The sequence below is a fragment of the Streptomyces sp. YIM S03343 genome (assembly GCF_054729195.1).
In genome coordinates this window covers 4,588,911-5,040,891 of sequence record NZ_JBPUKX010000001.1, presented here as the reverse complement: position 1 = coordinate 5,040,891, position 451,981 = coordinate 4,588,911, and the positions used below count along the sequence as shown (strand labels likewise).

General features: G+C 70.0%; 400 protein-coding genes, 13 tRNA genes, 3 rRNA genes, 1 other RNA gene, 13 pseudogenes and 1 riboswitch (2 of these 431 only partly in view). Of the genes and pseudogenes, 190 read left to right on the top strand and 240 right to left on the bottom strand.

What is annotated here, in order from left to right:
* The 3 genes from ACSYGN_RS21950 to ACSYGN_RS21940 all read left to right on the top strand — a co-directional run.
* On the top strand, nt 1–55 hold the final stretch of the coding sequence (locus tag ACSYGN_RS21950; RefSeq protein ID WP_460398163.1) for an ABC transporter ATP-binding protein. The gene continues 1,085 nt to the left of window position 1, outside the view; 55 of the gene's 1,140 nt are visible here — the last part of the coding sequence; its start codon lies beyond the left edge, outside the window; the stop codon is at nt 53–55.
* 248 nt (nt 56–303) lie between these two features.
* Complete coding sequence (locus ACSYGN_RS21945; RefSeq protein WP_460398161.1) at nt 304–768, top strand: hypothetical protein; 465 nt, start codon at nt 304–306, stop codon at nt 766–768.
* A 91-nt stretch (nt 769–859) separates the two neighbouring features.
* A complete protein-coding gene (locus ACSYGN_RS21940; protein ID WP_460398159.1) occupies nt 860–1,597 on the top strand; it encodes a nucleotidyltransferase family protein in 738 nt (245 codons plus the stop codon).
* 345 nt (nt 1,598–1,942) lie between these two features.
* On the opposite strand, the gene ACSYGN_RS21935 is transcribed toward ACSYGN_RS21940, so the two are convergent.
* The 6 genes from ACSYGN_RS21935 to ACSYGN_RS21910 all read right to left on the bottom strand — a co-directional run bounded on the left by ACSYGN_RS21935 (nt 1,943) and on the right by ACSYGN_RS21910 (nt 8,836).
* On the bottom strand, nt 1,943–3,805 hold the full coding sequence (locus tag ACSYGN_RS21935; RefSeq protein ID WP_460398157.1) for a DoxX family protein: 1,863 nt from the start codon (nt 3,803–3,805) through the stop codon (nt 1,943–1,945).
* 237 nt (nt 3,806–4,042) lie between these two features.
* A complete protein-coding gene (gene rlmB, locus ACSYGN_RS21930; protein ID WP_460398155.1) occupies nt 4,043–4,984 on the bottom strand; it encodes a 23S rRNA (guanosine(2251)-2'-O)-methyltransferase RlmB in 942 nt (313 codons plus the stop codon).
* A gap of 74 nt (nt 4,985–5,058) precedes the next feature.
* Nucleotides 5,059–6,459 carry a cysteine--tRNA ligase gene (cysS, locus tag ACSYGN_RS21925; protein ID WP_460398153.1) on the bottom strand — a complete coding sequence of 467 codons (1,401 nt, stop codon included), beginning with the start codon at nt 6,457–6,459 and terminating at the stop codon, nt 5,059–5,061.
* 103 nt (nt 6,460–6,562) lie between these two features.
* Nucleotides 6,563–7,072 carry a 2-C-methyl-D-erythritol 2,4-cyclodiphosphate synthase gene (ispF, locus tag ACSYGN_RS21920; protein WP_460398151.1) on the bottom strand — a complete coding sequence of 170 codons (510 nt, stop codon included), beginning with the start codon at nt 7,070–7,072 and terminating at the stop codon, nt 6,563–6,565.
* Nucleotides 7,062–7,964 carry a 2-C-methyl-D-erythritol 4-phosphate cytidylyltransferase gene (gene ispD / locus ACSYGN_RS21915; protein WP_460398149.1) on the bottom strand — a complete coding sequence of 301 codons (903 nt, stop codon included), beginning with the start codon at nt 7,962–7,964 and terminating at the stop codon, nt 7,062–7,064. Before ispD ends, ispF begins: the two co-directional genes overlap by 11 nt.
* Nucleotides 7,965–8,353: 389 nt before the next feature.
* On the bottom strand, nt 8,354–8,836 hold the full coding sequence (locus tag ACSYGN_RS21910) for a CarD family transcriptional regulator (RefSeq protein ID WP_003953493.1): 483 nt from the start codon (nt 8,834–8,836) through the stop codon (nt 8,354–8,356).
* A 666-nt stretch (nt 8,837–9,502) separates the two neighbouring features.
* Here ACSYGN_RS21910 and ACSYGN_RS21905 point away from each other — a divergent pair.
* Entirely contained in the window at nt 9,503–10,153 is a 651-nt protein-coding gene (locus ACSYGN_RS21905; protein ID WP_460398147.1) for a copper chaperone PCu(A)C, read from the top strand.
* A 95-nt stretch (nt 10,154–10,248) separates the two neighbouring features.
* Here the strand turns inward: ACSYGN_RS21905 and ACSYGN_RS21900 are convergent, their stop codons facing one another.
* Complete coding sequence (locus tag ACSYGN_RS21900) at nt 10,249–10,929, bottom strand: response regulator transcription factor (RefSeq protein ID WP_010358452.1); 681 nt, start codon at nt 10,927–10,929, stop codon at nt 10,249–10,251.
* Nucleotides 10,926–12,212, bottom strand: coding sequence for a sensor histidine kinase (locus tag ACSYGN_RS21895; protein WP_460398145.1), 1,287 nt, complete (start codon nt 12,210–12,212; stop codon nt 10,926–10,928). The genes ACSYGN_RS21900 and ACSYGN_RS21895 overlap by 4 nt, the downstream gene beginning before the upstream one ends.
* Before the next feature lie 221 nt (nt 12,213–12,433).
* Between ACSYGN_RS21895 and phoU the strand changes: the two genes are divergently transcribed.
* From phoU to ACSYGN_RS21875, 4 genes are all read left to right on the top strand, one after another.
* Nucleotides 12,434–13,123 carry a phosphate signaling complex protein PhoU gene (phoU, locus tag ACSYGN_RS21890; protein WP_460398143.1) on the top strand — a complete coding sequence of 230 codons (690 nt, stop codon included), beginning with the start codon at nt 12,434–12,436 and terminating at the stop codon, nt 13,121–13,123.
* A 274-nt stretch (nt 13,124–13,397) separates the two neighbouring features.
* Nucleotides 13,398–13,553, top strand: coding sequence for a hypothetical protein (locus tag ACSYGN_RS21885; RefSeq protein WP_460398141.1), 156 nt, complete (start codon nt 13,398–13,400; stop codon nt 13,551–13,553).
* 327 nt (nt 13,554–13,880) lie between these two features.
* Entirely contained in the window at nt 13,881–14,492 is a 612-nt protein-coding gene (locus tag ACSYGN_RS21880) for a LuxR C-terminal-related transcriptional regulator (RefSeq protein WP_460398139.1), read from the top strand.
* A gap of 123 nt (nt 14,493–14,615) precedes the next feature.
* A complete protein-coding gene (locus tag ACSYGN_RS21875; RefSeq protein WP_460398137.1) occupies nt 14,616–15,014 on the top strand; it encodes a hypothetical protein in 399 nt (132 codons plus the stop codon).
* Between the two features lie 99 nt (nt 15,015–15,113).
* On the opposite strand, the gene ACSYGN_RS21870 is transcribed toward ACSYGN_RS21875, so the two are convergent.
* On the bottom strand, nt 15,114–15,875 hold the full coding sequence (locus tag ACSYGN_RS21870; RefSeq protein WP_460398135.1) for a phosphoglyceromutase: 762 nt from the start codon (nt 15,873–15,875) through the stop codon (nt 15,114–15,116).
* Between the two features lie 207 nt (nt 15,876–16,082).
* Between ACSYGN_RS21870 and ACSYGN_RS21865 the strand changes: the two genes are divergently transcribed.
* Complete coding sequence (locus tag ACSYGN_RS21865) at nt 16,083–17,372, top strand: MDR family MFS transporter (RefSeq protein ID WP_460398133.1); 1,290 nt, start codon at nt 16,083–16,085, stop codon at nt 17,370–17,372.
* Nucleotides 17,373–17,390: 18 nt separating this feature from the next.
* On the opposite strand, the gene ACSYGN_RS21860 is transcribed toward ACSYGN_RS21865, so the two are convergent.
* Nucleotides 17,391–17,858 carry a DUF2000 family protein gene (locus tag ACSYGN_RS21860; protein ID WP_460403642.1) on the bottom strand — a complete coding sequence of 156 codons (468 nt, stop codon included), beginning with the start codon at nt 17,856–17,858 and terminating at the stop codon, nt 17,391–17,393.
* Nucleotides 17,859–17,916: 58 nt separating this feature from the next.
* Between ACSYGN_RS21860 and ACSYGN_RS21855 the strand changes: the two genes are divergently transcribed.
* On the top strand, nt 17,917–18,717 hold the full coding sequence (locus ACSYGN_RS21855) for a helix-turn-helix transcriptional regulator (RefSeq protein WP_460398131.1): 801 nt from the start codon (nt 17,917–17,919) through the stop codon (nt 18,715–18,717).
* A 38-nt stretch (nt 18,718–18,755) separates the two neighbouring features.
* On the opposite strand, the gene ACSYGN_RS21850 is transcribed toward ACSYGN_RS21855, so the two are convergent.
* Entirely contained in the window at nt 18,756–19,274 is a 519-nt protein-coding gene (locus ACSYGN_RS21850; RefSeq protein ID WP_460403640.1) for a type III secretion system chaperone family protein, read from the bottom strand.
* 52 nt (nt 19,275–19,326) lie between these two features.
* Nucleotides 19,327–20,664 (bottom strand): D-inositol-3-phosphate glycosyltransferase, encoded by a 1,338-nt coding sequence (gene mshA, locus ACSYGN_RS21845; protein ID WP_460398129.1) that lies wholly within the window; start codon nt 20,662–20,664, stop codon nt 19,327–19,329.
* Between the two features lie 320 nt (nt 20,665–20,984).
* Between mshA and ACSYGN_RS21840 the strand changes: the two genes are divergently transcribed.
* The 3 genes from ACSYGN_RS21840 to ACSYGN_RS21830 all read left to right on the top strand — a co-directional run bounded on the left by ACSYGN_RS21840 (nt 20,985) and on the right by ACSYGN_RS21830 (nt 24,961).
* On the top strand, nt 20,985–21,821 hold the full coding sequence (locus tag ACSYGN_RS21840; RefSeq protein WP_460398127.1) for a class I SAM-dependent methyltransferase: 837 nt from the start codon (nt 20,985–20,987) through the stop codon (nt 21,819–21,821).
* A 236-nt stretch (nt 21,822–22,057) separates the two neighbouring features.
* A complete protein-coding gene (locus ACSYGN_RS21835) occupies nt 22,058–23,176 on the top strand; it encodes a C40 family peptidase (RefSeq protein ID WP_460398125.1) in 1,119 nt (372 codons plus the stop codon).
* Nucleotides 23,177–23,611: 435 nt separating this feature from the next.
* Nucleotides 23,612–24,961: a PP2C family protein-serine/threonine phosphatase gene (locus ACSYGN_RS21830; RefSeq protein ID WP_460398123.1), complete on the top strand. Its 1,350-nt coding sequence runs from the start codon at nt 23,612–23,614 to the stop codon at nt 24,959–24,961.
* A 27-nt stretch (nt 24,962–24,988) separates the two neighbouring features.
* Here the strand turns inward: ACSYGN_RS21830 and ACSYGN_RS21825 are convergent, their stop codons facing one another.
* The 3 genes from ACSYGN_RS21825 to ACSYGN_RS21815 form a co-directional block, all read right to left on the bottom strand.
* Nucleotides 24,989–25,345: a DUF2516 family protein gene (locus tag ACSYGN_RS21825; protein WP_460403638.1), complete on the bottom strand. Its 357-nt coding sequence runs from the start codon at nt 25,343–25,345 to the stop codon at nt 24,989–24,991.
* A 100-nt stretch (nt 25,346–25,445) separates the two neighbouring features.
* Nucleotides 25,446–26,108 (bottom strand): hypothetical protein, encoded by a 663-nt coding sequence (locus tag ACSYGN_RS21820; protein ID WP_460398121.1) that lies wholly within the window; start codon nt 26,106–26,108, stop codon nt 25,446–25,448.
* Between the two features lie 76 nt (nt 26,109–26,184).
* Complete coding sequence (locus tag ACSYGN_RS21815; protein ID WP_460398119.1) at nt 26,185–26,628, bottom strand: helix-turn-helix domain-containing protein; 444 nt, start codon at nt 26,626–26,628, stop codon at nt 26,185–26,187.
* Nucleotides 26,629–26,878: 250 nt separating this feature from the next.
* Between ACSYGN_RS21815 and ACSYGN_RS21810 the strand changes: the two genes are divergently transcribed.
* Both ACSYGN_RS21810 and ACSYGN_RS21805 read left to right on the top strand, forming a co-directional pair.
* Complete coding sequence (locus ACSYGN_RS21810) at nt 26,879–27,277, top strand: hypothetical protein (protein ID WP_460398117.1); 399 nt, start codon at nt 26,879–26,881, stop codon at nt 27,275–27,277.
* 12 nt (nt 27,278–27,289) lie between these two features.
* Nucleotides 27,290–28,542, top strand: a protein-coding gene (locus ACSYGN_RS21805; protein WP_460398115.1) for an IS3 family transposase whose coding sequence is annotated in 2 segments (ribosomal slippage) — nt 27,290–27,572 and nt 27,572–28,542 — 1,254 coding nt in all. Because the reading frame shifts where the segments join, the coding sequence is not laid out codon by codon here.
* A gap of 24 nt (nt 28,543–28,566) precedes the next feature.
* Here ACSYGN_RS21805 and ACSYGN_RS21800 read toward each other — a convergent pair.
* The 3 genes from ACSYGN_RS21800 to ACSYGN_RS21790 form a co-directional block, all read right to left on the bottom strand.
* Nucleotides 28,567–28,986, bottom strand: a complete 420-nt coding sequence (locus ACSYGN_RS21800) for a hypothetical protein (protein ID WP_460398113.1) — start codon at nt 28,984–28,986, stop codon at nt 28,567–28,569.
* 279 nt (nt 28,987–29,265) lie between these two features.
* A complete protein-coding gene (locus ACSYGN_RS21795; RefSeq protein WP_460398111.1) occupies nt 29,266–29,427 on the bottom strand; it encodes a hypothetical protein in 162 nt (53 codons plus the stop codon).
* Complete coding sequence (locus ACSYGN_RS21790; RefSeq protein WP_460398109.1) at nt 29,424–29,756, bottom strand: ArsR/SmtB family transcription factor; 333 nt, start codon at nt 29,754–29,756, stop codon at nt 29,424–29,426. The genes ACSYGN_RS21795 and ACSYGN_RS21790 overlap by 4 nt, the downstream gene beginning before the upstream one ends.
* Before the next feature lie 380 nt (nt 29,757–30,136).
* Here ACSYGN_RS21790 and ACSYGN_RS21785 point away from each other — a divergent pair, with 380 nt between their 5' ends.
* Nucleotides 30,137–30,460, top strand: coding sequence for a TnsA-like heteromeric transposase endonuclease subunit (locus tag ACSYGN_RS21785; protein ID WP_460398107.1), 324 nt, complete (start codon nt 30,137–30,139; stop codon nt 30,458–30,460).
* On the opposite strand, the gene ACSYGN_RS21780 is transcribed toward ACSYGN_RS21785, so the two are convergent.
* From ACSYGN_RS21780 to ACSYGN_RS21765, 4 genes are all read right to left on the bottom strand, one after another.
* Nucleotides 30,414–31,208 carry a leucine-rich repeat domain-containing protein gene (locus tag ACSYGN_RS21780; RefSeq protein WP_460398105.1) on the bottom strand — a complete coding sequence of 265 codons (795 nt, stop codon included), beginning with the start codon at nt 31,206–31,208 and terminating at the stop codon, nt 30,414–30,416. The two genes, ACSYGN_RS21785 and ACSYGN_RS21780, sit on opposite strands and share 47 nt — an antisense overlap.
* 235 nt (nt 31,209–31,443) lie before the next feature.
* Complete coding sequence (locus tag ACSYGN_RS21775) at nt 31,444–32,154, bottom strand: hypothetical protein (RefSeq protein ID WP_460398103.1); 711 nt, start codon at nt 32,152–32,154, stop codon at nt 31,444–31,446.
* Nucleotides 32,155–32,165: 11 nt separating this feature from the next.
* Nucleotides 32,166–32,900, bottom strand: a complete 735-nt coding sequence (locus ACSYGN_RS21770) for a hypothetical protein (RefSeq protein WP_460398101.1) — start codon at nt 32,898–32,900, stop codon at nt 32,166–32,168.
* Between the two features lie 608 nt (nt 32,901–33,508).
* Entirely contained in the window at nt 33,509–33,943 is a 435-nt protein-coding gene (locus ACSYGN_RS21765; RefSeq protein WP_460398099.1) for a VOC family protein, read from the bottom strand.
* A gap of 91 nt (nt 33,944–34,034) precedes the next feature.
* Here ACSYGN_RS21765 and ACSYGN_RS21760 point away from each other — a divergent pair, with 91 nt between their 5' ends.
* Nucleotides 34,035–34,181, top strand: coding sequence for a hypothetical protein (locus ACSYGN_RS21760; protein ID WP_460398097.1), 147 nt, complete (start codon nt 34,035–34,037; stop codon nt 34,179–34,181).
* Between the two features lie 35 nt (nt 34,182–34,216).
* Here ACSYGN_RS21760 and ACSYGN_RS21755 read toward each other — a convergent pair whose 3' ends face one another.
* The 5 genes from ACSYGN_RS21755 to ACSYGN_RS21735 form a co-directional block, all read right to left on the bottom strand.
* Nucleotides 34,217–34,708, bottom strand: coding sequence for an HAD domain-containing protein (locus ACSYGN_RS21755; RefSeq protein WP_460398094.1), 492 nt, complete (start codon nt 34,706–34,708; stop codon nt 34,217–34,219).
* Nucleotides 34,705–36,903 carry a phosphotransferase family protein gene (locus tag ACSYGN_RS21750; RefSeq protein WP_460398092.1) on the bottom strand — a complete coding sequence of 733 codons (2,199 nt, stop codon included), beginning with the start codon at nt 36,901–36,903 and terminating at the stop codon, nt 34,705–34,707. The genes ACSYGN_RS21755 and ACSYGN_RS21750 overlap by 4 nt, the downstream gene beginning before the upstream one ends.
* Nucleotides 36,904–37,196: 293 nt before the next feature.
* The gene (locus tag ACSYGN_RS21745) at nt 37,197–38,090 is read right to left on the bottom strand and encodes a GntR family transcriptional regulator (protein WP_460398090.1); all 894 of its coding nucleotides are present in this window, start codon (nt 38,088–38,090) and stop codon (nt 37,197–37,199) included.
* 93 nt (nt 38,091–38,183) lie between these two features.
* Entirely contained in the window at nt 38,184–38,921 is a 738-nt protein-coding gene (locus tag ACSYGN_RS21740) for an HAD family hydrolase (protein WP_460398088.1), read from the bottom strand.
* Nucleotides 38,921–39,799 carry a GntR family transcriptional regulator gene (locus tag ACSYGN_RS21735; protein ID WP_460403636.1) on the bottom strand — a complete coding sequence of 293 codons (879 nt, stop codon included), beginning with the start codon at nt 39,797–39,799 and terminating at the stop codon, nt 38,921–38,923. The genes ACSYGN_RS21740 and ACSYGN_RS21735 overlap by 1 nt, the downstream gene beginning before the upstream one ends.
* 241 nt (nt 39,800–40,040) lie before the next feature.
* Here ACSYGN_RS21735 and ACSYGN_RS21730 point away from each other — a divergent pair, with 241 nt between their 5' ends.
* The gene (locus ACSYGN_RS21730; protein ID WP_460398086.1) at nt 40,041–40,235 is read left to right on the top strand and encodes a hypothetical protein; all 195 of its coding nucleotides are present in this window, start codon (nt 40,041–40,043) and stop codon (nt 40,233–40,235) included.
* Between the two features lie 119 nt (nt 40,236–40,354).
* Here the strand turns inward: ACSYGN_RS21730 and ACSYGN_RS21725 are convergent, their stop codons facing one another.
* Both ACSYGN_RS21725 and ACSYGN_RS21720 read right to left on the bottom strand, forming a co-directional pair.
* Entirely contained in the window at nt 40,355–41,374 is a 1,020-nt protein-coding gene (locus ACSYGN_RS21725; protein ID WP_460398084.1) for a winged helix-turn-helix domain-containing protein, read from the bottom strand.
* Nucleotides 41,375–42,076: 702 nt separating this feature from the next.
* A complete protein-coding gene (locus ACSYGN_RS21720) occupies nt 42,077–42,667 on the bottom strand; it encodes an RsiG family protein (RefSeq protein WP_460398082.1) in 591 nt (196 codons plus the stop codon).
* Between the two features lie 323 nt (nt 42,668–42,990).
* On the opposite strand from ACSYGN_RS21720, the gene dtd reads away from it, so the two are divergent.
* The gene (gene dtd / locus ACSYGN_RS21715; RefSeq protein WP_460398080.1) at nt 42,991–43,416 is read left to right on the top strand and encodes a D-aminoacyl-tRNA deacylase; all 426 of its coding nucleotides are present in this window, start codon (nt 42,991–42,993) and stop codon (nt 43,414–43,416) included.
* 34 nt (nt 43,417–43,450) lie between these two features.
* Here the strand turns inward: dtd and ygfZ are convergent, their stop codons facing one another.
* From ygfZ to ACSYGN_RS21685, 6 genes are all read right to left on the bottom strand, one after another.
* Complete coding sequence (gene ygfZ / locus ACSYGN_RS21710) at nt 43,451–44,416, bottom strand: CAF17-like 4Fe-4S cluster assembly/insertion protein YgfZ (protein WP_460398077.1); 966 nt, start codon at nt 44,414–44,416, stop codon at nt 43,451–43,453.
* An 11-nt stretch (nt 44,417–44,427) separates the two neighbouring features.
* Complete coding sequence (locus ACSYGN_RS21705; protein WP_460398075.1) at nt 44,428–44,865, bottom strand: Fur family transcriptional regulator; 438 nt, start codon at nt 44,863–44,865, stop codon at nt 44,428–44,430.
* Between the two features lie 178 nt (nt 44,866–45,043).
* Nucleotides 45,044–45,619, bottom strand: a complete 576-nt coding sequence (locus ACSYGN_RS21700; RefSeq protein WP_460398073.1) for a heme-binding beta-barrel domain-containing protein — start codon at nt 45,617–45,619, stop codon at nt 45,044–45,046.
* 286 nt (nt 45,620–45,905) lie between these two features.
* The gene (locus ACSYGN_RS21695) at nt 45,906–46,877 is read right to left on the bottom strand and encodes a hypothetical protein (RefSeq protein WP_460398071.1); all 972 of its coding nucleotides are present in this window, start codon (nt 46,875–46,877) and stop codon (nt 45,906–45,908) included.
* Complete coding sequence (locus ACSYGN_RS21690) at nt 46,874–47,737, bottom strand: hypothetical protein (RefSeq protein WP_460398070.1); 864 nt, start codon at nt 47,735–47,737, stop codon at nt 46,874–46,876. Before ACSYGN_RS21690 ends, ACSYGN_RS21695 begins: the two co-directional genes overlap by 4 nt.
* The gene (locus tag ACSYGN_RS21685) at nt 47,734–48,453 is read right to left on the bottom strand and encodes a hypothetical protein (protein WP_460398068.1); all 720 of its coding nucleotides are present in this window, start codon (nt 48,451–48,453) and stop codon (nt 47,734–47,736) included. The genes ACSYGN_RS21690 and ACSYGN_RS21685 overlap by 4 nt, the downstream gene beginning before the upstream one ends.
* Nucleotides 48,454–48,786: 333 nt before the next feature.
* Here ACSYGN_RS21685 and ACSYGN_RS21680 point away from each other — a divergent pair, with 333 nt between their 5' ends.
* Nucleotides 48,787–49,149, top strand: a complete 363-nt coding sequence (locus tag ACSYGN_RS21680) for a DsrE family protein (RefSeq protein ID WP_460398066.1) — start codon at nt 48,787–48,789, stop codon at nt 49,147–49,149.
* A gap of 37 nt (nt 49,150–49,186) precedes the next feature.
* On the opposite strand, the gene ACSYGN_RS21675 is transcribed toward ACSYGN_RS21680, so the two are convergent.
* The 8 genes from ACSYGN_RS21675 to ACSYGN_RS21640 all read right to left on the bottom strand — a co-directional run bounded on the left by ACSYGN_RS21675 (nt 49,187) and on the right by ACSYGN_RS21640 (nt 54,788).
* Nucleotides 49,187–49,447 carry a DUF3099 domain-containing protein gene (locus ACSYGN_RS21675; protein WP_460398064.1) on the bottom strand — a complete coding sequence of 87 codons (261 nt, stop codon included), beginning with the start codon at nt 49,445–49,447 and terminating at the stop codon, nt 49,187–49,189.
* 171 nt (nt 49,448–49,618) lie between these two features.
* Nucleotides 49,619–49,906: a DUF1416 domain-containing protein gene (locus tag ACSYGN_RS21670; protein WP_460398062.1), complete on the bottom strand. Its 288-nt coding sequence runs from the start codon at nt 49,904–49,906 to the stop codon at nt 49,619–49,621.
* 97 nt (nt 49,907–50,003) lie between these two features.
* Complete coding sequence (locus ACSYGN_RS21665; RefSeq protein ID WP_460398060.1) at nt 50,004–50,843, bottom strand: sulfurtransferase; 840 nt, start codon at nt 50,841–50,843, stop codon at nt 50,004–50,006.
* A 162-nt stretch (nt 50,844–51,005) separates the two neighbouring features.
* Entirely contained in the window at nt 51,006–51,086 is an 81-nt protein-coding gene (locus ACSYGN_RS21660) for an Ms5788A family Cys-rich leader peptide (RefSeq protein WP_351055874.1), read from the bottom strand.
* Between the two features lie 212 nt (nt 51,087–51,298).
* The gene (locus tag ACSYGN_RS21655) at nt 51,299–52,036 is read right to left on the bottom strand and encodes an LmeA family phospholipid-binding protein (RefSeq protein ID WP_460398058.1); all 738 of its coding nucleotides are present in this window, start codon (nt 52,034–52,036) and stop codon (nt 51,299–51,301) included.
* Nucleotides 52,037–52,284: 248 nt separating this feature from the next.
* Nucleotides 52,285–53,568, bottom strand: a complete 1,284-nt coding sequence (locus ACSYGN_RS21650; protein WP_460398056.1) for a hypothetical protein — start codon at nt 53,566–53,568, stop codon at nt 52,285–52,287.
* Nucleotides 53,569–53,576: 8 nt separating this feature from the next.
* Entirely contained in the window at nt 53,577–53,831 is a 255-nt protein-coding gene (locus ACSYGN_RS21645; protein WP_460398054.1) for a MoaD/ThiS family protein, read from the bottom strand.
* Nucleotides 53,832–53,957: 126 nt separating this feature from the next.
* Nucleotides 53,958–54,788, bottom strand: coding sequence for an alpha/beta hydrolase (locus tag ACSYGN_RS21640; protein WP_460398052.1), 831 nt, complete (start codon nt 54,786–54,788; stop codon nt 53,958–53,960).
* A gap of 164 nt (nt 54,789–54,952) precedes the next feature.
* Here ACSYGN_RS21640 and ACSYGN_RS21635 point away from each other — a divergent pair, with 164 nt between their 5' ends.
* From ACSYGN_RS21635 to ACSYGN_RS21610, 6 genes are all read left to right on the top strand, one after another.
* A complete protein-coding gene (locus tag ACSYGN_RS21635) occupies nt 54,953–55,753 on the top strand; it encodes a response regulator transcription factor (RefSeq protein ID WP_460398050.1) in 801 nt (266 codons plus the stop codon).
* Nucleotides 55,754–55,950: 197 nt separating this feature from the next.
* Nucleotides 55,951–56,973: a LacI family DNA-binding transcriptional regulator gene (locus tag ACSYGN_RS21630; RefSeq protein ID WP_460398048.1), complete on the top strand. Its 1,023-nt coding sequence runs from the start codon at nt 55,951–55,953 to the stop codon at nt 56,971–56,973.
* 185 nt (nt 56,974–57,158) lie between these two features.
* Entirely contained in the window at nt 57,159–58,352 is a 1,194-nt protein-coding gene (locus tag ACSYGN_RS21625; protein ID WP_460398046.1) for a S1C family serine protease, read from the top strand.
* Nucleotides 58,353–58,382: 30 nt separating this feature from the next.
* Complete coding sequence (locus ACSYGN_RS21620) at nt 58,383–58,595, top strand: hypothetical protein (RefSeq protein WP_460398044.1); 213 nt, start codon at nt 58,383–58,385, stop codon at nt 58,593–58,595.
* A gap of 128 nt (nt 58,596–58,723) precedes the next feature.
* A complete protein-coding gene (locus tag ACSYGN_RS21615; RefSeq protein WP_460398042.1) occupies nt 58,724–59,458 on the top strand; it encodes a response regulator transcription factor in 735 nt (244 codons plus the stop codon).
* Between the two features lie 50 nt (nt 59,459–59,508).
* Nucleotides 59,509–60,921, top strand: a complete 1,413-nt coding sequence (locus ACSYGN_RS21610; protein ID WP_460403634.1) for a sensor histidine kinase — start codon at nt 59,509–59,511, stop codon at nt 60,919–60,921.
* Here ACSYGN_RS21610 and ACSYGN_RS21605 read toward each other — a convergent pair.
* Together ACSYGN_RS21605 and ACSYGN_RS21600 are read right to left on the bottom strand one after the other, a co-directional pair.
* Nucleotides 60,884–61,255 carry a hypothetical protein gene (locus tag ACSYGN_RS21605; RefSeq protein WP_460398040.1) on the bottom strand — a complete coding sequence of 124 codons (372 nt, stop codon included), beginning with the start codon at nt 61,253–61,255 and terminating at the stop codon, nt 60,884–60,886. The two genes, ACSYGN_RS21610 and ACSYGN_RS21605, sit on opposite strands and share 38 nt — an antisense overlap.
* Nucleotides 61,252–61,599 (bottom strand): DUF6247 family protein, encoded by a 348-nt coding sequence (locus ACSYGN_RS21600; protein WP_460398038.1) that lies wholly within the window; start codon nt 61,597–61,599, stop codon nt 61,252–61,254. The genes ACSYGN_RS21605 and ACSYGN_RS21600 overlap by 4 nt, the downstream gene beginning before the upstream one ends.
* 270 nt (nt 61,600–61,869) lie before the next feature.
* Here ACSYGN_RS21600 and ACSYGN_RS21595 point away from each other — a divergent pair, with 270 nt between their 5' ends.
* The gene (locus ACSYGN_RS21595; RefSeq protein WP_460398036.1) at nt 61,870–63,951 is read left to right on the top strand and encodes a pectinesterase family protein; all 2,082 of its coding nucleotides are present in this window, start codon (nt 61,870–61,872) and stop codon (nt 63,949–63,951) included.
* A 1-nt stretch (nt 63,952) separates the two neighbouring features.
* Here the strand turns inward: ACSYGN_RS21595 and ACSYGN_RS21590 are convergent, their stop codons facing one another.
* Genes ACSYGN_RS21590 through ACSYGN_RS21580 form a run of 3 tightly spaced genes read right to left on the bottom strand, consistent with a single transcriptional unit; the run spans nt 63,953 to nt 65,366 of the window.
* Nucleotides 63,953–64,333 carry a DUF397 domain-containing protein gene (locus ACSYGN_RS21590; protein ID WP_460398034.1) on the bottom strand — a complete coding sequence of 127 codons (381 nt, stop codon included), beginning with the start codon at nt 64,331–64,333 and terminating at the stop codon, nt 63,953–63,955.
* Nucleotides 64,330–64,545 carry a DUF397 domain-containing protein gene (locus ACSYGN_RS21585; RefSeq protein ID WP_460398032.1) on the bottom strand — a complete coding sequence of 72 codons (216 nt, stop codon included), beginning with the start codon at nt 64,543–64,545 and terminating at the stop codon, nt 64,330–64,332. Before ACSYGN_RS21585 ends, ACSYGN_RS21590 begins: the two co-directional genes overlap by 4 nt.
* Nucleotides 64,542–65,366 (bottom strand): helix-turn-helix domain-containing protein, encoded by an 825-nt coding sequence (locus ACSYGN_RS21580; protein WP_460398030.1) that lies wholly within the window; start codon nt 65,364–65,366, stop codon nt 64,542–64,544. The genes ACSYGN_RS21585 and ACSYGN_RS21580 overlap by 4 nt, the downstream gene beginning before the upstream one ends.
* Nucleotides 65,367–65,506: 140 nt before the next feature.
* On the opposite strand from ACSYGN_RS21580, the gene ACSYGN_RS21575 reads away from it, so the two are divergent.
* From ACSYGN_RS21575 to ACSYGN_RS21565, 3 genes are all read left to right on the top strand, one after another.
* The gene (locus ACSYGN_RS21575; protein ID WP_460398028.1) at nt 65,507–65,818 is read left to right on the top strand and encodes a hypothetical protein; all 312 of its coding nucleotides are present in this window, start codon (nt 65,507–65,509) and stop codon (nt 65,816–65,818) included.
* Nucleotides 65,819–65,884: 66 nt separating this feature from the next.
* Nucleotides 65,885–66,223, top strand: a complete 339-nt coding sequence (locus ACSYGN_RS21570; RefSeq protein ID WP_460398026.1) for a DUF6247 family protein — start codon at nt 65,885–65,887, stop codon at nt 66,221–66,223.
* Between the two features lie 78 nt (nt 66,224–66,301).
* A complete protein-coding gene (locus ACSYGN_RS21565) occupies nt 66,302–67,030 on the top strand; it encodes a response regulator transcription factor (protein WP_460398024.1) in 729 nt (242 codons plus the stop codon).
* Here ACSYGN_RS21565 and ACSYGN_RS21560 read toward each other — a convergent pair.
* A pseudogene (locus ACSYGN_RS21560) lies at nt 67,020–67,631 on the bottom strand (ATP-binding cassette domain-containing protein); the annotation flags it as partial. The gene ACSYGN_RS21565 and the pseudogene ACSYGN_RS21560 sit on opposite strands and share 11 nt — an antisense overlap.
* A gap of 610 nt (nt 67,632–68,241) precedes the next feature.
* Here ACSYGN_RS21560 and ltrA (ACSYGN_RS21555) point away from each other — a divergent pair.
* The gene (gene ltrA, locus ACSYGN_RS21555) at nt 68,242–70,005 is read left to right on the top strand and encodes a group II intron reverse transcriptase/maturase (protein ID WP_460398022.1); all 1,764 of its coding nucleotides are present in this window, start codon (nt 68,242–68,244) and stop codon (nt 70,003–70,005) included.
* 106 nt (nt 70,006–70,111) lie between these two features.
* Here the strand turns inward: ltrA (ACSYGN_RS21555) and ACSYGN_RS21550 are convergent.
* From ACSYGN_RS21550 to ACSYGN_RS21535, 4 genes and pseudogenes are all read right to left on the bottom strand, one after another.
* A pseudogene (locus ACSYGN_RS21550) lies at nt 70,112–71,356 on the bottom strand (ABC transporter ATP-binding protein); the annotation flags it as partial.
* A gap of 196 nt (nt 71,357–71,552) precedes the next feature.
* A complete protein-coding gene (locus ACSYGN_RS21545; protein WP_460398020.1) occupies nt 71,553–71,693 on the bottom strand; it encodes a hypothetical protein in 141 nt (46 codons plus the stop codon).
* A 98-nt stretch (nt 71,694–71,791) separates the two neighbouring features.
* The gene (locus ACSYGN_RS21540) at nt 71,792–71,926 is read right to left on the bottom strand and encodes a hypothetical protein (RefSeq protein ID WP_460398018.1); all 135 of its coding nucleotides are present in this window, start codon (nt 71,924–71,926) and stop codon (nt 71,792–71,794) included.
* A 292-nt stretch (nt 71,927–72,218) separates the two neighbouring features.
* Nucleotides 72,219–74,060, bottom strand: a complete 1,842-nt coding sequence (locus tag ACSYGN_RS21535; RefSeq protein ID WP_460398016.1) for a bifunctional metallophosphatase/5'-nucleotidase — start codon at nt 74,058–74,060, stop codon at nt 72,219–72,221.
* 186 nt (nt 74,061–74,246) lie between these two features.
* Between ACSYGN_RS21535 and mshD the strand changes: the two genes are divergently transcribed.
* From mshD to ACSYGN_RS21515, 4 genes are all read left to right on the top strand, one after another.
* A complete protein-coding gene (gene mshD, locus ACSYGN_RS21530) occupies nt 74,247–75,284 on the top strand; it encodes a mycothiol synthase (protein ID WP_460398014.1) in 1,038 nt (345 codons plus the stop codon).
* A gap of 352 nt (nt 75,285–75,636) precedes the next feature.
* Complete coding sequence (locus ACSYGN_RS21525) at nt 75,637–77,877, top strand: RNA degradosome polyphosphate kinase (RefSeq protein WP_460398012.1); 2,241 nt, start codon at nt 75,637–75,639, stop codon at nt 77,875–77,877.
* A complete protein-coding gene (locus ACSYGN_RS21520) occupies nt 77,858–78,964 on the top strand; it encodes a CHAD domain-containing protein (RefSeq protein WP_460398010.1) in 1,107 nt (368 codons plus the stop codon). Before ACSYGN_RS21525 ends, ACSYGN_RS21520 begins: the two co-directional genes overlap by 20 nt.
* Nucleotides 78,965–79,092: 128 nt before the next feature.
* Nucleotides 79,093–79,596: an NUDIX hydrolase gene (locus tag ACSYGN_RS21515; RefSeq protein WP_460403632.1), complete on the top strand. Its 504-nt coding sequence runs from the start codon at nt 79,093–79,095 to the stop codon at nt 79,594–79,596.
* 39 nt (nt 79,597–79,635) lie between these two features.
* Here the strand turns inward: ACSYGN_RS21515 and ACSYGN_RS21510 are convergent, their stop codons facing one another.
* Nucleotides 79,636–79,809 carry a hypothetical protein gene (locus ACSYGN_RS21510; RefSeq protein WP_460403957.1) on the bottom strand — a complete coding sequence of 58 codons (174 nt, stop codon included), beginning with the start codon at nt 79,807–79,809 and terminating at the stop codon, nt 79,636–79,638.
* Nucleotides 79,810–79,959: 150 nt separating this feature from the next.
* Here ACSYGN_RS21510 and ACSYGN_RS21505 point away from each other — a divergent pair, with 150 nt between their 5' ends.
* Nucleotides 79,960–80,817 carry a hypothetical protein gene (locus tag ACSYGN_RS21505; protein WP_460398008.1) on the top strand — a complete coding sequence of 286 codons (858 nt, stop codon included), beginning with the start codon at nt 79,960–79,962 and terminating at the stop codon, nt 80,815–80,817.
* A 149-nt stretch (nt 80,818–80,966) separates the two neighbouring features.
* A complete protein-coding gene (locus ACSYGN_RS21500; RefSeq protein ID WP_460398006.1) occupies nt 80,967–81,146 on the top strand; it encodes a hypothetical protein in 180 nt (59 codons plus the stop codon).
* Nucleotides 81,147–81,215: 69 nt separating this feature from the next.
* On the opposite strand, the gene ACSYGN_RS21495 is transcribed toward ACSYGN_RS21500, so the two are convergent.
* Nucleotides 81,216–81,542, bottom strand: coding sequence for a metal-sensitive transcriptional regulator (locus tag ACSYGN_RS21495; RefSeq protein WP_460398004.1), 327 nt, complete (start codon nt 81,540–81,542; stop codon nt 81,216–81,218).
* A 188-nt stretch (nt 81,543–81,730) separates the two neighbouring features.
* Between ACSYGN_RS21495 and ACSYGN_RS21490 the strand changes: the two genes are divergently transcribed.
* Entirely contained in the window at nt 81,731–82,351 is a 621-nt protein-coding gene (locus ACSYGN_RS21490) for a DUF47 domain-containing protein (RefSeq protein WP_460398002.1), read from the top strand.
* 8 nt (nt 82,352–82,359) lie between these two features.
* Nucleotides 82,360–83,358, top strand: coding sequence for an inorganic phosphate transporter (locus tag ACSYGN_RS21485; protein WP_460398000.1), 999 nt, complete (start codon nt 82,360–82,362; stop codon nt 83,356–83,358).
* Nucleotides 83,359–83,807: 449 nt separating this feature from the next.
* Here the strand turns inward: ACSYGN_RS21485 and pstB are convergent, their stop codons facing one another.
* From pstB to pstS, 4 genes are all read right to left on the bottom strand, one after another.
* Nucleotides 83,808–84,584 (bottom strand): phosphate ABC transporter ATP-binding protein PstB, encoded by a 777-nt coding sequence (pstB, locus tag ACSYGN_RS21480; protein WP_460397998.1) that lies wholly within the window; start codon nt 84,582–84,584, stop codon nt 83,808–83,810.
* Nucleotides 84,585–84,623: 39 nt separating this feature from the next.
* Nucleotides 84,624–85,688, bottom strand: coding sequence for a phosphate ABC transporter permease PstA (gene pstA, locus ACSYGN_RS21475; RefSeq protein ID WP_460397996.1), 1,065 nt, complete (start codon nt 85,686–85,688; stop codon nt 84,624–84,626).
* Nucleotides 85,685–86,695 carry a phosphate ABC transporter permease subunit PstC gene (gene pstC, locus ACSYGN_RS21470; RefSeq protein WP_460397994.1) on the bottom strand — a complete coding sequence of 337 codons (1,011 nt, stop codon included), beginning with the start codon at nt 86,693–86,695 and terminating at the stop codon, nt 85,685–85,687. The genes pstA and pstC overlap by 4 nt, the downstream gene beginning before the upstream one ends.
* Before the next feature lie 136 nt (nt 86,696–86,831).
* Nucleotides 86,832–87,965 carry a phosphate ABC transporter substrate-binding protein PstS gene (gene pstS, locus ACSYGN_RS21465; protein WP_460397992.1) on the bottom strand — a complete coding sequence of 378 codons (1,134 nt, stop codon included), beginning with the start codon at nt 87,963–87,965 and terminating at the stop codon, nt 86,832–86,834.
* Between the two features lie 404 nt (nt 87,966–88,369).
* Here pstS and ACSYGN_RS21460 point away from each other — a divergent pair, with 404 nt between their 5' ends.
* Complete coding sequence (locus ACSYGN_RS21460; RefSeq protein WP_460403630.1) at nt 88,370–89,926, top strand: FAD-binding oxidoreductase; 1,557 nt, start codon at nt 88,370–88,372, stop codon at nt 89,924–89,926.
* A gap of 274 nt (nt 89,927–90,200) precedes the next feature.
* Here the strand turns inward: ACSYGN_RS21460 and ACSYGN_RS21455 are convergent, their stop codons facing one another.
* From ACSYGN_RS21455 to ACSYGN_RS21445, 3 genes are all read right to left on the bottom strand, one after another.
* Nucleotides 90,201–90,899, bottom strand: a complete 699-nt coding sequence (locus ACSYGN_RS21455; RefSeq protein ID WP_460397990.1) for a phosphatase PAP2 family protein — start codon at nt 90,897–90,899, stop codon at nt 90,201–90,203.
* 251 nt (nt 90,900–91,150) lie between these two features.
* Nucleotides 91,151–92,158, bottom strand: coding sequence for a C40 family peptidase (locus ACSYGN_RS21450; protein WP_460397988.1), 1,008 nt, complete (start codon nt 92,156–92,158; stop codon nt 91,151–91,153).
* 99 nt (nt 92,159–92,257) lie between these two features.
* Nucleotides 92,258–93,034, bottom strand: coding sequence for a trypsin-like serine peptidase (locus ACSYGN_RS21445; RefSeq protein ID WP_460397986.1), 777 nt, complete (start codon nt 93,032–93,034; stop codon nt 92,258–92,260).
* Between the two features lie 1,571 nt (nt 93,035–94,605).
* Here ACSYGN_RS21445 and ACSYGN_RS21440 point away from each other — a divergent pair.
* The 7 genes from ACSYGN_RS21440 (at nt 94,606) to ACSYGN_RS21410 (ending at nt 103,679) form a co-directional block, all read left to right on the top strand.
* A complete protein-coding gene (locus ACSYGN_RS21440; RefSeq protein ID WP_460397984.1) occupies nt 94,606–95,982 on the top strand; it encodes a S53 family peptidase in 1,377 nt (458 codons plus the stop codon).
* Nucleotides 95,983–96,418: 436 nt separating this feature from the next.
* On the top strand, nt 96,419–96,727 hold the full coding sequence (locus tag ACSYGN_RS21435) for a hypothetical protein (RefSeq protein ID WP_014673544.1): 309 nt from the start codon (nt 96,419–96,421) through the stop codon (nt 96,725–96,727).
* A gap of 183 nt (nt 96,728–96,910) precedes the next feature.
* Nucleotides 96,911–97,762 (top strand): hypothetical protein, encoded by an 852-nt coding sequence (locus ACSYGN_RS21430; RefSeq protein WP_460397982.1) that lies wholly within the window; start codon nt 96,911–96,913, stop codon nt 97,760–97,762.
* Nucleotides 97,752–99,149: a hypothetical protein gene (locus tag ACSYGN_RS21425; protein WP_460397980.1), complete on the top strand. Its 1,398-nt coding sequence runs from the start codon at nt 97,752–97,754 to the stop codon at nt 99,147–99,149. Before ACSYGN_RS21430 ends, ACSYGN_RS21425 begins: the two co-directional genes overlap by 11 nt.
* Entirely contained in the window at nt 99,146–100,705 is a 1,560-nt protein-coding gene (locus ACSYGN_RS21420) for an SCO6880 family protein (protein ID WP_460397978.1), read from the top strand. The genes ACSYGN_RS21425 and ACSYGN_RS21420 overlap by 4 nt, the downstream gene beginning before the upstream one ends.
* 9 nt (nt 100,706–100,714) lie before the next feature.
* Nucleotides 100,715–102,127 (top strand): ATP-binding protein, encoded by a 1,413-nt coding sequence (locus tag ACSYGN_RS21415; protein WP_460397976.1) that lies wholly within the window; start codon nt 100,715–100,717, stop codon nt 102,125–102,127.
* 10 nt (nt 102,128–102,137) lie between these two features.
* Nucleotides 102,138–103,679, top strand: a complete 1,542-nt coding sequence (locus ACSYGN_RS21410) for a type IV secretory system conjugative DNA transfer family protein (RefSeq protein WP_460397974.1) — start codon at nt 102,138–102,140, stop codon at nt 103,677–103,679.
* 19 nt (nt 103,680–103,698) lie between these two features.
* On the opposite strand, the gene ACSYGN_RS21405 is transcribed toward ACSYGN_RS21410, so the two are convergent.
* The 5 genes from ACSYGN_RS21405 to ACSYGN_RS21385 form a co-directional block, all read right to left on the bottom strand.
* Nucleotides 103,699–103,842, bottom strand: a complete 144-nt coding sequence (locus tag ACSYGN_RS21405) for a hypothetical protein (protein ID WP_460397972.1) — start codon at nt 103,840–103,842, stop codon at nt 103,699–103,701.
* Nucleotides 103,843–103,953: 111 nt separating this feature from the next.
* Nucleotides 103,954–104,070: ribosomal RNA gene (rrf, locus tag ACSYGN_RS21400) — 5S ribosomal RNA — on the bottom strand.
* Between the two features lie 88 nt (nt 104,071–104,158).
* Nucleotides 104,159–107,278 (bottom strand): 23S ribosomal RNA (locus ACSYGN_RS21395).
* Between the two features lie 294 nt (nt 107,279–107,572).
* Nucleotides 107,573–109,098, bottom strand: a 16S ribosomal RNA gene (locus ACSYGN_RS21390).
* Together the 16S, 23S and 5S rRNA genes form the textbook arrangement of a ribosomal RNA operon.
* Before the next feature lie 564 nt (nt 109,099–109,662).
* Nucleotides 109,663–110,226, bottom strand: coding sequence for a MarR family winged helix-turn-helix transcriptional regulator (locus ACSYGN_RS21385; protein ID WP_460397970.1), 564 nt, complete (start codon nt 110,224–110,226; stop codon nt 109,663–109,665).
* A gap of 177 nt (nt 110,227–110,403) precedes the next feature.
* On the opposite strand from ACSYGN_RS21385, the gene ACSYGN_RS21380 reads away from it, so the two are divergent.
* Nucleotides 110,404–111,696, top strand: a complete 1,293-nt coding sequence (locus ACSYGN_RS21380; protein WP_460403628.1) for an MFS transporter — start codon at nt 110,404–110,406, stop codon at nt 111,694–111,696.
* A 123-nt stretch (nt 111,697–111,819) separates the two neighbouring features.
* Here the strand turns inward: ACSYGN_RS21380 and ACSYGN_RS21375 are convergent, their stop codons facing one another.
* Both ACSYGN_RS21375 and ACSYGN_RS21370 read right to left on the bottom strand, forming a co-directional pair.
* Nucleotides 111,820–113,550, bottom strand: coding sequence for an ATP-binding SpoIIE family protein phosphatase (locus tag ACSYGN_RS21375; protein ID WP_460397968.1), 1,731 nt, complete (start codon nt 113,548–113,550; stop codon nt 111,820–111,822).
* A gap of 130 nt (nt 113,551–113,680) precedes the next feature.
* The gene (locus ACSYGN_RS21370; protein WP_460403626.1) at nt 113,681–115,090 is read right to left on the bottom strand and encodes an NAD(P)/FAD-dependent oxidoreductase; all 1,410 of its coding nucleotides are present in this window, start codon (nt 115,088–115,090) and stop codon (nt 113,681–113,683) included.
* A 433-nt stretch (nt 115,091–115,523) separates the two neighbouring features.
* On the opposite strand from ACSYGN_RS21370, the gene ACSYGN_RS21365 reads away from it, so the two are divergent.
* A complete protein-coding gene (locus tag ACSYGN_RS21365) occupies nt 115,524–116,300 on the top strand; it encodes a TetR/AcrR family transcriptional regulator (protein WP_460397966.1) in 777 nt (258 codons plus the stop codon).
* 198 nt (nt 116,301–116,498) lie between these two features.
* The gene (locus ACSYGN_RS21360; RefSeq protein WP_460397964.1) at nt 116,499–118,820 is read left to right on the top strand and encodes a sigma-70 family RNA polymerase sigma factor; all 2,322 of its coding nucleotides are present in this window, start codon (nt 116,499–116,501) and stop codon (nt 118,818–118,820) included.
* 101 nt (nt 118,821–118,921) lie between these two features.
* Here ACSYGN_RS21360 and ACSYGN_RS21355 read toward each other — a convergent pair whose 3' ends face one another.
* Nucleotides 118,922–121,006: an asparagine synthase-related protein gene (locus ACSYGN_RS21355; protein WP_460397962.1), complete on the bottom strand. Its 2,085-nt coding sequence runs from the start codon at nt 121,004–121,006 to the stop codon at nt 118,922–118,924.
* A 748-nt stretch (nt 121,007–121,754) separates the two neighbouring features.
* Here ACSYGN_RS21355 and ACSYGN_RS21350 point away from each other — a divergent pair.
* The 4 genes from ACSYGN_RS21350 to ACSYGN_RS21335 all read left to right on the top strand — a co-directional run bounded on the left by ACSYGN_RS21350 (nt 121,755) and on the right by ACSYGN_RS21335 (nt 127,210).
* Nucleotides 121,755–123,179 (top strand): MFS transporter, encoded by a 1,425-nt coding sequence (locus tag ACSYGN_RS21350; protein WP_460397960.1) that lies wholly within the window; start codon nt 121,755–121,757, stop codon nt 123,177–123,179.
* 399 nt (nt 123,180–123,578) lie between these two features.
* Nucleotides 123,579–124,802 (top strand): L-2-hydroxyglutarate oxidase, encoded by a 1,224-nt coding sequence (gene lhgO / locus ACSYGN_RS21345; protein ID WP_460403624.1) that lies wholly within the window; start codon nt 123,579–123,581, stop codon nt 124,800–124,802.
* A 167-nt stretch (nt 124,803–124,969) separates the two neighbouring features.
* Complete coding sequence (gene trmB / locus ACSYGN_RS21340) at nt 124,970–125,794, top strand: tRNA (guanosine(46)-N7)-methyltransferase TrmB (RefSeq protein WP_460397958.1); 825 nt, start codon at nt 124,970–124,972, stop codon at nt 125,792–125,794.
* 51 nt (nt 125,795–125,845) lie between these two features.
* A complete protein-coding gene (locus ACSYGN_RS21335) occupies nt 125,846–127,210 on the top strand; it encodes a PrsW family intramembrane metalloprotease (protein WP_460397956.1) in 1,365 nt (454 codons plus the stop codon).
* A gap of 138 nt (nt 127,211–127,348) precedes the next feature.
* Here the strand turns inward: ACSYGN_RS21335 and ACSYGN_RS21330 are convergent, their stop codons facing one another.
* Both ACSYGN_RS21330 and ACSYGN_RS21325 read right to left on the bottom strand, forming a co-directional pair.
* A complete protein-coding gene (locus tag ACSYGN_RS21330) occupies nt 127,349–128,401 on the bottom strand; it encodes a M23 family metallopeptidase (protein ID WP_460397954.1) in 1,053 nt (350 codons plus the stop codon).
* Nucleotides 128,402–128,411: 10 nt separating this feature from the next.
* A riboswitch (cyclic di-AMP (ydaO/yuaA leader) is annotated at nt 128,412–128,568 on the bottom strand.
* Between the two features lie 313 nt (nt 128,569–128,881).
* Complete coding sequence (locus ACSYGN_RS21325) at nt 128,882–129,952, bottom strand: PP2C family protein-serine/threonine phosphatase (protein WP_460403622.1); 1,071 nt, start codon at nt 129,950–129,952, stop codon at nt 128,882–128,884.
* Nucleotides 129,953–130,118: 166 nt separating this feature from the next.
* Between ACSYGN_RS21325 and ACSYGN_RS21320 the strand changes: the two genes are divergently transcribed.
* Nucleotides 130,119–130,192 (top strand) — tRNA-Met (locus ACSYGN_RS21320).
* Nucleotides 130,193–130,333: 141 nt separating this feature from the next.
* Here the strand turns inward: ACSYGN_RS21320 and ACSYGN_RS21315 are convergent.
* Entirely contained in the window at nt 130,334–131,464 is a 1,131-nt protein-coding gene (locus ACSYGN_RS21315) for a dihydrofolate reductase family protein (protein WP_460397952.1), read from the bottom strand.
* 142 nt (nt 131,465–131,606) lie between these two features.
* Here ACSYGN_RS21315 and ACSYGN_RS21310 point away from each other — a divergent pair, with 142 nt between their 5' ends.
* Together ACSYGN_RS21310 and ACSYGN_RS21305 are read left to right on the top strand one after the other, a co-directional pair.
* Nucleotides 131,607–132,209, top strand: a complete 603-nt coding sequence (locus ACSYGN_RS21310) for a MarR family winged helix-turn-helix transcriptional regulator (protein WP_460397950.1) — start codon at nt 131,607–131,609, stop codon at nt 132,207–132,209.
* A 175-nt stretch (nt 132,210–132,384) separates the two neighbouring features.
* Complete coding sequence (locus ACSYGN_RS21305) at nt 132,385–133,080, top strand: GTP cyclohydrolase II (RefSeq protein ID WP_460397948.1); 696 nt, start codon at nt 132,385–132,387, stop codon at nt 133,078–133,080.
* Nucleotides 133,081–133,148: 68 nt separating this feature from the next.
* Here ACSYGN_RS21305 and ACSYGN_RS21300 read toward each other — a convergent pair whose 3' ends face one another.
* The 6 genes from ACSYGN_RS21300 to ACSYGN_RS21275 form a co-directional block, all read right to left on the bottom strand.
* Nucleotides 133,149–133,997, bottom strand: coding sequence for a DUF2637 domain-containing protein (locus tag ACSYGN_RS21300; protein WP_460397946.1), 849 nt, complete (start codon nt 133,995–133,997; stop codon nt 133,149–133,151).
* Nucleotides 133,997–134,197 carry a hypothetical protein gene (locus ACSYGN_RS21295; protein ID WP_460397944.1) on the bottom strand — a complete coding sequence of 67 codons (201 nt, stop codon included), beginning with the start codon at nt 134,195–134,197 and terminating at the stop codon, nt 133,997–133,999. The genes ACSYGN_RS21300 and ACSYGN_RS21295 overlap by 1 nt, the downstream gene beginning before the upstream one ends.
* A gap of 69 nt (nt 134,198–134,266) precedes the next feature.
* Nucleotides 134,267–134,893 carry a dihydroxyacetone kinase subunit DhaL gene (dhaL, locus tag ACSYGN_RS21290; protein ID WP_460403620.1) on the bottom strand — a complete coding sequence of 209 codons (627 nt, stop codon included), beginning with the start codon at nt 134,891–134,893 and terminating at the stop codon, nt 134,267–134,269.
* Between the two features lie 110 nt (nt 134,894–135,003).
* Complete coding sequence (dhaK, locus tag ACSYGN_RS21285; RefSeq protein WP_460397942.1) at nt 135,004–136,002, bottom strand: dihydroxyacetone kinase subunit DhaK; 999 nt, start codon at nt 136,000–136,002, stop codon at nt 135,004–135,006.
* Between the two features lie 18 nt (nt 136,003–136,020).
* On the bottom strand, nt 136,021–136,833 hold the full coding sequence (locus ACSYGN_RS21280; RefSeq protein WP_460397940.1) for an MIP/aquaporin family protein: 813 nt from the start codon (nt 136,831–136,833) through the stop codon (nt 136,021–136,023).
* Between the two features lie 296 nt (nt 136,834–137,129).
* Complete coding sequence (locus ACSYGN_RS21275; protein WP_460397938.1) at nt 137,130–137,906, bottom strand: IclR family transcriptional regulator; 777 nt, start codon at nt 137,904–137,906, stop codon at nt 137,130–137,132.
* An 81-nt stretch (nt 137,907–137,987) separates the two neighbouring features.
* On the opposite strand from ACSYGN_RS21275, the gene dhaM reads away from it, so the two are divergent.
* Both dhaM and ACSYGN_RS21265 read left to right on the top strand, forming a co-directional pair.
* Nucleotides 137,988–138,380 carry a dihydroxyacetone kinase phosphoryl donor subunit DhaM gene (dhaM, locus tag ACSYGN_RS21270; protein WP_460397936.1) on the top strand — a complete coding sequence of 131 codons (393 nt, stop codon included), beginning with the start codon at nt 137,988–137,990 and terminating at the stop codon, nt 138,378–138,380.
* On the top strand, nt 138,364–138,645 hold the full coding sequence (locus ACSYGN_RS21265; RefSeq protein WP_460397934.1) for an HPr family phosphocarrier protein: 282 nt from the start codon (nt 138,364–138,366) through the stop codon (nt 138,643–138,645). The genes dhaM and ACSYGN_RS21265 overlap by 17 nt, the downstream gene beginning before the upstream one ends.
* A 121-nt stretch (nt 138,646–138,766) precedes the next feature.
* On the opposite strand, the gene ACSYGN_RS21260 is transcribed toward ACSYGN_RS21265, so the two are convergent.
* Nucleotides 138,767–138,913, bottom strand: coding sequence for a hypothetical protein (locus ACSYGN_RS21260; protein ID WP_460397932.1), 147 nt, complete (start codon nt 138,911–138,913; stop codon nt 138,767–138,769).
* On the opposite strand from ACSYGN_RS21260, the gene ACSYGN_RS21255 reads away from it, so the two are divergent.
* Nucleotides 138,912–139,682, top strand: coding sequence for a TNT domain-containing protein (locus ACSYGN_RS21255; protein WP_460397930.1), 771 nt, complete (start codon nt 138,912–138,914; stop codon nt 139,680–139,682). The two genes, ACSYGN_RS21260 and ACSYGN_RS21255, sit on opposite strands and share 2 nt — an antisense overlap.
* A gap of 8 nt (nt 139,683–139,690) precedes the next feature.
* Nucleotides 139,691–140,020: a hypothetical protein gene (locus ACSYGN_RS21250; protein WP_460397928.1), complete on the top strand. Its 330-nt coding sequence runs from the start codon at nt 139,691–139,693 to the stop codon at nt 140,018–140,020.
* A gap of 18 nt (nt 140,021–140,038) precedes the next feature.
* Here ACSYGN_RS21250 and ACSYGN_RS21245 read toward each other — a convergent pair whose 3' ends face one another.
* The 6 genes from ACSYGN_RS21245 to ACSYGN_RS21220 all read right to left on the bottom strand — a co-directional run bounded on the left by ACSYGN_RS21245 (nt 140,039) and on the right by ACSYGN_RS21220 (nt 145,505).
* Nucleotides 140,039–140,488: an NUDIX domain-containing protein gene (locus ACSYGN_RS21245; RefSeq protein WP_460397926.1), complete on the bottom strand. Its 450-nt coding sequence runs from the start codon at nt 140,486–140,488 to the stop codon at nt 140,039–140,041.
* Between the two features lie 372 nt (nt 140,489–140,860).
* The gene (locus tag ACSYGN_RS21240; RefSeq protein WP_460397924.1) at nt 140,861–141,193 is read right to left on the bottom strand and encodes an ATP-binding protein; all 333 of its coding nucleotides are present in this window, start codon (nt 141,191–141,193) and stop codon (nt 140,861–140,863) included.
* A gap of 188 nt (nt 141,194–141,381) precedes the next feature.
* A complete protein-coding gene (locus ACSYGN_RS21235) occupies nt 141,382–142,230 on the bottom strand; it encodes a helix-turn-helix domain-containing protein (RefSeq protein ID WP_460397922.1) in 849 nt (282 codons plus the stop codon).
* 14 nt (nt 142,231–142,244) lie between these two features.
* Nucleotides 142,245–142,763, bottom strand: coding sequence for a DUF6879 family protein (locus ACSYGN_RS21230; protein WP_460397920.1), 519 nt, complete (start codon nt 142,761–142,763; stop codon nt 142,245–142,247).
* 119 nt (nt 142,764–142,882) lie between these two features.
* Nucleotides 142,883–144,646 carry a group II intron reverse transcriptase/maturase gene (gene ltrA, locus ACSYGN_RS21225; RefSeq protein ID WP_460397918.1) on the bottom strand — a complete coding sequence of 588 codons (1,764 nt, stop codon included), beginning with the start codon at nt 144,644–144,646 and terminating at the stop codon, nt 142,883–142,885.
* Nucleotides 144,647–145,244: 598 nt separating this feature from the next.
* On the bottom strand, nt 145,245–145,505 hold the full coding sequence (locus ACSYGN_RS21220; RefSeq protein WP_460397916.1) for a hypothetical protein: 261 nt from the start codon (nt 145,503–145,505) through the stop codon (nt 145,245–145,247).
* 233 nt (nt 145,506–145,738) lie between these two features.
* Between ACSYGN_RS21220 and ACSYGN_RS21215 the strand changes: the two genes are divergently transcribed.
* The gene (locus tag ACSYGN_RS21215; RefSeq protein ID WP_460397914.1) at nt 145,739–146,338 is read left to right on the top strand and encodes a hypothetical protein; all 600 of its coding nucleotides are present in this window, start codon (nt 145,739–145,741) and stop codon (nt 146,336–146,338) included.
* A gap of 120 nt (nt 146,339–146,458) precedes the next feature.
* On the opposite strand, the gene ACSYGN_RS21210 is transcribed toward ACSYGN_RS21215, so the two are convergent.
* From ACSYGN_RS21210 to ACSYGN_RS21200, 3 genes are all read right to left on the bottom strand, one after another.
* The gene (locus tag ACSYGN_RS21210) at nt 146,459–146,695 is read right to left on the bottom strand and encodes a helix-turn-helix domain-containing protein (protein WP_460397912.1); all 237 of its coding nucleotides are present in this window, start codon (nt 146,693–146,695) and stop codon (nt 146,459–146,461) included.
* A 270-nt stretch (nt 146,696–146,965) separates the two neighbouring features.
* Nucleotides 146,966–147,041, bottom strand: a tRNA-Lys gene (locus ACSYGN_RS21205).
* Between the two features lie 152 nt (nt 147,042–147,193).
* Nucleotides 147,194–148,351 (bottom strand): RNA-guided endonuclease InsQ/TnpB family protein, encoded by a 1,158-nt coding sequence (locus tag ACSYGN_RS21200; protein WP_460397910.1) that lies wholly within the window; start codon nt 148,349–148,351, stop codon nt 147,194–147,196.
* A 23-nt stretch (nt 148,352–148,374) separates the two neighbouring features.
* Here ACSYGN_RS21200 and tnpA point away from each other — a divergent pair, with 23 nt between their 5' ends.
* Nucleotides 148,375–148,803, top strand: a complete 429-nt coding sequence (tnpA, locus tag ACSYGN_RS21195; RefSeq protein ID WP_460397908.1) for an IS200/IS605 family transposase — start codon at nt 148,375–148,377, stop codon at nt 148,801–148,803.
* Nucleotides 148,804–148,944: 141 nt separating this feature from the next.
* On the opposite strand, the gene ACSYGN_RS21190 is transcribed toward tnpA, so the two are convergent.
* A complete protein-coding gene (locus tag ACSYGN_RS21190; RefSeq protein WP_460397906.1) occupies nt 148,945–150,465 on the bottom strand; it encodes an amino acid permease in 1,521 nt (506 codons plus the stop codon).
* Between the two features lie 238 nt (nt 150,466–150,703).
* On the opposite strand from ACSYGN_RS21190, the gene ACSYGN_RS21185 reads away from it, so the two are divergent.
* Nucleotides 150,704–152,356 carry an IS1182 family transposase gene (locus ACSYGN_RS21185; RefSeq protein WP_460391610.1) on the top strand — a complete coding sequence of 551 codons (1,653 nt, stop codon included), beginning with the start codon at nt 150,704–150,706 and terminating at the stop codon, nt 152,354–152,356.
* Nucleotides 152,357–152,449: 93 nt separating this feature from the next.
* Here the strand turns inward: ACSYGN_RS21185 and ACSYGN_RS21180 are convergent, their stop codons facing one another.
* The 3 genes from ACSYGN_RS21180 to ACSYGN_RS21170 form a co-directional block, all read right to left on the bottom strand.
* The gene (locus ACSYGN_RS21180) at nt 152,450–154,693 is read right to left on the bottom strand and encodes a DEAD/DEAH box helicase (protein ID WP_460397904.1); all 2,244 of its coding nucleotides are present in this window, start codon (nt 154,691–154,693) and stop codon (nt 152,450–152,452) included.
* 268 nt (nt 154,694–154,961) lie between these two features.
* The gene (locus ACSYGN_RS21175) at nt 154,962–155,696 is read right to left on the bottom strand and encodes a hypothetical protein (RefSeq protein ID WP_460397902.1); all 735 of its coding nucleotides are present in this window, start codon (nt 155,694–155,696) and stop codon (nt 154,962–154,964) included.
* 99 nt (nt 155,697–155,795) lie between these two features.
* Nucleotides 155,796–156,146, bottom strand: a complete 351-nt coding sequence (locus ACSYGN_RS21170) for a metallopeptidase family protein (protein ID WP_460397900.1) — start codon at nt 156,144–156,146, stop codon at nt 155,796–155,798.
* 116 nt (nt 156,147–156,262) lie between these two features.
* On the opposite strand from ACSYGN_RS21170, the gene ACSYGN_RS21165 reads away from it, so the two are divergent.
* The 8 genes from ACSYGN_RS21165 to ACSYGN_RS21130 all read left to right on the top strand — a co-directional run bounded on the left by ACSYGN_RS21165 (nt 156,263) and on the right by ACSYGN_RS21130 (nt 164,049).
* The gene (locus ACSYGN_RS21165; RefSeq protein ID WP_460397898.1) at nt 156,263–157,822 is read left to right on the top strand and encodes a metallophosphoesterase family protein; all 1,560 of its coding nucleotides are present in this window, start codon (nt 156,263–156,265) and stop codon (nt 157,820–157,822) included.
* A 205-nt stretch (nt 157,823–158,027) separates the two neighbouring features.
* Nucleotides 158,028–158,100 (top strand) — tRNA-Glu (locus ACSYGN_RS21160).
* 37 nt (nt 158,101–158,137) lie between these two features.
* Nucleotides 158,138–158,212, top strand: a tRNA-Asp gene (locus tag ACSYGN_RS21155).
* Between the two features lie 24 nt (nt 158,213–158,236).
* Nucleotides 158,237–158,313 (top strand) — tRNA-Phe (locus tag ACSYGN_RS21150).
* Nucleotides 158,314–158,495: 182 nt separating this feature from the next.
* The gene (locus tag ACSYGN_RS21145) at nt 158,496–158,816 is read left to right on the top strand and encodes a hypothetical protein (RefSeq protein ID WP_460397895.1); all 321 of its coding nucleotides are present in this window, start codon (nt 158,496–158,498) and stop codon (nt 158,814–158,816) included.
* Between the two features lie 157 nt (nt 158,817–158,973).
* Nucleotides 158,974–162,918: an ATP-dependent RNA helicase HrpA gene (gene hrpA, locus ACSYGN_RS21140; RefSeq protein WP_460397893.1), complete on the top strand. Its 3,945-nt coding sequence runs from the start codon at nt 158,974–158,976 to the stop codon at nt 162,916–162,918.
* Between the two features lie 93 nt (nt 162,919–163,011).
* A tRNA-Asp gene (locus ACSYGN_RS21135) sits at nt 163,012–163,086 on the top strand.
* 762 nt (nt 163,087–163,848) lie between these two features.
* Nucleotides 163,849–164,049 (top strand): DUF6274 family protein, encoded by a 201-nt coding sequence (locus ACSYGN_RS21130; RefSeq protein ID WP_460397891.1) that lies wholly within the window; start codon nt 163,849–163,851, stop codon nt 164,047–164,049.
* Between the two features lie 834 nt (nt 164,050–164,883).
* Here the strand turns inward: ACSYGN_RS21130 and bldC are convergent.
* Together bldC and ACSYGN_RS21120 are read right to left on the bottom strand one after the other, a co-directional pair.
* Nucleotides 164,884–165,090, bottom strand: coding sequence for a developmental transcriptional regulator BldC (bldC, locus tag ACSYGN_RS21125; protein WP_003949541.1), 207 nt, complete (start codon nt 165,088–165,090; stop codon nt 164,884–164,886).
* A 564-nt stretch (nt 165,091–165,654) separates the two neighbouring features.
* Nucleotides 165,655–166,497, bottom strand: coding sequence for a hypothetical protein (locus ACSYGN_RS21120; RefSeq protein WP_460397889.1), 843 nt, complete (start codon nt 166,495–166,497; stop codon nt 165,655–165,657).
* 290 nt (nt 166,498–166,787) lie between these two features.
* Between ACSYGN_RS21120 and ACSYGN_RS21115 the strand changes: the two genes are divergently transcribed.
* The gene (locus ACSYGN_RS21115; protein WP_460397887.1) at nt 166,788–167,894 is read left to right on the top strand and encodes a Leu/Phe/Val dehydrogenase; all 1,107 of its coding nucleotides are present in this window, start codon (nt 166,788–166,790) and stop codon (nt 167,892–167,894) included.
* A gap of 471 nt (nt 167,895–168,365) precedes the next feature.
* A complete protein-coding gene (locus ACSYGN_RS21110) occupies nt 168,366–168,617 on the top strand; it encodes a DUF3073 domain-containing protein (protein ID WP_460397885.1) in 252 nt (83 codons plus the stop codon).
* A gap of 181 nt (nt 168,618–168,798) precedes the next feature.
* On the opposite strand, the gene purM is transcribed toward ACSYGN_RS21110, so the two are convergent.
* The 3 genes from purM to ACSYGN_RS21095 all read right to left on the bottom strand — a co-directional run bounded on the left by purM (nt 168,799) and on the right by ACSYGN_RS21095 (nt 172,508).
* Nucleotides 168,799–169,869 (bottom strand): phosphoribosylformylglycinamidine cyclo-ligase, encoded by a 1,071-nt coding sequence (purM, locus tag ACSYGN_RS21105; RefSeq protein WP_460397883.1) that lies wholly within the window; start codon nt 169,867–169,869, stop codon nt 168,799–168,801.
* Between the two features lie 33 nt (nt 169,870–169,902).
* Nucleotides 169,903–171,432, bottom strand: a complete 1,530-nt coding sequence (purF, locus tag ACSYGN_RS21100; protein ID WP_460397881.1) for an amidophosphoribosyltransferase — start codon at nt 171,430–171,432, stop codon at nt 169,903–169,905.
* A 278-nt stretch (nt 171,433–171,710) separates the two neighbouring features.
* On the bottom strand, nt 171,711–172,508 hold the full coding sequence (locus ACSYGN_RS21095; RefSeq protein WP_460397879.1) for a maleylpyruvate isomerase family mycothiol-dependent enzyme: 798 nt from the start codon (nt 172,506–172,508) through the stop codon (nt 171,711–171,713).
* A 196-nt stretch (nt 172,509–172,704) separates the two neighbouring features.
* On the opposite strand from ACSYGN_RS21095, the gene ACSYGN_RS21090 reads away from it, so the two are divergent.
* Nucleotides 172,705–173,139: a putative zinc-binding protein gene (locus ACSYGN_RS21090; protein WP_460397877.1), complete on the top strand. Its 435-nt coding sequence runs from the start codon at nt 172,705–172,707 to the stop codon at nt 173,137–173,139.
* On the top strand, nt 173,117–173,908 hold the full coding sequence (locus ACSYGN_RS21085; protein ID WP_460397875.1) for a YwiC-like family protein: 792 nt from the start codon (nt 173,117–173,119) through the stop codon (nt 173,906–173,908). The genes ACSYGN_RS21090 and ACSYGN_RS21085 overlap by 23 nt, the downstream gene beginning before the upstream one ends.
* 192 nt (nt 173,909–174,100) lie before the next feature.
* On the opposite strand, the gene purL is transcribed toward ACSYGN_RS21085, so the two are convergent.
* Genes purL through purS form a run of 3 tightly spaced genes read right to left on the bottom strand, consistent with a single transcriptional unit; the run spans nt 174,101 to nt 177,320 of the window.
* On the bottom strand, nt 174,101–176,359 hold the full coding sequence (gene purL, locus ACSYGN_RS21080) for a phosphoribosylformylglycinamidine synthase subunit PurL (RefSeq protein ID WP_460397873.1): 2,259 nt from the start codon (nt 176,357–176,359) through the stop codon (nt 174,101–174,103).
* Nucleotides 176,356–177,060: a phosphoribosylformylglycinamidine synthase subunit PurQ gene (purQ, locus tag ACSYGN_RS21075; RefSeq protein WP_460397870.1), complete on the bottom strand. Its 705-nt coding sequence runs from the start codon at nt 177,058–177,060 to the stop codon at nt 176,356–176,358. The genes purL and purQ overlap by 4 nt, the downstream gene beginning before the upstream one ends.
* Nucleotides 177,057–177,320, bottom strand: coding sequence for a phosphoribosylformylglycinamidine synthase subunit PurS (gene purS, locus ACSYGN_RS21070; protein WP_460397868.1), 264 nt, complete (start codon nt 177,318–177,320; stop codon nt 177,057–177,059). Before purS ends, purQ begins: the two co-directional genes overlap by 4 nt.
* A gap of 364 nt (nt 177,321–177,684) precedes the next feature.
* Between purS and ACSYGN_RS21065 the strand changes: the two genes are divergently transcribed.
* The 4 genes from ACSYGN_RS21065 to ACSYGN_RS21050 all read left to right on the top strand — a co-directional run bounded on the left by ACSYGN_RS21065 (nt 177,685) and on the right by ACSYGN_RS21050 (nt 178,674).
* On the top strand, nt 177,685–178,002 hold the full coding sequence (locus tag ACSYGN_RS21065; protein WP_460397866.1) for a histone-like nucleoid-structuring protein Lsr2: 318 nt from the start codon (nt 177,685–177,687) through the stop codon (nt 178,000–178,002).
* A gap of 212 nt (nt 178,003–178,214) precedes the next feature.
* Nucleotides 178,215–178,286 (top strand) — tRNA-Gly (locus ACSYGN_RS21060).
* A gap of 81 nt (nt 178,287–178,367) precedes the next feature.
* Nucleotides 178,368–178,440 (top strand) — tRNA-Gly (locus ACSYGN_RS21055).
* A gap of 158 nt (nt 178,441–178,598) precedes the next feature.
* Nucleotides 178,599–178,674: transfer RNA gene (locus ACSYGN_RS21050), tRNA-Gly, on the top strand.
* 138 nt (nt 178,675–178,812) lie between these two features.
* On the opposite strand, the gene ACSYGN_RS21045 is transcribed toward ACSYGN_RS21050, so the two are convergent.
* From ACSYGN_RS21045 to ffs, 6 genes are all read right to left on the bottom strand, one after another.
* On the bottom strand, nt 178,813–179,712 hold the full coding sequence (locus ACSYGN_RS21045; protein ID WP_460397864.1) for a phosphoribosylaminoimidazolesuccinocarboxamide synthase: 900 nt from the start codon (nt 179,710–179,712) through the stop codon (nt 178,813–178,815).
* 84 nt (nt 179,713–179,796) lie between these two features.
* Entirely contained in the window at nt 179,797–181,431 is a 1,635-nt protein-coding gene (locus ACSYGN_RS21040; protein ID WP_460403618.1) for a N,N-dimethylformamidase beta subunit family domain-containing protein, read from the bottom strand.
* A 164-nt stretch (nt 181,432–181,595) separates the two neighbouring features.
* On the bottom strand, nt 181,596–183,443 hold the full coding sequence (locus ACSYGN_RS21035) for a M48 family metalloprotease (RefSeq protein ID WP_460397862.1): 1,848 nt from the start codon (nt 183,441–183,443) through the stop codon (nt 181,596–181,598).
* A gap of 334 nt (nt 183,444–183,777) precedes the next feature.
* Nucleotides 183,778–185,031 carry a phosphoribosylamine--glycine ligase gene (purD, locus tag ACSYGN_RS21030; protein WP_460397860.1) on the bottom strand — a complete coding sequence of 418 codons (1,254 nt, stop codon included), beginning with the start codon at nt 185,029–185,031 and terminating at the stop codon, nt 183,778–183,780.
* 165 nt (nt 185,032–185,196) lie between these two features.
* Nucleotides 185,197–187,425: a DNA polymerase III subunit gamma and tau gene (locus tag ACSYGN_RS21025; RefSeq protein WP_460397858.1), complete on the bottom strand. Its 2,229-nt coding sequence runs from the start codon at nt 187,423–187,425 to the stop codon at nt 185,197–185,199.
* Between the two features lie 63 nt (nt 187,426–187,488).
* Nucleotides 187,489–187,583: signal recognition particle sRNA small type (gene ffs / locus ACSYGN_RS21020), an RNA gene on the bottom strand.
* A 73-nt stretch (nt 187,584–187,656) separates the two neighbouring features.
* Here ffs and ACSYGN_RS21015 point away from each other — a divergent pair.
* Nucleotides 187,657–187,744: transfer RNA gene (locus tag ACSYGN_RS21015), tRNA-Ser, on the top strand.
* 80 nt (nt 187,745–187,824) lie between these two features.
* Here the strand turns inward: ACSYGN_RS21015 and ACSYGN_RS21010 are convergent.
* Genes ACSYGN_RS21010 through ACSYGN_RS21000 form a run of 3 tightly spaced genes read right to left on the bottom strand, consistent with a single transcriptional unit; the run spans nt 187,825 to nt 190,203 of the window.
* Nucleotides 187,825–189,063: a tyrosine-type recombinase/integrase gene (locus ACSYGN_RS21010; protein ID WP_460397856.1), complete on the bottom strand. Its 1,239-nt coding sequence runs from the start codon at nt 189,061–189,063 to the stop codon at nt 187,825–187,827.
* Between the two features lie 11 nt (nt 189,064–189,074).
* Nucleotides 189,075–189,308, bottom strand: coding sequence for an excisionase family DNA-binding protein (locus tag ACSYGN_RS21005; RefSeq protein ID WP_460397854.1), 234 nt, complete (start codon nt 189,306–189,308; stop codon nt 189,075–189,077).
* Nucleotides 189,301–190,203 (bottom strand): replication initiator, encoded by a 903-nt coding sequence (locus ACSYGN_RS21000; protein WP_460397852.1) that lies wholly within the window; start codon nt 190,201–190,203, stop codon nt 189,301–189,303. Before ACSYGN_RS21000 ends, ACSYGN_RS21005 begins: the two co-directional genes overlap by 8 nt.
* Here ACSYGN_RS21000 and ACSYGN_RS20995 point away from each other — a divergent pair.
* On the top strand, nt 190,100–190,633 hold the full coding sequence (locus ACSYGN_RS20995) for a replication initiator (protein WP_460403616.1): 534 nt from the start codon (nt 190,100–190,102) through the stop codon (nt 190,631–190,633). The genes ACSYGN_RS21000 and ACSYGN_RS20995 overlap by 104 nt on opposite strands.
* Nucleotides 190,634–190,744: 111 nt before the next feature.
* Here ACSYGN_RS20995 and ACSYGN_RS20990 read toward each other — a convergent pair whose 3' ends face one another.
* The 8 genes from ACSYGN_RS20990 to ACSYGN_RS20955 form a co-directional block, all read right to left on the bottom strand.
* A complete protein-coding gene (locus ACSYGN_RS20990; protein ID WP_362061406.1) occupies nt 190,745–190,990 on the bottom strand; it encodes a SpdD protein in 246 nt (81 codons plus the stop codon).
* 22 nt (nt 190,991–191,012) lie between these two features.
* Nucleotides 191,013–191,207, bottom strand: coding sequence for a hypothetical protein (locus ACSYGN_RS20985; RefSeq protein WP_362061386.1), 195 nt, complete (start codon nt 191,205–191,207; stop codon nt 191,013–191,015).
* 9 nt (nt 191,208–191,216) lie between these two features.
* Nucleotides 191,217–191,408 carry a mobile element transfer protein gene (locus ACSYGN_RS20980; RefSeq protein ID WP_392216969.1) on the bottom strand — a complete coding sequence of 64 codons (192 nt, stop codon included), beginning with the start codon at nt 191,406–191,408 and terminating at the stop codon, nt 191,217–191,219.
* A gap of 12 nt (nt 191,409–191,420) precedes the next feature.
* Nucleotides 191,421–192,062, bottom strand: a complete 642-nt coding sequence (locus ACSYGN_RS20975; RefSeq protein ID WP_460397849.1) for a DUF2637 domain-containing protein — start codon at nt 192,060–192,062, stop codon at nt 191,421–191,423.
* Between the two features lie 26 nt (nt 192,063–192,088).
* Entirely contained in the window at nt 192,089–192,301 is a 213-nt protein-coding gene (locus ACSYGN_RS20970; protein ID WP_460397847.1) for a hypothetical protein, read from the bottom strand.
* A gap of 88 nt (nt 192,302–192,389) precedes the next feature.
* Nucleotides 192,390–193,703, bottom strand: coding sequence for an FtsK/SpoIIIE domain-containing protein (locus ACSYGN_RS20965; protein ID WP_460397845.1), 1,314 nt, complete (start codon nt 193,701–193,703; stop codon nt 192,390–192,392).
* On the bottom strand, nt 193,703–194,059 hold the full coding sequence (locus ACSYGN_RS20960) for an SCO3933 family regulatory protein (RefSeq protein WP_460397843.1): 357 nt from the start codon (nt 194,057–194,059) through the stop codon (nt 193,703–193,705). Before ACSYGN_RS20960 ends, ACSYGN_RS20965 begins: the two co-directional genes overlap by 1 nt.
* Nucleotides 194,060–194,232: 173 nt before the next feature.
* Complete coding sequence (locus ACSYGN_RS20955) at nt 194,233–195,024, bottom strand: GntR family transcriptional regulator (protein WP_460397841.1); 792 nt, start codon at nt 195,022–195,024, stop codon at nt 194,233–194,235.
* Nucleotides 195,025–195,133: 109 nt separating this feature from the next.
* Between ACSYGN_RS20955 and ACSYGN_RS20950 the strand changes: the two genes are divergently transcribed.
* From ACSYGN_RS20950 to ACSYGN_RS20940, 3 genes are read left to right on the top strand one after another with little or no spacing between them, the layout of a single operon-like run.
* Complete coding sequence (locus ACSYGN_RS20950; RefSeq protein ID WP_460403613.1) at nt 195,134–195,541, top strand: NUDIX hydrolase; 408 nt, start codon at nt 195,134–195,136, stop codon at nt 195,539–195,541.
* A gap of 46 nt (nt 195,542–195,587) precedes the next feature.
* The gene (locus tag ACSYGN_RS20945) at nt 195,588–196,013 is read left to right on the top strand and encodes an ATP-binding protein (RefSeq protein WP_460397839.1); all 426 of its coding nucleotides are present in this window, start codon (nt 195,588–195,590) and stop codon (nt 196,011–196,013) included.
* A complete protein-coding gene (locus ACSYGN_RS20940; protein WP_460397837.1) occupies nt 196,010–196,393 on the top strand; it encodes a hypothetical protein in 384 nt (127 codons plus the stop codon). Before ACSYGN_RS20945 ends, ACSYGN_RS20940 begins: the two co-directional genes overlap by 4 nt.
* Nucleotides 196,394–196,716: 323 nt before the next feature.
* Here ACSYGN_RS20940 and ACSYGN_RS20935 read toward each other — a convergent pair whose 3' ends face one another.
* A complete protein-coding gene (locus ACSYGN_RS20935; RefSeq protein ID WP_460397835.1) occupies nt 196,717–197,373 on the bottom strand; it encodes a hypothetical protein in 657 nt (218 codons plus the stop codon).
* 584 nt (nt 197,374–197,957) lie between these two features.
* On the opposite strand from ACSYGN_RS20935, the gene ACSYGN_RS20930 reads away from it, so the two are divergent.
* From ACSYGN_RS20930 to ACSYGN_RS20915, 4 genes are all read left to right on the top strand, one after another.
* Complete coding sequence (locus tag ACSYGN_RS20930) at nt 197,958–198,323, top strand: hypothetical protein (RefSeq protein ID WP_460397833.1); 366 nt, start codon at nt 197,958–197,960, stop codon at nt 198,321–198,323.
* 467 nt (nt 198,324–198,790) lie between these two features.
* The gene (locus tag ACSYGN_RS20925; protein WP_460397831.1) at nt 198,791–198,931 is read left to right on the top strand and encodes a hypothetical protein; all 141 of its coding nucleotides are present in this window, start codon (nt 198,791–198,793) and stop codon (nt 198,929–198,931) included.
* Between the two features lie 1,171 nt (nt 198,932–200,102).
* A complete protein-coding gene (locus ACSYGN_RS20920) occupies nt 200,103–201,347 on the top strand; it encodes an IS110 family RNA-guided transposase (protein WP_460392151.1) in 1,245 nt (414 codons plus the stop codon).
* A gap of 845 nt (nt 201,348–202,192) precedes the next feature.
* Nucleotides 202,193–203,899 (top strand): RICIN domain-containing protein, encoded by a 1,707-nt coding sequence (locus ACSYGN_RS20915; protein ID WP_460397829.1) that lies wholly within the window; start codon nt 202,193–202,195, stop codon nt 203,897–203,899.
* Here the strand turns inward: ACSYGN_RS20915 and ACSYGN_RS20910 are convergent.
* Nucleotides 203,869–204,249, bottom strand: a complete 381-nt coding sequence (locus tag ACSYGN_RS20910) for a hypothetical protein (RefSeq protein ID WP_460397827.1) — start codon at nt 204,247–204,249, stop codon at nt 203,869–203,871. The two genes, ACSYGN_RS20915 and ACSYGN_RS20910, sit on opposite strands and share 31 nt — an antisense overlap.
* Nucleotides 204,249–204,722, bottom strand: coding sequence for a hypothetical protein (locus ACSYGN_RS20905; protein WP_460397824.1), 474 nt, complete (start codon nt 204,720–204,722; stop codon nt 204,249–204,251). Before ACSYGN_RS20905 ends, ACSYGN_RS20910 begins: the two co-directional genes overlap by 1 nt.
* 139 nt (nt 204,723–204,861) lie before the next feature.
* Here ACSYGN_RS20905 and ACSYGN_RS20900 point away from each other — a divergent pair, with 139 nt between their 5' ends.
* The 3 genes and pseudogenes from ACSYGN_RS20900 (at nt 204,862) to ACSYGN_RS20890 (ending at nt 206,517) form a co-directional block, all read left to right on the top strand.
* Nucleotides 204,862–205,020 (top strand): hypothetical protein, encoded by a 159-nt coding sequence (locus ACSYGN_RS20900; protein ID WP_460397822.1) that lies wholly within the window; start codon nt 204,862–204,864, stop codon nt 205,018–205,020.
* A 66-nt stretch (nt 205,021–205,086) separates the two neighbouring features.
* A pseudogene (locus tag ACSYGN_RS20895) lies at nt 205,087–205,310 on the top strand (TerD family protein); the annotation flags it as partial.
* Between the two features lie 85 nt (nt 205,311–205,395).
* Entirely contained in the window at nt 205,396–206,517 is a 1,122-nt protein-coding gene (locus tag ACSYGN_RS20890) for a Rieske 2Fe-2S domain-containing protein (RefSeq protein WP_460397820.1), read from the top strand.
* Here ACSYGN_RS20890 and ACSYGN_RS20885 read toward each other — a convergent pair.
* Nucleotides 206,474–206,818 (bottom strand): annotated as a pseudogene (locus ACSYGN_RS20885) (hypothetical protein); the annotation flags it as partial. The gene ACSYGN_RS20890 and the pseudogene ACSYGN_RS20885 sit on opposite strands and share 44 nt — an antisense overlap.
* Between ACSYGN_RS20885 and ACSYGN_RS20880 the strand changes: the two are divergent.
* Nucleotides 206,801–206,964 (top strand): annotated as a pseudogene (locus ACSYGN_RS20880) (VapC toxin family PIN domain ribonuclease); the annotation flags it as partial. The pseudogenes ACSYGN_RS20885 and ACSYGN_RS20880 overlap by 18 nt on opposite strands.
* A gap of 57 nt (nt 206,965–207,021) precedes the next feature.
* Here ACSYGN_RS20880 and ACSYGN_RS20875 read toward each other — a convergent pair.
* Together ACSYGN_RS20875 and ACSYGN_RS20870 are read right to left on the bottom strand one after the other, a co-directional pair.
* Nucleotides 207,022–207,111 (bottom strand): annotated as a pseudogene (locus ACSYGN_RS20875) (hypothetical protein); the annotation flags it as partial.
* Between the two features lie 55 nt (nt 207,112–207,166).
* On the bottom strand, nt 207,167–208,678 hold the full coding sequence (locus ACSYGN_RS20870) for an SDR family oxidoreductase (RefSeq protein WP_460397818.1): 1,512 nt from the start codon (nt 208,676–208,678) through the stop codon (nt 207,167–207,169).
* Nucleotides 208,679–208,980: 302 nt separating this feature from the next.
* On the opposite strand from ACSYGN_RS20870, the gene ACSYGN_RS20865 reads away from it, so the two are divergent.
* The 4 genes and pseudogenes from ACSYGN_RS20865 (at nt 208,981) to ACSYGN_RS20850 (ending at nt 212,456) form a co-directional block, all read left to right on the top strand.
* Nucleotides 208,981–209,565 (top strand): hypothetical protein, encoded by a 585-nt coding sequence (locus ACSYGN_RS20865; protein ID WP_460390536.1) that lies wholly within the window; start codon nt 208,981–208,983, stop codon nt 209,563–209,565.
* A 47-nt stretch (nt 209,566–209,612) separates the two neighbouring features.
* Complete coding sequence (locus ACSYGN_RS20860; protein WP_460390534.1) at nt 209,613–211,145, top strand: ISKra4 family transposase; 1,533 nt, start codon at nt 209,613–209,615, stop codon at nt 211,143–211,145.
* A 395-nt stretch (nt 211,146–211,540) separates the two neighbouring features.
* Nucleotides 211,541–211,696, top strand: a pseudogene (locus tag ACSYGN_RS20855) (DUF1152 domain-containing protein); the annotation flags it as partial.
* A gap of 160 nt (nt 211,697–211,856) precedes the next feature.
* Nucleotides 211,857–212,456: a DUF998 domain-containing protein gene (locus ACSYGN_RS20850; RefSeq protein WP_460397816.1), complete on the top strand. Its 600-nt coding sequence runs from the start codon at nt 211,857–211,859 to the stop codon at nt 212,454–212,456.
* 255 nt (nt 212,457–212,711) lie between these two features.
* On the opposite strand, the gene ACSYGN_RS20845 is transcribed toward ACSYGN_RS20850, so the two are convergent.
* Complete coding sequence (locus ACSYGN_RS20845) at nt 212,712–213,425, bottom strand: polysaccharide deacetylase family protein (RefSeq protein ID WP_460397814.1); 714 nt, start codon at nt 213,423–213,425, stop codon at nt 212,712–212,714.
* A gap of 295 nt (nt 213,426–213,720) precedes the next feature.
* Here ACSYGN_RS20845 and ACSYGN_RS20840 point away from each other — a divergent pair, with 295 nt between their 5' ends.
* Nucleotides 213,721–214,353 carry an RNA polymerase sigma factor gene (locus ACSYGN_RS20840; protein WP_460397812.1) on the top strand — a complete coding sequence of 211 codons (633 nt, stop codon included), beginning with the start codon at nt 213,721–213,723 and terminating at the stop codon, nt 214,351–214,353.
* A complete protein-coding gene (locus tag ACSYGN_RS20835; RefSeq protein WP_460397810.1) occupies nt 214,350–215,411 on the top strand; it encodes a CU044_5270 family protein in 1,062 nt (353 codons plus the stop codon). Before ACSYGN_RS20840 ends, ACSYGN_RS20835 begins: the two co-directional genes overlap by 4 nt.
* A gap of 124 nt (nt 215,412–215,535) precedes the next feature.
* Here the strand turns inward: ACSYGN_RS20835 and ACSYGN_RS20830 are convergent, their stop codons facing one another.
* On the bottom strand, nt 215,536–216,519 hold the full coding sequence (locus ACSYGN_RS20830) for an aldo/keto reductase (RefSeq protein WP_460397808.1): 984 nt from the start codon (nt 216,517–216,519) through the stop codon (nt 215,536–215,538).
* A 98-nt stretch (nt 216,520–216,617) separates the two neighbouring features.
* Between ACSYGN_RS20830 and ACSYGN_RS20825 the strand changes: the two genes are divergently transcribed.
* On the top strand, nt 216,618–217,298 hold the full coding sequence (locus ACSYGN_RS20825; protein WP_460397806.1) for a TetR family transcriptional regulator: 681 nt from the start codon (nt 216,618–216,620) through the stop codon (nt 217,296–217,298).
* Nucleotides 217,299–217,456: 158 nt separating this feature from the next.
* Here ACSYGN_RS20825 and ACSYGN_RS20820 read toward each other — a convergent pair whose 3' ends face one another.
* A complete protein-coding gene (locus ACSYGN_RS20820) occupies nt 217,457–217,996 on the bottom strand; it encodes a hypothetical protein (RefSeq protein ID WP_460397804.1) in 540 nt (179 codons plus the stop codon).
* 439 nt (nt 217,997–218,435) lie between these two features.
* On the opposite strand from ACSYGN_RS20820, the gene ACSYGN_RS20815 reads away from it, so the two are divergent.
* The 6 genes and pseudogenes from ACSYGN_RS20815 to ACSYGN_RS20790 all read left to right on the top strand — a co-directional run.
* Nucleotides 218,436–218,690 carry a hypothetical protein gene (locus ACSYGN_RS20815; protein WP_460397802.1) on the top strand — a complete coding sequence of 85 codons (255 nt, stop codon included), beginning with the start codon at nt 218,436–218,438 and terminating at the stop codon, nt 218,688–218,690.
* 93 nt (nt 218,691–218,783) lie between these two features.
* Nucleotides 218,784–219,146 (top strand): hypothetical protein, encoded by a 363-nt coding sequence (locus tag ACSYGN_RS20810; RefSeq protein WP_460397800.1) that lies wholly within the window; start codon nt 218,784–218,786, stop codon nt 219,144–219,146.
* A 130-nt stretch (nt 219,147–219,276) separates the two neighbouring features.
* Nucleotides 219,277–219,795 (top strand): DUF5994 family protein, encoded by a 519-nt coding sequence (locus ACSYGN_RS20805; RefSeq protein WP_460397798.1) that lies wholly within the window; start codon nt 219,277–219,279, stop codon nt 219,793–219,795.
* Between the two features lie 500 nt (nt 219,796–220,295).
* Nucleotides 220,296–220,721, top strand: a complete 426-nt coding sequence (locus ACSYGN_RS20800) for a hypothetical protein (protein ID WP_460397796.1) — start codon at nt 220,296–220,298, stop codon at nt 220,719–220,721.
* A pseudogene (locus ACSYGN_RS20795) lies at nt 220,613–221,086 on the top strand (PAS sensor protein); the annotation flags it as partial. The gene ACSYGN_RS20800 and the pseudogene ACSYGN_RS20795, both read left to right, overlap by 109 nt.
* Nucleotides 221,087–221,181: 95 nt before the next feature.
* Nucleotides 221,182–221,493, top strand: a pseudogene (locus ACSYGN_RS20790) (hypothetical protein); the annotation flags it as partial.
* 2 nt (nt 221,494–221,495) lie between these two features.
* Here ACSYGN_RS20790 and dacB read toward each other — a convergent pair.
* Nucleotides 221,496–222,824, bottom strand: coding sequence for a D-alanyl-D-alanine carboxypeptidase/D-alanyl-D-alanine endopeptidase (dacB, locus tag ACSYGN_RS20785; protein WP_460397794.1), 1,329 nt, complete (start codon nt 222,822–222,824; stop codon nt 221,496–221,498).
* 537 nt (nt 222,825–223,361) lie between these two features.
* Between dacB and ACSYGN_RS20780 the strand changes: the two genes are divergently transcribed.
* Nucleotides 223,362–223,487: a hypothetical protein gene (locus ACSYGN_RS20780; protein WP_460397792.1), complete on the top strand. Its 126-nt coding sequence runs from the start codon at nt 223,362–223,364 to the stop codon at nt 223,485–223,487.
* A gap of 81 nt (nt 223,488–223,568) precedes the next feature.
* Nucleotides 223,569–224,246, top strand: coding sequence for a hypothetical protein (locus ACSYGN_RS20775; protein ID WP_460397790.1), 678 nt, complete (start codon nt 223,569–223,571; stop codon nt 224,244–224,246).
* A 75-nt stretch (nt 224,247–224,321) separates the two neighbouring features.
* Here the strand turns inward: ACSYGN_RS20775 and ACSYGN_RS20770 are convergent, their stop codons facing one another.
* Entirely contained in the window at nt 224,322–225,083 is a 762-nt protein-coding gene (locus tag ACSYGN_RS20770) for an ATP-binding cassette domain-containing protein (RefSeq protein WP_460397788.1), read from the bottom strand.
* Between the two features lie 292 nt (nt 225,084–225,375).
* Here ACSYGN_RS20770 and ACSYGN_RS20765 point away from each other — a divergent pair, with 292 nt between their 5' ends.
* The 3 genes from ACSYGN_RS20765 to ACSYGN_RS20755 all read left to right on the top strand — a co-directional run bounded on the left by ACSYGN_RS20765 (nt 225,376) and on the right by ACSYGN_RS20755 (nt 228,565).
* Nucleotides 225,376–226,446, top strand: a complete 1,071-nt coding sequence (locus tag ACSYGN_RS20765; protein ID WP_460397786.1) for a substrate-binding domain-containing protein — start codon at nt 225,376–225,378, stop codon at nt 226,444–226,446.
* Between the two features lie 40 nt (nt 226,447–226,486).
* A complete protein-coding gene (locus tag ACSYGN_RS20760) occupies nt 226,487–227,530 on the top strand; it encodes an ABC transporter permease (protein WP_460397784.1) in 1,044 nt (347 codons plus the stop codon).
* A gap of 180 nt (nt 227,531–227,710) precedes the next feature.
* Nucleotides 227,711–228,565, top strand: coding sequence for a hypothetical protein (locus ACSYGN_RS20755; RefSeq protein WP_460397782.1), 855 nt, complete (start codon nt 227,711–227,713; stop codon nt 228,563–228,565).
* Nucleotides 228,566–228,600: 35 nt separating this feature from the next.
* Here the strand turns inward: ACSYGN_RS20755 and ACSYGN_RS20750 are convergent, their stop codons facing one another.
* From ACSYGN_RS20750 to ACSYGN_RS20740, 3 genes are all read right to left on the bottom strand, one after another.
* Nucleotides 228,601–229,896: a phosphatase PAP2 family protein gene (locus ACSYGN_RS20750; protein ID WP_460397781.1), complete on the bottom strand. Its 1,296-nt coding sequence runs from the start codon at nt 229,894–229,896 to the stop codon at nt 228,601–228,603.
* A 330-nt stretch (nt 229,897–230,226) separates the two neighbouring features.
* Complete coding sequence (locus ACSYGN_RS20745; protein ID WP_460397779.1) at nt 230,227–230,811, bottom strand: TerD family protein; 585 nt, start codon at nt 230,809–230,811, stop codon at nt 230,227–230,229.
* Nucleotides 230,812–230,991: 180 nt separating this feature from the next.
* Nucleotides 230,992–231,711, bottom strand: coding sequence for a DUF1963 domain-containing protein (locus ACSYGN_RS20740; RefSeq protein ID WP_460397777.1), 720 nt, complete (start codon nt 231,709–231,711; stop codon nt 230,992–230,994).
* A 402-nt stretch (nt 231,712–232,113) separates the two neighbouring features.
* Between ACSYGN_RS20740 and ACSYGN_RS20735 the strand changes: the two genes are divergently transcribed.
* Entirely contained in the window at nt 232,114–235,191 is a 3,078-nt protein-coding gene (locus ACSYGN_RS20735; RefSeq protein ID WP_460397775.1) for an FG-GAP repeat domain-containing protein, read from the top strand.
* Nucleotides 235,192–235,405: 214 nt separating this feature from the next.
* Nucleotides 235,406–236,458 (top strand): PucR family transcriptional regulator, encoded by a 1,053-nt coding sequence (locus ACSYGN_RS20730; RefSeq protein ID WP_460397773.1) that lies wholly within the window; start codon nt 235,406–235,408, stop codon nt 236,456–236,458.
* Here ACSYGN_RS20730 and ACSYGN_RS20725 read toward each other — a convergent pair.
* From ACSYGN_RS20725 to ACSYGN_RS20715, 3 genes are all read right to left on the bottom strand, one after another.
* Complete coding sequence (locus tag ACSYGN_RS20725; RefSeq protein ID WP_460397771.1) at nt 236,428–241,209, bottom strand: DNA repair ATPase; 4,782 nt, start codon at nt 241,207–241,209, stop codon at nt 236,428–236,430. The genes ACSYGN_RS20730 and ACSYGN_RS20725 overlap by 31 nt on opposite strands.
* A gap of 119 nt (nt 241,210–241,328) precedes the next feature.
* Nucleotides 241,329–243,356, bottom strand: coding sequence for a flotillin family protein (locus ACSYGN_RS20720; protein ID WP_460397769.1), 2,028 nt, complete (start codon nt 243,354–243,356; stop codon nt 241,329–241,331).
* Between the two features lie 112 nt (nt 243,357–243,468).
* A complete protein-coding gene (locus tag ACSYGN_RS20715) occupies nt 243,469–244,152 on the bottom strand; it encodes a hypothetical protein (RefSeq protein WP_460397767.1) in 684 nt (227 codons plus the stop codon).
* A 186-nt stretch (nt 244,153–244,338) separates the two neighbouring features.
* On the opposite strand from ACSYGN_RS20715, the gene ACSYGN_RS20710 reads away from it, so the two are divergent.
* Together ACSYGN_RS20710 and ACSYGN_RS20705 are read left to right on the top strand one after the other, a co-directional pair.
* Complete coding sequence (locus tag ACSYGN_RS20710; RefSeq protein ID WP_460397765.1) at nt 244,339–244,572, top strand: hypothetical protein; 234 nt, start codon at nt 244,339–244,341, stop codon at nt 244,570–244,572.
* Nucleotides 244,572–244,964 (top strand): type II toxin-antitoxin system VapC family toxin, encoded by a 393-nt coding sequence (locus ACSYGN_RS20705; protein ID WP_460397763.1) that lies wholly within the window; start codon nt 244,572–244,574, stop codon nt 244,962–244,964. The genes ACSYGN_RS20710 and ACSYGN_RS20705 overlap by 1 nt, the downstream gene beginning before the upstream one ends.
* A 72-nt stretch (nt 244,965–245,036) precedes the next feature.
* On the opposite strand, the gene ACSYGN_RS20700 is transcribed toward ACSYGN_RS20705, so the two are convergent.
* The 4 genes from ACSYGN_RS20700 to ACSYGN_RS20685 all read right to left on the bottom strand — a co-directional run bounded on the left by ACSYGN_RS20700 (nt 245,037) and on the right by ACSYGN_RS20685 (nt 247,415).
* On the bottom strand, nt 245,037–245,435 hold the full coding sequence (locus ACSYGN_RS20700; protein ID WP_460397761.1) for a type II toxin-antitoxin system VapC family toxin: 399 nt from the start codon (nt 245,433–245,435) through the stop codon (nt 245,037–245,039).
* Nucleotides 245,432–245,713: a hypothetical protein gene (locus ACSYGN_RS20695; RefSeq protein WP_460397759.1), complete on the bottom strand. Its 282-nt coding sequence runs from the start codon at nt 245,711–245,713 to the stop codon at nt 245,432–245,434. The genes ACSYGN_RS20700 and ACSYGN_RS20695 overlap by 4 nt, the downstream gene beginning before the upstream one ends.
* A 107-nt stretch (nt 245,714–245,820) precedes the next feature.
* Nucleotides 245,821–246,282: an ATP-binding protein gene (locus ACSYGN_RS20690; protein WP_460403611.1), complete on the bottom strand. Its 462-nt coding sequence runs from the start codon at nt 246,280–246,282 to the stop codon at nt 245,821–245,823.
* A gap of 2 nt (nt 246,283–246,284) precedes the next feature.
* Nucleotides 246,285–247,415 (bottom strand): hypothetical protein, encoded by a 1,131-nt coding sequence (locus ACSYGN_RS20685; protein WP_460397757.1) that lies wholly within the window; start codon nt 247,413–247,415, stop codon nt 246,285–246,287.
* Between the two features lie 281 nt (nt 247,416–247,696).
* Between ACSYGN_RS20685 and ACSYGN_RS20680 the strand changes: the two genes are divergently transcribed.
* From ACSYGN_RS20680 to ACSYGN_RS20670, 3 genes are all read left to right on the top strand, one after another.
* On the top strand, nt 247,697–248,539 hold the full coding sequence (locus ACSYGN_RS20680; RefSeq protein WP_460397755.1) for a helix-turn-helix domain-containing protein: 843 nt from the start codon (nt 247,697–247,699) through the stop codon (nt 248,537–248,539).
* On the top strand, nt 248,536–248,742 hold the full coding sequence (locus ACSYGN_RS20675) for a DUF397 domain-containing protein (RefSeq protein ID WP_460397753.1): 207 nt from the start codon (nt 248,536–248,538) through the stop codon (nt 248,740–248,742). Before ACSYGN_RS20680 ends, ACSYGN_RS20675 begins: the two co-directional genes overlap by 4 nt.
* A 144-nt stretch (nt 248,743–248,886) precedes the next feature.
* Nucleotides 248,887–250,680: a DUF6055 domain-containing protein gene (locus ACSYGN_RS20670; RefSeq protein WP_460397751.1), complete on the top strand. Its 1,794-nt coding sequence runs from the start codon at nt 248,887–248,889 to the stop codon at nt 250,678–250,680.
* A 37-nt stretch (nt 250,681–250,717) separates the two neighbouring features.
* Here the strand turns inward: ACSYGN_RS20670 and ACSYGN_RS20665 are convergent, their stop codons facing one another.
* Together ACSYGN_RS20665 and ACSYGN_RS20660 are read right to left on the bottom strand one after the other, a co-directional pair.
* Complete coding sequence (locus ACSYGN_RS20665; protein WP_460397749.1) at nt 250,718–251,368, bottom strand: response regulator; 651 nt, start codon at nt 251,366–251,368, stop codon at nt 250,718–250,720.
* On the bottom strand, nt 251,365–252,573 hold the full coding sequence (locus tag ACSYGN_RS20660) for a sensor histidine kinase (RefSeq protein WP_460397747.1): 1,209 nt from the start codon (nt 252,571–252,573) through the stop codon (nt 251,365–251,367). Before ACSYGN_RS20660 ends, ACSYGN_RS20665 begins: the two co-directional genes overlap by 4 nt.
* A 132-nt stretch (nt 252,574–252,705) precedes the next feature.
* Here ACSYGN_RS20660 and ACSYGN_RS20655 point away from each other — a divergent pair, with 132 nt between their 5' ends.
* Nucleotides 252,706–253,467: a class I SAM-dependent methyltransferase gene (locus ACSYGN_RS20655; RefSeq protein WP_460397745.1), complete on the top strand. Its 762-nt coding sequence runs from the start codon at nt 252,706–252,708 to the stop codon at nt 253,465–253,467.
* Nucleotides 253,464–254,303: a DedA family protein gene (locus ACSYGN_RS20650; protein ID WP_460397743.1), complete on the top strand. Its 840-nt coding sequence runs from the start codon at nt 253,464–253,466 to the stop codon at nt 254,301–254,303. Before ACSYGN_RS20655 ends, ACSYGN_RS20650 begins: the two co-directional genes overlap by 4 nt.
* A 431-nt stretch (nt 254,304–254,734) precedes the next feature.
* On the opposite strand, the gene ACSYGN_RS20645 is transcribed toward ACSYGN_RS20650, so the two are convergent.
* Nucleotides 254,735–254,902 carry a hypothetical protein gene (locus tag ACSYGN_RS20645; RefSeq protein WP_460397741.1) on the bottom strand — a complete coding sequence of 56 codons (168 nt, stop codon included), beginning with the start codon at nt 254,900–254,902 and terminating at the stop codon, nt 254,735–254,737.
* Nucleotides 254,903–254,942: 40 nt separating this feature from the next.
* On the bottom strand, nt 254,943–255,392 hold the full coding sequence (locus tag ACSYGN_RS20640) for a helix-turn-helix domain-containing protein (RefSeq protein WP_460397739.1): 450 nt from the start codon (nt 255,390–255,392) through the stop codon (nt 254,943–254,945).
* An 825-nt stretch (nt 255,393–256,217) separates the two neighbouring features.
* Here ACSYGN_RS20640 and ACSYGN_RS20635 point away from each other — a divergent pair.
* Entirely contained in the window at nt 256,218–257,669 is a 1,452-nt protein-coding gene (locus ACSYGN_RS20635) for a glycosyltransferase family 39 protein (protein ID WP_460397737.1), read from the top strand.
* 444 nt (nt 257,670–258,113) lie between these two features.
* Here the strand turns inward: ACSYGN_RS20635 and ACSYGN_RS20630 are convergent, their stop codons facing one another.
* A complete protein-coding gene (locus ACSYGN_RS20630) occupies nt 258,114–259,379 on the bottom strand; it encodes an IS701 family transposase (protein ID WP_460390556.1) in 1,266 nt (421 codons plus the stop codon).
* Nucleotides 259,380–259,540: 161 nt separating this feature from the next.
* Complete coding sequence (locus tag ACSYGN_RS20625) at nt 259,541–259,615, bottom strand: 50S ribosomal protein bL37 (RefSeq protein WP_099504217.1); 75 nt, start codon at nt 259,613–259,615, stop codon at nt 259,541–259,543.
* Nucleotides 259,616–260,217: 602 nt separating this feature from the next.
* On the opposite strand from ACSYGN_RS20625, the gene ACSYGN_RS20620 reads away from it, so the two are divergent.
* The 4 genes from ACSYGN_RS20620 (at nt 260,218) to ACSYGN_RS20605 (ending at nt 263,265) form a co-directional block, all read left to right on the top strand.
* The gene (locus ACSYGN_RS20620) at nt 260,218–260,556 is read left to right on the top strand and encodes a MerR family transcriptional regulator (protein WP_460397735.1); all 339 of its coding nucleotides are present in this window, start codon (nt 260,218–260,220) and stop codon (nt 260,554–260,556) included.
* Nucleotides 260,557–260,786: 230 nt separating this feature from the next.
* Nucleotides 260,787–260,990: a cold-shock protein gene (locus ACSYGN_RS20615; protein ID WP_095751562.1), complete on the top strand. Its 204-nt coding sequence runs from the start codon at nt 260,787–260,789 to the stop codon at nt 260,988–260,990.
* A gap of 277 nt (nt 260,991–261,267) precedes the next feature.
* Nucleotides 261,268–262,839 (top strand): DEAD/DEAH box helicase, encoded by a 1,572-nt coding sequence (locus tag ACSYGN_RS20610; RefSeq protein WP_460397733.1) that lies wholly within the window; start codon nt 261,268–261,270, stop codon nt 262,837–262,839.
* Nucleotides 262,840–262,995: 156 nt separating this feature from the next.
* On the top strand, nt 262,996–263,265 hold the full coding sequence (locus ACSYGN_RS20605) for an SCO5918 family protein (protein WP_460397731.1): 270 nt from the start codon (nt 262,996–262,998) through the stop codon (nt 263,263–263,265).
* 153 nt (nt 263,266–263,418) lie between these two features.
* On the opposite strand, the pseudogene ACSYGN_RS20600 reads toward ACSYGN_RS20605, so the two are convergent.
* Nucleotides 263,419–263,832, bottom strand: a pseudogene (locus tag ACSYGN_RS20600) (GtrA family protein); the annotation flags it as partial.
* Nucleotides 263,833–264,087: 255 nt separating this feature from the next.
* Entirely contained in the window at nt 264,088–264,723 is a 636-nt protein-coding gene (locus ACSYGN_RS20595; RefSeq protein ID WP_460397729.1) for a PepSY domain-containing protein, read from the bottom strand.
* A gap of 136 nt (nt 264,724–264,859) precedes the next feature.
* Between ACSYGN_RS20595 and ACSYGN_RS20590 the strand changes: the two genes are divergently transcribed.
* The 3 genes from ACSYGN_RS20590 (at nt 264,860) to ACSYGN_RS20580 (ending at nt 267,846) form a co-directional block, all read left to right on the top strand.
* Nucleotides 264,860–265,537: a response regulator transcription factor gene (locus ACSYGN_RS20590; protein ID WP_460397727.1), complete on the top strand. Its 678-nt coding sequence runs from the start codon at nt 264,860–264,862 to the stop codon at nt 265,535–265,537.
* Between the two features lie 61 nt (nt 265,538–265,598).
* Nucleotides 265,599–266,969, top strand: coding sequence for a sensor histidine kinase (locus ACSYGN_RS20585; protein WP_460403608.1), 1,371 nt, complete (start codon nt 265,599–265,601; stop codon nt 266,967–266,969).
* A gap of 211 nt (nt 266,970–267,180) precedes the next feature.
* Nucleotides 267,181–267,846 (top strand): hypothetical protein, encoded by a 666-nt coding sequence (locus ACSYGN_RS20580; RefSeq protein WP_460397725.1) that lies wholly within the window; start codon nt 267,181–267,183, stop codon nt 267,844–267,846.
* A 393-nt stretch (nt 267,847–268,239) separates the two neighbouring features.
* Here ACSYGN_RS20580 and ACSYGN_RS20575 read toward each other — a convergent pair whose 3' ends face one another.
* The 4 genes from ACSYGN_RS20575 to ACSYGN_RS20560 all read right to left on the bottom strand — a co-directional run bounded on the left by ACSYGN_RS20575 (nt 268,240) and on the right by ACSYGN_RS20560 (nt 272,330).
* Nucleotides 268,240–269,814: a hypothetical protein gene (locus ACSYGN_RS20575; protein WP_460397723.1), complete on the bottom strand. Its 1,575-nt coding sequence runs from the start codon at nt 269,812–269,814 to the stop codon at nt 268,240–268,242.
* 136 nt (nt 269,815–269,950) lie between these two features.
* Complete coding sequence (locus ACSYGN_RS20570; RefSeq protein ID WP_460397721.1) at nt 269,951–270,919, bottom strand: SgcJ/EcaC family oxidoreductase; 969 nt, start codon at nt 270,917–270,919, stop codon at nt 269,951–269,953.
* Between the two features lie 5 nt (nt 270,920–270,924).
* Nucleotides 270,925–271,596 (bottom strand): hypothetical protein, encoded by a 672-nt coding sequence (locus ACSYGN_RS20565; protein ID WP_460397719.1) that lies wholly within the window; start codon nt 271,594–271,596, stop codon nt 270,925–270,927.
* Between the two features lie 191 nt (nt 271,597–271,787).
* Nucleotides 271,788–272,330, bottom strand: coding sequence for a DUF4232 domain-containing protein (locus tag ACSYGN_RS20560; RefSeq protein ID WP_460397717.1), 543 nt, complete (start codon nt 272,328–272,330; stop codon nt 271,788–271,790).
* On the opposite strand from ACSYGN_RS20560, the gene ACSYGN_RS20555 reads away from it, so the two are divergent.
* Nucleotides 272,329–272,616, top strand: coding sequence for a hypothetical protein (locus tag ACSYGN_RS20555; protein ID WP_460397715.1), 288 nt, complete (start codon nt 272,329–272,331; stop codon nt 272,614–272,616). The two genes, ACSYGN_RS20560 and ACSYGN_RS20555, sit on opposite strands and share 2 nt — an antisense overlap.
* Before the next feature lie 92 nt (nt 272,617–272,708).
* Here the strand turns inward: ACSYGN_RS20555 and ACSYGN_RS20550 are convergent, their stop codons facing one another.
* Complete coding sequence (locus tag ACSYGN_RS20550) at nt 272,709–273,443, bottom strand: DUF899 domain-containing protein (protein WP_460397713.1); 735 nt, start codon at nt 273,441–273,443, stop codon at nt 272,709–272,711.
* A 449-nt stretch (nt 273,444–273,892) separates the two neighbouring features.
* Between ACSYGN_RS20550 and ACSYGN_RS20545 the strand changes: the two genes are divergently transcribed.
* The 3 genes from ACSYGN_RS20545 (at nt 273,893) to ACSYGN_RS20535 (ending at nt 278,258) form a co-directional block, all read left to right on the top strand.
* Nucleotides 273,893–275,440: a hypothetical protein gene (locus ACSYGN_RS20545; RefSeq protein ID WP_460397711.1), complete on the top strand. Its 1,548-nt coding sequence runs from the start codon at nt 273,893–273,895 to the stop codon at nt 275,438–275,440.
* Between the two features lie 176 nt (nt 275,441–275,616).
* Nucleotides 275,617–276,870 carry an AAA family ATPase gene (locus ACSYGN_RS20540; protein ID WP_460397709.1) on the top strand — a complete coding sequence of 418 codons (1,254 nt, stop codon included), beginning with the start codon at nt 275,617–275,619 and terminating at the stop codon, nt 276,868–276,870.
* Nucleotides 276,871–277,013: 143 nt separating this feature from the next.
* Nucleotides 277,014–278,258: a vWA domain-containing protein gene (locus ACSYGN_RS20535; protein WP_460403606.1), complete on the top strand. Its 1,245-nt coding sequence runs from the start codon at nt 277,014–277,016 to the stop codon at nt 278,256–278,258.
* A 370-nt stretch (nt 278,259–278,628) separates the two neighbouring features.
* On the opposite strand, the gene ACSYGN_RS20530 is transcribed toward ACSYGN_RS20535, so the two are convergent.
* The 4 genes from ACSYGN_RS20530 to ACSYGN_RS20515 all read right to left on the bottom strand — a co-directional run bounded on the left by ACSYGN_RS20530 (nt 278,629) and on the right by ACSYGN_RS20515 (nt 283,748).
* The gene (locus ACSYGN_RS20530; RefSeq protein ID WP_460397707.1) at nt 278,629–279,477 is read right to left on the bottom strand and encodes a hypothetical protein; all 849 of its coding nucleotides are present in this window, start codon (nt 279,475–279,477) and stop codon (nt 278,629–278,631) included.
* A 115-nt stretch (nt 279,478–279,592) separates the two neighbouring features.
* On the bottom strand, nt 279,593–279,955 hold the full coding sequence (locus ACSYGN_RS20525) for a hypothetical protein (RefSeq protein ID WP_460397705.1): 363 nt from the start codon (nt 279,953–279,955) through the stop codon (nt 279,593–279,595).
* A 283-nt stretch (nt 279,956–280,238) separates the two neighbouring features.
* Nucleotides 280,239–282,062, bottom strand: a complete 1,824-nt coding sequence (locus ACSYGN_RS20520; RefSeq protein ID WP_460397703.1) for a stealth family protein — start codon at nt 282,060–282,062, stop codon at nt 280,239–280,241.
* Between the two features lie 15 nt (nt 282,063–282,077).
* Nucleotides 282,078–283,748, bottom strand: coding sequence for a stealth family protein (locus tag ACSYGN_RS20515; protein ID WP_460397701.1), 1,671 nt, complete (start codon nt 283,746–283,748; stop codon nt 282,078–282,080).
* Between the two features lie 356 nt (nt 283,749–284,104).
* Between ACSYGN_RS20515 and ACSYGN_RS20510 the strand changes: the two genes are divergently transcribed.
* Nucleotides 284,105–285,748 (top strand): FAD-dependent oxidoreductase, encoded by a 1,644-nt coding sequence (locus tag ACSYGN_RS20510; protein ID WP_460397699.1) that lies wholly within the window; start codon nt 284,105–284,107, stop codon nt 285,746–285,748.
* A 10-nt stretch (nt 285,749–285,758) separates the two neighbouring features.
* Here ACSYGN_RS20510 and ACSYGN_RS20505 read toward each other — a convergent pair whose 3' ends face one another.
* The 8 genes from ACSYGN_RS20505 to ACSYGN_RS20470 all read right to left on the bottom strand — a co-directional run bounded on the left by ACSYGN_RS20505 (nt 285,759) and on the right by ACSYGN_RS20470 (nt 291,510).
* On the bottom strand, nt 285,759–286,571 hold the full coding sequence (locus ACSYGN_RS20505) for a hypothetical protein (RefSeq protein WP_460397697.1): 813 nt from the start codon (nt 286,569–286,571) through the stop codon (nt 285,759–285,761).
* A 112-nt stretch (nt 286,572–286,683) separates the two neighbouring features.
* Nucleotides 286,684–287,862: a CU044_5270 family protein gene (locus ACSYGN_RS20500; RefSeq protein ID WP_460397695.1), complete on the bottom strand. Its 1,179-nt coding sequence runs from the start codon at nt 287,860–287,862 to the stop codon at nt 286,684–286,686.
* Nucleotides 287,859–288,506 (bottom strand): RNA polymerase sigma factor, encoded by a 648-nt coding sequence (locus tag ACSYGN_RS20495; RefSeq protein ID WP_460403604.1) that lies wholly within the window; start codon nt 288,504–288,506, stop codon nt 287,859–287,861. The genes ACSYGN_RS20500 and ACSYGN_RS20495 overlap by 4 nt, the downstream gene beginning before the upstream one ends.
* Nucleotides 288,507–288,600: 94 nt before the next feature.
* On the bottom strand, nt 288,601–289,143 hold the full coding sequence (locus ACSYGN_RS20490) for a hypothetical protein (protein WP_460397693.1): 543 nt from the start codon (nt 289,141–289,143) through the stop codon (nt 288,601–288,603).
* Nucleotides 289,127–289,621 (bottom strand): RNA polymerase sigma factor, encoded by a 495-nt coding sequence (locus ACSYGN_RS20485; protein WP_460397691.1) that lies wholly within the window; start codon nt 289,619–289,621, stop codon nt 289,127–289,129. The genes ACSYGN_RS20490 and ACSYGN_RS20485 overlap by 17 nt, the downstream gene beginning before the upstream one ends.
* 191 nt (nt 289,622–289,812) lie before the next feature.
* Nucleotides 289,813–290,448 (bottom strand): class F sortase, encoded by a 636-nt coding sequence (locus ACSYGN_RS20480; RefSeq protein ID WP_460397689.1) that lies wholly within the window; start codon nt 290,446–290,448, stop codon nt 289,813–289,815.
* Nucleotides 290,445–290,828: a sortase-dependent protein gene (locus ACSYGN_RS20475; protein WP_460397687.1), complete on the bottom strand. Its 384-nt coding sequence runs from the start codon at nt 290,826–290,828 to the stop codon at nt 290,445–290,447. The genes ACSYGN_RS20480 and ACSYGN_RS20475 overlap by 4 nt, the downstream gene beginning before the upstream one ends.
* A 136-nt stretch (nt 290,829–290,964) precedes the next feature.
* Nucleotides 290,965–291,510 carry a cupin domain-containing protein gene (locus tag ACSYGN_RS20470; protein WP_460397685.1) on the bottom strand — a complete coding sequence of 182 codons (546 nt, stop codon included), beginning with the start codon at nt 291,508–291,510 and terminating at the stop codon, nt 290,965–290,967.
* 250 nt (nt 291,511–291,760) lie between these two features.
* Here ACSYGN_RS20470 and ACSYGN_RS20465 point away from each other — a divergent pair, with 250 nt between their 5' ends.
* Nucleotides 291,761–292,306 carry a hypothetical protein gene (locus tag ACSYGN_RS20465; protein ID WP_460397683.1) on the top strand — a complete coding sequence of 182 codons (546 nt, stop codon included), beginning with the start codon at nt 291,761–291,763 and terminating at the stop codon, nt 292,304–292,306.
* A 171-nt stretch (nt 292,307–292,477) separates the two neighbouring features.
* Complete coding sequence (locus tag ACSYGN_RS20460) at nt 292,478–293,194, top strand: DUF4142 domain-containing protein (protein ID WP_460403602.1); 717 nt, start codon at nt 292,478–292,480, stop codon at nt 293,192–293,194.
* Nucleotides 293,195–293,236: 42 nt separating this feature from the next.
* Here the strand turns inward: ACSYGN_RS20460 and ACSYGN_RS20455 are convergent, their stop codons facing one another.
* Entirely contained in the window at nt 293,237–294,925 is a 1,689-nt protein-coding gene (locus ACSYGN_RS20455) for a glycoside hydrolase family 13 protein (protein ID WP_460403600.1), read from the bottom strand.
* Between the two features lie 216 nt (nt 294,926–295,141).
* Between ACSYGN_RS20455 and ACSYGN_RS20450 the strand changes: the two genes are divergently transcribed.
* Nucleotides 295,142–296,020: a hypothetical protein gene (locus tag ACSYGN_RS20450; protein WP_460397681.1), complete on the top strand. Its 879-nt coding sequence runs from the start codon at nt 295,142–295,144 to the stop codon at nt 296,018–296,020.
* Nucleotides 296,021–296,056: 36 nt separating this feature from the next.
* Here the strand turns inward: ACSYGN_RS20450 and ACSYGN_RS20445 are convergent, their stop codons facing one another.
* Both ACSYGN_RS20445 and ACSYGN_RS20440 read right to left on the bottom strand, forming a co-directional pair.
* Nucleotides 296,057–297,400: a helix-turn-helix domain-containing protein gene (locus ACSYGN_RS20445; protein WP_460397679.1), complete on the bottom strand. Its 1,344-nt coding sequence runs from the start codon at nt 297,398–297,400 to the stop codon at nt 296,057–296,059.
* A gap of 538 nt (nt 297,401–297,938) precedes the next feature.
* Entirely contained in the window at nt 297,939–298,496 is a 558-nt protein-coding gene (locus tag ACSYGN_RS20440; RefSeq protein ID WP_460397677.1) for a TetR/AcrR family transcriptional regulator, read from the bottom strand.
* Nucleotides 298,497–298,597: 101 nt separating this feature from the next.
* Here ACSYGN_RS20440 and ACSYGN_RS20435 point away from each other — a divergent pair, with 101 nt between their 5' ends.
* Both ACSYGN_RS20435 and ACSYGN_RS20430 read left to right on the top strand, forming a co-directional pair.
* Complete coding sequence (locus tag ACSYGN_RS20435) at nt 298,598–299,056, top strand: nuclear transport factor 2 family protein (protein WP_460397675.1); 459 nt, start codon at nt 298,598–298,600, stop codon at nt 299,054–299,056.
* A gap of 69 nt (nt 299,057–299,125) precedes the next feature.
* Nucleotides 299,126–299,602, top strand: a pseudogene (locus ACSYGN_RS20430) (amidohydrolase); the annotation flags it as partial.
* 53 nt (nt 299,603–299,655) lie between these two features.
* Here ACSYGN_RS20430 and ACSYGN_RS20425 read toward each other — a convergent pair.
* Nucleotides 299,656–300,762, bottom strand: a complete 1,107-nt coding sequence (locus ACSYGN_RS20425) for a hypothetical protein (RefSeq protein WP_460397673.1) — start codon at nt 300,760–300,762, stop codon at nt 299,656–299,658.
* 285 nt (nt 300,763–301,047) lie between these two features.
* On the opposite strand from ACSYGN_RS20425, the gene ACSYGN_RS20420 reads away from it, so the two are divergent.
* The 7 genes from ACSYGN_RS20420 (at nt 301,048) to ACSYGN_RS20390 (ending at nt 308,012) form a co-directional block, all read left to right on the top strand.
* Complete coding sequence (locus ACSYGN_RS20420; protein WP_460397671.1) at nt 301,048–301,497, top strand: hypothetical protein; 450 nt, start codon at nt 301,048–301,050, stop codon at nt 301,495–301,497.
* Nucleotides 301,498–301,662: 165 nt separating this feature from the next.
* On the top strand, nt 301,663–302,559 hold the full coding sequence (locus tag ACSYGN_RS20415; RefSeq protein ID WP_460397669.1) for a hypothetical protein: 897 nt from the start codon (nt 301,663–301,665) through the stop codon (nt 302,557–302,559).
* Nucleotides 302,556–303,578 (top strand): endonuclease/exonuclease/phosphatase family protein, encoded by a 1,023-nt coding sequence (locus tag ACSYGN_RS20410; RefSeq protein WP_460397667.1) that lies wholly within the window; start codon nt 302,556–302,558, stop codon nt 303,576–303,578. The genes ACSYGN_RS20415 and ACSYGN_RS20410 overlap by 4 nt, the downstream gene beginning before the upstream one ends.
* Nucleotides 303,579–303,712: 134 nt before the next feature.
* On the top strand, nt 303,713–305,353 hold the full coding sequence (locus ACSYGN_RS20405) for a VWA domain-containing protein (RefSeq protein WP_460397665.1): 1,641 nt from the start codon (nt 303,713–303,715) through the stop codon (nt 305,351–305,353).
* 178 nt (nt 305,354–305,531) lie between these two features.
* A complete protein-coding gene (metG, locus tag ACSYGN_RS20400; protein WP_460397663.1) occupies nt 305,532–307,241 on the top strand; it encodes a methionine--tRNA ligase in 1,710 nt (569 codons plus the stop codon).
* 109 nt (nt 307,242–307,350) lie between these two features.
* Nucleotides 307,351–307,704, top strand: a complete 354-nt coding sequence (locus ACSYGN_RS20395) for a hypothetical protein (protein WP_460397661.1) — start codon at nt 307,351–307,353, stop codon at nt 307,702–307,704.
* A 110-nt stretch (nt 307,705–307,814) separates the two neighbouring features.
* A complete protein-coding gene (locus ACSYGN_RS20390) occupies nt 307,815–308,012 on the top strand; it encodes a DUF397 domain-containing protein (protein WP_460397659.1) in 198 nt (65 codons plus the stop codon).
* Between the two features lie 213 nt (nt 308,013–308,225).
* Here the strand turns inward: ACSYGN_RS20390 and ACSYGN_RS20385 are convergent, their stop codons facing one another.
* From ACSYGN_RS20385 to aspS, 4 genes are all read right to left on the bottom strand, one after another.
* Nucleotides 308,226–308,546 carry a hypothetical protein gene (locus tag ACSYGN_RS20385; RefSeq protein WP_460397657.1) on the bottom strand — a complete coding sequence of 107 codons (321 nt, stop codon included), beginning with the start codon at nt 308,544–308,546 and terminating at the stop codon, nt 308,226–308,228.
* A gap of 160 nt (nt 308,547–308,706) precedes the next feature.
* On the bottom strand, nt 308,707–309,567 hold the full coding sequence (locus tag ACSYGN_RS20380; RefSeq protein WP_460397655.1) for a helix-turn-helix domain-containing protein: 861 nt from the start codon (nt 309,565–309,567) through the stop codon (nt 308,707–308,709).
* Nucleotides 309,568–310,018: 451 nt separating this feature from the next.
* Nucleotides 310,019–310,999 (bottom strand): intradiol ring-cleavage dioxygenase, encoded by a 981-nt coding sequence (locus ACSYGN_RS20375; protein WP_460397653.1) that lies wholly within the window; start codon nt 310,997–310,999, stop codon nt 310,019–310,021.
* A 128-nt stretch (nt 311,000–311,127) separates the two neighbouring features.
* Nucleotides 311,128–312,891 carry an aspartate--tRNA ligase gene (gene aspS / locus ACSYGN_RS20370; protein ID WP_460397651.1) on the bottom strand — a complete coding sequence of 588 codons (1,764 nt, stop codon included), beginning with the start codon at nt 312,889–312,891 and terminating at the stop codon, nt 311,128–311,130.
* Between the two features lie 145 nt (nt 312,892–313,036).
* Between aspS and ACSYGN_RS20365 the strand changes: the two genes are divergently transcribed.
* On the top strand, nt 313,037–315,166 hold the full coding sequence (locus ACSYGN_RS20365; RefSeq protein WP_460397649.1) for an ATP-binding SpoIIE family protein phosphatase: 2,130 nt from the start codon (nt 313,037–313,039) through the stop codon (nt 315,164–315,166).
* 56 nt (nt 315,167–315,222) lie between these two features.
* Here ACSYGN_RS20365 and ACSYGN_RS20360 read toward each other — a convergent pair whose 3' ends face one another.
* A complete protein-coding gene (locus tag ACSYGN_RS20360) occupies nt 315,223–316,041 on the bottom strand; it encodes a class I SAM-dependent methyltransferase (protein WP_460397647.1) in 819 nt (272 codons plus the stop codon).
* 88 nt (nt 316,042–316,129) lie between these two features.
* On the opposite strand from ACSYGN_RS20360, the pseudogene ACSYGN_RS20355 reads away from it, so the two are divergent.
* The 3 genes and pseudogenes from ACSYGN_RS20355 to ACSYGN_RS20345 form a co-directional block, all read left to right on the top strand.
* Nucleotides 316,130–316,426, top strand: a pseudogene (locus ACSYGN_RS20355) (hypothetical protein); the annotation flags it as partial.
* Nucleotides 316,423–316,773, top strand: coding sequence for an ASCH domain-containing protein (locus ACSYGN_RS20350; protein ID WP_460397645.1), 351 nt, complete (start codon nt 316,423–316,425; stop codon nt 316,771–316,773). The pseudogene ACSYGN_RS20355 and the gene ACSYGN_RS20350, both read left to right, overlap by 4 nt.
* 821 nt (nt 316,774–317,594) lie before the next feature.
* Nucleotides 317,595–318,722: a TIR domain-containing protein gene (locus tag ACSYGN_RS20345; RefSeq protein WP_460397643.1), complete on the top strand. Its 1,128-nt coding sequence runs from the start codon at nt 317,595–317,597 to the stop codon at nt 318,720–318,722.
* Between the two features lie 157 nt (nt 318,723–318,879).
* On the opposite strand, the gene ACSYGN_RS20340 is transcribed toward ACSYGN_RS20345, so the two are convergent.
* The 4 genes from ACSYGN_RS20340 to ACSYGN_RS20325 all read right to left on the bottom strand — a co-directional run bounded on the left by ACSYGN_RS20340 (nt 318,880) and on the right by ACSYGN_RS20325 (nt 321,586).
* The gene (locus ACSYGN_RS20340; protein WP_460403598.1) at nt 318,880–319,365 is read right to left on the bottom strand and encodes a hypothetical protein; all 486 of its coding nucleotides are present in this window, start codon (nt 319,363–319,365) and stop codon (nt 318,880–318,882) included.
* A complete protein-coding gene (locus tag ACSYGN_RS20335) occupies nt 319,341–319,745 on the bottom strand; it encodes a transposase (protein ID WP_460397641.1) in 405 nt (134 codons plus the stop codon). The genes ACSYGN_RS20340 and ACSYGN_RS20335 overlap by 25 nt, the downstream gene beginning before the upstream one ends.
* 231 nt (nt 319,746–319,976) lie before the next feature.
* Nucleotides 319,977–320,948 (bottom strand): pirin family protein, encoded by a 972-nt coding sequence (locus ACSYGN_RS20330; RefSeq protein ID WP_460397639.1) that lies wholly within the window; start codon nt 320,946–320,948, stop codon nt 319,977–319,979.
* Between the two features lie 152 nt (nt 320,949–321,100).
* Nucleotides 321,101–321,586, bottom strand: a complete 486-nt coding sequence (locus ACSYGN_RS20325) for an SseB family protein (protein WP_460397637.1) — start codon at nt 321,584–321,586, stop codon at nt 321,101–321,103.
* 206 nt (nt 321,587–321,792) lie between these two features.
* On the opposite strand from ACSYGN_RS20325, the gene ACSYGN_RS20320 reads away from it, so the two are divergent.
* The 3 genes from ACSYGN_RS20320 (at nt 321,793) to ACSYGN_RS20310 (ending at nt 325,709) form a co-directional block, all read left to right on the top strand.
* The gene (locus tag ACSYGN_RS20320) at nt 321,793–323,619 is read left to right on the top strand and encodes an acyl-CoA dehydrogenase (protein ID WP_460397635.1); all 1,827 of its coding nucleotides are present in this window, start codon (nt 321,793–321,795) and stop codon (nt 323,617–323,619) included.
* Nucleotides 323,620–323,845: 226 nt separating this feature from the next.
* Nucleotides 323,846–325,141, top strand: a complete 1,296-nt coding sequence (locus ACSYGN_RS20315; RefSeq protein WP_460397633.1) for a M18 family aminopeptidase — start codon at nt 323,846–323,848, stop codon at nt 325,139–325,141.
* 73 nt (nt 325,142–325,214) lie between these two features.
* Nucleotides 325,215–325,709, top strand: coding sequence for an LURP-one-related/scramblase family protein (locus ACSYGN_RS20310; RefSeq protein WP_460397631.1), 495 nt, complete (start codon nt 325,215–325,217; stop codon nt 325,707–325,709).
* A gap of 198 nt (nt 325,710–325,907) precedes the next feature.
* Here ACSYGN_RS20310 and ACSYGN_RS20305 read toward each other — a convergent pair whose 3' ends face one another.
* Nucleotides 325,908–326,705, bottom strand: a complete 798-nt coding sequence (locus ACSYGN_RS20305) for a carbon-nitrogen family hydrolase (protein WP_460397629.1) — start codon at nt 326,703–326,705, stop codon at nt 325,908–325,910.
* 216 nt (nt 326,706–326,921) lie between these two features.
* On the opposite strand from ACSYGN_RS20305, the gene ACSYGN_RS20300 reads away from it, so the two are divergent.
* The gene (locus ACSYGN_RS20300; protein ID WP_460397627.1) at nt 326,922–327,746 is read left to right on the top strand and encodes a maleylpyruvate isomerase family mycothiol-dependent enzyme; all 825 of its coding nucleotides are present in this window, start codon (nt 326,922–326,924) and stop codon (nt 327,744–327,746) included.
* A 316-nt stretch (nt 327,747–328,062) separates the two neighbouring features.
* On the opposite strand, the gene ACSYGN_RS20295 is transcribed toward ACSYGN_RS20300, so the two are convergent.
* Nucleotides 328,063–329,358, bottom strand: a complete 1,296-nt coding sequence (locus ACSYGN_RS20295; RefSeq protein ID WP_460397625.1) for an MFS transporter — start codon at nt 329,356–329,358, stop codon at nt 328,063–328,065.
* Nucleotides 329,355–330,044, bottom strand: a complete 690-nt coding sequence (locus ACSYGN_RS20290) for a GntR family transcriptional regulator (protein WP_460397623.1) — start codon at nt 330,042–330,044, stop codon at nt 329,355–329,357. The genes ACSYGN_RS20295 and ACSYGN_RS20290 overlap by 4 nt, the downstream gene beginning before the upstream one ends.
* 273 nt (nt 330,045–330,317) lie before the next feature.
* Here ACSYGN_RS20290 and ACSYGN_RS20285 point away from each other — a divergent pair, with 273 nt between their 5' ends.
* Complete coding sequence (locus ACSYGN_RS20285; RefSeq protein WP_460397621.1) at nt 330,318–331,220, top strand: D-alanyl-D-alanine carboxypeptidase family protein; 903 nt, start codon at nt 330,318–330,320, stop codon at nt 331,218–331,220.
* Nucleotides 331,221–331,290: 70 nt separating this feature from the next.
* On the opposite strand, the gene ACSYGN_RS20280 is transcribed toward ACSYGN_RS20285, so the two are convergent.
* Genes ACSYGN_RS20280 through pdhA (ACSYGN_RS20270) form a run of 3 tightly spaced genes read right to left on the bottom strand, consistent with a single transcriptional unit; the run spans nt 331,291 to nt 335,006 of the window.
* Nucleotides 331,291–332,826, bottom strand: coding sequence for a dihydrolipoamide acetyltransferase family protein (locus tag ACSYGN_RS20280; protein ID WP_460397619.1), 1,536 nt, complete (start codon nt 332,824–332,826; stop codon nt 331,291–331,293).
* Between the two features lie 10 nt (nt 332,827–332,836).
* Nucleotides 332,837–333,817 carry an alpha-ketoacid dehydrogenase subunit beta gene (locus tag ACSYGN_RS20275; RefSeq protein WP_460397617.1) on the bottom strand — a complete coding sequence of 327 codons (981 nt, stop codon included), beginning with the start codon at nt 333,815–333,817 and terminating at the stop codon, nt 332,837–332,839.
* Between the two features lies 1 nt (nt 333,818).
* Complete coding sequence (gene pdhA / locus ACSYGN_RS20270; RefSeq protein ID WP_460397615.1) at nt 333,819–335,006, bottom strand: pyruvate dehydrogenase (acetyl-transferring) E1 component subunit alpha; 1,188 nt, start codon at nt 335,004–335,006, stop codon at nt 333,819–333,821.
* A 698-nt stretch (nt 335,007–335,704) separates the two neighbouring features.
* Between pdhA (ACSYGN_RS20270) and ACSYGN_RS20265 the strand changes: the two genes are divergently transcribed.
* Complete coding sequence (locus tag ACSYGN_RS20265) at nt 335,705–336,721, top strand: phosphotransferase (RefSeq protein ID WP_460403596.1); 1,017 nt, start codon at nt 335,705–335,707, stop codon at nt 336,719–336,721.
* Between the two features lie 113 nt (nt 336,722–336,834).
* Here ACSYGN_RS20265 and ACSYGN_RS20260 read toward each other — a convergent pair whose 3' ends face one another.
* Nucleotides 336,835–338,388: a protein kinase domain-containing protein gene (locus ACSYGN_RS20260; RefSeq protein WP_460397613.1), complete on the bottom strand. Its 1,554-nt coding sequence runs from the start codon at nt 338,386–338,388 to the stop codon at nt 336,835–336,837.
* Nucleotides 338,389–338,731: 343 nt separating this feature from the next.
* On the opposite strand from ACSYGN_RS20260, the gene ACSYGN_RS20255 reads away from it, so the two are divergent.
* Nucleotides 338,732–340,474, top strand: a complete 1,743-nt coding sequence (locus ACSYGN_RS20255) for a protein kinase domain-containing protein (protein ID WP_460397611.1) — start codon at nt 338,732–338,734, stop codon at nt 340,472–340,474.
* A gap of 163 nt (nt 340,475–340,637) precedes the next feature.
* Here ACSYGN_RS20255 and ACSYGN_RS20250 read toward each other — a convergent pair whose 3' ends face one another.
* Entirely contained in the window at nt 340,638–341,174 is a 537-nt protein-coding gene (locus tag ACSYGN_RS20250; RefSeq protein WP_460397609.1) for a bacterial proteasome activator family protein, read from the bottom strand.
* 166 nt (nt 341,175–341,340) lie between these two features.
* Here ACSYGN_RS20250 and ACSYGN_RS20245 point away from each other — a divergent pair, with 166 nt between their 5' ends.
* Nucleotides 341,341–342,105, top strand: a complete 765-nt coding sequence (locus ACSYGN_RS20245) for a hypothetical protein (protein WP_460397607.1) — start codon at nt 341,341–341,343, stop codon at nt 342,103–342,105.
* Between the two features lie 75 nt (nt 342,106–342,180).
* On the opposite strand, the gene ACSYGN_RS20240 is transcribed toward ACSYGN_RS20245, so the two are convergent.
* The 6 genes from ACSYGN_RS20240 to pdhA (ACSYGN_RS20215) form a co-directional block, all read right to left on the bottom strand.
* A complete protein-coding gene (locus tag ACSYGN_RS20240) occupies nt 342,181–343,161 on the bottom strand; it encodes an NAD(P)H-quinone oxidoreductase (protein WP_460397605.1) in 981 nt (326 codons plus the stop codon).
* 180 nt (nt 343,162–343,341) lie between these two features.
* Nucleotides 343,342–344,850, bottom strand: a complete 1,509-nt coding sequence (locus ACSYGN_RS20235) for a molybdopterin molybdotransferase MoeA (protein ID WP_460397603.1) — start codon at nt 344,848–344,850, stop codon at nt 343,342–343,344.
* A complete protein-coding gene (locus ACSYGN_RS20230) occupies nt 344,847–345,758 on the bottom strand; it encodes an NTP transferase domain-containing protein (protein WP_460397601.1) in 912 nt (303 codons plus the stop codon). Before ACSYGN_RS20230 ends, ACSYGN_RS20235 begins: the two co-directional genes overlap by 4 nt.
* A 200-nt stretch (nt 345,759–345,958) precedes the next feature.
* Nucleotides 345,959–347,356: a dihydrolipoamide acetyltransferase family protein gene (locus tag ACSYGN_RS20225; protein ID WP_460397599.1), complete on the bottom strand. Its 1,398-nt coding sequence runs from the start codon at nt 347,354–347,356 to the stop codon at nt 345,959–345,961.
* Entirely contained in the window at nt 347,356–348,360 is a 1,005-nt protein-coding gene (locus ACSYGN_RS20220; RefSeq protein WP_460397597.1) for an alpha-ketoacid dehydrogenase subunit beta, read from the bottom strand. Before ACSYGN_RS20220 ends, ACSYGN_RS20225 begins: the two co-directional genes overlap by 1 nt.
* Nucleotides 348,357–349,562, bottom strand: a complete 1,206-nt coding sequence (pdhA, locus tag ACSYGN_RS20215; protein WP_460397595.1) for a pyruvate dehydrogenase (acetyl-transferring) E1 component subunit alpha — start codon at nt 349,560–349,562, stop codon at nt 348,357–348,359. The genes ACSYGN_RS20220 and pdhA (ACSYGN_RS20215) overlap by 4 nt, the downstream gene beginning before the upstream one ends.
* A gap of 189 nt (nt 349,563–349,751) precedes the next feature.
* On the opposite strand from pdhA (ACSYGN_RS20215), the gene ACSYGN_RS20210 reads away from it, so the two are divergent.
* A complete protein-coding gene (locus tag ACSYGN_RS20210; protein WP_460403594.1) occupies nt 349,752–350,237 on the top strand; it encodes an Lrp/AsnC family transcriptional regulator in 486 nt (161 codons plus the stop codon).
* Nucleotides 350,238–350,313: 76 nt separating this feature from the next.
* Here the strand turns inward: ACSYGN_RS20210 and ACSYGN_RS20205 are convergent, their stop codons facing one another.
* Together ACSYGN_RS20205 and ACSYGN_RS20200 are read right to left on the bottom strand one after the other, a co-directional pair.
* Nucleotides 350,314–350,904, bottom strand: a complete 591-nt coding sequence (locus ACSYGN_RS20205; protein ID WP_460397593.1) for a TetR/AcrR family transcriptional regulator — start codon at nt 350,902–350,904, stop codon at nt 350,314–350,316.
* On the bottom strand, nt 350,901–352,415 hold the full coding sequence (locus ACSYGN_RS20200; RefSeq protein WP_460397591.1) for a 3-hydroxyacyl-CoA dehydrogenase: 1,515 nt from the start codon (nt 352,413–352,415) through the stop codon (nt 350,901–350,903). The genes ACSYGN_RS20205 and ACSYGN_RS20200 overlap by 4 nt, the downstream gene beginning before the upstream one ends.
* A 299-nt stretch (nt 352,416–352,714) precedes the next feature.
* On the opposite strand from ACSYGN_RS20200, the gene paaN reads away from it, so the two are divergent.
* A complete protein-coding gene (gene paaN / locus ACSYGN_RS20195; protein ID WP_460397589.1) occupies nt 352,715–354,403 on the top strand; it encodes a phenylacetic acid degradation protein PaaN in 1,689 nt (562 codons plus the stop codon).
* Nucleotides 354,404–354,460: 57 nt separating this feature from the next.
* Here paaN and ACSYGN_RS20190 read toward each other — a convergent pair whose 3' ends face one another.
* From ACSYGN_RS20190 to ltrA (ACSYGN_RS20180), 3 genes are all read right to left on the bottom strand, one after another.
* Nucleotides 354,461–355,222, bottom strand: a complete 762-nt coding sequence (locus tag ACSYGN_RS20190) for a TrmH family RNA methyltransferase (protein ID WP_460397587.1) — start codon at nt 355,220–355,222, stop codon at nt 354,461–354,463.
* Nucleotides 355,219–356,445 (bottom strand): HTTM domain-containing protein, encoded by a 1,227-nt coding sequence (locus ACSYGN_RS20185; RefSeq protein WP_460403592.1) that lies wholly within the window; start codon nt 356,443–356,445, stop codon nt 355,219–355,221. Before ACSYGN_RS20185 ends, ACSYGN_RS20190 begins: the two co-directional genes overlap by 4 nt.
* A 104-nt stretch (nt 356,446–356,549) precedes the next feature.
* Complete coding sequence (gene ltrA, locus ACSYGN_RS20180) at nt 356,550–358,313, bottom strand: group II intron reverse transcriptase/maturase (protein ID WP_460397585.1); 1,764 nt, start codon at nt 358,311–358,313, stop codon at nt 356,550–356,552.
* Nucleotides 358,314–358,754: 441 nt separating this feature from the next.
* Between ltrA (ACSYGN_RS20180) and ACSYGN_RS20175 the strand changes: the two genes are divergently transcribed.
* The gene (locus ACSYGN_RS20175) at nt 358,755–359,903 is read left to right on the top strand and encodes an ISAs1 family transposase (protein ID WP_460397583.1); all 1,149 of its coding nucleotides are present in this window, start codon (nt 358,755–358,757) and stop codon (nt 359,901–359,903) included.
* A gap of 335 nt (nt 359,904–360,238) precedes the next feature.
* Here ACSYGN_RS20175 and ACSYGN_RS20170 read toward each other — a convergent pair whose 3' ends face one another.
* A complete protein-coding gene (locus tag ACSYGN_RS20170) occupies nt 360,239–361,123 on the bottom strand; it encodes a DUF5819 family protein (protein WP_460397581.1) in 885 nt (294 codons plus the stop codon).
* A gap of 463 nt (nt 361,124–361,586) precedes the next feature.
* Here ACSYGN_RS20170 and paaA point away from each other — a divergent pair, with 463 nt between their 5' ends.
* The 6 genes from paaA to ACSYGN_RS20140 all read left to right on the top strand — a co-directional run bounded on the left by paaA (nt 361,587) and on the right by ACSYGN_RS20140 (nt 366,552).
* Nucleotides 361,587–362,648: a 1,2-phenylacetyl-CoA epoxidase subunit PaaA gene (gene paaA / locus ACSYGN_RS20165; RefSeq protein WP_460397579.1), complete on the top strand. Its 1,062-nt coding sequence runs from the start codon at nt 361,587–361,589 to the stop codon at nt 362,646–362,648.
* Entirely contained in the window at nt 362,645–362,932 is a 288-nt protein-coding gene (gene paaB / locus ACSYGN_RS20160; protein WP_029386333.1) for a 1,2-phenylacetyl-CoA epoxidase subunit PaaB, read from the top strand. The genes paaA and paaB overlap by 4 nt, the downstream gene beginning before the upstream one ends.
* Nucleotides 362,929–363,684, top strand: a complete 756-nt coding sequence (gene paaC / locus ACSYGN_RS20155) for a 1,2-phenylacetyl-CoA epoxidase subunit PaaC (RefSeq protein ID WP_460397577.1) — start codon at nt 362,929–362,931, stop codon at nt 363,682–363,684. The genes paaB and paaC overlap by 4 nt, the downstream gene beginning before the upstream one ends.
* On the top strand, nt 363,678–364,220 hold the full coding sequence (paaD, locus tag ACSYGN_RS20150) for a 1,2-phenylacetyl-CoA epoxidase subunit PaaD (RefSeq protein ID WP_460397575.1): 543 nt from the start codon (nt 363,678–363,680) through the stop codon (nt 364,218–364,220). Before paaC ends, paaD begins: the two co-directional genes overlap by 7 nt.
* Nucleotides 364,220–365,281: a 2Fe-2S iron-sulfur cluster-binding protein gene (locus ACSYGN_RS20145; protein ID WP_460397573.1), complete on the top strand. Its 1,062-nt coding sequence runs from the start codon at nt 364,220–364,222 to the stop codon at nt 365,279–365,281. The genes paaD and ACSYGN_RS20145 overlap by 1 nt, the downstream gene beginning before the upstream one ends.
* A gap of 107 nt (nt 365,282–365,388) precedes the next feature.
* Nucleotides 365,389–366,552: an acyl-CoA dehydrogenase family protein gene (locus ACSYGN_RS20140; protein WP_460397571.1), complete on the top strand. Its 1,164-nt coding sequence runs from the start codon at nt 365,389–365,391 to the stop codon at nt 366,550–366,552.
* A gap of 101 nt (nt 366,553–366,653) precedes the next feature.
* On the opposite strand, the gene ACSYGN_RS20135 is transcribed toward ACSYGN_RS20140, so the two are convergent.
* The 4 genes from ACSYGN_RS20135 to ACSYGN_RS20120 all read right to left on the bottom strand — a co-directional run bounded on the left by ACSYGN_RS20135 (nt 366,654) and on the right by ACSYGN_RS20120 (nt 369,397).
* Nucleotides 366,654–366,983, bottom strand: a complete 330-nt coding sequence (locus ACSYGN_RS20135) for a rhodanese-like domain-containing protein (RefSeq protein ID WP_460403590.1) — start codon at nt 366,981–366,983, stop codon at nt 366,654–366,656.
* 85 nt (nt 366,984–367,068) lie between these two features.
* Nucleotides 367,069–367,887, bottom strand: coding sequence for a hypothetical protein (locus ACSYGN_RS20130; RefSeq protein ID WP_460397569.1), 819 nt, complete (start codon nt 367,885–367,887; stop codon nt 367,069–367,071).
* Nucleotides 367,888–368,112: 225 nt separating this feature from the next.
* A complete protein-coding gene (locus ACSYGN_RS20125) occupies nt 368,113–368,826 on the bottom strand; it encodes a hypothetical protein (RefSeq protein WP_460397567.1) in 714 nt (237 codons plus the stop codon).
* A 61-nt stretch (nt 368,827–368,887) separates the two neighbouring features.
* Nucleotides 368,888–369,397 (bottom strand): SigE family RNA polymerase sigma factor, encoded by a 510-nt coding sequence (locus tag ACSYGN_RS20120; protein ID WP_460397565.1) that lies wholly within the window; start codon nt 369,395–369,397, stop codon nt 368,888–368,890.
* A gap of 138 nt (nt 369,398–369,535) precedes the next feature.
* Here ACSYGN_RS20120 and ACSYGN_RS20115 point away from each other — a divergent pair, with 138 nt between their 5' ends.
* Nucleotides 369,536–369,730 carry a DUF397 domain-containing protein gene (locus tag ACSYGN_RS20115; RefSeq protein WP_460403588.1) on the top strand — a complete coding sequence of 65 codons (195 nt, stop codon included), beginning with the start codon at nt 369,536–369,538 and terminating at the stop codon, nt 369,728–369,730.
* Nucleotides 369,731–369,836: 106 nt separating this feature from the next.
* On the opposite strand, the gene ACSYGN_RS20110 is transcribed toward ACSYGN_RS20115, so the two are convergent.
* The 13 genes from ACSYGN_RS20110 to ACSYGN_RS20050 form a co-directional block, all read right to left on the bottom strand.
* Nucleotides 369,837–371,297: a DUF2252 domain-containing protein gene (locus tag ACSYGN_RS20110; protein ID WP_460397563.1), complete on the bottom strand. Its 1,461-nt coding sequence runs from the start codon at nt 371,295–371,297 to the stop codon at nt 369,837–369,839.
* Nucleotides 371,298–371,531: 234 nt separating this feature from the next.
* On the bottom strand, nt 371,532–372,029 hold the full coding sequence (locus ACSYGN_RS20105) for a cysteine dioxygenase (protein WP_460397561.1): 498 nt from the start codon (nt 372,027–372,029) through the stop codon (nt 371,532–371,534).
* On the bottom strand, nt 372,026–372,229 hold the full coding sequence (locus ACSYGN_RS20100) for a hypothetical protein (protein WP_460397559.1): 204 nt from the start codon (nt 372,227–372,229) through the stop codon (nt 372,026–372,028). The genes ACSYGN_RS20105 and ACSYGN_RS20100 overlap by 4 nt, the downstream gene beginning before the upstream one ends.
* An 84-nt stretch (nt 372,230–372,313) precedes the next feature.
* Nucleotides 372,314–373,060: a thioesterase II family protein gene (locus ACSYGN_RS20095; RefSeq protein ID WP_460397557.1), complete on the bottom strand. Its 747-nt coding sequence runs from the start codon at nt 373,058–373,060 to the stop codon at nt 372,314–372,316.
* A 27-nt stretch (nt 373,061–373,087) separates the two neighbouring features.
* Nucleotides 373,088–374,320 (bottom strand): aminotransferase class V-fold PLP-dependent enzyme, encoded by a 1,233-nt coding sequence (locus tag ACSYGN_RS20090; RefSeq protein WP_460397555.1) that lies wholly within the window; start codon nt 374,318–374,320, stop codon nt 373,088–373,090.
* Nucleotides 374,317–375,648: a phenylacetate--CoA ligase family protein gene (locus ACSYGN_RS20085; RefSeq protein WP_460397553.1), complete on the bottom strand. Its 1,332-nt coding sequence runs from the start codon at nt 375,646–375,648 to the stop codon at nt 374,317–374,319. Before ACSYGN_RS20085 ends, ACSYGN_RS20090 begins: the two co-directional genes overlap by 4 nt.
* Nucleotides 375,645–376,664, bottom strand: coding sequence for a TauD/TfdA family dioxygenase (locus ACSYGN_RS20080; RefSeq protein WP_460397551.1), 1,020 nt, complete (start codon nt 376,662–376,664; stop codon nt 375,645–375,647). Before ACSYGN_RS20080 ends, ACSYGN_RS20085 begins: the two co-directional genes overlap by 4 nt.
* Nucleotides 376,658–379,843, bottom strand: a complete 3,186-nt coding sequence (locus ACSYGN_RS20075) for a non-ribosomal peptide synthetase (RefSeq protein ID WP_460397549.1) — start codon at nt 379,841–379,843, stop codon at nt 376,658–376,660. The genes ACSYGN_RS20080 and ACSYGN_RS20075 overlap by 7 nt, the downstream gene beginning before the upstream one ends.
* Nucleotides 379,819–380,409, bottom strand: a complete 591-nt coding sequence (locus ACSYGN_RS20070) for a DUF6817 domain-containing protein (RefSeq protein WP_460397547.1) — start codon at nt 380,407–380,409, stop codon at nt 379,819–379,821. Before ACSYGN_RS20070 ends, ACSYGN_RS20075 begins: the two co-directional genes overlap by 25 nt.
* Nucleotides 380,402–388,135 (bottom strand): hybrid non-ribosomal peptide synthetase/type I polyketide synthase, encoded by a 7,734-nt coding sequence (locus ACSYGN_RS20065; protein WP_460397545.1) that lies wholly within the window; start codon nt 388,133–388,135, stop codon nt 380,402–380,404. Before ACSYGN_RS20065 ends, ACSYGN_RS20070 begins: the two co-directional genes overlap by 8 nt.
* Nucleotides 388,132–394,014 carry an amino acid adenylation domain-containing protein gene (locus tag ACSYGN_RS20060; protein WP_460397543.1) on the bottom strand — a complete coding sequence of 1,961 codons (5,883 nt, stop codon included), beginning with the start codon at nt 394,012–394,014 and terminating at the stop codon, nt 388,132–388,134. Before ACSYGN_RS20060 ends, ACSYGN_RS20065 begins: the two co-directional genes overlap by 4 nt.
* 105 nt (nt 394,015–394,119) lie before the next feature.
* Complete coding sequence (locus tag ACSYGN_RS20055; RefSeq protein ID WP_460397541.1) at nt 394,120–395,415, bottom strand: MFS transporter; 1,296 nt, start codon at nt 395,413–395,415, stop codon at nt 394,120–394,122.
* Nucleotides 395,416–395,616: 201 nt separating this feature from the next.
* Complete coding sequence (locus ACSYGN_RS20050; RefSeq protein WP_460397539.1) at nt 395,617–395,823, bottom strand: MbtH family protein; 207 nt, start codon at nt 395,821–395,823, stop codon at nt 395,617–395,619.
* Nucleotides 395,824–396,043: 220 nt separating this feature from the next.
* Here ACSYGN_RS20050 and ACSYGN_RS20045 point away from each other — a divergent pair, with 220 nt between their 5' ends.
* The 4 genes from ACSYGN_RS20045 (at nt 396,044) to ACSYGN_RS20030 (ending at nt 400,985) form a co-directional block, all read left to right on the top strand.
* Nucleotides 396,044–396,196 (top strand): hypothetical protein, encoded by a 153-nt coding sequence (locus tag ACSYGN_RS20045; RefSeq protein ID WP_460397537.1) that lies wholly within the window; start codon nt 396,044–396,046, stop codon nt 396,194–396,196.
* A gap of 184 nt (nt 396,197–396,380) precedes the next feature.
* The gene (locus ACSYGN_RS20040) at nt 396,381–397,637 is read left to right on the top strand and encodes a helix-turn-helix domain-containing protein (protein ID WP_460397535.1); all 1,257 of its coding nucleotides are present in this window, start codon (nt 396,381–396,383) and stop codon (nt 397,635–397,637) included.
* A gap of 92 nt (nt 397,638–397,729) precedes the next feature.
* Nucleotides 397,730–398,506, top strand: a complete 777-nt coding sequence (locus tag ACSYGN_RS20035; RefSeq protein ID WP_460397533.1) for an AMP-binding protein — start codon at nt 397,730–397,732, stop codon at nt 398,504–398,506.
* Between the two features lie 91 nt (nt 398,507–398,597).
* Nucleotides 398,598–400,985 carry a non-reducing end alpha-L-arabinofuranosidase family hydrolase gene (locus tag ACSYGN_RS20030; RefSeq protein WP_460403586.1) on the top strand — a complete coding sequence of 796 codons (2,388 nt, stop codon included), beginning with the start codon at nt 398,598–398,600 and terminating at the stop codon, nt 400,983–400,985.
* Here the strand turns inward: ACSYGN_RS20030 and ACSYGN_RS20025 are convergent.
* From ACSYGN_RS20025 to ACSYGN_RS20010, 4 genes and pseudogenes are all read right to left on the bottom strand, one after another.
* Nucleotides 400,937–401,443, bottom strand: coding sequence for a hypothetical protein (locus ACSYGN_RS20025; RefSeq protein WP_460397531.1), 507 nt, complete (start codon nt 401,441–401,443; stop codon nt 400,937–400,939). The genes ACSYGN_RS20030 and ACSYGN_RS20025 overlap by 49 nt on opposite strands.
* 241 nt (nt 401,444–401,684) lie before the next feature.
* Nucleotides 401,685–401,897: pseudogene (locus ACSYGN_RS20020) on the bottom strand (cation:dicarboxylate symporter family transporter); the annotation flags it as partial.
* Nucleotides 401,898–401,912: 15 nt separating this feature from the next.
* Nucleotides 401,913–404,564: an RICIN domain-containing protein gene (locus ACSYGN_RS20015; protein ID WP_460397530.1), complete on the bottom strand. Its 2,652-nt coding sequence runs from the start codon at nt 404,562–404,564 to the stop codon at nt 401,913–401,915.
* 711 nt (nt 404,565–405,275) lie between these two features.
* Nucleotides 405,276–405,362, bottom strand: a tRNA-Leu gene (locus tag ACSYGN_RS20010).
* Nucleotides 405,363–405,810: 448 nt separating this feature from the next.
* On the opposite strand from ACSYGN_RS20010, the gene ACSYGN_RS20005 reads away from it, so the two are divergent.
* From ACSYGN_RS20005 to ACSYGN_RS19970, 8 genes are all read left to right on the top strand, one after another.
* On the top strand, nt 405,811–406,044 hold the full coding sequence (locus ACSYGN_RS20005) for a hypothetical protein (RefSeq protein WP_460397528.1): 234 nt from the start codon (nt 405,811–405,813) through the stop codon (nt 406,042–406,044).
* Nucleotides 406,032–406,895: an FhaA domain-containing protein gene (locus ACSYGN_RS20000; protein ID WP_460397526.1), complete on the top strand. Its 864-nt coding sequence runs from the start codon at nt 406,032–406,034 to the stop codon at nt 406,893–406,895. The genes ACSYGN_RS20005 and ACSYGN_RS20000 overlap by 13 nt, the downstream gene beginning before the upstream one ends.
* 10 nt (nt 406,896–406,905) lie before the next feature.
* Complete coding sequence (locus tag ACSYGN_RS19995) at nt 406,906–407,421, top strand: FHA domain-containing protein FhaB/FipA (RefSeq protein WP_460397524.1); 516 nt, start codon at nt 406,906–406,908, stop codon at nt 407,419–407,421.
* A 101-nt stretch (nt 407,422–407,522) separates the two neighbouring features.
* On the top strand, nt 407,523–409,100 hold the full coding sequence (locus ACSYGN_RS19990) for a Stp1/IreP family PP2C-type Ser/Thr phosphatase (RefSeq protein ID WP_460403584.1): 1,578 nt from the start codon (nt 407,523–407,525) through the stop codon (nt 409,098–409,100).
* 28 nt (nt 409,101–409,128) lie between these two features.
* A complete protein-coding gene (locus ACSYGN_RS19985; RefSeq protein WP_460397522.1) occupies nt 409,129–410,577 on the top strand; it encodes an FtsW/RodA/SpoVE family cell cycle protein in 1,449 nt (482 codons plus the stop codon).
* The gene (locus tag ACSYGN_RS19980; protein ID WP_460397520.1) at nt 410,574–412,049 is read left to right on the top strand and encodes a peptidoglycan D,D-transpeptidase FtsI family protein; all 1,476 of its coding nucleotides are present in this window, start codon (nt 410,574–410,576) and stop codon (nt 412,047–412,049) included. The genes ACSYGN_RS19985 and ACSYGN_RS19980 overlap by 4 nt, the downstream gene beginning before the upstream one ends.
* 170 nt (nt 412,050–412,219) lie before the next feature.
* Nucleotides 412,220–414,202, top strand: coding sequence for a Stk1 family PASTA domain-containing Ser/Thr kinase (gene pknB, locus ACSYGN_RS19975; RefSeq protein WP_460397518.1), 1,983 nt, complete (start codon nt 412,220–412,222; stop codon nt 414,200–414,202).
* A gap of 201 nt (nt 414,203–414,403) precedes the next feature.
* Complete coding sequence (locus tag ACSYGN_RS19970; RefSeq protein ID WP_460397516.1) at nt 414,404–415,435, top strand: restriction endonuclease; 1,032 nt, start codon at nt 414,404–414,406, stop codon at nt 415,433–415,435.
* A gap of 83 nt (nt 415,436–415,518) precedes the next feature.
* On the opposite strand, the gene ACSYGN_RS19965 is transcribed toward ACSYGN_RS19970, so the two are convergent.
* The 6 genes from ACSYGN_RS19965 to ACSYGN_RS19940 are packed head-to-tail and all read right to left on the bottom strand — an operon-like array spanning nt 415,519 to nt 419,956.
* On the bottom strand, nt 415,519–416,280 hold the full coding sequence (locus ACSYGN_RS19965; protein ID WP_460397514.1) for a class E sortase: 762 nt from the start codon (nt 416,278–416,280) through the stop codon (nt 415,519–415,521).
* Between the two features lie 6 nt (nt 416,281–416,286).
* Nucleotides 416,287–417,594, bottom strand: coding sequence for a class E sortase (locus tag ACSYGN_RS19960; protein ID WP_460397512.1), 1,308 nt, complete (start codon nt 417,592–417,594; stop codon nt 416,287–416,289).
* Nucleotides 417,591–418,229, bottom strand: coding sequence for an aminodeoxychorismate/anthranilate synthase component II (locus ACSYGN_RS19955; RefSeq protein WP_460397510.1), 639 nt, complete (start codon nt 418,227–418,229; stop codon nt 417,591–417,593). The genes ACSYGN_RS19960 and ACSYGN_RS19955 overlap by 4 nt, the downstream gene beginning before the upstream one ends.
* Nucleotides 418,226–418,387 (bottom strand): hypothetical protein, encoded by a 162-nt coding sequence (locus tag ACSYGN_RS19950; RefSeq protein WP_046727640.1) that lies wholly within the window; start codon nt 418,385–418,387, stop codon nt 418,226–418,228. Before ACSYGN_RS19950 ends, ACSYGN_RS19955 begins: the two co-directional genes overlap by 4 nt.
* Nucleotides 418,388–418,438: 51 nt before the next feature.
* Nucleotides 418,439–419,155: a class E sortase gene (locus ACSYGN_RS19945; protein ID WP_460397509.1), complete on the bottom strand. Its 717-nt coding sequence runs from the start codon at nt 419,153–419,155 to the stop codon at nt 418,439–418,441.
* Nucleotides 419,156–419,176: 21 nt separating this feature from the next.
* Nucleotides 419,177–419,956, bottom strand: coding sequence for a DUF881 domain-containing protein (locus ACSYGN_RS19940; protein WP_460397507.1), 780 nt, complete (start codon nt 419,954–419,956; stop codon nt 419,177–419,179).
* A gap of 141 nt (nt 419,957–420,097) precedes the next feature.
* Here ACSYGN_RS19940 and crgA point away from each other — a divergent pair, with 141 nt between their 5' ends.
* Nucleotides 420,098–420,352, top strand: a complete 255-nt coding sequence (gene crgA / locus ACSYGN_RS19935) for a cell division protein CrgA (RefSeq protein WP_460397505.1) — start codon at nt 420,098–420,100, stop codon at nt 420,350–420,352.
* Between the two features lie 371 nt (nt 420,353–420,723).
* Here crgA and ACSYGN_RS19930 read toward each other — a convergent pair whose 3' ends face one another.
* Entirely contained in the window at nt 420,724–421,668 is a 945-nt protein-coding gene (locus tag ACSYGN_RS19930) for a rhomboid family intramembrane serine protease (protein WP_460397503.1), read from the bottom strand.
* A 93-nt stretch (nt 421,669–421,761) separates the two neighbouring features.
* On the bottom strand, nt 421,762–422,322 hold the full coding sequence (locus ACSYGN_RS19925; protein WP_460397501.1) for a peptidylprolyl isomerase: 561 nt from the start codon (nt 422,320–422,322) through the stop codon (nt 421,762–421,764).
* 365 nt (nt 422,323–422,687) lie between these two features.
* Between ACSYGN_RS19925 and ACSYGN_RS19920 the strand changes: the two genes are divergently transcribed.
* Nucleotides 422,688–423,389 carry a DUF5324 family protein gene (locus ACSYGN_RS19920; RefSeq protein WP_460397499.1) on the top strand — a complete coding sequence of 234 codons (702 nt, stop codon included), beginning with the start codon at nt 422,688–422,690 and terminating at the stop codon, nt 423,387–423,389.
* 432 nt (nt 423,390–423,821) lie between these two features.
* Here the strand turns inward: ACSYGN_RS19920 and ACSYGN_RS19915 are convergent.
* Nucleotides 423,822–423,894, bottom strand: a tRNA-Ala gene (locus ACSYGN_RS19915).
* 180 nt (nt 423,895–424,074) lie between these two features.
* Here ACSYGN_RS19915 and ACSYGN_RS19910 point away from each other — a divergent pair.
* On the top strand, nt 424,075–424,623 hold the full coding sequence (locus ACSYGN_RS19910) for a helix-turn-helix domain-containing protein (protein WP_460397497.1): 549 nt from the start codon (nt 424,075–424,077) through the stop codon (nt 424,621–424,623).
* A 129-nt stretch (nt 424,624–424,752) separates the two neighbouring features.
* Nucleotides 424,753–426,687 carry a serine/threonine-protein kinase gene (locus tag ACSYGN_RS19905; protein ID WP_460397495.1) on the top strand — a complete coding sequence of 645 codons (1,935 nt, stop codon included), beginning with the start codon at nt 424,753–424,755 and terminating at the stop codon, nt 426,685–426,687.
* 76 nt (nt 426,688–426,763) lie between these two features.
* On the opposite strand, the gene ACSYGN_RS19900 is transcribed toward ACSYGN_RS19905, so the two are convergent.
* Together ACSYGN_RS19900 and ACSYGN_RS19895 are read right to left on the bottom strand one after the other, a co-directional pair.
* Nucleotides 426,764–428,080 (bottom strand): hypothetical protein, encoded by a 1,317-nt coding sequence (locus tag ACSYGN_RS19900; RefSeq protein ID WP_460397493.1) that lies wholly within the window; start codon nt 428,078–428,080, stop codon nt 426,764–426,766.
* 294 nt (nt 428,081–428,374) lie between these two features.
* Nucleotides 428,375–428,503: a DLW-39 family protein gene (locus tag ACSYGN_RS19895; RefSeq protein WP_003999697.1), complete on the bottom strand. Its 129-nt coding sequence runs from the start codon at nt 428,501–428,503 to the stop codon at nt 428,375–428,377.
* 408 nt (nt 428,504–428,911) lie between these two features.
* Here ACSYGN_RS19895 and ACSYGN_RS19890 point away from each other — a divergent pair, with 408 nt between their 5' ends.
* Both ACSYGN_RS19890 and ACSYGN_RS19885 read left to right on the top strand, forming a co-directional pair.
* Nucleotides 428,912–429,268, top strand: a complete 357-nt coding sequence (locus tag ACSYGN_RS19890) for a DUF6344 domain-containing protein (protein ID WP_460397491.1) — start codon at nt 428,912–428,914, stop codon at nt 429,266–429,268.
* A 376-nt stretch (nt 429,269–429,644) separates the two neighbouring features.
* Nucleotides 429,645–430,442, top strand: a complete 798-nt coding sequence (locus tag ACSYGN_RS19885; RefSeq protein ID WP_460397489.1) for a glycosyltransferase family 2 protein — start codon at nt 429,645–429,647, stop codon at nt 430,440–430,442.
* A 22-nt stretch (nt 430,443–430,464) separates the two neighbouring features.
* Here the strand turns inward: ACSYGN_RS19885 and ACSYGN_RS19880 are convergent, their stop codons facing one another.
* Together ACSYGN_RS19880 and ACSYGN_RS19875 are read right to left on the bottom strand one after the other, a co-directional pair.
* On the bottom strand, nt 430,465–431,394 hold the full coding sequence (locus tag ACSYGN_RS19880) for an FkbM family methyltransferase (protein WP_460397487.1): 930 nt from the start codon (nt 431,392–431,394) through the stop codon (nt 430,465–430,467).
* A 345-nt stretch (nt 431,395–431,739) separates the two neighbouring features.
* Entirely contained in the window at nt 431,740–432,222 is a 483-nt protein-coding gene (locus ACSYGN_RS19875) for a hypothetical protein (RefSeq protein WP_460397485.1), read from the bottom strand.
* Nucleotides 432,223–432,712: 490 nt separating this feature from the next.
* Between ACSYGN_RS19875 and ACSYGN_RS19870 the strand changes: the two genes are divergently transcribed.
* A complete protein-coding gene (locus tag ACSYGN_RS19870; RefSeq protein ID WP_460397483.1) occupies nt 432,713–436,975 on the top strand; it encodes a WD40 repeat domain-containing protein in 4,263 nt (1,420 codons plus the stop codon).
* Between the two features lie 368 nt (nt 436,976–437,343).
* Here ACSYGN_RS19870 and ACSYGN_RS19865 read toward each other — a convergent pair.
* From ACSYGN_RS19865 to dnaA, 9 genes are all read right to left on the bottom strand, one after another.
* Nucleotides 437,344–437,420: transfer RNA gene (locus ACSYGN_RS19865), tRNA-Ile, on the bottom strand.
* Nucleotides 437,421–437,532: 112 nt separating this feature from the next.
* Nucleotides 437,533–438,279 carry a DUF3566 domain-containing protein gene (locus tag ACSYGN_RS19860; RefSeq protein ID WP_460397481.1) on the bottom strand — a complete coding sequence of 249 codons (747 nt, stop codon included), beginning with the start codon at nt 438,277–438,279 and terminating at the stop codon, nt 437,533–437,535.
* Between the two features lie 18 nt (nt 438,280–438,297).
* On the bottom strand, nt 438,298–440,892 hold the full coding sequence (gene gyrA, locus ACSYGN_RS19855) for a DNA gyrase subunit A (RefSeq protein ID WP_460397479.1): 2,595 nt from the start codon (nt 440,890–440,892) through the stop codon (nt 438,298–438,300).
* A gap of 42 nt (nt 440,893–440,934) precedes the next feature.
* A complete protein-coding gene (gene gyrB / locus ACSYGN_RS19850) occupies nt 440,935–443,019 on the bottom strand; it encodes a DNA topoisomerase (ATP-hydrolyzing) subunit B (protein ID WP_460397477.1) in 2,085 nt (694 codons plus the stop codon).
* Between the two features lie 411 nt (nt 443,020–443,430).
* Nucleotides 443,431–444,018 carry a DciA family protein gene (locus ACSYGN_RS19845; RefSeq protein WP_460397475.1) on the bottom strand — a complete coding sequence of 196 codons (588 nt, stop codon included), beginning with the start codon at nt 444,016–444,018 and terminating at the stop codon, nt 443,431–443,433.
* Nucleotides 444,015–445,136, bottom strand: coding sequence for a DNA replication/repair protein RecF (gene recF, locus ACSYGN_RS19840; RefSeq protein WP_460397473.1), 1,122 nt, complete (start codon nt 445,134–445,136; stop codon nt 444,015–444,017). Before recF ends, ACSYGN_RS19845 begins: the two co-directional genes overlap by 4 nt.
* 52 nt (nt 445,137–445,188) lie before the next feature.
* Nucleotides 445,189–446,064, bottom strand: a complete 876-nt coding sequence (gene gnd, locus ACSYGN_RS19835; protein WP_460397471.1) for a phosphogluconate dehydrogenase (NAD(+)-dependent, decarboxylating) — start codon at nt 446,062–446,064, stop codon at nt 445,189–445,191.
* A gap of 156 nt (nt 446,065–446,220) precedes the next feature.
* Complete coding sequence (gene dnaN / locus ACSYGN_RS19830; RefSeq protein WP_460397469.1) at nt 446,221–447,351, bottom strand: DNA polymerase III subunit beta; 1,131 nt, start codon at nt 447,349–447,351, stop codon at nt 446,221–446,223.
* A 1,055-nt stretch (nt 447,352–448,406) separates the two neighbouring features.
* The gene (gene dnaA / locus ACSYGN_RS19825) at nt 448,407–450,335 is read right to left on the bottom strand and encodes a chromosomal replication initiator protein DnaA (protein WP_460397467.1); all 1,929 of its coding nucleotides are present in this window, start codon (nt 450,333–450,335) and stop codon (nt 448,407–448,409) included.
* 449 nt (nt 450,336–450,784) lie between these two features.
* Here dnaA and rpmH point away from each other — a divergent pair, with 449 nt between their 5' ends.
* The 4 genes in view from rpmH to yidC are tightly spaced (at most 21 nt apart) and all read left to right on the top strand, a layout consistent with a single transcriptional unit that may run on beyond the window.
* Entirely contained in the window at nt 450,785–450,922 is a 138-nt protein-coding gene (gene rpmH, locus ACSYGN_RS19820; RefSeq protein WP_003956500.1) for a 50S ribosomal protein L34, read from the top strand.
* 21 nt (nt 450,923–450,943) lie between these two features.
* Nucleotides 450,944–451,315: a ribonuclease P protein component gene (rnpA, locus tag ACSYGN_RS19815; RefSeq protein ID WP_460397465.1), complete on the top strand. Its 372-nt coding sequence runs from the start codon at nt 450,944–450,946 to the stop codon at nt 451,313–451,315.
* Nucleotides 451,312–451,668, top strand: a complete 357-nt coding sequence (gene yidD / locus ACSYGN_RS19810; RefSeq protein ID WP_460397463.1) for a membrane protein insertion efficiency factor YidD — start codon at nt 451,312–451,314, stop codon at nt 451,666–451,668. The genes rnpA and yidD overlap by 4 nt, the downstream gene beginning before the upstream one ends.
* 3 nt (nt 451,669–451,671) lie before the next feature.
* Nucleotides 451,672–451,981, top strand: partial view of a membrane protein insertase YidC gene (gene yidC / locus ACSYGN_RS19805; RefSeq protein WP_460397461.1) — the start only. Its footprint extends 971 nt past the window's final position; the window shows 310 of its 1,281 coding nt (coding positions 1–310); its start codon is at nt 451,672–451,674; the stop codon falls past the right edge of the window.

The window sequence follows — 451,981 nt, the reverse complement described above, 5'->3', positions numbered from 1 at the left end:
CCCGGGCGAGACCCACGTGTTCTCGACCTCCACCGGTGAGCGTCTCACCGACTGAGAGAAGCAGCAACAAACAGCGGTAACAAACCAGGGCAATTAGGCTCTGTTGACGGAGAGGGTCTCGCGACGGTCCGCGAGGCCCTCTTCTTCGTTCACCTGTGCCCCTCGCGGCCCCTCCGATACCCCGGCACACCAGGCGTTTCGAGCAGCGTGCGTCAATGCCGTGAAACCTGGTCGGCGCCACCCCGTCCCTCGATGTGATGACGAAATGTCGCCATATGGTTACCGGGCGCTACTCTCACTCGCGTGAAGCACTCCAGCATCCATCAGACGCGAAGCGGCCGGGGCCCCGCCCGGCGTATCGGCCGCTCTCTCGCCCTCGTCCTGCCCGTCGTCCTGGTGCTCTCCGGGACCCTCGCGGTCACCCGAGTCAACTGGTCGGGGAGCCCCTCGGCCTCGGTGCTCACCGCGTCGGAGGCGTCGGACACCCTGACGTCCGGTGTCTCCTCGCGGGCCCGGGCCCTCGCCCCGCAGGACGTGCTGCGCGACCGGCTGCTCACCGAGCTGCGCGAGCAGGACCCCGGCGTCGCGCTGACCCACCTCCAGCAGGCGGTGAACGGCCGGCCGTCGCTGGCCCGGCACTGCGGTTCCATCGCCCGCTCGCTCGGCGAGGCGGCGGTCCGTATCTACGGCGCCTCCCGTGCGCAGTCGTACGCCCGCCCCGTCTGCGACACCTCCTTCGCCTCCGGTGTGATGACCGCGCACACCTGATCCCCGGTCCGGCGTGGGAAGTCGGTAACGGCTCTCCCAGAAACGCCCGCTGCGGCGAGTGGCCCCAGGGGCGGGACGTACAGTTCGGGGCATGACCCACCCGAACGCGGCGTCGCGCCCCACCCAAGCCGTGGTCCTGGCCGGTGGCCAGGGCTCCCGGCTCCGCCCCTATACCGACGACCGCCCCAAGCCGATGGTCGAGATCCCGGGCACGGGAACCCCGATCATCGGCCATCAGCTCGTCTGGCTCGCCGAGGAGGGCGTCACCGACGTCGTGGTCTCCTGCGGTCACCTCGCCGAGGTGCTGGAAGACTGGCTGGCAGCGGCCGATCTGCCCGTCAAGGTCACCACCGTCGTGGAGACGGAGCCCCTGGGCCGCGGCGGCGGCCTGAAGTACGCCGCAGCACATCTCCCGCAGCCCGACCGGCCCTGGTACGCCACCAACGGCGACATCTGGACGCGCTTCTCACTGCGCGACATGGCCGACTTCCACACCGAGCGCGACGCCGTGGCGACCCTCGCGCTGGCCCGGCCCCGTATCCCCTGGGGTGCCGTCAAGACGGACGGCTTCGGCCGGATCACGGACTTCATCGAGGCCCCGCCGTCGACCTTCGAGATCAACGCGGGTGTCTACGTCTTCTCCCCCGAGTTCGCCGCCATGCTGCCCGAGCGCGGTGACCACGAGCGCACCACGTTCCCCCGGCTGGCCCGGGAGCGGCTGCTGGCCGGCTTCCCGATCCCGCAGGGCGCGTACTGGCGTGCCATCGACACCGCCAAGGATCTGACCGAGGCGGCGAAGGAGCTCGGCGCACTCGGCGGCGGCCGCTGATCGGCCCACGAGTGGGCTGCTGAGCGGCCCGTTACGGCGATGGGGTCCCCCAAGTGTCTTGGGGGACCCCATCGCCGTAACGGTGGCCCTGGCAGCCGCTGGCGGCTCTCTCGGCTCGGCCTGAGCGCTCCGCGGGAAGTGCCGCGATGCGCCGTCTTCGTCTGCGGCACCGTCGTGGCTGGTCGCTCCCCCAAGCTCTCAACTTCGTTCGAGCAGGGAGGTACCCCCATCGCGGCGGAGCCGCATGTCGGCACAGCCCCGCGCCCCTTCAGGGCGCTGCAGAACCGCAGCCCGCGCCACTTCGGGGCGCGCTGCCGAACCGCAGCTGACTTCGCCCCGGCCTGCCTAGCCCAGCAGACCCCCCACCAGCCCCGTACGCCCGGAGGACGAACCCGAGCCGCCCGTGCCGCCGGAGGCTCCCGTGCCGCCGGGGGCGCTGCCTCCGCCGCCCGGGCCGGGGCCGCCGTTCGTCGAGCCGCCGGTCGGGCCCGCGCTGGTGCTGGGCGCCTGCTGGTGGGGCGCGGAGTGCTGCGGCGGGGCCTGGCCCTCGGTGCCCTGGGTCTGGCTGGGGGTGCCCGCGGTGGCCGCGCCGGAGGATTCGGTGGCACCGGGGCTGGTCGCCGCGCCGGAGGGCCTTCCGGTGCCGGTGCTGCCCTGGGTGGGCGCGCCGGTGGCGGCCGGGGTCCCGTCGTGCCCCTCGGCGGGCTCGTCGGGCAGGGGCGCGCCGGGGAGTTCGTTGCGGGGGGCCTCACCCGGGCCGGGGACCACGACACGGCTGGAGTCGCGTACGGCGCCGCCGAGCAGGGAGCCGACGAGCAGGGTGAGGCCGACGGTGACGGCGGTGACGAGGGCGCCGCGGCGCAGCACGTAGGCGCGCAGTTCCCAGATGTCGGTGCGCGGGCCGAGCCTGCGCCAGGCGCTGCCCGCGAGGCGGCCGTCGACGGAGTAGACGGGGGCGCCCGCGATGATCAGCGGGCTCCAGGCGGCGAGCAGGATGATGTCGGGGGCGTCGTAAGCAGGGACGGTCTTCCAACTGACGGTGAGGATGAGCGCGGCCGACAGCAGCGCCCCGACGGCGGCGGCGACCCGCTGCCAGCACCCGAGGATGGTGAGCACGCCCACGATCACCTGGAGGAAGGCGATGACGAGGCCGGAGCCCACGGGGTGGTGGAGGGCGAACTGGCGCAGTGGCTCGGCGCCTTCGCCGGGGTGGAGGGTGTTGAGCCACTTGACCATGGAGCCGCGTCGGCCGCCGTCGAAGAAGACGGGGTCGCAGAGCTTGCCCATGCCCGCGTAGATGGAGATGAAGCCGAGGAAGATGCGGAGCGGGAGCAGGACGACGCCGAGGTTCATCCGGCGGCCGGGGTAGTAGGCGTGCCGGGAGGGGTCGTCGCCGGTGCGGCGTGCGGCGCGGTGCCGGGTGGCCGGTTCGTCGTAACCGTCGCCGTAGCCGTCGTCGTAACCGTCGTCGTCGTAGGCGTCGTCGGTGTCGTACGCCTCGTCCGGGTCGCCCGGGTCTCCGTAGCCGGTGCCGCCGCTGTCGGGGCCGTCGGCGAACAGGTAGTCGTACGCCGGGTCGTCGAAGGCGTTGCCCGCCGTGCGCATGTGCGGGACGAGGCGGGTGCCATCGGCCTCGGTAGGACCGCGCTGGGGGCCTACGACGGGGATGCCGGCCGTCTCGGCGAGGCCGCCGCCCTGTCCGCCGCCGTCGCCGCCGTAGGGGCGGTAACCGCCGTCCGTATAAGGCCCGTTGGCGTCGATGCGGGGAATGACGCGGGTGGCTCCGGAGTCCATGGCGGGGTCCCTGGCAGGGTCCGCGGCCGGGCGCTTGGCCGTGTCCTCGGCGTGACGGACGCTGCCGCCCCGCACGGCCTGGAGGAGCCGGTGCGCGCCGGTGTCGTCGGGGGCCGAGCGGCCGCTCCAGACGACGGGGCGGCGGCGGGCGCGCGCGGGGGCGGCGACCGCTCTGCCCGCGGCGCCCGTGACGGGGACGCGGGCGGTGTCGTCCGCGGCGCTGAGGTGGCGGGCGATCCGCTGGGACTGGGCGCGCCGCGCGGACGCGCCCAACTGCACGCGGAAACTCGCGTGGTTGACGATGATCTGCGCCGGATCGCTCGGCACCTTCACCATGCTCAGCGCGGGCGCGTCGTCGTATCCCGACGAGCGGTCCCCCGTGGGTGTGCGGGGTGTTCTGGTGTCCACACTCATCTAACCGAGTGACGCCGAGTTAGGACACTGTCTTGACCGCCCTGATCTGTCCGGACCGCGTCAAGCTTGTCCTGCTCGCCGGTTTTGACCCGGTCGGGTGAGGCGCCGGACGTCTGTTCGACGCGGCTGACGGGGCGATCGGCCGACTCGCCGCTGCTGACGAGGAATCGGCCGACTCAACGCTGCTGACGGAGGATCGGCCGACACCCGGTCAGCTACGGCGTCGGCCGACGCGGGTCAGCTACGGCGACGCGACGCCTCGTAGAGCACGATCCCCGCCGCCACACCGGCGTTGAGCGACTCCGCGCCGCCCGGCATCGGGATCCGTACCCGGAAGTCGCAGGTCTCGCCGACGAGCCGGGACAGGCCCTTGCCCTCGCTGCCGACGACGATGACGACCGGCCCGGACAGGGCCTCCAGCGCGCCGAGTTCGGCCTCCCCGTCGGCGGCGAGCCCGACGACGACGATGCCCGCCTTCTTGTACGCCTCCAGGGCGCGCGTCAGGTTGGTGGCACGGGCGACCGGGGTGCGGGCGGCCGTACCGGCGGAGGTCTTCCAGGCGCCCGCGGTCATACCGGCGGCGCGCCGCTCGGGCACGACGACGCCGTGGCCGCCGAAGGCGGAGACGGAGCGGACGACGGCGCCGAGGTTGCGCGGGTCGGTGACCCCGTCGAGGGCGACGATCAGCGGGTCCTCGCCCTCGTCGTAGGCGGCGGCGGCGAGGTCCTCGGGGTGGGCGTACTCGTAGGGCGGGACCTGGAGGACCAGGCCCTGGTGGTTGAGGCCGTTCGTCATACGGTCGAGCTCGGGGCGGGGGGCCTCCATGAGGTTGATCCCGCCGCGCTCGGCGGCGAGCTGGAGGGCCTCACGGACGCGCTCGTCGTTGTCGATGAACTGCTGCACGTAGAGGGTGCTGGCGGGCACGCCCTCGCGCAGTGCCTCGACGACCGGGTTGCGGCCGACGACGAGTTCGGACGACGCCTTGCCGCCGCCCCGGCGCTGCGGCGGACGGCCCTGTGCGCGGCGGGTCTTCGAGGCGGCGGCACGTTGCTTGGCGTGGCCCTTGCGCATTTCGGCGGGCGGAGTGGGGCCCTTTCCTTCCAGGCCCCGGCGCCGCTGGCCGCCACTGCCGACCTGCGCGCCCTTCTTGCCGGACATGCGACGGTTGTTGGCGGCCATGATCTACCTGTCTGTCGGGGCTGAATGTCGAGGCTGTATGTCGTTTACGTGATGTCGTTTACGTGATGCCGGGTTCAGCGCGGGCCGAGGGTCCAGCGCGGGCCCTGCGGGCTGTCCTCGATGACGAGGCCGGACCGGCCCAGCTGGTCGCGGATGGCGTCCGCGGTGGCCCAGTCCTTGCGGGCGCGGGCGGACTCGCGCTGTTCGAGGACGAGTCCGATGAGACTGTCGACGACGCCGTGCAGATCCTCGCCGCGGGCGGTGCCCTCTCCGGACCAGGCGGGGTCGAGCGGGTCGAGGCCGAGGACGCCGAGCATGGCGCGCACCTCGGCAAGCCGGGCGACGGCGGTGTCCTTGTCGTCGGCGGCGAGGGCGCTGTTGCCCTGGCGGACGGTGGTGTGCACGACGGCGAGGGCCTGCGGGACGCCGAGGTCGTCGTCCATGGCCTCGGCGAAGGCGGGCGGCAGTTCGGCGGCGGGTTCGACGGGCCCGGCGGTCTCCACGACGCGCTGCATGAAGCCCTCGATCCGCGCGAACGCCGACTCGGCCTCGCGCAGGGACTCCTCGCTGTACTCGATCATCGAGCGGTAGTGCGGGGTGCCGAGGTAGTAGCGCAGCACGATGGGCCGCCAGGTCTTGACCATCTCCGAGACGAGGACGGAGTTGCCGAGCGACTTGGACATCTTGTCGCCGGCCATGGTCACCCAGGCGTTGTGCACCCAGTAGCGGGCGAACTCGTCGCCGTAGGCCTTGGCCTGGGCGATCTCGTTCTCATGGTGCGGGAAGATCAGATCGAGGCCGCCGCCGTGGATGTCGAAGGCGGAGCCGAGGTACTTGTGCGCCATGGCCGAGCACTCCAGGTGCCAGCCGGGGCGGCCCGGTCCCCAGGGGGTGGGCCAGGTGGGCTCGCCCGGCTTGGCGGACTTCCACATGGCGAAGTCACGCGGGTCGCGTTTGCCGGTCTCGCCGGTGCCGGAGGGCTGCTGGAGGTTGTCGAGCTCCTGCCGGGACAGTTCGAGGTAGCCGGGGAAGGAGCGCACGTCGAAGTAGACGTTGCCGTCGGCCTCGTAGGCGTGGCCGCGCTCGATGAGGCGCTGCATCATCTCGACCATCTCGGTCACATGGCCGGTCGCGCGGGGCTCGTAGCTGGGCGGCAGGCAGCCGAGCGCGCCGTACGCGTCGCTGAAGGCGCGCTCGTTCTGGTATCCGATCGCCCACCAAGGGCGCTTCTGCTCGGCCGACTTGGCGATGATCTTGTCGTCGATGTCGGTGACGTTGCGGACGAACGTCACCTCGTAGCCGCGGTGGGCGAACCAGCGGCGCATGATGTCGAAGTTGAGGCCCGAGCGGATGTGCCCGATGTGCGGTGCGGCCTGCACAGTGGCACCGCACAGGTAGATCGAGACACAGCCCGGCTTGAGCGGGGTGAAGTCACGGATCTGCCGGGCGCTGGTGTCGTACAGGCGAATGGTCACGCCTACCAGGGTAGTGGGAACCGGACAGTGCCTCGCGCCCCCTGTGGACAAGGGGCGCGCACTCGTGACGTTCACACCGCCCGGGCCCGCCGGGTCGGCCCGGTCAGGGGTGATCGGTGCGGATCACCAGCGCCGTAGCCATCGCCATCAGGCCCTCCCCGCGGCCCGGGAAGCCGAGGCCGTCGGTGGTGGCGCCGGAGACGGAGACGGGGGCGCCGACCGCCTCGGAGAGGATCTTCTGGGCCTCGTCCCGGCGCTTGCCGATCTTCGGGCGCGGGCCCACGACCTGTACGGCGACGTTCCCGATCCGGAACCCGGCCTCCCGCACGATCCGCGCAGCCTCGGTGAGGAGGGTGACGCCGGAGGCGCCGGACCACTCGGGCCGCCCGGTGCCGAAGTGCTGCCCGAGGTCACCGAGACCGGCGGCGGAGAACAGGGCGTTGCAGGCGGCGTGCGCGACGACGTCGGCGTCGGAGTGTCCGGCGAGGCCGGTGCCCTCGCCCTCCCACTTCAGCCCGGCGCACCACAGGTCCCGGCCTTCCTCGAAGGCGTGGATGTCGGTGCCGATGCCGACCTGCGGCAGCGGGAAGGAGAGAGGCTGCTCAGAAGCCATCGTTGAGCCTCCTGCGGGCGAGGACCGCCTCGGCGAGGACCAGGTCGAGGGGACGGGTGACCTTGAACGCCTCGGCGTGCCCGGGGACGACGACCACGCGTTCGCCGATGCGCTCGACCATGCCGGCGTCGTCGGTGACGTCGTCGGTCACGGTCTCGTGGGCACGGATCAGCGTCGTACGGTCGAAGCCCTGCGGGGTCTGCACGGCGCGCAGCCGGGCCCGTTCGGGGGTGGCGACGACGGGTTCGGGCCCGCCGGGGTGCTCGGCGGGTTCCACTTCCTTGACGGTGTCGGCGAGCGGCAGGGCCGGTACGACGGCCGGGGCGCCCTCGCGTACGGCGTCGATCACGGCGTCGACGGTGTCCACGGGGACGAGGGGGCGGGCCGCGTCGTGGACCAGGACGATGCCGTAGCCGGGCGGCAGTGCGTCCAGGCCGAGCTTGACCGATTCCTGGCGGGTGTCGCCGCCGGGGACGACGAGGATGTCGGTGCGCTCGGGCAGGGCGTGGGCGTCGAGGAGGGACTTGACCTCGGGGGTGCCGTCGGGCGGGGCGACGACGATGACGAGGGACACCGCGCGGGACGCGGCCATCGCCCGTACGGCGTGCACGAGCATGGGCGTGCCGCCGAGCGCGCGGAGCGCCTTGGGGGCACCCGGCCCGAGTCGTACGCCCCGGCCGGCGGCCGGGATCACCGCGGCGACGGCTGCCGCGGCGGCCTGGCCGGCGGGTGTCGCGGCGGCTTGCTCGGCGGGTGTCGCGGGGGCTCGCTCGGTGGGCGTCGCGGCGGCTTGCTCGGCGGGTGACGCGGACGGCTCTGGGGGCGGTGTGGCGGACGGTCCCGCAGCCCGCCCCGCGGACGGCGCCGGCGAAGGTCGCGAATCGTCAGACATCGGTTCCTGTCAGGTTTGTGTGCTCGGCCTACGTGGGTATGGCCTGGGAGGTACCCCCTGGTGCTGCTCGCAGAACCCGGGGGGCGTGTCGGGCACGACACCTTGACCGGCCCCTTCCGTGACACCGGTCAGTCACCGCCCGGGCCCGGCACGCCAAGTATTGAGCATCGGGGTTCTGTCTCGACAGTTCTCCCGCAGTTGTGCCGCAGTATCCCGCGGTCCTCCCGCGTTATCCCGCGGCTCTCCCGCGGCAGGGGCGTACGGCATCGGAAACGAACATGCCGCAGCGCCCGGCGACATCGGGGATGTCATCGGGCACCGCGGCATTTCAGTGTGCTGAGCGGGGCGCTGGGCGGAGCAGGGTTACTGCTGTGCTGCTGCTGTCCGCGTCAGGACGCGAGTACCTCGTCGAGCAGGGCCTCGGCCTTGTCCTCGTTCGTGTTCTCCGCGAGGGCGAGCTCGCTCACCAGGATCTGGCGGGCCTTGGCGAGCATGCGCTTCTCTCCCGCGGAGAGTCCGCGCTCGCGCTCACGACGCCACAGGTCGCGCACGACTTCCGCGACCTTGATGACATCGCCGGACGCAAGCTTCTCCAGATTTGCCTTGTAGCGACGCGACCAGTTCGTGGGCTCCTCGGCGTACGGAGCGCGCAGCACCTCGAAGACCCGGTCCAGCCCGTCCTGACCGACCACATCACGCACGCCGACGAACTCCGCATTGTCCGCTGGCACACGCACCGTCAGGTCACCCTGGGCGACCTTCAGCACCAAGTAGGTCTTGTCCACGCCTTTGATCTGGCGAGTTTCGATGGCCTCGATCAGCGCGGCCCCGTGATGGGGATAGACCACGGTGTCGCCAACCTTGAACGTCATGTGACAGGTACCCCTTCCGTGGCTATCCAGGGTAACACGGATACGGCGGCTTCTGAATGGCGTTTTCGCAGGTCAGGGCATATCTCGGGGCTTGACAACAGCAACAGGAACGTGCTGCGCGGGGCGAGCGGAAGCAGGTATTCGCAGGTCGGAGCGGCTGTGCGGGGGAAGTGAAACGCGTACGTTACACACATCCGGGGCCCCTCCCAAGCGGACGAACGTCCACATATGTCTGGTTCCACACACTCGACTTCCGCTACTCCGTTCGGTGCCGCGAGGACGGGTACCGGCCGAATCCGGAATTGATCACACGGTCACCGAACGGGCCTGTTCGACGACCGGGTGATCAATTATTGGGACGCCCTCGCATTCTTTACGCAGAAAATGTGCGCGCCGGTACCTCGCTATCCACCAGAGGCTTATGTGAATGACAGACGAGCGTGCGTCGAGAGTGCTGAGAGTGCCGGGAGTGACTGAAGGTATGGGCCCCGCCACCTCCGCCGTCCCGCCGTCCCGCCGTCCACCGTCCACCGGAGGAACCGCCGCAGTGAGGGAGGGTCGGGTGAGGCGGCCCGGGAACGGCTCGGTAACCTGAGGCCGCTGAGAAGACCTTTGGGCACCTCAAAAGGACGAGTTGCCCCTTGCGTTCAAGGAGTTGCCGCCGCCGTGAGCAGCAGCCTTCGACGCGGCGCCCTCGCCGCCTCCGTCATCGCGTTCTCCGTCGCCTCGCTCGCCGCCTGCGGTGCCGGCAACAACAGCCAGACACTGCAGATCACCCCGGACAACGCGGCCACCACTGTCGGCACCATCAAGATCCAGAACGCCACCGTCATCACCCAGCCCGACGGCGGCGCGAGCGGCGGCCCGGCCGTGATCTCCGCGACGCTCTTCAACACCGGCACCACGGCCCAGACGCTGGACTCGGTGGCCGTCGACGGCGACGGGTCCGCCGAGCTCTCCCCCGCGGGAGGCAAGGGCAAGGTGACCGTCCCGGCCGGCGGCTCCGTCATCCTCGGCGGCAAGGGCAACGCGGCCGCCGCACTGGCCTCACCGGGTGCGAACGTCCAGGACGGCAACGCGCAGAAGGTCACCTTCACCTTCAGCGAGACCGGCGCGGTGAGCCTGCGCGCGTTCGTCGTACCGGCGGAGTCGTACTTCACCAAGTGGGGCCCGAGCACCATCCCTACGCCGACCGCCACTGCCACTGCCACTGCCACGCGGACTGCGACCCCGGCGGGCTCCGCGACCGGCTCGGCGTCCCCGGGCACGACGGCGTCCGGTTCGGCGACGGCGACCGCGACGGCCTCGGGGCAGTAGGCGTCGTAGCGGCACACGTAGGAGTCATAGGCACACGGCTGAAGGGCGGGGCCCTATGGGTTCCCGCCCTTCAGCCAGTCTCTGTCGCCTACGGTTTACGGCTCGAACTTGTAGCCCAGCCCCCGCACCGTCACCAGATACCGCGGCGCCCCCGGGTCCGGCTCGATCTTGGCGCGCAGCCGCTTGACGTGCACGTCGAGGGTCTTGGTGTCGCCCACGTAGTCGGCGCCCCAGACGCGGTCGATGAGCTGCATCCGGGTCAGCACACGGCCGGCGTTGCGCAGCAGCATCTCCAGGAGGTCGAACTCCTTGAGCGGGAGGTCGACCTTGGAACCGGAGACGGTGACGACATGCCGGTCGACGTCCATCCGGACCGGACCCGCCTCCAGCGCGGCCGGGGTGACCTCCTCCGGCTCGCCGCGGCGGCGCAGCACGGCACGGATACGCGCGACCAGTTCGCGCGACGAGAACGGCTTGGTGACGTAGTCGTCGGCTCCTATTTCCAGGCCGACGACCTTGTCGATCTCGCTGTCCTTGGCCGTGACCATGATGACGGGCACGTTGGAACGGCCGCGCAGCTGGCGGCACACCTCCGTGCCGGGCAGCCCCGGCAGCATCAGGTCGAGGAGGACGAGGTCGGCGCCGTTGCGCTCGAACTCGTCGAGGCCGTCGGGCCCGGTGGCCGCTACGGCGACCTCGAAGCCCTCCTTGCGGAGCATGTACGACAGAGCGTCGGAGAAGGACTCCTCGTCCTCGACGACGAGCACTCGGGTCACGGAAGGACCTCCGGGGCGGGAAGCGTTTCGTACGCGGTTGACTCGGGGGATGGGGTGAGGGTGGAACGGGCGAGAGGCCCGGCCCCGGCGTCCTCGGCATCGAGGGCCGGGTGCTGACGCGCGCGGGCGCGGGCCGCGCCCGCCTCCGGCAGCCTCAGAGTGAACGTGGAGCCCTGTCCCTCGGAGCTCCACACCGTGACCTCCCCGCCGTGCGAGGCGGCCACGTGCTTGACGATCGCCAGCCCGAGGCCGGTGCCCCCGGTGGCCCGGGAGCGCGCCGGGTCGACCCGGTAGAAGCGCTCGAATATGCGCTCCTTGTCCTTGTCGGTGATGCCGATGCCCTGGTCGGTGACGGCGATCTCGATGAGGTCTCCGCCGGACGCGGACAGCCGGCGGGCGGCTATGCCGACGCGGGTGCGGGCGGGCGAATAGTTGACGGCGTTCTCGACAAGGTTGCCGAGGGCGGCGGCGAGCTGACCGCGGTTGCCGTAGACATGCAGGTCGGCGGTGCCGCCGGCGGCCATGGTGATCTGCTTGGTGCCGGCGGCGTGTCGGCAGCGGTCGATGGCCTCGGCGACGAGTTCGTCGACGCGGACCGGCTCGGCGTCCTCGAGGGGGTCGTCGTTCTGGACCCGGGAGAGGTCGATGAGCTCCTGCACAAGATTGGTGAGCCGGGTGGCCTCGATCTGCATGCGCCCGGCGAAGCGCTGTACGGCCTCGGGGTCGTCGGAGGCGTCCATTACCGCCTCGGAGAGCAGGGAGAGGGCGCCGACGGGGGTCTTCAGCTCATGGCTGACGTTGGCGACGAAGTCGCGTCGTACGGCCTCGATACGGCGGGCCTCGGTGAGGTCCTCGACGAGCAGGAGGACGAGCCGGGAGCCGAGCGGCGCGACCCGCGCGGAGACCGCGAGGGCCTCACCGCGCCCGGTGCCGCGCCGGGGCAGATCCAGCTCGACCTGGCGTATCTCCCCGTCGCGCCGGGTGTCCCGGGCCATCTGCAGCATGGGGTCGACGGCGAGCTTGCCGCCGCGGACCAGCCCGAGGGCGTACGCGGCGGAGCTGGCCTTGACGACGGTGTCGGCCTCGTCGAGGACGACGGCCGAGCTGCGCAGCACGGAGAGCACGGTGTCGACGCCGGGCGGGAGCACCGGGTCGGTGTGCAGTGATGTCCTGGTAGGGCGTTTCTGGTCGCGTTCGCTCCAGCGGAACGCCAGCATGGCGATGACACCGGTGAGCACCCCGGCGATCGCTGCCGCTGCGGCGACTGCCGCGTTCACGTCCATGGAAACAGGTTAGGCATGCGGTACCTCCTGGCCACAGCCATCGAGGGGAGAGCAAGACCACTCGTCGCCCAGAGTTCACCTTGGAGCCAGTATTGGTTCATTTGCGGTGGCGGAAACGGACGCGTACGGGCCGGAACGTGGAAGCGTGGGGTTCGCACCGCCGGTTTTACGACAGGCTTCTGGCCCCGGAACCCCCTGGCAGAGTAAGAGAGGGACCCCTGATGCGGGACGCGTACCACGAGGAACTGGACTCGATCGGCGACAGCCTGGTCGACATGGCCCGGCTCGTCGGGTCGGCGATCGGGCGCGCCACCACGGCGATCCTCGACTCCGACCTCAAGCTGGCCGAGAGCGTCATCGAGGCCGACAAGAAGGTCGATGAGCTGCACCACGAGCTGGAGGCGCGGGCGATAACCCTGCTCGCCCGACAGCAGCCGGTCGCCACCGACCTGCGGATCGTGGTGACGTCGCTGCGTATGTCGGCCGACCTGGAGCGCTCGGGCGACCTCGCCCAGCATGTGGCGAAGCTCGCACGGCTGCGCTTCCCGGACCGGGCCGTCCCGCAGGACCTGCACGCGACGATCCTGGAGATGGGTCAGCTCGCGCAGCGCCTGATGGCGAAGGCCGCGGAGTGCATCATCACGAAGGACGTCGACCTGGCCCTCCAGCTGGAGACGGACGACGACGCGATGGACCTCCTGCACCGCACGCTCTTCCAGCACCTGATCGACGAGCGCTGGAAGCACGGCATCGAGACGGCCGTGGACGTCACCCTGCTCGGCCGCTACTACGAGCGCTTCGCCGACCACGCGGTGGCGGTGGCGAAGCGCGTGGTGTTCCTGGTCACGGGCGAACACGCGGACGAGATCCAGCCGGAGATCCAGCCGACGACAGACATCGACGGCGCCTGAGGGTCCGTACCCCGGCAGCCGGCAGGGGAGCGCCGGGGGTACGGACCCTGGCCCGGACCCGGCGTGGAGGGGGCCTCCGTACGGTCCGCACCCGGCGCGAGGGGTGCCGCCCTCGGCGCGCACAAGCCTCCGTGCGCCGTTGATGCGCTGCCCGCGGCGGGCATGCAATGGGCAGAGGATCAGACGGGCATCTTCGTCATCCCGTCACGATCCCCGTCACACCGGCTCCCGGCCTCCAGGACGGCTGGAGGACGAAGGAGGACCAGGAGGACCCATGGCCGAAACCCCCACCACCACGCCGGACCCCACCCAGGAACTCCCGACCGACCAGCCGGCCGAGATCAAGAGCCTCCCGCTCTTCGGCGCCTGCGGCTGCGGCTCGGGCTGCACCTGCGGCTGCCAGTCGGGCGGCCCCTGCCAGTGCGGCTGACCCCCGCACTCCGACGCACGACAGGTCGCGGCTGACCCCCGCACTGCGACGCACGACAGGTCCTGAGGGCCCCCGGGCGGGATCAGATCCCAGAGATCGGATCCCGCCCGGGGGCCTTTGACGCGGCCCTGCGGTTCGGGGCGGGACGGCGAGACCGTGCGCATCTCCTGGCGTCGCCCAGGCGGGTCAGTCCGCCGTGCCGGAGGTGCCGCTGCCACCGATGCTGAGGACGGACGTGTCCGTCCAGGCATGTCACCCAGGCGCGTCACCCCGGCCTGTCACCCCGGCCTGTCACCGAGGCGTGGGAATTCGAGAGCGGAGATGCCGATGAGCGGTCGCGCCGGGCTTGTGCGGATCGCGGTCATCGGGGACTGTCCCGTCTTCCGGCACGGTGTCTCGCAGCTCATCGGCACCGCTCCCGATCTTCACCTGGTCGCGGCAGCGCCGTCGATCGAGATCGCGGACGGCAGCCTGCGCGGCGCGGAAGTGGTGCTGATGGACTTTCAGCAGTCCGGCCCGAGCCTGACCGCGACCGTGACGAAGCTTCGGAAGCGGGGGCATGCCGTCCTCGTCGTGTCGGCCTCTCCGCAGATCGACGTCGTCCAGGTGATCCAGGCGGGCGCCAGCGGCTATCTGAGCCGGCAGGCGGAGGCGGACGAGGTGCTGAGGGCGATCCGGACCGTGGGCTCCGGCCTCAGCTATGTGTCCGCACCGGCCAGCCATCTGGTGAAGCAACTCCCCAGTTTCACGGAACGGGAGCAGGAAATCCTGCGGCTTCTCGCCAATGGTTCGACGGATCACGAAATCGCCGTCGAATTGGGAATCAGCAAGCACACCGTCCATTCGCACCTCGACCGCATCGGCGAGAAGACGGGCTCGCGACGCCGACCCGACCTCACCCGTATCGCCATCGAGCAGGGGCTCACCGGCCGCGAATAGGGACCGCCGCGGGTAGTCCGTGGGTAGTTCTGCCCCGCAGGTGGTGGGTAATCATTGCCCTTGACCCATACATGCCGAAGCAACACCTTGGAGGAGGACCGCTTCTCGAAGCAAGGAGAAGTCATGCGCAATCGCCTCGCAATCCTCACCGCCGCAGTGGTGCTGCCCCTGACCGGAGCGACCTCGCTGGCGGTGGCCGGTCAGGCAGGAGCCGCCCCTCCCCCTGGCAACGTCACTCTCTTCGGAACCGTCGACGACTGCGACGACAATTCCTCTCCCACCCAGGTGACGATCAAGGCAACCACCTCGGCCGGCGTCATCGAGACCAAGACCGACAATTCACTTGCCGGGACCAACAACTCGTACTCGGTCACCTTCAAGAAGATTCCCAAGACGGGTGCAACGGGCAAGGCGACCGTGACCTGCGAGAGCGACGACACGTACAAGCCGAAGCAGTTCACCATCAAGGGCGCGCCCACCTCCGACCCCGTGAAGCAGAAGCAGAATTTCGAGCCGCAGTAAGTAGTTCCGGTCCGCGGACGGGCGTAACCGCCGGTCCCGGGCCGTGAAAATGCCTCCCATCCGCGCCGTTCGCGCGAATGGGAGGCATGATCGAGTTCCCTACTTCTTCTTGCCCTGGTTCTTGACCGCCTCGATGGCGGCCGCCGCGGCCTCCGGGTCGAGGTACTTGCCGCCCGGGGTGAGCGGCTTGAAGTCGGCGTCGAGCTCGTAGTACAGCGGGATGCCCGTCGGGATGTTCAGGCCCGCGATGTCGGCGTCGGAGATGCCGTCCAGGTGCTTGACCAGCGCGCGGAGGCTGTTGCCGTGGGCGGCGACGAGGACCGTGCGGCCGGCCAGCAGGTCCGGGACGATGCCGTCGTACCAGTACGGGAGCATCCGGATGACGACGTCCTTCAGGCACTCCGTCTTCGGGCGCAGCTCCGGCGGGATGGACGCGTAGCGCGGGTCGTCCGACTGGGAGAACTCCGTGCCGTCCTCGAGCGCCGGCGGCGGGGTGTCGTAGGAGCGGCGCCACAGCATGAACTGCTCCTCGCCGAACTCCGCGAGGGTCTGCGCCTTGTCCTTGCCCTGGAGGGCGCCGTAGTGGCGCTCGTTCAGGCGCCAGGTGCGGTGGACCGGGATCCAGTGGCGGTCCGCGGACTCCAGCGCGAGCTGCGCGGTGCGGATCGCGCGCTTCTGCAGGGAGGTGTGCACCACCTCGGGCAGCAGGCCGGCCTCCTTCAGCAGCTCACCGCCACGGACCGCCTCCTTCTCGCCCTTCTCGTTCAGGTTGACGTCCACCCATCCGGTGAACAGGTTCTTCGCGTTCCATTCGCTCTCGCCGTGGCGGAGGAGGATCAGCTTGTACGGTGCTTCGGCCATGCGTATGAGACTAATCCAAGGTTTTGATACTTGACGCCTCCAACGGTGATACGGGCATATCGGACACCTTGCGTTCATCCGGCAGCCTTCAGCGGTCGGCCGCGGTTTATTCGGTGGCTTCGCCTCCCCTTCGGCTTGTAAGTTGCCCTCGCGTTGATCAGTACTTACATCAGTGCTTACGTCAGTACGTACATCCGTGGGGGTTCTGTGTCCGTCGGCAAGGTCGGCCGTGCTGTCCGGGAGACCGTCTCGGGGCTGCCCCGGGAGTTCTGGTGGCTGTGGACCAGCACCCTGGTCAACCGGCTCGGTGCCTTCGTCGCCACCTTCATGGCGCTGTATCTCACCCTCGACCGCGGCTACTCCGCCTCCTACGCCGGTCTCGTCGCCTCCCTCCACGGTCTCGGCGGTGTCGTCTCCTCCCTCGGCGCCGGAGTCATGGCCGACCGGCTCGGGCGGCGGCCCACCCTGCTGCTGGCCCAGTCCTCCACCGCCGTCTCCGTCGCCGTGCTCGGCTTCATGCAGGACCCCGTGGCCATCGCCGCCGTCGCCTTCCTCGTCGGCATGGCCAGCAACGCCTCCCGGCCCGCCGTCCAGGCGATGATCGCCGACGTCGTACCGCCCGCCGAACGGGTGCGCGCCTTCTCCCTCAACTACTGGGCCATCAACCTCGGTTTCGCCGTCTCCTCCAGCGCCGCCGGATTCATCGCCGAGTTCAGCTACCTCGCCGGCTTCCTCATCGAGGCCGGGATGACCTTGCTCTGCGCTGTCGTCGTCTTCCTCCGGGTCCCCGAGTCCCGGCCCACCACGGCCGGCAGCGGCGCGCAGGAAGGCGACCCCGGTGTCGGGCTTCTCACAGTGCTGCGCGACCGGCGCTACATGGGCGTCGTCGGGCTGTCCTTCCTGGTCGCCCTCGTCTTCCAGCAAGGTCTCGTCGGACTGCCCGTCGCCATGGGGCGCGCCGGGTTCAGTCCCGCCGACTACGGCCTCGCCATCGCCCTCAACGGGGTCCTCATCGTCGCCCTCCAGATACCTCTCACCCGTCTCATCGAGCACCGCGAACCCGGGCGGCTCCTCGTCGTCTCGGCCCTCCTCGCCGGGTACGGCTTCGGGCTCACCGGCATCGCGGGGTCCGCCGGGTCCGTCGCCGCGATCGCCCTCACCGTCTGCGTGTGGACGCTCGGCGAGATGATCAACGCGCCCACCCAGACCGGTCTCGTCGTACGGCTGTCCCCGGTCCACGGACGCGGGCGCTACCAGGGCGTCTACACCCTCTCCTGGGCCCTCGCCGCCCTCGTCGCCCCGCTGATGTCCGGTCTCGTCATCGACCGGCTCGGGGCCGGCTGGCTGTGGGGGCTGTGCGCCCTCGTGGGGACGGCCGCCGCGCTCGGCTACGGCCTTCTCGTGCGGCGGACGGAAGGGAGCGGGGAGCTTGCGGAGCAGTCGCCGTCCGGGGGCTCCTCCTCGGTCGGGGTGGAGAAGGAGATCGGGACCTCCTGACCTGACCAGGAGAGACGGTCACGGGTGCATCCTCGCGCCCTTCAGCACCTTGTCCACCGCGTTCCTCGGCCCGTACACCGCGAGCCCCACCAGATCCAGCTCCGCCGTCGGCACCGCCCGCACCGCCGCCCGGTTGTCCCCGTCGTGACCCGTGGCGAACAGGTCGGACGTGAACAGGGCGCGCGGCAGGGCACGGGACAGGGCGCGGGAGTGGGCCGCGGTCAGGGTCTCCTTCGAGCCCTCGAAGACCAGCACCGGCTGCCGGAACATCGGCAGGTACGGCACCCCGTCGCCGTCCTCGTACGGCTCCCCGATCACCTCGGGGAGCTGAGTGCCCAGGCCGCTGACCAGGAACGCCGTCACGTTCAGCCGCTGCCAGGGCTCCAGGTCGGCGCGCAGCAGCACGGCGATCTTCGTGTCGAAGCGGACGGGCGGGAGAGGAGCCGGGAGGGAAGCGGGTGTGGAGCCAGCAGTCGTCAAGGGCATCGCGTTCATGCAGTGAGACTGCCGAACAGCCCGCCGCCCGGTCTTGTACGTTCTTTGCATGGCCGCTCGGCGTGACGTCACCGCCTGGCGCCCGCGCGTCCCGGGCGTCACCGAGGTGTTCCACGCCCATTTCACCGAGTACGCCTATCCCATGCACGTCCACGAGGCCTGGACGCTGCTCATCGTCGACGACGGCGCCGTACGGTACGACCTGGACCGCCACGAGCACGGCACCCCGCACGACACGGTGTCGCTGCTGCCGCCGCACGTCCCCCACAACGGTTCCCCCGCCACCCCGCACGGCTTCCGCAAACGCGTCCTGTACCTCGACTCCACCCACCTCGACGACACCCTCATCGGCCCCGCCGTCGACGGCCCCGACCTGCGCGACCCGCTGCTGCGCCGCCGGGTCGGCCAGGTGCACGCCGCGCTGGCGCATCCCGGCGACGAGTTGGAGGCCGAGAGCCGGCTGACGCTCGTCGGGGAGCGGCTGCGCGCGTATCTGCGGCCACGGCTCGGCACCGGGGCGGGCGAGCGCCGTGACCCCGTCCTCGCCCGGCAGTTGCGCGAGCTCCTCGACGAGCGGCTCGTCCAAGGCCTCACCCTTGAGGGCGCCGCCGCGCTGCTGTACGCCCATCCCGCCCATCTGGTACGGGCGTTCACGCAGGCCTACGGCATCGCCCCGCACCAGTACCTGACGTCACGCCGTGTGAACAGCGCCCGCCGGCTGCTGCTCGACGGACTCGCCCCGGGCGATGTCGCCGCCGCAACCGGGTTCTACGACCAGTCCCATCTCACCCGGCACTTCAGGAAGTTGGTCGGGGTGACACCGGGTCGGTACCGGGTGGCGGCCACCTAGAGCCTCAACAGCCCATCGCCCCGATGGCCCAACTGCCCTCACTCGCTCGGGCGCTGGATCAAATTCGTGAACGCATCCAGGTTCCGCGTCGATTCGCCCCGGGACACCCGCCACGCGTACTCCTTGCGGATCGCGGTGGCGAAGCCGAGTTCGAGGAGGGTGTTGAAGGCGCCGTCCGCCGCCTCCAGCACCTGGCCGAGCAGCCGGTCGACGCCGTCGGGGGTGACGGCGGCCAGCGGGAGCTTGCCGGTGACGTAGATGTCGCCGAGCGGGTCGACGGCGTAACTCACGCCGTACAGCTTGAGGTTGCGCTCCAGCAGCCAGCGGTGGACGCCCGCCTCGTTCTCGTCGGGGTGACGGACGACGAAGGCGTTGAGGGACAGGGTGTGGCGGCCGACGAGGAGGGAGGCCGTCGTCGACAGCTTGCGGGTGCCGGGGAGTTTGACGACGTAGTGGCCCGACTCCGGGGATTCCCAGTCGAGTTCGGTGTCCTTCAGGATGTGCTCGACGACCTGTTTGGCCTGCCGCTGCTGCGGGGTGTCGTTCGGGTCGTCCATCCGGCTCCGGTCCCTGACCACTATGTCACCCATGTTACTCATGTCACTCGTGTCACCCATGGTGGGAGCGTACGCGACGGCGGTGGGCGTGCGTCGCCGCCGAGTAGACGTCCGCCGTGGCCACGGCCGCGGTGTCCCAGCCGAAGGACTGGGCGTGCCGGGCGGCGGCGACGCCCATGCGGGCGGTGAGCTCCGGGTCGTCGGCGAGGCGGCCCAGCGCCCGGGCGTACGACACCGGGGCGTGCCCCTGCACCAGGAACCCGGTCTCCCCGTCCCGTACGGCCACCGGCAGCCCGCCGACCGCCGCAGCGAGCACCGGCGTACCGGACGCCTGCGCCTCTATGGCGACCAGGCCGAAGGACTCGCTGTACGACGGCATCACCAGCACGGACGCGGCCCGGAACCAGTCGGCGAGCCGCTCCTGGCCGACGGGCGGTTGGAACCGTACGACATCGGCGACGCCCAGCCGCGCCGCCAGCTTCTGGAGCCCCTCGGGCCGGGCGAGCCCGCTGCCGCTGGGGCCGCCGACGACCGGTACGACGATGCGGGAGCGCAGTTCGGGACGCTCGTCGAGGAGAACGGCGATCGCCCGCAGCAGCACATCAGGGGCCTTGAGGGGCTGGATGCGCCCGGCGAAGAGCGGGATCAGGGCGTCCTGCGGGAGGCCGAGGCGGGCGCGGGCTGCGGCGCGGCCGTCGGCGGGGCGGAAGCGTTCGAGGTTGACGCCGGGGTGGACGACGGCGACCTTCGCGGGGTCGGCGGCGTAGTGGCGTACCAACTCGTCCGCCTCCTCGACGGTGTTGGCGATGAGCCGGTCGGCCGCCGCGACGATCTGGGTCTCGCCGATGACCCGGGCGGGCGGCTCGGGGGTGTCGCCGTCGGCGAGGTTGGCGTTCTTGACCTTGGCCATGGTGTGCATGGCGTGGACGAGGGGGACGCCCCAGCGCTGGGCGGCGAGCCAGCCGACGTGGCCGGAGAGCCAGTAGTGCGAGTGGACGAGGTCGTAGTGGCCGGGGCGGTGTTCCGCCCATGCCTGCATCACACCGTGGGTGAAGGCGCAGAGCTGGGCGGGGAGCTCCTCCTTGGCGAGGCCCTCGTAGGGTCCCGCGTCGACGTGCCGGACGAGCACGCCGGGGGCCAGTTCGACGGCGGGCGGGAGGGCGGCGGCGGTGGCCCGGGTGAAGATCTCGACCTCGATGCCGATCGCGGCGAGGCGCTGCGCGAGTTCGACGATGTAGACGTTCATGCCCCCGGCGTCGCCGGTGCCGGGCTGGTGGAGCGGTGAGGTGTGCACGGAGAGCATGGCGACGCGCCGGGGTCGGCGGTGCAGCCTGAGCCGCGGGGGAGCCGCCGGTGAGCGACGCCCGAGCCTGCTGACGTACTGGCTCACGTTGGCGGTCCTCCTTGCTGCGGGCACGGCGGCGGGAGGGGCTCCCGGTCCCTCCGGGGGATGCAACGCCGGACGGGGCGATTCCATTTCCGGGGCGTTTCGGGGGGTGGAGACTTTGCCGAATCATTACCGGGCGGGGCTCAACCGGGGGGTGGGGGCGCCCAGCCCGCGGGCAGTCGTGCCGCTGGGGCGGCGCGGGTGGGCGCGGGCGGCACCCCGTCAGCGCCGGGTTGCGCGCTCCCTCCCCGTCCCGCCCCAGCCCCAGCCCCGACATAGTGGCCCGAGCAACGCCGTACGCCCGCCCGCATACCCTCGTACACATGACACCCCGCGCAGCGACCCTCCCCCACTCTCGGCTTCGCTCGAGCGGGGGCACCCCCGTCGTGGGAACGGTGACGCGCGGGACCACCAACCCCAACCGCCTACGCCGCATGGACCGCTGGATCACCGCCGTGCACGGCACCACCCTGCGCCGCGCCCCGGACCCCGTCGCCGTGGACCTCGGCTACGGCGCGGCCCCCTGGACGGCGGTCGAACTCCTCACCCGCCTGCGGACCGTCGCACCGCACACCCGCATGGTCGGCGTGGAGATCGAACCGGCGCGGGTGGCGGCGGCGAGGCCGTACGAGCGCGACGGGCTGGTCTTCCGGCACGGCGGCTTCGAAGTCCCGGTCTCCGGGCGCCCCCTGCTGATCCGCGCCGCCAATGTGCTGCGCCAGTACGACGAGAGCGAGGTCGCAGGGGTGTGGGCGCGGCTGTGCGGACGGCTGGCGCCGGGCGGGCTGCTGGTGGAAGGGACGTGCGACGAGATCGGGCGGCGGCACGTCTGGGTCGCCCTGGGCCCGGAGGGGCCGCGCACGGTCACCCTCGCGACCCGTCTCGGCTCCCTGGAGCGGCCGTCCGACCTGGCCGAACGGCTGCCGAAGGCGCTGATCCACCGCAATGTCCCCGGTGAGCCGGTGCACAGCTTCCTGCGGGACTTCGACCGCGCCTGGGCGGCCGCCGCGCCGTACGCCTCCTACGGCGCCCGCCAGCGCTGGATCCGCGCCGTGCGGGACCTCTCGGCGGACTGGCCGGTGCGGAACGGGGCGGGCCGCTGGCGGCAGGGGGAAGTCACGGTGGCGTGGGAGGCGTTGGCGCCGCGGTGGGAGGCATGACGGAGCGCGCCGCTGGCACGCAGGAACCGCACACCGGCCGCTGACCTGCGGGGAACGATCTCGCTGAGTCGTTCGTCACATAGGCATGGAGATCGTCTTGCGGGGGCGAGAAGGAGGGAATTCCCGGAAACGACCCGGGAACGACATCTACGACCCCTGTCGCTTTGCGGCACGGCATGGCACGATCCCCGGGGTATCCGTAAGTTACTGACGGTAAATCACATGGGGGCAGGGGTATGGGGACGGGCAAGCGTGGTCTGCTCGCGGCTGCAGTGGCCGTGGTCTGCGCGGTCACCGTGCTGGGTGCGTCCGGTACGGCGTTCGCGGCGAGCCCGGCGCCGACAGACACACCGTCGCCGTCCGCGTCTACGTCCGCGCCTGCGTCCGCATCCCCGGCAGCCGGGGCGACCGTGTCGAACAAGGACCTGGAGGTCGTGCGGAAGAAGCTGGACGGGCTCTATCACGCGGCGGCCGTCGCCACCGACGAGTACAACGCCGCCCAGGAGCAGGCCGACCAGCAGTCCGCGCAGATCGTCGAGCTGGCCAAGCAGATCGTCAAGGGCGAGGAGAGGCTGGCCGATCTGAAGGACCGGGCGGGCGCCGAGGCCCGCGCCCAGTACCGCAGCGGCGGGCTGCCGCCCGAGGCGCAGCTGATGCTGAGCGACGATCCGCAGGACTTCCTCGACGGGGCGGGCCGGGTGCTCCAGGGCGAGCACGCCACCAAGGGCCTGCTCGACGAACTGACCCGCACCCAGCAGGACCTGAAGCAGTACGCCGCCGACGCCTCGGCCCAGTGGCAGAAGCTGGACGCCAGCCGGAAGGCCAAGGCCGCCGCGAAGAAGAAGATCGAGCAGCAGGTCAAAGCCGCCGAACAGCTGGAGTCCCGGCTGGAGAAAGAGGAGAAGGAGCGCCTGGCGAAGCTGGAGCAGGAGGCCGCCGACAAGGCGCAGACGGCGTGGCTGGGCTCCGGCGTCCTCAAGGACATCACGGGCAAAGCGTCCGAACAGGACAAGAAGGCCGTGGAGTTCGCTACGAAGCAGCTGGGCAAACCCTATGTGTGGGGCGCCGAGGGCCCGGACTCCTACGACTGCTCCGGGCTGACCTCACAGGGCTGGGCGGCCGCCGGGCACCCGATCCCGCGTACCTCGCAGGAGCAGTGGAAGCAGCTGAAGCACGTCGACGTCAAGGACATGCGTCCCGGTGACCTGATCATCTACTTCGACGACGCCAGCCATGTGGCGATGTACATAGGTGACGGCGCCATCATCCATGCCCCGCGCCCCGGACGGACGGTGACGATCGCGGGGGCGGGCTCGATGCCGATCCTGGGAGTGGTCCGGCCGGACGCGAGCTGACGCGGGGCGCGGCGCCGCAGGGGTGGCGCCGAAAGGGCGGCACCGTGGGGGTGGAGCCGCAGGGGTGGAGCCGCAGGGGCGCCGGTGACGGGAACCACGCGACGCACGCCACGCGAGGCACGCCGCTCGACGCACGCCACACCACGCACCCCCACGACCTGCACCAAGACGGGCACCGCGACCGCCATGTGAGCAACCGCACCCCGACGCCCCCTCAAACCCCCGGCAAACCCCAGCCCGACGTGACCTTCGTCATCCTGGTCCAGCCCCCGTCTTCCCCAACTGCCGTACAAGCAGCGGCATATGACAGATGACACCTGCCAGGCGACCCATCTCACACCATTCCATTACCGCCTCATCAACCGCTATGGTCCCCGTCGGTGGCACGAGACCCCTCGCCCACCGCGCCCTCGGGGGGAGGGAAGGAACAACACGATGCCCGTACCCGTACCGCGGCAGAGAGCGATCCCGGCCGTGGAAAGCGGTCCGGCGCAGACCACCACTGCGGTCCGCAACGCCTCCGCAGGAGGGGGCCCCTCCACGGGAGACACCCGACTCAAGGACGAAACGGTCGAGAACACCCGCATCGCTCTGACGCTGCTGCTGATCGAGGACGATCCCGGCGGCTCACCGGTCGTGCCCGAACTGGTCGACCCGGCCGGCCGCCCCATGCGTATCCGCACCGCCCGTAATCTCACCGAGGCCGAGCGGCTGCTGACCGACGACGTCCACTGCATCCTGCTGGACCTCGCGCTGAGCGAGAACACGGGCGGCGGCGCGAGCGAGACCACGGACGACGGCAAGGGCGACGACGACGAACTCGCCGTACTCCGTCAGGTCCTCGAACTGGCCCCCCGGCACGCCGTGCTCGCGCTCACCGCGTCCGGCGACGCCGAGCGCGGGGCCAAGGCGGTGCGTGTGGGCGCCCAGGACTATCTCTTCCGTGACGAGCTGGACGGGCGTCTGCTGAGCCGGGCGATTCGTTACGCGGTGGAGCGGAAACGTTCCGACACGGCCGAGCGGCGGCTCGCCGAGGGCCGGCTGCGCGCCCAGGAGAACCGCCGGCTGGAGCGCGGCCTGCTGCCGACGCCGCTGCTGGAGGGCTCCTCGCTGCGCTTCGCCGCCCGCTACCGCCCCGGCCGCTCCCGTGCACTGCTGGGCGGCGACTTCTACGACACCGTGCGCACACCCGACGGCACCGTGCACGCGATGATCGGCGACGTCTGCGGCCACGGCCCGGACGAGGCGGCGCTCGGCGTGGAGCTGCGCATCGCGTGGCGGGCGCTGACACTGGCGGGGCTGTGCGGCGACGAGCTGCTGAAGACGCTCCAGCAGGTGCTGGAGCACGAGCGTTCCGACGAGGAGATCTTCGCGACCGTCTGCACGGTGGACATCACCCCGGACGGCCGCCGAGCGGGCCTGTGCCTGGCCGGCCACCCGGCACCGCTGATCGCCCGCCCCGGGCGCGTGGCGGAGCTGCTGCCGTACGAGAACAACGGCCCCGCGCTCGGCCTGCTGCCCGGCGCGCGCTGGCCGCGGATGCAGGTGGAGCTGGGGGCCGAGTGGAGCCTGATGCTCTACACCGACGGCCTGATCGAGGGCCGGGTCGGCGCGACCGGGGAGCGGCTGGGCCAGGACGGCATGGTGGCGATGGTGCGCCGCCTGCTCGCCGAGGGCCGGAAGGGCGAGGAACTGCTGCGCGCCGCCGTACAGGAGGTCCGCGAACTCAACGGCGGCGAGCTGACCGACGACGTGGCGGTCCTGCTACTGGACCGCACGCGCTGACGCGGCGGAGCGGCCTCCCGTCCCCCCTCACCGTCCTCCGTTGTACGGCCCGTAGGGGCCGTCGCTGCTGCTGCCGCCGCGGCGACGGCCCCAGCCGCCTCCCCCGCCCCCGCCGCCGATCTGCTTGAGGGCGGGCCGGACATCGACGATGTACACGATGCTCGCGACCGCACCGACGATGGGCAGGATCGACAGGACCGAGAGGAATGTGCTCACCGCGAGGGCGAGGCCCAGGACGATCAGCCAGAACACCTTGTTCTGCTTGTCGGCCGCCCGGAAGGCGTCCTCGCGCCGGAAGGCGGCGTCGAACAGCCCGAACGCGGCGAGTCCCATGAGCAGGATCTGCAAGAGCCACAGGAACCCAGAGAAGCCCACCATCAGCATGCCGTCCACCGCCCGTTCTCTCCGACTCGTACGCGTTTCACCGTACTCGTACAACGGGCCGGACACCCGAGAGGTGCCCGGCCCGATGCATCATTGACCGTCACTTGGCGGGAGGCGTGGTCTTCCGGGTGGCGGTCTTGCGGGTGGAGGCCTTCTTGGCGGCCGGCTTCTTGGCCGCGGCGGCCTCGGGCTCGGCGGCGGCCGGCTTGGTCTCCTCCTCGACCACGACGGCCTCGGCCTCGGCCTTGGGCGCGGGCTCGCCCTCGACGGCGATGGCCAGGTCCTCGATGTCCTCGGCGGCCTGGCCGCGCCAGGTGCGCACGGCCTGCTCGCCGTGCTCGGCGACCTTCTCGTAGGTCTCGCGGGCCTTGACGGCGTACTCGGCGGCCACGCCGACACCGCGCAGGGCGAGGTCCTGGGCGGACTCACCGAACTTCTTGAGGTCGGCGTCGAGGGTGGTGCCGAGTTTCTTCAGGTCGCCGTCGAGGCTGCTGAGGAACTCGTTGACCTTGGCCTGCAGCGACTCCTGGGTCTCCTTGGCCTTCGCACCGGCCTCCTTGGCGCGGGCGGCGGCCTTCTCCTGCACGGCCTTGGGGTCGGTGTTGCGCACGGCCTCGATACGGGCCGGGGCGTCGGCGCGCAGCTGCTCGACCAGGCCGGGGACCTTCTTGGCCTCCTGAAGGGCCAGGTCGGCGGCGCCGGCGGCGAAGTAGAGCGGAGTAGGGTTGCCGAAGGTCTTGCGCAGTTCGTCGGTGATGGCCATGGTGATGGTCCTCCCGGATTCGTTCTCGTCTGGGGTCAATGGGGTCCGCAGCCGGACGGCCGGCACCTTGCCGGGTTCAACTGGCCGTCTGCTGCGGACCGGAGCCGGTTCCGCTGTCGCTGCCGTCTTCCGGAACATCCACCGCACCGCCTCCCTCTTCGCTTCCGGTCCCGAACCCGTTCTCCTTGCGGAAGGACTCGTAGATCTGGAGCAGCACCTGCTTCTGGCGCTCGTGCAGCGTGGGATCGGCGAGGATGACGGCGCGTGTCTCCACCTCGTCCCGGTCCCGCTCGGCATCGAGGATGCCGGCGCGCACGTACAGCGTCTCGGCGGAGATCCGCAGCGCCTTGGCGACCTGCTGGAGCACCTCCGCGCTCGGCTTGCGCAGCCCGCGCTCGATCTGGCTCAGATACGGATTGGACACCCCGGCGGCATCGGCAAGCTGCCTGAGCGACAGCTGCGCATTGCGCCGCTGCTCACGCAGATACTCACCGAGATTGCCGACGTTGAGCGATGCCATACCTCCACTGTGCCCCCGCTTGCTAACTATTGCAAGCACCCCGCTTGCAATAGTGCGCCGTGTCACTGCCGGCGGGCAGGTGAAGCAGTCGTGTCCTGTTGTCCGTTCCTGGTGAATGTGATCAGCTCCCGCTCATTCTGATCAGCGATGTGATCAAGTCCCGCTGGATCTGATCGAGAGCAGTGGGCACCGTCATCCGGGGGTGTGAAACGGCCCCTTCCCGGGCATCGCCGCCGGGAGGATGCTCGGCATGACGACACATGAGCCGTACCCGGCCGATACTCTCTGGACCTTCCGCAGCCGCCAGAGCCAGCATGAGCGGAGCATCCCTCTGCGCCTCTCCTGGGAAGTAGCTGGGGATCCGATCACCGACGAATACACCCCGGATGAGACCAGCGCACAGGCCTTGTGGGACATGTGGTTCCCGCGATACGGCAAGGAGGGGCCTGCGCAGATCTACTGGTTCATCATGGGAGAGGGCACCTTTGAGGGGGCCCCCTTCAGCAACAACATCGGTACTGGCGAGGACTTCTTGACGTACTTCTCCTGGCCGGTGAACGCACTTACCGGAGAGCGTTTGAACTGGATGCGGCTCCCGGTGCAGGACAAGTTGAACCGTTCCGGGTTCGGTGGGGACTCGATCGTTTGAGAGGATCGAGTCATGGCACGTCCTTCCCAGTACCCGCTTGAGCTGCGCCGTCGTGCGGTGCGGATGGTCGCCGAGGTGCGACCCGACTACGACACCGAGTGGGCCGCGATGAAAGCGGTCGCCCAGAAGCTCGGCATCGGCACGACCGAGACGCTGCGCAAGTGGGTGCGGCAGGACCAGATCGACGCCGGGACCCGTCCGGGCACGACGAGCGAGGAGTCTGCCGAGCTGAAGCGGCTGAAGAAGGAGAACGCCGAGCTGAAGCGGGCCAACGACATCCTCAAGGCCGCAGCGTCTTTCTTCGCTGCCGAGCTCGACCGGCCACACACACGCTCGTAGCGTTCATCGACGAGCACCGGGACCGCTTCGGCGGCGTCGAGCCGATCTGCCGGGTCCTCACCGACCACGACTGCAGGATCGCCCCGTCCACCTACTACGCCCACCACAAACGCCGGGCCTCTCCCGCTGCCCGCACCGTGCGGGACGCCGAGCTGAAGGAGCACATCAGCAAGGTCTTCGAGTCCAACTACCGTGTATACGGAGCGAGGAAGATCTGGCGGGAGCTGAACCGGCAGGGACATGCGGTGGCACGTTGCACCGTCGAACGTCTGATGCGCGAGCTCGGCATCTGCGGCGCCGTCCGCGGCCGGCGTGTGATCACCACGCTGCCCGGGGGGCAGGTCGAGCGGGCCCCGGACCTCGTCGACCGCGACTTCGTCGCCGGTGCCCCGAACCGGTGCTGGGTCGCGGACTTCACCCACGTGAAGACCTGGGCGGGTGTCGTCTACGTCGCCTTCGTCGTGGACACCTTCTCCCGCCGGATCGTCGGCTGGTCCGCTGCCACCGTGAAGGAGACGGTCTTCGTGCTGGACGCCCTGGAGATGGCGCTCTGGCAACGCGACCGCGACCAACACCCGGTCCAGCCAGGCAAGTTGATACATCATTCGGATGCCGGGTCGCAGTACACGAGCTTCCGGCTTGCCGACCATCTGGAGGCTGCCGGCATCGCCGCATCCATCGGATCGGTCGGCGACGCCTACGACAACGCCCTGATGGAGAGCACGATCGGCCTGTTCAAGACCGAACTGATCAAGCCCCAGCGGCCGTGGAAGACGCTGTCCGACGTCGAACTCGCCACCGCCGAGTACGTCGACTGGTACAACCACCGACGACTCCACGGTGAGATAGGCCACGTCCCGCCGGTCGAATACGAGAACAACCACTACCTCGTAACCACGAAACCCCAGGTCACAACCAACATCTGAGATCTCTACCGAACCCGGAACGGTTCAAGTCGTATGCTTCGCGCTGGTTCCGAGACTCCCGGTTCGGCGCTGGCATCTCGCCTGCGGGTCGCCACACCACTTCGACCTGTGTCGCAGGATCGGCCTGCGGATACTGCGGGCCGTCGTATGGGCAACGATGAACGCAAGCTGGCGGGTGGCTTGGTTACGCGCCCAGCGTGCTCCCTGGACAAGGCGCCGACCGTAGTCGTCGGCGCCACATAGGTACGTCGGGTCGTTGTCTCGCATGTGCTCCTCGAGCGAACACGCCCAGAACAAGCATTCCGTCGCGGAGGCAAGGGCGGCGAAGCCGTCGTCGCGCTCGGTGACCCGTGTCGCATCCCGCAGGAACCGCTGCACAGCCTGGTAGTAGCCGATCATCGCCGCGCCCAGCATCTCTGGGTCCGGCTGGAAGGTACTGGTCACGTCACAGCCTCTTGTCGAGTGCGAGGCATAACGGGTCAGGATGCACTCCAAGGCTGAAAAAGGCGAGGGATTTCGCCTGCCTCAGTGCTGAGCCGACAGCCGTGCCCGCGATCACTCAGATGAGGGGTTGACCTACAGGCAGGAGGACCTCTCCGAAGTTTCCGCCACTCAGGTCCGCCTATTCGACCTGGCTGAGGATCTTCTCGACCCGGTGGAGCCTGGCGTTGAGGTCGGCCAGTTGACTCGCAGCGGCGTTCTGCGCGGCCGCGGCCTCTTCGACTATCTCCCGGAACGCTCCTCGCGCCCGGCCGCTGCTCGGGCCTGGAAGATCCTGCTGACCCCGAGGACGACGACTGCGAGCAGTCCCATACCCCCCAGGAGGAGCACGATGTCTCCCCAGCCGCCCCACGCGCTGCTGCTGTCCATCGCCAGTGAGTTCACTTCTTCTCGTCCTTGTCCTTGTCGGAAAGAGTGGGGGCAGCCGCCGCGATGACAGCAGGTGTCAGACGGACATCGAACGGCGCCACTTCGTAGTACTTCATCGCCTTGCCGTCATCGGACAGCTCCAGGGTGCTGGTGACGAGTCCTGCCGCCTCCAGCCGTTGCAGGTGCATCTGCAGGAGTGGGCGACTCATGCCCAGTTCGCGAGCAAGCTGACTGACGTAGTTCCGCTCTCCGGCCAGAGCCGCCACGACCCGCAGCCGGTGCGGGTTGGCCAGCGCAGACATCGTCTGCACCATCTCATCACCGGAAAGACTCTTCCGGCTCATGTCGAATCACTTTGGCGCATGCAAGAAAAATATTGCATGTCTACCGGGTCGTCAACGAGGTTCCAGCAGATGCCGGCCCTCACCCGGCCACGACACCGTCAATGGGCCCCAGCCATACAGTCAACAGAAGCCGGTTGGGCGGGACGCCGATCACCAGTCTGTCCCACTCAACCGTAGGCACCGCAGGTCAGAACCTCGCCCTGCCCACACTTATCTAGGACAGGACACCTGTGTTTGATCGGTACGGAGTGCGGGTGATCAGGGGTGGCGGCGGAGCAGCTCGCGGAGGCGCACGCGGATCCGGATCTTGGGGCGTTTGAGCTGAGGTTTCTGGAGGACGACGTACAGGTTCGACGGTCGCTTGCGGCACCTGCTGGGACGTGCGCTTCGAGCGTGCGGCACCGGTGCGTCCGTGCCGGTGGTCCAAGGGCGGGAAGAGCTTCGCGGGCTGGTACTTCTGCGCGACGACCGGCGGGCACATCGGCTACGAGTCGTGGCTGGAACGGGACCGGCTGATCTTCCTGGACGCCGATCCGCAGGTGCCGGGGATCGGGTCGCAGCCGTTCTGGCTGCACTGGCACGATGGCCAGCGTGGGCGTCGGCATGCTCCCGACTACTTCGTGCGCCTTGCACCGGCCCGGTGCCGGGTGACGACGGTCAACGCGACGGAGGCTGTTCGATCGCGCCGCCCCGATGAGGTGTAGGAATGTAGCCCTTCGCCCCAGGTGGCAGGGCGTCGAGGCACGCCTGGGAGCAGGCGTTGACCAGTATCGGCAGAATATCGGTCGCCACCACCCGGGAGAGCCACGCCTGGTGCGGGCCCGTCGCCGGGATGGGTCCGGCGCAGACACTGCAGGTGCGGGCCGCGGTGGTGCCCCAGCGGGCGGGAGCCAGGCACTCGAGGTCCAGGACCGTATCGCCGGGCGGGAGGAGCCGCGGGAACGGCGGCCGGTACTTGTAGTTGCCGTAGATCGAGCGCGTGCTCACCGTGCTGTTCACTAGCCGACCGCACCGCGTGATTTCGTACGGGAACCAGTGCAGCCGTCGCGAAGTGTAGGGGCTGAACTCCTCCAGGCTTGTCATGTCGCCGATCTCCGGAGGTATCCGAACCAGGTTGCTTCCGTACAGCACAAGGGTCCGCACCGCCGTCAGCCGCCCGATCGACGCCGGCAGCGTCACGATCTGCCGCCGCTCCTCAGGGCTCAGCTCCGGCAGCGGACGGAATTCCTCCCGTCCGTCGGCCGCCGCCTCTTCGATCAGCTCCAGCAGCCGGAGCCAGCTCGGAGCACTGGTGTCCTGGATCTCGGCGTGGAAGGACGCCGCCGCGCCGGGCGGACTCACCCGGACCTGGCTGAAGCAATGGCAGCGGTCCTGCGGCACCCCGGGCCGGGAGTCCACTGCCTCGGGAAAGCGGTTCGGGAAGACCTGTGCGGGCAACTGTTCGTCCGTCATGGCGCAACGATAGGGACGCGGCGCCCGGTACGGCACCATCCGGTGTCCCCGGCCGGTGATGTAGCCGCCCTCCGTCAGGAACTTGGTGATGCTGTCGGCCAGGAAGCCCCAGTGTGGGTTGACGAGATCTCACTGATGCCCCCGCCAGCGGCCGTTGCTCACTCACAAGACGATCGACCTGGTGGTTCCTGCAGGAGCCACCAGGTCGGGGAACCCATCTCGGTCGAAACCCCCGTCAGCGACCCGTGAGCCAGTCCACCAAGTCGTAGACAGCGTGACAGTAGGGGTCGTGGACGTCCTGTCGCATTCGCTCCAACTCCCCCGTTTCCAAGAGGACCGGAAGCACGGCATGCGCTCCTGTCACGCCAGACACAACAGAGCCGTCTTCGTCTCGAAGGGGAAGGTCGACACCGAATGGTGGAGCGTCCTGTGATGTGGGGGTGTCCAGGTAGAGACGACATGTTCCCTGGTCGAGAAGCAGGAAGCCACGCAGGCGCAGCTTCGCGGGCTCATCAGGCTCTGCTGGAACGGAGAAGGCGGACGCAGCGGCCCGCAGCGCATCCGAGAGATGGAACCGCGGATGGTCGACGAAACCGTGAACAGCAGCGGATGCGTCGACCACCGGAATTCCGAAGGCATCGCGCGGCGCCTCCTCGACCTCGCTCTCGGAGCGGTCGGCCCATGCGCTTCGCAGGGCGGCCACGAGGTCTCCTGCGGGGATGTTCGCCCCGTGTGTGTCCGTGAGCGGAACGTCAAAGGCAACCGACGTGTCCAGTTGCTGTCCGTCCCACAGAACGACACGGCCGACACCGCGTCGCCCCAGAGCATGCACGACACCACGCACAAGCCGGACTCTCTGCCCGAACGCGAACGCTGTGACGCTGCCCAGCATTTCATGTGCCAGCTGCGCCTGCAGACCGGACAGACCTGTCTCGTCCCACATCATCGATCGATCCGTCACACGTGGTTCAACGCGTCAGGGCACTTGTTGACACCCTGGCAGTAAGCCGTGATCACGCCGATCTTGTCGCCGTGGTCGGCGAGCTTGTACTTGTGATCAGCGGTCTCCCAGTGGTACTGCGCAACGACCTTCACACGAGCGAGAATGATGCCGAGACGGTCATACAACACAGCGCCGTACAGCTTCCGGGTCTTCGTGCTTCCCCCCTCGGGGTGCTCACTCACCGCTACCTTGATGACCTTGCTGCTGTGGATGTTGTGCGGACCGGAAAAATGGACCCACCCGAACGCCCTGTTGCCCTGCCGGGCAGGGATGTAACGGCCATCCGCGTCATGGCCCACGAACTTCACCACGCTCCAGTGGCTGCCGGCAGCCTCATCGGCTGCTGCCCCTGCGTCATCCGCCACGACAGCAGAGTCTGCCCGCGCGATAGCCCTGTCCGTGTCATCCAATACGGCAGAATCTGCCGGTGAGTCCGCTTCGGTGACAGCTTCGTACGTGAGTCCTTGCTGAGCGGCCTTGGCGGCTCCGAAAGTCTCGACGTACTGCTCATCGGTCGCAAGGAGAAGTTGGTCTCCCTCTGGACTGGCCGCTGCGTCACTGTCAGCGGCACTGTTGCCCGCAGACACTGCTGAGGTCTGGTCGGAGACGTCGGGAGCATCGGCGTAAGCGGGAGTCACCCCAAGAACAACGGACCCCACCAGTGCAAACGAAGCCACTTTGGCCTTCACTCGTTCCCCCATGTTCCTGTATCACGAATTTTACTGGCGCCAGCAATACGTCGTGGTCAGCGGCGTAGCGCGCGATCAAGGTACCCCGAAAGATCGGATCGTCCACACAATTGAGTGATTCCCGAACGGCCATGACAACTGGCGCCCAGGGCTCTACTCATGACCTCTGCTGCACGCTTCAGAAGCGACTGCCTACGTTTGAACGGGACGGTGGAGGCGCGTTCGTTCCACTCAACCATAGGCACTGCAGGCCAGAGCCCAACCCTGCCCACAGTTATCTGGGACAGGACAGCGGAGCAGGCGGTCTGCCTGATGTCCTGCCTCTGGCGAAGACCTCTCCGACCACCTGAAGTACTTCACCGAGCATCCTGGCCGAGGCCGGCTTCAACCCGGCCGTCCTCGACGCCACACCTGCCGGCGCCTGAGTCGATCACTGCACCGGCGACCACTACCCGACGGACTGCAAGAGAACGGCTCCCGGCCCGGACTTGAGTGAGACACACCGACGAATCCCGTCTCACTCAAGTCCGGGCACCGCTGGTCAGCGGGGCATGATGCCCGGGCTCAGCCGAGACAGAACACCTGACCCCGTCGGCGTTCGCTGCCCCTCAGTCGAGACAGAACTCGTTGCCCTCGATGTCCTGCATCACGATGCACGACTCGTTGACGCCATCGGCACGCAGTAGTCGCTCGCGCACCGCGCCGAGCGCGACCAGTCGTGCGCACTCGGCCTCGAGTGCGGCGAGGCGCTCTTCGCCCACGAGCCCGGTGCCGACCCGCACGCAAAGATGCACCCGATTCTTGACGACCTTGCCTTCGGGAACGCGCTGGAAGAACAGTCGCGGGCCGACACCTGAGGGATCACCGCAGGCGAACGCTGCACCCTGACGCTCAGGCGGCAGAGAGCGATCAAAGTGGTCCCACGTCGCAAACCCCTCCGGTGGCGGCGGTACGACGTACCCCAACACCTCACACCAGAAGCGAGCGACGCGCTCAGGTTCCGCGCAGTCGAAGGTGACCTGGAACTGCTTGATCGACGCCATCGGCCCACCATAGTGGCGCGTGCTGTTCACCGGCACCCAGGCCACCGAGGCCGATGCCCCATCGTGCTGACGTTCCTGAAGCATCCGCGTCATGGCCGATGAGGGAGATGTCGGACGCCAACGCGCGGGCGGCGTCTGCGAAATACTGCTCGTCGGCGCCGTGGGCGAGCCCTGGGGTGACACCCTGGCCGAGGCCGACGAACAGGTCGACACGTCGGGGCCGGCCAACCCCAGCTGACGGAACGGCAGAACAGCTTCGCCTGAGGCATCGGGCTACAGCAGCCCCGCCAGCCACCTTTCCAGTGCTGCGAAGTCCGCGTCCGTCAGGCCCTCGCGGGGGTTCACTCGGTGGAGGAGGGACGGGGACGGGTGGTGGGTCTCGACCCAGGTGCGGTCTGTGGCGGTGATCTCGTCGTCCAACCAGATGAAGGGGCGGGCCGCCGCCCAGGTGACCAGCAGGGGCGTCTTCCAGTGCAGGCCACGGGGTGCGGGCGACTGGTCCTGTTCGTCCGGGCAGTCGAGCACCGGGAGGGGTGGCAGGCCCAGCCAAGGAGAGACGGTGGCGTTGGCCTCCTCCATCCAGGTCGTGGCCCACACCAGGTCGCAGCCCAGTGCGGTGAGGCGGGGGCCCAGGGCCGGGTCCAGGCGAGGGAGGAGGGGGTGGGTGGGGGCGGATGGGTGGGTGGGGGGTGGCTTGTGGTCCGGGTAGGAGGGGGCGCCGAAGGGGATCAGGGTGCCGTCGATGTCGAGGAACAGGAGTGTCATGCCAGCGCGCGGGTCAGATACGGGTTGGCTGTGGGGCGGGTGGGGAGGCCCAGGGAGGCTCTGGCTGCGGCCAGGGTCATCGCGTACGAGTCGATCGCGCGGCGGACGTTGGGGGCGTCCAGGCCTGTTCCGGTCGCCAGGCGGTCGAGGTCGATGTAGGCGGAGCGGACGATCTCGATCCAGCGGTAGATGCGCCAGTCCCGTCGCCAGTCGGCCGTGTGTGCGGCGTCCAGGTTGCGCTCCCAGCGGGCGAACATGCGGGCGCGGATCTCCGGGCGGGTCGGGGTGAGGTGCATGTGCCGGACCATGTCGTAGAGGGGATCGCCGACGAGGGCCATCTCCCAGTCGATGATGGTGAGGGCGAGGTGGTCGTCGCGGCGGACCAGGTTCCAGGGGTTCAGGTCGCCGTGCAGCAGGGTGGGGCGCCGGTGGCTCACCGTGTGGCGGCCCAGGATGTCCGCCAGCCGGGCGGCGTCGGGCAGGCCGAGCAGGCGGGCGAGTTGTGCGGATTCCCGGGGCAGTTCATGTACGAGGGCGACGAGCTGGCTCGTCAGCCAGGGATGGAAGCCGCCCGCTCCCGCCGTCGGATCGATCTTCCGGGGGTCCACCTGCGTCAGGGCGCAGAGCTGGTCGACGAGTGCGTCCGCCTCGTGCGGCAGCAGGCCGTTCACGGGGTGGCTGGGAGGCCGGTCGAGGCCGGTCCGGTCGAGCCGCGGGCCTACGTACGTGTGAACGGTGAAAGGTTCCCCCTGGCAGCATGTGCCCAGCGCCAGGACTCTCGGGGCCGCGACCGGTGTCGTCAGCCGTTCGATCTCACGGAGTACGGCGTGCTCGCTCAGATAGCGCGGCTCCCGCCGGCTCACGTTCGGCAGCTTGCGGCGTACGACGACGGGAGCGTCGTAGCCGGGCACGTGGACCACGGTGTTGAGGTGCGCCGTCCCCTTGAAGACCCGGCTCGCCGAAGCCCCGCCCTCCTGGCGCAGCGCCTCGGTCACGGCGGAGTGGGGGAAGTCCCGGCGCTCTTCGAGGCGTTGGTCCGGCTCCCAGCCGAAGTCCGACGCCGTGAGCCTGCCGCCGCCGAGCGCCCACCGGGACACCTGCCAGCGCAGCAGAGCGCCCTCGATCTCCTTCTCGGTCGGCACGTTCCGCAGTCCGAGTGGCTCTGCCGCCGCCGACAGGGCCCGGCCGACCTCCTGCGTGGCCAGGTCCAGCGTCACCTGATCGAACGAGTGCTCCAGCCGCTGCGCCACCCGCATGACGTCCGGGAACACGGACTGGGCGCGTTCGAAATCGACGTAGTGCTTGAGGTCCTTGGCATGACCGTTCACGGCGGCGGGCCGAACGGCGTGCATGGCTGTCGCCCAGGCCTCGATCACCTCCGGCCACTGCCGCTCCGGGTAACGCATGCGCACCAGGTGGGTGGCGAGGTCGTGAGACGGGTCGCCGAAGGTGGCGAGTTCCCAGTCGAGGCAGACGAGGGGTGGATCGCCGCCGTACGCCAGGATCACATTGTCGCCGTGCAGATCCGCGTGAAGCAGGCTGAAGGGCCGCCGCGACATAGCGGGCACGCGATCGGCCAGCCGGAGCAGGGCGTCGTCCGGGATGCCGAGAGCGGCGAACAACCCGCCGTAGACGGTCCAATTGGGCTGACGAATCTGCGCGTCGGCGAGGTGGGCCAGCTTGCGGAGGAACGCCTGGCTGTCCGTGTGGGCGGCGGGCCACCCGGCCGGCAGGGACGGCAGGGATCTCAGACGCACTCTGGTCATCTGGGCCAGCAGCTCGGCCAGCGCCCGCACGATCAGCGCATCCACCGGCTTGTCGTTCGCGCACACGCTGGAGAGCGGCACGCCGTCCACATAGCTGTGGACGGCGAAGTCGTCCCCCTCGACGAGGCACTCCGGCGCCTGGGGGAGAACCTTCCTGACGGCGCGGAGGACATCGGCCTCCTTGCGCCACGTCCTGATGACCACGGGAAGCACATCACGCCGCGGAACGCGCACGATCACCGAGGTCCCGGGCGCGCGGCCCAGCAGTCGGGCGATGTGCACCGGCAGCTCGACCACGTGGTTGTCGTTGTGGTGGCCGCTGCTCGCCCGACCGGATCTGGCGGCTTCGACGAACGCCCGGATCGCGCGGGTGCGATCTTCGCCGGCAGACTCCCGGAGAAACGCTCCGGGAACAGGAGGTGCGCCCACTGGCTGCTCCGTGCGTGCAAGAGGGTCAATTGGTATGGCGAACCTTAGATCGTCTGATCCCAGGTAATACTCCGAACGACCAAAGTCCCAGTTGGATATGTCAAAAGGGTACATCGGAGCATCGGAGCGCTTATGGCGCAGGTGATCGCCCGTTGCGACGTCGTACGGAATTGGCCTGGTTGCCATATCCAGGCGTGTCAGTGTTTCAGCGTGTCAGCGGTTCAGCGGTTCAGCGGTTCAGCGTTTGAAACCGGAGCGGTGGCTCGCGCGACGGATGGTAGCGCCGCTGATGTCTATGAGGCGAGCAGGGACCACACCGAGTCGAACCAGGACTGCATGCTGCAGACGAAGACACTGTCCGCCGACCCCTCGTCCTCGTCCGTCACATGGCGGGTGAGCGTCGATCCGAAGCCCAGCACGTCGAGCGCCTCGACCTCCTCGCCCGAGTTCAGCTCGATCTTGCGCACGATCACCTCGTAGGGGCCGTGCAGGACTTCCCGCCGGTTGAACACGTAGAGCTTGAACGTGGGCGTCAACGGTGCGCGGCGGATCTGTACGTCCACCGAGGGCACCTGTCCTTCTGCGCGCAGTGCCCGGAGGGTGCTCTCCAGTGAAGCGGAATGGCGTTCCGTGATGCCGTTCAGGCGCGCACGTAGGCGCTCGTCCGCCTCGTCCGCCTCGTCCGCCTCGTCCCCGATGGCCCGGGGATAGGGCAGGTACGTCGTCCCGGTGGGAAGGACCATGCGCAGGCTGATGCTCCGCGGAGCGACGCTGCCCCTGCGGATACGCAGAGCCTGGGCCTGGATCTGGCCGTACAGGGTCTCCGACGTCAGCGTGAAGACGTCCAGGGACACGTCGGCCTGCTCGAAAGCGCGGTCGAAGAGGGACTCCAGGGACACTCCTCTGGACACGTCGGTGGCCGCGGGCACCGTGGACCGCACCGGCGGCCTCCTGACCACCCGCGAACCGCTGCCCTGCCGCGACGTGATCCAGCCCTGGCCCTGCAGGTCCTTGAGCGCGCGCTGAACGGTGACCCGGCTGACGCCGAACTCCGCCGCGAGATCACGCTGCGGAGGCAGAAGATGGCCGACCGGATAGTCCCCGCGGTCGATCCGGGCCAGCAGTTCTGTGGCGACCCTTTCGAACTCCCTGGTGCCGCCCTCATCACCGGTCTGCTGTCCGCTCACACGTCGACCGTACCTAAAGAGGTGGAGAACATGTCCGCCATCACCGCCGCCGCCTCAGGGCCGCGGCAGGGCCGGGCGGGTCCAGGGACAGGGCTAGGGACGGGGCTGGGGGCGGGGCACCGCCGCCCGTACCGCGTCGAGCACCGTCTCCAGCGACCCCACCACATCCGTGGCCCCCGCCTCCCTCAGCCGCTTCTCCTTGTACGCGTTACGCGCGTAGCCGAGGAACGGGACGCCGGCCTTCCGTGCGGCGATGCAGTCGGAGGGGGCGTCGCCGATCATCAGGGCGTTCTCGGGGGCCGAACCCATGGCGTTCAGGGCGCGGTTGAGGCAGTGCGGGTCCGGCTTGAGGAGGTGGAGGTTCTCGGTGCGGCCGTAGAGGTGGGGGGCGAAGCAGGACAGCAGGCCGCGTCCCTCCAGGTACTCGTGCACCACCAGCGGGGAGTTGTTGGTCGTGATCGCCATGCGGGAGCCGAGGGCCGCCCAGGTCCGTATGAGCGGGTCGGCGTACGGGGTCGGCAGTGCGGAGGCCGCGGCCTTCAGCTCCTCCTTGGTGAGACGTTCCTCCAGTTCGGTCACCAGATCGCTGCCGGGATGCCGGCGGTCCACGGCACGCAGCACGAACTGCGGGTCCATGGACGTCCGTTCGTCCTCCGTCAGCAGCCCGTACAGGCCCTGGCCCGCGAGCCACCGCACCAGGTCACTGGCGACCAGCCGTGCCGAGTACTGCGCGAACAGCCGGCAGACCGGCCCGTCGAAGTCCCAGAGCACCACTCCGGCGTGGACGGTCAGTTCGGTCAGCGCGCTGGTCTGCGTCGTATCAGAAGTCACTAGGAGAGTGTCAGGTCCGTCGTGATGGTTTCCCAGAGGGCGTTGAACCACTTCTGCGATTCGTCCGTGAATGCCCCGTCCCGCTGACCGGCCCTGGCCTCGAAGGAGAAGAGCAGGGACTCGGTGCCCAGGACGTCGTACATGTCGAGGGTTCCGCCGTCCGTCGGCTCCTCGCGGCGCGTGACCATGTAGTACGCCATCAGCGCCTCGGTCTCGTTGAGCAGGTACAGCTTCACCGGTGGTGTGAACGGCAGCGCCCGGAAGGTCACCCGCACCTCGATGCCGTGCGAGGTGCGCAGGCTGCGGAGGTTGTGGCGCAGGACATGGCCCTGGGCGTTGCGCTGGGCCAGCCAGCGCTGATGGACCGGGTCGTCCTCACCGCGCCCGTCGACAGGGACCGGAAAGGCGAGGTTGATCTCCCGGGAGGGCAGCAGGATGCGCACGTCGATCGATTTGGGGCGTAGTTCCCCGCTGTGGATGAGACGGATCGGCCCGCCGAGGCCCAGCATCAGGGACTCCGCGGTCAGGCACACCGCGTCGACCTGCACATGCGGCACCCGGAACGCCTCGATCAGACGGGGGGCCAGCGCCACCATCGTGGGCTGCGGCTCGCCCCGTACCCGGGCCGGTTCGGCGACCCGGGGCGGGCTGCCCTTGCTCACGTTGCTGAGCAGTCCGGCCTCCTGGAGGACGCGCAGGGCCTGGCGTACGGCGCCGCGTTCCACCCCGAACTCCTCGGCGAGCTCGGCCTGAGTGGGCAGCCGGGTGCCCACCTTGAGCTCTCCGACGCGGATGCGTTCCCGCAGGACGTCGGCGATCTCCTGGGGGGAGAGTCTGCTGCTGCCGTTCACTGCCACGTTCTCCTGGGTCACGACCATTGACATTACAACTCCGTCCTATCTTACGGCAGTTGTTTGAGAGTTGTTTATAACTAGTAACCAAGAGGGGACAACATAATCATAGTTGGTAACCAACTTGGTTGAGTTGGTGGAAGTTTTGCTTCCCCAGCCATGAGTGGTCCACAGAGCGGTCAACAGCGGTCAACGGCGATCGGCGGTTGTGCAGCGGTTGTGATGATCCACGCACTTCACTGTCCGGCAGTCTCAAGGGGGAACCACCGTGCCTGCTGCATCCGCCATCGTCTTCGCCGTCGTCGAGAACGGCTTCGAGCAGCTCATCCAGTGGAAGTTCGGCACCGCCGGCATCATCGGCCTGCTGCTGTTCAGCATCGGGATCAAGGTCAGGAGCGCGACGATCGCCTCCGTCGGGGCCGCGCTGCTCGCCATCCTGGTCGCCGGGAGCCCGGCCCCGTGAGCCCGGCTCTGTTGGCCCGGCTCTGTGGGCCCGGCTCTGTTGGCCCGGCTCTGTGAACCGGCTCTGTGAACCGGCTCCGTGAACAGACCCTGTGAACCGGCTTCGCCCCAGGTCGACGGTCAGCTCGTGAACAACAGGTCCGAGCTGATCGTCTCCCACAGCGCGTCGAACCACACCCTCGACTGCGCCACGAACGTCGTGTCCCGGGGCCCGGCGCCCCGCTCGAAGGCGAACAGCATCGACTGGGTGCCCACGGCGTCGTACATCTCCAGGTGGTCGTGGTCGATCTCCACTTGCCGCCTGGCCAGCGTGTAGTAGGCGAACAGCGCCTCCGTGCCGTTGAGCAGGTACAGCTTGACCGGCGGGGTGAACGGCAGCGCCCGGAAGGACACCTGTACGTCGACGCCGTGGGTCGAGCGCAGCTCCAGCAGATTGTGGCGCAGCACCTGCACCTGGGCGTTGCGCTGCGCCAGCCAGCGCCGCTGGAGCTGCCCGGCAGCCGAGGACGCGGGCGCGGCGGGCGGGGCGGGCGGGGTGGACACCATGGCCGACGGGTCCGATGTTGCTGCGGGTGCCGCAGGGACGGCCGGGGCCGGGGCCGGGAAGGCGAGGGTGATCTCCCTGCTGGGGAGCAGCACCCGGACGTCGATCTTGGCCGGTTCCAGTCGTCCGGCGTGGATCTGACGCAGCGGTTCGCCGATGGCGAGCCCCAGAGAGACCGAGGTCAGACACAGGGCGTCGATCTCCACATGGGGCGCGGCGAACGCCTGGGAAATACGGGGCGCAAGGGCCACCGTGGTGGGCTGCGGCGGGGCCTGAGGGCCGGTCAGCGGCCGGTCGAGGCCCAGGTCGGAGAGCGGTTCGCGGCCGAGGCCAGGGGCGACCGTGGCCGGGCTGCCCTGGGTCGCGTTGATCAGCAGCCGCTCGGACTGGAGGATGCGCAGCGCCTGCCGTACCGCTCCGCGCTCGACCCCGAACTCGTCCATCAACTGGGCCTGCGTGGGCATGCGCTGACCTGCTCGCAGCTCCCCGGACCTGATCCGGGCGCGCAACTCGTCGGCCACCTCTTGGTGTGACGTGCGTGGCCGCTGTGCCGTCTTCCGCCCATTGACGGAGGCGTGTCCCGGTTCCACACACAAACACTACAACTTCCCGCCATCTTCCGTCAGTTAATGGGAAGGTGGTTATGAGACGCTTCCAAATGGAGATAACCCAATTGAAGTTGGCTGCCAACTTGGGCAACATGGTCAAGTCTTCAAGCGGTTGGCCACCAGGGGGACGGCGGGGGAACTCGTCCGGCCGACCGGGCTCTCACCCTGGAGGGGAGCCGGAGCCCGATCGGTACCGGAGAAGCACAGTCACAACTGAACACCGGCACATGAACAGCGACAACCGAACAGGGCATGCACAGTCACAACTCCACACCGACAACTGAACAGCTACAGCTACAGCTAGCTACGGATGTCCACCCGTCGTCGGCAGGAAGGAGCGCTCAGAACAGGTCCGGGCACCATGGTCGCCTGGACGTACGCAGCAGGGCGTCGGCCGACCGGGCGACGCCCGCTCGTTCTTCCCGCACCCGGCCGAGCGCGGTTGCCTCCGGCGGTGGGTGCGGTTGCCTCCGGCGGTGGGTGCGGTTGCCTCCGGCGGTGGGTGCGGTTGCCTCCGGCGGTGGGTGCGGTTGCCTCCGGCGGTGGGTGCGTTGTCGTGTGCGGGTGCGTTGTGGCTGGTCGCGCAGTTCCCCGCGCCCCTTAGGGGGTTGCAGGCTGCGTCGGCTGTATAAGTCCGCAGCCTGCGGACAGCCCTGCTGTTGGCCGCACCGGCCACCCCGCGCCCCGCCGTCACACCAGCAGGTCCTCCACCAAGTCGTCGACCAGGTCGTCCACCTGTGCCTCGCCCTCCCGGTACCGGCGGGTGATCTCCGCGCTGCAGTCGTCGGTGGTGCGCTGGAGGTGCTGGCGTCTGCGGGAGACGTGGCGTTCGCAGTGCACGAGGCGGCCCATGGCGGTGTTCAGTTCGGCGTCGGTGCGGGCCTCCAGGTCGGACAGTTCGACCTCGCCTAGCATCTCCGCGGCCAGCAGCCGGTACTCCTCGCCGTACGGGGTGCCCACAGTGACGTGCCGGGCGGAGGAGCGGGTGCGGGCGGGGCCGTCGGTCAGGATCTCCGGGAGTCGGTCGACCACCGGCGCCGTCGGCTCCGGGGAGCGGCGGGTCAGTTCCGCGCGCAGGATGTCGATCCGCCCCTGGAGCAGCCGCCGGACATAGCTCAGGTCGGCCTCGTCGCGCTGGGCGTCCCGGCGCAGGGCGCGCAGCTCGGGCAGGCTCAGCCCGGTCAGCTCGGGTCCCGGGACCGCCGTGGGCAATGGTGGACTGTCGCTGCGCTGTGCGGGGGGCCTGGTCATGCCCAGCCGCTCGGTACTGCGTGTGCTCATGTGCCTCTACCGTCCCCTCGACCGGCGTGTGGTAAGCATCGTGCCACCCCCGGTGGCCGCTATGTGACCGAGTGCCCCCGAACGGCCCCAGATGGGGGGTTAAGGATCAGAAACAGTCGTCCTGTGGACCGCGTGCGAACGCCCCACGATCCACCAGCGCACTCAATTCGCGCTCTCCGCGCGCCTTGTGCGCCACTTTCGATAGGCCTTCCATGCGCCTGCATACGCTCATTCACATCTATACACGCCCTTGCGACCCCGAACGCGCCCCCTCCCCCGCCGGCCGGGCCGCCCGGGTCCGTCGGCCGGGCATGATGGTCCGCATGCGTGCAGTGGTGCAGAGGGTGGACGGCGCGAGCGTCGTCGTGGACGGCGAGACCGTGGGGCAGATCGACGGCGAGGGCCTGTGCGTCCTGGTCGGGGTCACCCACGAGGACACCAAGGAGAAGGCGGCCCAGCTGGCCCGGAAGCTGTGGTCGGTCCGGATGCTGCACGACGAGAAGTCGTGCAGCGACATCGACGCGCCCCTCCTCGTCATCAGCCAGTTCACCCTCTACGGGGACGCCCGCAAGGGCCGCCGCCCCACCTGGAACGCAGCGGCGCCCGGCGATGTGGCCGAACCGCTGGTCGACGAGGTGGTCGCCCAGTTGCGCGCCCTCGGTGCGACGGTGGCGACGGGCCGCTTCGGCGCACGGATGCGCGTCGCGCTGACGAACGACGGCCCGTTCACCGTCCTCCTGGAGATATGACCCGCAGGGGCACACGCGACAGAGCTGACCGGAGCTACGGCGCCACGACGACTTCCTGCGCCGCCGCCGTCGTACCGGCGAGCAGCGGCGCGTCCAGCGGGACGTTGCGCTTCACCAGGGCCAGGGCGATCGGGCCCAGCTCGTGGTGGCGTACCGACGTGGTGACGAAGCCGATCCTGCGGCCGTCGGGACCGTCCGCGGCGAGCCGGATGTCCGTGCCGTGCGGCGGCAGATGGACCTCGCTGCCGTCCAGGTGCAGGAACACCAGCCGACGCGGCGGCTTGCCGAGGTTCTGGACCCGGGCGACCGTCTCCTGGCCGCGGTAGCAGCCCTTCTGGAGATGCACCGCCGTACCGATCCAGCCCAGCTCGTGCGGAATGGTGCGGTGGTCGGTCTCGAAGCCCACCCGGGGGCGGTGCTGCTCCACGCGCAGCGCCTCGTGGGCGAGGATCCCGGCCGCCGGACCGGCCTTCCCGGCGTACGACTCCAGGTCCGCGCGCGGGAGGAACAGATCACGCCCGTACGGTGTCTCGCGCACGACGACGTCCGACGGGGCCTCGGTGATCGAACCGGCCGGGAGATGGACGACCGCGAAGTCGGCCGTGCGGTCGGTGACCTCGACGCGGTAGAAGAACTTCATCGACTCCAGGTACGCGAGCAGCGCCTCCTGGGTGCCGGGCTCCACATGCGCCCAGACGGTCGCGCCGTCGTCGACCAGATAGAGCGCGTGCTCGACGTGGCCGTGCGCGGAGAGGATCAGCGCCTCGGTGGCCTGTCCCACGGGCAGTTCGCTGACGTGCTGGGTGAGCAGCAGATGCAGCCAGCTGAGCCGGTCCTCGCCGGAGACGGTGATGACGCCCCGGTGCGAGAGGTCGACGAAACCGGTGCCGTCGGCGAGGGCGCGCTGTTCTCGGAACAGTTCGCCGTAGTGCGCGGCGACGCCTTCGTCCGCGCCTTCGGCGGGGACGGCTCCGGGCAGGGACAGCAGGGGGCTCTTCATAAAGGTCAAGCCTACGACTCGGTAGTTGAACCCTTCAGGGCGCACTCCTTGCACCGGCCGAAGATCGCGAAGTGCCGCATGTCCGTCTCGAAGCCGAACCGCTCGCGCAGCTCGGCGGTGAAGGAGGCCGCCACCTCCAGATCCGCCTCGATGACATCGGTGCAGTCGCGGCAGACCAGATGGATGTGGTGGTGGCGGTCCGCGAGGTGGTACGTCGGCGCGCCGTGCCCGAGGTGGGCGTGGCTGACGAGTCCGAGCTCCTCCAGGAGCTCCAGGGTGCGGTACACCGTGGAGATGTTGACCCCCGACGCCGTCCTGCGTACTTCGACCAGGATGTCGTCGGGGGTCGCGTGCTCCAGGGTGTCCACGGCTTCGAGCACGAGCTGCCGCTGCGGGGTCAGCCGGTATCCGCGCTGCCGCAGATCAGTCTTCCAGTCGGTGCTCACCACAAGGAAAGTCTAGGACTTCGGGGGGTGGTGGCGCGGGCCGACGCGTACCAAGGCGGTCCGGGGCGGGCCGCAGCGGCGCGACGCGGACCGGGCAGGAGCGACGCGGACCGGGGCGGACCGGAGCGGGAGCGACGCGGACCGGGGCGGACCGGAGCGGGAGCGACGCGGACCGGGGCACTCAGCGAAAGAAGGCGATCCCGTCGTCCGGCAGGTCGTCGGGCAGGGCCTTGGCCCAGCGCTCGACCTCCTCCGGGGTGACGGCCTTCTTCAGGTGGGCCGACATGTAGGGGCGCAGCTCGACCTCGGGGGTCTGCTTCTCCCCGACCCACATCAGGTCGCCCTTCACATAGCCGTACAGCCGCTTGCCGCCGCTGTAGGGCTGGGAGGCGGCCGTGCGCGCCACGGCGTCCGTGACAAGGTCGATCTGCGGCTTCTTGTGGGCCAGTTCGCCGTACCAGATCTCGATGACGCCGTCGTCGCGGGTCATCGTGACCTCGACCTTGCGGGCGTCGTGGATCCGCCAGAACCCGTGCTCGGACTCCAGCGGGCGCACCTTCTCGCCGGACTGGTCCAGCACCCAGGTGTGGGAGCGGTACTCCAGGAAGTCGCGCCCGTCGTGGGTGAAGCTGACCTCCTGTCCGAAGTTGCACTTCTCGGAACCGGGGAAGTCGTGCACGCCCGCGCCGGCCCAGTTGCCGAGCAGGAAGGCGAGCGGGACCAGGTCCTTGTGGAGGTCGGACGGAATCTCGATCATGAGTTGCGGTTTTCCCTGGACGTGACGTCGACTTCGGAGGTTCAGCGCTGGCCCTGGTACAGCTTCATCACGGTCAGCCCCGCGAAGGCGAGCACGCCGACGCAGATGATGGCCAGCATGGTGTCGAAGAAGATCTCCACGGGGCTGCTCCTTGCTGAGCGGAGTGTGCGGTGCGTACACAGGACCGGGCCCCAGCTTACGCGGCTGGGGCCCGGGGTCCGGAGGCGAGGCCCGATCCGGGGGCGGGGCGGGGGCAGGGCGGGGTCAGGGCGGGGCTGGGGCGGGCTCAGGAGAGGAGTTCGCCCTGGAGGGTCACCGTCTGGTGGAACGGCACCGCCTTCGCCGCGTCCTTGCGGGACTGGACGACGACGGCCAACGTGTCACCGGCCGACACATAGGCCAGCCTGAGCTGCTCGGCGCCGTAGGGCTTCTGCTCGACGTACGGCATGACGCTGACCTCCTTCGGCCTGGGGATGGTCGAGAATCCCTCGTCCGGCTGGTAGAGCTCCGCTCCGCGGAACGGGTGCACCGGGGACGAGTAATCGGTGAACTCGTCCGACGCCACCCTCTCCGCGACGGCCGCCGTGGAGAACTGGAGCAGATAGATCCGGGACCGGGTGCCGTCGGGCATGGTCCAGCCGCGCGCCGCGATGTGCCGCAGACCGTAGTCGGTGAGCTTCTGCGCCAGGTCCTCTCGCTGGTCCTTGGTGAACTCCGCGAGGAAGACCTTCCGGTCCAGCCAGCCGTCCTTCCCGCGCAGCGCCGGGTCGGCCTTGGCGCCCTTCGGCGCGGGCAGCACCAGTTCCCGCAGGTCCGCGTAGTGCACAGCGCCCTTGTTCGTGTCGGCCGACAACCCTGGGCTGCCGGCGGGCAGCGGCGGCTTCACCAGCGTGGGGTAGTCCCAGCGGCCGTCCGACCGGGTGGACAGACCGGGCACGTCGGTGCGGTCCATGCCGGTGATGCCGTACGCGGTGCCCGCGCCGCACGCCGCGAACACGACGACGGCGGCGGTCCAGCGGAGGGCGGCACGGAGGATGCGGCGGTCCTTCCTGGGGCGGGGTGCGGGGGTTGTTTCCGGTGCCGGGGCGGGTTCCGGGGTCGGTTCCGGGGCGGGTGCAAGGATCGGCGCCGGGGTCGGTTCCTGGCGCGGTTCCGCGTCCGGCTTCGGCTCCGGGTCCTGCGGGAGGGCGTCCGGCTCCCGCTCCGGGTCCTGCGGGAGGGCGTCCGGCTCGTACTGCGTCTGCTGCTGCTCGGTCATACGGACCTCCCCGGTTCCTTGATGCGGTGGAGCTGCTCCTCCAGGAGTTTCGCGATGGCGCCCGTACCCATCGGCTTGGGACCGCTGGCGTTGACGGTGACCAGCACGTCGCCCTGGTAGGCGGAGCACATCATCGCGTCGAGCTTCTCCCCGGCGTCCTTGGGCCGCAGGAAGCACTTCGCGTTCTTGAAGCCCTTGATGGCCGGGCCCTTGCGGAAGACGCCCAGGGCGTCGAGGAATCCGCTCTGGAACGTCGACGCGGCCTTGACGTCCGCCTGATCCTCCAGCTGGGACAGCACGATGCTGACGGCGGAGGAGTGATCGTCGCTGTAGCGGGAGTTGCCGAGGAGATAGCTGCGCATCGCCATCCCCTTGATGTGCTCCTTGTCGATCAGCTTTTCCACCCGCTTGCGCTGGGTGCGGGGCAGATCGCGCAGCGACTCCTTGCGCAGGGCGGTGGCCTCGGCGCCGCTGAGCTGCCGGTCCGAGCCGAACTGCGCGATGTCGGGGCCGGGCGTCCAGTGGCCGTCGTACGGCACGAGCATCCCGGCGAGCCCGGACGGAGCAGCCGTCTTCGCCTCGGCGTCCTTGGTCTTCGGCAGGTGCCACACCGGACCGCCCGCGTCACGGTCGGCGCCCTGCACGGTGACGACGGTGAATCCGACACCGCCGACGACCGCGGCAAGCAGCACACCGACACCCGCGACGGCGGCGATACGGCCGCGCCGGACGGGCTTCTCGGCGGGCGGGGCATCGACCGCCGCGGCGGGCTCCGGGTTCTCCGGGTTCTCCGGGTTCTCCGGGACCGGAGCGCCCTCCGGGGCTTCCGGGGCTTCCGGGGTCTCCAGGCTCTCGCTCACAGCCGCTCCATCTGCCGCTCGGCCAGGTCCACGATGTCCTTCTTCGGGATCTGCTTGGTGTCGGTGATCCAGATCTCCATGACGAGGTCACCGCGCCAGGCGACCGCCTCGGCCTTGTACATGTCGAGGTACCCGGGCTTCCGCTCGGGGTTGTGATGGACGTACGCCATGCCGTCACCGGTACCGTCGATGGGCCAGCTCTCGGTGTTCGGCTCCTTGTCGGCCCAGTCGGTCTGGCCGACCGCCCAGTCGGACGCGGCCACCGTCTCCTGTTGCCGGTACTGCACCAGCCGGATCTCCACGGTGTAGGTGCTGCCCACCCCCCAGGCGGTGATGGCACCACGGCGGAACTCGTCGGAGACAAGGTCGTCGAAGGCGGCCTTGGGGTTCTCGAAGAGGTCCGCGTACTCCCCGATGCCCATCCACCCGTCCTCGACCGAGATGTAATCCCTGTCCCGCGCCCCCTTCGGCCGCTGGAGCAGCAGCTTGCGCAGGTCGCCGTCGGTCTTCACCTGGCGGTCCTGGGCGGCGGACAGCGGCTCGGGGGCCGGGCCCTTGGCCTGGGCGAGGGCGGGCTGGGAGAGCGAGGGGAGCTTGGTTGGCGTGCGGCCGGCCTGGACGACATAGCCGGTGCAAGTACCCGCGACGATGCCCAGGGCGGCGGCGCCGGCGATCAGCAGGGCGGTGCGACGTCCGCGACGCCGTACGGAAAGCACGGGAGGTACGGGAAGCGCGGGAGGCGCGGGAGGCGCGGGAGGCGCGGCCTGGTCCGCCTCGACGGCGTCGACTGCGGTTGCCTTTTCGCCCTCCGCTGCGGTCACCTCTCCGCCCCCGGCAGCGCTCGCCGCCTCGCCCTCACTGTCTTGTGTCCGGTCTTGAATGCTGTCGTCCGTGCTTACCACTCCGTTCGTCTCTTCCGTGCCATCCGCTGCGTGCTGGACTTCCACGACGTCCCCCAACAGAACGTGAAGTGCGGTTCTGTATCCGCACTTCACAGCAGACTCATGGCATGTCCATGGAGTTGTAGCGGGGTTGATTACGATTCGACCATGGCGAACAAGCTGGTGATCAAGGTGACGGCGGGGGCCGACGCCCCCGAGCGCTGCTCGCAGGCGTTCACGGTGGCGGCGGTGGCGATGGCGAGCGGCGTCGACGTGTCCGTGTGGCTGACCGGGGAGTCCTCGTGGTTCGCGCTCCCGGGGCGCGCCGCCGAGTTCGAGCTGCCGCACGCGGCCCCGCTGCCCGATCTGATCGACTCGATCCTTGCGGGCGGCCGTCTCACGCTGTGCACCCAGTGTGCGACCCGGCGCGACATCACGGAGAAGGACGTGATCGAAGGTGTCCGGATCGCGGGGGCACAGGTCTTCGTGCAGGAGGTCATGGCGGACGGGACACAGGCCCTGGTCTACTGACCGATACCGACCGGTCGGCCCAACGGGGCCGTGACGGTTACTGAGGCCGCTTCTTGCCGTCCAGTTCGTCCCACCACTCGTCCGACTGGGGGTCGCCGGACGGCTCGTCCCACCAGCGGTCCTCCGGGCCCCGCCGGTTGGCGACCATGGCAGCCACCGGCGGGATGACCATCGCGACCACGCACATGGCGACGGCCGCCGGTACCGACCAGATGCGCACGACGCCCCACGCCAGGACGAAGAGCGTGACGCAGATCCCCATCATGGCGAAGTACACATGCCGGCGACGCGCGTACATGTCTCAAGCGTAGGTCGGCGTCCCCGATCGCGCGGGCGTAAGGCCGCAAGGGCCGTAAGGGCTCAGGGGCGAGGGACCGTACGGCGGAGGGCCGTGTCCCGGGACGCTGGGTCCCGGGACACGGCCCTCCGGCTTGCCCGCTGCGGGTCGGGCGGGTGACCGCCGTCGGACTCAGACGGCGATCGCGACCTCGGCCAGGCCGCCCTGCTGGGCGACGACCGTGCGGTCGGCGGTGGCGCCGGGGACGAGGGCGCGCAGGGTCCAGGTGCCCTCGGCCGCGTAGAAGCGGAACTGGCCCGTCGCCGAGGTCGGGACCTCGGCGGTGAACTCGCCGGTCGAGTCCAGCAGGCGGACGTAGCCGGTCACCGGCTCGCCGTCACGGGTCACCTGACCCTGGATGGTGGTCTCACCGGGCTTGATGGTCGAGGGGTCCGGGCCGCCGGCCTTCGCTCCACACATGGCGTACTCCTGAAGAAGGGGTTCTGAGAGGTCGGGGTCGAGAGAGTGGTCGTGCAGGTCGTCGTGCAGGTCGTCGTGCGGGTGGTCGTACCGCGTCCTACTTGGCGGCGCCGAGCTCGATCGGCACGCCCACGAGGGAGCCGTACTCGGTCCAGGAGCCGTCGTAGTTCTTGACGTTCTGCACACCGAGCAGCTCGTGCAGCACGAACCAGGTCAGCGCCGAGCGCTCACCGATACGGCAGTAGGCGATGGTGTCCTTGGCCAGGTCGATGTTCTCGCCGGCGTAGAGCGCCTTGAGGTCGTCGTCGGACTTGAAGGTGCCGTCGTCGTTGGCGTTCTTCGACCACGGGATGTTGCGGGCGGTCGGGACGTGGCCCGGGCGCTGCGACTGCTCCTGCGGCAGGTGGGCAGGGGCGAGCAGCTTGCCGGAGAACTCGTCGGGCGAGCGTACGTCGACCAGGTTCTGCGCGCCGATCGCGGCGACGACCTCGTCGCGATAGGCGCGGATCGAGGTGTCCTGCGGCTTGGCCGTGTAGGTCGTCGCGGCGCGCTCCGGGACCTCCTGGACCAGCTCGCGGGCGTCCAGCTCCCACTTCTTGCGGCCGCCGTCGAGGAGCTTGATGTTCTCGTGGCCGTAGAGCTTGAAGTACCAGTACGCGTACGACGCGAACCAGTTGTTGTTGCCGCCGTAGAGGATCACCAGCGTGTCGTTGGCGATGCCCTTCGCGGAGAGGAGCTTCTCGAAGCCCCCCTGGTCGACGAAGTCGCGGCGGACCGGGTCCTGGAGGTCCTTGGTCCAGTCGATCCGGACGGCGTTGCGGATGTGGTTCTTCTCGTAGGCGGACGTGTCCTCGTCCACCTCGACGACGGCGATGCTGGGGTCGTCCAGGTGGGCCTCGACCCAGTCGGCGTCTACCAGGACGTCGGTGCGGCTCATGCTCTCTCCTCCGGGGCAGGTACGGCGGGGCGTGCGTGTGCGAGGGGTGCGCGCTCACCGGAAGGGAGCGGCGCACGGGTGCCCGGGTCAGGGCACATGCAGGGAATGCGGGGAATGCTGGCAATGCTGCGATTGCCGGGGATGCGGAACCGCGGTTTCCGCTCAGAACGGGCGACAGAGCATGGCGGCCACACGGCACAGGTCCACTGCCCGCCGCTTGGTGAGATCCGCTTGTCGCCTCATGGGCTCGATCGTAGGGACGGACCGGCGGGCATGTCACCGGTGTGTCATATTTTGAGATGCGATCGTCCGAGATGTGAGATCCGATGCCGCTGTGGACGACTGAGGGCGACTGCGGGCGACTGCGGGCGGTCGGCGACGGGACTCACGGGTGTCCGCCGTCGCCTCGCATCTGCCGTACGGACAGGACCGTCTCGCACCTCGGACTCCGTGTACTACCCGGCGAGCCTGACGCCCGAACCCCTCACGGTGATCTCCACGCCGTCCTGTGCCGCCACGACCTTGTCCAGCTTGATGCCGCCGGGCAGCTTGTCGATCGTCTGCTGGAAGTCGGTGATCCTGCGGATCCGGGAGTCGGCGAGGGCGACGGCCAGCTTGGGCAGCGAGTCGGCGTGCACCTTCACCTTGTTGTCCTCGACGGTGACCGAGCTGAGCACGGGGTAGGTCTGGGTCCCGAGGGTCCCGACACTGGACGTGATCTTGATGTTGGCCTTGATCTTGCCGTTGCCGCCGTCGGAGAGGCCGACGACCTGGGCCTTGACACCCGGGAAGACGGACGTCGGCTCGGACTTCGCCGCCTTCAGCAGCTCGTCGTACGAGATCATCGCCGACCCCGTCGCCGAGGACGCCGTCGCGGAGCTGTAGTCGCCGGAGAAGTCGACGCCCTTCATGTCGGCCTTGAGGTCGTCGATACGGACGGTCTTGCCGGCCTCGCCGGTGGTCGCCTCGTAGTCCTTGATGCCGACCTCGACGTCGTCCAGCGAGCCGGACGCGACCTGAGTGAGGAACGGAAAGCCCTTGATGGACACGTCGGGGGTATCGGCGAGGTTCTCCCTGGTCTTGAGCTTGTCCGCGACCTGGCCCTCGGCGAAGTACACCGCGACCCGGTCGACGACGACGAAGAGCCCGCCCAGGATCACGACGACGACCAGGAGTATTCGCAGTGCGCGCATGTTCGGAGTTCCCCCACATCGGCGGCTGACGGTGTGAACACGTGACGGCCACCGGATCACGGACGGCCGTCGAGCGTGACTGTAGCCCCGTCCACGCCGACGGCCTCCGAATTGTCGATCACCTGTGACACACAGCGGTGCTCAGCGGCGGTGTTCAGCCCCTCAGCCAGCCGTTTCAGCCGTTCAGCCGTTTCAGCCGTTCAGCCGTCCAGCCGTTCAGCCGTCCAGCCGTCCAGCCGTCCAGCCGTTCAGCCCAGTACCTGCCCGAGAATCCACACCGCCGGTGCCGCCGCCGTCAGCGGCAGCGCCACGCCCGCCGTGAAGTGGACGAAGCGGGAGGGGTAGTCGTAGCTCGCGGCCCGGTGGCCGACGCACGCGCACAGCGCCGCGGCGGCGCCGAGGAGCGCGCCCTTGCCGCCGAAGTCGGTCATCGAGCCCGCCGCGAAGCCCGCGCCCGCCCCGGCGAGCACCGCCACGGCGACGGACGCCGGGGTCGGCAGCGGCAGGGCCCGTACGAGGATGCCCACGGCGACCGCGGCGGCGCCGACGGTCACGGCGTCCGGGACGGCCGCGAGATAACCGCCCGCGACGATGGCGAGGGCCGCGGAGGCGACGCCCGCCATCAGGCCGTACATCCGGGTGTCGGGGTCGGCGTGCGAGCGCAGGTTCAGCACGAGGGACAGCAGCACCCACACACCCAGGGTGCCGAGGATCGCGGCGGGCCCGTGCGAGCGGCCGGCCGCCAGCACCGCCACGTCGGCGACCAGCGCGCCCAGGAAGGCGAGCGCGATGCCCTGCCGGGCGGGCCACATGCCGTTCAGCCGGAACCAGCCCGCCGCCGTGACGCCCTGGAGGACGACCAGCGGGACGACGAGCGCGTACGAGCCGACGGCCGCCGCGCCCGCGAGCAGCAGCGCCAGCAGCGCGGTGAGCGCCGCGGGCTGGCCGCCGGGCTCGATGATCGGCGAGCGGCCCTCCAGCCGGGCACGCTGGGCGTCGGTGATACGGGCATTCCCGGCGAGGGTGGCGGGGCCGTAGCCGGGCCCGTCGGCGGAGGGCGCGGTTGCCGACGCAGCGGGCGCGGGCGTGGCGGACGCGGGCGTGGCGGACGCGGGCGTCGGCATGGGCGCGGGGGCGGGGAGCGGCTGCGCCGTGTACTGCGCGGCGGGTGCAGGCTCCGGAGCAGTCTGCACCGGAGCCTGCAACTGCGTCTCCCAGGTCTGGCCCTGCCACTGCTGGGTCTGCTGCAGCGGGTCCTCGTAGGGCTGCTGGTACGGAGACGGGTACTGCGGCGGCTGGTGCTGCTGGGGCTGCTGGTGCGTCTGCTGCGCGGGCCACTGCTGCTGGGGTTCGCCGTACTGCTGGTACTGCTCCCCGGCGTACGACTGTTGCTGCTCCCCTGCGCACTGCTGCTGGTGCCGCGGCGTCCCGTATTGCTGCTGCCCGTACTGCTGCTGCCCGTACGGGTCGTAGCCCTCGTAGGGCTGCTGATGGGGCTGCTGATGAGGTTGCTGGTAGGGCTGGTCGGTCATCGGTGTCGTCATCCTCCTGCGAACGGCGGGAGCACTTCGACCGTGCCGCCCTCGGCCAGCCGTACCGTCTCATGTCCGCGCGTCCCCACGGGATCGCCGTCGATGAGGAACGAGCACCGTTGCAGGACCCGCACCAGTTCGCCGGGATGCCGCTCGCGCGCGGAGTCGAGCGCTTCGGCAAGCGTGGCGGCGTCGTGAGGTTCCTCGGCGACCCCGGCCGCGGCCTTGGCGGCGGCCCAATAGCGCACCGTGACCTTTGCCATCTCGTCCTTCAAGTCCCTTGATCTTGATGTCGATCGATATTGATTGATATCAACCGATCAATCGATATCCATGGTGGGTGGCTGTGGACAACCCAGGCTAGCCCTCCTGGAACACCACCCAGTCCCCTATCGGGACACCCCCCAGTCCCCTATACGGCGCAGCAGGTCGTCCCCGGCGGCGTGCTCGGCGTGGCCCATGCCGGGCTCCAGCCAGAGTTCGGCGTGGTCACCGGCCGCTTCGGCCAGGCTGCGCGGGTGGTCGAGGGGGAAATAGCCGTCCCGGTCGCCGTGCACGATCAGCAGCGGCGCGGGCGCGATGAGGGGCACGGCCTGCACCGGCGACAGCGGCACCGGGTCCCAGTCCCGGTGGTCGATACGGGTGCGGAAGCCGTAGCGGCCGACGAGCCGTCCCGCCGGACGGGTCACCATCCAGTGCACGCGCCGCATGGGTGCGGTACCCCGGTAGTACCAGCGGGCCGGGGCGCTGACGGAGACCACCGCGTCGACGCCCGGGTGCAGCGCGGCGTGCCGCAGGACGACGGAGCCGCCCATGGAGAAGCCCACGGTCACCACGCGCGGGTGGCCGAGATCGCGGGCCCAGCGGACGGCGGTCTCCAGGTCGAGGATCTCGCGGTCGCCGACGGTGGAGCGCCCGCCGGAGGCCCCGTGGCCGCGGAAGGAGAAGGTCACCACGGCCCCGTACGCGGAGAGCGCCCCGGCGATCCGGCGCACCTGCGGCCGGTCGATGTCGCCGGTGAACCCGTGGGCGACGACGAACGCCAGGTCACGGGAGGGTGGCGTGGAGGCGTCGTATACGGCGGGCCCGGGATCGTATACGGAATCGATCGAAATACCGTCGGCCGTGTGCAGAAACGTCCGCAAAGGTGTGCGTCTGCGCGTCTCGGAGTTCGGACGAATGGTGGAACGTGCCACATGACCTGCCGGACCGTTGCTCATGTGGGCTATTCTGCTGGGCAGAGGACTCGGGCAGCGAAGCCCCCGGGTCCTTTTGTGCTTTCGGAAGCGTTGTATACAACGCGGGAAACCGCAGGTGTACGGGCCCCGGGATCGCAGAGCAGTACCGCAAACGTCCTCGCAGGGACCGAGGAGGAACACGACGTATGAGTTCTCTGCTGCTCCTGACCAACGCCCTCCAGCCGTCGACAGAGGTCCTGCCGGCCCTCGGCCTGCTGCTGCACAACGTGCGCGTGGCCCCGGCCGAAGGCCCCGCCCTCGTCGACACCCCGGGCGCCGACCTCATCCTGATCGACGGCCGGCGCGACCTTCCCCAGGTGCGCAGCCTGTGCCAGCTGCTGCGTTCCACCGGCCCCGGCTGTCCCCTCATCCTCGTCGTGACCGAGGGCGGCCTCGCCGCGGTCACCGCCGACTGGGGCATCGACGACGTCCTCCTCGACACGGCGGGCCCCGCCGAGGTGGAGGCACGGCTCCGGCTGGCCATGGGCCGCCAGCAGCTCGTCAACGACGACTCCCCGATGGAGATCCGCAACGGCGACCTGTCGGTCGACGAGGCGACGTACTCCGCCAAGCTGAAGGGCCGGGTGCTGGACCTGACCTTCAAGGAGTTCGAGCTCCTGAAGTACCTGGCGCAGCACCCCGGCCGCGTCTTCACCCGCGCCCAGCTGCTCCAGGAGGTCTGGGGCTACGACTACTTCGGCGGCACCCGGACCGTCGATGTGCATGTACGGCGGCTGCGGGCCAAGCTCGGCCCGGAGCACGAGTCGCTGATCGGCACCGTACGGAACGTGGGCTACCGGTTCGTCACCCCCGAGAAGGGCGCCGGCTCCGCGTCGGAGGAGGCGAAGGCCAAGGCGGCTCAGGCCAGGCCCGCGAGCTCGGAGACCTCGAACAAAACAGACAAGGCGACTGCTTCGATCACCGTCGAGATCCCTGCCGACGCCTGATCGGCGGTCTGATCGGCAGCCGGGCCGGCGTCCGGTGGACTGACCGATCGACGGCGGGTCGAACGCCCGACCTGCAGCCGGGTGACGCCTCATGGACCGCACGTGGTCTCATGGGGCGTAGCCGTCGCACTATCGACTGCGTCTCACCTTTCCCATAAGCCCTGCCCAGCGGGTGTCTCTCCGCGTAGACTCCGCGCGTGGCAAAGGTGACTCGGGACGATGTGGCGCGGCTGGCGGGGACTTCCACCGCCGTGGTGAGCTATGTCATCAACAATGGACCCCGGCCGGTCGCCCCGGCCACGCGCGAGCGTGTCCTCGCCGCGATCAAGGAGCTGGGGTACCGGCCGGACCGGGTCGCCCAGGCGATGGCCTCACGGCGGACGGATCTCATAGGCCTGATCGTGCCGGACGCCCGCCAGCCCTTCTTCGGGGAAATGGCACACGCGGTCGAACAGGCCGCGTCCGAGCGAGGAAAAATGGTCCTCGTCGGCAATTCCGACTACATCGGCGAACGCGAGGTCCATTATCTGCGGGCATTCCTCGGAATGCGCGTCTCGGGCCTCATCCTCGTCTCGCACGCGCTGAACGATCTCGCCGCCGCCGAGATAGACGCCTGGGACGCTCGGGTGGTGCTGCTCCACGAGCGCCCCGAGGCCATCGATGACGTCGCCGTCGTCACCGACGACCTGGGCGGCGCCCAGCTCGCCGTACGGCATCTGCTGGAGCACGGCTACGAGTACGTCGCCTGTATGGGCGGCACCGCCCAGACCCCCGCAGTCGGCGACCCCGTCTCCGACCACGTCGAGGGCTGGCGGCGCGCCATGGACGAGGCCGGGATCAGTACGGATGGCCGGCTCTTCATGGCGCCGTACAACCGCTACGACGCGTACCAGGTGGCCCTGGATGTCCTGTCGGGGCCCGACCGCCCGCCCGCGTTCTTCTGCTCCACCGACGACCAGGCCCTCGGCCTGCTGCGGGCCGCGCGCGAGCTGCGCATCGATGTGCCGGGCGAGCTTGCGGTGGCGGGCTTCGACGACATCAAGGAGGCGGCGCTGGCCGACCCGCCCCTGACAACGATCTCCTCGGACCGCTCGCAGATGGCGCGGGCCGCGGTGGACCTCGTCCTGGACGACGGGCTGCGGGTCATGGGGGCACGGCGGGAGCGGCTGAAGGTGTTCCCGTCGCGGCTGGTGGTGCGGCGGTCGTGCGGGTGTGTATGAGCGGTCGCCGGGGTAGGGCTGCGACTCTCTGAGGTTGGGGGCGCGACTCTCTGAGATTGCTGAGAGAAGTCTGAGAGACCTGGGGCGAACGCCGAGGTCCTCTTTATAACGGGCATACGAGGTTCTGCCGGGCTTCTCAGCGGGCACTCAGGCAGCTCTCATGGTCGCGGGACAAGCTCTGTGACATGACCGAGAGCTTCCGCCGCAGCGGCGCGTACGAGAACCCCCAGGGTGACGGCACGCAGGGCCCCTCCGCCCCGCAGCCGGCGTACCCCCAGCAGCAGTCCGCCTCCCCCGTGAACCCGGAGTGGCCGCCGCCTCCGGGCTACTCCCCCGGCGAGCCGGTCACCGTAGAACCGGGCACGACCGTATGGCCGGGCCAGTCGGCGCAGGCGGCGGCTACCGGCTACGACTCGACCGGTGGCCATGGCGGATCCGGACCCGGCGACGGCACGACCGTCTTCCCCGCCGACCCGGCTACTCCCGCCCCCGGCGGCGCACCGAAGAAGCGCACCCGGGGCCCGATAGCCCTGCTGGCCGCGGTGGCGATCGTGGCCGCAGCGGTGGGCGGCGGCACCGCGTACGCCTTCCAGGAGCTGACCGGCAAGAGCACGGTGGCCACCAGCTCCACCAGCACCAATGTCGTGCCGTCCAGCAAGAGAGGCTCGATCTCCGCGATCGCCGCCGCGGTCAGCCCGAGCGTCGTCGAGATCAGCGCCACGCTCAGCAACGGCACCTCGACCGGCGCCGGCGTGATCATCACCAGCAACGGTGAGATCGTCACCAACAACCACGTGATCTCGGGCGCCTCGTCGATCAAGGTGCAGACCAGCAACGGCAAGTCCTACACCGCCGAGGTCGTCGGGACCGACAGCAAGAAGGACCTCGCCCTCATCAAGCTCCAGAATGCCTCGGGCCTGAAGGCGGCCGCGCTGGGCAACTCCAGCGGGGTCCAGGTCGGCGACGAGGTCGTCGCGATCGGCTCGCCCGAGGGTCTGACCGGCACCGTCACCAGCGGCATCGTCTCCGCGCTGAACCGTGACGTGACCGTCTCCACCGACGAGAACCAGGGCCAGAACCAGAACGGCGACGGCAACTGGCCGTTCCAGTTCGGCGGCCAGCAGTTCAACGGCGACACCGGCTCGTCCACGACCACGTACAAGGCCCTCCAGACGGACGCCTCGCTCAACCCCGGCAACTCCGGCGGCGCGCTGATCGACATGAACGGCGCCATCGTCGGCATCAACTCGGCGATGTACTCGTCCAGTTCGAGCTCCTCGTCGTCCTCGGACGCGGGCAGCGTCGGCCTCGGCTTCGCCATCCCGATCAACACCGTCAAAGCCGACCTGGCCACGCTGCGGTCGGGTTCCACCAGCTGACGCGACGAGTCGCGAGGAACAGGACAGGACATGAGCATCTACGGCACGACGATCAACAGGGTTTCTCACGTCCCGGCCGGCGCGGGCGCCGCCGACATCACCATGGCGCTGGAGGTGGCATACGACCTCCACACCCCGGCACCCCGGGCCCCGGAACTGGCGACACCGACCCCGACCTCACTGGGCACGACCCGCCGCACCAAGGCCCGCACCCGCCACCACACCCCGTCCCGAACAGCCTGACCCGCTCGACCTCACCTTCCTCCCCCTCCTCTCCACCTCCCCCCTTCCTCGTTTTATGACCGGGCCGGGAACATGCGACGCTGAAGACGCCACCCCGCCCCTGACCGCACCAGAGGAACCCGACACCGATGAGCCCCGCCGAAGGCGACCGTGACACCCAGCGCATCCTGATCGTCGACGACGAACCCGCGGTACGCGAAGCACTCCAGCGCAGCCTCGCCTTCGAGGGATACGACACGGAGGTCGCCGTGGACGGCGCCGACGCGCTGGACAAGGCCACCGTCTACCAGCCCGACCTGGTCGTCCTCGACATCCAGATGCCCCGCATGGACGGCCTGACCGCCGCCCGCCGTATCCGCGGCACGGGCGACACCACCCCGATCCTGATGCTCACGGCACGGGACACGGTGGGCGACCGGGTCACGGGCCTGGACGCCGGGGCGGACGACTATCTGGTCAAGCCCTTCGAGCTGGACGAGTTGTTCGCCCGGATCCGCGCACTGCTGCGCCGCAGCTCCTACGCCGCGTCCGTCGTCGGTGCCGCGGCGGACGACGATGCGCTGACCTTCGCGGACCTGCGGATGGACCTGGCGACGAGAGAGGTCACCCGGGCCTCGCGCCAGGTCGAACTGACCCGCACGGAATTCACCCTGCTGGAGATGTTCATGGCGCACCCGCGCCAGGTACTCACCCGCGAGCAGATCCTCAAGGCCGTCTGGGGCTTCGACTTCGAGCCCTCGTCGAACTCCCTGGACGTCTACGTCATGTACCTGCGCCGCAAGACCGAGGCGGGCGGCGAGCCCCGCCTGGTCCACACGGTGCGCGGCGTGGGCTACGTGCTCCGCCAGGGCGGCGCGGAGTGAAACGCCTCGTCCACCGCTTCCGCACGCTGCCCATCCGGGCCCGGCTGGCGATGCTGGTCGCCGCGGCGGTGGCGTTCGCGGTGGCTGCGGTTTCGGTGACGTGCTGGTTCATCGTGCAGGGGAAGCTGTACGAGCAGCTCAACGAAAACCTCAGCCAGGCCATGCCGCATGTGGGTCCCACCCAGGCGGCGGCCCTTCTCACGAACTGCCCGGATCAGCCGTCGGAACCGGCCTCCGGAGACCCCCGGGCCGGCCAGGACTCGTACTACCTCCAGTTCGTCAAGTCGGATGGCACGGTCTGTGTCGCCTCGGGCGCCGCCGGCGCGGTGAAGACCACCTCCAGCGACAAGAAGGTCATCAAGAGCGGCGAAGGCTTGTACCGCAATGGCACCGACTCCGACGGGAACGACGTCCGGGTCCTGACCACCCCGCTCGTCATCAGTGAGGGCAGGGGTCCAGGGCAGGTGTATCCCGGCGTCGCGCTTCAGGTCGCAGTTCCGCTCAAGAGCACCCAGTCCACGCTGAACGACCTCGCCCTCATCCTTCTCCTCGTCTCCGGCATCGGAGTCCTGGGCGCAGGAGCCGCGGGCCTCGCTGTCGCCCGGGCCGGTCTGCGCCCGGTCGACGAACTCACGGAAGCCGTCGAGCACGTGGCCCGCACCGAGGACTTGAGCATCCGCATCCCGGTGGACGAGGACAGCGAGGACGAGATCGCCCGCCTGTCCCGCTCCTTCAACTCGATGACAACGTCCTTGGCCAGCTCCCGCGAGCTGCAGCAGCAGCTCATCGCAGACGCAGGCCACGAACTACGCACCCCCCTGACCTCACTGCGCACGAACATAGAGCTGCTGACCCGCAGCGAGGAAACAGGCCGCCCGATCCCACCGGAAGACCGCAAGGCACTGCTGGCTTCAGTGAAGGCCCAGATGACAGAACTGGCCTCCCTGATCGGCGACCTGCAGGAGCTGTCGCGCTCGGAGGGCCAGCGGGGTGAGCGGGCTCAGGTGATCTCCCTGGAGGACACGGTCGAGGCGGCGTTGCGCCGCGCCCGCTTGCGCGGCCCGGAACTGACCATCACGGCGGCACTGGAGCCGTGGTACACCCGGGCGGAACCGGCGGCGCTGGAGCGGGCGGTGGTGAACATCCTGGACAACGCGGTGAAGTTCAGCCCCGAGGGCGGCACGATCGAGGTGCAGCTGACGGACGGCGTCCTGAAGGTCCGCGACCACGGCCCGGGCATCGCGGCGGACGAACTCCCCCACGTCTTCGACCGCTTCTGGCGCTCCCCGTCCGCCCGAGCACTCCCCGGCTCCGGCCTCGGCCTCTCCATCGTCGCCCGCACGGTCGAGCAGGCTGGCGGCCAGGTCACCCTGGCCCGCGCGGAGGGCGGCGGCACGGTGGCGACGATGCGGCTGCCGGGGGCGCCTACGGCTCCGCCGGAGGCTCCTCAGGAAGGTCCGTAGGAGGTTCGCTGCCCATCCAGAAGACCTCTACCACCAAGAGCTGCGGATCCGCACTACGCGGGACGAAGGTGTAGACCAGCCAGCCCTGGTGGTGGTCGAAGTACAGGATGCGCGGCCCCTTGGGATCGTCCGACCGTACAGGCTCGACGTACATCGTCTCCGGCAGGTCGCCGTCGGCGTCGATTCCACGAAAATACGGATCCTTCGCCGTGACCAGTTCGGCACGGGCCTCGTCCACCATCTTCTGGGCGTGCTCGGGCAGTGCGTCACGAGCGGCCAGCGCATCGAGCCGCCAGTCCATCTGCCAGGGCGGTCCCATGAACTCGTCGGTCATTCGCCGGGCTCCAGCTTCCGCGTGCCGTAGCGAATCCTCGCCACCTCGTCGAGCAGGACCTTGGCCTCGGCGATGTCGGTCGCCTCTGCGGCGCGGTGCTGAAGTTCGGCCACGTGCGCGTCGAGCCTCGGGTCCCGGGCAATGGCGTATTCGCACCACCAGCGGGCCAGGAACGCGGGCACGGGGCCGACGTCGTAGGCGTCGCCGATCGCCCGCCGCCAGTGCGCTTCGAAGTCGGGAAGGAGGCTGGGAGTGTCCGCGGCGATGGCATCGCGCAACGCCCAAGGGGTCCGCTCGGGCATGGGGGGGACGACCGGTGTGGGTTCCGCAGCGTGAGCAGCCATGATCGGTGTCCTCCTTCGACGCTTCGTGTCAACGACCATAACCGCCCCGCACCTTCCGCATCAGTACTTCGTGACCTGGGCGTCCTTTCGGACGTGAGATCGACGATGCCGGAGACACGGCCGCAGAAGTCGGACTTCCGACGGACGTCACTCGAAGGTGTGTGCGTCCGTCTCCCCCTTGACCCGGGACACCCGGGAGCTTGGCAACCTTTCCGTTCTGTGCGGCGACCCATGTGCGGTCATGGTCCCCGTACGGAACGGAATCCCCGCATGAGCGACAACCGCCGCAAGCCCCAACACCGCAGGCGCAACACGGCCCTGGCGGTCGGCGTCCCGCTCGCCCTGACCGCGGCCGGCACGCTGGCCTACGGGTCGGTGTTCGGGATCGGTGCAGAGGACGAAGCGTCCGCCGCCGCACCCACCTGGGCGACCGCCACCGCCGACGGGTTCGCCTCCGTCAACGCGCTCGGACAGAACGGGACGTACGGCGGCCGGGACGGCAAGACGGTCACCGTCAAGACGCTCGCCGACCTCGAAAAGTACGCGACCGCGAGCGATCCGTACGTCATCGTCGTGGCTGGCGCCATCAACATGAACCCGGTCGGGAAAGAGATCAAGGTCGCGTGCAACAAGACGATCGTCGGCTCCGGTACCGCCGGGCACATCGTCGGAGGTGGCTTCTTCCTCGGGCAGGGCGTCCACAACGTGATCATCCGGAACCTGACCATCCGGGACGCGTACCAGGGCGTGTGGAACGACAAGGTGCACGACTTCGACGGCATCCAGATGGACGGCGCCCACCACGTCTGGATCGACCACAACGACATCCGCCACATGGCCGACGGGCTGATCGACAGCCGTAAGGACACCACCTACCTGACCGTCTCCTGGAACAAGCTCAGCCAGGAGAACAAGGCGTTCGGCATCGGCTGGACCACCAACACGACCGCAGACATCACGATCCACCACAACTGGATCCGTGAGACCGAGCAGCGCAACCCGTCCACGGACAACGTCGCCCACGCGCACCTCTACAACAACTTCCTGGAGGACGCGGCAGGGACGGACATCAAGTCCTCGTACGGCAACTACTCCCGCGGCAAGACGAACATGCTGCTGGAGAACTCCTACTTCCAGGGCATCAACAACCCCGTGATCAGGGACAGTTCGGCAACGCTGGTCCAGCGGGGGAACGTCTTCTCGGGCACGAGCGGCCGTAACGAGAGCGGGGGCAGCGGGGCCTCCTGGAACCCGAAGAGCTACTACCCGTACACGCTGGACAAGGCGGCGGACGTGCCCGCGCTCCTCAAGTCGGGTGTCGGGCCGCGGAGTTCGATCGGGATCACGCCAACGACCACGTCGACGACCGCGACGGCCACCACCAAGGCCTCGGCCACCACCACCCTCACAGTCGCCCAGGACGGCAGCGGGCAGTACAAGACGATCCAGGCCGCCGTGAACGCCGTACCCTCGAACAATCCCTCCCGCGTCGTCATCTCGGTCAAGCCCGGCACGTACCGCGAGGTCGTCAAGGTCCCGGCCGACAAGCCGCATGTCACCGTCCAGGGTTCGGGCAGCAGCCGTAAGGACACCGTCATCGTCTACGGCAACGCGGCGGGGATGACGAAGCCGGACGGGTCGGGGACGTACGGCACGCCCGGCAGCGCGACGGTCTCCGTTCAGTCCGACGACTCACAACTGCGCAATCTCACCGTCACCAACGACTTCGACGAGGCCAAGCACCAGGACATCGCCGACCAGGCGGTGGCGCTGCTGACCTCGGCGGACAAGATCGTCCTCGACGGCGTGATCGTCAACGGCGACCAGGACACACTGGAGATGGAGACCGCCGCCAAGGACAAGCTCGGGCGCGTCTACATCGCCGACTCCTACATCACCGGCAACGTCGACTTCGTCTTCGGCCGGGCGACGGCCGTGATCGACAAGTCCGTCATCACGCTGAAGAAGCGCTGGAACGGCACGTCGGCCGGCTACGTCACCGCCCCGAGCACCGCCGCGGGCCGCAAGGGCATCCTCATCAACCACTCCACCGTGAACGGTAACGTCTCCGCGGCCTCGTTCTTCCTCGGCCGCAACTGGCACCCGGGCGGCGACACGACCGTCGACCCGCAGACCACGGTCCGCAACACCACCCTGAGCTCGGCGATCAAGTCCACCCCCTGGACCGACATGAGCGGCTTCTCCTGGAAGGACGACCGCTTCGCCGAGTACCAGAACACGGGCCCCGGCGCGGGGGCGGCAAGCTCCAACCGGCCGCAGCTGACGGACGCCCAGGCGGCGAACCAGGAGGTCGCGGACTGGCTGGGCGACTGGACGCCGACCGCGTCCTGACCTACGAGCTCGCGGAAGCCGCTTCCCTCGTGGCCCGCACCTTCTCGGCGGCGATCTTGTAAATGTTGGCGAGCACGTCCGGCGCCAGCTCGAACTCCTCGTCGCTGATGTCGACACCGATCGTGTCCCGGACGACCTTCCGATCGGCCGCCAGCCGATCGGAAGGTCGTTGCGCGGTGGGCTGTTCGGCTGCCAACTGTTCGACGAATCGTCCCCAGGGCGCTGCCGCAAACACCAGGGGACAGGCCGACGGGCACTTGCTGTCACGGACGGGGACCGTGCCGGGAAAGCCATCGGCAACCTCGACGCAGTTGTTGTCTCCCCCGTCGCTGTGACTCGACTTCCGCCAGACAGCCAAGGCGAGATCCGGAGCACTCGTCATGAGGCGCGATCCTCCGGAACGTCCCTGACACCTGCGACGAACGCCGCCCAGCAGGTCGCGGAGAAGACCAACGAGCGAGCCGGAACCTTACTGTCCCGGACGGGAACTATGTGGGCGAAGCCATCGGCTACCTCAACACAGTCGTTGGCGCCCCCTTCGCTGTAGCTTGACTTCCGCCAGGGGGCCGCTCCGAGGTCCGGGATGCTCGTCATGGTCTGTGATCCTCCAGAAGGTTCCTGATGAGCGCGAGTGAGTCCGAGGGGGACAGCGCCATGTCGCGCAGTCGATCGTAGGACAAGCGCTGCAGGAGGAATTCGTCCGGATCCTCGATCAACCGGCTGCATCCATTGCCTTCCTTGTAGGCAACAGCGCTTCCATCCCTCTGCCAGAGCAGCGTCAGCGACCCAGTCATATGGTGATGCGCCCCAGCCGAGAACGGCAGTACCTGCAACGCCATGTTCGGCCACATCGCTACAGCCTCCAAGTGGAGCAACTGGTCGCGCCAGATCTTGCCGCTGGACGCCGGGCGCCTGAGCGCGAACTCGTCCATGATGATCCGGACATCGGGTTCCGGCTTCTGTCGCAGGCGGTACTGCCGCCCCAGCCGCGCCGCCACCTGTTCCTCAATGACGTCATCACCGTCAGTTGTCTTCCGTACTGCGGACAACAACTCCCGCGCGAAATCCTCTGTTTGAAGGAGTCCGGGAATGCCAAGAGTGAACAGCCGCATGACCCGGGCCGTCGCTTCCAGCTTCATGTACTCCTTGTACTGGTCCTTGAACGCGTCCAGCCGTGCAGCACGCCAATGCCGAACCAGGAGGTCACCGCACCCGTAGTACCCGTCCAGGTCCTCCATCACCGTCACCTTGGACAGACGCGCGCCCGACTCCAGCCGACACAGATAGCTCTTGTCGTACCCGGTGTCGTCAGCGAGCTGGCCCAGCGACTTACCCGCCCTCTCCCGCAGGTACTTCAGTGTCCGGCCCAGCACCGCCCGTCCCGACTCCGGTGCCCCGTCAACCACTTCGGCCATATCACCCCTCCTCGTTGCCCGGGGCCGCCGACACCGCCGTACCCCTTCCGCAGCGTACGCGCGAACAGTGACGATCTGGGTGCGAGATGTAATCACCGCTCGTCACGGCACTGCCGTTGGCACTCGATGGAGGTACTCGCGTGTACTGCCCCGAAGAGACGGACGTACCCGTCGGTCTCCGGCTGCTCCCCTGGACCAACCCGGAGGGCAAGCCCTGCTACCTCAGCACGGACAGCTCGCTCAGCCGTCTCTCACTCCTCGCCGACGACGTGGAAGCCGCCCAACTCGACTCGGGCCGACAAGTGCTCGCCGGAGCAAGGGTTGTGCTCACCGACCCCGACGCCGGTGAGCAGGCGGTGCGCTTCGCGCTCACCAGGTCACTGGAGTCCCTGCGGGACGCGCTGCACGTCGCCGTCAGCAGAGGCGCGCGCTTGCACTCGTCCGGGGTGTGAGGTGGCTCGTAGCCGACCGCTCTGGCGTATCCGCCCATAGCGTGGGCGGCCCCAGCTGCGAAGGAAATGAGTCCGATCATGGTCAACGAGGTGGATCCGAACTCCTGCGAGAGAACTCCCGGAGCGATCCGCACGGCTCTGCAACGGCGCCCGGACTGGCTGCAGGTCTTCGAGCAGGAGTGGCTCAGCGCCGCCGCGGAGTTCGATCACTCGGCGCTCGACGACATGCTCGGCAAGTGGCTGCCCTTCGCCTGCGCCTGTGCCACACCGGGCTACCTCGACGAGGTGGAACAGACCGTCGACCGCATGACGCACGGCGACAAGGAGGGGCTGGTCTTCTACGACGCCGACGGCAACGCCTACGACGCGGACAATCGGCGCGTCGGGGCGAGCCGGTGCAGGTGACACCCCCACCGCGCCCTCCCCAGCTCACGCACATCCAGGTACCAGCCCCGGCACAGCCGATCGTCACACTTTTAGATAATGGTGAGGACGATTCTTCTGGCCGATGACGATGCCGATGTGCGGGACGGGGTCGGGCGGCTGCTCAGGTTCGAGGGGTACGAGACCGTGCTCGTCGGGGACGGGCGGGTCGCGCTGGATCTCATCGGGGGGCCGGGCGGCGAGCCCGATCTCGTGCTCATGGATGTCACCATGCCGGTGCTCGACGGGCTCGCCGCCACCCGGCGGCTGCGGGCCTCCGGCTGCACCGTACCGATCCTCATGCTCACCGGCCGCAACTCCGTCGGCGACCGTATCGTCGCCCTCGACAACGGCGCCGACGACTATCTCGCCAAGCCCTTCGCCACCGAGGAGCTGCTCGCCCGGGTCCGGGCTCTGCTGCGGCGCAGTCCGCAGCATGCCGGTTCGGCTGAGGAGACCGGCCAGGGCAATGGGCGTGGGCTGCTCGGGTTCCAGGACGTGCTGCTCGATCCCTCCAGCCGTACCGTCACCCGTGGCGGGCGGGCGCTCGATCTCACCAAGACCGAGTTCGGGCTGCTCGAGTATCTGCTGCGCAATCCCGGCAAGGTGCTCAGCCGGCGGCAGATCCTCCGGGATGTGTGGGGGTTCGACTTTCAGCCGACCTCCAACACCCTCGATGTGTATGTGATGTACCTGCGGCGGAAGATGGAGGGTCCGGGGGAGCCTCGGCTCATCCACACCGTGCGGGGGTTGGGGTACAGCCTGCGTGGGGGGTCTGCTACCACCTGAGGATCATCGTCTCGTCCGCCGGGGTGGTGGCCAATCCCGGTACCGACTCCGGTGCCTGTCCCGGTGCCTGTCCCGGTGCCTGCCCCGGTGCGTGCTCCGGGAAGGGCGAGGCCAGGCGGGCGTAGACGCCGTTTCGGGTCATCAGGGCCTCGTGGGTGCCCTCCTCTGCCAGGCGGCCTCCGTTCACGACCAGGATGCGGTCCGCGTCGGGGGCCAAGCTCAGGTCGTGGGTGATCATGATGGTCGTACGGCCCGACATCAGGCGACGCAGCGGGGCCATGATCTGGCGGGCCGAGACCGCGTCCAGGCCTGCCGTCGGCTCGTCGAGGATGAGGACGGGGGCGCCGCGGAGCATGGCTCGGGCTATCGCTATGCGCTTGAGCTGGCCGCCCGACAGGGCCGCCGTGCCGGGGGCTATGTGGGTGTCGTAGCCGTCGGGGAGGGCTGTGATGAAGTCGTGGGCCGCTGCTGCGCGCGCTGCTTCCTCTATTTCCGGGTCCGTCGCTCCCGGACGGCCGCACGCGATGTTCTCGCAGATCGTGCCGTTCAGGACGTGCGTCTCCTGGGGGAGGAGTGTGAGTGCGACACGAGGTCGCTCCAGCTGAGTGGATGAGTGAGAGGAGGCGGTAACCGACCCGGACCAGTGTCCAAGGTCCGTCCCCACGTTCGCATGCGTCGCTGGCAACGGCGGGGTGTGAAGCCGAGCGGGAAAGTCCAAGAGCAGCCTGGCCATCGGGCAGCCACAGACGAAGGGGAAGGCTGGACGGGCGAACGTGAGTGAACCCTTGATGACGCCTCGTTACTTCCAAGTCGTGCGGATGGCAGGGCAGTTGGCGGCTATAGAACCCGAGCACGGAAGAGTGCTATGCGATCCCGCGTCTTCGCATAAGCGGGAGTGGACACCGCAGGTTCCGGGGTAAAGAGGGCGCCCACCCCAGCCGCGTCTCACTGGAGCGGAACGTGGAAACCCTGTTGGAGTCCGTGAAATCACGGTAAGCCGGAGGCAACGAAGGCCCAACTCTCCAGCAGGACAGGATGATCCGAGAAGCGAATGCCGACAGGGTGAAAACCCAGGGGAAACCGGGGCGGACAAGCGTCACCGCATAACCCGTCGGATACGGGCCTGTGCCCGGCCCGAAAGGGAGCCTACGCGGATCAGGTGAGCCTGTGAAGACCAGCTATCTGGAAACCAGAACTGAGGGGCAAGTTAGATGCCGAGTTCAGGAACGAGGACAGGAGTAACTGTCCGGCCTGCTCTGGCGAACGGACCCGAAGACCACACGCAGGCATGGAACAGCATCGACTGGGCCAAGGCAGAAGCGTCGGTACGGCGACTGCGGCAGCGCATCTTCACAGCTACGCGCGAAGGGGACTTGAAGATAGTCCGAAACTTGCAGAAGCTCATGCTGAGGTCTCACTCGAACGTGCAGGTAAGCGTGAAGAGGGTGGCCCAGTTGAGCTCCGGACGCCGGACGGCCGGCATCGACGGTGAAACCGCCCTGACTCCGAAGGAGCGCGGACGGATGGTGGCCGAACTGGCTGCCCAACCCATCACCGACCATGCCCGTCCTGTTCGGCGCGTGTACATCCCCAAAGCGAACGGGAAACGACGCCCGCTGGGAATTCCAGTCATGTGCGACCGGGCCCGCCAGGCCATGGTCAAGAATGCGCTGGAACCCGAGTGGGAAGCTCGCTTCGAGGCGCAGAGCTTCGGTTTCCGCCCCGGGCGAGGGTGCCACGATGCGATCACGAACATCTTCAGCACGGTGGCCCAGAGACGGGCACAACGGCTGTGGGTGCTCGACGCGGACCTGGCATCGGCATTCGACCGGATCGACCATGCGCACCTGCTGACAAGCCTCGGACACTTCCCCGGCAGGGGAATGATTCGGGGTTGGCTCAAGGCAGGGATCATGGAGAACACGCGGTTCGCGCCTACCGAGGAGGGAACTCCTCAAGGTGGCGTGGTGAGCCCACTGTTGCTGAACATCGCTCTTCACGGGATGAGTGCAGCGGCCGGTTGTCTCGAAGGTGCCACGCTGTGGCAGCGGAGAGACGCACCGGTACTTGTGCGGTACGCAGACGACTTTGCCGTGTTCTGTCACAGCGAGAGTCAGGCGTATCGGGTCAAGGATGACTTGGCCGGGTGGCTGGAGCCGCGAGGGCTGTCCTTCAACGAGGAAAAGACACGGGTTGTCCACCTCGAAGAGGGATTTGACTTTCTCGGGTTCAATGTCCGCCGCTACAACGGGAAACTGCTCACAAAGCCGAGCAAGTCCGCTGTCAAGAGGTTCCGGAAAAGGCTCCGCGACGAGATGTTGGCCCATCGAGGGTCCAACGTGATGGCCGTGGTGAAGCGGCTCAACCCGATTCTTCGGGGATGGGCCACCTACTACCGGTCGGGTGTGTCCAAGAAGACGTTCCGCGATCTGGACGACTACTTGTGGAAGCTGACCTTCAAGTGGGCCAGGCATACGCACCCGAGGAAATCAAAGACCTGGTGTACCGAAAGGTACTACGGTCAGTTCAACTCGTACCGTCAGAGCAAATGGGTATTCGGTGACCGGGAAACCGGCATGTACCTGTACAAGCTCAGATGGACCAAGATTGAACGGCACGTCGGTCTCAAGGCGGGGTACTCGCCTGATGATCCGACGCTCGCCGATTACTGGGCGAACCGCTCGCGCAAAAAGATGCCAGCAACGGCGGACAGGACGTCTGTCACGCTGGCTGCTCGCCAAAAGGGAATCTGCCCCCTGTGTAAACAGGCGCTGATCTCCGGTGCCGAATTCGAGCCCGACAGCCCGCGGGAGTGGGCGGCCTGGTTCTCGGCATCCATGAAGATGCTTCACAAGCATCACTTCGTGTACAGGCGGCACGGCGGCTCGGACGAGAAGACAAACCTCCGCCTCGTGCACGCTGAATGTCATCGCCAGCACCACGCTGGCGACAACAGGAGGGCCGGGCAAGCATGAACGCGCGCAACAGCTCTGGGGGCTCGCTTGAGCCGGATGCGGTGAACAGCCGCACGTCCGGTTCTGAGGGGGCCGGGGCGTGGCAACACGCTCCGGCTACCCGACTGTTCTCCCGTACGAAGTCGAGGGGGACGTCGCTGAGTGGGACGCCGTCCAGGCAGATCGCGCCCGCCGACGGGTCGTAGAAACGGGTCAGGAGCTTCGCCAGCGTCGACTTGCCCGCTCCGCTCGGGCCCGTGACCAGGAGCAGTTCGCCGGGGGCCGCCGTGCAGGTCACGTCGCGGAGGGAGGGGCGGAGGGCGCCGGGGTAGCGGAACGACACCCCGTGGAAGCTCACCCAGCCGCGCACGGGCCATGGCGCCACCGGCTCCGCCGGGTCTGTCACCGACGGCTCGGCGTCCAGGATCTCGCCGATACGCTCCGCGCCCGCCGTGGCCGCGGTGAGCGTCAGACCCAGCTGGCCGAGGCTGCGGATCGGCGGGTAGAGGTAGCCGATGAAGGCGGCGAAGGCGAGGAGCTGGCCCAGGGTCATACGGTCCGCGGAGATCTCCCAGACGCCGAGGCCGATCACCGCCAGCACGCACAGCGTCTCCACCACCTCGACGAACTGCTCGTACAGTTCCCCGAGCCTCGCCCCGCGTACGCTCGCCCGGAGCCAGGCGTGTGCCTCGGTGTCCAGCCGCTTCTCCTCGTCCCGGCCCCGGTTGTACGCCTGGGTCATGACGACGTTGCCCAGCGACTCCTCCACCACCGAGGTGATCGCGCCGTCCGCTATCCGCTCGTCTCTCGACGCCGACCTGATGCGGCCCGAGAAGTGGCGCGCGGCGATCAGGAAGAGGGGGGCGAGGACGAAGGTGGCCAGGGCCAGGTCCCAGCGGAGCCAGAAGGCGGCGCAGGCGTAGAAGACGGCCGAGAAGACCGCGGAGATCGTGCCTACGACTCCTGAGACGACCATCGTTTCGATCGCTTCCACGTCTCCGGTCAAACGCTCGACCAGGTCGCCCTGGCGGTGCTTCTGGAAGAAGTGGGGCGGGAGGCTCTGGACGTGCCGGAACACCCCGGCGCGCAGCCGCAGTACAAAACGCTCGGCGGTCCAGGTGGCGAGCGAGTTGCCCAGGTAGCCGACGAACGCGCCCAGCGCGGCGACGCCCAGCCAGGCGGCCGCCGGGCCCCAGAACGCGGACAGCGAGCCGGCCTTCAGGGCATGGTCGGTGAGCTGGGCGAACAGCAGGATCGCGGCGGTCTCGGCGAGCGCGGACACCACCACGCACGCCACGATCACCGCCAGCCACTTGCGGTCGCCCCGGGTCAACGGCCAGAAGCGGCGGAAGGCGACGAGGGCTTCGCTCATGGCTACAGCTCCCTTTCGGACTCTCGGACTCTCGAATCTTGGATCGATCCGGGGCTCTCGGGCTCTCGGGCTCCCGGGCTCCCGGGCTCCCGGGCTCCTTCGGGCTCTCAGACTTTCGGGCATGGCCGAGGCGGGGCCGTCGGGCGGCAGTGCCAGTGCACTGCCGGTCACCGTCGGCCCCGCCTCGTGGCGTGGATCAGCCCTGCTGGCCGACCGGGCGGCGCTTCGGGGCGGGCACGGGCTTCTTGGCGGCAGCCTTCTCGACGACGGGCTTCGGGGCCGGGGCGGCGACCGTCCTGCGGTGCTTCTTTACCGGGGCGATCTTGTGGAAGCTCATGATTTCTTACCTCTCTGTCGCGGTTCTGCAACAGTTTCGCTGCCGATCTGCTGCAATTACTTCTGATTTACATAAGGGAATCCTTGGAGTTTGCCAGATCAGCCCTGGTGGTCGATCGGACGGCGCTTCGGGGCGGGCGTGGGCTTCTTCGCGACCTTCTTGGCGACGGGCTTCGGAGCCGGGGCGATGGGCTCGCGGTGCTTCTTGACCGGGACGATCTTGTGGAAGCTCATGGGTTTCTCCTTTGAGTTCTCTGGAATTCGCTGTGTTTTTCGTCTTCGCTATCTTCGCTTTCGCGTCGTTCGCTGTCGACATGGAAAACACTACGGCACTCCGAAGCCGGAAAGCGCCAAATCGGCTGAGACCTCCATGAGATGCGCCTGAAACCATTTTCAGGCCGCCATCGGAACCAAATTCGCCCTTACATAGAATTGATGAGGTGAAGAAATACTAAAAGGGCCCGGCCCCCGTACGTGCGCTGTGATGCACGTACGGGGGCCGGGCCCTTGCCCTGCGTACCGCCGCCTACTTCACGATCGTGATCCGGTTCGCCGCCGGAGGTGCCAGCGGGGCCGCCGGGGTGGAGTGGGCCGTGAGGTACTCCGCCAGCGCCGCCAGGTCATCGGTGCCGACCAGGTCGTTCGTGCCCAGGCCGAGCGTGGTGAAGCTGTCGCCGCCGCCCGCGAGGAAGCTGTTCGTCGCGACGCGGTAGGTGGCCGCCGGGTCGATCGGGGCGCCGTTCAGCTTGATCGAGTCGGTGACGACACGGTCCGCGCCGGACTTCGTCAGGTCCAGCGTGTAGGTCAGGCCGGAGGAGATCTGGAGGACCCTCGGCGATGCCGCGTTGTTGCCGCTGACCTGCTCCTTGAGCACCTGGATCACCTGGGCGCCGGTGAAGTCCTGGAGGTTGACGGTGTTGGCGAAGGGCTGCACGGTGAAGCCCTCGGCGTACGTCACCACGCCGTCACCCTCGGAGCCCTTGGCCGCGTAGGTCAGCCCGGCCCGGACGCCGCCGGGGTTCATCAGGGCGAGGTCGGTCGACGGGTCCAGTTCCTTGCCGTACGCCAGCTGCGCGTCCGCGATCAGGTCGCCCATCGGGGACTCCGTGCCGGTGTTGTTGATGTCGGCGGAGATGTAGCCGATGGCACGGTTGCCGATGGGGGCGGCGAGGGCGTTCCACTTGGCGATCAGCTCGGTCATGTCCGTCGCCTTGGGCACGTCCCGGGTGACCACCCGGTTGGCCGACTGCACGGCGGTACGGGCGATGTCACCCGTGCGGCGGTCGTACGTCAGCGTGGTGTCCGTGTAGAGGCGGCCGAAGGACGCGGCCGAGGTGACCATACGGGGGTTGCCCGCCGGGTCGGCGATCGAGCAGACGTAGGCGGTGTGGGTGTGGCCCGTCACCAGCGCGTCCACCTTCGGGGTGATGTTCTTCGCGATGTCGACGATCGGGCCCGAGATGCCGTCGCCCGCGCCCGGGGAGTCGCAGTCGTAGTTGTACGACGCCGACGCGGGCTGGCCGCCCTCGTGGATCAGCGCGACGATCGACTTCACGCCCTGCCGGTCCAGCACCTTGGCGTACTTGTTGATCGTCTCGACCTCGTCCTTGAACCGAAGGCCCTTGACGCCGTCCGCGGAGACGATGTTCGGGGTGCCCTCCAGGGTGACGCCGATGAAACCGATCTTGACGCCGTTCTTCTTCCACACCCAGTACGGCTTGAGGATCGGCTTGCCGGTCTTCTCGTCGAGGACATTGGCCGCCAGGTAGGGGAAGTCGGCGCCGTCGAAGCCCTCGGCGCCGTAGCAGCCGTCGGTGGGGTGGCAGCCGCCGTTCTGGAGGCGGGCCAGTTCCCGGGCGCCCTCGTCGAACTCGTGGTTGCCGACCGAGGTGACGTCCAGTTTCAGCTTGTTGAGCGCCTCGATGGTCGGCTCGTCGTGGAACAGGCCGGAGATCAACGGGGAGGCGCCGACCATGTCGCCGCCGGCCGCGGTGATCGAGTACGGGTGGCCCTTGCGCGCGTCGCGCAGATGCGTGGCCAGATACTCGACGCCGCCCGCGTCGATCGTCTTCGTCGTGCCGTCCGCCTGGAGCTCGGTGACCCGGCCGGAAGAGCCCGACGGGGGTTCGAGGTTGCCGTGGAGGTCGTTGAAGGAGAGGAGCTGGACGTCCTGGTAGCGGCCGGGGTGGCCGCCGTGGCCGCCATGACCGGGGCTGGTGCTGCTGCCCCTGCCGGGGCCGTTGTCGTGGGCGTTCGCCGGGAGTGCGGCGGACAGGGCCGCGACGGTGGCCAGGCCGGCCGCGGCGGCGAAGAACCTCGTACGCGTACCGCGTCTGGTGGTGTCGTGCGGGTGGGAAGTGGCTGACATGCGCCCCCCTGTGCGTCTGCTGTCGATGTCCCCGTCGCCGGGCAGCCTAGGGTCAACGCGCGTAGCGCGGAAGGATGTTCGCGGTTAATTCCGGGTTCCGTTTTGCCGCGACTTTGCCCGCCGGGCTCTGGCGGGGGTCCCTGTACCCCGCCGGGCTCCGGCGGGGCTCCGCTTACCCTCGTACGCATGACCAGCGACGACACCGTGGGTGCGGATTCCTCTCCGTTCCGGTCCTCCCGATCCTCCTCGTCCTCCTCGTCTTCCTCGTCCTCCTCGTCTGCTTCATCCTCCGGGGGTTCGTCTTCTTCCTCCGGCTCCCGGGCCATCGAGACGTACGCCTCGCTCGGTCCCGAGCAGGCCTCCGCCGTGCTGGCGCTGCTCGCAGAGGCCGCGCGGGTCGACGGGCAGCAGGCGGTGTCCGAGCAGGGGCGGCTGCAACTGCGGGGCGGGGCGCGTGAGGGCGTCTCCCATCTGCTGCTCCGGGTCGACGGGCAGCTCGTGGGGTACGCCCAGCTGGAGGACACCGATCCGGTGGAGGCGCCGGCCGGTGAACTCGCCGTGCATCCGGACCACCGCGGGCAGGGGCACGGGCGGGCACTCGGTTCCGCACTGCTCGCCGCGTCCGGGAAGCGGCTGCGGATCTGGGCGCACGGTGGGCACTCGGCGGCCCGTCATCTCGCGCAGGTGCTCGGTATGACGTTGTTCCGTGAACTGCGGCAGATGCGGCGGCCGTTGGAGGACGGGCCGGAGCTGGAGCGAGAGCTCGGTGAGCCGCGGCTGCCCGAGGGGGTGGTGGTACGCACCTTCGTCCCCGGGCAGGACGACGCCGCCTGGCTCGCCGTCAACTCCGAGGCGTTCGCGCATCATCCCGAGCAGGGCGGGCTCACCCAGCGGGACCTCGACGACCGGATGGCGGAGCCGTGGTTCGATCCGCGGGGGTTCTTCCTCGCCTTCCGGGGGGATCGCCTCGTGGGGTTCCACTGGACCAAGGTCCACGCCGAGGAGCAGCTCGGGGAGGTGTACGTCCTCGGGGTGCGGCCCGGGTTCCAGGGGGGTGGGCTCGGGAAGGCGCTCACCGTGATCGGGCTGCGGCATCTGGCGGGGGAGCGGGTGCCTACGGCAATGCTGTATGTCGATGCCGACAACCTGGCGGCGGTGGGTGTGTATGAGCGGCTGGGGTTTCGGACGTACGAGGTGGATCTGATGTATCGCACCGAGACGTGAGGGCTGGCCTACGACCGGTTCGGCTGCGACGGCGGGGGGCCAGCCGGGGGTTTTCGCCCCCGCCGCCCCTTCCCGTCCCGTCACGGGGGCTCCGCCCCCGTCCCCCCGCTCCTCAAACGCCGGAGGGGCTAATTTTTGGGCCCGCGGTGCCGACAAGGGGTCAGCCTCGACCCCCGGGGGCCGCCCCCCGCTATCCCACACGTCATGTCTCCGTAACCATCGATTCAGACGGCCTTGCAAAGCTCAGCCAATGAAACCCGTCGTGCCAGAGCCTCCGCCGCCCCCGGGGCGGATCGCGGGGCCCGTGCTTTCCGACGCGCCCGTCGCACGCCTGGCGCGGAAGAATGGGGTTATGAGCCAGCCAAACGCCCAGGCGCAGGTAAAGCACGCCCAGCACGCGCAGCCCTCCGTGGGCTCCATAGCCGCGCACCGGCCGCACACGGTGGCCGCCACGGTCTCCGACCTGGAACCCGACCTCGACGCCGATCTCGACGTGTACGAGGAGTCACAGGCCGACGGCGTCCAGTTGCCGCAGGGGCGCTTCCTCGACCGGGAGCGGAGCTGGCTCGCGTTCAACGAGCGGGTTCTGGAACTCGCCGAGGATCCCGAGACTCCGCTGCTGGAGCGCGCCAATTTCCTCGCCATTTTCGCCAGCAATCTCGATGAGTTCTTCATGGTCCGGGTGGCCGGACTGAAGCGGCGTATCGCCACCGGAGTGGCCACGCGGTCCGCTTCCGGGCTTCAGCCCCGTGAAGTGCTGGAGATGATCTGGGCCCGGTCGCGGGAGCTCATGGCGCGGCATGCCGCCTGCTACCACGAGGACGTCGCGCCCGCGCTGGCGGAGGAGGGCATCCATCTCGTCCGCTGGAGCGAGCTCACGGAGAAGGAGCAGGCACGGCTGTTCACGCTGTTCCGGCACCAGATCTTCCCCGTCCTCACCCCGTTGGCGGTAGACCCCGCGCACCCCTTCCCGTACATTTCCGGCCTGTCCCTGAACCTGGCCGTACGGGTCCGCAACCCCGTCACCGGCACCCCGCACTTCGCCCGTGTCAAGGTCCCCCCGCTGCTCTCCCGCTTCCTGGAGGCATCCCCGGGCCGTTACGTCCCCCTGGAGGACGTGATCGGCGCCCATCTGGAGGAGCTGTTCCCGGGCATGGAGGTGCTGGAGCACCACGCCTTCCGGGTCACCCGCAACGAGGACCTGGAGGTCGAGGAGGACGACGCCGAGAACCTGCTCCAGGCCCTGGAGAAGGAACTCATGCGCCGCCGCTTCGGGCCGCCGGTGCGCCTGGAGGTCGAGGAGAACATCAACCAGGAGGTCCTGGACCTGCTGGTGCGCGAGCTGAAGATCACCGAGGCCGAGGTGTACCCGCTCACCGGCCCCCTCGACCTCACCGGTCTCTTCCGTATCGCCGGTCTCGACCGCCCCGAGCTGAAGTACCGCAAGTTCGTCGCGGGCACCCATCGCGACCTCGCCGAGGTCGAGTCGGCCTCCGCGCCCGATATCTTCGCCGCGCTGCGCAGCCGTGACGTCCTGCTGCACCACCCGTACGACAGCTTCTCCACCTCCGTACAGGCGTTCCTGGAGCAGGCCGCAGGCGACCCCGACGTCCTCGCGATCAAGCAGACGCTGTACCGCACCTCCGGCGACTCCCCGATCGTCGACGCGCTCATCGACGCCGCCGAGGCCGGGAAGCAGGTCCTGGTCCTCGTCGAGATCAAGGCCCGCTTCGACGAGCACGCCAACATCAAGTGGGCGCGCAAGCTGGAGGAGGCCGGCTGCCATGTCGTCTACGGGCTCGTGGGGCTGAAGACGCACTGCAAGCTCTCGCTGGTGGTGCGGCAGGAGGGCGAGACCCTGCGCCGCTACAGCCACGTCGGCACCGGCAACTACCACCCCAAGACGGCCCGCCTCTACGAGGACCTCGGCCTGCTCACCGCCGACCCGCAGGTCGGCGCCGACCTCTCCGACCTGTTCAACCGGCTGTCCGGCTACTCCCGCCGGGAGACCTACCGCCGGCTGCTGGTCGCCCCCAAGTCGCTGCGGGACGGACTGATCTCCCGGATCAACAAGGAGGCCCAGCACCATCGCGCGGGCCGCCCCGCGTTCGTCCGTATCAAGGTCAACTCCCTGGTCGACGAGGCCCTCTCCGACGCCCTCTACCGGGCGTCCCAGGCGGGTGTGCCGGTCGAGGTCTGGGTGCGCGGCATCTGCGCGCTGCGCCCCGGCGTTCCGGGCCTGTCGGAGAACATGCGGGTCCGGTCCGTCCTAGGCCGCTTCCTGGAGCACTCCCGGATCTTCGCCTTCGGCAACGGCGGCGAACCCGAGGTGTGGATAGGCAGCGCCGACATGATGCACCGCAACCTCGACCGCCGTATCGAGGCCCTGGTCCGGGTCACCGACCCGGCCCATCGCGCAGCCCTGAACCGGCTCCTGGAGACCGGCATGTCCGACACCACCTCCTCCTGGCGCCTGGGCCCCGACGGCGAGTGGACCCGGCACGCGACCGACGCGGACGGCCAGCCCCTGCGCAATGTCCAGGAGATGCTCATAGACGCCCGGAGGCGCCGGCGTGGCTCAGCAACACCTTGAACCGACGGACCCCGCGGCCGCCGGGACCGCCCCCAAGCTCTCGACCGCGGTCGAGAGCGGGGGCACCCCCACGGGGGACGCACTCGCGTCCTACCTGAGGGCCCAGGCCACGGAGTTCCTCCGCGCCCTGCGCCAGCACCGGGAGACCGGGGGCGCGTCGGCCGGCGCGGAGGGGTCCGTCGACGCGGCGCGCGCACTGCGCCGCTCGGCCCGCCGCATCAGCGGCAGCCTGCACACCTTCCGCCCGCTCCTCGACGCCGACTGGTCGGAGGCGATGCGTCCCGAGCTCGCCTGGCTCTCCGGGACGCTCGCGCTGGAACACGCCTACGAGGCCCGGCTGGAGCGGCTGCTGGCGGCGCTGCACCGGCTGTCGGGGGTGGCGGTGCTCCCCTCGCAGCCCGGCGGCGGCGCACCGGCGGCCGGGCCGCCCGCCCACCAGTCCGCCCAGCAGTCCGGCGATCGGGCCGCGCTGACCGTCGGCGCGGCCAAGGCGGGCGCCCTGCTGGAGCGCCAGCTCACCCTCGCCCGGACCCGCGCCCACTCCACGGCCCTCCAGGCGCTCGGCTCCTCCCGCTTCCACGCCGTCGCCGACAAGGTCGCCGTGCTGGCCAGCGAGGTCCCGCTCACCCCGGCCGCCCCCGCCGCCGACCTGCGCCCGATGGCGGCCGCCGCCGAGGAGCGCCTCACGGCCGCCGTCGCCGCCCTGCCGCTGGTCACCGCCGGGCACCCCTACAACGCGGAGGCCTTGATCCACGGCCTGTCCCCGGATCCCGCCCCGCATCCCCAGGACGGCCCCTGGCACCAGGTACGGCTGCTGCTGCGTCTGCACCGCTACGCCCGCGAGGCGCTCTACGGCGGCGAACTCCCCGTCGACATGCGGCTGCTGTCGGCGGGCCAGGCCCTCAACCGGCACCGCGACGCCTCGGAGGCGGCGGCCGCCGCGGCCTCGGCGGCGCGCACCCCGCGTATCGCCCCGGCGACGGCGTACGCCCTCGGTGTCCTGCACGCCGATCAGCGTCACGAGGTGGAGGCGGCCCGGTTTGCCTTCCAGCAGTCCTGGCAGAAACACACAGTCGGCTCTCCCTGACCCGCACACGCCTTTCCGAGGAAAGCGGTGAAGCACCGGTGACCAGCCCGAAGGACACGACCGCCAACGATTCGACCGGCCACGATTCGACCACGGACTCGACTGCCAACGGCGCGACCGCCCGCGACATGACCGCCGACCACTCGACGCCCGCGAACTCCGCGACGACCGACGGGGGCACGGCCACCGGCCGCGGCGCTCCCCAGGGCACCCCCGTCGAGGCCGCAGGCTGCGTGCTGTGGCGCCGTTCCCCCGTCGACGGGGAACTGGAGGTCTGCCTCGTCCACCGGCCGAAGTACGACGACTGGTCGCATCCCAAGGGCAAGCTGAAGCACGGCGAGGACCCGCTGTCCGGAGCGCTGCGGGAGGTCGCCGAGGAGACGGGCTACGCCGCGGTCCCCGGCAGCCGGCTGCCCACCATGCGCTACCTGGCCAACGGCCGCCCCAAGCAGGTCCGTTACTGGGCGGCGGAGGCCGCCGACGGCGGGTTCACCCCGAACGACGAGGTGGACCGGATCCTGTGGCTGCCCCCGGCCGCGGCCCGCAACCGGCTGACCCAGCCGCGCGACCGCACCCTGATCGACGAGCTCTTGGGCCCGCTGCGGATCCGCTCGGGACCGGACACGCGCTGACAGGCACAGCGCCCCGGCCTTCCGCAGCGGGGGCGGTGGTCAGCCCCCGGTGAGATGTCCGGCAGCGTCCGACCGGGCCAGGCTCCGGGCCCGGCGGGCCGGGCCGTGCCAGCCGCAGCTGCACCGGGCAAGGCAGAAATGGCCCTTTTCGACCGTGGTCGTACGGTGTTCCGCATCCAGCATCGGCTGGTCGAGCCCTTCGTACTGCGTCACACGTTCAACGTTACCCACAGGCGGCATAAAGGACTCATATGCCCGCCCCCCGGAGCCGCTCCGGGACCTGTCGGCGTGACGCGCCTCCCTACCCGTCGTTAACCGAAGCGACAGGGGGCCCGTGACGGACGTACCGGGGGTAGGCAGGCGATGGCCAAGGAGCGGGAGCGGCAGCGCGGACGGCGGCCGGGCGGCACGGTCGTCACGGCGGGGCTGGTGGCGGCCGGTCTCTGCGCCTGCGCCACCGGCTGCGCGGGCGGCGGCGCGGTCGCGGAGGACTCGCGCGGCGCCCCCGACGCGGTCGGGGTGCTGCGCCACGCGGCCGACGCGCTGCGTCAGGCGGGCAGTTCACGGGCCGGTACGGCGATGGAGATGGCGACCGGCGGCACCCGGGTCATCATCCGCGGCCAGGGCGGCTACGACTTCCGCCGCCGGCTCGGCCGACTGCGCGTGACGCTGCCGCAGGACCCGACGGGGGCGAGCGAGCATCTGCCGATCACCGAACTCCTCGCACCGGGCGCCCTGTTCATGAAGAACCGGGGAGCGGGAGTGCCGGCCGACAAGTGGGTGCGGATCGACACGGCCACGATCTCCGACGGCAACCTCGTCACCGGCGGCGCCACCGATCCGCTCGCCGCGGCGGAGGTGCTGTGCGGGACCCGGTCGGCGGTCTATCTCGGGCGGAGTGAGGTGGGGGGCACGGAGGTACGGCACTTCCGTGGCACCGCCGATCTCGCTGCGGCGGCGCGGGGCGCCTCGGCGGACGGCCGGGCGGCGCTGCAGGCGGCGGCGCGGGGCTTCGCCACGGCACGGGTGCCGTTCGACGCCTATCTCGACGACCAGGGGCGGGTGCGCAAACTGCGGCAGCGGTTCAGTTTCGTCAACGGCCACCGCCGTACCCCGGTCGCGGTCACCTCGACGACGCTGCTCTACGACTTCGGCGCCCCGGTCGACGTACGGCTCCCGGCACCGGGCGACATCTACGCGGGCCGGATCGCGGAGGGGTGACGCGGGGCTGCCGGGGCCCGGCAGGGCGCGAGGACGGCCGAAAGGGACCTGTGCACTATGCGGACTAGTCCTCCGAACTAGCCCGTCCGTGCCATGCGCGGTGCGTAGGCCGCTCCCTACTCTAGGAAGTCGGTGTCGGCAGAGAAGAGGTGAAGCACGTGGCTCCGGTCGGCGGTACGGCGGTTCACGACCACGTGGCCCTCGCCGAGATCGAACTGTGCGGCGAGCTGATGATCGCGGCATCGGCGGCCGACGAGGACCGGCTCAGCATGGAGAGCATCGACGAGGTGCTGAAGGTGACCGAGGAGCGCACCGCACCGGCCGCCTGAGCCCTCTTGGGTCCCTCCTGCCCCCATGGGTGTCCGCAGGGCGTCTCGCAGGTCGCTGGACGGGGTCTCTCAGGTACGCAGCAGACGGCCGATGGCCTTCGTCGCCTCGTCCACCTTGATGTCGATCGCGTCTCCACCCTGCCGGGCCGCGTCGGCCACGCAGTGCCGCAGATGCTCCTCCAGCAGCTGGAGCGCGAAGGACTGGAGCGCCTTGGTGGACGCGGAGACCTGGGTGAGTATGTCGATGCAGTAGACGTCCTCCTCGACCATCCGCTGAAGGCCGCGGATCTGGCCCTCGATACGGCGCAGTCGCTTGAGGTGTTCGTCCTTCTGCTCGTGGTAGCCGTGCGTGACGTGCTCGGAGGGCGCCGTGGCGCCGGCCTCGGTCGTGGTCATGGCGTCCTCCATACAGATACCCCTGGTGGGTATATGGTACCGAACTTCGCTGGGTATGGGGCCCTTGGTACGCCCCTGTGCTGATCATGGTGGCCCATGGGCGACACTGGAGGGCGGCCCCTTAGCCATGGCCGGATGATGCCCATAGCATCAGCCTGACCGAAACCGATGCACCCCGAGGACCCCACGTGCGCTTTCGTCTGACCCCGAGGGAGACGAGCTTCTATGACATGTTCGCCGCATCCGCGGACAACATCGTCACGGGCTCCAAGCTCCTCATGGAACTGCTCGGGGCGGACGCACCCGCCCGGGCCGAGATCGCAGAGCGTATGCGGGCCGCGGAACACGCAGGTGACGACGCCACTCACGCGATCTTCCACCAGCTGAACTCCTCCTTCATCACACCGTTCGACCGCGAGGACATCTACACCCTCGCAGGCTCCCTCGACGACATCATGGACTTCATGGAGGAGGCCGTCGACCTGGTCGTCCTCTACAACATCGAGGAACTGCCGAAGGGCGTGGAGCAGCAGATCGAGGTATTGGCACGTGCCGCCGAACTGACGGCCGAAGCGATGCCGAACCTGCGCACGATGGACAATCTGACCGAGTACTGGATCGAGGTCAACCGCCTGGAGAACCAGGCCGACCAGATCCACCGCAAACTTCTGGCCCACCTCTTCAACGGCAAGTACGACGCGATCGAGGTGCTGAAGCTCAAACAGATCGTGGATGTGCTGGAAGAGGCGGCCGACGCGTTCGAGCATGTGGCGAACACGGTGGAGACCATCGCCGTGAAGGAGTCCTGAGCACGGCAATGGACACCTTCGCTCTGGTCGTGACCATCGCGGTCGCGCTTTTTTTCACCTACACCAATGGCTTCCACGATTCCGCGAACGCGATCGCGACTTCGGTGTCGACCCGTGCGCTCACCCCGCGGGCGGCGCTCGCGATGGCCGCGGTCATGAACCTGGCCGGTGCCTTTCTTGGCTCCGGGGTCGCCAAGACGGTCAGCGAGGGTCTGATCGAGACACCGTCGGGCTCGAAGGGGATGGGCATCCTCTTCTCGGCGCTGGTGGGAGCGATCACCTGGAACCTGGTCACCTGGTACTTCGGCCTGCCGTCGTCCTCGTCGCACGCGCTGTTCGGGGGCCTGGTGGGGGCGGCCCTGGCGGGCGGTACGACGGTGCTGTGGAACGGGGTGGTCGACAAGGTCGTGATCCCGATGTTCCTGTCGCCGGTGGTGGGTCTGGTCGTCGGCTATCTGCTGATGGCCGCGATCATGTGGATATTCCGGCGGGCCAATCCACACCGCACGAAGCGGGGCTTCCGCATCGCGCAGACCGTGTCGGCGGCCGGGATGGCACTCGGGCACGGTCTGCAGGACGCGCAGAAGACCATGGGTGTGGTGGTGATGGCCCTGGTCATCTCCGGTAACCGGACCTTCGGGGACCCGATCCCGGTGTGGGTGAAGATCATCTGCGCGATGATGCTGTCGCTGGGGACGTATGCGGGTGGCTGGCGGATCATGCGGACGCTGGGGCGCAAGATCATTGAATTGGATCCGCCGCAGGGGTTCGCCGCCGAGACGACGGGGGCGTCGATCATGTTCACTACGGCGTTTCTGTTCAAGGCGCCGATCTCCACGACGCATGTGATCACGTCGGCGATCATGGGGGTCGGCGCGACGAAGAGGGTGAACGCCGTTCGGTGGGGTGTGGCGAAGAACATCGTTCTGGGGTGGTTCATCACCATGCCGGCGGCCGCGCTGGTCGCTGCGCTGGCCTACGGCGTGGTCAACGTGCTGTTCCTGTAGGCGCCGTACCAGGGGGCTCCGCCCCCTGGATCCCCGGTTCTTTTCCCACCCACCCGCCCGACTCGGCCAACTGATCAGCACCCCACACCCCCGCGGGACCACCACAGCCACTTTCCAGCCACCCGGGCCGGGGGGGTGGGGCGGGGCGATTTAACCGACCGAGTCGGGTGGTGGGTGGGCATAGGCCGGGGTCCAGGGGCGGGAGCCCCTGGCGGGGTCTGGGGCGGAGCCCCAGGGACGGCGGCGATGCAGCCCACCGAGTCGGGTGGGTGGGAAAACGGGGGTCCAGGGGGCAGAGCCCCAGGGAAGGGGGCCGGGGCGGAAGCCCCGGGCGGGGCGGGCCGTAGAAGACACGGCGGGCCCGCCCCCCGGGAGCCAGGAGGCGGGCCCTGTCCTCGCGGTGGCACCGCCATGCAGCACCGCGAGGGGTCATAGGCGAAGCGTCGCGCTCAGCCGAAGCGACCGGAGATGTAGTCCTCCGTGGCCTGCACCGACGGGTTGGAGAAGATCCGCTCCGTGTCGTCGATCTCGATCAGCCTGCCGGGCTGCCCGACCGCAGCGAGGTTGAAGAACGCCGTACGGTCGGAGACCCGCGCCGCCTGCTGCATGTTGTGCGTCACGATGACGATTGTGAAGCGTTCCTTCAGCTCACCGATGAGGTCCTCGATGGCGAGCGTGGAGATGGGGTCGAGCGCCGAGCAGGGCTCGTCCATCAGCAGCACCTTCGGCTCGACCGCGATCGCCCGCGCGATGCACAGCCGCTGCTGCTGACCACCGGAGAGGCCGGAACCCGGCTTGTTGAGGCGGTCCTTGACCTCGGCCCAGAGGTTCGCGCCCTTGAGGGACTTCTCGACGACGTCCGCGAGCTCGCTCTTCTTGTAGCTGCCGTTCAGCCGGAGGCCCGCCGCGACGTTGTCGAAGATCGACATCGTGGGGAACGGGTTCGGCCGCTGGAACACCATGCCGACCTCGCGCCGCACCGCCACCGGGTCGATCCCGGCACCGTAGAGGTCCTCGTCGTCGAGGAGCACCTTGCCCTCGACGCGCCCGCCGGGGGTGACCTCGTGCATACGGTTGAGCGTGCGCAGGAACGTCGACTTGCCGCAGCCGGAGGGGCCGATGAAGGCCGTCACCGAGCGGGGCTCGACGGTCATCGAGATGTCTTCGATCGCCTTGTGGGAGCCGTAGTAGGCGGTGAGCCCGCTTACATCGATGCGCTTGGCCATGTCTTCTTCACTTCCGATAAGTCGCTGAGAGGGCCGCGGTCAGCGACCGGTCTTCGGGGCCTTCCAGCGCGCGATCGCGCGGGCCGCCAGGTTGAGGATCATGACGAAGGCGATGAGCGTGAGCGAGGCCGCCCAGGCACGGTCGTAGGCCGCGCCGGAGCCCGCGCTGTTCGCGAACTGCTGGTAGATGTACAGCGGCAGCGACGCCTGCGCACCCTCGAAGGGGTTGTTGTTGATGAAGGGGTTGCCGAAGACGAGCAGCAGCACCGGCGCCGTCTCACCGGCGATACGGGCGATCGCCAGCATGATGCCGGTGGTGATGCCGCCGATGGAGGTCGGCAGGACCACCTTCAGAATGGTGCGCCATTTCGGCACGCCGAGCGCCAGGGACGCCTCGCGCAGCTCGTTCGGGACGAGCTTGAGCATCTCCTCCGTGGAGCGGACCACGACCGGCATCATCAGGATGGCCAGGGCGAGGGAGCCGGCGAAGCCGAAGGGCTCCATCTTGAATTCCAGCATGATGCTGAGGATGAACAGACCGGCGACGATCGACGGGATACCGGTCATCACGTCGACGAAGAAGGTGACGGCCTTGGCGAGGGCACCACGCCCGTACTCGACGAGGTAGATCGCGGTGAGCACGCCGATCGGGGCGCCGATGAGCGTGGCGAGGCCGACCTGCTCCAGGCTGCCGATGATGGCGTGGTAGATGCCGCCGCCGGGCTCGGTGTCGGCGACCACGCCCATGGAGTGGGTCAGGAAGTAGATGTTCAGGACCTTCACACCGCGCACCACGGTCACCCAGATCAGGGAGACCAGCGGGACGACGGCGACGATGAACGCCACCCAGACGAGGCTGGTGGCCACATGGTCCTTGGCCTGGCGGCGCCCCTCGACGCGCGCGGCGACGACGTACGTACCCACCACGTACAGCACCGCGGCGATCAGACCCCACTGGATCTTGCTGTTCAGGCCGCCGAGCAGGCCGATGGCGATGCCGAGGACGACGGCACCGACGGCGATCGCGTACGGCGACCACTTGGGCAGGCTGGCGCCGCGCAGGGTGCTGGCGGGTTTGTCGTTGACGACGGCTGCGTGACTCATGCGTTGGCCCCCGAGTACTCCGCGCGGCGGGCGATGATGATCCGGGCCGCACCGTTGACCAGCAGCGTGATGACGAACAGGACCAGACCGGAGGCGATGAGCGCGTCACGGCCGAACTCCGTCGCCTCGCTGAACTTGCTGGCGATGTTCTGGGCGAAGGTTCCGCCGCCCGGGTTGAGCAGGCTGGCGTGGATGATGAAGTCAGGGGAGAGCACGGTGGCGACGGCCATCGTCTCGCCGAGCGCGCGGCCGAGGCCGAGCATGGAGGCGGAGATCACGCCGGAGCGGCCGAAGGGCAGCACGGCCATGCGGATGACCTCCCAGCGCGTGGCGCCGAGGGCCAGGGCCGCCTCCTCGTGCATCTGCGGGACCTGGCGGAAGACCTCGCGGCTCACATTGGTGATGATCGGAAGGATCATGATCGCGAGCAGGATGCCGACGGTGAGCATCGAGCGTGCGGCGCCCTGGTCCCAGGAGAACAGCCCGGTCCAGGAGAAGTAGTCGTTCAGCCAGCCGAAGAGGCCGTTCATGTGCGGTACGAGGATCAGCGCGCCCCAGAGGCCGTAGACGATCGACGGCACGGCGGCGAGCAGGTCGATGATGTACGCGATCACACCGCTCATCCGGCGGGGCGCGTAGTGCGTGATGAACAGCGCGATGGCGACCGCGATCGGCACCGCGAGGACCATGGCGATGACTGAAGAAACGATCGTGCCGAAGGCCAGCACGGCGATACCGAAGACCGGCGGCTGGAGGCTGGTGTTCCACTCGAAGGTGGTCAGGAAGTTCCCGTGGTCCTTGCCGATGGCGAGGGAGGCACGGTAGGCGAGGAAGACCGCGATCGCGGCCATGATCACCAGAAGGAGGATGCCCGAGCCGCGGGTGAGACCGAGGAAGATCCGGTCACCGGGCCGGGTGGCGCCGCGAGTGGCGCGCTTCTGCCCGGTGGTGGTGGGCTGAGGGGTGGGGGGAGGCGCTTGGTCTGCGTGATGTGTCGATATGTCCATCGGGTTCTCCGGTCTGCGGAACCGCACGCTGCGTGCGGCCCAATGGGGCCGTACGAGTCGTACGGCCCCTGGCGGCGGTGCACCGGACGGTGCGGTCCGGATCCCGTACTCCCACGGGTTCCGGACCGCACTCAGGTCAGCTCAGGCCATCGATGGTGGTACGGACCTTGGCGATGATCGCGTCGGGGACCGGGGCGTAGTCGATGCCCGAGAGGATCTTCTGGCCGTCCTCGCTCGCGATGTAGCGCAGGAACGCCTTGGTGGCGACCAGGGTGTCGGCCTTGTTGCCCTTGTCGCAGACGATCTCGTAGGTGACCAGGGTGATCGGGTACGCACCCTCGGCCTTGGTCGTGTAGTCCAGCTTGAGCGCGAGGTCGCTGCCGGTGCCCTTGACCGTGGCGGCCGCGATGTCGGCGGTGGCGCTCTCGGAGCTCGGGGCGACCGGCTTGCTGGCACCGGTGTTGATGGAGACGGCCTTGACGCCGTCCGCCACGTAGGACAGCTCGAAGTAGCCGATGGCGCCGGAGGTCTGCTTCACCTGCTGGGCCACACCCGCGGACTGCGGAGCGGACTGGCCGCCCTTGGCCTGCCAGGCCTTGCCGCCGGAGTACTTCCAGTTGTCCGGGGTGGTGGCGATCAGGTACTTGGTGAAGTTGTCCGTGGTGCCGGACTCGTCCGAGCGGTGGAACGCCTGGATCTTCAGGTTCGGGAGCTTCACGCCGGGGTTCAGCTTGGCGATCGCCGCGTCGTTCCAGTTGCTGATCTTGCTGTCGAAGATCTTGGCGAGGGTCGGCGCGTCCAGGACCAGGTTGTCGACACCCGGGACGTTGTAGCCGATCGCGATCGGGCCGCCGACCATCGGGAGGTCGATGCCCTGGCCGCCGGTGCAGATCTTCTTGGAGGCGGTGACCTCTTCCGGCTTCAGCGCGGAGTCGGAACCGGCGAAGGCGACCTGGCCCTGCGTGAACGCGGTGACACCGGCGCCGGAGCCGCCGCCCTTGTAGTTGATCTGCACGCCGCAGGCCTGGGAGAACTGCTTGACCCACGCGTCGATCGCGTTCTTCTGAGCGGACGAGCCGTCGGCGAGCAGCTGGCCCTTGGCGTTGTCACACTTGATGGAGCCGGCGTTCGCCGTCGAGGAGGACGAGGAGTTGCCACTCGACTTCGAGCCCGAGTCGTCCGAGCCGCACGCCGACAGGGCCAGGGCGCTGGAGACCGCGACAGCACCGAGGGAAAGGGCGCGAAGCCGGTTCTTGCGCTGAAGCTTCACTTTCGGGATTTCCTTCCAAGGAGCCGCCCTGTGGCGGCGCGCGGAGTATTGATCTCAGTCCTGGAGGTAGCCCTCTGAGACTGTGCCGTGTGGTGTGGTGCGCGAATGCATCCCGGGCCGCACTCCGCACCGTGTAGGGCCGAAATTAGGCAGATCAGGTGAAGCCGCCGAAGGTCATAAGTGAACGCAAGGTGAACCCCTGCCGTCGGCCTGGTTAGGTCACGGAATGCTCACGGGGAGAGCACGTCGAGGTTCCGGAGACAAGTTGCGGACATGGGTCGCTGGGGGCCCGTCAGGCACTCATTCTGGTGAACGTGCGTGCATCCGGCATCTGGAACCCGGGGCGGCGGGCGGCCGTCTCGTTCCAGGAGAGCCGGCGGACGGCGACGGAGGGGGCGGGGGCCATGGAGCGGCGTACGTTCATAGCGGGCATGGCGGGAGGCGCGGCCGCACTGGCGGCGGCGGGCACGGCCGCCTGCGCGGCCGACGGGGGCGGCGCGGCTGCTGCGAAATCGGCCGGTACGGCTCTCACGGCCATCGGCGCCAAGGCGGCCGCCGCCGGCTGGACGGCCCTCGCCCGCGACCTCGACGGGCTCCTGGTCCGCCCCGGCGACTCCCGCTGGACGGCGGCCCGTCAGCTCTACAACACCCGGTTCGACGGCCTCAAGCCCGCCGCCGTCTGCTACGTCGCCCACGCCGACGACATCCGCACGGCTCTGTCCTTCGCCCGCGCCCACGGCATCCGCGTCGCGATCCGCAACGGCGGCCACTCCTACGCCGGATGGTCGTCCGGCAACGGCAGGCTGATCGTCGACGTGTCCAGGCTGAACTCGATCCGGGTCGGCGGCGGCGAGGCGGTCGTCGGCGCCGGGGCGAAGCTCATCGACGTCTACCGCGGGCTCACCGCCAAGGGCGTGACGATCCCGGCGGGCTCCTGCCCGACCGTCGGCGTCTCCGGCCTGGTCCTCGGCGGCGGCCACGGCGTCGTCTCCCGCGCCTACGGCCTGACCTGCGACAGCCTCACCCGCGCCACCCTGATCACGGCCGACGGCAGACAGCTCACCGCCGACGCCACCACCAACAAGGACCTGTTCTGGGCGCTGCGCGGCGCGGGCAACGGCAACTTCGGCGTCGTCACCGAGCTGCACTTCCGCACCCACCCCGCCCCGCAGGCCGTCACCGGCTACCTCACCTGGCCCTGGTCCCGAGCGGCGGCGGTGGTCAAGGCATGGCAGGAGTGGGGCCCCGGCCAGCCCGACGAGATCTGGTCCGCACTGCACCTGGAGGCCTCGGCGGGCAGCACCCCGACCGTCTCCATATCCTGCTTCTCCCTCGGCACCTACGGCGAGCTCCAGAACGCGGTCGACCGGCTCGCCTCCGCCGTCGGAGCACCGGCCCGCACCGTCTCCCTGCACCGGCGCGGCTACGCCGAGGCCATGGAGATCTACGCCGGCTGCTCCTCGTTCGCCTCCGCCGCCCAGTGCCATCTGCCCGGCAGCACGCCCGGCCGCTCCCCCCGGGGTGCGCTGCGCCGCGAGACGTACGCTGCCCGTTCGGACTTCTACGACCGCTCGATCCCGGCGGCGGGCATCCACACCCTGCTGTCCCGGATGGGCGCGGTGCGCGGCGGCGCGGGCAGCATCGCCCTCACGGCCCTCGGCGGCGCCGTCAACCGCGTCTCCCCCACAGCGACGGCGTTCGTCCACCGCCGCTCACGGATGCTGGCGCAGTACATAGCCTCCTGGCCCGCAACCACCCCCGGCACAACCGCCCAGTCCTGGCTGACAACCACCCACACGGCAATGCGCCCCTACGCCTCGGGCGCCGCCTACCAGAACTACACAGACCCCACCCTCACCACCTGGCGCAAGGCCTACTACGGCGAAGCGGCAACCCGCCTACACCAACTGAAGACCCAGTACGACCCCGACCGCTTCTTCACCTACCCCCAGGCGCTGTAGGAGAGGGGCACCTCTCGGACTCGGCGAAGGACAGCTTGCCCAGGGGCGCGGGGAACTGCGCGAGAAACCACGACACACCCGCACCCGAAGTGCACAAAAGCCACCCACAACCTCAGGGGCGCGGGGAACTGCGCGACCAGCCCCCCCCCCACAAGCCCGCACGCGCAATGCAACCTCAGGGGCGCGGGGCTGTATCAATGTGCGGCTCCGCCGCGTGGGCGCAAGAACCACAACGCACCGGGACCCAAGAGCGCGCCCCCAAGCGGCCCAGCGCCTACGCAGCGAGGTCCTTCTCCTCCGAGGCGGCATCCCGTGCGGAAGGCACGACTGTCCGCTCCCCCACCCCCCTCTCACAACCCCCCACGAACCACGCCCCCCAAGCGGACCGCGCCACCGCCCCGACCAGAGGAGTCAGCACAGCCATCGCCACCGGAGCCAGCAGCAGCGCCACCGCCGTACCGAGCGCCAGCCCCCCGACCACATCGGTCGGATAGTGCACCCCCATGTACACCCGGCTGAACCCCTCGAACAGCGCGAGCGCGATCCCGATGAGCCCGAACCGCCGGTTGGCGACGAACAGCCCGACGCCCAGCGCCATGGCGAGCGCGGCGTGGTCGCTCACGAACGAGTAACCGGTCTTGCCCCCCACCAGCACATCGATCCCCTCGTGATCCACAAAGGGCCGGGGCCGGGCCACGAAGTCTCTTATCGGCACGTTGACCACCACCGCCAGCGCGGCGGCGAGCGGTGCCCAGACCAGCGCCGCCACGGAGGTCACCGCACCCTCGCCGCCCCGCCGCCGTACCGACCACCAGCACCAGACCACCAGCAGCACCATGGCGATCAGCAGTCCGTACTCGCCCACGAAGGCCATGGCGCGGTCGAACCAGCGCGGCGCGTCCCCGGCGAGGCCGTTGATGTCGTAGAGCAGATCGACGTCCGCGTTCGACCCGGATTCGGCGAGTCCAGCCATGCTGCCGTGACTCCTTCGTCGTTCTCCCGGGCGCGCCCGGTGCGCACCCCTGTCTGCCCACCCCCGTGGTCTGTAGGTCCGAAATCTCTGCGCACGTGTGTCATCTCAACGCACGCGCGTCCGCGTCGGCGGCTACGCCAACAGGAACGCACGGCCCCGGTGAATACGTTCCACACTCCACCGAATGATCACGCAGACGTTATCGAAGAGAAACTCATCACCGCAGCTCAAGGGGCTGGTTCACGCCGGGTTCAGATGTCTGTGGGGAGCGCTTTCGCGCCATCCTCGGTGACCCGGGTGGCGCCGAAGTAGTCGGGCGTGTCGATCGGATCGAAACGGATCACAGCACCCGTCCTCGGCGCGTCGATCATATAACCGCCGCCGACATAGATGCCCACGTGCCTGATCGCCCGTGAGTTCGTCAGATCGTCGGAGAAGAACACCAGGTCGCCCGGCAGCAGTTCCTCGCGCGCGGGATGCGCTCCGGCGTTGTACTGGTCGTTGGCGACCCGGGGCAGGGTGATCCCGGCACTGGCGTACGCGGCCTGGGTCAGACCCGAGCAGTCGAACCGGCCACCGTCCTGAGCGGTGCCCTCACCGCCCCAGAGATAGGGCGTGCCGAGCTTGCTCTGGGCGTATTCGATGGCGGTCGCGGCCTGCTTGGTGGGATCCACGCGGGTGGTGGGAGCGGTGAAGCTCTTCTCCAGCGTGGTGATGGTCTTCACATAGTTCTGCGTCTCGCCGTACGGGGGCACGCCGCCGTACCTGATGACCGCGTCGGCACCCGCGTTGTACGAGGCGAGCATGTTCTCGGTGGCGTTCCCGGGCACGGACTTCACGTACTTGGCGAGCTCGCAGTCGTACGAAGCGGCCGACGGGATCGCGTCGTTCGGGTCCCACACATCGCGGTCGCCGTCCCCGTCGCCGTCGATGCCGTGCGTCGCCCAGGTGCCGGGGATGAACTGCGCTATGCCCTCGGCCGCGGCGGCGCTGCGCGCGTTAGGGTTGAAGCCGCTCTCCTGGTACAACTGGGCCGCCAGGAGCGCCGGGTTGAGGGCCGGGCAGAGATTGCCCCAGCGCTGCACGAGCGCGCGGTACGCGGCGGGCACCGAGCCCTTGGCGAGTGCGACGCTGCCGCCGCCCACACCATTGGCGAGGTTGCCGGCGACGACGTACACCCCGACGACGAGCAGCAGCAGGAAGCTGAGCCCGGCGCCGAGAGCGGCACCCGCCACGAGCCACGCCTTACGCACCGTCAACCGCCCCTCACCCGCCGGGAGTCCGCCCGCGCCAGTGTAGGAGCTTCCCGCCCCGGAACCGCCGCAACCCGTGCGTCAGGCCGGATCGGTCACATTCCCTCAGCCCGCGACCCTCTTATAAAGGGATGCGGCCTCGCCCCCGAGGACGACGCTGTACGAGACGTCGTCGGTGTCCCCGCCCTGCTCGTGCCCGCCCAGCACGCCCACGATCCGCCCCTCCCCGTTGACCCACGGGCTGCCGCTGGTCCCGCTGGTGAAGCCGGGGCACTCGATGCGCTGCTGCGTACGGCTGTGGGCGCTCGGCTTGTTGGTGCAGGTGACCGGGGTCTCACGGGCATCCGGGTACCCGGTGACGGTGACGGCGGTGGAGCCGGTGGCGGTCCCGGCGGCGAATCCGTACCCCCCGTGCACGACGTCCTCGACGCCGATGCCGCCGTAGCCGCCCCGCCGGTTCTCGACGACGGCGAAGGCGATGTCGCTGTCCTCATCCTGCTCGGCGGACCAGCCGTCCGCCGTGTACCGCACGGTGACCCGCCACTCCCCGTACGGCGCCCTGCCGTCCCGGTAGCCGGGCACGAACACGAGGTCGCCGTCCGCGTCGAGGCAGTGCGCGGCGGTGGCGATCATGTCGTGCCCGGCGCTGTGCACCACGGCCGCGGTGCAGAAGTGCCCGCCGGGCAGGCTGTCGGCGTCGTCGGCGCCGAACAGTGCCCCCACCCGGGCGAACCGCAGGGTCTGCGCCGCATCGACGGTGACCGCGAAGGGCCCCGGGCCGTCATCGGCGGCCGCGGCGGAGGACGAGGTCACGGCCAGCAGGACCATCGCCCCGAGGAGCGCGTGCGTACGGGAGCCCAGGGGGCGGCCGGAGTGGTTCATCGGCGCCCACTGTGGCGTATGGAGGTGAGAGAAACGTGACCGGAGAAGGTGAGAGAACGGTCAGCCGCGGAGACCCGTGTCACCGCCGTCGCCACGGCCACCGGGGCCGCCTCCTCTGCCGCCACTGCGCACCTCCCGGTCCGGCCCCTCCGGCGACCTCCGCCCCCTGCAGTCTGCCGCCTCCGGCCCCTTCGCGCCCCTCGCACCGCCACCGCCTGCGGAAACGCCATCCCGTCGGGGCGGCGGATGCCTTGTGCGTCAACGTCAACCATGCCGCCGATGCTGCCCATGCCTCAGCGCTCGTACCCCCACGGAGACCTGCGCTCGGCCCTGCTGGAGACCGCGGAACGCACCCTCCGCGAGCGGGGCGGCATCGACAACGGCGAGTTGCTGGAGCTGATGTTCACCCGAAAGCACGACATTGAGGTCTCGGCGCGGCCGGCCACCGCGATCGACCGGTCCATCGGCGCCCTGACCTGCGTGATCGCGGACGCGGAGAAGCGCGGCGAGATCGTCTACCAGCGACCCCCCGAAACGCACCCTGGTCACCGCCGCGAGCATGCACGCTCTGGCCGCCCCGACCGCCAACAGCGCCCTGTCCCCGCCCCAGGCCCCGGCCACCCTCCCCGACCACATCCACCACGTCCACCACCTCCTCCACGGCCTCCGCCCCCGCTGAACCGCTGTCGCGCCCCATGGCCACCCCCGACGACTCGCCCAGCGGGCCCGCCCGCCGAGCCACCCGCCCAGCGGACCCACCCCACCAAGCCGCACAAAGCCCGGCCGCGGCCCAGCCGCACCCACCCGCCGCAGGCACCGCCCCGGACACGCCGCCCCCGGCAACTCGCCCAGCGGGCCCGCCCCGCCGCCCCGCCTGTGCCGCGGCTGTGGGTTGCTTCAAGCCGGGCCCATCCCCCTTCCATCCGCCTGCCAACGGGCGGTAACCCCCTGGCCTCGTCGGTAAGGCGGTGGTCAGGGTTGTGCGGAGCGCCTTGTTGTCGGGGGCGCAGCAAGGGATGGTCACGGTGGGCCACCGGCACGCACCCGGTGGTGACAGCCGATCGCGCATCGCGCACAACCTCCCCGTCGGGTCACGGGGAGCCGCACGCCGAGCGGGGGACGTGGGGTCCCCTCGGCGGCACGGCAGGGAGACGGGCCACGGCATCCGGTCGTGGCCCGTCGGTCTGTCGGCCCGTCGGACTGTCGGCCCGTCCGCCCGTCCGCATCGGTGCGGATCCCGGACCGATGCGGACAGGCCGCGGACGCTCTCGCCGGCCCAATTCCCTTGAATCACCTGTGAGTCTGGTCAAGCACGGGCTACCCGCAAGCCATCCCGCAGCCATCGGAGGGTAACGCCGACGCCTGGTTCGGTAAGGCGGAAGTCAGGATTCCAGAAGGGCCTTGTTGTCGCGTACTCAACAAGGGATCGTCTTCGCGGGCCGCCGCCCGCGCCGCAGACCCCGTACCGGCGGCACCGCACCGCACGCACCTGCACACCACCGCAGGCACCCGCACGCACCCGCAACTCCCCCTGTTCCACCCCCATTTCAGGAGCATCAGGAGGCTGCACCATGCGTTCCACTCCCCCCGACAGAACCCCCCGCCCCGGCGGCCGACGCCGGATCGGAGCCGCCCTGGCGGCCACGGCGGCGCTGGTGTTCGCCGGCCTCGGCACCGCCGCACAGGCCGAGGCAGCACAGGCGACCGCCACCGCGTCCGCCGCGTCTACGTCCGCGTCTGCGTCCGCGTCCGCATCCGCATCCGCATCCGCATCCGCCAAGGTCACCTGGGCCGCGACCCCTTGTGCCACCCCCCAGCACAAGGGCGAACTGGCCTGTGACTCCTACCGGGTGACGGGCGGTGTCACCGCCTTCCAGAGGGCGCAGGCCGCGGCGAAGGGCATCACCCCGAAGGCCGCCGACGCCTCCACCCCCTCCGGCTACGGCCCCACCGACCTCCAGTCGGCCTACGGCCTGACCTCCGCGGCGTCCTCCAACGGCTCCGGCGAGACCATCGCGATCGTCGACGCGTACAACGACCCGAACGCCGAGGCCGATCTCGCCACCTACCGCTCGTACTACGGCCTGTCCGCCTGCACCACGGCCAACGGCTGCTTCAAGAAGGTCAGCCAGACCGGCTCCACGACCTCCCTGCCCTCCAGCGACACCGGCTGGTCCGAGGAGATCTCGCTCGACCTCGACATGGCCTCCGCAATCTGCCCGAAGTGCAACATCCTGCTCGTCGAGGCCACCAGCGCCACCATGGCGAACCTGGGCAAGGCCGTGAACGAGGCGGTCACCCTGGGCGCGAAGTACGTGTCGAACAGCTACGGCGGCTCCGAGTCCTCCTCCGACACGTCGTACGACTCCTCGTACTTCAACCACCCGGGCGTCGCCATCACCGTCAGCGCCGGTGACAGCGGCTACGGCGCCGAGTACCCGGCCGCCTCCCGCTATGTCACCTCGGTCGGCGGCACCGCCCTGTCCAAGGCGAGCTCCACCACCCGCGGCTGGAGCGAGACGGTCTGGAAGACCAGCAGCACCGAGGGCACCGGCTCCGGCTGCTCCTCCTACGACACCAAGCCCAGCTGGCAGACCGACACCGGCTGCACCAAGCGCACCATCTCCGACGTCTCCGCAGTCGCCGACCCCGCCACCGGCGTCTCGGTCTACGACTCCTACGGCATCACCGCCGGCTGGTACACCTTCGGCGGCACCAGCGCCTCGTCCCCGATCATCGCGGGCGTCTACGCCCTCGCCGGCACCCCGTCCAGCAGCAGCTACCCGGCCTCCTTCCCGTACGCCAAGGCCGGCACCTCCGCGCTGAACGACGTCACCAGCGGCAACAACGGCTCCTGCTCCACCACCTATCTGTGCACCGCCCGGTCCGGCTACGACGGGCCGACCGGCTGGGGCACCCCGGAGGGCGTCTCGGCCTTCACCGGCTGAGCCCTCCAGCCCGCACTGTCCGGTCGATCGCACTCCAGAACGGGCCCCGGCTCACCGCCGGGGCCCGTTCGCCGTGTCCGGCCGCCGGGCATACGCGGGGCGCACGACGCACGCGGGACGTCTGCTGCCACCGGCCCGGCCCGGAAAACCCGCTCCGTGAGAACATCGAGACGACCTGTCACCCGAGCGGCCGTCAGAAACCGCACCCGGCCGTGAAGAAGATCAACGACGGAACCACACCCCAGGTTCCGCCCAGCCGTCGTTGCCCGGCGTGACCTGCCGTGATACACAGAGTGACGATACAAGTCAATCGTACGAAACACGCCACTCGGTGACGTCAAGTCGACATACGACGGCGCATTGTCGGCGACAATGAGACCTGACTTCTGCGCTCCGCAGAGGTCCGCAGAACTACCCACCAGGGGCGGTGACTTACATGCTCTTTGCGGCCGACAAGGGAGACATCAACACCATCATCGGCGGGATCGCTCCGGACTGGGGGCCCTTCGGCAGCCTGGGCAACGAGGCCAAAGTCATGATCGAGGTCGTCATGGCCGTGGCCATCCTGCTCTGTCTCGGCATCGCCGTCTGGGGTGCCGCAAAGCAGCGCATCGGCGCCACCGCGCTACGGGACACCTTCAGCGCGGAACAGGGCAAGGGTCTCATCATCGCCGGTCTGACAGGCGTGTTCATCATCGGCTCACTCGGCACTCTCTTCACCATCGTGTACGGCATGGCCGTCTAGGCGAAGCCGCCCCCGCCCCCTCCGGGCACGCCCGCTCCCCCTACCCCACCCGCCCGTCGTGCCCACCGGCTGAGGTTGCGTTTCCCTGATGTCGAGTCACCACACCGCGTCCGCGCGGGAACCAGCGCGGCTACCGTCGTACTCTGACACGTTTTGGCACAACGGCGAGGAGGCGTACGCGGCATGAGTCCCGGTGACGAGCAGGAGTACGCCGACGAAACCTCGGGCGGCTACGGCGGCACCGGCCACACCCGCACCAGACTCCCCGACGGCGACCCCTACGGCGGTGCGCGGCGCGGCGGCCGGTCGTCGTCGCGAGGGATGGTCACGGTGGCCGGCGTGGTGGTCGTACTGATCGCGGCCATCGCCTTCGCGAACCGTGGAGGGAGCAATTCCGGTTCCTCCGGCGACGGCAGCGGCAGCGCCGGCGCGGACAAGCCGCAGAGCGCGGCGACGGCGGCCACCGGCACCAAGCCCGTCGGCACCAGCGCCTCCGGCATCCCGGCCGGATTCGCCCACACCGAGCAGGGCGCCCAGTCGGCCGCCGCCAACTACGCCGTGTCGCTCGGCTCGACCGGAATGTTCCACACCGCCACCCGCCACACCATCGTCGACACGCTGTACACGGACGCGGCCGCCGCCAAGCTCCAGGGCCCGATGGACAACGCCTATTCGGCCACTTTTCTGAGCAGGCTCGGCCTCGACGCCGACGGGAACGCCCCCAAGGGCAGCACCTTCGTCTCCCGCGTCGTGCCCGTGGGCACCAAGGTCCGCAACCACACGGACGGCACCGCCAAGGTCGACGTCTGGTACATGGGCCTCATCGGCATGTCGGGACAGGCCTCGACCGACCCGGTGACCTCCAGCTGGAAGACCTGGACCTTCGCCCTGCAATGGTCCGACGGCGACTGGAAGATCGTCACGGACTCCCAGAAGGACGGCCCCGCACCGGTCCCCGGTGACGACAAGGCGGCCACCTCCGACGAGATCAGCAAGGCCACCGAGGAGTACGGAGGGTTCACTTATGCCCGGTAACCCGCGCCGCATGCTCAGGCTCGCCGCAGTCGTCACGGCCGTACAGACGTCCGCCGTGCTGCTCGCCGGCCGGGCCTTCGCCGATCCCAGTCCCACAGGCACCCCGACGGGAACCCCCTCGGCGACGGCGTCCGTATCGGCGTCCGTGTCGGCTTCCGTATCGCCCTCGGCGACGGCCAAGGCCAGCAAGGACCCCTGCCGGCTGATCTCCGGCGAGGCAAAGAAGTACTGCGAACGCGGCCAGACCTCCGGCGGCGGATCCACCACCCAGGGCACCACCAGCGACACCCTCGACCCGCTGACCTCCCTGGCCAAGGGCTGCGCCGAGGCCGCCTCCTGGACCGTCGGCAAGCTCAGCACCGCCGTCAAGGAGACGGCGAACGTCGACTTCACCAACCCCAAGTTCCTCCAGCAGTACGCCGTGGTGTTCGCCGCGTCGTCGATCCTCACCCTGCTGCTGTGGCTGCTGGCCGTCGCCAAGCGGGCGGTGCGGGGCGTACCGCTCACCACCGCGATCTCCGAGGCCATCGGCTTCCTGTGGCTCACGGTGATCGCCTCCGCGTTCACCCCGCTGATCCTCTACACCGTCGTCTCCGCGACCGACGGCGTCACCGAAGTCCTCGCCAAGACCACCGGCGACCAGACCGACACATTCTTCGGGACCTTCTCCGGCGCCCTGAACAAGGGCACCGACATCGGCGGCGGACCCATCATGCTGATGGTCGTCTCCCTGGTCTCGATCCTCGCCGCCGGAGTGCTCTGGCTGGAACTGGTCATCCGCGCCGCCCTGCTCTACGTCGGCGCCCTCCTCGGCACCGTCGTCTACGCGGGCCTGGTCGACAAGAACCTCTGGGGTCATGTGCGCCGCTGGGCGGGCATCATGATCGCCGTCATCCTGGTCAAACCGGTCATCGTGATAGTGCTCGGCCTCGCCGGAGCCCTGTCCACCTCCGACAACGGCCCCGACGCGTTCTCCGCGGTGATCTCCGGCCTCGCCATCATCCTGCTCGCCATCTTCGCCAGCGCGATGATCTACCGCTTCGTCCCGGGCTTCGGCGACGAGATCGCGAACGGCCGCAACAACCGCATCATGCAGGGCGCCGAGGGCAAGGCCGCCGCCGTCATCAGCTCCCCGGCGACCCTGGTCGCCCAGGGCATCAAGACCCACAGCAGCCGCGCCGACAACAACGGCGGCCAGTCCTCCTCCGGCCCCCGCCCCTCCAACCCGGCCGCGGGCGGCGTCGCCGCGCACAGCTCACGCGGCTCAGGCGGAGGAGGCGGCGGATCCGCCGCACCCGCGCCCCGCGCACCCAGCCCGGCCAACACGCCGCACGCCTCGAACTCCCGCAACAGCAGCAACAACCGCTCAGGAGGTGACGGGCGTTGACGACCGAAGCCCATGTGTCCCACACGATCGCGCCCCGCCGTACATATCTGATCGGCCGCGCCCGGCCGAACGCCATCGTCGGCCGCAACCGCGAGACCGGCGAGATCGCGCTCATCGTCACGGGCGCGTTCCTCGGCATGATGTGCGGCCTCCTCGTCCCCGTCCTCTCCCTGCGGATCGTGCTGCTCACGGGCTTCCCGATGCTCGCGCTCGCCGCGGTCTACGTGCCGTACAAGCGCCGCACCTTCTACAAGTGGTTCGAGATCAACCGCTCCTTCAAACGCACCCTGCGCCAGGGCACCGTCTACCGCTCCGGCGTCATGGAGGCCGGCACCTCGCTCGACGGGCGCGAGGTCGAGATCGGACCGCCGCCCGGCATCGGCCGCATCAGCTGGCTCGCCGCGCCGTTCGGGCCCGACGAGATCGCCGTCCTGCTGCACGCCGACCGGCGCACGGTCACCGCCGTCATCGAGATCGAGGGCCCCGGCGTGGGCCTCCGCGACTCCGAAGACCAGGAAGCCCTCGTCGACCGCTTCGGCACCCTCCTCAAGCACGTGGCGAACGGCGACGGCTTCGTCACCCGCCTCCAGATGCTCGCCCGCACCCTGCCCGCCGACCCCGACGCCCACGCCAAGGACGTCGCCCAGCGCGGCGACGGCAAGTCGCCGGACTGGCTCCAGCACTCCTACGACCAGCTCCAGTCCATGGTGTCCACCAGCAGCGAGCAGCACCGCGCCTACCTCGTCGCCTGTATGCACTACACCCGCGAACTGGCCGCCGAGGCCCAGGCGATGGCCCGCGCCGCCCGCCCGCGCTCCGGCCGCAAACTGGACCGCGACGCCGGACTCGCCGTCGTCATGGCCCGCGAGCTGACCGACATCTGCTCCCGCCTCCAGGAGGCGGACATCCGGCTGCGCCAGCCGCTCGGCCAGAGCCGGCTCTCCTCCCTGATCCACTCCATGTACGACCCGGACCACCCCATCGACCACATCCAGGCGATGACCCAGCGCAACGCCTGGCCCGCCGAGCTCGACGCGATGGAGCCGATGTACCTCCAGGCGAAGACCCGCGAGTCCATGACCCGCGCCCCCTGGTGCCACTCCACCGCCTGGGTCAAGGAGTGGCCGATGACCCCGGTCGGCGTGAACTTCCTCGCGCCGCTGCTCGTCCACACCCCGGACGTCATCCGCACCGTCGCCGTCACCATGGACCTCGAACCCACCGAGGTCGCCATCGAGCGCATGCTGACCGAGAAGACCAACGACGAGGCCGAGGCCAGCCGCGCCGCCAAGATGAACCGCACCGTCGACCCGCGCGACGTCGCCGCGAACACCCGGCTCGACCAGCGCGGCGAGGACCTGGCCAGCGGCGCCGCAGGCGTCAACCTGGTCGGCTACATCACCGTCTCCTCCCGGAGCCCGGAGGCGCTCGCCCGCGACAAGCGGACGATCCGGGCCTCGGCCGGAAAGTCGTATCTGAAACTCGAGTGGTGCGACCGCGAGCACCACCGCGCCTTCGTGAACACCCTTCCGTTCGCCACCGGCATCCGAAGGTAGGGCCTCACCATGCGGGATCCGCTGTCCGTCCTCACCGACGCCTTCACGTCCTTCCTGTTCGGGAAGGTCGAGACGACAAGGCTTCCGGTGCGCACGTCCACGGGCCAGGCCCAGGCGGTCTACCTCCCCACCGCCGCCCCCGGCCTCGGCGACTCCGGTGTCATCATCGGCCGCGAGGTCTACTCCGGGAAGGGCTACATCTACGACCCCTTCCAGCTCTACGGCCAGCAGCTCCCGGCACCGCACTGGCTGGTCCTCGGCGAGTCCGGCAACGGCAAGTCGGCCCTGGAGAAGACCTACGTCCTGCGCCAGCTCCGCTTCCGCGACCGCCAGGTCGTCGTCCTCGACGCACAGGGCGAGGACGGCGTCGGCGAGTGGAACCTCATCGCGCAGGAGCTGGGGATCACTCCCATCCGGCTCGACCCGACGGCGGCCCTCGACCACGGCATCCGCCTCAACCCGCTGGACCCGGCGATCACCACCACCGGCCAGCTCGCCCTGCTGCGCACCATCATCGAGGTGGCCATGGGCCACGGCCTCGACGAGCGCTCCGGCTTCGCCCTCAAGGTCGCCCACTCCTACGTCAACGAGACGATCGTCGATCGCCAGCCCGTCCTCACCGACATCGTCGAGCAGCTACGGCACCCCGAGCCCGAGTCGGCCGAGGCGATGAACGTCGCCATAGACGACGTACGCGCCTGGGGCCTGGACGTGGCACTGGTCATCGACCGCCTCGTCGACGGCGATCTGCGCGGCATGTTCGACGGCCCCACCACCGTCGGCATCGACCTGGACGCCCCGCTGATCGTGTTCGACCTCTCCCACATCGACCGCAACTCCATCGCCATGCCCATCCTCATGGCGATCGTCGGCGTGTGGCTGGAGCACACCTGGATCCGCCCCGACCGGAAAAAGCGCATCTTCCTGGTCGAGGAAGCCTGGCACATCATCAACAGCCCGTTCGTGGCCCAGCTGTTCCAGCGTCTGCTGAAGTTCGGCCGCCGCCTCGGGCTGTCCTTCGTCGCCGTCGTCCACCATCTGTCCGACGTCGTCGACGGCGCCGCCGCCAAGGAGGCCGCGGCGATCCTCAAGATGGCGTCCACCAGGACGATCTACGCCCAGAAAGCCGACGAGGCCAGGGCCACAGGCCGGGTGATCGGCCTGCCGCGCTGGGCCGTCGAGATCATCCCGACCCTCACCCCCGGCATCGCCGTCTGGGACGTCAACGGCAATGTCCAGGTGGTCAAGCACCTGGTCACCGAGACCGAACGGCATCTGGTCTTCACCGACCGCGCGATGACCGAGTCCTCCGCCGACCGGGCCGCCGGCGACGCCCTGCGCGCCGCCGAACTGGAGGCGGAGGAACGGGCGGCGGCCTTCGTGGAACAGCATCTCGGTGACTCCGAATCGACGGTGGCGTAGGGGGAACGGCGTGAGACCGGACGACAACCGGGACGACCACCGCGGAGGCCGTCGGGAAGGCCAGGGCGGCATCCCCGACGGCCTGCTGATCGGCATCCTCGCCTTCCTCCTGGTCATGACCCTGCTGGTCTGGATGGCCACCGGCCTGGCCGCCCTGTTCTCCCACGGCGCCTGGCCCTCCGGCGTCACCTTCCTGCGCACCCCCGTCGCCATGCGCCACCTCGTCGGCGCCCCCCACGACCTCCCCGGCGCCTGGCCCGACGCCCCGGCCGGGCGGTTGTCGGGATGGGGACTGTTCTGGGGGCTGTTCATCGGGCAGTTGATGATCCTGTTCGTGCTGACGGTGTTCGCGATGGGCACGGTGGCCCGCTGGCGAGCCGGCCGCGCAGGCCGCGGCGCGGGGCGGGGTGCCGGCCGGGGTACGGGTAGAGGTACGGGTCGAGGTGCCGGCGGGGGTGCGTCCGCGTCACCCGCCGCTACGGCCCCTGCCGCCGCCTGGCCCGCCCAGCCGCCCTACGTCCATGAGGTACCCGTCCCCCGCGCGGACCCGGAGCCGCTGGAGACGGCCCCCGCGGACGCGCCGCCCTTCGTGCCCGTCCCGGGCGGCACAGCCGTGGCCGGCAACCGCAGGGAGACGCTCCTCGTCGCCGACCGCGAAAGACGCCGTACCACCGCCGCACAGGTGGTACGGGACGCGGAGGGCCCGGCCCTGGTCGTCACCTCGAACCCGGCGGTCTGGCAGGACACCAAGGACGCCCGCGCCAAGCTCGGCCCGGTCCTCCTCTACGACCCGGGCCACCTCTGCGACACCCCGGCCCGCCTCCACTGGTCCCCCACAGCGGGCTGCGAGGACAAGGCCACGGCCGCGGCACGGGCGGCGGCGCTGCTGGCACCGGTCCGCCCCACCGCCAAGATCGACCAGGCCGTCGCCGACACCGCCGAGACACTGCTGCGCTGCTGTCTGCACGCCGCCGCCATCGACGGGCGCACGGTACGGCACGTCCACCGCTGGGCCCAGGGCAGTCAGATCCAGGACGCGGTACAAGCCCTGCGCACCAGTCCCAAGGCTGCCCCGGGCAGCGCCGGTGAGCTGGAGGCGGCGCTCACGGCTCATCCCGAACGCCGGGACATCGCCCAGGAGCTGACGGCCCGTGCCCTGGCGGCCCTCAACATGGTCAACATCCGGGAGGCGTGCACTCCCAACCGAACAGATGCGCTTGCCTTGGATTCCTTCGTCAACGAAGGGGGCACGCTGTACCTTGTGGGCGATTCCATCGAGGATCCCCGAGCGAACCCGGGGGCTATGCCCCTTCTGACCGCTCTCGCCGCAAACGTGGTCGAGCGCGGCCGGCGCATGGCCGAACGGTCATCCTCCGGTCGGCTCGACCCACCACTCACCCTCGTCCTCGACGACATCGCCGCAGTGGCCCCGCTCCCCCAACTCCCAGACCTCCTGTCCACGGGAGCCGACCGCGGCCTCCCCACCCTGGCCCTGCTCCGCTCCCGAGAACAGGGCCGCAGTCGCTGGCCGCACGACGAACTCCCGGTGTGAGCCCCCGGCAGCAGTGCGGCTACGGCTGCCGATACGGCCGCTCCAGGACGAACTCCACCTCGGACTCCGCCTGCGCCTTTCCCAACAGCACGATCCGCCGGGTGGGCACGAACCCGGCCTTGCGGTAGAGCCCTTGTGCCCGTGCGTTGTCCTCATGCACCATCAGCCGCACCCGGTCGAGACCGATATGCCAGGCTCAGTGCTCATGGAGGCACTGTAGCCAGCAAACAAAAAGGCCCACACCGATTTACGGTGTGGGCCTTTTTCAATATTTGTTCGGCGGTGTCCTACTCTCCCACAGGGTCCCCCCTGCAGTACCATCGGCGCTGTGAGGCTTAGCTTCCGGGTTCGGAATGTAACCGGGCGTTTCCCTCACGCTATGACCACCGAAACACTATGAAACTGTCCAGCCGCACCACGCAACAAAGCACGTGGGGCTGTTCGTGGTTTCAGAACCAACACAGTGGACGCGAGCAACTGAGGACAAGCCCTCGGCCTATTAGTACCGGTCACCTCCACCAGTTACCTGGCTTCCAGATCCGGCCTATCAACCCAGTCGTCTACTGGGAGCCTTACCCCATCAAGTGGGTGGGAGTCCTCATCTCGAAGCAGGCTTCCCGCTTAGATGCTTTCAGCGGTTATCCCTCCCGAACGTAGCCAACCAGCCATGCCCTTGGCAGAACAACTGGCACACCAGAGGTTCGTCCGTCCCGGTCCTCTCGTACTAGGGACAGCCCTTCTCAAGACTCCTGCGCGCGCAGCGGATAGGGACCGAACTGTCTCACGACGTTCTAAACCCAGCTCGCGTACCGCTTTAATGGGCGAACAGCCCAACCCTTGGGACCGACTCCAGCCCCAGGATGCGACGAGCCGACATCGAGGTGCCAAACCATCCCGTCGATATGGACTCTTGGGGAAGATCAGCCTGTTATCCCCGGGGTACCTTTTATCCGTTGAGCGACGGCGCTTCCACAAGCCACCGCCGGATCACTAGTCCCGACTTTCGTCCCTGCTCGACCCGTCGGTCTCACAGTCAAGCTCCCTTGTGCACTTACACTCAACACCTGATTGCCAACCAGGCTGAGGGAACCTTTGGGCGCCTCCGTTACTCTTTAGGAGGCAACCGCCCCAGTTAAACTACCCATCAGACACTGTCCCTGATCCGGATCACGGACCCAGGTTAGACATCCAGCACGACCAGACTGGTATTTCAACGACGACTCCACCACCACTGGCGTGGCAGTTTCACAGTCTCCCAGCTATCCTACACAAGCCGAACCGAACACCAATATCAAACTGTAGTAAAGGTCCCGGGGTCTTTCCGTCCTGCTGCGCGAAACGAGCATCTTTACTCGTAGTGCAATTTCACCGGGCCTATGGTTGAGACAGTCGAGAAGTCGTTACGCCATTCGTGCAGGTCGGAACTTACCCGACAAGGAATTTCGCTACCTTAGGATGGTTATAGTTACCACCGCCGTTTACTGGCGCTTAAGTTCTCAGCTTCGCCCCACCGAAATGGAGCTAACCGGTCCCCTTAACGTTCCAGCACCGGGCAGGCGTCAGTCCGTATACATCGCCTTACGGCTTCGCACGGACCTGTGTTTTTAGTAAACAGTCGCTTCTCGCTGGTCTCTGCGGCCACCCCCAGCTCAGGGAGAAAATCCCCTCACCAGGCATGGCCCCCCTTCTCCCGAAGTTACGGGGGCATTTTGCCGAGTTCCTTAACCATAGTTCACCCGAACGCCTCGGTATTCTCTACCAGACCACCTGAGTCGGTTTAGGGTACGGGCCGCCATGAAACTCGCTAGAGGCTTTTCTCGACAGCATAGGATCATCCACTTCACCACAATCGGCTCGGCATCAGGTCTCAGACACATGAGCAGCGGATTTACCTACCACTCGTCCTACACCCTTACCCCGGGACAACCACCGCCCGGGATGGACTACCTTCCTGCGTCACCCCATCGCTCACCTACTACCAGCTCGGATCACCGGCTCCACCACTTTCCCCAACGGTAAACCGAAAGGGAACGGCTTCACGGGCTTAGCATCACCGGATTCGATGCTTTTCGCGTCACAGCGGGTACCGGAATATCAACCGGTTATCCATCGACTACGCCTGTCGGCCTCGCCTTAGGTCCCGACTTACCCTGGGCAGATCAGCTTGACCCAGGAACCCTTGGTCAATCGGCGCACACGTTTCTCACGTGTGAATCGCTACTCATGCCTGCATTCTCACTCGTCAACCGTCCACAACTCGCTTCCGCGGCTGCTTCACCCGGCAGACGACGCTCCCCTACCCATCACAGCGGGCGTTGGCCCTCATGCTGCAATGACACGACTTCGGCGGTACGCTTGAGCCCCGCTACATTGTCGGCGCGGAATCACTAGACCAGTGAGCTATTACGCACTCTTTCAAGGGTGGCTGCTTCTAAGCCAACCTCCTGGTTGTCTCTGCGACTCCACATCCTTTCCCACTTAGCGTACGCTTAGGGGCCTTAGTCGATGCTCTGGGCTGTTTCCCTCTCGACCATGGAGCTTATCCCCCACAGTCTCACTGCCGTGCTCTCACTTACCGGCATTCGGAGTTTGGCTAAGGTCAGTAACCCGGTAGGGCCCATCGCCTATCCAGTGCTCTACCTCCGGCAAGAAACACACGACGCTGCACCTAAATGCATTTCGGGGAGAACCAGCTATCACGGAGTTTGATTGGCCTTTCACCCCTAACCACAGGTCATCCCCCAGGTTTTCAACCCTGGTGGGTTCGGTCCTCCACGAAGTCTTACCTCCGCTTCAACCTGCCCATGGCTAGATCACTCCGCTTCGGGTCTTGAGCATGCTACTAAAACGCCCTCTTCGGACTCGCTTTCGCTACGGCTACCCCACCCGGGTTAACCTCGCAACACACCGCAAACTCGCAGGCTCATTCTTCAAAAGGCACGCAGTCACGAGAGTATGCAAGCACACTCCGACGCTCCCACGGCTTGTAGGCACACGGTTTCAGGTACTATTTCACTCCCCTCCCGGGGTACTTTTCACCATTCCCTCACGGTACTATCCGCTATCGGTCACCAGGGAATATTTAGGCTTAGCGGGTGGTCCCGCCAGATTCACACGGGATTTCTCGGGCCCCGTGCTACTTGGGTGTTTCTCAAGCGAGCCGTACAGATTTCAGCTACGGGGGTCTTACCCTCTACGCCGGGCCTTTCGCATGCCCTTCGCCTATCCATACGGTTTCTGACTCGCCGACCAGCCGGCAGACTGGTCAAGAGAAATCCCACAACCCCGCATGCGCAACCCCTGCCGGGTCTCACACGCATACGGTTTGGCCTCATCCGGTTTCGCTCGCCACTACTCCCGGAATCACGGTTGTTTTCTCTTCCTGAGGGTACTGAGATGTTTCACTTCCCCTCGTTCCCTCCACACTGCCTATGTGTTCAGCAGCGGGTGACAGCCCATGACGACTGCCGGGTTTCCCCATTCGGAAACCCCCGGATCAAAGCCTGGTTGACGACTCCCCGGGGACTATCGTGGCCTCCCACGTCCTTCATCGGTTCCTGGTGCCAAGGCATCCACCGTGCGCCCTTAAAAACTTGGCCACAGATGCTCGCGTCCACTGTGCAGTTCTCAAACAACGACCAGCCACCCATCACCCCGCACCGAAGCACGAGTTCACTGGGGCCGGCATCGAGGGAGTTCATTCCCTCAGACACCCAACAGCGTGCCCGACACCCCCGCCCTCTCATCGTTCCGTTCCACGCCGAAGCAGTACTGGGAAGACACTGAGGTCCAGGTGTGCCGAGTAGTCAACGTTCCACCCATGAGCTGACCACCGCCGGACATTCGCCGGCGTAGTGGCTCTGGCTGCCTTGCGGCAGCTAGATGCTCCTTAGAAAGGAGGTGATCCAGCCGCACCTTCCGGTACGGCTACCTTGTTACGACTTCGTCCCAATCGCCAGTCCCACCTTCGACAGCTCCCTCCCACAAGGGGTTGGGCCACCGGCTTCGGGTGTTACCGACTTTCGTGACGTGACGGGCGGTGTGTACAAGGCCCGGGAACGTATTCACCGCAGCAATGCTGATCTGCGATTACTAGCAACTCCGACTTCATGGGGTCGAGTTGCAGACCCCAATCCGAACTGAGACAGGCTTTTTGAGATTCGCTCAGCCTCACGGCATCGCAGCTCATTGTACCTGCCATTGTAGCACGTGTGCAGCCCAAGACATAAGGGGCATGATGACTTGACGTCGTCCCCACCTTCCTCCGAGTTGACCCCGGCAGTCTCCTGTGAGTCCCCATCACCCCGAAGGGCATGCTGGCAACACAGAACAAGGGTTGCGCTCGTTGCGGGACTTAACCCAACATCTCACGACACGAGCTGACGACAGCCATGCACCACCTGTACACCGACCACAAGGGGGACCCTGTCTCCAGGGTTTTCCGGCGTATGTCAAGCCTTGGTAAGGTTCTTCGCGTTGCGTCGAATTAAGCCACATGCTCCGCTGCTTGTGCGGGCCCCCGTCAATTCCTTTGAGTTTTAGCCTTGCGGCCGTACTCCCCAGGCGGGGAACTTAATGCGTTAGCTGCGGCACCGACGACGTGGAATGTCGCCAACACCTAGTTCCCACCGTTTACGGCGTGGACTACCAGGGTATCTAATCCTGTTCGCTCCCCACGCTTTCGCTCCTCAGCGTCAGTAATGGCCCAGAGATCCGCCTTCGCCACCGGTGTTCCTCCTGATATCTGCGCATTTCACCGCTACACCAGGAATTCCGATCTCCCCTACCACACTCTAGCCTGCCCGTATCGACTGCAGACCCGGGGTTGAGCCCCGGGCTTTCACAACCGACGCGACAAGCCGCCTACGAGCTCTTTACGCCCAATAATTCCGGACAACGCTTGCGCCCTACGTATTACCGCGGCTGCTGGCACGTAGTTAGCCGGCGCTTCTTCTGCAGGTACCGTCACTCTCGCTTCTTCCCTGCTGAAAGAGGTTTACAACCCGAAGGCCGTCATCCCTCACGCGGCGTCGCTGCATCAGGCTTTCGCCCATTGTGCAATATTCCCCACTGCTGCCTCCCGTAGGAGTCTGGGCCGTGTCTCAGTCCCAGTGTGGCCGGTCGCCCTCTCAGGCCGGCTACCCGTCGTCGCCTTGGTGAGCCACTACCTCACCAACAAGCTGATAGGCCGCGGGCTCATCCTGCACCGCCGGAGCTTTCCACCCGCCGAGATGCCTCGGCAGGTCGTATCCGGTATTAGACCCCGTTTCCAGGGCTTGTCCCAGAGTGCAGGGCAGATTGCCCACGTGTTACTCACCCGTTCGCCACTAATCCCCACCGAAGTGGTTCATCGTTCGACTTGCATGTGTTAAGCACGCCGCCAGCGTTCGTCCTGAGCCAGGATCAAACTCTCCGTGAATGCTTTTCACGGGAGCGGTACGAGAGGAGGAATAGTCCCCTCGTACACAGCGTCCTCGCTGTATTTTTCTTCAAAGGAACCACGTCCCGACCGGAGATCCGGCCGAAGACGGGGTATCAACATATCTGGCGTTGACTTTTGGCACGCTGTTGAGTTCTCAAGGAACGGACGCTTCCTTCGTACTCACCCTCTCGGGCTTTCCTCCGGGCTTCCCTTCGGTGTTTCCGACTCTATCAGATCCTTTCGGCGTCTGATTCCCAGTCAGAGGGGGTTGTCTTCCCGGCCGTTGGGCCGTTCCGACGTCTCAAACCTTAGCGGATCCTCTCGCTGATTCCCAATCGGGCCTTGCGGCCACTTGCGGGCGCCATCGAGTTCCGGATTCGAATTGAATTCGGGCACGCCGAAATCAACCCGGCCGGGTGATCGTACTGATGGTTTGTTTTGCCGCTTTCGCGGCGGATGTGCCGCCGTAGAACCATTACGGTTCCGCGGCAACCCGGAGAACGTTACGGACCCGGGGAGGCTGTGTCAACCTTCCCCGGGCAAGATTTTTTCGAGGCGCCGTCAGTCCAGGTCGGTGAGGCGGCCGCCGGCGTCCGGCTGGGCGTGCTCGACGCGGCGCAGAAGCCTGATGAGGACCTCGCCGAGGACGGCGCGCTCGTCGAGCGAGAGGTCCTGGAGCAGGTCCCCCTCGAAGACCGTCGCCAGCCGCATCGCCTCCAGCCACTTCTCACGGCCGTCGGGCGTCAGCTCCACGATCACCCGGACGCGGTTGGTCTCGTCCCTCTCCCGGGTGACATAGCCCTCCGCCACCATGCGGTCGATGCGGTGGGTCATCGCGGCCGGCGTGAGGCCGAGGCGCTTGGCGAGGTCGCTGGGGCCCATCTGATAGGGGACGCCGGACAGGACGAGCGCCTTGAGGACCTCCCAGTCGGCGTTGCTTATGCCGAGAGCGGCGGTCTGGCGGCCGTAGGCGACGTTCATCCGGCGGTTCAAGCGGGACAGCGCCGAGACGATCTTCTCGACCTGGGGATCGAGGCCCCGGAACTCCCGCTGGTAGGCGGCGATCTGCTCTTCGAGGCTCGGCTCTCCGCCGAGGTCGTCTGTGTTACCCGGGGTGTCACCCATGCGCGGAAGTATCGCACGGGGCCCGTTGGCATCGAAGTTCTCGAAGGTGTACCGTTTAGCTTCGAATTTTAGCTTCGAAGTCTTTGGCGTTGAGTACTCCCGGGCGCCTTCGCGTACTGTTCCGCGCTCGCCCAGGTTGCCAAAGCAGACCTGAGAGAGGTGAACGTGACCAGGGCGATGGGCGCAGCGATGCGCCGGATCCATGTGGGCAATGCACTCAGCGCGTTCGGGCTCGGCTTCACCGCCCCGTTCCTGTACGTCTATGCGGCGCAGGTGCGGGGACTCGGTGCCATGACGGCGGGGTTGGTCCTCGCCGTGTTCGCCGTGGCCGCGCTGATCGTGCTGCCGTTCGCCGGCCGGGCGATCGTGCGGCGCGGCCCGCTGGTGGTTCTGCTCGTCGCCCTGGTCCTGGCCGCTGTCGGGTCGATGTGGCTGGGTCTCGCCAGCGACGCGGCCACCGTGCTGGCGGCTTCCGCGCTGCTCGGGGCCGGACAGGCGGTCATCCAACCTGCGCTGGCCACGATGATCGTGGACTGCTCGACGGAGGACACCCGGTCACGAGCCTTCGCGATGCAGTTCTTCCTCCAGAACCTGGGGTTCGGGGTCGGCGGGCTCATAGGTGGCTATCTCGTCGACATCACGCGCGTGTCGTCGTTCACGCTGCTGTTCGCGATCGAGGCGGGAATGCTCGTGCTGCTGATCGCGGTGATGGCGACGGCGCGGATACCGCGCGCGCCGCTCGCCGCGGACGGAGCGGACGGGACGGACGAGGCGCGGGGCCCGAAGGGCAGTTGGAAGCAGCTGCTGGGCGACCGGACCATGGTGCGGGTGTGCGTGCTGGGCTTCGTGATGTTCTTCGCCTGCTACGGGCAGTTCGAGTCGGGGCTGAGCGCGTACGGGGTCGAGGCGGCGGGGATATCCACGTCCGCGCTCGGCGCCGCGCTGGCCGCGAACACGATGACGATCGTGGTGGCGCAATTCGCGGTGCTGAACTTCGTGGAGCGCAGCAGCCGGACCCGGGTGATCGCCGGGGTCGGACTGATCTGGGCGGTGGCCTGGCTCGCGGCGGGGTATGCCGGGCTGGGGCACGGCGGCCACGCAGTGGCAACGGCCGCGTTCGTGTCGACGTACGCGCTGTTCGGACTGGGTGAGGCGATGCTGTCGCCGACGGTCGCGCCGCTGGTGGCCGATCTGGCGCCGACCGGGCTCGCGGGGCAGTACAACTCGGCGTTCGCCCTGGTGAAGCAGCTGGCGCTGGCGATCGGTCCGGCGGTGGGCGGGCCGCTGGCGGCCTCGCTGCACGGGCCGTACATCGTGACGTTCGTGCTGTTCTCGCTGGCGATCAGCGTGCTGGCGCTGCGGCTCGGGCGGCGGCTCACCCCCGTACAGGACCGGCCGTGGCGCGCCCGGAACCGAGTCGTCGCGCGGGGCGCGGCGGTGGAATCGGGGCCGGTGGCCGCCGAGGCGTGAGGCGTACGGATGTACGGGTGTACGGAGGCGGTCGTCATCCCCCGGATGGCGGCCACCTTCTGTGTGCCCCGGTGGCGATGTCCTACAGAGGCGGATGTGCGGTCCCGTCGGTGTGTGGCCGGGTCAGTGCGGGAGGACGAACTCGCACCACACCGCCTTTCCGCCTCCGGGGGTTCGCCTGGAGCCCCAGCCGGAGGCGATGCTGGCGACGATCGCGATGCCCCGGCCCGACTCGTCGTGCGGTTCCGCGCGGCGGCGGCGCGGGAGGTGGTCGTCGCCGTCGGTGACCTCGACGATGAGGCGGCGGTCGGTGCGGCGCAGCCGCAGCCGCATCGGCGGGGTGCCGTGCTGGAGGGAGTTGGCGACGAGTTCGCTGGCTGCGAGGACGCCCAGGTCGTGCAGATCGGCGGGGAAGCGCCAGCTGGTGAGTACTCCGGAGGCGAAGGCACGCGCGCGGGGCGCCGCTTCGACGCCGCCGAGGAGTTCCAGGGCGGCGTTGCGGAACAGCTCGCTCTCCGGGCCGGTGCGGGCGGGGTGCTGGAGGACCAGGACGGCGACGTCGTCGTCGTGGTCGGCGGTGACTCCGGCGGAGCGGACCAGGCGGTCGCAGACGACCTGGGGGGTGCCGGTGGCGCCCGCCAGCGCGCGTTCCAGGGCGGCGATTCCGTCGTCCAGGTCCGCGTCACGGCGTTCGACCAGGCCGTCGGTGTAGAGGACGGCGGTGGAGCCGGGGCCGAGCGGGACGGAGCCGGAGGAGTGCACCCAGCCGCCGGTGCCGAGCGGCGGGCCGGTGGGTTCGTCGGTGCGCTGGACGACGCCGCTCTCGTCGCGCACCAGGATGGGCAGATGGCCGGCGGACGCGTACACCAGGCTGCCCTCGTTGGGGTCGTGGACGGCGTAGACGCAGGTGGCGATCTGGTTGGCGTCGATCTCGGCCGCCAGGACATCGAGGAGTTGGAGCACCTCGTGCGGGGGCAGGTCGAGGCGGGCGTAGGCGCGCACGGCGGTGCGCAGTTGGCCCATGACGGCGGCGGCGCGCACTCCGCGGCCCATGACGTCGCCGATCACCAGGGCGGTACGTCCGCCGCCGAGGGTGATGACGTCGTACCAGTCGCCGCCCACGGCGGCCTCGGTGCCGCCTGGTTGGTAGGTGGCCGCGATGCGCAGGTCGTCGGGCTGTTCCAGTTCCTGCGGGAGCAGGGAGCGCTGGAGGGTGACGGCGGTCTCGCGCTGGCGGCGTTCGCTGGCGCGCAGGCGTTCGGCGGCCTCGGCGTGGTCGGTGACGTCGGTGGCGAAGACGAGCACTCCGCCGTCCTTGTCGGCGCCGCCCTGGTGGCCGTGTTTGCCGGCGTGCTTGTGACCGTCCTTGTGGTCTTCCCTGTCGCCGTCCCTGGTGACGTCCTTGAGGCCGTTCTCACCGGCCGGCGTGCAGGTGAAGGTGTATGAGCGGCCGTCGGGTGCCTTGCGGGACTTGAGCGTGCGGGGTTTGCCGCTGCGCAGGACCTGGTCCAGGAGGGGGAGGAGGCCGAGCTGGTCGAGTTCGGGGAGGGCCTCGCGGGCCGGTTCGCCGAGCGGGCGGGCGCCGAAGGCCGTGGTGTAGGCGTCGTTGACGTAGGCGATGCGGTGGTCGGGGCCGTGGACGAGGGCGACGAGGGCCGGGACGCGGTCGAGCACGTCGCGGGCGGGCAGGTGGTCGACGGCGGGTGTGCAGGGGGTGCCGTCAGCCGGCTGTCCGGCGCGGGCCGGGGGCACGGAGCCTTCGCCCCGCCGGTCCGGGGTGGCCGCGTGGTCGGTCCGCGCTGCGGCGCGGCGCTGCGTTCCGGGGAGCCGGGCGCTCCAGCGCGTGAAGTTCACTTGGGAAGATGCCTCGTGGGTGCAGAGGGCGAGCGGGAACTCGTCCGGGGTAGTGGAGCAGTGTGGCAGTGTGGCCGACGCCGCGACATCCGTCAGACGCCGGGGCAGGCCGTGGAGTTCCTGGGTGCGGTCAGGACGACCCGTTCGGGTTGTCTTCCGGGGTGTCCTCGCCGTCGTCCCGTCGCGGGTCCTGCCGGAGGTCGTCCAGGCGGTCCCGCGGGCGGTCCTGGTGAAACTCGGGGTCGGGAGAAGGCTTTCCACCTGCCGCGAGTTCGAACTCCGCGCGCGGATGTTCGAGGGAACCCAGGGAGACGATCTCCCGTTTGAAGAGCCCGGCCAATGTCCACTCGGCCAGCACACGGGCCTTGCGGTTGACGGTGGGCACCCTGCTGAGGTGGTACACGCGGTGCATGAACCAGGCAGGGTAGCCCTTCAGCCTGCGCCCGTAGACCTGCGCGACACCTTTGTGCAGTCCCAGTGACGCCACGGCGCCCGCGTTCCGGTAGGCGTACGTCTCCAGGGGCTCGCCGCGCATGCTGTGCACGATGTTGTCGCCGAGCACCTTGGCCTGGCGTACGGCGTGCTGGGCGTTGGCCGCGGTCGTTGCGCCGGGGTCGTCCGCGGTGACGTCGGGGACGGCGGCGGCGTCTCCCGCAGCCCAAGCGTGAGGGGTGCCCTCGACGGTGAGCTGTGCGGTGCAGGCGAGACGTCCGCCGGTGGTGAGGGGGAGATCGGTGGCGGTGAGCAGGGGGTGCGGGCGGACTCCGGCGGTCCAGACGAGGGTGCGGGTGGGCAGGCGCCTGCCGTCGCTGAGGACGGCGACCCGGTCGGCGCAGGACTCCAGCCGGGTGCCCAGCAGCACCTGGATGTTGCGGCGGCGCAGCTGGGCCAGGGTGTAGCCGCCCAGTTCGGCGGCGACCTCGGGGAGGATGCGGTCGGAGGCCTCGACGAGGATCCAGCGCATGTCCTCGGGGCGGACGGTGCGGTAGTAGCGCGTTGCGTAGCGGGCCATGTCCTCGAGTTCGGCGAGGGCTTCGACTCCGGCGTAACCGCCGCCCACGAAGACGAAGGTGAGGGCGGCGTCGCGGATCGCGGGGTCACGGGTGGAGGAGGCGATGTCCAACTGCTCGATGACGTGGTTGCGCAGTCCAATGGCTTCCTCGAGGGTCCTGAACCCGATGCCGTGGTCGGCGAGACCGGGGACGGGGAGCGTGCGGGAGACCGAGCCGGGGGCGAGGACGAGTTCGTCGTAGGAGACGCGTCCGGCGCCGGTGCCCTCCTCCTCGGTGGCGAGGGTGGTGAGGACGGCGGTGTGTTTGGCGTGGTCGATCGCCGTGATCTCACCGGTGACGATCCGGCACTTGTCCAGGACGCGGCGCAGCGGTACGACGACATGACGGGGGGAGATCGAACCGGCGGCCGCCTCGGGCAGGAACGGCTGGTACGTCATGTACGACTCGGGACTGACGACAGTGATGTCGACGTCCCCGCGGCCGAGCTCGCGTTTCAGCTTCCGCTGGAGGCGCAGGGCCGTATACATGCCGACGTAGCCGCCGCCGACAACGAGAATGCGCGCACGTTCCTTCACCGTCCCATGACGCACCCGGCAGCGGGGTTTGTCCACAGGCCTGGCAAATCATGTGACCGGTGGCGGGGGGCGCGCGGGGTAGGCCCCTTCATCGGACCGCGGGGCAGCTGTGCAGGTCAGGCCGTATGGACAGGGGGGCGCGCGGGCGCGCATTACGGGCGTATGCGACCCGTGGTCCGATCGAGGGGCGCTCCGTGCGGAACCTGCCCCTTCTGAATTGACTCCCTCTCAACTATGTTCGTGTGTCGACGGGGTGCAGGGAGGGGTCGAACGGTTCCGCGAGGGGCGGTCCCGGGCAGGACCGAGGCGCGTTCCGGGCACTCCGGATCTTCGAGAAGGCGGGGAAGGTCTCCGGGGGGAGACATCGATTACCGGGGGAACGATTATGCACATTCAGGACTCTCATTGGTCGTCCGCGTCCGTCGTCGCGCCCGGCGGCGGGCTGATGGGCACGACGACGGCAGCGGCAGCGGCGGCGAGCGGCGGGCACGGGGACGCCAGCCGTACGACGCCGCTGCGGGTGGACGCACAGCGCAATCTGGAGCACGTGCTGCGTGCGGCGCGCGAGGTGTTCGGCGAGCTGGGGTACGGCGCGCCGATGGAGGACGTGGCGCGGCGCGCGCGGGTCGGTGTCGGCACGGTGTACCGGCGGTTCCCGAGCAAGGACGTCCTGGTGCGGCGGATCGCCGAGCAGGAGACCTCGCGGCTGACCGAGCAGGCGCGTACGGCGCTCGGGCAGGAGGACGAACCGTGGTCGGCGCTGTCCCGGTTCCTGCGGACGTCGGTGGCGTCGGGGGCGGGGCGGCTGCTGCCGCCGCAGGTGCTGCGGGTGGGCGTCGGCGACGGCGGTGACGCGGCGCCGGACGAGCCGCGGGTGCCGCAGCAGCGGACCCAGTCGTCCGCCGGTGAGCTGCGGCTGGTCGCCGATGAGCCACCGGCGGCGGACGACGGTACGGGGGCGGGGGCGCTCCTCGAGGTCGTCGGACGCCTGGTGGATCGGGCGCGGGCGGCGGGCGAACTGCGCGCGGACGTGTCGGTGTCCGATGTCCTGCTCGTGATAGCCACCGCGGCACCCTCGCTGCCGGACGCGGCACAGCAGGCGGCGGCGTCGGCAAGGCTGCTGGACATCCTCCTGGAGGGCCTGCGGTCGCGCCCCGTCTGACGGTTGCCCTCGGCGTTCACCCCAACGGCGTGCTGGGCGGCGGGAGGTGACGGCCCCAGGGGTGAACGCCGTGCGCGGTTCTCACCAAGTCTCCACGGACGGGTGGAAGTTCCTCCCGTCGCTTACTGACCGAATGTCGATATGGCAGGCTGAACGGGTGGTCTGTACGGGTTGGGCGGGCGGCGGGGGAATTCCGCGATGAGCTTCGACGAGCGGCGCGAACCGCCGGACGACAACGCGGACGCGCCCTCCGACACCGGCGCGGTGCCCGCGCGGCGGGGCGAGGCACAGAACGAGGCCGCCGCACCGTCGGACTACGACACGCCCGAGGCGGGCGACAGCGTGTCGGCGTCCGCGGGGGCCCCGGCGGACGGCCCTGCCGCGGCAGAGGACCGAGGCCCGGGCGGAGGACCGACGGAGTTCGACGAGTCAGCCGGGCAGGGCGTCCCCGCCCGTAGCGGCGGCGTGCCGGACGGCGGCGTTTCCGCGGCGAGCGGGGCCCCTGCAGCGGCAGAGAGCCACGACCCGGCCGGGGAGAACGCGCCCGCGCAGGACGCAAGGCCGGCCGAGGACGGCGAACCGACCGAGCAGGGCATCCCCGCGCAAGGGGGCGGGACCGCCGGGCCGAGCGTTCCCGTTCGAGGCGGCGGCACGCCGGACGCAGGTGCCCCCGGGGTCCCTGCGGACGGCCGTGTGCCTGCGCAGGGTGGTGGTCCCAGGGTGGGAGGTGAGGCCGGAAGCGGCGGTGTTCCCGTTCAGCGGGGGTGGGACGAGGACGGGGTGTTGCCGCCGCCCCGGGAGGCGGCCGTTGCCGATGCCGGGTTGATCGGGCGGATGCGTTCCGGGGACGACAGCGCGTACGAGGAGTTGTACCGGCGCCATGCCGGTGCCGTCCGCCGTTACGCGCGCACCTGCTGCCACGACGACCACACCGCTGACGACCTCACCGCCGAGGTCTTCGCCCGTATGCTCCAGGCGGTGCGCGGCGGTTCGGGCCCCGAACACGCCGTACGCGCCTATCTGCTCACCTCCGTCCGGCACGTCGCCGCCCGCTGGACGAAGTCCGCGCGGCGCGAGCAGCTCGTCGACGACTTCGCGCTGTTCGCCGCCGGTGAGGGGCCGGGCGCCGATGTGCGCGCACTGCACGAGGCCGAGCAGTCCATGGCCATGCGGGCGTTCCGTTCGCTGCCCGAGCGCTGGCAGGCCGTGCTGTGGCACACCGAGGTGGAGGACGAGTCGCCCAGCGAGGTGGCCACGCTCTTCGGGCTCGACGCCAACGGCACGCGCGTGCTCGCCAGCCGTGCCCGTGAGGGGCTCCGTCAGGCCTACCTCCAGGCCCACGTCAGCGCCGGGCTCGCCGCCGACGAGGAGTGCGCCCGCTATGTCGACCAGCTCGGCACCTATGCCCGCCGCCGGCTGCGTACCCGTGCCGAGCGGGGGCTGCGCAAGCATCTCGCGGAGTGCGCCAAGTGCCGGCTGGCCGCCACCCAGCTCGAAGAGGTCGCGGGCGGTATCCCCGCGGTCGTACCGGTCGCGGTCATCGGCTGGTTCAGCGCCGCCGGGTACGCCAAGGCGGCCGCCGTCATCGCCGGTGGCGCGGGCGCGGGTGCGGCGGGTGCCGCCGCGGCGGCCGGGGGCGGTTCGTCCGGCGGCGCGGGCTCGGGGGGCGCGGTCGCGGCCGAGGGGCTGGGCGCGCCGCTGAAGGCGGGTATCGCCGCCGGTGCCGTCGCCACAGCCGCCGCGGCAGTGGTCGCGATCGCTCTGCTCGGCGACCATCCGTCGCCCCGCAGACCCGTGGCCGGGCCGCCGGTCTCCTCCCCCGTCGTCGCTCCGTCGCTGCCGCTGCTCCCGACCCCGACCCCGACCCCGACCCCTTGGAAGATGCAGCCGCTGCCGTTGCGGAGCCTCCCGCCCGTCCTCGTGCCGATATCCACCCCGACGCCGACCCCGGCGCCGACCTCGGTCCCGGCCCGCCCCCCGGCTCCGACACCGGCCCCCACGTCCAAGGCGAGACCCGCCCCGACCCCGGCTCCGTCACCGCCCTCGGCCCCGAAGCCCGAACCGGCCCCGACGCCCGCCCCCGCCCCCGTCGTCTACCAGTGGAGCGAGCTGTCGTACGACGTCGACGGCGACGGGACCAAGCCCGAGATGCGGCTCGCCGAGAGCAGTTGGGTGTGGCAGCGGCACGGGCTGTGGATCGACGGTGAGCGGTACGAGCACGGCGTCACCGTGCACGGCGAGTCCTCCGTCACCGTCGACCTCAACCGTTCCTGCTCCGCGTACGACGCCCTGGTCGGCGTGGACGACCTGACGGAGAAACTCGGCAAGGTGCACTTCTCCGTGTACGCCGACGGGGTCCTGCTGTGGCGCTCCGGGAAGGTCAAGGGCAACGACCCACCGGTGCCGGTCCATGTGAACCTGGCGGGCCGCAGGACGGTACGGCTGGTGGTCGAACCCCACAGCCACTTCGACGACTTGGCCCTCGCGGACTGGGCGAAGTCGACGTTCACCTGTCGGTAGGCCAGAAGGTCTCGCCCCCGCCGCCCCTTCCCGTCCCGTCCTCGGGGGCTCCGCCCCCGGACCCCCGCTCCTCAAACGCCGGAGAGGCTGGATAAGCGCCCTCACCCCCCAGGCGCCAGCGCCCCCCGTCGCGGGGCTATCCCCGCCGGTACCGCGCGGGCGCGGGCCGGGGTGCCGGTCCAGCAGGTGCCTCTGCGGGAGAGGAGGCGGCGGAGCCAGAGTTCGAGGGAGACCAGGTCGGCCAGGCCGTCCAGGGGGAGGGGTTCGCCCTGGGCCGCGGCGCGCAGGGCCTTGCGGACCACCCGGGCCTCGACCAGGCCCGCCTCGGCGAGGAGCGGGGTGTCGAAGAGGGAGAGGACGGGTTCCGCGGCCACCCGCAGGCCCGCGCGGGCGGCGGCGGAGGACGAGGCGTGGGAGGGGGCGCCCCAGCCGGGCGGCAGGTCGGCGACCCCGGCGCCCTCCAGGACCGTACGCAGGATGGCGGCCCGCGCGCCCGGCTGCACCCGCAGGGCCTCCGGGAGGGCGCGGCAGGCGCGTACGACCTGGTTGTCGAGGAACGGCGCGTGCAGGCGCTGGAAGCGGACCTCGGCGGCCTGTTCCAGGATCCGCAGGTCGGCCGCGTGGCGGGCGAGGGCGGCACGCGCGCGGTTGTCGCCGGGCCGCTGGCCGGGGCCCGCCCCGGAGCGGTTCGCCGACCCTTGAAGGCGAACCGATACTTCAGCGAGCGCCTCCCCCGTGAGCCAGCGGGCGGCCGGCCCGGGTCTGGCCCAGGTGAGCGCGGCGAGGGACGCGCCCACGGCGCCGCCGGGCTCGTCGAAGCGCCGCCGCAGCAGGCGGTCGGCGAGGGCGTCGACGCCCGTGCGGTAGGGCGTACGGGCGAGTCGGCGTGCCGCGCCGTACACACGCGCGGAGACCAGGACCGAGCCGTCCGCCTTGGCGAGCGCGGCGACGGGCCGCACCAGGTGCCGCCGTTTGCGGTCCATCAGGAGGTCGGCGAGGCGGGCGGGGTGGGCGTCCAGGACCTGGCGGGCGCCGTAGCCGGTGAAGTGGTCGGCGCTGCCGGAGGCGAGACGGGCGCGGTGCCGGGCGGCGGCGACCAGGGAGGGGCCGGGTTCGTCGGTGAGGGGGCCGTCCAGGTCGGCGTACGGCAGGAGTTCCTCGCCGCCCGCGACCACCACGTGGTGCAGCCGGGGGTTGGCGGCGAGGGCGCCGGCCCGCTCCAGTTCGGCCTCGCGGCCGCCGACGGCCAGGTCGTTGTAGGTGACGGCCAGCAGCCGCTCGCCCGCGCCGGTGCCGTGTCCGAGCACGGTGCCGGGCCTGCCGGGCAGTCCGGCGGCCAGCAGGGCGAGCGTGCCGGAGGCGGGGCCGCCGGACAGATCGGCGCCGATGCCCGGTACCGGCATGCCGCGAGCGGCACGGCGTTCTCCCGGTCCCATGCCGGGCACCGGTCCGGGGTCGAGGTCGGCGCCGGGGAGATGCCGGGGAGCGGCGAGGCGGGTGCGTACCGCTTCGACCAGTGCGTCGCGCACCGCGTCGACCGCACTGTCCGGATCTGCGGGCGCCGCCGCCACCGCGAGGGAGGCCATCGGCTCGTACCCGGAGATCTCGCGCGCCCCGGCGCGCAGCACCAGCGCGTGCCCCGGCGGTACGCGCCGTACCCCGTCGTAGGGGGTGGAGTCGTGCAGGGCGGCCGGTACGTCGGGGGCGGCGAGGAGGGCCGCGAGATGGCCGAAGTCGAGGTTGGCCTCGACGAGGTCGGCGAGCGGCAGGGCGGCGGTGGCGTAGGCCGTGCCGCCCTCCCAGGGGGTGTGGAACACCGGCCGGGCGCCCGCGAGATCGCCGCAGACGGTGATCCTGCGGCCGACCTGGACGACCGCCGTGTAGCTGCCCGGCCAGGCGGTCAGATGCCGCAGCGCGCCACCGCGCGTGGTGACCAGGCCGAGGCGCAGCTGGTCGTCGGTGGCGCCGCAGGTGCCCAGGACGGCGATACGGGTCTGCGCGTCGATGCTCACCACGCGCACCTCGTCGGGCCGCCAGTCGCCCACCGCCCACAGTGGATCCGGGTCGCCCCACAGCAGTTGGGCGCCGATGGGCTGGACGGTCTCGCCGTCGAACCCGGTGGCCCCCGCGGCGCCGATCTCGGCGGCGCCAGAGGTGGTACTGCTCCAACCCACCAACCACCGCATCGACGCCTCCACAGGCTGTGGACCACCAGTGCACCGTACGAACTGGGGACCATGCTGCCATGAAGGAGGCGTGCTGGAGGGGCGGCGGAGCCGCTTGGGATCTCCCGCGCAGATGCTGAACACGTGCTGAACATGTGCTGACGGACCGACAGAACACCGTCGTCGGACCGTCGTCCGTGCGTCGCGGGGCTCCCTGCCGTCGCACCCGCCAAGGTCATTTCGACTCGAATGCGCCCCCGCTGTGCGCCCCCAAAGCCCCCAACGCGCCCTCAATTTCCATGGTCGGAGGGCTGATAGCCTTCGAAAGGCTGGGTAGGTTTTCGGCCAAATCCATATTCCGGGGACAGGTTCGCGCACGCTCCGTACAGGCACCGCGCGCGACCTGACGACGCGCACGGTCCGGGAGACGGGCTTCGCCTCCCGGACCGGTCCGCCGCCCGCGGGGATGAAGGCGGCGGTGTCCCCCAGCCCACTGGATCCAGTACAGCGGGCCGACCCACGCACGATCCATGGAACCGCTCCCCCCATGGCCGGAGAAGAGCGCACGTACGGGCGCACGGCCACACGGCGGGGGCACGCCGCGACCCCGTGTGCACGGTGCGTGCACGGCCCGCTCATCGGCACGGACCACAATCCCGCCAACCGGAACAATGCCCCTTAACGCTTGGGATGCGGCGAACTACGCTGGGTTTACGAATGCCGCGTGGTTATGCCAGCGCGGCAGCCGTCTGTGTCGAGGGGTGGCGCAATGTCCAGGGAGCAACGCGGGCCGAACGAAAAGCTCGGCGCCGTTCTCGCCCTCGCGGGAATCAGCAACGCAGGCCTCGCGCGGCGCGTCAACGACCTCGGCGCTCAACGCGGGTTGACGCTTCGCTACGACAAGACGTCGGTGGCGCGCTGGGTGTCGAAGGGCATGGTGCCGCAGGGCGCCGCGCCGCACCTCATCGCGGCCGCCATCGGCCAGAAGCTGGGCCGCCCCGTGCCGCTGCACGAGATCGGCCTGGCGGACGCGGATCCCGCGCCCGAGGTGGGCCTCGCCTTCCCCAGAGACGTCGGACAGGCGGTCAGGTCGGCGACGGAGCTGTACCGGCTCGACCTCGCCGGCCGCCGTGCCGGTGGCGGCGGCATCTGGCAGTCGCTGGCCGGTTCGTTCGCAGTGAGCGCATACGCAACGCCCGCCTCACGCTGGCTGATAACCCCGGCCGACAGTTCGGTCGCGCGCGACGCGGGCCCCTCGGAGGGCTCTGGCGCACCGCTCAAAGTCGGCCACAGCGATGTGCAGAAGCTGCGGGAGGCCGCCGAGGACGCCCGGCGCTGGGACTCCAAGTACGGCGGCGGCGACTGGCGTTCGTCGATGGTGCCGGAGTGCCTGCGGGTGGAGGCGGCACCGCTGCTGCTCGGCTCGTACTCCGACGAGGTCGGCCGTGCGCTGTTCGGGGCGAGTTCCGAACTCACCCGTCTCGCGGGCTGGATGGCCTTCGACACCGGGCAGCAGGAGGCGGCGCAGCGGTACTACATACAGGCGCTGCGGCTCGCCCGCGCGGCGGCCGACGTGCCGCTGGGCGGCTATGTGCTGGCGTCGATGTCCCTGCAGGCCACCTATCGCGGCTTCGGCGACGAGGGCGTCGACCTCGCGCAGGCCGCGGTGGAGCGCAACCGGGGACTGGCCACCGCCCGCACGATGAGTTTCTTCCGGCTCGTCGAGGCGCGGGCACACGCGCGCGCGGGTGACGCGCAGGCGGCGGGCACCGCACTGAAGGCCGCCGAGGGCTGGCTGGAACGCTCGCGCGAGGGCGACAACGACCCGTCGTGGCTGGGCTTCTACTCCTACGACCGGTTCGCCGCCGACGCCGCGGAGTGCTACCGCGATCTCAAGGCACCCCGGCAGGTGCGGCGCTTCACCGAGCAGGCGCTGTCGAAGCCGACGGAGGAGTTCGTGCGCTCGCACGGGCTGCGGCTGGTGGTCTCCGCGGTCGCGGAGCTGGAGTCGGGGAACCTCGACGCGGCGTGCGAGCAGGGGGTGCGGGCCGTGGAGGTGGCCGGGCGGATCTCCTCGGCGCGGACGACGGAGTACGTGAAGGATCTGCTCCACCGGCTGGAGCCGTACGGGGACGAGCCCCGGGTGGTGGAGCTGCGGGAGCGGGCGCGGCCGTTGCTGATGGCCCCGGCGTAGTCCCTCCGGGGGTTCGGCTGGATTCTTGCCTTGGCCTCCGGGGGTTCGCCTGGATCTTGCCTTGGGGTCCAGGTGCCCTCCTGGGCGGGGACGTGCGCGGTTCCTCGCGCCCCTGGGGGGTTGGGCTTGGCCCGGGTTTCGGCGTGCCGTCGGGGGTGGCGCCGTGCGCGGTTCCCCGCGCCCCTGGGGGGGGGTTGGGCTTGGCCCGGGTTTCGATGTGCCGTCGGGAGGCGTGCCGTGCGCGGTTCCCCGCGCCCCTGGGGGTGTCGGGCTCGGGCCTGGTTTCGATGTGCCGTCGGGGGTGGCGCCGTGCGCGGTTCCCCGCGCCCCTCGGGGTGCTGGGGCCGGCCGGGGTTTCAAGGTGTTGTCAGTGGTGCAGTGCACTATCTGTGGTGGGAGGTGGTGCGAGTGCGGGCGGCCGGGGCTTACGACTGTGATGTGCTGGTGGTCGGCGGGGGAATCGTCGGGCTGTCCACGGCCTACGCGATCACCCGCGCCGCGCCGGGGACCCGGGTCATGGTGCTGGAGAAGGAGGCGGGGCCGGCCCGGCACCAGACGGGGCGCAACAGCGGTGTCATCCACAGCGGGATCTACTACCGTCCCGGCTCGCTCAAGGCGCGGTACGCGGTGCGCGGGGGTGCCGAGATGGTGAAGTTCTGCGCGGAGTACGGCATCCCGCACGCTGTCACCGGCAAGCTGATCGTCGCCGGTGAACGCTCCGAGCTGCCCCGGCTGCACGCGCTCGTCCAGCGCGGCCGGGAGAACGGCATCCCCGTGCGCGAGCTCGGCGCCGGCCAGATCGCCGAGTACGAGCCCGAGGTGCGCGGCCTCGCCGCCATACATGTCGGCACCACCGGCATCTGCGACTTCGCCGCCGTCGCCCGGCAGCTCGCCGAGTCCTCCGGCGCGGAGATCCGCTACGGCGCGCAGGTCGAGCGCATCGACCGGCGGCCGGAACTCGGGGTCGCCGTGCGGACGCGGGGCGGCGAGGTCGTGCGGGCGCGGGTGCTGGTCAACTGTGCCGGGCTGTACAGCGACGAGATCGCCCGGCTGACCGGGGACGAGCCAGGGGTTCGGATCGTGCCGTTCCGGGGGGAGTACTACGAGCTGGCACGGCCGGAGCTGGTGCGGGGGCTGGTGTATCCGGTGCCGGATCCGGCGTTCCCGTTCCTCGGGGTGCATCTCACCCGGGGGATCGACGGGGGCGTGCACGTCGGGCCCAATGCCGTGCCGGCGCTGGCCCGGGAGGGGTATGGGTGGGGGGTGGTGCGGCCGCTGGAGCTCGGGCGGACGGTGTCCTGGCCCGGGGCGTGGCGGATGGCCCGTCGGCACTGGCGGTACGGGGCGGGGGAGATTCGGCGGTCGGTGTCGCGGGGGGCGTTCCTGAGGGCGGTGCGGGTGCTGCTGCCCGCGGTGGAGCCGGGGGATCTGGTGCGGGGGGCGGCGGGGGTGCGGGCGCAGGCGGTGCGGCGGGATGGCGGGCTGGTCGATGACTTCCTGATCGTGGAGGGGGCTCGGGCTGTGCATGTGGTGAATGCGCCGTCGCCTGCGGCTACCGCTTCGCTGCCGATCGGGCGGGAGGTGGGGCGGAGGGTGCTGGGGGTGCTGGATGAGGTGGGGTGAGGGTTTTTTCGCCCCCGCAGCCCCTTCCCGTCCCGCCACGGGGGCTCCGCCCCCGTACCCCCGCTCCTCAAACGCCGGAGAGGCTGATCTTCAGGGGGTCTGGGGGCGGAGCCCCCAGGGAAGGGGCGGCGGGGGCGAGGAACCCTCGGCCGTAAAATTGGGGCACTGTGTCTGACTTGCTAAACGTTCCTGAGAGTCCTAGGCACCTTCCCGGTGTCTCTGTTCGGCATACCCGGATCAAGGGGGAGCCTCGGTTTCCCGATGGGCCCAAGGCTGATCCCGCCGGGTCGCACTTCGAGCGGCGGATCCGGAGTTTTCAGCCTCGCCGTAGCCGGGTGACGGCCGGGCAGGCGGACGCCCTGCAGCGGTTGTGGCCCCAGTGGGGACTGGACATCGACGGGCATCAGGTCGTCGATCTGCCCGAGTTGTTCGGGAACGACCGTCCCGTGGTGCTGGAGATCGGCTTCGGGATGGGCGAGGCCACCGCCCAGATGGCCGCCGCGGATCCCGGCACCAACGTCCTCGCCGTGGACGTGCACACACCGGGGCAGGGCCATCTGCTCAACCTCGCGGAACGCAGCGGGCTCGACAACGTCCGCGTCGCCAACGGCGACGCCATCATCCTGCTGCGCGAGATGCTCGCCCCGGACTCCCTGGACGGGCTGCGGGTCTATTTCCCCGACCCCTGGCCCAAGAAGCGGCACCACAAGCGGCGGCTGATCCAGCCCGAGTTCCTCACCCTGGCCGCGACCCGTCTCAAGCCTGGCGCGCTGCTGCACTGCGCGACCGACTGGGAGCCGTACGCCGAACAGATGCTCGACGTGCTCACCGCGCACCCGGACTTCGAGAACAGCCGGGCGGACGGCGGTTTCGCGCCGCGTCCGGCGTTCCGGCCGCTGACCCGTTTCGAGGGCCAGGGACTGGACAAGGGTCATGTGGTGAACGATCTGCTCTTCCGCCGCGTACAGCACGAGGACCGTGACCGGGGCTGATTTTCTCCGGCGTCGTCGTAGGCCGTGTTCTCCCTCGTTAGGGTCGATGCCGTGGCCAGCTTTTCCCCGTACCCGCCCCTCCCCGGCCATCCGCCCGTCGGCCATGCCCTCGGGCACCCGCGCTGGTGGCAGCGGCGCGCCGTGCGCTACGGGGCGCTCATCACCCTGCTCGCGGTGTCCGGGCTGGTCATCCTGGCCCTGGTGCGTGAACAGACCGGCACCGACGGGTTCCTGGTAGGCCTCGGCCTCGCCGTACTGCCCGTACCGCTGCTGATCACCGCCTTCCGCTGGCTCGACCGCGTCGAACCCGGCCCCTGGCGCAATCTGCTCTTCGCCTTCGCCTGGGGAGCCTGCGCCGCCGCGCTCATAGCGATCGTCGCCAACAGCTTCGCCACCAGATGGATAGCCACGGCCACCGCCGACCCGACGAACGCCGACACCCTCGGCGCCACCGTCATCGCCCCCATCGTGGAGGAGTCCGCCAAGGCCGCCGCCGTACTGCTCGTCTTCCTGTTCCGCAGACGGAACTTCACCGGGCTGGTCGACGGCGTGGTGATAGCCGGGGTCACCGCCACCGGCTTCGCGTTCACCGAGAACATCCTCTATCTCGGCACCGCCTTCGGCACCGACCAGCTCACCGGCGACCGCGGCATCGCCTCCGTCACCGCCGCGACCTTCTTCGTGCGCGTCATCATGTCCCCCTTCGCGCACCCCCTCTTCACCGTCCTCACCGGCATCGGCTTCGGGGTCTCCGCCCTCTGCGCCGACCACCAGCGCGTCCGCCGCTTCCTGCTGCCGTTGTCCGGGCTGCTGCTCGCGATGAGCATGCACGCCGTCTGGAACGGCTCGTCCTCCCTCGGCCAGTACGGCTTCTTCGCGGTGTACGGCGCGTTCATGGTGCCCGCGTTCGGGCTGCTGACCTGGCTCGCCGTCTGGACCAGACAGCGCGAGCTGAGGACCGTACGGGAGGAGCTGCCCGCCTATGCCGTCGCGGGCTGGCTGACGCCCGCCGAGCCGTTCGTGCTCGGTTCGATGCGGGCGCGCGGCATCGCCCGCGAGTACGCGCGCCACTACTGGGGCAAGCCCGCCGCCCGCGCCGTCGCCGAGTACGAGGCCATCGCCACCTCGCTGGCCTTCCTGCGCCATCGCGGACGCGGCGGACGCGCCGGCCCCGACTTCGTCGTCCGCGAGGCCGAACTGTTGGGCGAGCTGTGGAACCGCCGCCACATCGCCCGCCCCGCCCTCCAGCACGCGGCCGCACGCGTCTGGCCGGAGCGCGGAAGGCACGGGGCGACGTACGGGACGGTGCCCTCTCCGTGGCCGCCGCCCGCGGCGTACGGCTATGGCGGCTCCGGCGGCCACGGGTACGGCGCTCCCGCCGCGCCGTACCCCATCCACAACCCCTATCTCACCTGAGCCGTCGGCCCCATCCGCCCCGCCGCATGCAAAAACCGGCAGCCCTGACGTCGGGGGGAAGCCGTCAGGACCGCCGGAGACCAGAGGGGAGGGATAAGAGAGAAGCAGAACAGCCAGCCTGCCAGAGGCTGAGCGCCGTCAGGGGTTGAGGCCCTTGCCGCGCAGCCATGTCATCGGATCGGTGGCGGTGGCCTGCCCGTTCGGGTGGACCTCCAGGTGCAGATGCGGGCCGGTGACGTTGCCGGTGGCGCCGACGCGGCCGATCACATCGCCCGTGCTGACCTTCTGGCCGACGGAGACGCTGATCGACGACTGGTGGTTGAACCACAGCTCGGTACCGTCATCGAGAGTCAGGATGGTGCGGTACCCGTAGGCGCCGGCCCAGCCCGCCTCGGTGATCGTGCCGCTGTGGATCGCCTTGATCAGCGTGCCCGTGGGCGCGGCGAAGTCGAGGCCTGTGTGATAGCCGGAGGACCACAACGTGCCGGCCTGACCGAAGGTGCCGGTGATGGTGTAGGACGCGACCGGCAGCGTGTACTGCTTGGCCAGCGCGGCCAGGCGCGCGGCCTCGGCCTTCTTCTTCGCGGCCTCCTCCGCCTTCGCCTTGGCCGCCTCGGCCTTGGCGGCGGCGGCCTTCTCGGCGGCGGCAGCGGCGGCAGCGGTGCGCTTGGCGGCGGCGGTTTCGGCGGCCGTCTGGGCCTTGTTCGCGACCTGGGTCTGCTGCTGCTCGGCCTGCGCCATGATCCGGTTGCGCAGCGCCTCGCCCGCGTCGGAGCTCTTGCTGTCGGCCACCGTCGTCGTCATGGTGCTGAGCGCGGCCTGGGACGCCTTGGCCGAGTCGCTGCCCGAGTCGCCGCCCGAGCCGGAGTCGCCGAGCAGGGAGCCCACGGAGGGCAGATCGGGCATGGAGATGGAGACCGGCGGCTTGCCGGTGTTGGCGCTGGCCATGCCGCCCGCGCCGACGGCCGCTATGACACCGACGCCCAGGACGGTGGAGCTGCGGGCGAGTCCGCCGCCGCGCTGCTTGCCGACGCGGTGCCGGCCTCGTACCGGGCGGAGGGAGTCCTCGGTGGGGTTCCACTCCTGCCAGGGACCCTCGTCGGTCTGGTACTCGCCGTAGCCGAAGGTGTCGGTTCCCCCGCGCTGGCCGGGTACGTACGGAGACTCCGTGAGAGGCCGGTTAGACGCCACGTGGGCGCGCTCCTTCCTTCCTTCTCGCCTACCGGGTTAGCTGACGGGTTCGGAGCAGGAAGGTCTCCTACGCGCGTATAACGCCGTGCTTCCACGGCGGTATCCGCGTGATTCACCCCAGGGTGGTGGTTCCCCGGCTCCCTTGCGGGACTCGGCGCGTGCGCACGGAGCCGTCTCTTGTGACGGCTGGGACAACCGCGCTGCGTTATCGAACGTTAATAGACGCGGAGGGGAGATTCCAAGCCGTTCCCCGTGATCAGCAAGATTTTTCCGCCGGACTTACCCGCCATGACCGGCGTAAATCGGGCGAGTTGACCTCCACCCATCAGCCACCGCGGCGGTGACGGTGACTCAGATGTTATGCGGAGCGAGACCGTCCGCTCACCCAACGTGATACCGGACCGATATCAGCGCGAGACCGACGGGAAGCGTCACGCGTCGGCCGGAGACTTGTGTCACGCCACCGGCCGGAGAGATGTGTCACGGCCGCCGTACCGCGAGCAGCGCCATGTCGTCCGTCAGACCGCCCCCGGCGTGCCGGTGCGCCTCCGCGGCGAGGGCGGTGAGCAGCGGCTGCGGGCCCGGGAAGGTCCGGCCGCCGAGCCCTGTCTCGGGGTCGTAGAACACGCCGTGCGCGTCGCGCGCCTCGGACAGCCCGTCGGTGTAGAGCAGCAGCGTGGCCCCGGGCGGGAAGTCCGTCTCCTGGGTGCGGTCGGGCAGGGCGCTCAGCTCACCCAGCCCGAGCGGCAGCGCCGCCGTGTCGGCGTGCAGCACGCGCACGGTGCCATCGGCGAGGAGCAGCAGCGGCGGGGGGTGGCCGCGGTTGACGACGCGGACGAGTGGCTCGCCCTGCGGGATCTCCGCGAGGACGGCGGTGGTGAACCCCTCGACGGCGTCGACGGCCTCGCGCCGGTTGTCCTCGCGCACCAGCGCCCGCTCCAACCGCTGGGCGACCGCCTCCAGCGTGGCCTCCTGCTCGGCGGCCTCCCGGAAGGCCCCGATGACGACGGCCACGATGCCCACCGCACCCATCCCCTTGCCCCGCACGTCCCCGACGATCAGCCGGACGCCGTGCGGGCTGTCCTGCACGGCGTAGAGATCGCCGCCGATGGACGCCCCGGCCTGCGCCGCCTCGTAGCGCGCCGCGATGTCCAGACCGCCGATGCGTTCCTCCGGCTCGGGCAGTACAGCGAGCTGCGCGGCCTCGGCGATCTCGCGAACGGAGGCGAGCTGCCGCTGCCCGCGCTGCACGAGGATGTTGATGAGGACGGCGAGCACCGCGACCGTGGTGACGGTGACCAGCTCCGTCACCGCGCCGACGGCCACCACGACATGCCGTGTGGCGTGACCGATCAGCACGGCCACCGCGGCGAGCACGGCCGCGAGCCCGGTGAGGACCGTGCCGCGCCGCGAGTAGAGCGGGGCGGCGACCAGCGGCGCGGCGGTGAGCAGCGGGGTCGCGGAGAACTCCTGCGGGGTGAGGTAGTCGAAGAGGATCCCGCCGGCCAGCAGCAGCGCGGGCAGGAGCCGTACGGCGGTACGGGCGTACATGATGCGGCGCCCGGGTCGCTCCTCCACCTCACCAGGCCACTCCACCCGACTCCCCGTCCGTAGCCGACGTACCTCCAGTGTCCGGCCCCGGCGGCGGGCGGCGAACGGGGCTGAGCCGAGCGGATGAGCGGGCACCCTGCCAGATGCCGTACACTGGTCTCACCGACGCGGGGTGGAGCAGCTCGGTAGCTCGCTGGGCTCATAACCCAGAGGTCGCAGGTTCAAATCCTGTCCCCGCTACTGAAGGCCTGGGGCCGGAATCCATGTGATGGATTCCGGCCCCAGGCTTTTTTCCTGTTCTCCCTGCTCCCCCGGTTCTCCCGGTTTCCCGGTCCAGTTCTCGCCGTCGTGCGGGCGTGCGGGAGCACCGCTTCCCCGCCCTCAGTCCAGCAGATGCCCGTTGGGTGCCTTGGCGGTGGGCTCGTACTCCGGTATGACGACCACGGTGGCGCCGTTCGCCGTCAGCAGCCCGTTGCCGTCGGCCGCCGCGACGAAGGTGTCCGGCTCCCGCCAGGCGGTCACGACACGCCGTACGCCCGCGTCGAGAATCAGCCGGGCGCAGGGCGCGGGGCGGGAGGCGCGGCGGGCGCAGGGTTCCAGGCTGCTGTAGACGGTGGCGCCGGGCAGCCGCGGGTCGGCCGGGTCGGTCTTGGCGAGGGCCGCCTCCTCCGCGTGCACGACCGTGTCGCCCCCCTCCCGGGAGTGGCCGCGGGCCAGCTCGGTGCCGTCGGCGGCGACGGCCACCGCACCGACGCTGAACGCGGTGTCCGACGGCGGGCACAGCGCGGCCAGCTCGCAGGCCAGCCGCAGCCAGTGCCGGTCGGCGGCGGTGGCGAGCGGACCGGTGCCGGGGGCGGTGGGCTCGTAGCGCATCAGGACGACGTCGCCTATGGCGCGGGTCTCCAGCAGCCGCAGCCGTCCGCCCTGGTAGGTGCCGGGGCCGAAGAGGCGGGGGGCGTCCGGGTCGCCCACGAAGAGCGGGGCGAGCACCAGCTGGAGTTCGTCGGCGAGGCCATGCTGGAGGAGCTGGGTGTGGACGGTGCCGCCGCCCTCCACCATCAGGCGGCGCACCCTGCGCACCTCGTACAGATGGGTCAGCAGCTCCCGCCAGTCGAGGGCGGGACCGAGGGGGACGACATCGGCGGCGAGGGCCAGTTCGCCGGCACGGTCGGCGCCTTTGTCCGTCGTGTAGAGCAGCTTGTCCCCGCCGGTGTGCCAGAACTGGGCCGCCGGGTCCAGGTCGCCCGTGGCGCTGACGGTCACCTTGAGGGGGTACTCCGGCTGCCCGGCGGCGCGGCGGGCATCCCGGCGCTCGGGGGAGTTGACCAGCAGGCGCGGGTTGTCGGCGCGGATGGTGCCGGCGCCGATCAGGATGGCGTCGCAGGACGCCCGTACCTCGTCGACCCGGTCGAAGTCGGCCGGGCCGGACAGCAGCAGGCGCTCGGGGCCGGTGTCGTCCAGGTAGCCGTCGAGGGAGACGGCGGCGGACAGGAGGACGTACGGGTACGGCATGGCGTCGGCGCTCTCTTCGGGGGCCTTGGGGCATCAAAGGTCGGTCAGGGGCTTCGGAGACGGTCAGGGGTTCGGGGGGACGGCCAGGGGTTCGGGGGACGGTCGCCTTGGTTCAAGTTTGAAACAAACCTACACTGGGAGCATGACGACCCGCTGGCTCACCCCCGACGAGCAGCGCGCCTGGCGCGCGTACATCGCCGCGTCGCAGCTCCTGGAGGACGCGATCGACCGGCAGCTCCAGCAGGAGGCCGGCATGCCCCATCTGTTCTACTCGGTGCTGGCCAACCTGTCCGCCGCGCCGGACCACCGGCTGCGGATGACCGATCTCGCCGAGACCCTGAAGATCACGCGCAGCAGGCTGACGTACGCCGTGACCCGGCTGGAGCGGGACGGGCTGCTGCGCCGCGAGGACTGCCGCTGGGACAAGCGCAGCAGCATCGCGGTGCTGACCGACGAGGGGATGGCCGTGCTGGAGCGTACGGCGCCCGGGCATGTCGAGACGGTGCGCGCCACGCTCTTCGACCGGCTCACCCCGGAGCAGGTGGGGCAGCTGGAGGAGATCTGCACGGGGATCGTGCGGGGGCTCCAGGGTGAGGATCGCGGGGCGGGACCCGATGACGTCCCTTGGCGGCGGCGGTCGTCCGCCTGCCCGTCGTCCGCGTCCCCGTCATCCACGTCCCCGTCGCCGACTTCCCCGGCGCCCCCTTCCGCACCGTCCGCCTCCCCGGCGTCCACTGCCTTGTGAGTCACCCCGAGCGCGGACGAACAGCGGAAAAACAATTGCTTCAACTTTAAAGCATGGGGTAGGGTCTCTCCCTGTGGCCAACTGCTCAAAATTTGAAGCACTAGCAGTAGCAGTAGCAGTACCGACGAGCGGTCGGCCGCGGCAGACACACCCGCACCGCAACCGGGAGACCCGCATGCCCGACACCCTTGCCGCCACCCAGCGCGCCCGCGTCCGGGTACCGCTGCGCTTCCAGGACGGCTACAGCGTCGACGCCGACCTCGTCACCTTCCACGGTCTGGCCGACGGCCAGGAGCACGTCGCCGCCGTCCTCGGCACCCCCGAGCCCGGCAGCACCCCCCTGGTCCGGCTGCACTCCGAGTGCCTGACCGGCGATGTCTTCGGCTCCGCGCGCTGCGACTGCGGCCCCCAACTGCGTGAGGCGGTGGAGCGGATCGCGGCGCGCGGCGGTGTCCTGCTCTATCTGCGCCAGGAGGGCCGGGGCATAGGCCTCTACAACAAGCTCGACGCGTACGCCCTCCAGGACCAGGGCCTCGACACCTACGAGGCGAACGCCGCCCTCGGACTGCCCGAGGACGGCCGCGACTACACGGCCGCCGCACAGATGCTGCGCGCGCTCGGTATCGAGCGGCTCGACCTGCTGTCCAACAACCCGGACAAGGCGGAGCAGTTGCGGACGCTGGGCATCGACGTCCGGGAGCGGGTGTCCACCGGTGTCTTCACCACCGCGCACAACGTCCGCTATCTACGCGCCAAGGTCCTCCAGACCCAGCACACCCTGCCGCTGGCCCAGCTGACGGAACCGGCCGAAGTCGCCGAACTGGCCGAACTCGCCGAAGTCACCGATCTGACGGAGCGTACGGCGGGTTGAGGGCAGTCCCTCGTCCGTTCCTGATCCGTCCCTGCTCCGGCCCTGATCCATCCCTGGTCCGTCCCTGCTCAGCGCCCCGGGGCCCGGTGGGGTCTGCCGGATCGTTCCGCCGCGGCGGCCTCGGCGCCGGGTACGGCATGGCGGGGCCGCTGCTTCGAAGCGGCGCTGACTTGGCCGACCAGTTCCCAGAAACACGCCAGCGCGGTGAGGGGCGGGATCCCTGTGATCACCAAGGCCAGCAGCGACCGCGGCGAGTGGCTGACGCACAGCGCCACCGCCATCGCGGAGGCGACCAGGATGATCCCCCATGAACGCCGGGCGGACCGCTGCTGCACGGTGGCCCGCAGCACCGACAGCGCCGCCACCAGCCACGGCCCGTACACCGTCAGCGGCCACCACGGCGCGAACTCCGGCGGCAGCACCGAGGAGGCGACGGCGCGGAGTTGGCCGTAGGAGTAGGAGATCGACCACGACAGCATGGCCAGCGCGCTGAGCGCGATCACCGCGATCAGGGCGCTGACGTGGGTGACGCGATGTCCGCCGTCGAGGAAGTGGGAGTCCTCGCCCTCCCGTCGGCGGCCGATCCGGTGCCGGCGGGGCACGGCGGGGGACTCTCCGGCCGCCGCCGCGTCGGCCGCGGGGGCGGCGGAAGCGGCGGAGGCCGCAGAGGCTGCGGATGCCGCGGAGGCGCCGGACAGTATCTGGGCGAGCTCCTCGACCGGATCCCAGCCGTCCTCGACCGGATCCCAGCCGTCCTCGACCGGATCCCAGCCGTCCGCGACCGTGTCCCAGCCGTCCCCGACCGTGCCCCAGCCGTCCGCGACCGGGTCCGCCTCGGGCTCGGGAACGCCCCAGGTGTGCTGCGCCCCGGCCGGGGGGACGTAGTAGAGCTGGGTGTCGTCGTAGCTCCTGTTCATCAGGCGTCCCAGCCGTGCCGGACCGTCTGTTCCACCACGGCCCGCGCGTACTCGCGCTGGACACGGCCGATCTTGATCAGGAACTCGTCGAACAGGTCGGAGCAGTGGGTGAGATGCGTGTCGCCGTCCGGCGGCTCGACCTCATCCCTGTCTACGTCTGCGTACCTGTCTACGTCCGCGTAGTTCGCCGTCGTCGTCACGCCCACCTAACGATCACCGCGGGACGGGCGGGTGTCCGGCATTCGGGGGACGTGTGTCGCCCGATGGGATCAGATTGCCCGCATCGTCTCGGCGAGCGCCCGGAACACCAGGGCCGTCGAGGTGGCGCCGGGGTCCTGGTGGCCGATGCTGCGGGCACCGAGGTAGGAGGCCCGGCCCTTGCGCGCCTGCATCGGCGTGGTGGCCCGCATCCCCTCCTCCGCGGCGTCGGCGGCGGCCTCGGCGGCACCCGCGAAACCGGTGCCCTCCTGGACCCGCTGCTCGAAGGCGGCGAGCGCCGGGGTGTAGGCGTCGATCATCGTCTTGTCCCCGGGTGCGGCGGCACCGAGCTTGCGGACGCTCGCGAGCCCCGCGGCGAGGGCTGCGGCGAACTGCCGTACGTCAGCCGCCGGCCCCTCCAGCGCCTTGCCGATGGCGCGGAAGGCACCGCCGTAGAGCGGTCCGGAAGCGCCTCCGACGCTGGAGATCAGGGTGGTGCCCGTCTTGACGAACACGGCCCCCACGGCGTCCGGCGCGTAGTCGGCGAGGGCGGTGGTGGCCGCGGAGAAACCACGGTGCATGTTGATGCCGTGGTCGGCGTCACCGATGGCCGAGTCGAGCTGGGTGAGGAGGTCCTTGTTCTTGTCGACGGCGGCGGCGATGGCCTGCACCCAGGTGCGGGCGAGGTCGGTGTCCACGGGGGCTCCGTTCGTGGTGGGGACGGGGGGAGGCGAGGTGAGGAGGGTGGGGTGCGGGTCGGCGACGGGGGCGGGGGCGGGGTGCCCGGCGCCCCGCCCCCGGCTCGGGTTCAGCTCCCCCAGCGCAGCGCCGGGGTGTTCACCGGAGCGTCCCACAGGGACAGCATCTCGGCATCGGCCTTGCACACCGTGACGGAGACACCGGCCATGTCCAGGCTGGTGATGTAGTTGCCGACGAGGTTGCGGGCGACGGTCACGCCCTGCTCGGCGAGCGCGGCGGCGACCTCGTTGTAGACGACGTACAGCTCCAGCAGCGGCGTGCCGCCCAGGCCGTTGACCATGACGACGGTCTCGTCCCCGGCGCCCAGCGGCTGGTCGGCGAGGATCGCGTCGACGATCGTCGCGACGATCTCCTCGGCGGGCCGGAACTTCTCGCGCCGACGCCCGGGCTCACCGTGGATGCCGACGCCGACCTCGATCTCGTCGTCGGGCAGGTCGAAGCCGGGCTTGCCCGCGGCCGGGGTGGTGCAGGCGGTGAGGGCGACGGCGAAGGACCGGGAGGCGGCGTTGACCCGCTTGGCCATCTCCGCGACGGCGGCCAGGTCGGCGCCCTGCTCGGCGAGCGCGCCGGCGATCTTCTCGACGAAGACGGTGGCACCGGTGCCGCGGCGTCCGGCGGTCCAGGTGGAGTCCTGGACGGCCACGTCGTCGTCGATGACCACGGTCTGTACGGCGATGTCGTCGTCCTCGGCCAGTTCGGCGGCCATCTGGAAGTTGAGGATGTCGCCGGTGTAGTTCTTCACGAGGAACACCACGCCCGCGCCACCGTCGACGGCCTGCGCGGCGGCCAGCATCTGGCCGGGCACGGGCGAGGTGAACACCTCACCGGGGCAGGCGGCGTCGAGCATGCCGGGGCCCACGAAGCCGCCGTGCAGGGGCTCGTGCCCGGAGCCGCCGCCGGAGACCAGGGCGACCTTGCCCGGCCGGGTGGGCTCGCGGCGGGAGATCACCTTGTTCTCCGCGTCGACCTTCAGCGCCGGGTGGGCGGCGGCCATCCCGGCGAGGGCGTCGTCGAGGACCGACTCGGGGGTGTTGATGAACTTCTTCATGACGCTGCTCCTTGCTCCTTAAGCGGTGGCCGGACCGGGCACAGGGGTCTCGGCGCCCGCCTGCTGCTCGGCTGCCGCGCCTTCGGCGGGCTGGGCGCGGTGGGCGTTGAGGGCGGTGTAGGCGAAACCGGCGGCGACCGCGCCGACGATCTCGGCGACGAGGTAGACCGGGAGCTGACCCCAGTGGACCGTGCCCCCGAACAGCTGGCCGGTGATCATCGGGCCGATGGTGCGAGCCGGGTTGATGGACGCGGAGGTGGCGGGGGCGACCGGGATGATGATCGCGAAGACGGCGAGGCCGATGGCGAGCCCAGCGAAGCCGCCTGCCGCACGGCGCTCGATCGCGCCGAAGACGACGAAGGCGAGGATGAAGGTGCCCACGGCCTCGGCGAAGAAGGCCTGACCGGCGCCGACCCCGGTGCCGTAGGCGGCGATGCCGAGGCCGACGTCGACCGCCTTCTTCCCCAGGACTCCGACGATGGCGAGCGAGCCGAGGATCGCCCCTGCCACCTGGGCCGCGACATAGCCCGGGACGTCCCGCCAGGGCATCTGCCTGGTGGCGGCCAGGGCCAGGGTGACGGCCGGGTTGATCTGGCAGCCGCTGATGTGGCCGATCGCGTAGACCATCGCGATCACGGCGGTCGCGAAGGCCAGCGAGATCATGCCCAACTGGGCCATGGTGAAGGGCGCGTCACCGCCGACGATGAGCGTCGCCGGGACCGAACCGACGCCGATGAACACCAGAACGGCGGTGCCGAGCAGTTCAGCAAGGAATTTCTGGGGATACGTGTTGTCTTCCATGGACAGCGCCCAGTGCGCGGCGTTGCGCACTGGGCGTTCACCTCCTCCGCGGGGAGCGGGGCTGGGGGAAGGGGGAAGCCGAGCTGATGGAGCCGGAAATTTCGTAGCTCCTCGCGTTCATCATGGATGAACGTTGTTCGGGAAATTAAGCTCAGGTTTCACGCGTGTCAAGAGGTACGGCAGCGATCGGGCGCGCCGGACACCGCAGACGGCGGCACGGCAGAGGCCCCGGGCACGCTCGGGGCGCCCGGGGCCTGCGTACGTACGGGAAGGGGACCGACGGGACTCGAGGACCGGACCGTCAGGAACCGGACCGTCGGGGGCGGTCAGAGGACGGCCGTACGGGCGCCGCCGCGCGGCGCCCCCAGGTCGCGGGAGAGATTGCGGGCGGTCTCACGCACCGCCACCGCAAGGTTCTGACGTGCGGATTCGGCGAGCAGCCGCTCGACGGGCCCGACCAGTCCGAGGGCCCCGACCACCTCACCGGACCGGTCGAAGACGGGCGAGGCGATGCCCGCGTCCCCGATGGCGGACTCCTGGTCCTCGATGGCGTACCCGGTCCCGCGGACGTCCTCCAGCTGGCCGGCGAGGACCGAGGAGTCGGTCACGCTGGCGCCGGTGAGCACGGCCGGCTTGCCCGCGAGGAGCCGCTCCCGCTCGGGCGCGGGGAGGTGGGCGACGATGGCCTTGCCCAGCGCGCAGGTGCTCCACGGGACGGTGGCGCCGACCTCCAGGATCTGCACGGCTCCCTCGGGCCGGAAGGCGTGGTGCACGACGAGCACGTGATCGCCGGTGAGCACGGCGACCCACACGGCCTCATTGGCCAGGGTCGCGAGCTGATCGGCCCAGGTCAGCGAGCGGGTGCGCAGCTCCTGGGTGTCGAGGTAGGCGTTGCCGAGCTGTACGAGGCCCGGCCCGAGCTGGTACTTCGAGCTGTCGCGGTCCTGCACCACGAGTCCCTCCGCCTCCAGGGTGCGCAGCAGGGCGTGCACCGTGGGCTTGGCCACACCGAGGCGGTCGGCGAGTTCGGTCACGCCCAGCCGGGGCCCCGTGGCGGCGAGCTCCCGCAGGATCTGCACCGCGCGCTGTACCGCCTGCACCATGGAAGCGTCTCCCGAGTTCGGTCCGGATGGAGATGCATTCGGTATTGCTGAACGGCGTTCCGAGATTTAACGTAGCCGTTCATGAGCGCATCTGTCGGCATCGTACTCGTGTCCCACAGCGCCGAACTCGCCGCGGGCCTCCGCCTGCTGGTGGAGCAGATCGGCGCCGACACTGTCCCCCTCGCCACTGCCGGAGGCACCGACGACGGCCGCATCGGCACCAGCTACGACCGTGTCCTCGCCGCGATCCGCGACGTCGACCGGGGTGCCGGTGTCGTCGTCCTTCCCGACCTCGGCAGTTCTGTCCTGACCGCCCGCACCGTGCTGGAAGACCACCCCAGCGACGACATCACCATCGTCGACGCGCCCTTCGTGGAGGGCGCGGTCGCGGCCGCGGTCACCGCCGCGTCCGGTGCCGATCTGAAGACCGTCGTCGACGCCGCCAAGGAGGCCCGCAATGTCCCCAAGCTCTGACTCGACCGCCACCGTCCACGAGACGTCGGTGGTACTGCCCGCCCATCTGCACGCCCGCCCGGCAGGCCAGCTCGCCCGCGCCATGGCCGCTTTCACCAGCACCGTCCGTTTGGAGGCCGCGGGCCGGAGCGTCAACCCGGCCAGCGTCCTCGCCGTGATGGGCCTGGGCGCGACGGCGGGCAGCACGGTGACGCTCCGGGCGGAGGGCCCGGACGCGGAGGCGGCGGTGGCGGCGCTGGCGGAGATCCTGGCGACAGCCGAATAGCCGCACCGCACCCCTCCCGCACCCGTCCCACCCCTCCCGCACCCTCCTACCCCTCCGTCCGAGGGACCCCGTTCGGCCCTCACCCCGGCACGTCTGCCCCGACTCACCCCTCCCAGCGGCTTTAGTGGTCGCGCCGATCCGCCACCAGGTGACCGGCGCTGAGCACTCGTCCCACGGGAGGTTCGTTGAGTTCGTCGAGTTCGTCGAGTTGGCGGAGCAGATGGGCAGGCTTCGCGGCGGCGGTCGGCCTGACCGGTTCGCTGTTCATGGGCGCACCGGCGGCGTCGGCCGCGCCCACGGCACCGGCCCCGGTGTCGGCGTCTTCTCCCGCCGCTTCTGCTCCTGCCGAGGTCAGGCCCGACCCCGACACCTCAAGGGCGTGCCGGGGCCTGGTCCCGTACCCGATCCCGCCCCAGTACCGCTCGTACTACTTCTGCGGTGACTGGCGGCTGGGCCCGCGCCGGCTGCCCACGCAGGGCGTCGTGGGCGGCATCCTCCAGGGCTACGACCGCCTGGGCGGCCTGACGGCCGTGCAGTTCCTGAACCGCTGGTGGCTGCCGTCGGCCGACTCGGGCCAGGGCGACTGGAGCTACCCGCCGGACGACGGTTTCGCCCACGACAACGAGGGCCACCCGCTCGGCGCGCCCCTGGTCCTCCACGCCTCGGACCACCTGCTGCTGGACCGCTTCGGCAACGAGTCGGGCAGGTTCCTCTCCTCGGCGGGCACGACGTTCGGGCAGCGGGCCATCCCACCGTCGAACCTCGACACCTCCGACCCGCGCTACCCGTACAACTACCACCTGTACCGCCTGGCGAAGGACATCACCGTCTGCGCAGGCCCGGCCGCCCCGGCCTTCGAGCAACCGGGCGGCTCGATCCAGTACGCGGCATCGAGCACCGGCGTCTGCCCGACGATCCCGTACACCAACGTGGCCGCGCTGGTGTCGAACGGCACCCTGGTGAGGGTGGCGGTCCCGACGGACCAGCCCAAGTCGCTGAAGCCGCCGACAGGCATGCGCACGCTCGCAGCACACTGACCACCCGAATGAACCGCTTCGAACTGCAACGGGCGCTGCGCGCGGCCGGAGTCCCGGACGCGCTCTACGAGATCCCCGGCTGCACGCAGGGCCCCTACCCCGCCGACCGCTACTTCCTGGAGGAACGCCCCGGCGGGGTATGGGCCGTGGGCGTCCACGAACGCGGCACCCGGGAGGTCGTAGAACAGTTCCCCACAGAATCCGAGGCCTGCGCCTGGCTCCACACCCGCCTGACCGAGAACACCGCCCCACCCCCGACCCAGCTCACCCCCGAGGAACAGGAATCCCTCCTGCGCACCCCCGAAGCCACCCGGCGTCGCCATGGGCACAGGGCCTGATGACTTGACAGCCGGTTCTCAGGCTGACCACCCGTGAAGCGACACCTGAGGTCCACCGCCGGCGAGATACCGGCGCAGGGCGGTGTCGCCGGAGCGCACGAAGTCCTCCGGAAGAGCGCCGACGTCGACCCACCGGACCTCGGCGTGCTTATGAGGCTCACGGTTCTGGGGTTCACCGCTCCACTCGTGCGCGACGAAGACGACGGTGAGGAAGCCGTTGGGCGCCTCAACACCCCAGGCCCCGTGGACGATATGGGCGACCTCCAGGGCCTCCGGCGCCACGACCAGACCGGTCTCCTCGTACAACTCCCGCACAGCGGTCCCGATGACGGACTCCCCGGGCTCGCTCTTGCCGACGGGAAGATCCCACAGCCCCTGCCCGAACTTGGCATCCGGGCCGCGCTGGAGCAGCACGACACGATCGGCGCCCCGGTCATGAACGATGACGGCGGCAACCAGCAACGTCATCCCGCCGAGCCCACCCGCCTCCGACCGAACCACAGAGTCCTCCTTCGCCGACCGAGAGCAAGGTGATCAGGAGCATAGAGGGCAGGCATGGCCACGTCGTAGGAGCTTCTCCCCTCCTTGAAGCGAAGGGGATCCTTCCTTCAGGGCTGAGCGGGGATTCCTGGCTCAGGCTGCCGCCGGGAGCAGCGCTCCCGGGGGTCTTGTGCCCTCGACACCAGCCGGGTTCGCATGGCCGAACGGTGCCGCTCGGATATACGGGGTGAACAGAAATGGTGAGGCTGACTGCCCTCCGGCCGCAGGAAACCTGTCTCCGTGCCGGGTTCTGCCGAAACACTGCAGAAAGGTATGAACAATTCGACCTGTCACCCTGATTCAGCGACCCGACGGTTCATTTCGTTCAGCTGTCGCGGCGTCAATGCACTGGACCATCAGCTCTGCCCAGACGATTTTGCCCCAGCGCTTTCGGTCGCAGCCCCAGCGGTATGACAGGGCGTCGACCAGGACGAGGCCACGGCCGCTCTCATCGGTCTCGTCGGCGATGCTCGTTTTCGGCAGGGTGCGGGAACCATCGCTGACACCGATCCGTACGGCATCGTGCCCCAGACGTCGGACGGATACCCGGACCAGACGGCACGAGGTGTGCTGGACCGCGTTGCTCATCAGCTCGGAGACGATCAGCGTGCCCGCGTCGGTCAACTCGATCATACGCCAAGTGCCAAGAGCGACAGAGAAGCACGGGCGTTGTCTCCTCGGAGCCGGGACTCTCGCCCGCAACGAGCGGGCGGAGCTCTTCTCAGCGCCGCCAGGACGAGCCTGGACCTGCTCCGCGGCGGCAACGACCGTACGAAGAGCCGAGATTTGCCCTCAACGGGATTGCGGAGAATTGCGCAGTGTCATCCGAGTGAGTGAATCGCCGTCTCGATCAGAGCGCGGGCGGGATTGCCGTGGACGGCCATGTTCGCCAGCTCCCCGAACGCCTTCCGGTAGTCGGCGAGTTCGCGCGGCTGCACCACATTGACCTCGGCTGTGAGGGTCTCCACGACGCTGCGGGTGCTGTCATGGAGGTAGAACGCCTCCAGCGGCCACATGGCCCGCCGGGCGGTGAAGGGGATGATGCCCAGGGAGACGGACGGCAGCTTCATCACAGTCAGCAGATGCCGCAGCTGACCGGCCATGGTCTCGGCATCGCCCACCCGGTAACGCAGGACGCATTCCTCCATCAGAACAACGAACCGGTGTCCGCCTTCGTACAGGAACCGGCTGCGGGCGACGCGGGCGGCAACAGCCTCCGAGACGTCGTTCGGGGTGCCCTGGAATTCCGTGATGGTCTCCATCAGGGCCGTGGCGTAGGCGGGAGTCTGGAAGAAGCCCGGCATGACGTTGGAGACGTACGCGCGTGTGACACGGGTCTGCGCATAGAGGCCGTAGAAGTCCTCCTGGGTCTTGCGCATACCGGTCCGATGGGCCCGGCGCCACTCCACGTACATCGAGTCGACAGCGCGCGCCGTGGCGATCAGGTCGTCCGCCTGGTCTGCGGCACCGCACGCGGCACACCAGGCGCGGATGTCGAGGTCGGTGGGCTGAACCTCGCCCTTTTGGATCCGGGTCGTTTTCGCCGGGTGCCAACCGCACCGGGCGGACAGGTCCTTGCCGGTGAGGCCGGCGTCCTTGCGGAGGTGCGACAGACGTACGGCGAGTGCTTCTCGGGCTGACCGAGCGCTGGACGAAGGAGAGGAGGACATCAGACAGGGCGGGATCAGACGGTGTACTTCTCGTGGTCGACGGCACGCTCCCACACGGCCTCGAACGCGCCGGAACACAGCTCGACCACAGCGGGGTCCTCACTGAACTCCTTGGGCGGCACCGCCCAGTCACCGTCTCCGGTGAAGATGTTGAACTGCACCAGGCTGTCGTCGAACAGCCAGAAGTCGGCCCCCGGAAGGGCAATGTCCCTGGCCCTCCGACGAGGCAGCCAGCGCACCAGTTCCCCCGCCTCGGTGTTCAGTGACGTGGCGGCATGCTCCCACCGGATGTAGTCCGTCACGGGCTCGGACACGATTCTGGCCCTGCGCATCACCACGCCACGGCCGACAGCCTCCCGCACGATGCCCAGCCACTCGGGCCACCAACCCACCGTCGGGTCGAGGTCGACTCGGCCGGTGCGCTTGAACTGCTCGAACTCTTCGGCCTCGTCACCGACCCCGTACGCATCACGCATCTCCAGATGCACCGCGCTACGGCGTGTACCGGCCAGCAGCTCAGCGAACCTCGGCACGCCGCTCTGCGACAGTCGGGTAGCCGGAGCGTGTTGCCACGCCCCGGCCCCCTCAGAACCGGACGTGCGGCTGTTCACCGCATCCGGCTCAAGCGAGCCCCCAGAGCTGTTGCGCGCGTTCATGCTTGCCCGGCCCTCCTGTTGTCGCCAGCGTGGTGCTGGCGATGACATTCAGCGTGCACGAGGCGGAGGTTTGTCTTCTCGTCCGAGCCGCCGTGCCGCCTGTACACGAAGTGATGCTTGTGAAGCATCTTCATGGATGCCGAGAACCAGGCCGCCCACTCCCGCGGGCTGTCGGGCTCGAATTCGGCACCGGAGATCAGCGCCTGTTTACACAGGGGGCAGATTCCCTTTTGGCGAGCAGCCAGCGTGACAGACGTCCTGTCCGCCGTTGCTGGCATCTTTTTGCGCGAGCGGTTCGCCCAGTAATCGGCGAGCGTCGGATCATCAGGCGAGTACCCCGCCTTGAGACCGACGTGCCGTTCAATCTTGGTCCATCTGAGCTTGTACAGGTACATGCCGGTTTCCCGGTCACCGAATACCCATTTGCTCTGACGGTACGAGTTGAACTGACCGTAGTACCTTTCGGTACACCAGGTCTTTGATTTCCTCGGGTGCGTATGCCTGGCCCACTTGAAGGTCAGCTTCCACAAGTAGTCGTCCAGATCGCGGAACGTCTTCTTGGACACACCCGACCGGTAGTAGGTGGCCCATCCCCGAAGAATCGGGTTGAGCCGCTTCACCACGGCCATCACGTTGGACCCTCGATGGGCCAACATCTCGTCGCGGAGCCTTTTCCGGAACCTCTTGACAGCGGACTTGCTCGGCTTTGTGAGCAGTTTCCCGTTGTAGCGGCGGACATTGAACCCGAGAAAGTCAAATCCCTCTTCGAGGTGGACAACCCGTGTCTTTTCCTCGTTGAAGGACAGCCCTCGCGGCTCCAGCCACCCGGCCAAGTCATCCTTGACCCGATACACCTGACTCTCGCTGTGACAGAACACGGCAAAGTCGTCTGCGTACCGCACAAGTACCGGTGCGTCTCTCCGCTGCCACAGCGTGGCACCTTCGAGACAACCGGCCGCTGCACTCATCCCGTGAAGAGCGATGTTCAGCAACAGTGGGCTCACCACGCCACCTTGAGGAGTTCCCTCCTCGGTAGGCGCGAACCGCGTGTTCTCCATGATCCCTGCCTTGAGCCAACCCCGAATCATTCCCCTGCCGGGGAAGTGTCCGAGGCTTGTCAGCAGGTGCGCATGGTCGATCCGGTCGAATGCCGATGCCAGGTCCGCGTCGAGCACCCACAGCCGTTGTGCCCGTCTCTGGGCCACCGTGCTGAAGATGTTCGTGATCGCATCGTGGCACCCTCGCCCGGGGCGGAAACCGAAGCTCCGCGCCTCGAAGCGAGCTTCCCACTCGGGTTCCAGCGCATTCTTGACCATGGCCTGGCGGGCCCGGTCGCACATGACTGGAATTCCCAGCGGGCGTCGTTTCCCGTTCGCTTTGGGGATGTACACGCGCCGAACAGGACGGGCATGGTCGGTGATGGGTTGGGCAGCCAGTTCGGCCACCATCCGTCCGCGCTCCTTCGGAGTCAGGGCGGTTTCACCGTCGATGCCGGCCGTCCGGCGTCCGGAGCTCAACTGGGCCACCCTCTTCACGCTTACCTGCACGTTCGAGTGAGACCTCAGCATGAGCTTCTGCAAGTTTCGGACTATCTTCAAGTCCCCTTCGCGCGTAGCTGTGAAGATGCGCTGCCGCAGTCGCCGTACCGACGCTTCTGCCTTGGCCCAGTCGATGCTGTTCCATGCCTGCGTGTGGTCTTCGGGTCCGTTCGCCAGAGCAGGCCGGACAGTTACTCCTGTCCTCGTTCCTGAACTCGGCATCTAACTTGCCCCTCAGTTCTGGTTTCCAGATAGCTGGTCTTCACAGGCTCACCTGATCCGCGTAGGCTCCCTTTCGGGCCGGGCACAGGCCCGTATCCGACGGGTTATGCGGTGACGCTTGTCCGCCCCGGTTTCCCCTGGGTTTTCACCCTGTCGGCATTCGCTTCTCGGATCATCCTGTCCTGCTGGAGAGTTGGGCCTTCGTTGCCTCCGGCTTACCGTGATTTCACGGACTCCAACAGGGTTTCCACGTTCCGCTCCAGTGAGACGCGGCTGGGGTGGGCGCCCTCTTTACCCCGGAACCTGCGGTGTCCACTCCCGCTTATGCGAAGACGCGGGATCGCATAGCACTCTTCCGTGCTCGGGTTCTATAGCCGCCAACTGCCCTGCCATCCGCACGACTTGGAAGTAACGAGGCGTCATCAAGGGTTCACTCACGTTCGCCCGTCCAGCCTTCCCCTTCGTCTGTGGCTGCCCGATGGCCAGGCTGCTCTTGGACTTTCCCGCTCGGCTTCACACCCCGCCGTTGCCAGCGACGCATGCGAACGTGGGGACGGACCTTGGACACTGGTCCGGGTCGGTTACCGCCTCCTCTCACTCATCCACTCAGCTGGAGCGACCTCGTGTCGCACTCGCACGCCTTCCTGATGATCGGGATCATGCGGGCCGGGATCCTGATGACGGTCTCGCCGGGCGGGATCGGCGCCCTGGCCGGGGACAAGGCGTCGCAGGTTGCGGTCGTCTTGTTGTCGGCCTGGTAGCTCTGGATCAGCAGGTCGTTCGTGCTGGTGTCTACCCAGACTGTGGGGCATCCGTCCTCATCCGTTTCGGGGTCGATCCCAACGAAGTGAATGTCCATGGTGGCTGGCCTCACGCGCTAGTCGGTTGCAGCGATTTACACCACGGTCGTGACCCGGGTGACCTTGGTCAAGAGCGCATGTTAGCCATGACCAGGGTTCTGTAACTGCCATGTAATTCGGTGAAACTTCGTAGCCTCGGCGGCAGGAGGCTCCATAGCGTCGGTGGGCACGAGAAAGCCCCGCAGCCGCTGTCACGGCCCGGGGGGTGGCCGACACCTCGAGGAGCATCGACATGACGCACGGTACAGCCCCAGACCCGGCAGCGGCAGCCACTCCTCAGCCAGTCCCCGCAGGCCCCGGCGTCCTGGTCCATCCGGCCGCTGACCGTCGCCTCGCGGTCGCCCAGTGGCTCCTCTCCACCCTCCCCGCCGACAAGCGCGCCCGGGCCCGCGCCGACTGGCAGGAACACGGGGTCGCACTGCTCCGCCTAGGCACCCTGTTCTCCGCCGTCCGCCTGCCCGCCCCGCTCGTCACCGCGGCGGCCGGCGGGCGCCCGTCGCCTGATGAACTGGACGCGTTCCTCGCCGAGGTCCTCGACGGCCCGGTCGTCTGCGACCCACGGCACCAGCGGTACTACGCGCTCGTTCCCGCGAGCATGCCCCGCACCTGGACGGCCGCCGTTGACGAGTGGCGCGCCCAGGACGTCGACGCGCTCGGACGCGACACCTACCTGGGAATCCCGCGCCCGGACCGCACCCGCGAGGCCAAGATGCGTGACCCGTTCTGGGCTGTGCCCATGGAGTCGCTCGCCTCGCTGTGCCAGCCGCTCGCGGTCGCCCGCCTCGTCGCCGCCGGCGCGCACCAGCTCGCGGACGCGCCCGCCACGGCCTGACCCGTAGACCTCCCGGCCGCAACGTTGGAGCGTGCGACGGCCGGGATGCGGCGCCCGTACACCCCGTGGCGGGCGCCCCGACCCGCCGCCGGAACGCCCCCGCGACCGGCGGCGGGTCACTTACCTGATCATGTCGGGGACAGAGATGCCGATTGCTGCGGCCAGCCGGATGAGGGTGTCCGTGGTGGGCGACTGCTGGCCCTGCTCGATACGGACGACGGATGGCCGGTCGACGCCCGAGCGCAAGGCGACAGTCTCCTGCGTTAGGCCGGCGTCGACGCGTGAGGCTCTGATCGCCTCGCCGATGACCTGACGCTGGGCGATGACCCAGTCGGGCTGTGGCGAGGCAGATGGCACCCGCTCACATTCCTAGCCCGTGATCATCTTGTCTGTGGCGGTAGCCCTACATTGGTGGGTGACTCCCGCGAGCGGGCATCACGGACCGCCGAGACGTTGGGCGACGGCCCTGGAGAGGCGTCGAGGCGGAGACGGGCGGCCACCCCGCGGGTGGCCGCCCGATCTCATTCCTGCCGAGCACTCGGGCCAGCGACGGGCCAGCCAGCGATCATGGAATCACCTAAAACGGACACACCCCCAGCTCGAAATGGCCCTGAGCTGGGGGTGATGTGGTAGGCCCTGTGGGACTCGAACCCACAACCAATGGATTAAAAGTCCACTGCTCTGCCAATTGAGCTAAGGGCCCAGGCGATGTTGCCTCCCCGAGCATAGCCGCACGTGGCCCTGTCTCCGATCGAGTATCGGGGACACGGCGTCAACTTGACCCGGTCCTGAAGGACCGGGCTTGGAGGTAGTGCCCGGCTGGCTGCTGGGTGGGCTCCTCCGTCCAGACACCCCTTAGGGGGTGGCAGAGACGCGTGACTCACGCCCCGCGTTCCACACCACGGCGCCACGCTGGGCGATGTTGTGGGAAGCGTTCCGGTCCGCGTGGGCAACGACCCCGCAGTTCCGGCAGATGAAGAGGGCCTGGTCGACCCGGTTCTTCTTGCCGACGTGCCCGCACTCGCAGCACGTCTGCGAGGTGTAGGCGGGGTCGACGTGAACCACGGGCACGCCTGCGCGGCGTGCCTTGTACGCGATGAACTCTCCGAGCTGGGCGAAGGCCCAGGAGTGGAACGTGACCCGTTGGGGCTTACGGAGCCGTACCCTCTGCCGGATGCCGCCCAGTTCTTCCAGGGCGATTCCGGCAGAGGTGCGTTCAGCCTCGGTCACGATCGTTTTCGCGATGACGTGGTTGGTGTCGGAGACATGGCGCTGCTCGCGCCGGTTGCGCTTCTTCAGTAGCCGCTTGGCGGACTTGGTGCCCTTGCGCTGGAGCTTGGCGCGTAGATCGCCGTGGCGTTTGCGGTGCCGGTTCAGGTCGCGCCCGGCAGCCTGGTAGCCGGTGGACGTGGTGGCGATGTTGACGATGCCGAGGTCGACACCGATGAACCCGACAGGCTCGTACTGCTGCTCCTCGGGGACCTCGCAGGTGGCGATCAGGTAGAACACGCCGTCGCGTTCCACCAGATCCGATTCGCCCTGCCGGTGCTCGCGCAGCATCTTGAGGCCGTCGGCGGAGCAGGCGAACCGCACACCCCGGATGCGTCCGGCGGTGGTCCAGATGGACACCGTCTGTGCGTCGTACTGCCAGCTCAGGCACCGGTCGTCGTACGGCTGGGCTGCCTCGGGCCGAAAGGCGATGGGCTTGGACTCGGCCTTCCTACGCCGCTTCGAGCCCGGTCTGCCGAGGTTCCCAGCCTTGATGTTGGCCTTGAGCGTCGTGTAAGCGTCGCGGACCTTCTTGATGGTGTGCTGGGCCGCTTGCGCCCCCAACCCCCGCGACTTCAACTCCGTGTAGGTGTGCTTGCGCAGCTCGTACTCGCGCGGCACGCCCTGCTCGAACGCCACCGCCGACACCCGGTTCGCGGCCTCGTTGACCGTGCGCAGGGTCGCCGACAGTGCGGCGGCCTGCTCGGCCTCCGGCATCAGCTTCACCTGCACAACGAGTTTCACGGGCGTGATCGTATCATTGATCTATGTCACCACGCTGGGAGCCAAACCCCGATATTCGCAGGGGCAGAACAGTCGTCTGCACCCTTCACGCACACTTGGTCTTCACACCCAAGTATCGGCGCGGCCCGTTCACCGATGAGATCCTCCGGCGCTGCGAGGAGGTCATGCGTGACGTGTGCACGGACTTCAACACCGAGCTGGTGGAGTTCAACGGGGAGAGGGACCACGTCCACCTGCTGGTGCACTACCCGCCCAAAGTCGCCTTGTCCCGGCTGGTCGGCTCCCTCAAGGGCGTCTCCGCCCGGCGGCTCCGTCAGGAGTTCCCAGCGCATATCCGCAAGTATTTGTGGGGCGACCACTTCTGGTCGCCTTCGTACTTCGCCGCCTCGTGCGGCGGAGCACCGCTGGAGATCATCAAGGAGTACATCGAGAACCAGAAGCGACCTGGCTGAGGTCAACAGTGCAGGCCCATGGACACCTGCGGGTCAGAGCCATCCGGAGAGCGCTTCCTCCCGGGCGTGAACGCCCGGGAGTTCCGCGCTAGATCAAGCTGAACGGAGGACAGTGGGGCCCCTCGTGGGTTACCGGGTGGGTTACGAGTCGGCCGGTTCGGGGGTTGTCGCGAGGGTTCGTTCCGGGACCGTGGGCCTCAGGAACCAGTGGCGGGCCGATGTCAGCCACCACGTCGCCGCGAAGCCCAGGACCGCCAGGACCGCCACCGGGGCGTAGTTGAAGCTCTCCCAGGTGATCGGGTACATCTGCGGGAGCATGAAGAGGATGGTGATCAGTCCCACCCAGGCGACAGAGGTCACGCCGATCGCCTTCGACCAGCGGCCCAGGTGCCACGGGCCCCGTTCGAAGTCCTCGCCCTTGCGGAGTCTCAGGAACGTCGGGATGACGTAGGCCACGTACAGGCCGATCACCGCGATCGACGTCACCGCCGCGTAGGCCGTGTAGTTGATCAGGTAGGGGAGGCCCAGGGCCAGCGCGCCCAGGGCTGCCAGCCAGACTGCGGCGACCGGGGTGCGGGTGCGCGGGCTCACCGTGTGCCACACGTGCGAGAACGGCAGCGCGCCGTCGCGCGAGAAGGCGTAGATCATGCGGCTGTTCGCCGTCACCGACGCCATCCCGCAGAAGAGCTGCGCCCCGATCACCACCAGGAGCAGCAGCTTGCCCGCCGTCGCGCCCAGGGCGTCCAGGAGGATCTGGGCGGGCGGTGCGCCGGTCGGGGACGTCCGTTCCTTGTCGTACGACTGGATCGCGAAGGTGAAGCCCAGGAGCAGGACCAACCCCGTCACCCATGACGTCCAGATCGAGCGGACGATGCCCTTCGGGCCCGCCGTCGACGCGTCGTGCGTCTCCTCCGTCATATGGGCCGAGGCGTCGTAGCCCGTGAAGGTGTACTGGGCCATCAGGAGGCCGATGAGGACGACGTAGATGCCGCTGCCCCAGCCCGTGTTGTTCACGAAGTGGGTGAAGACGAAGGACGGTGACTGGTGGTGGTCGGGGACCAGGGCCAGCGCGCCTACGATCACCCCTACTCCCAGCACGTGCCACCACACGCTCACGCTGTTCAGGAACGCGACGATACGGACCCCGAAGGTGTTGAGGAGGCCGTGGAGGACCAGGATTCCCGCGAAGAGGAGGATCGTTCGGCCGGGGGTGACCTCGAAGTCGAACTGGAGGTTCAGGCAGGCCCCGAGGAACGACGCCGCCCCGAAGTCGATGCCCGCCGTCACCGCCACCTGGCCCAGCACGTTGAACCAGCCCGTGAACCACGCCCACGCCGCCGCCGTCCGCGGAGGCGCCAGGCGGTGCGCCCAGAAGTAGAGGCCCGCCGATGTCGGGTACGCCGAGCAGATCTCGGCCATCGACAGACCCACGAACAGGGTCATCAGGCCTACGGCGACCCAGCCCCAGGTGATCACGGCGGGCCCGCCGGTGTTCATGCCGAAGAAATAGAGGGTCAGGCATCCCGAGAGCACCGAGATGATGGTGAAGGAGACCGCGTAGTTCGAGAACGCCGACATTCGGCGGGCGAGTACCTGCGTGTACCCCAACTGGGCCAGGCGCTCCTCGTCCGACAGCCGGTTTGCAAGGGCGTCATCTGTCATGTCCCCAGCGATTCCCCGGGCGGGAGTGTGGCATGCGCCACATCCTGGCCGAAATGTACCGGTAACGCGACGCGCCCCCGACCCTGGGCGGACGCTGACTCTGTCGGGGATCTTGAGGATCCCCGGCGGGGCAGCATGATCAACGGGCATGCTCGGCTCTGTTCAAGGACCGATGCAGTTGTCGAGGTGCCCGTTGTCGCTTCACGCCCGTTCTGGTGAGCAAGTCCCTTCTCTGACCATGCAGATGGCGCGGGCGAGCAACCCGAGCGGTACAACGGCGATGTGGGTGAGAGACCGCCTGGGCGGGCTGTGGCGTGACGAGGACTTCGCCGACTGGTACCCCCGCGACGGCCGCCCAGGGCTCTCGCCCGCCCAGCTGGCCACCGTCTGTGTGCTCCAGTTCCTGCTCGGTCTGTCGGACCGGCAGGCGGCCGAAGCGGTTCGCTGCCGCATCGATTTCAAATACGCGCTGGCCATGGAACTGGACGATCCCGGCTTCCACCACAGCGTGCTGGCCGACTTCCGCGACCGTCTCACCGAGGACGGCCGAGCCGACCGTCTCCTCGACCTCGCGCTCGAACGCCTGAAGGAGGCCGGTCTCGTTCGCGAACGCACCACCCAGCGCACGGACTCCACCCACGTCCTGGCCGCGGTGCGCGACCTGACCCGGCTGGAACTGGTCACCGAGGCCGTCCGCGCCGCGCTGGAAGAGCTGGCCGGCACCGCTGATCACCTGCTGGCCGGCCTGGTGGACGAGGAGTGGGGGCGCCGCTACGGCCGTCCGGTCCGTCTGGGCAAGAACCCCACCCGCCCCAAGACCAGAATCCTCGCCACCGGAGGCGACGCCGTCCGGCTGATCGAGCACCTCGGGCAGCACGGGCCGGAACGCCTGTCAGGGCCCCGCGTCCAGGCCCTGCGGCAGATCATGGTGCAGAACTACTACCGTGACGGGGCCGGGCGCCTGCGCTGGCGCACCGTGGAGGACGGCGGGCTGCCGCCCTCGTCCGTCGCGGTCGTCTCGCCCTACGATCCGACGGCCCGCTACGCGCGCCGCGGACACGTCACCCGTTGGAAGGGGTTCGTCGCGCATCTCACCGAGACCTGCGATCCCGACGGCGTCAACGTGATCACGGATGTGGCCACCACCGATGCCACCGGCTACGACGCGAAGGCTCTGCCCGGCATCCACACCCGGCTCAAGCGCCGCGGGCTGCTGCCCGCCGAGCATCTGGTCGACGGCGGCTACACCTCCCTGGTCCATCTGGAACAGGCAGCCCGCGAACACCAGGTCACGGTCACCGGACCACTGCCGGTCAACACCACCCGCCAGAACCGCAGGAACAACGGGTTCGGCCGCGACGACTTCCACATCGACTTCGACCGTCGGCAGGTCACCTGCCCGCAGGGCGAGACCAGCGCGGGCTGGCACGGCCCCTACCCGACTTCCTCGCCCACGGCGGCACCTCTGATCGTGGCCCGGTTCACCAAGAGCCAGTGCCGGCCCTGCCCGGTCCGCACCCGCTGCACGACCACCGCCGACAGCGCCCGGAGCGTGGGCTTCCCCCCGCGAGAACTCCGTGACCTGCAACTCCGAGTCCGTGCCGAGCAGCAGACACCCGAATGGCAGGCTCGCTACGCGGTCCGCTCCGGAGTGGAAGGCACCATCAACGAGCTCGCCCACGGACACGGCATGCGCCACTGCCGCTACCGGGGACAGCACAAAGCCCACTTACAGCACGTGTTCACAGCCATCGCTGCAAACATCGAGCGCCTCAGCCGACGGCCGCCGACCGGAGAAGCGCCTCCGTCCCGACGGCCGACCGCCTTCCAGAACTACCTGGACCAGCACGGGATCCCCCGGCCGAGGTCTTGGCGGTCCGCCAGAGACTGAGCAGACCGCCAAGATCCCCGACAGAGTCAGCGTCCTGGGCGGGTCGGGGGCGCGTCGTTCGTTCAGCTGCGGCCGAGGTCACGGCCGCTGTCGTCAGCCGTTGCGCTTCCAGCGGGGCTTGTCGTCGCGGCGGCCGAAGGAGGAGGAGGGGGAGGAGCCGGTGCCGCCCCGGTGGTCGTCGCGGCGGCCGTACGGGCGGTCGTGACCGGCGGAGCGGAAGCCCGGGCGGTCGTCGCGGCGGTCGCGGTTGAACGGACGGTCGCTGCCTCGGTGGCCACCGCGGTCGTCACGGCGGAAGCCGCCGCGGTCGCCACGGTCGTCACGGCGCTCGAAACCACGGTCGTCACGACGCTCGAAGCTCCGGCCGCCACGGTCCCGGTCACGGTCGCGGTCGAACGGGCGGGCCGCCCGGTCGTCCCGGCGGAAGCCACCACGGTCACCGCGGTCACCGCGGTCGTCGCGGCGCTCGAAACCACGGTCGTCACGACGCTCGAAGGTACGACCGCCACGGTCACGGTCACGGTCGCGGTCGAAGGACCTGCCACCACGGTCGTCACGGCGCTCGAAGCCCCGGCCGCCGCGGTCACGATCCCGGTCGCGGTCACGGTTGAAGTCACGGTCACGGTCACGGTTGAAGCCGCGGTCGTCACGACGCTCGAAGGTACGGCCGCCCCGGTCGTCGCGGCGCTCCCGGCGCTCGTACGACGTCCCCGACGCCGGTGCCGTGCGCTCGGCGCGCTCCACGCGGTCGGCCGCCTCCGTCACCGGCTGCTGGGGCAGCGACACCTCCGCCACCGCCTCGGACACCGCGGCCTCGGCCTCCTGCGCCGCCGCGGCCAGCGCCTCCGCCGGGTCCTCGCCCCGCTCGCGGGCGACCCTGGCGACCAGCCGGTCGGCCTCGTCGCGCAGCTCCGACGCACGGCGCGTGGCCCGCTCCAGCTGCTTGGCGAGCTGGGCGACCTCGCGCTCGGCCTGCTGCGCGGCGTTGCCCGCGGACTCGGCCTGGACCTCGGTCATCGATCGGGCGCCGGTGATCTCGGCGACCTCCGGGTCGAAGGCGGCACCGCCCTGGATGATGTGACGCCCGGCGTCGACGCCCGCGTCCTCCATCAGCCGGAAGATCTGGCGGCGCTGGTGCGGCAGGGCCAGCGAGACGACCGTGCCGGTGCGCCCGGCGCGGGCCGTGCGGCCGGCGCGGTGCAGATAGTCCTTGTGGTCACCGGCCGGGTCGACGTTCAGGACCAGGTCGATGCCGTCGACGTGGATACCGCGGGCGGCGACGTCGGTGGCGACGAGGACATTGACGTAGCCCTCCTTGAAGTCGGCCAGCGTCCGGGTCCGCGCGCCCTGCGTCATACCACCGTGCAGCGCGTCGGCCTTGGCGCCCGCGTCGCGCAGCTGCTCGGCGACCCGGTCGGCGCCGAGCTGGGTGCGCACGAAGATGATGGTGCGGCCCTTGCGGGACGCGATCGCCGCGGTGACCGGCGCCTTGTCCTTGGGCTTCACCACGAGGATGTGGTGGGACATCGTGGTGACCGCGCCCTGCGCCGCGTCCACCTCGTGGTGCACGGGCGAGCTGAGGTAGCGGTCGACGAGGACCTGGATCTCGTTCTCCATCGTCGCGGAGAACAGCATCCGCTGGCCGCCCGCCGGGACCTGGTCGAGCAGCTCCGTCACCTCGGGCAGGAAGCCCAGGTCGGACATCTGGTCGGCCTCGTCGACGACGGCGATCTCCACGTCCTCGAGGGAGCAGGCGCCGCGGTTGATGATGTCGCGCAGCCGGCCCGGGGTGGCGACGAGGATGTCGACGCCGCGCTCCAGGGCGTAGATCTGATTGCCCATCGAGGTGCCGCCGCAGACGACCTTCATCTTCAGGCCGACGACGTCGCCGTACGGCTGGAGCGCGTCCGCGACCTGCATCGCGAGCTCACGGGTCGGCGTGAGGATGACGGCACGCGGGCGCTTGCGCTCGGTACGGCCGCCGGACAGCCGGGCCAGGGCGGGCAGGCCGAAGGAAAGCGTCTTGCCGGAGCCGGTGCGGCCACGGCCCAGGATGTCCTTGCCGGCCAGGGCGTCCGGGATGGTCGCGGCCTGGATCGGGAAGGGGACGGTCACACCGTTCTGCGCGAGCTTGCGCACGACGCCCTCGGGGAGACCGAGGTCGGCGAAGGTGATCTCGGGGGCGTCTGCCTCGAGTTCTTCGGCCGCTTCGGCTACTTCAGCCGCTTCGGCTGCCTCGGCTACTTCGACCGCACCCTCGGTCGCGACGTCGGTCGCGTCCTCGTCGTTCTCGGTGCTCCCGGGCACGGCGAACTGATCAGTACTGGCAATGGACATACGTCTGCGAAACCTTCCGGAGTCTCTTCGGCACGCGCCCGTCAACTCCGTGATTCGCATTACGACCGCCTCAATGCGGTCCGCCACGGCAAGGGAGAGTACGCGCCACACGGCGCGCTCTGCGGTGGCGCCGGGCAAATGGGATCAAACGATCTACCACCATACGCACCCTCCACCCCCGAAGGCAAACCGAGCCCCGGAGACGCTCGTCACGTGCGGCGATGACCGTCCGCGGACAAACCTCGGCCCAAGTAGCGGGCCGACGGCCTCAGTAGGCCAGCGGGACGGGCGAGGCGACCGGCTGGCCCATGGCCATGGTCCCGAAGGCGGGTGTCCCGGCCGCGGGCGCCGGTGCCACCTCACGGTCGGCGAACTGCGGCCCGGTGCCCTCGTGCGCGGACGAGGAGGGCTCCGCGGGCGGCGGCGTCGAGGGCGGCGGAGTCGTCCCGATGGGCGTGGCGGACTCGGTGGGCACCGAGGTCCGGGTGGGCGCCGGCGGTGCGGGGACCGTCGGGGTCGGCCGGGCACTGGCGCCGGGCTTCACCGGTACGGACGCGGCGACGCCGTCCACCTCCCGCGCGGGCGGGGTGGAAGGAGACGCTGAATCCCCGTCGGCCCTGCGCTTCGCCTTCCCGGCGTGCGGGTGCTTGCCGTCGCCGCCCGCCTCGACGCCGTATCCGCCCCCGCCGCCCGATGCCGCCGACACCCCGTCGGGCACCTCGCCGCCCGGCTGCCCCGCGGAGCGCGACGGCCCCGGCCGGTGCGCGTCACCGTCCCCCACGCTCACACAGCCGGTGGCGGCGGCCGTGACGGCCACCATCACGGCGGCCAGCCGCACCGGCAGACGCCCGCGGCCGGACAGCCGCAGGCGGACAGGACGGTCGGGATGAACGGGATGGTCAGGACGGACGAGATGGTCGGGATGGTCGGGATGGTCGGGATGGTCGGGATGGTCGGGATGGTCGGGGGTGTGCAGACGGACGGGCACGTACAAGGGGCGCACGGCGGTCACCTCCGGGGCTGAAGAGAGTCAATGTGCCCAACTCCCATCGCCCGCAAGAGGACACGCGCCCTCTGTTCGGGCCCGCAGGATCAGGCACCGTCAGCCGTAACCCAGCGCGTGCAGCCGCGCGTCGTCGATCCCGAAGTGGTGGGCGATCTCATGGACCACGGTCACCTCCGTCTCCGCGACCACGTCCTCCCGGGTCTCGCACATCCGGAGGGTGGGATTGCGGTAGATGGTGATGCGGTCGGGCAGCACGCCCGCGTACCACTCGCCCCGGTCGGTCAGCGGAGTCCCCTCGTAGAGCCCGAGCAGCTCGGGGTCACCGGCGGGCGGCTCGTCCTCGACGAACACCGCGACGTTGTCCATCAGCCGTGTCAGCTCCGACGGGATCCGGTCGAGCGCCTCGGCGACCAGTTCCTCGAACTCCTCGCGCGTCATCTCCAGCACACCGTCATTGTCCGGTACGGAACGCCCGTACGAGAGTCGCGAACCGTCCCCTGTACCTCTGTGTGTATCCGGCATGCCCATGCGTATCCGGGGGCGGACTTGGGCATACGCGACCAATGGCCCGCCTGCCCGCCCGCACCCGCCCGCCTCACCCCCGTCCACCCCGCGCCCGCACGCCCCGCACGGCCCACACCGGCGCACCCGCCACCGCGCGCGGCAACCGTGCCCTCCGCCCCGGCCCCGTCGTGTGGCTGGTGCCGGAAGGCGCGCGGCCCTGGACGCGTGCCCTCGGTCTGGTGACGGTCGTGCTGGTCGGGGCCTGGCTCGGGCTGCTCGTCGTCGGCAATGTCCGTGCGCAGGTCGGCCCCATGAACACCACCATGACCCTGCGCCCGTCCCTGACCGGCGGCACGAAGATCAACGTCTCCCCGCTGGGCGCGCTGAGCCTGGACAGCCATGTCGCCCCCGTCCGCCTCGACGTCAACGTCGACCAACTCGACCCGGTCCGCTCCCAGGCCCTGGTGGACCACCCCGAGCGCATCTCCGGGCTCCAGACCGAGGTCACCCACGATGTGGCGCGCGGCACGCTCGATCTGGCGGTACGTTCCTGCGTGGCCGTCGTCTCCGGTGCCACCGCCCTCGGTCTCGCCGTCTACCGGCGCCCGCGCCGCGCCCTGGCCGCCGGCGGACTCGCGCTGGCATTGCTGGCCGCGTCCGGCGCGACGGCGTACGCCACCTGGAACCCCAAGTCCGTCCTGGAGCCGAAGTTCTCCGGGCTGCTGTCCTCGGCGCCCTCACTGGTCGGCAACGCGCGCAGCATCGTCACCGAATTCGACGTCTACCAGAAGGAGTTGGCACGCCTGGTGACCAACGTGACGAAGCTCTACGACGTCACCTCCACGCTCCCCGCCTACCAGCCGGACCCGAGCACCATCCGGGTGCTCCACGTCTCCGACATCCATCTGAACCCGGCGAGCTGGAAGATCATCGCCTCGCTGGTACGGCAGTACAAGGTGAACGTGATCATCGACTCCGGCGACACGATGGACCACGGCACCGCGGCGGAGAACGGCTTCCTCGACCCCATCGCCGACCTGGGCGCACCGTACGTCTGGGTGCGCGGCAACCACGACTCGACGATCACCCAGCGGTACCTGGGGAACTCCCGGCGCTTCAAGAACGTGCACATCCTCGACGCGGGCCGCGCGGAGACGGTCGCGGGGCTGCGCCTCGCGGGCATCGGCGATCCGCAGTTCACGCCGGACCGTTCCGTCCAGACCGGGGGCGAGGCGGCGGAGGAGTTGGCGGGCGACCAGCTCGCCTCGGCGCTGCGGGACCAGCGGGCGGCCGGGACGCCGGTGGACGTGGCCATCGCCCATGAGCCGTCCGCGGCCCGCCAGACGGACGGCGAGGTGCCGCTGGTGCTGGCCGGTCATCTGCACCACGAGGAGACGGAGGTCATGAAGCGCGGCACCCGGCTGCGACTGGAGGGCTCGACGGGCGGCAGCGGGCTGCGCGCCGTGGAGCACAGGTACCCGGCGCCGATCGAGGCCTCGATCCTCTACTTCGACCGGGCCGGCCGGCGTCTCCAGGCCTGGGACGCGATCAAGCTGGGCGGGCTGGGGCAGACGACGGCCGAGGTCAGCCGCCATCTCCCGAAGGAAAATCACCCCTGAGCGGCCCGCAGTTTTTCAGTTTGGCCGCTCCCCGAAAGCCGTAGTACAGTCTCGTCGTGCCCAAGGGCAGCGGTCAGGGCTTGACCGTCCCGAACCCCGTCAGGGGCCAGGGAGAAGCGGAACCTTTCGGGGGAAAGCGGAGTCACATGCTTCTCACGTCCTCAGGCCCTCAGGCCGAATGACGAAGCAGCAGTACCGAATGTCCGCCCTCATCGTCTAGTGGCCCAGGACGCCGCCCTTTCAAGGCGGTAGCACGGGTTCGAATCCCGTTGGGGGCACGCACAACCGTGTGCGACACTGTCGTACACAGAGCTTGGTCCTGTGGAGCAGTTTGGAGTGCTCGCCACCCTGTCAAGGTGGAGGCCGCGGGTTCAAATCCCGTCAGGACCGCTGAGGTTCCGTCGTGAATCTCGTGGCTGGGTAGCTCAGTTGGTACGAGCGATCGCCTGAAAAGCGATAGGTCGCCGGTTCGACCCCGGCCCCAGCCACCACCGCCCGGCATCGGGCGAACACCCCCTCCGGGAGCTTCCCGAGGGGGTGTTCTCGTGTTTCCCCAAAGTCCGCCGACTTCGGTGATCTGCTTGGCAGCGCTCCCGCCCGCCGCTACGTTTTCTGCCTGATCGGCCTGTGGATGCTTGATCGGCCTGTGGATGCTTGGGGGACGGGGACGACGATGAGCCGGGACGAGACCAGAGCCATTCGGGAAGCCGCGTTGGAGAAGGACCGGGCACGCTACGGATTACTCGCGGTCGTCACCAGCAATCTCGCGATCGCCGGAGTGGCGGTCTTCGGGGTGTGGCGGCTCGACGGCGACAAGTCGGTGATCGTCGGGGTGCTCACCGCCGCGTTCACCGCTGTGAGCAGCATGACGACGGCGTATCTGGGGATCAAGGCCGTGTCCAACACGGCCAAGTCGATCGCTCTCGGGGAGGGTGCGGCCACCGCACGTTCGACGCAGTCGGCACCGCCTCCGCCCGCCCAGCGGACCCCCTGACGCCGACGTCGCGGGAGACACCCGTGCGGCACCCCGGCGGCAGCCGAGCGCCACGAGCGGCAGCCGAGCGGCACAAGCGGCGCGCCGGGAACCCGGTATACAGCGGTAATCAAATGGTTGGCCAGGAATTTCCCCGAGGTGCGATCCTGGACCGCGTATGTCTACGCATCCCGCTCCCGCCCTCGGCACCCTCGCCCCCCGCCTGACCGAACTGTCGCTGCGCGACGCGCACCGGCTCGGGCGCAGGCTGGAGGGTGCGCGCAAGATCCGCAAGCCGGAGGCCCGCGCCGCCGTACTCGCCGAGATCGACGGCGAGGTCGCCAGGGCCGCGGCCCGGATGGCCGAGCGGCGCTCCCGGGTGCCCGCGGTCAGCTATCCCGAGCAGCTCCCGGTCAGCCAGAAGAGGGACGTGATCGCCGAGGCGATCCGCGACCATCAGGTGGTCATCGTCGCCGGTGAGACCGGGTCCGGGAAAACCACGCAGATCCCGAAGATCTGCATGGAGCTCGGCCGTGGTGTGCGCGGCATGATCGGGCACACCCAGCCGCGCCGTATCGCCGCGCGCACCGTCGCCGAGCGGGTGGCGGAGGAACTGGACACCCCGCTCGGGGCGGCCGTCGGCTGGAAGGTGCGGTTCACCGACCAGGTCGACCCGGACGCCACCTTCGTCAAGCTGATGACGGACGGCATCCTGCTCGCCGAGATCCAGACCGACCGCGAGCTGCGGGCCTACGACACGATCATCATCGATGAGGCTCACGAGCGGTCCCTCAACATCGACTTCCTGCTCGGGTACCTCGCGCAGCTGCTGCCGAAGCGGCCGGACCTGAAGGTCGTCATCACCTCGGCGACCATCGATCCCGAGCGGTTCTCCCGGCATTTCGGCGACGCCCCGATCATCGAGGTCAGCGGGCGGACATATCCGGTCGAGGTGCGCTACCGGCCGCTCCTGGAGGACGAGTCGGAGGACTCCGACCGCGATCAGATCACCGCGATCGGCGACGCCGTCGAGGAGCTGATGGCGGAGGGTCCGGGCGACATCCTCGTCTTCCTCTCCGGTGAGCGGGAGATCCGGGACACGGCGGACGCGCTCACGAAGAAGCAGTACCGCTTCACCGAGATCCTTCCGCTCTACGCCCGGCTCACCCACGCCGAGCAGCACCGGGTGTTCCAGCAGCACACGGGCCGCAGGATCGTTCTGGCGACGAACGTCGCGGAGACCTCCCTCACCGTCCCCGGTATCAAGTACGTCATCGACCCCGGCTTCGCGCGCATCTCCCGCTACAGCCATCGCACCAAGGTGCAGCGCCTGCCCATCGAGCCCGTCTCGCAGGCCAGCGCCAACCAGCGCAAGGGCCGCTGCGGCCGTACGTCGGACGGCATCTGCATCCGCCTCTACAGCGAGGACGACTTCATCGCGCGCCCGGAGTTCACGGACGCCGAGATCCTGCGCACCAACCTCGCCTCCGTCATCCTCCAGATGACCGCCGCCGGGCTCGGCGAGATCGAGAAGTTCCCCTTCATCGACCCGCCGGACCACCGCAACATCCGCGACGGCGTACAGCTGCTCCAGGAGCTGGGCGCGCTCGACCCCGAGCAGAAGGACCCCCGCAAACGCCTCACCGGCACCGGGCGCAAGCTCGCCCAGCTTCCCGTCGACCCCCGGCTGGCCCGGATGGTCCTGGAGGCCGACAAGAACGACTGTGTACGCGAGGTCATGGTCATCGCCGCCGCGCTGTCCATCCAGGACCCGCGCGAGCGCCCCGCCGACAAGCAGACCCAGGCCGACCAGCAGCACGCCCGCTTCCGGGACGAGACCAGCGACTTCCTCGCCTATCTCAACCTCTGGCGCTACATCCGCGAGCAGCAGCGCGAGCGCGGCTCGTCGTCGTTCCGGCGGATGTGCCGCCAGGAGTACCTCAACTTCCTGCGTATTCGCGAATGGCAGGACATCTACGCCCAACTGCGCACCGTCGCCAAGCAGATGGGCATCCACATCGGTGAACAGGACGCCCCCGCCGACCGCGTCCATGTCTCGCTGCTCGCCGGGCTGCTCTCGCACATCGGCATGAAGGACGTGAAGGACGGCGCGAAGAACGAGTATCTCGGCGCCCGGAGCGCCAAGTTCGCGATCTTCCCCGGCTCGGCGCTCTTCAAGAAGACACCGCGTTTCGTGATGTCCGCCGAACTCGTCGAGACCTCACGCCTGTGGGCGCGGGTGAACGCGAAGATCGAGCCCGAGTGGGTCGAACCGCTCGCCGGGCACCTCCTGAAGCGGACGTACAGCGAACCGCACTGGGAGAAGGACCAGGCGGCCGTGATGGCCTTCGAGAAGGTCACGCTCTACGGCGTCCCGATCGTCGCGCAGCGCAAGGTGAACTACGGCCGGATCGACCCGGAGATCTCCCGCGAGCTGTTCATCCGCAACGCGCTCGTCGAGGGCGACTGGCGCACCCACCACAAGTTCTTCGCCGACAACCGCCGCCTCCTCAGCGAGGTCGAGGAGCTCGAACACCGGGCGCGACGCCGGGACATCGTCGTCGACGACGACACGCTCCACGACTTCTACGACCAGCGGGTGCCCGAAGATGTGGTGTCCGGCGCCCACTTCGACTCCTGGTGGAAGCGCAAGCGGCAGGAACAGCCCGAATTCCTCGACTTCGAGCGGGAGATGCTCATCCGCGAGTCGGCGGAGGCGGTCACCAAGACCGACTATCCCGACTCCTGGCGGCAGGGCCCGCTCAAGTTCCGGGTGACGTACCAGTTCGAGCCGGGCGCGGACGCCGACGGTGTGACCGTCCACATCCCGCTCCAGGTGCTCAACCAGGTCACCGACGAGGGCTTCGACTGGCAGATCCCGGGCCTCAGGGAAGAGGTCGTCACCGAGCTGATCCGCTCCCTCCCCAAGCCGATCCGCCGCCACTACGTGCCCGCGCCCAACTACGCCAAGCGGTTCCTGGAGAAGGCCGTACCCCTCCAGGAGCCGCTCACGGTCACCATGGCGCGGGAACTGAGACAGATGGTCGGCGTGCCGTTCGACGCCGAAGACTTCGACTGGGCGAGGCTCCCCGACCACCTGAAGATCACCTTCCGGATCGTCGACGAACGGCGCCGCAAGATCGCCGAGGACAAGGACCTGGAGGCGTTGCGGCTGCGTATGAAGCCCAAGGCCCGCCAGGCCCTCTCCCAGGCGGCCGCGGCCACCGCGGAACGCCGGGGCGGCGAGTCCCTGGAGCGCACCGGGCTCACCGACTGGACCATCGGCACCCTCACCCGGGTCTTCGAGACCCGGCGCGCCGGGCAGCCCGTGAAGGCCTACCCCGCCCTGGTGGACGACGGCGACACCGTGTCGGTACGGCTGTTCGACACGGAGGCGGAGCAGGCCGAGGCGATGTGGCGGGGGACGCGCCGACTCATCCTGCGCAACATCCCGGTCAACCCGGCCAAGTTCGCCGGCGACCACCTCACCAACCCCCAGAAGCTGGCCCTCTCGGCCAACCCGCACGGCTCGGTGCAGGCCCTCTTCGAGGACTGCGCCACGGCCGCCGCCGACCGGCTCATCACCGACTTCGGCGGGCCGGCCTGGGACGAGGAGTCCTACCGGAAGCTCTACGACAAGGTTCGCGCGGAGATCGTCGACATGACGGTGCGGGCGGTGGCGCAGGTGCAGCAGGTGCTTGCCGCATGGCAGGCCTGTGAGCGCCGTCTCAAGGGCCTGCGCAGCCCGGCGCTCCTGCTGAACCTCGCCGACGTCCGCACCCAGCTCGACGGCCTGGTCCGGCCCGGCTTCGTGACGGGGGCGGGGATACGGCGGCTGCCGGATCTGGTGCGCTATCTGATCGCCGTGGACCGCCGCGTCCAGCAGATGCCTACGGCGGTGCAGCGCGACAGCACACGCATGGCGAAGGTCCACGAGATGCAGGACGAGTACGCCTGGCTGCTGGAACAGCTCCCGCAGGGCCGCCCGGTGCCGTCCTCGGTGCGGGACATCCGCTGGATGATCGAGGAGCTGCGGGTCAGCTACTTCGCCCACGCGCTCGGCACGGCGTACCCGGTCTCGGACAAGCGGATCGTGAAGGCGATCGACGCGCAGGTGCCGTGACGCTCCGCTCACGAGGAGTGAGTTCGACCAGCAGGCGCCCCCTCCTGTACAGTCCTTCTCGCAGCACAGCGCATGAACAGTGCCGCAAAGCAAGGTCCTGTGGAGCAGTTTGGAGTGCTCGCCACCCTGTCAAGGTGGAGGCCGCGGGTTCAAATCCCGTCAGGACCGCATAGCTCGCCAAGGGCCCGCATCCACCACGGAGCGGGCCTTCGCTGTCCCCAGGGAGCAGCCCACCGAAGGCCGCGCCCGCGGCGAAGCCGCCGACGGACACGCAAATCCCGTCAGGACCGCACAGCTTGCCCGAGGGCCCGCATCCCCTAGAACTAGGACCGGGCCTTCGCTGTACCAGGGGAGCAGAGCCAACCGAAGGCCGCGCCCGCGGCGAAGCCGCCGACGGACACGTAAATCCCGTCAGGACCGCACAGCTTGCCAAGGGCCCGCATCCATCACGGAGCGGGCCTTCGCCGTACCCAAGGACCAAGGGATCAGGGCTCCAGGGCTCCAGGGCTCCAGGGCTCCAGGGCTCCAGGGCGCATGGCAGCCCACCGGAAGCCGCGCCCGCGCCCGCGCCCCCGACCCCGACCCCGAACACACACATCCCGCCACGACCGCACAACCCTCCGAACGCCCGCCCCAGCGCCGAAAAGCCGGCCTGCGTCACCCTCGGATCCTCGCCCGCCCGAGAGAAAGCGCCACCCCAGCGACCGCCCGCACCCGGCACCGGAACCCGGACCCGCCCCGCAAGGGAAGCCGGCCTTCGCCCCCGCGCTCCCACCCCCTGCACGCTCGTCTCACCCACCCCGCCCCCGCACCCCCCGCCATGGCCGGACGGCCAGCCGTTGCGGGGTGTTGGGGCTTGACGGCGTCACATTCCACCAGTACCCAGAAAGCAGGCCCCCGTTCCCGGCACGGCCTCGCTGGAGGTGGCGTATGGCGGCATCGGTCAGGCACGAGACGCGGGCCCTGCTCCGCGCGCATCTGTCGGCCGCCTCGTCGTACGGTCATCGCACCCGGCACTGCCCCATCTGCCACCGCCTGCTGCGCCTGGCCATGGACGCGCCGCCACGGGCCGTGGAGCCCTGCGACGAGGGCGAGGAGGGCCGGGACGGGGTGGAAACCGCTGTCCCCTAGGGCCTGTCGTCACTTTCCCGTCGTCCGCCCGAAGGGCGAGCCCGGCGGCGTCTGGTGCGTGCGACGCAAGGCGCCGGAGCGCCCTCGCGGGGGTCCCCCCTGCTCGAGCGAAGCCGAGAGCTTGGGGGAGGAGCCACGTGGGCGGTTCGGCAACGCCGCCGGGGGCACCCCCTGCTCGCAGAGCTTGGGGGAGTGCGTGCCAGGCGTCGCCGGGCAGGCGGGAATGTGACGACAGGCCCTAAGGACGAGGCGCCTGCTGCGGCCTCCTGACCGGCGAAGGTCCAGGCATCCCGGCACGCCCCAACACCCGTACGCCGACGGCACGCTGGAACGGTTCTGCATGCCAGCACCCACGCCGCGGCCGCCCGGAACCGGGCTTCCCCAGCCCCCATACGCCGACGGCAACAGTGCGTCTGGCATGTGACGGGAGTCACCGCATGACTTTCCGAAACCGCGGTACTGACGCATCTCGTCTCACAGGTCAATTTAATATGTGCAATTGCACCGGCCCGTGAGGGCGCCCGCGGGACGCTTCGGCCCGGGCTCCAGGGGGCGTTCAGAGGTCGTCCACAGAGGATCCGACAGGCCTCCCCAGACTCCGACAAGGCCGCTCACAGAGCCGCCGCAAGCTTCACGGCGGGCGCACAAAAAAGATCGCGCTGGACCCGGCGGAGTCCAGCGCGATCGACGACGCACCCTGTCGCTTGCCTAGAAAGCTCTAGATGCCTTGGGCGTGGAGCCTGTTGGGGCAGACTCCGCGTCGCTTGGAGCTATGGCTTCGGGCGCCGCGGCCGATGGGGGGACCTGCCGCTTTGCCCGATATGGAATTGTTGTTCAGGCCTCGCTGCGCTGCTGCGGAATGCCCGCGAGCAGTGCGCGGACCTCGGCCTCGCGGTAACGGCGGTGTCCTCCGAGCGTGCGGATGGACGTGAGCTTGCCGGCCTTCGCCCACCGTGTGACCGTCTTGGGGTCGACGCGGAACATGGTGGCGACCTCAGCCGGGGTCAGCAGCGGCTCGGCATCAGGGGTGCGAGCGGTCATGAGCGGCCTCCTCGGGAGAACCGAACCATCTCGGTTCTTTCCTCTAAATTCTGCACCTTGACCCGCGTTGCCCGAAATGGCGGACGCGAGTCGAGTCGGTTATAGGACGAACGGCTTGTCCTCGGCACTACAACTACACCATCCGTCCAGCCGCGTCGGCCAAACCGATGGAATTGCCCTCCCAGGTGTTCATCAGCGACGGAAGCCGATGGACCATGTCATAGCGGACAGTCACGCCAGTGTGACGATCAGTCACACTGGCGATCAGGCGTCCCCGGACTCATGTTCAGGCCCCCCAAAGCGTGCAATGCGGTGGTTCCAGGCATGCTGGACACACCAGGACGGACGGAGTCCTCCCCGGACTCCTTGTCCTATTTTGGCATGAGGAGGGGCAAGCGGCGCAAGGTCCCCGTACGTGCGGTCCATCACCCTTCGCACAAAAGCCCGGATCGAGACCCTACGCCCCGTCAGTTTCTCGAAGTCCAGAAGCTCCAGAACCTCCCCGGCAGCTCCCGAACCTCCCCGGCCGTGAGCTGGATCACTCGGGTAACGGCCGACACACCGTCAGTTCGCCGAGCGCAGGTCCCGCACCGTGCGCCAGCGCTCCACCAGCCGCGCGTACGCCTCCCCGGCCGCCGCCCCGTCCCCCTGGCGCAGCGCCTCGATGCCCTCGGCCACGTCCGCCGCCGAGTGGTCGCCCTCCAGATCGGCGGCCCGCAGCAGATGCACCAGCCCGGCGTAGTCCAGCTCGACCAGCGAGCGCGGATGGAACTCCTCCAGCCAGCGCCCCACGTCCACCAGCCCGTCGATCATCGGCCCCTCGGAGAGGGAGTCCCTGAGGGCCCGCAGCGCCCGTGCGACACGCCGCCGGGCCTGCACCATCGGGGTGCGGTAGCGCAGCATCGGGGGCACCTCGCCGGTGCCCTTCTCATAGCGCCGCTCGGCGTCGGACACCAGCACGAACCAGCTCAGCGGCACCTGCCAGGTCGCCGTGCGGATCCAGGGGCGGGCGTCGGGGTTGCGGGTGAGCCAGCGCTCGTAGTCCTGGGTGGCCTGGAGCCGTACGACGGGCGGGAGCACCGCGTCGAGCACCGGCGGCGGAAGCCCGTCGCCCAGCTCGCCGAGGGCCTGCCAGCCGCGCAGCCGGGTACGCCAGGGGCAGACGCAGAGCACGCCGTCGGCCTCCAGCACGAACGCGTCACCGCTCTCGTGCACCGGTACCGCGACCGGCGGGGTGGGCAGCAGATCGGCCAGGGACCGGCGCAGCTCGTCCTGGTAGGAGGGGCGGCCCGGGCGGCGGGCGTAACGGGCCCAGTGGTCGCGCTCCCGCTCCGGGAAGGCGGCCAGCGGCTCGTAGACGCGCAGATAGGCCGCGTACGGGACGATCACCGAGGACACCTTGGGCACGCCTGCTCCCTCCCCACCGGCCCCGCTCCGAAACCCGCCGTACCCGGTCCGGAGACGACGCCGGAAACGGCCCCGACAACAACTCCGGCACGGCTCGGCGGAACCGTCGACACGACCGGGAGAACCACCCGAATCCTGCCACGCTCACCCCTCACCGCACCCCGGCGGAGGATGATCTTCAGGACCGCCCCGTCCGGTGCCCGGGCCAGGCTCTACGCTCGTGCCACAGCACCCGCCACCCGCACGGGAGCTGGTCTCCGAACCGCCGCTACTTCTCAGGAGTCACCACCGTGACCGACGTAACCGGCGCACCTGCTGATGTGCTGCACACCCTGTTCCACTCGGACCAGGGCGGACATGAGCAGGTTGTGCTCTGTCAGGACCGCGCCACCGGCCTCAAGGCCGTGATCGCCCTTCACTCCACCGCCCTCGGCCCCGCCCTCGGCGGCACGCGCTTCTACCCGTACCCGAACGAGGCGGCGGCCGTCGCCGACGCCCTCAACCTGGCGCGCGGGATGTCGTACAAGAACGCCATGGCCGGTCTCGACCACGGCGGCGGCAAGGCCGTGATCATCGGCGACCCGGAGCGGGACAAGACCGAGGAGCTGCTGCTCGCCTACGGGCGGTGCGTGGCCTCACTCGGCGGGCGCTACGTCACCGCGTGCGACGTCGGCACGTACGTCGCCGACATGGACGTCGTGGCACGCGTGTGCCGCTGGACGACGGGGCGCTCGCCGGAGAACGGCGGCGCGGGCGACTCCTCCGTGCTCACCGCGTTCGGCGTCTACCAGGGGATGCGCGCCTCGGCGCAGTACCTGTGGGGCGACCCGTCGCTGCGCGGCCGCAAGGTCGGCATCGCGGGCGTCGGCAAGGTCGGCCACCATCTGGTGCGGCACCTGCGCGAGGAGGGCGCCGAGGTCGTCGTCACGGACGTCCGCGAGGACGCCGTACGCCGGATCCTGGAGCGGCACCCCGAGGGCGTGACCGCGGTCGCCGACACCGCCGCTCTGATCCGGGTCGAGGGGCTCGACATCTACGCCCCGTGCGCGCTGGGCGGCGCCCTGGACGACGAGTCCGTGCCGGTGCTGACGGCGTCCGTGGTGTGCGGCGCGGCCAACAACCAGCTCGCCCACCCTGGCGTGGAGAAGGACCTCGCCGACCGCGGGATCCTCTACGCCCCGGACTACGTGGTGAACGCCGGCGGTGTCATCCAGGTCGCCGACGAACTGCACGGCTTCGACTTCGAGCGGTGCCGGGCGAAGGCCGCGAAGATCTACGACACCACGCTTGCAATCTTCGCACGTGCGAAGGAGGACGGGATTCCACCGGCCGCCGCGGCCGACCGGATCGCCGAGCAGCGGATGCACGAGGCGGCCGCGGCGGCCCGCCGGCGCTGATCCCCGGCAGGGGGGTCCGGCAACGATCCGGCAACGGTGTGTGACCCTCTACGACCGGTCCGCGACCGATCCGCGACCGGCCACGGAACCGGACCCCTCCACCGTCTGTCCCCCTGTCTCCACCGGTCTGTCTCCCTGTCTCCGCCGCCCGGCACCCGGGCCGCCGGGCGGCGGAGGATACCCGCCGGACGGCCCCCGGCGGTACCTGGGAAGGGCCACTTAGAGAGAACTCTCACTTCCACCGGCGGGTCGCCCGCTGCGAAGTGGTTAAAATCGCCATTGACCAGCGAGGACAGGGCTCCTCGGCGGTCCTGTGCACACGCGCGTCCTACGGGCGACGTACCGTATGGCCGCGGGCTCAGGTACCGTGGAAGTCCTACGGACCGGTCTCTCCACGGAGAGCCCGTTCCAGATCATGAACGCGTGTCAGACTCTGGGGCCGTTGAGCCCCGTCGTTGAGGGGGTCGAGCCATGGGGCGCGGCCGGGCCAAGGCCAAGCAGACGAAGGTCGCCCGCCAGCTGAAGTACAACAGCGGTGGGACGGATCTCTCACGCCTGGCCGAGGAGCTGGGCGCATCGACATCGAATCAGTCACCGAACGGTGACCATTTCGAGGACGATGAGCAAGACGATGACGTGTACGCACGGTACGCCGACCTCTATGAGGACGGCGACGACGAGGACGAGGACGACGACTCCTCGCAGCACCGTCGCGGCGCGTAGCTGTTCACGGCGGCCAGGCCGCTCCAACCCGGTCCGGGGCTCAGCACCGGACCGGGTTTCGTGCTGCCTCGCAGATCCCTGACACCGCTGCCCGACGCAGGTGCCTGACACCGGGGCGTGACCCCGGTGCAGGACCTGGTGGGCGACTCGGGCACGGCTCGTCTCGTCCGGTTGCGCGCGGCTACGCGTAGTCCGACACCAGTTCCGCGCCGGTCGTCCTCTCGCCGCGGTCGGTGATCTCTCCGGCGACCCATGCCTCGACCCCGCGGTCGGCCAGGGTGGCCAGGGCCGCGTCCGTGGACTCCTCGGGCACGATCGCGATCATGCCGACGCCCATGTTGAGGGTCTTCTCCAGCTCCAGCCGCTCGACCCGGCCTGCCCTGCCGACGAGGTCGAACACGGGTGCCGGTGTCCAGGTGGAGCGGTCGACGACGGCGTGCAGCTCGTCGGGGATCACCCGGGCCAGGTTGGCGGCGAGGCCGCCGCCGGTGATGTGCGAGAAGGCGTGCACATCGGTGGTGCGGGTGAGGGCCAGGCAGTCCAGCGAGTAGATCTTCGTCGGTACGAGCAGTTCCTCGCCGAGGGTGTGGCCGAGCTCCTCGACGGGCGCGTCGAGGGCGAGACCGGCCTGCTTCAGCAGGACGTGCCGGACCAGGGAGTACCCGTTCGAGTGAAGTCCGGAGGCCTCCATGGCGATCACGGTGTCACCCGTACGGATACGATCCGGGCCCAGCAGCCGCTCGGCCTCCACGACGCCCGTACCGGCGCCGGCGACGTCGAAGTCGTCCTCGTCGAGCAGTCCGGGGTGCTCGGCCGTCTCGCCGCCCACCAGGGCGCAGCCCGCGAGCACACAGCCCTCGGCGATGCCCTTGACGATCGCGGCGACCCGCTCGGGGCGGACCTTGCCGACGGCGATGTAGTCGGTCATGAACAGCGGCTCGGCGCCGCACACCACGATGTCGTCCATCACCATGGCGACGAGGTCGTGGCCGATGGTGTCGTACACGCCCATCTGGCGCGCGATGTCGACCTTGGTGCCCACGCCGTCGGTCGCGGAGGCCAGCAGCGGGCGCTCGTAGCGCTTGAGGGCAGAGGCGTCGAAGAGGCCGGCGAAGCCGCCGAGGCCTCCCAGCACCTCGGGGCGCCGGGTCTTCTTCACCCACTCCTTCATCAGCTCGACCGCGCGGTCGCCCGCTTCGATGTCGACACCGGCCGCCGCGTAGGAGGCACCGGTCAGGGGAGTCTCAGACATTGCCTGGGATCTTTCGGTTCGGGTTCTGCGGGCTTACGGGCGACGGATGGCGTCGACCGCGGCCGGGGCGGCCGTACCTGCGGCGAGCTCGGTCTCCAGGAGCTGCTTGCCGAGCAGCTCGGGGTCCGGGAGCTCCATCGGGTACTCGCCGTCGAAGCAGGCGCGGCACAGGTTCGGCTTGGCGATGGTGGTCGCCTCGATCATGCCGTCGATGGAGATGTACGCCAGGGAGTCGGCGCCGAGCGAGGTGCCGATCTCCTCGATGGTCATGCCGTTGGCGATGAGCTCGGCGCGGGTGGCGAAGTCGATGCCGAAGAAGCAGGGCCACTTGACCGGTGGGGAGGAGATCCGGATGTGCACCTCGGCGGCCCCGGCCTCGCGCAGCATGCGCACCAGGGCGCGCTGGGTGTTGCCGCGCACGATGGAGTCGTCGACGACGACCAGGCGCTTGCCCTTGATGACTTCCTTGAGCGGATTCAGCTTGAGGCGGATTCCGAGCTGCCGGATGGTCTGCGAGGGCTGGATGAAGGTCCGGCCGACGTAGGCGTTCTTGACCAGTCCGGAGCCGAACGGGATGCCGGAGGCCTCCGCGTAGCCGATCGCGGCCGGGGTGCCGGACTCCGGTGTCGCGATCACCAGATCGGCCTCGACCGGGGCTTCCTTCGCCAGCCGGCGGCCCATCTCGACACGCGAGAGATGGACGTTGCGCCCGGCGATCTCGGTGTCCGGGCGGGCCAGATACACATACTCGAAAACACAGCCCTTGGGCTTCGCTTCCGCGAACCGGGAGGAGCGCAGACCGTTCTCGTCGATGGCCACGAACTCGCCCGGCTCGATCTCCCGGACGAAGCTGGCGCCGGTGATGTCGAGGGCGGCGGTCTCGGAGGCGACGACCCAGCCGCGCTCCAGCCGGCCGAGGACCAGCGGGCGGATGCCCTGCGGGTCACGGGCGGCGTAGAGGGTGTGCTCGTCCATGAAGACCAGCGAGAAGGCGCCCCTGACTTGCGGCAGGACCGTGTGGGCGGCCTGCTCGATGGTCAGCGGCTTGCCGTCCTCGTCGACCTGCGCGGCGAGCAGCGCCGTGAGCAGGTCGGTGTCGTTGGTGGCCGCGACCCGGGCGGAGCGGCTGTGGTTGTCGTTCGGCAGCGCGGCAACCATCTCGGCGAGCCGGGCCGTGTTGACCAGGTTGCCGTTGTGGCCGAGCGCGATGGAACCGTGCGCGGTCGCACGGAACGTCGGCTGGGCGTTCTCCCACACGGAGGCGCCGGTGGTCGAGTAGCGGGCGTGTCCCACGGCGATATGACCCTGGAGGGAGCCGAGGGAGGTCTCGTCGAAGACCTGGGACACCAAGCCCATGTCCTTGAAGACGAGGATCTGGGAGCCGTTGCTGACCGCGATACCCGCGGATTCCTGGCCCCGATGCTGGAGGGCGTAGAGCCCGAAGTACGTGAGCTTTGCGACCTCTTCACCCGGCGCCCAGACACCGAAGACGCCGCACGCGTCCTGGGGGCCCTTCTCGCCGGGGAGCAGATCGTGATTGAGTCGACCGTCACCACGTGGCACGGCACCGAGTGTAGGCGAGGTCGACCACTGGTCCGAATTGGGGATACCCGCGTGTAATGGATCACTCGTCGCCCACCCCGCCCTGACCTGGCAGAACGCCACCGACCAGGGTCCGGGCGGGGGCGTCGCCGTATGCAGCGGAGTGAGCCGTCGCACATCTACGCCATCGACGGCCGTCGGTCGCGGCGCGTGGGCACGGCTACGTCGTCGATGGCATTGCTCGTCGTCGACGGCACGGCTACGTCGTCAGTGGCACGGCTACGTCGTCGATGGCACGGCTACGCCATCAGAGGCAGCAGTCCGGTGAGGTCGGCCCGCTCTCCGCTCGCGCTCACCTTCCCTTCCTGGACCGCGTCCCTCCAGTCCGCGCGGCCGGTGGCGAGGCGGATCCAGGTCAGCGGGTCGGTCTCGACGACATTGGGCGGGGTGCCGCGGGTGTGCCGGGGGCCCTCGACGCACTGCACCACGGCGTACGGCGGGACCCTGACCTCTGTGGAGCCGCCTGGCGCCTTGGCGGCGAGGGCGTCGGCGAGGAGCCGGGTGCAGGCGGCGAGGGCCTGGCGGTCGTACGGGACGTCGAGAGAGGGAACGGCGGCGTTGAGGTCGTCGGTGTGGACGACCAGCTCGACAGTACGGGTGACCAGGTAGTCGTCGAGCGACAGGGCGCCCGCGTTGGTCTCCAGGATCCGGCTGCCGGGATGCTCGTCGAGGAGGCGGAGCAGGCTCTTCTCGATGCCGGTGAGGTAGACGTCGAGGTCCGTGTGCTCCGCTGCGGCACGGCGGGCGAAGTCGGCGATCGCGGCGGAGTTCGCCGAGGTCGCGAAGGGCCAGTCGAGGAGCACGGCGGTGCGCTTCGGCGGTGCGGGTCGCTCCAGGGCCCGATGGACGGCGGTGACCGCCATGCCGATGTGCGCGACCAGCTCCCGTACGGTCCAGTCCCCCAGCCGGGTCGGCAGCGCCAGTTGCTCGGGGGTGAGGGCGCTTGCGGCCTCGCGCACGTTCCCGAGCTGGGCCAGGACCGCGGCACGGGTCCTGGCGGGGTCGTAGGTCCGTGCGCGCTTCCTGGGGGTGGGCATGGCGGTGAGCCTAGTGGTGGCGGGAAGTGGGACGGAGCTTGGGACTGGAGCCCGAGACCGGTGGCCGACCGGTGATCGGTGGATGACGCACGTATGTTACAGTCCGAAGTTGGTAGAAACGAACAATATTCGTTTCTATTGCCTGCCGTGTTACACCCGCGCCCGAGGGCCGGGGCTTGGCCCGAAGGGACTCCCGTTGCCCAAGCGTCGTCGCGATCTCCCGCTCGTCTACTCCTGCTCCGGCTGCTCCAGCGCCGCGCAGATGACGAACTGGATCGCCGTCCAGCTCGACCGCCGCGGTGTCGCGGAGATGTCCTGCATCGCCGGCGTCGGGGGCGACGTACCCAGCCTGGTACGCAAAGCGACCAGCGGGCGGCCGGTCATCGCGATCGACGGCTGTGTCCTCCAGTGCGCCCGCAACTGTCTGGGCCGCCACGACGTGACGCCCACCGTGCACCACCTGCTCAGCGACGACGGTGTACGCAAGAGGCTCGGCGAGGACTTCGACGAGACCGAGGCCCAGCAGGTCCTCGACGGCATACTCGTCCGACTGGAAACGGCCCTCAACGACAAGCCGGACAAGCCAGACGAGGCGAACGAGGCGGCCTATGCACCGGCAGACAACGGCTGAGTCAGCAACGGGACGACGCGCGACACCACAACACCCTGCTCCCGCCCGGCGACGCCGGAAGAACCAGTGGGTCCCTCCGCAGCACGGCGCCTGGGCCATGCTGCTGGTCCCCTATCTCGCCGGTCTGATCGAGGTCGGCGCCTCCTGGGTGCAGCTTCCGCTGCTCCTGGCCTGGGTGGGCGGCTATCTCCTCTCATACTTCGCCCTGCTCGCCGTCAAGACCCGCCGCCCCGAGCGCGTCCGCACCCAGCTCCTGGTCTACGGCGGTGTCACAGCCCTGTCCGGCCTCACGGTCGTCGTCACCTGCCCGCGGCTGCTGCTCTTCGCCCCGGTCTTCGCGGCCGTACTCGCCGTGAACGGCTTCTTCGCCAGGGCCCGCCACGACCGCGCCCTCGCCAACGGCCTGGTCTCGGTCCTGGCGTCGGCGCTGATCCTGCCCGTGGTGGCGGTGGCCGGGGGAGCGTCACCCTGCCAGGTCACCGGCACGTTCCTGGTGACGCTGCTCTACTTCACCGGGTCCCTGCTGTTCGTCAGGACGACGATCCGGGCCCGGGGCGACCGGCGGATGCTCACCGTCTCCCTCGTCTTCCACTCCGTGGCGCTGGTGGCAGCGGCCTCGCTCGCGCTGCCGTACGCCCTCCCCTTCACCGGCTTCCTGATCCGCGCGGCCGTCGTCCCCCGCCGCGCCCTGTCCCCCCGGCAGATCGGCATCGTGGAGATCGCCGCCTCTCTCGCCCTGCTGGCGACGGTGATCTGGGTGACGGCCTGACAAGACGCCACAGCCCGGTACGACAGGAGGTCCTGCCCGGCAACGGGCGGAACCTCCTGTTTGCCGTGGCGCTGAGCGGCCCGGCGAAATCGACTACGGTTGGTCAGCGCCCAAGGGGCGCGGGGAACTGCGCGACCAGCCGCGACGGCCCGCAGACGATCCACGGCCCATCGCGGCACTTCCCGCGGAGCGCTACGCCAGCAGCGCCGGGATCGTCCCCTCGTGGAGCTCGCGGAGGTCGGCCAGGGGGAGCGCGAACTCGCCCTGGACCTCGACCGCGTCGCCGTCGACGACACCGATACGAGTCGCCGGGAGGCCCCGCGCTCCGCACATGTCGTTGAAGCGCACCTCCTCCGAGCGCGGCACCGCGACGATCGCGCGGCCCGCGGACTCGGAGAACAGGAAGGTGAACGCGTCGAGCCCGTCCGGTACGACCAGCCGCACGCCCTTGCCGCCCAGCAGCGCGGACTCCACGACCGCCTGGACCAGACCGCCGTCGGACAGATCGTGCGCGGCGTCGATCATGCCGTCGCGGGAGGCGGAGATCAGGATCTCGCCCAGCAGCCGCTCACGCTCCAGGTCGACCTTGGGCGGCAGCCCGCCGAGGTGGTCGTGGACGACCTGCGACCAGGCCGAGCCGCCGAACTCCTCACGGGTGTCGCCGAGGAGATAGAGGAGCTGGCCCTCCTCCGGGAAGGCGACCGGGGTGCGGCGGGCGACATCGTCGATCACGCCGAGGACCGCGACCACCGGGGTCGGGTGGATGGCGGCATCACCGGTCTGGTTGTAGAGGGAGACATTGCCGCCGGTGACCGGCGTGCCCAGCGTGAGGCAGCCGTCGGCCAGGCCGCGCACGGCCTCCGCGAACTGCCACATCACCGCGGGGTCCTCGGGCGAACCGAAGTTCAGGCAGTCGGAGACCGCCAGCGGCTTGGCACCCGTGGTGGCGACGTTGCGGTACGCCTCGGCCAGCGCCAGCTGCGCGCCCGCGTACGGGTCGAGCTTGGCGTACCGGCCGTTGCCGTCGGTGGCGATGGCGATGCCGAGGCCGCTCTCCTCGTCGACGCGGATCATGCCGGAGTCCTCCGGCATGGCGAGGACGGTGTTGCCCTGCACGAAGTGGTCGTACTGCGAGGTGATCCACTTCTTGGACGCCTGGTTGGGCGAGCCGACCAGCTTCAGGACCTGGTCCTTCAGCTCCTCGGCGGTCGCCGGGCGGGACAGCTTGTTCGCGTCGTCGGCCTGCAGCGCGTCCTGCCAGGACGGGCGGGCGTAGGGGCGCTCGTAGACCGGGCCCTCGTGCGCCACGGTCCGCGGGTCGACCTCGACGATCTTGCCGCCGTGCCAGTAGATCTCCAGGCGGTCGCCGTCGGTGACCTCGCCGATGACGGTGGCGATGACGTCCCACTTGGCGCAGATCTCCAGGAACCGGTCGACCTTCTCCGGCTCCACGACCGCGCACATCCGTTCCTGCGACTCGCTCATCAGGATCTCCTCGGGGGAGAGCGTCGAGTCGCGCAGCGGTACGTCGTCGAGGGTGACGCGCATACCGCCGGAGCCGTTGGAGGCCAGCTCGGAGGTGGCGCAGGACAGACCGGCCGCGCCGAGGTCCTGGATACCGACGACGAGCTTCTCCTGGAAGGCCTCCAGGGTGCACTCGATGAGCAGCTTCTCCTGGAAGGGGTCGCCGACCTGCACGGCGGGCCGCTTCGAGGGTTTCGCGTCGTCGAAGGTCTCGGACGCGAGGATCGACGCGCCGCCGATGCCGTCGCCGCCGGTCCTGGCGCCGTAGAGGATGACCTTGTTGCCCGCGCCGGAGGCCTTGGCGAGGTGGATGTCCTCGTGCCGCATCACACCGATCGCACCGGCGTTGACCAGCGGGTTGCCCTGGTAACAGGCGTCGAAGACGACCTCGCCGCCGATGTTGGGCAGGCCCAGGCAGTTGCCGTAGCCGCCGATGCCGGCGACGACGCCGGGCAGGACGCGCTTGGTGTCGGGGTGGTCGGCGGCGCCGAACCGCAGCGGGTCGACGACCGCGACCGGGCGGGCGCCCATCGCGATGATGTCTCGCACGATGCCGCCGACGCCCGTGGCCGCGCCCTGGTAGGGCTCGACGTAGGAGGGGTGGTTGTGCGACTCGACCTTGAAGGTCACCGCGTAGCCCTGGCCGACGTCGACCACGCCCGCGTTCTCGCCGATGCCGACGAGGAGGGCGTCGGAGTGCGGGGCCTTCTCGCCGAACTGGCGCAGATGGACCTTGCTGCTCTTGTACGAGCAGTGCTCCGACCACATCACCGAGTACATGGCAAGCTCGGCGCCGGTCGGGCGGCGGCCCAGGATCTCCACGATCCGCTCGTACTCGTCCTTCTTCAGCCCGAGTTCGGCCCAGGGCAGCTCGACGTCGGGGGTCGCGGCCGCATGCTCGACCGTGTCCAGAGGCGTCCGGCTCATACGTTGACCAGCTTCTTGATGATCGAGGTGAAGAACGGGAGTCCGTCGGTGCGTCCGGTGCCGATCAGCGGCTCGACGGCGTGCTCGGGGTGCGGCATGAGGCCCACGACGTTGCCGGCCTCGTTGGTGATGCCGGCGATGTCGCGGAGCGAGCCGTTCGGGTTGCCGTATCCATCAGCGGCTTCGCCGCGGACCACATAGCGGAACGCGACCCGGCCCTCCGCCTCCAGCCGGTCGAGCGTGTACTCGTCGGCGACGTACCGGCCGTCCATGTTCTTGAGCGGGATGTGGATCTCCTGCCCGCTCTCGTAGTCCGCGGTCCAGGCGGTCGCGGTGTTCTCCACGCGCAGCTTCTGGTCCCGGCAGATGAAGTGCAGGTGGTCGTTGCCGAGCATCGCGCCGGGCAGCAGATGCGCCTCGGTGAGGACCTGGAAGCCGTTGCAGATGCCGAGGACCGGCAGCCCGGCCCTCGCCTGCTCGATGACGGTCTCCATCACCGGCGAGAAGCGGGAGATGGCCCCGGCGCGCAGATAGTCGCCGTAGGAGAAACCGCCGGGCAGCACCACGGCGTCGACCTGCTTGAGGTCCTTGTCCTTGTGCCACAGGGCGACCGGTTCGGCGCCCGCGAGCCGGATCGCGCGCCGGGTGTCCCGGTCGTCGAGACTTCCCGGGAAAGTGACGACGCCAATACGAGCGGTCACTTCGCGGCCCCCGCCACTTCCTCCACCTTGACGGTGAAGTCCTCGATCACGGTGTTGGCGAGGAAGGATTCCGCAAGATCATGGATGCGGGCGAGCGCGGCGTCGTCCACCGGCCCGTCGACTTCCAGCTCGAATCGCTTTCCCTGACGGACGTCGGAGATGCCTTCGAAACCGAGCCGCGGCAGTGCGCGCTGCACCGCCTGGCCCTGGGGGTCGAGGATCTCCGGCTTGAGCATGACGTCGACTACGACGCGTGCCACTGGCACTCCCGGTGTGTGGTGCTGAGCAGGTCCCTTCAGACTACCTGCCAAAATTTTCTACTCGGGTAGCGTTGGAGGAACGTACGTGACCGGCATCACGGTCCGGCGCCCTGCGGTGGCTCGTACGAAAAGATCCGGGAAAGATCCGGGAGCGACCTGGTGTTCCTATTGCGTGGCGCCACTCCGCGAGGTGTCGAGCGGTTTTAGGTGGCCTTCACTTTGCAATGCCGCGCACTTTACAAATGAATTGCCGTGCGCTGATACTTTCCCCATTAACAGCGGACAGCCGACATCTCCGCAACAGTCCCGGCACGTCATCCGACATACGCCGGCGCGGGGATGCCGCACGAAGGGACCGATATTCGTGGCGCAGAAGGTCGTGGTCACTCTCTTTGACGACATCGACGGCTCGGAAGCGGCGGAAACGATCGCCTTCGGGCTGGACGGCAAGTCGTACGAGATCGACCTGAATGAAGCCAACGCCAAGAAACTGCGTAAGGCGCTCGCGCCGTACGTGGAGGCAGGCCGCAAGCGGTCGAAGTCGGGCAAGACGTACCGGCAGACGGAGGTCGCCCCCGACCCGGCGGCCGTCCGCGCCTGGGCCCTGGCCAACAAGATGGACGTGCCGGCCCGCGGACGGATCCCGAAGAAGGTCTACGAGGCGTTCAGCGCGGCTCAGTAGCCGTTCGCGGCGCTCCGAGCCGGCAGGCGGCGGTCTCTCCTCAGGGCGTGTCAGCGCGCCCTGAGGGCAGCCGCGCCCTGAAGCCGGCGGCCCCGCGGAACCCGGCTCGTAGGGGCCCTGAGCAACCGACTTGCGCTACCCCCCTGCAGATCAGCTAATGTCTGGAGCACGCCGAGGGGCGAGGCCGAAAAGCCGAAGCCCACGGAGTACTTGCGGGTGTAGTTCAGTAGCAGAACATCCCCCTTCCAGGGGGAAGGCGCAGTGTGCAATTCCTGTCACCCGCTCTGCATCGCCGGTCCCGACCACTCCAGTGGATCAGGTAGGCTGGTGCCCGCGCCGATCGGTGAGAGCCGGTCGGAGGCAATGCGGACGTAGCTCAGTTGGTAGAGCGCAACCTTGCCAAGGTTGAGGTCGCGAGTTCGAGCCTCGTCGTCCGCTCGGGAATCAGACCCCGGTCCAATGGGCCGGGGTTTTTCTTTGCCTGATCAGGCAGACGTTGCCGCAGAGGCGGCGGCGCGGCTGTGAAGGTCACCACAACGGATGGGGCTCTGTCGCCCGCGACGTTGGGTATAGTTGCTCTCACGCCACGGCGTAGTGCGGACGTAGCTCAGTTGGTAGAGCGCAACCTTGCCAAGGTTGAGGTCGCGAGTTCGAGCCTCGTCGTCCGCTCCAGTGAAGGCCCCCGGGAAACCGGGGGCCTTTCGCGTTGCGCCGACTCCGAGCAGCTCAGACCTGCTCGGACCTGCTCGGACCTGCTCGGATCCACTCGGATCCACTCGGATCCGCTCGGATCAGCGCAGGCCGGTGCCGTCACGCCCAGCTGGTGCCGGTCAGCCGCTCGTACGCCTCGATGTACTTCGCACGTGTGATGTCCACGATGTGCTGGGGCAGGGCGGGCGGCGGCTGCTCGCTTCGGCGGTCCCAGCCGGACTCGGCCGAGGTGAGCCAGTCGCGGACGAACTGCTTGTCGTACGACGGCTGCGGGCGGCCCGGCTGCCACTGGTCGGCCGGCCAGAAGCGCGAGGAGTCCGGGGTGAGGGCCTCGTCCGCGATGACGAGGGTGTCGCCGTCGAAGCCGAACTCGAACTTGGTGTCCGCCAGGATGATGCCGCGGTCGCGGGCGATGTCACGCGCACGGCCGTACGCGCCGAGCGTGGCCTGGCGCAGTTGGGCGGCGGTGTCGGCGCCGACCTGGCGGGCCACCTCCTCGTAGGGGACGTTCTCGTCGTGGTCGCCGACGGCCGCCTTGGTGGCGGGCGTGAAGATCGCTCCCGGCAGCTCCGAGCCGTCCATGAGGCCCTCGGGGAGGGCGAGCCCGCAGACCGTGCGGGACTCCTGGTACTCGTCGAGGCCCGAGCCGGTGAGATAGCCGCGGGCCACGCATTCCACGGGGAGCATCCGCAGGGATTTGCAGACCAGTGTGCGGCCCGCCCATTCGGCGGGCGCGCCCTCGGGCACTTCGGTGCCGAGGACGTGGTTCGGGACCAGATCGGTGAGCTGGTCGAACCACCAGAGGGACAGCTGCGTGAGAATGCGGCCCTTGTCGGGGATCTCGGTCGGCAGCACCCAGTCGTACGCGGACGTACGGTCACTGGCGACCATCACGAGGTCGCCCGCCTCGTTCTGGTACAGATCGCGCACCTTCCCGGTGTGCAGATGTACCAGACCCGGAACCTGGATCGGCTCGGGCTTATCGACGAATCCGGACACGGTTCCTCCCCGTGGTTCTGTCCAAGTGGCTCGATTCTCCCGTATCGGGACGGCCGGTGGCGGCGAGGGGCCCGGGAACCGGCCTCAATCCCGTTTGCAGATGCGGTCCAGGAGGTTGGCGGTGGCCCGCTGGATGCGGGCGTCCGCATGGCCGGGGCGGTCCAGCGCAGGTGACCATGCGAACGTCCCGGATGCAAAGACGAGGGCGCCGGACGGGGCCCGGTAGAGGGATGTCTCCTGGTGCCTGCGGGCACCCTTGGCGTCGGTGTACGGGGAGTGGGCCAGCAGGACGCGCTCGTCGTGCGCGGGAAGCGCGGTACGCGGGAAGTAGCGGTCGGCCTCGCCCGCGACCAGCCCCTCGATCCCGTCGCCCTCGTACGCCCCGGTCGCCTCCCACAGCCAGTGGCCGGCGTTGCGGACGATCAGCGGATACGGCTCCGGGACGCTCCCCGCGTACTGGATACCGACCAGTTGCTGCTCGGGCCGGTCGATCTCCCGCCACACCACCGGCCTGCCCGGGCCCTTCCGCTTGCGGCAGGTCAGCAGGCGGCCGGGGACACCGGACGGGGAGTCCGCCAGTTCCACCTGCCAGTACAGGCTGTTGGCGGACAGGAAGACCAGCGAGACCCCGACGTCCCGGGCCCGCTCCACCGTACGGCGCATGTTCGCAGACCAGTACTTGTCGTGTCCCGGGAAGACCAGGGCCCGGTACCGCGTGGGGTCCACCCGGCCGGAGTGCAGATCACCGGCGTCGGCGTAGGCGAGGTCGTAGCCGTGGCGCTCGGCCCAGCGGATCACGTCGTAGGCGTGGCCGACGTGCAGCGGGAGGCCCGCACCCGCGTAGGGCCGGTCGAAGGAGACGGTGGTCGCCGCCTCGGCCTCGCCGAGCAGCCGCCCCTGCTCGTCCCAGGCGTGGTAGAGGCTGGCGCCGGTGCAGCCGTCCTCCGGGTAGAGGTTGTACGCCTGCCAGGTGACGTCGGGCAGCACGAGCAGCAGATCCGCCGGCCGTTCGTCGCGGACCGTGAAGGGCAGGTGGGAGCGGTAACCGTCGGCGGTGGTGAGCACGGCGACATATGCGCCGGGGCTCCAGTACGACGGGACCCTCAGCCGCCAGGACAGCCACCAGTGGTGACAGGAGACGGTCCGGTGCGCGGTGAGCGGCGGGGGCTGCACTATGCCGGACAGCCGGGGGCTGGTCACGATCCTGGCGGCGCCCTCACCGCCGTAGTGGCCGATGCGGTGGATGTCGACCGTGAAGTCCTGGGGCGGGTCGACCGTGACCCGGAAGTCGATGGTCTCGCCGGGGGCGACGGCGCCGGTGGAGGTGAAGCCCTTGATCTGGCGGTGGACGTCGTCGGAGCGGCGGAGGGCGGCGAGGAGGGGGTCGGGGGTGGGGTCGGTGGTGGGGGTGAGGGTGAGGCCGTGGCTGTGGAGCGGGTCGGTGGTCCGGGCGGCCGTGGTGACGCGGACGCCGGAGGCCATGGCGGCGGGTCCGGCGGGGGATGCGGCGGGCCCGGCGGGGGATGCGGCGGGCCCGGCGGGGGATGCGGCGGGCCCGGCGGGGGGTAAGGGATCCACGTACCAGGGAACCAGGAGGCCGGTGCCGTCGAAGTAGGTCTCGCTGCCGCGCAGCCAGGGCAGCGGGGCCTGGCCGAAGGGGTCCGTCACGGCGTGCGCGAGCGCTCCCGACTCCCAGCGGCGGAATCCGTCCGGCCCCATTGCCGTCCCTCCCTTGTCGTACGGCTGTCCGTACGGCTGTTCGTACGGCTGCCGTACGACGCACAAGTCCGTACGTCCCCTGTGCGCGTCCGGCCCCAGCACATCACATACCGCACGCATACTGTCACCGATCGTCGCCGCCCTTCGCCCCCGCAGCGGCGGGGTCAGACGAGCCGCACCGGCTTCTCGGGGCGTATCCCGAGATCCGTCAGCCACTCCCGCAGCGGTGCCGGATCGCCCTCCTCGACGAGGGTGAGGACCCGGGACCCCAGATCGGCCGCGCGCTCACCGCCGACGAGGAGGGACGGGCCGTCCAGCCAGTCCAGTCCGGGGGTGGCACCGGCGGTGTCCACGGCGGCGCAGCACACCATCGCGGTGACATGGTCGGCGAGCAGGTCCCGCCCGGTGCGCGGCGGCTGGAGGGGGAAGAGGGGCAGGGTGCCGTCGTCCCAGAGCGGGAGCGGGGTGCCGGAGCCGGGGCCCGCATCGGCACCGGCACCGGCTGGTCCCGGGTGCTGCCGTCCCGTCGGTGCGGTTGCCTCTTCCCTGGCCAGCTCGGCGCTGAGCCCGGCGGCGAGGACGGCGCCGCGTTCGGTGGTCTCGGGGGCGTCGGGGGCGTCAGGGGCCTCGGGGTCGGAGCCGGGACCGGGGCCTGGATCGGCGGGGGCCGTCTGCTGCGACGTACGGCGGTCGGCAGCGCCCGGGCCGGCCGGGTGGTGGTCGGTGCCAGGACCCGTCGAGAGGTGGTCGAGGACGCGGGCCAGGGTCGGGCCCACGGAGTGCGGGGCGGCCGGGCCCGTGTAGCGGCGGACGCCAAGGCGGTCGAGGACCCGGTGGAGGCGGGCCGCGTCCGTGCGCCAGGTGCGGTCGACGACCTCGTCCGGGTAGTCCTGCCAGTCCACCGGCGACCAGTCCGGGCGGTGCTCGGCGGGGCCGCCGTGGAAGAGGCGCGCGGCGAGCAGCGAGGCGGCCTCGTCCACCAGGCCGGGCTCCTCCAGCAGATCGCAGGCAGGGCGCTCGCCCAGCCGGGAGGCGAAACCCTCCGCCAGCCGGTCACGCCGGGACAGCTCGGTCAGCGCCGAGACCACGCCCGCGTCGAGCCGGGAGGGCCAGCGGCCCATCCGCCAGGCGGGCAGGGCGACCCGGGTGAGCAGCCGGTCCCAGCCCGCGTAGGCCAGCCCCACCTGCTCCTGGGCGACGATCCGCAGCCCGTAGTCCACGGCCTGGGCGCGCGTGGCCGCCGCGGCGGCCACGCCTCGCTCCATCTCGGCGGCGTCGTCCCGGCAGCCGCGCAGCAGCAGCCGGGCCGTCCAGCCGACACCGGCGAGCGCCCAGCGGGCCACGGGCCGCCGTCCGGGCGCCGCGCACACGGCCACCGCCGCGTCGAGCCCCCGTACGAAACGGCGGGCGGCGGCTATGTCGGGGTGCGCGGAGGGTCCCGTACCGGCGACGACCGGGGCGAGGACGGCACGCAGCTCGCCGACGCGCATCCACCACAGGAAGGGCGAGCCGATGACCAGCACGGGAGCCGCGGCCGTACGGCGGGCGCCGGGAACCAAGCCCGGGGCACCGGCTATCTCGTCGTGGTGGGCGCGCCGGGGCGGGCCGTGGGCCGGATGCGTGCGGTCCTCCAGCCAGCTGTCACAGTCCGGGGTGAGCGCTATCGCGGACGGCGCGGGCACGTCGAGCCGGTCAGCGAGGTCGCGGACCAGCCGGTACAGATCGGGGGCGGACTCCTCGGCGACGGGGACCGTGGGGCTGAGGGCGGGGCGGGCACGGGCGACGACGACGGCGATGCCGAGGGCCGCCAGCAGGACGACGGCGGCGACGACGCTGGTGACCACGCGGGCCGCGTCCCAGCCGCCGCCGACGAGGTGGTCGCTGGTGGCACCGGCGAGCAGGATCACGGCCAGGGCGGCGGGCAGCAGGGCGACTGCCACCGCCCGGCTGCGCACCCGCAGCACGGCGAGGGCCCTGGCACGCGCGTCCGGCGCACCCGACTCGACACCCATACCGGTCACCTCTGGAAGTCCCCCCTCCCTGCCGTCCTGCCCGCAACCGTGCCGGCTCTGCTCATTCCCCCACTGTGACACCCGTCACTGACATCGCAATGCCGGTGGGCCAAGTGCCGGACCGCTTGCGCGGCACCCTAGTTGGGGCCTCGTCCTCCGTCAGCCGGATAAGGCCATCGGTCACCCGATGGAATGGCTTTGGTCAGAGGTGGGGGACGAACGGCAAACGATCAGGCCCCGGATCCGGCGATCGGGCGCGGGATTCCGGGGCCTGGAGAACGGCTGCGCGGGCGGGAAGGGTTCCCGGGCGGCACCAGCGGAGGAGCCGAGGAGGCTACTCCCCCGCGGCCGCCTTCGCGGCGATGTCCGTACGGTGCTGGGAGCCGTCGAGCCCGATGCGGCCCACGGCCGTGTAGGCGCGCTCGCGGGCCTTGGCGAGGCTCCCGCCGGTGGCCGTCACCGACAGGACACGGCCGCCCGCGCTGACGACGGCGTCGCCGTCACGCCTGGTTCCGGCGTGCAGGACATAGGCGTGCGGGGCGTCCTGGGCGGCGACCTCGCCGAGGCCGGTGATGGGATCGCCGGTACGCGGGGTGCCGGGGTAGTTGTGCGAGGCGACGACGACGGTGACCGCGGCGTCGCTGCTCCAGCGCAGCGGCTCCAGGTTGTCGAGGGTGCCGTCGGCGGCGGCAAGCAGGACTCCGGCAAGCGGGGTCTTGAGGCGGGCCAGCACGACCTGGGTCTCGGGGTCGCCGAAGCGGGCGTTGAACTCGATGACCCGTACGCCGCGCGAGGTGATGGCGAGGCCGGCGTAGAGCAGCCCGGAGAACGGCGCGCCGCGGCGGTGCATCTCGTCGACGGTCGGCTGGAGCACGGTGTCGAGCACCTCCTCGACCAGTTGGGGGGCGGCCCAGGGCAGCGGGGAGTACGCGCCCATGCCGCCGGTGTTCGGGCCCTCGTCGCCGTCCAGCGCGCGCTTGAAGTCCTGGGCGGGCTGGAGGGGGACGACGGTCTCGCCGTCGGTGATCGCGAAGAGGGAGACCTCGGGGCCGTCGAGGAACTCCTCGATGACGACGCGCTCGCACTCGGCCGCGTGCGTCTTGGCGGAGTCGAGGTCGGAGGTGACGACGACACCCTTGCCCGCGGCTAGCCCGTCGTCCTTGACGACGTACGGCGGCCCGAAGGCGTCGAGGGCCTCGGCGACCTCGTCGGCGTTGGTGCAGACGTACGAACGGGCGGTCGGCACCCCGGCGGAGGCCATCACGTCCTTGGCGAACGCCTTGGACCCCTCCAACCGCGCGGCCTCGCCGGACGGCCCGAAGACGGAAATACCCACCGCGCGCACGGCGTCGGCGACCCCGGCGACCAGCGGGGCCTCCGGTCCTACGACGACCAGGTCGGCCCCGAGCTCAGTGGCCAGCGCGGCCACGGCCTTGCCGTCCAGCGCGTCGACCGGGTGCAACTCGGCGACCTCGGCGATACCGGCGTTGCCGGGGGCGCAGTGCAGCGCGCTGACGTCGGGGTCGAGGGACAGGGAACGGCACAGGGCGTGTTCGCGGGCGCCGCCGCCGATGACGAGGACCTTCACGGGGGTCAGCCTATCGGGAGCGGGGTGGGGGGCTTTGTAGGGGCTTCTGAGGGAGAGAGGCTGGTGCGTCCGTAGGTTCGTATGAACGGGCGCCGGTCTGGCCGCTTTCGGCCGAGTCAGACGAGGCAGACGAGGCAGACGAGGCAGACGACTTATGTGAACGAGTCACTCGTTGACGAACTCGTCGACCACGGTCGCGCCCAGTTCCCGTACGAGGAGTTCCTGCCCGGAGAGGGCGGACTCGTCGAGGTCGGGGTCATCGTCCTCGGGGATGTCGTCCTCGGGGGCGACGGGGGGCGGCGGCTCGGGAGCGGCGGAGGGCTGGGGCGAGGGGGCGGCGGGCGCGGGTGCCGTAGGGGCGGCGGAGGGCTGCGGGGCAGACGGGCGGGCAGCGGGCGCACCGCCGTAACCACCGCCATATCCCCCGCCCGAGGGCGAGGAAGGCTGCGGCGGCTGGGCGAAGGACGCGGGCGCGGGAGGCGTCGACCCGCCTCCCGACGGATCGACGATCGCCTCCACCTTCCAGTGGACGTTGAACTGCTCGGCGAGGGCCTGCCGCAGCACGTCCTCACTGCCACTGCCGGCGAAGTTGTCGCGAGCACCGGCGTTGACGAAGCCGAGCTGGAGGGTGGTGCCGTCGAAGCCGGCTACTTGGGCGTTCTGGCTGAGCAAGATCCAGGTGAACCGACGGCGGTTCTTGACGGCTTCGAGGATGTTCGGCCAGAGCACACGGGGGTCGAGCCCGCCGGGGGAGGCAACGGGGGCCGGTGCGGCGGGAGTGGGAGCAGGAGCGGGGGCGGCCGACGTGGGCGAGGGCGCAGCGGCGGGCCGCCCCGCACCCGCAGAAGCGGCGGTGGGCCACCCTCCGGGCCGCCGCCCACCCCCGGCGGAAGCGGCGGAGGGCCAGGCGCCGGGAGCTGCCGGGGCCGTGGAGGGAGGGGCGGGAGCAGCCACAGGCTCCGGAGCAGGAGCAGGAGCAGGAGTTGGGGCAGGAGCCGGAGCCGGAGCCGGAACGGGACCGGAGGCACGCGCAGCGGCCCGAGCGGCAGCAACCCCACCCCCTCCCGAACCCGCACCCGCACCCGCACCGGGAATGGCTCCCCCACCCGAACCGGGCATGGCTGCTCCCCCAGCCGAACCCGCCGCCATCGCCCCCCCATGACCCTCGGGCCCGGGAACGTAGGCCACGGCAGGCATGGCCGCCCCCGCAGCCCCGACCGCTCCCGACTGGAAGTTGACGCCGCGCTCCAGCCGGTCGAGCCGGGCCATGACGGACCGCTCGTCCCCATAGGCGGCGGGAAGCAGCACACGGGCGCAGATGAGCTCGAGCTGGAGGCGGGGCGAGGTGGCGCCGCGCATCTCGGTAAGCCCTTCGTTGACGAGGTCGGCGGCGCGGCTGAGCTCGGCGGGCCCGAAGGTACCGGCTTGGGCCTGCATCCGCTCGAGAACGTCGGCGGGGGCGTCGATGAGCCCCTTCTCGACGGCGTCGGGAACGGCGGCGAGGACGACAAGATCCCGAAGCCGCTCCAGCAGATCTGCGACGAACCGCCGAGGATCGTTCCCCCCCTCGATCACCCGATCGACCACCTCGAACGCGGCAGCACCGTCCCCCGTGGCAAAAGCTTCGACGACGGAGTCGAGCAGTGACCCGTCGGTGTAGCCGAGAAGAGAGGTGGCCATGGCGTAGGTCACACCGTCGGAACCGGCACCGGCGAGGAGCTGATCCATGACGGACATGGAGTCACGCACGGACCCGGCCCCGGCGCGCACGACGAGAGGCAGCACCCCGTCCTCGACGGGAATGTCCTCTCTTCCGCACACCTCACCGAGATAGTCACGGAGCGTCCCGGGCGGAACTAGCCGGAACGGATAGTGATGGGTACGGGACCGGATGGTGCCGATGACCTTCTCGGGCTCGGTGGTGGCGAAGATGAACTTGAGATGCTCGGGCGGCTCCTCGACGACCTTCAGCAGGGCGTTGAAGCCCGCCGAGGTGACCATGTGGGCCTCGTCGATGATGTAGATCTTGTACCGGCTGCCGGCGGGCCCGAAGAACGCCTTCTCGCGCAGCTCACGGGCGTCGTCCACACCACCGTGAGAGGCGGCGTCGATCTCGATGACGTCGATGGAACCGGGCCCGTTGCGGGCGAGGTCCCGGCACGACTGGCACTCACCGCACGGCGTGGGCGTGGGCCCCTGCTCACAGTTCAGACAGCGGGCGAGGATCCGCGCACTGGTCGTCTTCCCGCAGCCGCGCGGCCCGCTGAACAGGTACGCGTGATTGACCCGGTTGTTCCGCAGCGCCTGCTGCAACGGGTCGGTGACATGCTCCTGCCCGATGACCTCGGCGAACGACTCCGGGCGATAACGGCGGTACAGCGCGAGAGACGACACGTCTACGAGGTTATAGGCGCCCACTGACAAGCAGCCCCGCCCAGCCGCCCTCGATGAGCACACACAAGCGCCCCCCACGCACCCGCCAGAGCCAACCTACCCTTGCTGCCTTCCAGCCCTGGGGGAGTTCAGTCAGATAGCGCCACGTGAGGGGCTCCGCACAGAGTACCCGATGTCAGGGGCGGGGAACGAGTTCGCGAGCACTCCTCTCGGTCATGTAATGTTTCCGGCGGAGGATTCGCCTAGAGGCCTAGGGCGCACGCTTGGAAAGCGTGTTGGGGGCAACCCCTCACGAGTTCGAATCTCGTATCCTCCGCCATTGCTCTCACCGGGCAATATGTCGAAGGGCCCCACCGTTCGCGGTGGGGCCCTTCGACGTTGTCCGTCTCACTTTCCGTCTCAGTTCGTTCCCGGGAGCTCCCAGAGCGCATCGCCGACCTGCTGCGCGACTTTCCGCAGCATGGTCCCGGTCACATGCATGTACCGGGCGCGCATCCGGGCCGCTCCCCCGGGCTCCCAACCCATGATCGAGTCGATCACGACATCCGGGACGCCGAGGATCAGTAGGACGGTCGCAGCGGTGTGACGAGCGTCGTGCAGACGGCCGTCACGCACCCCCGCGTCCCGAAGAAGCCGCTTCCAGACATGGAAGTCGGTGTTGGGGCTCAACGGTCCCCCGACCGGCGAGGCGAACACGTACCCCTTGCCCTCCCAGTCGACACCGGCCGCGCTCCGCTCCCGCTCCTGGGCCTCCTGGTGCTGGCGGAGAATCTTGATCAGCGGATCGGGCAGTCCGATGGTCCGCCGTCCGGCCCGCGATTTGGTGGACTTGTGCTCACGACGGGTCTGCTCCCGCCGAGGGCAGTAACCGGCCTTCCGCCCGCACGGGTCGTCTCCACAACCGTGGGCGTACTTGGGCCGCAGCCGGTTCTTACGGATGCGGACGTATCCCGCGTCGAGGTCGACGTCCTCCCAGTGCAGACCGAGCGCCTCCCCCTGACGCAGCCCGAGCGCCAGGGCGACGACCCAGCGCGCGCTGTTGCGGAGCTTGGCCGCTTCGACGAGGAGGCTCTGTACCTCCTCGATCGTGTACGGCTCGATGTCCTCTTCTTCGAGCCGCGGGGCCTTGGCAATCTCCGCCGCGTTGGTGACGACGTGCCCCCGCCGCACGGCCTCACCGAGGGCGACCCGGATCGTCCGGTGAACGTGGTGGGCAGTGCCGGCGGAGCTCCCGGCCGCCTGCATCTTCCGGTAGAAGCGCTCCAGGTGCTCGGGCTCCAACCGGTCGAGCTTGTGTGCGCCCAGGCCGGGCGAGAGGTGAACGCGCACGTCGACCTCATAGCCGTCGTACGTGTTCTCCGAGACGTACGGCTTGGCGATGTTTTCCACCCAGTGCTCAAGCCAGGCTTGCAGCGTCCAACTCTGCCCCGGCTTCCTGAGCTTCTTGTCGTCCCGCGCCCGCTCCATCTCGCGGACAGCCTTGGTCACCTCCGCTTTCGTCTTGCGTTCGATGTGACGGCGGTCGGGCTTGCCGTCATCCCGGACACCGACCGTCACCCGCCCGTGCCACTTGCCGTCCTTGCCGAGGTAGATCGTCGAGGCCCCGTTGGGCTGGCGGGTGCGCTTCTTCTCTGCCATGCCGTCCTCCCTCAGGCCGCTTGCGCCGGTCGGTGGCGCAGCTTGGCCACGTAGGCGGGTACGGCGTCGGCGGGAACCCGGCGGAGCCGCCCGACCGTGACGGACTCGATCTCTCCGGCGAGGACGAGCCGGAAGCACGTCGTACGGCCGATCCGGAGCCGCCGAGCCGTCTCCTCAACCGTCAGGAGGGCCAGGGTCGGGTCAAAGGGCTCGGAAGTGATGCCAGCGGCCAGCGGCTCAGCCATGGGTGGGTTCCCCTTCCGTTCCGGCGGCGTTGGGGGCGGGTTCGAGGGATGCGGACAGCCAGGTCTCGGTGTCGGACAGGCCCGTTCCGGCGAAGGCCCAGTGCGCGAGGACGTACGTCGTGCCGGTGTCCTGCTGCTCGGGTGGAGCCGTCTCGGCGCGGCGCCATTCGGCGCGGGCGTCGCGGAGGGCGCCGAGGGTGGTGGAGTAGCGGCGGGATTTGGTGGAGAAGTGGCCGCGGAAGCCGAGCATGTGGGCCCAGGCTCGGAGGCGGAGGTGTTCGAGGTCTTTGCGTGCGCCGAGGGTCCAGGCGGTGCGGATGAGGTGGCGGGCGTGGTCGCTGATGTCGAGCTGGGCGAGTTCGGCGGCGAACTTGAGGGGGCGGTCGAGAGCTCCCGTGGCGGTCTCGGCGCCCTTGGTGGCGTACTTGGCGATATAGGCGGCGACGGCGCGTTCGGTGAGTTCCTGGCCGTCGTTGAAGTCGGCGGATCGGATGGTGCGGACGTCGAGTTGTCGGCCGAAGGCGAAGGTGTGGGCGCGTCCGTCGACGACCGGTCCGTCGACGCGGACCTTGGCCGCGGCAGCCTTGATGGCGTCGGTGAGGAGTTCGGCCGTGGCCCAGGGCGGGGGCGGGGCCGTGCTGTCGCCGGGGCCGTCGAGGCGGACGACGGCGTGGAAGTGGACGGCGCCGCGTTTCTGGTACTCGGCGACCTTGGCGAAGGACACGCGGGCGTGGTCGCGGAGGTGACGTTGGGAAAGTCCCGCCCGCTTGGCGACCTCACGGCGCAGGTAGATCGAGAAGCGCCGCCAAAGGACCCGCTGCCCGGCCTGCGCCGAGCTATACCGCCGCGACACCTTCCAGCTCATCACGGCGGGCCTGCGCGGCGGCAAGGGCACCCCCGAAACCGTCGCCGCACACCCCCGCGTCTTCGCCACCTTCACCGCCCCCGGCTTCGGCCCCGTCCACAACCGCCGCGCCGACGGACGCCCCTGCCGCTGCAGCACCCGCCACGACCCCGACGACACCGCTCTCGGCACGCCCCTCGACCCCGACACCTACGACTACCAAGCCGCCGTGCTCTGGAACGCACACTGTTGCAGCGCACCAGGAGCTGACCGGCGGGGAGGTCGGTCGAGTCGAAGTGGCGCAGGATGCGGCCGATCTCACCGCTGGTGGTGTCGACGTCGTACTCGGTGCGGCGTCCGTCGAGGCGGATCGGGCGGGTGCAGCCGCCGAGGCCGGCGAGCTGGCGGAGGATACCGGGCAGGGTTCCGTGCGCGGCCAGGTTCGCGAGTTCCGGCAGCGGGGCCGGAGTGGTGCGGGTGAAGATGGTGGTCTCCTTCTGGCGTTTCGGTCGGGAGGGTTGGGCCCCGGGGCGGCGGATGCTTGGCGGTGTCGTGCCGCCCCGGAGGCTGGGGGGTGCAGGGGTGTTGGGGTTCAGCGGCGGTGGTGCTCGGCGAGCAGGGAGCGCAGGACCACAGCGGCGACGGCGACGGAGATGGCCGTGACGGCGACGGCGGCCAGGAGCGCGGTCAGGACGACACCGCCCACGACGACGAGGGCGAGCGTGTTGCGGTCGACGGACACCGGCAGGGCCGGACGCCGTACGGGTGCGGGGTCGGTGGGGGTGTGGTGGTGGACGGGCGGCGGAGTGGGGTTGTCGGGGTACTTGGGCAGGAACACGGCGATCTCCTCGTCTACTCGTCTAGTCATGTGTGCCGTTTATGACGGTTACGCCGGTACGGGTGCCGTCCTCGATGGCGGGGGCCAGGAAGGTGTGGGAGAGCCAGAAGCCGAAGAGGGCGATCAGGACGACGACCCAGGTGCGGACGCCGAGGAACTTGACGGCTCCCCAGGCGAAGGCGCCGAGGACGAAGACGAGGGGCAGGCTGACACTCACGGGTTCTCCTCAGCGGATGGGGCAGCGGTGGGTACGGGCGGCGAGTTCGGCGGCGGCGCGGCTGTCGTAGTCGGCCGAGAAGTTGCAGCGAGGGGCGGTGCAGGCGGCGGTGTGCTTCTCACGGCCCCGGTTGTCGTAGGAGGTGGCGACCTGGACGGGGCCGATGCGGGTGACGTTGCGGAAGCGGCGGTGAGCGCTCATGCGGTTCTCCTCTCAGAGCTGGGCGGCGATGGCGTCGGCCATGGGGGCCGGGACGCCGAGGCGGGCGCGAAGGGTTGGGGCGTCGATGTGGGTTCCGGTGCGGGTGTGGTGTTCGGCGGCGACTTTGCGGGCGTGGTCGACCAGGGCGGCCGGGACTTGGACGGCGGAGGGTTCCGTTGCCGCCGGGATGGCCGGGTGCGGGGTCGGCTCGACAGCCGGTTGGGCGACCGGTTCGGGCGCGGCGCCCTGGTCCTCGTGCTCGACGGTCGCGGGTGCGGCGGGGGTTGGGGCGGGTGTGGTGTGGGCGAGGAGGGTGCCGCCGAGAAAGGCGATGGCTGGCCAGCCCGCGACGAGGATGCGCAGCCAGGCCGGGACCTGATCCGTGTCGAGGAGTCCGGCGGTGGCGACGTTGGCGCCGAGGGATGCGGTCAGGGCGATGACGAACCAGCACCAGGCCGCCGCTTTCGCGTGACCGGTGCGCAGTCGGCGCCAGGCGGCGACGAGCAGGAGGTCGACACTGATGGGGTAGGCCCAGGCTTTCCAGCCGTCCTGTCCGGCCGCCGCAGCGATGTCGTGCAGGTGGGCGAAGGACAGCGCGGCGGCGATGAGCGCTTGCACGAGCACGGCGTCGACTCGGGCCAGGTGGGCACGCATCGTTTTTCGGTCTCCTTCCAGCGTGATCAGTCGGCGGACGTGAGGGAGTCGGCGCGCTCACGCGCGAGCCGGGCCACCTCGGCGGCGTCGACGTCGCCGGGCGAGTGGAAGGCGATGCGCTCCAGCAGGTCCGCCTTACGGCTCATGAGCGCCGCGTACTCGGTGGACGTGCGGTTCTGCCGGAACGCGGCCAGGTCGGCGACGAGTGCGCTGATCTCGGCGATGGAGGGGCGTGACACAGGGCTTCCTTCCGGTTTCGGGCATGGGAGGGGTAGGGACACGGCGCGAGGTGAACCGGTCGCGCCGACCGGATCGGGTGGAGAGCCGCTACGGCTGGAAGGGCTTGAGCGCTGGGAGATCGGGCACGAGGTGCGCCGAGTCGCGGCAGATTGCGGCGGCGTCGGCGAGGGAGAGGTAGGGGGTGCGGATGCGGGACCAGCCGCCGGAGGTGTCGCCCGCGACGGCGAGGCCGGGCCGTTCGGGTGCGACGGCGCAGGCTGCATCGACGGCTTCGGGGGCGATGTCACCCAAGGCCATTTTGGCGGAGGCTTCGTCGTTGACGCGGTGGCAGACGCGGCCGGTGAGCTGGGCGCGGAGCATGGTGGCGCCCTTGCCGAGTTCGGCGCCGAAGCGCTGCCCGCACACCTCCAGGTAGATACCGGCGGCGCGGCCGAGCTGGGCGAGGCGGATGAGCTGGGTGACCATCTCGTCGCGGCGTTGCTCGTCCTTCTTCGTTGCGGTGAGGAAGAGTTCGGCGACTTCGTCGATGAACAGCACGACGGGTATGGGCCGTTCACCCTCGGGCAGGCCCCAGATGTCGGAAGTGATCTCCTCGTCGGGGGTGGTGGGGACGATGCCCTGCCGGGCCTTGATCAGGTCGTAGCGGTCCTCCATCTCCTGGATGAGCGCGGGCAGCAGGTCGGCCGCCTGATCCGGGTCGACGGCCAGCGCCGAGAGCCGGGCGGCGAACGGCGCCAGCTCCACGCCACGCTTGCAGTCGATGCCGACCAGGGCAACCGGCTGCGGGGCGAGTCCGGCGATCAGGTGGCGCAGGAACATCGACTTGCCGGACAGGGTCGCGCCGAGGGTGAGTTGGTGCGGAACGGTCCGGTAGTCGCGCACGAAGGGTGTGGCGTCCTCGCGTAAGGCAACTGGCACCTTCAGGAACCCGCCGCCGGGCTTGCGGGGCATCCGGACCCGCCGCAGAACGTCGTATCCGACGAGCCGGAGGTCGACGACACCGGGCTTGACAGTGGTGACGTAGACGGCGTGGACGCCCCAGGCGTGCCGCAGCCGTTCCGCCGAGGCCGCCACGTCGGCGGGTTCCTGGCCGGGGGCCAGCCGGAGCCGGACGCGCAGCCCGGTCGAGGTGGGCCGGAGCAGGCCCCGGCGGGGAGGCACGGGCCGTACCTCCCGTTGCGTCATGGCCTTGACGGCGAGGACCCGCAGCCGGGACGGGGCCACGGTCAGCCCGCATGCTTCCATGACCGAGCCGTACGCGCCCAGCAGCCGGGCCGTGGACATCGGGAGGCCGACCGTGGACCAGTAGGCCGCCGGATGCTTGGCCCGGGTGTAGGCGGCCCCGCCGCCGAGCGCGGCGAGGGGACCACCCACCTCCAGGAGCGTCACGAGATCGGACATCAGGCCACGGCCCCCGCGGTGGCGGGGAAGACGGCCGGGGTGACGGCGGCGGCCCGGTAGGCGATGCCGTGCCGCTGCTGCCCGTTGAACACCGACTCCCACGGCCGGGCAACCAGCCCCGGCAGCGAGACGGGCGAGCCGAGGGCCAGCCCCGTCGTGATGCCGCTCTCCGGGATGGTCACCTTGATCAGGGACGACTCACCGTCCTCGATGTAGACGACGCCGATCGTCATCAGCGCCTCGCCGCTCACGGCATCCTTGGCGATCTCGCCCGTCTGCCGGTCCCGGACCTTCGGTTCGGGCGCCTCGGTCAGCAGGATCGTCGCGGCCGAGGTCTCCACACGGATGGTGCGCACAGCACACACTTCCCATCTACTCGTCTATACAAGATGCGGTCTGCGAACCCGGTCTCCCGGGATCACGCGGACCACCTTGCCACACAACTTGCCCACTCGTCTATACGAGTAAGCGTGTTGGGGTGTACGAGTTCGGAGAAGCGTCCGTTCGCCCACCACCGCCCCTCACCCGCTCACGTGGCCGGGAGCTGGTAGGACAGGACGTAGGCGTCGGCCGCCATGACCGTGTCGCAGACCTCCACGGGCCGCCCTTCGGTGTCGAAGGCAGTGCGGATGAGGTGGATGACGGGCACGCCGGAGGCCAGCCGGAGCGTCTTCACCTCAGTGGGGGAGGGCATCCGAGCGCGGATCTCCTCCTCGAAGTGGTCGAGCCGGTGGCCGAGTTCTTCGAGCCGGGCGTAGATGCCGCCGGGGCCGGGGTTGGGCTCGGCGATCTGCGTGCCGCGCGCGATGTCGAGGGGCAGGTAGGAGGTGGCGAACTCGACCGGGCGTCCGTCGAGGAGATAGCGGCGCCGCCGGGCGAGCACCCGCCGCACCGAGCCGAGCCGAGCGGCGAGGTCCTGACTGGCCTTCTCCTCCTTGACCTCAAGGCTGTCGACCTGGGGGTGACTGCCGGCGGCGTCCGCCTCCACGATGAACGCGGACTTGCCCGACTCCCGGTGACGCCGGGCGAACCGGTCCGAGGCAAGGCGCCGGACGGGAGGCCGGGGCCGGACGAAGACGCCCTTGCCGTGCTCGGCGTGCACGAGCCCTTCCCCCTGGAGGATGGAGAAGGAGTTGCGGACCGTCATCCGGGACACCCCGTAGTGCTCGACGAGGTCGGCCTCCGAGGGCAGCTTGTCGCCCTCATGGAACCGGCCGCGGTCGATGGCCTCCCGCAGTTGGTCGGCGATCTGCCGGAAGACCGCGCGGTCGCTCGTGGGGTCGAGGTCGCCGAGGAGGCCCGAAGAAAGAGAAGGGCTCATGCGTGTACTCCTTTAGGTATCTAGACGTGTGGCCGAGTGTTGTTGCTACGGTGGAGAGCCTAGCCAGCCGAGAGGGCCGAGGAACGTGAGCATGGAACGCCCGCACTCCGTGAGCGTGGCCGGAGTCGTCGTCGACGACCACGGTCGGGCCCTGCTGATCCAGCGCCGTGACAACGGCAAGTGGGAGCCCCCGGGCGGCATCCTCGAACGCGGCGAGACCATCCCCGAGGCCCTGGCGCGGGAAGTCCTCGAAGAGACCGGCCTCAAGATCGCCGAGCCCGCCGTCCTCACCGGCGTCTACAAGAACATGACGGGCCTGATCATCTCGCTCGTCTTCCGCTGCACGGCCGCCGACGGCACGCCCACCACCGGTGACGAGACCCGCGCCCTGCGCTGGGCCACCCGCGACGAGGTCACCGAGCTTGCCGACGAGGCATACGCGATCCGCGTCCTGGACGCACTCGACGCGGCAGCCCCGCCCGCCATCCGCGCACACGACGGCGTGAAACTCGTCTAGCCCGAACCCGCTGAACATGGCGGCCTACCAGCACGAAGGAACTTGTATGCACGAGTATACGAGCAGGGTGGGGGTCTGGGGACTGTCTTGCCCAGGATTCCCCGAGGAGATCAGCCGGGCCCGCCGCTTCACCCGCGACATCCTGCACGGCTCCCCCCACGCCGAGGCCGCCGAACTGATCGTGAGCGAGCTGAGCACGAACGCGATCCTCCACACCGCCAGTGGCCAGCGGTACGGCACCTTCCACCTGGCCCTGGCCGTCACCCCGCAGGTGGTCGCCCTGTCCGTCACGGATGACGGAGGAACCGGCACGGCCCCGAAGATCGAGCACCAGGACCAGGACGCCGAACACGGCCGGGGCCTGAGCATGGTCACCGCGCTCGCCCACCACGTCGTCATCCACGACACCCACGACGGCCACACCGTCACCGCGGAGCTCTACACAGACGCTCGCCCCGGAGGCCACCCGTGACGACCTGCCTCCCCCGACGCGGCTACTGGTGCGAGTGCTGGACCCAAGACCTCACCCAGCCGGAACCGCCGGCACTCCATGCATCCTTCGACGCCTACACCGCGCCCCAGGCAGACCGATGGGTCGCTATCGCACTCCACACCATCACCCCCGCACTCGACACCGATGCCTCCGACGAAGCATGGGAATGGCTCTACGAAGGCCGCATCACCACACGCCGGGCACTCCTGCGCTCCGAACCCTGCACGGTGTCCATCACCCAGGCCACCACCCGCATCACATGGACGATCCGACCAGTCCTCTACCTGCCCCTCGCACACCGCGAAGCCAACGAACTCCCAGCCTGCGCATACGACTTCAAGGCCCAGAGCACCGACTGAGTTACAACCTTCTTCACGGGTTCAAGGCCCGCGCATAGCGCGGGCGCGCGCCGCCGGGCGCGGCCTGCCTCCTGTCTCCGCCCCGGCTAGCCGCGCCAGGCGGCGCGCTGCTGGCATGCGGGCGGAGGTAGGAAAACCCTCTGTGGCTGAGGCCGGTCGGCTCCACGGCTTTAGGCAGCCAATTTGGCGCGAGCCTCGAAGATCATGGCCCAAAATCGGGCACTAACGGGCAGGCTCACAAACCTGCCCGATCCGCTGGCTAGCGTAATGGGCCATGATCACTCGCGCCAAATCAGCTCCAGCCCAAAGCCGCTACGCCGACCTCAGTCTTGATCCGACTGTGTCGTGCTTGGTTCCTTAGCCGCCGTCGCTTGGGGTGTGGGATTTTTTGGTTTCAAGACCGTTGCGTTTGTCCACAGGTCTTCATGGGTGCGCCTAATTGCGTTGCCCGCAATGCTTGCCAGTGGGACGACGACGCTCAGATTCTTCCCGACAGAATTCAAGGAAGTTCCGATGGCGATGACCTTGTCGCCCTCCGAAATGGCGAACCTGTCGTGAAGCTCGTTCGCGACACGTACTTCAGGGCGTTGAGGCGCGTCGATGACAGCCAAGGCCAGCGCCAACTGGGAGATCGCCGGTGCGCCGATCTTCTTACTCGTCAGGATTCTCCTGATCTGAGTGTGTTCGACTACCGTCTCAAGCTGATCGAATCGGAAGTACGGGTCAACCAGGAGACCCTCTCCGATGTCAGAAAGTGCTCCGATTACCCGCACGTATGCGAATGGATCAGACGGGTCCAGGATCACCTCGGAAGCGTCCTCGTTCGACACGTCCAGCTTAGGCGCGGAGAGGTCAGCAAGAATAGCGTGGCCCAGTGGTGTGAGTTTCACCGACTCGCCAGTGACCTTGATCCATCCGACCCGCTCTAGGTACTGCTTCCAGGTCTCAAGGGGTTCGCTTTTCCCGCCCAGGGCGGTCATGAAGACTTGGATCGATGAACTGCTGCGTCGCATGCGTCGGAAAGGAGACTTAGCGTAGGACTCCAGATTATCCGCGCTGAGGATTGCTCCGCGTCGAGTTGCGGCGCTGATGTATGCGAGGAGTCTGTGTCCATCCTCAGATGCAATTTGCATGTCGCCAGTATGCGCATGCCTTGCCCGTCGTACACCGGGTTTTCGCAGCGGGCGCCAGGTCTGTTGTCTCGGGAGGGGCAGCGAGGGCTGCGCTGTGCGACGAGGCGGTCTGCAGGTGTGTCCAGTCGCGGTGCACTACTGGCAGTGGGTCTAGCTGTGATCATCGCTGGGCCGTCCCTGGGCCGTGCGACGGCGGCCGAGGATGCTCAAGAACGACCAACGACGACAGACGAGCCCACGCCCCCAGCCCCGCAACCCCAGGTCACCCGCCCCTCACCATACGGGTTACCACCCAGCCCTTGCCGTCAGGCAAGATGGGTTGTTGCTTGCCAGCTGACAGGTCAGTGCACTCACTCTCTGATCATGCAGACCTGCGGCGGATTGTGCGGGGCAGATGGCAACCGGCCCTAGATCACCTCAGCCACAGCACCTTGCGTGCGGTCATCCGCAGGAGGAAGATCCTGCCGATCAAGGGAGCTGTGATGCTGCGGTTGATGGACTGGTCCGTAGTCGCGTTGGGGTGCCTGCTGGTTCTCGGAAGCCTCATCAGCCAGTGGTGGGAGCGTACCCAGGCTCGGAAGGGAGAGAGCCTCGATCAGGGCATGCCCTTCCTCTGGGCATGGCTCCCTCTTCTCATGGGTCTAGGGATGATCGGCGCCAAGGTGCCGGGCATGTTGCACGCATCCCGCTCCGTTGTCGAGGTCGTCGACGCGCTCAACTTCATGCTCTGGGCGACGATGTTGGTTTTCATCCTCTGGACGGGGCGTCGCTTCTTCGGTATGCGCGACACCAGGTGACATCAATCCGGTCCTCCGCAGTCATGGAGTCGCGGTGCGGGATATGCCACGTCCGAAGCCTGTGCTCACGACAGCTTGAGGGTCCCGCCAAGACAGCAGCGGTGAGTGTCTAACTGCGTGACAACGCCCACGCACAGCGGCGGACAACCGCGGACGCCTGCGGATCATCGCAGCAGGTAAGAGTCACACCAGCCCAAAGGCAGCACCCCCACCCAAGTTGCTTCGGGACGAAGAAGTCAGGAGATAGATCCGTCGCGCTCGAGGAGTCAGCCTTTTGAGTCACGGCTCACCCCGAGCCGCTGACATGCGATCAAGTCGCCGTGCTGCTAGCTTCCTTGCACGCAGTCCAACTGCGGCACGCCGGTCCCCTCCATCCCCCGGTTCCCGAGGCCTATCGCCTCGGGTTGCAGTAACAGACGCTGTTGCCTTGGAGGGGACCGGTGAACGGTGGCAATTGGGTACTTGCTGTGGCTGGAGGAGTCGGTGGTGCGGTCTACGCGCTGAACGTCGCCCTCGGACACATCCCGTCGTTGGCAGACAAGGCGGGCAAGGCAGTACGGGCCCTGAAGAAGCTCAAGGCTGAGATCAAGGGCCCCACCGAAAAGTAGGAGGTGCCCCGGGCCGGCCGGCCCGGGGGCTTCTGCAACCCCAGGTCTTTCTTGCAGTCGGGACGAAGTTGCTAACGAGACGGCCCCGCCGTCCGTCTCAGTTTCCGTCTCATTCATCGCCGTTCACGGCCGTTCAGACGGGACCCTAGGCGGTAGCCGCTCAGACGACCGCCCGCACATGAACGCAGGTGAACGGCCCCGTACGCGGCCCCGGGACGCACCAACACAGTTGGAAAGCGTGCGGGTGCGAGAGGCGATATGTCGGCTGGACCGCTACCCCTGGACGGGAAGATCAGGATGGTTGGCTAGAAAGATCATGTAGGCGATCGCTGCTGCTGCCCCCAGGAGGGACAACACGGCACCCACTACGGCTCGCGACCTACTCGCTCGACCCGACTTTGATGCGTGGTACTCGACACAGGCCCGCACGAGGCCGACGAGGGCCAGGGGTAGCGCGACGAAGCTGACCAGTATCCAGAACGGGCAACAGAGCCAGCACCCCATGGACGCCCCGCCGAACCAGACCGCGAGCTCTGCCCCCTCTCGTTTCTCGTCCGATGCACCATCAGAAATCATGGACTGATCCAAGCAGAACACTTGTAGGAGCTACGCAGCAGGAGGAGCCAGATCACCCCGCTGGAGACAGCAGGCATCACGCCAAGGTCGCCGATGCGCCTCGGCGGGGGCGCACCACAACCGCACCAGATCGAGCGGGGAACAGCAGGGAAGCACGGGGAACAAAGGCGCTGCCGCCCGCGCCGGAGGTCAGCCGTTTGCCCAGGTCAGCGTTCAAGTAGACCCCAAATGATCGCAGCTTCCCAAGCTGAGAGCGCGAGTTCGATTCTCGTCACCCGCTCCACCACGAAGGCCCAGGTCAGCGACCCAGCGCACCTTCGGTGCGCGCCGGGGGCGTGGTAAATCCTGTGGCGCGCGCTGGGCGTGCTTCTGTCTGCTCTGACGGGGGTTGATGTCGGTACGGGACGCTGGAGAGGTTCGTACCGGCCGAAACCGATAGCTCTGTGATGCCGGTGAGCTCGCAGGTCAGCGTGGTGCCGAGGGCCGTCCACGGGAACCGTGGAGTGTTGCTGCGAGCACGTGCGTCAGAATTCCTGATTCACCCTGGCCCTCCCGGAACGGCGTACCACCCGGCCGTCGAGGGAGGGATCAAGACGTGGACGTGCTGCACGAACGCTGCGCCGGTGTGGACATCGGCAAGAAGGACGCCAAGGCATGCGTCCGCACCCCCAGTACCAAGCGGCGGGGGTCGTTCACGACCGAGACCACCACCTGGAAATCGACGACGAACGCGGTACTCGCCCTGCGCGATCACCTGCTCGCCGCCGAGGTCACCCTGGTCGTGATCGAGGCGACCTCGGACTACTGGAAGCCCTTCTACTACCTGCTGGCCGACGAGCTGAACGTGATCCTGGTCAACGCGCGGCAGGTCAAGAACCTGCCCGGCCGCAAGACGGACGTCTCGGATGCGGCCTGGCTGGCCCAACTCGGAGCACACGGCCTGGTGCGCGCTTCGTTCGTGCCACCCCAGCCGGTGCGCGAGCTGCGGGACCTGACCCGCACCCGCACCCAGATGACCCGCGAGCGCGGTCAGATCGTCCAGCGTCTGGAGAAACTCCTCGAAGACACCGGGATCAAGCTCTCCGCGGTCGTGTCCGACATCATGGGCGTCTCAGGCCGGGCCATGCTGGAGGCGTTGACCGGCGGGGAACGCGACCCGCAGACCCTTGCGGAGTTGGCCAGGCGCAAGCTCCGCAACAAGATCCCCGAGCTCACCGAGGCACTGACCGGACGATTCCGCGCCCACCACGCGTTCCTGACCCGGCTGCATCTGGACCACTACGACCAGCTCACCGACGCGATCCGGCAGCTGGACACGCGGATCGAGGAGGCGATGGCCCCCTTTCGTCCCGCGCTCGACCTCCTCGACACGATCCCCGGGATCAACCGGGCCGTCGCCGAGGTGATCATCGCGGAGACCGGCGGCGACATGAGCCGGTTCGCCTCCGCCAAGCACCTCGCGTCCTGGGCCGGCGTCTGCCCCGGCCACCACGAGTCCGCCGGCCGCACCAAGAGCGCCAGGGTCCGCCCCGGCAACCCCTACCTCAAAGGCGCCCTCGGCCTGGCCGCCTTCGGCGCGGTGAGAACCAGGGACACCTACCTGCAGGCCCGTTACAAGCGGCTCACCGCCCGCCGCGGCCCGCTCAGGGCCCTCGTCGCCGTCGAGCACTCGATCATCACCGCGATCTGGCACATGCTCACCGACAACGTCGCCTACCACGAACTCGGCGGCACCTACTTCGCCCAACGCGACCCCGAACGCGCCACCCGCCGCGCGATCAACGCACTCAACCAACTCGGCTACACCGTCACCCTCAACCCGCCGGAAGACACGGCCTGACCGACCCGAGCCAGGACACCCGGCGACCGCCACGGCCACCGGGCAGCCAGCCCTGCCCACACACACCCTGACCTGCTGCTATTTACGCGTCAGAGACCCGGGCCTTTTTGCTGTGTGGGGTGATCAGTGGGAATGCCCATGCCGTATCCCTCGCACAGGATGCCCCAGGGCGAGGGTGCCGGAGATGCCAGCGGTCACGGTGGTGTCCAGGATGGTGGGCTTCTCGTTGGACGGCCGGGTGGTCCGCAAGCGCATCGGACCCGATCTTGCTCAAGGCCCACAGGCTGGTGGATCGGCAAGCCCCCTGCCAGAGTGGGTCATCCACAGGGGTGTGGAAGGGCAGCACGGGAATGCCGTGGGCGTCGAAGAGGCCGGCGTCGAGGCAACGCAGACCACCGGTGCCGCACAGACGGGTACTACCGGTAGCTGCCGCAAGGTCGGCGAGGCGCTCGGAGCGGCCCTGCCGGGTCGGGATCGCGCTGTTTGTCCCCCACCTTCCCCGACCAGCCATCAGGCGTTCGCCACCACCGGCGTCAGGCGTGCCGAGCTCCGCAGCGAACGGGAAGCGGTCAAGGCGAAAAAATCTGTGGATCTTCGCGGCAACCTTTTCGGCCTCTCGGACCACTCAGTGTTGTCCGGCCAAGAGGTCCGGTCAGATGCAACGGCTGAAAGAGAGCAGTGGCATGTCCCTGGAACGAGAGCACAGACATGTCCCCGGCCCACCCACGTCATCGGTGGCGTCCCCCGTCGGCGGCCACCGTGCCGACGGCGGTGCGCGCGGTGGTCGCCCGAAGCATCGTGGCCGTCGGTTGCTCGCGCGTCGGGGTCTCTGGGCGGGGCTCGCCATGGTGGTCGTGGCCGGCTCGGCCGTCGTGGTCAGCCAGGCTTCGGCGCAGCAAAAAACCCTGGATCTGAAGAAGTGGTACGTGCTGGTCAACCGCAACAGCGGCAAGGTGCTGGACAACCGCGCCTTCGCCACGAAGGACGGCGCCGAGGTGGTGCAGTGGAGCCGTCACGGCGGGGCCAACCAGCAGTGGCGGTTCATCGACGCGGGTGACGGGTACTACCGGCTGCAGAACCGGAACTCCGGCAAGGTGCTGGACGACCTCGGCTGGTCGAAGACCGCCGGCTCCGCCATCGTGCAGTGGAAAGACCTGAACGGCACCAACCAGCAGTTCAAACTGTCCAAGTCGCCGGACGGCTACGTGCGTTTGGTCAATCGCTTCAGTGGCATGGCTGTCGGTGTCCAGAACGCCGCCAAGGCCAACGGGGGCGACATCGTCCAGAACCGCGACCGGGGCGGCGCCAACCAGCAGTGGAAGCTCGTCCCGGCCGGTAGCGCCGGCGGCACCGGGAGCCCGGGGAACTCCGGCAGCACGCCCACGCCCGGCGGCAGCGCTCCGGCGAGCCCGGCTCCGAGCGGCACCCACCCGGCGTCGCCGCCGGCTTCTCCGACCGCCACCAACGGCAGCTCGACGAAGCGTTTCATGGGCAGTGACACGGTGCTCATCGGCGGCTCGATGTCCGACGCCTCGGCGACCGCCGCGCCGTTCGACATGCGCTACGCCTATGTGCACAGCCAGCCCGCGCCCTCATCGGACTACTACTCGGCAGCGCGCTGCCAGGACGCGTGGTCGGGCTGGTGGGGTTGCTGGAACGGCAGCACCACGGCGCCCGGCACTTACGTGACCTGGCGGGACAGCGTGGCGGCCCAAGCGACGTACAAGGGCAGCCCGCGTCCTCAGAAGATGCTCTGGACCTGGTACTCGTTGCGCGACCTCGGGGATGCGGCAGGCGAGGGCGACGGTCCGGGCGAGGTCAAGGCCATCAACAGGCGTGACCTGCTCACCCGGTACCTGAACGACTACCGTTTCTTCCTCCAGAAGATCGGCAAGTCGCACGACGCGATCGACCTTGAGCCTGACTTCTGGGGCTTCGTCCGGTCGCTCGGCGATCCGCACCAGGTTCCCGCACAGGTCTCGGGCGCGAATCCGACGGATTGCGGATCGCAGGAGAACAGCGCCGCCGGACTCGCCCGCTGCCTGATCTCGATGGCGCACAAGTATGCGCCGAACACCGCCGTGGGGATGCACCTTTCCTGCTTCGACTGGCAGACCAACACGCAGGCATGCGTCAAGGACTACGCGAACCTCGGGGCGCAGAACGCCGACTTCCTGGCCACCGATGTCTCGGACCGCGACGCAGGCTGGTACGCACAGCCGGCCCACGGCGGCAGTGACCACTTCTGGACCGACCAGAAGGCCGCTGCCGCGCTGCAGTTCTACAAGACGATGGCCGAGTCCGTGGGCAAGCCGGTAGTCCTGTGGCAGATCCCCGTGGGCAACATGGCGCAGAACAACACTCTCAACCATTACAAGGACGACAAGGTGGACTGGTTGTTCGGGCACATGGACCAGGTCGCGAACGCCCATATCGCTGGCCTGTTCTTCGGTGCAGGGCAGCAGGAGCAGACGACGGTCGAGTCCGACGGCGGAAACCTGATCAACAAGACGATCGCCTATCACAACTCGGGTGGTACAGCACTCAAGTAGGCGAAGCTGACGAAATGCGCCCCCATCTCTTCGATGGGGGCGCCGGTAGAGGCGGCCTTGGCGAAGGGGTGATCGTGCTGACAGGTGACGGCGGGGCCCCCAGCCGGATGGTCGCGGAGCAGCCATGGTCGCTCACGGCCGTAGTCATTGCTCGATGCACGCTGCTGGGCCGCTCTTGTGCCCCATCTCCCACCCAGTAGGTGGCGCCGCTTCGGAGGGTGGCCAGAGCTTTCATGGGCGTCCAGTTCGTCCAGGCCGTCGCCGGCCTGCTCGATGGCGTCCCGCAGTCCTTGCGTGATCCGGCGCACGCTGAATTCGTCGACGTGCAGGTCCTTGGCACCGTCCCCCATCAGTACGCTCCTCCTCCTGCTGACGGATCCCCCGTGACCGCCCGGGCGGACCGTCCCGGGCCCGCTCCTGCCTCCGGCCCTTCGGCCTCGGCGTCCACCGCGACGGCTTCGGGCACGATTCCCACCACGGGCGGGAAGAACATCGCCCCCTCCTCGTCGGCCACGTCGACCGCGACGCCGGCCGGCTCTCCCATGGCCGGGACGATCTCGTCGAGCAGCCTGGCCCCGAGCAGTACGGCGTATTCCCACTCCCGGCCGCCAGGGCCATGCCGGCTCACGAACCGCGCGAGTGAATTCTCGTCGGTGAAGGCGCAGATCCAACGGGTCCCACCGAAGTGCGCCGTCCACAGACCGCCGCCGTCGAGCGGCACAAGGAGCCGTGCCCGCCGCAACTCACCAGTCAGAACACGCGGATCGCCTGTCCCGGCCCGCCTCTCGGTGATGCGCTCCGCAAGGTTGCCACGGTCATTCACGACATTCTCCGCCCCGTTGACTCCTTGCTCCCTCAAGCACCGTAGGACAACACGATGTCCGAGGGACTGGTTCCGGCGCACCGTCGCCGGCCTTCCCCTCGTAGCACAGAGTCCCTTCCGGCATCGGGAGTTGGAAGTCATGGCGAACAAGAGGCGGAAGCTCGACGCGGAGTACCGTGAGGGAGCTGTGCGGATCGTCACCGGGACCGGGAAGCTGATGGTGCGGGACGCGGAACAGGTCAGAGTCATAGAGCCCGCGGAAGCGCCGTCGCTTCCCAAGCTGAGAGCGCGAGTTTGATTCTCGTCACCCGCTCCATGATGAAACCCCAGGTCAGCGGCCTGGGGTTTGTTTGTTGTCTAGTCCGACGAGACCCTGTGTCAGGGAGATCCACGGGCCCTTGAGGTGGTGGAGAGCTGGGAGCGGCTCGTCCGCCAGGTCTGTCTCAGCCTCAGGGTGAACTGAGGCAGAAGGTGCTGCCCCTTCAGCGCTCGAAGCGCGGAACCGATCCAGGGGCCCGCCGAACCCGCCTGGCCGAGCAGCTCTGTCTCGACGGAAGACTGCCAGGACGAGTTGCGTATGTGGGAACGCGACGTTGGAGATGCCGAGGCGGCGGATCAGGCCGGCCGAGGCTGCACCGGTGCACTTCCGGCGGTGCCCCACTACCATGCCCTCATGGCACGTCGTAGGCATGACATCGTCGACGGGCCTCGGGATCCCCGGGCCGATGCGTATCCGATGCCCTTCGTACCGTTCGGCTGGTATGGCCTGCTGCGCAGCGGTGAGTTACGGCCGGGGAAGGTCGTCAACCTGCAGTACTTCGGCCGAGCGCTGATCGCGTTCCGCGGGACCGACGGGCGGGCCACCGTGCGGGACGCGCACTGTCCGCACTACGGCGCCCATCTCGGCGTCGGCGGAAAAGTCGTGGACGGCACGGTCGAGTGCCCCTTCCACGGTTGGCGGTTCGCGATAGACGGGCGGTGTGTCGAGGCGCCGTTCGCGGCGCGGACGCCCAAGGTGGCACTCGGCGGGCTCCCGGTACGCGAGCACAGCGGGCTCGTCTTCGTGTACGTCGGCCCCGAGACACAGCCCTCCTGGGAGGTGCCGGAGATCCCGGAGGCGACGTCCCGCGACTTCGCCTCGCCCGTCGACGACACCTGCCGGGCCCGGATCCACGTACAGGAGATGCGGGAGAACATCGTCGACGAGTCCCACTTCCACTTCATCCACGGGCAGAGCGAGCCGCCCGTACAGAAGTGGCGGGCCGACGGGCCGTATGCCGAGGCACGCGGACGGATCCGGCGGCGCGTGCTCGGCTGGGACATCGACAACACGTTCGACGCGTTCATGTACGGGCCGGGAGTCATGGTGGTCCGGACGCACGGACCCGCGCTGTCCGTGACCGCCGTCGCGCTCTCCACGCCCGTCGACGAGACCAGCAGTGAGTTGCGGATGCTGTACTACCTGCGGCATCCGGGCCGCCGCGGCCTGCGCCTCCTCACCCCTGCGCTCAAGCTCGTCTTCCGGGCTGAGGCGCTCGGTGAGGTGCGGGAAGAGGTGCGGATCTGGGACCACAAGATCCATCAGGCGCGGCCGGTTCTGCTTCCGCATGAGCAGGGGATCAAGCGGCTCCGCCGCTGGTACGCCCAGTTCTATCCCGCGCCGGATCCGGCCCCGGACCTCGCTCCGCAATCCGCACCACCGCCACCCCTCCGTCCGGACCCACCGTCGAACGGTCCGGCGGCGTCCCGTCCTCCTCGTCGTCCCACGGGATCAGCGCCCACTGGCGCTCCTTGAGCTCGTTCTGCTTGCCCGGCGAGAAGCTCGCGTGGAGTTGTTCGATGCCGGTCGCGGATATCCGGCCCTGGTGGACGCCGGTCCACCAGGGCAGCCTTTGCCGGCCGACGGGTTGGTTGGTTGGTTCGCCGGTGAACGGGGCGCAGATGCCCGCGGCTCGCTTGGTGTCGGCCGAGCTCTGGTCCCATTCGGATTCACCCGAGTTGTGCTGCTGTCGTACCCGTCCGGGCCCGGATCCGGGAAGTGGTGCACCGTTGTTCTGCGGGCAGGCAGCGAAGTCACGTCTGTCCGTGTCCGCCATCGCGCGCTGGACCTCGACCTCGCCGACGCGGTGAACGTGGCGCTTGCCGCCGACTACGACACGGACGCGATTCTGACCTTCGACCGACGAGACTTCCGGGCCGTACAGGCCGCTGCAAGACATTCCGGGTACTCCCCGACGACCTTGTCGAGATCGGTCAGGCTGTCGGCGAGGAACGCCACGCGGTGGGGTCCGGCGAAGCCGGTGCGGCGGATGCCGCTGTCGACGACGGAGAGCGGGACCACACGCTCCGCGTTCCTCAGAGCGGCCTGAAGGACCGGGTTGTCGTGCACCCGCAGGTCGGCGGTGAACAGGGCGACCGAGACGCGCACAGTTCCTTGAGCCCCCTCAGTGAGTACGGGCTGGTTCAGGGGCGGCCGATTCGGCCGCGGCGGCGATGTTGCGGACCATGCCGCCGAAGACCGCGCCGTGGAAGGGGGCCACGCCCCACCAGTAGGCGTGCCCGGCCAGGCCGTGCGGATGGAACAGGGCCCGCTGCCGGTACACCGTGCGCCCCTGTGGATCCCGGTCGACGGCCATCTCCAGCCAGGCCAGGCCCGGCAGCCGCATCTCCGCGCGCAACCGGAGCAGCCGGCCCGGTTCGATCTCCTCCACTCGCCAGAGGTCCAGGCTGTCGCCGACCCGCAGCCGGGTCGCGTCCCGGCGGCCCCGGCGCAGACCGACCCCGCCAACCAGGGTGTCCAGCCAGCCCCGCAGGGACCAGGCCAGTGGCGAGGAGTACCAACCGTTCTCGCCGCCGATCGCCTCCACCACCCGCCACAGCGCCTGCGGCGACGCTGCGACCGTACGCTCGCGGTGATCCGTGTAGAGGCTCCCGCCCGCCCAGTCGGGGTCTGTGGGCAGCGGGTCGCTGGGGGCACAGGGAGTCGAGGCCGAGGACCACCTCGTGGCGACGTCCGCGTCCTGCACGCGCCTCAGAGCCAGCCGGATCGCCCGGTCGAGACCGACGGGTCCCTCCGGCGGGTCCGGCACGTATCGGACGATGTCCCGCTCGGCGCAGACCACCTCGTGCTTCAGCGACTCGACCAGCGGGCGCGCGAGAGCGCCCGGCACCGGGGTGACCAGGCCGACCCAGAGGCTGGACAGCCGGGGGGTGAGCAGCGGAACAGGGACGATGACGCGTTTCGGCAGCCCGGCGACGACGGCGTACCGCCGCATCATCTCCTCGTACGTGACGATGTCCGGTCCGCCGATGTCGAAGGCGCGGTTCACGTCGTACGGCAGCCTCGCGCATCCCACGAGGAAGCGCAGCACGTCGCGGACGGCGATGGGCTGGATGCGGGTGCGCACCCAGCTCGGGGTCACCATCACGGGCAGCCGCTCGGTCAGATGGCGCAGCATCTCGAACGAGGCCGAACCCGACCCGATGATCACGGCTGCCCGCAGTACCGCGGTCGGCACGCCCGAGGCCAGGAGGATGCGGCCCACTTCGGCGCGGGACCGCAGATGGGGTGACAGTGCGTGCTCGGGTACTCCGGAAGGGCTCAGACCGCCGAGGTAGACGATCCGACGGATTCCGGCGGCACGCGCCTGCTCACCGAAGATCCTGGCCGCGCGCCGGTCGGTCTCCTCGAAACTACGACCGGTGCCCAGCGCGTGCACCAGGTAGAACGCGACGTCCATGCCCTCCATGGCCGCGCGCACGGCCCTCTCGTCCGTTGCGTCCCCACGCACGGCCTCCGCCCGCCCAGCCCACGGATGGTCCCGCAGCTTGCCGGGCGAGCGAGCCAGGCAGCGCACGGAATGCCCGGCGGCCAGCAGCTCCGGCACCAGCCTGCCGCCCAGGTAGCCGGTGGCGCCGGTGACCAGACAGCGCAGCGGCCGGTCGTCGTCGGTCATGCCAGTCGCACGCATTCCTGTCGAGTGCGGCTTGTCCGGCGACGGCCGGCGGACCGGGGCGCAGGAAACGTCATGGCTCTCATGTCCTCCTGGGAGGTGCCTTCTGATGTGCCCTGTCGCTGTTCCCTGACCCCATGCTTGGTGCCGCGGACGAACACCGCAACCTCGCCGTCCCCGGCCGGATGTGGTGACAACGGGTTGGGTGCGGCTCTTCCTCAGTGAGCTGGTGATGCCGTGCGCCGTTGCCGTGCGTGCGCGGACGGCGGATCGTCGTGTCCTGAGACGTGGTCTTGGAGGCGGCGATGGTGTCGTGGCTAGAGGAGATCGAGCGGCGGGAGGCGGCTGCCCGGGCCGAGATCAGTGAACTTCGCTCGCAGATGGAGGAGTTGGCTGGTCGTCTTGCCGAGCGGGAGGCTGTGCTGTCCCGGCTGGAGATCACACGGGAGACGATGACCGAGATCCTGTCCGGCGAGGGGGCGGTGACGGTGTCCGTGGACGTGGCCGCGGAGGAAGTCCCGCTGCCTGTGGACCGGAGCCAGGCGGGATCTCCGGTCGGGGTGCGGCTGGTGCCGCAGTGGGAGCCGGGGATTGAGGCGGATGTGCTGCCGCGCTCGTACCGGGACGTCGTCGAGGTGTTGCAGGACGCGGTGCATCCGATGCGGGCGCATCATCTGTGCGCCGCGCTGGGGTTGTCGACGGACAAGAACAAGGTGGAGGGGTTCCGTTCGAAGCTGAAACGGCTGGTGGAACGGGGCTGGCTGGCCGAGGACGAGCCGGGCCTGTTCGCGTGGGGCGGTGCGCGGCGGGCGGACGCGGGTGCGCCGGAGCGGGAAGCCGCGGCCGGCGGGCGGCGTCGCGCCGGTGTGGGGCCGGGCTCTCGTCCCTAGCGTCGATGGTGCCAACCAGATCGCCACTGTCCGAAGACGAGAGCCCGATGAACGCAGCGTATGAAACGGCCGCGGCGGCTGACCCCTTTGCCCGCGTGTTTTCTTCCCTCACTTCCCTGGCCACCCGCCTCTCCAGCCCCGAAGCACTCACCGCGACGCATGAACAGGCTGAGGCCGATGTCGAAGCGGGCTCCCGGGAGCTGGGACGACTGTTCCTGCAGGCCCATCTCGAGTGGCGGGCCCGCCATGAGGAGGACCACCTGTCCGCCCTCGGTCCGCAGGAGCGGGCTGCGCTCGCCGGCGGCCGGAGGCGGCTGGAGAAGGGGCATCATCGGCAACTAGCCACCGTGCTGGGGCCGGTGACCGTGACCCGATGCGCTCTGCGCGGCGAGGGCATGACCAACCTCTACCCCGCCGACGCCATGCTGGGCCTGCCCCACGGGCGGCACAGTCTGGGACTACGCCGGCTCGCGGTCCTCGAAGCGGCCCGCGGTTCCTACGACACCGCGCTGGAAGCGATCGACCGCGGCTGCGGGGGCCGGGTGGTGGGCAAACGCCAGGTGGAGGATCTGGTGCGGGCCGCGGCCGTGGACGTGGCCGCGTTCTATACGGCCCGCACTCCCCACCCGGCCCCGGCCGGGACGCTGCTGGTGATCAGTGTCGACCAGAAGGGAATCGTGATGCGCCCGGGCCACCTGCGCGAGGCCACCGCGAAAGCCGCCGCCAAGGCCCGGCACACCTTCCGCACCCGGCTGTCGACCGGGGAGAAGTCCTGCCGCAAAAGGATGGCCACCCTCGCCGTCGTCCACGACGCCGAGCCCGCGATCCGCCGCCCGCACGACATCATCGCCCCGCCCGGCGGCCGCACCGGACACCGCACCGTCCGCAAAGGACCCATCGCGCGGGCGAAATGGCTCACCGCCTCCGTCCGCGAGGACGCCGAAACGGTCATCGCCGCCGCGTTCGACCAGGCCGAGGCCCGCGACCCCGAACACCACCGGACCTGGGTGGTGCTGGTCGACGGCGCCGCCCACCAGCTGGAGTTGATCCAGGCCGAGGCCGCCCGGCGCGGCGTCACGATCCACATCGTCCTCGACATCGTCCACGTGATCGAGAAGCTGTGGGCGGCCTCGCGGTGTTTCCACACCGCCACCGATCCCGCGGCCGAGGACTGGGTCGGCATCAAGGCCGCTCGGATCCTGGCCGGCGACGCCCCCGGCGCCGCCCGTGACATCCGCACCGAAGCCGACCGCCACCTCAGCGACGACCAGCGCGCCGCCGCTGACAAAGCGTGCCGATACCTCGAGAACAACGCCGACTTCGTCCACTACGACCAGGCCCTGGCAGCGGGCTGGCCGATCGCCAGCGGCGCCGTCGAAGGAGCAGCCCGCCATCTGGTCGCCGACAGACTCGACATCACCGGCAGCAGGTGGACCGTCCCCGGCGCCGAAGCCGTCCTCACCCTCCGCACCATCATCAGCAACGGCGACTTCCCCGACTACTGGATCTTCCACGCGCGGAAAGAGCACGAACGGCTCCATCCCTTACCCGACCAGCACATATACGCACTTCAAGCCTGACGCGGGAACTCACTCAGACAGAGCCGCACCCCAACGGGTTCGGCGCACGCCTGGGTGCCAACACGTCCCGGGGCACCCCGGCGTCGTGCACCGAGGTGGGTGAGGACGGCCAAGACGGGGGTACGGCAGGGACGTGCCCTATCCGTGCCCGTAAGTGCGTACAACCACGGTCAACTACGGCGCCCGGCCCCTGTACAACGATGCTGACACACCGAATCCGCGCAGGTCAGAGGCCGTTCCACCGGCCAAGCACCGTCGCTTCCCAAGCTGAGAGCGCGAGTTCGATTCTCGTCACCCGCTCCACGACGAAGGCCCAGGTCAGAGACCCGGGCCTCTTTGCTGTCCTTCTCCGTCACTCGCTGCGTGCCAGATTCGTGCCAGAGGGGAGGTCGTAGCTGGTCGCGGCAACGGCCCGAGGCGTACGCGGCACCTGCGAAGTCCGAGACGCCGGCCTCCCCATCCCACTCACCGACGAGAGCCCGACGGTCCACGAGGCCGACCTGGACGAGGCGTTCGAGGTGCGCGCGACCTCTCGGCCGACCCGGGCCACCCCGAACCCGACCTGCCGTACTCGTACTCGTACTCGTACTCGTACTCGTACTCGTCCGATTGTGGACGTTCACCGCCGTCTGGCCTTGGCTCGCGTGGCGGCCACACCCCGGTGGGCGCGGCACCGCCGCGCGGAGTAGCGGAGCGTCTTACGGTGAACCAGTGCGACTTGTGCCCAGGTGGGCCTTGCTGTCGTCGGGGTGCGCGCCTGTCCTGTTGATCGGAGGCTGGACGATCGCGGCGCTCCTCGAGGGGCCCGCCTACGACCCTGCTACTCAGACGATCAGCGTCCTGGCGGCCTACGGGGCAGCGGGATTCTGGACGATGACCGGAGCGCTGCTCGCCCTGGGTATCTGCCACTTGCTGACCGCCTGGGGGCTACGTGCGGCCGCGCTCGCCGGACGTTTGGCGCTGGGTGGCGGTGGAGTGTCGGCGTTGGTGGTGGCTCTGCTCCCGGCGCCGAGCAGTGGCGGCTCCCTGCGCCACGGTTCAGTCGCCGCGGTCGGCTTCGCGCTCCTGGCGGTCTGGCCGGTTCTGGCCGCCGATCGCAGCGGAGCGGCGCCGTGGGGACTGCGGCCCGTGCCCTCCCTCGCGGCGACCGCTTTGATGGGCGCAGGAGCAGCCTGGTTCATGATCGAGGTGCATCGTCACGGTGCCGCCGGTGTCGCTGAACGCCTTGTGACATCCCTCCAGTCCCTCTGGCCCTTCGTGGTTGTGGCCTCCTGCCTCCGCCACCCTGACTCGAAGCAGCGATGCCCCTGAAGCAACCGGGTCACACCAGTGACGGACGCCGGGCAGTGCCCGAGCGGCGACAGCGGGGGCGGCAGGCGAGTAGTAGAAGCCGAACTGACGAACGTCAGGCTCCTCGTGCAGTCGCGTGCCCGCCCCGCCCGGATTGAACGCCCTCTTGGGATCGATCGCGTCACGCCGGCTGCCAGGTTCGGCCGGTGACCGTCGGCAAACACACCGAGTGCGCCGACATCGCCCTTCTGTTGAGAGCCCTCTCAGGGCCCCCGATCAGGGCCGGTAGGCGCCGCGGTTGTGGTAAGTGACCTTGCCCGCGGGGAGTTTGGCCGGGGCGAAGAGTTGGTCGACGGTCACGAAGTGGAAGCCTCGTGCCTTGAGGGCCTTGACGATGCCCGGGACCGCGTCGACGGTCGTCCTGTGGATGTCGTGCAGGATGACGATGTCGCCGGGTCTGGTCTGCGTCTTGACGGTCCTGATGATGCGGGCGGAGTCGCGGTACTTCCAGTCGAGGGGGTCGACGCTCCAGTGCACCAGTGGTCGGCCGGCGGCGCTGCGGACCGTCGCGTTGTGGGCGCCGTACGGGGCGCGGAACGTGGTGGGCTTCTTGCCGATCGCCTTCTTGATCGCCTCGTCCGTGCGGGAGAGCTGCGACTTGACCTTCGCGGCGCTGAGCCTGGTCAGATCGGGGTGGTCCCAGCTGTGGTTGCCTATCTGGTGACCGGCGGCCGACTCAGCGCGCACCGTCGAGGGGTGTCTCTGGACGTTCGTGCCGACGGCGTAGAACGTCACTCTGACGTCCTGTTCCTTCAGGATGCGCAGCAGTCGCCGGGTGTCGGGGACCGGGCCGTCGTCGAAGGTGAGCGCGACGCACTTCACCTTGCGGCAGTCGACGGTCGGGGCGGCGGAGGCGGAACCGGCGGTGCCGGCCAATGTGGTTGCGCACAGAGCGGCGATGATGGCTGAGGTGACGAGGCGACGTTGCATCGGTTCCCCCTACGGCGGCAGCTGACTTCGCGTTGTAAGACGGAGATGAACTGGCCTTGGATGCCCATGAGTTCAGCCAGCCGTCGTACGGCATTCACGGTGGTCGCGTGTACCTCGGTCGCCGCGTGTGAACAGGCGGAGGTCACCTCGGCGTAGTGGTGACAGGCCGCGGCCGGCCTCCGCTTGGTGGGCCTGATTCCCGGCCCGGATGCCTTGTGCGGTCATGGTCCTGCTTCAGGGGCCGTACCGGTGCGTGACACAGGCCACAGGAACTCCTCTGGTGTCGCGGAGAGAAATGGTTGTGAGGGACTCAGAGATCGATGTGCGCCGCCGCGTGCGCGAGGGGGACCGCGAGGCGTTCGCCCAGCTGTACGAGGAGTTCGCCCGCGCCGTGTACAACCACGGGCTGCGGTTGACCGGCGACTGGTCGACCGCCGAAGAGGTCATGTCCGAAACGTTCCTGACTGCGTGGCGGACCCGCGCACGGGTGCACGAGGACGGTGGCTCCCTGCTGCCCTGGCTGTTGGGCATCGCCACCCACAAGGCGGACAACGCCCGTCGGGGACAGCGCAGGCGCCAGCTGTTCCTGTCGCGTCAGCCGCAGCCATGTGCGGAGGAGGACTTCGCGCCCCGGACGGTCGGGCGCATCGACGACGCACGGCGGCTGTATGCCGTGCATGCAGCCCTGGGTCGGCTGCGGCGCCAGGAGCGGGAGGTACTGGCTCTGTGCGTGTGGTCCGGCCTGGACTATCAGCAGACAGCCGAAGCCCTGGGCATCGCGGTCGGCACCGTACGTTCCCGCCTTTCGCGTGCCCGCAAGAAGCTCGCCCGGCTTGCGGAAGAAGACCGGGAACCACCCACCACCCGCGGAGAGATGACAAGTGCGGCCGCGATCGCGGCCCTGCCCGTACGGGAGGAGCTCACATGAACGACACGACCACCGGCGCTTCCCCGGAGCGGAACGGCGACCGCGAAGAGATCGCCCGCCTGCTGCCGGCCCCGGCCGACTGGGACCTTCCGCGCGAGCAGCACCTTCGTCACAAGGAACTGCTGATGCACCACATCGACCGAGACCAGGCGACCCGTACCCGCCCGGCCCGCCGGCTGCTCCGGCCCGCGCTCCTGGCGCCGGCGACCGCGCTGACCCTGGCCGGCGTGCTGGCCGCGGGCATTGCCATGAACGGCGGCGGCCGGGAGCCCTCCGGCACCGCTTCGCGCCGGGCGGCCACGGACATGCGGCCAGCCGCGGCGCTCCTGGGCCGGATCTCCGACGCCGCAGGGGAACGCACCACGCCCCCCGTGCGGGACGACCAGTTCGTCTACACCCGGGAGAAGACCCGTGGGGCCGACCTGACCAGCGGGAGGGCCGTCCTCGGCCCGCTGACGGACCGAGAGGTGTGGGCCGCGCAGGAACCGGGGCCCCTGCGCAAGCTCGGCCTGATCCGGGAGAACGGTGAGACTCTGCCGATCAACGCCGAACTCGGTGACACCGACGGCACCCCGGCCGGCATCAACCGACCCACCTACCGCTGGCTCAGCTCGCTGCCCACCGACCCCGACAAGCTGCTGGCCTATCTGTACGCCAAGACCCCCCAGGCCAAGGGCCGGGAACGTGACCAGGCGGTTTTCGAGCAGATCGGGTCCCTGGTCGGCGGGGTGATGCCGCCCGCCACGGCCGCCGCCCTCTACCGGGCCGCGGCGAAGATCCCCGGCGTCGCTCCGGCCCCGCAGGCCCGCGACGCGATCGGCCGCCGGGGCCTCGGCATCGCCCACGACGACACGCGTTACGGCATCCGGACCGAGTGGGTCTTCGACGAGGAGGACTTCTCCTTCCTCGGCTCCCGGAGCTATCTGACCAAGGACACCTCGTACGGAAAGGCCGGAACGCTGCTGTCCAGCGAGGCAGAGCTGGAACTCGCCGTCGTCGACAAGGCCGGACAGCAGCCCGCGGACGCGGAGCGTACCCGAACCGAGCCCCAGAGCTGACCGTTCACCCTCGAAGGAGTGGGGTGGCGGGATCGCCGAGGCAAGCCCCAATGGTCCGAGCGCCGACCCGACCGGCGACACCATCCGGTTCCGTATCAAGGGCAGCGACGATCCGGAGCGGCGGTCAGATCCAGGTGGGCACGTGCCCCTCGGCATAGCGGGCGCCGAAGCCGCCGTGGGGCAGGATCTCGTCGATGGCGGCCAGGTCGGCCTCGGTCAGGGTGATGTCGGCGGCACCGGCGTTCTCCTCGATGCGCCGGGGGCTGCGCGTGCCGGGGATGGGCACGACGTGCTCACCGCGCGTGAGCAGCCAGGCCAGGGCCAGTTGGGAGACGGTGACGCCCTTGGCCGCGGCGAGGTCGGCGAGGCGGTCGACGGCCTCGATGTTCTTCTCGAAGTTGCCCGGAGCCCAGCGCGGGTCGGAGTTGCGCATGTCCGTGGCGTCGTATTCTCCGGCGGGCTTGGCGGTGCCGGTGATGAAGCCGCGGCCCAGCGGGGAGTAGGCGACGAAGCCGATGCCGAGTTCGTCGAGGACAGGGAAGAGCTGCTCGACGTCCCGCTCGAACAGGGAGTACTCGGTCTGCAGGACGGAAACCGGCTGCACCGCGTGCGCGCGACGGATGGTCTCCGGGCCGGCCTCGCTCAGGCCGAAGTACTTCACCTTGCCCGCGTCGATGAGTTCCTTGACGGTGCCGGCGACGTCCTCGATGGGCACGTCCGGGTCGACGCGGTGCTGGTAGAGGACGTCGATGTGGTCGGTGCCGAGGTAACGCAAGCTGTTGTCGGTGACCTTGCGGATGTTGTCGGGGCGGCTGTCCAGGCCGAACCCCTCGGACAGGTTGGACAGGTCGAAGCCGAACTTGGTGGCAAGGATCACCTCGTCGCGGAAGTCCTTGACCGCCTTGCCGACCAGGATCTCGTTGGAGCCGGTGCCCCAGCCGTAGAGCTCGGCGGTGTCGAAAAAGGTGACGCCCAGGTCGTGGGCGCGCCGGATGGCGGCGACGCCCTCCTGCTCGTCGCCGGGACCGTAGGCCATCGTCAGGCCCATCGAGCCGTAACCGATCGCCGCGACCTCAAGACCCTGGCCGCCGAGTGTTCGGTGCTGCATGACGCACTCCTCAGGTCAAACCAAAATGTTTGCTTTGACCGTACGCCTCGCGGGTGACCTTTGCCAAACAATCCTCTTTGGTTAGGTAGTCTTACGACATGGCCCCTTCGACCAGCGCAGACTCGACCCGTGACCGCATCGTCATCGCGGCCCGGGCCGAGTTCGCCCGGTACGGGATCGCCGGCGCACGGATCACACGCATCGCGAAGGCCGCGAAGACCAGCTCGGAACGCCTCTACGCGTACTTCCGCAGCAAGGAAGCCCTCTACGGATTCGTCGCCGAACAGGAGATGGCCGCGGTGGCCGAGGCGACTCGCCTGGACCCCACCGACCTGCCCGAATACGCCGGGCGGGTGCACGACTACTTCATCCGCCACCCCGACCGCTTCCGGCTTATGAGCTGGGGCCGACTGGAACTTGCCGGCGACGACGCCGACGCCGCCACCCAGGAAACCGTCCGCCGGAAGGTCGGGCAGCTCCGCAAGGCTCAGGAAGCCGGCCACCTGGACCCCGCCTGGGAGCCCATCGACATCCTCGTCTTCGTCAACCAGATCGCCATGGCCTGGGCCGGCCAGCTCGATCTCCTGGACGCAGCGGCCGACCGTATTCGCGACCCTTCGCCGACGGCCCGGCGTGCCGCCGTCGTCGCGGCCGTCCAACGTCTCTTTCCCGCCACCGCGGGCAACACCAGCCCCCTGCCGCCAGGGTCCACGCTCCTGCCCCGGACCGACGGCCTGATCGGGGTTCCCGGCAGCGATCTGGACACCGGGCCGAGCTGACTGCGCCGCCGTGCCCTCTCCCTCGCCTCGCCCACGAACCCCTGAGCGACCACTTGTCCGCACGGATGTCCCCGGCAGCACCGACGACATCGCCCGGCTCGCTCTGCGCTTGCCCATGCCCTGACCGGTGTCAGACCGTGCTCGACGACGAGGACGCTTCACATCCCCGGAGCCAGCACCAGGACGCGCAACGGGCCGGGCGGCAAGCCGGTCAGGATGTCGTCTGCGACGCTCCGCCACCCCCAGGACCGCAACGCCTCCACGTCCCTCTCGTCCCGCGAGTCCACCAGCATGACGCCGAGTGCGGCACCATGATCGGCGAGCAGCCGCCGCTGGAGGCGCCGGGCGAGGTTCCAGGCACAGTCCTGGTACTCCCGTCGCACACGGGGTGGGACGACGATCCCGGAGACGACGAAGAGCCGCCCGGAACCGACGAGGCCGAGCAGACTCCCGCGGACGTGTCCGTCGAATCCCGCCCACCACGGTCCCGTGCCGCCCGCGGGGAAGCCGTAGGCGCACCCGGTCAGGGCGGTGGCCTCCGCAATCAGCAGTGAGAATCCCGGCCGTCGCGCGTCGGCCGCCAGATGGCGCAGAAAGGTTGCACGCGCCTGGTTCCACTCCCAGGGACCGCCACCGGAGGTCTCCGCGTACAGGTCTCCCAGCTCATGTGAGCGGTCCTCGACCTGGCGGCGCGTCAAAGGAAAGAGACGTACTCCCTGGCGAGGTGAGGGTCCTTGCTCCCGCCTCGGTCTACCCGGCCTGCCCGGTGCGGGCCGGGACGAGGGGAGGACCGGAGCCGAGGGGACCGGAGCCGAGGGAAGGACCGGAGCCGAGGGAAGGAACATGTGCGTGGTCATCGGACGAGCCCTGCTCCGGGCGCTGACGAAGGCCGCCCCGGTGTCGTCGATCGCCGAGAACGGCACCGGTGCCGAAGCCGGTGCACGGCGTGCCCTCAGTACTTCCACCGTACTCCGGGCGGACCGTGGGCCGACCTGGAACACGCATGTCCGCGCATGTCCGGCATACCCTGCAGAGGAGGGTGCCGTGGAAGCACGCCGGTGCCCAGCCGCCGTCGCCCGGCGTCCCGGGCAGCGACCGGGTCAGTGATGCTCGGCCGTCGCCCACCAGGAGGTCCGCATGGAGCATCAACCCTCCGGAAGCCACGCGGAGGTCCGCATCATCGCCGCGACCCCGGAGGTCGCCCGGAAGGTGGCCGAAGTACTCCGCCGCTGCTTCGCCTCGACCGAGCAGCGCAGCTACCCCGCCGGTCGGGGCGAAGGCACCCGGCTCCATCTCACCCTCGACACCGCCCACACCGCGGAACCCGCACGGTCCTGGCTCTCGACCAGCGACTCTGAAGAACAGGCTCAGGCACACGCCGATGAGGTGTGACCCGGTGCCGCACGGCCAAGGGGATCCGCCGTCGCGGCCCGTCCCCACGCATCCGTCGCCGCGCGGCCGTCAGCACCTCGGAGAACGACAGTCATGACGAAACTCCGCGAACGCAAGAACAACCGGAAGGCGGTCCTGCGATCCCTGTACCGGGTCGTCGAGCACAACCGCCCCGAGGTCAGCGGATCGGAACTCCGCGCCGAGCTGGACCTGCCCGACGAGGACCTCTCCGCCGCGTGCGCCTACCTGGCCGACGAGGGACTGATCAACGTGGACTGGACCTCGCACCGGACACCTGCCGCCGTCTCACTGACTCACGAGGGCATCCGCCTGATGGAGAAGCAGGAGGAAGAGAAGGAGGAGGAGCGGGGGCAGGAGGAGGAACGGGAGCAGGAGCGGGAGCGGGAGCAGGAGGAGGAACGGGAGCAGACGGGGAACGCGCAGTCGGACGACTGATCCGCCCGCTTCCGTCTACGAAGGGTAGCCTGGCCGCACCGAGAGCTTTCGCGCAGCGCGACCGGCGGTGCCGTTCCCGGCGAGTGACGAAACGGGCAGTCGTCCCGCGGCTCCCGGAACGGACCGCACGATGGAACACAGCGGAATGCCGGCCGAAGGCGAGGCCACGGCCGACGCGCACACGTACGCTATGCCCCTCCCCCGCCTGACCGTCGCCCCGGACGTCAGCCATGGCCCGTTGGACGGGGCGTGGTGGCCGCACTGCGACGCGCTGGAACTGGAACTTCCGTCACTCATCGGCACGTTGGAGCCAGACCCGGGCGCTGCGGTACGGGTCACCATGGACCCCGCCGAATGGCCCGACGCGCCGCGCACGGTCATGGCACCCGGCCGCGTGATCGCCGTGGAGCCGGCCGGCCAGGGAAGCGAGGCGCACGTCATCACCCTGGACTGCGGCACCGTGGGACGCTGGGTGCTCCTGGTCGTCCCGCCCGATGAGCCCGCCGGAACTGCGGCACGGCTGTTGGCCGCCGCAGCCGACCCCGAGAACGCGCTGACCGCCGCACGGATGCTGGCGCTCGCCGAGACCGGGTGCCTCGGAGCCGCGACAGCGGAGGCGGAAGGAGGCACGCCACCGTTTGGGCCATAACGGCCGGGACGGCCGTCGACTGGTGCTTTGACCGGGTGCAGGCGAGGAAGGAGATGGCAGCAGCCGACCGGAATCCTCCTCGTCAGGGCTGAACAGGCACGAACGCGGCACGGATGGCAAGGAGTGACTGCCGAGGGAGGCTCCACCCGGCAACCAGTGCACCCGGCAACCGGTGCACCCGGCAACCGGTGCCGCCGCACCAGCATGAACGTATTGTCCATATATAGGCAACGCTCGATGTGGTGGATGCGGCATGGTGCCAGCGGAATCGACCAGTCGTGGCCGCCGGTACCGCGGTGCGACACACCGGCAGACCGCCCGGGGGGAGCGGCATGCGGCCGAGTGGCGGCCGGGACGGGGCTTGCTCGCCCGCGTACGGACCGCGGCGCAGCAGCAGGGCACCGGCTCCTTGCCCTGGCGTCCGCCGGGAGCTTGCGTCGTGCCGCCGTGTCGGGCGGGTACGGAGACCACCAGTGGGCGCCCGTACCTGGAGGTGAAGCATGTCCGACGCGACCATCGGCGCCTCCTCAGGCTTCGGCCCTGAACTCCTGGAGCCCGTCGTGCGCGGGTACGCACAGGAGACCGGTGCCTACGCCAGTGCGGTCTACCTCCTGTCGGCGGACGCGCAGGGGCTCCAGCTCGCGGTGCTGAGCGGAGTCTCGCATCGGATCGCCTCGCCCTGGGTACGCGTGGCGCTGGCGACGGCGACCCCCGTGAGCGACGCCGTGCGCGCAGGAGAGCTGGTGTGGATCGGCAGCCAGGAGGAGCTGGCACGCCGCTATCCGCAGCTGGCGCTCGTCGTGCCCACCCCTTCGCCATGGCCGCCGCACCGATCGTCACCGGCCCGAGGGTGTGGGGCGGCCTGGTGCTGCACTGGCCCAGCACGCATCCGTCCGTGCTCAGCTCACAAGAGCGGGAGGCGATGACCGGCATCTGCCACCGCATGGGCCTGGTCCTGCAGCAGGCCGCGCGCAGCGGGCACGCCGTGCTGCCGGGACCCGAGCCACGCATACTGCCCGCAGCACAGAACCGCGCCGCAGGGCCGGCCGAAGCGCAGGCCGCGGTCGACTTCGCCGAGCGGCTGCCCAGCGGCTGCTGCTCGCTCGACCCGGAGGGCCGGATCACCTTCGTCACCAGCTTCGTCACCAGCGCCGCCTCGGACCTGCTGGGCGCCACCACCCCGGGCCTGCTGGGCGCCCGGCCCTGGGAGGTGCTTCCGTGGCTCGACAACCCGGTCGCGGAGGACCGCTACCGGGCCGCGGTGCTCAGCCGCCGGCCCGCGTCCTTCACCGTCCTGCGCCCACCGGAGCACTGGCTGTCCTTCCACCTGTACCCGGACGCGTCGGGGATCAGCGTGCACATCGTCCCCACCGCCCCAGCCCGAGCCGCGCCCTCGGGGACGAGGGGATGGCGCGACGGACGGCCCCGTTCCTGGTACTGGCCCCGGCGGCGGTGTGGATGGGCACCTCGGCGGACGCGTACTTCACGGCCGTGGCGGCGTGGTCGGTGGCGCTGCTGGCGCTCGCGGTCACCAGCACCAGGGGTTCCCTGCCGGCGGCCGGGGGACCCGGGCTGCTGTTCGGCCTGACCTGCTACCTCTCCTACGGCCTCACGCTCTTCGCCCTCATCGGCGCGGCGGTGCTGTGGCTCGGCCGGCACCGGGTGCGGGCCCGGCCTGTGTCGGCCGTCGTGTTCCTGCCCTACGCCCAGCAGCCGTTGACCGTGGCGGCCAGGCCGTCGAGGGCGTCCTTGGTGGCGTCCGGGGCGGCTGTGGAGCCGTTCTCGACGAAGGAGAAGACCTTCCAGCGGCCGTCCTTGGCCTTCGTCAGTCCGCTGAGCCCGAGGGCGCCGGTGAGGGTGCCTGTCTTGGCCTTGACCTTGCCGACGGCACACTGCGAGTGCGCGGTGTCGAAGCGGCCCCATTCGGGCCCGAGGGTGCCGCCCGCCTCACCCGCCACGGGCAGTCCGTCCACGACGTACTTCAGGGTGCTGCTGTGGCGCGGGTCGGCGGCGACATCGAGGATGGCGGCGAGGGTCCGCGCCGGGATGCGGTTGGCCCGCGAGAGGCCGCTGCCGTCGTGGATCACGAAGTGGTCCAGGGACACGCCGTAGCGGGTGAGCACCGTACGTACGGCCGCAGTGCCGCCCTCGAAGGTGGCCGGGCGGCCGGAGGCGAGCGCGGTCATCCTCAGCAGTGTCTCGGCGATGTCGTTGTCACTCACCTTGAGCATGTGCTTCACGATGACGGACAGCCGGTCGGACTGATGCTGGGCCACGGGAACGTTTCCGGTGTCGGCGGCGCCGCGGGTGACCTGCCCGGTGACGGTGACGCCCTGCTGGGTGAGGGACTGCGCGAAGGATCGTCCGGCGTCCAGTGCGGTGTCCGTGACCATGCGGCCGTCCACCACCAAGGCCCGCACCGGGGCAATGGTGTCCGGGTAGTAGCCGGTGTTCCAGCCTGTGGCGAGCGTGGGCGTGGGGAAGAGGGTGTCGTCGACCTGGACCTTCACCGAGGTGAGACCCGCGTTGCGCAGCCCCGCGGCCGCAGTCTCGGCGAGCGCGTCGAGGTCGCCGGTGGTCAGCGTGCGATCCCCTCCCCCGACCAGGGTGAGGGTGCCGCCACCGTAGACAACCTTCGTGGTGAACCGGTGGTCGGGGCCGAGGACCGTCAACGCGGCGGTGGCTGTGGCGAGTTTGGTGTTGGAGGCGGGCATCAGAGCGGTGGTCGCACTGTGACCCCAGACGGTTTTGCCGGACCCGGCGTCGATGACGACACCGCTGAGCGTGTTGCCCAGCCGACTGTCCTGAACGCGTCCGTTGAGGTTCTTTGCGATCTTCTGCTCTACGGGATCGAGTGCGGCGGCCTTGGCCGCGGGCTTGCCCACGGCGAACGCCGACGGGCCGACCAGGATCGACCCGGCGACGGGGGCGCTCAGTGCGACGAGGGTGGCTCGGCGGAGCGACGGACTCGGAGTTCTGGTCTTGCGGTGCCGTCCACTCGCGTGGGCCACGGAGAGGGATCTGAGCATGCGAGTCCTCGGTGCGCTGTGCGGGAACGGGATGTCTGCTGTGGATCTCCGAAGCGAGATTATCGACGAGGTGTCAGTTTGTGATGGCTGTTCGGTAAAGAAATCACCAGGTGCCCTCGGCCTCGATGAGTTCCGCGCCATCCGGGCCAGAAGCTCGGCGACCGCGCTGGCATCGCCAACAGCTCCGGTCAGATGGGCGTGCTCCGTACCACTTCCGTGAGCAGCCGAGGGGAACAAACATGGTGCGCGCCCAGGGGGCATCCGCCTCAGCGAACCCACAAGCCCTTGCGGTCCGTCATCCGCAGGAGGAAGATCCTGCCGATCAAGGGAGCTGTGATGCTGCGGTTCATGGACTGGTCCGTAGTCGCGATGGGGTGCCTGCTCATTCTCGTAAGCCTCGTCTGCCTGTGGTGGGACCGTACTCGGACTCGGAAGGGGGAGGGAAAGGGAGAGGGACTCGACCAGGGGCTGCGTTTCCTCTGGGCATGGCTTCCCCTCCTCATGGGGCTGGGGATGATCGGCACCAACGTGCCAGCCATGTTGCACGCTCCCTACTCCGTCGTCGAGATCATCGACGCGCTCAACTTCACCCTCCAGGCCACGGTGTTGGTCTTCACCCTCCGAGCGGTACGTCGCTTCTTCCGTGCGCGCGACACCGCCTGACAGCAACCCGGATCCGTAGTTACGGAGTTGCCGTGTGGCCTAACTCCGGGTGTCCCTTGCACTCGCCCTACAGTCCGTCCCATGACAACGCGTGCTTGGTGCGAGATCGATGATCCGGACGACGACTTCGAGTTCGACGACGCTGAGCGAGCCTTCGTATCCGCACTGAGCAGGCGGTGCATGGCTTGGGCGGCGGAAGCTGATGTGTCCGGGCAGGTCGGACGCCCCGACGACTGGGAAGCGCTCCTCGTTCATGTCAGCCTGTCCGACCACGCGGAGCCCCGCCGGCACCTGATCGACCTGGGCGTGCACCTCGTCGGTGACCGCGTCCGGGGTGATCGTCTGCACAATCAGCTGTATCTGCTCCCGGATCGTCCCAGTTCCTGGGCACTTGATGCCACGGGCTCCACGGAACGGCTCGCCGAGCTTGCCGCCGAGTGGTTCCGCGCCGTCCTGGACAAGCCGATCGTGCTGTATGTCTGGCTTCACGAGGGCTACGCATACGCCGCCCGCTACGCGTTCGCCGACAGCGGCGAGACGATCTGCCAGAGCTACGTGAAGAGCATGGCCCCCCACGGCCAAGCCGCGGAGCTGACAGCCGCCGGCCACGTGCACGGCAAGGGCTGGATCCAGACCGTCGGCCTGCCGACGCCCTCCCTCTATCTGCACATCCGGGGCGACCTCGAACGGGGGAGGACAATACCTGGCGTTCCCGCGACGACCAAGCGTGGACCGCTTCCCGGTCTTTGGTACGAATGATCGTCTGCCTCCCGTGGACCTGCGCCCCATGTGCAGACGGCCGTCCTGTGCACCCTCGTCCCGCGGCAGCCGAAGTCAGGGGTTTCTCTCGGCGCCGGCGATGGCGGAGGAGATCCGCTCCTGCGAGGTGGTCGGCACATGGAAGAAGCCGTTGTTGCGGCCGAGCCGCAGCACGGCCGCCTCGTCCGCGACGGCCTTGACATCTCCCAGGTTGTGACTGACGAGGATCACCCCGACGCCCCGCTCGCGGAGCTCCTCGACCACGTCGATAATGTGGCCGGCCTGTTGGCTGCCGAGCGCCGCGGTGGGCTCGTCCAGGAGGACGGCCTTCGGGTGGCCGAGGAGCGCCCGGCAGATCGCGACGGTCTGCCGCTGACCTGCGGACAGTGAAGCGACCGGAGCACGCACATCGGGGACTCGGATGCCCATGGCGTCGAGCTGCCCGCGCGCCTCCCTGCGCATGCCGCCGTAGTCCATCAACCGGAACAGGCGGCCCCGGGAGCCGGGGCATCGCCGCTCCCGCCCCAGAAAGAGGTTCTCGGCGACATCGAGGTCGTCGCACAACGCCAGGTTCTGGTGCACGGTCGCGATGCCCAGGCCCTGAGCCATCCGGGGGGTCCTGATCTGGACGGGCCGGCCCTCCCACTCGGTGACGCCCTTGTCGGCGTATTCGACACCCGCGATGACCTTGATGAGGGTGGACTTGCCGGCACCGTTGTCACCCACAAGAGCGACGACCTCGCCCTTGTGGACCTCCAGGTCGACGTCCTTGAGGGCCTGGACGGCGCCGAAACGCTTGGAGACTCCGTGCAGCGCGAGGAGGGGCGGCCCAGTCAAGCGAACCTCACCTTCTCCACGCGACCTTCCCGGGACCAGGACTCTCCCTGTCCCAATCCATCCATGTCCATACATGTCCGTCCGCGTCCGTCCTGAAAACCCATCCTTCGCTTCAGTCAGGACGCGTGCAATGCGGGAGATCGGATGGGGCGGCCGAAGAGACATGTAGGGCCCCATTCGACACCCTTGATCAATCCGGATACTGAATATCCGAATATCTGGATATATGGTGCATAAGCCAGGGGTTCTAAGGGGTTCCATGTTGCTGGGCCCGGCGGGAGGAGGGTCACCGATGCCGCACCGCCACACCGCCCACGAGCGCAGTCGGCCCCGGCAGCCCCTGCATCCCCGGCATCCCCGGCATCCCCGGCAAGGAGCGACGCTCCTCCTTGCGGGCGCATTGCTGCTCGGCGCCGCCGCCTGCGGCGGGAATCAGAACTCCACGGGCGGCGGCAACAGCACGGGGAAGGTCACGATCGGCCTGGTGACCAAGACCGAGACCAATCCGTACTTCGTGACCATGCGCAAGGCCGCCGCGTCCGCGGCGAAGAAGAACAACGCCGAGCTCATCGCCCTGTCCGGCAAGTTCGACGGCGACAACGAGGGCCAGGTCGCTGCGGTGGAGAGCCTGATCGCCCGCCATGTCCAGGGAATCCTGATCACGCCGTCGAACACGACGGGGATCCTCGGCGCCATCGCCGAGGCCCGCCGGCAGGGCATCCTGGTGATCGCGCTGGACACCGCGACGGAACCGGTGAACGCGGCGGACGCCACGTACGCGACCGACAACTTCAAAGCCGGACGCCTCCAGGGCGCCTACATCAGGGCCGTGCTCGGAAAGCAGGCCCCCAAGCTGTTCATGCTCGACGGTACGGCGGGTTCCACGGTCAGCCAGTTCCGGCACGACGGCTTCCTCAGCGGCTTCGGGATCAAGAACGGCTCACCGGCGATCCGCGGGCGGGCGATCACCAACGGCGACCGTAATCGCGCCCAGACCGCGACGGAGAACCTGCTGCAGCGCACCACCGACGTGAACTCGCTCTACGCCATCAACGAACCGGTGGCCAACGGTGCCTATACGGCCCTCGCCGACCGCGGCCTCACCCGGCAGGTGAGCATCGGCGCCATCGACGGCGGATGCGACGGCGTCCGCGCTGTCAGATCCGGCGAGTACGCGGCCACCGTCATGCAGTTCCCGGTCAGGATGGCCGACCAGGGCGTGGCCGCGGTCACCGGATTCGTCAGGAGCGGGAAGAAACCGTCCGGCTTCACGGACACGGGCACGACACTCATCACCGACAAGCCGATGCGGGGACTGGCGTCCCGGAACACCGACTGGGGGCTCCAGCACTGCTGGGGGTGACCTTGTGGCGCCTACCGGGCGGAGGGATCAGTAAGGGATCATGAGATCTCCCATCACCCGCAGTCGCGTCGGCGACGGCGACGGCGAACCGGGCACCGCGCTGTGGAACCGGCTGTGGAACGCGCTGTGGAACGGGCTGCAGTACGCCCTGCGCACACCCCCTGCCGGCCCCCTCGCGGCCCTGGCCATCGCTGTGCTGGTCTTCTGGCTCACGACGGACACGTTCATGACGCCGGAGAACCTCTCCCTGGTGCTGCAGCAGTCCATCGTGATCGGCACCCTGGCACTGGGCCAGACCCTGATCATCCTCACCGCGGGCATCGATCTGTCGAACGGAGCCATCGCGGTTCTCGCTACGCTCGTCATGGCCAAGCCCGTGTTCGAGGGGGGCAGCCCGGCGGCGGCGCTGCTGCTCGGCCTGATCGTGGCGACCTGCCTGGGTCTCGTCAACGGGCTGCTCGTGGCCCGGCTGGGCCTGCCGTCCTTCATCGTGACCCTGGGTGCTCTGACCGTCATCTATGCCGCGGGCAGGCTCTACTCGGACTCGCGCAGCTATCCGGTGACCAGCGACCTGCTGGTCTTCTGGGGGAACGGCGTACACCTCGGCAGTGTGCTCATCACCTGGGGAACGTTCCTGCTCGTGGGGCTGTACGCGCTCTTCTGGTACGTGCTCAGCAAGACGGTCTGGGGCCGGCACGTCTACGCAGTCGGCAACTCACCCGAGTCCGCCCGCCTGACCGGTATCAGCGTGCAGCGCACGGTCCTGTCGGTCTTCGTCACCGCCGGTCTCCTCTACGGCATCGCCGCCTGGCAGTCCCTCGGCCGCATCCCCAACGCCGACCCCAACTCGTACCAGACGGCGAATCTGGAGAGCATCACCGCCGTCGTCATCGGCGGGACCAGCCTCTTCGGCGGCCGAGGGGGCGTCGCCGGAACGCTCATCGGAACGCTCATCGTCACCGTGCTCCGCTCCGGCCTCACCCAGGCGGGTATCGACAGCCTCTACCAGGACGTCGCAACCGGGACCCTCGTCATCGTCGCGGTCGGCGTCGACAAGGTCCTGCGCGGAGGCAGCACACGCTGACACCGACACCGGCACACGGTACGTTTCTGTGGGTTCTTCTCACTCACGCCATGACTTGGCAATGTCAACTCAAAATCTGGCCGGAAACCGCTCTTGCCGTACAACCAGTCCCCGGGGTCACGGATCTGATCACCCGAGTCGACCGACTCCACGATCACTTCTCCCTCCTGGGGAACGCACATGCGCTTTCGTGCCACTGTGGCCGCCGTCACCGGCGCCCTGGCCCTCACCGCCCTCGCAGTCCCGGCCGCGCAGGCCGCGCCCACCTCGGGCACGCCGTACACGCTGAACGCGAGCTTCTCCAACGTCTCGATCGCCAAGGCGATCAAGGTGGGCACCACCAACGAGGTCAGCGTCAAGTACTCGTACACGCTGACGCACGGCTCCACCGTGAACATCGCCGCGAGCGACTTCTCCACAGAAGCCATCCTCTACCACGGCACCTACAGCGACACGGAGCCTGAGCTGTACGGCGACAATCCGGCGACCTGCACCGCCACCACGTCGACGACGGCCACCTGCACGGGCTACATCAACATCTACCCGTCCGGCGCCCCGTTCGGCGAACCGTCCGGCGACCTGAAGAATGCCTGGGCCGGCAGCTGGAGCGTGGCCGTCGATGCCATCGCCTTCAACGGCCAGAGCCAGACCAACCCCGCCGACATGAGCAAGGTCGGCTACAAGGACCAGAGCGGCCTCGGCACGACCCTGGTCCAGCGCAACTCGAAGCTGACGACCAGCGTGAGTGCGACGTCCGTCTACAAGGGCAAGACGTTCACGGCGTCGGGCAAGCTCTCCCGTGCCAACTGGGAGGACAACCTCTACCACGGCTTCACCAACCAGCCGGTCAAGCTCCAGTTCCGCAAGGCCGGCACGACCACGTACACCACGATCAAGACGGTGTACACCGACTCGACCGGCAACCTGAAGACCACGGCCACCGTGAGCTCCAGCGGCTACTGGCGCTACAGCTACGCCGGTGTTTCGACCACCCCGGGCGTCAGCGCCACGGGCGTCTACGTCGCCGCGAAGTGATGTAGCGCCTCATTGAGGGAAGCCCCCCAAACGCCTCAGATCAGTTCAAGTCGCGGTTCTGGTTGCCGTGTCGGTGCGGCCGTCGGTTCCCGCAGTCTGGTGAGCCGTATGTAGCCGTAGACCACTGAGGTCATGGCGAGGATGAGAAGTGGCCCGGCCACCCAAGGGTGCCGGGCCATCTCCATCGGCAGGTAGCGGTACGACAGCAGGAGCGCGGCAAAGACCGTGGCGCCGTAGACGACCAACTGCATTCCCGACCGGCCCCAGCCGCAGTCGAGGGAGCGCAGCGCTGCCTCGACCGTGACCGCGAACACCACGCCGGCGACGAGATCCGCACCGTAGTGGTAGCCGAATCCCAGCGTCGCGCCGAGCGTGGCGATCAGCCAGAACGTGCCCGCGAACCGCAGCATCCGTGGTGCGCTGCGGGTATGGATGAAGATCGCGGTGGCCCACGCCGTGTGCAGGCTGGGCATGCAGTTCCGGGGGGTGATGTCGTCGTACGAGATCGGGTGCGGGGTACGGATCGGCGGCGGCATGTCCGGCCACAGATCGGCCACCGCCCAGTGCACGCTGCCGGTGCCGAAGGCGCCATGGCCGTAGGCGAAGACCGGTCCGACCACCGGGAAGATCATGTAGATGGCCGGCCCGAGGAGGCCGATCACCAGGAAGGTGCGCACCAGATGATGGCGCGGGAAGCGGCGCTCGACTGCCACGTTGCGCAGCTGGTACAGCGCGACGACGACCGCGGCCACCGGAAGCTGCCCGTAGACGAAGTGAAGAACCTGGGCGCCGATCGGGCCCGTGGCGTTGACCATCCGGCCCACCAGCCATGACGGGTTGCCCAGCGCGTGATCGGCGGTTGCCACGTACTGGTCGAGCACCGCCGGCCGGGTCTTCGCTGTGATGAGCAGCCAGGTGTCGCCGGTCTTACGGCCGGCCACCAGCAGCATGCCCAGACCGACGCCCTTCAGCAGCAGGGCGCGTTCGGCGCCGGTGCGGCGCGTGACGGCGATGACCGCGCAGCCCACCATCACCCACAACGCGCCGTTGCCGAAGACCTGGCCGTCGGTCGTCCTGGCATCGACCGACCACCGCACCAGCACGAAAACGACGTCGATGCCGATGGCGACACCAGCTGCGATGAACCGCTGCCGCCAGGTGAGGACCACCGTCATCAACGCCAGACCGCCGTACAGCGGTCCCGGCTTCGGGGCGAATATCAGCCCGCTCACCTGGTTGGTGATCGGCCCCGGTTGACCGTAGCGGCGTGCGGTGATCTCCAGTGCGACGAGGATTCCAAGAGCCGCCGCTCCCGCCGCGGCCCACAACATGGCTCGCCGTTGGCGCCGGACGGGCGAAGACGCTCTGCCGTTTATTCGCGAAAACACCCGCGACGCTCTAGATATCAACCGTTTCGCCGATTTGTCCGATATGGGTTAAGTAAGAGAAAAGCGACGACGGTAGTCGGCGCGAGTTCGAACATGCTATTGGATGGCGCACAGGTTTCTGCCAGCAAGTGCGGCTTATTGGTTGTCCAGATGACTCCGAAGCGTCTGCCACCGCCGTCTTGCAGCACGAACGGGGTGTCGGCATACCGCCGACACCCCGACAACCTGGTTCAACCGGCCGTGTACCGGCCGTGCACCGGCCCCGCAGCCGCCCTACTTGCTGATGGCGAAGCGCATCAGGGCATGCTCGTCACCCTGCTTGATCTTCCCCGTCACATTGATCACTTCGAGCTTCCAACTGCCGCCGACCCGCATCGCCTTGGCCACGGCGCAGGCGTTGTCCTGGGTGAGCAGGCTGGGCCAGATGTCGGCGACCTGCTGGGAACTGCCGCCGGTCGCGTCGTAGACCTTGAAGCTGATGTTGCGCGCCTTCTGGAAGGAACTGCCCTTCTTGTACGCGGCGGCGACGAACACGATCGACGTGATGTGCGGCGGAATCCTGGCGAACTCCACGGTCACCGTCTCGTCGTCGCCGTCCCCGTGCCCGGTCTGGTTGTCGCCGCTGTGGACCAACGAGCCGTTGCCCATAGGGTCGAGCGAATCGAGGCCCGCGAGGCGCACCGGGTCGCCGCCCTGCATGACTATGGCGATCAGGTCGAGGTCCGTCCCCTGCTTGCGGCGGAAGTTGCCCAGCACCCCGCCACTGCTGCCGGCCGTGGGGTCCCAGGACACGCCGATGGACAGGTGGGTCACTCCGTCCAGGTCCGCCGGGCCGTCTTCCTTGGTGAGCGTGATCATGTCTGGGACATCCCTTTCCAGAGGATTGCAACAGGCAGAGTGTGCCCCCTGGATTGTCGGTTTCGTGTGACGGATCTGCACCGAACCGGCTGCACCACCAGCGACGGAAGGTACTGCTGGGTCCATACGATCTGACGCTCCCCGGCGTTGGGAACAGAGGCCGGTCGCCCCAGGAACTGGTCAGGGGTTCCAGTACACGCTGGTGAACGCGCGGTCGAAGCGCCGCGCGGCCAGGTCCTCGCGCTGGATCACCCAGTGGACGGTGGCACTCTCCCAGCCTTGCACGTCCATGCCGGCCACCCAGTCGGCCAGGAGTACCCAGTCCGAGACGTCACCCGAGACCGGTCCGTCCCCCCAGCCTGCTTCCACGGCTTTCACCGCGTTGTGCACGGCCCAGGCGACCGGGTCGGTGTCGATGGCCTCCTCGTCGGCGTATCCCCCGATCTGCAGCGGCCCCTCGGGGGCGATGTCCGCACGGGTGCTCTCCCAGACCTCGACGAGTTCCTCAGAGCGGGGATGCCCGGGATGCGGCCCGCCCCACGGCATGCCGGGCTGTACGACCGACTTGTGGCAGGGCAGCGACACATGGGCCGTCGCCCGCAGCGGACCCTGCGGGAACTCCGCGAACATCGCCTCGTAGTCATCGCAGTCGGAGGAGTTCCAGGCGTGCTTGTCCCGCTCGGCCACGGCCGCGCCGGCGGGGACGTACACCACGCTGCCCATGGTCTCGTGATCGTCGGCGGTCTCGGGGAAGGCGAAGAGCAGCAGCCGGCCGTCGGGAGGCAGGGGCAGGTCCGTCGCGTCGGCGGGCAGGGCCGCGAGGTCGATGGAGGCGACGAAGGGGTGGGCGGGGTCCGGGACATCGGCCGGAAGCCGGAGCGGGCCACCGAATCGGCCCACGGCCGCCCCGTCCCCGTCGCCATCCCTATCCCCGTCCCCGCCCCCATCCCCATCCCCGCTTCTCGTCAGCGTCAGGCAGGGGCGGGCGGTGGCCAGCCATCGCTCTACGTCGTCGGCCGGTATGCCCCGCACAATCGCCTTGTCGCGGAAGGGACTCAGCCGATCCCGCATCTCAGGAGTCATGGGCACACCGTAAAGGGAGCCGCTGACACAGCCACTTCGAAGCCACTTCGAAGCCGCGACGGGCCACCGCGCAGCCGCCTGCCGGTATCGGGGTGGCCTGCCCACCCCCTCTCAGCTGCGCGAGCATCCCGCAGCCGCCGCTGCCACCCCCGGTAAGAGTCGGGTAAGATCCGGCCACTTGTGCGAGGGCACGGACCCTCGTAGGGGAGGGAACATCACGTGGGCAGACACGCCCTGAGACGGGGCGGTCCGGCCGCCGCCGTCTCGCTCGCGATCGCCGTCATGGCCGCGTCCGTCGTCGTCCTGACGGAGGGCGGCGGCTCCGCGGAAGCGACCGAGGCCGACACCACCGCGATCACGCTGGCCGACCCCAGCTCCACCACACCACGCACCGACCGCCCGTACGTCGCGGGCGACACCGGCTTCCTGCACCGGCAGACCGGCAGGACAGGACTGCTGTGGACCGACTACACGACCGGCAGGACCGTCACCGTCCAGAACGCCGACGGCGTCTACACCCCGGGCACCGGCTGCACGTACCTCGGCTCCCAGTGCCGTAAAGCCTGGTACGGCTCGGACAGCGACCTGGTCGCTCTGCCGACCACGGCCAACGACGCGTACGCCACCCTGTGGGATCCGGCCACGGCCACCTCCAAGAAGGTGAGTTGGAACGGCTCCCTCCAGTACGGCCAGGGCTACTACCGGGCCCTCGCGGGCGACACGATCGTCACCACCCACTCCCTGATCGACAAGGTCGACGGCGAGTGGCGCACCCGCCAGGTCACCGGTGACGAAACGAGCGTGGGGAGCGAGGACGTCCTCGCGGCGGACTCCGCCGGTGTGCTCTGGTCGGCCGGCTCCGGCACGATCGGCTACATCGACGTCGCCTCGGCCGTGAACACCTTTGCGTTCACCGACGCCACCTACGACTCGTACCAGGTGATGAGCGAGGACCGCATCGGCTGGTACGACGCCGACACCGCATCGCTGCATCTGAAGTCCCGTGCCGACCTCACCGCCGACGAGCAGGTCGTCACGCTGCCCACCGACCCGGGCACGCTCGACGGCGAGCCGGTCCTGGTCGGCGACTGGCTGCTGCTGCCGCTGTCCTCCAGCTCGCCCAGCTCCCGGCTGCTCGCGGTCGACGTCGACGATCCCTCTGTGCAGCAGACCCTGCTGGCGAACGCCGGTGAGTACACGCTGGCGGCGGGTGACGGCAGTGCGCTGGTCACCGGCGGCGCCGACGCCGCCGACTGGTGGGTGCGGCGGGTGAGCCAGGCCGAGGACGGCACGCCGAAGGTGGTGAAGGTCCAGCAGGCCCCGGCGATGGAGAACGCCAAGACGGGCATCGCGCTCAGCCGCGGCAGCCTGCGTGTCGCCGAGGACGACCCGAACGCCACCGCGGACACCACGTCCGTGCGCACCCTCACCACCGACGGCTCCGCCACGCTGACGGCGTCCGAGGCCACGGCGAGCCGCTCGGTCTCCGCCGCCCTCTGCCCGTACGAGGGCTCCACATGCTCGGCGCTGTGGGGGAATCTCGACGCCGAGGACGTCTACCTCCGCAATGACCGGCTGGTGGAAATGGGCGGCAGCGATCTGGTCTTCGGCGTCCAGGGCGGCCGGATCGTCGACGTCTCCGACGACTACGCCGTCTTCGACTCCGGCGGCACCGACCCGGCGCAGTACGTGGGCGAGTTCGGCCAGGGCCTGAAGCTGAAGCGGTCCGTGCGCACCGCCGCCCTGAACGGCTCCACCCTGTGGAGCGCCGGCACCGTCGGCAAGCTCACCTCGTACAGCATCCCGCAGGCGAAAACGCTCACCACGGTGACCGTCCCGGGCCTGGCCTGCGTGCCGAGCGAACTCCAGGCGGCGGGACGCTGGGTGTACTGGGCCTGCGGGACGGACTCGGCGGGCGTGTACGACACCAAGGCCGGTACGTCGAGGGCGGTCACCCCCGGTGACGTGCTGCTCGGCGACGGCTTCACCGTCCGCCACGACCATGGCGCCCACACGCTCGTCCTCACCGAGGCGGCCACCGGCACCACGCGCACGATCGCCTCCGACCTGGCCGACAAGGGCCTGACCGTGGACCGCCGTTACCGCTGGACGGTCGACGAGTACACCGGCCTGGTCGCCTGGTTCGACGACTACGAGCGCACCCACGTCACCACCACGGGCATCGCCCCGTCCGCCGTGACGGCCTTCGAGACGTCGGTCGGCGGCTATGTGGACCCGGGGATGCCCTTCGAGGGCACCTGGGTACTGTCCCGCCCGGTCACCTCCTGGTCGCTCACCTTCACCTCGGTCCAGAGCGGCGCAAACGGCAAGGCCACCCGCACCCTCACCGGCGGCCCGACCCCGGCCTGGGTGACGACGACCTGGAACGGCAAGACGGCGAGCGGGAGTTACTTCCCCAACGGTCACTTCACCTGGACCCTGAAGGCGACCGGCCTCGGCACCGCCACACCGGACACGGTGACGAGCGGCGAGGGCTACCTGGAGCACGGAGCCGCGGTGCGCCGCGACTTCGTCAGCCCCGACGGCCCGGACGGCCGCGGCGACCTGCTCACCCTGAACTCCTCGGGCGGGCTGACCTTCCACAGCGGCACGGGGACGGGCAGGTTCGGCGACAAGTACACGGGCACCGGCTGGCCCACGACCGTCATGGCGGTCCCCTTCGGCGACCTCAGCGGCGACCGCTGCAACGACGTCCTCGTCCGCTACAGCAGCGGCGCGCTGCGGCTGTACAAGCCGGGCTGCGGGGCGGCGGTCAAGCCGTCGACGTCGTACACCACCCTCGGGACCAGCGGCTGGACGCAGTACAACGCGCTCACCTCGCCCGGCGACGTGAGCGGTGACGGACGCCCGGACCTGATCGCGAGGAACTCGTCCACCGGAGCGGTCTACCTCTACAAGGGGACGAGCGACGGCAAGCTCGCCTCCCGCGTGAAGCTCTACGACAACTGGAAGGGCTACAAGAAGATCGTCGGCACCGGTGACATCAGCGGCGACGGCAAGGCCGACCTCCTGGCCCAGGACACGTCCGACACCGTCTACCGCTACAACGGCAAGGGCGACGGCACGTTCGCAGCCCGCGTCAAGGTGTTCTCGAACTGGGGCGGCTCGTACAACGTGGTCGTCGGGGTCGGCGACATCACGGACGACGGCAGACCGGACCTGGTCTCCCGCGACACCGGTGGCAACGTGTGGCGCAACAACGGCGACGGAAAGGGCTCGTTCGGCCCGCGGACGCAGATCGCCAGCGGTTGGAGCGGCTACAAGGCCCTTTCGTAAGCGGTGAGTTCAGTCCACCAGAGGCGCCCGGAGATGTGAAATCTCTGGGCGCCTCTGGTGCTTCGCCGCAGATGGGACGCGACCTCCCGTGTCGGATGGGCGCGGCTCGGCGTACGCTGACGCGTCGCTAACGCGTCGTTGACGCGTCGCTAATGCGGGGTACGGGGTACGGGGGAGGAAACGGGAGTTGGCTGGTGTCGGGGCGGCCACGGGTATGCCTGCATCGTCGGACGACGATGCCTGGGCGCGGCTGCTGGAGGACGTGGCGAGGAGCGGGCGTCGGCTGCGGCGTGCGGAGCTGGAGTCGCTGCGCGAGTACGGCGACCGGGCCGCCGAGGAGGGGCGGGGGCTGGCCGAACTGGTCGACGAGCGGCTGGCCGTGACCGGACGGGTCTGGGAGGGGCAGCCGGTCGACGCCGTGTCGATGACGGCGCTGCGGGCGGCGGTGGCCGCGCTCGCCGACGGGCACGGGCGGGCGTACCGGGAGCGGCTGCGCCGGGAGGAGGCCGGGCGGCGGGAGTTCGTGGCGGACCTGTTGAGCAGCCGCAGCGACGTGGGCCGACTGGCCGAGCACGCCGAGCGTTTCGGGATCAACCTGGCGTGCGCGCATGTCGTCGCGGTCGCCGAGGGCGACGGCTACGACCTGGAGCATCCGCTGGTGCGGGCGCTGGAGCGGCGGCTGCTCGGCCGTTTCGGCGAGCACGAGATCCTGCTGGCGGTGAAGCACGGGCGGCTGGTGTGCATCGTGGCGTCCGGCTCGGGTGAGGCCGCGGCGGTCAAGGCGTTCGCGGAGCTGACACAGGGCCGGCGCGTCGTGGTGAGCCGTCCGCACAGCGGGCCCGGCGGGGTCGTGCACTCCTACGAGGAGGCCCGGTCGGCGTTGGAGCAGGCGGCCCGACTGGGGCTGCACGGACCGTTGTTGTACGCGGCCGACCTGTTGGTCCTGCCGGTGCTGCTGCGGGACCGGGAGGCCCTGGAGGATCTGGTGCGCGGGGTGCTGGGCCCGTTGCGGACGGCGCGCGGCGGGGCTCGGCCGCTGCTGGAGACGCTGATCGCCTACGCCGATTCGCGCTACGTCGCGGCCGAGGCGGCGCGGCGGCTCGGGCTGAGCGTGCGCGCGTTGGCGTACCGCTTGGCACACGTCGTACGGCTGACGGGCCTGGATCCGGACGACGCGTTGCAGCGCTACACCCTGGAGACGGCGGTGTTCGGCGCTCGGCTGCTCAAGTGGCCGGATCAGGATCGGGCTACGGGGGACGGCGGGTAGGCCGTGCACAAGGCCTGCCAGCGGGCGGTCTGTTCGGGGGTGGCCCGGCCGCGGAGCCGGGCGAGCTTGAGCAGGTTGGCCTCCGCGGCGCTGCCGAGGGTCCGTGCCTCGGCGAGATAGTGGTCGTCGAGCAGGGTCTCGACCTCGGCGTCGCTCTGGACGGGGTCGATGCGGGCGGCGAGCTGCGCCATGGTGCGGTACGAGCCCTGGAGCAGGAACGGCGGTTCCAGGCGGTCGGCGTCCTCCTGGGCGGCGGAGGCGATGTAGGCGCGATTGACGGCCAGGACGGTCCGCTGGACGCCGCGCAGCCGGGCGAGTGTGGCCAGTACGCGGTCCAAGTCCAGGACGGGGTGGGTGAGTTGGTCGGCCTGGGCGGCCGGGTCGCCGTCGGCGAGGGCGACCAGCAGGCGCAGGTCGGCCGGGTCGGCTCCGGCGAGCGGGGCCAGGACGGGGTTGGCGGCGAGGGCGTTCTCCAGGAAGGAGAGCGCGAACAGGTCGTCGTGGCCGCTGAGCACCTCGCCGAGGTTCCAGACGTCGGCGCGGTTGGCGAGCATGTCGGGGATCTGGAAGCGCTGCCCGTTCGCGGTGTGCGGGTTTCCCGCGAGGCAGACGGCGAATCGGCGCCCGCGCAGGTCGAAGCTGCGGGCGACGCCGTCGGCGACGGCTTCGATCCGGCGCTGCGCGTCGCACAACGGGATGAATTTCTGCAGCAGTTCGGCACCGACGTGCTGGATGTCGTCCAGGTACAGCAGGACGTTGCTGCCCGTCTCCAGGGCGAACACGATCTTCTCGACCTCGCGCCGGGCGGCCGCGTCGGGGGCGCGGTCGGGGTCGAGCGAGGTGGTGCCGGTGCCGAGCGCGGGGCCGTGGACGCGGACCATGAGCAGGCCGAGCCGGTCGGCGACGTACTCCAGCAGGGTCGTCTTGCCGTAGCCGGGCGGGGACAGGAGCAGGAGCAGGCCGCTGCGGTCGGCCGGGCCGGTGGGGTCGAGGGTGCCGAGCTGTCTGGCCAGGTTGTCACCGACGAGGGGGAGGTAGACCCGGTCGATGAGCTGGTTGCGGACGAAGCCGGCGAGGGGGCGGGGGCGGTGGTCGTCCAGGCGGAGCCTGGCCCGCTCGGCGGAGAGGGCGTCCGCGCGCCGCCGTTGGAAGGCGCGGAAGGCCGGGACCCGTTTCTCCCGGAACTCCTGTGCTTGGTGCGGAAGTTCGTCGATCCGTACGGTCAACCGGCCGTCACGGAGGCGGGGGTGGACGCCGAGGAGGCCGTCGACGGTCTCCTGGACGGAACCGGCGATCTCGTAGCGCGGCAGGTCGGGTGCGCACAGGTGGGCCACGGCCTCCGCCACGCCCTCACCCTCTGCTGCTTCCGCGCCTTCCGCGTGGGTGGCCGCGTACGACCCCAGCCAGGCGGCGGCGAGTTGGCGGCGCGCGGGCAGGTCGGCGCCGAGGGCGGCCAGGTCCGCGGTGAGGGCGGGGGCGGCGTCCGTGTGGCGGAAGCCGTCGAGGAGGGTGCGCACGGCGGCACCGGTGGCGAAGCCCTCGTGGGGGTCGGCGAGTTCGGCCACCAGGTACTCGCCCGTCCGCGCTGCCGGAGGCAGTCCGGCGGAGGCGGTGAACGCGTTCACCGCGTCGGAGAGTTCGGCCGCCAGCTCGGCCCAGGCCGTCGCCGGTGCGGTACCGGCGGGTCCGAAGTGGGCGCGGGCCAGCGCCAGGGAGCGGGCGCGGCGCTGCCAGGCGGCTCGTCGGTCGTCGGTCGCGGCATGTGCCCAGAACAGCTGGGCGGTGGCGCGCACCTCGGCGGGGTGCCCGAGCAGCCCAGCGCCGTCCCGCAGCCGGAGCAGGGCGCCGAGGACGACGGTGGCGTCGTGGTCGTGGACGCCGCGCTCGTAGCCCTCGTCGTAGGCGCTCTCGGCCGCGCGGCGGACCTGGTCGAGCAGCGGCTCGTCGGCGGTGGCCGTGGGCAGCAGCGCGGCGGCCAGGTATTCGGCGCGGTAGAGCGCCGGTGATTCGCTGACCAGGGGCTGTGTCCAGAACTCGCGTCCGGTCAGCAGCTCGGGGAGGTGGGCAGAGCGGTGGTAGCCGGTCCCGGTGACGGCGAAGGCCAGCCCGTCGCCGTCCGGCTGCAGGGTGAGTTCCACCGGTTCACGGCGGACGGCGAAACGGTGGCGTCCCAGCCGTACGGCGGCCCCGCCGTCCTCGGTCAGATCGGCCCGGTCGCGCAGCTCGCGCAGGGCGGTGCGGACGGCGTCGAGCAGGCCGTCCTCCAGTTCCTGGGCGCGCACCTGCTCATCGAGGTCGCGCAGTTCCCCGGCGGCGGCACGGACGCGCGACGCCATCGGGTCCGCGGCCTGGGCTGCGTGGATGTCGGCCGCCGAGCCGAGCCCGGCGAGTCTGCGGCGTAGCGCCTCCAGGGCCCGCAGCGCGGAGGCGGCCACTCGGTCGGCGCGGGCGGCGGCCTCGTCCAGCAGGGTCTGACGCCGGGCGGCGAACACCTGCTGGATCTCCTCGCGGCGCAGGGCCAGGTCGGCGGCGAGGTCCTCGGCTTCGGCGAAGCGGGCCTCCAGCGCGTCCAACCGCAGCAACAGACGGGCGAGTTGGTCGTCGCAGGCGACCGGGGAGCCGGCGGCTGCCAGGGCGGCGGTCGTCGCCTGGGCGAGCAGGGCCGACTCGGCGGCGTGGGCGGCGCGGTGCTCGGCGTCCAGCAGGACCCGGCGGCGGTTCGCGAGGACCGCGCGGGCGCGGTTGACGGCCGCCAGGACCTCGCCGATGGCCAGCAGCACGGCCGTCGTCGCGCTCGGATCGGCGGCGATCGCGCCGGTGACCAGGTCGGTGACGGTGGCCAGGGCGTCCGCCTGCTCGGCGAGACCGTCGGTGAGCCGCTCGGCCTCGGCGGCGGTGGCGACCGAGGCGGCGTCCTCGGCGGCGCGCAGGGCGGCGGCGAGAGGGGCGGCGAAGGCGTCGGGCCCGGCGAAGAACGCGAAGGCCTGCTCGGTCGCCGTCGTGAGCGCCTCGGCGAGGTCCGCCTCGACTCGGTCCAGCGCGGCCGGGTCGAGCTGGGGCAGTTCGCGCAGGGTGCCGGTGCGGCCCTGGGTCCGGCGGAGTTCGGCGAGGAGCGCGGTCCAGGCGTCCGCGTCGGTGGGCGGTTCGCCGCGGGAACGGCGGATCAGGCTTGCGGCCTCCTCGCGCGCCCGGTCCAGCTCCTGCGCCGCGCGGGCGGCGAGCTGCCGGATCCTGGCCTGCTCGGCGGCCAACTGCTCGGCGGCTTCCCGCAGTTCGGTCAGAGGTTGGAGCAGGCCGGTGTCGGCGAGCCAGTAGTGGCGGTCCGCCGCCTTGGCGCAGACGTCGAGGATCAGTTCCGGGGCGGCCGGGGCGGCCGTGGCCTGGTTCTCCGGCGCGGCGGCGGTCGCCGTACGGACCACGTCGAGGCACTCGGCGATGCCGCGGACCAGGTCGGCATTGCCGATCCGCTCCAGCGGGCCGTCGCCGACCGCCTGGGCGGCGGCGTACTCGGCGGACTGGAAGGGGGTCTGCCACAGCTGGAGTTCGTGCGTGCGCACCGGCTCACGGTCCGGTCTGAGCAGGACGAGGGTGCCGTCGGGGAGCAGGGTGTGCGCGGCAGCGTGCAGGGCGCTCGCGGCCTCGCGGCGGACGGTGTTCCAGGGCAGGAGCAGGACCTGGGCGCGGCCGGGGCGGCGCAGGACGTAGAGCAGGTCCTCGCCGTTGGGCGCGGGGAGTACGGCGTCGAAGCGCAGTCCGCCGGTGGCGGTGTCGGGGCCCGTCGCGTCGCCCGCACCGGCGGCCGTACCGCTGTCGCTGCCGCCTTCGATGCGGAAGGTCCGGTGGCTGCCGTCCGCCAGCTCGTAACCGCCGGGGAAGATCAGGCCCTGCTCGGCGGGCAGCAGCCGGGCACCGCGGCCGAGCGAGTCCTGGCGGCGCGCCGATCCGGTACGGGTGTTGACGACCAGGTAGCGGTCGGCCGGTTCGTTGTAGGGGCGGATCCGCAGGAGCAGCAGGGGGCCGGTCACCGCGTAGGCGACCGTGGCGTCCGCCAGGCTCTGCAGCGGCTCATCGACCGGCTCGCCGAACAGCGGGCGGTCGCCGGGCACGGCGTGGACGGTGAGGCTGCCGCCGGTGGTGGCGACCGAGACCGCCCCCTCGCCGCCCTCGATCAGGATCCGCCCGTCGGCGTGGTCCTCGCGTCCGGTCGTCCGCCACGGCAGCTCGGAAGCGGACGGCTGCGGCAGGTCGCGTTCCCCGTGGTTGCCCAGGTACTCGACCCGGTCCGCCCCCAACTGCCAGCTCAGGACCCGTAGATCACCGTCGTTCTCACCGGTGCGGAACACCGCGAGCAACCGCCCCGACGCCGTGCACACGAGGTCGGCGAGGCGGGCGTCGCGGTAGTAGCGCAGCAGTTCGGCCAGGTCGCGGCGGAAACGCACGTCATCGAGCAGGCCGGGGACCCGCTCCGGGCCCAGCGCCGAGCCGTCCAGGGCGTGCAGCGACAGCAGTCCGGCGTCGAGGTCGGGGGCGGAGGTTCCCAGCAGGAGGATGTCTTGCCGTACGGCGACTATGCCGCGGGCGGCGCCTTCGCCGACGGTGCGGGGGCGGGCCGAGCCGGCCAGCCCCAGGGGGCGGGAGCCGAACGCCTCCTGGCGGCGGGAGTTCAACTCGGCTGTGCGCCGCCCCAGTTCTGCCGCGCGGTCGGCTATGCGTGCTCGCAGGATCTGGTAGGTGCCGTCCTCGACGCCCATGGTTGGTCCTCGTTCCCCCTCGATCGTCTGCGGCGCCGTTGTGGCTGGTCGCGCCCGCGCGGCGGTAGCCGCATATCAATACAGCCCCGCGCCCCTGACGGGGCGCTGTCGTGGTCGCGCTACTTCGCCGCACCGTTGGCGAGTTGCACCGGATCGACCGACACGGGGTCTCCGTTCGCCTGCCCGCCCAGCAGCTTCAGCAGCAGGGCCAGGTTCCACGGGCCGCCGGCCGCCAGGCCGCGCAGTACCTCCGTCGCGTCGCCGGTGAAGCTCTTCTCGCCGCTGAGCCACTCCGCGCCGAGGGCCTGTACCGTCTCCGAGCCCTGTACCGCGCCGTCGACGGCCTTGCCGAAGGACACCGCGCCGACCAGCCGCTCCAGGAACACGCTGTCGCCGCCCACGATGTCGATGTCCGCGCTCTCCAGTCCGGCGGCCAGCACCGACGCCTGTGCCTCGGCCACCGTCCGCTGGACCTCCAGCGCGGCCATCCGGACGTCCTTGTCGGCGGCCAGCCGCAGCCGGAACTCCTCGTGCGCCCGGGACACCTCGTCCAGCGCGGCCATCGCCGCCGCCTTCTCCTTCAGGCCGGCGGCCTCACCCAGCAGCCGCTCCCGGATGCCCGCCGCCTCCGCGTTCGCCTTGCTCTCCGCCACGGCGGCCTCGGCCAGCCCGACCTTCTCGATGGCGTCCGCCTTCTCCTTCAGACCGGCCGCCTCGCCCTCCAGCCGGGCCCGCACACCGGCCGCCTCGGCCAGCGCCTGGCGCTCCGCCACCTCGGCCTGTGCCAGACCGGCGGCCCCGGCCATGGCGCGCTCGCCCTCCGCCCGGCGCACCTGGGCGGCGGCGTCCAGCTCCGCGCTCTTCTGCCCGGCCTCGGCCAGCACGAGCTGTTCCTTGGCCCGCAGGTGCGCGGCCTGCTCGGCGGCCTCGGCCGCCTTGATGTCCTTGACGAGCTGTTCCTGCGCCTCCGCCTCGGCGGAGATGATGATCGTCTGCCGGGTGCGCTCGGCCTCCTGGACGACCCGGACCCGCTTGATCTCCTCCTCCTGCTCCGCGACCGTGCGCTCCACCGCGACCCGCTCGCGCACCACATCGGCCACGCCCCGGCGCTCGACCTCGACCTGCTTCTCCTTCTCCGCCCTGGCGAGCTCCACCTCCCGCTCCCGGTTGACGACCTCCAGCAGCCGGTCCTTCTCGATGCGCTCGCCCTCCACCGCGAGGACCCGCTCCCGGTTCTTCTCGGCGACCGCGATCTCCCGCTGCTGGTTCTCCCGCTGGACGCCGAGGAGTTCCTCGGTCCGCAGCAGCGCGCTGTGCGCCTTGAGCCGCTCCTCCTCCTGGACCTGCGCGGTGGCCGCCTCCTCCTGGGCCCGCAGGGTCTCGATCCCCTTCCGCTGCCGGATCTCCGCCTCCGCGCGCCGCCGTTCCAGCTCCAGCACGGCCTCGCGCGCGTCCACGTCCTGGCGGGTGATCTCCATCTCCTCGTTGCGCTGGAAGTCGTTGGTGCGGATGTGCTCCAGTGCCGTCAGCTCGGTGATCTTCCGGATGCCCTGCGCGTCAAGGATGTTGGAGGCGTCGAGCTGCTCCAGCGGGGTCTGCTCCAGGTGGTCGATCGCCGCGTCCTCCAGGTGGTAACCGTTCAGATCGGTACCGATGGCCGCGACGATCCGGTCCCTGAACTCCTCGCGCTTGGTGTAGAGATCGGCGAAGTCGAGCTGCTTGCCGACCGTGCGCAGCGCCTCGGCGAACTTCGCGCAGAACAGGTTCTGCAGGGTCTCCTGATGGCTGGCCCGCTCGGTCCCGATGGCCTGGGCCACCTTGATGACGTCCTCCACCGTCTTGTTCACCCGGACGAAGAACGTGATCTGGATGTCGGCGCGGATGTTGTCCTTGCAGATCATGCCCTCCCGGCCGGTCCGGGAGATCTCGATCGTCTTCACCGAGATATCCATGACCTCCGCGCGGTGCAGCATGGGCAGGACCAGGGTCCCGGTGAAGGTGACGTCGACGCTCTTGGGTCTGGAGACGATCAGGGCCTCGCCCTGGACCACCTTGCGGAACAGCCGGCCGAAGAGCAGCAGCGTGCCCAGGCCGATGAGCAGCAGGACGGCGACGAGCACACCGATTCCGATGGTGACGACAGACATGGCGGTTCCCTTGGACGACCTTGCCGTGGATGAGTGGGTGAAACGCTGGGCGTGCGGAACGCCTGGAACAACGGGAACGGACGGAGCGTGAGGTCGCGTCAACCGGTGGGCGTCAACCGGTGGACGGCGGGGCGGGCATGACCCAGAAGAACTCGCCGTCGTCGTCGTAGTCGTAGATGAGGGCCGACGCCCCGGCACCCAGAACGCCGCCAGGCCCGGCCGCGTCGTCGTGGCTCTGCCGGACCTGCACGGTCGCGGAGGATCCGTCGACGGCGTGGACCTCGGCCTGCCCGAAGTCGGGGCCGACCCGCCCGGTGCGGATCACGCAGCCGAGACCGACGAAGTCGCGGCGCGACGGCGGCGGGACGGGGGCGGGCGTCAGCCGTCGCAGCGGCCATGCCAGTACGCGCGCTCCCGCCCACCCGCCGACCAGGGCGGCCGGCAGCAGAACCCCGTGATCCCTGCTGCCGACCAGCACCCGGCCGGTCAGCGCGCTGAACCAGGCGAAGGCGACCACGAGCGACACCGCCACCGTGATCGGTACCCCGCCCAGACCCAGCACCCGCTGCAGCCCCCCGTGGCCATGGCGCCCCCCGCCGTGCCCGTGGCCGTGCCCCCCGCCGTGCCCGTGGCCGCCATGGCCCGCGCCGGCTCCATGGCCGTGATGTCCCCCGCGTGCCCCGGGAAAGTGCGCGCCTCCCAGGAGCACCAGCAGCCAGTAGGCCGCCACCACGACGAGGGCGAAGGTGAAGACCACGGTCGGATACGCCGTGATCGCCCCCAGAAAGTCCCCCACTGCCTTCGCCCGCCTCCGCGATCCCCCGTCGGCCACGCTTCGTGTGCCGCAGGCCCAAGGGTGACATCGCGCGGGCGGCCACGCACTGCGTGATCCCGGCAGTCTCGGCACCCCTTTCATGTCCCGGATCAGCTCACAGAGGCAGAGAAGCTAGCCATGTAAGACACATCGTCTTACATTGGCTGCATGGCTGACACCATCACGATCCGCAGCGACTCGGAGACCGAGCACGCCCTCGACGTTCTCACCCAGGACGGCAGCTCGCGCTCGGCGGCCATCCGCCAAGCCGTGCTCGAAGCCGCCCTGCGCAAGGAGCGGGCTGCCGCGATGCGCCGCGCTGTCCTGCGTATGCCGCTCGGTGAACCGGACGGCATCGACATCGCCGCGGAGATCGCCCACAACCGCGAGGACGAGCGCTGATGATCTATCTCGACTCCGCCGCCGTCGTGAAACTCGTCCACGCCGAGTCCGAGTCGCAGGCCTTGCGCGACTGGCTCGACGAACGGGCGGAGACCGGATGGACGAGTTCGGTTCTGGTGGAGATCGAGTCGTCGCGAGCCCTGGCACGCTACGCCCCGGAAGCCATCGTCCGGCTCCACCCGGTTCTCGACCTGATCGAACTGGTGGAGCTCAACGCCAGCATTCGCATCCTGGCCCAGACCGTGAAACCGGCGACAGTACGGAGCCTGAACGCCATCCATCTGGCAACGGCTCTCCGTATCCGCTCCCGACTCACCTCGTTCGTCACGTACGACAAACGACTGGCCGATGCCGCCCAAGCAGCCGGGCTGACCGTCGACGTGCCTGCCTGAGACATCTCCGCACCAGCAGGACCCCCTTCCCGACAACGGGTGATGAGAGCCACGGACGGCGGATGAAAACGGTCAGACCTTCTCGGCCCGCAAACGCGCCAGGCCGTTGGTGAGCAGTCCGATGTCCTCGACGTCGGAGGTCAGGATCGTCACCCGGCCCGGATGCTGAAGCGCGGTCGCGCACAGCATGGCGTCGATGGCGTATTTGTGGCCGTGCAGCCCCGCGCTCCGCAGGAGGGCGGCAGCAGACTGCGCAACCGCCTGGGTGACCGGCTCCACGGTCAGCCGGGACAGGGTCCACTTCAGCGCGGCCTCGTTGATCTTCGGGTGGATCACCTCGACCAGCACCGCGGCCGAGGTGACGACCGGCAGGTCCGCGGCCCGGGCGGCCGTCAGCCACTCATGGATCTCCCGGTCTCGCTGCACCGCCTTCGCAAGGCCCTCGCTGTCGAGGACCAGGGCACCGCTCACGCAGCCGCCCCGGCATCAGAGGCGCCGCCGAGAAGACGAGCGCGCTTCGCCGCCACCGCCTCCGGATCGGCCGGACCGTGCACCTTGTCGAAGTCGGCGATCAGCTCGTCCAGATTGTCCCGCTCTATCTGCCGCTGGGCCGCCTTCTCCAGGTACGCCGAGACGCCCCGCTTCCCGACCCGCTCACGGATCGCATGCAGGGTGCCGGCGGTCAGGGTCACAGAGATGCCACTCGTGGGACCGTCACCGGGGAGGAAGTCCATGCTGTCGTCAGCCATGACTCCCATAATGCCATGAGAAATAGCATTACGCGTGACACCGTCACCGCTCCCTCGCGGGCGTGATCATCTCCGCGCCCCCGTCGACGTCCGGTGCTCGCGATGGCTCAGAGGGCGCAGGAGACGACGGCCCACACCGTCTTGCCCGGTGCGCCCGGCCGTTCCGTGACGCCCCAGTTCTCGGCCAGTGCCGCGACGAGGGTGAGCCCGCGTCCGCTGTCCGCGAGCGGCGGTACGTCGTCCGGGGCGAGGACCGGCAGCCGCTCGCCCCGTACGTCGCTCACCTCCACGCGCACATGGCCTCCCGCCGTGTTCCTGCCGAGCCGCAGTTCGGCGTCCCGCCCGGGTACCCGTCCGTGCGTGACGGCGTTCGTGGCCAGCTCGGCCACGATCAGTTCCACGGTGTCGTGCACGGGAGTGCCGTAGGTCCAGCCCCAGGCGTGCATCTGGTGGGAGGCGAGGTGCCGGGCCAGGCGGGCGCCCCGGGGAGTGGCGGTGAAGCGGAGGGTGAAGGTGGTCGAGCCGGTCGGGCCGGTCTGGCCGGTTACGGGCTGCGAGGTCTGCGAGATGGTCACAGACCGGAGGATTCCGGGTCGGTACGGCTGTGACCAGCATTGATGGCCCCACGGTCGGTTTCTGTGGGGGCGGTGCGGGTGACTGTCGGGATGGTCGGGGCCAACCGCTCGACGCCATCGCCGAGGAGCTGAACCGGGAGCAAGGTGCGGTCGGTGCATCGCGGGCACAGGACCTCCTCCCCGACCGGGCGGAACAGGGTGGCTTGGTCGTGGTTGCCCTCACACTCCCGGGTGCCGGTCAGCCGGGTGGAAAGGCGGCCACCGGGAGGAGGAGCGGACGGGGGCGTGCACGCGGGTTCCGGGTCGAGCTCGGGCGCGGAAGGTACGTCGCGGAGGAGGTGGCGCAGCAGGCCGCCGGGGCGGTGGACGGGGGTGCCGTCGTCAGGGAGGCCGCGGAGGATGTGGGTGCGGATGCTGGTGGGCGGGTGGCCTGCGGCCAGCCAGGCGGCAGTGAGACGGGTCAGCTCGGCGTGCATGGGGCGCGGGATGTGCCGCAGGTCCGGGGCGAGGTGGGGGAAGGCGGAGACGAGGGCGGCGGCCTCTTCGAGGAGGGGGCGGGGATGAGTCGGTTCCGGTTCCGGCTCCGGCTCCGGGTGGGCGGGGTGCGGTGGATCGTCCGTGCGCTGCGGGGGGTTGGGGGGTTGGTTGGAGGTGTTTCCAGTCAGGTCTTGCATTGGATGACCGTCGGAGAGCGGAGGGGTCGGGTCACCGGCCGTCGGATGGTGACCACTCGGTGCGAGCTGCGGCGATACGCGTACGGGGGCAGGTTCGTCGGCCGTGACTGCGGGGCCTACGGGCATCCGCGCGAGCAGCTTCGCGGCTTCCCCGGGGCTCAACGGGACACTGGACACGAGCTGCTGGGTCACCCAGAGGCCACCGGGCCCCTGGACGCGTCGCTCGTGCACGAAGCCCTCGTTCTTGAGCTGCCGCTTGGCCCGCGTGAAGGCGCTGCCGCCGATCCGGGCGCGCTCGGCGCTGCGGGACAGGGGCTCGCGTGCTCCCTGCGGGAGGGACAGCTGCCAGGTGAGGAGACGGACCGCGTCGGAGGACAGGCGGGGGTGCCGGATGATGTCGTGGGAGAACTGGGTGTACGCGCGCGGGGGCGCGATATGGTGCCGGTAAATCACGGTGGAGCCTCATTCCACGGGTGGTTCAGGCCCTCGCGTACGGTTGCCATCCGTTGCGGGGGCCGTCTTGTTGTGGGTGCGGCTTTGGGGATGACCGTGCCGCACGCAAAGTGTGCACATGAACGCGTTGAGTGAAAGGCATGTTTTCGGGGCTGTTCACTCGTACGAAGCAACTTGCCCGGTTGTGAGCCTGTTCGACTTGCCTCCCTCCTAGCCTGCGGTCATCGGGATCGACTTGATCGGCGGCTTCGGCAGCTTTCGGCAGCAAGGGGGCGAGTGCGATGGACACGGGTGCGGACTCGGGCGTGGGCGGCACGGAATCGGACTCGAACGTCGAGTTCCTGCGCTGCTTCGGCCGCCAGATGAAGCTGCTGCGGGAGGCCGCGGGGCTCACGCAGGTGCAGGTGGCGGACCAGGTCGGGTACAGCGAGGCAATGATCGCCGCGGTGGAGCAGGGGCGGCGGATCGCCAAGCCGGATCTGATCGACGCAGTGGATCACGTGGTGGACGGGCGGGAAGTGCTCATCGCGATGAAGGATGAGGTGGAGAAGGCCCGGTATCCGTCGTTCTTCCGGCGGTACGCACAACTGGAGGCGGAGGCAATTGAGTTGCACGCCTACGTCAGCCATGTGATCAAGGGCCTTCTGCAGACGGAAGAATACGCTCGCGCCGTGTTCCGGATGTGGCGGCCTCTGCTGGACGAGGAGGCGATCGAGCAGAGGGTGTCCACGCGTATGGAACGGCAGAGGCTCTTCGCGCGACGGCCTGCGCCGCTTCTGAGCTTCGTCATCGACGAGCATGTACTCCGGCGGCCGCTCGGAGGGCGTGAGGTACAGCGGGGTCAGCTGGAACAGTTGTTGTCGTACGGTCACCAGCGCAATGTCGAGATGCAGGTCATGCCACTGCACAGGGAAGAGCACGCCGGACTGGCCGGACCCTTCACATTGATCCACTCGCAGGACGAGCGCAGGATGGGGTACGTGGAAGTGCAAGGGTTCAGCACCTTGCACACGGAGCCGAAGAAGGTCAGGCCGCTTGAAGCGACGTATGGCATTCTCCGTGCGCAGGCGTTGACTCCCCGAGAGTCACTGACCTTCATCGAGAAGCTGTTGGGAGAGCTATGAAGGCAAGCAGCCCCGAGCGTGCCATACATGAACTGAGCTGGTTCAAGAGCAGTTACAGCGCTGGTGACGGCGGCGACTGCGTCGAGATCGCGGACGCTGGTACGGCCGTACTCGTCCGTGACTCCAAGCAGCCGGGGGAGGCACGTCTCTCTGTCGGCGCTGCTGAATGGACCGCGTTCGTGCGGATGGCCGCGCGCGGTTGATGTGAGACGGAGGGGCGGCCGGTTGTCCGGCCGCCCCTCTCCGCTGTGCGGATGCTTTCAGTGATCTGTGGCATGGACGGCAACCATTTGCTCGTCGGCAACCACCGGGGTTCGACACACCCCCCGTGCTGAAGGAGCCACGCGATGACACAGCCCCGTACGACCCACCGATCGCGCAAGCGCTTCCGGGTGCTGGCCGTAGGGGCGCTGGCCACGGCCCTGGGAACCGGGCTTCTGCTCGGGTCCCCCGACGCGGACCACGCTTCTGCTGCGGCAGCGACGAAGAGCGTCTACGTTCCGCCCAGTTGGGCCTCGACGGGCGAGGTGCCCTGGGCGAAGAATCGCACCAAGGAATCCGCGAACTTCGTCCTCCTGTGGGGTGAGAAGTCGGGCACCAACCCGAAGACCGCCGCCACGGACTATCGCTTCGACCCGGACGACATCCTGAGCCAGCTCGAGAAGCTGTACTCCTTCTACGTCAACACGATGAAATTCACGCCGGAGACGGGTCTGCTGGCCCAGCACAAGATCGACGTGATCATCACCAAGACCTGGAACCGCTCCGAGCTCGACGCCTGGGCCACCGGCGGGTCGGCCGACGACAAGGTCGGCGTCATCAACATCGCGCCGGGGGCCGCGCAGCCCGGTTCCTGGGGTCTGGCCCATGAACTCGGCCATGTCTTCCAGAACTACACGTTCCTCGGCAAGGGCGGTGGCGTGGGCTTCACCGACGCCTCGGCGGGGACGTTCTGGGAGACCAGCGCCGAGTACATGGCGATGCAGGTGTACCCGGACGGCGGGGCGGGCGACCTGACCCGGTTCCTGCGCACCGAGAACCTGGCGTACTCCTCCAGCCGCCACCACTACGGCAACTGGATGCTCGTGCAGTACCTCGTGGACAAGTACGGCGGCCTCAAGACCTTCAACAACATCTGGAACCAGGCGAAGAGCACCGAGCATCCGCTGGAGACCTACCGGCGCGTCAACAACCTGACGCAGGCTCAACTCAATACGCGTATCACCGAGTACGCCCAGCACCAGGTCACGTACGACTACTCCAACCGCAGCCACATCATGCCGTTCATCAACAACGTGTACGGTGCCGGTTTCATCAACGCCTACAACGGCGTGCCCGTGGACGCGGTCAACAAGTCGGCCGGTCACTACGCGATCCCGGACGCCCTGGCACCCTCCGACTACGGCTACAACAAGGTCAAGCTGGTGCCCGCGAGTGACGGCGCCCTGATCAAGCTGCACTTCAAGGGGCACGCGAACGCGGCCGCCAAGTCCGGATGGTCGTACGGTTTCGTCGCCGTCAAGAACGGCACCGCGCGCTACAGCGCGGTCTCCAGCAGCGCCGACGGCCAGATCAGCTTCCAGACCCAGCCCGGCGAGAAGGAGGTCTACCTCGTCGTCACCGGAACACCGAGCACGGTCCACCACTACGCGTTCCTGGACGGCTACACCAAGAACCACCGTTACCCGTACGAGTTCCGGATCAGCGGTGCCACGCCGTCGGGCTACGAATCCGGGTACAAGAAGCCGACCGCGACCGGTGGCGGCCACTGGCACTCCAACGGCGGCGGCTGGGTCGACGACAGCGCCAACGTCGCCGCCAGCGTCTACGTCGGCCCGCGCGCGGCGGTCTTCGGCAACTCGACGGTGACCGGCAACGCCCGTATCGAGGGCCTGTCCTGGGTCAACTCCGGGGCCACCATCAGCGGCAACGTGGTCGTCAAGGACAACGCGATCGTGCAGGGCGGGGCCAAGCTGTCGGGCAAGGTCGTGGTCGGCGGCGACGCCGAGATGTCGACCACCTGCTCCTCGGGAACGTACCTGCTGTTCAACCCGGACCGAGGCTGCGACGGCAAGGGCGGCGAGAGCGACATCAATCCGTCCCACGGCACCTTCACGGACGCGGAACTCGCGATCAACTAGGTGCGAACCCTCCCCTGACCGGTCCAGCTGGGGCCGGTCAGGGGGTGAGTCCCGCGTCGCGAGCCAGGAGGGCGGCCTGGACGCGGTTGGTGACTTCGAGCGCGGCCAGGATGCGGCTGACGTGGGCCTTGACGGTGCTCTCGCGCATGGCGAGCCGGGTGGCGATGTCGGCGTTGGTGTCGCCCTGGGCGAGGAGGGTGAGTACGTCGCGTTCGCGGGGAGTGAGCCGGCCCAACCGGGCCTGGGCAGCGGCGGCTTGGGGCTTGTTGGTCGCGTGGTAGCGGTCGATCAGTCGGCGGGCCGCGGCAGGGTGGAGCATCGCCGAGCCGGCGGCGACCAGGTAAACGGCGCGGAGGATCTCGGCCGGGTCGGTGTCCTTGAGCAGGAACCCGTCGGCTCCGGCGGCGAGGGCGTCGTAGACGTACTCGTCGAGGTCGAAAGTGGTCAGGGTGATCACCCTCGGCGGGTGGGGAAGGGCCCGCAACCGGGTGGTGGCGGTGATGCCGTCCATGCGGGGCATGCGGACGTCGACCAGGGCGACATCGATGCGGTGTGCGGTGGCTTGTTCGACGGCCTGAAGACCGTCGGCGGCCTGGGCGACCACGTCGATACCTGCGTCGCCCTCGAGGAGGTCGGCCAGGCCCAGGCGGACGAGGGCGTCGTCGTCGACGATCATGGCGCGGATCATGTGTCGGTGCCGTTCTGTTCGATGCCGGCGGGCTGTTCGATGCCGGCGGGGTGGGGGATGCGGGCGGCGAGCCGCCAGGCGCCCGCGCCGGCAGGTCCTGCGTTCAGGTGACCGCCGAGGGCGATGACGCGTTCTCGCAGGCCGATGAGTCCGTAGCCGGAGTCGACGGAGCCGGCTTCCCCGGGAGTGCCGGCGTTGTTGGTGACCTCGACCAGTGTGGCTGGCGGCCCGTAGTCGACGCGTACGGTCACCAGGGAACCGTGAGCGTGTTTGCGGGCGTTGGTCAGTGCCTCCCGGACGATGCGATACACCGCCAGCCGGTGGGTGGTGGGGACCTGGTCCGGGTTGCCTCGGCTCGTCATCCCGACCTGCTGGCCGGCAGCACGGGCCGCGTCGATCAGTTCCCGCACGTCTCTCAGGGCCGGAGCCAGTGTCTCAGGTGTCTGAGCGGTGCCGGGTGTCTGTGCGGTGTCGGGTGTCTGTCTGGTGTCGGGCTCGCGCAGGGCGCCGAGTACGTCGCGCAGGTCGGCGAGTGCCTCGGTGGACGCGGTGCGCAGCAGGCCGAGTCGTTCGGCAACCGGTGCGGGCAGCGTGTCGCTCCTGGTGGCGAGCACACCGGTGTGCAGGGCGATCAGGCTGAGGCGGTGCGCGAGGACGTCGTGCATCTCGGCTGCAATACGGGATCGCTCCGTGACCCGCGCGGCCTCTTCACGCAGCCGGGCTTCGACGCGCAGGTGCTCCATGTCGGCGGCCAGTGCCTGCGTCAGCCGACGGCGGCTGCCGAGCCACAGTCCGGCGACGAAGGCGAAGAGCAACACGAACAGCGCGGACACATACCGTTGCTCGGCCCAGATCCGGGATGCCGGCAAGCCGAGCAGATTGGCGGTCAGCGCGACGACGGCGCAGCCCACCGCCACCCGCGTCCGACGGGCCACGGCCAGGTCGAACATGACGATGGCCAGCAGCAACAGCGTGAGCCATCCCCACCACGCGGTGACCGCAGTGACAAGGAACGGCGCGACGGGCCACCGCAGCCGCGGCACGACCAGGGCCACTCCGCAGACCACCGCCGAGAGCGTGACCGGCACCAGGTACCGGCCGTCGCTGACCGAAGCGCCGTTCATGGCGATGATCAGCACGAAAACCGCCACGAGTGCGGCCCGCCCGAGGGCCGCCGACCAGCTTGAGACCGTGCTCCTGTTCACCATGGCAATCCTAGGAACGCTCCCGGCCGGTTCCCTCCGACCATCGGTGACACCCACCCCCTACTTTCGTAGGGGGTGGGTGTCGCACAACGGCGGATCAAAGGACGGCTGGGGCTTTCTAGCGTCCAATCCATGGAAAAACGGACCACCTGGACCACCTCCCACGACCGTGTCCTGGCGCAGCGCCGTGCTGAAGGCTGGATGTTCCTGATCGAAGCGGCTCGTGATCTGCGGACCACCGGTGCCATAGCCCCCAGCGGCACGGCGCTGGCCCGCGCCCTGACCGATCCCGTCCGGGCCCAGGCGCCCCGCCCCCTGGCGGTCCTGGAAGCCGGTGCCGGCACCGGTCCGGTCACCCGGTCCCTGATCGCACAGCTCTCCCGGGGCAGCCGCCTGGACGTCGTGGAGGCCAACCCTCGATTCGCCGACCGACTGCGCCACCTCGTCGCCACGCACCCAGGCACGGTCGGCCGATCCGGGCAGGTGACGGTGCACCAGACCTATGTCGAGCAGTTCGACACCACCCAGCGCTACGACGTGATCGTTTCCGGCCTGCCGCTGACCAATTTCACCCCCGCCCAGGTCGAGCGCATCATGGCCCGCTACATGGACCTGCTGCACCCCGGCGGCACGCTCACCTACTTCGCCTATCTCGGAACCCGCAAGGCCCGGGCCCTGACCGCCTCTCGGGCCGAATCCCGCCGCCATGCCGCAGTCGACGAGGTCATGGCCTCCTATCAGCGCGCCTACGCCACAGGCCGCTGGACGGTGTGGGCCAATCTGCCCCCGGCCCACGTCTGGCACCTGCAACGCCCCCTCGTCCGCACCGACCACCCCGAACAGCAGTCCGAACAGCAGCCCGAGGAGCAGTCGGACAGGGCACGACGGCGGTGAACGAGCTCTCCGGCATCCTCGGCCACCTCCCCCCTGCCTGCGCCTACACGGTGGTGGTCCTGGCTGTCCTGGCCGAGTCGATCCTCCTGGTCGGCGCATTCATCCCCACACTCTCCCTGCTGCTGACCGCAGGCGCCCTCTCCCGCACCGGTTACCTCGATCTTCCCGTCGTCATCGCTGCCGCAGCCGGCGCCGTCGCGGTGGGCGACTTCCTGGCCCACCGCACCGGCAGGCTCCTCGGACACCGGCTGGGCGCGGGCCGCGTGGGCCGTCGCATCCCCGACGCCGCCTGGCACCGGGCCGAGACCCTGATGACCCGCCACGGCGGCCGGGCCGTGCTCCTGGCCCGTTTCCTGCCCGTGGTCCGAACCCTCGCCCCCCACTTCGCAGGCGCCACCCGACTCCCCTACTGCCGCATCGCCCCCTACAGCTTCACCGCCGCCTGCCTATGGGCCACAGCAGAAGCCACCAGCGGCTACGCCGCAGCGACGTCCCTCCAGCGGACGCTCACTCTGGGCGCCCCGGTGGTTGCCGTGGCCGTCCTGTCGGCCATCGGGGTGGCAGGTGTGGCAGTCCTACGGCGTCGCCCGAGACGCCACACACGACAGGCCACAGCCACCGGCCCGTCGGCGCCGACGAGGTGCGGCGGCAGATCCGCACGGTCGGTGACAGGTTCGCGGTGCGCCGGCGAAGGTGAAGTGCCGTACGCCCAGGCCCGGGTGCACGTCGGCGGCTACCACCTGATCCAGCACTCATCAGCACCGGACGGATACTGCGGCAGACCGGTCGGTTGCCCGGCCCCTTTGACATCAGGCGAGAGCTCTCGGCCTCGCTGATACCGCAAGAGGGCAAGAGTGCTGGCGTCGTCAGGCTGGGCGCCGTCATGATGGGCGTCGGAGGTTCTTCCTCTTCGGCACGGCGTGTCTCGTACTCGGCGCGATGGATGTTCTGGGGCCCTCATGACCAGCGAAACCCCGGCCTGTCCGGAGTGCGGCCAACCCATGGAGTCCGGTGGTTCCGCGCTTTCCAGACGTGGCAGCGACGGCCGGCGAGCCTGCCGGATGCTCTGGAGGTGTAGCGACCGGCATGTCTGGTGGCGTTGGGCGGACGAGCCCACGGAGCCACTGGAGGTCTGCCCGGTCCCGGAGCTGTTTCACTGACATCCAACGCTGACATCAACGACCACGTACAGCCGCGACATTCAGCAGCCGGGCGGGACCCAGAGTGCGAGGCAGAGCCCCGGCCAGCCCGAGGGAAGATCGAACTCCTAAAGCGGGTGTCGCCTGCCTTCCCGGACGATGACCCGCTCCCACTCCGCGAGGAGCCGCTCGGACCACACGATCTCGTGAACGGAGTCCTCCGTGAGGGCCAGCATCACGTCCATCACCGAGAACGGAAACAAGACGTTGGTGTCCACGAAGACCCGTGGTGCCACGCTTCCCCCTTCTGCTTTGCCGCCGGCGGTGAGAACCGGATCAACTGGCCGATTCGGTGTCGTCCAACACGTCGGCGATCTGACGCCGCCCCTCCCTGCGGCGCTCGCGCCGCTCCTGGAACGCCAGCACATCGGCAAGGCGCACCACACGGTGACTACTTCCGGGCAGATTCGTCGACGGTATGTCACCAGCATCAAGCAGGCGGGTGACAAACGGTCGAGACAAGCCCAGAAGCTCAGCAGTCTCAGCGGGCGACAGCTCAACCTCGGAGGCCAGGACCGTAACCGCATGCCCGCGGGCCAGTTCACCGGCGGAGGCGAGGAGAATGCGGACCAGTTCCCGTGGCAGCGCCAGCTCGCCACCATCCGAGGTACGCACCAGAACCTGAACCTGCTCTGGCGCCATTCGGGCAGTCGCGGCGAGTGCACACTGATGTGAGGGATTCGGTTCAACCTTTTCAGCGCGGGCAAGAACGCTGGTACGAGCCATAGCCTCCTCCAATCGCTGTCCCAGGCAAGAACCCATCTGCAATAACTGTAACTGAGGGGTCTTGCACGGACAACCGTGTGGTCACCAGGGGCGGTCACGACGGTCAGAGGACCTGCCTGGCGCTGTGACGGCACCCCGATCAGCACACCTGGTGAAGGTAGGCAGACCAGCCGGAGGCGTTGAAGATCTGCCCAGTTCCGGGGCTGTTTCGATGACATCCAATGCTGACATCAACGAGGCCGGACGGCGGCACACAGGGGCACTCCTGGGCGACTGTCGGATCAACCGACGACGGCAACAGAGCCGGGCGTAGATCGAACCCCTGAAGCGGGTGTCGCAGGTTCGAATCCTCACGGTCTCACCGGAGCCACCGCCCGACGACTACGCCGCCACGTTGCCCTGATTGCCGCTGGCCGGCACGCATGCTCAAGACTGACTCCTCGTCATCCTGTTTTGGTCGGAACAGGGACAGATCTCGAACGAAAAATATGACCGCACGCAACCGAATATTCGCGGGCCGGAGAGAGGCGCGGAACGCGCGAGTGGACGTCAAAAACTGTTTCGCGGTTGCACTGAATATCGCCAAAATCGGGCGATAGTTTTCAGCCATAACTTCTGGGGGCGTGGCGGTATTTTTCATGTACATGTACTCTCGCCGAGTTACGGGGCAGCGCAGACAATGTCCCCTGCCTTGCCGGCCAGTCTGAAATTCGCGCTTCCGGGGTATTCCCGCGCGAACCGACAGCCGGTCCGGTGGGTCTTTAGTCATGTCGACGAACCGCTGACTTCAGTTCGCACCGCTACCCCGAGGGCCTGACCACCTTCATGTCTCCCCACATAACCGCCGGCCGTCGCCCCCTGGCCATCTGGCTGATTCCCCTGCTGTGGACCCTGGCCTTAGGTGTGTGGGGACTGTCCCGGCAGCACAGCCTGTGGCGGGACGAGGCGGCGACCTGGCAGGTGGCCCGGCGACCCACCCCCGAGATTTGGCACATGCTGGGGCAGGTCGACGCCGTACACGGGCTCTACTACCTGCTGATGCACGGACTCTTCACATGCTTCGGGCCCGGCACGACGACGCTGCGGCTGCCCTCCGTGCTGGCCATGGCGGTAGCCGCGGCCTGCGTGACAGTCATCGGCCGGCGACTGGCCGGGGCCTGGGCGGGCCTGGGGGCAGGGCTGTCACTCGGCCTGCTTCCGGCGGTGCAGTTCTACCTCCAGGAGGGGCGCCCGTACGCACTGGTCACGGCCGGAGCCGCAATCTCGACGCTGCTGCTGGTGACCGTGCTCAAGGGCCGTGGCAGAACAGCGCAGTGGGCGGCCTACGCCGGCGTGGTCCTGCTGTGCGCGTTGCTGAACTGGCTGTCGCTGATGATTCTGCCCGCGCACGCGGCAACCCTGATCTGGACGCGGGCCCGGCGCGAGGTGTGGACCCGCTGGACGGCGGCCTCGGCGGCTGCCGTGGCGGGCGCGCTGCCCCTGATCCTGTTCACCCGGAGCCAGTCCGAACAGATCTCCTGGATTCCGCCGCTGACCTGGCACATGATGATCGGCCCGGCAGTCCTGCTGGCGATCGGCGGCCTCGGAACGCTGCTGGACCGGCCGCGGGCGGGCCGACTGTCGGCGGCGGCCGTGGGGCTGCCGCTCCTTGCGGTGCCGCAACTCATCCTGATCGGCCTTTCCCTGGTCCAGCCGCTGTTCCTGGACCGGTACGTCCTGTTCAGCCTGCTGGGTCTGGCGCTGCTGATCGGGACAGCGCTGGGCACGGCGGTAGGGGCGGCCACGCCGCGCTTCCCGAAGGCATCGCCATGGATCCTCCCCGTGGTGGTCGCCGTGGCGATGGTGGCGCTGCTCCCTCAGGCACTGGCCAAGCGCTCCCCGGCCAGCCGGGTGGACGACGTCTTCGCCGTGGCGCTGGACGTACGGCGGCTCAAGGAGCCCGGAGACGCGGTGCTCTTCTTACCGGCGGAACGACGCGACACCAAGCTGGTCTCCCCCCGCGCCTTCAGCGGTCTGCGGGACATAGCCCTGACCGAGAGTCCGGAGAAGTCCGGGACGTTTAAGGGCGTGGAGGCCGACCCGGCCCGGATCCGGACCGCCATACTGGCCCAACGACGGATCCTGCTGGTGACGGACGCGGCGAAGGTCGCGAGGCCGGTGTCGGCGCAGCGGGACCGGATGAAGACCTCAGTGCTGAAGAAGTACTTCACGCCGGTGGCGGACGAGCAGGTCCGCGGTCGCAGGGTGACGGTGTACCTGCGCGTCGAGAGCCCGTGACGGGAAGCAGAGCGGGATGTTCGGGAGATCGACATCGCCGTCCGCGCACGCAAACGGCCCCGGACAAGCGGTCCGGGGCCGAACACAGCCGATGGTGCGGGCGACCGACTCGCAGCCGAGCGGCCACCAGCAAGGTGGATCCTTCCGCTAGATCGATCGCCGACGCTAGTGCTGTGACCGGAAAGGTTTGCCGGTAAGCCCGCGGCGTCCGGTGCGGTGCATCGCAAGGCGGAGCATCGCCCGCGTACTGGATGTACTCGGGTGATGCGACAACGCAGCGAGGTGCCGTGCCGGGCGTCGCGGGCCGGTGAACCTTTCCGGTCACAGCACTAGTAGTGCTTGGTCAGGTTGGTATCGCCGTGGGTATGTCGCGGTGGCAGGTGGGGCAGGCGCCGGTCCAGAGGGCGAGGAGTGTCTGCAGCTCGCGGACGACTTGGTAGAGGCTCAGGCCGGCGCCGTGTCTTTTGGGGATCGGTTCAGCCGCTGCAGGGTGCAGAAGGCGTGCGCGACGGAGACGAGGGTGACGTGGTGGTGCCAGCCGTTCCAGGTCCGGCCCTCGAAGTGGGCCAGGCCCAGGGCCTGCTTCATCTCGCGGTAGTCGTGCTCGATGCGCCAGCGCAGTTTGGCGAGCCGGACCAGCGTGGTGAGCGGGGTGTCGGCGGGCAGGTCGGACAGCCAGAACTGCACCGGCTCCGGTTCGGTGGCGGGCCATTCGGCCAGCAGCCAGGACTCGGGCAGTTCCGGGCCGTCGGTGGCCTGCCGGATCTCGCGCCCGGCAGGCCGGATCCGCAGGGCCACGAAACGGGAGTACATGCGCCTGCGGCCGGAGCGGCCGGTGCCGGGACGGGATCCCTCCCGCCACTGCACCGGCCGTGCGGCCTTCCGGCCCGCGGCGAGGACCAGCTCTTTCACCGACCGGGCCGGGTCGGGGTACTTCGCAACCGGCGGGCGTCCGTGCCCCGAGTACGGCTCGCACACCGGGACCGCGTCGTCGGGTTGCGCCGACATGGTGGTGGAGATCCCCACCACGTAGCGAAGACCCCGGGCCTGCAGGCCGAGCCGGAAGGCCGCGGCGTCGCCGTATCCAGCGTCCGCGACGGCCAGCGGCACCTCGATCCCCCAGGAGCGGACCTCGTCGAGCATGTCCAGGGCCAGCTGCCACTTCTCCACGTGCCCGACGTCCGGCGGGATGCCGCAGGCGGTGCGGCGGGCGATCTTGCACGGGTCGGCCTTCGGTGAGGCCGGGTCCCAGGTCTCGGGCAGGAACAGCCGCCAGTCGACCGCAGCCGAGGCATGGTCGGAGGCGAGGTGGAGCGAGACGCCCACCTGGCAGTTGGTGACCTTGCCCGCAGTGCCGGTGTACTGCCGCGACACACACGCCGAGGCACTCCCGTCCTTCAGGAACCCGGTGTCGTCGAAGACCAGGGCCCTGGGCTTGATCGCCGCCTCCATCCGCCAGGCGAGCCGGGCCCGGACGTGAGCCGGGTTCCAGGGGCTGGTGGTGATGAAGTTGGCGAGAGCCTGACGGTTGCCGTCAGCCCCGAGCCGGGCGGCCATCGGCTCGATGGACTTGCGTTTGCCGTCGGTCAGCAGTCCCCGAAGGTAGACCTGCCCCCACCGGCGCTGGTCCTTGCGCGCGAACGGCTCGAACACCTCCTCCGCGAACGCCTCCAGCTCACCACGCACCACAGCAATCTCGTCCGGAGTCACACCCCCTCAACACCACACCGGACCCGAAGGACACGCACCAGCCCCATCAACCTGACCAAGCACTACTAGATGGCGCCAAGGACAGGAACTCGTTGTGCGATCCAGAGGGCGCGCCTGCCTGAGGGTTGCAGTTCGGGTTGCATTCGCCTGCTCAGGTTGGCTCAGGCGTTGGGGCGCTTGCCGTGATTGGCCTTCTTCTTCTTACGGCCGCGTCGTTTGTTCCCTCGCTTAGCCATGGCACACATCTCCCTAATCCGGGATTTTCTACTGCCAGTCTAGATTCGGCCCGGGGTGTCCGCATCAGTGGTGCTGCGGGCACAGCGCATATACACCGGCGCTCCACCTGGCTGCGTCGACCTTGATCCCGCCTCCAGGCGAAGGCCTGTGGACGTCTGGTGGCAGGCGCCAGAGCCCCGTGCAGCGCGCGTGCTTTCACCATGCCACCGGGTGTGGTCCGCTGACGTAGCGTCGGTCCAGGAGTCGGCAGCCGGTGAGCCGGGCCATGGTGCGCATCCACAGGGGGGCGACTGCTGTGCCCGGGGCGGCTCAATGCGCATCGCTGCGTGTGCCCCGCCGCGGGTCCGGCACCGGGCGCGGCCGCTGGGCGAGTCGAACGAACGGCCCTGCCCTGCCCGCGTTCGGCAGCAGCCTCCCGGTGGTGGCGAGGGAGGGCGTACGACAGCTGGTGCGGCGGCACACGGAAATCTGTCACGGCGAGGCCATATCCTCGCTCCTGGCAGAGTTAAGGTTGTTGTTACGAGGCAGATGGCGCCGGGGCTTCGGAGCGCGGGTGCCACCCATGCCGCGGGTTCCTGCCGAGCCCCGAGACGAAGGTGCCATGCCCGACCGCAAAACCCCTGCCGCCAGCAACCTCGACGACGACGACTACCCCGCCTACACCATGGGGCGGGCCGCGGACATTCTCGGTGCCACCCCCGCCTTTCTCCGGGCCGTCGGCAAAGCCGGGCTGATCACACCCCTGCGTTCGGGAGGCGGCCACCGTCGGTACTCCCGCCGCCAGCTGCGCGTCGCCGCCCGCGCCCGTGAGCTGGTGGGCCAGGGCACTCCCGTCGAGGCCGCGTGCCGCATCGTCTCTCTTGAGGACCAGCTCGGCGACGCCCTGCGCACGAACCGGGAAATGCGCCGGAAGCTGGACGAGTGCTGCGCAGATATCTAGTCCCGCCGGTACAGAATCACGGCGCCACTGTGACGCGAACATTATCGGACGCTCCGGAAACGCATGGGTGTCACGACCCAGCCTGTGTTAGCGTGATACCAGTTGCAGTTTTGGTTACCAGAGATTTTTCTTTGCAGAGCTTTCCGGAACCTTCCGGAGGGGTGATCATCGCGGCGACTCGGGCTCCGTAAAGTGCGGGGTCCGGCACTGCCCCCCAAGGGAGATTCAATATGGCATCTGGCACCGTGAAGTGGTTCAACGCGGAAAAGGGCTTCGGCTTCATCGAGCAGGACGGCGGCGGCCCGGACGTCTTCGCCCACTACTCGAACATCGCCACCCAGGGCTTCCGCGAGCTTCAGGAAGGCCAGAAGGTGACCTTCGACGTCACGCAGGGCCAGAAGGGCCCGCAGGCCGAGAACATCGTTCCCGCCTGACGCTGACGCGAACCGTCGCGAGCCAGTGGTTCGCGCATCATGTGGCTGGGGCCCGCGCCCTTGAGGTGCGGGCCCCAGCTCATTGCTGTCCCTGCTTTCCGGTTTTCCAGCTTTCCGATTTTCCGGATTTCCGTCTTCCATCGGGCCGTCAACATCCCCCCGACCGCCCCACGAAACCCGGATTTTCTTTATTCTCCGGCTCATTCTTGCGAATCCTCGCGCGGCCACAGCCGCCGATTGGAATTCCTCGATACGCCGCATCGAGGAAGGTTCCTCCATGAACCGCACCCCCCGTCGCTCCGACGGCGCTTCCGGTGGCTTCCGCAAGGAGAGAAGGTCCGCGCGTTCGGCAGGATCCGCTCGCGCCGGCCGCTTCCGCGCGCAGGAGACGGGCCGTCAGAGCCCCCGCCCGGGCGCCGGACGGAAGAACGGCCGGGGTGCGCGTTCCGCCCCGCGCCGACAGGACCAGGAATTCGCCCTGCCGGTCACCCTCACCGAGCCGCTGCCGGCGGTCGAGACGTTCGCCGAACTGGGCATGCCTGCAAGGCTGTTGGCCACGCTCGGCACCGAGGGCGTGACTGTGCCCTTCCCGATCCAGGCGGCCACACTGCCGAACGCGCTGGCCGGCCGGGACGTCCTGGGGCGGGGTCGTACCGGCTCGGGCAAGACGCTCGCCTTCGGCCTGCCGGTGCTGGCCCGTCTGGACGGACAGCGGGCAGAGCCCCGGCAGCCGCTCGCCCTCGTCCTCGTCCCCACCCGGGAACTGGCCCAGCAGGTCACCGACGCACTCACTCCCTACGCCCGCGCCCTGCGGCTGCGGCTCGCCACCGTGGTGGGCGGCATGTCGATGGGCCGCCAGGTGAGCGCGCTGCGCGGCGGCGCCGAGCTCGTCGTCGCGACACCCGGCCGGCTCAAGGACCTCATCGAACGGGGTGACTGCCGGCTCGACCGGGTCGCCGTCACCGTCCTGGACGAGGCCGACCAGATGGCCGACATGGGGTTCATGCCGCAGGTGACCGCACTGCTCGACCAAGTCCCCGCCGACGGCCAGCGGTTGCTGTTCTCGGCCACCCTCGACCGCAACATCGACCTCCTGGTACGCCGCTACCTCCACGACCCCGTGGTGCACTCGGTCGACCCGTCCGCGGGAGCCGTCACCACCATGGAGCACCACCTGCTGCACGTGCACGAGGACGACAAGAACACCGCCGCGACCGAGATCGCCGCACGCGACGGACGCGTGATCATGTTCCTGGACACCAAACACGCGGTGGACCGGCTGGCCAAGCACCTGTTGTCCGTCGGGGTGCGTGCCTCGGCCCTGCACGGCGGCAGGTCCCAGTCGCAGCGCAACCGGACACTCGCCCAGTTCAAGGACGGCCACGTCACGGCCCTGGTGGCCACCAACGTCGCCGCCCGCGGAATCCACGTCGAGGGCCTCGACCTCGTCGTGAACGTCGACCCTCCCGGCGACCACAAGGACTACCTCCACCGCGGTGGCCGTACCGCACGTGCCGGTGAGTCCGGCACGGTCGTCACTCTCGTGCTGCCGCACCAGCGGCGCACGATGGACCGCCTCATGGCCGACGCCGGCATCGCTGCGAACACCGTCCAGATCCGCCCGGGCGAGGGCGAGCTGCAGCGCATCACCGGTGCCCGGAGCCCCTCCGGCATACCCGTCGTCCTCACCACGCCGGCCGACGGACGCAGCGAGGGCGGCGGATCTGCCGGCCGGCGTCGCAGGGGCCGGGCCGCCGGCCGTGCGGGGAGCGGCCAGGAGGGCGGCCGTGGCAGATCCGGCCCGGCCGCCGCCCGGGGCCGTCGGCCCGCTCGCAGGAACAACCCCTGACCCGAACGCGGGGAAGCGCTCCCTGCGGGGCCCTGGGCGTCCTCGCTCTCACCCCCTGACCACCGTCAGCCCCCCGTCCGACCCCGTCCACCCCGCTCGACCGCCGTCATGCCATCGCCCTCTCTGGCGTCCTTCCCCACCCCTGTGGAGGCATCCATGCGCTGTGTCATCGCTCGCTACCCCTTCGACCTGACCAAAGGCGAGGTCGAACAAGCCATGAGCGGCATCACGCCCGAAGCCGTCACCGGCGTGTCGGCGACCATCGGCCGCCGCGTCTACCCCGTGATGCAGATCGGGGAAGTGATCACCAGGCAGAACCGCCGGGACTTCACCGCGGGTGAGATGCGCCGCGCACTGACCCGGCTCGGCTTCACCTGCCACGACGCACCCCCGGCCGCACCGGCCCAGGACGCACTCGGCTGGTGACACCATCGCCGGCGGACGTGATGCGGCGTCCGCTGGTCGGGACACCGAGAGCGCGCGCATCCTCTCGGTGGGGTCGGTCGGTCTGAGGCCACGGTGCCGATTCCCCGGTGCTGCACGGCCGGTACGACGTCCTTGAGCCGACACTGCGATCCGGGTCCTGCGGCGGGCGGAATCGGCGAAGACGAACCGGCGCAGGACCAGGAAACGTCCGGCTCCGGCGAGCCCGGCGGCGCCGAGGTAGACGGCCTGCTCGGACAAGAACCCCGGCGACGGCCGCACCATGTGCAGAACGGCCATCGCGGCGCAGGTCACCGCGTAGGCCGCCGCGGCCGACCCCGCGGACTGCCAGTGCCGGCGCCACCCGGCGCGCCGCCCGGCCCCGAAGGTGAAGCGTGCGTGGAGCTCCGTACAGAGGAGGGTGGAGGCGACGGTGATCAGCGCGTTCGCCACCGCCCAGGGCATCAGAGCGGCGCACAGTGACACAGCGGCGCCGGAGGCGACCCCGGCACCGCCGCCGCACAGGACGAAGCGGGCGAAGGCAGCGGCTGGACCGGGAGCGACGGCCAGGGTCCGCCCTGCGTCGTTCTGGTCGGTCGCCGTCCACCCCGTACGTGGCGTGACCCACGCCCCACACCGCGCTTCGAACACCGTCTCCGGCTTCGGCTTCGGCTTCGACGCGGGCGGCGATTTCATGGGTTTCCCTCCGGACGGGGTGGCTGTGAACCTCTGTGGCGGGTCAAGTCGGCCCCTGCCGCTGCCCGCTCGCGGCGCCGAGGCGGTGCGCCCCCGAACCGGGGCACCCTCCGGCCGAGGGCCGGTCCGTCAGCTCGCCGTGTCCGAGGTGGCCGACGCGACGGTGTTGCCGGTCACCGTGCCGGTGGCACCGTCGATGGTGACCAGGTGCCGGACGCCGTCGGTGCCCAGCACCTCGACCTCCCACGCGCTTCCGCCACCCTGCTCCGCGATCACGCGCAGCGCGTCCGCCTTGCCACCGGAGACCGCCTTGTCGGCCGCCGCGATCGCCTTCTCGGCCGAAACCGCCGGCAGCGGCGCGGGCGCGAGGGTCCCTTCAGTGCTCTGACCGCTCTGGTTTCCCTGAGTGCCTCGGCTGCCCTGGCTGGTGCCCTGATGGTCGGTACCGGCCGTGGATTCGTCGTTCCGGCCGTCGCGACCGCCTCGTGCCTGCTCGTACGCACGCTGCCGACCGACGTCGCCGCCCGCCCGGCCGTGCTCTGCCGCAATCCGGCCGTGGTCGCCACTTTCACCGAGGTCGTGGTGGACGACCGCAGCGACGCCGGTCACGGCCGCGGCCGCCAGGAGAACCGCGGCGCCGATGACGGCCCCACGACGCCGGCTCACCTGCCGGAGGCGCGCCCGGAAGGTCTTGGCCGGCTTCGGCGGCGTGACCGGTGAGCCCGGCGTCAGCTCGGGCTGCTTCGGGGCTTCGGGTTGGGACATGCTCGGGCTCCTGATCGCTTCGACCGGTCCGCTGCCGGCGGCTGTGATCAGCTTGGGATGCCGGTGCTGAAGCCAGGCTGAAGGTCGCTGAAGGCGTCTTCAGCCACCGCCTGTCCCGCGTGCGAGGCTGTATGACGTGCGCGTACTGGTGGTCGAGGACGAGAAGCGGCTGGCCGCCGCTCTGCAGCGGGGTCTCATGGCCGAGGGGTTCGCCGTCGATGTGGCCCACGACGGGTACCAGGGGCTGTGGCTCGCCCTGGAGCACAGTTACGACGTGATCATGCTCGACATCATGCTGCCCGGCCTCAACGGCTACCGGGTCTGCGCGAGGCTGCGCTCGGCCGGAAGCGACACACCGATCCTGATGCTCACGGCCAAGGACGGGGAGTACGACGAGGCCGAGGCGCTGGACACCGGTGCCGACGACTTCCTGTCCAAGCCGTTCTCCTACGTCGTCCTGGTCGCCCGGCTCCGTGCGCTCCATCGCCGTACCGGCCACCGGGTCCCTCCGACAGTCCGGCTCGGTGACCTGGTGATCGATCCGGCCCGCCACACATGCGTACGTGGGAGCACCGACGTCCGGCTCACCGCACGGGAGTTCGCCATTCTGGAGTACCTGGCCCGCCATGCCGGCGAGGTCGTGTCCAAGCGCGAGATCCTCGAACACGTCTGGGACTCGGCCTTCGAGGCGGATCTCAATCTCGTCGAGGTCCACGTCAGCGCCGTACGCCGCAAGATCGACACCTCCTTCGGGCGCTCGGCCCTGGAGACCGTCCGCGGTGCCGGATACCGGCTGGCGGCCGACGGTGGCTAGCCGACTCGTCCCGCGCGCCGACGGGATACCTGCAGCGCTCCGGCGACTGCGCTCCACCGCCCTGAGACTCGTACGGCACCCGTGGCCGGGATCGGTGCGGGCCCGGGCGACGCTCGGGGCGACGGCGGTCGTCGCCCTGGCACTGACCGCAGCTTCCTTCGCGCTGTTCGCCCTTCTGCACGCCGACCTCCAGCGCAACGCCAACGACGCGGCCACCGCGCAGGCGGACACCGTCGGTCAACTGGCCGCCCAGGGCAAGCTGCCCGACCTGCTGCCCCTCACCCACGGCGCCGACTTCATCCAGGTCGTCGACAGCAGCGGGCGCGTGGTGGCCGCCAGCCAGAACCTCATCGGCCGCCCGGCCGTCGGCCGCCTGCGCCCCCATGAGGGCAAGCTGCGCGCCACCTGGTCCGGGGAACGGTTCGGCGAAGGACACCGCCAGCGGATCGTCGCCGTCACCGCCCAGACCCCTGACGGCGCGGTCACCGTGTACGCAGGCACGTCGCTGCGGGACGCGGACGCGGCCGACGAGATCACCAAGGCCGCGCTGGGCATCGGCACACCACTGCTGCTGGCCACGGTCGCCCTGGTCACCTGGTGGGTGACCGGCCGGGCCCTGCGTCCGGTGGAAGCCATCCGCTGCGAGGTCGCCGAGATCACCGGACACGCTCTGCACCGCCGCGTCCCGGTACCGGCCGCCCAGGACGAAGTCGCTCGGCTCGCACGCACCATGAACACCACCCTCGACCGTCTGGAGGACGCCGTCGTCCGCCAGCGCCGGTTCATCGCCGACGCCTCGCATGAACTACGCAGCCCCATCACCGTTCTGCGCACCCAGTTGGAGGTCGCCCTCGCCCATCCTGACCCGGCCCTGTGGCCGGACCTGGTCAGCGAGGTCCTGGAGGACACCGTCCGGCTCCAGGACCTCGCCTCCGACCTGCTGCTCCTCGCCCGGCTGGATGCGGCCGAGCCGGTCAGCCGCCTCCCGCTGGACATGGCCGAACTCTGCCGTTCGACCGTTGCCGCGCGCCACGGCGACCGGCTCACCATCGACACCAGGCTGCAACCCGGCCTCACCGTCGAGGGCAACCGCGGCCGGCTGATCAGGCTCCTCACCAACCTCCTCGACAATGCCCAACGGCATGCCGATCACCGCATCGAACTGACGCTGCACACCGACCCGGACGCCGACCTGGCCGTACTGGAGGTGACCGACGACGGACCCGGCATTCCCGGTGCCGACCGTGAGCGGATCTTCGAGCGCTTCACCCGCCTGGACGACGCCCGCAGCCGGGACCACGGCGGAGCCGGCCTCGGGCTGGCCATCGCCCGCGACATCGCCCACCAGCACCACGGCACGCTCCGCGTCGAACCCCACCCGCACGGCGCCCGGCTCGTCGCCCGCCTCCCGCTGTCGCCGTCCGGGCCCTGAAGCGGACGCTCCTGCCCCACGGCGGGCTTCCGTTGCCGACCGGTCGGATCAGCCCTTGACGGTCTGCCCGGTGCCAGAGCCGCATCGACCAATGTGGTGAACCGTGGTGATGTCCGATGGGTAGGAGACACCCACGCCGAGCGGTCCTGGATAGGCTCGCAATACACCCCAAATAGGGTAAGACGTCTCAGGTATTGACAAAGGTGTGGGCATGAAGTCTCCCTCCGATCCCCCGGGAGGGCCCGGCGGTGCCGACCAGAGCGGTCAGGATCGCGGCGCGTCCGAGACGGGCCCGACTGTGCCGCCCCCTGGTCCAGCCGCTTCGTCGGGCCCGGAGGAGGCCTGGATCGTCCTGGCGACCGTCCCGAACAGCCGCGCCGCCGAGCGCGCGGTCGCGCACCTGGGCTTCGCGTTTCGACGCAAAGCCCGCCACGGCCAGGCCGGTGCCTTCGTCGTGACCCGCAACCGGGACGGCTCGTTCCGGCTCGTCCAATCCAGATTCGTCACCGCCAGCGGCGTGGTGGCGGCCGCCATGAGTGTCACGGTCTCCGTCATGGTCGGATTCCACGGCCTGGTCTCGGCGCTCAGAGGCGCGAAGACCGGCGCCGGGGCGGTCCGCGGCCACCATAAGAGCGTCGGGACCGGAGCCGACCGGGTTCGGGAACTCCTGGGCGAGGCCGGTGAGCACGGGGCCGGGCTGGTGATCCGCTGCGCGGACGACGCGACCGCCCAGGAGGCGGAGGCCCGCGCGGCGCACCGAACCACCAGCCACTGGCACGGCTCACGTTCCGAGTTCCTCACCGCGCTCGAACGCCTGGGCAGTGAGTACGACTGGCTGCACCCGGCCGCCGGCGAGGCCGCCCACCACAGGCGGTAGCCGGTGCCGGACCGCAGCAGAGCCCGCAACGACACGCCCATCCGGTGATCCCTGCGGATCGCCACGTACAACTCGACCTTCGACTGCGAGTTACCCATGAGGCCCCAGCGGAGAAGCACACCTCACAGTCCCACCGCAGCCCCCAAGTGACGTCAAAACAAACTGACACAGCAAACTCGGTCAGGTGGCGACTCCCACAGTCACATCGAAACCACTCCCGCAGTCACGCACATAACCACGCGATCTATCCCGCGGCGAACACGTCCTCAACCTGGTCCAGCCGGTCCGTCCACCAGTGCAGCAACGCCTCATCCGCGGTGAACACCGCTGACGAAACGACGGCGTGTGCTGCGGAGAATTGTGGGTGGTGCCGGGGCACCACCCACAGCGGCCTCAGCCGATGGTGTACGCCCGGTACACCGTCTCCACCGAGCGGTCCCCGGCGGAGTCGGTCACCTCGGAGCGCAGGGCGACGGCGCCGGAGGCCGGGTTGTGGACGGACGCCTGCCAGGTCGAGCCGGAGTGCTTGACGGTCGCCGCCTTCCAGGTCTTGCCGCCGTCGGCGGACGACCAGACCCGGACCGACTTGGCGGTCACCTTGGTGAACTTCGCGTCGGGCCCCTGGGAGCCGCGCCCGGCACTCACGTCGACCGTCGTGGTGCGGTCCGGTGCGGCCTGGTTGTGGCTGTTCAGGCCGGTGGGCAGGAAGCGGGTCAGGAAGACGGGCGCGACCACCGACTTCGCCGGGTCGGCCTTGAAGTACCAGTCGAGGGTGACGCGCGGCGACAGCATGCCCGCGGGGAAGGTGATGCCCGGGCGGTAGCGGTGGGCATCGACGGTCAGGCGGTACCAGCCGGCCGAGCGGATACGGGCGGAGAAATCGGCGTCGCCGGTGCCCCAGTTGGTGAGGGTCTGCTTCTTGACGGTGGTGCTTCCCTTGGTCAGGACCACCGTCTCCTTCGTCGGGTCGGCCCCGAGGGCGCCGCCGACGTCGGGGTCGCCGATCAGAGCATCCCCGGTGAAACTGACGGACTTCTGCCAGACCATCGGCAGATAGTGCAGCGGACTCCACGCGGCCCGGCCGAAGGACTGCGTGAAGCTCTGCCCCGCCTTCAGCGTCCTGGCCTTCGGGAAGCCGCTGCCGACGTCGTCGCCATTGCTCGCGTAGGTGTCGACGCGCGGCTGCCAGGTCCCGGGCGTCACATGGACGGTGGCACTGTACGGTGCGTCGTCGTTGCGGACCCCGGCCATCAGGTCGGTCGTGCAGTCGTCGACCTTCGGGTGCGCCTGGAGCGCGGTCTCGGTCTGACGGGCCATCTGCGGACCGCTGCGGACCGAGAAGCGCATCGTCGCCAGCCCCGACCGCTTGAACGACCCCCCGGGCGCGGCCGGGATACCCGTGGTGTTCTTCACGGCGACGTAATTGTCGTTCCCCGACCACTGTGCCATGTACCCGAACTGCAGCAGCCTGGAGGAGTTCGGGATGGCGTAGAGGGCTCCCTCCTCGTTCCAGCCGCCCGCGCTGAAGGCGGAGGGCATGTTGCCGACGGTGGCGGCGCACACCTGCGCGCTGATCTGCGGCCGACCGGTCACGTCGGCGGGCGTGTCCAGCGACACCTTGACGGCCCTGCCCTTGCGCGCGTCGAGCGTCACCGACTTGCTGCCCGACACCTGGACGACCTGCGCGCCGACGGTGTCGGTGCCCGGACCGTCCGTGGCGTCCTCGTGGATGTCGGCCATCGCGATGTAGCGCCCCGACGGCAGGCTGATCCGCTTGCCGGACTTGACGCTGTACGTCTCACCGGACGGCACGGCGACGACGGTGACCGTCGTCGAGACCTTGCCGCCGTGCCGCCCGAGCGTGGTGACGGCCAGTGAGGCCGATGCCGCCTGCGCCGACACGGCGGAAGCGACCAGCGGTACCAGCGCGGCCACGCCGACGAAAGCGAGCGATCTCCCTCGCTGCATCATCAACTCCCCCTCTAAACCCTGAAGTTCAGCCAATCCTAGCCATGTCACGGACATGGCAGATCACGGGATCACGGTGAGGAGGTACTCCTGATCAAGGTGTGACAAAGAAATCTCTCGCGTTCTCGCATCGGGTTCAGGACCCGGTGAAATCGGAGTCGGACGGAGCCGGGCGCGGGCCGCCGAAGCCGCGTTCCGAGAGGTCGAACCAGTTCCCTTCCGGGTCCATGGCCCGGTACTCGGCGAAGGGCCGGTTGGTGAAGCGCTCGGCCGGCTTCGGAGTGCCGGCGGCCACCAGCGCCTCGGAGGTGGCCGCCGTGTCCTCGATGTGGAAACCGAAGTGGTTCATGCCGACCGGGGTGTCACCGTCGAGCTGGTGCTTGATCAGGGCCAGCGACAGATAGCCGTCGGAGAGGAAGCAACTGCCGTCCGGATCGCGGTGGAAGAGCTCCATCGCGAAGACAGAGGAGTAGAACTCGGCCAGCTTCTCCGGATCACGGGCCACGATGGCCAGGTGGCGGAGTTTCGGGCGGGCGGTGGGTGCGGGTTCGTTCACGGGTTCGTTCACGGGTTCGTTCACGGGGGAATCCTTCGGGTCGAGCGGCTGCGGCACGGGGCGGGGTGCGGGGCGGGGTGCGGGGATCATGTTGTGAAAGGACCTGATCAACCAGTGGTGTTCCGTGGTCCGCTCTGCGGTCCGCTCCACCATCCGTTCCACGACGGCCAACGCGTGCGTGGTGGTCAGCGGCTCACCGTCCGCGGTGGTGATCGTCGACTCCGCCTCGACCGTGGCCAGGTCCGGGCGGAGGAAGCGGACGACCACGACGCGAGCGTCGAGGACGGTTCCGGCGTACGGCCCTTGGAAGAGCACCTCGTGTCCGGCCTGGATGCCGGTCCGGCCGAGCGGCTTGTCGCCTCGTACGGTGGTGAAGTCGCAGTCCTCCGCGAAGCTCGCGGCGAAGAGCGCGGCGTCAGCGGCCGCCCAGCCGCGGGCCATCTCGGCCCACAGGGCGCGGATCGCCCGGGCATCGTCGGCGCCTTCCTGGCTCTCCTGGCCCTCCTGGCCTTCCTGAGCAGGGGTGTTCGTTCCTTCCGGCTGACGCATCGGCCTCACGCCTTCATCGGTGAGCTGGTACGGATCCGGAGCGCGACCTCAGGGCACTCGGTGCCCCCGGACGCATGCGGGCCGGGCGGGGCCCAGGCCGCCAGGGCGTGGTAGAAAACGCCGTCCCTGCGTTCCAGGTAGCAGATGATGTTGAGGGGCCATCCTGTCCGGCTGAAGAGATGGCGGTCCATGGGAGTCGGACGCTCGCTGAGCATCTGTCCCCGTTCCGACGGCGGGCCCAGACGGTGCCAGTCCGGGTGCATATGGATGGAGCCGAGCAGGTCCAGGCCCAGGTCTTCGGCCTTGCGGGACGCCCGGAGGAGGTCGCGGGAGTCCATCCACCAGCCGCGGCGTTCGTTCTCGTAGGCCGGCCCGAATGTCGGCACGATCGTCTCGCGGAACTCCTGTCGGGCCGCCGGGTCACTGGTACGGGCGTTACGGCCGAAGGCGATGCGCCGCACGTGGTACGTCGTCGCGTCCACGCTGCCGAGCAGCAGCGCGAAGCAGGGCAACGGCGCTTCTGGGGTGATGAGTTGGTACTCACCTACGGCGGCGCCGAGAAAGTCCGCGAGCGCTTGGTCGTCCATCAGGACGGTGGGAGTGGTGGGGGTGGGGGTGGGGGTGCCGTATCGGGCGTCCGGCGGACCGGAGCCGAACACGTCTGTCGCAGCGGGCATAGGGCGTGGACTCCGATGAGATGTGGGGTGGGGAGGCCCTGCGGAGCAGCGGATGCCCGGCGACGTTACTTGAGAGTTCACAGTTCGTCGGCCGACTGCCGTGAATCATGGGGATATCCCTACGGCTTGTTAAGGACTTGCGGCCGACTGTAGGGCGGGGCTTTGAGCCCCGCCCTTGGCTGTCCGGTTGGTTACTGCCCAATCGGGTTGAGGTAGGTGCCCGGGTGGGTGGCGCCGTCCTGCTTGAGGATCTGGCCGCCGAACGGCCACTTCAGGGTGAAGTGCTTCGTCTCGTTCGGCGGGGTGACCAGGAACTTCGCCGGAACGAATTTCTGCTTCTGCGGCGTGGACTTGGCCACCGGGAGCAGGGTGATGCTGAAGTCCACCGTGTCCCCCTGCTTCAGGACCATCTTTACGGGCTTCTTGGAGGAGCGCGCCAGCGACCAGGTGCCGTCGGTCTTCTGAGCACCGATCATGTCGACACCGGCGAAGCCGGACAGGGTGCAGGTGCGCTTGCTCTGGTTGGTGAACCAGATGTACGCCTGGGTCTGCTTCCTGGTCTGGTTCATCTCCGGCTTCGCGTCACCACCCGTGGCGAAGCCGGCCTTCAGGTCGGCGGTGTGGCAGCGGGTCGGCCCGGCCTGGGCGGAGGCGGCGGAGGCCGGGACGGCGGCAGCGGCAGTGCCGGCGACGACGATCGCCGCAAGGGCAACGGCGGTCAGCTTGCTGTTCATGAAGTTTTCGGTTCCCCTCGATTACGAAGCGGCGCACGAGGTCAGTGCGCGCCTGCACACCGGAAGATGTGCAATGCCGGTGGGAGGTTCGGTGGGCCGGAGAGGAATTTCCGACAGCCGGACTCCCCAACTGATCGAGGTCAATGCCCGTTCCGCCGTCGAAGTTGCCCTAAAGGGCAGGCTCGAAAACCTTGTCGACTTCCGGGAGGTAGAGAATTTCCATGAAGCCGCGCACGCCGTCCAGCAACTGGACGGCCGAGAGGTAAATCATCATGCCGCACGGTGAACTCCACAGTGATCACGGGGTACAGCTTGGAGTCAACCGGTGGCGGCGATACACGGCCAGGACGTGCACCGGCCGTGGGACAGAGCGATCGTTCAGGTGTTCCCGTACTCGTCGTGGCGGCGTAGCCAGTGGGTCTGCTCGCCCTCCTCGTGGCGGCCCAGCGGCGTCCGGTCGAGGAGGCCGTAGTAGGCCATGGCGGGTTCGAGGCCGCGCGCGGTGGTGACGTAGGTCCGGTGGACGGTGCCGTCCACGAGCGCGTAGGCGCTCAGTCCCGGCCCCTCGGTGACGTACCCGAGCACGTCCGTGCCGCATGCCTCGGCCATCTGGCTCACGGTCGGCGGGACCTCGCCGTCGAGGAACGGCCTCAGCTCGTCCTCCGTGTACAGGAAGCCGAGGTCACGGTGGAAGTCGCTGCCGACGGTGGAGGCCCAGTCGAAGCTCCAGCCCATCCGCTCCCGGTAGCCGAGGAGCTTGTCGAGCGGAGCCCGCGAGGAGCAGGCCAGTGTCACATCGCGGGCCCTGAGGTGGACTGCGCTCGGGTCGAGGGTGTCGGCGATGGAGGAACAGACCGGGCATCCGGCCTCGTACGGCGGGCCGAACATGAAGTGGTAGACGAGCAGCTGGGAGCGCCCGTCGAAGAGGTCCGCGAGGGTCTTGGTCCCGCTCTCGGTCTCGAAGCGGTAGTCCTTCTCGACCGGCACCCAGGGAAGCTCCCGCCGCTTGCGCGCAAGCTCGTCGCCGCGTCGGGTGAGTGCCTTCTCCTCCGCGAGCAGCGTCTGTCGGGCTGCCTCGAATTCCTCCTGCGTGCCGACCTTGTGCTCGGGCATTGCCATTCCCTCCTGCTGCGGGAGCGGAACACCGCCTCGCGACGGGCGGTCGCCTGCGGCGGCTGCCGGAACGGCCTGCGTCGGCGTACGCGTCCGGCCTCACTTCCACCGTACGCGCGTGACGCCGGGCCTTCTCATCGAGCCCGGGGGACCGCGCGGCAGGCGGCCTTACCAGATCACCAGGTCACGGGCCGAAGCCGTTCCACCAGTGCCGCGGCCGAGGTCTGGGGCGGTGCGTTCGGCAAGGCTCGTGGCCTGCGCGATCATGCCGACGACGGCAACTGAGTGGCGGCGTTTGTCCCCACCATTTCCATGGCGCGTAACCGCCGACTTCGGCAGGAACCGAGGAAAGTCGACTGCCGGATCGTCATCGTCGTGGGTACGATGCCGACGATGAAGAACCTCTCCTCTCGCGGATTGGGGGAATCGTCCACGCAAGGTGAGTGCTGATGGCACATCACCTCGCGAACGCGATTCCGGCCCGCCTGTTGATGTGGCAGCGCGTGCGTGAGTACGCCGTGCCACCGTCCATGATCGAGACCGCGACCGCACGGCGTGCGGTCGGTGACTGGGCGGGGGCCTGCGCCGCTGCCCGGATCGACGTCGATCTCGATCTGCGCGCCGTGCGCGACCGCCACGGCACCGATCTCGTCACCCGCCTCCGTACGGATCTGCGTCTGCTGGCGCCGGATCTGCTCCGCTGGCACATGCCCCGGATGGCTCCCGACGGGCGGCTCCGGCCCGGCCTCACCATCTCCCTGGCTCATTACCGGAGTTCCGGCGCCATGCCACTCCACCTGGTGGTACAGACACCGCCTGCCAGGGCGGACGCCGGACAGCGGATGTCCCTCGCCCTGTGGGAGGGGCTCAGGCACGATGCCCCCAGGCACCATCCGCACCCGCATCCCGAACGGCGTTTCCGGCTCGACCTCCACCGGCATCTCTGGGATTCCGGGCGGAGCGGCGAACTGGCCCGGCGGTGCGGTGCGGTCGGGGTACCGTCCGCGGCGCTGCCCGACCGACCCCACGTACCCGACGGGTTCCACCTCCCCGACAGATTCCCTGCACCCGATTCCGGGTGGGCAGTGGCGAGTTGGGCCGCCGAGGCGGAACTGCTGTTGCGGGCCGAGGGGCCGCCACGGCGCCCTCGCGGGGCCTTCACCGTGCGGCTCGGTGCGCGGAGCCAGGCCGTGCTCGAACTCGTCGCCCCCGACGACAGCCATGCCCCGACGTGGCGGCCGCTGCGGGAGGCGCTGCCGGCGCAGGAGGTCGCGGCACTTCCGGTGCTGCCGGAGGCGGCGGCCCGGGTCCTTCCGGATCTGGAGCTGCTGCGGGCCGGGCTCGTCGCGGCCGAGCGGCTGCATCCGCTTGTCGCCGCAGCACTGGCGGTATCCGGTTCCGTGTCCGCGTCCGGCTCGGTGTTCGCGTCCGGCTCGGTGTCCGTGTCCGGCTCGGCACCGGTGGTCGGCCCCGGCCCCGCGCCCGGTGATCCGCATCGGGTGGAATGCCGGGGCGAGGTCCACCGGATCGCGCTACGGGACGGGGTGCTGACGGCGGTTGATCACGCCCCGGCCCAACTGCGCAGGGAAGAGCTGCTGGTGGCGCTCGGCGGGCCGACGCTGCCGTGTCTGCGGGCGATCGACGCGGTGCACCGCAGCCCGGAGGCACTGCCCGCGGTCCGGGAACGGCTCGGCCACGGTGATGTCGCCGGGGCGCTGGCCGTGGTCGAGGGGCTGCTCGGTCCCGGTGCGGTGCTGCGCGACGGGCCGCTCCGGGAGGAACTGGAGTCGGCCGCGGCCCGCCGCATCGACCACGGGCTCTTCCGCTCGGGGCTGGTCGCCGTGCACCCCGCTGCTGGTGCGGCCGAGAACGGAAACACCTCGGGCGTGGGGCACGCGGGAGAGAGCCACCGCCCGCGACTCGACCGTCATACGCCTTTCGACATGCGCCGCAAGCGCAGTAGCCGGGCCCGGCCCCGCACCGGCCAGCACAGCTGATCCGCTGCCGGGCCACCGGCCCCTGCCGGGCCGCCCAGCCGCCCTGTCGCCCTGTCGCCCAGCCCCTGAAGTCCCTTCCCGCACCGCGCTTTCCACACCGCAACGCACCGCACCGCACTCCCCGACAACAGCCGGACGGGCCGTCCCGTTCCCTTACTCCTCCCCAGGTGATGCCCATGACTTCCAGCACCCTCCTGCCCAACCGGCCCCAACTCGCCCTCGCCGACGACCTCTTGGCCCTCCTCCGGACGACCACCACCGAACCGCGCCCCGACGAGCAGCTCGAAGCGCTCACCCTGGCCGTCGCGGCCGACCTGCCCGTGCTGCTCTGGGGCGAGCCGGGCATCGGCAAGACCGCGGCCCTGACGCAGCTCGCCGCCTCCCTCGACCTGCCGCTGACGACCGTGATCGCCAGCGTCCACGAGCCGTCCGACTTCTCCGGGCTGCCGATCGTGGGCGACGACCCGGCGGTGCAGGGGGTGCCGATGGCGCCGCCGAAGTGGGCCGTGGAGCTCGTACGGGCCGGGCGGGGCCTGCTCTTCCTGGACGAGCTCTCCACCGCCACCCCGGCCGTCCAGGCCGCACTGCTCCGGGTCGTCCTGGAGCGGAGGGTCGGAGCGCTGCAACTGCCGCCGGGGGTACGGATCGTGGCCGCCGCCAATCCGCGCGCGTCGGCGGCGGACGGGTGGGAGCTGAGCCCGCCGCTGGCCAACCGGTTCGTGCATCTGTACTGGGTGCACGACCGGGAGGTGGTGGTGCGCGGGCTGGGCGGGGTCTGGCCCAGAGCAGAGCTGCCCCGGCTGGAGCCTGGGCGGCTGCCCGAGGCGGTGGCCTTCGCCCGGCGCGCGGTCTGCGGCTTCCTGGAAGCCCGGCCGACACTGATCCACCGGCTGCCGAGCACCGAGACGCGACGCGGCGGTGCCTGGCCCTCGCCCCGGAGCTGGGAGGCCGCGGTGACCCTGCTGGCCTTCGGCACGGCGGCCTCCGTCTCCCGGGAGGTGCTGGCCCTGCTGGTGCGGGGCGCGGTGGGCGACGGGCCGGGGCTCGAACTCCTCGCGTACATCGACCGGATGGACCTGCCGGACCCGGAATCACTGCTGGCTGATCCGGGCTCCGCCGAGCTGCCGGAGCGGGGGGACCTGCGGCAGGCGGCACTGGAGGCGGTGGTGGCCGCCGTCGGGGCGCGGCCGGAACGGGAGCGGTGGGAGGCGGGCTGGGCGGTGCTGGTCCGGGCACTGGAGACCGGCGCCCCGGACCTACTGGTCGCCCCGGCGACCACTCTCGCCGCGCTGCGGCACGACGACTGGGAGGTACCGGAGACGATGGACCGGCTGGCTGGGGTGGTCGGTCTCGCCCGGCGGGCGGACCGGTCGGTGGGGCTGGCCAGGGCGTCGGCCGAATCCGGGCGTGCGTCGGGGGCGCGCCGATGACGGGGGCCGCCGAGCGCCCGGGCACGCGCCCTGTGCCGTACCCCATGTCCCCGCCCGCACCGCCGCGCCCGGTACGGGCCACCGTGCCGGGGCCGCCGAACGGCTCCGGCGGGCCGACCGAGCACCCAGGTCTCCGGCTGGACATGGAGAAGCTGCTGGCCGCCCGGCTGCACGCGGTGAAGGTCCGGCCCTACCTGGCGAGCGCCCTCTTCGCGCTTCACGTGGTGGAGGACCGCTCGGTGCCGACGATGGCGGTGGACGCGCACTGGCGCTGCTACGTCTCCCCCGGCTTCGTCGCACGCATCCCGGTGGAGGAGCTGGCCGGCGTCTGGGTGCACGAGGTCTCACATCTGCTCCGGGACCATCACGGGCGGGGCGAACGCTATGCGCGGGAGCACGAGGACCACGGGCCGGGCGAGCGAAGCGAGACGGGGGTCGCCGCGGCCGAAGGCCTGGGGAGGCTGCGGCGGAACATCGCCGCCGACTTCGAGATCAACGACGACATCTACGGCGACGGTCTGCCCCGGCCTGCCGGGGCGGTGCTGCCGTCACTACTGCGGCTGCCCGACGGGCTGCTGATGGAAGAGTACTTGCGGACCGCGTCGTTGTCCGGGCTCGCCGCGGAACTGGCCTGGCTGGACTGCGGCAGTGGTGCCGACGGGCACGAACGCCCGTGGGAGCTGGGACCCGACGGGGCACACGGACTCAGCAGACAGCAACGGGACGCTGTCCGTTTCCGGGTCGCGGAGGGAATCAAGGGCCGACCGGGCGAGGCGCCGGAAGGCTGGCGCCGGTGGGCGGACGAGGCCTTCCATCCGCCGCAGCCGTGGCGGCAGTTGCTGGGGGCGGCGATCCGCTCGGCGGCGGGTGCGCCGGGAGTGGGCGAGAACCACAGCTACCGGCGTCCCTCCCGGCGCTCGGCCGGCATCCCCGGGGTGCTGCTGCCGGGCCTGCGCCGTACGCCGCCCCGGGTCTGCGTCGTGATCGACACCTCCGGATCGGTGAGCGACGCCGAACTGGGCAGCGCCCTGCTGGAGGTGACGGCGATCTCACGAGCGGTGGGCGGGCGGCGCGATCTGGTCTCGGTGATCTCCTGTGACGCGGCGGCCGGGGTCGCCGTCCCGCTCTGCCGCGCCGAGAGCGTCGAACTGATCGGCGGCGGAGGAACCGATCTGCGCTCCGGTTTCGCCCGGGCACTTCGCTCCCGGCCCCGCCCGGCCGTGATCGTCGCCCTGACGGACGGCCAGACACCGTGGCCCTCCGCGCAACCGCCCTGCCGCACCGTCGTCGGTCTCTTCCCGCGTCCCGCCCGCGCCGTCGACGAGGAGAACCCCGACTACGTCCCGGACAGCCCGCCGCCCTGGGCGCGTGTCGTCACCATCGGCTGAGAAGCGCGGTGCCCCGCCATCGCCACCTGTTACGAGCGCTGTTCGACCGTCTGCCTCGGGCAGCTCTTGGCACAGCACGCATTCACCGGTCAAGATCAAGCCGTGGTCAACAATGCGAAGGTCACGAGAGGGATGGACATCCTCCACGATCTGATGGGCTTGACGTCAGGCTCGATGTTGCTGGCGCTCGGACTCCATACCCACCGTGAAGGCGGATCCGTGGGCTGGGAGATTGCAGGAGCAGCGGCGATGATCTCCAGCAGCCTCTGGGTGGCCCGACGTCGCCGCACCCGGCGCAGGACGGCGCCCCCGCCGCCGTAACGGCAGGCGGCAACCGTCCGCGCCGCCGCGAGCACACGTCGTGATCAAGTCACGGGTGTTCATACAGCTGCAGGACACCTCCCGCCGAGAAGCACAACGCCCCCACGAGAGTCCCCCAGTTGGCGATGTCCGCGTTGATCAGGCTGCCGGTGGCCGGGCGGGTGTAGGCGGCCAGGGCGGAGACCATGAACAGGACGGAGCCGAACTGGTTCACCGCGACGATCCACCAGCCGAGGCTGCGGCAGCGAAGGCAGGGGCGGCCGTGGCAGATCTCCACGATCGCGAGGTGGCCTGAGATCAGGAACAGCACGCAGCCGATCACATCGGGGGTCCAGATCAGCCGGTTGATCTGCTGGACGCTCAGGCCCTGGAGGAAGGAGTCCAGGAGGTTGACGGCGAACACCACGGTGCCGGCGAAGAGGACCGACGCGCTCAGCCAGTCCACCCGTGACGGCTCATAGCTCCACCAGCGCCAGTCACGGGTGACGAGCCCGCCCTCGCCGCCCGGCACATGGCGGGGAGCGTTGATGACCTGGAGCAGCGAGACATAGCCGCCGGTGTTGAAGAAGAGGCCGCCGGCGAAGTAGATCGAGGCGCAGGTGGTGGCGTCGCCGGAGCCGAACTGGGCGACGCCGGCACCGGCCGCGAAGAGGAGTCCGCCGATGACGAAGGCAGTCGCGGCGATGGCGTTGAGCCTGCGCAGTCGGCCGAGGGCAACCTCGTCGGCGCTGGTGTGCCGACTGGTGGTTGCGCCGGGCGGGCGGACGGCGATCACTCCGCGCCGCCGGGCGAGCCTTGACTCCCACACGGCGGTGCCGCCGCCGGGGGGCCGCCAGGTGAGCCGGGTGGTGAACGGTCCCGCACCCTCGGCGCACTGCTCGGCGGATGCGGGTCTCATACGTCGCTCATGACATGTCCCGGGTCACTGGGCGCGAGGGGCAACCTGGCTACGCGCCGCCCCCGAACAGGCACCGACTCTGCCAGAGCAGACCACGCCCAGCGGTCATTTCGGCCTACTCGGGCGAGGCGTAAGGATTCCCGCTGCGAACGCCGGGAACCGGTGGGCCGAGCCACCATGCCGCCCACGGCGGCGGAACGGGAACCCAGTCCGGGCCGCGGTGCGCCAGCCACCACCTGCCGATGGTGTGGAACTTCTCCTCGAACCCGCGATCCCAGCTGAGGAACCCGGTGATCGGCGCCCGCAGGCGGGTGCGGCGGCCGCCCGCTTCATAGATCACGACCGTCCGGCTTCCGGCGTAGGACTCCACCTGGATGGCTTGGACGTTCGACCACGGGATGGTCCGCTTGCGGACTCTGCGCACGATGGCCGCCGACGGCGTGAGTGTGATCCCGGGCGGCGCTGGGATGATCAGCACCAGCAACAGCATGATGAGCCCATCGGCGGACCGGACGGCCCCCCTGACAACCAGAACAAGACCCGGGAGGCCAGGAAGATGCTCGCGACGGGCAGGACGGGCAGCACGCGCTGGAGACGCGTCAGCCGGTAACGGATGCGCTCCGGTGATATGGCCCCGGCCTGTGCTTCTTCCATCGGTTCCCGCTCCTCGCGCCCTGCGGCCACAGCGTCGTCCCGTGATCGCCAAGGCAGCATGGCCGACCAGGCCGGCGCTGTCCATCCGCCGGCCCCTTCGGCGTCAGTCACGGTGCCGTGCCTCCTCCCGCCCCCGCCGCTGTGGGAGTCTCGCCGTGAGTGGTGCCAGCGGGTGCGGGGCGGACCGGGGTGGATCGGGGAGGGCGCTCGAAGCGGCTCGGGAACGGGTACTTCCGTTCCAGGAAGGCGCGGATCGCGGCCTCGGCGCCCGCTCGGTCCTCCGGGGTGGTGTCCACGTCGTTGAGGCAGAAGAAGTCGATGTCCTCGCCCGCCGCGAGACGGGCCAGGCGCCGCCGCATGTCCGGTGTGCCCAGTTGTACATAGCGGAAGCGGTAGTCGGCCGGGACGGCCCGGCCGGTCGCGATGGCCCAGTGGTGGTGGAGCGTGGACGCCGGAGCCACATCGGCGGTGGAGCGGAAGCGGGAGTAGGAGGTCCGTTCCAGTTCCTCGATGCTGAGATTCTCCATGTCCCGCATGACCGACAGGAGTTGGGGATGCGGGGTGTGCAGCGACTTGTGGGTGATCTGCCTGCCGTGGAAACGCTTGATCACCTCGCGGGCGTTCTTCCCTGCGGAGTTCGGGGCCGGTTCGAGCGGATGGGGGGCACCGACACCGAGTTTCAGCGGGGACAGCGGGATCCGGGCGATGCCGTTGCCGTGGAAGAAGTGCTCGGCCCGTACCGGGCGGTTGATGAAGACGTCGTCGTTGAAGTAGAGGTAGTGCTCCGACAGTCCCGGGATGTGGTGCAGCCGGCTCTCTATCGCATGCGAGTTGAACACGGGGAGCGCGTCGGCCGGGAGGATGTCCCGGTGGTCGACCACGGTCAGTCCCCCGGCGTCCGGGTCGAGCCAGGCGGGGATCTGGGCGTCGGTCACGAGGTAGACGTGCCGGACGAACCCTGCGTACATCTCCAGCGAGCGGAGTGCGTACCGCAGTTCGTCATGGCTGGTGTAGCGGGAGGCGCCGGTCTCGCGCGCGGCGATGTCGTTGTCGGAGAGCTCCTGGTACGCACGGCGCTTGGCGGCCATCGCCGGGTCGTCGCCGTCGACCCATGTGTACACGGCGTCGATGGGGAAGCACACCTCGTCGATGCCCGGTTCGGCGAACGGGGCGAACGTCGGCACGCTGCGGTGGTGGCCCGTCGCTTCGGCGGGCCGCTGCGCCGCCACCGGGAGCACCTCCGACACGCGGTTGCGGCGCGGGGCGACGAGCGCCGGGCCGTAGACGTCGGGCAGCCGGCTGCCGGGCACGGTGACCCAGGAGGGATCGGTGTCCGGGGCGGTGCCGAGGTCCCGGCCGCGGCGCCAGAACTCGATGTCGCATCCCGTCTCCAGGCCGCTGACCACCTGGCCCCGGGGACCGAGGCGCACCACGCCGGTACGGAGCACCGGGGCCCGCCGCACCGCCCGCGGCAGCCTCCCGTCGGCCCACAGCACCGCGGTCGTCACGGCACCGTCCGGTCCCACGGCGCCGACGTAGCCGGCGGTACCGGAGAAACGCCGGGCCGCCCCGGCCAGGATCGCGCCGCGGTACGTCTCCTCGACACCGATGACCTGCAGCGGTGCCCCGTACCCGTCGTCGGCGGGGACCAGGAAATACGGGACGGCGATTCCCTCCAGGAGGGTGCACACCCGCTCCAGGTCGGCTTCGGCGGCGTCCGCCGCGGTGTAGCCGGCGACCGTACGGCCGTACAGCCGCGCGGGTCCCAGGGTGATCCGGCGCAGCCCGGGTACGGCGGCCCGCAGGCGTCGCCGCGCCGGGGCGGCGCGCAGCGCCCGGAGCCGGGCCGACGCCCAGGACCTCAGGCGGACGAGTACCTCGCGGACGGCCCGTATGCCCGACCTCGCCGCGAACCGATGACGGATGTCCATGCCCCCCAGCCCCCGTCAGTCCTGCTTCTCGAACAAGCTCGGGAAGGGGAAGTAGTCCTCCAGGAACTCGTTCATCCGTTCGCCGACCTGTGCGCGCTCCTCGGGCGGCACGTCGACGTCGTTGAGGCAGAAGAAGTCGAAACGGCGGTTGCGGCGCAGCTCGGCCAGACGCCCCTCCGCGTCCGGGCGGCTGATGTTCACATACCGGAAGTTGTACTTCCCCGGCACACCGCAGCCGGTCATCAGCGCGTACTGGTAGAGCAGCGGCGCCGTCACGGCGATGTCCTGCGGCGAGCGGAAGCGGGACGCCGTCGTACGGCGGATGTCCTCCGGGAAGAGCTCCTCGAGCGCCTGGAGCGTGCCTCGCTGCTGCGGCAGCGGGGTGTGCATGAAGTTGTTCGTGGTCATCCGGCCGAACTTCTCCAGGAGCAGCCGGCGGACGTTCTTGCTCGCGGAGTTGGTGGCCGTCTCCTCGGCGTGCGGCTTGCCGACGCCGATCTTGAGCGGGGACACCGGGATCTTCATCAGGCCGCTGCCGTGGAAGAAGTGCTCGGCGGTGACCCGGCGGCCGACGAAGACGTCGTCGTTGAAGTAGAGGTAGTGCTCCGACAGGCCCGGTATGTGGTGCAGCCGGGTCTCGATGGAGTGCGAGTTGAAGACCGGCAGGACGCCCTGCGGGAAGATGTCGCGGTGGTCGACGACGGTGATGCCGGGGGCCCGGTCGTCGAGCCAGTGCGGCTTCTGACCGTCGGTCACGAGGTAGATGTGCCGTACGAAGTCGGCGTACATCGCGAGTGAGCGCAGCGAGTACTTCAGCTCGTCATGGCTGGTGTAGCGGGAGGCGTTGGTCTCCTTGTCCAGGATCTCGGTGATGCCGCGTTCCTGGTACCGGGCCCGCTTCGCGCGCATCTCCGGCTGCTCGCCGTCCACCCAGGTGTAGACGACGTCGACGGGGAAGGTCACGTCGTCGACGGTCGGCAGGGTGAGCGGGACGAAGCTCGGCAGCTCCCGTTCGCCGACGCGCACCGTGGCCGGCTTCTGCTCGGACGCCGGCAGCACGTCCGTGATGCCGTTGCGGCGCGGTGCGACGAGGGACTCGGCGAAGACGTCCTCGGACGCCTGCGGCTGCACCTTGGCCAGTCGCCGGGGCCCGTCGTCGGAGGCGAGGAGCTGTGCCCCGTCCTCCCAGAACTCGACGTCGCAGGCGAGCTCCGGTCCGGCGAGCAGCTGGCCGGAGGGTCCGAGGTGGTTCTCCCCGATGCGCAGGACGGAGGCCGAGCGCAGTGCGGCAGGCAGGACGCCGTCCATGAACAGGGCGGGGTGGTCGAGCCGGCCACCGGGCAGCGGTCTGCCGATGAACACCGCCTTCCCCGCGTTCCGCGCCTCCAGGGCCGTGAGGAGACGCTCCCGGTCGACGGCGTTCACACCGACCGTGTGGCGTGTCCGGGAGGCCCGTAGCAGGAAGTAGGGGATGCCTTCCCGCTCCAGCGCGGCGACAACCAGGCCGAGGTTGGCGGCGGCCGCCTCGTCGGCCCTGAAGCGGGTGACGATCCGTCCGTAGAGCTGCTGACCGCGCACCGCCACCGGGCGGAGCACCGGATCCGTGACCGCTGCCCTTCGGCGCCGCCGCATGGTCCGCAGCTGCCACACGCTCTCGGCGGCCCTGCGTTCGACTCGCGGTCGCATCCGCCGGGTAAAGGAACGTACGGTCACCTTCCGGGCTCCTCTTCGTCAGCCTGTGCACATCCCTGCACTCCCTGCACATCCACGCATCAGCAAGACAGACGTCCATTGCCGAAGGTTGTGGAAGATTTCGCCGAAAATTAAGGGACGAAGAGGCGTGAGCGCCGATTTCTCACAGTCCGCTGTGGTAATTCGCCGTCTCCCCGCTCCCCCTTCCCCTCTGCGACCTCCCCTCTCTCCCCGCGACGGACCCTCGCCCCTCCGCCAGGGCCATTGGCCCTAGTCGGCAACCTTGGCGGTTGTATACCCTGGGGGGTATCAGGAACCAGAAACCCGGAAACAGAGAGTGAGGAGAGGCTGTGAAGGTCGTCATCGTGGGAGGGGTCGCGGGTGGGATGTCCGCCGCGACCCGGCTGCGCCGGCTGCGGGAGGACGCGGAGATCGTGGTGCTGGAGCGCGGCCCCGATGTGTCGTACGCCAACTGCGGGTTGCCGTACCACGTCGGGGGTGTCATCACCGAGCGCGACGACCTGCTGCTGCAGACCCCCGCCTCCCTGCACGCCCGGTTCGCGCTGGACGTACGGGTCCGGCACGAGGTCGTCGGCATCGACACCGCCGAACGCACCCTCCAGGTACGGGACTTGGACGCCGATCGCGTCTACAGCCTGGCCTACGACGATCTCGTGCTCAGCCCCGGTGCCTCACCCGTCGTGCCGCCCGTACCCGGTGCGGAGCGCGGTCTCACCCTCCGCGACGTCGGTGACACCGACCGTATCGTCGAGGCCGTGGGAGCCGGTGGCGCCCGCAGTGCCGTCGTCGTCGGTGCCGGCTTCATCGGTGTCGAGCTCGCCGAGAATCTCGCCCGCATCGGACTCGACGTCACCCTCGTCGAGCTCGCCGACCAGGTGTTGCCGCCCCTCGACCCCGAGATGGCATCCCCGCTCGCCGCCGAGCTCCGGCGCGGCGGCGTGCGGTTGCGGCTCGCCACCCGTGTCACCAAGGTGCTGCCCGACACCGTCGAACTCGACGACGGCTCCACCGCCCCCGCCGACCTCGTCGTCTTCGCCGCCGGTGTCCGCCCCGACACCGCCCTCGCCCGCGCCGCCGGTCTGGAGATCGGCCCGCGCGGGGGCATCGCCGTCGACGACCGGCAGCGCACCAGCGACCCCCATGTGTACGCCGTCGGCGACGCCGCCGAGAAGCGTGACCGTCTCACCGGCGACAGCACCCTCGTGCCGCTCGCCAACCTCGCCAACCGGCACGGCCGTCTCGTCGCCGATGTCATCGCCGGGCGGCCGGTCCGCTCCCGCTCCGCCGTCGGCACCTCGATCGTCAAGGTCTTCGGCCTCACCGCCGCCGCCACCGGCTGGAGCGAGAAGCGCCTGTGTGACGCCGGACGGCCGCACAGCGTGATCCACATCCACCCCGCGTCGCACGCCGGCTACTACCCCGGCGGCCGTCAGATGACGCTCAAGCTGCTCGTCGACCCCGCAGACCAGCGCATCCTCGGCGCCCAGGCGGTCGGCGGGGACGGCGTCGACAAGCGCATCGACGTCCTCGCCACCGCCCTCGCCGCCGGGCTCACCGCCCCGGAGCTGGCCGACCTCGAACTCGCCTACGCCCCGCCCTACGGCTCTGCCAAGGACCCCGTCAACATGCTCGGCTACATCGCCGACAACCGGGCCACCGGCACCACCGGCACCCTCCAGTGGCACGAGACCGAGCAGGCGGTGCGCGACGGCGCGGTGCTCCTCGACGTGCGCACCCCGGCCGAGCACGCGGGCGGCGGCATCGCGGGCTCCCTCAACATCCCCGTCGACGAGTTGCGTGCCCGCCTCGACGAGGTCCCCGCCGACCGTCCCGTCGTCGTCTACTGCCAGGTCGGCCTGCGCGGCCACACCGCCGGCCGCATCCTCGCCCAGCACGACCGTGACGACGTACGCAACCTCGACGGCGGATGGCTCACCTGGCGGGCGGGGCAGTCCCACCGGAGCGGTGAGTGACAACCGGTTTCTAGAGCATGAGTACCGGGCGCGTGGAGAGGTCCTCGTACAGGTCCTCGCCCTCCTCGCCGTAGACGAACTCGGCCAGGTACGGGTTGCGGTTGGCGGTGGCCAGGGGCAGCCAGCCGAGCAGGGTGCCGTAGCCGCCGCACACCGACTCGCCGCCGTCTCCGCCGTGGACGGCGGTGGTGTCGCTGGTCAGTTCCATACGGTAGGTGTCGTAGGCGATGTGCAGGCCGAAGGCGTTCGGCCTCGTCTGCGGGCCGGTGGGGTCGTCGTAGGGGACGCGGTCCATGGGGCAGTCGTCGCCCCATCGGAACAGGGTTCGCGCGCCCGCGCCGCAGGCGTGCTCCCACTCGTCCGCACTCGGCATCCGCAGGCCGCGGGCCGCCAGGACGGCGGGCGTGCCGGCGGGCGGTTCGGTCAGATGCTCGTCCGCCACCGCCATGAGCACCGTCGCGACCTCCGCACTCCGGTACGGGCTCAGCAGCAGGGCGAGATGGGCTCGCAGGTCCGAGCCGTAGCCGAAGCCCGCCTCGACGCTCGCGGCGTAGTCCGCGGTCTGCTCCGGCGTCGGTTCCCAGGCACCGAGGTCGAAGCCGAGGGACACCCGGCCGCCGGGTATCAGCGCGAACTCCTGGCCGCCGCGCTCGATCCGGACGCGGTGCAGGGGTGCGCCGAGATGCTCCGTGGTCTCGACGGCGGTCACCCGGCCGTCCACCGCGCGGGCGGCCTCGTCGGCGACGCGCCGGGCGGCGGCCAGGTCGAGGGACCGCCACCGGTCGAGGGTGAGATCAGCGAGTGCGGATGCTGCCATGGCCATGCGCCGCAGTGTGGCACGGGGGTACGACAACGGCGCCGTCCCGATAGGCGGCGGCGCGACGAGATCCAGTCTGCGGCGGGGAGTTGTCCCCGCCGCCGGACCGGTCGGGCTGTCAGCTGGACTGCCCCGGAGTCTGCTTCATCTCGTCCACCACCGCGCGGTTCGTGATGGCCCTCGTGGAGATCACCGTGCCACGGGTGATCACGCCGTTGTTGCCGCGGGCCTGGACGCTGCGTTCGCCGAGGAGGAGTCCGGTCTTGCGGTCGAAGATCCATTCGTCCCGCTCGCCGGTCTCGTCGAGGCGGGCCACCGCCACCCCGTGCCGGCCGATCGCGTCCACCGCGTCCGCCACCACGACCACCCCGGGGATCTTCTTCGCGGCCTTGAACAGCGCGGCGCTGAGCTCCGCGGGCGGATAGCTCTCGGTCAGCATGTCGCCGATGGTGGTGAACGCCTGCTGGTCAGGGGTGTTGCCCTGGCCCTTGGTCTCCTTGTAGATCTTCGCCAGGAGCTTGTCGGGGTCGGTGGTCAGCTTCGAGAGGTAGTTGTACGACGGTCCGCCGAGCCCGTCCTTCGGGGTGTTGCCGTTCTCGTCGGGGCCGCTCAGGGTCATGCCCTTGGGGTCGTCGGTGGCGAACGGGTCGATCAGCCAGCCCTTCGTGCCGTCCGGGGACTTCCACACCTGACGGCGGGACAACGCGTGACTCGCCAGAGTCGTCTTCCCGTGGTCCATCAGCGTGTAGCTTTCGGCGTACTTGGACTCGATGTAGACGAACTGGTCCGGCCGCACCGACCGGGGGGTCGTGTTCTTCGCCGCCGCCAGCGAGAGCCGGTCGAGCAGTTCGGGCACGCCCTTCTCGGTCGCCGTGCCGATCTGCGTCGTCAGGACCGGGCCGGTGGCGACTCCGCCGGAAGAGCGACCCGCGTCCCTCACTCCCTCGGATCCGGCCATCACGGTTCCGGCCACGACCGCCCCCGCCACGGCCGCCGCCATCGCCGGCAGCATGATCGCCGGGCGTGGGAGGCGGAAACGGCGGCTCTCCCGCTTCGACTGCGCGTGCGTCACCGTCGCGGCAGCCGCCGTGTTGGCCGCCGTCGTGTTGGCCGCCGTCGTGTTGGCCGCCGTCGTGTCGTTCTGCCGCATCTCGTGGATCTGGGTCATCAGACGCTCCCTGTGGAACTGGTGACGGCCCGCCGGCAGATCGCGCTCAGTCCAGGACAGGTGCAGCTCCGCACCGTCGTCCGCACCGGCCTGGTGCCGCCGGGACTTGTCCGCGTTCATGGCGTTCATCGCCTTCCTTCCTGTACGGGCCGAATCACGTTGGTGTGTTCACCTCTTGTCTGTCGGGGAGCGAGGCCGACTTCCCGGATTCCGCGGTTTTTTTTCCGCGCCTCCTTCGGCTCGGCCGCCCGTTCGGTCAGCGCACGCAGTTTCTTGCGGGCCCTGGAGAGGCGGGAGGCGACCGTGCCGACCGGGATGCCGAGTGCCTGTGCCGCCGCCTCGTAGTCCAGGCCCTCGCCCAGGCAGAGCGTGATCACCTCACGCTCCGGTCTGCGCAGCGCGGCCAGCGCGGTGAGGACGGCGGCGAGGCGGCTGCGGTCGTCGACACGGCCCGCCACCTCGTCGGCGTGGTCCGGCACCGACAGCTCCGCCGCCGCGGCCGCGGTGGCCGCCGCTCGGTAACGGCGGTTGCTGCGGTACTGGTTGCGTGCCGTGTTGGTCGCGATGCCCAGCAGCCACGGACGCAGCGAGCCGCCCTCGGCGTCGACTTTGTCGCGCAGCCGCCATGCCTCCATGAAGGTCGTGGCCATCACGTCCTCGGCGGCCGACCAGTCGGCGGTCAGCCGGTAGGCGTGGTTGTAGACGGCGCGGGCATAGCTGTCGAAGAGTTCGGCGAACGCGCTCGGTTCCCCGGCCCGTACCCGGGTTCGGATATGAGTGCTCACAGTGCTCACATCAATGAGCTGTCCGGGGACTGTGAACTACTTCCCGTGACCTGCGTCACATGCGCCACGTGCGTTCTGTGGTTCACGTGGATCGCGTGGGGGTGGCAGCCGTGGCGCGGACCGTCGCGCTCGCCGTGCCCGCGCGGGGCGTGGCGGTGCGGGGTGCGGTGGTGCCTGGTGCGGCGGTGCTCGGCGCGGCGCCCACGGTGGCCCTGGTGCCGTCCGGGGTGCGGGTACGTTCGCCGGGGCTGGCGGTGGTGCTCGGGCGCGGGGTCGGGGTCGGGGTCGCAGGGTCCGGGGACTGCGACCGGTCCGGGTGTGCGGTGGGGTCGGGGGCGGCCGTCGCGGGCGGGGTGGACGGTCCGGCGGGCGGCGCCATCGGGATCGTCGGGCGGACGGGGGCGGAGGCGGAGGTCGGAAGCAGCGGAAGGGCCAGTACGGCCGCTGCCGCGCAGGTCAGGGCCGCGCCCACCGCCGTACGGCGCAGCTTGCGGCGGGACGCCTGGCGGCGGACGGCCTCGTAGTGGCCGGGCGGCGGGGCCAGGAGTTCGGCGGGGGGCCGGAGGATCACCGCCAGGGGGTCGTCGGGCGCGAACTCCGGGTCGTCGTCAAAGCGAGTGGTCAAGGCTTCTCCTCAGATGGACGCGGAGCAGTTCGCGGGCCGCGTGGAGGTCGGCCTTGACGGTTCCTTCCTTGCGCCCGGTCAGCACGGACACCTCCCGGATCGGCATGTCAGCGTAGTAGTGGAGAAGGATGGGGACGCGCAGTCGTTCCGGGAGGGACTGGACCAAGAGGCGTACCGAGGGGTCCTGCTGTTCCTCGGGGCCGCGCACCGCCGCCTCCGCCGTGACACGGCGCAACGCCCGCCGCTCGCGCTCCAGTTTGCGCCAGTGGTCCCGGACCAGATTGGCCGCGGTGACATAGAGGAAGCCGCGCGGCTCCTCGACCGACGTCCAGCGGGCCCAGAGCCGGGTGAACGCCTCCGACGCGATCTCGTGAGCCGTGCCGTCGTCGTCGACCAGACGGCGGCACCAGCCGGCGAGGCGCGGGTAGAGGGCGGCGAACAGCTCGGACGCCTCCTTGTCCCGGGACCGCTTTTTCAACGCTCTCCATGAGGGTGGGGTGGTGGGGTGATGGTGGGGCGGTGGTCGGTGGGTCGGTGGGTCGCTGGGGTGGTCGGGTCGTACGGGAGGATGCCGGGCCTTCCGGGTACGTTCCCGTCGGCCCGGCATCCGCCGTGCGGGCGGCGGGGTGTCAGCTGACCGCCGGTGGTCAGCCGGTGGTCAACCGGTGGTCAACCGGTGGTCAGGGCGGCGAAGACGATCACGTTGTCCAGATAGCCCGTCCCGCTGCGCGGGCCGCCGCAGGTGATCAGCCGCAGCTCCGGGCGGTCCACATCGCCGTAGACCTCGTCGGACGGGAACGCCGACTTGGCGACCGTCCGCACGCGCGTCACGCCGAACCGCGCCTCGGTGCCGTTCGCCAGGCGGGCGGTGATCCGGTCGCCCCGGCGCAGCTCCGCGAGTCTGCGGAAGACGCCGTCGCCGTAGGAGCCGACCGTGACATGCCCGAGGATCACCGACGGGCCCAGCTGGCCGGGGGTCGGGGAGTGGCCGTACCAGCCCGCCCGGTCGTTTGCGGTGACCGGTGGCACCTGCACGGTGCCGTCGGACGCCAGGCCCAGCCGTATTACCGGTGTGTCGACCCCGATGGCCGGGATCCGCAGCCGCACCGGGACCGAACGGGCCAGCGCGTGGACCGGCTTACCGGTGCCGGACGACGTGTCCGAGGTGCCGTCGGCGGTGCTGCTCACGGTGCTGTTCGGAGTGCCGTGTCCTGTGTCGGCTGCCCCGCCCCCGCCCCCGCCGCACGCCGTCAGCAGCGCCGCCAGCGCCGCCGTGGTGAACGCGCGCCGGGAGAGTGCGGTCATGCTCCGGTGGCCCGGCGGCGGCGTACGACGAAGAACACGCCGCCCCCGGCGACCAGCGCCGCCGCGGCACCCCCGCCGATCAGACCGGTCGTGCCGGACTGCCCGCCGGAGCCGACGGTGACGCCGGTGCCGGCGGCACCCCTCGGGACCACCGAGACCTGGCCGCCGTTCGCGTCACGGGTCGGCGCGGGGGTCGCCTCACGGGCGGACGGGACGGCGCTCGGCTCGGCGGACGCCCGGGTGGTCGGGACCGCGCTGGGGTGGGCGGTGCGGGTGGCGGGGACGGGTGACGGGGTGGTGCTGTCGGCGAACGCGGGTGTGGCGCCCGCGAGTACGGCGGTGGCGGTCAGTGCCAGGGCGCTGAAGACGGTTCGGCGCATGGTGTCGCTCTCATTCCGTGGCTCGGTGATGAAATCGAGCGGAGAGACGAGGCAGCGGCGCCCACCGTTGTAAAGAGATGGCAAAGCCGTGAAGGCTTCTCTTCTACGGCTCCTCCGGTACGGCTCCTACGTCTCCCTACGACTCCTCCGGCATCCGCAGCGCTGCCCCCGTCCGGCACAGCGCCCTGATCCGTTCCGCCCGGGCGGGGTGACGGGCGGCCAGTTCCACGGGGTCGCCGCCCTCGTAGTCGGACGGCAGGAAGCCCGGCGCCATGGTCGTGCCGAACAGCGACCAGTGGCCGCCGGGCGCCACCCGGGCCCCCATCCAGGTGCCCGCGGGCACCACGGTCTGGCTCACCTCCGGGCCGCCCAGCAGCACCAGTTCGTCGGTGCCGTCGGGGAAGAGGAGGAGGATTTCCAGGGGGTCGCCGCGGTAGAAGTGCCAGACCTCGTCGGTGGGCAGGCGGTGCAGTGCCGAGAAGTCGTCCTCCGCGGCGGTGAGCAGCATCATGATCGCCGTGCCGGACGGGCGGCCCGAGGCGTCCGGCGGGCCCGCCCAGGTCTGCCGGAACAGCCCGCCCTCCACGGGCAGCGGGCGCAGGCCGAGGCGGGCGGCGAGCCGTGCGGGGCCGGAGGAGTCACCCTGCGGTGCGTGCGGCGGATACGGCGGCTGATGGTCCATGGGATCAGCCTGCCCCCTTCCGTGCCCCCTTTCGCGCACCCTTGCCCGAGGCGTGACCTGCCGCCCCTCACCATCCGGGTGACGTACGACATGCGGCCCGCCCGCGACGCCCCTTGACTGGTCCTGACGTACGGAACCCCGTGCCGCTCGGGGCGACGCGCCCCGTGCTGCTCAGGGCGACGCGCCCCCGTGCCGCTCGGGGCGACGTACGGCCGTAACCCGCAGCCGATCCCCCGGAGGACGAGTCGACATGACACGCTGGACGACCGCTGCCGCGCTCCCGGCGGCCTGCGTGGTGCTGGTGCTCGCGCCGGTGCTGACCGGCTGTTCGAACGACAACAACTCCTCCAGCAGCGCCGCGAGCAAGGCCGCCTCCGCCGCGGAATCCCTGGCGTCACAGGCTGCTTCCGCCGCGGCCTCCCTCGCCTCGGAGGCCGCCACGGCGGTGGCGACGCAGGCCGCCTCGGCGCTGGCGTCGGCCACGGCGGAGGCGGGGCGCAAGCTCGACGAGATCAAGAACGGCACGAACGTCAAGAACGACGTCACCCTCGGCACCCCGGCCACCGCGTCCGACGGCCGTACGACGGTGAAGGTGACCGTCCACAACACCGCGAGCTCGACCAAGTCCTTTGCCGTGCAGGTGAATTTCAAGGACTCCAGCGGCGGACTGGTCGACGTCGTGGTCCTGACCGTCTCCGATGTGGGGGCTGGGAAGTCCGCCGACGCCACGGCGCGCAGCACGCACAACCTCGGGAGCGGGGTGACGGCGGCGGTCGAGCAGGCGGTGCGGTACTGAGGCGTAACTCCCCCTGCGGTTGCGGCCGTTCACAGATTTTACCAAAACTAGAGATTCCGAGCGGCGTTCCCGTTCGTACCTCCCCGTGACCGACCCCCGCCCCTGCGCGGGAAACCCGACCGGGCAGGAGGCACGGTGCGCTTTTCGCGAAACGCGATGGGAAGTCTCTTCGTGGGCGGTGCCCTCGTCGTAACGCTCTTCTCGCTGGTCTATCCGTCGATGCTCGGCGTGACCAAGGTGTCGAGTTCACCGGACCTGGTCATCGCACAGACGCAGTGGGGCCCGCTGACCGAGGGGGACCGGGACTTCGTGGTGAAGGTGCGCTCGGCCGGTCTGTGGGAGTACCCGGTGGGTCAACTCGCCCTGAAGAAGGGGACGTCCAAGGCGGTCGTCACCGCGGGCAAACATCTGATCGACGGGCACGCGGCGCTGGACACCACCTGCCGCAAGATCGCGCCCATGCTGAACATCTCCATCCCCAATCAGCCCAGCGCCCAGCAGCAGGGCTTCGTCAACACGCTGAACGGGGACAGCGGCAAGCAGTTCGACAAGGACTTCGCCAACATCCTGCGCGTCACGCACGGCACGATCTTCAACTCGATCTCGAAGATTCGCTCCACGACCCGCAACACCCTGGTGCGCGCGCTGGCCGACCAGGCCAACGCGACGGTCCTGGACCACATCACGGTCATGGAGCAGACCGGTCTGGTCGACTTCGACCAGGTCATCTTCCAGGAGACGACCCCGCCGAAGCTGCCCGCCTCGGACCTGACCCCGCCGCCCCCGTCCGGCGGTCAGCCCGAGGTGGTCCTCACCCCGCCGGCCGACAGCACCACCCAGCCGCCGGTCCTGCCGGGCCAGAGCGGCAGCGGGAACGGCGGCCAGTAGGCGAGCGGCACTCCTACGGTGGGGTGAGCTTGCGGGAGGGGCTCAGCCGAGCCAGACCGTCGTGTCCGGCCCGAGCCTGCCGCCCTCCAGTTCCAGCGATTCCAGCGGTTCCGGCGGGGCGCTGCTGAGCAGCACCTCGCCGGGCGGCAGCGGGACGGGCCGGTCCGAGAGATTCGTGACGCACCGCCAGCCGTCGCCCCGGGCGAAGTGGAGCACACCGTCCGGGGTGTCGTCGTCGGCCCAGGTCAGCCGCTCGCCGTCGAGCAGCTTGCGGCGCAGCCGCAGGGCGGTGCGGTACAGCTCCAGGGTGGATCCCTCGGTGCCGTCCTGCGCCGCCACGGCGTACGACGCGAACTCCGGCGGCTGCGGTAGCCAGGCGCCGCCCGCCCCGAAGCCGTACGACGGTCCGGTCGTCGTCCACGGCAGGGGCACCCGGCAGCCGTCCCGGCCCTTGCGGACCCGGCCGGTCTGCTCCCAGATCGGGTCCTGGAGGACCGCCGTGGGCAGGTCGGCGACCTCGGGCAGGCCGAGTTCCTCGCCCTGGTAGACGTACGACGAGCCGGGCAGCGCGAGCATCAGCAGGGTCGCGGCGCGGGCCCTGCGCAGTCCGTCGGCGAGGTCGGCCCGCGGTGTCCGGCCGTCCGACAGCAGCCAGGCGTTCTCGTCCGTGCCGGGCGGCAGCACGAGGCGCGAGGTGTGCCGTACGACGTCGTGGTTGGACAGCACCCAGGTGGCGGAGGCGCCCGCGGTGCGCGCCGCCGCCAGGGACTCGGTGATGACCTGGCGCAGCTCGTCCGCGTCCCAAGGGGTCTGCAGATACTCGAAGTTGAAGGCCTGGCCGAGTTCGTCGGGCCGGGCGTACAGGGCGCGCCGGTCGTGCGGGACCCAGGCCTCGGCGACCGCGGTGCGGGGCGGGCTGTAGCTGTCGAGGACGCGGCGCCAGTCGCGGTAGATCTCGTGGACCTCGTCACGGTCGTAGTAGGGGTGGCTGCCCGGCGGGACGCGGTGCAGGGCCAGTTCACCGACCGCTTCGAGATCGCCCACGTCGCGCAGCGGCTCGGACAGGTCCTTGGCGAGGGCGTGGGCGACGTCGACGCGGAAGCCGTCCACGCCCCGGTCGGCCCAGAAGCGCAGGGTGGTGCGGAAGTCGGCGCGGACCTCCTCGTGGTCCCAGTCGAGGTCGGGCTGCTCGGTGGCGAAGAGATGCAGATACCACTCGCCGTCCGGCACCCGGGTCCAGGCGCTGCCGCCGAACACCGACTGCCAGTCGGTGGGCGGGAGTTCGCCGTGCGTACCGCGTCCCGCGCGGAAGACGTAGCGGGCGCGGGCCGGGGAGCCGGGGCCCGCGCGCAGGGCCTCCTGGAACCAGGCGTGCCGGTGGGAGGTGTGGTTGGGGACGATGTCGACGACGACCTTCAGACCGAGCCGGTGCGCCTCGGCGGTCATCGCGTCGAAGTCGTCGAGGGTGCCGAGGCGCGGGTCGACATCACGGTGGTCGGCGATGTCGTAGCCGCCGTCGGCGAGTTCGGAGGGGTAGAAGGGGCTCAGCCACACGGCGTCGACGCCCAGCCCGGCGAGGTGGGTCAGGCGCTGGGTGATGCCCCGCAGATCGCCGAGCCCGTCACCGTCGGCATCGGCGAAACTGCGCGGGTACACCTGGTAGACGACGGCCTGGCGCCACCAGTCCGGGTCGCGGGAGGAGAGGTCGGGCACGCGGGCTCCCTTGTTCATGGGCGGGATGACGACGTTCATGGGCGGGATGGCGACGTTCATGGGCTGGATGGCGTTCATGGGCGGGACGACTCGGATTCTCTGCCCTGCAGCGTGACCCGGTACAGCCGTACGGGGCACCGCCTCACCCGGACGGCGTCCAGCGCTGGCGGGGCGGTCGCACCGGTGTTCCGGTGGAGGGGATCTGCGAGCGCACACCCCCGAAAGGCACCCCGTATGAGCCGTATGAGCCGTCGCCGCCTTCCCGAGGCGCGCGCGGTCGTCGAAGCCGCCGTCAACGCGAAGGCCGCCCCGGTCGTCGCTCAGCTCCTCGTGCTGGCGGGGCTGCTCACCGCGGCCGCCTGCTCGGGTGTGGGGTTGGGAAGCGTGACGGCCCAGGACCCGAGGGACACGGAGCTGCCGCCGACCGCCGCGCCCGCCGGTACCACGACACTGACCGCGGCGCAGGCGAGCGCCGCGACGATCACGGATGCCGACCTGGGTGCCCCCTGGACCCCCACCCAGGGCGCGGCGACCTGGCGGGACGGCCTGCTCAAGGCCACGGTGAGCGGCGCCTCCCCCGACTGCCAGCGCCTGCTGGACGCGCTCTACGCCGACGAGATCCTCGGTGCACCGTCGTCACCGCAGGCGGTCGTCGCACTGGACGACCCGGGCGGCCAGGCCCAGTTGCGGTACCAGGTGTCCGCGCACCGTGCGGCCGACGTGGACCGCACACTCGGCTGGCTGCGGACGCTGCCGCAGACGTGCGGTCGGTTCAGCGCCGCCACGACCCGGGCGGGGGTGCAGGACGTGCAGGTCGCCGAGGAGCAGCTGCCGCAGGTGGGCGATGCGCGACAGGGGCTGCGGGTGACGCTGACGGCGGTGGGCGGGGAGGCGGGGCCGGGTGGGGCCGCAGGGCCGAGCGGCGAGGACGACGGGAGCGGGAGCACCGGGACCGGTGTGCTGACGCTGGACATCGCGGCCGTCCGGGTCGGCGACGACGCGATCACCGTCACCACCGGCGGCACGGGCGCAGTGTCCCCCACCGCCACCCAACTGGCCCTCCAGCTCGGCACGCAGCGCCTGACGGAGGTACGGCGGCAGCACTCGGCGTGAACCAAGGACCTGGATACCTGACACTGGCGGCGGACCTCACAGCGAAGGCTGCGCCGGTGCGGGTCCCAGGGTCGTGGTCCCCGGCGCGGTGCGGTAACCGAGGCCGGTGCGGTAGGCGTCCAGGGCCGCCTCCACGCGCCCGGTACGCCGTAGCAGATCACCGAGCAGCCGGCACAGGTCGGCGAGGTCGCCCGCGGCACCCGCCCGTTCCAGCAGGCTCAGCGCGCGGACGTAGTGCTCCTCGGCCTTCTCGGTGTCGCGGGCGTCGTCGGCGATGATGCCGAGGAGGCGGTGCGCGGCGGCGGAGTGCACGGCGCCGCGCTCGGAGGAGAGGTCGCCGAGCACCCCGTGCAGCAGCCGGGCGGCCTCCTCGGACTTGCCGCGCCGGTGCAGCACATCGGCGAGCTCGACGGCGACCTGACTGCTGTAGAGGGCGGCCCGCTTGGCGTTCAGCATGGTGAGCGCCTCGCGCAACTCGGCCTCTGCGCGCTCCAGTTCGCCGTTCTGGACACAGACGTAGCCGCGCATCCAGTGGCACATGGCGAGTTCGGTGCGGATCTGGAGCTGGCGGTACAGCTCGGCCGCCTTGGCGAGAGAGGCGTCGGCCTCGGCGACCCGGCCCTCGGCGATCAGGGTGCGGGCCACGGAGCGGTGCATACGGGCGACGAGGGCGGGGTCGCCGACCTGTGGGGCGAGGGCGAGGGCGAGTTCGGCGGCCTGGGCGGCGCGGGCGTGGGCGCCCATGTCCATGTAGGGGCCGATGATGCTGCCGTAGAGAAGGAGCAGCGCGTCGGGGTCCTGGAGCCCGCCGCGGTTGAGTTCGTCGAGGGTGGACTCCAGGAGGTAGACGGCGTAGCGGAGTTCACCGGCGAGATAGTGGGACACGGCACGGCCGCGCAGCGCGGGGACGCGGACCGGCAGCGGCTGGTCGGCCAGACAGGCCTCGGCACGCTCGAAGTAGAGCCGCCCGACCATCAACTCACCGGTCTCCAGGGCGCATTCGCCGAGCCCGAGCAGTGCGGTGGCCCGTTCACAGCCGAGTTCGTGTTGCTCGGCCTCGGCGAGCAGGGCGCCGTACTGCTCGGCCGCCTCCTCCGCCCCACCGGTGGCCAGGGTGCGCTGCGCCTCGGTCAGCCGCAGCCGCAGATCAGCGGCGAGCCGGGCCGGACGGCCGGTCGCCAACTCGTCGAAGGCGACACCGAGACGGTCCGCGAGATGCCGCAGCGCCTCGTCGGAGGGGCGCACCCGGCCGGCCTCCAGCGTGGAAATGTACGCGGGCGTGTACGTCGGCTCCGCCAACTGCTTCTGCGTCAGCCCGCGTTCGGTGCGCAACTGCTGCACCCGGCGACCTATCGTGCCCGGGTCGTCTCTCTCCGCCATCGCCCAACTCCCCGCGTGACCCCTTGCTGTCAGGCTGCGACAGCCTCTAGGTTAAACGTCACATTAAACATGCTTAACACGCCGCTGTTGTTGCGAGGTTGCCGTGGACGGACGCACATCCGCGCGTTACGAACGCCCCAGCGCACTCCCTCACCTCCGACTGCGCCCCAGCAGACGGACATCCGCCGTCAGAGGCGTGGCGGCTGCGGTGGTCGCGGTTGCCGCTCTGATCACCGCAGCGAATGCCGTCCCGGCGCATGCCGTCCCGGCGCATGCCGTCCCGGCGCATACGAGCCAACCCCATGTCCAGCGGGCGGAGTACTCCAAGGGGAGCTGAGCCCTCCGCTGGACATGCCGCGATATGCCGTCTGTTGTCTGTGGCAACGTCGTGGCTGGTCGCGCAGTTCCCCGCGCCCCTTCAGGGCGCTGCCTGCCGACCTCGCGCATCACCTCTCAACGGGCCCGACACGTACGGCGCGAGGTTGCGGGGCCGGGGAGAAGCAGCAGGTGGCGGGAGCCGCGTCAGTCGCCTGCGGCCTCAGCCGGCCCGGAGCAGGAGCCGAGCCGCCTCACGGGCCTCACGGGCGGGTTCGGTGCTCTCCGCTATGCCCGCTGTGACCATGGCGCCCTCGGCCAGCAGGTACAGCTGCCCGGTCAGCGCGGCGGGCCGCCCCGCTTCGGCCACCAGCCCGGCGAGGTACTCCCGGAACGCATGCTTGTGCGCCCGGACCTGGGCCGCCACGCGCGCGGAGGTGGCGCCGAGTTCGCCGTAGGAGTTGATCCACGCACAGCCGCGGAAGTCCTCCTCGCCGAACCAGCGCTCCAGCCAGTCGAACACGGCCAGGATCCGCCGCCCGGGGTCTCCATCTCCATGACGGTCCACGAACGCTGCGAGCCGCTCCCGCCAGCGCACATCTCGTCGCTCCAGATAGGCCTCCACCAGCAGCTCCTTCGACGGGAACAGCTGATAGAGCCGCTTGAGCGAGACCCCGGACGTGCTGCGGACGTCGTCCATCCCCACGGACTGGATACCCCGCCCGTAGAAGAGCTTCTCCGCGGCGTCCAGCGCCTGTTCCCGGGCGACGGTGCTGTCCATGGGCGACACCTTCCTTGACGAGAGAACGATAGTTCTCTACGTTAGCAGCCAAGGAGAGAACGTCCGTTCTCAACCGTTGACAGACAGCCCGGGAGGACCCCATGACCGACCGCCCGCCCCTGCCGCCGTTCACCCGCGAGAGTGCCCTCCGGAAAGTGCAGGCCGCCGAGGACGCCTGGAACACCCGCGACCCCCACAAGGTGGCGCTCGCCTACTCGGAGGACTCCGTCTGGCGCAACCGCGACACCTTCGTCACCGGCCGGGCCGCGATCGTCGGCCTCCTCACCGCCAAGTGGCAGCGTGAGCAGGAGTACGCGCTGCGCAAGGACCTGTGGGCCTTCGACGGCAACCGCATCGCGGTGCGGTTCCAGTACGAGTCCCACGATGCCGACGGCCGCTGGTGGCGGTCGTACGGCAACGAGTTGTGGGAGTTCGACGAGCACGGCCTGATGACCCGGCGCGAGGCCGGCATCAACGACGTGCCGATCGAGGAGCAGGAGCGGCGCATCTTCGGACCGCGCCCCGAGGCCGAACGCGGGCGCTCCTTCCCGCTACGGTGAGGACGGACAGGGACTCGGCGAGCGGGGTGTTCAGGGCTCGGTCCTCCGGACGCGATCAAGTGGAGACCGGTGCGCGACCGTATGCTCGCCGCGATCCGGCGTATCGCCTCGGGCGAGTGCCTGGCCGCGGGCTGCCCGCGCGAGCCGGAGGTGACCGTCGGCGCCTCGTTCCCGCCCACCGTCAACGACGCCGACACCGACCGCAGGGTCGCCGCCGTGCACGAGGAGGTCCTCGGCACGGGCACCGTCTTCGACCCGGGCCCGGCCATGGCCGGCGAGGACTTCGCGCACCTCGCGGAGGGCGGGATCCCGTACGCGTACTGGTTCGTGACCGGCACCCCCGCCGCCGTATGGGACGCGGCGCCCGGCACCGATCTGCTGGAGAAGCTCCAGGCCGTCCCCAGCAACCACAGCCCGCACTTCGCCCCCGACCCGTCGACCCTCGCCCCCGGCATACGCACCCTGGTGTCCGGAGCCCTGGCTTGTCTGACGGTCTGGCGGTCTGACGGTCTGGCGGTCTGGCGGTCTGGCGGTCTGGCGGTCTGACGTTCCGACGAGAGACGTCAGATCTCCATGGCTTCCATGGTCCGCTGAGATGTCTACGGATGGGCGGCCTGGAGCAGATCGAGCTGCCGCCGTACGTCCTCCAGGGCGCCCTCCCGCCGCCCCGGCACCCGCCCGCGCAACTCCGCAAGCATCGCGCCCAGTTCACGGGCCCGGCCGGGTTCCTGGACCCGGCCCCACTGGTGGTGCGCCCGGTCCACGGCCGCCTCGACGGCGGGCGCGTCGGCCGCCTGCCCGGCCGCCAGCCGGACCGCCGCGATCCCCAGCCAGGTACGGCAGCTGCGCGCCGCGTCCCCCGCGAGCATCGCCAGGTCCGCCCGCACCTCCGACCAGTGCAGCGCCTCCTCGGAGGCAGGCCCGTGCTCCCGTACGGCGGCCTCCTCCCAGCGCGCGGCCAGCGCGTCGGCGTCGGCGTGCCGTCCCGCCTGCACGGCGGCGGTGAGCTCGGCGTGCGGATCACCGGCGGGCGGCTCGGGCGCCCGCTCGCACAGCACGATGTCAGGGAGGCCACGGAGGCCACGGGGGTCTCGGCGCGCACCGCCCGGCTCCCCGTCCGTCAGCCGGGCCAGCGCCGCCGCGTGCAACTGCCCGGCGGGCGGCCGGTGTCCGCTGCGCAGCAGCGTCGCGACGGCCTTCATGTACGCCGGGTGCGCCACCGTGCGGCGGGGCGGCGGCGGCGCGACCCGGCCGTAGACGGCGGTGTGGGCACCGGAGTCCAGCGGCCGGGTACGCAGCAGCTCCCAGGTCTCCGCGTCGGCGTGCAGATCGGCGAACAGGGTCGTCGAACCCGGTGCGCGCAGCCTCAGTTCCTCCCGGAACCAGTGCCAGGGGAAGGCGGTGTAGCGGGCGGTCGCCGGAGTGGTGCGGGCCAGCGCCAGATGGGGCAGGCGCTGACGGCGGTCCAGCTGGAGCTGGCCGGTGACGAAGACGGTGAGCGGATCGGGGGAGGTGGCCGCGGCACGCAGCCGGGTGAGGACGGCCTGCGGCTCCAGGGGGTCGGCGAGTTCGACGACGTTGGCGGTGTCCGTGCCGGACAGAACGGCGGGGGCGACGGCCGCGAGGACGGGGAGCACGGAGGCCGCGTCCACCAGGCAGCCCCGGCCCTGCGGCGAGGCCGCGAGCAGCAGCACGGTTCCGGGCATACGGCCCCTCCCAGTCGGACTCGTCCTGCCGTCGATCACCCACGGCAAAGCGTCGATCACCTACGGCACAGCACGGTAACCGCTGCGCGGGCAAACGAAGATGCGGGACCCGCAAAGCTACTCCTCCGGGCATGTCGCCGACGGCGCCCGCGCCCGCCCCTGCCCGGCCCCCGCCCGCTCCGTACCGGGCTTCGTACCAGCCTTCGTCCAGCGACTTGCCAGGGCCGCCGCCCAGGTGTGCTCTGGAAGGCGGAGGGCGGAGGTGTCGAGGGAAGGAGTGCTCCCATGACTCACGCGCTGCCCACGCCCGGCCAGGCGGCCGTCGAGGCCGGTACCGCCGGTACGCCCGACCTCTTCAGCGAGCGCACCCATGCCACCGCGAGGTGGGCGGTCCCGGTCCTGCTCGGTCTCGTCTACGGCTACTGGGCCGCGGCCAACCGGCGCGACGGCGGCGCCATCACCGGCTGGAACGTCCTGTTCGGCCTGGTGACCGCGATCGTGTTCGCGGTGGTGATGGCCGCCCTGCTGAGGGTGAGCCCGCGGCTGAAGCGCGAGGTGCACGCCGTCATGTGGTTCGCCTTCACGGGCGCAGCGTTCGGCTTCGTGTACAGCGAGACCGGCGCCTCGATCCTGCGCTCCTCGCTCATGGGCCTGGCGGTCGGCGTGGTCGCCGGGGCGACGCTCTTCTACTGGTACTACACGCACGAGGACGCGGAGGGCCACCATCTCCCGTGACGGCTGACGTATGAACGTGGACCCCGGCGGCGTTGCCGGGGTCCACGTTCATGTCCACGCCTCATTTCCACCCGCGTGGCCCCACACCAGGCCCTACCGCTCGCGCACCGCGCCCGCCGGCCGTTGTCTGAAGAGGTGTCCCCGTCGCCACGGATCCGGAGCGCCATGTCAGCCGCACTCATCGCGCTGGCCTGCCTCCTCGTGCCGTTCGGCGCGCTGGCGGCCTGGGCGGTGTACGGCATCGCCGACGGCGACCGCTATGTCACCGTGATGGCGCCGCTCGCCACCGACCCGGCCGTGCGCAACGCGGTCGCGGACACGGTCAGTGCGGGCATCATGCGCGAGGTGCACCTCGGCGGTCCCGCCGCCCGGCAGACGGTGGCGCCGTTCGTACACGACGCCGTGCGTTCGTTCACCCGTACGGATACCTTCCGCACCGCGTGGAACGCGGGCAACCGGGTCACGTACGACGCCGTGTGGCACGCCCTGCACGACGACCGGGAGACCACCGTGACCGTCGACCTTGCCCCGGTCACCGCGGAGGTCAGGGAGCAACTGGCTCACGACCATGTGCCGCTCGCCGAGTACATCCCGGTCGAGCACACCGCGGTCGCCGTCCTGCCCGCACGGGACCTGGACGGTTTCAGGAAAGGGTTCCACGTGCTCGAATTCGCCGGCTTCTGGCTCCCCGTCACGGCCGTCACGCTCGCCGCGGCCGGTATCACCGTCGCCGTACGGCGCCGCCGCGCGGTGATCGCGACCGCGCTGGGCACGGCGCTGGGCGGCGCCCTGCTCGCCCTCGCGCTGGCGATCGGCCGCCACTTCACCCTGGCCGGGCTGCCGCAGGAGGTCTCGCACCCGGCGGTCGCCGCGATCTACGACACCCTGACCGGCACCCTGAACACCTGCGCCTGGCTGCTCCTTGCCCTGGGAACGACGGTGGCGGCGGCGGCCAGGGTGACGCAGCACCCGCGACTGGCACGGCTGACACGGCTGACACGGCTGCTACGGCGCCGACGGGCAGCCGAGCACGAGCGGGAACTCGTACCCTCGGCGGAGTGACGCACCACACGCACACGACCGACCCCGAGGACCCCGGAGACCCAGAGGACACGGCCTGGGAGGCGGCCGCACGGAGGGGACGCCGCCCGGGTGCCTGGCTGGCCGGGCTACTGCTGCTCCTGGTCAGCGTCGTGGTGGGCTGCCGAACCGCCGACACGGACGGCGTGACACCAGTCCCGCAGCTACTGGCGTTCCTGCCGTGGCTACTGGCCCCGACGGGACTGGCCCTGCTGCTGTCGCTGATGGCTCGGTGGTGGGTGGGTGTGGTGTGGGGGGTGGCGGTGGCGGGACTGCTGGCGTGGTTCATCGAGCCGTACGCCAAGAGCGACGAGCCGACGGGCCCGCCGGTGGCGGAGCTCCGGGTCCTCACCTCGAACGTCGAATTCGGCCGGGGCACGCCCGCGCTGCTCCCATTGATCAAGAAGGAGCGCCCGGACCTGATATTCATACAGGAGTGCGAACAAACCTGCCGCGCCAGGCTGAACAAGCACCTCACCACCACCTACCCCTACCACCGCTCGGTGGAGGCGGGCGGCTCGGCGGGCTCGGTCATCCTGAGCCGCTATCCGCTGACCCCGGCACCGGGCGTACGCGGCACGATGGGCATGCCGGGGGCGACGACGAAAGTGAGCGGCCGCACCATACGACTGCAACTGGCGCACCCGATGCCTCCGCTGCCCCGCCAGATCCCCCTGTGGAATCGCGAACTCTCCCGCCTGCGCCACTACGCGGCGGCCTCGCCCGGGACGCCCACCGTCCTGGCCGGTGACTTCAACGCCACCCAGGACCACGCGGCCTTCCGCCGCATCCTGGACGCCGGTCTGCGCGACGCGGCCCGCCTTGCCGGGGCGGATCGCACCCCGAGCTGGCCGTCCCGTACGGCGCCGACGTTCGGGGCGCAGATCGACCACGTGCTGCTCTCGAAGGACTTCGGCGCGAACGAGGCACGCTTCCTGAGGGTGTCCGGATCGGACCATCGGGCGCTGCTGGTGGACGTGACGCTGCACGAGAACGGGTGACCGAAAGACGGCTGACCCACCAGAGTAGGCAGCACCCCTCGCCCGTCCCCAAGATCCCTACCGAAGGCGGTTAACCTTACGTGTCCGTCCTGGCCAGGGATTGACGGGCTACAACTCATGCGAAGGGTTGCGACATGGGCATTCTCACTCTCCTGCGGAAGAAATTCGGCCGCCCACGCAAGGAGCGTGCGGCTGAAACCGTGCAGGAGCAGACCGCTTCGCAGCCCCAGGACCACCCGGCAACCCCGGAACCCCACATCCCCGACCCCCGCCCCGAGACCGAACCGGAACACGATCTCGTCTCCGCGGCTTTCAACAACGTAACAATCCCCGAGCCGACCCCAACGGCAGAGGCAACCCCGACCCCGGCCGCCGAGCCCACCCCGGAACCGGAACCAACGGCAGAAGAGCCCCCGGCCCCGGAGCCCACTCCCGAGCCGGAGCCCGAGGCCGATCCCACTCCCGAACCGGAACCGGCAGTCGCAGAGGACCCGACCCCCGAACCGCAACCGGCCACCGAGCCTGAGCTTGTGGCCGAGTCTGAGCCCGCGGCCGATCCGGAGCCTGCGGCCGAGCCGGAGCCGACGGCGGAGGCAGCCCCGGAGCCCACTCCCGAGCCGGAACCCGAGCCGGAACCGGAGCCGGAGCCCGCCGCGGAGGTCACACCGGCCCCCGAGCCCGCGCCCGCGACCGAAGCCGCCTTCGAGCCCGAGCCCGCCACCGAGATCACCCCGGAACCGGAGCCCGCAGCCGAGGCCATCCCGGACGCGGAGCCCAAGGCCGAGGCTGAAGCTGCTACGGAGCCCGAGCCCGCAGCTGATGCCACCCCGGAGCCCGAGGCTGAAGCAGTTCCACAGCCCGAACCCGAGGCCGAAGCCACCCCGGAGCCCGAGGCTGAAGCAGTTCCACAGCCCGAACCCGAGGCCGAAGCCACCCCGGAACCGGCACCGGCCGAGACACCCGACGCAGCAGCAGCCGCCGACGGCGAGGACGCCCCGCAGGGGCCACCCGCACCCGACGACGAAACCCGCACGGGTTGTGCGGGTGGGAACACCCCCGCCGAAGGCGAAGCCGAGGCGCCCACCCCCAAGCCGGCCCCCGCCCTGCCCTCCACCCTCGCCACCGCGTACACCGCCGCCGAGGCCACCCTCACCACCCACGACCTCACCACCACCCGAGCGAAGCTCTACCTGGTCCTCGACCGCTCCGCCTCCATGCGCCCGTACTACAAGGACGGCTCCGCCCAGGCCCTGGCCGACCAGACCCTCGCCCTCGCCGCAGCCCTGGCCCCCGAAGCCGATGAAGCCGGCGAAGCCGACGCCGACGTCCACGTCGTCTTCTTCTCCACGGAAGTGGACGGCACCGCCGACCTCACCCTCGCCGATCACGAGAACAAGATCGACGAGGTCCACGCCGGCCTGGGCCGCATGGGCCGTACCAGCTACCACGCCGCCGTAGAGGCCGTACTCGCGCACCACACGAAGCACGCGGACCCGACCGCCCCCGACACCACCGCTCCCGTCCTGGTGATCTTCCAGACGGACGGCGCCCCGGACGCGAAGACCCCGGCGACCCAGTCCCTCACCGAGGCAGCGAAGACGCACCCCCACGTCTTCTTCTCCTTCGTGGCGTTCGGTGAGCACGACAACAAGGCGTTCGACTACCTCCGCAGGCTGAAGACGCCGAACACGTCGTTCTTCCACGCGGGCCCGGCCCCCAAGGAACTCACGGACATGGAGCTCTACGAGGGCGTCCTCGCGAACTGGCGCCCGTAAGGGCACGAAGCCGCAAGGCACAAGGAACCAGGCAAGCACGAGGCAAGCCCGCACCACCCGTACCACCCCTGCCGCCCGCCTCCCACCCCGAAAAAACGGGAGGCGGGCGGCATAAACATGTCGGCTACGATTTCAAGGTTCGTATAGTCAGCGACCCGCGACCTGGGAGCAGCCTCCGATGGCTCGACACCTCATCACCAGCGCCCTTCCGTACATCAACGGGATCAAGCACCTGGGCAACATGGTGGGGTCCATGCTCCCGGCGGACGTGTACTCCCGCTATCTGCGCCAGCGCGGCCACGACGTGCTGTACATCTGCGCGACGGACGAGCACGGCACCCCCGCCGAACTGGCGGCGAAGGAGGCAGGCCTCTCGGTCGCGGAGTTCTGCGCGCAGGCGCACGACGCGCAGAAGGCGGTCTATGACGGCTTCGCGCTCGCGTTCGACTACTTCGGCCGCAGCTCCAGCACGGAGAACGTGGAGATCACCCAGCACTTCGCCCGCCGCCTCAACGAGAACGGCTTCATCGAGGAGCGGGCGATCCGCCAGGTGTACTCGCCCACCGACGGCCGCTTCCTCCCGGACCGCTACGTCGAGGGCACGTGCCCGCACTGCGGCTACGACAAGGCCCGCGGCGACCAGTGCGAGAACTGCACCCGAGTGCTGGACCCCACCGATCTGATCAACCCGCGCTCCGCGATCTCCGGCTCCACGGACCTGGAGGTCAGGGAGACCAAGCACCTCTTCCTGCTCCAGTCGAAGCTGGAGAACGAGGTCCGCGAATGGGTGGCCCGGCACGGCAGGGACTGGCCGCAGCTCGCGTCCTCGATCGCCCACAAGTGGCTCACCGAGGGCCTGCACGACCGCGCGATCACCCGCGACCTGGACTGGGGCGTACCGGTCCCGGCGGACACCTGGCCGGAGCTGGCGGCCGAGGGCAAGGTCTTCTACGTGTGGTTCGACGCGCCGATCGAGTACATCGGGTCGACCAAGGAGTGGGCGGACGCGACCGGCGGCGACTGGAAGTCGTGGTGGTACGACGTCGACACCGAGGTCCGCTACACGCAGTTCATGGCGAAGGACAACGTCCCGTTCCACACGGTGATGTTCCCGGCGACGGAACTGGGCGTACGGGAGCCGTGGAAGAAGGTCGACTACGTCAAGGCGTTCAACTGGCTGACGTACTACGGCGGTAAGTTCTCCACCTCCCAGAAGCGAGGCGTCTTCACCGACCACGCGCTGGAGATCCTCCCGGCGGACTACTGGCGCTACTTCCTGATCGCCAACGCCCCGGAGTCGGACGACTCGTCCTTCACGTGGGAGCACTTCACGGCGACGGTGAACAAGGACCTGGCGGACACGCTGGGCAACTTCGTGAACCGGGTGCTGTCCTTCTCCAAGAAGCGCTTCGGCGACGAGGTCCCGGCGGGCGGCGAGCCCGGCGAGGCGGAGACGAAGCTGGGCGAGCAGATCGCGGAACTCCTCGCCGAGTACGAGTCGCACATGGAGTCTCTCCAGTTCCGCAAGGCGGCGGCAGCGCTGCGCGCCCTGTGGTCGGCGGGCAACTCCTACCTGGAGGAGAAGGCCCCCTGGCTGGAGATCAAGACGGACAAGGACGCCGCAGCCCTCACGCTCCGCACGGCGATGAACCTGATCCACCTGTACGCGGTGGTCTCCGAACCCCTGATCCCGGCGACGTCGGCGGCCATGCGCCAGGCTTTCGCCCTGCCTGACGACACGGCGACCTGGATCACCACCGCCGAAGCAAAGTCCCTCACCACCGTCCCGACGGGCACCCCCTTCACCGTCCCCCCGGTCCTCTTCGCCAAGCTCACGGACGAGGACTTGGAAACGTACAAGGAGCGCTTCGGCGGCCAGGAAGCCTGACGCAGCTGAGCGACCCGTCCTGTAGCGTCGTGAGGCGCAGACCTGGGATGCTGGCGGGCAGAAGATCTCCGCAGGCCGGAGAGAGTGGACCATGGCGTACTCAACTCGCATGGCTGCGGCTCTCTCCGGAGCCACAACCGGGCAGCTACGCTCGTGGCGGCAGGACCGAGGCAATGGGCCTGTCCTCTGCCCTGAGCTGGCAGCCAAGCCCGCCCTTTACTCCTTCCGCGACGTTCTGGCGCTGCGTGCGTTCGCCATCCTTCGGAAGGACGTATCGCTCCAGAAGATCCGCACTGCTCTGGCCACGCTGAAGCAGTTCGGCGAAGTCGAGCACCTGTCCAGCTACTCCCTGGTGGCCGAGGACGACACCATCATCCTCATGGGCGCGCCACATGCAGGAAGGCGTGACGCAAAGACCTCCCCGCCCGGGCAGGGCTTGTTGAGGAACCCACGCGGTGGGTAGAACCCCTGTGCGCGACGGCCCCGGGTGCTCCGGGCCGTCCGGAGCGCCGGTTCTGCGGCCTCCAGGCCGCTCGCGAGTGCGGGCTTCTGGCATGTGGATGGGAGGGGGCGATGTTGGCCGAGGAGAATGCCCGGATTCCCTGGCGGAAGAGCAGTTACAGCAACAATCAAGCTGACGGGACCTGTTGCGAGGTAGCCCTTCTCACGGCGTCCGCATGGGTTCGTGACTCCAAGGCTCCCGATGGTGCGGTACTGCGTTTCTCGTTGCCTGCCTGGCGGGTCGCGGTAGCTTACTTCTGCGGCCAGTAGACCCCCGGAGGGCATCCATGGGCAGTGGTGACGAGGCCCGGCCAGGGCGGAGAGAGTTCATGGGGTACTGCCTTGCCACAGGGCTGGTCGCTGCCGCGGCGGGTGCGGCGGCGTCGCTGCTGGCCGACGGTCTCGTGGGCCGACTGTCCGTATGGGCGCTGGTCCTGACTCTGGTGGCTGCGGGCGCGGGCTGGTGGTGGGCACAGGCGCCCGCTACTGCTCATCGATGGACTGTGGGTCTCTTGGTGCGTCCGGCAGAGAAGGGCGCACCGACTCGAACGCCTTCGCAAACGTCCTGATAAGCAGCGCCGCCGCGCTGAAGGTACCGGCGACACAGGCGGCCGGCGGGATACCCATCCGCACACCGGCGTAGGCGACCATGGTCAGGCAGGCCGAGGAGAACAGCGCCAGGACGGTGAGGTTGCGCAGGATCCGTATCAGGTCATCCGTGTGAGCTCTCCTGCGGCGTATCGCATTGTCCGTGTCGTCATGTCGCAGTCTCCGCAAGCGAGTACAGGCCTCGTCACTGGCCATGCCCTGTGCGGTGAGCACACCGGGCACCGACGGCTCGCGGGCGGGAGCCGTCGGCTGTTCGTCCGTGCCGGGGGAGAGGCCGGCGCCTGACCGTCGGCGCCTTCGCCTCCGTCTCTCGTTCGCCATCGCCTGTCTGCCCCCGTCGATGCCTGGTCGGATATCAGGAACGGTTGACGTTCAGCTGGTCGAGGAGCTCGTCGAGCAGCGCCAGCGACGCGTCCTGTGTCAGAGCCTTGTCGGTGAGGTCCTCGAAGCATTCCTGGTAGCGGGCGACCATCTCGCGGTTGTCCCGGTTGGTCAGTACGCCACCCGGCCCGGAGAGGTACAGCACGTCCTCGTCGTCGCGGTAGCCGAAGAGGACGAAGCTGTTCTCCAAGCTGTCATGGGCGCCGGCGCTGAGCGGCAGGACCTGAAGCCGGATCTTCTCGTCCTCGGTCAGCTGCTTGATGTGCGCCAATTGGTTGCGCATCACGCCGGGGCCGCCCACCAGACGGCGCAGCGCCGACTCGTCCAGGATCATGGTCACGCTGGTGCCGCTGTCCTCCACGACGCGTTCCTGGCGCGCGGTCCTGAGGTCGACGGAACGCCGCACCTGGCTGGCGGAAGGCGACGCGGCGAAGAGCGCGTCGATGTAGTCCACGGTCTGGAGCAGGCCCGGGATGAGAGTCGGGTGATAGGCGCGGATGGAGTCCGCGGCGCTCTCGTAGCCCAGCATCTGGGCGAACGGAGGCGTGATGATGTCGTTGTACTCCGACCACCACGACTGTCCCTTGCTGCCGCGCGCCGCCTGTTCGAGGTCCGCGACGAGGTCCTCGTCGGTGACCTCGTACAGGCGGAGCATCGCCTGGAGGTCGGTGACGGACAGGCTCACCGTGCCGGCCTCGATCCGGATCACCTTTGACAGGGACCAGTCAAGACGGTCGGCGGCCTCGCGTTGCGTCAGGCCCGTCTTGTCGCGCGCTGCCCTCAGTGCCAGTCGGAGCCTGCGGCGGTTGAGGCTGGGGTCGGTAGCGGTCGGCATGGTTCTCCTTCGTGGCGCGCTGACCGCGCCTCAGTGCTACCTGCCACGCGACCACCCGGCCGGGTATGGACGCGAGCACCTGATGGGCGTCGCCCCCTCACCCTATATGCCGATGCGGCGCCTAGCTGATAGCCATAGCCAAGGAGATGGGTTTCGATTAGATGTCACCCGATCGGGCTAGTCGCACCGGCGGGTGTCTATAAATCACCTACCCAAAAGCCATATGTCTAATCGACCGCTCGAACATCCTTAAGGCGGCGTGAGGCACATCACACACCCACATGGTTTCTGCAGCCCCACAAGCCCAAGCCCACATCCCGGCTCACCGTGCCCCGCGCATACACCCACAGCCAGGCACCGACAGCAGCCACCCTGCTCCCCGGCACCCCACACACGACGCTGGGGCCGCCGAGCGCATCGCGCGCCCGGCGGCCCCAGCGGGGGTCGTTGCTCAGCTTGCCGTGGCTGAAGGTGTCGCGCTCGCGGACGGCGCAGGGCCGTTCGTGCCGTCATTCGTCGTGTCCGGGTCCACGCCGACCGTGAGCGAGCCGTGGACGCCTCGCGCGATGTCGTCGTGGTGGTAGCGGAGCTTCAGCAGGCCGCCCTGGGTGCCGGACTGGTCGTAGATGGTGTCCTCGGTGAGGGTCGTACGGGTCTTGGTGTTGGAGGCGTACGGCTCGACCACCGCCGTGGCGAGGACGGCCTCCTCCGCGAAGAAGAACTGGCCGGTGTGGCAGGCGTGGCCGCCCTCGTAACCGGCGTCGGTCCACTCACCGTCCACATGGACCTTGACGTGGATGTGGACGCAGCGGCCCTGGTACCAGCCGGGGAAAATGGTCTTGAAGGTGACATGGCCGTGCCGGTCCGTACGCCAGGTGCCGCGCAGATAGCGGGTGTCGTCGGTGGGGTCCTGGTGGCCGCCGCCACCGCCGCCCGGGCCGCCGGACGGGGGTGCACCTGTCGGGGTGCCGGTCGGTGAGCCCGTCGGGGACGGGCCGCCTCCGCCGTTGCCCTGGGACTCGTAGCCCGAGTACACGCCGCTCGCGTCGCAGTGCCAGATGTCCACCGCGGCGTCGCACAGGGGGCGGCAGGTCTCCGAGTCGATCACTTTCAGGGAGAGGAGGAGGGGGACGCCTTCCCTGTCCTCCGTCACATCTCTGCGGATCTTGTCCGCGTCGATGTAGTACGGGCCCTCCACCGTCTCCGAGGTGAGCCGGTAGCAGAGGTCCGACTCGTCGGCGGACCCGGCGGACCCGGCGGCCCCGGCGGCGGACGCGGGCTGCGGCTGCCGGCGCTCCGCGGCTAACGCGTTCGCCGCGAACGTCGTCGCCAGGGCAGCCGTCGCCGCCGCTCCCGCGCCCACCACCACGACCTTGCGCCGGGTCGGTTCCGAGGCTGCTGATTCGCTGTGTGGTTCCTGGGTTTCCGTCATGACGCCGGGACGTTAGGCAGGAAACCTGTCAGGAGCGTGGGTTTTTGCTGTCAGTCCGGGGATGAAAGAAAAGTGGCTCGGAACCGATCATCGGTTCCGAGCCACTCACTCAACTCGTGCTCTTGCTGCTACTTCGGCTGCGGCTTGCGCACCAGGAGGTGCAGTTCCTTCAGCCGGGTCTCCTCCAGCTCCGTCGGCGCGCCCATCATCAGGTCCTGGGCGTTGCCGTTGAGCGGGAAGGCGATGGTCTCGCGGATGCTCGGCTCGTCGGCCAGCAGCATCACGATGCGGTCGATACCGGGGGCGATGCCGCCGTGCGGCGGGGCGCCGAAGCGGAAGGCGCGCAGCATGCCCGCGAACTTGTCCTCGACCGTCTCCCGGTCGTAGCCCGCGATCTCGAACGCCTTGAGCATGATCTCCGGCTCATGGTTCCGGATCGCGCCGGAGGACAGCTCGACACCGTTGCAGACGATGTCGTACTGCCAGCCCAGGATGTCCAGCGGGTCCTGGGTCTCCAGGGCCTCCAGACCGCCCTGCGGCATGGAGAACGGGTTGTGCGAGAAGTCGATCTTCCCGGTCTCCTCGTCCTTCTCGTACATCGGGAAGTCGACGATCCAGCAGAAGCGGAAGACGCCCTCCTCGAAGTGACCGGCGCGCTTGGCGGCCTCGACCCGCACCGCGCCCATGATCTTCGAGACCTCTTCGAACTCGCCCGCGCCGAAGAACACCGCGTGGCCGGCGGCCAGCGACAGGCGCTTGGTCAGCTCGGCGACGTTCGCCTCGGTGAGGAACTTCGCGATCGGGCCGGTCAGCGAGCCGTCCTCGGCCACCCGCACCCACGCCAGGCCCTTGGCGCCCTGCGACACAGCGAACTCGCCGAGCTGGTCGAAGAACTTGCGGGGCTGGGCTGCGACGTCCGGCACCGCCAGCGCGCGGACGTGCTTGCCGGCGAACGCCTTGAACTCCGAGCCCTCGAAGACGTCGGTGATGTCGACGAGCTCCAGCTTGGCGCGCAGGTCGGGCTTGTCCGAGCCGTACTTCAGCATCGCCTCGCGGAACGGGATGCGGGGGAACGGCGAGGTGACGTGGCGGCCGTCGCCGAACTCCTCGAAGATCTCCGTCATCAGCCGCTCGATCGGCTGGAAGACGTCCTCCTGCTCGACGAAGCTCATCTCGACGTCGAGCTGGTAGAACTCACCGGGCGAGCGGTCGGCGCGGGCGTCCTCGTCACGGAAGCAGGGCGCGATCTGGAAGTAGCGGTCGAAGCCGGAGATCATCAGCAGCTGCTTGAACTGCTGGGGCGCCTGGGGGAGGGCGTAGAACTTGCCCGGGTTCAGCCGGGAGGGCACGACGAAGTCGCGGGCGCCTTCGGGGGAGGTGGCGGACAGGATCGGCGTCGCCATCTCGTTGAAGCCCATCGCCGCCATCTTGTGACGGATCGCGGAGATCACCGACGTACGCAGCAGGATGTTGCGGTGCATGCGCTCACGGCGCAGGTCCAGGAAGCGGTACTCCAGGCGCCGCTCCTCGTTGACCCCGTCCTCGGTGTTGATCGTGAAGGGCAGCGGGGCGGCGGCGCCGAGCACCTCGGTCTCACCGACCTCGATCTCGATCTCACCGGTGGGCAGCTCGGGGTTGACGTTCTCCGTGCCACGGGAGACGACCTTGCCGTCGACCCGGACGACGGTCTCCTTGGAGAGCTTGTCCAGCGCCTCGTAGGCGGCGGTACCCGGGCGGGCGACGAGCTGCGTGATGCCGTAGTGGTCACGCAGATCGATGAAGAGGATGCCGCCCAGGTCGCGCCGATTGTGCAGCCAGCCACTCAGCCGGACGTCGGTCCCGACGTCAGAGGCGCGGAGCTCACCACAGGTGTGGGACCTGTACCGATGCATCGTCTTTCATCCATTCCCAGGCGTGTGCAGTGGGTGTTTCACGTGAAACACCCCCAGCCTACCGGGGTCCCAAAGATCACCTCCCCACCAGTACAGTGCCGGTGACCACTGGCACTCTTCGATCCCGTCTTCTTAAAGTGGGGCAATGCGCACTGGTGAGCCCCTGCCCGCAGAACCCCTGCCCGCAGTGGGGGAAGTCCTGGCCGCCCTCGCCACCGGCGTCTGGCACTGGGACACCGCAGCCGGACTCGTCACGGTCGACACCGAAGCAGCCCGGCTGCTCGGCCTGCCCGCACGCCGGACGGTCCTCACCGAGGCCCAGACCCGGGCGCGCCTCCATCCCGTCGACTGGAACGAGATCACCGGTGTCCTCCGGCTCGCCGTCGCCGAGCACACGCTCGCCGAGGTGCGCGTCAGGATCATGGACGAGCAGGGCCGGATCGTACGGATCGCGCGGAGCCGCTTCAAACCGTCGTTCGACCCGGTGGGCAAGGCGTACGAGGTGATCGGCACCCTCCAGGAGGTCACCGAGCCCTCTCCCGGCACCCCGGCCGGGCGCAGCGCCGTCACCGGGGACTGGCGGCGCTCCCGCGAGGCGTTCCTGCTGGACGCGGGCCGGGCGCTCGCCGAGGCGCGGTCCACCACCGAGGTGTTGCGGGTCGCGGCCGGTCTGTCGATGCCGGGCTTCTCGCCCGAGGGTCTCGCCGTCTTCGGAGTCGATGGCAACCAGCTCACCGTGATAGGCCACCACGGCCAGAAGCCCGGTGACGAGAACCCCTTCATCCATATGTCACTGGCCACCGACTACCCCGCCGCCGAGGTGGTCCGCACCGGCCGGGCCGTCTATCTCTCCTCACCCGAGCAGTACGAGGAGCGCTACCCCCTCACCTGGCCGCTGGCCCGCCGCTTCGGCCGCCGTTCCTGGGCGTTCCTGCCGCTGACCTCGGGCGGCAGGACCATGGGCGCCTGGATGGCGGGCTTCACCTATCCCGTCGCCTTCACCCCTGACGAGCGGTCCGTCCTGACCACCGTGGCCCGGATGCTCGCCCAGGCCCTCTCCCGCGCCGGGGCGGCCGACGCCTCACGGGAGCTGACCGACGGCCTCCAGCGCTCCATGCTGCCCGTCCTGGGCCCGCGGATCCCCGGCATGAACCTCGCCGCCCGCTATATACCCACCGGCGGGGGACTCCAGGTCGGCGGCGACTGGTACGACATGATCCCGCTGCCCGGGGGAGACCGGTTCGCGCTGGTCATCGGCGACGTCCAGGGACACGACGTACGGGCGGCCGGGCTGATGGGCCAGCTGCGGATAGCGCTGCGTGCCTACGCCTCCGAGGGCCACCGCCCCGACGCGGTGCTCGCCCGCGCCTCCCGTTTCCTGCACGGCATCACCGACGGCCCCGGCGCGGACACCGACCCCCGCTTCGCGACCTGCCTGTACGTCGAGGCCGACCCGACGACCGGTGTGCTGGAGATCGCCCGCGCCGGGCATCCCGACCCGGCGGTGCGGATGGCGGACGGCACGGTGCTGACCCGGCCGACGGCGGGCGGGCTGCCGCTCGGCATCGACCCGGACGCCGACTACCCGACCACCCGGCTCTTCCTCGATCCCGGCGAGATCATGCTGATCTGCACCGACGGTCTGATCGAGACCGGCGGCCACGACGTGGAGAGCGGCTGGCGGCGGGTCCGCAAGATCCTGGAGGACCACACCGGCGATCTGGAGACCCTGGCCGACGGCCTGGTCCAGGGAGTGCTCGGACCGTCCTCCCACCACACCACGGGCCCGCTGGCCGACCGCCGCGAGGACGACATCGCTGTCCTGCTGCTGTGCCGGGCGACGCAGGGCTGCGGCTGCGACGGCGCCCTGGCGCTACGGCCCGGTGTGCGCCGCACGATGCTGACGATCGCCCAGGACGAGCCTGAGCGCGTCTCCGAGGCCCGCGAGCAACTGCGCCAGCTCCTGCACGACTGGAGCTCGCCGGAACAGATCGACTCGGCGGTCCTGCTCCTCTCCGAGATGCTCACCAACGTCCTGGTCCACACCGACGCCGACGCCCTCCTCACCGCCGAGGTCTCCGGCGACGTCGGCGAACGCAGCATGCGCATCGAGGTCACCGACACCGGCGACGACCTCCCCCACAGACGCCGCCCGGGCGAACTGGCCTCCTCGGGCCGAGGCCTGCTCCTCGTCGAACTCCTCGCCGACGCCTGGGGGGTCGACCCCCGGGGCGAGGGCAAGAGCATCTGGTTCGAGCTGTACGAGAAGCGCTGACGCGGGCATGGCGCTGCAACGGAGCACAACGGCCGTCACCGATAACGTAGTCGCCCTCAGCGGCTGCAGACGAGGATGCCGCCCAGGCACATGATCTCGAAGGCCCCATGCTGGCCAATGTGATCGACAAGGATCGCGCGGGCCCGCTCAATCGTGGCCTCGAAGGGCACCTCGTGCTGGTCTGCCCACGCCCGGTAGGAGGCCATGTGCGCGATGACCGGGTCGGGATCGTGGACCCTGACGGTGCCGGGCAGCTCGATCGTCTCCACGCGGCCGAACTCCTCCCCCAGGAAGGCCGGGGCCTTCTCCAGGGAGAAGCGGGCGCTGAGCGAGATGCGGGCCGGGCCGTGTCCGGTGCCGAGCACGTCGCCTGCGGCCCGCTGCCACAGATCGTCGAGCTCCGCCTTGTCCCGGTCGCTGTTGGTGGAGGCGATCACGAGCCCGTCACGGGCGACGACGCGAGACAGCTCCCGCACCGCCTGGGGGATATCAGGAACGTGGTACAGCATGTGCAGCGCCAAGGCGGCGTCGACGCTCCCCGTGGCCAACGGCAGGCGGGTGGCATCCGCCACGGCGACCGGGCCAGGGACGCCGGCGAGGATGCCGGGGGCGATGTCCAGGCCGAGCAGGGCCAGGTCGGTCCGGTCCTCGCGAAGCCTCTGAATGAACTTGCCGTTGCCACAGCCAACATCGACCACACGCCCGCGCACGCCGCTGAGTTGCTCGGCGACGATGCCCGGCAGGTCGTAATGGGGCGTCTGCCACTGATAGAGCGACTGGCGGGCGGCCAAGTCCCGGTCGCTGTTGTAAGCGCTACCGGCGAGGCGACTCCGGTCGGTGACAGCAGCATCGTGTGAGGCGGAGAGTTCGGTCACGTCGGCAGCTCCGGTGGGTGGGCGGCGGGTGAGGCCGCGAGGACGGCCGTGTGCTGGAGTCGTTCGCATAGGTGTGCGGCCTGCGCGGCTCCACCGTACTCAGCTCCCCGCCCGCTTGTTCTGCCCACAGGTCGTCACCGACACCGGCGCCAAGCTGTCCAAGTCGCTGATCCGCGAGGGCCGCGTTCCCTTGCCCGAGGGCGCGGCTGACTGGATGCTCGACACCCGACAATGGCCCGGCACCATCACGGAGTACGCCGAGCAACTGCTGGCCATGACCGATACCTTGCTGTCCGACCCCCGCCACTTCTTCCGCGCGTACTCGGCCGCCGAGATCGGCCGCATGATGACCGCACCAGCCGCCAGGAGCATTCCCGCCCCATGACCGACACCACCGCTCGCGTCCACGAGCTCAATCTCTACCGCCAGTACTTCGACCTCGTCGCCGCGGGCACCAAGACCATCGAGGTACGGGTGAAATACCCGCACCTCGCCGACCTCGCCGCTGGCGACGTAATCCGCTTCCGCATCAAAGGCACTAACGAGACCTGTGAGGTCAAGGTCAAGCGGGTCACCGAGTACCCCGGCTTCGAGGCCCTGCTCGACGGCGAGGGGCCGGCCAACATCAATCCGACCGCCACCCGCGATCAGCAGCTCACCAACATCCGCACCATTTACCCGCCGGAGAAGGAAGCCCTCGGCGCCCTCGCCATCGAGATGACTCGCGCATAAGGGCGCAAGCTCAGTGGACGCGTCCGGTAGAAGCTGGGTCCGCTTGGTATGGGCAGGGGAACTCAGCTCTGCGACCGTCGTCGCCAGTGCCGCTCTCCGCTGCTCGATCTCCGCCCACACCTCCCGACGAAGCCGGAGCTGATAGCGGTTGAGCGTCTCCATGGCATACCGGGCTCTGCTGCCCGGCTACCGCGAGATCCTGGCCGTCTTCGAGCGAACGGGGACGGGCTACGCGCCAGGGTCGTCTGTCGCACCCTCGGCACCGGCACCGAGCCGTGGCACACCGAAGGCATGTGCACCAAGCTGAAACGCCTGGTCAACCGCAGCATCCTCAGCGAAGCCGAGCCCGGCCTGTTCACCCTCACCCCACCAACACCCACTGCTCACGCACCCGCGCGTGTGGTCGTGCCGCCCCCTCCGAGAGAGGGCTGGACAACCCTGCAGCATGGACCGTCGACACCCTCGTCGGCTTCACCCGCACCCAGCTGAAGCGAATGCAGTTCGGCCCGCCCTCGTCGACGGCCTCATCACCGAGGCTGGCCTCACCTGGGCACTATCATGAGGCCACCCCGAAGCGAAGACCTCATTTGCGTCGTCAAGAGTGCCGTCTTGTCCACGAAACGACAGGTCAGGGAGCAGCCGGTTGGGGAACGCCGGGAGTGGGACCGAAAAATGATTCAAGCTGTGCAGCGCAGGGTCTTTGACGTACCATCATCGACGTGATTAATCTCCAACCTGGTGAAGTATGGTTAGATCATCGCGGTGATCCAACCATTATTCTGGGGCAACCACATCCTGATCCACTGTTGTCTATTCAGATGGTGGACACTGCACACCTCAGCCCTGGGGTTTCTGATGATCAATGGGCAGTCTCGGTGCCTCGCACTGTCGACAATGGCCTTGACGAGGACATGTTCGTAAACTGCCGAGCCCTTATGGCGGTCGAGCCTAAAGCGCTTGAGGTTAAGGTTGGATTCGTCCACCTGAACATCATTGACAAAATCAACGATACCGCCGCCGAGATGTATTCGAGGAAAGCGGCGAACGAACAGAATAACCGGTTCAAGCGCCGAGAAGTGATCAAGTTCGACTACGACATTGCGCTTTCCTTCTCGGGCGCAGATCGTCATTGGGCGAGTCGCATTGCTGACGCCCTCCACAGTCATGATATTCGGGTCTTCTACGATGAGTACGAGAAGGCGGATCTGTGGGGGAAGGATCTCGTACAACACCTTGACGAGGTATACCGTCTCCGCGCCCGGTACTGCATCCCAATCGTATCGGCGAACTACGCATCAGGTATCTGGACTAACCATGAACTCAAGAGCGCCTTGGCCCGTTCGATTACTCAGAATGAAGAGTATCTCCTCCCGGTGAGACTCGATAACACAACACTACCCGGCCTCCGTCCGACTGTCGCATATCAGGTGATCGAGACGGAAGAGGATGTCGAGTTAATTACGATGATGACCCTAAGGAAGTTGAATAGGCGGAATTTAATCAACTATGCCGAATTCTCCGCCAAATGGGTCCAGAATATCGTAGATATCAATCGCTCCTGGAACCTCGACTGTCTAGCTTTCTGCATCGATCAGAGATATCTCCTAAGTGAAAAAGGCGATGAATATCGAGTGGGGATAAGCTACGGGGTCAACACGACATCCCCTCGTTTTGGTTTGTTGCAGCCCTCCGAACAAGAGGGTGAAAATGTCTTCGGCCTTCATGCGATAGCAGTAACCGGAGAGAATCGACTAAATTTGTGGGATGAGTGGCTGAATTCACTGCCAGCAGTTACGTGCGACCGGCTGGAACACGCGGTTAAGGCGGCATTCGAAGCATTGGCATCCATTGATGACGCGCAATATTCACTTCTTGCGTCTTGTGATGTGACCGCTGAGGGACTGTACGTCTCTTCGAGATACCTACTAGACGAGTTCGACATCTCCTAACAAATTCGGGTAGTAGGCCTATGAGAAAGCATCGGGAGTGACAGCGACGGTTGCGCTACCTTCATGGCGCTACCCGCAGACAAAGCGGATCAGACTGCGGCATTCCCCCAGGAGGCCCCCGAACCAGACCAAAGCCTCACCGCTACGAAGCATGACATCACTGGCATAGCAGCCAGACAACGATCCCAAAGCCAGCCAGCATCAGCGGCGCGTGTACCGGAGCCACCGCCCATGAGCGCATATCTGGCTTGTCAGGCCAATAGTTCGCCCTGGCACCGGCTGGCGAAGCGAGGGTGGGGTTCGCAGAAAACGCTGGGATAGGACGCCCGGCTGCCACCTCGTCATACAGCTTGCGGAAGGCGCGCTCCTGCCTGAGGTAGTTGGCATCGAGGACACCGAAGACGAGTACTGCCAGGCAGCCGAGCAATGCCACCAGAAGCGACTTACCAGTGATCGCATAGCCGTAGGTGAGCGTCACGATCGGAAGCAGCCCCTGCTTGAACCCGGCGTCCACCCAGCTCTTGGTCACCGTGGGTGCGGTGGCTGCAACCTCGTCCAGCAGGGCGATGCCGATCGCGTTGTCGTGCACGCTCGCGGCGGTCACGACCACGGCAATGATCAGGCCGAGGACGTCGGTGGCGATGCCCCGCTTGCGGCCCGGGCTCTTCTTACCGGGATCCAGCCCGGTCGTGTCCTTTCGGCGCGTTTACCGAGGCCCGTACCGTCTCCGAAGTCCAGGACGACGGCGGTCGGATCCTCGTGCCGCTTGCGCATTTCACGGGCCTGCCGGCGCAACAGGTCGTGGATGGTCTCGGCGGTGCCGTCGTCGCGCCACAGGGCGAAGTAGTAGTACACCGCGCTCTTCGGCGGCAGGTCGCGCTGCAGGCAGCGCCACTGGCAGCCGGTGCGGGCCTGGCAGAGGATCGCGTTAACATCTCCCGCATCATGTACTGGCCCGCGTGCCCGCTGGCCGAGGGGTGCCTCGCCTTCCAGGCCGTGATGACCGACCGGATCAGCTCCCATGCCTCATCCGGCAGATCACTCGGGTACGGCTGGCGCCCGCTCACGACTCCCAGCAGACCGCACCACCGGCAGATCGTGAAGTCCCGGAACCGGACAGCTCACACTCAAGCGCAACGAGGACCGCCGAACGCTCGCAGAACACCCGCCAAGAGGGACTGAACCAGTCAGCAAGCGCGGACGAGCCCCGTCCATGTCTAGACCGGACTCGTCCGCACGTGGTCCCAGCGAGCCCTACAGTCCGCCCTCGGACATCCCGTGGACCGCCGGGATCGTGCCGAGGCGGCCCTTCTGGTAGTCCTCGAAGGCCTGCATCAGTTCTTCCTTGGTGTTCATGACGAACGGGCCGTAGTGGACCATCGGTTCGCGGATCGGGCGGCCGCCCAGGAGGACGACCTCCAGGTCCGGGGTGTGGGAGTCCTGCTGCTCGTCCGCTCGGACCGTCAGCGAGGAACCCGCGCCGAAGACGGCCGCCTGACCCATGTGGACCGGGCGGCGCTCGGCGCCGACCGACCCCTTGCCCGCGAGGACGTAGGCCAGGCCGTTGAAGTCCTCACGCCAGGGCAGGGTGATCTCCGCACCCGGGGCGAGGGTGGCGTGGAGCATCATGATCGGGGTGTGGGTGATACCGGGACCCTCGTGGCCGTCCAGCTCACCGGCGATGACACGCAGCAGCGCGCCGCCGTCGGGGGAGGTGAGGAGTTGGACCTGGCCGCCGCGGATGTCCTGGTAGCGGGGCGCCATCATCTTGTCCTCGGCCGGGAGGTTCACCCACAGCTGGAGGCCGTGGAAGAGACCGCCGGACATGACGAGGTGCTCCGGCGGCGCCTCGATGTGCAGGATGCCGCCACCCGCCGTCATCCACTGGGTGTCGCCGTTGGTGATGGTGCCGCCACCACCGTTGGAGTCCTGGTGGTCGAAGATGCCGTCGATGATGTACGTGACGGTCTCGAAGCCCCGGTGCGGATGCCACGGGGTGCCTTTCGGCTCCCCGGGCTGGTACTCCACCTCGCCCATCTGGTCCATCATGATGAACGGGTCGAGGTGGCGGTAGTGGATACCGGCGAAGGCCCGGCGCACCGGGAAACCCTCGCCCTCGAATCCGCTCGGCGCGGTCGTGACGCCGAGCACGGGACGGGCCACGGCGTCCGCCGGGGCGGTGACGCGGGGCAGGGTCAGCGGGTTCTCGACAGTGACTGCGGGCATGTCGGTTACCTCCTTGTGCGGCCATTTTAGTTGAGCATTGAACTTTCTGCCACCCAGAACACAAGGAGCCCGGAGGGCATTCCCTCCGGGCTCCAACCACGCCAGACGGCCACGTCAGACGGCTTCGCCGGCCGTCTGCGAAGCAATGACGTCTAGCCGTACATACGGCGCATGGCGAACTCCACCATCTGCTCCACCGACTTCGCGTCGAAGACGATCCGGTGCTCGCCCTCCATGTCGAGGACGAAGCCGTAGCCGGTCGGCAGCAGGTCGATCACCTCGGCGCCGGTGATCACGAAGTACTTGGATTCCTTGCCCGCATACCGGCGCAGTTCCTTCAGCGAGGTGAACATCGGGATCACCGGCTGCTGGGTGTTGTGCAGGGCGAGGAAGCCCGGGTTGTCACCGCGTGGGCAGTAGACCTTGGAGGTCGCGAACATCTGCTGGAAGTCCTCGGCGGTCAGCTGCCCGGTGGTGAAGGCGCGCACCGCGTCCGCGAGCGAGGGCGGGGACGGCTCGGGGTACAGCGGCGGCTGCTGGCCGTAGCCGCCCATCCCGCCGGCCATGTGCTGCTGCTGCGGCGGAACGTACCCCTGCTGCGCGGAACCGACGTCGGTCGGCTGACCGTATCCGTACATGGGCGCAAGCGTACCGAGCCGTCCGCCCGGATGGTGCGGGGGCGGTGCGCCGGTCGGCCCCGGAGCACGGATCCAACGGCCCTTGAAAGTACGGGGTTGCGTCTTATTACCGACGGGTAGCATCATCGTAGCCGTAGCTACCAGTCGGTACGTGAACCAGTGCGAGGATCCAGTGCCTCGCCCGATCTCTCTACGGAGCCATCGCCATGGGGCACTACAAGTCGAACCTCCGCGACATCGAGTTCAACCTCTTCGAAGTGCTGGGCCGGGACAAGCTGTACGGCACCGGGCCCTTCGAGGAGATGGACACCGAGACCGCGAAAAGCGTGCTCGAGGAGCTGACCCGTCTCGCGGAGAACGAGCTGGCGGAGTCCTTCGCCGACGCCGACCGCAACCCGCCTGTCTTCGACCCGGAGACGAACACCGCGCCGGTCCCGGCGTCCTTCAAGAAGAGCTACCGCGCGTTCATGGACTCGGAGTACTGGCGTCTCGGCCTGCCCGAGGAGATCGGCGGCACCACCGCCCCGCCCTCGCTGATCTGGGCGTACGCGGAACTGGTCCTCGGCGCGAACCCGGCCCTGTGGATGTACTCCTCCGGCCCCGCCTTCGCCCGCATCCTCTTCGAGGAGGGCACCGAGGAGCAGAAGAAGGCCGCCCAGGTCGCCGTGGAGAGGACCTGGGGGTCGACCATGGTGCTCACCGAGCCGGACGCCGGTTCGGACGTCGGCGCGGGCCGCACCCGGGCGGTGAAGCAGGACGACGGCTCCTGGCACATCGAGGGCGTCAAGCGCTTCATCACCTCCGGTGAGCACGACATGGAGGAGAACATCCTCCACTACGTCCTCGCCCGTCCCGAGGGCGCCGGTCCCGGCACCAAGGGGCTGTCCCTCTTCCTCGTCCCGAAGTACCTCTTCGACTTCGAGACCGGCGAGCTGGGCGAGCGCAACGGCGTCTACGCCACCAACGTCGAGCACAAGATGGGCCTCAAGGCGTCCAACACCTGCGAGATGACCTTCGGCGACCGGCACCCGGCCAAGGGCTGGCTGATCGGCGACCGGCACGACGGCATCCGCCAGATGTTCCGGATCATCGAGTTCGCCCGCATGATGGTCGGCACGAAGGCCATCTCCACCCTCTCGACCGGCTACCTCAACGCGCTGGAGTACGCCAAGGAGCGCGTCCAGGGTCCCGACCTGGCGAACTTCATGGACAAGTCCGCGCCCAAGGTCACCATCACCCACCACCCCGATGTGCGCCGCTCGCTGATGACGCAGAAGGCGTACGCCGAGGGCATGCGCGCCCTGGTGCTGCACACCGCCTCCGTCCAGGACGCGATCGCGGTCAAGGAAGCCGCCGGCGAGGACGCCTCCGCCGAGCACGCCCTCAACGACCTGCTCCTGCCGATCGTCAAGGGCTACGGCTCCGAGAAGGGCTACGAGCAGCTCGCCCAGTCGCTCCAGACCTTCGGCGGCTCCGGCTTCCTCCAGGAGTACCCGATCGAGCAGTACATCCGGGACGCCAAGATCGACACCCTCTACGAGGGCACCACCGCGATCCAGGGCCAGGACTACTTCTTCCGGAAGATCGTCCGCAACCAGGGCGCCGCGCTGAACTCCCTCGCCGAGGACATCAAGAAGTTCCTCGCCCTCGGCACCGGCGGCGAGCAGCTGTCCGGCGCCCGCGACCACCTCGCCAAGGCGGCCGTGGAGCTGGAGGCGATCGTCGGTCTGATGCTGACCGACCTCGCGGCCACCGAGCAGGACGTCAGGAACATCTACCGGTGCGGGCTCAACACCACCCGCCTGCTGATGGCCTCCGGTGACGTCGTCGTCGGCTATCTGCTGCTGCGCGGCGCGGCCGTCGCCGCCGACAAGCTGGAGACCGCGGCCGGCAAGGACAGGGCCTTCTACACCGGCAAGATCGCGGCGGCGAAGTTCTTCGCGGCCACCGTCCTGCCCGGCGTCACCCTCGCCCGCAAGCTCGCCGAGAACATCGACCTGGACCTGATGGACCTGGACGAGGCCGCGTTCTAGGGGCCGCGCTGAGGGCCGCGCTCTAGGGGCCGCGTTCCCGATCAGCGGTGCAGGAGTACATGGCGGGGGCACGTGCACCCCCGCCATGTACTTCGTACGTTGTAAGGACATGTACCGCCCCCATACGGTGCGGCCCGTGCCAAGCACGGAGAAACCCCGCACCGTCCGCCGAGGGCCCGCTCCCAACAACAGGGAGCGGGCCCTGGTCCGTCGTTAAGGTGAACCCATGAGACCGAGCTCCCGCTTCGACCGAGGCCACACCGACGACCTCATGTCCTTCCTGGCATCGAGCCCGTCGCCGTACCACGCCGCGGCGAACACCGCCGAGCGGCTGGAGAAGGCCGGATTCCGGCATGTCGCCGAGACGGACGCCTGGGACGGGACGAGCGGCGGCAAGTACGTGCTGCGCGGCGGGGCGATCATCGCCTGGTACGTCCCGGAGGGCGCGGACCCCCACACCCCGTTCCGCATCATCGGCGCGCACACCGACTCGCCGAACCTGCGGGTCAAGCCGCTGCCGGACACCGGCGCGCACGGCTGGCGCCAGGTGGCCGTGGAGATCTACGGCGGACCGCTGCTGAACTCGTGGCTCGACCGCGATCTGGGGCTGGCGGGGCGGCTCACCCTGCGGGACGGCTCGACCCGGCTGGTCAATGTCGACCGGCCGCTGATGCGGGTGCCGCAGCTCGCCATCCATCTGGATCGCTCGGTCTCCTCCGAGGGTCTCAAGCTGGACAAGCAGCGCCATCTCCAGCCGGTGTGGGGACTCGGCCGCGATGTGCGCGACGGTGATCTCATCGGCTTCCTGGAGGCCGAAGCGGGTCTGGCGCCCGGCGAGGTCACCGGCTGGGACCTGATGGTCCACGCCGTGGAGGCCCCGGCCTACCTGGGCCGCGACCGGGAACTGGTAGCAGGCCCGCGCATGGACAACCTGCTCTCCGTGCACGCCGGGCTCGCCGCGCTGACCGCTGCGGCCGGTGCCGACGGCACTCCCTGCATCCCGGTGCTGGCCGCGTTCGACCACGAGGAGAACGGCTCGCAGTCCGACACCGGTGCGGACGGACCGCTGCTGGGCAACGTGCTGGAGCGCTCGGTGTTCGCGCGCGGCGGCTCGTACGAGGACCGGGCCCGCGCCTTCGCGGGCAGCGTCTGCCTGTCCTCCGACACCGGCCACGCGGTGCACCCCAACTATGCGGAGCGGCACGACCCGACGCACCACCCCCGGGTCAACGGCGGTCCGATCCTGAAGGTGAACGTCAACAACCGCTACGCCACCGACGGCACCGGCCGCGCGATCTTCGCCGCCGCCTGCGAGGCCGCCGGTGTGCCGTTCCAGTCGTTCGTCTCCAACAACTCGATGCCCTGCGGCACCACGATCGGCCCGATCACCGCGGCCCGGCACGGCATCCGCACCGTGGACATCGGCGTGGCGATCCTGTCGATGCACAGCGCCCGCGAACTGTGCGGCGCGGACGACCCGTACCTGCTGGCGGGCGCCTTGGCGGCGTTCCTGGAGAGCTGACGCCCGTCGTGCCTGTGGGCCTATCGGCCTATCCGCGGCGTCGCGTCGCGTCGCCGCGGGAAGGCGTACGTCCATGAGATTCCTGGTACGCGACCGGATCCTCGGCATCGGCGAGGACTACTGGATCGAGGACGAGCACGGCACGAGGGTGTTCCTCGTCGACGGCAAGGCGATGCGCCTGCGGGACACCTTCGAACTCAAGGACGCGAGCGGACGCGTCCTCATCGACATCCACCAGAAGATGTTCGCCCTTCGCGACACGATGGTGATCGAACGGGACGGCGCCCCGCTCGCCCGTATCCGGCGCAAACGGCTGTCCCTGCTGCGCAACCACTACAAGGTCGCCCTCGCCGACGGCACCGAACTCGACGTCAGCGGCAAGGTCCTGGACCGCGAGTTCGCCGTCGAGCACGAGGGCGAACTGCTCGCCGTGATCTCCCGGCGGTGGCTAAGTCTGCGGGACACCTACGGCGTGGACGTCGTACGGGACGACACGGACCCGGCGCTGCTGATCTCGGTGGCGGTGTGCGTGATCCACATGGCGGACAAGGACCGGGGCAGGGACTGAAAGCCGGAAGCGAGGGCCGGAACCGAGGGCAGGGACCGAGGGCCGGGACCGAGGGCAGGCACTGAGGTCGGGGACTGACGCCTGCGGCTGCGCCACCGGCCGCCGGCGCCCACCGGCCCGGGCGGCCTGCCCGGCTGCCCGGCTACGGGGCAACCGGGCAACCGGGCTACTAGGCAACCGGGCTACTGGGCAACCGCGCTACCGGTGCGGGCTCTCCAGCCCCAGCATCCGGTCCTTCAGCGCCGGGAACTGATCCCGGGTCACGGCCACCCGGCCGGGGTCGAACTCCACCGTGAGGACCTCCTCGTCCGGGCCCGCCTCCGCCAGCACCTCACCCCAGGGATCTACCACGATCGAGTGACCCGCCTGGGGAACCCCGGCGTGCGTGCCGGCCGTTCCACACGCGAGCACGAACGCCTGGTTCTCGACCGCCCGCGCCCGGGCCAGCAGCGTCCAGTGCGAGCGGCGGCGCTCCGGCCAGCCCGCCGGGAGGACGAAGGTCTCGGCGCCCGCGTCGACGAGACCGCGGAAGAGTTCGGGGAAGCGGAGGTCGTAACAGGTGCCCAGGCCCAGAACGGTCCCGGGCAGACGGACCGTCACCAGGTCCTGGCCCGCGCCCATCAGCACGGCCTCGCCCTGGTCGAAGCCGAAGCGGTGGATCTTGCGGTAGGCGGCGACCAGATCGCCGGTGGGAGAGAAGACGAGGGAGGTGTTGTAGAGCGGTCCTTCCGGGTCCCGTTCCGGGATCGATCCGGCGTGCAGCCACACGCCCGCGTCACCGGCCGCCTTGGCCATCGCCTCGTACGTCGGCCCGTCCAGCGGCTCGGCCTGCGGCCCGAACTCCTCGTAGGCGAAGGCTCCGGTGGTCCACAGCTCGGGCAGGACGACGAGATCCGCGGCACCGGCCTGATCGCGCACAAGCGCGGCCATCCGCCCTCGACGCGATTCGACCGATTCGCCCTCATCTACTGCGATCTGGATCAGCGAGGCGCGCACACTACCACCGTCCTGGCATTCTAGGCCGTACACACGAGCCTACGATCGTCACACCAAAGCACTGCCGGGGTGCCTCGCAGCAGCGTAACTTGGGGGTCCCCCCTGCTCGACCCGAGCCGAGGGGGACGTTCCGGACACGCCGAAAGCAGCCACCGCCCACTGGCACCCGCCCGCCACAAGCCGCCCTGTACCGAAACCGCCGAGGGGTCCCGTTCCGTGAGTCTGCATCCCACCCTCCAGCCCTACGCCGACGCCTGGACCCACTCCATCGATGCCATATCCGAGCTGGTCACCCCGCTCGTGGAGGGTGAGTGGAACTGGCGGACCCCCTGCCCGGCCTGGTCGGTACGGGACATCGTGTCGCATGTCATCGGCCTCGAATGCGAGATGCTCGGCGATCCGCGGCCCATCCACACCCTGCCGCGCGATCTCTACCACGTGACGAACGAGCACCAGCGTTACATGGAGATGCAGGTCGATGTGCGCCGCCACCACACATCGCCGGAGATGACCTCCGAGCTGGAGTACACGATCATCCGCCGCAACCGCCAGCTGCGGAACGAGTCGCGTCTGCCCACCCACAAGGTGCGGGGGCCGCTGAGCACGGAGATCACCCTCGAAGAGGCCATGCGCAACCGGGCGTTCGACGTGTGGGTCCACGAGCAGGATCTGCGCGCCGCGCTGGGCCGCCCCGGCAACCTCGACTCCCCCGGCGCACATGTGGCCCGTGATGTGCTGCTGGGCGCGATGCCCCGCGTGGTCGCCCATGACGCCGACGCGCCGCGCAGCTCGGCCATCGTCTTCGATGTGAGCGGGCCGGTGGAGTTCCTGCGCACCATCCGCGTCGACATCCAGGGCCGCGGCACCCTGGAGACGGCGCCGGCGCTCGGCCCCGCCGCGACCCTCACCATGGACTGGGAGACCTTCGTCCGGCTGGCGTGCGGCCGGGTCACCCCGGAGGCGGTGGCGGACCGCGTGAAGACGGAGGGCGAACCGGAGCTGACGGCGGCGATCCTGCGGCACTTCGCGATCACGAAGTAGCCGGACCGGCAGGACACGGGACCGGGAGGATCACGGAGACCAGCCGGACCAGGCACAACCAGCAGGACCGGACAGAACCAGCACGACCAGCAGGACCAGCCGGAGCGGGACCGGGGAGCGAGAGCGAGTCCCGCGCGGCCGCCTCTGACCGGTCGGTGCGCCGCGAGCGCGCCGGGGCCGATCCCGCAGAACGCCGATCCTTGCTCCGCCTCGCAGCCGCACGCGCCAGCCCCTGTTCAGCTGGGTTCACGGGTACGGTCGGTTCCTCCGGTTCCCCCCGGCTCGATCCGCCGATCCGCCGATCCGCCGGACAGGCTTACGCGGGCACGTGCACCGTTTCCACCCGGCTGGCGACCAGCCGCTCCCGTTCCCTGCGGACCGCGCGGCTGCTCAGCCGCAGGATCTGGGTCACGCCCAGCGCCTGGAGGACGAACACGGCGGAGAAGGCGACCGTGTAGTTGTCGCCGGTGGCGTCCAGGAGCACCCCGATGGCGAGAAGGGTCGTGATCGAGGCGAGGAAACCACCCATGTTGGTGATCCCGGAGGCGGTGCCCTGACGCTCCGGCGGGTTCGCGGGGCGGGCGAAGTCGAAGCCGATCATCGAGGCGGGCCCGCACAGTCCGAGCACCATGCACAGCACGATCAGCTCCCACATCGGGGCGTGCGCACCGGGCCAGGCCAAGGTGAGCGCCCACAGCACCGAGGTCGCCGCCACGGTCCCGAGGGCGAGCGGCAGCCGCGCCGTGTGGTGCCGGGCGACGATCTGGCCGTAGACGAGGCCCACCACCATGTTGGACAGCACGACCAGGGTGAGGAGTTCACCGGCCGTCGCCCGGGACAGGCCTTGCGCCTTCACCAGGAACGGCAGGCCCCACAGCAGCAGGAACACCATCGCCGGGAACTGCGTGGTGAAGTGGACCCACAGGCCGAGGCGGGTGCCCGGCTCGCGCCAGGAGGCGACGATCTGCCGGCGCACATAGGCGGCGCCGCGGTGCGGGAACGGCTCGGGCTCATGGCCCTCGGGGTGGTCCTTCAGGAACAGCAGACACAGGACCAGGACGACCGCGCCGACGGCCGAACTGCCCGCGAACGCCGGGGTCCAGCCAAGCCCGTGCAGCAGCCGCGCCAGCACCAGCGTGGAGACCAGGTTGCCCGCCATGCCGACCAGACCGGCGAGCTGCCCGACCAGCGGCCCGCGGCGCACGGGGAACCAGCGGGTGCCGAGCCGCAGCACGCTGATGAAGGTCATCGCGTCCCCGGAGCCCAGCAGCGCGCGCGAGGCGAGCGCCATGCCGTACGTCGGCGAGAAGGCGAAACCGAGCTGACCGGCCGTGAACAGCACGGCACCGATGGCCAGCACCTTCTTGGTGCCGAGCCGGTCGACCATCAGGCCCACCGGTATCTGCATGCCCGCGTAGACGAGCAGTTGGAGGATCGAGAACGTCGACAGCGCGGAGGCACCCACGTGGAAGCGGTCGGCCGCGTCGAGTCCGGCGACGCCGAGGGAGGTGCGGAAGATGACGGCGACGAAGTAGACCGAGACGCCGATGGTCCACATGAAGACCGCGCGGCGCCCGCCCGGCGGGTCGCCGGGCACCCGGGTGCCGCTCATCGGACGTCCCCGCGGGCCAGGTGGGAGAACCAGCCGATGTGCCGGCGCACGAGCGTGACGGCCGCCTCAGCGTCGCCGGAGCGCAGCGCGTCGAGGATCTCCGCGTGCTCGCTGAGGGTCTTGGCGATCCGGTCCGGGTGGGAGTACATCACGGCGACGCCCATCCGCAGCTGACGATCGCGCAGCTGGTCGTAGAGGCGGGAGAGGATCTCGTTGCCGCCGCTGCGGACGATCTCGGCGTGGAAGCAGCGGTCGGTGACCGCGGCACCGGCGAAGTCCCCGGCGGCGGCCTGCTCCTTCTGCCGCTCCAGCAGCTCCTCCAGCCGCTCCAGCAGCCCCGCGGGGGCCGGTACGGCCTTGCGGGCCGCGTGTTCCTCGACCATCAGCCGCGTCTCGACGACATCGGCGATCTCCTGCGCGGAGACGGGCAGGACGAGAGCGCCCTTCTTCGGATAGAGCCGGATCAGCCCTTCGACCTCGAGGCGCAGCAGCGCCTCCCGCACGGGGGTGCGCGACACCCCCACGGCCTCGGCCAGCTCCCCCTCGGTGAGCAGGGTGCCGCCCTCGTAGCGGCGGTCGAGCACCCCTTGCTTGACGTGCGCGTACACCCGGTCGGTGGCGGGCGGCGGCTTGAGGCGGACGGGACCTGACGGCGCGACGGACGCGACCTGGGCTGGTGAGGGCATGGGCACAGCATAGATACATCACGTACGCATGACCCCGGACGTCCAGCATGTGATCCCGGACGTCCGTCGCGGATGCAGGACGGACCAGGACGGACCACCCGAACAAGCCATCCCGCAGACTCCCGGGAACCGCGGCCCCCCGATCGGGCGACTCTTCCCAGCGGGAACACAACCTTCTGTGCTACCTACGAGTCACACACATGCGGCCCCTTCACGCTCCAGGTTCAACTAGGCCGCTATACAGGGGCATTCAACGTATTCGGGGTTACTCACTTGATAAACGGCATTAAGGGCATCCGACTTCGCAGAGCCGCCGCCGTCGCTGTCACGTCCGGCGCGATGCTCGCCACCGGAGCCCTCACCGCGGCGCCCGCGCAGGCCGTCACCACGCCCACGATCGTGGCCAAGGGCGGCTACGTCATGGACAACTCGAACGCGAAGACGCTGTTCACCAAGGCGGCGGACACCACGCGTTCAACGGGCTCCACCACGAAGATCATGACCGCGAAGGTCGTCCTCGCGCAGTCGAACCTGAACCTCGACTCCAAGGTGACCATCAAGAAGGTCTACAGCGACTACGTGGTCGCCAACAACGCCTCCCAGGCCCACCTGATCGTCGGCGACAAGGTCACCGTCCGCCAGCTGCTGTACGGCCTGATGCTGCCGTCCGGCTGCGACGCCGCCTACGCGCTCGCCGACAAGTACGGCACAGGCACGACCGTGGCCGCCCGCGTGAAGTCCTTCATCGGCAAGATGAACACCTCCGCGAAGAACCTGGGCCTCACGCACACGCACTTCGACTCGTTCGACGGCATCGGCAACGGCACCAACTACTCGACGCCGCGCGACCTGACGAAGATCGCCAGCAGCGCGATGAAGAACACCACGTTCCGCACGGTCGTCAAGACCAAGTCGTACACGGCGAAGACCATCACCAGCACGGGCAGCACCCGCACCATGGCGCCGTGGACCAACACCAACGGTCTGCTCAGCAGCTACAGCGGCACGATCGGTGTGAAGACCGGCTCCGGCCCGGAGGCCGGGTACTGCCTGGTCTTCGCCGCGACCCGCAACGGCAAGACCGTCATCGGCACGGTGCTCTCCTCCACGTCCATCGCCCAGCGTGAGACGGACGCCAAGAAGCTCATGAGCTACGGCTTCGCCCGGCTCGGCTGACCGTTCCGGACAGCAGCAGAGGACCCGCCACCGGCAGTCGGTGGCGGGTCCCTCTTCGGTTCTCAGGGCCTCAGGCCCAGGTGATCAGGCGCTTCGGGTTCTCCAGGACCGCCGCCACATCGGCCAGGACCTTGCTGCCGAGTTCCCCGTCCACCAGGCGGTGGTCGAAGCTCAGGGCCAGGGTCATGACCTGGCGGGGCTTCACCTTGCCCTTGTGGACCCACGGCTGGAGCTTGATCGCACCGACCGCGAGGATCGCGGACTCGCCCGGGTTGATGATCGGCGTGCCGGTGTCGATGCCGAAGACTCCGACGTTGGTGATGGTCACCGTGCCGCCCTGCATCGCCGCCGGTGCCGTACGGCCCTCCTTCGCCGTCGCCACCAGGTCGCCCAGTGCCGCGGCCAGTTCCGGCAGCGTCCTGGCGTGGGCGTCCTTGATGTTCGGGACGATCAGACCCCGGGGGGTGGCCGCGGCAATGCCCAGGTTGACGTAGTGCTTGAGCACGATCTCCTGGCCGGCCTCGTCCCAGGACGCGTTGACGTCCGGGTTGCGCCGGATGGCGACCAGCAGGGCCTTCGCGATCAGCAGGAGCGGGTTGACCCGCAGGCCCTGCATGTCCTTGTCCTGCTTCAGCTCCTCGACCAGCTTCATCGTGCGCGTCACATCGACCGTCACGAACTCCGTGACATGCGGCGCGGTGAAGGCCGAACCCACCATCGCCGCCGCCGTCGCCTTGCGCACGCCCTTGACCGGGATCCGGGTCTCGCGTGCCGTGTCGAAGCCCACCGGGGAGGGTGCGGCGACCACCGGGACCGGAGTCGGCACTACCGGCTCCACCGGCTCCACCGGCTCCAGGAGCTGCTGGGGGGCGGAGGCCACCGCCTGGACGTCCTCCCGGGTGATGATGCCGTCCGTGCCCGAGGGGACCACGGTCGTGAGGTCCACGCCCAGGTCCTTGGCCAGCTTGCGCACCGGCGGCTTCGCCAGGGGGCGCGCGCTCGGACCGGCGGGGGGCGCGGTGGGTGCGGGGGGTGCGGGGGGTGCGGGGGGTGCGGGGGGTGCGGCGGGCGTTCCGTGGCCGTTCAGTTCCGGTTCCGTGGCCACCGGAGCCGCCGGGGTCACCGGAGCCGCTGGAATCACCGTGACCGGCGGGGCCGCCGGGGTCGTCACCTCCGGGCCCTTGCGGGGGCGGCGCTTGGTGGAGCTGGCGGCCACGCCGTAGCCGACCAGCACCGGCTGGCGGCCCGAGCCCTCGCCCGAGCCCTCGCCCGTGGCCTCCGGCTCGGGGGAGGGGGACGGTTCGGCCTCCGGCTGCGGCTCCGCCGGGGCCTGGGCCGCGGCCCCGCCCGACACGTCCACCGCGATGATCGGCGTGCCCACGTCCACCGTGCTGCCCTCGGGGAAGTGCAGGTCGCGGACCACGCCGTCGTACGGGATGGGGAGTTCCACCGCCGCCTTGGCGGTCTCGACCTCGCACACCACCTGGCCGTCCGTCACCGTGTCCCCGGGCTGGACGTACCACTTGAGGATCTCGGCCTCGGTGAGTCCCTCGCCCACATCGGGCATCCGGAACTCACGCACGGACGCTTCAGTCATCGTCGTCACGACCCTCTCCTCAGTACGCAAGGGCGCGGTCGACGGCGTCGAGCACCCGGTCCAGACCCGGCAGGTACTCCTCCTCCAGACGCGCCGGCGGGTACGGGGCGTGATAGCCGCCGACCCGGAGCACCGGGGCCTCCAGATGGTAGAAGCAGCGCTCCGTGATCCGGGCCGCGATCTCCGCGCCCGAACCGAAGAACACCGGCGCCTCATGGACGACGACCAGCCGGCGCGTCTTCTCCACGGAGGTCTGGATGGAGTCGAAGTCGAGCGGGGAGACCGACCGCAGGTCGAGGATCTCCAGGGACTTGCCCTCCTCGGCGGCCGCGTCGGCGACCTCCTTGCACAGTTTCACCGACGGCCCGTAGGCCACCAGGGTGAGATCGGTGCCCTCGCGCACCACCCGCGCCCGGTGCAGCGGGCCGGGGATCGCCTCCGTGTTGACCTCGGCCTTGTCCCAGTAGCGCCGCTTCGGCTCGAAGAAGATCACCGGGTCGTCGCTCTGGATGGCCTGCTGCATCATCCAGTACGCGTCCGACGCGTCCGAGGGGCTGACGATCTTCAGACCCGCCACATGCGCGAACAGCGCCTCGGGCGACTCCGAGTGGTGCTCGACCGCGCCGATGCCGCCGCCGTAGGGGATACGGACGACGACGGGCAGCTTGACCTTGCCGAGCGAGCGCGCGTGCATCTTCGCGAGCTGGGTGACGATCTGGTCGTAGGCCGGGAAGACGAAGCCGTCGAACTGGATCTCTACGACCGGCCGGTAGCCGCGCAGGGCCAGACCGATCGCCGTGCCGACGATGCCGGACTCGGCGAGCGGGGTGTCGATGACGCGGCTGTCGCCGAAGTCCTTCTGGAGGCCGTCCGTCACCCGGAACACACCGCCGAGCTTGCCGACGTCCTCGCCCATGACGACGACCTTCGGGTCCGCCTCCAGGGCGTGCCGCAGCGACTGGTTGATCGCCTTGGCCATGGGCATCTTCTGCGCCGCCATGTCAGATCTCCTCGCCATCCGCGAACGACGCCTGGTACTCGGCGAACCTGGCCCGCTCCTCGTCGACGAGCGGGTGCCCGTCCGCATACACGTTCTCGAAGATGGCGAAGCGGTCCGGGTCCGGCATCGAACGGACCACTTCGCGCACTCGCCTGCCCAACGCCTCGCTCTCGGCATCGAGTTCCGCGAAGAATCCCTCGTCCGTGTGGTTTTTCGCCTCCAGATACCGGCGCAGCCGCAGGATCGGGTCCTTCGCCTCCCACGCCAGCCGCTCCTCGTCACCCCGGTAGCGGGTCGGGTCGTCGGAGGTGGTGTGGGCGCCCATGCGGTAGGTGTACGCCTCGACGAGCGTCGGGCCCTCGCCGCTGCGGGCCCGCTCCAGCGCCCACTTGGTCACGGCGAGGGACGCGAGGACGTCGTTGCCGTCGACGCGGACGCCGGGGAAGCCGAAGCCCTGCGCGCGCTGGTACAGCGGCACGCGGGTCTGCTTCTCGGTCGGCTCGGAGATCGCCCACTGGTTGTTCTGGCAGAAGAACACCACCGGCGCGTTGTAGACCGCGGAGAAGGTGAAGGACTCCGCCACGTCGCCCTGGCTGGAGGCGCCGTCCCCGAAGTACGCGATCACCGCGCTGTCGGCGCCGTCCATGGCGACGCCCATCGCGTAGCCGGTGGCGTGCAGCGTCTGGGAGCCGATGACGATCGTGTAGAGGTGGAAGTTGTTGCTGTTCGGGTCCCAGCCGCCGTGGTTGACACCGCGGAACATGCCGAGCAGGTTCGTCGGGTCCACCCCGCGGCACCAGGCGACACCGTGCTCGCGGTAGGTCGGGAAGACGTAGTCGTCGTCGCGCAGCGCGCGTCCGGAGCCGATCTGGGCGGCCTCCTGGCCGAGCAGCGACGCCCACAGGCCCAGCTCGCCCTGGCGCTGCAGAGCGGTGGCCTCGGCGTCGAAGCGGCGGGTGAGCACCATGTCGCGGTACAGCCCGCGGAGCTCTTCCGGGGTGATGTCCGCGATGTACTTGTCGTACTCGGCGTTCTTGACCCGCTTGCCCTCCGGCGTCAGGAGCTGTACGAGCTCCGGTTCCGCCGCCCGCTTGGCGGTCCCTCGGGGCGTGCGCTTGGGGCCGGTGGTGCCGGCCTTGCCTCCGGCGCTGCGTCGCGATGTGCGCGCGGCAGTGCTCTCCACGGTCACGTGTGCTCCTCCGTCGGTCCGGCCCCCGGGGTCGCCGGTGAAGCCAGTGCGGCTCGCCTGTACCGACCACCGTGCACGGGGTGGGTGCCATCGGCCGGGAACAGGCGTGACAGGTGCCCCGGCGAGCACCCTGCAAACCTCACGTTACCCAGTACGCCACATTTTCGTGAAACCCCCTCTGACCTGCGTTTTTGCTTGGATTTCCAAGTAAATCCGCCGGTAGTGAAAGCGCGCTGGTCACAGCCTTGCAGAAGCCGGAGCAACCGCACGGTATCTTGCCCACCCGCGACACGGGAAGACTCCGGAAGCAGCGCAAACGCGACCGCCGTCCGTCCACAATCCGGTCGCAATCCGACCACAGCGGGCGGAGAATCTACCCCGGACGGCCCCCACGATCCGGCCATGATGGGGCCACGGCCGGGCGCCGGCTGCACCACGACCGGACCACGGCCGGGCGCCGACTGCACCACGACCGCGCCGTGAGCGGCCCAACGGACGGCCCACGGGCGGCCCACAATCCGGTCGCCGTAGCTGACGATTCCGGTCATCCCCAGTCATCGAATCCGGTGACACCGAACAGCACGCACGAAGCCGCACGTTCTGTGATCGTTCGCGACCGTGTGTGACAAGCCCCAGCTCACAGCCACGGCTCGTGCCCTAGCATCTGGCGCGTGCCACGCTCTGCTGTACCACCCTTGATGCCTTGCGCGCCCCCTCTGGGCACCCTTCTCCGCCAGTACTCCGCCGGTTCCGCCGTAGCCTGCCAGCCCGTCGAGCAGGGTCTGCTCAACCGCGGGTACCGGCTGCGCACCACCCGCGGCCGCTACTTCCTCAAGCACCACTTCGACCCCGACACCGCCGACCCCGCCGCCATCGAGCGCAGGCACCGTGCCACCCAGCGGCTGGCCGATCTGGGCGTCCCGGTGGCGCCGCCGCTGCCCGGACGGGACGGGCGTACGGTCGCCGTCGTCGGCGGGCACGCCTACGCCCTGTACCCGTGGGTCGAGGGACGCCACCGCCACGGCGGCCAGCTCACCCGGGGGCAGTGCACCCGGCTGGGCGCGCTGCTGGGCGCCGTGCACGCGGCGCTGGAGCATGTGATGCCGCCGAAGAACCGCACCCGTCCGGCGACGAGCCCGCACCCGGTGGAGAGCGCCGACCCCGCCGACACCTTCGCGCTCATCGACGACCTGCTCGGCCATGTCCACCGCCACCGCCCGCCCGACGCCTTCGACGAGCTGGCCCGGCATCGGCTGATCGAGCGGCGCGGGCTGCTCGAACGGCACACGGACCGCCGTCCGCCGCCGGGCGGCCCGGTGGGCTGGGTGCACGGCGACTTCCACCCGTTCAACCTGCTCTACCGGGGTGCCGCACCCGCGGCGATCATCGACTGGGACCGCCTCGGCGTCCAGCCCCGCGCGGAGGAGGCCGTACGCGCCGCCGCGATCTTCTTCGTGGGCCCCGCCGGCACCCTCGATCTGCCCAAGGTGCGCGCCTACGCGCGCGCGTACCGGCGCGCGGCCCAGGTGACGTCCGCCGAACTCGCCGCGGCCGTGCACCGGGTGTGGTGGGAGCGGCTCAACGACTTCTGGATGCTGCGCTGGCACTACGAGCGCGGCGACACCCGCGCCGATCCGCAGTTCCCGGCCGCGTCGGCGCTCGTCGTGTGGTGGACACGGGAGTACGACGCGGTCACCGAGGCGTTCACGGAGTGACGGGGGCTCACCCAAGTCCCGCTGTCGGGGAGTTCACCGGGTGACGGAAGCTCACCCGGGTCACCGCCCTGCCCCTGTCAGGGAGTCTGCACAGGCCCGCTGGGGCCAGCAGTTCAACCGCCGCCCGGCGTCCCGGAGTCGCCGGTGGACGGCGCCGACGGCTGCTCGGTCTGCGTCTGGGTCGGCTCCGGCGGAGGCGCGCTGGTCGTCGCGGTGTGCGTCGGCTTGCTGGTCGGCTCGGTCTGGCCGCCCTGCGTCTGCGTGTACGTCGGGGTGGCCGACGGCGTGAAGTACGTCCCCGAGCCCGAGCCGTTGTCGCCGCTGCCGGAGTCGTCCGTGGTCGTCTCGGTCGCCTTGTCGGACGGGGTCTCGCTGTTCTCCTGGCCCTTGGTCGTCTGACTGGTCGTCGGCGACTGCGAGGTGCCCGAACCGCTCTTTCCGTTGCCCGTGTTGCTCAGCGCGAGCGCCACTCCCGCCGTGATCGCGATCACCGCGAACACGGCGAGCAGCCACAGCTTGCCGCGCCCGCTGCCGTGGTTGCCGTGTCCCTCGAAACCTCCGTCGTCACCGCTGCCGTAGCCGGTGGGCAGGATCGGCTGCGGGATCTGGGTGGTGCCGGAGTGCGGGTTGCCGGGGTGCGCCATCACCGTCGTGCCCGTGAAGCCGCCGGGCGGGGTGTGGCGGCCCTCGTTCATCCCGACCGGGCCGGTGTTCCAGGTGCCGGTGTGGCCGCCCTGGTCGTACAGCATCTGGAGGCCGTACTGGACCAGCCCCCGCATCTCCTCAGCCGTCTGGAACCGGTCGTCCGGCTCCTTGGCGAGAGAACGCATGACCAGCCCGTCGAGTTCCGGCGGGCATTCCCCGCCGGAGATCTGGGACGGCGGCACCGCGATGTCCTGCACATGCTGGTACACCACCGACAGCGGGGTCTCCCCCACGAACGGGGGCCGCAGCGAGAGCAGTTCGTACAGCAGGCAGCCGGTGGCATACAGGTCGGAGCGGTAGTCGACGGCCTTGCCGAGCGCCTGTTCCGGCGACAGGTACTGGGGCGTGCCCATGACCATGCCGGTCTGCGTCATCGTCGTGGACGCGCCGTGCAGCGCGCGGGCGATGCCGAAGTCCATCACCTTGACGGCGCCGTTGTTGGTGATGATGACGTTGGCGGGCTTGATGTCGCGGTGCACGATGCCGTGCTGGTGCGAGTAGGCCAGCGCCTCCAGGACGCCCGACACGATGATCAGGGCCTGCTCGGGCCCGGGCGCCTCGGCGTTGAGGAGAAGGTCGCGGATGGTGCGGCCCTCGACCAGCTCCATGACGATGTACGGCACCGACTGGCCGCCCACGAAGTCCTCACCGGAGTCGTACACGGCGACGATCGCATGGTGGTTGAGGCCGGCGACTGACTGGGCCTCACGTGTGAAGCGGGCCTTGGACGTCGGGTCCTCGGCGAGGTCGGCGCGCAGCAGCTTCACCGCCACCGTCCGGCCGAGGCGCACGTCCTCGGCGGCGAACACCTCCGCCATGCCGCCCCGGCCCAGCCTGCCGGTCAGCCGGTACCGGCCGTCGCCGACCAGGCCGCCGTTGCCCCAGTTCTCCGGCGCGTCCGACATACCGCCGCCGGACGCCTCGGGGTCGGACGGGCCCTGGGCGCGCTGCGTCTGTGCCATCGGTCCTCGCCGTCGTTTCTGCCCGCGGTGCGCGCGGTGTTGTCACGGTCTCAGTCGGCCACGCTACAGCCTCCGAGCATGGCTCCGGTCCCGGACGGGTGCCGTGCGGGTGCCGTGTGGAAAACCGGTCCCGGCCGGTCATCAAATCCGTATCACGCGCTGTCGTGCAAGTTCTGTGTACCGCACGTACGACCCTGGTAACGCTTCCGGGACTCTTCTTTCGCGTACGGTCACGGAACGGGCACCAGGCTTGACGTGTCAGTGCCCTGGGGCAGACTTGGCCGGGAATGACGCATTCGATCAACAGCGGCGCCGGACAGGCGGCCCATGGGGGGCACAGAAGATGAGCGCGGACGGCTCACAGGGCGGGTACGACGGCTCACAGGGCAGGTACGCGGGTCGGGCTCTCGCCGGTGGCCGCTATCAACTGCGCGACCTGCTTGGCGAAGGCGGCATGGCCTCGGTCCACCTCGCCTACGACGCCGTGCTCGACCGGCAGGTCGCCGTCAAGACGCTGCACACCGATCTGGGCCGCGAACAGGCCTTCCGTGAGCGCTTCCGCCGTGAGGCCCAGGCAGTGGCCAAGCTCACGCACACCAACATCGTCTCGGTCTTCGACACCGGCGAGGACAACCTTGAGGGCGTGACCACGCCGTACATCGTCATGGAGTACGTGGAGGGCCGCCCGCTCGGCTCGGTGCTCGACGACGACATACGGCAGCAGGGCGCGATGCCCGCCGACAAGGCGCTGAAAATCACCGCGGATGTGCTGGCCGCGCTGGAGATCAGCCATGAGATGGGGCTGGTCCACCGCGACATCAAGCCCGGCAACGTGATGGTGACCAAGCGGGGCATCGTCAAGGTGATGGACTTCGGCATCGCGCGCGCGATGCAGTCCGGCGTGACCTCGATGACGCAGACCGGCATGGTCGTCGGCACCCCGCAGTACCTCTCCCCGGAGCAGGCCCTGGGCCGCGGTGTGGACGCGCGCTCGGACCTGTACTCGGTCGGCATCATGCTGTTCCAGCTGGTCACCGGGCGGCTGCCGTTCGAGGCGGACTCGCCGCTGGCGATCGCTTACGCGCATGTGCAGGAGGCGCCGGTCGCGCCCTCCTCGATCAACCGCGTGCTGCCACCCGCGGTGGACGCGCTGGTCGCCCGCGCACTGAAGAAGAACCCGAACGAGCGCTTCCCCACCGCCGAGGCCATGCGCGACGAGTGCCTGCGGGTGGCCGCCTCGGTCCAGGGCACCCCGCCGAGCATCGTCCCCGGGGCCAGGACCTCCAGCGGCGCGGGCGTGGCCTCCGCGGTGTTCCCGCCGGTCGACCAGTCCTCCGCCGTGCCGCCCGTGGGCCCCCTGCAGACGCCGTACCAGCCGGCCCCGGCCCCGGGCCCGTACGGCACGCCCACTCCGCAGCACCAGCCACAGCAGCAGCACCAGCACCAGCACCAGCCGCAGTCCGCTGCGTACGGCTATCCCCAGCAGGGCGGCTATCCCCTGCAGGGCGGTTACCAGCAGACCCCGCCCCACCTCGGCTACGGCCCGCAGCAGGGCGCCGCCACCCCGCCGCCCTACAACATCAGCCCGCAGACCGTGCCGTCCGCCGTCCAGGGCGGCGGCGGGCGGAGCAACCGGCCGGTGGTCATCGGCTCGATCGCGGTGTCCGTCGTCGCGGTGACCGGGCTGCTCATCGCCCTGATCATGAACAGCGCGGGCGACAAGAACAACGCGGGCGGCGGCAGCAGCGGGGGCGCCAGCGCGTCGGCGTCCACGACGGCGTCCGCGGTCGCGGGCCACCGCGGGCCCGAGACCAGCAAGACGATCGACAAGGGGGAGTGCACCGAGCCGCAGGAGTCGTACAACGACCCGGCCAAGGTGCGGGCGCCGGACTTCGCCTTCAAGAACTGGTCCTCGGTCCTCGTCTGCCTCAAGGCCGCCGGCTGGCACTACAAGAAGAACCCGGTCGACGAGAACACCTACGGCCAGGACACCGTGATGAAGCAGTTCCCGGAGGCGGACACGGACTTCGACCCGAAGAACCCGCCGACCTTCCAGTTCGACATCTCCACGGGCAATCCGGCCTGAGTCCCGGTCTCGGACACCGTCTGGGTCCCGGTCTCGGACGCGGTCTGGGTCGCGGTCTGCGACACGGCATTCATGGCATGAGCGAGGGCCCGGCAGCGGCTGCCGGGCCCTTCGGTGGCGTTTCCCAGGCTGAAGGTGGTGTCTTTAAAGGAAGGGGGCGTCTCTAGAGGTACGGTCCGCCCGCGCGGCCGCCCGTACGCGGGTCGCCCTCCTCGTGGGCCACGCCCGGCGGGAGCGCCCGGCGCATCTGCTCCAGCTGGGCCCGCGCGGCCATCTGCTGGGCGAACAGCGTGGTCTGGATCCCGTGGAAGAGTCCCTCCAGCCAGCCCACCAACTGGGCCTGCGCGATGCGCAGTTCCGCGTCACTGGGGGTCTTCTCGTCCGCGAAGGGCAGGGAGAGCCGCTCCAGCTCCTCCACCAGCTCGGGTGCCAGACCGTCCTCCAGCTCCTTGACCGAACTGGCGTGGATCTCCTTGAGCCTGGCCCGGCTCGCCTCGTCCAGGGGAGCGGCGCGGACCTCTTCGAGAAGCTGCTTGATCATGCTGCCGATGCGCATGACCTTCGCCGGCTGCTCGACCTGCTCCGTCACCGGAATCTCGCGGGAGTCCTCGTCCCCTGTGCCACCGAGCGCCATCCCGTCCTCGCCCACGACCAGGATCTGGGGGTTCTCCGGCGACCTTTCGTTCCTCGGCATCTCCATGCCGCCATTCTCTCGCACGCCTCCACCTCATCACCGCGGTGCCCCCCGGCGGAAGGTGATCCACCGTTCCGGGCCGACAAGTTGCGGTCAACTTTCCGGACGACGGGTCAGCTCGCCCGGCCGAGTCCGGAATGCCCGATTCCATGATCGGGGGGAGGCTGGAGCCGTGACCGTGTGGATGCGCGCGATGGGAACGGCGGGGCTGCTGGCGGCGGTGGCCTCGGGCGGAGCGGGTGCGGCGTCGTACGGCGGCGGCGTGCCGTTGTACGGCAGTGCGTCGTCGTACGGCAGTGCTTCGCCGTACGGCCGTGTGTCGTCACACGGCGGTATGTCGTCGTACGGCCGTGTGTCGTCGTACGGTGCCAGGCCGTCGTACGGCGCTGCGGGGCCCTACGTCGTCCCGGCGCGCGGAAACCCCACGCCGGGCCGGTCGGCGGAGCCGTCCGGGAAGGCATGGGGGGCGGCATCGGGGGAGGCATCCAGGGAGCCGTCCCGCGAGCCCTCCGAGGAACCGTCGGGGGAGCCGGCCGGGCAAGCCTCACAAGCGTCGTCTTCAGGGGCGCCGTCCGGCGAGCCGTCGCGGGCCGGGAGTCTCGCCGGGGTGGGGCGCGAGCGGCCGGGGCGGCCGGACGTCGAGGCGTCGGCGACCCCGGAGGAGGACGACGACTCCATGAACGCGGTGTCCGGGCACGGCGACGACACTGCCGACCCCGACGACGAAGGCACCGAGAGTCCTGCCGCCGTCCCCTCCACCCCGGCGGACGAGCCGTCCGCACCCGACCCGAATGCCGACGCCGTACCGCAGGCCGTCGCACCCGCAGCCACCCCGGCCGAGCCCGTGATGCGGACCCTCCCGCTGGGCGGCGGACTGATGCTGATCGGGCTCGGCCTGGGGCTGGCGTTCATCGGACTGCGGCTGCGGCGCGGCTAAGAATTCAGCGCCCGCGCCACCGCTGAGGATCTCGGCGCCCGGCACCACGGCTGAAGATCTCGGCGGGCGGGGCCTTCAGGGAACGACCAGCAGCACCTTTCCGACGTGTCCGCTCTCCTCGACGACCCGGTGCGCGGCGGCCGCGTCGTCCATCAGGACTTCCCGGTCGACGACCGGCCGGACATGGCCGCTCTCGACCAGCGGCCAGACATGCTCCCGTACGGCCGCCACGATGGCCGCCTTCTCGCCCAGCGGGCGGGCCCGCAGCGAGGTCGCGCTGATCGCGGCGCGCTTGGCGAGGAGCGTGCCGATGTTCAGCTCGCCCTTGACGCCGCCCTGCATACCGATGATCGCCAGGCGGCCGTTGACGGCGAGGGCCTGGACGTTGCGGCCCAGGTACTTGGCGCCCATGTTGTCGAGGATCACGTCGGCGCCCGCACCGTCGGTGGCCTGCAGGATCTCGGCGACGAAGTCCTGCTCCCGGTAGTTGATCAGGACATCCGCGCCCAGCTCGGCGCAGCGCTCCAGCTTCTGCGGGGTGCCCGCGGTCACGGCGACCTTGGCGCCGACGGCCTTGGCGAGCTGGATCGCCATGGTGCCGATGCCGCTGGAGCCGCCGTGCACCAGCACCGTCTCGCCGGGCCGCAGCTGGGCGACCATGAACACGTTCGACCAGACGGTGCAGACCACCTCGGGCAGCGCCGCCGCCTCCTTCAGCGCGACCCCGTGGGGCACGGGCAGCAGCTGTCCGACCGGGACGGCGACCCTCTCGGCGTAGCCGCCGCCCGAGAGCAGCGCGCAGACCTCGTCGCCCACGGCCCAGCCGGACACACCGGCACCGAGCGCGGCGACACGGCCCGAGCACTCCAGACCGGGGTAGGGGGAGGCGCCGGGCGGCGGGTCGTAGAAGCCCTGCCGCTGGAGGATGTCGGCCCGGTTGACGGCACCGGCCGACACGTCGACCAGGACCTCGCCCTCGCCGGGCACCGGATCGGGGACCTCGGCCCACACCAGCGCCTCGGGCCCGCCAGGTTCGGGAATCGTGATCGCATGCATGACGGGGACGCTACTCCTCGCGCCGCTCCGAGCCGGTGTGCGCCGGGTGAACGTCCGGCGCGTCAGGGGGGCGCGTCAGGGAGCGCACCGAGGTCCCGACCGGATCCCGGCTGGAGCCCGACCGGAGCCCGATCGGATCCCGGCTGGAGCCCGGCTGGATCCCGGCCGGCGCCCGGACTGTCAGGTCAGGCACACCCCGATCCCCCCGGCCGCCCACGGCAGGTCGAGGATCTCAGTGCGCTGCCCGGCCCCGGCACCGCCGGGCGGTACGACCGCGAGGGCGTCGGCGGCGGCGATGCCGCGCAGCATGGCGGGGCCGTTGTAGTGCACCGGGACGGCGTGGTCGCCGCGCAGCACGACGGGGACGAGCCGGGTGTCGTACGGATGGCCGTGCGCCTCGTCGCGCAGGGGCAGCGCGTACGGCTCGGGGGCCGGACGTGCGGCCAGGGTGCGCAGCAGCGGTTCGGCGAGGGTGAGCAGGCCGGAGACGGCGGCCAGCGGGTTGCCGGGCAGGCCGACGAGATGCTGGTCCTCCCTGATGCGGGCCAGCAGCATGGGGTGGCCGGGGCGCACCTTGACGCCGTCCACCAGGAGTTCGGCGCCGATCCTGCGCAGGGTGGGGTGGACGTGGTCGACCGGACCGGACGCGGTGCCGCCGGTGGTGACGACCAGGTCGGCGTCGGAGGCGGTGATCGCCTTGTGGAGGGCCTCGGCGTCGTCACCCAGACGGCGGACCGCGACGACCTCGGCGCCGAGCGCGCGCAGCCAGGACGGCAGCATCGGGCCGAGCGCGTCGCGGATGAGACCGTCGTGCGGCAGACCGCCGGTGAGGAGTTCGTCGCCGAGGACGAGGATCTCGGCGCGCGGCCGGGGCACGACGGTCACGGTGTCGTACCCGGCGGCCGCCGCGAGGCCGAGGACGGCCGGGGTGACGAGGGAGCCGACCGGCAGCAGCTGGTCGCCGCTGCGGCACTCCTGGCCGCGCGGGCGGATGTCCTGGCCGGGCACGACCTCCCGGGTCGCGTGCAGCCGCGCCTTGTCGTCGGTGCGGCCGTGCTCGCTGCGCAGTACGGCGGTGGTATCCGGCGGGACTCGGGCGCCGGTGGCGATACGGACGGCCTCGCCGTCGGTGAGCGGTTCGGGCTCTGCGTGCCCGGCGAGAACTCCCTGGTCGCGGACGTCCCAGGGGCCGGGGCCCGCGACCGCCCAGCCGTCCATCGCGGAGGTGTCGAAGGACGGGAGGTCGGTGAGGGCGTCGAGGGGCTCGGCCAGGACCAGGCCGAGGGCGTCGTCGAGGGGGACGTCGACGGGGGCGCGGCGGGGGCGGGCCGCCGCGGTGCGGGTTCCGGGCCGGGCGGGGCGAGCGGCACGCGCGGCGAGGGCGCGGGCCTCCGGCCAGGGGGTGGACCCGTGGTGGCGGTCTTCGGCGCGGTGTCCCGTGCCGGGTGAGGCGGAGTGGCCGGGGTGGCCGGGGTGGCCGGGGTGGCCGGAGTGGGCCGGGTACGTGGACCGGGGGGACGCGGGGGCGTTGGCTTCCTTCACGAGGGCGAGCGCCTCCTCGACGTCGAATTCCTCGTCGTCCATGCCGTCCGTACCGTCCATGCCGTCCGTACCGGTGCCGTCCACGATGTTCCCGCCGGTCTCACCGGCCCGGGTGACCGGGGTGGCCCGGGTGCCGCGGGGGGTCATCCGGCGGCACCCGGGCCCGCGTCGGGGGTGCCGTCGGCGGCGCCCTCCTCCTCCCAGCGCAGCGCCAGGGCGGCGGCTTTGCGGGCGGCCTCGGCGACGGCTTCCGGGCCGCCTCCTGCGCGGGCGGCCGCGTAGCCGACGAGGAACGTGGTCAGCGGCGCGGCGGGCCGGGCCACACCGTGGGCGGCGTCGCGGGCGAGGTCGAGCAGGACGCCGGTGTCGACGTCGAGATCGATGCCCAGTTCGTCCTTGACTGCGGAGATCCATTCATCCAGCACGGTGCCATGCTCCCTGATGCGTGCCCTGGCAGAGGCGATGTCGTCCCAGGTGTCGCAGTCGAAGGACGCGACGGGGTCCGGGACGCGGGTGAGGTCGAGCGCGGCCGTCAGCCGGCGCACGGGCAGCCCGGCGAGGCCGCCGCGCGCCGCGGTGAGCGCCGCCAGCTCACGGCGCAGCGCGGATGCGCGGTAGGCGGCGACCAGCGGCTGGTCGTGTCCTTCGGCGTCGGTGAGCACGGCGCCGTCGGCGGTGCTGTCGCGCAGGGCGGTGAGCAGGTCGCGCACCGTGGCCCCGGCGAGGAAGGGCAGGTCGGCGGAGAGCACGAGGACGTGCTCGGCCGTGGTGCCGACGAGCCCGGCGCCGAGCGCGGCGAGCGGTCCGCCGCCCGGCGGGTCCTCGCGCGCCCACCGCACCGGTCGCGCGGTGGGCCGGGGGTCGGCCACGACGACGGTGCCGTGCGCGTCGGCGCAGGCGGCGAGCACCCGGTCCAGCAGTTGCCGCCCGCCGACCCGCACCCCGGGTTTGTCGGCCCCGCCCAGCCTGCGCGCGGCCCCGCCGGCCAGCACGACGGCGTCGTAGGGGGCTGTCGGGGACGGCGCCGTCCCCCCGGAGTACGCGTACGAAGTCACCCTCCGAGTATGCGTTCCCCCCTGACCGCACGGAACGCGCGGGTGGGGCAGGACGGTTTCCGCCCGCCGGGGACTCCGGGCGGCAGGCCTGGCGGAACCCGGCGCTCGGCTGAACCCGGCGCTCGGCAGGGCACGGGGCTCGGCCGGGCACACGGCCGACCCGGGCACGGGACCGTGCCGGACACCGCGCCCCGCCCGGGTCATAGCGTGCGCAGCAGCACCGCAGGTTGTTCCACGCAGTCCGCCACGTAGCGCAGGAAGCCGCCCGCCGCGGCGCCGTCGCAGACGCGGTGGTCGAAGGTGAGGGAGAGCTGGACGACCTGTCGTACCGCCAGTTCGCCTTCGTGGACCCAGGGTCTGGGGGTGACGCGGCCGACGCCGAGCATGCCGGCCTCGGGGTGGTTGATGATCGGGGTGGAGCCGTCGACACCGTACACGCCGTAGTTGTTCAACGTGAAGGTGCCGCCGGTGAGTTCCCGCGGGGTCAGGGTGCCCGTCCGGGCCGCCTCGGTCAGCCGCGCCAGCTCGGCCGACAGGCCCTCCGCGCCCAGGGTGTGCGCGTCCCGTACGACCGGTACGACCAGGCCCCGGTCGGTCTGGGCGGCGATCCCGAGGTGGACGTGGTCGAAGCGGACGATCTCGTGAGCCTCCGTGTCGACCGTGGAGTTCAGCTCGGGGAACCGGGCCAGGGCGGCGGTGCAGACGCGGGCTAGGAGCGCGAGCAGGGAGATCTTCGGCTGCCCGGCCGCGTTCATCGCCTGGCGCGCACGGAGCAGTTCGGTCGCGTCGGCGTCCACCCAGCAGGTCGCGTCGGGTATCTCGCTGCGGCTGCGGGTGAGCTTGTCGGCCACGGCGCCGCGGACGCCCTTGAGGGGGATCCGGGTGCCTTCCCGGGTGGCGGCGGGGGCCGCGGGAGGCTGCGGCTGCTGGGGTGCGCGGGCGGCGGCACGGGCCGCGTTCAGCCGCAGGACGTCCTCGACATCGGCCCGAAGGATCAGCCCTTCCGGGCCGGAGCCCGACAGTTGCCGCAGGTCGACGCCGTTGTCGCGGGCCAGCCTGCGCACCAGCGGCGACACGACCCGCACGGGCCCCTCGGCCACCGACGGCGACCCGGCCTGCTGCGCCGCCTGGTGCACCATCGCCGCCGGGGCGCGCACCTCACCCGTGCGGGCCACGCGGCCCTCGGCGCCCTTGGTGCTGTCGGCCCCGCCTGCACCGCCGACGCCCTCGCCGCCCGAGCCGTTGGCATCGGCCGGCGGCCGTACCCGCCTGCGGCGCGCCGGGGCCTGCGAGGTGCCGTAGCCGACCAGGACGTTGCCGGAGCCCGTGCCCTCGTCGCCGCCGGGGGACGGCGAGCCGACGGCGACCGTGAGCAGCGGCGCGCCGACGGGCAGTTCCGTGCCCTCCTCGCCGAAACGGGCGGTGACCACACCGCCGTAGGGGCAGGGCACCTCGACCATCGCCTTCGCGGTCTCGACCTCGACGACCGGCTGGTCGACGGCGACCACGTCGCCGATCTGCACCAGCCAGCGGACGACGGACGCCTCCGTCAGCCCCTCCCCGAGATCGGGGAGCCTGAACTCCAGCACTTGTGCCATCAGCCCTCCGCCTCCCACTGAAGACGCGCCACGGCGTCCAGGATCCGGTCGACACCGGGCAGGTGGTGGCGCTCCAGCATCGGCGGCGGGTAGGGGATGTCGAATCCGGCGACCCGGAGCACCGGTGCCTCCAGATGGTGGAAGCAGCGCTCCGTGACACGGGCCGCGATCTCCCCGCCCGGGCCGCCGAACCCGCCCGACTCGTGCACGACGACCGCGCGCCCGGTACGCCGTACGGACGCGCCGACCGTCTCGTCGTCGAACGGCACCAGGGAGCGCAGGTCGACGACCTCCAGGTCCCAGCCCTCGGCCCGGCCCGCCTCGGCGGCTTCGAGACAGACGGGAACGGAGGGTCCGTATGTGAGGAGTGTGGCGCTGTGTCCCGGGCGCCGCACCACGGCACGGCCTATCGGTTCAACGGGCAGCGGGTCCTCCGGGTTCCAGGCGTCCTTCGACCAGTACAGCCGCTTGGGTTCGAGGAAGACGACCGGGTCGTCGGAGGCGATGGCGGCGCGCAGCAGCCCGTAGGCGTCGGCTACGGTCGCGGGCGTGACGACGTGGAGGCCCGGGGTCGCCATGTAGTACGCCTCGGAGGAGTCGCTGTGGTGCTCGACGCCGCCGATGCCGCCGCCGTAGGGGACGCGCACGGTGATCGGCAGCGGCAGCCGCCCGCGCGTGCGGTTCCTCATCCGGGCGACATGGCTGACGAGCTGCTCGAAGGCCGGGTAGGCGAACGCGTCGAACTGCATCTCCACGACCGGGCGCAGGCCGTACATGGCCATGCCGACGGCGGTGCCCAGGATGCCCGCCTCGGCGAGCGGGGTGTCGGTGCAGCGGTCCTCGCCGAACTCCTCGGCGAGTCCGTCGGTGACGCGGAAGACCCCGCCGAGCGTGCCGACGTCCTCGCCCATGACGTGCACGGCCGGGTCGGCGGCCATGGCGTCGCGCAGCGCGCGCGTGAGGGCCTGCGCCATGGTGGCGGGCCGGACGGCGACGGTGGTCATCGCTGCCCGCCCTCCCCCGCGCCGTCCGCGCCCGCCATGCCCGCCATGCCCGCCACGTGGTCCGTGTGGCCTGCACCGTCTGCGTGCTCCGCCGCCAGCTCGGCGAGCAGCCGGGCGCGCTGCTCACGCAGCTGCGGGGTGGGCTCGGCGTACACATGGGCGAACAGGTCCGCCGGGTCGAGCCGGGGGTCGCGGTTCATCCGGTCGCGCAGATCGGCGGCCATGGCCTCGGCGGCGTCACGCGCGGCCCGGACGCCGTCGTCGTCGAGCAGTCCGCGGCCGGTCAGCTCGCGCTCCAGCAGCAGGATCGGGTCGTGCTCGCGCCAGGTCTCGACCTCGGCGTCACCGCGGTAGCGGCTCGCGTCGTCGGCGTTGGTGTGCGCGTCCACGCGGTACGTCACCGCCTCGACAAGCGTCGGGCCGCCGCCCGCGCGCGCGTGCCGTACGGCGGCGCCGAGCACCTGGTGCACCGCCACCGCGTCGTTGCCGTCGACGAGCCGGCCCGGCATCCCGTACCCGACGGCCTTGTGGGCCAGGGACGGGGCGGCGGTCTGCTTGGCGAGCGGCACGGAGATGGCGAAGCCGTTGTTCTGGACGAGGAAGACGACCGGCGCCTGCCAGACCGCGGCGAAGTTGAGCGCCTCGTGGAAGTCGCCCTCGCTGGAGCCGCCGTCGCCGACCAGGGCGAGCGCGACCACGTCGTCCCCCTTGAGGCGGGCGGCGTGCGCGAGTCCCACGGCGTGCGGCAGTTGGGTGGCGAGCGGTGTGGACAGCGGGGCCACACGGTGCTCGCGGGGGTCGTAGCCGGTGTGCCAGTCGCCGCGCAGCAGGGTGAGCGCCTCGACGGGGTCGACCCCGCGGGCGACGACGGCGAGGGTGTCGCGGTAGCTGGGGAAGAGCCAGTCGCGGTCCTGGAGGGCGAGCGCGGCGGCGACCTGGCACGCCTCCTGACCGGTGCTGGACGGGTAGACGGCGAGGCGGCCCTGCTTGGTGAGGGCGGTGGCCTGCGCGTTGTAGCGGCGGCCGCGCACCAGCTGGGCGTACAGCAGGCGCAGCAGGGCGGGGTCGGTCCCGGCGGCGGCAGGGGTGCCGAGGACCCGGTACGGCTCGGTGTCGGGCAGCAGCGGAGCGGGGTCGGTGCGGGGCTGCCAGGCGGGCGGCGGCGATGGCCGGTAGGCCCCCCGCTGCTCCATGACCGTCATGACGGCACCTCCTCGTGGGAGCGGCTACGGCGGCGGGTCGAGTGTGACGCGCCTCACCTACCGATTGTTCGGTCGTCGGCACATTTTGGCTACAGGCCCCCCGAGGCTGTGGACAAACGGTTCTCCACAGCCTGGAATAAACGCATTGCGTCCATACCAGGGAGGCCGGGGGACATGACACCTGAACAAATGGCCGAGAGTCCGGAGGGGGGCGTCCTGCCGCCCTCGGCCCGCCCGCTCGACGCCGTTGATCAGGACATCCTCCAGATCCTCCAGGCGGACGGCCGGGCGTCCATACGCTCGGTGGCCGAGCGGGTCCATGTCTCCCGGGCCAACGCCTACGCACGGATCAACCGGCTCATCGAGGACGGTGTCATCCGTGGTTTCGGCGCCCGCGTCGACCATGAGCGCGCAGGTCAGGGCACGTCCGCGTACATCACTCTGAAGATCGTCCAGAACACCTGGCGCACGGTGCGCGAACAGCTCAGACAGCTGCCCGGCGCCTCCCACATCGCGTTGGTGGGCGGGGACTTCGATGTGCTGCTGCTGGTGCACACCTCGGACAACAAGGCGCTGCGGGAGCTGGTGCTCACCCGGCTCCAGGCGATCCCGGAGGTGCTGAGCACCCGCACGCTGCTGGTGTTCGAGGAGGAGGACCTGGAGCCGGAAGGCTGAACCCACCGCGCCGCCGCGGGCTCCGCGCCCCGGTCGTGGAACGCGCCCCCTCGTGGATCGCGCCCCGGACGCACCGTCAGCCGCCGCCGCGCAGACCGGCGAACGCCAGCCGTACGACCGCGTCGGCTACGTCCCGCTCGACCGACCCGCGGCCTTCCGGCCGGTACCACTCGACCACCGAGTTGATCATCCCGAACACCAGCCGGGTGGCGAGACGCACCTCGATGTCGCCGCGTATGTCGCCCTCGTCGGCGGCGGCCTTCAGCAGTGCGGCGACCCGGTGGTCGAACTCGCGGCGCCGCTCCAGCGCCCAGCGCTCGGTGCCGGTGTTGCCGCGCACCCGCAGCAGCAGCGTCACGTACGGCAGTTCGGCGATCAGCACCTCCACCATGCGCCGTACGACGTACTCCAGGCGGTCCGAGGCGCGCCCCACGCGCGCGTGCTCCTCGTCGAGGATCCCGAAGAGCTGCTCCAGCGCCCGGCTGACGGCGCGTCGCAGCAGTTCCTCCTTGCCGGTGACGTGGTGGTAGATCGACGACTTGGAGATGCCCGCCGCGCGCGAGAGATGCTCCATGGAGGTGCCGTCGTAGCCGCGTTCGTTGAAGACCTGGACGGCGACCGAGAGCAGCGAGTCGGGGGTGTACGTGTCGCGCTTGGCGGTGGTCATGAGGAGCCCTCCCGCTTCTCCGTGGCGTAGGCGTGACGGTAGAGCGCGAGGGACGGCGCGTACCGGCCGGACGGGTCACGCAGATGCAGGTCGTCCAGGAGGTCGTAGGCCCAGCCGCGGCCCAGTCTGCGGCTCCATTCGAAGGGGCCGAGGGGATAATTGACGCCCAGGCGCATCGCGGTGTCGATGTCCTCCTCGGTGGCCACGCCCTTGGACACCGCGTCGTGCGCCAGGTCGACGATCCGGGCCACGGTGCGCGCGACGATCATCCCGGGCGCGTCGCCGATGACGCTGACCTTCTTGCCGAGCGCCTGGAAGAGACCGGTGGCCTCGGCGAGGGTCTGCGGCGCGGTGTCCTGGGAGGCGGACAGGGCGACACGGGTGGCCCTGCGGTAGTCGAGGGCGAGGTCGAAGTAGACGACGTCGCGGAACTCGACGGAGGTCTGCCCGTCGGCGAGCGCGAGCTGGCCGCCGCCCGGCAGCACCAGGCGGGTGCCGTGGTCCTCGTCCTCCTCGCGCACCAGGATGCCCGCCTCGCGGATCAGCCCGAGCAGCTCCGAGGCCGGGCCCAGGTCGCCCTCGGCGACGACGTACGCGGGCGCGCGGGCCGGTTCCGCGGTGTGCGGTTCGGGGCGTTCGGCGTCGTCGGCGTAGTCGTACCAGCCGTGCCCGCTCTTGCGGCCGAGCCGCCCGGACTCGACGAGCCGACGCTGGGCCAGGGACGGGGTGAAGCGCACGTCCTGGAAGAAGGACCGCCACACCGAGTGGGTCACGGACTCGTTGACGTCCTGGCCGATGAGATCGGTGAGCTCGAAAGCGCCCATCCGGAAGCCGCCGCACTCGCGCAGCACGGCGTCGATGGTGGCGGGGTCCGCCGCCTGGGCCTCGAGCACGGCGAACGCCTCGGCGTAGAAGGGCCGGGCGATGCGGTTCACGATGAAGCCGGGCGTGTCGGCGCAGGCCACCGGGGTCTTGCCCCAGGCGCGGGCGGTCTCGTACGCGCGCGTGGCGGACGTGACGTCGGTGGCGGACCCGGAGACCACCTCGACGAGCGGCAGCAGCGGGGCGGGGTTGAAGAAGTGCAGGCCCACCAGGCGCCCTGGGTTGCGCAGGGCGCCGCCGACGGCCGTCACCGACAGGGAGGAGGTGTTGGTGGCGAGCAGGCAGTCGTCGGAAACGATGCCCTCCAGCTCCCGGAACAGCTCTTGTTTCACCTCCAGCCGCTCCAGGGCCGCCTCCACCACCAGCGCGCAGTCCCCGACCCCCGCGAGGTCGGCGACGGGCGTGAGGCGGGCGCGCGCGGCGTCCCGTTCCGCGCCGGTGAGCCGGTCCTTGGCGACCAGCCGGTCCAGCCGGGCGCCGATCGCCGCGGCCGCGTCCCCGGCGCGCCCGGGCACGACGTCGTACAGCCGTACGGGATGGCCCGCGACCAGCGCCACCTGGGCGATGCCCTGGCCCATGACGCCGGTGCCGACCACGGCCACGGGGCTGCTGAGGTCGAGTGCTGTCATGTGCGCGATCCTCCCGCACCGGGTTTTCCACAGATGCGGCAGGCCCCCTTGAGCCGACCGATCGTTCGGTTAATCTAACTCTGACCGGCTTTTCCTGCCCTTGTACCTGCCCCTGTATCCGCCCGGGTTCCCGGCAGCCGTTCCGACCGGGCCCCCGCACCGAGCACGCACCGGTCACGCACTGCTCCTGCTCCTGCTCCTGCTCCTGCTCCTGCACTGCTCCCGCACCGATACTGCCCCTGTTCCCGCCCAGGTCATGAGCTCGACGGAGAGTTCATGAGACGAGGAGTTGGTCCCGCATGGCCGCACTCACCGCGCACGAACTGATCGCCCGGCACCGGCCCACTCTCGACCAGGCGCTGGAAGCGATCCGCACGCGCGCGTACTGGTCCCCGCATCCCGAGCACCCCAAGGCCTACGGCGAACACGGCAGCCTGGACGCGGCGGCGGGCAAGGCCGCCTTCGACGCCCTTCTCGGCACCCGGCTCGACCTCGGCCAGCCCGGCACGGACGACTGGGTCGGCGGCGAGACGTCGCCGTACGGCGTTGCCCTGGGCGTGACGTACCCGCACGCGGACCTGGACGTGCTGCTGCCCGCCATGAGGGCCGGGCAGCGGGAGTGGCGGGACGCGGGCGCGGAGGTGCGCGCCGTGGTCTGCATGGAGATCCTCAAGCGCATCAGCGACCGCACCCACGAGTTCGCCCACGCGGTCATGCACACCAGCGGCCAGGCGTTCATGATGGCGTTCCAGGCGGGCGGCCCGCACGCCCAGGACCGCGGTCTGGAGGCCGTGGCGTACGCCTACGTGGAGCAGGTGCGCACCCCGGACACCGCCGAGTGGACCAAGCCGCAGGGCAAGCGCGAACCGCTCGCGCTCACCAAGACGTTCACCCCGGTCCCGCGCGGCATCGGCCTGGTGATCGGCTGCAACACCTTCCCGACGTGGAACGGCTACCCGGGCCTCTTCGCCTCCCTGGCCACCGGGAACGCCATCCTGGTGAAGCCCCACCCGCGCGCGGTGCTGCCGCTCGCGCTCACCGTGCAGGTCGCCCGCCAGGTCCTCACCGAGTCCGGCTTCGACCCCGACCTCGTCGCGCTGGCCGCCGAGCGGCCCGGAGAGGGCATCGCCAAGGCCCTGGCCGTCCGCCCCGAGATCCGGATCATCGACTACACGGGCTCGACGGCGTTCGGCGACTGGCTGGAGACGAACGCCCGCCAGGCGCAGGTCCACACGGAGAAGGCCGGCGTCAACTCGGTCGTCGTCGAGTCGACGGACGACTACAAGGGCATGCTCGCCAATCTGGCGTTCTCGCTGTCCCTCTACAGCGGCCAGATGTGCACCACCCCGCAGAACCTCCTGATCCCCCGCGACGGCATCCGCACCGACGAGGGCCCTAAGACCTACGACGAGGTGGTCGCCGGCCTCGCCCGCGCCGTCGACGGCCTCCTGGGCGACGACGCGCGCGCGAACGCCCTGCTGGGCGCGATCGTCAACCCGGACGTCAAGGCGCGTCTGGAGGCCGCCGCCGGACTCGGCGAGGTCGCCCTCGCCTCCCGCGAGATCGTCAACCCGGACTTCCCGGACGCGGTGGTGCGCACCCCGGTGATCGTGAAACTGGACGGCACCAAGCCGGACGCCGAGGCCGTCTGTATGAGCGAGTGCTTCGGCCCGGTGTCCTTCGCCGTCGCCGTCGACTCCGCGGCCGACGCGGTGGACCTGCTGCGCCGCACGGTCCGTGAGAAGGGCGCGATGACCGTCGGCGCGTACACGACCGACGAGCAGGTCGAGCGGGCCGTCGAGGAGGTCTGCCTGGAGGAGGCCGCCCAGCTGTCCCTCAACCTCACCGGCGGGGTCTACGTCAACCAGACCGCCGCGTTCTCCGACTTCCACGGCTCGGGCGGCAACCCGGCAGCCAACTCGGCCCTCACGGACGGCGCGTTCGTCGCGGGCCGCTTCCGGGTGGTGGAGGTACGCCGGGAGTCCTGAGGGGGGCGCCGGAGCGGGGGCCGCACGGCGGCGGCTGCGGCCGGCGTCCGCCCCTGTTCAGCAGGGCCGGGAAGTCGGCGCGCCCCCAGTCAGACTCCAGTGGTACAGCGTCATGGCCACACTGGTCGCGAGGTTGTAGCTGGAGACCTGGGGGCGCATCGGCAGGGCGACCAGATGGTCGGCACGCGTGCGCAGGGCGTCCGACAGGCCGCTGCGCTCGGAGCCGAAGGCGAGCACAGCATCGTCCGGCAGCTTCAGGCCTCGGATGTCCTCGCCCTCCGGATCGAGGGCGAACACCGGCCCGGACGGCAGCTCCTCCACCGCCAGCCGCTCGACGACGGTGGCGAAGTGCAGCCCCGCCCCGCCCCGCACCACCGTGGGGTGCCAGGGGTCCAGCGTCCCGGTGGTGACCACACCGGTCACCCCGAGACCGGCGGCCAGCCGGATCACCGCACCCGCGTTGCCGAGGTTGCGCGGGTTGTCGAGGACCACGACGGGCGCGGTGCGCGGGACGCGGGCCAGCGCCGCGAGACCGGCCGCGCGGGAGGGCCGTACCGCAAGGGCGGCCACGGCGGTCGGGTGGGGGCGCGGGACGAGGGCGCGGTACGTCGTCTCCGGGACCTCGGTCAGCAGGGCGGCCAGGGTGTCCCGTACGTCCGGGGCCAGTTCGGCGGCCAGGGCCAGCGCCGCCGGCCGGTCGACCGTGACCGCCACCGGCACCCGGGCGCCGAACCGCAGGGCGTGCTTGAGGGCATGGAAGCCGTCGAGCAGGACGGATTCCTCGGCGAGCCGGTGCCAGCGGGTCACGGGGTCGGTCATGCCGTGAAGCGTACGTGCGGCGGCTCGGCATCCTGCGCGGTCGGAGCCGTGCGCTGCCTGGGCAGCACCGGCCGCACCCGGCGCAGCAGCCGCCCACGCGCGCGTACGGCACCTCGTCCCAGGCGGCGCAGAAAGGTCGTCGGCAGGAACACCGAGTCCGCCGAGATCATCGCCAGGGAGAAGAACGGCAGCCCCAGGACCACCGCGATCGCCGCGTGCTCGGTGATCATCACGGCCAGCAGCACGTTCTTGACCCGCCGGTTGAACACCGTGAACGGGAAGGCGACCTGTGCGATCACGGTGCCGTACGTCACGAGCATCACCATCGTGCCGCTCGCCGCCAGCAGACCGGCCAGACCCGGCCACGGGGAGAAGGACTCCAGGTGCAGCGGGTAGTAGACGGCGGTGCCGTCCTGCCAGCGCGGGCCCTGGATCTTGTACCAGCCCGCCGTGGCGTAGATCAGACACGCCTCCGCCATGATCACGAACAGGGCGCCGTTGTGGACGGCATTGCCGACGACATCCAGCAGTACACGCGGCTGCGCCCCGCGCGCACTGTGCGCCCGGTGCATGACGAACCACCACAGGCCCTGCGCCAGCCACGCGCCCCATAGCAGCACCGGCACCACCAGGTCGCCGTCCAGCCTGCCCGTCGGCGTCACCCCGGCCAGCACCGCCCCGAGCACACCCCACAGCACCGGCCCGGTCCGGTCCCCTGCCCGCTCCCCACGCGCGCGTGCCGCCGCGACACGCCGCTCCCTGCGCGCGTCGAGGGACCACACCCGGCCGCAGCGCGTGAACACCAGGTAGATCGACATCAGATGCAGGACGTTGTCGCCGCCGTCGCCCATGAAGACGCTGCGGTTCTGGAGCGATACCAGACCGGCCATGAACAGCACGGACATCGTGCGGGTCCGCCAGCCGAGCAGCAGCAGGGCGGCCGAGAGGATCGCCAGCCCGTAGACCGTCTCGAACCACACCTGCCCGCGGAACCACAGCAGCGCGGTGAAGGCCCCGTTGCCGTCGGTCAGCTGCCGGGCGAGATCCCGGCTCCACGGGGCGTCGGGGCCGTACATCTCCTGGCGGTGGGGGAACTCGCGCACCAGGAACAGCAGCGTCGTGGCGGCGAAGCCGATACGGATCACGGCGCTCTGGTACGGCCCGAGGGACGACTCGGTGACGCGGGCGACCCCGCGGGAGACCACCGGCGCAAGACGGTTCAGTCGGGTAGCCGGAGCGTGTTGCCACGCCCCGGCCCCCTCAGAACCGGACGTGCGGCTGTTCACCGCATCCGGCTCAAGCGAGCCCCCAGAGCTGTTGCGCGCGTTCATGCTTGCCCGGCCCTCCTGTTGTCGCCAGCGTGGTGCTGGCGATGACATTCAGCGTGCACGAGGCGGAGGTTTGTCTTCTCGTCCGAGCCGCCGTGCCGCCTGTACACGAAGTGATGCTTGTGAAGCATCTTCATGGATGCCGAGAACCAGGCCGCCCACTCCCGCGGGCTGTCGGGCTCGAATTCGGCACCGGAGATCAGCGCCTGTTTACACAGGGGGCAGATTCCCTTTTGGCGAGCAGCCAGCGTGACAGACGTCCTGTCCGCCGTTGCTGGCATCTTTTTGCGCGAGCGGTTCGCCCAGTAATCGGCGAGCGTCGGATCATCAGGCGAGTACCCCGCCTTGAGACCGACGTGCCGTTCAATCTTGGTCCATCTGAGCTTGTACAGGTACATGCCGGTTTCCCGGTCACCGAATACCCATTTGCTCTGACGGTACGAGTTGAACTGACCGTAGTACCTTTCGGTACACCAGGTCTTTGATTTCCTCGGGTGCGTATGCCTGGCCCACTTGAAGGTCAGCTTCCACAAGTAGTCGTCCAGATCGCGGAACGTCTTCTTGGACACACCCGACCGGTAGTAGGTGGCCCATCCCCGAAGAATCGGGTTGAGCCGCTTCACCACGGCCATCACGTTGGACCCTCGATGGGCCAACATCTCGTCGCGGAGCCTTTTCCGGAACCTCTTGACAGCGGACTTGCTCGGCTTTGTGAGCAGTTTCCCGTTGTAGCGGCGGACATTGAACCCGAGAAAGTCAAATCCCTCTTCGAGGTGGACAACCCGTGTCTTTTCCTCGTTGAAGGACAGCCCTCGCGGCTCCAGCCACCCGGCCAAGTCATCCTTGACCCGATACGCCTGACTCTCGCTGTGACAGAACACGGCAAAGTCGTCTGCGTACCGCACAAGTACCGGTGCGTCTCTCCGCTGCCACAGCGTGGCACCTTCGAGACAACCGGCCGCTGCACTCATCCCGTGAAGAGCGATGTTCAGCAACAGTGGGCTCACCACGCCACCTTGAGGAGTTCCCTCCTCGGTAGGCGCGAACCGCGTGTTCTCCATGATCCCTGCCTTGAGCCAACCCCGAATCATTCCCCTGCCGGGGAAGTGTCCGAGGCTTGTCAGCAGGTGCGCATGGTCGATCCGGTCGAATGCCGATGCCAGGTCCGCGTCGAGCACCCACAGCCGTTGTGCCCGTCTCTGGGCCACCGTGCTGAAGATGTTCGTGATCGCATCGTGGCACCCTCGCCCGGGGCGGAAACCGAAGCTCCGCGCCTCGAAGCGAGCTTCCCACTCGGGTTCCAGCGCATTCTTGACCATGGCCTGGCGGGCCCGGTCGCACATGACTGGAATTCCCAGCGGGCGTCGTTTCCCGTTCGCTTTGGGGATGTACACGCGCCGAACAGGACGGGCATGGTCGGTGATGGGTTGGGCAGCCAGTTCGGCCACCATCCGTCCGCGCTCCTTCGGAGTCAGGGCGGTTTCACCGTCGATGCCGGCCGTCCGGCGTCCGGAGCTCAACTGGGCCACCCTCTTCACGCTTACCTGCACGTTCGAGTGAGACCTCAGCATGAGCTTCTGCAAGTTTCGGACTATCTTCAAGTCCCCTTCGCGCGTAGCTGTGAAGATGCGCTGCCGCAGTCGCCGTACCGACGCTTCTGCCTTGGCCCAGTCGATGCTGTTCCATGCCTGCGTGTGGTCTTCGGGTCCGTTCGCCAGAGCAGGCCGGACAGTTACTCCTGTCCTCGTTCCTGAACTCGGCATCTAACTTGCCCCTCAGTTCTGGTTTCCAGATAGCTGGTCTTCACAGGCTCACCTGATCCGCGTAGGCTCCCTTTCGGGCCGGGCACAGGCCCGTATCCGACGGGTTATGCGGTGACGCTTGTCCGCCCCGGTTTCCCCTGGGTTTTCACCCTGTCGGCATTCGCTTCTCGGATCATCCTGTCCTGCTGGAGAGTTGGGCCTTCGTTGCCTCCGGCTTACCGTGATTTCACGGACTCCAACAGGGTTTCCACGTTCCGCTCCAGTGAGACGCGGCTGGGGTGGGCGCCCTCTTTACCCCCAGGGCTGATTCAAAGTCCTGGGGGTCATGGAAACGTGCAGGTGGCTGAGGTGTGACTATCCGGCGGAAGTCCGTCACGAAGACAACGAAGCTCCGGTTGACGGGGTGACCTTCCCAAGTCGCCTCGCCCGTCCGGAGCTTCGATGTGCCGCCAGTCTGCCACTGTCTGCCTGACCAAGTCGCCCACTGCCGCCCAGCGCGGCGTGAACGGTGTCGCCGAACGGCTGGCCGTTCTTCGCGATCCGCGAGATCGGCGGGGACGGCGCCATACGCTGGTATCGGTCCTGCTCACCGCCTGCTGCGCGGTGCTGGCCGGGGCTCGCTCCTATCTGGCCGTGGGCCAGTGGGCGCGCCACGCGCCCCTGGACGCACTCGCCCGCCTCGGCGTGCGTGCCGTCGGCCCGCTGGGCGTGCGCCGCGCACCGTCGCCCTCCACGATCCGCCGCGTCCTGACCCTCGTATGTCCCGGCGGGCTTGCCGACCTGCTCGGATGTGACCCCGCGGGCAGCCGGCACCTGGCCGTGGACGGCAAGGCCGCCCGTGGCTCGCGCACGGACACCGGCCCGGCCGCCCACCTGCTCTCCGCCGTCCTGGACGGCGGACGCACCGTCAGCCAGCTGCGGGTACCGGACAAGACCACCGAGGTCACCGGCTTCACGCACTTGCTGGCGCCGTTCGACCTGGCCGATGTCGTGGTGACCGCCGACGCCCTGCATACCCATCGTGACCACGCCAGATGGCTGGTGGAGGCGAAGAAGGCGCACTACCTGCTCGTGGTCAAGCGGAACCAGCCGACGCTGCACAACGCGTTGCGCTCGCTGCCGTGGAAGGAGGTGACCGCCCGCCGCTACGACCGCGAGGCGGGGCACGGGCGACGTGAGACCCGCTCGGTGCGCACGCTCACCGTCACCGGTCTCGGGCTGGACTTCCCGTACCTGGCGCAGGCCGCGAAGATCCACCGGCACCGCACCGACCTCAAGACCGGCAAGATCACCCGTGAGACCGTCTACGCCATCACCGACCTGACGGCACGGGCGGCATCTCCCCAGGCCATCGGCCAACTCGCCCGCGCGCAATGGGGCATCGAGGCCGTGCACCACGTCAGAGACACCACATTCGGCGAGGACGCCTCGAAGATCCGCACCGGGCACGGACCGGAGAACATGGCCACGCTGCGCAGCTTCGCGATCCACACCCTGCGCGCTGCCGGGCACCGCAGCATCGCCGCCGGCCTGCGCGAGATGTCCTATACGCCCTTCACCCGTCCGCTGGACTTGATCGGACTGCCCTGACCGGCAACGCCACATGATCACCAGGACTTTGAATCAGCCCTGTCTTTACCCCGGAACCTGCGGTGTCCACTCCCGCTTATGCGAAGACGCGGGATCGCATAGCACTCTTCCGTGCTCGGGTTCTATAGCCGCCAACTGCCCTGCCATCCGCACGACTTGGAAGTAACGAGGCGTCATCAAGGGTTCACTCACGTTCGCCCGTCCAGCCTTCCCCTTCGTCTGTGGCTGCCCGATGGCCAGGCTGCTCTTGGACTTTCCCGCTCGGCTTCACACCCCGCCGTTGCCAGCGACGCATGCGAACGTGGGGACGGACCTTGGACACTGGTCCGGGTCGGTTACCGCCTCCTCTCACTCATCCACTCAGCTGGAGCGACCTCGTGTCGCACCCGCACGCCTCCCTCGGCCTCGTCCGCGGGGACGGCCCACCAGGGCAGCTCGCGGTAGGCGGGCGTCGTCGGCAGCTTCTCGCCGCTCCAGCCGGGCGGCGGCACGTTCGTGGTGACGGAGCGGATCTGGACACGGTCGATGCCCTCGCCCCGCCCCGCCGCGTCGTCGCGGTCCAGCCTCAGCACGGTGATACGGCGCAGATACTGCTCGGAGAGGGCGCCGCGCAGACCCACCGGGTGGCTGTCGCCGTCGTGCGAGGCGAGAAAGAAGTCCCAGGCCCTGCGCAGCTCGTTCTGCTGCGTGTGGCTCGGCAGCAGACTGCCGTCGACGGCCCGGCCGTCCTCGGCGGACAGGTCGTACCAGCCGGTGGTCCGGGTGGCGCCGTCCGCGGTACGGATACCGGCGCGGACCTGCACCGAGATGTTCTGCTGGAGCGGGTTGGGCGCGAACAGCTTCCAGTTCTGCTCGAACTCGGGGTAGATCCAGTCGTCGATGGCCTCGCTGTGCTGCTTGGACACCGTGTTCGACGGCGCGACGTGCAGGAACACCATGCCGAGATGGACGGCCACGACGACGGCGACCACGGCGACGGCCGAGGCGGCGGCCAGACGGTAGGGGGTGGACAGGTCGGCGAGGGTGGGGTGGGCGGTCGGTAAGAGCGGGGCCTCGTGGGACGGGGGGTCTTCGGGACGCGAGGACGGCTCTTCGGCGGGCGTGGCCGGGGTGGCGTGGCTGGCAGGGTCGGCCGGAGGGGGCGAGGGGGCGGGCTCGTGGAGGGCGGCGGGGTCCGAGGGCGCGTCGGGAGCGCCCGGGTCCGAGTCGTAAGCGTCCATTCCGCCCCGTTTCCGATCCGTTCCGATCCGTCGCCGTTCCCGATCCCGCGCCGTCCCGTGGCCCGATCCCGCGTCGTCCCGTGCCCCGCTCCCGCACGGCGGACCGTACCGCCGCTCACGCCGTGCCACAGCGGTCGCACGGGAACGGTACTCAGCCCCGCGCCTCCGCACACCCCATTCGCAGGACCGGACCCACGGGACGCCGCGGTGGAGCGGCAGCGGCCGCGTCTTCGCAGGTGAACGGGCTTTTGGGAGTCGTACATACGTTGTCCACAGGCTGTCGGCATGTGTTTTCCACAGCGGTTGACACCTCGCGAGGGCCCGATTCACCATGGAATCACGCCGGACCGAACGATCGGTCGGTTGCGTTCCCGGGCAGATCCGGCCCGGCCGGAAGGGGACGCCCTGCCATCAGCACCACGTCACAAGCACCACGTCACACACCGAGGTCGAGGGGGACCGCATGGCGACAGCAGCCGCCCACCGGACGGCCGACAAGCGGACGCGCGACGCACCGGACACGGGGGCGTACGAGCACGCGTTCGACACCGCCGTGGCCGCCGACGAGCGCATCGAGCCGCGCGACTGGATGCCCGAGGCCTACCGCGCCACGCTGATCCGCCAGATCGCGCAGCACGCGCACTCCGAGATCATCGGCATGCAGCCGGAGTCCAACTGGATCACCCGTGCGCCCTCACTGCGCCGCAAGGCCATCCTCATGGCCAAGGTCCAGGACGAGGCCGGACACGGGCTCTACCTCTACGGCGCGGCCGAGACCCTCGGCGTCAGCCGTGACGACCTGCTGGGCAAACTGCACAGCGGCCGTCAGAAGTACTCCTCGATCTTCAACTACCCCACTCTGACCTGGGCGGACGTCGGCGCGATCGGCTGGCTGGTGGACGGCGCGGCGATCACCAACCAGGTCCCGCTGTGCCGCTGCTCCTACGGCCCGTACGCGCGCGCGATGGTCCGCATCTGCAAGGAGGAGTCCTTCCATCAGCGCCAGGGCTACGAACTGCTGCTGGCCCTCAGCAAAGGCACCCCGGAGCAGCACGCGATGGCGCAGGACGCGGTGGACCGCTGGTGGTGGCCGTCGCTGATGATGTTCGGCCCGCCCGACGACGAGTCCCCGCACTCGGCCCAGTCGATGGCGTGGAAGATCAAGCGCCATTCGAATGACGAACTGCGGCGACGCTTCGTGGACATGTGCGTTCCGCAGGCCGAGTTCCTGGGCGTCACCCTGCCCGACCCCGATCTGCGGTGGGACGAGGAGAGCGGGCACTACACCTTCGGCGCGATCGACTGGGCGGAGTTCCGGGAGGTGCTGAAGGGCAACGGGCCCTGCAACGAGCAGCGGATCACCCAGCGCAAGAAGGCGCACGACGAGGGCGCGTGGGTGCGGGAGGCGGCTGCTGCCCACGCCGCCAGACACGCCGTAGCGGCAGCCGAACAGGACAGGACGAGCGGGACGAGCAAGACGGGCGAGCAGCGCAGGACGGGCGAGACGGGGGCGACGCGAGCATGACCACCACCGACTGGCCACTCTGGGAGGTTTTCGTGCGCTCCCGCCGCGGCCTCTCCCACACCCACGCCGGCAGCCTGCACGCCCCGGACGCGGAGCTGGCCCTGCGCAACGCGCGCGATCTCTACACCCGGCGCGGCGAGGGTGTGTCCATCTGGGTCGTGCCCTCGTCCGCGATCACGGCCTCGTCACCGGACGAGAAGGACCCGTTCTTCGAACCGGCCGCCGACAAGCCGTACCGGCACCCGACGTTCTACGAGATCCCCGAGGGGGTGAAGCACCTGTGACCCCTGCACCGGAGACGACCTATCCGGGCGTTCCCGAGTCCTGTGCCCCCAGGACGGCCGCCCTGGCCCTCGGCGACGACGCGCTGGTGCTGTCGCACCGCCTGGGGGAGTGGGCGGGGCACGCCCCGGTCCTGGAGGAGGAGGTCGCCCTCGCCAATATCGCGCTGGACCTGCTGGGTCAGGCCCGGGTGCTGCTGTCCATGGTCGGAGACGAGGACGAACTGGCGTATCTGCGCGAGGAGCGCGCCTTCCTGAACCTCCAGCTGGTGGAACAGCCCAACGGCGACTTCGCCCACACCATCGCCCGCCAGCTGTACTTCTCCACCTACCAGCAACTGCTCTACGACCGGCTGGCCGACGGCAGCGGCCCGTTCGCCCCGCTGGCGGCGAAGGCCGTGAAGGAGACCGCTTATCACCGTGACCACGCCGAGCAGTGGACGCTGCGGCTCGGCGACGGCACGGACGTCAGCCACGCCCGGATGCAGAACGCCTGCACGGCGCTGTGGCGGTTCACCGGCGAGCCGTTCCAGCCGGTGGAGGGCCTCGACATGGACGGGGAGGCGCTGGCCGCCGCCTGGCTGGAGTCCGTGGACGACGTGCTGCACCGGGCCGGGCTGGCCGTCCCCGACGGCCCCCGCACCGGGGCATGGAAGGCGGGGGCCGGACGGCAGGGCCTGCACACCGAGCCGTTCGGCCGGATGCTCGCCGAGATGCAGTGTCTGCACCGCAGTCATCCGGGGGCGTCATGGTGACGGCCGCGGCCACCGCGCTCGAGGCGGAACTCCTGGAGGTCGCCGGCTCCGTGCCCGACCCCGAACTGCCCGTGCTCACCCTGCTGGAACTGGGCATAGTCCGCGCGGTGCACGCCCGGGGCACGGACACGGTCGAGGTCGAGGTCGAGATGACCCCGACATACACCGGCTGCCCGGCCGTCGAGGCGATGGCGCTGGACATAGAGCGGGCGCTGCACGCGCACGGGGTGCGCCGGGTCACCGTGCGCACGGTCCTCGCGCCCGCCTGGTCGACGGACGACATCACGGACGAAGGGCGGCGCAAACTGCGGGAGTTCGGCATAGCGCCGCCGCGTGCGGGGGCACGCTCGGGCCCGGTGCCGCTGTCTCTCGGGCCGACCCGGGCATCGGCCGCGGAGCAGCCGGAGGCGGTGCGCTGCCCGCACTGCGGCTCGGCCGACACGGAGCTGCTCAGCCGTTTCTCCTCCACCGCCTGCAAGGCGCTGCGGCGCTGCCTGACGTGCCGTGAACCGTTCGACCATTTCAAGGAGTTGTGATGGCCCGCTTCCACCCGCTCCCGGTGGCCGCGGTCGACCGGATCACCGATGACGCCGTCGCCCTCACCTTCACCGTGCCGCCCGGACTGCGCGAGGACTACCGGCACGCCGCAGGCCAGCACCTCGCGCTGCGCCGCATGGTCGACGGGAAGGAGATACGGCGCACCTACTCGATCTGCTCCCCCGCGCCCGACCCCGGCGGCGAGGGCCCGCGCACCCTGCGCGTCGGGGTGCGGATGATGGAGGGCGGCGCGTTCTCGGCGTACGCGCTGAAGGAGATCGCAGTCGGGGACGAGCTGGAGGTCATGATCCCTGCGGGCCGCTTCACCCTCGATCCGGCGCCCGGTCTGTACGCCGCGATCATCGGCGGCAGCGGGATCACCCCGGTGCTGTCGATCGCCGCCACGCTGCTGGCGCGGGAGCCGGAAGCCCGGTTCTGCCTCGTCCGCAGCGACCGTACGGCGGCCTCGACGATGTTCCTGGAGGAGGTCGCCGATCTGAAGGACCGCCACCCGGCACGCCTTCAGGTGGTCACGGCGCTGTCCCGGGAGGAACAGCAGGCGGGGCTGGGGTCCGGGCGGCTCGACACGGAGCGGCTGACCGGGCTGCTTCCCGCGCTGCTGCCGGTGGAGCAGGTGGCTGGCTGGTTCCTGTGCGGGCCGTTCGGGCTGGTGCAGGGCGCCGAGCGGGCCCTGCGCGCGCTCGGGGTGCCCCGCGCCCGGATCCACGAGGAGATCTTCCACGTCGACGCCGCCCCGCCGGCCGCCGCGGCCCCGGCCCCCGCGCACAGCACGGTCACCGCCCGGCTCGACGGCCGCGGCGGCACCTGGCCGGTGCTGGACGGCGAGTCCGTCCTGGACACGGTGCTGCGCAACCGCCCCGACGCGCCCTACGCCTGCAAGGGCGGCGTGTGCGGCACCTGCCGGGCCTATCTGGTCGCGGGCGAGGTGCGCATGGACCGCAACTTCGCGCTGGAACCGGAGGAGACGGCGGCCGGATATGTGCTGGCCTGCCAGTCGCATCCGGTGACGGAGGGGGTGGAACTGGACTTCGACCGCTGACCCGCTGGGCCCTGCCTCCCCGTTCCCTCCCCGTTCCCTTCTTCTAGAACCTGTTCTATCTTGACGCTCCGTCAGGACTGATGGACCGGGAGGAGAGGACAGGACCCGTGGACTTCACCTTCACCGAGGAACAGCAGGCGGCGGCCGAGGCGGCCGACGGGGTGTTCGCAGGGGTCGCCCCGGACCAGGTGCCGAGCCCCGCGCTCACCCAGGGCCGCCCGGTCGCCGACGACTTCGACCGCACGCTGTGGGCGAAACTCGCCGAGGCCGACCTGCTCAGCCTGCTGCTCGCCGAGGAACACGGCGGGGCGGGCCTCGACCCCATCGCCCTGTGCCTGGTCCTGCGCGCGTCCGCGAAGGTGCTGGCCCGGGTTCCCCTGCTGGAGCACAGCGCGGCCGCGGCCGCCGTCCAGGCGTACGGCGGCGAGGAGGCCAAGTCGGCACTGCTGACCCGGGCGGGACGCGGCGAGCTGGTCCTGACCGTCGCCGCGCACGGCCGCACCGGTCACGACGGCGCCGAACTCGCGGTCACCGCGCGCAGGGAGGGCGACGGCTGGCTCCTGGACGGCGTGCAGACGGCGGTGCCCTGGGCCTACGACGCCGACATCGTCGTCGTACCCGCACATGTGGAGGGAACGGACGCCACAGACGCAACGGACACCGATCACGCGATCCTCGCACTGGTACCCCGCGGCCAGAAGGGCGCCGTCCTCGCCGAGCAGCTCTCCACCACCGGCGAACGGCTGGGCGAACTGCGCCTGGAGTCGGCGCGCGTCCCTGCCCGGGACGTCATCGAGGCCGACGGCGCCTGGGAGTGGCTGCGGCTGCTGCTGACCACCGGGACGTGTGCGCTGGCGCTGGGCCTGGGGGAGCGCGTGCTGCGGATGAGCAGCGAATACACCAGCAAGCGCGAGCAGTTCGGGCACCCGGTGGCGACCTTCCAGGCCGTCGCCGTGCAGGCCGCCGACCGCTATATCGACCTGCGGGCGATGGAGGCCACGCTGTGGCAGGCCGCCTGGCGGATCGGCTCGGGGGCACAGGGCCCGCTGCCCGCCGCCGCGGACGTCGCCGTGGCCAAGGTCTGGGCCGCGGAGGGCGTACGCCGTGTCGTACAGACCGCGCAGCATCTGCACGGCGGTTTCGGCGCCGACACCGACTACCCGCTGCACCGCTATCACGCCTGGGCCAAACACCTGGAACTGTCCCTCGGCCCGGCGGCGGCCCACGAGGAGGCCCTGGGCGACCTGCTGGCAGCCCACCCGCTGGGCTGACGCGACGCGCCGTAACCGGTCCGAGGCCCGGGCCCAAAGCCGGTCCGGGTCCAGGTCCGGGTCCGGGCCTGGGCCTGGATGGGTCCGTTCCTGGATCCGGGTCAGACGACGACGCCGGGCTGCCCCTGCCCGTTCACCAAGGGCCGCCCGCCGGCCTCCCAGGCCGCCATGCCGCCCTCGACATTCACGGCCTCGACACCCCGCTGGGCCAGATACATCGTGACCTGCGCGGAACGCGCACCGGAGCGGCAGATCACATGGACCCGCCCGTCCTGCGGCGCGGCCTCGGTCAGCTCGCCGTAGCGGGCCACGAACTCGCTCATCGGAATGTGCAGCGCTCCGGCGGCATGGCCCGCCTGCCACTCCTCGTCCTCACGGACGTCCAGCAGGAAGTCGCCGTCCTTGAGATCGCCGACCGGCACGGTGGGCACACCAGCTCCGAAAACCATGCTCCCGACGCTACCTGACCTCCCTGGCCCGGTTCCGTGAAGGGAGCGGAAAGGCCCGGAAAGGCCCTCATCCGAGCAGTGCGGCGAGCTCCGCCTCCAGCTCGGCCAGCTGCCTGTGGAGCTGTTCGGCGATCTCGTCGAGGAGACCGTCGGGGTCGTCGGGGGCGAGCCGGAGCATCGAGGCGATCGGGCCGTCCTCCAGCTCCTTGGCGACGAGGGTGAGCAGTTCCTTGCGGTGGGCGAGCCATTCGAGCCGCTCGTAGAGCTCCTCGCTGCGGCTCGGACGCCGCTCGGCCGGCACCGGCCCGGCGGCCCATTCCTCGGCGAGCTCCCGCAGCAGGGCTTCGTCGCCACGCGCGTAGGCGGCGTTGACGCGCGTGATGAACTCCTCGCGCCGCTCCCGCTCGCTCTCCTCCTGCGCCAGGTCGGGGTGGGCCTTGCGGGCGAGCTCACGGTAGAGCTTGCGTGCCTCATCGCTGGGGCGCACCCGGGGCGGCGTCCGCACCGTCTGCTCGGTGAGCATGGAGACGGCCTCGGGGAAGAGCCCGTCGCCGTCCATCCAGCCGTTCAGCAGTTCCTCGACGCCGGGAATGGGCATCACCCGCGCCCGCGCCTCCTGCGCCAGACGCAGATCCTCGGGATCTCCGGTACGGGCGGCCTTGGCCTCGGCGATCTGGGCGTCCAGCTCTTCGAGGCGGGTGTACATCGGGCCGAGCTTCTGCTCGTGCAGCCGCGAGAAGTTCTCGACCTCGACGCGGAAGGTCTCCACGGCGATCTCGTACTCGATCAACGCCTGCTCGGCCGCCCGCACGGCCCGCTCAAGCCGCTCCTCGGGCCGGGACTCCGCGCCGACGGACTGGGGCTGCTCAGCTTCCGGGGTCGTCACCCGACCAGCGTAGGCCACGCTCGGGGGCAGCCCGCAGCCCGAAGGTCACCGACGCGGGCGGGACCGCCCCGACATCCCGGACCGCCCCGCCTACCAGCAGATCCTGACCACCCTGGCCGACGCGGGCCGGCCGATGCGCGCCCGCGACCTCTGCCAGGCCCTCGACCTGCCGATCCTCCGAAGAACACCGAATCGTGTCGGCCCGCCGCACGGCCGCTGCGGGCGTTACTGCCACTGCGAGCTGGTTGCGATGGCCCGCAGTTGGGCCAGTGTCAGGATCGGCGTGGTACGGGTAGAGGGGCCGTCCTGGCTCGGCGCCTGCCACTCCATGATGGTGATGTAGAGCCCGTCAGGATGCAGAACGTTCACCGTCTGGTGCCCGGGGTCGGTTCCGGGTGGTGCCTGCCGGGACTGGATCAAGGTGCCGTCGGCCGAGGCCGTCGCGCCGGCGAAGACGTGGTCCCGGATCGCGGTGGTGGAGGTCTGCCGGGAGACGTGCACGTCGAGCAGCGACTTGCCGTGGCCGTCGTCCACCCACAGCTGGCCGGACCGTAGGCCGCCGGGCGGGCTCGAATGGGTCAGGCCGGGCGGCAGCAGGCCGGTCAGGGTGGCAAGGGCTCGGTCGCCGGGCAGTGCGCCGGTGAAGGTCGGCCTCGGGGTGACCGATGCCGTGGCCGAACCTGTGGTGGCCGAGGCCGCCGGACCGGTGTGCGTGGGGTCGGTTGGCCGTCCGTCTGACAGCAGTCCGGGAACGACCGTCGTGCCGAGCCCGACGAGCGCGAGTACGGCCGCTCCGCTCACGCCGACGGCCGCAGCGCGGCGGCGACGCCTGCGTCGGCCGTTGCGGACACCGGCCTGCACAAGTGACCGGGCGTTGGGCGGCTCGAAGGCCAGGAGGGTGGTACGGAGTGCTTCGGTGAAGTCTTCTTCGGTGGGCATGGCGGGTCACCGCGTTTCCGGGGTCGGTGATGAGGGCGAGGTAGGTGCCGCGGCACCGGGGTCAGGGACTGGCGAGGTCGGACAGGTCGTGGCCCAGAAGGTCCCGGATGCGGGCGAGCGCGCGCATGCTCTGGTTCCGTACCGCGCCCGGCCGGATCTGAAGGATCTCGGCGGTCTGCTCGACGCTGCGGTCCTCCCAGTAGCGCAGGAGCAGCACGGCGCGGTCCCGGGCGGAGAGGCGGCCGAGGGCGTCGAGCAACGTGACCCGCAGCGTGGCGTCGTGCTCGGTGACGGCACCGGAGTCCTGCAGGGTGTCGCTGGGCTGCTCAGAGCTGCTGCGCCGGCGGCGGTAGGACAGGTAGGTCCGTACGAGGACGGCGTGGGTATAGGCCGCTGGGTCGTCTGCCTGCGCGATCTTGCGCCAGTTGGCATACATCCGGCCCAGCGTGTCCTGCACCAGGTCCTCCGCGAGGTGCACGTCACCGCTGGTGAGCACACACGCGGAGCGGAACAGAGGTGCGGATCGCGCAGCGGCGAACGCCATGAATTCCTCTTCGTACCGGCGCTTCATCCGAGATCCTGTTCATCGTCCACACTCTGAAGACGCTGTGGCCACAGGGTTACGTCCCACCCGGAGCAGCAGAAATCTGGCCGCCTCAGGCGAACTTCCCTTCGGCGACGTTGATGTCGGGCCTGAGGAGGGTCGGGACTGGCGCGGTGGCTTTCGCTCCATCGCAGCTATAGCGATCAGGGCGGCGACTGCATAGAGGTCGCGAACGGGTTCCCCGGCGTCCTGGCTGTGCGTGACAGCAAAGACCCAGAAGGCCCCTGCCTCGTGTTCGAGGCGGATGCGTGGACCTCGTTCATGAGGACGGTGAAGGCCGACGAACTCCCTTCGGTCTGAGGAGACCGTCCAGCTCAGCACCCGAAACCGCGACAAGGAGCCCCTGGTCCGTGAGATCAGGGGCTGCCGTGTGTTCTGAGCCGCGTGTCGCCGGCCCCCGCCTCCGTCAGACCCCCATTTCCGCCGCGACCCTCCCCGCCCGCACCGCCGCCAGCAGGTCCGCGTGGTCGGCCTCCGTGCGGTCGGCGTAGGTGACGGCGAAGGTGGCGATCGCCTCGTCGAGTTCGTCGTTCTTGCCGCAGTACCCGGCGACCAGCCGGGGGTCCGCGCTGTGGGAGTGGGCGCGGGCCAGGAGGGCGCCGGTCATGCGGGCGTAGTCGTCTATCTGGTCGGCGGCCAGGGCGGCGGGGTCGACGCTGCCCTTGCGGTTGCGGAACTGCCGTACCTGGAAGGGCCGTCCGCCGACCGTCGTCCAGCCCAGCAGGATGTCGCTCACGACCTGCATCCGCTTCTGCCCGAGGACCACCCGCCGTCCCTCGTGCTCCACCTCCGGCGTCTCGAAACCGGCGGTCAGCAGATGCGGCACCAGGGCCGAGGGGCGGGCCTCCTTGACCTGGAGGACCAGCGGTTCGCCCCGGTGGTCGAGGAGCAGGACGACGTACGAGCGCGCGCCCACGCTGCCCGTGCCGACCACCCGGAACGCCACGTCGTGCACCGCGTGACGGGCCAGCAGCGGGAGACGGTCCTCCGAGAGCGTGCCGAGGTAGTGCTCCAGGGCCGCCGCGACCTCGGCCGCCTCCTCGTCGTCGGCACGCCGCAGCACGGGCGGGGCGTCCACGAAGCGCCGCCCGCCGTCCTCGGCCGTCTCCGTGGACTTCGCCGCGAACCGCCCGCTGGTGTTGGCCCGCGCCTTCTCGGAGACCCGTTGCAGGGTGCCGAGCAGGTCATGGGCGTCGGTGTGCGAGACGAGCTCCTCGTCGGCGATGGCGTTCCACGCGTCCAGGACGGGCAGTCCGGCGAGCAGCCGCATGGTGCGCCGGTAGGAGCCGACGGCGTCACGCGCCGCGTCCCGGCAGCAGTCCTCCCCTGAGCCCGCCTCCCGGCCGGCCAGCACCAGCGAGGCCGCGAGCCGTTTCAGGTCCCACTCCCAGGGGCCGGTCACCGTCTCGTCGAAGTCGTTCAGGTCTATGACGAGGCCGCCGCGTGCGTCGCCGTACAGGCCGAAGTTGGCGGCGTGCGCGTCGCCGCAGATCTGAGCGCGGATACGGGTCATGGGGGTGCGCGCGAGGTCGTAGGCCATGAGTCCCGCGGAGCCGCGCAGGAACGCGAACGGCGTGGCCGCCATCCTGCCGACGCGTATCGGCGTCAGCTCCGGGATGCGTCCCTGGTTCGACTCCTCGACGGCCCGGACGGCGTCGGGACGGGAGCCGTCCAGGTCGAAGGTGGCGTGCGAACTGCGCGGCACTCCACGCCGCAGCGCCTTCCCCTCCTGCTTCGGGGAGCGGTACTCGGAGCTGCCGCCGTCGGACGCCCGGGGGCCGCCTCCCGGCCAGGGCGCGAAGCCCCGCACCGTCGGCAGCCGCCGCCCCCGCCCGGCATCCGCCGCTCCAGCTCCGGCCTCACTCACCACAACCGCCTCCCCCGCTCACACACCCGCACGAACATCAACTTGTGCAGACCGTACAGCCACCCGCCAAAACACGTCAGACCCTGTGGACAACTCCCCACCCGCCCGCCGTCACCCCTTTGCGCGAGCGGGGCGCGCGGCACACATCGCGCGCCCCGCAGGGCCGTTGCTCCGCGAGTCCGGCCGGGGCACCTCTCGGGCGCGGGTACGACAACGCGTCAGCGCGTCAGGCCGTCACCGGACCAGCTGCGTGCGCGCCGCCGCGCAGTGGGCGGTGGTGTGCATCCGCATCTCGCTCAGGCCCGGGTAGTAGATGTGCAGGCTCACCGACGGCTCCAGCGCGTCGTTGACGACCTCGTGCATGTACCCCGGCGCGAACACCCGCTGCGTGCCCGCCCCGACCACGCGTCTTCCGCTTTCCGACCGCTCGGTCAGCATGCCCTCCAACACGGTCAGCACACCGAAGGAGCGGCCGTGGTCGTGCAGTCCGCTGCCCTGCCCCGGCACCCAGGACAGCAGCCACACCTCGTAGCCGGGCCCGGTGCGCAGCCGGTGGTACCAGCGCGCCGTGGCGTCGTACCGGACGAGGTGCTCCCACTGGGAGCGATCGGCGGCGACGGAGCGGGCCAGGCCGACGAATTCGGCGACGGTGGCCGGGTGGTCGCGCGGGGGCGGCAGGAGGTGCGGGACCTCGAGGAGGTCACCGGCGATCTGGAGATCGCTGTCGCTCACGTACGGACCACCCGGCTTTCGGAGGGCCGGAGCACGTCGAGGTCGAAAGCTGTCGCGGACTCCTTGTCCAGGGTTTCGGCCCGGAGGCCGGCGCCGGTGGCGACTGCGGTTGTGCGAGCGGTGAGCGGACCCTCGTGCCAGGTCATGAGGTGGGCGCAGCACCGGGGAAGCATCAGTCCGGGCGTCTCTGTCGTGTTCATCACTGCTCCTTTCGTTCGGGTCGGTTCACCAGGTCGGTCGGGCGCCTCCCTGGCGGTGGCCGTGATCGCGGTGCGGACCGTGCTTCACGGGGTGCGGCCGAGAGCGGGCCGGGGTGTGCACGAGGCCATGTCCTGGAGCAGCGCCTCGTGCCACAGGTCCGTGCCGTCGGGTCCGGTCAGGAAGTGCGCGGCCTTCAGGCTTCGCCACGAGAGGTGGTCGGTCTCGTCGCGCCAGGCGTGAGCCGAGGACGCCGGGATCACGGCGTCCTCGGTGCCGTGGTAGAGGAAGACCGGGCACCGCAGACGGTCGTAGGTCGCGGGCTTGAGATAGCTCTCGCTGGCGTGGAGTTCCGCCCGGATGGTGGGGAGGAACAGTTCGAGAAGTTCCTCCTCGTCCGTCAGGTCCGGGCTCAGTCCACCGATCCCGGCGAGCTCACCGAGCAGTTCCGCGTCGCCCATCGAGTGCCAGTCGATCGGTGGCAGGGGGGTGGACGGCGCCCGCTGGCTCGCCGCGAACACGGCCTCGACCCGCTTCCCGGACGCCTCCAGGCGCGCGGCCATGTCGTACGCCACGAGTGCCCCGTAGCTGAGGCCGGCGAACGCCAGTCGTTCGGTGTGCGCGATCTCCGCGGCCAGCGTGCGCAGGACGTACGCGCTCACCGAGGCGACGTCCGGGAGGGGCTCCTCGAAGAGCCGCCCCTCCCGGCCGGGCAGGTCGGGCAGGACCACCTCGACACCGTCCGGCAGGTCTTCCCGCCAGCTCCGATATCGCCCCAGCCCACCGCCGGCGTGCGGGAAGCACACCAGGGTCAGGGTCCGCAGGCCAGACATGTGAACACCTTCTGTCGATCGGTGGTTTCAGCGGCGCGTGGCGACGGCTGCGGCCGGGCCTATCCAGCTCAGCAGTTCGTCCAGCGCCTCGTAGAGGGCCTCGATCTCGGAGACCTCGTTGTAGAGGTACGCGGAGACGCGGAGGATCTCCCCGCCGGCCAGGCCGGTGACCAGCGGCTGTGCGCACATGTGACCGCTGCGCACCATGAAGCCGTAGGAATCGCTCAGCATGCGGGCGACCTCGCCGGTGGGGACGCCCTGCTCCAGGCGCAGGCTCACGAGCGCGATCCGGTCGGTCAGGTCCGGCGGCCCGACCAGACGCACCCCCGGGCGGGTGAGCGCCCCGCCGACCAGGGCCGAGGCGAGTTCGCGCTCGCGCCGCCGGAGCGCCGGGGCGTCCTGCGACTCCAGGTACCGGATCGCCGCGCCGGACCCGATGACGGAGGCGATGGCCGGCGTACCCGCTTCGAACTTGAAGGGCGTACGCCGGTCCACGCTGCCGTCCAGATCGACCCAGTCGACCATGCCCCCGCCGACCGACAGGGGGCGCAGCCCGGCGAGGAGCCGACTGCGGCCGAAGAGGACGCCGACCCCGGTGGGGCCGAGCATCTTGTGCATCGAGAAGGCCAGGAAGTCGACGTCGAGCTCGTGCACGTTGATGCGCTCGTGGGGCAGGGACTGCGCGGCGTCGAGGACGACGACCGCGTCGGTGGCCGAACGGATCTCGGCGATCAGCTCCGCCACCGGGTGGACGACACCGGTGACGTTGGAGCAGTGCGTGAGCGCGACCACCTTCGGCCGGCCGCGCAGCAGCTCGCGGAAGTGGTCGCGGTCGAGTCTGCCTTGGTCGTCGACCCGGGTCAGCGCGAGGCGGCCGGCCCGCCGCCACGGCAGCATCTGCGAGTGGTGCGCGTCCATGCACCCCACGACGTAGGCGTCCGGTTCCAGGTCCAGTCCCTGGGCGACGAGGTTCAGGGCCTCGCTCGTGTTCCGGGTCAGCACGACCTCGTTCGCCGCGGCGCCGAGGTGGGCGGCGATCGCCACCCGGGAGGCCTCGTACGCGTCGGAGGCCTCCTCGGACAGCCGGTGCTTGCCGCGGTGGATGTTCGCGCCGTTGGTCTCGTAGTACTCGGTGATCGCCTCGATGACGGGCCGCGGCTTCAGGGTCGTGGCCGCGTTGTCCAGGTAGGAGATCGTCTGCCCGTCGATCTTCCGCCGCAGGGCCGGGAAGTCGTCCCGGAGGTTGTCTCGAACGGTCATCGCACACCTTCCGCGGATATCTGGGAGACGCAGGGCTGGAACTTGCCGCTGCGCTCGCTCGCGATGTAGTCGACGGCCTCGACGCGCACCGGATTCGGCGCCAGGGCTTCGGTCAGGCGGTGGGTGAGCGCGGCGATGCCGTCGGTCCGCGCATCGGTCCGCGCATCGGTCCGCGCGTCGGTCCGCGCGTCGGCGCCTGGGAGGTATGGGATGTACCGGAAGGTGCATGCTCCGGTGCGGTCCTGCTCCAGCTTGTAGACGTCGATACCGGGGGCGTCGCCGACCAGGGCGTCGACGGCGCCCGGCGTGACGACCCGGCCGTCCGCCAGCCGGATCATGTGGGTGGCGCGGCCCTCGATCCGCACCAGCGGCAGCTCGCTGCCGCAGCCGCAGGGGGTGCCCAGGGGGGTGAAGTGGTCCCCGGTGGCGTACCGGATGCGCGGGACGAGTGCGTCGTCCTTGGTGGTGACGTACAGCTCACCCGTCTCGCCGTCGGCGACGGGCTCGCCGTCGCGGACGAACTCCACATGGAAGTCACGGTCGTTGATGTGCCGCATCCCGTGGTGGCACTCGAACCCGAGGTAGCCGAGCTCCGACATGCCGATCATGTCGCCGATCGGCAGGTCCGGGCCCATGAAGTCCTCGATCTGGCGCCGCGCCACCCGCGTCATGAGGGTGTATCCGCACACCACGTGCAGTCGGCGCGGCGAGCTGATCCGGCGGCCGAGCCGCCGCGCCCACCTGGTCAGGAAGGCGAAGTGCGTCGGGTCCACCACGAGGAGATCGGGTTCGTAGAGCTCGATCTCGTCGAGGGCCTTGACGATCTGCCACTCCGGTGTGGCCAGGAGGTCGTGGGCCACGGTCAGCACCAGGGTGCCGTCCGCGAGCGTCCGGTCCTCCATGGTCGAGAATCCCGTGGCGCATTCCACGTCCGAGCAGTTCGGCGGGGCGAAGCGGCAGATCCTGGGCCGGCTGCCGGGACGCCACAGCTCGTCGAAGCGGCGGTTCACGCCGAGCGCGGTCGCCTGCCTCCTCGCCAGGTCGTAGGCCAGGATGGCGCTGTTCAGCCGCTCGCCGGAGGTTCCGGAGCTCTGGAAGCGCATGACGTGCGGCGAGTTGAGGGTGTAGCCCTTGGCCAGCACCCCCGCGGGAAAGTTCCGCCGGTAGTGGGACTTGGAGGTGGGCGGCAGCCGCAGGAAGTCTCCCGGGCCCCGGATGTCCTCGGGCCGCAGACCGCTGGCTTCCATGTGCTTGCGGAAGAAGACGGTGTTGTCGAACGCGTAGGCGATCTCTTCCCGCACTTCTTCGAACGTCGTCGACTCGCTCATGCCATGGCCACCAGGACGGTGCGGGACCCGGTGTAGGGGTTCCTGCCGTGCGAGAACTGCTCGTTGTCGACGATCATGATGTCGCCGGCCTGCCAGGGCAGGGCGATCTCCTCCGCCGCGTAGGCGGCACGGATCTGCGCCAGGTCCTCCGGGTCCAGGGGCGTGCCGTCTCCGTACAGGGCGTTGCGGGGCAGTTCGTCCTCGGCGAAGCTCTCGCGCAGCCCGCGCTCGACGTGCTCGGGAAGCGAGCTGACATGGAACAGGTTCGCCTGGTTGAACCAGACCGTCTCCCCGGTCGCCCTCGCCTCGACGGTGGCCTGCACCACGTGCCGGGTGCGCAGCCGCTCGCCGCCCAGCCACTCCGCCCGGATGCCGTGCCGCTCGCAGTAGGCGTCGACCTGGGCGCGGTCCTCGGTCTGGAAGACCTCCTGCCAGCTCAGGTCCACTCCGTGGCCGAAGTTGCGCACGTACATCACGCCGTGCCGCTCGAAGCGCTCACGCGTGGCCCGCGGCAGGCGGGCGTGGACGCGGGCGCTGTCCGCGATGGGCGTCTCGCCGCCCGTGGCCGCCGGGACGACACAGGTGAGGAACAGGGTGGCCGGCCACGAGTCCGTGTACGACATCTCGTTGTGCTGGGGGATGGTCTGGTCGGCCGGGTACTCCGTCGACGTGAAGACGTTGCCGTCGACCCGCCGGCGCGGCGTGGACCGGTTGTCGTAGTCGCGCAGCTCACCGTCGAGCGCGGTGGCGAGTTCGGCCAGGCCCGCGGCGTCCAGCGGCGCGAAGCCGCGCAGCAGCACGGCGCCGTGCTCGTCACGCAGCCGGGCCAGGGCGTTCCCCGAGCCCGCCAGCCACTCCCGTGCGTCGAGGCCGGTGAGGGCCGGTGTGCAGGACACCGCGCGCGTTCCGTCGATCAGCGGGGCGACGCGGACCAGCGTCTCGCTGGTGACCGCGACGGACCTCCGGGCCCTGGTGAAGCGCCCGTTCGTGCCGGTGCCGGTCGTCTGGGTCAACATGCGTCTGCCGCTTTCTTCTCGAGGAGCCGGTCGATGAACTCGGCGAGCTCCGACACGACGGGGAACTCGAACAGGTTGCGCAGCTTGAAACTCACCTTGAAGTCGTCCCGCAGCCTGGCGACGAGCTGGGTCGCGAGCAGCGAATGCCCGCCCACCTCGAAGAAGTCGTCCTCTGCGCCGACCTGACGCAGCAGCAGGAGCTGCGCGACGATGTCGGCGACCCGCTGCTCGGTCTCGGTCCGGGGCGCCACGTAGGCGGTGGATCCCTGCGTGTAGAAGCCCGGTTCGGGAAGCATCGAGGCGTCGACCTTCCCGGTGCTGGTCAGCGGGAAGGCGTCCAGGGCCACCAGGTGGGCGGGCAGCATGAAGTCCGGGAGCCGCTCGGCGAGGAACTCGCGCAGCCACTCCGCGCTGCCCCGGCCGCCCTCGGCGTCGATGAGGTATCCCACGAGGTGGGCGCCCGTGCTCTCACCGGCCTCCACGACCAGGCTGCCGGTCACCCGGGGGTGCTGGCGCATGACCGCCTCGATCTCGCCCAGCTCCACGCGGAAGCCCCGCAGCTTGATCTGCCGGTCGACCCGGCCGAGGAACTCGACGGTGCGGTCCGGAAGGAGGCGCGCCTTGTCACCGGTGCGGTACATCCGCCCCGCCGGGTCCGGGCTGAACGGGTCGGCGACGAACCGGGCGCTCTGCTCCTCGGTCGGGGACAGGTAGCCGTGCGACACGGACGATCCGCCGATCCAGAGTTCGCCCGGCACACCGGCCGGCAGCGGCCGGCGCAGGGGGTCCAGGACGTAGGCGCGGGCGTGCCGCATCGGGGTGCCCAGCGGGACGCTGGAGGCCAGGGCGGCCAGGTCGTGGGAGGCGGTGGCCTCCCCGCAGAGCACGCCGACGGTCGTCTCGGTCGGGCCGTAGTGGTTGAAGAGCCTGCAGTCGCCGAGGTAGCCCTTGAACAGGTTGTACCAGCCCCAGCCGAACGGCTCGCCGCCCGTGACCAGGGCCTGGTGCGGCATCAGCCGCTCCGGCGCCTCGGCCACGGTGAAGACGGCCTCCAGGTGCGACGGGGTGATCTTGAGGAGGTCGTAGCTCTCGCAGGAGAGCAGTTCGGCGAGCGCCTGCGCGTCAGCGGAGACCTCCGGCGCGACGATCAGCAGCTCGCCCCCGGTGACGAGCGGCGGGAACAGCGCCGTGTTGCCGAGGTCGGTGCCCAGGGTGCTCAGGGCGACCGAGTCGATCGGGCCGGTCAGTTCCAGCCGGTCGAGTACACCGTCGAGGTAGGCGGCCAGGTGCCCGTGACCGACCACAACGCCCTTCGGCGTGCCGGTGGAACCCGAGGTGAAGATCACATAGGCGGGGTCGTCGTCGGTGGTCGCCACATCGGGGGAGTCGCTCGCGCGGTGGGCGCACACCGTCAGGTCCGCGTCCAGGAGGACGGTGTCGCAGTCCTCCGGAAGAGTCCGGGCCGTCTCCGCGGTCGCCACGGCACGGGAGAGACCGACCGCCTCGACGACCGCGGCCCGCCGCTTGGCGGGCAGGCTCGGGTCGACCGGCACATACCCGGCCCCGGCCTTGGCGATCGCCAGCATGGCGACGACGGCCAGGTCGGAGCGTTCGAGGCAGAGACCGACCAGCTCGCCGGCGCGCACCCCGCGCCCGGCCAGCTCGTTGGCCAGCCGGCCTGCGGCCTCGTCGAGTTGCCGGTACGTCCAGGAGCCTGCGGCCGTCCTGAGCGCCGGGGCGTCGGGGGCGAACCGCGCGGTCCGCTCGACCTGACGGTGCCAGTGCTCCGCGGGGCGCTTCGGCGGCTGCGCGGGGTTCATGGCCGCGACGAGCTCCCGCGCGGCGTCCTCGTCCAGCATGGCCAGGCCGGGCACGGCGGCCCCGAGATCGCCGCCCAGCGCGGCCAGGGCGGCGCGCAGGCAGGCGAGCAGTGCCTCGGCACCGCCCTCCGCCATGCCGAGGGCCTGGTGGCGCAGGGTGAGGCGGATCTCCCCGTCCAGGACCTGCGCGGAGAGTGCGGCCTTGCGGGCGTCGTCGGACGGTTCGATCCGCAGGTCGCGGAAGGCCGGCTCCTGCGGCGAGCCGAACTCCGAGCCGGACTCCGAGCCGGACTCCGAGCCGGACTCCGTGACGTCGTGGAAGGCGAACCCCGGTATTCCGGCGACGTGCTGGCCGGCCGGGTCCATGGAACTCTCGTCCGCCTGCTCGAAGGTGTCGAGCTGCAGGTCCACCGATCGCAGCAGATCGGTCAGCGTCGTCTCGTCCAAGACCGCGGCGAACACCGGCACGGGCGTCTCGAACAGGCCGATCGAGGTCCGGAGCTCCGGGAACGGCCGACGGGTGAGCAGCGCGTTGACCGCAAGGCGCTCCGGCCGTCCGGCGGCGTGCCACAGGGCGACGAACCAGCCGGTCAGCAGAACGCTGCGCAGACCGCCGTCGCAGTCGTCGCCGAGGCTTCGCAGCCGCTGTGCCAGCGGCCCGGGGACAGTCCACCGCAGGTCGGCGAGGGCCGTGTCGTCGGAGAGGAGTTCGAGCGGCAGGTTCAGCGGAGGCAGTTCCGTCAGCCGGGCCGCGCGGTCGGCCGCGAGCTCCTTCTGGCGCGGGCTCGCCGCCCCCTCCTCCAGCTGCCACTGGGCGTAGTCGGCGTACTGGACGATGCCGTCACGGCTCCACGGGGTGCCGTGCAGCCGCGCGGCGCAGGCCTGCCGCAGGTCCCGGAGGAAGACCTCGGCCGAGAGGGCGTCCATGCTCATCCGCGGCGCCGACACCACGAGTGACCGCTGCCCGTCGGTGTGGGTGAAGAGGGTCAGGCGCAGGGGTTCCGCGTCGTCCTCGGCCGTCTGCGCACGCGCCTCCTCCCGTACCAGAGCGGTCAGCGCGGCCTCGTCGCCGGAACGCTCCGACAGGTGGAAGCGCGGACGGTCCTCGATCACCATCAGCGCGGTGCTGTTCTCACCGAGCACCTTGCGGTAGACGGTGCGCAGGCTCTCGTGCACCGACACCACGTCGTGCACCGCGTGTTCCAGCACCTCGCGGTCGAGCGGGGTGCCGAGGCCGACCCGGGCCACCGTACGGCCGGCCCGTCCGCCGGCCACCAGCGTCAGGACGTGCGCCTGCTGCTTCGACAGACGGAAGCCTTCCCAGGCCTGGGACTTCAGTTCTGCTCCGGCTCGATCCACAGCTGCCCCTTCGTGAACGTGTTCCATGTGTTGACTGCGTCCGTACCGAGGTATTCGGCGGCGATCTGCCAGAAACCCGCGTACTCGGCCGGGAGGTTGAGATGTGAATGGCTGACCTGCTGCGGCATGTGCGCCAGGACGTCGCCGAGTTTCATGCGGAGGAGGTCCTCGAATTCCTCCCGGTCCACCGGAATGTCCTCACCGGTCCGCCGGTCCTTGAGGGCCGGTTCCCCTTTCGGGCGCATGATGTTGCGGAAGCTCTTGCCGAGCGACGCGTAGTTCATGACGGAGAAGGTGTGGATCATCTGCTCCACCCGGGGTCCGACGACCGCGCGGACCTCGACCCGCCGCTCGTCCGGAATGGACTCGACATTGTCGTTGTGCAGCCCCTCCGTCCCGTAGACGCCGTGGAACAGTCCGGCGAGGCAGACATGCTCCCCCGCCTTCATGTCCTGGAGGATGGCGCAGGCCCGGAACATGTGGTCCAGGAGGGTCTCGTCCTGGTGCGCGATCTTGTGCAGGCCCAGCTGCACCAGGTCGCTCCGATATCGTTCGGCGTCAATCATTCAGCATTCCTCGGTCGTCCTTCGGCATTCCTCGGTCGTCCTTCGGCATTCCTCGGTCGTCCTGCGGTCGCCGTTGCGACCGGATGTCGTTCCATGACCGCTGCTTTCGCGTCACTTCCTTGCCTTCCCACAGGTTTTCCAGAGTGCGGTTGACGAGGCTGAGCCTCATGTCCGGTTCCTCGGACAGGAGTTTCACCAGCTCGCTCAGGCAGCGCGTCAGACGGCGGACGGTGGAATCGGAGAAAAGGCCGACACGGTAGTCGATTCCGCCCGCCATTCCCCCCTTCTCGTCGACCACGAGCGTGAGCTTGATGTCGTGCACCGACAGAAGGAATTCCGCGTCGATCTCCTCGGCACGTACGCCGGGAAGGTCCCAGTCGGGCAGCGGGACGTCCTCCAGCAGGAACCAGGTGCGGTACACCGGTGCCGATCCGCCCGAGCGGCGTTCCGGCCTGACGGCCTGGACGACGTGGTCGAAGGGAACGTCCTGGTTCGCGTACGCCTCCAGCGCCCTCTCACGGACCTCCCTGAGCACGTCCGTGAAGGTGGGATCGCCCGTGAACCGCGTCCGGACGGCGAGGCTGTTGACCAGGAAGCCGATCGTGCTCTCCAGCTGCGGGTGGGCGCGGTGGCCGGCCGGAACGCCCACGACGATGTCCTGCTGGCGGCACCACCACTGGAGCAGCACGTTCCATGCGGCGAGGTACCCCATGAACGTGGTCGCGCGTTCGGCCGTGCAGACGTCCCTGAAGCCGGCGGCCACCACGGGGTCGACCGTGAGCGGCGCGCGGGCCCCCTCGACGACCTCGGAGTCCTCGATCGTCCCCTCGGTGGGCAGGGCCAGTACGGGCAGCGGAGCGGCCAGTTCGCGGCGCCAGAAGTCGATCTGGTCCCGGAAGGCCCCCGATCCGGCCTGCTCCGCCTCCCACCGGGCGACGTCGGCGTACCGCAGACCGGGTTCCGGGAGGACGGACTCGTTCCCGCCGCTGTACAGCGCGCTGATCTCACGGACCATGATCGACGTCGACCAGGCGTCCCAGACGATGTGGTGCACGGAGACCACCAGGACGTGCTCCTGCGGTGCGACCCGCAGCAGCCGCACCCGGAAGTGGGGTCCGCTCGCGAGATCGAAGGGGGTGCGCGCCTCCTCGGCGATCACCCGCTCCGGAGCGAGCTTCTCCGGGTCGTCGCACACGTCGATGAGCTGGAAGTCCAGCGGCTTGCCGGTGCCGGGCATCTGGTGGGGGGCGTCACCGGCCGCCTCGAACGACAGCGACAGGACGTCGTGCCGGCCGACGAACGTCTCGAAGGCGCCGCGCAGGGCCCTCACGTCGAGCGGACCCGTGAGACGGAACGGCTGGACCAGGTTGTACGTGGTGCTGCCCGGAACGAGCTGGTCATGGAACCAGAGGCGGGCCTGGGCGGCCGTCAGCGGAACCAGGGCCCCGTCGTCCTCCGTGCGGGCGGGCCCGGACACCGGACGTGACGTGTCGGCGCCGTCCGCCGAGCCGATCGCGGCCGCGATGCGCTCCAGCGTCGGATTGTCGAAGATCACCCGGATGGGGATCTCGACGTCGAGGGCCTTGCGCAGCCGGACGACCGTGCGCATGGCGGTCAGCGAGTCGCCGCCGAGCTCGAAGAAGTGGTCCCGCCGGCCGACCCGTTCGACCTTCAGCATGGTCTCCCACACCGCCGCGACGACCTTCTCGACCTCCGTGGCCGGTGCCTCGTACACCGCCGGCTCGTCCAGCTCGTCCGGCACCACGAGGGCCTTCCGGTCGACCTTGCCGTTGGCCGTGAGCGGGAGCCCGGAGATCCCGACGACGGTCTCGGGCACCATGTACTCCGGCAGCTTCCCGGCGAGGAACTCCCGTACGTCCGACGGAACCTGCCCGCCCTCCTGGGGCACGACGAACACGATCAGCCGTTTGGCTCCCTGCGGGCGGCCGTGGACGACGGCCACCGCGCCGCGCACGGCAGGATGCTGGAGCAGCGCCGTCTCGATCTCACCCAGCTCGATGCGGTACCCCTGCAGCTTGACCTGGAAGTCCTCGCGCCCGAGGAACTCGATCTCGCCGCTGGGCAGGAACCGCCCCAGATCGCCCGTCCTGTACAGACGTTCGCCCGTCACGGGGTGCCGTACGAAACTCGCGGCGGTCTTCGCCTCGTCGCGCAGATAGCCCTCCGCCAGGCCGACGCCGCCGATGTAGAGCGGCCCCGGAACACCGGTCGGACGCGGACGGAACGCCTCGTCGAGGACGTGGAAGGTCTGGTTGCGCATCGGGCGGCCGTACGGGATCGACGGCCAGTGAGCCGGCACCTCCCCCACGGGGTGGAGGATGGACCAGACGGACGCTTCCGTGGCACCGCCGAGGCTCACGATCTCCGGCGCTCCGAGGACCCGCCGGATGCGCTCCGGCAGAGTGACGGGGAACCAGTCGCCGCTGAGCATCACCAGCCGCAGCGCACCGCTCTCCGCACCGCCCACCGTCATGTGCTCGACCAGCAGTTCCATCAGCGCCGGTACCGAGTTCCACACGGTGACACCGGCCCGTTCGGCCAGGTCGAGCCAGACCGCCGGATCACGGTGCGAGGCCGGGTCCGGGACGACGACGGCACCACCGACGGACAGCGGACCGAAGATGTCGTAGACCGACAGGTCGAAGCTCAGCGACGACAGGGCCAGCGTCCGGTCGTGCTCCCCCACCGCAAAGCGGTCGTTCACGTCGGCGACCGTGTTGAGGGCGCCGCGGTGGCTGATCATCACGCCCTTGGGCACACCGGTCGAGCCCGAGGTGAAGATCACGTAGGCGAGGTCGCCGGCGTCCGTGGCCGGCCGGGCGGCGTCCGTGGCCCGCCGGGCAGCGGGCAGTGCCCCCGGGTCGGCGGGCAGCGTGTCCACGGAGAACACCGCGCCGTCCGGCAGCAGCGGACCGCTCAGCCGCCCGGCGATCCACGACTGGGTCAGCACGGCCCGGACCTGGCCCTGGGCGAGCAGGAGGCGGATCCGCTCCTCGGGCAGCCCCGCGTCCACCGGCAGGTACGCCGCGCCCGAGGCCAGGGTGCCGAGCACCGCGGCACTCTGTTCCCAGCCCTTCTCCATGACCACGGCGACCAGGTCGTTCGGCCGGATGTCCAGCGCGGTGAGCCGGGCGGCGATCACCCGGGCGCGGCCGGCGAGTTCGCCGTAGCTCAGTGTCCGGGTCTGTGTGATCACGGCCGGACGGTCCGCAGCGCGCTCGGCGATGGCGAAGAACGGCTCGTGGAGCAGGCCCGACGGCAGATGACCCGCCGTCCGGTTGTAGTCCTCCCGCGCCGCCGCGTCCGCGGCCGGCAGCAGCGACGGCAGGGGCAGGTTCCACCGGGCCTCGTCGTCGGCCAGCCACCGCAGCAGGTCCAGGGTGGCGCCGTGGATCGCGGCGACCAGCCCGTCGGGGAAGAGCTCGTCGACCGCGTCGATGTCCAGAACCAGGGAGCCCTCCGACTCGAAGACCTGGGCGTCGATCCACACCTGCGGCGTCTGGGAGATGCTGAACACCTCCCGGCCGATGCCGGTGTCCTGGCCGTGGTCGAGGAAGAGGCTGGTGAACACCGCCGGCATCGCCGCGTCCGGGCGCACCTTCTTGATCTCTCTGAGGACGCGGACACCGCTGAACAGACGGTGGTCGATGTCGGTCAGCAACTGGTCCCGCACCGCCCGCGCCCGCTCGCCGAACGAGCCGGTGCCGGCCGCGTCGACCTCCAGCAGCGTCACCGACGTGAAGTCGCCGACGACGGCGTCCACGCCCGGGTGGAGCGGAAGCCGGTTGGCCATGGGCAGGTTGAGCGTGAACCTGCGGTGCGTGGCCCAGGTCGCCATCGCCTCGCCGTAGGCCGCGACGGTGAGCGCGGTGGGGGTGATGCCGCGGCGGGCGGCGACCGCCTTGAGCCGGCTCCAGCGCCCCTCGTCCAGGGTTCCGCTCACCCGGCTGAAGCGGGGCGTGTCGATGGTGCGCGGCTCGCGGGCCAGCGGCAGCTCGGGGGCGGGGGCGAAGTCCGGCACCCGCTCGCACCAGTACGCCTGCGCACGGCGGTACAGGTCGGTGTCCTCCAGGCTCTGCTCCGCCAGGACGTAGTCACGGAAGGAGAGCTGGATCTGGGGCAGGTCGGCGTCCGGGTCCCGGTACAGGTCGGCGAGTTCGCGGAGCAGCAGATTCGAGCTGCGGGCGTCGGTGATCAGACCGTCGATGCTGTAGTGCAGGCGGGTGCGGTCACCGTCCAGGAGGGTGGCGCGCAGCTCGAACAGCGGCCATCGCTCGGGCGCGAAGACCTGGTGGGACATGGCGTCGCGGGTGGCCTGAAGGGCTGCGCCCGCCTCGTCGTCCGGCCGCCCGCGCACGTCCTGGGCGTCGATGACGTAGTCGGGTACGTCGGTGAGGATCCGCTGCTCTCCGCTGGGCAGCACGATCGCGCGGAGCATGCCGTGCCGCCGGACGAGCCGCCGGAACGCGTGCTCGAGCCGGGGCAGGTCGAGGCCGGTGACCTCGAACTCCTCGTAGCCGTGCATGCCGACGTTGCCGATGTCGAAGACTCCGGTACGGCCGATCCAGTAGGCCTGCTGCACATCGGTCAGCGGGAAGGGCTCCGCCGCGGCGGCCGGGTCGGCCACGGCGACCGGCAGTGCCGCGGGGGCGCCGTCCCCGGGCTCGTCGCGGGCCTCGTCCACCGCACGCGCCAGGCCGCGGATCGTCGGCGACTCGATGAAGGTGCGCAGCGGGACGTCGACGCCGAAGAGGGCACGTACCCGGGAGACGAGCTGGGTGGCGAGCAGCGAGTGCCCGCCCAGCTCGAAGAAGCCGTCCTCCGGGCCGATGGCGTCGCCACCGAGGAGGTCGGCGAAGACCGCGGCGACCTCCCGCTCGGTCGGGTTCCGGTAGTCGGGTGCGGCAGTCTCCGCCGACTCCCGCGTCACGGGCTCACGCGTCGCAGGCTCCCGCGTCGCGGGCTCACGCGTCACGGACTCCTCCGCCGCGCTCTGCCCGGTACCGCAGCCGCAGCCGCCCGCGGCCGCGGGCCCGGCGAGCGGGGGCGGGTCGATCCAGCACCGCTCGCGTTCGAAGGGATAGGACGGCAGCACCGTGCGGTGCGGCCGGACCCCGCCGGCCAGTGCCTCCCAGTCCACCGCCACGCCCTCGCACCAGAGTTCACCGACCGCCGACAGCAGTTCCGGCCCGTCGGTCCCGGCCGTGAAGGGCAGGCACGCCACCGCGTCGGCGCCCGCGGCCCGGGCCAGCCGGGTCAGCACCTGACCCGGACCGGCCTCCAGGAGCACCGCCCCGATGTCGCGGACGGCGGTCAGGGCATCGTCGAAGCGGACCGTGGCGCGGATCTGCCGTGCCCAGTACGCGGGGCTGGTGGCTTCCTCGTCGGTGATCCAGTCACCCGTCACGTTCGAGACGAACGGGATGCGCGGTGGTGAGAGCCTGACGCGGGCGGCCTCTTCCTCGAAGGCGGCCGCCGCACCGTCCATGAGGCGCGAGTGGAACGCGTGGGAGGTGCGCAGCCGCTTGGAGACGATGCCGCGACCGGCGAGCCGCGCCTCGAAGACAGTGATCGCCTCGGCCGATCCGGCGACCACACACTCGCGCGGTCCGTTGACGGCGGCGAGGTCCACACCGTCGAGCAGCGCCGCCAGTTCGCTCTCCGGCAGCGGGACAGCCGTCATCACGCCCGCCGGCGCGGACTGCATGAGCCGGCCGCGCACGGCGACCAGACGCAGCGCGTCCTCCAGGGACATCACTCCGGCGACGCAGGCGGCCACCAGTTCGCCGAGGCTGTGTCCGACCATCGCGACGGGGCGCACGCCCCAGGACTCCCAGAGCCGGGCGAGCGCGTACTCCAGGACGAACAGCGCCGGCTGCGCCACGGAGGTCCGGTCGACCGCCGCGCCGTCGCCGGACACCGGGCCGTCGAGACCGAGCACCGGCCGTACGTCGACGGCTCCGTCGGTCAGCGACGCCAGCAGGGACGCGGCCCGGTCGGCCTCCGCCCGGAACACCGGCTCCTGTTCGTAGGCCGCCCGGCCCATGCCCGCACGCTGGGCGCCCTGTCCGGGGAAGCCGAGGACCACCTCACGGTCCTGGGACAGGCCGGCCGCGCCGCGCCGCGCCGGGATGCCGGAGTCCAGCGCCTCGACGGCCTCGCCGGTGCCGCCGACGACGAGGAACCCGCGGTGCGCGAGGCTGCGGCGGCCTCGCTGCAGGGTGTACGCGACCTCGTCGATGCGCTCGTGCGGGTTCACCCGGAGGTGACCGGCGAGCCGGTCGGCGGCTGCCGCCAACGCGGTGGGGGTCGCGGCGGAGACCGGCAGGACGTGCCGGGTACGGCCGCTGGGGGCGGGCGTACGCGCGGGGGCCTCTTCGAGGACGACGTGGGCGTTGGTGCCGCCGATACCGAACGAGCTGACGCCGGCCCGCAGTTGCTCGCCCTCCCACGGCACCAGGGCCGTGTTGACGTGGAACGGGCTGTCGTCCAGGCCGAGTTGCGGGTTCGGCTCGGTGAAGTGCAGGGACGGCGGAAGCTTTCTGGCCCGGAGTGAGAGAACCACCTTGATGAGGCCGACCGCACCGGCCGCCGTGTCCAGGTGGCCGATGTTCGTCTTCACGGAGCCGAGGGCGCAGCGGCTCGCGGGGTCCGTGCCGAAGACGCTCTTGAGCGCGGCCACCTCGACGGGGTCGCCCAGCGGGGTGCCGGTGCCATGGGCCTCGATGTACGAGACCGTGGACGGGTCGACGTCGGCGACGGCGAGCGCCTCCGCGATCACGTCCGCCTGGCCCTCGACGCTCGGCGCGGTGAAGCCGACCTTGCGCGCGCCGTCGTTGTTGACGGCGGACCCCCGGATCACCGCGTGGATCACATCGCCGTCGGCGAGGGCGTCGTCGAGCCGCTTGAGCGCCACCACGCCGGCGCCGCTGCCCGCCACTGTGCCGTCCGCCGCGGCGTCGAACGCGCGGCAGTGGCCGTCGGACGACCTGATGCCGCCCTTCTCGTGCAGGTGTCCGCGCCGCTGCGGGATCACGGTGGCACCGCCGGCCAGCGCCACGTCGCACTCGCCGTTGTTCAGGGACTGGCACGCCGTGTGCACGGCGACGAGGGACGTCGAGCACCCCGTCTGGACGCTGACGCTCGGCCCCCGCAGGTCCAGCTTGAAGGAGACACGCGTCGGCACGAAGTCCTTGTCGTTGCCGAGGGACGTCTGGAACTCGCCCACCCGTGCGACGAGGTCACCGTTCGGCAGCAGGTTGCGGTGCAGATAGGCGCTTTCGCCGACACCCGCGTAGACGCCGGTGACCTTGTCCGTCGCGCCCGGGGCGCACCCCGCGTGCTCCATGGCCTCCCAGGCGCACTCCAGCAGCAGCCGGTGCTGCGGGTCGAGCATCTCGGCCTCACGCCGGGAGAAGCCGAAGAAGGCCGCGTCGAAGCCCTCCATGTCGCTGAGCACACCGAGCCGGCGCACATAGTCCGGCCGGGCGGCCTCGTCCGGTGCGACGCCCGCGGCGAGGAGTTCCCCGTCGGTGAACGTGGTGATCGACTCGACGCCGTCGCTCAGGTTCCGCCAGAAGGCGTCCAGGGTGTCCGCGCCGGGACATCGCAGGGCCATGCCCACGACGGCGACCGCTCCGGCGGGCGTTGTGCCGTCGTCCAGGATGTCGTTCGTCATTCCCGTCTCCAAGATGTCGGAAGTCACCGCGCGGTCCTCCGCGGTGCCTGTGCGCGCGAACGCGCCTTGCGTGCGGCCGCCCGGCGGCGTCCCGCGTCACCTGTCACGGCGGGGCTCCGCCCTTCGTCGGCGAGATGCCGGGCCAGGCTCCGGACGGTGGGGAACGCGAAGAGGTCCGCCACGGGGATCTGCCGTCCGAGCCGCTCCGTCAGCCGGGCCTGCACCCGCAGCAGGAGCAGCGAGTGCCCGCCGGACTCGAAGAAGTTGTCCTCGGCTCCCACCTGCTCGACCGCCAGGACCTCGCTCCACACGGCGGCGACCAGGCGTTCCACCGCGCCGCTGAGCGGGACCCGGGCAGCGGTGTCCGCCGCTCGGGAGGGAGGGGGCAGGGCGCGCCGGTCGGTCTTGCCGCGTTCGCCCCGCGGCAGCGCGTCCATGAGGACGATCGAGCCGGGCACCATGTACTCCGGCAGCTTCCGCTCGAGATGTTCGCGCAGTTCGGCCGCCGTGACAGCGCCGGAGAGGGCGGCGTAGCCGACCAGCACGGGTCTGCCTGGAACGTCCTCGCGCAGTACCGCCGCCGCGTCCGTGACGCACGGGTGCGCGTTGAGGGCGGCCTCGATCTCGCCGAGTTCGATGCGGAAACCACGCAGCTTGACCTGGTGGTCGTCGCGGCCGAGGAACTCGAGCGTCCCGTCGGCGGCCGCGCGCGCCCGGTCGCCCGTGGCGTACATGCGCTCGCCCGGCGGCCCCCAGGGGTCGGGCAGGAACGAGGCCGCCGTTCGCCCGGGGTCTCCGAGGTAGCCCAGGGACACTCCGGGGCCCGCCAGGTACAGGTCGCCGTGGACGCCCTGCGGGACCGGCCGGAGCCGTTCGTCGAGCACATACGCGCGGACACCGGGGAGGGGCCTGCCGATGGGGACGGTCGTCCCGTCGTACGACTCCCCCGGACCGGGTTCGTACAGCGTGGCCGTGATGGTGGTCTCCGTCGGGCCGTACGCGTTCAGCCACCGCACTCCGGCCGGCGCCGCGGCCTGCCACTGCGCGAGCCGTCCGGCGTCGACCCGCTCGCTGCCCACCACGACGAGCCGGAGAGCGGGGCAGGCGCTCGCCGGATGCCGGTCGAGCACGGCCACCCATTCGTGCCAGTACGACGCCGGAAGGTTGAGCACGCTCAGCCGCTCCCGGCGGACCAGCTCGGTCAGCTCCGCGATCCCGGGCACCGGCCCCGCCGGGAGCAGGACGACATGGCCGCCCCGGATGAGCGTGGCGAAGAGCTCCTCCGCCGCCACGTCGAAGGCGGTCGAGGCGAACTGGAGCACCCGGTCGTCGGGACGCAGCCCGTAGCGGTCCGCGACCGTACACAGCGTGTGGGCGAGGTTGGCCTGGCTCACGCACACCCCCTTGGGGGTGCCGGTGGTCCCCGAGGTGTACAGGACGTAGGCCGTCGTCGCCGGGGCGGTGGCACACGGCGCGGTGTCCGGGACGGACCCGTCCGCCCCGGACACCGCGGCGGACCCGTCCGCGCGCAGCGCCTCCTCGGCGGAGACGAAGGGAACGTCACCGCACGCGGGCCGGTCCACCTTCGACGAGCCCAGCACCAGGACCGCCTGCGAGTCCGCGAGCACCTGTTCGAACCGGTCCTGCGGGGCGGCGACGTCGACCGGGACGTAGGCGGCCCCGGCCTTCATGACCCCGATCAGCGCGGCCGGCCAGAGGGGGCCGCGCGCCATGCGCACGACGACGGTGCTGCCCGAGCGGACACCGAGGGCGTGCAGGTGGGCGCAGATCCGGTCGGAGTGGGCGGCCAGTTCGGCGTAGGTCAGGGACCGGCCGTCCTGGCTGACCGCGGTGCGCCCGCCCCAGCGGGCGCAGGCCTCGTCCAGGAGCCGTACCAGCGTGTCCGTGGCCATGTCCGCGTCCGTGTCCGCGTCCGTGTCCATGTCCATGTCCGCGTCCGCGTCCGCCCTGGACGCCGTACCGGCGCCCGCTGCCAGGGCCTCCAGCTCGGCCGCGCCGAGCAGGGACAGCTCGGCAAGCGGTGCTTCGGGTGCGGCCAGAGCGGACTCCAGCAGGGCCGTAAGGTGGCCCGCGAACCGTTCCACGGTCGCCCGGTCGAACAGGTCGACGTCGTACTCGATCGCACCGCACAGAGCCCCCGATTCCAGCGAGGACTCCTCCCACACCAGGGTGAGGTCGAACTTCGCCACCGGGCTGACGGACTCGTGCACCGTCATGGACAGCCCCGGCGCGACGACCGTGTCTTTCGGCACGTTCTGCATCGCCATCATCACCTGGAACAGGGGCGTCCAGCTGGGGTCCCGGGGCGGCCGTACGGCCTCCACCGCCTGCTCGAAGGGAACGTCCTGGTGCTCGAAGGCGCTCAGCGCACTCTCCCGGACGACCGCGAGAAACTCGGCGAACGTCTGCTCCTCGTCCCAGCGGGAGCGCAGCACCAGCGTGTTCACGAAGAACCCGATCAAGTCCTCGAGTTCCGGACGGGTCCGGCCTGACACCGGCGTGCCGACGCTGACGTCCCGGACCCCCGCGTAGCGGCCCAGCAGCAGCGTGAAGACGGCGAGCAGGGTCATGAAGCGGGTGGCGCCAAAGCGTCGGCTGACCTCACCGAGCCGGGCCGTCAGTTCGCTCGGCAGCCGCACCGGGACCGTGTCGCCGGCATGCCGGGGGGAGGCCGGACGAGGGCGGTCGGTGGGCAGGTCGAGGACAGGCGGCGCGCCCGCCAGGCAGTCTCTCCAGTAGCCGAGCCGTCCGTCCTGGTCGGGCTGGTCGAGGAGCGCGCGCTGCCAGACGGAGTAATCCGGGTACTGGACGGGGAGCTCCGGCGACGGTTCGGCCGCACCGCCGAGCCCTGCCCGGTACAGCACCGCCAGGTCCCGCAGGAGCACCCCGACCGACCAGCCGTCGCAGACGGCGTGGTGCATCGTCACCAGGAGCACGGACCGCCGCTCGTGCAGACGCAGCAGGCGGAAGCGGACGAGCGGGCCCTCCGAGAGGTCGAAGGGGAGCAGGGACTCCGCCCGGGCACGCTCGGCGGCCGTCGCGGTCCGCGCGGCCTCGGGCAGCTGCCCGAGGTCCTCGGTCTCCAGCCGGACGTCACCGGCCTCGTCGACCACCTGGACGGGGTCGCCGTCCGCGGTTCCCACCAGCCGGGTGCGCAGCGAGGCGTGGCGCCGCACCAGTGCGCGCAGGGCGTGGCGCAGGGCCGTCAGGTCGAGGACGCCCGTGAGCGTCACGGCCAGGGGGACGTTGTAGAGGGCACTGCCGGGGTCGAGCCGGTCGAGGAACCACAGGCGCCGCTGGGCGAAGGAGAGGGGCTGGGGTCCCGGGCCGGCGGGGACCAGGGGCGGGTCGACGCGCTCGGAACGGGCCGCCGCGGCGCGCCGCGCGAACGCCGACACCGAGGGCGCCTCGAAGATGTCCCGGATGCCGAGCCCGGTGCCGAGTTCGGCGGCGACGCGGGTGACCGCCTGAGCCGCGAGCAGTGAGTTCCCGCCTAGCACGAAGAAGTCGTCGTGCGCGGAGATCTCCGCGACCCGCAGCAGCTCCGACCAGACCCGGGCGACCAGGTTCTCGGTCGCGCCCCGCGGCGGGACCCGGGTCCCGGACCGGACGCCGTCCCGCTCGTCCGGCTCGGGTAGCGCCCTCAGGTCCGCCTTGCCGTTCGGTGTGACCGGCAACTCGTCGAGGGGCACGTACCAGGTCGGGACCATCGCAGCGGGAAGCCGCTCTGCCAGGAACGACCGCAGGACGCGGGGCTCGGCCCGCACCCCGCCCGTCATGACCACATAGGCGGCCAGGGCCCGCCGCTCGCCTTCCCCCTTCAGGGCTACGACCGCCTCGCGCACGCCGGGACACGCGCGGAGCACGTTCGCGATCTCGTCCGGCTCGATACGGACCCCGCGGAGCTTCACCTGGGAGTCGGCTCGGCCGAGGTACTCGAGGACGCCGTCCTCCCGCCAGCGGACGATGTCCCCGGTGCGGTAGAGGCGTTCCCCGTCCCCGAACGGGCTCGGCACGAACCGCTCGGCGGTCAGGCCGGGGCGTCCGGTGTATCCGCGGGCCAGTCCCGGACCGCCGATGTGGAGCTCACCGGGCAGACCGATGCCGGCGTGCCCGCCGCGGGGGTCCAGGACATACAGGTCGGTTCCGGCGATCGGCCGGCCGATCGGCACCCGGGCGTCGGCGTGCGGGGTGCCGACGTCGTGGCAGCTCGCGATGGTGGTGCCCTCGGTCGGGCCGTAGGCGTTCACCAGCCGGACGCCCTCAGCGGCGTTCCGTACCGCCCGCACCCTCCGCACGTCCGCGGCCTCGCCGCCGAAGAAGAGCGTGCGCAGCCGCCGGAACATGGCCGGGTCCGTGTCGGCGCACTTGTGGAACACGGCGGTGGTGAGCAGCATCGAGGTGATCCCATCGGCCTCGATGCGCCTGCGCAGCGCCGGGGGCGAGAGGACGTCGGCCTTGGGGACGCCCACCAGCCGCGCGCCGTTCAGCAGCGCCCCCCAGATCTCGAAGGTGGCCGCGTCGAACGAGGTGTTGGCGACCTGGCCGACCACATCGGAGGAGTCCCAGCCGAGGTAGTCGGTGTCGCGGACCAGGCGCACGATCCCGCGGTGGGTGACGGCGACACCCTTGGGGAGGCCGGTCGAGCCGGAGGTGTAGAGCACACAGGCCTGCTGGTCGGGATGCGGCAGCGGGAGTTCCGCCGGTCCGGCGGGCCCCGCGCGCAGTTCGCCGACCTGGAAGGCCAGTCCGGCGGGCCCCGCGCACAGTTCGCCGACCGGGACCACGGGCACATCCCCTCCGAAGGAGACGTCGCGGTCGGCGATCACCAGGCACGCACGGCTGTCCGCCACCATGTGGGCCAGCCGTGCGTCGGGATGCCCCGGGTCGAGCGGCACGTAGGCGGCGCCGGCCAGCAGGACCGCCAGCATCGTGACGACCAGCGAAGCCGAGGGCTCCATGGCGAGTCCGACGGTGCTCTCTGCCCGTACCCCGCGTTCCAGGAAGGCCCCCGCCATGCGCTCCGCCCGGGCGTGGAGCTCTCCGTAGGTCAGGGTTCCGTCCTGGAACACCAGCGCCACGGCGTCCGGGGCGGTCCGGGACCGGTCACGCAATGCCTCGACCACGCTGACGGCGGCCGTCCGTAACGGTTCCGTTCCCCACGCGGTGAGCAGCGCCCGCTCCTCGGCGGTCGTGTGCACGAGCCGGTACAGGGGCGACGCGGGCGAGTCGAGGGCGGACTCCAGCAGGGCCGTGAAGTGGTCCGCGAACCGCTGTGCCGTCGCCCGGTCGAAGAGGGCGGTGTCGTACTCGACCGTGCCGCACAGGGTGCCCTCCGGTGACGGCCCGTCTGACGGCCCGTCCCAGAGCAGGGCGAGGTCGACGTCGAGGCCGGGGCCGGGGCCGGGGGACGGGGCGGGGTGCGCGTCCCGCACCGCCGTCATCAGCCGGAACCGCGCCGTCCCGGTGGAGTCGTCGCGCTGGTCCGGGCGCTCGGCGGCGTCTCGCAGGCCGTCCCGCAGGCCGTCCCGCAGGCCGTCCCGGACGCCGGTGAGAAACTCCCCGAAGGTCTGTGTGTCCTCCGGACGGGAGCGCAGCACGAGCGGGCCGTACGGGAAGGTCCCGGCCGACACGCCGACGCCGACGTCGGCCACTCCTGCGCAACGGCCGGCCAGAAGGACGAACACCGCCGTCAGCGTCGTGAACCGGTCCGTGTCGTGGGCGCTTGCGACCCGGCCCAGACGCCGTGCGATCGAGTCGCCGAGTGCGATCCTCACCGAGTCGCGCGGTTCACGGCGCGTCGAGGACCGCAGTCGGTCGGTGGGGAGGCCGAGCGGCGAGGGCGTGTCGTCCGACCGGTACCGCTCGTGTGCGTTGTCCGCCACGTCGGGGTTCTCCTTCGAAGGGCATGGCTCACCGGGGGACGGAGCCGAGGGTTTCGGATCCGGCCCGTTCGCCGGACGGGATGTGACGGGATGTGACGGGATGTCTCAGAGGGAGCTGACCGGGCTCGGCTGCGCCGTCCCGTCCACCTGCTCGGGCAGCCGCCGCATCGCGCGCACCGGGGACAGCAGTACGACCAGGGCGGGCACGAACAGTCCGACCGCCGAGACGACGACCGTCTCGCGCAGGCCCCAGGCACTGGCCAGGGCACCGCCCATCAGGGAGCCCAGCGACAGGGTTCCCCAGGAGAGCGAGCGCACGGTCGCGTTCACCCGGCCCTGCAGATGGTCGGGGGTGATCGACTGGCGGAAGCTGATGACGGTCACGTCCCACACGGGAATGCCGAAGAACCCGATGAAGGTGGCGAGGCCGGCGAGTGCGGCGGAACCGAGGGAGTTGCCGTGCACGGTGGCCAGCAGGAGAAAGCCGACGCCGGGCAGAGCCACAGCGGCCGCCAGGGTCGGGCCGATGCCCAGCCAGGCGTTCAACCGCTCGGACAGCAGGGCACCGACGAGCCCGCCGACGCTGCCGACGGCCACGATCAGGCCCACCGCCGTCGAAGCGAGTCCCGCCTCACGGATGAGGTAGAGGAAGTAGACGGCCATGACCGAGCTGAAGAACAGGCTGAGAAAGAAGACCGCGGCGGTGCACCAGCGGAGCAGGGGGTTGCGGCCGACGACGGCGAATCCCTCGCGGAGTGACGCCCAGACCGACTGCTTGCCCTGGGCGTCCGGATCGGCCGGGGGCGCGGCGTCCGCGGGCAGTCTGATCAGGGCGAGAGCCGAGACCAGATAGCTCACGGCGTCGATGGCGATCACCAAAGGAGCGCTCATCACGCTGATCAGTCCCCCGGCGATGCCCGGACCCGCGACCTCGGCCGTCGAGGCGGACGCCTGCAGCCTGCCGTTGGCCTCCATCAATCGCTCGCGGCCGACCAGTCCGGGGAGATAGGACATGTAGGCGATCTCGAAGAAGACGGTCATGACGCCCACGAGGAAGGTCACGACAAGGAGCTGAGGGATCGTCAGCACGTCGAGCATGTAGGCCGTGGGGATCCAGGCGAGCGCGGCGAACCTGATCGCGTTCGCCGTGATCAGGATGGGCCGCCGGGCCCGTCGGTCCACCAGGACACCGACGAAGAGTCCGAACAGCAGGAAGGGGAGCGTCTCCAGGGCGCTCAGCAGACCGGCCTCCATCGGTGACGCGTGCAGGACGACGACCGCGGTGAGGGGCAGTGCCACATAGGTGATCTGGGTGCCCAGGAAAGAGATCGACTGACTCGACCAGAACACGGCGAACGGCCTGTTCCGGAAGAGGGAGCCGGGCGGATGGGGTGCCTCCACGGCATACCTCCGGTTTCGGCGGGAGTGGGATGGGGGGAGGGAGGGAGAGGAGGAAGGGGCAGCATGGCTGGTGGCCATCACTCCACAGCTGGCCGTGACTCCGCAGGTGGCCGTGACTCCGCAGCTGGCCGTGACTCCACTGGCGGCCATCACTCCACAGCTGGCTGTCTCTCCAGGTGGCCGTCACACCACAGGTGGCCGTCACTCCATGGAAAAGCGGAGGCTCAGCGGCCTCATGTCCGTCCAGTGCGCGTCGACGTAGGCGACGCATGCCGACCGGTCCGCAGGGCCGTGTACGACGGTCCAGCCGGCGGGCACGGCGCAGTGGTCCGGCCAGAGCGCGTGCTGCCCTTCGCCGTTCACCACCACGGCCAGACGGCTCTTGGGATCGTCCAACGCATTCACCATCGGTTCACTCCTCGGGTTGCCCGATCGTCCCAGCGGCGTGCCATGGCAGACCGCTTTGCGGGCCCCACGTTGTCACTTTGGTGACATCACCTTTCCATAGTGCTCCGAATTTTGGCAACTACTTGTCAAGCGCTGTGCCAAACCCGTAGCGTGGCGTCACGTCCGGCTCGGACATCACAGCAGCACGCTCTCTCCACGCCTCTCGAGGGGAACCCCTGACATGCGATGTCTCCACCGACTCGGCGCCGTTCTCGGTCTGGTCGCGATCATCTTCGCCATCGGTTACGGCAATGCCGCGACAGGGGCGACGACCAGCCCGACCTGGACGGCGTCGCTGGCAGGTTCCGGAACTCCGAAGATCGACTGGCCCTGACCGTCGGCACTCATCGGAGTCTCCCGACGGATACGCCCGGGCATTGCCAAGCCGACCCACGGGTCATTACCAAAAATTGACAACTGCTCTGGCAACTGCCAAACTGTCGGTGACATGGGGGTGGGGGAAGCCGCGATCAACGGCTTCCCCCACCCCCATATGCATGGCAAGGGAGGAATGAGCGGTGGTCGATCGGTCAGACTTCGGTAAGCGACTGCGAACACTGAGGCAGGAACGGGGCATGTCCCAGGCGCAGTTGGCCGGCGCTGAGATCTCCGCCGGCTACCTCTCCCGCCTGGAGTCCGGGGCGAGGCCACCCACCCCCAAGATCATCACCTACCTCGCCGAACGGCTCGATGTGTCCCCGTCCGCGTTCGACGGCCCGCCGGCCGCGGACGAGGCACCGGTCGCGGCCCTGGTCGGAGCGGTCACCGCGACGCCCGACGGCGACGGCCAGATCGGCGAGCTGCTGGAACGTCTGACACACCAACAGACCGATCTGTCCCTCCCGTTGCGGTGGCTCGCCCTGTGGTCGCTGGCCGGGATCCGGTCGGAGGGCGCCACACACGAGGCTCAACTGCACCTGGGCCAGGAGCTGCTGCGGACCGCCGAGGAGTGCGGCATCCCCGAGCTGCGGGTCCGCTCCCTGGTTCTGGTGTCCCGTCTCCACCGCTCGCTCGGTGACATGAAGATGGCCAACGCCTGTGCCGACGACGCCTACTCCACCGCGATCGAACATGACGTGCCGAAGGCCGACACGGTCCGCGCGCTCATGGTGCTGATCTCCACGGAGGCCGAGGCGAGCCGGCTGCACGACGCGCTGAAGTACGTGGCGGACCTGGAGGTGCTCTCGAAGTACACTACGCGGACCATGCGCGTCGAAGCCCTGTGGACCGCGGCCAGCGTGTACGTCCGGCAGGGGAACCACGCGGCCGCCGCGGCCCGGCTGGCCGAGGCACTGACACTGAGCAGCAGCGCCGACGACCTCCGGCTGTGGATGCGGCTGCGCTTCGCCGCCGCGTCGCTCTACCTGCAGATGCACCCCTGCCGGCTCACCGACGCCCAGCAGATCCTCAAGGAGGTCGAGCCCGCACTCGCCCTGGTCGGGGACGCCGGGCAGCACCTGGAGTTCCGCACGATCTGCGCCCATGCGCATTTCCAGGCGGGGGACCTCGACGCGGCGCGCACCCTGTGCGAGGAGATCCGCCCTGACGCACAGAAGCTCGAATTCCGGGACATGATCCGGTTCGAGGTACTGGTCCATCTGCTCGACATCATCTCCGGGCAGGTGGAGGCCGGGGTGCGCGCCATCGAGACGCTGGCCGGCAAGGCGCACGAGGCGTCGAACATGGATCTCGCCGCGGAGATCTGGAAGAACCTCGCGGAAACCCTGGCCTTCGTCCAGTCGGCGAAGTCAGGCCCCCGGGCAGTCGATTCATAGTCCCAACGCACAGTCCCCACCTGGTCCCCCGCCCTCGTAGTCCCCGCCTCGCACTCCGCTCCGAGGCGGGACGGGCATGCAACAAGGACTTCATGGGAGGGGGGACAGGGGTGGGTTCTTTCCTGAGCTGGAGGAAGCGCACAGTGATCACCGATCCCGCCCCGGCCACCCGCCGTACGCACGCCGTGCGGACGCCTCATGCCGCATCTGCCCTCCCCCCGGCACGTCCCGCGAGTCCCGGTGCGCGCACCGCAGTTGGAGAACGGGCCCTATCGCCCTCGCCGTCGCCCTCGCCGTCGCCCTCGCCGTCGTCGCCGTCGCCCTCGCCGTCGTCGCCGTCGCCGTCGCCGTCGCCGTCGCCAAGCACTCTGGACGGCTTGTTCGCCCAGGTGGCCCAGCGGCGTCCGGACGGTGTCGCCGTCCAGGACGCCCGCGGCGAACTGCGTTTCGCCAAGGCCGAGTCGTGGGCCGCACGGCTGGCATCGGTCCTGGTGCACAGCGGGGTCCAGCTCGGCGATCCGGTGATCATCCACTGCGACGACCACCGGCAGGCGCTGATGGCGCAGTTGGCCGTCCTGAAGGCGGGAGGTGTCTGTGTGCCCGCCACGCACGGTCTCGGCCGATCGGAACTTCGTGGCATCGCCGCGGTCAGCGGCGCCTCGACCGTCCTGTGCAGCCGTTCCACTGGAGAGCTGCGCGCTGGTCTACCGCTGGGTCGTCAAGCCCGGGCCGTATGGTGCCGCCGGACAGCGCGTCCTCGCCGTCCAGTACGACCACGCCACCGGTGGACGGGACGCCAAGGACGACTCCTTCCAAAATTCCTCTCTATCACGGCAACCTTTGTGCGCATGACGGCAACTGGCAGGTAACTGGGCCCCGGACCAAGGCCCACTGCGCCAGAAGGACAAGCCGTTGCCAGATCAGAACCGCTCTCATCGCCGCCGTCCGGCGACCCGCCGCGTGCTCGCCGCCGCCGTGGTTCTCGCCGCCGCGGGTGCTGCCGTACCGCTGGTCGCCCTCGCCGCACGCACGCCGGAGGCCGGCACGCCGACCACGGTCGCCGACGCAGCGGCCGGCAGCGGCCGCTACTTCGGCACGGCAGTGGCCACGGGCAGGCTCAGGGACTCGACGTACTCCGCCCTTCTCGACCGGGAATTCAAGATGATCACCCCGGAGAACGAGATGAAGTGGGACGCCATCGAACCCTCCCGCGGGTCGTTCAACTTCGCCGCCGCCGACTCGATCGTGAGCCACGCCTCCGCGCACGGCCAGCGAATGCGCGGCCACACCCTGGTCTGGCACTCCCAGTTGCCCGGCTGGGTCCGCTCCATCACCGACGCCAACACCCTGCGCAGTGTGATGAAGAACCACATCACCACCGAGATGACCCACTACAAGGGCAAGATCTACGCCTGGGACGTGGTCAACGAGGCATTCGCCGACGGCGGCAGCGGCCAGCACCGCAGCTCGGTCTTCCAGGACGTGCTGGGCAACGGCTTCATCGAGGAGGCGTTCCGCACCGCCCGGAACGCCGACCCCTCCGCCAAGCTCTGCTACAACGACTACAACATCGAGAACTGGACCGACGCCAAGACCCAGGGCGTCTACAAGATGGTCAAGGACTTCAAGTCCCGCGGCGTGCCCATCGACTGCGTCGGCTTCCAGAGCCACTTCGGCGCCGGCGGCCCGCCGGCCAGCTTCCAGACCACCCTGTCCAACTTCGCCGCGCTCGGCGTGGACGTCCAGATCACCGAGCTCGACATCGCCCAGGCGTCCGCCACCGCGTACACCAACGCCGTCAAGGCCTGCGTCAACGTCGCTCGCTGCACGGGCATCACGGTGTGGGGCATCCGCGACAGCGACTCCTGGCGCACCGGTGAGAACCCCCTGCTGTTCGACGCGGGCGGCAACAAGAAGCCCGCCTACAGCGCCGTGCTCACCGCCCTGGGCGGCAGCAGCGGCGGCACGCAGGCCGGGGGCATCACCTCCGGCACTGTCTACACTCTCGCCGACGCGGCCGCCGGACGCGTTCTCGACGAGCCCACGGGACAGAACGGCAACGGCACCCCGCTCCAGGTGTGGGACGCCAGCGGCGCCTCCAACCAGCAGTGGCGAGCCGGCCGGAACAGCGACGGCTCCTACACGCTCACCAACGTCGCCAGCGGCCGGGTACTGGACGAGCCGGTCAACCAGACGGCCAACGGGACGAGGATGACGGTCTGGGACGCCAACGGCGGCGCCCACCAGCACTGGAAGGCCAGCCAGAACAGCGACGGCTCCTACACGCTCACCAACGTCGCCGACGGCCGGGCGCTGGAGACCCCCGGCGGTCGGACCGCCAACGGCACTCCCGTCCAGGTGTGGGACTCCAACGGCGGTGCCAACCAGCACTGGACCTTGAAGCCGACCGCGGCGCCGAAGAGCGACACGTGTTCTCTCCCGTCGACGTACCGGTGGACCTCGACGGGCGCGCTGGCGCAGCCGGCGAACGGGTGGGCCTCGCTGAAGGACTTCACCGACGTGACGTACAACGGCAAGCACCTGGTCTACGGGACGAACTACTCGGGATCGGCCTACGGCTCCATGGCGTTCAGCCCCTTCACGAACTGGTCGGACATGGCTTCGGCCCGCCAGACCGGCATGAGCCAGGCCGCGGTGGCGCCCACACTGTTCTACTTCGCGCCCAAGAACATCTGGGTGCTGGCGTACCAGTGGGGTCCGTGGCCCTTCAGCTACCGCACCTCCAGCGACCCCACCAACCCCAGCGGCTGGTCCGCGCCGCAGCCGCTGTTCACCGGCAGCATCCCCCGCACCGAATCCCCCACCGGCCCGATCGACCAGACCCTGATCGCCGACGGCCAGAACATGTACCTGTTCTTCGCCGGTGACAACGGCAAGATCTACAAGTCGACCATGCCGATCGGGAACTTCCCCAGCAGCTTCGGCTCCTCGTACACGACGGTCATGAGTGACACGGTGAAGAACCTGTTCGAGGCGCCGCAGGTCTACAAGGTCAAGGGCCAGAACCAGTACCTCATGATCGTCGAGGCGCGGGGTGCGAGCGAGCAGCGCTACTTCCGCTCCTTCACCGCCACCAGCCTGAACGGTCCGTGGACCCCGCAGGCCGCCACCGAGTCCAACCCCTTCGCCGGCAAGGCCAACAGCGGTGCCACCTGGACCAACGACATCAGCCACGGTGACCTGGTCCGCGACAACCCCGACCAGACCATGACCATCGACCCCTGCAACATGCAACTCCTCTACCAGGGCAAGTCCCCCAACACACCACCGAACACCTCCTACGACAACCTGCCGTACCGGCCCGGCATCCTCACCCTGAAGCGCTGACCTGCCTGATCGACACTCACCACCTCGAGGAACCCCAGCCGTGCGTCGGCTGGGGTTCCTCTCTTTTGTGGACTTTCATCGCGGATGACGGCCGCGGAACCGCCGCCCGTGCCGTGCGTCGCCGCGGCCGACCCGCACCAGGAACTCCGCCTTCCCCTGGGCGAAGTCGATGCCCGTGGGGCTGGTGAACCGCCCCACATGCCCGATCCGGTGCCGTACAGACGTTGCCCGGAGTCGAAGGGGTCGATGGCCGGCGCGCCCATCCATGGCCCGATGCCGGTACCCACGTACGGCGCCGCGGAGTCGTTGCGCACCGAGATCGCGCCGAGCGTCTTCCAGGTGGCGCCGCCGTCGGCCGACCGGTGGAACTCGTCGGAAGGCCACCAGCGATCCAGGGTGGTGACCATCACCGTGGCCGGGTGCTGCGGGTCGACCGCGCGTCCGGCGAACGCCGTCACCGCCGCTGGACGACGAGATGTTCTTCCAGGCCCCGGTGGCCGTCGTCAGTTGCCGTACGGGAGGGCCAGACGTTCCTGATCAGGCCGGACGGCGAGTATGTCGTCCTGTCGAGACGTGGGCGGGGCGGCCCGGAGTGTCTGCTCCGGGCCGCCCCGCCCATGCGACGTCATTGTGCGGCGGGGACGGGGTCGCGGGTCGGTGCGGGTGTCTCTTCGGATCGGGCTGGGCTGTCACCGCGGAGGGCAGCAGTCGCAGTCCGTTCAGGCGCATCACGGTCCCGAGGACGACCAGGACGAAGAAGAGGGCGGTCAGCCAGAACGAGCCGACCAGCAGGGCCAGGTGGCGCAGGGTGCCCAGGCCGTAGTTGCCGATGGTGAAGGCCATCGAGCCGAACGCGACGATGGGAGCGAGCCGCATGATCCAGCGGATGAGCGTGAACAGGACCGTGGAGAGGCTCGGGCGCCTGGGTCAGGACGGGTCGCCGTACTGGAGGCCGCGTCCGTTGGTGCCGATGTAGACCCGGCCGTAGGTGTCGGGGTCGCCGGTGATGATGCCGAGGCTGCCGATGGCGCCCCACTGGTGGGCGTCGTCGTTGACGCGGAGCCAGGTGGCGCCCTTGTCGGTGGAGCGGAAGACTCCGGTGACGTTCTTGACGGTGCCGAGCAGGTACAGGGCCTGGTAGTCGGTGCCCGGCGCGGCCTTGCCGAAGCCGAGGGCGGAGGCGGACTGCACCGTCTTGAGTGTGGTGAAGGTGCGGCCGCCGTCGGTGGAGTGCAGCAGCCCGTTGCCGCCGCCGGCGATCCACAGGTCCCCGGCGATGCCGGGGACGGCTGTGAGCCGGCCTGCGGGCAGGTTGCCGGCGCGGGCGGTGAAGGTCGCGCCGCCGTCGGTGCTGGCGTGAAGCGTGCCGCCCGTGAGTGAGTAGAAGGTATTGGCCGAGGAGCGGTCGGCGACGACCACGGCGTCGGTACCCAGGCCGCTGACCTTCGACCAGCTCGCCCCCTTGTCGGTCGAGCGGTACGGGGCCTGGCCGGCCTCGGTCCAGACGATGGTGGAGCCGTCCGCCGCGAGCGCGACATGGCCGCTGCCCGCGCTGCCCACAGGCTCTGCCGTGAAGCCGTTCCAACTGCTGCCGCCGTCGGTGGAGTAGGCGCCGTCCTGCGCGCCGCCGGTGCCGACGCGGACCATCACCGCGGGGGACGACTGGGCGAAGTCGATGTCGGTGCTGCTGCTCATCAGCGGGTTCTTCAGCCGTCCGGCGGGTACCTCGGTCAGGGAGTCGTGGCGGAAGCCGCCCTGGTCGCCCATGGAGGTGATGACGGTGGCGCCGCCGGGAGGAGCGATCGCGTCCGCCAGCGAGGTCTCCTCCAGCCCGCGGGCCCCGGAGGCCCAGTGGCTGGTGCCTCCGCTGTCGGAGGCGTTGGCGTCCTTGCTGCGCCAGATGCCGTTGCCGGTGCCGTACAGCACGTGAGCGGAGTCGAAGGGATCGATGGCCAGCGCGGTCATCCAGTGCCCGATGCCGCTGCCGACGTACGGAGCGCCGGAGGCATCGCGCTGCGACTTGTCGGCCAGCGCCTTCCAGGTCGTGCCACCGTCGGTGGTCCGGTAGACCTCGTCCTCGGGCCACCACCGGTCGAGGGTGGTGACCATCACCGTGGATGGCTTCCGCGGGTCGACGGCGAGGCCGGAGAACCCGTAAGAGCCCCGGGACGGGGAGATGTTCTTCCACGCGCCGCCCGACGGCGTGTACTTCCACACCGAGCCCGCCGTCGCGTCGTTGGGGCCGATGTTGTTGCTGTACGTCAGGTAAAGCGAACCGTCACCGGAGACGACACCGTGCTGCGGCATCTGGCCGGTGGGCTGCCCGGAGACGGCCTGCCAGCTGCTGCCGCCGTCGGTGGAGCGGTACAGGGACGTGGACCTGTCGTTGACGCCGACGTAGACCGTGTTGCTGCCGGCCGGGCCGTACGTCACGAAGGAGATGCCCGCGCCGCTGCTCGCCCCGTCCTTGACGGGGAACGAGGAGACCTGACCCCATGTCGCGCCGTAGTCGGTGCTGCGCCACAGGCCGTTCTTGCGGGTGCCCAGCAGCAGGGTGCCGCGGCCCGCGGGGTCGATCACGAGCCGTTCGCCCGCCCCGCGGCCGGGTTCGTTGCCGCCCAGCTTGAAGGGCAGATCGGTGCGCTGGAAGGTGCGGCCCCGGTCGGTGGAGCGCAGGATCGCGCCGTTGCCGGCCCACTCGTTGGTGTAGGTGCCCGTCGCGAGGTAGAGCCGGTTCGGGTCGACGGGGTCGGTGGCCAGCGCATCTATGCCCAGAAGGTTCCAGTCCTTCTCGCCGAGCCAGTCGGTCAGCGGGATCCACTGCTCGGCCGCGGTGTCCCAGCGGTAGGCGCCGCCCATGTCGGTGCGCGCGTACAGCAGGCCCTTCTCCTTCGGGTTGAACACCAACCCGGTGACGTAACCGCCGCCCACCACCTGGGCGTTCTTCCACACATACGGTCCTGCCGCGGCCGTGGTCTGTGCCTCGCCGGTCCCGGAGGTCTGGGTCCCGGCCGTCTTCACCAGCTTCCACTGCTGGTTGGTGCTGCCCCGGCTCGGATACTGGATGATGGCCGCGCCCTGGGCCGTGGAGCCCCCGGAGACGTCCAGGACCTGGCCGCTCCTGCGGGAGGTGAGGGTGACGGCGTCGGAACCACTCACATCGTCGATCCGCCACTCCTGGGAGGTGGAGGAGCTGTCGGTCTCCTGCTCGGCGGCGGCCCCCTGATCGCTGGAGTTGCCTGCTATGCCCAGCACCTTGCCGCTGTTGCGGTTCACCAGCTCGAAGTAGCCGTCCCCTGCGGCCTTCAGCTTCCACTGCTGGTTGGCGGTGTTCTGGTCGGTCCACTGCTGGATACGGGTGCCGTCGGCGGTGGAGAAACCGTTGACGTCCAGCACCTTGCCACTGCGCACCGAGACCAGCCGGTAATAGGCACTGCCGTCGATCGTCGCGGCCTGCGAGTCCTCCTGCGCGAACAGGAGATACGGCACGACGAGAGCGGGCGCGCCGAGCAGCAGACCGGTCGCGGTCCAGCGACGGCGATGACGCCCGCGCCGCCCGCCGTTCGTGGGGTTGTCCATGAGGGGAGGCTCTCCTTGCACGCTGTTCATCAGAGGAAATCCGGATCCCGGCCACCGGAACTGGCCGGATCCGCTCCCTTGTCGCCACAGGCCCCGCACAGGGTTGCCCCGAGCCGGAAGATTTTTCTCAGGGCACCTCGTGGTGCGGCAGGCGTTGATCAGCGTCTGGGCAGACCGATGCCGCGCACAAGAACCTGGCCCGGCTGCGCCTGGAGCACCCGGACAGCGTGTCGGCCATCAGCCGGCGGATGCACCTGGTGCTGCTCGTCACCTGGACAATCCTGTGGTTCGCCGTGGTCCAGCCGTACGGGGCTTTTCCTGGCACCACCTGCGTATGAGTGGGGAGTTGCCAGAAGGCCGCCGCCACGCCACCTCCGCAAACTCGCCGCCTGGGCCGACGCCATCGCCCTGAACGGAGACCGGCCACGCCGCCGTCCGACCCGGCGCCGCAAGACCAAGCCGATCGGCACCTGGACCCCGAAGGGCCACATCACCCAGACCTGAGACCTTCCTCACAGAGAGCAAGCCCTGGAGCCACCCAACCGAAGATCCAGACCACAACGCGGACCGCCGAACGCACCCAGCCCTCGACGGTCCGCTCCGGCATGTCCAGAGACAAGCATCACAGCACGCAGAAACCGGAATGGGTGGCATCGTGATCACGATGCCACCCATTCCGTCGGTGAGCTGGAGCACATTCGTCGGTGCTCCTGGTGCGCGAGGGGGGAGTTGAACCCCCACGCCCTTGCGGGCACTGGAACCTGAATCCAGCGCGTCTGCCTATTCCGCCACCCGCGCATTGGGTGTGTCTTCCGGCTCCGTTACCTTGGGTGCGACGCCTTCCGACATGCAGAACATTAGCACGCGGGCAGGGGCCGGTTCACATCACTATTCGCCGGTGGTCAGGACGGCCCGCCGGCCGTCTCCCGCACCGCCGCGGGACCCCCGACAGCGCTCCGACCCCGTCGAACACGCCGCCCCCGTATTCGACGACGTCCGGTTCACGTATCAACCTCGTACCGGTCACAGCCTTCTCCGCAGGAGGCGGGCCGTCCGCACAGTCAGGTGCGGGACACTGGTCGGGGGCCACCTCTACGATCCTGGACAGGAGAAGTTCGAAGGGGAACGGCTCCGGGCATCCGGGAGGGAACCGGTGCGGACGACGGGTACCGAGGGCAACCGCCGCCACTCGCCAGTGCCTCTCTCTGCGGCCGTACGCAGGGGGAACCGGCCATTGGCCGGACGCGTGGATACGATCAACAAGCACGACGACGAAGACGACGCCGAAGACGACGAGGAACGCGAAGAGGAACAGCACGGGAAGCAGGGCCGCAGGAAGAGCCACAGGCAGGGCGCGAAGCAGCACCGCGGGAACCGCGGGCAGTGCCGCAGGCACCGCCGGCACCACGAGCAGTACCAGGCAACGCAGCAGGCAGAGCAGCACGACTACGTCGGAGGAGGTGCCTCATGGGAGTCCTGAAGAAGTTCGAGCAGCGCCTCGAAGGTCTGGTCAACGGCACCTTCGCCAAGGTGTTCAAGTCCGAGGTCCAGCCCGTGGAGATCGCCGGTGCGCTCCAGCGCGAGTGCGACAACAACGCGACCATCTGGAACCGTGACCGGACCGTCGTCCCCAACGACTTCATCGTCGAGCTGAGCGCGCCGGACCACGAGCGCCTCAGCCCCTACTCCGGCCAGCTCGGCGACGAACTCGCCGGCATGGTGCGCGACTACGCCAAGCAGCAGCGCTACACCTTCATGGGCCCCATCAAGGTCAATCTCGAGAAGGCCGACGACCTCGACACCGGCCTGTACCGGGTGCGCAGCCGTACCCTCGCCTCCTCCAGCAACCAGCAGCAGGGCGGACCCGCGCCCGCCCCGGGCCGCCCCGCCGCGCCCGGCGGCTACGGATATCCGCAGCCCGGCCACCAGCAGCCCGCCGGCGCCCCGCCCATGCCGTCCGCGCCGCCGCCCGGCGGCCGCCCCGGTGCCGCGCCCTACGGCGGCGGTCACCGCGCCGGCGGTCCCGTCGGAGTCCCGGCGGCCGGGTCCCGTACCCGCTACTGGATCGAGATCAACGGCAACCGCCACCAGATCTCCCAAGGGACCCTTGTGCTGGGCCGGAGCACCGAGGCCGACGTACGGATCGACGACCCCGGCGTGTCCCGCCGGCACTGCGAGATCCGGACCGGAGCGCCCTCGACGATCCAGGATCTCGGCTCCACCAACGGCATCGTGGTGGACGGACAGCACACCACCCGCGCTACGCTCCGCGACGGCTCGCGGATCGTCGTGGGCAGCACCACCGTTATCTATAGGCAAGCCGAAGGGTGAAGCGGGGGCAATGTCAGAGCTGACCCTCACGGTCATGCGGCTGGGTTTCCTGGCCGTACTGTGGCTGTTCGTGATCGTGGCCGTGCAGGTCATCCGCAGCGACCTGTTCGGGACGCGCGTCACACAGCGCGGCTCCCGCAGGGACACGGGACGGCCGCAGCAGGCCGCCGCCCGGCAGGCCGCGCCCCCGCAGCAGCGCGGCCAGCAACAGGGCGGCCGGCAACGCCGCAACGCGCCCAGCAAGCTGGTCGTGACCGAGGGAACCCTGACCGGCACCACCGTCGCGCTCCAGGCCCAGACGATCACCCTGGGCCGCGCGCACGACTCCACGATCGTGCTGGACGACGACTACGCCTCCAGCCGCCATGCCAGGATCTACCCGGACCGCGACGGCCAGTGGATCGTCGAGGACCTCGGATCCACGAACGGCACGTACCTGGACCGGTCCCGGCTGACGACTCCCACGCCGATCCCGCTGGGCGCCCCGATCCGCATCGGCAAGACCGTCATCGAGCTGCGGAAGTAGTGCTACATCATGAATAGGCGCGAGCGGAGCGAGCACGCAGAAACGGCGGTCCACACCCCGGACCCCGGCGCGCTCCCGACCGGAGGGTGGGCACCGTGCGGATGTACCCGGAGCCGACGGGCGAGGTGCGCATGAGTCTGTCACTGCGCTTCGCCGCCGGATCGCACAAAGGCATGATCCGGGAGGGCAACGAGGACTCCGGCTACGCCGGACCGCGCCTGCTCGCCATCGCCGACGGCATGGGCGGCCAGGCCGCCGGAGAGGTCGCCTCCTCCGAGGTCATCTCCACCCTGGTCACCCTCGACGACGACGTGCCCGGCTCCGACGTCCTCACCTCCCTCGGCGCCGCCGTGCAGCGCGCCAACGACCAGCTGCGCGCCATGGTCGAGGAAGACCCCCAGCTCGAAGGCATGGGCACCACCCTCACCGCCCTGCTGTGGACCGGGCAGCGGCTCGGCCTCGTGCACGTCGGCGACTCGCGCGCGTATCTGCTGCGCGACGGAGTCCTCACCCAGATCACCCAGGACCACACCTGGGTGCAGCGTCTGGTCGACGAGGGCCGCATCACCGAGGAAGAGGCCAGCACCCATCCGCAGCGCGCGCTGCTGATGCGCGCCCTCGGCAGCGGCGACCGTGTCGAACCCGATCTGTCGATCCGTGAGGTCCGCGCCGGGGACCGCTATCTGATCTGCTCCGACGGGCTGTCCGGGGTCGTCTCCCACCAGACGATGGAGGACACCCTCGCCAGCTACCAGGGCCCGCAGGAGACCGTGCAGGAGCTGATCCAGCTCGCGCTGCGCGGCGGCGGCCCCGACAACGTCACCGTGATCATCGCGGACGTCCTCGACCTCGACACCGGTGACACCCTCGCCGCGCAGCTCTCGGACACCCCGGTCGTGGTCGGCGCGGTCGCCGAGAACCAGCTCCACCTCAACGACAACGGCATCATGCAGACCCCGGCCGGACGTGCCTCCGGGCTCGGCCGCGGGGTGCCCGGACAGGGCGGCGGGGGCGGCGAGTTCGGGCCGCCAGGCTCCGGCGACACCACCGGTTACGTACCCGGAGGCAGCTTCGGGGACTACACGGACGACGACTTCGTCAAACCGGGCAAGGGCCGCCGATGGCTGAAGCGGTCGTTCTACACCGTGCTGGCGCTCGGCGTCATCGGCGGCGGCCTGTACGGCGGCTACCGGTGGACGCAGACGCAGTACTACGTCGGTGTCAACGACACGCACATCGCGCTGTACCGCGGGATCAGCCAGGACCTGGCCTGGGTGAAGCTGTCGGAGGTGGAGAAGGACCACCCCGAGATCGAACTCAAGTACCTGCCTGCGTACCAGCAGAAGCAGGTGAAGGCGACCATCGCCGAGGGCGGGCTCTCGGCCGCCCGGAACAAGGTCCAGGACCTCGCGGTGCAGGCGTCCGCCTGCAGGAAGCAGGCCCAGCGCGAGGCCGCCGAGTCGAACAACAACACCAAGCCGCAGACCGGCCAGGCCAAGAACGCCACGGGAACCACCAAGACCTCCCTCACGTCCAAGGCATCGCCGACGCCCAAGGCGTCGGCCTCGACGGGGACCCCGTCGACGTCCCCGTCCACGACCCCGTCCGCGACCCCCAGCCCCGGCCCCACTCTCTCGGAGGATGAGCAGAAGGTCGTCTCGCTGTGCGGTAAGCAGTAGGCAAGCCGTGAGAGGCCCCCGTCACACGATGAGCAGTACTAGCAACACGCCGACGCACCACACGTCCACGATCGGCTCCATCGGCGCACCGAGCCGCCGCAACACCGAACTCGCCCTGCTGGCGTTCGCGGTGGTCATTCCGGTGTTCGCCTACGCCAACGTGGGACTGGCCCTCGACGACAAAGTGCCCGTCGGCCTGCTGGGCTACGGCCTGGGGCTCGGCGTCCTCGCGGGCGTCGCCCACATTGCCGTACGCAGATTCGCGCCGTATGCGGACCCGCTGCTGCTGCCGCTGGCCACGCTCCTCAACGGCCTCGGCCTCGTCGCCATCTGGCGGCTCGACCAGTCCAAGCTGCTGCAGCAGATCGGCCAGGCCGGTGACAAGGCGACCAGCCAGCTGATCTACACCGCGATGGGCATCGCCCTGTTCGTGGCCGCGCTGATCTTCCTCAAGGACCACCGCGTCCTGCAGCGCTACACATACATCTCCATGTTCGGCGCACTGGTCCTGCTGCTGCTTCCGCTGGTCCCGGGCCTCGGCGCCAGCATCACCTACGGCGCCAAGATCTGGATCAGCGTCGCTGGCTTCACCATCCAGCCCGGTGAGTTCGCCAAGATCGTGCTGGCGATCTTCTTCGCCGGCTACCTCATGGTGAAACGCGACGCCCTCGCGCTGGCCAGCCGCCGCTTCATGGGCCTGTACCTGCCGCGCGGCCGCGACCTCGGCCCGATCCTCGTCGTCTGGTTCATCTCCATCCTCATCCTGGTCTTCGAGACCGACCTCGGTACGTCGCTGCTGTTCTTCGGAATGTTCATCGTCATGCTGTACGTCGCCACCGAGCGGACCAGCTGGATCGTCTTCGGTCTGCTGATGTCCGCGGCCGGCGCCGTCGGCGTGGCCAGCTTCGAGCCGCACGTCCAGACCCGAGTCCAGGCCTGGCTCGACCCGATGCACGAGTACATGCTCAGCCGCAACGGAAGCCACGACGGCCTCGTCCACTCCGAGCAGGCCATGCAGGCCCTGTGGGCCTTCGGCTCCGGCGGCACCCTCGGCACCGGCTGGGGCCAGGGCCATTCCGAGCTGATCCGCTTCGCCGCCAACTCCGACTTCATCCTCGCCACCTTCGGCGAAGAGCTGGGCCTGGCGGGAATCATGGCGATCCTGCTGATCTACGGCCTGATCGTGGAGCGGGGCGTGCGCACGGCCCTCGCCGCCCGCGACCCCTTCGGCAAGCTGCTCGCCGTCGGCCTCTCGGGCGCCTTCGCCCTCCAGGTATTCGTGGTCGCAGGCGGCGTCATGGGCCTGATCCCGCTGACCGGTATGACGATGCCGTTCCTGGCAGCCGGCGGTTCCTCGGTCATGGCCAACTGGGTCCTCATCGGCATCCTGATCCGCATCAGCGACACCGCCCGCCGCCCGGCGCCCGCCCCCGCGACCAACCCCGACGCCGAGATGACCCAGGTGGTCCGCCCGTGAACAAGCCCCTGCGCCGGATCGCGATCTTCTGCGGACTCCTCGTCATGGCCCTCCTGATCCGTGACAACTGGCTCCAGTACGCCCAGGCCGACAAACTGCGCACCGATCCGGCCAACCGCCGCGTGGCCATCGAGCGGTACGCGAACGCGCGGGGCGACATCGTCGTCGACGGCACCCCCGTGACCGGCTCGGTCGTGAGCAAGCACGGCGACTTCAAGTACAAGCGCACCTACAAGAACGGGCCCATGTGGGCCCCGGTCACCGGCTACTCCTCCCAGGCGTTCGGCGCCAACCAGCTGGAGTCCCTCGAGGACGGCATCCTCACCGGCAACGACGACCGGCTCTTCTTCCGCAACACCCTCGACATGTTCACGGGCAAGCCGAAGTCTGGCGGCAATGTCGTCACCACCCTCAACGCCGCGGCGCAGAAGGCCGCCTGGAACGGGCTGAAGGACCAAGGGGGCAAGGGCGCCGTCGTCGCCATCGAACCGTCCACCGGCAAGATCCTCGCGCTGGCCTCGTACCCGTCGTACGACCCGTCCGTCTTCGCCGGCAACACGGACACCGACTCCAAGGCGTGGCAGAAGCTCCAGAAGAAGTACAACCCCGCCGACCCGATGCTGAACAGGGCGCTGCGCGAGACCTACCCGCCGGGCTCCACCTTCAAGGTGGTCACCGCCGCGGCCGCGCTGGAGAACGGGCTGTACACCGCGGCGGACCAGGCCACCGACTCGCCGCTGCCCTGGGTGATGCCGGGCACCACGACCCCTCTGAAGAACGAGGGCAGCATCCCCTGCAAGAACGCGACCATGCGGATCGCGCTGCGGTTCTCCTGCAACACCGTGTTCGGCAAGATCGGCGCCGACCTGGGCAACGACAAGATGCTCGCGGAGGCCAAGAAGTTCGGCTTCACCTCCGAGCAGTTCACCCCGATCCGCTCCAGCGCCTCGGTGTTCTCCGACAACATGAACCAGTCGCAGACCGCACTGTCCTCGATCGGCCAGTACAACACCGCGACGACCCCGCTCCAGATGGCCATGGTCGCCTCGGCCGTCGCCAACGACGGCAAGCTGATGAAGCCGTACATGATCGACGAGCTCCAGTCCTCCAATCTCGACTCCGTCTCCAAGACCGACCCGCAGGAGCTGAGCCAGCCGCTGTCGGGCGCGAACGCCCAGATCCTCCAGTCGATGATGGAGACGGTCGTCAAGGAAGGCACCGGCACCCACGCGCAGATCAACGGGGTCACGGTGGGCGGCAAGACCGGTACCGCCCAGCACGGTGTCGAGAACAGCGAGAACCCGTACGCCTGGTTCATCTCGTACGCCAAGCTCAGCGACGGGAGCTCGCCGGTCGCCGTGGCCGTGGTCATCGAGGACGAGAGCGCCAGCCGTGACGACATCTCCGGCGGCGGCCTCGCGGCCCCGATCGCGAAGGACGTGATGGAGGCGGTCATCGACTCCAAGAAGTGACCCGGCTCACAATCCCCTCACATCGGTGCACGTTGCGATACCGGTCCTGTATCGGGTGACGGGCTTGGCCAAGTCACACAAAGCGATCCGGGTACCGTAGGCCCGGACGGCAGCCTCCGGCAGCACGCCATGTGCCGACCGGGACCCACGGAGAGGGCTGGTAGGAGCTTATGGAAGAGCCGCGTCGCCTCGGCGGCCGGTACGAGCTGGGCCAGGTGCTCGGCCGTGGTGGCATGGCCGAGGTCTACCTCGCGCATGACACGCGCCTCGGCCGGACCGTGGCGGTGAAGACGCTGCGCGTGGACCTCGCACGCGACCCGTCCTTCCAGGCCCGGTTCCGCCGGGAGGCCCAGTCGGCCGCCTCGCTCAACCACCCCGCGATCGTCGCGGTCTACGACACGGGTGAGGACTACATCGACGGGGTCTCGATCCCGTACATCGTGATGGAGTACGTCGAGGGGTCCACGCTGCGCGAACTCCTGCACAGCGGCCGCAGACTCCTGCCCGAGCGTTCGATGGAAATGACCATCGGCATCCTCCAGGGCCTGGAGTACGCCCACCGCAGCGGCATCGTCCACCGCGACATCAAGCCGGCCAACGTCATGCTGACGCGCAACGGCCAGGTCAAGGTGATGGACTTCGGCATCGCCCGCGCCATGGGCGACTCCGGCATGACGATGACGCAGACCGCCGCGGTGATCGGCACCGCGCAGTACCTCTCCCCGGAGCAGGCCAAGGGCGAGCAGGTCGACGCGCGCTCCGACCTGTACTCGACGGGCTGTCTGCTGTACGAGCTGCTGACGGTACGGCCGCCCTTCGTGGGCGACTCCCCGGTCGCCGTCGCCTACCAGCACGTCCGCGAGGAGCCGCAGCCCCCGAGCGTCTTCGACCCGGAGATCACGCCCGAGACGGACGCGATCGTCCTCAAGGCGCTGACCAAGGACCCGGACTACCGCTACCAGTCCGCCGACGAGATGCGCGCCGACATCGAGGCCTGCCTCGACGGCCAGCCGGTGGCAGCCACCGCGGCCATGAGCTCGGTCGGCTACGGCGGCTACCCGGACGACCAGGCGACCACCGCCCTGCGCGCCACGGACGCCGGCGCCACATCGATGCTGCCCCCGATGAACCCGGACGACGGCGGCTACGGCTACGACGATCGCCCCGACCGACGCCGTCAGAAGAAGAACAGCAATAACCTCTCGACGATCCTCCTGGTCGTCGCGGGCATCCTGGTCCTCATCGGCGCCATCCTGATCGGCAAGTGGATCTCCAGCGGGAACGGCGGGGGCAACGACAGCGTGCCCGTGCCCAACTTCGTCGGCCAGACCAAGGCCCAGGCACAGCAGCAGGCCTCGAACGTCGATCTGAAGCTGGCCTTCACCAGCAAGGAGTGCGAGAACCAGCCCAAGGGCAAGATCTGCAAGCAGACCCCGTCGTCCGGCTCGGTGAAGAAGAACTCCACGATCAACCTGGTGGTCTCCACCGGGGCGCCCAAGGTCACGGTGCCGGATGTACAGGGCCTGACCTTCGACAAGGCGGAGTCCCAGCTCACGGACAAGGGCTTCAACGTCGAGCAGAAGACGCAGGTGTCCGATCAGACGCCAGGCGTCGTCATCGCCCAGGACCCGCGGGGCGACACTGAGCGCGAAAAGGGCTCCACGATCACCCTCACGGTCGCCAAGGCCCAGGAGAAGTCCACCGTCCCCGATGTCTCCGGCAAGACCTGCGACGAGGCCAAGGCACTGATGGTGCAGAACAACCTCGTCGGCACCTGCACCGACGTGGAGACCACGGACACCAACCTGGTCGACAAGGTCGTCTCGACGTCGCCGGTGGCCGGCACGCAGGTCGACAAGAACTCGGCCGTGCAGATCAGCATCGGCAAGCAGACCCAGCAGAAGACGTCAGTGCCCAGTGTCCAAGGTCAGACGGTCGCGGTGGCCAAGCAAACCCTGCAGGCGGCCGGGTTCACCCAGTTCCAGTTCAACGGCAGCTCGGATGACACCGCAATCGTCTTCAAGCAGGACCCCAAGGGGAACCAGCAGGTCGACGACCCCGCCAGCACGACGATCACCCTGACCACCATCGGGGGCAACGGCGGGAACAACGGCGGGAACAACACCGGCTTCTTCGGAGGCAACAGCGGCTGACCCCCGCCACATCGGCCGAGGCGGGCCCTGCCGGGAAGTCCCGGCAGGGCCCGCCTCGTTCCGAGCGGAACGACGCGCCGATCGCACGGTAGTTCCTGAGCCAATCGTGTCTTCCCCATGCCACGACTCGTTGATCGGGTGGGGTGGGGAATCGGATCTCCGCCCCGGCCGTACGGCCACGGCACGATCCGAGGGGCAAGAATGATCAACGAAACAGTACTGCTGGAATCGAAGACTCTGCGCAACAGCGTCCTGGACCGCACTGACGTCCTCGACAAGGTGAAAACCCTGTCGCTGCTGCCGGACGGCATGCATGTGACGACGGCGATGGTGGCGGCCTACTTCGAGGTCGCCGTGAAGACCCTCGAGTCGGTGGTGGAAGACCACCGGAAGGAACTGGAATCCAGCGGCTATCAGGTCCTGACAGGCAAACGACTGGCCCTCTTCAAGGGGGTCAGTGGGATCCAGTCCCGTTCCAGGGCGCTGGCGCTCTTCTCCCGTCGCGCCGTCCTCAACGTCGCCATGCTGCTCCGGGACAGCGACGTCGCACGTCAGGTACGCGCGTACCTCCTCGACATGGAGTACCTGGCCCGCGCACAGCCTGTGGAAAACTCGCCGCAGGCGGACGCCCGCTCCCTCGACGACCGTATCGACCAGCTCATCACCCAGGTGCTCGGCACGACAGTCGTCCCCCTGTTCAACGCGCTGATCGAAACCTCCGGCGAGCACCGGAGGGAGCTGATCTCGCTGCGTGCGGACGTCCAGCGGGTCGAGTTCCGGCTCACGCAGCACCACGCCCGGCTGCGAAGGCTGGAGAGCCTGCGGACTGCACGGGCCGTCGCCGGCGGCCTGGCGTCCCTGGACGTCATGAACAGCCGCGAGTTCGAGCACCATGTCGCATCGCTCCTGCGCCGTGACGGCTGCACCGATGTGGCCGTCCAGGGCGGCCACCGGGACCGGGGTGTGGACATCGTCGCCCGCGCGGCCGACGGTAGGCGTCTCGCCGTTCAGTGCAAGAGGTTCGCCCCGCACAGTTCGGTCGCAAGCGCGGACGTACAGAGGTTCATCGGATCGGCCAAGGTGCTGTACCGCGCTGATGTCGCCCTCTTCGTGGCCACCAGCCCCTTCACCCGTGACGCCCTCGCCCTGGCGGCCGAATGCGGAATCACCGCCGTGCACCGCGGGCTGCTGGAACGGTGGAACGCCGGGGCCGCGCTGCCGGTCCTGCGATAACCGTCACGCCCGCCGTCACCGGAAGGGCCCGAAGTCGCAAGAGCAAGTTGCGGCTTCGGGCCCGGCTCATGTGCCCGGTGGTTCTAGCGCAGTTCCTTCGGCGGGGTGCGCTTGCCGTCGACCTTGTCGACGCGGACCAGTTCGCCCCACACCACATAGCGGTAGCGGGAGGTGTAGACGGGGGTGCAGGTCGTCAGGGTGATGTAGTGGCCGGGCTTCTTGCGGCCGGAGTCCTTCGGTACCTGGGCGAGGACCTGGACGTTGTACTTCGAGGTCTCCGGGAGGATGTTGTAGACCTTGTAGACGTACCACTTGTCCTTGGTCTCGAAGACGATCGGGTCGCCCTTTTGGACCTTGTCGATGTTGTGGAACTTCGCGCCGTGGCCGTCGCGGTGCGCGGCGAGGGTGAAGTTGCCGTCCTTGCCGGACATGGGGAGGGCCGACTTCACCGGATCGGTGTAGTAGCCGGCGACACCGTCGTTGAGGACCTCCGTCGAGGTGCCCTTCTCGACCAGGACCTCACCGTTCTTCATGGACGGCACGTGCAGGAAGCCGATGCCGTCCTTGGTGTCCAGCGCCCCGGGGCCCGACCCGCCGTGCGCCCAGTTGTCGCGGACCTCGTCACCCTGCCTGTCGGCGGCCCGGTCGGCGATCACGTTCGTCCACCAGAGGGAGTACACGACGAACAGGCCGAGAACGAGGCCCGCGGTGATGAGGAGTTCGCCGAACACACTGACCGCCGTCGCGATCCGGCCCGGTCGACGGCGCCCGGGCCCCTGGGGGGACCCGGCCACGCCGATCCGTTCCCCGTGGTCCGTGCCGTCGGTGGTCGCTGCCACGTTCATCTGCCCCTACTCGACGAGCGCATCCGGCTTGCCCTTGCTGCGCGGCCGTTCATCGACCATCTTGCCCCAGACGATCAGCCGGTACTTGCTGGTGAACTCCGGCGTGCACGTGGTCAGTGTGATGTAACGGCCCGGCCCGGTGAAGCCCGAGCCCTTCGGGACGGGGTCCAGCACGCTCGTGTTGGCTGGCGACGTCACCGGCAGCATGGACGCCATTTTGTAGACGTAGTACGTGTCCTGGGTCTCCACCACGATCGCGTCGCCCGGCTTGAGCCGGTTGATGTAGCGGAACGGCTCGCCGTGCGTGTTGCGGTGGCCCGCGAGACCGAAGTTGCCCGTCTTGGCGTCCGGCATGGCCGTGTTGAGGTCGCCCTCTCCGTAGTGGCCGACCATGCCCTTGTCGAGGACCTTGGTCTTGCTGGTGCCCTCGGCGATCGGCACCACCACGTCCAGCTTGGGGATGTGCAGGATGGCGAAGCCCTGTCCGGGCGCGAAGGTGCCGGGCGCGCGTTTGCCGCTCGCCCAGTCGTCCTGGAGCTGGTGCGCCTCGCTGCCGGCCTGCGCGTGCGCCCGCACGTTCGTCCACCACAGCTGGTAGGTGACGAACAGCAGCATCAGGACGCCGGTGGTGATGAACACCTCGCCGATGGCGCGGCTGGCCAGCACGCCGGGGCCGGGCTTGCTCGCACGGGCGCGGCGGCGGGCCTCGACGCGCGAGAGGGGGGCGGCCGCCGGGCCGTCCTCGTCCGCGCTCAGGCCGGGCGCCTTGCCTGCGGGACCTGCCGGACCTGCAGAACCTGCGGGTCCTGCAGGACCAGAGGGGCCGCTGTGACGCCCGTGACGGCGTTTGGCGGCCTTTCTGCGGGCCGCACGCCCGCCTGGTGGGGGTGCGGTGGCCGAAGTGGCTAAAGGGGCCTCAGAGACGGACGGAGGCGGCTCGTCCTGGTCGACGGGCGGCGGTGCGGGCGGAAGCCGCAACGCCATCGTCTCCTCGCTGATACGAGGCATGGCAGGGGTAGGGGTCATGGCAGGTGAGGGGGACGTGGGGGGCACAGGGGACATGGGGGGCATGGGGGAAGGCGCCGCGGGTGGTGCGGCAGCCGGCGGGTCGGCGGTGATCGTAGGGGCCGTGGAGAGCGGCGTCTCTGTGGGGATAAGAGGGTCCGCGGAGGTCGCGGGCCTGGCGTCCGGTGCCGGGGCCTGCGCCGGGAACGGCGGTGTCTCGCCGTACCAGCCCTCGATCGCGCCGGGCTCCTCGTACGGCTGCGGCCCGTACGAGGTCCCCGTCTCGCGCTCGGGGCGCAGCGCGGTCACGCCGTGGCCCTGCCCACCACCGGGGCGAGCCCCGCGGACCGCGCCACCGCTCCCTCGTCACCGCACTCCACCAGCCAGTTCGCCAGCATCCGGTGTCCGTGCTCGGTGAGCACCGACTCCGGGTGGAACTGCACGCCCTCGACGGGCAGCTCGCGGTGGCGCAGGCCCATGATGATGCCGTCGGGTGTGCGGGCGGTCACCTCCAGTTCGGCCGGCACGGTCGCCGGTTCGGCGGCCAGGGAGTGGTAGCGCGTCGCCGTGAACGGGGACGGCAACCCGGCGAAGACGCCCTTGCCCCCGTGCTCCACCGGCGAGGTCTTGCCGTGCAGCAGCTCGGGCGCCCGGTCGACCACACCGCCGTACGCCACCTGCATCGACTGCATGCCCAGGCAGACGCCGAAGACGGGCACCCCGGTGGCGGCGCAGTGGCGCACCATGTCCACGCAGACGCCCGCCTCCTCGGGGGTGCCGGGACCCGGCGACAGCAGCACACCGTCGAAGTTGTCCTGGGCGTGCGCGGTGGACACCTCGTCGTTGCGCAGCACCTCGCACTCGGCGCCCAACTGGTACAGGTACTGGACCAGGTTGAAGACGAAGCTGTCGTAGTTGTCGACGACGAGAATGCGCGCGCTCACTGGTTGTCCACCGTCACATCGTTGAAGGGGAGCAGCGGTTCCGCCCACGGGAACACGTACTGGAAGAGGACGTAGACCACGGCGAGGACCAGCACGAGTGAGATCAGCGCCCTCACCCACACGTTCCCCGGCAGATGCCGCCAGATCCAGCCGTACATGCCGTCCCTTCCTTCGCACCACGGCACCGGACTCACGCCGTACCGCACAGACTAATGGCGCAGTGCCTCCGGTTTCCCGGCCCCCACCGGCATGGTGGAGTCCAGGTGCGCCCAGACGATCAGCCGGTGGCTGTGCCCCCATTCGGGATCGCACGTGGTCAGCGTCAGATAGCGTCCCGCGCCCGAGTATCCCGACGTGCGGGGCACAGGGTCGATCACCGCGACATCCGTGGGGACTGTTTTGTAGGGCCCTTTGTCGATCCGATACGTGAACCAGGTCGTGCCGTCGGTGAGGACCACCGCGTCGCCGCGTCTCAGCTTCGGGAAGTCCTTGAACGGGTCGCCGTAGGTGCGCCGGTGACCGGCGACCGCGAAGTTCCCGAGCTGGCCCAGACGCGCGGTGCGGGAGTAGTGGGCGAGGCCCTTCTGCAGCACGTCCGTGCCGGTGCCTTCGAGCACCGGTTTGTTCCACGTGAAACCGAGCCGCGGGATGTACATGATCGCGAAGGGCCTGCCGTAGTGGTACGGCGCCGGGGCCACAGCCGGACCCTTCGGGCTCGCGGATGCGCCGGAGGCACCCGCGGCGGCCGTGGGCCGTGCGGTGCCCTGGGTGCCCTGCGCCCACTGCCGTTGCAGCTGGTCGATCTGGTCCTGCATCGCGGAATCGGCCCGCACTCCGGTCCAGAACAGCACGTACACCACGAACAGCACGATCAGGGTGCCGACGGTGATGCAGAGTTCGCTGACGGTCCTGACGATCACGCGCACCGGCAGCTCCCGTGAGGACGCCTATTTCACTGGCTTCGCGTAGTGCAGATCCACTGTGCCCGAGTAGCCCGGAAGAGTCACGGTCCCGTTCTCGGTGACTTTCCAGCCGAGGCCGTAGACGTTGACGTACACCATGTAGTTCTGGATCGCCGGGGAGTCGGCGAGCGCTTTCTGGAGCGCGTCGGGGTCGCCCACGGCCGTGATCTTGTACGGCGGTGAGTAGACACGGCCCTGGAGGATCAGGGTGTTGCCGACGCAGCGCACCGCGCTGGTGGAGATCAGCCGCTGGTCCATGACCTTGATGCCCTGGGCGCCGCCCTTCCACAGGGCGTTGACAACGGCCTGGAGGTCCTGCTGATGGATGACCAGGTAGTCGGGCTGCGGCTCGGGGTAGCCGGGGAGCTTGGCGGTGGCGTCGGCCGGGGCGTCGTTCAGGGTGACCGTGACGGCTTTGCCGGTGAGCCGCTGGGTGCCCGCGGCCTTCTCCAGACCGGTCAGCTTCTCGTCCTGGGTCTTGGTCCGGCCGTCGTCGCCGGAGGCGAGCGACTCGACGTCGTCGCGCAGGGCGGCGTTGGAGCCATCGAGGCCCTTGTTCTTGAGGCTGCGTTCCTGGATCAGGTCGGACAGCTTCAGCAGGGAGGAGTCCGTGCGGATGTTGGTGCCCTTGGCCGTGTTGAAGCTCGTGAAGAAGAGCAGCCCGGCCAGCGCGAAGACACCCACGGTCAGAATCCGCGCAGGACGGATCCGCCCGCTGCGGTCGGGGCTGGCACCCGTACCGGGGGAGTCGGCAGAATAGCTCAACGTACCCTTACTCTCCTTCGGAGCCGCGGAAGCACTACGCTAACCGAAGCTCGGAGGAGCGCTCAGTGTCCCCTTGTACGCTGCCCCGGACCACACCAGTTCACTGCGCGGCCATGCAGCGCATCGACAGGAGAGACCCTCGTGCCGAAGTCACGTATCCGCAAGAAGGCCGACTACACGCCGCCGCCGTCGAGGCAGGCCGCTCAGATCAAGCTGGCCAACCGCAGCTGGGTCGCGCCTGTGATGCTCGCCATGTTCCTGATCGGCCTGGCGTGGATCGTCGTCTTCTACGTGACTGACGGCTCACTGCCGATCGACAAGCTGGACAACTGGAACATCGTGGTCGGCTTCGGCTTCATCGCGGCGGGATTCGGCGTTTCCACGCAATGGAAGTAGAGTTCTCTCCCCGCTGATCCCAGATCCGCCGGAGCCGCCAGATCCGGCTCCGCCGGGAGCCGTCCGGCGAGTTATCCACAGCCTCGGAGCGGGGCTGGGGACAACTTTGGGGATAGTTTGCAGACCTGTGGATAACTTACTGTTCGGTTGACGCCGGTACGACTGACACATTGATTCCCGGCTCCCACCCGCCCCCTGTCTGACCTGCGGAGACACTGGTCAGCGACAGGGGGCACACCTGTTCCCGCGCACTATGCACAAGATCCGCGACCCACTGTGGACAAGTCGGGGGTCATCGGTGACTCTGTGTCCTCCATGCGCCCTGGGTGTGCCCTACGTGTGCCCTGCGCGGATCCTCCGTGTGGCCTGCTTCAGGTGAGCTGGGCCGTTCTCAGCAGCGTCATCACCGCGACCGCCGCCAGGACCACGGCGCAGCTGCCGTACTGCACGAGGGTCCGGTGCCGCCGCGGGGCGTGCACCATGGCGTACCCGATCGCTCCGCCCGCGACGAGGCCACCGATGTGGGCCTGCCAGGCGATGTTGGGGACGCCGAAGGTGATGACCAGGTTGACCGCCAGCAGGGCGATCACCGGCCGCATGTCGTAGTTCAGCCGGTGCATGAGGACGGCGGTGGCGGCGAAGAGCCCGAAGATCGCGCCGGAGGCGCCGACCGAGGCCGTGGTGGGCGGGGCGATGAGATAGGTGAGGGCGCTGCCGGCGAGCCCGGAGACGAGGTAGAGCGCCAGATAGCGGGCGCGGCCGAGCGCGGCTTCCAGGGGGCCGCCGATCCACCACAGGCTGAGCATGTTGAACAGGATGTGGATGAATCCGCCGTGCAGGAACATCGACGTCAGCAGCCGGTACGGCTGGCCCTCCGCGACGCCCTCGATGTGCCCGGAGACCAGGGCGCGGCCGAACAGCTCGTAGTGGGTGTCGAAGGTGCCGCCCATCGACTGCTGCACCAGGAAGACGACGATGCAGACACCGATGAGGATCTTGGTGATCAGCCGGGGGTCGCTGGCGATCGTCCCGCCCGCCAGGGTGCGGGGCTGGGCGTCGGCGGGCGGATGTCCGGTGCCGGAGCCTCCCCCGGTCCCGGCTCCCGTCGAGCGGGGGGTGCCCCCGTGGACGCACTCGGGGCACTGGAAACCGACCGAGGCGTTGACCATGCACTCCGGGCAGATCGGCCGGTCACAGCGGGTGCAGCGGACACCGGCCGCACGGTCCGGGTGGCGGTAGCAGACGGCCGGGACCTGGCCGTCCTGCGGAACCTGGCCGCCGTACGGGCCCTGTGGATTGCCGGGCGCCTGGTCCATCGGATCCCCTAAGTCGTCGTTCGCAGTGCATTCGCCCCGCTCATCCTTACGGACGAGCGGGGCGAATGGTTCCCTTCGGGGATTCCGGACCGGTCAGCCCCGCTTGTCCGTGGCCCGCGGGGCTGCCGCGCGCCGCTCGACGACGACCGACTCCAGGACGACATCGGTGACCGGGTGGTGGTTGGGCAACGTGACCGGGACACCGGCGATGGTGTCGACGACCTTCTGGCTCGCCGGGTCGGTGACCTCGCCGAAGATGGTGTGCTTGCGGCTGAGCCAGGCCGTCGGGGCGACGGTGAGGAAGAACTGGGAGCCGTTGGTGTTCGGGCCGGCGTTGGCCATGGCGAGCAGATAGGGCCGGTCGAAGCGCAGATCGGGGTGGAACTCGTCCGCGAACTCGTAGCCGGGTCCGCCGATGCCGGAGCCCAGCGGGTCGCCGCCCTGGATCATGAAGCCCTTGATCACACGGTGGAAGACGGTGCCGTCGTAGAGCCGGTCCGTGCCGGTGACACCGGTGGCGGGGTCGGTCCACTCCCGCTCGCCCTGGGCGAGCTCGGTGAAGTTTCTGACGGTCTTCGGCGCGTGGTTCGGGAACAGCCGTACCTCGATGTCGCCGTGGCTGGTCTTCAGGGTGGCGTACAGCTGCTCGGCCACGATCTGCCTTCCGGTTGTGCTCTGCCGTCGTGATCTGGGGATGCGCTCTGCGGATGCGCTCTCAGGATGTGCTCTGCGGTCCCCCGATCCTTCCACGGCTCGGGCCGTCCGTCCTCCGGCCCCGCCGTCCCGTATCGTCGCCCGCCGTCCCGTGTCGTCATGGGAAAGCCGCAGGGAGCCGCCATGACGGAGGCGCGCGGCAGCGATCCGTGGCATTGTCGGCGAGAAGCTCCTGTTGCCCGTATTCATTCCGATTGCCGTTGACCCGGATGCCCGCCCTCACATGCCCGCGGGCAGCCCGCCAGGCATGATCCGTGGAAGGGCGGAAAGCCGGAATACCGTACGCCACCGAGGAGGAGGAACCCGTGACCCGCATCGACAGCGTGCGCGCCGCGACCGGTTCGGCGAAGGACAGCGTGCTGCACGCCGCGGAAGTGGTGGCGCCCTACGCCGACACGGCCATGGACAGGGCCTCGTACTACGCGAACGAGGCACGCGTGCGACTCGCGCCCAAGGTGTCGCAGGCCGCCGAACAGGCCCGCGTCCAGTACGACACCCATGTCGCACCGCGGCTTGAGCTGGCCCGTACCCATGTGCCGCCGATGGTCGACCAGGCCGCCCACGAGGCCGCCGTACGCACCCGGACGGCCGCCCGACAGGCCGCCGACTACTCACGCCCGAGGATCGAGCAGGCCGTCGCCGCGGCCGGACCCGTGCGCGACGAAGCGCTCGTCCGGAGCGCCGCGGCGATGATGGCGCTGCGCGGCGGGGTGACCCCCGAGCAGGTCCGCAGGCTGGCCCGCAGGCACGAGCGGCGGGCCCGGGCCGGCCACGCGGTCAAGACGCTGGTCCTGCTGGGCGTGCTGGCGGGGGGCGCCTTCGCCGTATGGAGGTGGTGGGACAAGCAGGCCAACCCCGACTGGCTGGTCGAGCCGCCCGCCGCGACGGAGGTGCCCGAACCGGGCCGGCTGAACTCGGTGGACGGCACCGACCCCGCCACGCTCGACCCCGAGGTCCAGGCCAAGGAGGCCGAGGACGACGCCGCCCGCCGCGACGACGGCCAGTGACACCGCACGGCACCACACCGTACGGATCGAACGCCGCCGCGAGGCCGAGGACTTGAGAGTTCCCGGCCCCGCGGCGGCGTTTCACACGAATCGGTGATGTTTCACGTGGAACATCACATCTGCGGGCACAGACGTTCGGCACCGATGACCATCGACCGTCAACCATCGATGCTTTGCTATAGCGATCATTTGGACTCGCCGCGTGTGGTCAGAACCAGTGAGGTGCCCATCAGAGCAAACCCCTGCAATCTTGATGGCCTCCACAGATGTCCCCGGCGGACACCGTCCGTGGAGGCATGACGGGCGTCGGCAGACAGACCGCACGGACGGGCGTGGGCACTGGTGCGTGCGCCCTGCGCGTGCGCTCCGCAGGCGCTGTGCACGACGATGCCCCCGGTACCGCGGCTGAGCGGACCGGGGGCATCGTGACGGTGGAGCCTAGGGGAGTCGAACCCCTGACATCTGCCATGCAAAGACAGCGCTCTACCAACTGAGCTAAGGCCCCATGGAGAAACGTCCGGCCGGACACGAAACGTACCCGCGGGCGTCGCAGACCAGAGTACCGGGTCACCCGGGGGATCTCGCAAAAAACTTAGGGGTCCCGGTACCCGACCACTCTCCGTAAGATGCTCGTCGTGGTTCGCTTCAGCGAACCACGGTTTTGGGGAAGCGATGGGGAGACGCAATGGACGCCGCACAGCAGGAAGCCACCGCACGAGCGCGGGAGCTGCAGCGGAACTGGTACGGGGAGCCGCTGGGGGCGCTCTTCCGTAAGCTCATCGACGATCTGGGCCTCAACCAGGCCCGACTCGCCGGAGTGCTGGGACTGTCCGCTCCGATGCTGTCGCAGCTGATGAGCGGCCAGCGGGCGAAGATCGGCAATCCCGCGGTGGTCCAGCGGGTGCAGCAGCTGCAGGAGCTGGCCGGGCAGGTCTCGGACGGCAGTGTGAGCGCCGCCGAGGCCACCGAGCGGATGGAGGAGATCAAGAAGTCGCAGGGCGGCTCGGTGCTGAGCAACACCACGCAGACGACGAGCGGTTCGGGGGCGCCCACGGTCAAGCGGGTGGTCCGCGAGATCCAGTCGCTGCTGCGGTCGGTCGCGGCGGCGGGGGACATCATCGACGCGGCGGACACCCTCGCCCCGTCGCACCCGGAGCTGGCAGAGTTCCTCCGGGTCTACGGCGCCGGACGCACCTCCGACGCCGTGGCGCACTACCAGTCCCACCAGAACTGACCCGGGCGGTCCGGCCGCCGTGGCGAGCGGCGGCCGGACCCGCGGAGTCCGGCGGTGTCCGGCGGTTTCCGGTGGGGTCCTGGAGGCAAGGCAAGGGGGTAGCCGAAGGGGGAGGAGCGACGCACGGCCATGGGTGAGGTCTTCGCCGGCCGGTACGAACTGGTCGATCCGATCGGACGCGGCGGTGTGGGCGCCGTCTGGCGCGCCTGGGACCAGCGGCGCCGCCGCTATGTCGCCGCCAAGGTGCTCCAGCAGAGCGACGCACACTCCCTGCTGCGGTTCGTGCGGGAGCAGGCCCTGCGGATCGATCACCCCCATGTGCTGGCGCCCGCGAGCTGGGCCGCCGACGACGACAAGGTCCTGTTCACCATGGACCTGGTGGCGGGCGGCTCGCTGGTCCATCTGGTGGGGGACTACGGCCCCCTGCCGCAGCATTTCGTCTGCACCCTGCTCGACCAGTTGCTGTCCGGGCTGGCCGCGGTGCACGCGGAGGGCGTGGTGCACCGGGACATCAAGCCCGCCAACCTGCTGCTGGAGGCCACCGGCACGGGCCGTCCGCGGCTCAGGGTGTCCGACTTCGGCATCGCGATGCGGCTGGGCGAGCCGCGGCTGACCGAGACCAACCTCGTGGTGGGGACGCCCGGTTATCTCGCGCCCGAGCAGATGATGGGCGCCGAACCCGACTTCCCCGCCGACCTGTTCGCCGTGGGCCTGGTCACCCTGTATCTGCTGGAGGGCGCCAAGCCGGACGCCAAGGCGATCATCCAGTACTTCGCGGAACACGGGACGCCGGGGGCGCCCAAGGGCATACCGGAGCCGCTGTGGGACGTCGTGGCCACGCTGCTCCAACCGGACCCCCAGGCCCGCTTCCGCACGGCCACGGGTGCCCGCAAGGCGCTCGCCTCGGCCCGCGAACTCCTCCCGGAACCGGGCCCGGACGACGAGACGATCGAGATCTTCGACCAACTCGGGCCACTTCCGCCGGGGTTCGGGGAGGGGGGACCGGTCCGGGCGGGGGTGGGTGGCGAGGGAGGTGCCGGGGGCGGGCGCAGGCCTGAGGCCGACCATGGGGCCGTGGCGGGCGACGGGGCCGCCGACGTCGGTGGTGGGGGCGTGGCCGGCGGCTGGTCTCAGGCTGAGCGGGGCGTGGCGGTCGGCAGCGCCGGTGCCGGGACCGGGGCGGAGGGCGGGATCCGTGGCGGCAGCGCGGATGCGGCAAGCCGTCGAGCCGCAGTGAGCGGTGGAGCCGGGGCGGACGGCGCGGGCGCCGCGTATGCCCTGGGTGCCGTGGGCCTGGACGCGCCGGAAGGGGGCGGTGCGGCAGGCTCCGTACGGCCGGGACTCCCCTTGCCTCAGGGGGCGCCCCTACCGCCGGGCCCTCCTGCGGTGCCGGGACCGCCTGTCCCGCCCATGTCTTCCGGTTCGGCTCTGCCGACTTCGCCGCCGGGAGGATCCGCATCCTTGCCCCCCGGGGCGCCCTCAGCACAAGGCGCACCCTCGGTTCAGGGGAGACCTACGCCGTCCGGCCCATCACCGCTCGGCGCACCCACACCGTCCGAGGCGTCCGCGCCTTCGACGAGTTCTGCTTCCACGGACCTGGGCCCTCAGGCATCCCGCACCGCACCCCCGCCCGCCCAGCCCTCACCGACACCCCCGCCGTCCCCCATGTCGGACACCGGAAGCTTCCACCTGCCGCCCCCACAGCCCACGGCCACCACGGTGCCGATCAGCAAGTCCCCCCGGCCGGACGCGCCCTGGCATCCCTCCGGAGCCGATCAGGCACCCGTGACGCCTCCCCCCTGGCCACAGACGCCGCCCCCGGCGCCCGTGTCCCCGCCTCCATGGCCCGTGCGGGAACCGCAGGCCGAGGTCCCCACCGCCCCGTACACCGCCCAGGTGCCAGTGACACCGCCACCACAGCCGGAACCGTCGTCGGCCAGGTCGCGCGGGCGGTCCCGGCGGGCGCGCCGCAAGCCGGGACCGCCCGCCGCCGTGGTGATCCCCGTCCTGCTCCTGGCCCTGGCCTGCTACGCCGTCGGCTTCTGGGCACTGGCCCACGTCTAGGAGCCAGGGCCCAGAAGCCAGAAGGCAGAAGGCAGAAGGCAGGAGCCAGGACACAGAGCCCGTGCCCAGGGCACCGTCACCGGCCCGCAAGGCCCCGCCGCCGTGCCACCGCCGTCCACACCCCGAGGGTGAACAGCAGCGCCGTCCCGCCGCCGATACCGCCCACCGCCAGCGCCTTCATCGCCGGGCCACCGCTGCCCCCGTCGACGTCGGAACCGCTCACCGCGGCCTCCCGTTCGGCGGCGCTGACCTCGAAGAGGCCGGACGGCACCGGCGTACCGTCGTACGCGGGCCCGGACCCGGGCGAGCCGCGGAGTCCCACCCGGAGGGTGACTTCGAACGGCCCGGAGCCGAAGGAGTCGGCCATCCGTGCCCCGAGATGCACGACGAGGTAGTAGGACCCGGCGAACCGCATCCCGCTCACCTGGTCGACAACTGCCTGGCGGTTGCCGTAGCCGACGGCCGGCAGGGGTTCGAGGGCGACGGCCTTGCGGGCACCGGTGTAGCCGAGGGCGGCATGGGTGACGGGTCCGCGCGCGGGGTTGCTGAGGGCGAGGCCGAGCGCGCCGCTCACATAGCCGTGGCCGCCGGTGGAGTCGTTCAGCTCGGCCTCGGCCGACAGCTGCTGCCCCCAGTCGACCGGGACCTTGTAGAACAGCGTCTGTCCCGGGCGCAGGCCGACCCGCCACACACCCGGCCCGAGAGCCCTCGCCCCGCTGTATCCGGCGCCGCCGCCGCGCGTGTGGGCCTCACCGGTGACCGGTTCGGGCGAGGAGGAGTCCCAGGGGCCGGGAGTCCCGGTCTGCGAGGCCGACGAGGCGGCCTTGAGCGGGGGCTCCGAGACGGGCCACAGCTCGAGTCCCCAGTCCTCCGGCGAGGATCCGGACGCGTCACGGCGCTCCACGACCACGTAGTACGTCCCCACGGTCCGGCACAGGGTCTTGCCGGGTGACACCTCGCGCGCCGCCAGCGCCGTGACAGGGTGCGGGCTGCTTCCGGCGCCGAAGGACGCGCTGGCGAAGGAGCAGGGGCCACCGCTGGCGTCCTGCACGGAGACCTTGATGCCGTCGGTGGCGGAGACGGCGGCACCGGTCGGTGGTACGGCGGTGACGGAGGTGTAGGTCGTGGTGGTGGCGTCGAGATGGAGGCGGTAGTACAGCTTGCCGCCCTTGGGTATCGAACTCTTGTACGTCGTGCCCGGTTCCAGAGTAGCGGCGTCCGCGGTGGCCGTCGCTCCGCCGATCGGGTGAGCCCCGGGGGCGTACGCGTAGGTACTGCCGCCGTCGGCCGCGCCTGCCGCGCCCGCCGGTACGGCGCAGAGTACGGCCGTCAGGACAGCGGCGCATCCCGAGGCCGCCGTACGTCTCCCACCGCCCGCGGTCCAACGCCGCACCGCCCGACGCCGGACCGCTCGCCACCACGCTGTACGCCGCCGCCCCATCACGCGCCACCCCTCGTCGTCGCCGTCATGACCGCCCCCACCGGCGGCTCGGGCCGCACTCGGCACGCCCGCCGACCCGCCACCCCGCCAACCCCATCGCGACCGCCGTGCCCGCCGCAACCACCGCAACCGTCGCGACCGCCGTCCATCCTGCCGCGCACCGACCGCCTCCCGCAGGGCCCCGGGGGCAACACAAAACCCCGACCGCGAGGCGGCCGGGGTCTGTTCAGAACCGGATGTCTGTGATCACGAACCCGTGGGCACGGAGTCGGTCGCCTCCGTCCACAGATCCTGCTCGGCGCGATCCGCCTGGATCTGGCGGTACACGAGGAGCCCGCCGATGGCGGCCAGTGCGACCAGGAGAAGCTTCTTCACCGCGCGACCTCGTCTTTCTTGACGTAGGGGACCTCTGGCGCCCGACTATACACACCGGCCGATATCAGCCGATGACCTGCGAGGGGCCCCGGCCCAACCCTCCGCCCGCACCCCCGCTCACGCCCCGACGGCCTTTGCGGCAAGGGCCGTTGGCGCCCCGGCCGGAGGGTGATCATGGCCCGACGCACTGTCACTTCCGCACCCTCCTTCTCCCCTGTTCACGCTCTTCACGAGCTTCGCGGGTTTCGTGGTTTTCACGGTTCTTTCGCGGGTTTCCCAGGCCGTGCGGCCATCCGAGTGGTGTTCATCCGAAGATCGACGCGCCACGGGCGTCGGTCCACCACTTCGCGGCCCCCATACACATCATGAGGAAAGTACGCAAATCGCCCGACTCGAAAGCGAGGGGACATGGCCGCGCAGAACAAGGTCATGCAGCTCTGGACCACCGTCATCACAGCCCTTCTGGCGCTGTGCACGGCGCTCGGACTCATCACGACGACCGCCGCCCAGGCCGCGGCGCAGCCCGAGCCGACTCACGAGGACGCCGCGCACACCGCGGACACCACATCACCTGCGATGTGGACACCGGAACTACATCTGCCTCTTCCCCGCGCCAGGTCCCTGCCGCCCACGATGAAACAGCGGATCGGCGCCGAGGCCCATGGAAAGTCCCCCAGTTGCCGCCACCGCCAGCTCGACGACAGCGCGGAATCGGAACCCGAAGCCCAGATCCCGGCCCAGGCCCCGGCACTCCAGCGCTGCTGAACCCCCGGCGGTACCTTCACGCCCCCTGGGCTAGCCGGTCCCGCCCCTCACCGGGCCCCCTCCGGCTCACTGACCCTCCTCCGGGCCCCGCAGACACCGGCCCGACCGCGCCACCAGCTCGATCCCACCGCCGACAGGCATGACAGACACCGGCGGCCGTACACCCCGAACGACACAACGGCGACCTTGCGTACTCGCACGTTCAGACCTCCGGCCCCCCGACGGGGCCGGAGGCAGTCGCCGTCCCGAGCCCTTCTCCGCCTCCCCGCACCTCTTTCCTTCCCGCCGTCCCCCACGCCTTCGCTCTCCGCCTCCCTCCGCCGCTCTCCACCGTCCTCCCTCGTCAACTCCCTTTGCCTGCACGTAGTCTGAGGCCGTGCCGAAGACGTACGAGGACTCGCAGCGGCACATCACCGTCGTCACCGCCGTGCACGCCCCCGCCGCGCGCTTCCTGCCCGAGGCCTACGGCTCCCTGTGCGAGCAACTGCTCCCGGACGGCTGGGAGTGGCGCTGGCTGATACGGGAGGACGGCGCCACCGACGCCGTACGCCCGTACGTCCCCGACGACGCGCGGGTGACGTTCCGCCAGGGGCGCCCCGGTGGCCCCGGAGTCGCCCGCACGATCGCGCTGGCGCACGCCGACGGCGCGTACGTGAAGATCCTCGACGCCGACGACCTGCTGACCACGGGTGCACTGGCCCGCGACCTCGCCGTCCTGGAGGCCGACCCTGCGCTCGGCTGGACGACCTCGCGTGCCCTCGATCTGCTGCCCGACGGCTCGACGGCAGGGTTCCCCGGTGATCCGGAGGAGGGGCCGGTCGAGCGCGGTGCCGTCCTCGGCCACTGGCGGGCGAACGGTTTCCGTGCCCAGGTGCACCCGGCGACCCTGTGTGTCCGCCGTGCTCTGCTGCTCGCGCTCGGCGGCTGGATGGCGCTGCCCGCCTCGGAGGACACGGGTCTGCTGCTCGCGCTCAACGCCGTGAGCCGCGGCTGGTTCACCCGGGAGGCGGGGCTCCTCTACCGCAAGTGGGAGGGGCAGGCCACGGGTCAGCCCTCGCACGCCGAACCCGCCGAACGCGCGGCCCGCATGGCGGTGGCGGAGGCCAGGGCCAGGGCGTTGGCAGACCTCGGCTGGCGGTATCCGGACGACGTACGACATGCGGGGAGCAGGTGAGGCGGCGGGTCGGCTCCACGGCTCAGGGAAGCGTCTCCGCGTCCACCCGGGAGAAGATCAGGTCGCTCTCGGCGGTGACCGGACCGTGCCAGCGCACGGGTACCAGCGGCGGGCGGCTCAGGGCGCGCGGATAGCTGCCGGGGGAGTAGTCGTTGGCCAGGCGGTAGACGTGGAATCCGGCGTCGGTCATGGTGCGCAGCAGGTCCTCCGCACTGTCGCCGAGCCGGGCCATACGGTCGGGGGTGACCTCGACGGTGATCTCGGCGTCGGGGCGCAACCGGTCCAGCACGGGCGCGAGACCGCGGACGACACTCCCCTCCGCGCCTTCCACATCGATCTTGATCACCCGGGCCCGGGCGATCTCCTCCGGCTCCAGCAGTTCGGCCAGCGGCCGGGCCTCGATCGCGAACGTGGACTCGGCGGGCCCGTCGTAGGGCACGATGCTGTTCGCGCCCATGTTGTGCGAGCTGGCCAGCACGAAGGTCAGCGTGGTGCGGCCGTCCGACACGGCGGTGTTGAGCGCGCGGATGTTGCCGCAGCCGTTCAGGCGGGCCTGCTGGAGGAGCCGGGTGTGGAACTCGGGGGACGCCTCGATCGCCACGATCCGCCCCCGCTCGCCGACGAGCCGCGACGCCAGGACGCTGAACACCCCCACGTTGGCCCCGACATCGACGAAGACGTCACCCGGCGCCAGCCTGCGCCGCAGCCAGTGCGTCAGATGGGGCTCCCAGACGCCGAACAGATAGACGTACCGCTGGATCAGATCCCGTGTGTCGACGGCGAACCGGGCACCGCTACGGGTCTCCACGACCCGTCGGCGCGGCCGGTCGCGCAGATACGGGCTCAGGACACGCGCGGCGAGCGCACTCTTCCCCAGGCTCACGGGCGCCCGGCGCACATAGGCGCGCCCCAGCGTGACCAGCGCCTCGGTCACGGCGGCGGTACCGCTCACCTCGCCTCGCCGTGTCCGCCGACGGCCTCGGCCTCGGCATCGGCGGATGTCCTCATCAGCGCTCCTGTCCGCCGGAGGGGAGGGCCCGGCTCCAGGGGGCCTGCCCGTCCGGCGGCGCTTTGAACCGGGGCACCGCGGACCGGGGCACCGCGGACCGGGGCACCGCGGACCGGGGCACCGCGGACCGGGGCACCGCGGACCGGGGCACCGCGGACCGGAGCACCGCGGACCGGAGCACCGCGGACCGGAGCACCGCGGACCGGAGCACCGAACCGGGATGACCGGACCGGAGCTCCCCGACCGGAGTTCTCAGACCGGCGCCGCTCGGTTGCCCGTCCCGAGCCGTCAGCGGGCCCCGGCCGTCGCGAGCCAGTGGGCCACCCTGCGCACGGTCGTCTCGTCGAGGCGGTCGACCAGCGCGCCCACGGCGGCCTCGTCGTCGGGTGCGAGGTCGTAGAGGCCCGCCTTGCTCAGGCCCGCCATGAGGACCTGGTGGCGGCGGTCGGTCATACGTTCCGCGAGCTTGGCCGGTTCCGCCGTACCGGCGCCGGAGGACGGTCCGGCAGGCTGCGTGGGGCCCGCGGCGGACGCGACGGGGGCGTCGTACCGATGCCATCCGCCGTCCTTCGGCCCCCACAGGGCCACCGTCACCTCGGCACCGCGCGCCCGCAGGGTCTGGGCCATCTCACCCACCGCGTGGAGGACAGGTTCCCGGTACGGCGACTCGGCCCCCGGGGTCCAGGCGGCCGTAGAACTGTCGTGGAACATCGCGACCCAGCGCGGCTCACCGGACGGCAGCGGGCTCTCGATTCGAGGAGACGTTCCCACGGCGATCACTCCCTACGGCAACGGCGGGGCGACCGACCATAGCTGACGGGTCATCAGATAACCAGCCCGACGGCGTGCACCGAACCGCGGCTCGCGCACGCCCACCTGCCGGCACCGAAGCTCGCGCACGCCCGTCCGCCTGAATCGGACCTCGCGCCCCCTGCCGCCCGGTACCGGTCCCTCCCCTCGTGGGGACCGGTGCCGAACGGTGGGGAGATCCCGGATACGCCCGCCCGCGCTCCGCCATCCACAGTCGCGGCGAAAGCTGACCGAGAACGTGCGGTGGCACGGGCCGTCCCACCGGGTGCGGTAAGGCTGGCCTGTGCGAACGGCGCGTAATGGCGCGACTACTGCGTCGAGATCCTGCCATTCCGGGCCTCCGAAAAGGAGATTCCGGACCGCCCACGACCGCTCCGCCGCAGGTCAGCCCTATAGTGTGAGTTTTCCGGACCGGACGCCAGCGGCGGAAACAGTGAGGGGTGGGGATGCCTTGAGTTCCGGCTCAGGGGCACGCACGGCCTTGGCGGAACGTCTCGCGTTGCTGTACCGGGAGGCCGGCAATCCTCCCCTCAAGCGGGTGTCCGAAGCGGTCGCCCGGCTCCAGCGGTTCGACGAGCGGGGGCGGCCCGTACGGGTGTCCGCGCAGCGGATCAGCGACTGGCGGCGGGCCAGGAATGTTCCGGCACAGTTCACCGTGCTCGCCGCGGTGCTCCAGGTGCTGATCCCCGACGCCCGGCGCGCCCAGCCCACGCCCGTCTCCGAAGGCCTCTACGACCTGGCCCGGTGGCATGTGCTCTGGGAGCAGGCGGTGGCCGACCCGGTCGGCGAGGATCCCGCGCCCGAGTCGGACGAGGAGCGCGGCGCGGCGGACCCGGCCGCCGTACCCGGCGTATGTCCCTACCGTGGCCTCGCCCCGTACGGCCCCGAGGACGCCCGCTGGTTCTTCGGCCGTGAACGCAGCACCGACGCCCTGGTCGCCCAGCTCCGCGCGGCCGGGACGACCGGCGGGCTGATCATGCTGGTCGGGGCCTCGGGCGCGGGGAAGTCGTCCCTGCTGAACGCCGGTCTGGTGCCCGCACTGCGCGGCGGGGCGCTCGGCACCGGTGAGAAGGGCGGCGGCGGGGACCACGACGCGGATGCCCCGGTGCCGGAGGTGCTCCAGTTCGTTCCGGGCGCCGATCCCCTCGCGGAGCTGACCGCCCTGATCCCGGACCTCGCGCCTCTCGTCCCCGCCGCAGACACACCGGCCCTCGGCGGCACCGTACGAGGCCATGCCACACACGGCAACGCCACGCACAGCAACGCCACACACGGCAACGCCACACACAGCGGGACCGCACACAGCGGGACCGCACCGAACGACGCGTTACGCGGCGACGCGATACGGGACGCGGTCGCGGCGTGGGCGGGGCGCACGGCGCCGTCCGCCGCACGCCCCGTGATCATCGTGGACCAGTTCGAGGAAACCTTCACCCTCTGCCCCGAAGAGGCGGACCGGCGCGCCTTCGTCCAACTGCTGCACACCCTGTGCACCCCCGGCGGGACATCCGCGGCGGCCCCGGCGCTCGTCGTCCTCGGCATCCGCGCCGACTTCTACGAGCAGTGCCTGGGCCACCCCGAACTGGCCGACGCGCTCCAGCACCGCCCCATGGTCCTCGGCCCGCTGACCAGCGCGGAACTGCGCGAGGCGATGACCGCCCCGGCGAGGGCGGTCGGGCTCGAACTCGAACCGGGGCTCGCCGAGCTGATCCTGCGTGAGGTGGGCGCCGACGGGCCGCGCGGAGCGCATGACGCCGGGGTACTGCCGCTGCTGTCCCACGCCCTGCTCGCCACCTGGCAGCGGCGCAAGGCGGGCCGTCTGACGCCGGCCGGGTACCGCGCGGCCGGCGGGATCCAGGGGGCCGTGGCGGCGACCGCCGAGCAAGCCTGGTCCCGGCTCGACCCGGCGGCCCGTACTGCGGCGCGGCTGCTGCTGCTCCGGCTGGTGCGGCTGGGCGAGGACACCCAGGCCACCCGGAGACGCGGGACCCGTCGCCGCCTCGCCGTGGAGTCGGCCGACCCCGGCAAGACGGAGGAGTCCCTGGAGGCGCTGGTACGCGCCCGGCTGGTCACGCTCGACGCGGAGACCGTGGAGATCACCCACGAGGCGCTGCTGCACGCCTGGCCCCGGCTGCGCGACTGGATCGACGAGGACCGCAAGGACCATCTGCTGCGCCAGCGGATCGAGGAGGACGGCCGGTCCTGGGAGGACTCGGGCCGTGACGCCTCGCTGCTGTACCGGGGCTCACGGCTGGAGCAGGCCCGCACCTGGGCCCGGTCGGCACAGTCCACGGGGGAGACCGCCGGGACCGGAAGGGTCGGAAGGGCCGCCAGAACCAGCGGAACCGGCAGGGCAGCCGGTGAAACCGGCAGAACCACCAGCACGACCGGCAGAACCCCCAACCCGACCACCGGCCCCGGCGACACCGTCCTGACCCGCAGCGCCCTGCAATTCCTCGCGGCATCGCTCCGCCTGCGCCGCCGTACGGTCCTGATCAGCCGTTCCGCGGTCGCCGCGCTCGTCGTGCTCGCGGTGCTGGCCGCCGGGACAGCGGTGGTGGCGTGGCGGCAGCGGGACGACGCGGTGTTCCAGCAGGTCCTCGCCGAGGCCGACCGCGTCCAGTACACGGACCCGTCGCTGTCCGCCCAGCTCGATCTGGTCGCCCACCGGCTGCGGCCGGACGACGAGGGCACCCACGACCGCATGGTCGCCATCGTGAACGCGCCCCTCGCCACCCCCCTCCTGGGCCACACCGGCGCCGTCTACCTGACCACCTTCAGCCCCGACGGCCACACCCTCGCGACCGCCTCGTACGACCGCACCGTACGGCTGTGGGACGTCACCGACCCCACCCGCCCGAAGCCGCTGGGCAGGCCGCTCACCGGCCACACCAGCTGGGTGAGCACGGCGGTCTTCAGCCCCGACGGGCACACCCTGGCCAGCGCCTCCGACGACGGCACCGTCCGCCGGTGGGATGTGACGGACCCGGCCCGCCCGAAGCCGCTGGGCAAGCCGCTCACCGGCCACGACGGCACGATCTACCTCCTCGCCTTCGGCCCGGACGGCCGTACGCTGGCCGCCGCCACCCAGAACCGTGTCGTACGGCTGTGGAACACGACCGACCCGAGCCGTCCCGCTCCGCTCGGCGCGCTGACCGGCCACACCGCCGCGGTGCGCTCCGTGGCGATCAGCCCCGACGGCCGCACCCTGGCCGCGGGCGGCGACGACAACGCGGTACTGCTGTGGAACATCGCCGACCCCCGCCGCCCCCGACGGACCGGCACCGCGCTCACCGGGCACACCGGAACCGTGCACTCCGTGGCGTTCAGCCCCGACGGCCGCACCCTCGCCAGTGGCAGCGCCGACGACACGATCCGGCTGTGGGACATCGCGGACCGCCGTCACCCGGCCGCGCTCAGCGCACCGCTCACCGGGCACACCGGGCCGGTGTGGTCGGTGGCGTTCAACCATGACGGCAGCATGCTCGCCGCGGGCAGCGCCGACAGCACGGCCAGCCTGTGGAACGTCGGCAACCCCGCCTATCCCTCCCAGGTCGGCGAGCCCCTCGCGGGCAGCAGCGGGGAGATGTACGCCGTCGGCTTCAGCCCCGACGGCCGCACCCTCGCCACCGGGAGCGGTGACAACAAGGTCCGGCTGTGGTCGATCCCCACCGCGGACATGATCGGCCGCATAGGAACGTTCCGCCCCGACGGCCGGGTGCTGGCCACGGCTGCGCGCGACGGCCTGGTGAGGCTGTGGGACGTGACGGCACCGTCCCGGCCCGTCCCGCTCGGAGAACCGTTCATGCCGGGCGAGGGCGATCTGCGGTCCCTGGTGTTCTCCCCCGACGGCCGCACCCTCGCCGCGCTGACCGGCAGCAGCGCCGTCCAGCTGTGGAACGTCGCCGACCCGGCCCGTGCGGTCCCCTGGGCGCCGCCGGTCACCCTGCCGACCCGCTTCGCGGGCCCCGGCGCCCTGGCGATCAGCCCCGACGGCCGCACCCTCGCCACCGCCGCCGACCACGACCGCGCCGTCCAGCTCTGGAACGCCGCCGACCCGGCCCGGCTCCGCCCGCTGGGCAAGCCGCTGACGGGGCACACCGGGTACGTCGACGCGCTCGTCTTCAGCCCCGACGGGCACACCCTCGCCAGCGGCAGCGCGGACACCACCGTACGGCTGTGGAACGTCAGCGACCCGCGTCACGCCGTCCGCGCCGGCGCCCCGCTCACGGGCCACCTCGGGCCCGTCAACGCGCTCGCGTACAGCCCGGACGGCACCACCCTGGCCGGGGGCAGCGACGACGGCACGGTGCGTCTGTGGGACGTCGCCGGCCCGGGCGCACCGAGACGCCTCACCACCCTCGCGGGCCACACCGAGGCGGTGGTGTCCCTGACGTTCAGCCGGGACGGCCGCACCCTGGCCAGCGGCGGCGACGACGACACCGTACGGCTGTGGGACGTCACCACCCCGTCCCGGACCTCACCCATCGGCCAGTCGATGAGCCCTAACGCCAAGACGGGCGACTTCCTGTCCTTCAGCCCGGGCAGCCATCTGCTGGGCGTCTCCAGCGGCGCCGACACGGTCCGCCTGTGGGACCTGGACCCCGACGCGGCCGCCCGGCGCATCTGCGCGACCACCCGGGGCGTCCTGACCGCGGAGAAGTGGCACGAGTACCTCCCGCGCCTCTCCTACGACCCACCGTGCCCCCGGTGACCCCTCGTGCTCCCATGCGCCCTACGACTCCACCCACCTCCGCCTGATACACGTGCTACGCGTGATCCCGATCACAACTCCGCCCCCCAGTCGACCACTCGGCCCCCACCGCCCAGCCGCCTTGTTACTGTTGGCCACAGCCCGATCGCTGGTGCATCCCCCGTCGCCAGCGATCGGGCGTTTCCATGCCCTGCGCCGCCCTCCTCGAAAACCACGGAAGACCGCCGACGAAAGCCCCGTCGGCGCAGCCGTCGACGCGGCCGTCACCTCAGTCGTCAACCATGTCGTCAACCATGTCGGCAACCCAGTCGTCAACCCGGTCGTCAACGCAAAGACCCCCGATCCATCCGGACCGGGGGTCTTCTCGCTGGTGGGGCTAATAGGATTTGAACCTATGGCCTCATCCTTATCAGGGATGCGCTCTAACCAACTGAGCTATAGCCCCGCCGCGCTCCTGCGGGGGCTTCCCGCGCGCTGACTCCTGAAGATTAGCGCACGACCGGGGCAGTCCCAAAATCGATAGCCGGAGGGGGTTCAGCCGGGGTTCAGGGGGGTGGTCACTCGTCTTCGGCGAGGGTCAGTTCGATGCCTCCGACGAAACCGGCGGACAGGTTGTAGATGAACGCGCCGAGGGTGGCCAGCGCCGTCGCGAGGACGACGTCGATGACCGCGATGATCGTCGTGAACGTCAGGACGTGCGGCAGGGAGAGGAAGGACTGGAGGTCGAAGCCGTTCGACTCGTTCGACCCGGTGGCCTCCGAGATCGTGCCGCCGACCGTGGAGAACACGCCCATCGCGTCCATGACCATCCACAGCACCGCCGACGCGACGATCGTGCAGATGCCCAGGGCGATGGAGAGCAGGAAGCTGACCTTCATCACCGACCACGGATCGGCCTTCGCCACACGCAGCCGCGCCTTGCGGGTGCGGGGCGTGGTGCGCGCGCCGGTGCGAGGACGGCGGACGGCGCCCGCCGGGGCGGCCTGCTGGGTCGGGTACGCCTGCGGCGGGTGGTAGGGCGCGGTCTGCTGCCGCGGCCGGTCGCCGGGGGGCAGCGGGGAGGCCTGCTCGGCCCCCGCGGCCACCTGGCCCGGTCCGGTCGCCTGCTGCGGGGGCTGGGGGCCCCGGTTGTCGTTCACAGCTCCCCCATGGGTGCCCTGCGGGTCCGGCTTCGGATCCGCCTTGACCGGTCTCAGCTGCGTCGTGTGGGGATCGTGCGCCGACGCGGCGGAGCCACGGCCGCCGCCGTCAGGGCCGGTACCGGTGGTGGTACCGGACGATCCGGCGCCCGTGGCTCCGCTCACGATGACTCTCTCCTCGCGCTACTCGGCCGAGGGTGTCTCACCCTCGTCCGTGCCGGTGGCCGGGGACTGGCCGGCGGTCTCGTCGACGGCTGCACCGCCGTCGACCTCCTCCGCCTCGCGCCCCTCCTCGGCGTTTCGTGCGATACCGACGACGGCATCGCGCTTGCCCAGGTTGATCAGTTGGACGCCCATGGTGTCACGGCCCGTCTCCCTGACCTCGTTGACTCGCGTACGAATCACACCGCCGCCGAGCGTGATCGCGAGGATCTCGTCGGTCTCCTCGACAACCAGCGCGCCGACGAGCGAGCCGCGGTCCTCGACGATCTTGGCGGCCTTGATACCGAGGCCGCCGCGACCCTGGACGCGGTACTCGTCGACGGCGGTCCGCTTCGCATAACCGCCGTCGGTGGCAGTGAACACGAACGTACCGGGTCGGACGACATTCATCGAGAGCAGTTCGTCCCCGCCCCGGAAACTCATGCCCTTGACGCCCGAGGTGGCACGGCCCATGGGGCGCATGCTCTCGTCGGAGGCGGTGAACCTGATCGACTGGGCCTTCCTGCTGATCAGCAGCAGATCGTCGTCGGCCGAGACCAGTTCGGCGCCGATCAGCTCGTCGTCGGATCCGTCCTCCCGCTCGCGGAGATTGATCGCGATGACACCGCCGGAGCGCGGGGAGTCGTAGTCCTTCAGCGGGGTCTTCTTGACCAGGCCCGCCTTGGTGGCCAGCACCAGGTACGGCACCGCCTCGTAGTCGCGGATCGCGAGGATCTGGGCGATCGACTCGTCCGGCTGGAAGGCCAGCAGGTTCGCGACGTGCTGCCCGCGCGCGTCCCGCCCGGCGTCCGGAAGCTCGTACGCCTTCGCCCGGTAGACGCGGCCCTTGTTGGTGAAGAACAGCAGCCAGTGGTGCGTGGTCGACACGAAGAAGTGGTCGACGATGTCGTCCTCCTTCAGCTTCGTGCCGCGCACCCCCTTGCCGCCGCGTTTCTGGGCCCGGTAGTCGTCGGTCTTGGTGCGCTTGACGTAACCGCTGCGGGACACCGTCACGACGATGTCCTCCTCGGCGATCAGGTCCTCGATGGACATGTCACCGTCGTAGGGCACCAGCATGGTCTTGCGGTCGTCGCCGTACTTCTCGACGATCGCCGTCAGCTCCGCGATGACGATGCCGCGCTGGCGGACCGGGGAGGCGAGGATCTCGTTGTACTCGGTGATCTTCGCCTGGAGTTCGTCGTGCTCCTGGACGATCTTCTGCCGTTCCAGGGCGGCCAGTCGGCGCAACTGCATCTCGAGGATGGCGTTCGCCTGGATCTCGTCGATCTCCAGCAGATCCATCAGGCCCCCGCGCGCGACCTCGACGGTGGCGCTGCGCCGGATCAGCGCGATGACGTCGTCGATGGCGTCCAGGGCCTTCAGCAGACCGCGCAGGATGTGCGCCCGCTCCTCGGCCTTGCGCAGCCTGAAGCGCGTACGGCGGACGACGACCTCGATCTGGTGCGTCACCCAGTGGCGGATGAACGCGTCCAGCGAGAGCGTGCGCGGGACTCCGTCGACCAGGGCCAGCATGTTGGCGCCGAAGTTGGTCTGGAGGTCGGTGTGCTTGTAGAGGTTGTTCAGCACGACCTTGGCGACCGCGTCGCGCTTGAGCACGATGACCAGGCGCTGGCCGGTGCGGCTCGACGTCTCGTCGCGGACGTCCGCGATGCCGCCGATCTTCCCGTCCTTCACCAGGTCGGCGATCTTCTGCGCCAGGTTGTCCGGGTTGGTCTGGTACGGCAGCTCCGTCACCACCAGGCACTGGCGGTTCTGGATCTCCTCGACCTCGACGACCGCGCGCATGGTGATCGAGCCGCGGCCGGTGCGGTACGCCTCCTCGATGCCCTTGCGGCCCACGACGAGCGCGCCGGTCGGGAAGTCGGGGCCCTTGATGCGCTCGATGAGGGCGTCCAGCAGCTCCTCGTGCGAGGCCTCAGGGTTCTCCAGGTACCACTGGGCGCCGGCCGCGACCTCGCGCAGATTGTGCGGCGGGATGTTGGTCGCCATGCCGACCGCGATCCCGGCCGAGCCGTTGATCAGCAGGTTCGGGAAGCGGGACGGCAGGACGGTCGGCTCCTGGGAGCGGCCGTCGTAGTTGTCCGTGAAGTCGACGGTCTCCTCGTCGATGTCGCGGACCATCTCCATCGACAGCGGCGCCATCTTGCACTCGGTGTAGCGCATGGCGGCCGCCGGGTCGTTGCCCGGGGAGCCGAAGTTGCCGTTGGAGTCGACGAGCGGCATGCGCATCGCCCACGGCTGGGCGAGGCGGACCAGGGCGTCGTAGATGGAGCTGTCACCGTGCGGGTGGTAGTTGCCCATGACGTCGCCGACCACGCGGGCGCACTTGTAGAAGCCGCGCTCGGGGCGGTAGCCGCCGTCGTACATGGCGTACAGGACGCGCCGGTGGACGGGCTTGAGACCGTCCCGCACATCGGGCAGCGCGCGGGACACGATGACGGACATCGCGTAGTCCAGGTACGAGCGCTGCATCTCCGTCTCGAGCCCGACGGGCTCGATGCGCTGGACGGTGTCCGCGCCCTCGGCGGGCGTGGTCGGAGTGTTCTCGTCGGCCATTGCTGGTGAGGATCCTTCCTGGTGCGGTCAGCTGGGACCGACTCAGATGTCGAGGAAGCGGACGTCCTTGGCGTTGCGCTGGATGAACTGGCGGCGTGCCTCCACGTCCTCGCCCATGAGCACCGAGAACAGGTCGTCGGCCTGGGCGGCGTCGTCGAGGGTGACCTGGCCGAGCACACGGTGGTCGACGTCCATCGTGGTCACGCGCAGCTCCTCGGCATTCATCTCGCCGAGGCCCTTGAAGCGCTGGATGGAGTCCTCGCGCACCCGCTTGCCGCGCTGGCGGCCCAGCTCCAGCAGGGCGTCGCGCTCGCGGTCCGAGTAGGCGTACTCGACGTCCTCACGGCCCCACTTGATCTTGTAGAGCGGGGGCCGGGACAGGAAGACATGACCGGCCTCGACCAGGGGCCGCATGAAGCGGAACAGGAAGGTCAGCAGCAGGGTGTTGATGTGCTGGCCGTCGACGTCGGCGTCCGCCATCAGGATGATCTTGTGATAGCGGAGCCGGGAGATGTCGAAGTCCTCGTGCACACCGGTGCCGAAGGCGGAGATCAGCGCCTGGATCTCCTGGTTCTGCAGGATCTTGTCGATCCTGGCCTTCTCGACGTTGAGGATCTTGCCGCGGATCGGGAGGATCGCCTGGTACTGCGGGTTGCGGCCGGACTTGGCCGAGCCGCCGGCGGAGTCACCCTCGACGATGAAGATCTCGCACTTGGTGGGGTCGTTCGACTGGCAGTCGGAGAGCTTGCCCGGCAGCGAGGCGCTCTCCAGGAGGCCCTTCCTGCGGGTCAGATCGCGCGCCTTGCGGGCCGCGACGCGCGCGGTGGCCGCCTGGATGGACTTGCGGATGATGTCCGCGGCCTCGTTCGGATTGCGGTCCAGCCAGTCGTTGAGGTGCTCGTAGACCGCCTTCTGGACGAAGGTCTTGGCCTCCGTGTTGCCCAGCTTGGTCTTGGTCTGGCCCTCGAACTGCGGCTCGCTCAGCTTGACCGAGATGATCGCCGTGAGGCCCTCGCGGATGTCGTCGCCCGTGAGGTTGTCGTCCTTGTCGCGCAGCAGCTTCTTGTCGCGCGCGTACTTGTTGATCAGGGAGGTCAGCGCGGCCCGGAAGCCCTCTTCGTGGGTGCCGCCCTCATGAGTGTGGATGATGTTGGCGAACGAGTACACGCCCTCGCTGTAGCCGCTGTTCCACTGCATCGCGACCTCGAGGGACAGGCTCTTGTCCTTGTCCTCGGCGTCGAGCGCGATCACCGTGGGGTGCACCGCCTCACCCTTGCGGGAGTTGAGGTACTTCACGAAGTCGACGATGCCGCCCTCGTAGTGGTACGTGATCGCCTTGACCTCGGCCTTGACGTCGGCGCCCGCCTCGTCCGCCCCGGTCACGGCCTTCGCCGACTCGCGCTCGTCGGTGAGCTTGATCGTCAGACCCTTGTTGAGGAACGCCATCTCCTGGAAACGCCGCGAGAGCGTCTCGAAGGAGTACTCGGTCGTCTCGAAGATCTCCGGGTCCGCCCAGAACGTGACCGTCGTACCGGTGTCGTCCGTGGCCTCGTGGCGCGCCAGCGGCGCCGTGGGGACGCCCATCTTGTAGTCCTGCGTCCAGCGGTAGCCGTCCCGGCTGATGTCGACCGACACCTTGTTCGAGAGGGCGTTCACGACGGAGACGCCGACGCCGTGCAGACCGCCGGAGACCGCGTAGCCGCCGCCGCCGAACTTGCCGCCCGCGTGCAGCACGGTCAGCACGATCTCCACGGCCGGTTTCTTCTCCACCGGGTGCATGCCCACCGGGATACCCCGGCCGTTGTCGTACACGCGGACCCCGCCGTCGGACAGGATCGTCACGTCGATGGTGTCGGCGTAACCCGCCAGCGCCTCGTCGACCGCGTTGTCCACGACCTCGTAGACCAGGTGGTGCAGACCCCGCTCACCGGTCGAGCCGATGTACATGCCGGGTCGCTTGCGGACCGCGTCCAGACCCTCGAGGACGGTGATGGCGCTGGCGTCGTACGAGGCGGCCACCTCGCCGTTCGGCGAGGTCACCGCGCCGTGCTCGCCGGCGTCAGTGGACGGGATGTTCTCGTTGGGGTTGCCGGAATCGGCCACGAAGCGCCCTTTCTGGCACAGCACGAGCCAGACTCCCGGGGATACCCCCGCTGGGGGAGGGTGGCCGGAGCGGCTGCGGCATGTTGCGTTGGTAAGCCTTGATCAGCGTTGCTCAGCGGTGTTTCAGCGTTGCTCAGCTTTTCCCGGACTGTCCCCACGGTTGGGGCGGGATTGCCTTCCAGTCTACCGGTAGCACTGACAGTGATGGGGGTTTGCCGGTACCTGAGTCCCCATGTGCCGCCCTCAACCGGGCTCGGCCGACTCCCGATATACGGAAGGGGGCTCCAAGAGGCTCACGGAGGCACTCAGCGCTTCGGGACGTCAACCCTTGGCTACTCAAGGGTCAGGTAGGGAATCGCACCCGCGTACGGGCGCGCGGCACCGTCGCACCGGCACACCGGAGCGGCGTACGGCACACCAACGATGTGACGGAGCTCACCCGTACGTGTCACCGGGACCGGTGCTCCCGGGCGCCCGCAGCGGGCCGTACCGGCGCACCGGGCCGCCCGGACCGTTCACCCTGATCCGCCGCACCGTCCCGTGCCCGAGGTCCTCGTTCAGCCGCGCCAGCAGCTGCGGGGCACGCAGCCGGAGCTCCGTCGCCCACGCCGTCGAGTCGCACCGCACCACCAGCTCGCGCGCCTCCTCGTCGAACCGCTCCGGCGCACAGTGCAGCGCGATCGCGTCCCCCACGAGCTGCGGCCACCGCCCCATCACCCCACCCACCGCGGCGGGCGCCTCCCAGCCGCGCTCGGCCAGCAGCCGGTTGATGGCCGCCCCCAGCGCCATCGGGTCGCGCCCGTCCGCCCGCGCACCGGAGCGCAGACCACCGCGCCGCGCCTGCTTGCGCTGCTGGACGGCATCCCCGCGCGCGCGTGCCGCCTCCTTCGCCGCCCTGAGCGCCACGCGCGCGAGATCGACACCCGACGGCCCGCCTTGCCTCGCGGGGTCGGCACCCGACGGCTGCACAGACTGCGCGGGCCCGCCCGGCTGCCCCGCCGGGGAGACATCACCGCTGCTCATACCCGCTCCACCGCCCCGTCCGACACGGCGAACCTCGCGCCCGCCAGCACCGCCGGCACGTCGTCGTCGACCGCCGCCGTCACCAGCACCTGCTCACCCGGCACCACCAGCTCCGCCAGCCGCTCACGGCGGCGCGCGTCCAGCTCGGCGAACACATCGTCCAAGACCAGCACCGGCTCGTTCCCCTCGGCCCTCAGCAGGTCGTACGACGCCAGGCGCAACGCCAGCGCGTACGACCACGACTCGCCGTGCGACGCGTACCCCCTGGCAGGCAGCTCACCGAGCCGCAGCACCAGGTCGTCACGGTGCGGGCCCACCAGGGTGACGCCCCGCTCGATCTCCTGCTTGCGCACCTCGGCCAGCGCGGCCGTCAGCTGGGCGAAGAGATCCTCCCGCGTATGCGCCTCGCCGGGCGCCGACGAACGGTACTCCAGCGCAAGCGGACCACCGCCCGGCGCCAGCTGCTCGTACGCCTTGTCCGCCAGCGGCTGCAAGGCCGCGATCAGATCCAGACGCCGGGCCAGCAGCTCGGCGCCCGCGCGCGCGAGATGCTGGTCCCAGACGTCCAGCGTGGACAGGTCCATCGAGCGGCCGCCGTGTCTGCGCGCCAGCGCCGCCGTCTTCAGCAGTGTGTTGCGCTGCTTGAGCACCCGCTCGTAGTCGGAACGGACACCCGCCATACGCGGCGAACGGGCCGTGATCAGCTCGTCCAGGAACCGGCGGCGCTCCCCGGGATCGCCCTTGACCAGGGCGAGGTCCTCCGGCGCGAACAGCACCGTCCGCACGATGCCGAGCACATCGCGGGGCCGCGCCTGCGAGGAGCGGTTGATCCGGGCCCGGTTGGCCCGGCCCGGATTGAGCTCCAGCTCGACCAGCTGCTGCCGCTCGCCCTGCCGGACCTGGGCGCGGATCACCGCCCGCTCGGCGCCGATCCTGACCAGGGGCGCGTCCGAGGCGACCCGGTGGCTGCCGAGGGTCGCGAGATAGCCGACAGCCTCGACGAGATTGGTCTTGCCCTGGCCGTTGGGGCCGACGAAGGCGGTGACGCCCGCCTCCAGCGGCACCTCGACCCGGGCGTACGAGCGGAAGTCGGCCAGCGACAGATGCGTGACGTGCATGGTCGTTCCGCCGTCTCCCCCAGGGTTGTGGATCGCATGGCGACCCTGTGGATCACTTGTTCTCGACGGCGTGGCCGCCGAACTGGCTGCGCAGCGCCGCGATCATCTTCATCTGCGGCGAGTCGTCCTGCCGCGAGGCGAACCGCGCGAACAGCGACGCGGTGATCGCGGGCAGCGGCACCGCATGGTCGAGGGCCGCCTCCACCGTCCACCGGCCCTCGCCGGAGTCCTGCGCGAAGCCCTTCAGCCGCTCCAGGTGCTCGTCCTCGTCGAGGGCGTTCACCGCGAGGTCCAACAGCCAGGAGCGGATCACAGTGCCCTCCTGCCAGGAACGGAAGACCTCCCGGACGTCGGTCACGGAGTCCGCCTTCTCCAGCAGCTCCCAGCCCTCGGCGTAGGCCTGCATCATCGCGTACTCGATGCCGTTGTGGACCATCTTCGCGAAGTGGCCCGCGCCCACCTTGCCCGCGTGCACGGCCCCGAAGCCGCCCTCGGGCTTGAGGGCGTCGAAGACCGGCGCCGCCTTGGCGACGTGCTCCGGGTCGCCGCCGTACATCAGGGCGTACCCGTTCTCCAGACCCCAGACGCCGCCGGAGACCCCGCAGTCGACGAAGCCGATGCCCCTGGCCGCCAGCTGCTCGGCGTGCCGCTCGTCGTCGCTCCAGCGCGAGTTCCCGCCGTCCACGACCACGTCACCCGGTTCCAGCAGCTCGGCGAGGCGGTCGACGGTGGACTGGGTGGCTTCGCCGGCCGGGACCATGACCCAGACCACGCGGGGGCCCGTCAACTTGCCCACCAGCTCTTCCAGGCTGTGGACATCGGCGAGGTCCGCGTTGCGGTCGAATCCGAAGACGGTGTGGCCCGCGCGGCGGATCCGCTCGCGCATGTTGCCGCCCATCTTGCCGAGGCCGACGAGACCGAGCTCCATCAGGTGTTCCTTCGGTTGCGGTGTGCGTCAGGGCACGTTTTCGTACCCCTGTCCGAGCCTAAACCCGGGCTCTTCCGCACATCTGTGGGCATGCCAGCTCAATCGCATGCCCACAGTCCCGGCCGCTTCGACGGATCCGGCGGGTCCGGCGACAACTCAGCCGCTCAGCCGCACCGGCATGATCAGGTACTTGTACGCGTCGTCCGCCTCCGCGTCCACGGCGGGCCTGCCGCTCAGCAGCGCGGGCTTGGTGGACGTCGTGAACGACAGCTGGGCAACCGGGGAGTCGATCGCGCTCAGGCCGTCCAGCAGGAACGTCGGGTTGAAGGCGATCGAGATGTCGTCGCCGTCCAGCTGCGCGTCCACGCGTTCCACAGCCTGTGCGTCGTCACTGGAACCGGCCTCCAGGATCAGCACGCCCTTCTCGAAGCTGAGCCGCACCGGGGTGTTGCGCTCGGCGACCAGGGCCACGCGCTTGACGGCCTCCACGAAGGGGGCGGTCTCGATCACGGCGATCGAGTTGAACTCGGTCGGGAACAGCGTGCGGTACTTCGGGAGGTCGCCCTCCAGCAGTCGCGTCGTCGTACGCCGCCCGGCACCCTCGAAACCGATCAGGCCCTCGCCCGCGCCCGAACCGGACAGCGCCAGGATCACCTGGTCGCCGCTGGTGAGCGCCTTGGCGGTGTCCAGGAGCGTCTTGGCGGGCACCAGGGCGACCGCGGAGGCGTCCGGGTTCTCCGGCTTCCACAGGAACTCGCGGACCGCGAACCGGTAGCGGTCGGTGGACGCCAGGGTCACCCGGTCGCCCTCGATCTCGATGCGCACACCGGTGAGGACGGGCAGCGTGTCGTCACGGCCGGCGGCGATGGCGACCTGGGAGACGGCGGAGGCGAAGACCTCGCCGGGCACCGTGCCCGTCGCGTTCGGCATCTGCGGCAGCGCCGGGTACTCCTCCACCGGCAGGGTGTGGAGGGTGAAGCGCGAAGTACCGCACACCACCGTGGCCCGTACACCGTCTGTGGAGATCTCGACGGGCCGGTTGGGGAGGGCGCGGCAGATGTCGGCGAGCAGCCGGCCGGAGACGAGGACCGTGCCCTCCTCCTCGACCTCCGTCTCCACCGAGACCCGCGCCGAGACCTCGTAGTCGAAGCTGGACAGGCTCAGCTGGCCGTCCTCCGCCTTCAGCAGCAGGCCGGCGAGCACAGGCGCCGGCGGACGGGCCGGGAGGCTGCGTGCCGCCCACGCCACTGCCTCCGCGAGTACGTCGCGTTCCACCCGGATCTTCACCTAAGCCGCCTCCTGCTGTTGCCGGCGCTTGTCGCCCTGCTTCGCTTCGTCGTCTGACTCGGTGTCGCAGGCCCCTGTGACGGGAAGGACACCGGGGACCAGTCTGACGCACGGCACTGACAGTAGGTGCCTATCGGGGTCAAGTCGTGACGAGGCGCGGTCGGCGGCCCTGCGGCGAGTTGTGCACAGCACCCGCTTCGAAACGGATTCTCAGCTCTCTCTAGTCGGGAGTAGTAGTAGGGGCTGTGGATACCGTGGATAACTCGGTTTGCCCAGCTCAGCGCGGAGATTTTGTCCACCGACCCTGTGGGCGGTACCGGTGGACAAGTCGGGGTCGCTGTGGAGAACGAAAAGTTCTGCACACCCCATGCACAGCCCGAGCCGAGTTACCCCCAGATGCGTCCCCAGCTTTACCCGTGTTGCCCACAGGCCAATCCGGCAGCACTGTGTGACGCCTTTCACTCGACGCGGTGAGAGGGGCCTAGGTGTTGCCGAACAGTGGACAGGGATGTGGAGAAGTCGGGATCGGCTGGGGACAAGATGCCCCGGCCTGTGGGTTGCCGGTGGACAACACGGCCCATGGCTTGTGGACCATCGGTCTGTCCACACCCTGTGGAGATCTCTTGTCCACGAATCCACAGCCACCTGAACTGCCCTGATGCTCCCTCAACACCCCAGCCTGTGGAAAGAATCTGGACAACCAGCCGGTCCCCAGGGTGTGGACGGGACAAAGTCACCGAATCTGTGGACGGGACCCGTAACCTCCGGCGAATTCGAACAGCAGACATGCCGCCGCCCGCGCCTCACGCGCCCTCCGCCGGGCCCTGCGGAGGGCTTCGCCTGCTGGAGTCAGCCTGTCCGGCGTTTGAGGACGAGGCCCGAAGGGCCGACAAGGGGGGTCTGGGGGCGCAGCCCCCAGGGACGGGAACGGGAAGGGGCGGCGGGGGCGAAACCTGCTCCAGGGGCCGGGTCCGCACGCTCCGAGGGCGCCCTCGGGCAGGTTCTCCCGGGGCGCCCTCAGGACGTGCAGGCGTGACCGGCGGCGGGCCGCGTCGTCAGCCGTTCTTGATGCGGTTGGTCAGCTCGGTGACCTGGTTGTAGATGGACCGCCGCTCGGCCATCAGCGCGCGGATCTTGCGGTCGGCGTGCATGACGGTCGTGTGGTCGCGGTTGCCGAACTGTGCGCCGATCTTGGGCAGCGACAGGTCCGTGAGCTCCCGGCACAGATACATGGCGATCTGGCGGGCGGTGACCAGCGCGCGCCCTCGCGAGGTGCCGCACAGATCCTCCACCGTCAGCCCGTGGTAGTCCGCGGTCGCCGCCATGATCGCGCTCGCCGTGATCTCCGGTGCCGCGTTCTCGCCGCCCGGAATGAGGTCCTTGAGGACGATCTCGGTGAGGCCGAGGTCGACAGGCTGCCGGTTGAGCGACGCGAACGCCGTCACCCGGATCAGCGCGCCCTCCAGCTCACGGATGTTGCGCGAGATCCGGGAGGCGATGAACTCCAGCACCTCCGGCGGCGCGTTGAGCTGCTCCTGCACCGCCTTCTTGCGCAGGATCGCGATGCGTGTCTCCAGCTCGGGCGGCTGGACGTCGGTGATCAGACCCCACTCGAAACGGTTCCGCAGCCGGTCCTCCAGGGTCACCAACTGCTTGGGCGGCCGGTCGGAGGACAGCACGATCTGCTTGTTGGCGTTGTGGAGCGTGTTGAAGGTGTGGAAGAACTCCTCCTGCGTCGACTCCTTGTCCGCGAGGAACTGGATGTCGTCGACGAGCAGGATGTCCATCTCGCGGTAGCGCTTGCGGAAGCTGTCGCCCTTGCCGTCGCGGATGGAGTTGATGAACTCGTTGGTGAACTCCTCGGAGCTCACGTACCGCACACGTGTGCCGGGGTAGAGCCCGCGCGCGTAGTGGCCGATCGCGTGCAGCAGATGTGTCTTGCCGAGCCCCGACTCCCCGTAGATGAAGAGGGGGTTGTACGCCTTCGCCGGTGCCTCGGCCACCGCGACGGCGGCGGCGTGCGCGAAGCGGTTGGACGCGCCGATCACGAAGGTGTCGAACAGGTACTTGGGGTTCAGCCGCGCGGTCGGCTCGCCGGGCCCGGAGGCGGGCGCGGGCTGTGCTGCCAGCGGCCCGGTCGCGCCGGTGGCCGACAGCCCGCCACCGGGACCGCCGCCCGGGCCGCCCCGGTGCCCGTGCCCGGCGCCCGACGGCGGCTCGGGGCGGTCCCGGCGGATGCCGTCGCGCTGGTCGTACTCCCCGCGGGACGGGTCGTAGTCGGAGCGCTGCTGGTCGTACGGCGGGCGCTCCAGGGCCTGCGAGCGGTAGTCGGAGGAGGGCGTGCCGTAGCTGTCGCGCCCGGGCGTGTCGTAGGGGTCCCGGGGCGGAGCGCCGTAGGTGTCCCGGTCGCGCGAGGGGTCGCCGTAGGGGTCCTGCGACGGCGAGGCGTACGGGTCGCGCTCGGGGAAGCCGAGCCGCTGCTGCTGCCAGCCGTAGTCGTCCTGCGGGGGGCGCGGCCAGGCACCGGGCTCCGGACGCTGGTACTCGGAGGGGTAGGCGGGGCGGGCTGTGGGCAGTTGGTCACCGGCCGGGCCGCGGTGCCGGCCGTAGCCGTCGTAGGGGTCGCGGTCGGGGCCGGAGGGGAGCTCGGGCTCCTCGTAGCGCTGCGGCTGGGCGGGGAGTTTCGGCGCGGCGGCGGGGGGCTCGCCCGCGGAATCGTCCACGGTGATCGCGATACGGATCGGGCGGCCGCACTCCCGGGTCAGGGTCTCGCTGACGACCGGCGCGAGCCGGCCCTCCAGGACGTTCTTGGCGAACTCGTTCGGTACGGCCAGCAGCGCGGTGTCGGCCACCAGTGCCAGCGGCTGGCAGCGGCGGATCCAGTGCTCGTCCTTGACCTCGACGCCCTGGCCGCGGCCTTCACCGAGGAGTTGCTCGAGTACGCGTGGCCACACTGCGGCAAGATCGGCAGGTACGTCAGCCACAGGGCACGCTCTCTCACAGGTCCCAGACGGTGTGATCGTGGGACGGGTCGGGATGTAGTCGGTCGGTCGGTCGGTGGGCCGGGCGGGCGCGGACCCGCTGGTGGGCGGGGACCGGAGTCCACCGGACGTCCGGCACGGACCCGCTGTGGCGCAGGGGAACGAATCGGAGTCCAGTCACGGTAGTCAGGGCGGCGGGTAGGGTTCAAGTTGTTGTCCCCAGGCTGTGGATAGTGTCTCTCCGTGACCCTTGGTTTGACCGGATGGCGTAGCCCCGCGTACCGTAACCAGGTCGAGTTGTCGATGGCTGCTGCCGCCTGCCTCCGATGGGCACACGTCACGTCAGGTGATCGGAAAGCGGTGCACTCGGGCGTCACTACGAGCTACTCGTGGGCGCACGGTGACAGCCAGGACGGCACCCGCAACCACCCGATTTTTACTGGAGTCCTCGAGTGAGCAAGCGCACTTTCCAGCCGAACAACCGTCGTCGCGCCAAGACCCACGGCTTCCGGCTGCGTATGCGCACCCGTGCCGGCCGCGCGATTCTCGCGTCCCGCCGCAGCAAGGGTCGCGCCCGTCTGTCCGCCTGATCCAGATCAGGTCATGACGTCGTGCTGCCCACCGAGAACCGGCTGAGGCGGCGCGAGGACTTCGCGACCGCTGTACGGCGGGGACGCCGGGCTGGCCGCCCGTTCCTCGTCGTCCACTTTCGTAGCGGTGCAACGGACCCGCACGCGCCTGGGGAGAGCGCTCCCCCGGTGCGTGCGGGTTTCGTCGTGAGCAAGGCTGTGGGCGGTGCGGTGGTCCGGAACACGGTGAAGCGAAGGCTTCGCCATCTGGTACGTGACCGGATCGCCCTGTTTCCCCCCGGTAGCCTGGTAGTCGTACGCGCGCTGCCCGGTGCGGGCGACGCCCACCACACACAGCTGGCCCGAGACCTGGATGCCGCCCTGGAGCGGCTGCTGGGAGGGGGCATCCGATGAAGTACCCGTTGCTGGCTCTGATCAAGCTCTACCAGTGGACTATCAGTCCGCTGCTCGGACAGGTGTGCAAGTACTACCCGTCGTGTTCCCACTACGGCTACACGGCCATCGACCGGCACGGTGCGATCAAGGGCACGGCGCTCACCGCCTGGCGCATCCTGCGGTGCAATCCGTGGTCGCTCGGTGGTGTGGACCATGTACCGCCGCGCAAGCGTCCGCGCTGGCACGAAATGCTGCGTGACGCCTGGCGTGCGCGCAGGGGCGGGACCTCCGCCGCCGAACCGGCCACTGACGGGAACCTCTCGTCGAGCCCGGCCGCAGCAGAGACTCCGTCTCATGCCCAAGGAGCATGATTAGTGAACGCGATTGCCAGCCTCTTCAGTTTCATCACGACACCCGTCTCCTGGGTGATCGTCCAGTTCCACACGGTGTACGGGAAGATCTTCGGCCCCGACACGGGCTGGGCCTGGGGCCTGTCCATCGTGTCCCTGGTGATCGTGATCCGTATCGCCCTGATCCCGCTCTTCGTGAAGCAGATCAAGGCCACTCGGGCCATGCAGACACTGCAGCCCGAGATGAAGAAGATCCAGGAGCGCTACAAGAGCGACAAGCAGCGCCAGTCCGAAGAGATGATGAAGCTGTACAAGGAAGCGGGCACCAACCCGC

What these genes read in the sequence shown, in the direction of transcription:
- ACSYGN_RS20365 (WP_460397649.1), top strand. Translation starts at nt 313,037, where the DNA reads ATGCGCACTGGTGAGCCCCTGCCCGCAGAACCCCTGCCCGCAGTGGGG.
- ACSYGN_RS21085 (WP_460397875.1), top strand. Translation starts at nt 173,117, where the DNA reads ATGCACCGGCAGACAACGGCTGAGTCAGCAACGGGACGACGCGCGACA.
- ACSYGN_RS20575 (WP_460397723.1), bottom strand. Translation starts at nt 269,814, where the DNA reads ATGCAGCGAGGGAGATCGCTCGCTTTCGTCGGCGTGGCCGCGCTGGTA.
- ACSYGN_RS20560 (WP_460397717.1), bottom strand. Translation starts at nt 272,330, where the DNA reads ATGAACAGCAAGCTGACCGCCGTTGCCCTTGCGGCGATCGTCGTCGCC.
- ACSYGN_RS20440 (WP_460397677.1), bottom strand. Translation starts at nt 298,496, where the DNA reads ATGGACAGCACCGTCGCCCGGGAACAGGCGCTGGACGCCGCGGAGAAG.
- ACSYGN_RS21110 (WP_460397885.1), top strand. Translation starts at nt 168,366, where the DNA reads ATGGGGCGCGGCCGGGCCAAGGCCAAGCAGACGAAGGTCGCCCGCCAG.
- ACSYGN_RS20750 (WP_460397781.1), bottom strand. Translation starts at nt 229,896, where the DNA reads ATGTTGTGGGCCGCGGCGGGAGCGGCGGCTCTTGGAATCCTCGTCGCA.
- ACSYGN_RS20775 (WP_460397790.1), top strand. Translation starts at nt 223,569, where the DNA reads ATGACAACGCGTGCTTGGTGCGAGATCGATGATCCGGACGACGACTTC.
- ACSYGN_RS20260 (WP_460397613.1), bottom strand. Translation starts at nt 338,388, where the DNA reads ATGGCACAGACGCAGCGCGCCCAGGGCCCGTCCGACCCCGAGGCGTCC.
- ACSYGN_RS20225 (WP_460397599.1), bottom strand. Translation starts at nt 347,356, where the DNA reads ATGGCACAAGTGCTGGAGTTCAGGCTCCCCGATCTCGGGGAGGGGCTG.
- ACSYGN_RS21860 (WP_460403642.1), bottom strand. Translation starts at nt 17,858, where the DNA reads ATGCCCTTGACGACTGCTGGCTCCACACCCGCTTCCCTCCCGGCTCCT.
- ACSYGN_RS21010 (WP_460397856.1), bottom strand. Translation starts at nt 189,063, where the DNA reads ATGGCAGAGAAGAAGCGCACCCGCCAGCCCAACGGGGCCTCGACGATC.
- ACSYGN_RS20395 (WP_460397661.1), top strand. Translation starts at nt 307,351, where the DNA reads ATGGCTGCGGCTCTCTCCGGAGCCACAACCGGGCAGCTACGCTCGTGG.
- ACSYGN_RS21360 (WP_460397964.1), top strand. Translation starts at nt 116,499, where the DNA reads ATGAGCTTCGACGAGCGGCGCGAACCGCCGGACGACAACGCGGACGCG.
- ygfZ (WP_460398077.1), bottom strand. Translation starts at nt 44,416, where the DNA reads ATGAAGAGCCCCCTGCTGTCCCTGCCCGGAGCCGTCCCCGCCGAAGGC.
- ACSYGN_RS21580 (WP_460398030.1), bottom strand. Translation starts at nt 65,366, where the DNA reads ATGGCCGAAGTGGTTGACGGGGCACCGGAGTCGGGACGGGCGGTGCTG.
- ACSYGN_RS21655 (WP_460398058.1), bottom strand. Translation starts at nt 52,036, where the DNA reads ATGCGCGCACTGCGAATACTCCTGGTCGTCGTCGTGATCCTGGGCGGG.
- ACSYGN_RS21485 (WP_460398000.1), top strand. Translation starts at nt 82,360, where the DNA reads ATGGACACCTTCGCTCTGGTCGTGACCATCGCGGTCGCGCTTTTTTTC.
- ACSYGN_RS20535 (WP_460403606.1), top strand. Translation starts at nt 277,014, where the DNA reads ATGGAGAAGCTGCTGGCCGCCCGGCTGCACGCGGTGAAGGTCCGGCCC.
- paaA (WP_460397579.1), top strand. Translation starts at nt 361,587, where the DNA reads ATGGCGACAGCAGCCGCCCACCGGACGGCCGACAAGCGGACGCGCGAC.
- ACSYGN_RS20810 (WP_460397800.1), top strand. Translation starts at nt 218,784, where the DNA reads ATGACGAAACTCCGCGAACGCAAGAACAACCGGAAGGCGGTCCTGCGA.
- ACSYGN_RS20455 (WP_460403600.1), bottom strand. Translation starts at nt 294,925, where the DNA reads ATGAACAAGGGAGCCCGCGTGCCCGACCTCTCCTCCCGCGACCCGGAC.
- ACSYGN_RS21495 (WP_460398004.1), bottom strand. Translation starts at nt 81,542, where the DNA reads ATGACCACGACCGAGGCCGGCGCCACGGCGCCCTCCGAGCACGTCACG.
- ACSYGN_RS21190 (WP_460397906.1), bottom strand. Translation starts at nt 150,465, where the DNA reads ATGACAGATGACGCCCTTGCAAACCGGCTGTCGGACGAGGAGCGCCTG.
- ACSYGN_RS21095 (WP_460397879.1), bottom strand. Translation starts at nt 172,508, where the DNA reads ATGCCCACCCCCAGGAAGCGCGCACGGACCTACGACCCCGCCAGGACC.
- ACSYGN_RS20955 (WP_460397841.1), bottom strand. Translation starts at nt 195,024, where the DNA reads ATGAGCCCTTCTCTTTCTTCGGGCCTCCTCGGCGACCTCGACCCCACG.
- recF (WP_460397473.1), bottom strand. Translation starts at nt 445,136, where the DNA reads ATGCACGTCACGCATCTGTCGCTGGCCGACTTCCGCTCGTACGCCCGG.
- ACSYGN_RS21350 (WP_460397960.1), top strand. Translation starts at nt 121,755, where the DNA reads ATGTCCAGGGAGCAACGCGGGCCGAACGAAAAGCTCGGCGCCGTTCTC.
- ACSYGN_RS21215 (WP_460397914.1), top strand. Translation starts at nt 145,739, where the DNA reads ATGACGCACGGTACAGCCCCAGACCCGGCAGCGGCAGCCACTCCTCAG.
- ACSYGN_RS21355 (WP_460397962.1), bottom strand. Translation starts at nt 121,006, where the DNA reads ATGCGGTGGTTGGTGGGTTGGAGCAGTACCACCTCTGGCGCCGCCGAG.
- ACSYGN_RS20000 (WP_460397526.1), top strand. Translation starts at nt 406,032, where the DNA reads ATGGGAGTCCTGAAGAAGTTCGAGCAGCGCCTCGAAGGTCTGGTCAAC.
- rlmB (WP_460398155.1), bottom strand. Translation starts at nt 4,984, where the DNA reads ATGGCCGCCAACAACCGTCGCATGTCCGGCAAGAAGGGCGCGCAGGTC.
- pdhA (WP_460397595.1), bottom strand. Translation starts at nt 349,562, where the DNA reads ATGACGGTCATGGAGCAGCGGGGGGCCTACCGGCCATCGCCGCCGCCC.
- paaD (WP_460397575.1), top strand. Translation starts at nt 363,678, where the DNA reads ATGGTGACGGCCGCGGCCACCGCGCTCGAGGCGGAACTCCTGGAGGTC.
- ACSYGN_RS21180 (WP_460397904.1), bottom strand. Translation starts at nt 154,693, where the DNA reads ATGTCCATTGCCAGTACTGATCAGTTCGCCGTGCCCGGGAGCACCGAG.
- ACSYGN_RS21820 (WP_460398121.1), bottom strand. Translation starts at nt 26,108, where the DNA reads ATGGCCATCACCGACGAACTGCGCAAGACCTTCGGCAACCCTACTCCG.
- ACSYGN_RS20805 (WP_460397798.1), top strand. Translation starts at nt 219,277, where the DNA reads ATGGAACACAGCGGAATGCCGGCCGAAGGCGAGGCCACGGCCGACGCG.
- aspS (WP_460397651.1), bottom strand. Translation starts at nt 312,891, where the DNA reads ATGCATCGGTACAGGTCCCACACCTGTGGTGAGCTCCGCGCCTCTGAC.
- ACSYGN_RS21265 (WP_460397934.1), top strand. Translation starts at nt 138,364, where the DNA reads ATGTCCCCAAGCTCTGACTCGACCGCCACCGTCCACGAGACGTCGGTG.
- ACSYGN_RS21385 (WP_460397970.1), bottom strand. Translation starts at nt 110,226, where the DNA reads ATGGGTGACACCCCGGGTAACACAGACGACCTCGGCGGAGAGCCGAGC.
- ACSYGN_RS21370 (WP_460403626.1), bottom strand. Translation starts at nt 115,090, where the DNA reads ATGTATACGGCCCTGCGCCTCCAGCGGAAGCTGAAACGCGAGCTCGGC.
- ACSYGN_RS20900 (WP_460397822.1), top strand. Translation starts at nt 204,862, where the DNA reads ATGGCGAACAAGAGGCGGAAGCTCGACGCGGAGTACCGTGAGGGAGCT.
- ACSYGN_RS20840 (WP_460397812.1), top strand. Translation starts at nt 213,721, where the DNA reads ATGGTTGTGAGGGACTCAGAGATCGATGTGCGCCGCCGCGTGCGCGAG.
- ACSYGN_RS21760 (WP_460398097.1), top strand. Translation starts at nt 34,035, where the DNA reads ATGGCCGATGAGGGAGATGTCGGACGCCAACGCGCGGGCGGCGTCTGC.
- pstC (WP_460397994.1), bottom strand. Translation starts at nt 86,695, where the DNA reads ATGGACATATCGACACATCACGCAGACCAAGCGCCTCCCCCCACCCCT.
- ACSYGN_RS20655 (WP_460397745.1), top strand. Translation starts at nt 252,706, where the DNA reads ATGGAAAAACGGACCACCTGGACCACCTCCCACGACCGTGTCCTGGCG.
- ACSYGN_RS21825 (WP_460403638.1), bottom strand. Translation starts at nt 25,345, where the DNA reads ATGCTGATGGTGGGCTTCTCTGGGTTCCTGTGGCTCTTGCAGATCCTG.
- ACSYGN_RS20265 (WP_460403596.1), top strand. Translation starts at nt 335,705, where the DNA reads ATGCCTTGCGCGCCCCCTCTGGGCACCCTTCTCCGCCAGTACTCCGCC.
- ACSYGN_RS21240 (WP_460397924.1), bottom strand. Translation starts at nt 141,193, where the DNA reads ATGATCGAGTTGACCGACGCGGGCACGCTGATCGTCTCCGAGCTGATG.
- ACSYGN_RS20730 (WP_460397773.1), top strand. Translation starts at nt 235,406, where the DNA reads ATGCCTGCATCGTCGGACGACGATGCCTGGGCGCGGCTGCTGGAGGAC.
- ACSYGN_RS21695 (WP_460398071.1), bottom strand. Translation starts at nt 46,877, where the DNA reads ATGACCGAGCAGCAGCAGACGCAGTACGAGCCGGACGCCCTCCCGCAG.
- ACSYGN_RS20870 (WP_460397818.1), bottom strand. Translation starts at nt 208,678, where the DNA reads ATGACCGACGACGACCGGCCGCTGCGCTGTCTGGTCACCGGCGCCACC.
- ACSYGN_RS19970 (WP_460397516.1), top strand. Translation starts at nt 414,404, where the DNA reads ATGATCAACGAAACAGTACTGCTGGAATCGAAGACTCTGCGCAACAGC.
- ACSYGN_RS20120 (WP_460397565.1), bottom strand. Translation starts at nt 369,397, where the DNA reads ATGAAGCGCCGGTACGAAGAGGAATTCATGGCGTTCGCCGCTGCGCGA.
- ACSYGN_RS21650 (WP_460398056.1), bottom strand. Translation starts at nt 53,568, where the DNA reads ATGACCGACCAGCCCTACCAGCAACCTCATCAGCAGCCCCATCAGCAG.
- ACSYGN_RS20100 (WP_460397559.1), bottom strand. Translation starts at nt 372,229, where the DNA reads ATGAACACGACAGAGACGCCCGGACTGATGCTTCCCCGGTGCTGCGCC.
- ACSYGN_RS20620 (WP_460397735.1), top strand. Translation starts at nt 260,218, where the DNA reads ATGCCCGACCGCAAAACCCCTGCCGCCAGCAACCTCGACGACGACGAC.
- ACSYGN_RS21625 (WP_460398046.1), top strand. Translation starts at nt 57,159, where the DNA reads ATGACCGAGAGCTTCCGCCGCAGCGGCGCGTACGAGAACCCCCAGGGT.
- ACSYGN_RS21005 (WP_460397854.1), bottom strand. Translation starts at nt 189,308, where the DNA reads ATGGCTGAGCCGCTGGCCGCTGGCATCACTTCCGAGCCCTTTGACCCG.
- ACSYGN_RS20125 (WP_460397567.1), bottom strand. Translation starts at nt 368,826, where the DNA reads ATGCCCACCGAAGAAGACTTCACCGAAGCACTCCGTACCACCCTCCTG.
- ACSYGN_RS20095 (WP_460397557.1), bottom strand. Translation starts at nt 373,060, where the DNA reads ATGTCTGGCCTGCGGACCCTGACCCTGGTGTGCTTCCCGCACGCCGGC.
- ACSYGN_RS20210 (WP_460403594.1), top strand. Translation starts at nt 349,752, where the DNA reads ATGGCCGAGAGTCCGGAGGGGGGCGTCCTGCCGCCCTCGGCCCGCCCG.
- ACSYGN_RS20190 (WP_460397587.1), bottom strand. Translation starts at nt 355,222, where the DNA reads ATGACCGACCCCGTGACCCGCTGGCACCGGCTCGCCGAGGAATCCGTC.
- ACSYGN_RS21660 (WP_351055874.1), bottom strand. Translation starts at nt 51,086, where the DNA reads ATGAGGCGACAAGCGGATCTCACCAAGCGGCGGGCAGTGGACCTGTGC.
- ACSYGN_RS21260 (WP_460397932.1), bottom strand. Translation starts at nt 138,913, where the DNA reads ATGAACAGCGAACCGGTCAGGCCGACCGCCGCCGCGAAGCCTGCCCAT.
- ACSYGN_RS20680 (WP_460397755.1), top strand. Translation starts at nt 247,697, where the DNA reads ATGGACACGGGTGCGGACTCGGGCGTGGGCGGCACGGAATCGGACTCG.
- ACSYGN_RS21250 (WP_460397928.1), top strand. Translation starts at nt 139,691, where the DNA reads ATGAACCGCTTCGAACTGCAACGGGCGCTGCGCGCGGCCGGAGTCCCG.
- ACSYGN_RS21600 (WP_460398038.1), bottom strand. Translation starts at nt 61,599, where the DNA reads ATGGCTGCTCACGCTGCGGAACCCACACCGGTCGTCCCCCCCATGCCC.
- ACSYGN_RS20695 (WP_460397759.1), bottom strand. Translation starts at nt 245,713, where the DNA reads ATGGCTGACGACAGCATGGACTTCCTCCCCGGTGACGGTCCCACGAGT.
- ACSYGN_RS19950 (WP_046727640.1), bottom strand. Translation starts at nt 418,387, where the DNA reads ATGTACGGCTGGATCTGGCGGCATCTGCCGGGGAACGTGTGGGTGAGG.
- ACSYGN_RS20765 (WP_460397786.1), top strand. Translation starts at nt 225,376, where the DNA reads ATGCCGCACCGCCACACCGCCCACGAGCGCAGTCGGCCCCGGCAGCCC.
- ACSYGN_RS20405 (WP_460397665.1), top strand. Translation starts at nt 303,713, where the DNA reads ATGGGCATTCTCACTCTCCTGCGGAAGAAATTCGGCCGCCCACGCAAG.
- bldC (WP_003949541.1), bottom strand. Translation starts at nt 165,090, where the DNA reads ATGACCGCTCGCACCCCTGATGCCGAGCCGCTGCTGACCCCGGCTGAG.
- ACSYGN_RS20390 (WP_460397659.1), top strand. Translation starts at nt 307,815, where the DNA reads ATGTTGGCCGAGGAGAATGCCCGGATTCCCTGGCGGAAGAGCAGTTAC.
- ACSYGN_RS21455 (WP_460397990.1), bottom strand. Translation starts at nt 90,899, where the DNA reads ATGGCTGGACTCGCCGAATCCGGGTCGAACGCGGACGTCGATCTGCTC.
- ACSYGN_RS21570 (WP_460398026.1), top strand. Translation starts at nt 65,885, where the DNA reads ATGAGTCCGATCATGGTCAACGAGGTGGATCCGAACTCCTGCGAGAGA.
- ACSYGN_RS21535 (WP_460398016.1), bottom strand. Translation starts at nt 74,060, where the DNA reads ATGTCAGCCACTTCCCACCCGCACGACACCACCAGACGCGGTACGCGT.
- ACSYGN_RS21605 (WP_460398040.1), bottom strand. Translation starts at nt 61,255, where the DNA reads ATGACCGACGAGTTCATGGGACCGCCCTGGCAGATGGACTGGCGGCTC.
- ACSYGN_RS19930 (WP_460397503.1), bottom strand. Translation starts at nt 421,668, where the DNA reads ATGGACCAGGCGCCCGGCAATCCACAGGGCCCGTACGGCGGCCAGGTT.
- ACSYGN_RS21775 (WP_460398103.1), bottom strand. Translation starts at nt 32,154, where the DNA reads ATGATGTGGGACGAGACAGGTCTGTCCGGTCTGCAGGCGCAGCTGGCA.
- ACSYGN_RS20505 (WP_460397697.1), bottom strand. Translation starts at nt 286,571, where the DNA reads ATGGCCATGGCAGCATCCGCACTCGCTGATCTCACCCTCGACCGGTGG.
- ACSYGN_RS20725 (WP_460397771.1), bottom strand. Translation starts at nt 241,209, where the DNA reads ATGGGCGTCGAGGACGGCACCTACCAGATCCTGCGAGCACGCATAGCC.
- ACSYGN_RS20255 (WP_460397611.1), top strand. Translation starts at nt 338,732, where the DNA reads ATGAGCGCGGACGGCTCACAGGGCGGGTACGACGGCTCACAGGGCAGG.
- ACSYGN_RS21235 (WP_460397922.1), bottom strand. Translation starts at nt 142,230, where the DNA reads ATGTCCTCCTCTCCTTCGTCCAGCGCTCGGTCAGCCCGAGAAGCACTC.
- ACSYGN_RS20825 (WP_460397806.1), top strand. Translation starts at nt 216,618, where the DNA reads ATGGCCCCTTCGACCAGCGCAGACTCGACCCGTGACCGCATCGTCATC.
- ACSYGN_RS20350 (WP_460397645.1), top strand. Translation starts at nt 316,423, where the DNA reads ATGACCGACACCACCGCTCGCGTCCACGAGCTCAATCTCTACCGCCAG.
- mshD (WP_460398014.1), top strand. Translation starts at nt 74,247, where the DNA reads ATGACCAGCGACGACACCGTGGGTGCGGATTCCTCTCCGTTCCGGTCC.
- ACSYGN_RS20720 (WP_460397769.1), bottom strand. Translation starts at nt 243,356, where the DNA reads ATGTCTGTCGTCACCATCGGAATCGGTGTGCTCGTCGCCGTCCTGCTG.
- ACSYGN_RS21380 (WP_460403628.1), top strand. Translation starts at nt 110,404, where the DNA reads ATGGGCGCAGCGATGCGCCGGATCCATGTGGGCAATGCACTCAGCGCG.
- ACSYGN_RS21720 (WP_460398082.1), bottom strand. Translation starts at nt 42,667, where the DNA reads ATGAGCACACGCAGTACCGAGCGGCTGGGCATGACCAGGCCCCCCGCA.
- ACSYGN_RS20315 (WP_460397633.1), top strand. Translation starts at nt 323,846, where the DNA reads ATGAGACCGAGCTCCCGCTTCGACCGAGGCCACACCGACGACCTCATG.
- ACSYGN_RS21185 (WP_460391610.1), top strand. Translation starts at nt 150,704, where the DNA reads ATGCAGATGGCGCGGGCGAGCAACCCGAGCGGTACAACGGCGATGTGG.
- ACSYGN_RS21130 (WP_460397891.1), top strand. Translation starts at nt 163,849, where the DNA reads ATGGCGGCATCGGTCAGGCACGAGACGCGGGCCCTGCTCCGCGCGCAT.
- ACSYGN_RS21365 (WP_460397966.1), top strand. Translation starts at nt 115,524, where the DNA reads ATGCACATTCAGGACTCTCATTGGTCGTCCGCGTCCGTCGTCGCGCCC.
- ACSYGN_RS20710 (WP_460397765.1), top strand. Translation starts at nt 244,339, where the DNA reads ATGGCTGACACCATCACGATCCGCAGCGACTCGGAGACCGAGCACGCC.
- ACSYGN_RS21895 (WP_460398145.1), bottom strand. Translation starts at nt 12,212, where the DNA reads ATGGACGTGAACGCGGCAGTCGCCGCAGCGGCAGCGATCGCCGGGGTG.
- ACSYGN_RS21875 (WP_460398137.1), top strand. Translation starts at nt 14,616, where the DNA reads ATGCGCAATCGCCTCGCAATCCTCACCGCCGCAGTGGTGCTGCCCCTG.
- ACSYGN_RS20335 (WP_460397641.1), bottom strand. Translation starts at nt 319,745, where the DNA reads ATGGGAGCTGATCCGGTCGGTCATCACGGCCTGGAAGGCGAGGCACCC.
- ACSYGN_RS21840 (WP_460398127.1), top strand. Translation starts at nt 20,985, where the DNA reads ATGACACCCCGCGCAGCGACCCTCCCCCACTCTCGGCTTCGCTCGAGC.
- ACSYGN_RS20605 (WP_460397731.1), top strand. Translation starts at nt 262,996, where the DNA reads ATGCGCTGTGTCATCGCTCGCTACCCCTTCGACCTGACCAAAGGCGAG.
- ACSYGN_RS20295 (WP_460397625.1), bottom strand. Translation starts at nt 329,358, where the DNA reads ATGAGCGGCACCCGGGTGCCCGGCGACCCGCCGGGCGGGCGCCGCGCG.
- ltrA (WP_460398022.1), top strand. Translation starts at nt 68,242, where the DNA reads ATGCCGAGTTCAGGAACGAGGACAGGAGTAACTGTCCGGCCTGCTCTG.
- ACSYGN_RS20480 (WP_460397689.1), bottom strand. Translation starts at nt 290,448, where the DNA reads ATGACCGCACTCTCCCGGCGCGCGTTCACCACGGCGGCGCTGGCGGCG.
- ACSYGN_RS21145 (WP_460397895.1), top strand. Translation starts at nt 158,496, where the DNA reads ATGAGCCGGGACGAGACCAGAGCCATTCGGGAAGCCGCGTTGGAGAAG.
- ACSYGN_RS21910 (WP_003953493.1), bottom strand. Translation starts at nt 8,836, where the DNA reads ATGACGTTCAAGGTTGGCGACACCGTGGTCTATCCCCATCACGGGGCC.
- ACSYGN_RS20675 (WP_460397753.1), top strand. Translation starts at nt 248,536, where the DNA reads ATGAAGGCAAGCAGCCCCGAGCGTGCCATACATGAACTGAGCTGGTTC.
- hrpA (WP_460397893.1), top strand. Translation starts at nt 158,974, where the DNA reads ATGTCTACGCATCCCGCTCCCGCCCTCGGCACCCTCGCCCCCCGCCTG.
- ACSYGN_RS19845 (WP_460397475.1), bottom strand. Translation starts at nt 444,018, where the DNA reads ATGAGCAGCGGTGATGTCTCCCCGGCGGGGCAGCCGGGCGGGCCCGCG.
- ACSYGN_RS21515 (WP_460403632.1), top strand. Translation starts at nt 79,093, where the DNA reads ATGACCGCCGACCACTCGACGCCCGCGAACTCCGCGACGACCGACGGG.
- ACSYGN_RS20375 (WP_460397653.1), bottom strand. Translation starts at nt 310,999, where the DNA reads ATGACGGAAACCCAGGAACCACACAGCGAATCAGCAGCCTCGGAACCG.
- ACSYGN_RS21850 (WP_460403640.1), bottom strand. Translation starts at nt 19,274, where the DNA reads ATGGACGACCCGAACGACACCCCGCAGCAGCGGCAGGCCAAACAGGTC.
- ACSYGN_RS21640 (WP_460398052.1), bottom strand. Translation starts at nt 54,788, where the DNA reads ATGAGCAACGGTCCGGCAGGTCATGTGGCACGTTCCACCATTCGTCCG.
- ACSYGN_RS20250 (WP_460397609.1), bottom strand. Translation starts at nt 341,174, where the DNA reads ATGGAGATGCCGAGGAACGAAAGGTCGCCGGAGAACCCCCAGATCCTG.
- ltrA (WP_460397918.1), bottom strand. Translation starts at nt 144,646, where the DNA reads ATGCCGAGTTCAGGAACGAGGACAGGAGTAACTGTCCGGCCTGCTCTG.
- ACSYGN_RS21035 (WP_460397862.1), bottom strand. Translation starts at nt 183,443, where the DNA reads ATGGGTGTCGAGTCGGGTGCGCCGGACGCGCGTGCCAGGGCCCTCGCC.
- pknB (WP_460397518.1), top strand. Translation starts at nt 412,220, where the DNA reads ATGGAAGAGCCGCGTCGCCTCGGCGGCCGGTACGAGCTGGGCCAGGTG.
- ACSYGN_RS19890 (WP_460397491.1), top strand. Translation starts at nt 428,912, where the DNA reads ATGGCCGCGCAGAACAAGGTCATGCAGCTCTGGACCACCGTCATCACA.
- ACSYGN_RS21585 (WP_460398032.1), bottom strand. Translation starts at nt 64,545, where the DNA reads ATGACGAGCATCCCGGACCTCGGAGCGGCCCCCTGGCGGAAGTCAAGC.
- ACSYGN_RS20760 (WP_460397784.1), top strand. Translation starts at nt 226,487, where the DNA reads ATGAGATCTCCCATCACCCGCAGTCGCGTCGGCGACGGCGACGGCGAA.
- ACSYGN_RS21315 (WP_460397952.1), bottom strand. Translation starts at nt 131,464, where the DNA reads ATGCCGTACCCGTACGTCCTCCTGTCCGCCGCCGTCTCCCTCGACGGC.
- ACSYGN_RS20935 (WP_460397835.1), bottom strand. Translation starts at nt 197,373, where the DNA reads ATGACCGCCCTGGGCGGGAAAAGCGAACCCCTTGAGACCTGGAAGCAG.
- ACSYGN_RS21505 (WP_460398008.1), top strand. Translation starts at nt 79,960, where the DNA reads ATGGCCAAGGAGCGGGAGCGGCAGCGCGGACGGCGGCCGGGCGGCACG.
- ACSYGN_RS21940 (WP_460398159.1), top strand. Translation starts at nt 860, where the DNA reads ATGACCCACCCGAACGCGGCGTCGCGCCCCACCCAAGCCGTGGTCCTG.
- metG (WP_460397663.1), top strand. Translation starts at nt 305,532, where the DNA reads ATGGCTCGACACCTCATCACCAGCGCCCTTCCGTACATCAACGGGATC.
- ACSYGN_RS20035 (WP_460397533.1), top strand. Translation starts at nt 397,730, where the DNA reads ATGGGAGGGGGGACAGGGGTGGGTTCTTTCCTGAGCTGGAGGAAGCGC.
- ACSYGN_RS20595 (WP_460397729.1), bottom strand. Translation starts at nt 264,723, where the DNA reads ATGTCCCAACCCGAAGCCCCGAAGCAGCCCGAGCTGACGCCGGGCTCA.
- ACSYGN_RS21325 (WP_460403622.1), bottom strand. Translation starts at nt 129,952, where the DNA reads ATGTACGCCCGTACCGCCGTACGGCTCCTGCCCGCGCTGCTGCTGGCC.
- ACSYGN_RS20610 (WP_460397733.1), top strand. Translation starts at nt 261,268, where the DNA reads ATGAACCGCACCCCCCGTCGCTCCGACGGCGCTTCCGGTGGCTTCCGC.
- ACSYGN_RS21815 (WP_460398119.1), bottom strand. Translation starts at nt 26,628, where the DNA reads ATGGCATCGCTCAACGTCGGCAATCTCGGTGAGTATCTGCGTGAGCAG.
- ACSYGN_RS20015 (WP_460397530.1), bottom strand. Translation starts at nt 404,564, where the DNA reads ATGGACAACCCCACGAACGGCGGGCGGCGCGGGCGTCATCGCCGTCGC.
- dhaK (WP_460397942.1), bottom strand. Translation starts at nt 136,002, where the DNA reads ATGAAGAAGTTCATCAACACCCCCGAGTCGGTCCTCGACGACGCCCTC.
- ACSYGN_RS21675 (WP_460398064.1), bottom strand. Translation starts at nt 49,447, where the DNA reads ATGTACGCGCGTCGCCGGCATGTGTACTTCGCCATGATGGGGATCTGC.
- ACSYGN_RS21165 (WP_460397898.1), top strand. Translation starts at nt 156,263, where the DNA reads ATGGCCCGCCTGCCCGCCCGCACCCGCCCGCCTCACCCCCGTCCACCC.
- ACSYGN_RS20415 (WP_460397669.1), top strand. Translation starts at nt 301,663, where the DNA reads ATGTCAGCCGCACTCATCGCGCTGGCCTGCCTCCTCGTGCCGTTCGGC.
- dhaM (WP_460397936.1), top strand. Translation starts at nt 137,988, where the DNA reads ATGAGCGCATCTGTCGGCATCGTACTCGTGTCCCACAGCGCCGAACTC.
- ACSYGN_RS21735 (WP_460403636.1), bottom strand. Translation starts at nt 39,799, where the DNA reads ATGGTCGTGACCCAGGAGAACGTGGCAGTGAACGGCAGCAGCAGACTC.
- ACSYGN_RS20915 (WP_460397829.1), top strand. Translation starts at nt 202,193, where the DNA reads ATGGTGGTCGTGGCCGGCTCGGCCGTCGTGGTCAGCCAGGCTTCGGCG.
- ACSYGN_RS20385 (WP_460397657.1), bottom strand. Translation starts at nt 308,546, where the DNA reads ATGGCCAGTGACGAGGCCTGTACTCGCTTGCGGAGACTGCGACATGAC.
- ACSYGN_RS20670 (WP_460397751.1), top strand. Translation starts at nt 248,887, where the DNA reads ATGACACAGCCCCGTACGACCCACCGATCGCGCAAGCGCTTCCGGGTG.
- pstA (WP_460397996.1), bottom strand. Translation starts at nt 85,688, where the DNA reads ATGAGTCACGCAGCCGTCGTCAACGACAAACCCGCCAGCACCCTGCGC.
- ACSYGN_RS20425 (WP_460397673.1), bottom strand. Translation starts at nt 300,762, where the DNA reads ATGCCCGGAACCGTGCTGCTGCTCGCGGCCTCGCCGCAGGGCCGGGGC.
- ACSYGN_RS20800 (WP_460397796.1), top strand. Translation starts at nt 220,296, where the DNA reads ATGTCCGACGCGACCATCGGCGCCTCCTCAGGCTTCGGCCCTGAACTC.
- ACSYGN_RS21680 (WP_460398066.1), top strand. Translation starts at nt 48,787, where the DNA reads ATGGCGAACAAGCTGGTGATCAAGGTGACGGCGGGGGCCGACGCCCCC.
- ACSYGN_RS20635 (WP_460397737.1), top strand. Translation starts at nt 256,218, where the DNA reads ATGTCTCCCCACATAACCGCCGGCCGTCGCCCCCTGGCCATCTGGCTG.
- gyrA (WP_460397479.1), bottom strand. Translation starts at nt 440,892, where the DNA reads ATGGCCGACGAGAACACTCCGACCACGCCCGCCGAGGGCGCGGACACC.
- ACSYGN_RS20475 (WP_460397687.1), bottom strand. Translation starts at nt 290,828, where the DNA reads ATGCGCCGAACCGTCTTCAGCGCCCTGGCACTGACCGCCACCGCCGTA.
- ACSYGN_RS20640 (WP_460397739.1), bottom strand. Translation starts at nt 255,392, where the DNA reads ATGGCTCGTACCAGCGTTCTTGCCCGCGCTGAAAAGGTTGAACCGAAT.
- ACSYGN_RS20470 (WP_460397685.1), bottom strand. Translation starts at nt 291,510, where the DNA reads ATGGACCATCAGCCGCCGTATCCGCCGCACGCACCGCAGGGTGACTCC.
- ACSYGN_RS20290 (WP_460397623.1), bottom strand. Translation starts at nt 330,044, where the DNA reads ATGCCCTCACCAGCCCAGGTCGCGTCCGTCGCGCCGTCAGGTCCCGTC.
- phoU (WP_460398143.1), top strand. Translation starts at nt 12,434, where the DNA reads ATGCGGGACGCGTACCACGAGGAACTGGACTCGATCGGCGACAGCCTG.
- tnpA (WP_460397908.1), top strand. Translation starts at nt 148,375, where the DNA reads ATGTCACCACGCTGGGAGCCAAACCCCGATATTCGCAGGGGCAGAACA.
- ACSYGN_RS21870 (WP_460398135.1), bottom strand. Translation starts at nt 15,875, where the DNA reads ATGGCCGAAGCACCGTACAAGCTGATCCTCCTCCGCCACGGCGAGAGC.
- ACSYGN_RS20665 (WP_460397749.1), bottom strand. Translation starts at nt 251,368, where the DNA reads ATGATCCGCGCCATGATCGTCGACGACGACGCCCTCGTCCGCCTGGGC.
- ACSYGN_RS21425 (WP_460397980.1), top strand. Translation starts at nt 97,752, where the DNA reads ATGCCCGGTAACCCGCGCCGCATGCTCAGGCTCGCCGCAGTCGTCACG.
- ACSYGN_RS21610 (WP_460403634.1), top strand. Translation starts at nt 59,509, where the DNA reads ATGCTGGTCGCCGCGGCGGTGGCGTTCGCGGTGGCTGCGGTTTCGGTG.
- ACSYGN_RS21590 (WP_460398034.1), bottom strand. Translation starts at nt 64,333, where the DNA reads ATGACGAGTGCTCCGGATCTCGCCTTGGCTGTCTGGCGGAAGTCGAGT.
- ACSYGN_RS20175 (WP_460397583.1), top strand. Translation starts at nt 358,755, where the DNA reads ATGTGCCGCCAGTCTGCCACTGTCTGCCTGACCAAGTCGCCCACTGCC.
- ACSYGN_RS21545 (WP_460398020.1), bottom strand. Translation starts at nt 71,693, where the DNA reads ATGAGCTTCCACAAGATCGCCCCGGTAAAGAAGCACCGCAGGACGGTC.
- ACSYGN_RS19910 (WP_460397497.1), top strand. Translation starts at nt 424,075, where the DNA reads ATGGACGCCGCACAGCAGGAAGCCACCGCACGAGCGCGGGAGCTGCAG.
- ACSYGN_RS21880 (WP_460398139.1), top strand. Translation starts at nt 13,881, where the DNA reads ATGAGCGGTCGCGCCGGGCTTGTGCGGATCGCGGTCATCGGGGACTGT.
- ACSYGN_RS20965 (WP_460397845.1), bottom strand. Translation starts at nt 193,703, where the DNA reads ATGTCCGATCTCGTGACGCTCCTGGAGGTGGGTGGTCCCCTCGCCGCG.
- ACSYGN_RS20530 (WP_460397707.1), bottom strand. Translation starts at nt 279,477, where the DNA reads ATGAGACCCGCATCCGCCGAGCAGTGCGCCGAGGGTGCGGGACCGTTC.
- ACSYGN_RS21525 (WP_460398012.1), top strand. Translation starts at nt 75,637, where the DNA reads ATGAGCCAGCCAAACGCCCAGGCGCAGGTAAAGCACGCCCAGCACGCG.
- ACSYGN_RS21255 (WP_460397930.1), top strand. Translation starts at nt 138,912, where the DNA reads ATGGGCGCACCGGCGGCGTCGGCCGCGCCCACGGCACCGGCCCCGGTG.
- ACSYGN_RS21670 (WP_460398062.1), bottom strand. Translation starts at nt 49,906, where the DNA reads ATGTGTGGAGCGAAGGCCGGCGGCCCGGACCCCTCGACCATCAAGCCC.
- yidD (WP_460397463.1), top strand. Translation starts at nt 451,312, where the DNA reads ATGAAGTACCCGTTGCTGGCTCTGATCAAGCTCTACCAGTGGACTATC.
- ACSYGN_RS19995 (WP_460397524.1), top strand. Translation starts at nt 406,906, where the DNA reads ATGTCAGAGCTGACCCTCACGGTCATGCGGCTGGGTTTCCTGGCCGTA.
- ACSYGN_RS20220 (WP_460397597.1), bottom strand. Translation starts at nt 348,360, where the DNA reads ATGACCACCGTCGCCGTCCGGCCCGCCACCATGGCGCAGGCCCTCACG.
- ACSYGN_RS20090 (WP_460397555.1), bottom strand. Translation starts at nt 374,320, where the DNA reads ATGACCGTTCGAGACAACCTCCGGGACGACTTCCCGGCCCTGCGGCGG.
- ACSYGN_RS21440 (WP_460397984.1), top strand. Translation starts at nt 94,606, where the DNA reads ATGCGTTCCACTCCCCCCGACAGAACCCCCCGCCCCGGCGGCCGACGC.
- ACSYGN_RS20200 (WP_460397591.1), bottom strand. Translation starts at nt 352,415, where the DNA reads ATGACAGCACTCGACCTCAGCAGCCCCGTGGCCGTGGTCGGCACCGGC.
- ACSYGN_RS21445 (WP_460397986.1), bottom strand. Translation starts at nt 93,034, where the DNA reads ATGAACCACTCCGGCCGCCCCCTGGGCTCCCGTACGCACGCGCTCCTC.
- ACSYGN_RS20380 (WP_460397655.1), bottom strand. Translation starts at nt 309,567, where the DNA reads ATGCCGACCGCTACCGACCCCAGCCTCAACCGCCGCAGGCTCCGACTG.
- ACSYGN_RS21040 (WP_460403618.1), bottom strand. Translation starts at nt 181,431, where the DNA reads ATGGGGCCGGACGGATTCCGCCGCTGGGAGTCGGGAGCGCTCGCGCAC.
- ACSYGN_RS20550 (WP_460397713.1), bottom strand. Translation starts at nt 273,443, where the DNA reads ATGCCCGAGCACAAGGTCGGCACGCAGGAGGAATTCGAGGCAGCCCGA.
- ACSYGN_RS21635 (WP_460398050.1), top strand. Translation starts at nt 54,953, where the DNA reads ATGAGTTCTCTGCTGCTCCTGACCAACGCCCTCCAGCCGTCGACAGAG.
- ACSYGN_RS20420 (WP_460397671.1), top strand. Translation starts at nt 301,048, where the DNA reads ATGACTCACGCGCTGCCCACGCCCGGCCAGGCGGCCGTCGAGGCCGGT.
- ACSYGN_RS20835 (WP_460397810.1), top strand. Translation starts at nt 214,350, where the DNA reads ATGAACGACACGACCACCGGCGCTTCCCCGGAGCGGAACGGCGACCGC.
- ACSYGN_RS20540 (WP_460397709.1), top strand. Translation starts at nt 275,617, where the DNA reads ATGACTTCCAGCACCCTCCTGCCCAACCGGCCCCAACTCGCCCTCGCC.
- ACSYGN_RS21415 (WP_460397976.1), top strand. Translation starts at nt 100,715, where the DNA reads ATGCGGGATCCGCTGTCCGTCCTCACCGACGCCTTCACGTCCTTCCTG.
- ACSYGN_RS20240 (WP_460397605.1), bottom strand. Translation starts at nt 343,161, where the DNA reads ATGCATGCGATCACGATTCCCGAACCTGGCGGGCCCGAGGCGCTGGTG.
- ispD (WP_460398149.1), bottom strand. Translation starts at nt 7,964, where the DNA reads ATGTCTGACGATTCGCGACCTTCGCCGGCGCCGTCCGCGGGGCGGGCT.
- ACSYGN_RS20235 (WP_460397603.1), bottom strand. Translation starts at nt 344,850, where the DNA reads ATGACCCCCCGCGGCACCCGGGCCACCCCGGTCACCCGGGCCGGTGAG.
- ACSYGN_RS20085 (WP_460397553.1), bottom strand. Translation starts at nt 375,648, where the DNA reads ATGAGCGAGTCGACGACGTTCGAAGAAGTGCGGGAAGAGATCGCCTAC.
- ACSYGN_RS21540 (WP_460398018.1), bottom strand. Translation starts at nt 71,926, where the DNA reads ATGAGCTTCCACAAGATCGTCCCGGTCAAGAAGCACCGCGAGCCCATC.
- ACSYGN_RS20325 (WP_460397637.1), bottom strand. Translation starts at nt 321,586, where the DNA reads ATGTACGGATACGGTCAGCCGACCGACGTCGGTTCCGCGCAGCAGGGG.
- paaB (WP_029386333.1), top strand. Translation starts at nt 362,645, where the DNA reads ATGACCACCACCGACTGGCCACTCTGGGAGGTTTTCGTGCGCTCCCGC.
- ACSYGN_RS21595 (WP_460398036.1), top strand. Translation starts at nt 61,870, where the DNA reads ATGAGCGACAACCGCCGCAAGCCCCAACACCGCAGGCGCAACACGGCC.
- purM (WP_460397883.1), bottom strand. Translation starts at nt 169,869, where the DNA reads ATGTCTGAGACTCCCCTGACCGGTGCCTCCTACGCGGCGGCCGGTGTC.
- ACSYGN_RS20705 (WP_460397763.1), top strand. Translation starts at nt 244,572, where the DNA reads ATGATCTATCTCGACTCCGCCGCCGTCGTGAAACTCGTCCACGCCGAG.
- ACSYGN_RS21220 (WP_460397916.1), bottom strand. Translation starts at nt 145,505, where the DNA reads ATGGACATTCACTTCGTTGGGATCGACCCCGAAACGGATGAGGACGGA.
- ACSYGN_RS20910 (WP_460397827.1), bottom strand. Translation starts at nt 204,249, where the DNA reads ATGGGGGACGGTGCCAAGGACCTGCACGTCGACGAATTCAGCGTGCGC.
- ACSYGN_RS20170 (WP_460397581.1), bottom strand. Translation starts at nt 361,123, where the DNA reads ATGGACGCTTACGACTCGGACCCGGGCGCTCCCGACGCGCCCTCGGAC.
- ACSYGN_RS20945 (WP_460397839.1), top strand. Translation starts at nt 195,588, where the DNA reads ATGCACGAGTATACGAGCAGGGTGGGGGTCTGGGGACTGTCTTGCCCA.
- paaN (WP_460397589.1), top strand. Translation starts at nt 352,715, where the DNA reads ATGGCCGCACTCACCGCGCACGAACTGATCGCCCGGCACCGGCCCACT.
- ACSYGN_RS19905 (WP_460397495.1), top strand. Translation starts at nt 424,753, where the DNA reads ATGGGTGAGGTCTTCGCCGGCCGGTACGAACTGGTCGATCCGATCGGA.
- ACSYGN_RS21460 (WP_460403630.1), top strand. Translation starts at nt 88,370, where the DNA reads ATGGAGCGGCGTACGTTCATAGCGGGCATGGCGGGAGGCGCGGCCGCA.
- ACSYGN_RS20320 (WP_460397635.1), top strand. Translation starts at nt 321,793, where the DNA reads ATGGGGCACTACAAGTCGAACCTCCGCGACATCGAGTTCAACCTCTTC.
- ACSYGN_RS20815 (WP_460397802.1), top strand. Translation starts at nt 218,436, where the DNA reads ATGGAGCATCAACCCTCCGGAAGCCACGCGGAGGTCCGCATCATCGCC.
- ACSYGN_RS19990 (WP_460403584.1), top strand. Translation starts at nt 407,523, where the DNA reads ATGTACCCGGAGCCGACGGGCGAGGTGCGCATGAGTCTGTCACTGCGC.
- ACSYGN_RS21780 (WP_460398105.1), bottom strand. Translation starts at nt 31,208, where the DNA reads ATGACGGACGAACAGTTGCCCGCACAGGTCTTCCCGAACCGCTTTCCC.
- ACSYGN_RS21275 (WP_460397938.1), bottom strand. Translation starts at nt 137,906, where the DNA reads ATGGTGCAGGCGGTACAGCGCGCGGTGCAGATCCTGCGGGAGCTCGCC.
- ACSYGN_RS20890 (WP_460397820.1), top strand. Translation starts at nt 205,396, where the DNA reads ATGGCACGTCGTAGGCATGACATCGTCGACGGGCCTCGGGATCCCCGG.
- dacB (WP_460397794.1), bottom strand. Translation starts at nt 222,824, where the DNA reads ATGCTCAGATCCCTCTCCGTGGCCCACGCGAGTGGACGGCACCGCAAG.
- ACSYGN_RS20520 (WP_460397703.1), bottom strand. Translation starts at nt 282,062, where the DNA reads ATGGACATCCGTCATCGGTTCGCGGCGAGGTCGGGCATACGGGCCGTC.
- ispF (WP_460398151.1), bottom strand. Translation starts at nt 7,072, where the DNA reads ATGGCTTCTGAGCAGCCTCTCTCCTTCCCGCTGCCGCAGGTCGGCATC.
- ACSYGN_RS21565 (WP_460398024.1), top strand. Translation starts at nt 66,302, where the DNA reads ATGGTGAGGACGATTCTTCTGGCCGATGACGATGCCGATGTGCGGGAC.
- ACSYGN_RS20780 (WP_460397792.1), top strand. Translation starts at nt 223,362, where the DNA reads ATGTTGCACGCTCCCTACTCCGTCGTCGAGATCATCGACGCGCTCAAC.
- ACSYGN_RS20045 (WP_460397537.1), top strand. Translation starts at nt 396,044, where the DNA reads ATGCGATGTCTCCACCGACTCGGCGCCGTTCTCGGTCTGGTCGCGATC.
- ACSYGN_RS20570 (WP_460397721.1), bottom strand. Translation starts at nt 270,919, where the DNA reads ATGCGTCAGCCGGAAGGAACGAACACCCCTGCTCAGGAAGGCCAGGAG.
- gnd (WP_460397471.1), bottom strand. Translation starts at nt 446,064, where the DNA reads ATGGAGCTCGGTCTCGTCGGCCTCGGCAAGATGGGCGGCAACATGCGC.
- ACSYGN_RS20205 (WP_460397593.1), bottom strand. Translation starts at nt 350,904, where the DNA reads ATGACCACCGCCAAGCGCGACACGTACACCCCCGACTCGCTGCTCTCG.
- ACSYGN_RS20310 (WP_460397631.1), top strand. Translation starts at nt 325,215, where the DNA reads ATGAGATTCCTGGTACGCGACCGGATCCTCGGCATCGGCGAGGACTAC.
- ACSYGN_RS20555 (WP_460397715.1), top strand. Translation starts at nt 272,329, where the DNA reads ATGAAGTTTTCGGTTCCCCTCGATTACGAAGCGGCGCACGAGGTCAGT.
- ACSYGN_RS20450 (WP_460397681.1), top strand. Translation starts at nt 295,142, where the DNA reads ATGAGCCGTATGAGCCGTCGCCGCCTTCCCGAGGCGCGCGCGGTCGTC.
- ACSYGN_RS20080 (WP_460397551.1), bottom strand. Translation starts at nt 376,664, where the DNA reads ATGTTGACCCAGACGACCGGCACCGGCACGAACGGGCGCTTCACCAGG.
- ACSYGN_RS21830 (WP_460398123.1), top strand. Translation starts at nt 23,612, where the DNA reads ATGCCCGTACCCGTACCGCGGCAGAGAGCGATCCCGGCCGTGGAAAGC.
- ACSYGN_RS21790 (WP_460398109.1), bottom strand. Translation starts at nt 29,756, where the DNA reads ATGAGCCGGAAGAGTCTTTCCGGTGATGAGATGGTGCAGACGATGTCT.
- ACSYGN_RS20145 (WP_460397573.1), top strand. Translation starts at nt 364,220, where the DNA reads ATGGCCCGCTTCCACCCGCTCCCGGTGGCCGCGGTCGACCGGATCACC.
- ACSYGN_RS20615 (WP_095751562.1), top strand. Translation starts at nt 260,787, where the DNA reads ATGGCATCTGGCACCGTGAAGTGGTTCAACGCGGAAAAGGGCTTCGGC.
- ACSYGN_RS20745 (WP_460397779.1), bottom strand. Translation starts at nt 230,811, where the DNA reads ATGATCACGCTCACCAAGGAAGACGGCCCGGCGGACCTGGACGGAGTG.
- ACSYGN_RS20980 (WP_392216969.1), bottom strand. Translation starts at nt 191,408, where the DNA reads ATGAGCGCTCACCGCCGCTTCCGCAACGTCACCCGCATCGGCCCCGTC.
- ACSYGN_RS20975 (WP_460397849.1), bottom strand. Translation starts at nt 192,062, where the DNA reads ATGCGTGCCCACCTGGCCCGAGTCGACGCCGTGCTCGTGCAAGCGCTC.
- ACSYGN_RS20330 (WP_460397639.1), bottom strand. Translation starts at nt 320,948, where the DNA reads ATGCCCGCAGTCACTGTCGAGAACCCGCTGACCCTGCCCCGCGTCACC.
- ACSYGN_RS20435 (WP_460397675.1), top strand. Translation starts at nt 298,598, where the DNA reads ATGACCGACCGCCCGCCCCTGCCGCCGTTCACCCGCGAGAGTGCCCTC.
- ACSYGN_RS21700 (WP_460398073.1), bottom strand. Translation starts at nt 45,619, where the DNA reads ATGATCGAGATTCCGTCCGACCTCCACAAGGACCTGGTCCCGCTCGCC.
- ACSYGN_RS21765 (WP_460398099.1), bottom strand. Translation starts at nt 33,943, where the DNA reads ATGGCGTCGATCAAGCAGTTCCAGGTCACCTTCGACTGCGCGGAACCT.
- ACSYGN_RS21810 (WP_460398117.1), top strand. Translation starts at nt 26,879, where the DNA reads ATGACGACACATGAGCCGTACCCGGCCGATACTCTCTGGACCTTCCGC.
- ACSYGN_RS21645 (WP_460398054.1), bottom strand. Translation starts at nt 53,831, where the DNA reads ATGGCAAAGGTCACGGTGCGCTATTGGGCCGCCGCCAAGGCCGCGGCC.
- ACSYGN_RS21430 (WP_460397982.1), top strand. Translation starts at nt 96,911, where the DNA reads ATGAGTCCCGGTGACGAGCAGGAGTACGCCGACGAAACCTCGGGCGGC.
- ACSYGN_RS20545 (WP_460397711.1), top strand. Translation starts at nt 273,893, where the DNA reads ATGGCACATCACCTCGCGAACGCGATTCCGGCCCGCCTGTTGATGTGG.
- ACSYGN_RS21300 (WP_460397946.1), bottom strand. Translation starts at nt 133,997, where the DNA reads ATGAACAGGAGCTACGACGACACCCAGCTCTACTACGTCCCCCCGGCC.
- ACSYGN_RS21435 (WP_014673544.1), top strand. Translation starts at nt 96,419, where the DNA reads ATGCTCTTTGCGGCCGACAAGGGAGACATCAACACCATCATCGGCGGG.
- ACSYGN_RS21855 (WP_460398131.1), top strand. Translation starts at nt 17,917, where the DNA reads ATGGCCGCTCGGCGTGACGTCACCGCCTGGCGCCCGCGCGTCCCGGGC.
- ACSYGN_RS20830 (WP_460397808.1), bottom strand. Translation starts at nt 216,519, where the DNA reads ATGCAGCACCGAACACTCGGCGGCCAGGGTCTTGAGGTCGCGGCGATC.
- pstB (WP_460397998.1), bottom strand. Translation starts at nt 84,584, where the DNA reads ATGGCCAAGCGCATCGATGTAAGCGGGCTCACCGCCTACTACGGCTCC.
- ACSYGN_RS19965 (WP_460397514.1), bottom strand. Translation starts at nt 416,280, where the DNA reads ATGAACGTGGCAGCGACCACCGACGGCACGGACCACGGGGAACGGATC.
- ACSYGN_RS20275 (WP_460397617.1), bottom strand. Translation starts at nt 333,817, where the DNA reads ATGGCGGCGCAGAAGATGCCCATGGCCAAGGCGATCAACCAGTCGCTG.
- ACSYGN_RS20445 (WP_460397679.1), bottom strand. Translation starts at nt 297,400, where the DNA reads ATGGCGGAGAGAGACGACCCGGGCACGATAGGTCGCCGGGTGCAGCAG.
- ACSYGN_RS20860 (WP_460390534.1), top strand. Translation starts at nt 209,613, where the DNA reads ATGAACGCAGCGTATGAAACGGCCGCGGCGGCTGACCCCTTTGCCCGC.
- ACSYGN_RS21935 (WP_460398157.1), bottom strand. Translation starts at nt 3,805, where the DNA reads ATGAGTGTGGACACCAGAACACCCCGCACACCCACGGGGGACCGCTCG.
- purL (WP_460397873.1), bottom strand. Translation starts at nt 176,359, where the DNA reads ATGAGCCGGACGCCTCTGGACACGGTCGAGCATGCGGCCGCGACCCCC.
- ACSYGN_RS20070 (WP_460397547.1), bottom strand. Translation starts at nt 380,409, where the DNA reads ATGATTGACGCCGAACGATATCGGAGCGACCTGGTGCAGCTGGGCCTG.
- ACSYGN_RS21615 (WP_460398042.1), top strand. Translation starts at nt 58,724, where the DNA reads ATGAGCCCCGCCGAAGGCGACCGTGACACCCAGCGCATCCTGATCGTC.
- ACSYGN_RS20845 (WP_460397814.1), bottom strand. Translation starts at nt 213,425, where the DNA reads ATGCAACGTCGCCTCGTCACCTCAGCCATCATCGCCGCTCTGTGCGCA.
- ACSYGN_RS20500 (WP_460397695.1), bottom strand. Translation starts at nt 287,862, where the DNA reads ATGAACGCCATGAACGCGGACAAGTCCCGGCGGCACCAGGCCGGTGCG.
- ACSYGN_RS20565 (WP_460397719.1), bottom strand. Translation starts at nt 271,596, where the DNA reads ATGCCCGCTGCGACAGACGTGTTCGGCTCCGGTCCGCCGGACGCCCGA.
- ACSYGN_RS21665 (WP_460398060.1), bottom strand. Translation starts at nt 50,843, where the DNA reads ATGAGCCGCACCGACGTCCTGGTAGACGCCGACTGGGTCGAGGCCCAC.
- ACSYGN_RS20465 (WP_460397683.1), top strand. Translation starts at nt 291,761, where the DNA reads ATGACACGCTGGACGACCGCTGCCGCGCTCCCGGCGGCCTGCGTGGTG.
- ACSYGN_RS20050 (WP_460397539.1), bottom strand. Translation starts at nt 395,823, where the DNA reads ATGGTGAATGCGTTGGACGATCCCAAGAGCCGTCTGGCCGTGGTGGTG.
- ACSYGN_RS21620 (WP_460398044.1), top strand. Translation starts at nt 58,383, where the DNA reads ATGAGCATCTACGGCACGACGATCAACAGGGTTTCTCACGTCCCGGCC.
- dtd (WP_460398080.1), top strand. Translation starts at nt 42,991, where the DNA reads ATGCGTGCAGTGGTGCAGAGGGTGGACGGCGCGAGCGTCGTCGTGGAC.
- ACSYGN_RS21885 (WP_460398141.1), top strand. Translation starts at nt 13,398, where the DNA reads ATGGCCGAAACCCCCACCACCACGCCGGACCCCACCCAGGAACTCCCG.
- ACSYGN_RS20515 (WP_460397701.1), bottom strand. Translation starts at nt 283,748, where the DNA reads ATGCGACCGCGAGTCGAACGCAGGGCCGCCGAGAGCGTGTGGCAGCTG.
- ACSYGN_RS21305 (WP_460397948.1), top strand. Translation starts at nt 132,385, where the DNA reads ATGCCCGACACCCTTGCCGCCACCCAGCGCGCCCGCGTCCGGGTACCG.
- ACSYGN_RS20865 (WP_460390536.1), top strand. Translation starts at nt 208,981, where the DNA reads ATGGTGTCGTGGCTAGAGGAGATCGAGCGGCGGGAGGCGGCTGCCCGG.
- ACSYGN_RS20755 (WP_460397782.1), top strand. Translation starts at nt 227,711, where the DNA reads ATGCGCTTTCGTGCCACTGTGGCCGCCGTCACCGGCGCCCTGGCCCTC.
- ACSYGN_RS21755 (WP_460398094.1), bottom strand. Translation starts at nt 34,708, where the DNA reads ATGACACTCCTGTTCCTCGACATCGACGGCACCCTGATCCCCTTCGGC.
- ACSYGN_RS20580 (WP_460397725.1), top strand. Translation starts at nt 267,181, where the DNA reads ATGAAGTCTCCCTCCGATCCCCCGGGAGGGCCCGGCGGTGCCGACCAG.
- ACSYGN_RS21835 (WP_460398125.1), top strand. Translation starts at nt 22,058, where the DNA reads ATGGGGACGGGCAAGCGTGGTCTGCTCGCGGCTGCAGTGGCCGTGGTC.
- ACSYGN_RS21405 (WP_460397972.1), bottom strand. Translation starts at nt 103,842, where the DNA reads ATGGTGCATGAGGACAACGCACGGGCACAAGGGCTCTACCGCAAGGCC.
- ACSYGN_RS21245 (WP_460397926.1), bottom strand. Translation starts at nt 140,488, where the DNA reads ATGACGTTGCTGGTTGCCGCCGTCATCGTTCATGACCGGGGCGCCGAT.
- ACSYGN_RS21310 (WP_460397950.1), top strand. Translation starts at nt 131,607, where the DNA reads ATGACGACCCGCTGGCTCACCCCCGACGAGCAGCGCGCCTGGCGCGCG.
- ACSYGN_RS19985 (WP_460397522.1), top strand. Translation starts at nt 409,129, where the DNA reads ATGAGCAGTACTAGCAACACGCCGACGCACCACACGTCCACGATCGGC.
- ltrA (WP_460397585.1), bottom strand. Translation starts at nt 358,313, where the DNA reads ATGCCGAGTTCAGGAACGAGGACAGGAGTAACTGTCCGGCCTGCTCTG.